This is a genomic window from Nocardia otitidiscaviarum (genome assembly GCF_007362295.1).
Taxonomy (GTDB): Bacteria; Actinomycetota; Actinomycetes; order Mycobacteriales; family Mycobacteriaceae; genus Nocardia; species Nocardia otitidiscaviarum.
The window spans coordinates 7208370-7669742 of sequence record NZ_CP041695.1 but is presented as its reverse complement, the minus strand read 5'-3'; the positions used below and the strand labels follow the sequence as shown (position 1 = coordinate 7669742).

Sequence of the window (461373 nt, the reverse complement as noted above, 5' to 3'; positions counted from 1 at the left end):
GGAAATACTGCACCCCGCGACTGGCCAACTGCGGTCCCACGATCGGTGAGAAGCGCAGAATCGCCGCCGAGATATCGGGACGCCGCCGTGCGAGCCCGCGCACGAATCCCTCCACCTCGATCATGTCGCGCGCGAACCAGCCGCGCGGTGGGGTGCGCGCACTCATCTCCTCGGTGAACCGCACCGGATCCTTCGCGCTACAGCCGTACACGGCCGACGAGGACCGGACGACCACGCGACGCACGTGCTCGGACTTCTGGCAGACCGCGAACAGCTGCATCGCGCCCAGGGCGTTGATATCCTTCATGGCCGCGCGACCGCCACCCGAGGGTGGCCGGGACAGCGCCGCCGGGTGGATCACCGTATCCACCTGATTTCCATCGATCACCTTGCGTATCAACGGATTTCGAATATCGGCCCGAACGAACTCGGCGCGCCCCATCCGGCGGAGCAACTCCCGGCTCGGCTGTTTCGCGTCGACGGCGATGATTCGTTCGATGGTTTCGTCGGCGGCCAGCCGGGCCACCACATTGCCACCGAAGAACCGGCTCGCACCGGTAACCATCACAACCCGGGGCACATGCCCGTCTCGGATGCTCGGCCCACCGGAACCCACTTGCAAGCCCCCATTTCTGTTTTTCCCGCGCTCCCAGGGTAGCCGCAGGACAGGGGGTCGCCGAAGAGTATTAACCAGGATCTAACGATGAGTTCGGTCACCCGACGAAAAAGCTGAAGCCCGTCGCGGCGGGCGACGGGCTTCAGCTACAGCTCAGCTCTTACTTGCCGAGTTTGCGCCGCTGCACACGGGTGCGACGAAGCAGCTTGCGGTGCTTCTTCTTCGACATGCGCTTGCGGCGCTTCTTGATCACAGAACCCATAGGGTTGTTCCTCGCGTTCTACTCGGGTCGTCAGCCCCGCGTCCGCGGGGTTCAACATTCCTGACCCTGCACAGTCCAAACCCGTAACGGGCCGACGAAGACCCGACGGCACCACCGGCACGTACAGGATGCCGGTCAATGCTACCGGGCCATCGTTCGGCGAACGAAACCGGTCGTCGACCGTGCCTACCCGGCGTCGAAGTACGACGTCTCCAGGTAGTCGTGCACGGCTTTGGCGTGCACGCGGAAGGATCTGCCGACCCGCACCGCGGGCAGCTCTCCCGAATGCACCAACCGGTACACCGTCATCTTGGAAACCCGCATCAGACTCGCCACTTCGGCGACCGTGAGGAACTGGGTTCCACCGCCGATGACGTTCCCTGCGTTTATTGGGCTGTTTCCGGACCTCGCTTGACTGTTTCCCATCATGCGCCACTGACCTCCGGCACGTCCGCGCCGCCGGCTTCCCCACCGGCGGAACAGACACGCACGTGCTCCTTGCAGCTTATCGTGACCAGTGGGATTGCTGCGACGGGTGTGAGAAATCCACCTTTGCTGGGGCGAGTCGGAGCCCGGCAGCAAACCAGCAACTGTGTCTAATTGCCCTCCGCTGCGCTCCGGGCGGGTTCGCGGCGCTGGAAGTCCCGGTTCTTCCCTCCCTCCGCTCCCCCGCTTCGCTCCTCCGCTCCGGTCAGTCCAGAACCGGGACGCGCCGCGAACCATACGGGGGCCGCTCAGCTCGTGGGAGCGGGTGGTCGGGCAGGTGTACGGGGCTGCGAGTGCCGCTCCGATCAGAGCCGGGACGCGTCGCGAACCGGACGGGCTGCTGAGCATGTGGGAGCGGTCGGTTTGCAAGGTGTGCCGGGCTGCGAAGCCACTCCGGAACGGTTCGCTCAGTGCGTGGGTATGGCCGTGGCGGGAGTGCCGCTCCGGGGGCGGGGCGGGGTTCGGTGGAGCGGTCTAGTCGGAGGTCGCGCCCATCTCGGCGGAGCGGTCCTTGGCGGCGTGCAGGGCCTCGTGGAAGACCGCGCGCACCGCGCCGCGTTCGAGTTCGCGGACGGCGGCGGCGGTGGTGCCCGCGGGGGAGGTGACGGCCGCCCGCAACTCGGCGGCAGACTGGCCGGACTCGTCCAGCAGGGCGGCCGCGCCGAGCATCGTCTGCACCACCAGTTGGGAGGCCACGTCGCGGGTGAGGCCGAGGCCGACCCCGGCGTCGATCATGGCCTCGACAATCAGGAAGAAGTAGGCCGGGCCGGAGCCCGAGACGGCGGTGACGGCATCCATCTGCGCCTCGGCGACGGTGACGACCTTGCCCACCGACTCCAGCATCTCGGTGACCATCCGCAGCTGCTCGGGGCGGGCGTAGCGGCCGGGGGCGATGGCGCTCATGCCCTGGCCGACGAGCATCGGCGTATTCGGCATGACGCGCACCACCGGGAAACCGGCGGGCAGCTTGGCCTCGAAGCGGCCGGTGGGGATACCGGCGGCCAGCGACACCAGCACCTGGTCGCGATCGTCGCCCAGCTCCGCCTTGACGAGTTCGGTCAGCACGCCGTCCACATCGTGCGGCTTCACCGCGACCACGATCAGATCCGCACCCACGACGGCATCGCTGACCGAATCGGTGACCCGCGACCCGAACCGCTGGGCCAGCACATCCGCGCGCGCCGGAACCGGCTCGACCACCACCAGATCCTTGCTCGCCCGCCCGGATTCGAGCAGGCCGGCGACCAACGCCTCCCCGATCCGGCCTCCACCGATCACCGCAATCCTCGTCATGAGTTCCAAGGCTAGCCGTACCGCCTCCCCGGGACTTCAGCGCACGGCCGAGTGCCGTTGACGGTCTCGCATGCGTGCCTGCGTCGGGTGCCGACCCGGTGTTGGACGTACCCGACGAGTTACCCCGGACCTCGCGAGATCAGTTGTCGACTTGGCATATGGCGGCGAGCGGAGCACACGCGCTGAGGAGCAGGTATGGCGTCGGGAGATCCGGACCGGGTGCGTGGAGAACCGGCGAGGTAACGGTCAGTGCGGGGATTGCGCACCGTACGCGAACTCGCGGGGCGCTGTGTCAGGACGGGTGCGGGTGCGCGGTCAAGGGGGCGGCTGCGCTTGGGCAGTCTGTGCCAGGGGCGCAGTGGGCAAGCGCAGCACACTCCAGCGAGGAGCGATCCCCAACTCCTTCGCTCCATGCAGCCGCCACCGGTACGTCCCATCCGGCACAGCCGCGACGGCACGGGTGCGCACCCGCAGGCCCCGGCCCGACCAGCTCGGTCGCCATTCACCGCGCCCCCGAGATCCAGCGCGGCACAAGGGATCCGCACCAGCCAGCGGGCGGACCCGCTGCGGCTCAGGGGTTCTGGGGAATCAAGGCGAGTTGGCGGCTCTGGGCGACGATCGCGCCGGTGGCGTCCAGGACGAGTTGGTCCTCGTCGAACATGCGGCCGCCGATCTCCTTGGCGGAGGCGATGATTCGGAGCCAGCCGGGGGTGGGGCGGCGGCGCAGGTAGGTGGTGAGCTGGACGGTGGGGGCCCAACCGAAGTGGCCGCGGTTCATGGGGACCGGCGGGCTCATGTCGGCGGCCATCATGGCGAAGAAGGCGAAGACGTCGGCGTCGGCCTCGTCGGCGGCGAAGGGGCGGATCCACAGGCGCAGTTCGGGTTCGCCCTGCCCGCCGGTGAGGAAGGGGGCGGAGGTGCCGTCCAGGGCGACCTCGGAGCCCTGCGCCACATGGACGATCTTGCCCATGGGGTTGTCGTCGTCGTAGGCGAGCGCGTCGGCCGACGGTGCGGCGGGCATGCCCTCGGACTTGTCGGGCGCGTACACCGGCTCGATGTCGTCGAGGTGACTGAACGTGAAGGCGGTGTGCACCAGGGTGCGGCCGCCCTGGATGAGGCCCACGTCGACCAGGCAGATCTGGCGGCCGAGCTTGCGGGTGCGCACCTCGTACTCGACCTCGCCCGGATCAGGTGCGCCGAGGAAGTCGGAGCTGGCGGCGATCGGGAACATGGCGGCTCGCTCGGGTGCGGTCCGCCGCAGCCACGCCACCGCCGCCGCGGCACTACCCGCGACCATGGTGCCGCCGTGCACCTTCGGCCCGATGGTCCAGATCGGCTCGATAATGCCCGCGTAACGCCCGATCTCGGCCGATTCCGACGCCAGCTCGGTCACCGCGCACACCCGGCTGAACGGCGCATCATCCACACCGCTGCCGACCCGCCCCCGATCGACGGTCGACTCCACTGTCATCCGCTACTCCTCCTCACTAGGTTTGTACAGCGTACGACACTAGTGAACCGATCGGTCCTCCCGTGCTACGAATCACTCCCCTACCAACTGACCCACAACTCGGACCGGCCTGACCCCCACCGCCCCGGCGACCCAGCCCCTACCCGCGCCGAGCCCCGCTGGGCTCCGGCTCCTGCGCATCCGCCCCGGCCCCGTTGAAATGCCGCCGCGCGAACGTGAGCGCGCGATGCAGCATCGCGGCCCGGTCGAAGGTGGTGCGCGCGTTCTGCGTATTGATCTCGATCACCACCTGGCCCCGGAACCCGCTGCCGGTCACCGCCGCGCCGAGTTCCACCAGCGGCTGCGAGCCCTCTCCGGGGATCAGGTGCTCGTCATGCGCTGCGCCCCGCCCGTCGGCCAGGTGGATGTGGGTGAGTCCGGACCCCATTCGCTCGGCCAGCGCCAAAGGATCCATGCCCGCGGTGGCCGTATGCGAGGTGTCGAGCGTGTAGTTCCGGAATCCGGTGTCGGTGGGGTCGTAGGACGGTGAGAAGGCGGTCAGCGACGGCCCCGGCCCGCCGCGCCGCTCCAACCGCCGGATGGACGCCTCACCCCGCGCGAACAAGGTGTCCGCCACCCGCATCGGGAACATGTTCTCCACCGCGACCGCAATCGGGCTGCTGTCCTCGAGTTCGAGGATCTGCTTGGCGAACCCCTCCGCGTACCGCCGCTGCCAGCGGAACGGCGGATGCACCACCACGGTCGCCGCCCCCAGCGCTTCCGCGGTGTGCACGCTGCGGGTGAGTTTCGCGATCGGGTCCGACCCCCACACCCGTTGCGAGATCAGCAGACACGGCGCGTGCACGGCGAGCACCGGCACCTGATAGCGGTGCACCAGCGTCTGCACCGTGGAAATGCTCTGGCTGGCCGGTTCCGCCCACACCATGAGTTCCACGCCGTCGTAACCGAGCTCGGCCGCGTACCGAAATGCGGCCTCGGTGTTTTCGGGATACACCGAGGCGGTGGACAAGCCCACCCGGATATCCCTGTGCCCCCCGACGTTCTCGCGCACGACCCCCGGCGTCTGCCCGATATTCCCCACTGCCCGCTCCCTGCTCAGCTAGTACTGAGTAGAAAGGCTAGCGGTCCCAGCGTCACGAAGACGCCTACCACGACAGCAATCACAGTGCTGAATATGTCGTCGGTGCGACGCAGAACTCGGACGAGTGCGACGAGTCCGAGAATCACGATCATCGCCAGCGCCAGGGCAACCCACGGGAGCATTTCCCACATGCGCTCGAATCCCTTGAACAGCAACATTCCCGCGACTGCGGCGGCGGTGCTCTGCCCGCCCAGAATCAGCCATTGCCGACGATTCTCTTCCTCGTCGGATTTCCGGGGGGTGCGGGAGCGGCGGGCGCGATTGGCGACGGCGGTGACCCGTGCGACCACGGAACTTCTTGCGTCGTCCTCGATGTCATCGTCATCCCGCAGTGGGGAATAGACCTCGGTGGCGCCGTCGTACATATCGTCCGGTTCGGCGGCGCGAGACTTGCGCCCGAACGCCCCCTTGCCGAAGGAGCGTTCGCCGGACCGTCGCGAACGACGCGGGCCCGGTTCGTCATCGCGATCGCGCGCGTCGCGTAGCAGATCACCGGCAACCGTCTCGCCGGAGACCAGCTGCTGGTCCTGGCTGGCCAGCGACCAGGCGGCGGCCCGGTCGTCCGACTGCGGGGTGGGGTCGGTCACCTGGCGTCTTCGCGCCGACCAGGCGGGCAGCTTGCCCGCGCCGGAGCGGTCGCCGCGCGGCGCGGGTTCGTCGGGCTCGTCGTCGTCCCATGCCTCCGCCTCGGGTCGCGCGTCCGCCCGCCGCTCCTCGGCATGTCGCCGTGCGGAGCGGGACATGGGCGGGGCGCCTTCGCGCGGTAGCGCTTCGGGCTCCTGCGCGCCCCAACTCGGTAGTGCCGCGGCCGCCGGGGCGCCGCGGAAGGGCCGCACCTCGGTGGTCTCGTCGTCGGGATCGAAGCGGCGACGGCGACGGCCGCCCGTTTCGGTCGCCGGAGTTCCGGCCGCGCCCGACGGCACCGCGTCCTCTCCGAAGCCACGCGCACCGGGTTCGGCGGGCGGCTCGCCGAACCCGCGCGGGCCCGGCTCACCGAAGCGACGCCCGCCCGCGCCGGGGTCACCGAACCCGTGGGCATCGGGTCCGGGCTCACCGAACCCGCGTCCACCGGCACCCGGCTCACCGAAACCGCGCGCGCCCGATTCGCCGTAACCACCGGTGCCCGGGTCACCGAAACCGCGAGACCCGATACCGGGCTCACCGAACTCGCGTGCGCCCGGCTCGCCGAAGCCACGCGCTCCCGGCTCGCCGAAGCCACGCGCACCGGGCTCGCCGAAGCCGCGGATCTCCGATTCACCGAACCCGCGTGCGCCGGCGTCGCCGAAGCCGTATCCGTTCGCACCGGATTCCCCGAAACCACGCGCTCCGGCACCCGGCGCACCGAATTCGCGCTGCCCTGCGGTGTCGGATGCCTCGGATTCGAGATCGTCGAGCGGGTCGGGCTTGCGACGGCGGCCGCTCTTCGGCCGCTCGGCTCCGTCCAGGCCACCGATGTGCTGCGCGCCGTAGCCGTTGCCGTTCGCCCCGTGCCCGTTCGCGCCGTAGGAGCTCCCGTTGGCGTCGTAACCGTTCGACTCGCCCGCATCGCCGTAGCCATTGGCCTCGGCTGCTTCCCGGCGGGCGCGGCGGCCGCCGGGCGTGCGGCCGGATGCCCCGTAACCGTTGGTGCCCGGGGTTTCGGTGGGCGGCCAGTCCAGCTGTCCGGGCGAGTTCCAGTCGTATCCCGACGACTGCGCCGACTCGTCCGGAGTTTCGGTGGGGGCGAGCGGATCGTAATAGGAGATAGGACCGGAAAGCGGAGAATTCTCCTGTTCGGAGCCCGACGAGTAGCCGAAATTCGACTCCTGCGCGGGTGTATCCAAGGAATAGTTCGAGTAGTCCGGATAATTCGAGAAGTTCGAAAAGTCCGATTCCATCGACGCGGACGCGGCCGCCCCGTCGGCCCCGATTTCGTCATCGGGTGCCGCATGCGAGGAAGAGCCCTCCCGCACCTGCGGCATATCGCCGGTCAGATCCGCCACGGAGATGCCGCGGCCGCTGCGCCGACGCCGCCCGCCCCCGCCGGAAGCGGAGGAGCCCTGCTGGCCGTTGCGGGCCAGCAGTTCGGCGACGGACAGCTGGTTCGAATCGTCGGTCATCGAATTACCGTTTCGATCGGGGTGCCCTCCAGGGGCGGACGAGCATCAGATTGTGCCCCACCAGCTATCGGTTCGCTATCCAAGTCGGTATCCAGTTTTCGCAGGATCAATCCCTCCCGCAGTGCCCAGGGGCAGATTTCCAACGTATCCAGCGACAGTGCCCGCATACTCGCCTCCGCGACCAATGCGCCAGCCACCAGTTGCTGTGACCGATCCGAACTTACGCCTTCCAATTCTGCCCGGTCGGCGGCCGTCATTCGAGAGATGAAGGCGATCAGCTGACGCAGACCGGAACTGGTGAGCGTACGCCGCACCCGCGGACCCGCCGCCGAGGGGGCGGCGCCGGTCAGTCGGGCGAGGGAGCGGAACGTCTTCGAGGTGCCGACGGCCAGGTCCGGACGGCCGGGTTCGAGCAGCTGTTTGGTCGGAATCACCAGCTCGGCGTCGAGCCAGTCGCGCAGCACGGCCACCCGGCGCTTGCCCGGCGGGTCGTGGCGCAGCCAGTCCCGGGTGAGCCGCCCGGCGCCCAGTTGCAGCGACAGCGCCACATCCGGGTCCTCGTCGGCGCCGTTGCTCATCTCCAGCGATCCGCCGCCGATATCCAGGTTGAGGATCCGCCCCGCGCTCCAGCCGTACCAGCGGCGCACCGCCAGGAAGGTGTTGCGGGCCTCGTCGACACCGCTCAGCACCCGCAGGTTCACGCCGGTCTCGGCGCGCACCAGGGCCAGCACCTCTTCGGAGTTGGTGGCCTCGCGCACCGCCGAGGTGGCGAAGGGCATCAGCTCTACACAACCGGAAGTCTTTGCGATGCTTGCGAATTCGGCTACGGTGCGGGTGAGCCGCGCCGAACCCTCCGGGGTGATCCGCCCCCGGTCGTCCATATTCTCCGACAACCGCAGGGTCGCCTTCGTAGAACTCATCGGCAGCGGATGGCCACCGCGATGCGCGTCCACCACCAGCAGGTGGACGGTATTGCTTCCCACATCCAGTACACCGAGCCGCACAAGAACACGGTACTGGGTGTGGCGTCTCTTCAGGCGCGGCGACTGAACTGTTAGCGTTCCGCGGTGTGACGGCAGGCGCATCCGCGAGCGGGCCCACCGGGCTCCGATCAGCGGCGAAGATCGATCCAAGTCCCGAGGTCGAGCTGGACTTCCCCCGAGAATGGATCGAGTTCGTCGACCCAGCAAATGACGAGCACCTGATCGCGGCGGACCTCACCTGGCTGCTCTCGCGATGGACGTGCGTATTCGGCACCCCCGCATGTCAGGGCATCATCGAGGGCCGCATCGACGACGGTTGCTGTTCACACGGCGCTTTCCTCTCCGATGCCGACGACGGCAAGAAGCTGCACCGCGGTGTGAAAATGCTCACACGCGAGGACTGGCAGCTGATGGACGAAGCGGTGGACGACACCGGCAAGGTCCGCAAGAAGCTCTATCTCGAGGAGGACGAACTCGACGACGAGCCCGCCCTGCGCACCCGCCGGATCGACGGCGCCTGCATCTTCCTGAACCGCCCCGGCTTCGCGGGCGGCATCGGTTGCGCCCTGCACAGCATGGCCCTGCGCAAGGGTCTGGAGCCGCTCACGGTGAAGCCCGAGGTGTGCTGGCAGCTGCCCATCCGGCGGGTGCAGGAGTGGGTGGACCGGCCCGACGGGGTGGAGATTCTCAAGACCTGGATCACCGAGTACGACCGGCGCGGCTGGGGGCCGGGCGGGCTGGACCTGAACTGGTACTGCACAGGGTCGCCCGACGCGCATGTGGGGACGCGGCCGGTCTGGCAGGCGTACGCGCCCGAGCTGATCGAGCTGCTCGGGCAGCCCGCATACGAGGAGCTGGCGCGGCACTGCAAACGCCGGGAGGGGCTCGGCATCGTCGCGGTGCATCCGGCGACGGCCATCGCCGCGGAGCGGGCGGCGCACGAGGACTGAGCGGGACCGGTCACGCGGGCGGACGCTGTGCGTTTGCCCCGCGTGCCGCCCGCGTCCGAGCAACCAAGCGGACGCTTGCTTGAGAATTTTCCTGAAACGCTCACATTTCACAGAGGTGTTCGCTTACGGTGCGGAAGCCCACCTGCGTGGGCCGCACACAGGAGAGCACCATGCGCATCAACACCTCCCGGAGAGCCGCCCGCGCGGGCGTCGGCCTCACCGGATTCGCCGCCGCGGCCGCCGTGGCCGTTCTGACGGCACCCGCCGCCTGCGCCGCGGTCGAGACGGTCACGGTCGAAGGATCGACCTTCCGCGTCGGCGGTGAATACACCATCTCCGCGACCCTCGGCGGCGCGTCCGCGGGTCTGCTCGTCTACTTCAGCGACAACGGGGAATTCATCGGCGCGCCCAAGGTGCCGTGGCCGCCGGGGCAGTCCAGCATCACCTGGAAGCCGGAAACCGCTGGGCAGCACATCATCACGGTCGAACAGGGCGGCAGCCACCGGTCCGTGACGGTGGATGTGAAGCAGGCTCCGATCGGCTCCGGAAGTTCCAGCACCGGAAGCGGTTTCGGCCCCGGCGGACCGCTCGGCAGCGGCAGCAGCGGCACCACGGACTGAGGACGGATATCCCATGAGCCTTCTTTCGCGCCGGATCGGCACGGGCATAGCGGGTTTCGCGGCCGCGGCGACCATCTCGGTCTTCGCCGCACCGCAGGCGAGCGCCACCGTCGACTCGATCACGGTGTCCGGCAGCGACCACGTGATCGACACCGAGTACCAGCTGAGCGCGAAGCTCAGCGGGGCCGGGATCGGGCTGCTGGTCTACTGGTCCGACAACGGCGAGGACATCAGCGGCCCCAAGGTGCCGTGGCCGGTCGGCGAGGCACACCTGAGCTGGACGCCGACGACCCCGGGCCGCCATCTGATCACCTGCTCGCAAGGCGGCAGCACCAAGACCATCGAGGTCTGGGTGCGCGACCCCTCCCAGCCGGATCCGGGTGGGCCGGGCACCCCCGGCGGCACCGGCAGCGCCGACGGCCTGCCCGGCCTCTTCGGCAGCAGCTAGCGCGGTCACGGCCCAACTTCTCCGCCAGCAGCCAGCGCGGAGCCCGGCCCGCGTGCGGTCCCGGTTGCGGGCTGCTCGCGGGCCGGGACGCGGTGTGGTGAGCCATCCCTAGCTCGCGTGACACCTTCCGGCTATCGCGGGTTCACCGGGCACTGTTATGAATCCGCGCATGATCAAGAAGACGTTCGCCGCCGCCGCGCTGGCCGCCGGAGCCCTGCTGGCTCTGGCCCCGGGCGCGGGTGCGGAACTGCCTCCCGAATACTCCGACCGCACCGCCGATTTCGTGCCCTTCGACTCCCCCGCCGCCCTGGACGCCGCCAAGAACGGCAAGTTGCTGATCATCAGCCCCTACGGCACCTCCCGCATGATCGCCTGCAAGGGCGAGGGCATGGACGTCTACGACTGCGCCCAGGACGACGATTTCGGCGGCATCTGGCTCAAGCCGATCGACACCCCGCTCGGCAAGGCATGGACCTCGTTCTGAGTCCCGCTTCCCGCGCATCGCGCCCGCTTCGATGACTCGAAGCGGGCGCGATGTGTAGAGGGTCGTCCACCACGGCACCCGCACGGGATAGACGGCTACGGCCACGACACCGGGGCCGGACGCGCCAGCGGGATGCGCTGTGAGTGTCGGCTATCGTGCGGACCCGACACATCTCGACCTGGGGCGGACTCACTCCCACGGCGGTCGCGGACACTGCGGCGGACAGCACGGCGACGACAGCGCGCGGCAACGACAGTGGCGGCGCGCCGGCGGCGAAGTGGGCGCACCTGCGGCAGCGTCCGCACCACAGCCACAGCAGCCCGCGCAAACAAAGACAGCAGCGACGCACCACCGACAGCAGCCACACCAGCCGCGCACCAGCCACACCAGCCGCGCAGCAGCGACAATGGGCCGCGCGACCACCACCAACCGCGCGACGCCACACCAACCGCGCGACAGCGGCAGCGTGGCAGTGGCAGTGGCAGTGGCAGTGACAGTGACAGCCTCGCGCCTGTTCCGACTTGCGGAACAGGCGCGGTGGTTCCGGGACTACGCCTCCAGTTTGTAGCCGAGGCCGCGCACGGTGACCAGGTGTTCCGGTTTGGCGGGGTCGGCTTCGATCTTGGAGCGCAGCCGCTTGACGTGGACGTCGAGGGTTTTGGTGTCGCCGACGTAGTCGGCGCCCCAGACGCGGTCGATGAGCTGGCCGCGGGTGAGTACGCGGCCGGAGTTGCGCAGCAGGTATTCGAGCAGGTCGAACTCCTTGAGCGGCAGGGTGACCGGTTTGCCGTTGACCTGCACGGTGTGGCGGTCGACGTCCATGCGGACGGGTCCGGCCTCCAGCACGCTGGTCTCGGTGCCGTTGTCGGGTTCGTCGCCGACGCCGCGGCGCAGCACGGCGCGGATGCGGGCGATGAGTTCGCGCGAGGAGTACGGCTTGGTCACGTAGTCGTCGGCGCCGAGTTCCAGGCCGACCACCTTGTCGATCTCACTGTCGCGCGCCGTCACCATGATGACGGGCACGCTGCCGCGAATCCGCAGCTGCTTGCACACGTCGGTGCCGCTCATGCCGGGGAGCATGAGGTCGAGCAGCACGATGTCGGCGCCGGAGCGGTCGTATTCGGCCAGTGCGGCCGGCCCGTCGCCGACCACGGCGACTTCGAACCCCTCCTTGCGCAGCAGGAACGCGAGCGGATCGGCCAGCGACTCCTCGTCCTCGACGATCAGCACTCTCGTCATCGGGTTGCCTCCACACCGTTTGTTCTGGCCCGCCCGGCGGGGCGCGGGCCGGTTTCCTTCTTCCCCGCCGGAGCCCCGGCGGACGTCTTCTTCTCGCTCGGCGCGGGATCGGCCGGGTGGACCGGTATCCGCAGCGTGAACGTCGAGCCGGTGCCCTGTTTGCTCCACAGGGTGATCTCACCGTTGTGGTTGGCGGCCACGTGCTTGACGATAGCCAGCCCGAGCCCGGTTCCCCCGGTGGCGCGCGAGCGTGCCTTGTCGGCGCGGAAGAACCGCTCGAAGACCCGCTCCTGGTCTTCCTTGGCGATGCCGATGCCGCGGTCGGTGACGGCGATGTTCACGTAGCCGCCGCGCAGTGACCGGCTCACCGACACGTGCGAGCCGCGCGGCGAGTAGGCGATGGCGTTCTCCACCAGGTTGGACAGGGCCGTGATGAGCAGGGTCTGGTCGCCGAGCACCTCGAGTTCGCTGTCGCGGTCGGTGCTCACGGTGATGCCCGCGGCCTCGGCGGCGGTGCGGGAGCGCTCGATGGCCTGGCCGACGATGGTGTCCACGGAGACGGCCTCGAGTTCGGGCAGCTTCTCCGCGCCCTGGAGCCGCGACAGCGCGATGAGTTCGGTGACCATCTTGCCCATGCGCCGGGCCTCGCCGTGTAGTCGTTCGCCGAAGTGCCGCACAGAGTCGGGATCGTCGGCCGATTCCAGCAGCGCTTCGGCCAGCAGGCTCATGGCCCCGACGGGGGTCTTGAGCTCGTGCGAGACATTTGCCACGAAGTCGCGGCGGGTGGCCTCCATGCGCGCCTGCTCGGAGTCGTCGTCGGCGAAGAGGACCACGAAGTTGGGGTTCTCCTGCGACAGCGGCCGGGCGACGCCGCGCACCGCGAGCCGGCCGCGGCCGGGCATGGGGTGTTTGGCGGTGATGTCGAAGTCGACGTCGTGCCCGGTGCCGAGTACCTCCTGTACGGCCAGCCAGGCGCGTTCGTCGAGCAGCCGGTCGCGCACCACGCCGAGTTCCTCGGCGCGGGGGTTGACCAGCACGACATCGCGGTATTGGTCGACGACGGCGATACCGCTCTCGGAGGCGAGCACGATGAGATCGAGCACCTGCGACATGGTGAGGCCGGATTCGTCGGCGGCGCGGCGGGCCTGCCGCGCGTTCACATAGGGAATGAGCAGTCCGCCCACGGCCAGTCCGACGACGGCCGCGAGGACTGCCAACAGCACGGCCTGTGGAACGCTCACACTGTGAATCGTACGGTCGCCAATAGGTGTCCAGACCCCGGGTGCACTAAGTTTCGTGCAGGTCACGGGCACTTTGGCACACGTTAGCCCACCGTTCACACAGTGTTGGGGAACGGTGCGATGGTCCGAAATCGCGCCCCTACCAGCCGGTCCGTACGTTTCAGATCAGGGCAGGTCCGGCATATCGGGCACGGCTAAGCGACATGCTCAGTCGTCGAAATCACCTCCGTACATGGATGCGCGAACCGTGTCGCCGTGCCGGCCCACCCACGCGCCGAGAGCCAGGATGGGCGGCAGCAGATCCCGACCCGCTGGCGTCAGCGAATACTCCACGCGCGGGGGCGCCTCGGGGTAGCGGTGACGTTCCACCAGCGCCATGCGCTCCATGCGCCGCAGGGTCTGGGTGAGCATCTTCTGGCTGATGCCGCCGATCGCGCCGCGCAACTGCACCGGCCGCAGCGGACCGTCCCGCAGCGCATAGACGATCACCAGCAGCCAGGAATTGTCGAACAGGTCCAATATCAGCCGCGCCGGACAGTCCGATTCCCAGTCGCCGTAGGGCGCGAACTCGACCCGGTCCGCCGAATCCGGCGCCCGCGTCGGGGGCGCGGTCGCCCCGGTCCTGATGCTCACCGTTCCAGCGTGCCAGCGGCCATGGGCACCCGCGAGTGCCTTTCGGAATTCCTACCGTCGTCGGACGTCGACACGACTGGAGGAGTTGATATGCGAATCGGAATCATCGGAGCCGGACAGATGGCACGAGCATTGGGCGGCGGCTGGGCCGCGGCCGGACACGAGATCGTCATCGGTGCCCGGAGCGTCGAACGTGCCGCGGAAGCGGCCGATGCCATCGGCCACTCCGCGACAGCGGGCGGCATCGAGCAGGCGACCGAGTTCGGGCAGACGATACTGCTCGCGCTCCCCGTCGCCGCGCTGAGTGACGTGCTGCGCGACCCGGACGGATTCCGGGGCCGCACCATCATCGACTGCACGAATGCCTTCCGCCCGGACACCGGAGGTTTCACCCTCACCGAACCGGCGGTGGCGGAACGCATCGCGGCCGAAGCCCCGGGCGCGCATGTGGTGAAGGCGTTCAATGTGTGCGCGGCCGAGGTGTGGGCGGCGGACCTGCGCACCTTCGAGGGGCGGCCGCTGACCGTTCCCCTCTGCGGTGACGACACCGAATCGCTGGATCGGGTGGCCGCCCTCGCGGAGGATCTCAACCTGCGTCCGGCCCGCGCGGGCGGCCTGGCCCAGGCGCGCTATCTCGAGGCGGCCGCCGCTTTCCTTGTCGGGCAGTGGTTCTCGGGCAATGACGCCCGCGCGATGTTGCCCCCGCTGGAGCACGCTTTCGCCGTTCCCGACGGTGCGTAGCCGGCATCGGCCGTCCGCTACCAGCCCGAATTCCCTTGCACCGGAATGTTGACGAAGCTGGGCTCGGACGGGTCGAGCAGCAGGTGCTGCGGGCGTAGTTCGGTATCGGCGGTGATGGCGGTGGGCGGCAGGCCCTTCGGGAAGTTGCCCGCGTAGACGTCCACCCGCAGCCGATGCCCCGGCTGGAGTACGGCCTCGACGCCCGCCACCGAGATGTCGAGTGTCACCGGGACGCCCGGTTGCGTCGGCTGCCGGGTGTCGAGCGAGAGGTCGGGCACCGGGTCGGTGTAGTCACCGCCCGGCAGTCGGGTGCTGCGGGATTCGTCCAGCTGCCGCAGCGAGGCGACGAGCTGGCCGGTCGACAGCGTGGTCGAGCGGCCGTCCGGAGCGACATCGTTGACGGTGACGGTCCAGTAGCCGTCCGCGGCGTCGTGCGCGGTCCGCAGCCGCACCGCGATCGGACCGGAGATGGTGGTTGTCTCGGCCACCGGAGCGCTGGTGAAGGTGAGGCCGTTGGACTCCCAGATGCGGGAGTCCTTGCCGCAGGCGTCGATGATGGACGGGATGCCGACCAGCTGCTGCGCCGCGTCCCGTGAGCACAGGCCGGTGAGACCCGGTGCGACGGTGAGGGTGTCGACGCTCGGGTGCGGCGCGGTGAACAGCGAACCGTCGTGCACGCTGTGTGCGCCGGTGCCGCTGGGCGGGGCCGCGAGATACATGCGCCGGTATTCCACCCCGGGCCGCGGGAACGACGGCAGACTGACCCAGCCACCGCCCTGCTGCTTGACCGTCACCGGCCCGAACGAGTCGATGCCGTTGTCGATTCCCTTGAGCCACTTGTCGAACCACGCGTGCTGGAGCACGTCCATGCGCGGCGGCAGCCCCGGCAGCCCGGATTCGTTGCCGTTGGAGATGTGGTAGCCGTCGCCGGAGAGCAGCTGTTTCTGCCCGGGCGGCAACGGGATTCGCCGGTACACGTCGGCCTGCGAGGCGACGAAGACATCGTGCCAGCCGCCGGTGATGAAGGTGGGCACGGTAATGGCTTCCGGGTCGGTCTCCCACGCCTGCCGCATGGGGCTGCCGCTGTCCAGCAGTTGCCGGATCTTCGGGCTCAGTGCGTCGATATCGGGCTGGAGGAACACCTCTAGCAGTGCGTCCACGAAGGTGAAGGGGTCGGCCAGCCGGTCGGCGAGCCACTTCATGTCGAAGCGCCCCTGCGCCAGCGCCGTCAGGTCGGGTACCAGCTTGCCGCCGTTCACCGCGGCCAGCCACATCGGCATGAACGCGACGCCGACCGCGCCGCCGGGGGCCACGAGATCACGGAAAGGGTTGCGCGACGGCACCACCGGGAAGATGGCTTTCAGCGCGGGCGGGTTCTCGGCCGCGGCCTGCAACTGATTGAGCCCGGAGTAGCTGACGCCGGTCATGCCGATATCCCCGGTGGACCATGGCTGTTTCGAGGCCCAGTCGATGGTTTCGACGGTGTCCTGCTGTTCGCGCGGCCCGAGCAGATCCCAGATCCCCTGGGAGAAGCCGGTTCCGCGCACGTCCACGACGACCTGCGTGTACCCGGACCTGATCAGGTCGCGGTCCACGGTGAAGGTGCGGATCAGTCCGCCGCCGAGCGCCTTGGTGAGGTCGGTGAGTCCGGAGAAGGGTGTGCCCGTGAGGTCGATGCCGCGCGCCAGTTCCACGATCAGATCGGAGAGCCCCGGAATGGAGAATGCCGAATCCGCGATCATCGAGCCGAGTTTCGTGTACGGCGTGAAGTTCACGATGGTCGGCGTCGGCTCGGCGATGGGCTGCCCGGAGGCGTCGGCCGGGTGGTAGACGTTGGCCTTCAGTACGGTGCCGTCGCTCATCGTGATGGGCACATCCCACTCGATGTAGACGTTCGGGTACCGCTGCGGTCCGTCCTCGGCCTGCGCCCAGGCCGCACCCGCCGCGCCACCGTCCGGGCCAGTGGCGGTGGGTGCCGCCGCGGCGGTGGGCGATGTGAACGGAAGCAGTGCCAGGGCAGCCAGAATCGCTGTTGCGTACTTGAGCACGAACCGATGCTAAGCCAGACCGTCTGAGACGGAGAAGATTTCGGTTGGTTTCGTGAAACAGCACAAAGCAATCCGGGTGCGCACCCCATTGTGCACACCCGGATCTTTCACACCCGGTCGGTGCGAATCACCAACCGGAGTTTCCGCGGACCGGAATATTGACGAAGCTCGGACGATTCGGGTCCAGCTGCACATGCTGCGGCAGCAGACCGGTGTCGATGAGCATCGGCAGAATCGGCAGGCCCTTCGGGAAGTTGGCCGCGAAGACGGAGACGCGCAGCCGGTGTCCGGGCTGGAGTACCGCCTCGGTGGCCGAGAGCGCGATATCGAGGGTGGTCACCTCGCCGGGCACCGCCAGTTCCCGCTTGCTGAGCGAGGTGTAGGCACGCGGATCGGTGTAGTCGCCATTGGCCGAACGGCTGCTGCGGGATTCGTCGACCTGTCGCAGCGAGGCCATGAGCTGGCCCGAGGTCAGCACCGTGGAGGTGCCGTCGGGGGCGACGTCGTTGACGGTGACCGTCCAGTAGCCGTCGACCGAATCCTGCACCGTGTTCAGATGCAGGGCGATCGGTCCCGAGATGGTGGTGGCCTCGAGTACCGGCGCGCTGGTGAAGGTCAGCGCGTTGGTCTCCGCGATCCGGGAGTCCTTGGCGCAGCCGTCGATGATGGACAGGAAGCCCGCGGTGGCCTGTGCGGCGTCGTTGGAGCAGATGGTGGTCAACCCCGGAGATACGGTCAAACGTGCGGTGTCGCCATTGGGGCCGCCGGTGAGCGAACCGTCGTGGACACTGTTGGCGGTACCGCTGATCTGCGACGACAGGTACATGCGCCGATGTTCGGCCCGCTGCTCGGCGGGTGCGGATTCACCGAAGCCGCCCTGGGTGATCCAGCCGCCGCCCTGCTGCTTGAGGGTCACCGGACCGTAGGCGTCGATGCCGTTGTCGATGCCCTTGAGCCACTTGTCGAACCACGCGCGCTGCAGCACGTCCAGGCGCGGCGGCTGTCCGGGACGGGAGGTCTCCGCACCGGAGGTGATGTGGTAGGTGTTGCCCATCATCAGCTGCTTCTGGCCCGGCGGCAGCGGAATCTCGTTGTAGATCTTGGATTCCGAGTAGGTGAACAGGTCGTGCCAGCCGCCGTAGACGAAGGTCGGCACCTGGATGTTGCTCGGATTGCCCAGCCACGCACGACGTTCCGGAGTGGTGTCGTCGAGCATGTTCACCACGCGCGGGTCGAGATCCTCCATGCGCTGGCTGGTGTAGGCGGAGATCAGCACGTCCAGGTAGGTGAACGGGTCGTTGATCCGGTCCCGCAGCCACTGTTCGTCGAAGCGCCCGTTGGCGATCGAGGCCAGGTCCGGCACCCACTTGAGGCCGTTGATGGCCGACAGCCACAGCGGAATGAAGTTGAAGCCGAAGCCGCCGCCGGGGGCGAGCACATCGTCGACGAGGTCGCTGCCGGGCACGATGGGGAAGATCGCCTGGAGCGCGGGCGGCCGCTTCTCCGCGGCCTGCACCTGGTTGATGCCCGAGTAGGAGATGCCGTTCATGCCGATGCGGCCGTTGGACCACGGCTGCTTGGACGCCCAGTCGATGACCTCGACGGTGTCCTGCTGCTCGCGATCGCGCAGCATATCCCATTCGCCCTGGGAGAAGCCGGTTCCGCGCACGTCCACGACGACCTGCGAGTAGCCGGACTTGATGAGCTGGCGGTCCACGGTGAAGTTGCGGATCTGGCCGTTGCCCGCGGCATTGATCAGGTCGCCGAGTCCGGAGATCGGGGTGCCGGACAGGTTGATCTGCCGGAAGAAGCCGAGCAGGGCGTCGGACAGGCCCGGAATGGACGCGGCGTGATCACCGAGGTTCGACACCAGCTTGGTGTAGGGCGTCAGGTTGACGACGGTCGGTGTCGGCTCGTCGATGGGCCGCCCCGAGGCATCGGCCGGGCGGTAGACATTGCCCTTGAGGACGGTGCCGTCGCTCATCGTGATGGGCACGTCCCATTCGATGAAGACGTTCGGATACTGCTGTCCCGCATCGTGTTGCGCGGTCCAGGCGGCTCCGGCGGCGCCGCCGTCCGGACCGGTGGGCGTGGGAGCCGCGGCGGCGGGGATCCCGGTAAGAGGAACCAGGACCGCGGTGGCGACCGCTGCCACCGTGGCCCGTAGCGCGTGCTTCATTGAACGTGATCTACCTCTCGACGTGGGTCGAACGCGAGGCAGTTTATCTACCGACAAGTAAGTTGCAAACCCCGGTTACCGTTACTCGATAAAACGGGAATTTCTGCGGTTTATAGATTCCCGAGGTCGAGGTGCAAATACCCTACGCCGACGTAATGAGATTTACGCCACATGCCCTCACTTGGCCCTGACCTGCACCAATAGCGTTTCACAATACCTCGGGCAACGAAAAACGCGTTGTGGCCGAATAATTCGGTCACAACGCGTCGAAATCCGGCAGCGATCGCCAGCCGAACCGTCCTACTTCGCGCCCTGGTTCGCCACCGCGGCGGCACCGGCGGCCGCGGCCTCCGGATCCAGGTACACGGCCGGGCCGACCGGTCGCAGATTCTCGTCCAGTTCGTACTTGAGCGGAATGCCGGTGGGAATGTTCAGCCCCGCGATGTCCTCGTCGGAGATGCCGTCCAGATGCTTCACCAGGGCACGCAGCGAATTGCCGTGCGCGGCGACCAGAACCGTCTTACCGGCGACGAGATCCTTCGAAATGGTGTCCTCCCAGTAGGGCACCATGCGCGCCACGACATCCTTCAGGCATTCGGTCAGCGGCACCTCGATGCCGTCGTAGCGCGGATCGCCGTCCTGGCTGTACTCGCTGCCCGGCTCGATGGGCGGCGGCGGGGTGTCGTAGCTGCGACGCCAGAGCATGAACTGCTCGTTGCCGTACTGCTCCTTGATCTCCGCCTTGTTCTTGCCCTGCAACGCACCGTAGTGGCGCTCGTTGAGCCGCCAGTCGCGGATGACCGGAATCCAGTGCCGGTCGCAGGCGTCCAGAGCGTTGTTGGCGGTGGAGATGGCGCGCCGCAGCAGCGAGGTGTAGACGACATCCGGCAGGATGCCCTGCTCGGCCAGCAGTTCACCGGCGCGCTTGCCCTCGGCCACACCCTTGTCGGTCAGGCGCACGTCCACCCAGCCGGTGAACAGATTCAGGGCATTCCATTCGCTCTCGCCGTGGCGCAGCAGTACCAGGGTGTACGTCATGGGGCCATCCTCCCACGTGCGGATTCGTTCGCAATCGAGACCCTGGGAGCTCCCCTGTCAGAACGACAGGCAGTTGCCCGGGGCGTCCTCGGCGGCGTCGTAGGCGAGCAGGCCCGCGCCCGCGAGAGTGGCCTGATCGGTGAGTTCCGAGGGCAGTACGTGCAGACCGCGGGTGAAGGTGAGGCGGGCGTGGGCGGCGACGGTGTCCCGCAGCGGCCGCCAGAGGTGTTCACCGGATTGCGCGAAACCGCCGCCCACGACCACCAGGTCGGTGTCGAGCAGCGCGGCGGCGGACGAGATGGCGATCCCCAGTGCGGTGCCCGCGCGACGCAGTGCGGCGATGGCGATCTCGTCGCCCGCCCGCGCGGCGTTGGACAATTCGATGCCGGTGCTGCCGGTCCAGCCCTGGCGGCGCGCCCACCGCACCGAGGACGGCCCGCTGGCCACGGCCTCCACGCAGCCGAAACCGCCGCAGGCGCACGGCTCGTCACTGCCCGGCACGATGATGTGGCCGATGTGTCCGGCGTTTCCGGTGCGGCCGAACACGACTCGGCCATTGCTGATGACACCGCCGCCTATCCCGGAGGAGACGGTCAGCGCCAGCACGTTCGGGATGCCGCGCGCCGCGCCGAAACGCTGTTCGGCCAGCACCAGGCAGACGCCGTCGATGGCGAAACGGATAATGGCGTCCGGGAACAACTTCCGGACGGCCTGCTCGAGTTCGAACCCGTGCACCCATTCGGGGATATTGAGCGGGCCGGTGGTGCCGGTGCGCACATCCACGGGTCCGGCCGCGCCGATGCCGACGGCGGTCACCTCGGCATCCCCGGCCACGCTGGTCAGCAGGTCGCGGCAGGCGTCCCACACCTCGGCGCGCGGTACCGGAATCCGCCGCACATCCTGTACCGCCCCGTCCGGATCCACCGTTCCGGCAGCGAATTTCGTCGCGCCGATATCCAGCGCCAGCATCACCATGGTCGGCGACCCTACGGTTCAGGACTGATCGGTGTCGACGAGATGTTCGAAGGCGCGCAGGTTCTTCAGCGACTCCCCGCGCGAGACGCGCCATTTCCATTCCCGCCGAATGGATTCCGCGAAGCCCAGTTCGAGCAGCACATTGAAGTCGGCGTCGACGGCCTCGAGGATCTGCCCGAACCAGCGGTCGAGTTCGTCCGGGGTGACGGCATGTGTGGCCATCCGGCCGACCAGGTAGATATCGCCCAGATTGTCGAGGGTGTAGGCCACGCCGTAGAGGCGGCGGTTGCGCCGCAGCATGAATTTGTAGACGCCCTCGTGATTTTCGTCCGGCTTACGGCAGACGAAGGTCTCCATCCGCACGCCGTGATTGCCGACGGTGACGATGACATTGGTCTTGAGCTTGCGTTCACCCGGCAGCACCGCGACGAACATGTCCTCGCGTTCGCGCGAGTATTCGATCTCGCGATCGCGCAGGGTGTCGTCGATGAGCCGGGCCGTGGCGAGCGCGGTCTCGGTCATCTGCGCGGTCGGCAGGTTCGGGTCGCTCATCGACGAACTGCTCCCATCCGGCGCCGCCACAGCGCCCGCGATCTGGCCTGATTGCTCTCCGTCGCCACCGTACTCCTGCGCATACGGGTGTCGCGGAATCCGGCCAGGGCGGCGGAGTAACTGTTCAGCAGACCGTCGGCGGTGTGCGCCCAGGAGAAGTTGGCGGCGTGTTCGACCGCCGCCGTGCCCATCTCGCGCAGGCGGGCGGGGGTGTCGAACAGCGAGCGCAGCGCCGCCGCCCAGTCGTCGGTGCGGTGGCCGGGGACGAGCAGGCCGGAGACGCCGTCGCGTACGGCGGTGCCGAGGCCACCCACCTCGGCCGCGAGTACCGGGGTGCCGCTGGCCTGTGCCTCGATGGCGACCAGCCCGAACGATTCGTTGTAGCTGGGGACGGCCACCAGGTCGGCGGCCCGGTACACCTGCACCAGCCGGTGCGGGGGCTGCGGCGGCAGGAAGGTGACGCGGTCGGCGATGCCCAGGTCGGCGGCCAGGTCCATGAGGGCGTCCGGGCGTTCCAGACCGGTGCCGGAGGGTCCGCCCACGATCAGGACGCGCAGCGGAGTCTCCGGATCGTCTGCGAGGACGCGGGCGGCGGCGCGCACCAGCACATCGGGGGCCTTGAGGGGCTGGATACGGCCGACGAAGGCGACGATGCGCTCGTCGAGCGGCAGGCCGAGTTCGATGCGGGCGGCGGTGCGGTCGCCGGGGCGGTAGCGGGTGAGGTCCGCGCCCGGCAGCACCACGTCGATGCGCTCGGGTTCCGCACCGTAGAGCTGCACGAGTTCGCGGGCTTCCGCGCCGGTGTTGGCGACCAGGCGGTCGGCCTCGGCGACGATCTGCTTCTCGCCGATCTCCCGGGCGGCCGGTTCCGGGCAGTCGCCCTCCGCCAGGTGCAGGTTCTTCACGGCGGCCAGGGTGTGCGCGGTGTGCACCATGGGCACCCGCCAGCGGTCCCGCGTCAGCCAGCCGACCTGGCCGGACAGCCAATAGTGCGAATGGATGAGGTCGTAGTGCCCGGGCTGGTGCCGCGCCTCGGTCCGCAGCACCTCGGCCGCGAACGGGCACAGCTGTGTGGGCAGGTCGTGCTTGTCGAGCCCCTCGAACGGTCCGGCGACCACATGGCGCACCAGTACGCCCGGCGCGGCCTCGACCGCGGGCTCGTCGTTGGAGGAGGTGGCGCGGGTGAAGATCTCCACCTCGGTGCCGCGTTTGGCCAGCTCGATGGCGGTTTGCAGGACGTAGACGTTCATACCCCCGGCGTCACCGGTACCGGGTTGGGCGAGTGGCGAGGTATGCACCGACAGGACGGCAATCCGATTCGGCCGTAGGTCGCTACGTTGACTCACCACTCACCCAGTGTGCACGCGCGGGAGGCGGGGTCGTACATGAGTTACCCCACCAAGTGACCGGGGTCACAAGGTAATTCGAGAAGGGTGGTTGACCGAAATCGCCTACGCGAGACCTTCGACGAACTCGGTGACCTCGGCGGCGAACCGCTCCGGATCCTCCACGAACAACCCGTGCTGCGCGTCGTCCCAGTAGGAGGTGCGCACGTGCGGGGCGGTCTCCGCGATATAGCGGCCACTCTCGATCGGAACCACCGGATCGGCGGTGCCGTGCATGACGAAGACCGGGATGTCGAGGGTGCGCAAGGTGTCGGTGTTGTCGGTGGTGCGGTAGAACAGGGCCTTGCGCACCCGCGGCAGGGTCGCGAGGCTGCCGCCGAACAGGCGCTGCGCGTCCTCGCCCTTGTCCCGGCCGGGTCCGGTGTTGGCATTGCCGAAGGCGGCGAACCCGCGCATGGCGCGCCCGGCGCTGTCCTCGAACACGTCCGGGATGGCCTTCTGCATGGCCGGGCCGGGTTCGGCTCCCGGGACGCCGCGACCGATTCCGGCCAGGGAACCGCTGTAGATCAGGCCCGCGACGGCGGCGGTGCCGTAGGTGGCGACGTAGTCGGTCTGCACGATGCCGCCGTAGGACCAGCCGAGCAGCACCGCGTCCCGCTCGATGCCCTCGCCCGCCAGTACCGCGGCCACGTCGGCGGCCCAGTTCTTCGGATTGTCGTAGCCGCTCTCCGGCGCGCCGGAGTACCCGTGCCCGCGCAGGTCCACGGCGATCACCCGGTACCGCTGCGCCAGCAGGTCACCGGCGCGCCCCCAGCAGCGCAGGTTTCCGGCCCAGCCGTGCAGCAGCACCAGCGGCCGCGCGTCGGCCGGCCCCTCCGCCCGGTACACGATGGTCGTCCCGTCCGCGCTCACCACTTCACGAATCGCCATACCCGTCAGGCTAAACCTTTCCGAGTGGAGCTACCGACCGGAATGTTCCCGATGGGGGCGGCTTAAGCTCGCACTATGAGCAGCACTCGCACCGCCGTCGTCACCGGAGCCAGCTCGGGCATCGGGGAGGCCACCGCCCGCGAACTCGCCAAACAGGGCTACCACGTGTACGTGGGCGCCCGCCGCGTCGATCGGCTGGAGAAACTGGCCGCGGAGATCGGCGGCACCGCCCTGCCCCTGGACGTCACCGACGAGGAATCGGTACGCGCCTTCACCGAGGCGGTCGAAACCGTGGATGTGCTGGTCAACAATGCCGGTGGCGCGAAGGGTTTGGCGACCGTCGCGGACGCGGATCTCGACGACTGGCGCTGGATGTGGGAAACGAATGTGCTGGGCACGCTGCGGGTGACGAAGGCGCTGCTGCCGAAACTCATCGCCTCCGGCGACGGGCTGATCGTCACCATCACCTCGATGGCGGCGTTCCACGCCTACGACAATGGTTCCGGCTACACCTCGGCCAAGCACGCGCAGGCGGTATTGCACCGCACCTTGCGCGGCGAACTCCTCGGCCAGCCGGTCCGGCTCACCGAAATCGCGCCGGGCGCGGTGGAAACCGAATTCTCCCTGGTCCGCTTCAAAGGCGACGAGGAACGGGCCGCCGGTGTCTATCGAGGCATCGATCCGCTTGTCGCCCAGGACATCGCCGAAATCGTCGGCTTCGTGGCCTCGCGCCCGCCGCACGTGAATCTGGACCAGATCATCGTCAAGCCGAGGGATCAGGCCGAGGCGGGCCGTTTCGCGCGCCGTTCCTGACACTCGACCACCCGGAACACGAAAGGGCCGGAACACAAAAGGGCCCGAGCGCGAAAGAGCCCGGAATCGTTCGCCGATTCCGGGCTCCGTTTCGATCCGCCCCTACCTCGTCAGGCGGGAGCGGACGCCAAGCTCGTTTCCGGCCGCACCTCGTCAGGCACGTCGGAATTCATTCGATCAGGGCAGCACCTGCGGCACCGACTGCGGCGACACCGCACCGACCAGCAGGCCGATAATGGTGCCGGTCATCGCGCCGTGCACGGCACCGGCGAGTGCGCAGGCGGGCGCGGCGACGCTACCCGCGCCGGGCACCAGCAGGCAGGCGGCGGCATTCGTGGCGGCCGAACCCACGGCACCGGCGGCCGCACCGGCGGCCGCGCCATTGGCCAGCGGATCGGAGTTCTGCGCATTCGGATCGGTGGCGATCTCGAGCGGAATTCCACCCGAAATCTGCTGCACGGCAACCGGCTCCGGCGCTGCCGTCTCAGCCGACGCCACCCCGGCTCCGGCGAAAATCGCGCTCACCGCGACCGCCCCGATAACAGCCTTGCGACCGGCATTCTTGAAAGCCCGACGGACCATGTCCTAACCCCGTTTCTCCCCGACTCCGAGTGCGAAATGCCTCGGTTTGAATTGAACGTCCAACTTCTATCCGAAGGGTCCGACAAGTTCAAACCTGTTCCAGTTCAATGCCGGGAAGACCGATCGGTCGAGTACATCCGCCGAAACGCTCTGCCCTGCACCGCAAATGGACATTCACGCCAACTCGCACCGCGCCGGTATGACGAAGATCTCATTTGCTCGATCTGGCGAATAACGGTCCGGCGGAAGTGCAATGGTGCGTAGCGAATGTTCCACCCGCCGGAGAGAAGGACGTATGTGCTCACCGCGGATTGTCCGCGCCGCCCATACCGCGGCCGACAGCCCTCGGCTCAGCAGGCGCGCCTGGCTCGGTGCCGCGAGTGCGGGAGCGCTGGCCGCGGTTTCCGCGATCGGCTCCGCTCGAGCGGAGCCGAATTCCTCGGGGCGGGTGGTCGATCTGACGCATGTGCTGACGCCGGAACTCCCCGTCTGGCCCGGAAATCCGCCATTCATCTCGGTGCCGGTGGCATGGCACGACCACGGCGGTTTCGGTCAGAACGCGCTGGCCTACTGGGAACATACGGGCACCCATATCGACGCTCCCCTGCACCGGGTGCGGGACGCGGCGGCCGTGGACCGAATCCCCGCCGACGACCTGGTCGCTCCCCTGGTGGTCGTCGATATCGAGTCGAAGGCATCGACCGACCCCGATGCGGTGCTCACGATTTCCGATATCGAGGAATGGGAGTCGCGTCACGGCCGCATTCCCGACCGCGCCTTCGTCGCGATGCACTCCGGCTGGGAGCAGCGGCTCACCGCACCCGGCTCGTTCCTGAACCTGGATGCCGAAGGTCGCCCGCACGCGCCCGGATTCGACACCGCCGCAGCGGAATTCCTGGTGACCGAGCGCTCCATAGTCGGCGCGGGCGTCGACACCCTGAGCTTGGATCCCGGCGCGAGCCGCGAATTCGGCGCGCACACGGCCTTTCTCGGCGCGGGACGCTACGGCGTCGAAATGCTCGCGAACCTGGCCCGGGTGCCGGTGTCCGGCGCGACCGTCGTCATCGGCGCACCCAAACACGCGGGCGGCACCGGCGGCCCGTGCCGGGTGCTGGCGCTGACCTGATTCGCGTCGTTCCGCTTCGTCAGGCGGGCCGGTCCAGTGAAAGACCGTGCCGGAATACCGTATTCGGATCCCACTCGGCCTTGATCCGCCGCAACCGCTGGTAATTGTCGCCGTAGTAGAGCGTGTACCAGGGCACCCCCGACGTATTCCAGTGCGGATCCGCCAGATCCGCATCCGGATAGTTGATGTACGCACCGCCGTTGGCCGCATCCCGCACCGGCACTCCACCGGTTTCCGCGTACAGCTCCCGATACATCTCCCGCGCCCACGCGACGAATCGCTCGTCATCCCCCGGCGAGCGCCACGCGGCGTGAATCAGCATTTTCATGAACGAGTCCCGCGCCGGGGTAGCCGTCGCATCCGCCGCCACCGCATTGACGGCCCCGCCGACCGGCAGGAATTCCACCTGCGATTCCCCGAGATACCGCACATCGCTGAGATACCGGTACAGCACCCGCAACTGCTCCTCCGAGTACGCCCGCCGCAGATACCCCGACCGCGCCTTCACTCGAAATCCGGGCATCCCCTTGGCGTAATAGGTATTCGCCAGCGTCTCCGCGTACGAGGCCCGCGTCACCGGCAGCACCACCGGCCCCGGCATCACCCCCGCCGACAACGCCGCCACGAACTCGTCGAACATCGCCCCGGCATCCGCCCGATCCCCATCGAGCAATACCAGCACATCCGACCCCACCAGCCCCGGCTTCACATGCAGCGGCGCATACAACCCCGCGAACCGATCCCCCGGTTCCCGATGCTCCTCGAAGAACGCGAGATAGTTCCCCACGAACCGAACGAACGACTCCTCGGTCGCAACAGGCAACACGATCCGCGTAGTCACCATGCTCCCCGGAGCCATCGGCAACGCCCGCCTGGCGTCTCCCCCATCAGCATCCGCCGACCGCATCAAATACCGCGTCACCACCCCGAAATTCCCACCGCCCCCACCGGTATGAGCCCACCACAGATCCCGGTGTGCCCCGTCCCGAGTCGCCACGGTGACGGAAGCCCGCCCACCCGAATCCACGGTGACAACCTCCACCCCGTACAGGTGATCCGACACCAGCCCGAACCGCCGAGACAACGGCCCATACCCACCCCCGGCAATATGCCCACCGGCCCCGACCCCCTGACAGATCCCCGCGGGCACCGTCACACCCCAGCCCCCGAGCAACCGCTCGTAGACATCCCCCAAATCAGCACCGGCACCCACCGAAAACGCCCGATGCTCCTCATCCCAATAAACATCCCGCACCCGCCCCAAGTCGATAATCCCCTGCGTCCCCGGGTTATCCACAAAGTCCTCGAACCCATGCCCACCCGACCGCACGGCCACCCGCAACCCCTCACCGACCGCCCGCTCAACCGCAACCCGCACCTCATCACCACTACTCGGCACGAATATCCTCTCCGGCCGAGCAGTGAACCGCCGGTTATACCCTCGCCCCACCAACCGCCCATACTCGGCATCCCCCACCCCGACCACCCCGGGCTCCCCAGCCCGAGCCACCGAAACCCCCAGCGCCCCAACAGCGGTACCAACAGCAGACGCAGCAAGAAACCGCCGACGAGAAACCGACACGAACCTCTCCCTCCAGGCGACTTCCACACGGTCACCCGGGACAGTAGCGTCAAGCCCACTACTCCACCGCACCGACACGGCACGCCCAGAAAGTGCCCCCGTGCAGCAATCCACAACCGGCCACAGAGTCCTCACACTGTTATGCACACTCGCCGGCACGGTCCTCATAGCACTCGCCGCCGCTTCCACCGGAAACCGCGCACTGTTCCTCGCCGAATCGTCCACCGCACAGGGAACCGTGGTCGGCTTCGCAGGCAGCGCGAGCCGAAGCGGCAAGTCCCTACTGGTCGAATTCACCACGACAAGCGGCAAGCGCATCCGCATCGAAGGCGGAGTCTCCGTGACGTCCCGGGACCACGCACACGGCGACACCGTCACTGTCCGCTACGACCCCCAGCACCCCAACCACGCCCTACTCGACGCAGGCTTCCTCAGCCTCTTCTACCTACAACTCTTCTTCGGCGCCCTCGGCATCGCACTACTGCTCATCGGCTTGCGCTTCATTCTTCTCAGCTGCCGGTAGCGCGGCTTCCCTACGGTTCAACTCGGCGAACAACTTCCGGGATCGTCACGGTCCATTTGTAGGATCTCCAGCGGAGGCAGCTATCGCCCGACTCGTCCGAATACGAACACGCAGCGGTGGCGCGGCAAGCATCGCAAGGAGATGTGTTTGGCGCAATGAGCTTCGAGTGGTGCCCTGGTTGCGCAAGAAAATCAATGTCGATATCAGAGAGTTCGGTGCCACTCCCCATATCGCGGGAACAATCTTCCATGGCCCGTCCGTCGATTGCGGAGGTGGCCGCCATCCTGCTGGGGCGGGAAACAGCGAACGACGCGACACCATCGCGGTGGACGGACAGTGGATGGTGACAGCAGGCGCGTTCTTGCCATCGTCCCCGACTCCGATCGCCGTAACCGCCTCCCAGCGAAACTCCCAATCGCAGTGAGGGGTCATGACCCGGAAACCGTTGGGAGACAGCACCAGTCTCGAATGCCTCTGGTACCAGCACAGCAACGCCAGAGCCGGGAGCAGGAGCACAATCCCCATGCTGCCGGAGACAGCGATCTCGGCCTCCTCAGTGGAAACACCCCACCAGACCATGGCGACAGCCGCCATTAGAAAGCTTCCCACCAACACCACCTGCCCTCGCGGCGGCCGGAGGGTGACAGCGCCCTTCTCACCGGAGGATTCAGCATGTACGGACGGGTGCCGCGGGTTGGCCAAGCGCCAGCTGGCCCCGCCGACCAGACTGAAGGACACGAAAACCAGCACCGCCAACCAGATCCGCCCGCCAGCACTCGATTCGACGGACCTCAACACCACAGCCGGAAGCACGACCGCCAACACCAGCGCCACGACGCTGAAGATCAGCATCCCGATTCCGCAAGGCTCCCGCCAGGCGCAATACCAACGGAAACCAGGTGGCGTTCCCGGGAGACGAGCGTCAGACATCCGTTACCGAATCCCAGAGACCGGCCGCAGAGCCGCATCGGCGGCCACGCCGACAGCGACCGGCAACATAACCCCAAAACCGTTCATGGTCCCTCCCCAATCTGTTGACCGCGCTATGCATCACCCGAGGTATGGGTCGGCTCTCTTTTCAGAGTGATGTTGCAGCCGCAGTCTGACAGTTTCATGTACCGGCAGTCTCTCCAGTTCGTCCGGCCGAACGAATCGAACCTCTGTGGATTCATTGCTGACCGCTATCCGACCTCCGGACACGCGACCGTAGTACGTGATATTGAACTCTTGGCGAATCTCACCGTCGGCATACTCGATGACATGCTCGGGATCCGTATAGATCCCCAGCAGGCCGGTGATCTCGATATCGAGCCCGGTTTCTTCTTTCGTCTCCCGAATCACGCACTGCTCGAGCGTTTCTCCGATATCCATCACCCCACCCGGAAGCGACCAGTTTCCGGAGTCGCTGCGGCGCTGCATCAGAATCGCACCTCGATCATCGACGACCAATGCGGAACCACCCGGAACCAAGCTGTTAGGCTTCGGCGCGTTCGGATCCCGGTAGTAGTCACGCCGTTTGCCCATGAACGGCCCCTTCACTGTAGGGGGCCACGCTGCCCCAGATCTGCTCGACCTGATCGGCGAAAGACGAGAACATGCCGTGCGGCGACAGTTTCCTCAAGTGCAGCGCTGTATGCTGGTAGCCGCGAGCACGGACGAGATACGGCGTGACGATCATCTGGTCATCGAACCGGAACACTGAGTTGTACAAATGCACGGTGTGCAAGCCGATCTCACACCCCGAGGTGTCAGCCAACGCTCCCAGCATGCTCAAAGCGTTACGGATACGCCCGGCCAGAGTTCCGTTCATCTGCTCCAACGCATCCCGCTCGGCTACATGGGCACAATCAGGGTCTGCGAACGCGAGCCGGACGCGAGTGCCGTTCCGACACTTCGCGGCCACGATATCAGCCGCATCTGGCAACAACTCGAATACAAACGGGTAGGCGTAGCCGACGATATCTATCCGATCCTTCGCGCCGAGCAGCAGTGATGTCCACAGATCATTGGGAATGTCGGCCCGATGCGCATACGCGCCGAGCACCTCAGCCGTAGCTGGCGCCCCAACCCCGAGGTCTGTCCGACTCTGAGGCCACAACGTGTACTCGGATTCGTTCAGCACCCGCGCCACTTCGAGGCGAGTCCGTCGATGCGGCACCCGTCCACCCAACCACCGGTTGACCGTCTTCACATCGACACCCACAGCGGCTGCGAGCCCCGCGGAGCCCAATTGTGCTCGCAGCATCGCCGATTCGAGACGCTGGCTCATACCGAAACCATAGTGGACACACGCGGGACGTTTCAGTGGTTCCGGAATGTCCGCGCAAGCGTCCTCGGCGCAGTTCAGGTGTCCGCCGGGCGGTCATACCGTGGGTCCACAGGACACCAAGCCGGCGCAGGCCCCCGTCCCTCGGTCGGCGGTCACCAATGGACGAGGGGAGCAATATGACGAGGCGGATCCGGCTCGGAGAGTTCCCGGATGGAGTGCTCGAGATCAACGCCTACGACGATGACCCGACCGACTGTCATCCCGGCGTCTACTTGGAGAGCCGCCATGCGGACCACAGCGCACAGCGAGGAGCCGAGATGCAGTACAGGCGAACGGCAATCGGGTACCTGCGAACCGATGTATCCGGAATTGCCCGGTTCCACGACGAGAGCCAGATCCGTACGCTGGCCACTCGGCTCGGCTACGACTTCGCCGACATGATCGTCTACGACCCGAAGTTCGGGCGGCCGCCACTGGCCCGGCTGAAAGCACAGGCCACCCGCCTCGCCGCGGAGGCGGTCATCGTCCCCGGGCCAGAGCACTTCGAGTCCGGCCGAGTACCACCGTCGCTGGTCGAAAAGCTGGACGTGATCACAGTGACGCCGGAGACGACCTACACGCGGCGCACTACACCACCGTCGCCGGAACTGCCGCAGGGCAGGGCAAATGGAGCCTGACTGCAAGAAGGGATCTTGAAGCGCCCTTCTTCAACGATGCCGCCGACGCATCTTCGACGACCACCTTGTTCGCTGTAGCTTGCACCACTGCTGCCACCACAATCGGCGATGCAGCCAGCGTTGCCAGCGCATCGGCGGAGGAATCCTCGAAATAGACTCGCTATCCTTCCACCAGACGTCGTGACCGAAGATTATATCTCTTGCCCAATAGGATTCTGGCTCATGATAGATGATATTCTCGCCAGTGAACACTAGGCCGATAAACCTCTCATTGATCCGGGCAATAGCTTCAGACTCAGAGATTTCATAGCTTTCGACCATTTCGCGTATGATTTCGCGAAAATATTCCGCAGCACGTGTGTCTACCCAGAATGCAAAGTCATCACTCACTTCCAGCCTCATCCGCTACGCAACCCGCCCGATAAGACATCGAGCGCGCCAACTGTGTACCATCTAGTCGGATATGCCGCTGTCCTCTCTTACCAAAACACCATACCCCGGCCTGGGATCAACTTCACGGCGCGTCCTCGGCAAATTGACTTCCGTTAGCTTGCCGTCGTAGATCATCCATAAACCGAAGCAGTCGTCCTCTTCGTCCCGAATTAGGACCTGCACCGTCTCCGGCCGAGGCCATGGCAGGCTTTCAAGATGTGCCAGCAATCCTTGCCAGTTGTTCCTATAAAACTGGATAATCCACATATAACATTCATCGGATCCGAATTCATATCCCGCGCCAGAGAATATCGCATCATCGATCGGAATGAATGACTGCTGCCATGGCCGCGATTTATCGGGTTTCGTAAGGCCGTCCATCACAAGCTTTGCGTCACGCGCTAAAACGACGATCTCAGCATACCTGCTCAATATACCCATCTCCTAGCTGCAATCCCAATTGCCGTCAGCGCCGCCCCATCTATAATGCCACACAAGACAGCCCGCCGTCACCTTTAGCCACCAACTCTGTCGAATCCTGTTAGCGGATTAACGATGCGAACTTTTGGATTATCAACAAATGCCTCAGCTACCTTGTTTGCATAGTCATCGGAGGGTGCCACATACACGACCTCCTGCGCTTGATGCTTTCTAGCGAAGGAGAGTTTGTTGTTGATTGTATCGATAGCACTGATATATGCACGCGGCCGACGAGATCGCGTACCCGTAGCGTCAACAGATCGTACGCTGACGATTTTTCCGTCCCTCCATGTAACTCTGATCATGTCAGCCGTTGTGCCCGTAACCGTATCCGCGATCACCGCTTTGGGGATTCCCAAAGAACTCGTAGTGTCAGGATCAGCTTGAAAGTAGTATCGACTTCCTGAACCACTACCGCTATAATATTCTCCCGATTGCTTCAGCTGTTGATTAAGAAAAGGAAGGGCAGCCTGCGCATCGTCATTATCCCCTTTGGTTCCAACCTTATGCGGAACTCCCCGCTCATCTACGAAATATTTAGCACCTTCTATATTTCGCTCCTTCAGCGGTTGCAGCAAACGGGGGTCTGATAATTCAACCCTGACAACAGGCTTACCGTCAGGCTTGAAGTAGTCAGGATGGCCATCGGCGGCCCGTTGTTCAGGCCCTCTACCACCACCCTGAACTCTGCTGTTATTTCCACGCGGGGCCTCCATGTTGAATCGGGTGGCACCGAACCGGCCGGGAGCAGGGAGACGATTCGGACCTCCGGCTAGCAATGGGTTCCGCACAAAGACCGCTGCTATTTCTTGCAGAACCAATGCTGTTGTCGCAGCAAGATCGTCTGCCTTACTGAGAAGCCGCCGAGGCAGTTGCCTGACCGATTCGAACCCGTTGCGAGCGAAGTTCGGTACCCATCGGCCTGGAGCGTGCTGTAACTGTGGAAGTACCGCTCTAGGATTGGGTGGGCGCAGATCCCCGGGTATTCCGGCGTTGCCCGGCGTCGGATCGGGAACCCGAGGCTGGCGTGGGCCAGCAGAGCCCGCTGGTGGCTTTGACGGCACGGGCAGGACGGGATTTGGTAGGTCTCCGCGGGACGGCGGTGCCACACTTGGGCCACCAAAACCGGATTGTTGACGTCCAACGAACTCGTCGACTTCATCGACGAGGCGTTGGGCTTGGAGTTGGTTGCTCACTCGCGCCGCGTCCGCGGCGCTGTCAGCGCCCTCGATCAGTGCTCGCGCTTCCGGACCCAGCCGTCGAATCCCTCGCAGGAACCAGGCCCCGCCGGCGGCAATCGCAGTGTCGGGGCCGGGGATCGTGGTGACGATGTTGAAGCCGAGTTCCGCTGCCGCCCTTGCGGCCTCGGCGGCGCTGTGGCCACCTTCCCCACGTTTGTACTCCCATAGCACCACGGCGGGGTTGACGAACATGTCGTCGACCGCGCCGTAGACGCTGTTGGAGATATCAGCCTGCCATTGGTTGATGTTGAACGGCCTGGACGGAGCTGGTGCGGAATCGACAGGCTCGGTCGCGGGCGGTGCGTACTTGGGTGGTTGGGTGGGGTCGAGTAGGACCGGGAGGTCCTTCACGGCGTTGACATGCTCTCGGACAGCCGGATCCAGCCATGAGATTCCTGCCGCTTGCAGGCGCAGCATCGCTTGCTGCTGCCTGAGCATCTCCTCGACGGTGTAGGTGCCGCGCATGGCCCACTGCAGGTCATAGAGCTGCTCGATAGGCGTGTAGCGCGCCTTGTCGATCCGCATCCATGCCCGGTCGTAGGCGCTCAGTCCGTTGCCGATGTACGGCCCCAACATCGGTCCCTGGCGCACCAGGTCGGCGTCGGCGGCTAGGTCCTGTTCGGTATAGGCGGTACCTGTCAGGAAGATCGTCCTCGGATTCGCTACCAGGTCCGGCAGTGCAGCCGTCGAAGCCGTGCCGGGATCCTCGGGGTTCGCCGCATGCTGGACTAGCAGATCGTCGGTCCGACTCGCGGGTGTTTGCGAGATCTGTGGCTGTCGGGGCGGTGTCGCATCCGGCGTAGGTATGAACGGCGCCATCTGCGTTCCCGGCGTTCCCGCAGTGCTGTCCGGGTCATAGAGCTGTTCGAAGACAGTCGGCCCGGTGCTGGCGGGAGCCGAATTCGCCGGTGTGTCTGTCTCCGACGGCTGCCGCCTCGGCGGAGCGGGTGTCGGTGCGACCGCATTCGGTGGGGTCTCCCCGTCGGGTTGCGGCGTCCGAACAGGGATCGGGCCTTGCTCGCCGCCCGGTGCATACGGGTCGTATGGCTTCGCGATCTGCTGTGCCGAGGGAATTGATCGTGCAGCGGAAGCTACGGGTGTGGTGGCTTGAAGGTCCTCGGCGGCCAGTATTCGAGCGAGCTTTTGTGCCGCACGCTCCGGGTTCATTCCCGTATAGGCGTGTACGCGCCCACGGGGCTGCGCCGAGTCACGGCTTTCAACGGCCGCCAGCGGAGTCAGTGAGTCCAGCCAATCCGCGCGTCGCTTCCAATCGATCCCTGGCGCGCTCATGGGTGGACGCCGCCCACGTCGCGACCGACTTCGATGGCTTTGTTCTCGGACATCCGAAGGAGACCTTCCAGGGAAATGGCATGAAAAAGTCCCGGCCACTCGGGCTCGGGACTGATGAAATAAAAAGCGCGGGAGGGCAACTCACGCCCACCCGCGCTGTGCGCCGCATCGGGTCGTTACGACCGGATGCGAGGCCGGAGTGTTCAGGATGTGGGGGCGAGGCTGGAGTTCGGTGGGTAGTCGCCCGAGACGAAACCCTCTGTGCTGATCCAGAAGAAGACGTCGTTGTTGATGAACGGAACCGCGCCCGGGATACCGGAGAGGCTGGGGATCGGGTTGCCTTCGATATCCGTGCTGGGGTAGGAACCCGTGCGGATCAGGGCGGTTCGCTCGCCGTAGTACCAGTCGGGTACACGCCAGTAGGTGTGGAAGTAGTTCGGGTCCGGGGAACCACCCGGGATGCCGAGGGTGGCACGTTTGGCCCAGGTGAGCTCGGCGCCATTGGGGATCTGGATGGTCGACCACTCGGTGCTGCGCCATACGCCGACATGAATGATTTCGGTCATTTCGGGACTCCTGATGAAGAAGGGCGGTGCTCCGGTCCGGAGCACCGCCCTAGTGGGTCATCGCGACACGAGACGTCTACGACTTGTGCGCGCTTCCAGCGGATTTCACGATCTTTCGACCGCGATTGACTCGTTTGACGAGACGCGCTGTCTGCGCCTCGCTCATGTTGTTGAAGTTGAACACCCGGTTCGGGCCGGTGTCGGCGGAACTACCGGCACTGACGTTTCCGGGGGTCCAGCTGGGTATGTGCTGTCGACTAGGGTTCGGCATGGCTGCTACTCCTGCCGTTCCAGTCGGTCCAGCCGGGCTCGAATGTCGGCCAGCGCGTCCACCACGGTGTGGTTGTCCAGCTGCGGCCAGCCGCCGTACTGTCCGGCGTCGCGCTGGGCGAGGCCGCACAGTTGTTCGCGAATGTCTTTGACATCGTTGCCGATCGGGCCGCAGAACGCGGCGATGAAGTCCTTGATCTGGCTGACTTCCGCTGCGGTCATCGGTGCGTCCTTTCCGTCGATGAGGGCCTGGACATCGCGGCGGAACACCGTCATATCGATGCCAGCCGGGTCAATTTTTCCTTCGCGGCTGTATTCGCGATGGGCCACGCAATCGGCGGCGGTGCGTCCGATGCGGGCCAGGATGGCGGCACAGCCGCGCTTGTAGGCGTCGAGTTGCGCCGGGGTCCAATCGGTTCCGTCGCCGCGTGATACGGCCTCGATGCCGATGACGTGATAGTTGGCATTGTCGGTGGGCCAACCGGGCCAGGAGCCGCGGCCGGCGTGCCAGCACACGCCCGCCGCGATCACCCGGTAGGTGCCGTCACGTTCCAGAACCAGCTGGGCCAGTGGGCCTTCCAGGTCGGGACGGCCGTACTGCACGATTCGCCAGTCGTTCTCGCCACCGCCCGCCGTGTGATGGCAGAGCACGCCGCGCAGGTCGCGGAAGTCTCCGTGCCCGCGGTCGCGCCAGCCGTCGTGTTCGATCACCCGCAGTCCGGCGGCGCGGAGCACGTCCGCGAGCCAGATCGGATCTCCGCTCCATGACATGGCCGCGCCGACTTACGTGATGCGGACGTGCGAGCCCGCGGCCGAGATCGTGCTCTCCCACCCGGAAAGCTGCGCGGTGCCGAATGCCTGCACGGTGACCACATCGCCTTCGCTGAGAGCGACCGTGGCCGAGGCCGTCAGCGTCCCGGACGCGCCGATCAGCTGTTGTCCGGTGGCGACCACGGTGCCGTTCACCAGAATGCGCGCCTGCTGCGTGGGACCGGTCCCACTGGCACCTGAGAAGGCCAGGGTGGCGTTCACGCTGGCATTCGGATTGCTGCCCTGTGCGCGCAGACCGTTGCCCGAGAGGGTGGATCCGGGGTAGTTGCCGGTATCGGCGGTCCAGCCGGTGATCTCGGCCCAGCTGCCCGTCAGCTTCTGGGTGCCGTTCTTGTTCATGCCCGACGGCTGGAAGGACTCTCCCCCGGTGACGACGATCATCGGCATCAGGACGTCACCCCCTTCAGGCTCACCTGCAGCCCCTTGCCCGCGGGGCTGTCGGCGGTGGTGATGTACACCGTCAGTCGGTCACCGACGGCGAGGGCCCAGGGCGCGCCGGTGGTGACCACGGTGTCGCCGGCGTGGCCGGCGGCGGCGATGGTGGCGGCGCTACCGGGAATGGTCGTACCGTTCTTCCGCAGTTCGACGACCAGGTTGCCGGTGCCCGCGGTCTCACCGCGATAGGTGATCGAGGTGATGTTGATCGGCCGCTCGATGCGCAGGCCCTCCGGCATCACATTGCCCGCACCCGAGACCCGGGTCCCGGTGTGGGACTTGAAGGCGATGTCGTACGCCTGCCCCGCGGCGGTGGGCACGCGGGCGTCGGTGAGGCGGGAGTCGTCGGCGGCGATGGTGCCGAGCGTCGTGCGGGCGGCGGCGGCGTCGCTCGCGGTGAGCAATGCTCGGCCGGTCGCCGTGGAGTCGGAGATCTGGTTCGCCGGATGCGTATGCGGCAGCGGCGTTCTGGGATCGTTCAGCCGAGGATCGTCACCGGCGACCGCGGTGGTCGCGGTGGCACCGATGGTCGGCGGGAAGGTCGCCGGCTTGCCGGTGATGCCGGACCATTCGGTGGTACCGGCCGGGCCGCGAATGACGATGCCCTGGCCGTCCGGGGTCCAGCCGCCCGCAGCCGCGTGGTAGACGTACAGCAGCCCGTCGGCGGTGACTACGAACTGCGCACCCTCCTCCGGGGACGCGGGCAGCTCACCGTAGGTGGCGACCTGCCCGTCGATCTGGATGCCCTCGCCCCGCTCACCGCGCACGACGGCATTGCCGGGGCTGGCGGGCACCGGTGCGACCAGGGTCAGGTCGACCAGACCCGACGAGCCCGCGTCCGGGTTCTCCGGGTCGGGCCCCGCCACATACTCGGTGACGGCGAAGCTGAACGACTCCATGGGAATCTGGCGGCCGTCATAGTTCAGGTTGAACGACACCCGCCAGGTCCAGTCCGTCGGATTGGTCGCCGCTCCGGGTGCGACCAGCCGCACGCCGCGCTTACCGCGCCAGGTGAGGTAGCCGAACTCGTCCAGCTGGCATTCGTAGTGCTCGGGCAGCTGCACGTAGGTGGCGGGTGCGGGTTCGGCGCCACCGACGAGGATCTTGGGAGCGTCGGCGGTGAAGGTGAGGGTGCCGCGTAGCGGCAGGAATTCGGGCAGGTCGCCGATGTCCGGTCCGTCGGCGACGTTCGCGAGGAAGCGTCCGACAACCTTTCCGTACTTCAGCGGAGGCAGTTCGGCCATGGGTCAGTCCTTTCGGGCGGGAGGCAGCCGGAATCGACGCACCGGCTCTGAGATGAGCGGCTCGTGAGCCGAGCCGCGGGAATCCGTGTGTGCTACACGGGCTGGGCGTAGACGATCACCTGCGCGTCGCTGGTGCGGACGGAGTAGCGGCCGGTACCGAGCGTCCGGCGCACGCTGACGTAGAGCGTGACGGTCTGATTGGCCGGAACGACGCCGATGGCCGAATCGGGTGTCAGCGGGTAGTCGGCTTCCGGCGCGATGAGGGCGAGGGCGAAGATCGGCGACGACGAGCCGTGCCCACGCGCCACCAGTTCGCCTTCCGGAGAGCCGATTCGGACCTCGATATCACAGCGGGTGGTGGGCTGCCCCTTGTCGGTACCGATACTGATCCAGCCTTCGACGACTGGTCGCCACGACATCGGCTGGCTCGGAATAGTGATGGCGGCAATGGTTTTCGTCGCATCGGTGAGACTGGTGCCGCCGTTGATCTGGCCCTGTCCGATCGCCCACGGTCCGTTCAGGCGCGGACTCGGTACCGGCTGGAACTTGCCGAGATCGGCGTTCCACGACAGGACGTAGTCCTGCCCGAGCGGATGCTCCACGTCGATCGAGACATCCGCCGCGTCCTGAATGCGGCCCGCCGCACCCGGCTCACCGACCGGACCGGTTTCGCCGCGCGGGAAGGTGATCTCCAAGTGCTGTTCGGGTGCGATCCCGGTGAGCCGCGCGGTCGCGGCGGAACCCACCGGCCCCGCCACCGCCGAGCCGGTCAACCGGTTCGTACGCCCCCGCGCGCCAGGCTTGCCGAAGGCCTGGTCGAACGCGATGAACTCGAGCCCGGTCCAGTAGTAGACGGCATTCTCCGCCACGACTCGCCATGCCTTGCGCGCATCGGCCGTCGTGAGCCGCAATGTCTGTAGAGCGGTGAAATCGTCGACGTCACCCTGCCATTCCCATGGCCACGCGGGTGCGCCATCCGGCCCGACCGGCCCGGTCGGGCCCTGGCGCAGTTCGACGAGCATCTCGCGGTCGACGTGCTCGATCGGGTTGACGGTGTGCGGCAGTCCGACCGAATCGGCGATACCGCGCATGGTGATCATGACATCGTCGTCGTAGACGGTGTTCGGGTTTTCGGTCACTGTGTCACTCCGTAGTCGTGGTGACCGGGCGGGCCCAGCAGGTGATCTGAGCGCCGGCCATGAAGTAGTGGTAATTGGAGCTGCCCGCCGCCCGTCGCAGTACGACATGAAGGACCGCGGGCTGCCCGGCGGGAACGACTCCCACCGCACTGTCGGGCGTGATCCGGGCCCCGAAATAGGGCTGGAAGCGGCAGTGCACGTCGATGCCCGCACCGACACCGGTTCCCAGGGCGAGGATCTGTCCACTTGCGGAATCCAGCCGCACCTCGGCGTCGATGCGTTCGTCGAATGTGGTGCTGTCGTCGGTACTTTGGACGGTGACGCCGCCGTGCACGATCGGCCGCCAATCGGTGTCCTGCGCCGGAACATTCAGGCGTGCCACCGTATTCGGGGACGTGGAGGTGTTGCTCTGCGAGGGAGCGAAACCGGCCCCACCGTCCCATGCGGTGCCCTCGACGATGGACCAGGGTCCGCGGATACCGGGATAGGCGCGCGGAACCCACTTGCCGAGTGCCGTATTCCACACCGGTACGGCTCCGTCGACATGCGCGACATCGGCGTAGTCGGGCGCGTTGCGAATCGGCCCCGGGCCACCCGCCGGCCCCTGACTTCCCTGCACGCCGCGCGGAATCGTCAGGTCCAGACGGAGATTGGGCGGGGTACCGGTAATGGTGGCCTGTAGATCGGATCCGGCCGGGCCGGTATCGACGGTGCCGAGGGTCACCGTGCAGGTATCACCATCGGGCCCTGCAGCTCCGAACGCCTCGGTGAAGGTATCGAAGCCGGTACCGTTCCAGAAGACCAGCGAGTCCCCTGCCAGGACACGCCACGCCTTACCTGCCTGTGCCGGACCTAGTTTCGATGCCAGCGCGGTCAGAGCGGCCTGGTCTGCGATATCGCCTTCCCAGCGGAAGGCAGGGCACGGCTCGCCCTCCGGCCCCGCCGGACCGACGGTGCCGGTCATGAGTTCGAGCGAGCCGTCGCTCGGTGTGCTCTGCAGGGATTGCACCACACCCGGCCCACCGATTCCCTCATCGATACCGCGAATGAGTGTTGATCGGAAATATTCACCAACGGTTGACATATGACCTCGTTCAGATGGGCTGGGCGTAGACGACCAGCGATGCGTTCGCGCGCTTGTACCCGATGCTCCCGCTGCCGTTCCCGCCACGTTCGGCCGTAACGACCAGATTGGCTGGCTGACCGGCCGGGACCACCGCGAAGGTGGAGGACGGCGACAGGGTCTTGGTCGTCTGTTCGTCGCGGTAGGTGGGAATGATCGGCTGGTACCAGTAGGCGCCGGAAGTACCGACGGTGGCGGCCGCGACCTGGCCCTGCGAGTGATGAATCCGCACCATGCCCCGCACATACTGGGAGCCGGTGACCTGCGAGGACAGCAGCATGTGTCCGTAGACGACCGGTCGCCACGCGAAGGATTGCGCCGGCACGGTGAAGGTTCCGGCGATCAACTGGGGCACCGACGCGGCCTGGTCCGCCGCGAAGTCCTCGTTGAACCACGCCCAGGGGCCGACGGCCATCGGTAGAGGCTGCGGCCGGAACATTCGGGTCGCCGGGTGGTAGGCGAAGGCGCCTCCCGGCACAGGGACGAGCGACTGGTCGAAGTCCGGCGATGCGTTGATCGCGCCGGACGCTCCCGCCGGTCCCTTGGCTCCCGGCTCACCGGCCGGTGCGGTCACCCGCAACAGCTGGTCGCCGGAACCTTCGAACTCCGCGGCCGGCTGAGTGAGCGCCTGCTTGTGCATAGTCACCGCCGTGACCGTATTCGCCGCGGCTACAGGACCTTTCGGTCCGACAGCATCCGGTGAATGCCGCCACGCCGTGCCGGTCCACACATCCATGCCATTGGTGTCGAGCCGATGCCACCACTTGCCGCGATCGGCCACGTCGAGACCACTCGGCCGCTCCGCAGCGGTGGCGATCTCCCCCATCTTGCGGAAGGTGGAGCGGGGGCGGCCCTGCCGCCCCCGCTCCCCGGCTGGGCCCTGGGGTAGTTCGAGCCCAGCTACCTCGTCGGCCACGGCGATGTTCGCCTCGAGAATCGGCAGCCCATCCACGTCCAGCTGCCGCTGCACGGTGAGATGGGCGGGAAAACTGATGTCCGCCATAGTGTTTCCTCCAGCGGGATTAGAAGATGAGCAGATCCAGGTCCGCGCCGACATCGGTGGACAGATCCTTGATGGCGGCGGCGAAGCGGCCGAGCCGCTGCCATGCCTTGACGATCGAGTCCTCCTCGTCGGAGCCGTCACCGACGGTGATCTGCCAGACGGCCGGGGTTTCGCGGTTGTCGGAGAAGGTCAGTTCGGTCACGTAGTCGGTGAAGACGTACTCACCGAGCTGGAAGCCGATCTGGTCGCCGAGCCCGAAGTCGCGCCCGAGCAGATAGGGGGCGTTGTCCTCGATGGTCACCTTGTGGCTGGTGTAGCCGCGGGTCAGGTGCAGACCCTGACGACCGGCGACCAGGCCGTCCAGGTTGAACGCCTTGTCGCTGCCGGTGATGTACAGCTCGCGGAAGGCGTACGGCCCGGCGCGCTCGACCCGCTCCATGTCCCGGTACACCATCCAGGCGAGGAAGACGTCGTTGAGCTGGCCGCGATAGAGGAAGTCCAGACCGATCAGGGACAGCAGGCCCTTGATCACCACCTCGATTCCGGCGTTGACCCATCCGGGCGAGCGGCCACCGATGATCACGTCGGTCGCGGTCGGCTTGTGCAGCGCGACCTCGGATGCGCCGATGCCGGAATACTCGCCCTCGAAGTACCACACCCACGGGAAGTTCTTGAAGGTGCCGAACTTGCCCGGCTGCCCGTACACGGCCTCGTATTCCGTGGTGGAATCGAAGCGCGGATACCGGACCGGCGTGGTGCCGTCGTCGGCGAATTCCTCGATCCACGACTGGATTCCGTCCAGCAGCGTGCCGGTGCTACCGGTGACGCCCGACTTGTCGATGGTCTCGAGTACCACGGTCGGCTTCTCGAGGTGGAACCATTCCGGGGCGGGCTGCTCGTCTTCGCCCGGCAGGAAGAACCGTGCGGTGAGCATGACGCCCGAGTCCTCCAGCATAGGCTGGAACAGCTTGTCCGCCATATCGAATCGAGCGGACGCCGCGCTCCAGCGGCTGGTGTCCTGCAACGGGTCGACCGGCACCACCGCGATCGGGAACAGCGTGTTGCCGACACCGTTCCACTCCGGCGATTCGATGCGATCCGGCGGCTGCCAACCCGGTGCCTGCAACCGCATCAGGTTCATGGTCAGGTAGGTGGTGACCAATGAGCGAACCGGCCCGAACAGGATATGGTGCCGCGGGAACTGCGCGAGCACCGGCGCGAAAGGCGATGCCCAGCAGCAGATGGTGGCGACGTGGTTCCAGGCGTGGATGGCCTCGATGTCGACGGTTTCGACGCCGTTCTCGTCGCGCACGATCGACGCTTTGGTGACGTAGCCATCCCAGCGGAACCCCTTGGTGTTCACGGTGATCGGGATGGTGGCGTCCGCGCCGTCCTCCTTGTTGCCGAACAGGTGATCGAAGTGGGTCATATCCCGCGGGCAGATCATCTTCAGGCCGCCCGCCGCGTTGCGCGGATAGGTGAATTCGAGCGACAGGTAGCTGTGCTCCTCACCCACCTCCCGCATGTACTTGTCCCAGAAGCGAACCAGCACATCTGGGTTGCGCGCCTGCTCCTGATCCGCGCGGAATGTCTCGTCCATCCGCCGCACTTCGGTGTGCGGATCCCAGGTTCCGGCGCTCATCAGAACGGCCTCGAGGATCGCGGCGTCACGGTGGCGACGATGCTGGATTCGATCGTGCCGCCGTCCACCTGCACCGTGATATCGGTGGCCGACCAGGGCGACATCGATTGCAGCCAGCGGCGGCCCGCGAGCTGCGCCCAGACATTGCGGCCCTGCGTATCCGAGTCGGTGTACAGGCGCGCCGTCCGGTGGCGTGGATGCGTGTCGATCCGCAGGGTCTCGTTCGCACCCAATCGAGGTGTCTGCACCATCCGCACCTCATCACCCGCGACGGGGTCCAGAATCGACCACCTGCCCGGGCCGTTCATCGTGTAGCGCGGCCACGCCGGTTGGTCGGCGGCGTTGCGGATGCGCACGATGCCTTCATTGAGGCCGGAGGTGTTGGTCCAGACCGAGTTCTCGTCGAAGTGGTGTTCCAGCGGGTCCATGGCGGTGGCCGACATCTTGTACACGGCCATCGCATTGCGCGCCGGATCGACATCACCGACGGGCTCCGGAGCCGCGTCCAACTGGGCCTGCTGGAATCGCCAGCCCTGGTGGCGGGTGTAGTAGCCGACGGTCACCGGCTTGTCGGTCGACCATCCCCGGAACCAGGCGTCGTGCACGGCGTGGAAGTCCCGGATCGGATCCACGCCACCGGCTTTCGCCGCGCCGGACACGACGACCAGGAAATCCCATTCCTTCTTCGACCGGACCGATCGAATGAAGGTCGCGCCGTCCTGACGCGCACCTTCCGAGACGAGCAGCTGCACCGGCGCGAACATGTACCCGGCCTGCTGTGACAGCCGCACACCCTCACGGCCGGAATTGGTGCCGGACAGATGCCACACCCGGCCGTTGACATCCCACAGCACGACCTTCGTGCCGTGGGTTTCCAAAAGTTGGTGGGTCATCGCCCGAAACCTCCTCCGCGTTGCTGCGCCAGAGCCCGGCGCCGGCGTACCCGCTCCACCGCGATGGACGCGCTCTTGGGGTCTGTGCCGTTGAAGTTGTAGATATCGACGCGGGCGGTGTGTCCGCCCGGGCCTTCCGCCAGATCGGTGAGACCGAAACCGGTGCCGACCAGTTCCTTCACCGCGTAGCCCGCCCACTCGATGGGGCGGGTGAATTGATCGCCGATCATGCCGCCGACCATCGAACCCAGCATCTGGCCGATGACGGGGCCGAGTGGGGCGGCCGGGCCCAGGAAGGGCGCGATGAGGGTGCCTGCCGTGCTGCCGATCAGGCCGCCCACGGACGAGGCCGCGCTGGAGATCGCTCCGGTGAGGCCGCGGAGCAGGCCGCCCTGTTGCAGGCCCTGGATGCCGGAGGACAGGGCGTTGAGGCCGATCTGCTGCGGGATGTCCGGCTGTGGCACTCCCCCGGAACCTTGCTGTCCGGTTGGGCTCCACGGAATACCGGTGGCTTGGCTCAGCAAATAGCCGATCGTGTTGGTCCAGTCGCCATTCGGATCGGCGTCGGCGTACGCCTGCCCGATCGGCGCGGTGAGAAGCGCCGCGAGATCGCCCAGTGCCTTGGGAGCATTCGCTCCCAGAATCGGCGAGAGCAGGGTTCCGAGATCGCTGCCGACCTTCCTCGATGCCAGTTGCAGCAGGCCCTTGAAGTCGCCTTCGTACTGGTTGTACGGATACGACTCGCGGGCAAGCGTTTTCGGCCCGTTTCCGGTAAGCGCGCCGAACCAGTCGACGCCTTCGAACGAATCCAACAGGGGCGGAGCGATGCCGTCCTTGTCCGGCATCATGTCCACGATCTGGGTGCCCGCCGGAGGCGCGACGGTGCGCACGCCCGAGTCGGTCGGCGTCACATACGCCCACCCGCCGGTCAGTCCCTTCTCCGGATCGCTGGGCAGATACACCCAGCGAGAGCCCTCCCCGGCCGCGTCATAGACACCGCTGGCAGCCGCGGGTCCGGCCCCACCCACGATGCTGCCGCCACCGTTCGTGGGCAGTCCCGCGCCGGACCCCACGGTGGGCGTTCCGTCCGCGTTGGTCGTCGCACCCGTACCGCCGCCTCCGGTGCCGGGCTGTCCCGGAATCTCGGTCTGCAGGCTCATCGACGCGGTGAGCTCACCGCCGAACTGCGACCCGATCAGCCGCCCCAGCTGCTCGCCGATCTCCGGCACCAGCTGCCCGGAAGGCCCCAGCGCCGGTGCGATGATCGCTCCCAGGGCAGCACCGACCCGGCTCCCGGCTTCCGCTGCGGCTCCGGCGATTCCGGAACTCAGCGCATGGGAAAGCGCGCTCAGCTCTGCGTTCCCGCCGCCCATGCTGCCGCCGCCGAGACCGGGCAGTCCGAGGCCCGCCAGCGCGCCGAGCATTCCGGACGGCTTGGCCTGCATCGAAGCGGTCAGCGGCAGCGGTGACCCCGGCGCGGTCGAGCTCGGCGGTGTCTGCACCGGAGGGTTGGCGGTGCGCTGCGCCTGGTCGCTCAGCGGACCGCCGGACTGGAAGAGCGGGGCCAGCGCCGACCCCAGCGCGGACCCGGCCCAGCCGGCAGCGTTCACCGCGGCCGCACCGGCGTTGCCGAGCATGTCAGCGATCACGCCCTGGCCGAGCAGTCCGCGCCACTGTTCGAGAGTCGGTGTGGTGGCGACGGTTTCGGGCAGCGGCGAGGTGAACCCCTCCAGCATTCCGGTGAGGAACTGCGCCGACGGCACCCAGCCCGCGTTGATCGCGTCCAGCAGCGACAGCGTGTTCGCCGCCGCCTCGGCATTGACCACGTACTCGCCACGGGATGCGAGCAGCGGCACATCGTCGGCGGAGGAGGGACCCAATCCGGGGATCAGGCCGCTGATGAAATCGCCGGGCCGGTGCACCAGGCCGCCGCGTGCACGGCGGACCGGCGTCTCGTCCGAGTCCGGATCATGCTGCTCGACCGCATCGTCCCCGCCGGAGCCGCCGCGTTTCTTGGCGGGATTGAGCAGCGTGGCCTTGGAGCTGAACTTGATGATCCGGGTTTCGGTCTCCCCGTCCTCGGGCGCGGGCAGCCCGCGCAGGAGATTTCGCGTCTCGGCGGCCACCCGGTCGGTGACGAAGTTCGGTACGTGCCCGAGCACTTCCTCGAAAGCGCGGGCCAGAGCTCCGAACGGGCCGGACCGGCCGACCAGTGCGTTCGGTGCCCCGGAATCGTTGTCCGAGACCAGAATCGGGTCCTCGTCGGGCAGGGTGATGAGCGAGGTCCCCGCGACGGGTCCTCCCTCCCAGACCGCGCCGCTGGGCAGCGTGATCCGCTTCCCGGGTGCGGGCTGCCCATTGGTTGTCATCGCAAGAATGTCCGGCAGTGTCATTGCCGGTGGGCGTTGCTTGTCCACAATTGCATTCACTTTCTGGGCCGATTGCGCCCGCACCCGGCCACCGGCGAGGACTACTCGCTCCAGCCGAGGAACTCGTTGATCCGGTCGATACTCATGGCCGTACCGACCCGTTCCCGATCGGATTCGATGCCGGGCCGTGGGATGCGGGCGGGCCGGTTGCGCCCGTGGCGGGCGTCGTCGCTCTTGGACCACATCAGCCACCGCAGGCAGTCGGTCATCTCCGCCAGCAGTTGCTGGTCCAACTGCCATCGATAGGTTTCCGGGTGCATGCTGCGCATCAGCGCCGAGTCGGTGGGCAGGAATGTCACGACGGCCTTGAGGTCGCGCCAGCTCAGTTCGTCAGTACCGAGCCGACGCAACCGCAGACCGAGGCTGATCAAGTCGTATTCGATTGCCTCGCAATACTCTTCGAGAAGAGCATCGAGGCTCAGAATTCCCCCAGGCTGATCCCCGAGTGCGCGCGCCAGGCTTCCAGCATCTCGTGGTAAGCGTCCGGATCCATATCGTCCAGGGCCGCGAGCGCCTCGGGCGAGAGCGTCATCTCCAGCAGGGTGTACATCGCGTCGACATCGCTGAGTCGCCGAATCCGGCGGACTACGCCCGGCTTGAGGTAGGACAGCGACGGCAGCTGGATCTCGACGCCGTTCACGCGGTAGAAGAAGTCGTCCTTCACCTTGATCGGCTGGGCGATGGTGATCGGGGCTTTCGGAGAAGTCATTGTTACGCAGACCCTTTCGAGTAGTAGTTGTGCATGCGCAGGGGTTGATATGAGAAGGCCCAACGGCGACGGGCGGGCCTGCGCATAGGATGGAAATCCCGCCGCCGTTGGGGGCTTGTCGGACGGCATGGGCCGTCCTCAGACATGGTTCGACCCGGTGGGGTTCGAACTCACGGAAGGTGACGGTCGGGACCGTCGTGATATCAGGCGGCGAGCTTGTTGCCGTCGTTCAGGTAGCGGTACGCCTTGACGCCGCTGTCGTCCTTGAACGCCTCGACGGTGATCATGAAGCCGGCCAGTTCGGTCGAAACGAACTTCTTCTCGGTGACCGAGGTGATCTTGGCGTTCGGCAGGACGATACGCAGCTTCTTCTCTTCGTTCGCCATGTCGAAGACCCACGCCCGGTGCTTCAGCGGAGCACCGTTCTCCGTCACGGTGTAGAGCGCACCGGAGGTGGAGGTGGCAGCGGTCGGCGTGACGTTGTCCTCGCCGAAGACCTCACGCAGCACGTCCTGATCCCAGGCCGCGTACAGGGTCAGACCGAAACGCACCGAGTGCTCGGTCTGCAGCTGCGCGATGATGTCGGCGTTCCAGTCCTTCACGGACTCGATCCGCCGCTCACCCATCGATTCGATACCGTCCTCGGACACATAGCCGAGCGCCTTGAACGCGGCATCGATAGTGCCGTCCGCGGAGGTCGGCAGGGTGGAAGCCAGCGGGGCGACCAGGACACCACCGGTAACAGCGATATTCGGGGTGCCGGCGCCGATGAACTTGCTGGAGGGCATAGCCATTGTGTTGTCTCCCTTGGGATTTTGCGCAGGCCCTAGGGATGTGTATTCAGTTGTTACTCCCGCGTTGTCGGGGGAGTCACGCGAGGACTCTTCCTCGCACGATCAGGTCGGTGACGAGCGTGTACCGCGGAGCGGCGGTCACCGGGTCGGTGTCGTTCTCCAGGCCGGCATCCTCGATGTGGTCACACCACGCGGTGCCGATGTACCCGGGTGCGGCGGCATTCACGATCCCGCGCACCAGCGCGGCCAGCTCGGCCGCACCACCGGCGTCATCGGTGCACTCGAAGACCACCCGAGGACGATCGAGGATCAGGTGAGCGCCACGACGGCCCTCCCTGTCCTCGACGTCCAGCCGAGGCTTGCGGTCGTTCCGAGCGACCCGCACCATACGGGCGGGCTTCGGGTCGGGCACCACTCGAACCACCTCCGCAGGATCGGATGCATCTGAGAGCTGACTGCCCAAGAAGTCAAGGAGGCAATCCTCGATATCGTCAAACAGTATTTTTTCAATCATACCTATTCCCATCAAACTGAAGCAGGAAGTAACTCCCGACCGATCTCAGCACGCTTAACTTCCCAAGTTCTGCTAGCATGCAAGCATGCAAGCAGTAGATCTATTCGAATTATATGTGTCGTGGCTTCGCAACAATGCCCCGATGGCCTACGATAACTTGTCTCCTCCGGCTACCGCGACCGAGCTGGACATCCTCGAGGAAGCCCTCGGACAAGCACTTCCCAATGAAGTCAAGGATGTACTCAAACGGCACAATGGCCAGTTATCCGTAATCACACCAGCGGGCGACCACGGCGTACCCTGCATTCCGACTCTAAATTTTTTGTCGACAAAACATATCCAAGAAGCTTGGTCCCACTGGTCAACCTACTGGGACTATCCAGAGGATCTCGAGCGGGTCAACAAGTTTGGAGGCGTCTTCCCAGGAGCGGAGGGCATCATAAAGCCGCTATTCACTTCACCTGGCTGGATTCCACTGTGGGCCGATCCTATAGACAGGCAGTACGTGGGCCTCGACCTCGATCCAGGGCCGCACGGAAAACGAGGCCAGATAATAAATTTCGGAATCGACGACGAAATACACTTTATTTGCGCATCTAGTTTCACGGAGTTGCTGGAAATCCTTCTAGAAGAGGTTCATTCCGGAATTTGGCAGCCTTCCGAGTCCTGGAGCGGACCCTGGTTCGGCAGCCCTGACGAACAGTTCACAAATGCGCTATTTAAACGATTCCAAACCAAGATGCAGCTCAACGATAGCTAAAATCTGCAACCATCTGCCATCGGCCCGAGATCGTAAGTTGAAATCTGTAGTTTGCGTCAGTCAAGTTCGTGCCATTCCGATCATGCAATTCAGCTAAAGCGCTAGCCGCAGCACATAAATCGTCAGACGGAACAATCAGGGTACGGCGATCGGTTTCAACATGAGTTGTCACTCGACCCTCATCTATACCGATCGCAACGTTGACGATCGATTCCCCATCGCCGACGCAGGCGAGAGTCGCATTCGCGATAGCTATATCGATTTCCTTCTGCTCGTCCAGAGATAAGTCGTTCATGTAAGCCCTCTCATGAAATCCCTCAGCCGCCCGAATGTTCCAGCCAGTCGACTTTATGGCGGCGGTGACGGGTACACCGGATTTCTCGGAATCGTCCTCACTTGTCCCGGTCTAGTCATCCTCCTTGGATTGTACAGCTTTAGCCGGAAATCTGTAATCTCATTCCATTCCGCATCATAGAGTCTATATTCCGTTATCATTGGCCTTCCGGACCTATAACGCTTGAGGACAGTCGCTTGCATCTTAGTTCCGGGAACAGCCCTGGCCCAAGCAACTGCTGCGTCTTCCCACTCCCGCTTGATTGGCTGATTCGCCTTTTCCTGCTGGGAGAACAGATTCTCGTTTACATTTGCCCACTTCTCATCCTTCACACCTATCTCGGGTACCATATGCCCGCGGTTGTCAATTCCGTGAAGCCACCCAACGGGATAGGGCTTACTACTTACTCCAACTTTCTTTCGTGTGCCTGGAGGGGGCGGTTCCAGCTCAGCAACAGCGATATGAGGACGGCCCATCTCATCCGAGTAGTATTTCACGGCACCATCGCCCTTAACTACCTCTCGGTAGGTTCCAGCCTTCAACACCCTTCCATCGGGAAGTTTGACGTCAACATTCCCAACGCTTGCCCTCGAAAAGGCGGGGTTCGGTGTGCCAGCACGGCTCGAAGCGCTACCAGCACTCGATGGAGTAGTACGACCCGAAGCCGAGGAACCTGACCCGGTATGCGTAGTCCCACTGGGACCTGCGCCTCCGCCTGCGGTTGAAGTCGTCGATGGTCCTCTGCTGGCGTGTGCGCCACCGCCAGAAGCCCTCGACGGATGTGACCGAGCCGAAACGACGGTGTCGATCTCGGCAGAGACTTCAGGTGTGTTCGCAGCTGCTTCGAATGTCGCAGCAGCCTCGTGCCTGGCGGGATTCTGTGTGGGATCGGAATCGATTCTTCGGTCAGGCGTAGCAGCGCCTCGGTTGACTCTATCCGGCATTCCGGGGGGTATCGATGCACTGACAAGCGGGTCTGGGTTGTAGGCGAACCGTGTTATCCCATTGAGATGGGTCAAGCTGCCGGATAATTCAGTCACCGCATTGGAGTGAACATCTCGATCGGCGAATTCCATTGTTCCATTGGGCAAAGTCTGTCGCTGCGGGACTTCACGAATTGCGCTCGAGGGCACCGGCAAGTCGGGACTTCCTGCGACCGGTCCCGATATATCCGGTGGACCGTTCACATGGTCGCTATTCTGTGGATCAGACTGGGCCGTGCCCGATCTCCGGTCGATGGCTCCGGGTTCTTGTGTCGACTCGTCGTGGAAGGTTTCGGCGTCGGGCTGTGTTTGCTGCTCGTTCGGCTGAGCGGTTTCGTCAGGTTCCGGTGAACCGTGGGGATGGTCGGCGGGAGCGCGGTCAGAGTTCTTGGCAGCTACATCCGGTGTATCGTGTTCGGTCTTCGGGCCATCGACGTCCAGGATGCTGTTTGCGGCCTTGTTGATTTTCGGAACCGACGCCACACCACCGGTGCCGATCGTTGTGCCGATGTTCGAGACGACGATTCCGAGGGCGTAGTACCAATCGCCTCGGGACCATTCGTCCCATCCCAGAAAGTCTTTTCCGGCCGCTTTCCAAGAATCGATGACTCCAGGACCGCCTGCGGGGCCGATCCCAATAAGAGCACCGATACCGTTGACAGCTTCTTGCCGAGCTTCCGCAGCTCCAGGACCTCCGATTCCGAACAGGGCTGCGGTGTCTTTTATATTGTCGATAATTGGACGTACAAGTCCGGAACCAAATGAGATAGATGCTTCTACTACGGTCTTATCATTCGACGGAGCGACAACTGCGGGCACGTAGCCTCGACTGCGCATATATATGTCGAAAGTGGTGGGTTTGGGTCGCTCGGGGGGTGGTGGCGCATTCTTAGCCGGCTGTGATGGATCGGTGAGCCTGCCGAAACCCTGAATCCTCTCGACATGATCCTTTATCGCTGGATTCTCGTAAGGGAAAATCCCGATCTGCGCTAGTCGTTGAATTGCCTGGGACTTTTTGACTCGATCATCGTGCGTGCCGGCCTCGCGGAAGGCCCAGAGTAGGTCGTTGAACTGTTCCTCGGGCGTGTACCGGGCCTTAACAAGGCGTTCCCTGGCCAGGTCGTACGGATTACCTGGCCCAACCCAGGGTTGGGGTCCTCTCGTGTAGGTTTCGAGGTCCTTTCGCAACTGCTCCTGAGAGTAGTTGAAGCCATATCCGTCCACGCCAGATCTAAACCACGTCCTTGGGGCCGTGATGGCAGAAGGCATTACGTACTTCTGTGGTTCCGGAATACCTACAGAGCCCTCGGCTGTAACGATTTCTGGGAACAGCGATTTCGGGCCAGCATTGGAGGCCGGAGACGTCGGACCATCTGCACCCAGGTCCCCATAGAATTGCGACAGCATCGTTTGTTGACTAGGGGCCTCGTAGCCGGGGAGAGCCAGTTCTTCCAGGGATTCCGGGACCTTCACAGTCGGAGTTTGGGTACTGGGTTCGGGTTCCGGTTCGGAATACATTTGCTCGAAGACGGTCGGCCCGGCGGGATTTGGAGGCGGGACCGTATCCTCGGGCGAGATCGAGGGTGCAGTTCGATTCTCGACCTTTTCTGGAAGGTCATCGTCAGGCCTCCGCAGGATCGGCGGCGGGCCGGCGATGCTTTGGACGGTGCCCAGTTCAACTACTTGTTGGCCCCACGGTCCCGAGGACATGAAGTCCGTGAGCGCGAACTCATGGGCTCTTGACGCTGCGGTCGACATCAGATCCTCAGCGTTGAGTACTCTCGCGAAAGTCGCGGCAGCCTCTCTTGGCGTCCGCACCGAGTAGTTGAAGACCCGCGAGGCATCAGGATCATCGATGGGCTTGGCTGACATGATCACTCCTCGCGGCGGCTGAGGCGCGCTTGTTCGATGCGCTGCCGCAGCTGCTCGACCAAGCCCGCGTAAGCGTCGGTCTTGGTGGGGGCTTCGGCGGACAGGCCGCGGGGGTGGGTGGCGCACCAGAGGCCGTCGTCGGTTTGTTTGACTTGGATTTGTTCCAGGTCGTAGTAGGACTCGGGGTCGGGGGTGGGCCAGTTGCCTTGGGTGTCCTTGGTGATGTGCATGCCGGTGTCGAAGGCTCCGGGTGGACCGCCGGGGGTGGGGGTCCAGCGGATTTCTTCGAGTTCGGGGTGGACTCGGACGCCGCGTTTGACGAGGTACTCGGCTACTCGGGTGGCTTGTTTGATGCTGGTTACGGTGGGGTCGGCCAGTTTTCGGCCTACCTCGCTGTGCCATTCCGGGAGGTGGATGACCGAGAGTTCTTCGGCCAGGGCGCGGACCTGGGGGTCGAGGGCGGTGTCGGGCTGGTGGTCGGCGAGCTTGCCGGTGAGGGTGTGTTGGAGGAAGGACAGGAATTCTGGGGTGACCAGTTGGCCGGTGTCGGTTTTCACGTAGTTCGACTGCGGCGGGGGTTGGGTCCCGAAGTGGACTGAGTCGATGATTTCCTTGTCGGACATGGGAATTCGGGGCCTTCCGGATGTGGGCATGACGGATCGTGAGCCGGCTCGGGCTCGGAATCGAAGGTGTGGGGTCCCGCCCCCGGAGGTGAGGGGACGTTCCGGGGGCGGGACCATTGCGCCCCCTGCGCTGCGGCGGACGTCTGCTACCGCGGACCACCTGCGGGAGACGCGGCGCGCTGGGGGCGGGCATGCGGCGGGCTCTGAACCCGCTCGGTAACCTGTGGAAGGGTTTCGGGGGCCTGCCGCATGGGCATTGGACGCGAAGGCGTCACAGTTGGGGCGTCAGATCTCTTCTTCGAGAGTGGCGGGGATCTGATATTTCGCCCGGGGTGGTTCCTGGCCGGGGACGTGCAGGCGGAGGAACGTGAGTAGTTCGTCGATGTGACGTTGGAGGGCTCGGATCAGGCGGATCGCGTCGCGGAAGCGGAGGTGGTCGCTGGCGGCCTGGTCTTCCAGGGCGGCGACGCGTTCACGGAGTTTGGCGACTTCTCTTGCCTGCCACGCGGTTACCGCGCCGATGACGGTCGCGACCGCTACTCCGATGGCCTGTACCAGTTCTGGGTTCAGCCATGACTGCATTCAGCTCTCACCGTCCGTCCGGATTACTGGGGTGACGGCCGGTCTGATCACCGCCCCGGCGATGACCGGAGTGAGCAGGCCGTAGAGGGTGAGGGCGGCTTCGATCCAGTCGGTGTTCAGTTGGCGGCCCAGGAGGTAGGCGGCTACGCCGGAGAGGGCTACGAGGATGGAGCGCACCAGAGCCGGTTCGGGAACCCTGTTGAGTCGCATGGTATTTCCTTTCAACAAGTACTACGGGGCCCGGTGCCGCTCTGGAAAGCAGGGGCCCGGGTGGTTACGGGATCAGTGGGGCCACGGCGGCGATCAGCTGCGCGATCAGCATGCCGATGGTGATCCATTCATTGATGGACAGGCCGAGAATCATGAGGGTCCTCGCAGGTTCGAAGGGGTGTTCCAATGACCGCGCCCCCGATCCCGGAGGCGGGATCGAGGGCGCGGATCTGGATGTTCGGCTTTGTTGTTGTCGATGTGATTTAGTCGCAGTGGAAGTCAATCCGAGGACCGCACGCTGCGGGCGTCACACGTTAGCGAAGGCTTTGGTTCGGGATGGCGTTTTGAAGTACAGATATTCCTACCACAGTAGCGTTCGAAGATGCCGGGATTGGGCGCAGATCTAGCGCTGCACCGATCTTCACCTAAGAAGGGATGGAAATCAATGCTCGATCTGATCCTCTTCTAGAGTGCCTGACGGAATGAGATTCACAGAACCGTGACGATGCAACTTTGACAGATAGCGACCAATCGCTACACACACCGAGGGGTCGTCAACCATTTCAGCCGTCATTCAAGGGACTTTCGGTACTTCTCCCACGTTGGCTGAGGGAAGCGAGGCTCGCCAGGTCGGATATAGCTTGTTTCGAATTCCGCTGGGATCCAGTGCTTATCGATAGCACGAGCCGCTTCGGTTACGGCACGCTCGTAATCTTCAACCGTATCGTAGTCGCGACCGTCAATAACAAACGCCGCCACCCAGTCATCGCCGTCCAGGACACGTACTAGGCAAACTTTTCGGCGAGTCTCATCGATTTCCATCGGCACTCCTCCTAGAAGCCTGCAGTTGATCTAAAGCCGCAGCTTCTGCAAATATCCTACTCACACTACTTCTTTCCGAGGACGACAATTCAATATAGGGCTTGTAGATCGTATTATGGTTGAGATCTGCCGCTATGGAGGCCCTCCGCGTAGTCAACTGAAGCTCGTATGTATACGAGATACCGTCAACATCGATCCGAATCACTACCGGAATTACACGATACTCCGGGTTCCCTTTCTTGGGAGTCGCGTACATATTCTCGATCTCAAGAATCCTACCATTGTCTCCCGTTCCGAAATGCTGTCGCACCCGACTAAGCAACACGGTGAGTTGTTGGACATTTTCAACCGTGATCCGCGCTCCAACGGCGTCGATGACGTCACCGACCCGATAATACGGACGTGGATCCCGCCCTCCATGCCCTCGGACCATCCTTTGGACCTTGTCCAGAATACCTGACGGGCGCTTGGTGCGGATGTTGGTAGTCGCTCCGTTCAGTCCCCTGATCAACCGAGCTAGTTCAGCTTCCACAGCAGGTTCGACCTTCGTCCGCAACACCTCACCATAGTCGACGAGCGCGGCCCTTTGCACATTGTTCAGCTCTGTTCCTATCGCGCGTGCAGGATCAGTTCGCTTGCTCTGGTCGACAAAGACATTCAGCCGCTTGCGCCCATCGGGCATAAGATTGACCTCCGCCAGGATCGGTTCGAACAGCGGGCCTTTCCCAGGGTTCTTTTGAAGGAACTCTGCGAGCGGCTGGTCACGCAATGCTCGCCCTTCCGACAGTTCACTCAGTATCCGTAACGTCGCCGCTCTTAGCGCCGGATCCGCGAGATCGCGGGTCAGATCAAGCGGATGGGCCGCGTCTGCCACAAGACGCTTGACAATGTCGGCGACCTCGGGATGGTTCGCAAGTTCCCTTTCAATATATGCGTTCGTCCCCCGCGCCGTGCGTGGCTGGCTAAACCGTCCTCCCTTCGGTCCTATGAATCCGAAGGCTATCATCGTGAGCACAGCACCTGTACCACCCCAGGGATCGTCTGACCATTCACGAGGTGTGATACCAGTGAGATCAGTAACCAGTCTGGCTTCGCGATCGGGTCGTCGATAAGTAGTAGCCAACCCAGTCGCCGTGACCTGTACTGACGAGAGGGTGTACATGTTGTCGGCAAGAACTCCGCCAAGGTAGCGCGGCAGGGCAATGATCGGCGAGATAGCCGCGGATCCGATCTCGGCGAGCCGAACCTCCCTGTTGGGGGGCTGATATGTCGTCATCAGACCGGTATCGGTAACCCGTATTGAGGACATAGTCCTCATGGGGTCGTATGCGCCTCGTCTGAACGGGTAAGCGATTACATCTCCGGCAGCGGACAAGAAGCCGACAGCAAAATGCGCACTACCAAGGAGCAACTTCGCCCACCAGGGCTGCTCATCTGGTCGAGTGGTCCGCCCGATCTGCCGTCCTGCTCGGTTGTAACTGATAGTGGACAGATTCGACATCATGCGTGTGTAGGACCCGTCAGGCTTAATCCAATCTCGATACCACTCGCCATTCGTACCTGTAAACTCAGCTATGATCACACCGGTGTGATGGAACCGGAGATTGTAAACGCCTGCACGCGTTTCAAAGTTTCTATGCATTCCGAGCTGACCGCTACTGTCGGTGAATACGGTCCACTCTTTCCCAGCGCCATCTATAAACCAACCATCGCCTCTATGGTCGATCTGCATGGCGAGCCTAGAATCGAGAGCACCTAGGCCAACTCGGGTTGTGAGAGTGAGCCATCGATTACCCAGCAGATCGGAATGGATATTATCGTATAGCCCGTCACTATTTCGGACACCGACGTCGTAACCAATATGGTTCCCGTTTTCGTCATAAGATGGTGTACGCACCCATTCCCAGTTAGGCCCAACCTCGAACTCCGCAGTCGGTGGGCCCGCCGTTGAGACACCTACATCAAAATGTTGGCCGTATCCGCCCAGCTTAGGATCGCTGGTTTCGAAGTACGATCCGACGCCATTCGCGTCGGTTTGCCACCGGCGATACCCGGGCCCAGTCACCGCTCGCACGATCCGGGCACGAGTCACCACAGTACCGGTGGCATCGACAATCACCACATCGACAGTGTTGAGGCCGTTACCTTCTGGGATAGAATAGTGCGCAGTACTTCCTTCCAGAAGGGGCTCCGTCCATTTAGCTCCGACTTCGCGACCGGAAACATCCGGAAACTGCCCAGGGTCGTAATTCACTGTCGGAAGATCGGGCAGTAAACCCCGATCCTCTAGAGTAGGCTGCTCGAATCCCAACAGAACCCGCATCTCCAGCGGCACGTCCCCAACCTCAGTCGTCATGGGCGCTGGGCTCAAAGACGTGTCAGCAGCCGGCTCAGTCATCGATGGACTGGGTGGTGTTACCGCACGATTGGAAGAGCTTGCCGGAGGTGTGGAACCCGTCTCGCCAGGCTGCGGCGGGACTGGTAGTTCGAGGTAGTCGCCTGGAGTACCAATGCGCGGGCCCTCGTTCGGCCGGCTATCGGGAACCAGGCCCGGATACAGCTGGGCGACTTGCGGCGGAAACGTCTGCACCGAATCGCCGCCGCCGTTGACATTTCTCAGCACCGGACCGACCGTGCGCGACGACGTCCGCCCCATTCGCATAGCGTCCATTTCCAGATCGTTAGCAGCGTGGATCCTCGCCAGCTTGCGCACCGCGCTAACCGGGGTCATCCCAGAGAACGTATACACACGTCCTCGGTTCCCTGCTACATCACCATCGCGGATTGACCCGATGATCTCCTTATCGGGCATTGGTAGACCTTTCCTGGAGTATCGTTAGAGCTTTCCGCCCTGTACGAGCCGCGAGACCACGTGAGTACTCCTCCTGCGGTGTTGCGTCCGAGGGGATAAGCCGACAGCGAAGCAGATCCTTCGATAGCGGTTCACGGCGATTGGGCGAAACATGATGCCTCGCCCTGTGCAGAGAGGTGCTCCAATGACCGAGCCCCCAATCCCGAGAGAGGGATCGAGGGCTCGGATCAATGTGTGCGGCACAACCGCGAACGACGGAAATCGTTGCGGTGGGTATCAATCCGGGAACGGGAACCCTAGGAGCGTCGCACGGGGCGAAGGCTTTGGTTCGGGAGTTCCGTTCGGAGGATTGAGGTTCCTGCCGCGGGAGTGTCCGGAGATTCCGGGATTTGGGCGCAGCTCTAGCGCTGCACCAATCTTCACCTAAGCGTGATCGGAAGTCAACACTGAATCTGAAACTTCTTGAAAGTGCCTGGTAGAAGCGTGTTTACAGGACCGCGGCGGACGCTAGGAGCTGGGTCACGTGTAGTTGGCTGGATCGGCTGGGGTCGTGGCGGTGGCGGCCCGGAGGGCGGTGACGGTCGGCGCGGCGGCCCGCGACATAGCCTGCGCTGAAGAGCAGTACGGATGTGAGGGTGAGGAGCAGGTACGCGGTCATCAGTACCTCCGGGAGGAGTCGGGGACGATGCGGCCCGCCTCGATCAAGGCTTCGAAGGCCGCGGTTTTGCGGGGGCAGTGGTAGACGGCGCATTCGCGGTGGATGCGCATGGCCTCGTGGGCCTGGTCGACGGTGAAGGGGGTGTCGGGTTCGGAGTGGGCGGCCATTGCCAGCAGTTCCGAGAGGGTGTAGTCCATGGGGACCTCCGGGGGCAGGGAGCACCCGGCGCCGGGTGCACGGACCGTGGCTCGTCGGTCAGTGCTGTTGTGTGGGCGCGGTATTCGTCCCGGCGGCGGGTGCTCGAGTTCAGAATGCGGGTTCGCGGGAAGCGAGTCCACGGCTTATATGAGGTGGCTATGATGTGTTTGTGCGACGCCATATGCTGATCGACGCACGTAAGGCGACCGGCCGAACACAAGAGGAGGTCGCCGGTCTGGTCGGTGTCGACCGGACCACGCTGGGGAAGTGGGAGCGCGACGAGAGCACGCCGCACCCCACACAGCGCGTGCGCTACGCCGAGGCGCTGGGCGTCAGCATGAGCGAACTGGACGCGATGCTGAGCAGCCTTCCGCTCCGAGTCAACGAGATGCCCGCCTGGTTGGACACCTACCTTGCGATGGAACAGTCTGCGACGGTGCTGCGCGCACATGAGCCGCGCGCTGTCTACGGGCTCTTCCAGACGGCGGCCTATGTGCGCGAGATCGTTCGCCACGCTTTCTTCACTGCCCCATCCGCGACATTCCTCGAGGACACGGTCGCGCAGCGTGCTTACCGACAGCGCCGGATCCGCAGCGGCGATCTGAAGGTCGACGTGATTCAGCCCGAAGCCGCTCTGCGACTCCGGGTCGGAGGCCGCGCGGTCATGGCCGAACAGCTCGCTACTATGGCTGAGCTGGCATCTTTGCCCAATGTCACCATTCGGGTGACGACATATGATGCGGGCCAGTACGCGGCCCGACGGCTCGACGATTTCGTCATCATGGACCACCAGTGGGGCAAACCTCGAGTGCACCTCGAGGGGTATGGGGGTGGGTACTTCATATCCGAGCCCGACGAGGTCGCGTACTTCGTCGCGTCGTTCGACCATGCGTGTCGGATAGCCTTGGCACCGAGAGAGTCCGCTGCGTTCATCAGCAGGCTGGCCGACGCTTGGAGTACCAATGGAAGACCTCGCATGGCGTAAGTCGAGCTTCACCGACCGCGAGACCTGCGTAGAGGTCGCGACAACGAAAAACCTTGTGCTGGTTCGTAATAGCAACGCACCCGAAGCGGGAACCATCGCATTCGACAAAGCCGAGTTCGCCGCGTGGCTACGCGGCTGCAAGGCGGGGGAATTCGACGACTTGGCCGGTCTCTGATCCGCTATGCCGCCGCGTGGCGGCGTGTCGGGTGAATGAGGTGCGCGTCCAGCACCTCCCCCACCACGAACAGCTCCGGCACGTCCGGTGACCACGGGCCGGGGACCGGGCCGATGCGGCCTGCGTCGCGGAGTGTCTGCACTCTGCGTACGGTCAGACTCTCGTAGTCGTCGCCCAATTCCCTTGCAAGCGTGGCTATTCCGGAGGCGCTGAGGCGAGTACGGCGGGCTTGGGCGAGTTGGGCGGCATCGAGTGGGCGATCGCGGGCCGGTGGGCAGACGATTCTCGTTGCGGTATCCACGGCTGCCGCGATGTCGGCGGGGGCGGATTCGACGCCTTCGGTCATGGCGAAGGCGATGAGGTTGCGGTGGAGCCAGCGGGCTAGTGCCGGTGTGGTGGTTCCGGCGGTGTAGGTGAGGGCGCGTTGTTCGCAGATCAGGCGGGTCCAGGAGACCAGGGTGGCGTGTAGGTGGTCGGCGGCCTGGGAGGCGGCGGGGTTGTAGGGCAGGGGTTGGGTGGCGGAGCGGGGTTGGAGGCGGTATTCGGTGGGGCCGTTGAGGCGGGTGCGGCAGGCGATAGCGTCGGCGAGATCGTCTGAGAGATCGGGGATTTCGCGGAGGAGGCGGTCCAGGTCGCGGATGGCTTGGTGGGAGAGGTAGAGGTGGTCGGGGGTCATGTCAGGCCACCTCTCGGTTGATGGTGGCGGCCAGGCGGGCGGCGTGGCCGTGGCGGATGTAGTCGTCGGTGTGGCGGCCGTCGAGGAGGTAGCCGCGGGTGTAGGCGAGGACGCCGGTCCAGGTTGTCCAGTTCTTGGGGGACCACCAGCGTTGGAGGCGTTTGTGGGCGGCGATCTCGAACAGGCTCTGGCCCCAGCGGAGCATGGCTTCACGGTCGGCGAGGCAGAAGTACTCGGAGAGGTCGGCGATCAAACGCAGCGCATTGCCGGGCGGTAGAGCGGTGATCGGATCACCCTGTGCCGCAGCCCAATACGCGGGGATGAAGGGGATCCAGCGTTGGCCTGCGATGCCGTAGCCGCCGGGTTCGGGGCCGACGCACTGACCGGCCGGGCGCAGCGGGTCGGCGATGAGGGCGCAGGCGGCCACCTCCAGGTGCGGCCAGAGTCCTTTGCCGATTTCGGCGGCCACGTCACCGGCGATGGCCGCGCCCTGGGAGTATCCGGCGAGCACGACACGGTTCGGGGTGGCCTCGATGGCCTCGAGCAGCGCGCGGCGGCCCGCCGCGAGACTGTCGGCGAACGCGACCTGGCGGCCGTAGTCGGCCGGGTAGGGAACCATGCGTGGGGTGAAGCGGGCGGCGTCGAGCGCGTTCGCGAAGGCGGCGGTGACGCCTTCGCCGTGGGGGTTCCAGGTGCCGCCCATGATGAGCACGTCGATCTTCTCGGAGAATTCGGTCATGGCGGGTGGGGACTTTCTGCAGAGCGGGCAGGGGTGAGCACGGAACACGCGGATGCGCGCTCCGTGGGCAGCGGCGGAGAGGGGGTCAGCGGGCTGCCGCGGCGCCGTCGGGGGAAGCGACGAGTGTGGCGCTACAGACGCGGCCGTCGCGCGGGTCGTGGATCACGATGACCGCGACGGCATGCGGCTCGGCGCCGGAGAGGTAGGGCAGGCCGGGCACGGCCGGTCGCCACTCGCGGAATCCGGTCAGGCGCGGCATACCTTCGGCGGCATATTCGAGCAGGCCCTGAGCGTTAGCCGCGAGATTGCCTGACGACTGAGAAACTGCGGGCGAAGCGGAGTGATTTGCATCACAAAGGGTTTGCGAATGATGCGTTTCACACGCCGCGAGCCGATGCGTGCGGACCTCCCGCGCGCCGTCCGACGGCGCGTCGACGTCCGGAATCAGCGCCTCCACAGGGCAGTCGACAAGATCGGCCACACATACCAGCTGCGCCAGCGTGAAGGAACGCTCCGCCGCCAAGAGCAGCGGCAACTCCCCCTCCGGCAGATCCAGGCACCGAGCAAGGTCGTCGCTATCGCGGCCGGATTGCGACAGCACGCGCCGCACACGCTCCGCGACAAGCACATCCAACTGTTCCATACGGAGCACAATATGGTCCATTCGGACCTGTAACAACCCCGAACGGAATTTCCCTGGGATTTGCAGGAATCGCGACGCGGGCGGGCGTCACACGATCGAAGTCATTGCGACAGAGCCGTTCGGACCTCAGAATGGTCCGTATGGGCTTGAATGAGACGGCTGCGGAGATCAACCGCGCAGTGGGCAACGAGCTGCGGGCATCACGCGCACGCAGGCAGCTCTCCCGCCAGGAACTCGCCGACCGCACCGGACTGTCGGTCAGCACCATCCAACGGTTCGAGAACGGGGAACGGTCACCGGATATGAATCAGCTCTTCGCGCTCTGCGAAGCGCTCGAGATATCCATGCGCGACTTCGTGGCACTCGCCACGACGGGCATCGAGCCGCCGCACTGAGGCGGCTCGTCGACCGGTTCGTCTCAGCGGGTGGAGCGGGAACCGCTCCACCCGTACATGTACATGGCCGTCGCGCGTGCGGCGGCCGTATCGGAATGCGTCAGGCGCACTGCGAGCCGTCGGGTTTTCCGGTTTCGTCCACCGGAACCCCGACGTACAGGCGCGCGTAGTCGACAAGAGCCTGGGCCGGATTGGCGGCCCGCCCCACCCATGCGGCGATCAGCACATCGCTGACGGTCGCACTGCCATCGATGACCCGGCCGGCGGCATCGCCACCGATGGCGGATCGCAGCGCCATCGCGGAGCACACACCTTGCGCCATCAACGCGGGCATCGAGCCAATTTCCACGATCAGTTTCCCCTTACCTTCAAGTGCTCAACCTCGAGCGGATTCCGGGAGGAACAGGCTCCCCGCCGGAATCCACGTATTTATAACCCATAGCCGAGCTAAAGGAACTTCAAAGACGCTCTGTTACACGGTGATTCGCTACATCCATGGCCGACATCCCGCACCGGTCACGATTGCCGATGGTTCGCGGTACCCCTTGTGCAACAACACACTTCGCCGGGTGCGATCAACGGACAACCGGGGAAGGGTAAGAGTTCGAAAGCGTTGCACCCCAACGGAGCCGACATTCGAATCAACTCCGCGAGCGTGAACGACGCCGGTTGTGCCATTCGGTCGATCAACTCCGAGTCCGCGACTCCGATACACCCCGCGAGTTCGCCGACCTCGACCCCCGCCGCGGTCATCGCCCACCCGATTCGGTTTCCGATACACACATCCAACCAGCCCACCTGACCGCCTTCCACCCCGACCACGGTGGTGACGCGACCTCCGACACGCAGGTCACGGCACCTAAATCGTTATGCTTCGAACATATGTTCTATTATCCGGGAGTGGGCGATGGGAGATCAACGGTCGCCATCCACACAATCCGTGAGCGAACCCGCGACAGGAACCGAGAGATGCCAACCGAGAGGTGATATCCGTTGGTCAACAACATGTTCGGCGAATACCTACGCCAACGCAGACTGGATGCCGGACTCAGTCGGGCCCAGCTCGCCGCGCGCGCCAACGTATCGGTCTCGCTCATCGAGAAGATCGAGGCGGGCACTCGGACCACCACGCTGAACACCCTGCAGGTGCTGTTCGACGAGCTCACCGTGCCGCCGATCTATCGCAGACATATCCTCGGCCTGGTGCTGCCGAGCGTGTTCGGGCGGGTGCCGCACACCGAATCCGCGGGACCCGCGCCGAGCGACCTCGCCGATCTGGCCAGCCTCGACCATCCGGCCAGCTTCTATCTCATGCCGACCTTCACCATCGTCGCGGCGAATACCGCCTACCAGCGGACTTTTCCGGGAATGCGGGCCGGAAGAAACTTCGTCGAATGGATGTTCCTGGATCCGAACGCGCGCACCGTCATGGTCGAATGGCACCGGGAGGCGCACCGCCTCCAGCACGGGCTGCGCATGTTCACCTCGGTCATCACCCCGGACCGCAGTGTCGAGGAGATCATCGAACGGTGCCGGGTCGCACCGGAGTGGGAAGAACTCTGGAACAGCGGATTACCCGAGCCGGATTCGCCGGAGGAAAGTCTCCATATCCGGGACGTGCGCAGTCGGCGGGTGAGCCGAATGGCGGTGCGCCTCTACACCCCGGAGCTGCCCGCTCGGCCGTGGTGGCTGTTCCGGTTGATTCCCGAGGAATTCAGTCGTTGCCGATAGCCCGGTCCACCGCGACGGTGACCAGTTCGCGCGCCCGTTGCTCGCTGAAAATGCCGGGGAGGGTGAGGCGTTCGAGAATGAGCCAGTTGAGGGCGAGGTAGAGCAGGAGCACCGTGTCCTCGTCGCCGGGCATACCGGAATCGAGATGGTTGCGAATATTGAAGTCGATATCGGCGCGTACCCGCTCGGTGAGCAGGGCCTGGAGTTCGGGGCGGCGGGTGGATTCCAGGCGCAGTTCCAACTGGGCGATATAGCCGGTGCGGAAGTTGGTGATGCGGTCGACCACTTCGGTCATGAGCTCGGTGATGGTTTCCCGCGTGCGCGGGGCCTGGGTGAGCTTGGCCATGGTCTCGTCGCTGGGTATCAGACGCTCGTAGTAGCGGTGGCCCACCTGAACGAGCAGGTCGTCGCGGTTGGTGAAGTAGTTGGAGGCGGTGCCCGCCGGGACCGCCGCCTCCTTGTCGACGGCGCGGAAGGTCAGGCCGCGGGCGCCGTCACGGGCGAGGACCTCGATCGCGCCGTCCAGCAGTGCCCGTCGGCGTTCGGGATTGGTGCGCACCACCTGGCATCACTCCGTTCGAAATGCACTCCGGATTAAAACACTACAGTCAGAGTACAACATGCGGAGCGGTAGTTGGCGTTCAGGTCAGCCGGATCCGCAGGGTTTCGTACGTGGGGATGAATACCTTTCGGCGATAACGCCTTTCGACGATCTCGAAGGGACGTCCGGCGGCGGTGAGAGCGCGCAGCAGGGCCGACAGCTCGGAGTGCACCAGCTGTGCGCCGAGGCACAGGTGCCGACCGCCGCCGAACCAGAGCTGACGGGTTGCGGGGACATAGTCGCGGTGCACCCGGAAATCGCCGACGGCATTGTTGATCGACCAGGTCAGGATCTTGACATGCTCGCCCGCGACGAGGCGACGCCCGGCGACCTCCACATCGGCGGTGACCGAACGGCCCACCAGGTAGGCGGGACTGGTGACGCGCAGGGTTTCGCGCACCGCATCGGGCATTCGGTCCGGCGCGGCCAGCAGGGCGTGCTGCTCGCCGCTGTCGTGCAGCAGCGCGACCATTCGGCCCATGGCGCTGGCCAGGGTGTCCGTACCCGCCACCGCCATGAGAATGGCCAGCCCCGAGGCGTGTTCGACCGGCAGACCCAGTTCTCGGCAACGGCCCAGGGTGGTATTGCCGTCGGCGCGCTCGTAGGCGGCGGGGACCGAGGCCGACAGCTTGGCGGCCAGGGTGCGGGCGCGGTCCAGCGCTACCGGATCAAGGGTGGTTGACGCCATGGTGCCGATGCCGAGATTCACCAGTTCCTCGACATGTTCGAACAGCACCCGGAACGGCTCGTCGGCATCGCCGTCGAGGGTGCCGTCGGTGAACAGGGCGGTGATGTCGGCCGGTCCCATGCCGACCAGATCGGAGACGCTGCGGCCCACCAATACCCGGGCGCGTTCGGCGATATCGACCGTGCGACCGGCGGCCAGGTCCGTCGCGAGCTCCCGCAGGGCCGGGCCGATCACCCGTTCGACCAGGTCTTCGGTGTGCCTAGCGGTGAAGAGGTCGCGGACCTTGTCGCGCAACTCGGTGTGGCCGGGACCCTCGAAGAGATCCTCCACCCAGTCGCCGATCACCTGCGCCCACCAGTGCCCGGCGGCCCCCTCGGAGACGATGCTGAAGTGCGCGTGATCGTTGTAGATCTGCCGGGCCACCGCCGGGTCCGCCACGAACCAGCCGAGCTTGGGCACCTTGCGGATGGGGCGGGCCAGCCGGCCGGCGAGCAACAGCGCGGGCAGCCAGGGCTGACCGGCGGCGAGCAGAGCCAATTCGTGGCGCTTGGCGGTATCCAACATCGATCCTCCCGCGGTGCAATGTCGTTCACATCACACATCTGACCTGAGAATTTTTCAAAACCGAAATACACACACTGCTACGGTCGCCCGCAACCGATCACTGTCTGGAGCCGAACATGGTGAGATCGCGCATCGAAGCGGTGGGATCGACACTGCCCGACAACGAAGTGACTACCGCAGAGCTTATGCGGCAGCTGACCATCGACAACCCCATCGACCTGGAACGGGTGAGCGGCGTGCGCGCCCGCCGCACGGCCGGTGCGAATGAGGACTCGTTCACCCTCGCGGCCGACGCCGCACGCGACGCGCTCGCGAATTCCCGCTACGACGCCGCGGATCTGGATGTGATCATCTCCTGTTCGATCACCCGCATCCGCGACGGCGACTTCACCCTCGAACCCTCCTTCGCGCTCATGCTGCGCAACGAACTGGGCGCGCACCGGGCCGTGCACTTCGACGTCTCCAATGCCTGCGCGGGCATGCTGACCGGAGTGCTGGTGTTGGACAGGATGATTCGGGCCGGGATCGCGCGGCGCGGACTGGTGGTGTCCGGCGAGAACATCACCCCCATCGCCGATACCGCCGTGCGGGAGATGTCGGAGAAATACGATCCGCAGTTCGCCTCGCTCACCGTCGGCGACGCGGGCGCGGCGGTGGTGCTCGACGCCGACGGCGGGGCCGACGAGGGCATCGAATACATCGAACTCAATACCAGCGCCGCCTTCGCGGGCCTGTGCCTCGGCATGCCCAGCGATCGGAGCCCCGGAATCGCGCTGTACACCGACAACCGGGCCATGCACAACGAAGCCAGATATTTGCTGTGGACCACTCGGCAGCAGGATTTCCTGCGCGAGCGCGACAGCGGCTTCGGCGCCGAGGGCTATGACTATCTGATCCACCACCAATTCAGCGGCCCCGCCGTGGAATTGATCAACAAGATCGCCGAACGGGAATTCGACGCCGCCATGCCACCCGGATTGATGGTCCTCGACAAATATGGAAATACCGCGTCCACATCACATTTCGTGGTGCTGCACGACGCGCTGAAACAGGGACGGCTCACCGGCGGCGCGAAGGTGCTGATGGTGCCCGCCGCCTCCGGTGTGGTGGCGGGGTTCCTCTCGGTGACCCTCGGCGAACTGCGGGTGGGATGACCATGGGCATCGTGATCTCCTCGGTGGCCGCGGTCTCGGGCCGCGGCAGCTCCATCGAGCAGGCGGCGCTGGCCGCGAAACAGGCCATCGACCGGGCCGGGACCACGCCCGACCACATCGACGCGCTCATCAATGTGGGCGTCTACCGGGACGCCAATATGGTGGAACCGGCCATGTCGGCGCTGATCCAGCAGCAGGTGGGCATCGGACTGGAGTACGCCAGCGGGGATGTGCCGTGCCTGAGCTTCGACCTCATGAACGGGGCCTGCGGGGTGCTCAACGCCGTGCAGGTGAGTCAGGCGCTGGTGGAATCGGCGGCGGTGCGGCGGGTGCTGATCGTCTCCGGCGACGCGCATCCGTCCGGATCCGCCGAACCCGTCGACGGATTCCCGATCACGCCCGTCGGGGCGGCGCTGCTGCTCGAGAAATCGGACGGCCGGGCGGGATTCGGCAGTCTGCACGTCGGGGCGACGGAGGAGCGGCCGCAACCGGTGGGATTCGTGAACCTGCCGCGCATGGGCACCACCGGACGCTCCACCATCGTCGTCGACCGCACGGCGACCACCGTGGACGCACTGCTCCAGCACGCCGTGGAAGCGGCGCTGGCCGCGGTGGAGGTCGACGATATCGACATCACCCGCACCGTGCTGGTGTGCGGGCGGCCCACCCCCGACTTCCCGGAACTGCTCGCCGAACGACTCGGCCTGCCCACCGGAGCCCTCTGCGCGGACAGCACCGAGGGCGACGCGCACACCTCCGCGCTGCCGGTCGGCTACCTGGCCGCGCGCGAGGACGGCATGCTCGACGGCCAGCAGGCCGTGCTGTTCGTGGCGGCGGGTGCGGGGCCGACCGCCGCCGCCATCACCTATCGGCTGGGGTGAGATGCGCGACCATGCGGGTGAGCACGGATAACACCGACCGGACGGCACGCGATTTCGCCCCAGAGTGCGTTTCACATCGGGGCGCAGTCGCCGGACCACGGGAGGGGTCATGAGCAAACTCTGGGTGATCGTGCCCGCCTACAACGAGGAATACGGCATCGGGGCCACCCTGGACGCGCTCGCCGCCCAGCGCGACCGCGACTTCACGCTGGTCGTGGTGGACAACAACTCCACCGACGGCACCGCGTCGGTGGTGAAGGACTTCGCCGCCGCGCACCCGGACATGCGCATCGAGATCATCGACGAATCCCAGAAGGGCACCGGAGCCGCGGCCGACACCGGCATGCGGCACGCCATCGCCTCGGGAGCCGCGCGGCTGGCGCGCACGGACGCCGACTGCATACCGGCCTCCGACTGGACCGCACGCATCCACGCGGGGTTCGACTCCGGGCTGCGGCTGATCAGCGGGCAGCTCATACCCCGCACCGACGAGGGGGTGAGCTGGGCCGACCGCAATGTCATCCGCTTCGCGCTGGAGGTGGCGTCCGCCTTCGGCAAGTTCCGGCCCGGGAATCAGGATCCGCGCTACCTCGGGCCCTACGTGATGACGCCCGGCTGCAATATGGCCATCACCGCCGAGCTGTACGAGGCGGCGGGCGGGTTTCCGCGCACGGCCATCGAGGAACTGCACGAGGATCGGGCGCTGGTCAACTCCGTACGGACGATTACCACCGAGTACGGATTGCGCAGGGACGTGCGGGTTTTCGGCTCCAACCGGCGGGTGCGGGCGTGGGGTATCCGCAAGACGCTCGCCTGGTACGCCGATCACCGGTACAAGCCGGAGCTGGTGGACATTCGGTGAGCGACGGTCCCGGCGACTTCCTGGAGCTGCTGCGGGAGCGGGCGCGACGGCACCCCGACGCCCCGGCGCTGGGCACGGTCGGCGCCCGGCCGCTCGGTTACGGCGAACTCGACGCGCTCATCGGAGGCGTGGCGGAGCGGTTGCACGCCAATGGGTTTCGCCCCGGCGATCGGATGCTGTTCTCCATCCGCCCCAGCGTGGACGCGGTGGCGCTCATCTTCGGCACCATCGTGGCCGGGGGAACCATCGTCTTCGTCGATCCGGGCGTGGGGCCGGAGTTGTTCGCGCGACGACTGGATATCGTCCAACCCACCTGGGCGGCAACCGAATCCCTGCTCTACCTGCTGAGCGGACCGCTGCGCCGGATCGGGCGGGCGCGAGGGCTGGAGCTGCCCGCCTTCGGACGGCTGCGGGTGCGGCATATTCACGGCGGCCCGCGGTTGCCGGGGACGCCGGGGGCGTCACTGCCGCTGCGACGGCTGCTGCGCCCCGGTGCGAGCGATTCGGCACGGCGGCTGGACCCCGACACCGATGCGCTGATCGTCTTCACCTCGGGCACCACCGCTGACCCCAAAGCCGTTGTGCACACCCGTGGTTCGCTCGGGGCCGGGCTGGCGGCCATGGCGGGGCGGTCCAGCCTCGGGCCGGGGGCGCATCTGCACACCGAACAGCTGATGATGGGTTTGCCCGCGCTCATGGCGGGGGCGCACTGGTCGCTGCCGCGCTATCCGCGCTTCGGCACGCATATCGACCCGATCGAATTCACCCGCGGGCTGGATGCGGCGACGCACGCGTTCTTCACGCCCGCCGATCTGGCGGTGGCGCTGACCGCCATCGAATCCGGAACGCTGGCGGCACCCACGCTGCGGGAGGTGTCGCTCGGTGGGGCACCGGTGACCACCGCGCTGCTGCGCCGGGCGCGCGCCGCGCTGCCCGGCTGCGAATTCCTCGCCATCTACGGCATGACCGAGATCCTGCCGGTGGCGGTCACCACCGGAGCGGCCAAGCTCGCCTACGACGGTGCGGGCGATCCGCTGGGCGCACCGGTCAGCGGGGTGGACGCGCGGGTGGCCGACGACGGTGAGCTGATCCTGTCCGGACCCAACCTGTGCCGCGGCTACCTCGGCGAACCACCGCTCGAGGAGGTCCGCACCGGCGATCTCGCGCGCCTGGACGGCGACACCATCGTGCTGGTCGGCCGCAAGAAGGACATGATGATCCGCGGCAAGACCAATATCTATCCCGGACTGTACGAACCCGTGATCGCGCGGGTGCGCGGCGTGCGGCAGGCGATCATGGTCGGACTGCCCGACGAGATCGGGGACGAGCGGATCATGCTCGCCGTGGTGGCGGACGGGGACGCGACGGCGGTGCGGGAGCGGCTCGCGCGCGAATTGCCCCGGCTGATCGACACGTCCGCCCTGCCCGACGAAATCGTGATGGTCGACGAGATCCCCGTGGGCGGGCGCACCCGCAAGCCCGACCGCGCGGCACTGCGCGCGCTGCTGCGCGGGTGACACCGCGAGCATGACGCCGCTGGGCGTAGCGGGCAGATACACACGGCGCGCCGATGCGGGGGCGCGCCGACCACACCGGACGCACGAGGACGGTGGCGGCACAGCGCCGCCCCGGCCGGTCTCCCGGCGCGTCCGCGCAAACGGACCGGCGCCCGCCGCACAGGGGCCGCCGCGATCCGAGCCACCGCACCGGGGCTACGACCCTGTGCGAAAGTCGCGGTGCGGCTTGGCTACCCCACCCGGTCGGCGAGGGTCGCAAGCACCAGATCGGCGAAGCGTTCGGCCGACTCCGGGGACAGCACGCCGTCCACGTAGCAGAACTCGAGACTCATTTCGTCGTGCGCGGTGGCCACCGCGACGGTGAGGGCGCTGACGCAGGAGTTGCCCGCGGCGACGGAGAGGCCGCAGGTGCGCCACTCCCCCGGCGCGGGCGGGAAGTCGACGCGGCCGAGGTTGGTCACCGAGACATTCCACGGGGCCCGGCGGTCGATGAGTTTCACCACGCGCCAGCCGGATTCGAGAGACTTCGGGGTGCCGTAGCGCATCCCGGCGACCGTGGCGAGGTGCCGACGCTGGCGAACCTTGCGGTCGAGTTGGCGGTTCACCGAACGCGCCGCCGACCAGAGCGAGCGACGCGGGCCGAAGGGCACGAACGTGGTGAGAACCGGTGCGTAGATGCCGAGTTCGTCGGCGGACGGGACGGGGGTCAGCTGCTGCCGGAAGTCCACCGGGGAGGCGATGCCCGTGCAGCCGCTGCGCTGGGGGCGCATCGTGTGCCCGATGGCGTGCGCCACCGCGCCGACCAGTGCCCCGTGCACCGTCACTCCGGCGGCGCGGCACTCCGCCGTCAGCGCGGCGAGCCGCCGCGCCTCCAGCACCCGGCGTACCGTCCGGGTCCGTCGATCCGGCAGCGGCACGGGTCCGGCGCCGGCCAGCAACCGCGGGCGGCGCACGAGCGCCACCGCCTGATCCGCGAGGGTTGTGAACAGGTACCGCCACATCCCGCGCGCCGCACGGGGAATGAGATCGTCGGCCGGAGGAAACGGTGGGCGTGCAGCGGCTGGATACCGTGTCACGGCCGATCCGGTGGCGGGCGTCACCGATGGGTGACCAGGCCCTGCCGAATCGGGTTCCGGTGCGGCAACGGGGCCGTCGGCGGCGGACTCGAATGCCGATACGGGAGTTGCCGCAGCGCCCGCTCCGCCATCCGCTGCCGCGTAGTCGATCAGCTTGCGCAGCAGGGTGATCAAAGAGCGGCCGTCGAGGAGTACGTGGGAGACGGTCAGCAGGATGTCGTGGTGTTCCGCCGGGGTGCCGACCGCGTGCACGATGTTCACCGCCCGCGCCAGGCCGGTCGCGGTGTCGAAGGGCGCCGCCAGTTCGGCGTCCACCGCGGCTCGCCAGAGCTCGGGGTCGTCGGTCTCCACGCGGCGAACGGGGAGCCGGGGGTCGGCCAGTGGGACGAAGCGCGGGGCGAAGGCCGCGCCGTGCTCGACTCCGACTCGCAGCAGCGGATATTCGGTCACCAGTGCCGTGGCCGCGCGCTCCAGTCGAGCCGGTGCGATCCGCCCGTGCACCCGGATCCGCCCGATGCAGTTGGACGGCGAGATGCGGTCGATGATCCAGAACCACCGCTCCGACGGGCTCAAGGGGCGTACTACCGCCGATCCCGCAACGATCACGGGCCCTCCTCACTACCGCGTCAACGGTAGTCGGCGGGCCCGCGATCAGCAGGTCGAACGACCAGGTTCAGTTGGCGCGCGGCGGGCCGGGCGGCACCGGAGTGGCCGACACGGCGGGCGCGGGATCGCCCTGCAACGCCGACATGCTCTTCCAGGTGTTCCAGTCGATGGTCCAGTCGTAGATGTCACCGTCGGCCGCCGACAACTGAATGCGGGTGCCGGTCACCTCGACCGGGTCGCCGTAGAGCGCGGTCGGGAAATACGCCTGCGCGTCCGCCGGGCTCAGATTGATGCAGCCGTTGGTGACATTCGTATTGCCCTGCGCCGACAGCGATTCCGGATTGGCGTGGATGAACTCGCCATTGTTGGAGATGCGCACCGCCCAGCGCTCCCGCACGTTCTCGTAGTACGGCGGATTCGACATCATGAAGTCCTCGTACTTCTCCGTCACCACGTGGATGCCGGAGCGGGTGACATTGCGGTCCTCATTGCCCTCGCCGTAGCTCACCGGGAAATCGAAGACGACCTGGCCGTCGCGCACCACCCGCATGCGGTGGCTGGGGGCGTCGGCCTTGACGATCTGGGCGCGGCCGATGCTGAAGTTCGAGCTCATATCGGCCGCGCCGTACGCGCCGTCGCCCATATCGATGCCGTACAGCTTGGCCTGTAGGTCCACCGTGGTGCCGGGCGTCCAGTACTCGCGCGGACGCCAGTGCGCGCGGGAGCCGCCGTTGTCGTCCGGCAGCCACGCCCACGAGCCCTCCACGCCGGGATCGGTGCCGACCGTCATGGCCCGCTCCACCGCCGCCTTGTTCTCGACATGCCTGCTGAACTGCACGATGATCGGCGCGGCGATGCCGACCTGCTGGCCGTCGCCGATATTGATGGTCGCCGACACCGTCGACTGGGGTTGCAGCGTGGTGAACTTCGCATCGATCGGCACCGGCTTGCCGTCGGTGCCGGTGGCGGTGCCCGACCAGCTGTAGGTGACGCCGTAGCCGAGCGGCTCGGTCACCGTGAACGCCGTGTGGTCGGCATTGAACTCGCCGGCGACCTGCTTGCCGTTGGGGTTGGTCAGGGCCACCTGGTCGATGCGGCCGCCGGCCACCGAGACCGAGACGGGTGCGGTGGGGTTGACGTCGCCGGCGCCGTCGCCGGGGTCGACTGTCACCTTTGCGACGGGGCCGGCGGGGGCCTGCGGGCCGTCACCCTTATCCGATGAACATCCGGCCAGCAGCGCGACCGCGGCGAGAAACGCGGTCAGCACCGTGGCCACTCGTCTGGCGGATCCTCCTCGATTGCTCACTTACGCCAAGTTACCCCTCGATACCGCGTCCCCCGGGCTACGCGGACCGTGGGGAACGCCACCCCGTCAGAGGGTCAGACCGACGGTCACCGGCTCCGGTTCCAGGCGGATGCCGAAGCGCTCGGCCACGCCGTCGCGGACCGTGCGGGCCAGCGCGACCACATCCGACGCCTTCGCCGCACCGCGATTCGTCAAGGCCAGGGTGTGCTTCGTGGACAGCCGTGCCGGGGCCGACTCGTCCGGGAACCCCTTCGCGAAACCCGCGCGCTCGATGAGCCAGCCCGCCGAGAACTTCACGCCGTCCGGGGCGGGATAGGTGGGCACCGCCACATCCGGACCCACCCGGGCGGCGATCGCCGCACGCACCTCGTCCACACGGGCGGCGGGCACCACCGGGTTGGTGAAGAACGAGCCCGCGCTCCAGGTGTCGTGATCGGCCGGATCCAGCACCATGCCCTTGCCCGCGCGCAACCGCAACACCGCCGCGCGGACCTCGGCGGCGGGACGGGACTCCCCCTCCTCGGCGCCGAGGGCGGCGGCCAGCTCGCGGTAGCGCAGGGGTGCGCTGGAACCGTCGGCACGCAGGGCGAATTCGACGGCCAGCACGACCGCGTGATCACTGTGCTTGAGCACCGAGGTGCGATAGCCGAAACCGAGTTCGGACGGCTGCACCCAGGTGATCTCCCCGGATGCGCGGTCCAGCAGCTGGACGCGGGTGAGCAGGCTCGCGACCTCAACGCCGTACGCACCGACATTCTGCACCGGCGTCGCACCGGCGGAACCCGGGATGCCGGACAGGCATTCGAGACCGCCGTACCCGGCGACCACCGTCTCGGCCACCACGGCATCCCAGTTCGCACCCGCCTCGGCGATTACGCGCACCACATCGCCCCCACCTGGCATATCGGTCACGCCGATCCCACCGGCCGCAGGTGTCGCGACGACCGCACCGGTCTCGGCATCCGTGCGGGTGGCCGCAGCGCGCGCATCGTTCCCGGCGACGGCGGCAACGGCGTCGTCCGCGCCCGTCAGGATGCGCACTCCCGCATTGGCGATGCGCACCACCACGCCTGGGAACCCCTCATCCGCGACGAGGAGGTTCGAGCCGCCCGCGACCAGCAGCACCGGGATGTCGGCGGCGTCCAGGGCGCGGACCGTCGCCACCAGCGCCTCCGTGCCGGCGCAATCCGCGACGGGGGCCGGGCCGCCCACCCGCAGGGTCGTCAGCTCCGCCAGCGGTACCGCGTCGCGCAGTCGCGCGCCGGTCGTCGCCAGCATGTCCCGCAGGTGCTCGAACGGCACCACCCGAGAAGTACGCACAGGCACAGACGGTAGCGTGTCCCCCCATGGCGACACCTCTGGCCTTCACCGGGCGCTCCGCCCACTCCGCCGCGTCCGTACGCGCGGCCTTCGCCAATGAGCAGTACTGGAAGGACCGCGTCGAGCAGGTCGGCGGCGTCAACGCGCGCATCGAATCCATCGCCATCGACGGCGAGCGGGTGCACGTGGAGCTCGTCCAGACCATTCCCCCCGCGGACCTGCCCGCCCAGATCACCGCGATCAAACCGGACGGGCTGGTCATTCCGCGGACCGAGGTCTGGAACGGCTCGTCGGGCACCTTCACCGCGCGGGTCGACGGCGCGCCCGCCGAGGTGAGCGGCACCCTCACCCTCAGCGCGGACGGTACCGGCTCCACCTACGTGGTCGACGGCAACATCGAGGTCAAGATCCCGCTCTTCGGCCGCAAGATCGAAGCCGCCATCCAGGAGAACCTGAGCGACCTGCTGGTCCGCGAGGCCGAGTTCACCGACAATTGGCTGTCTTCGCACTGACCGCGGCTATCCGCCGGTAACCTCACCGCTCATGGCCCGCCGACTCGACTACTCCGCCCGCTACCCGCTGCACACCACCGAAGAGGTCTACACGGCTCTGTCCAGCCGCCCCTACTGGGATGCGCGGATCGAGGAGATGCGGAAATACTCACCCAACGACGTGGTGAACCTGACGGCGGGCGACGACGGCATCGAGGTGGTGCTGCGTCATGTGCTGCCGCGCGACATGCTGCCGCCCATGGCGCAGACCGTCATGCGCGGCGATATGACCATCACCCGCACCGAGCACTACGGCCCGTTCGGGCCCGAGGTGCACGGCACCTATACAGCGGAAATCCCGAACGGGCCGGGCACGCTCGGTGGGAAACTGCACCTGTTCCCCACCGAGATCGGCTGCACCCTGCGCATCTCCTCCCGGGCGCAGGTGCACATCCCGTTCTTCGGAACCAAGCTCGAACAACTGCTGCTCGTGAACCTGATCGACCTGTTCCGGGCGGAAGCCGAAATGACACAGCGGTGGCTGGACGAGCTGAAACCCGTCCACTAGCCAAGCCCATCGGCACCATCACGCGCGGCACCACCGGCATCAACCGGTTGCGGCGCGGTGACCGGTGGCTGGTCCACGACGAACTGGTAACCGGGCGGCTGCTGGCCGCGCCGCGGCCGCTGGTCGTGGACCTCGGCTACGGGGCCATGCCGGTCACCACGCTGGAATTGGCCGCGCGGCTGCGCACGGTGCGCGCCGATATTCGCGTGGTGGGGTTGGAGATCGACCCCGAGCGGGTGGTGCCCGGCCGCGACGGCGTCGAATTCGCGCGCGGGGGTTTCGAATTGGCGGGCCTGCGGCCGGATCTGGTGCGGGCCTTCAATGTGCTGCGGCAGTATCCGGAATCGGCGGTGCCGGGGGCCTGGGACACCATCCTCGGGAATCTCGCGCCCGGCGGGCTGCTGCTGGACGGCACCTGCGACGAACTCGGGCGGCGGTGCGCGTGGGTGCTGGTCGACCGCGCCGGACCGCTCTCACTGACCCTCGCCTGGGATCCGTTCGATATCGAGAAACCCTCCGACCTCGCCGAACGACTGCCGAAAGTCCTGATCCACCGCAATGTTCCGGGCGAACGCATCCACACGCTGCTGACCGCCGCCGATCGGGCGTGGGCACACGCGGCACCGCTGGCGGTGTTCGGGCCGCGGGTGCGGTGGCGGCACGCGGCGGAACTGCTGCGGCAGGAGGGTTTTCCGCTGCGGCCCCACCGGCGGCGGCTGCGTGACTGTGTGCTGTCGGTGCCGTGGGACGCTGTCGCGCCGCTGTGAGCGGAGCGGCCGGGTGCAGATCGGCGGGCTCAGCGCGGGCGGAGGTGACGTTCGCCGAAGTCGCGCACCGCGTCCAGGCAGCCGAGGAAGGTGGAGGGGGCCAGCAGGGAACTGGGCTGGAAGGGCTGCCGCCACAGGCCGCCGTGCGCGGCACCGGTGGTGAAAAGGGATTCGGGGTTGGTTTCGGGGTCCGGGGCCGGGTCGAACAGGTCGGCCACCAGTTTGGCGGCCAGCAGGGTGCGGGCCGTGGACGGTTCAAAGACCTCGATGCCGAAGTGGTCGACACCGCGCAGTGTGATCGGGCGCAGCGTGGCCTCCCGGATATCGGTGGGCCAGGCGGGCGGGGCGACAGTATAGGAGACCGCGCCACCGGCGGCACGGGTCAGGACGGCGCGCCAGCGCGGAAGACGTTGGGCCAGGGCGTAATCCGGGCCGAGAATGGCTGGCAGATTGTCGAACAGGCCCCATTCCTCACCCTCGGCGGTGCGGACCGGCTCCGGATAGTTCGGGTGATACACCGGCCAGGGGGTCATGCGGCGCAACGCATCCTGCACCGTCCCGCACAGCCCCCGGCCGGTCGAGCGTTCCCGCGCCGCCGACAGCACCGCCGGGGGCACCGCGTAGCAGTCGGTGGACGCGCCCAGATACGCGAGGGCGGTATCCGGGCGGGCGTGCCGCACCGCCTCGGCGAGCACATCGGCCGCCGCGGACAGGCGCACCCCGGCCGCGCCCGGATTGCTCGCGTACAGGCCCAGCACCGGGCGGGCGTCGGCATGGGCGAGTATCCAACGAACCAGCGTCGGAAAGTGTTTGGTGAGATCCGCGCCCGGACCGGACTCGGTGAGCGGGAAACGCAGCGAGCCCGCGCGGGCTCGCGCCAGGGCGTGCAGGCGATCCCAGCGGAAGCGGCCCGGCCGGTCCACCGCCAAAACCTCCGCACCCCAGGACAACAGCGGCCGCAAGGGAGCGAGATGCGCGGACGCGCCCACCACCGTCAGCCGGAAACCGGGCAGCGACAGCCACTCCGGATGGTCGACGACCCGCTCCACCGCCGCCGCGAAACCCGGCTCCACGATGCCGTCGCGCCGCCAGTCGGCCAGCTGCCGCCGCAACCGTTCCTCCGCCAGCACCTCACCGCGATACGGCACCTCCAGCCGCCGCACCGGTTCGGCCTCGCCGTCGATGCGCCCGGTGGCCAGATCCGTATCGTCGGCCTCCGCCGCCACATTCACCGATCGCAGCGTTGTCACCCGACGGCCCGCCGCGAACCGCAGCATGGTGCGCAGCGACGCCAAACCCTCCTCGGCGATACCCAGCGACACCGCGGGCGCGGACACCGCCAACGCCGTCACACCGCGAAACACCCCGCGATATCCACGCCGCCAATCCCGGCACGTCTCCACCGACTGCGCCAGATCCGCGTCGAACCGCCGCACCGCATCGGCCACCACCGCGGCGGTGAACATATCCGCGACCCGATCCGGCGGCCCCGGGGGAAAGCTCAGATCCCACGCACCACAGCCGACCTTCCCCATGATCAGTCACCATGCCACGAACCGGATTCCGGCGCGACCCCGCCGACGCCGCGACCCCCACATGCCATGACCTACCCGCTTCGGACTCGCCATGCCGTAGCGGTTCACGCACGGGCGAGGGCGCGGTGTAGGCGGGCGGCGGTGAGTGGGGGGAGGGCGGTGCAGGCGGTGCGGATGTCGGTGCTGGCGCAGCGGTCGATGGCTACCGCGTCGGCCACCACTTCGTCCAGGGCGGATTGGCCGATGCCGGTTTCGGCCAGGTCGAGGACCGTGCGCAGCGGGGTGGTGACCAGGAACGCGCCCGCCGACTGGATGTCGGAGCGGGTGAGGGCGCGGCGCAGGACCACCAGGCGCGGGGAGAGCGGGAAGCGGCCCACCCCGGCGGAGATGTGGACGTAGCGGGGGCGCAGGCGACCCAGGCCGTGCAGTTCGGCGGCGCTGTGGTGGGAGACCGCGGCGGCGCCGTCGAACCAGGCTGACCACATGGCGTACTCGTCGAGCGGGCCGTCGGGCCAGTCGGTCAGGCGCAGCAGGCCCACTCCGGCCCTGGACACCGTGCCGTCCCGCAAACCGTCGCGGACCTGGACCTCGCAGCCGGTGCGCAGCACCTGCCGGGTCGTGAAATACCCCGCGTGCCGGCCGGCCAGCTGCCGCAACGCCTGCCATCCGCGCCCGAAATCCCGCTCCGCTGCGGCTTCCCCAGCCATGTGAAACAGGTTACGCCGCTCTTTGTGCGTTATGTCACATTCCGCCCGGGTTCGGTCAACACCTCATCGGAAGCACAGAGCCCACACAGAAACCTCGGGAAGAATCGCCCCCATGAGCTCGAAACCCACCTCGGACGACGCGGCCGAGCGCGATACCGGCGCGCCTCACGCCTCGGACCCGGACGCCACCCTGGTCGGCGGCACCGGAAACGAAGTGAGCCACGAGCCGGGCACCGCCCTACCGGACCCCACCGCCGAACACAGACCCGAAGCATCCGCCGACGACCACGCCACCGAGATTCTCGGCAGCGGCGAGACCACCTCCGACACCCGAGCAGGGCATGCGCCAGACGCACCCGGAATCGACGACACCACACGGGCATTCGGAGACCGCGAGTCGGTCTCGGACTCGGCACCGACCGAAGTACTCGGCGCGAACCCGACGGCCGGAAACAACGACACCACCAAGGCATTCCCCGGCCGTGTGTCCGTGTCCGACTCGGCGCCCACCGAAGTACTGGGCAACTCCCCCGATGCCGCATACCCGCAGCACGCCGAAATGCGCGGGGCAGAGGAGAATCCGGCCGATCACCGCACCGAGGTGCTCGGCCCGACCGGCGGTCCGAATCCGTCTGGCCACCAGGACACCGCGGTGCTCGGCGCGACCGGCGCTCCGTACCCGTCCGACCGCCAGGACACCACGGCGCTGGGACCATACGGCACCGAGACCTTCGACGCGGCCGCTCTGGCGGCGGGCGCGGCACCCGGCGGTGAACAGCAGCCGCCGACCACTCCCCCGCCACCGGTGGGGCCGAATGCCGCTGGCTCCGGAGGAGGTTCGTCCTGGATGCGTGGTCGCACCCTGCTCGTTGTCGCTCTCGTGGTCTCGCTGCTCGCCATCGCCGCCCTGGCCGGTGGTGAGGCGTACGCGCGGCGGACCGTGGAGAACTGCATCACCTCCCAGTTCGAACAGGAGATGGGGTCCAGGATCGACGTGTCCTTCGGGGCCAAACCCATGCTCATCACCATGTTCGACGGCAAGGTGTCGTCGGTGACGGTGAACAGCGACGACACCAAATTCGGTCCCGCCGTGGGCATGGTGGTGCACGCGAAGTTCAACGACATCGAAGTGGTGGACAACGGGCGCGGCGGCGGCACCATCGGCAGTTCCTCCGCCGACGTCACCTGGAGCAACGACGGCATCGCGAAAACCCTGGGCGGCTTGGTTTCCGGCGTCCAGTCCAATCCGACCAAGGACACGCTGACCTTCGCGGTGCTGGGTGGACTCGCGGGCCTCGAGGTCAAGCCCCAGGTGGTCGGCGGCAGGGTGGAGGTCACCACCGAAGCGGCCTCGCTGCTCGGCTTCGGCCTGCCCACCGATCTGGTCGAGGGCATCGTCGACCTGATGGCGGAGAGCCTGCAGAGCTACCCGATGGGCCTGCAGCCCACCGAGGTCCAGGTCACCGACAGCGGCCTGCGCGTCCTGCTCGCGGGCGGCAAGACCGAACTGCCCGCCGCGCAAGGGGATTCCTCCGACTTCCGCTGCTGAGGTACGCACCGACAGCGCGCCGACCGGGCCGGACCCGGTCGGCGTCGCCGTGCGAGCGGCCGTCCAGCGCGCCGTCACCAGGCTCGGGCCGCGACGATGCGCCGCGGCATCAGTCCGGGAACCCGGCCAGCACCTCGCGCGAGCGCGACAACCCGAGCCGGGTCGCCCCCGCCGCGATCATCTCCGCCGCCGCCTCCGCCGTGCGGATGCCGCCGCTGGCCTTGACGCCCAGGCGACCCCCGACCGTCTCGGCCATCAACCGCACCGCGTGCGCGCTCGCCCCGCCGGACGGATGAAAACCGGTGGAGGTCTTCACGAATTCGGCTCCGGCGCGTTCGGCAGCCCGGCAGCATTCCACGATCGCGGCATCGGTGAGGGCCGCCGATTCGATGATCACCTTGAGCAGCGCGCGGTCCCCGATGGCCTCGCGCACCGTGATGATGTCGCCCAGCACCGCGTTGAAATCCCCCGCCACCGCCGCGCCGACGTCGATGACCATATCCACCTCGTCCGCGCCCTGGTCCACCGACAGCCGCGCCTCGGTGCCCTTGACCAGCGAATGATGCTTACCGGACGGGAAACCCGCGACGGTGGCCACCGCCAGACCGGGGGCGCGCAGCGGCAGCATGGACGGCGACACGCAGACCGCGAAGACGCCGAGGTCGCGGGCTTCGTCCACGAGCGCGGCCACCTGCGCGGCGGTCGCCTCCGGTGCGAGCAGGGTGTGATCGATCAGTGCCGCCACGTCCCGGCGGGAAAGCTGTGCCATGGGCTGTGAGTTTGGCATATCGGTGGCAATTTCATTGCGAGTGCGGACCGCTGTCCCGCACACTCGTAGGTGTGCTGATTCGTCGCGAGCGTCCGGGCGACGTCGCCGCCATCGCCGCGGTGCACCGGAACGCCTTCGCCGCCCAGTACGCCAACGCCCACGGCGAGCCCTGGCCGGACGATGGCGCACCGGCGGCCCTCGCCGATCCCCCCGAGGTCGATCTCGTCCGGCGGCTGCGCGACAACTCCGGATGGATGCCGACACTCACCATGGTGGCCGAGATTCAGGACCGCGTGGTCGGCCATATCTGCCTCACCCGGGCCGCGGTCGGGCCGTTCCCGGTGCTGGCGCTGGGCCCGATCGGCGTACTGCCGGAATTCCAGAGCGGCGGCGTCGGCGCGGCCCTGATGCACGCGGCGCTGGGCGCGGCCGACGCACTCGACGAGCCCCTGGTGGGACTGCTGGGCAGTCTCGACTACTACCCGCGATTCGGCTTCGTGCCCGGTGCGCGGCTGAGCATCGTGCCGGACAATCCCGAATGGGCGTCGCATTTCCAGGTGCGGCCGCTGAGCGCGTACGAGGACGAGATCAGCGGCGAGTTCCGCTACGCCGACCCGTTCTACGATCTCGGTTGACCTCGGGTTCCGCACGCGAGCCGCGCCGGGGAATGACGGGCCGTACCGCCACGGCCAGGGGGTGACGGCCGGAGACGCCGCGCGCGGCTCGCCCCTGACGCGGACGTCGCGGCTCGCCCCTGACGGAGGTCACAGTGCCGCCCCTGGGAGGATGGCCGGTATGAGTTCTGCCGCTGCCACCGATGATCGGCGCTACGTGCTGACCCTGGGCTGCCCGGACCGTCCGGGCATCATCGCCCGGATCACCTCCTTCATCGCCGACTTCGGCGGGTCGATCGTGGAGGCCGGCTACCACTCCGATTTCGAGACCGGCTGGTTCTTCACGCGGCAGGCCATCGAGGCGGCCACGGTGCCGTTCGGCCTCGACGAACTGCGCGACCGGTTCACCGCCGTGGCGGCGGAGCTGGGTCCGGAGACCGAATGGCAGGTCCACGACTCCGGAGCCAAGCGCCGCGCCGTCCTGCTGGTCAGCAAGGACGGGCACTGCCTGCACGACCTACTCGGCCGCGCCACCATGGGCGAGCTGCCCGCCACCATCGAAGCCGTGATCGGCAACCACCCCGACCTGGCCGCGATCACCGAGGCGCACGGCGTGAAATTCCACTACGTGCCCTTCCCGAAGGACCCCGCCGAACGCGGCCCGGCCTTCGAGCAGGTGCGCGAGCTGGTGGACGTGCACGATCCGCACGCCGTGGTGCTGGCCCGGTTCATGCAGGTGCTGCCGCCGGAACTGTGCGAGCACTGGGCGGGGCGCGCCATCAATATCCACCACAGCTTCCTGCCGTCGTTCGTGGGCGCACGCCCGTATCACCAGGCATTCGCCCGCGGCGTCAAGCTGATCGGCGCGACCTGCCACTACGTGACGGCCGAACTCGACGCGGGACCGATCATCGAACAGGACGTCATTCGCATCGACCACGCCGACACCGTGCGCGATATGGTCCGGCAGGGGCGCGATATCGAGCGCGTGGTGCTGGCGCGCGGGCTGCGCTGGCACCTCGAGGGCCGGGTGCTCGTCCACGGCCGCCGCACCGTCGTCTTCTCCTGAACGCGGCGGTTGTCCGCCACGGTCGTGGCGGAACGCCGCACGGCGGAAAGGCAGTCGCCGCCGCGCCCACAGTGTCGCTCGGGCGCAGCGGCGAAGGCGTTCGACCGGGCCGGCCGGATTACCCGGCGGCGGCGATATTTCCGCGACGGCCGATGCGAATAATGCGGTCGACCTCGGTATTGAACTCGTCCACGGCCTCGATATTCGGCAGGTGGCCGGTCGGCAGGATCACGTAGCGCTCCAGATTGCCCGCCGCCGAGAGGGTGTCGGCGATCTCGCGGGAGTGGATCTCGGGCAGCAGCCGGTCGTGTGAGCCCGCCATGACGGTGGTGGGTACGCACAGGTCCGCGGCGGCGCCGTTGATGTCCAGGTCGATCAGCCCGCGGGCCACGGCCGCGCGCACCGACGGACGGCACGAGCGCACGATGGACAGGCCGAATACCGCCTGGTCGGTGGTGGCCGACGGGGTCAGCAGCCGCGACTTGGCGATCAGATTCACCGCGGGGCCGCCCGGCAGCGGAACCGGGGTGCCGAACAGCGCCAGCGCCATCAGGCGTGGCGCCGGAATCAGATCGTTGAACAGCGGAATCACGGTGGCGCGGGCGGAGATTCGACCCGCCGCGGTGGTGGCCAGCAGGACCGACCTGGCCCGCTGCGCCACCTGCTCCGGATAGTGCTTGGCCCACGCCTGAATGGTCATACCGCCCATGCTGTGTCCCACCAGCACCGCGCGCTGCCCGGGACGCAGCACCGCGTCCAGGATGTCGGAGAAGTCGTCGGCGAGCTGCGCATCGCTGAAACCGCGCGTGCCGAGGTCGCTTTCGCCGTGGCCGCGCTGATCGAAGGAGACCACTCGGTAGTCACCGGCGAAGGCGTTGATCTGCGGGTACCAGTACTCCAGGCTGCACGACCAGCCGTGCGCGAAGATCAGCACATCGCGATCGGCCGGGCCGTAGGCGTGCACACGCAGCTTCGCGCCGTCGCGCGTGGTGACGGGAATGACGTCGGGGGCGATTCGCGGTGCGTTGAACGACTCGGTCGCGTACGTCCGAGCCCGCAGTCTGGCCCGGTACGGGGCGGTCAGCGCGTCGGCCCGGAGGTCGGTCACCGCTTCAGGCAGCTTCACCAGCATGAGCACTCCTTTGTGTCCTACGGCACACTACCCAGCAAGCACTGGCGCTAGCAATAGCAAGCACCCGAATCGTGACACTCGGTCGTATGCGGCCGCTTTCATTGATTACCCGTTCCGCCGCAATGACATTCGTCCGGGAAATCGGCGCGGCTGTTACCTACAACACAGTTTGAGCGTGGAATATGCCCGCTAGAGCATGCCGAATGCCCGCACGACACCGTTGTCGCACGGGCATCCGCGCTCCCGCGCGAGCGATCTACGCGCCGACGGCGGCCGGAATCGCGAAGGCGGCCTTGGCAACCCGAGCCAGTTCGGCGTTGAACCGCTCGTATGCCTCGACATTGCCGAGATGGCCGGTGGGGAGAATGTGGTAGCCGTCGAAAGAGCCCACCTCACGCAGCATTTCGACAATGCGCTCGGAATGCACGGGCGGGGTCATGAAATCGAACTCGCCCGCGATGACCGTGGTCGGCACGGTGAAGTTCAACGCGCCCCGACCCACATCCAGGTAGGACAGCAGGGTGCCGAAGCGACCGCGCACGGCCGCCGGGCAGGAGCGCACGATGTTGTGCGAGAACACGGCGATATCGCCGACCGCGGCCAGCGTCATGATCTGACGGCGCAGCACCCAGGGGATCGGCGCGACCGGCGGCAGCGGGAGCGGCGCGCTCAGGGCCAGCAGGCCGATCAAGAAGGGGAGGCGGCGGGCCAATTCGGGGCCGAAGCTCGGCACCACCGTGGTCTCGGCGATCAGATCCGCGGACGCGGTATTGGTGAGCAGCACGGCCGCCGCGCGGGCGGGCACCTGCTCGGGGTGGCGACCGGCCCACGCCTGCATGGTCATGCCGCCCAGGCTGTGGCCGACCAGGACCGCGCGCTCGCCGGGGCGCAGGGTGGCCTCCAGCACCGCCTGCAGGTCGTCGGCCAACAGGTCGGTGGTGAGCGGGCTGCGGCCGCGCTCACTCTCGCCGTGGCCGCGCACGTCGTAGGCGACCACGCGATAGTCGCCGGCGAAGGCGTTGATCTGGGGGTTCCAGTATTCGAGGCTGCAGGTCCAGCCGTGCACCAGGACGATGGTGTCGGCGTCGGCGGGACCGTAGACGTGCGCCCGCAACCGGGTGCCGTCACCGGCGGTGACGGTGACGACCTCGTGGGGCGCGGACGGGGTGTTGAGCGCCGCGGTCTCGTAGGCCCGGGTCCGCAGGCCCGCCCGGTGGGCGAGCATCAGATCGCGGACCCGCCCCGCAAGGTCCGCTGGTATAGGCAGCTTTGCCCGCATAGGACACTCCTTTGTGTTACTGCTAGATACAGTAACTCCATCGGAGGCCCGCTTGCTAGTGCAAGCACCAAAAAAATTCGGGTGCCCGCAGTCCACACAGGACCGCCGACACCCGGCAATTTCTTCGCGGAGGCCCGCCTCCGCCGCGTCTACCAGCGCGGACCGCGCTGCACCTCATCGACCTTGGGCCGCACATCGGCCAGATACACACCGCTGGCGACGACCGCGATGATCATCAGCAATCCCACGCCGCCCTGCGCCAGCAGCACGAACAGCAGCGCGCCGCACAGAATGCCGACCCATGCGGGCTTGCTCAGCTTGTCGACGGCCGTGAACGCGTCCGGGCGCTGCCGAACCGCGTGGATCAGCGCGAAGAGGGTCATACCGAGCGCACCCAGCCACAGCAGCAGAAAAATCATCCCGGTAATCGAAGTCACCCCACCCATGATACGAGCAACACCGCCACGGCACCGGCCCGAAATCACCGGTCGGACATACCGGATTCGCGCCGTCCCCGAGTGCCGCCCAGAATCGGCCGCTATGAGGATGACCACCTGGCGAATCGTCGCCTACCCGCTGCTGACCGCGTGTGCGCTGTGGATCTGGAGCGGCTATCCGCACCGAGACGCCGCATTCGCCGCCGCCCTGGCCATTCCACTGCTGGTCACCATCGGCCTGGACATCACCGCGACGCTCTGGGCACGCAGGATCCTCGGCGAGAGTCGGCCGGAGGCGAGCCCCGCTCCCGAGGTCGAGCCGTGAGCCACACCCGCCGGAGTTCCGGGCGACGGCACTGAGAACGCCGACGGCGGCCTCCGCGCATCGTCATGTGCGGAGGCCGCCGGAACGGGGTGTGCCGCTTACTTCTTGGCGGCGGGGGTGGCCTTCTTGGCCGGGGCTTTCTTGGCGGGAGCCTTCTTGGCCGGGGCCTTCTTGGCGGCCGGGGTCTCGGCGGGCTCGTCGGTCACCTTGACGACCTCGGCCTCGACGGTCTCCTCGATCTCCTCGGCCTGCTCGGCCGCGCGGCCCAGCAGCGGGCCGACCTGGTCCTGCACCTTGCCGAGCACATCCTCGGTGCGGGTCACCAGATCGCTGTAGAAGCTCTCGACCTGCTCGAAGCGCTCCTCGAAGGTCGGGTTGGCGCGCAGCCGCTCGACCGTCTCCTCGCCGCGGGCGGCCAGGTCGGCGTACAGGTCGAGGACCTGGTGGTAGTACTGGTCGGCGAGGCGGCGCAGCTCCTCGGCGGTGAGCTTCTCGCGCAGCTCGGCGAGGTCGTCCGGCAGCTCGGAGGGCAGCGAGGACACCCGGGTGCGGATGGTCTCGATCTGCTCCTGCACATCGGCCGGCAGGTTGGCGAAGCGCTCGCGGGCCTCTTCCACGCGGCCGGACACGTCGGTGGCGGCGACCTGCTCGCGCACCTTCTCGACGATGTCCTTGACCTGCGCGTACACGGTGTCGCCCGCGCCGACGCCGGCGTACAGCGGCTTGGCTACGGCAGTGGGAAGCTTGGTTTCGGTCATGGTTGTTCGTTCTCCTGGCGTGGCGGAACTTCAGTGATGCGGTGCGGAACCTCGTTGTCCCTGTCTCCCCCGGGAACGCCCCCCTTGTGGTCCGTCGCGTCCCCTCGGTCCTCGTTCGCCGCGTTTTCCCGGCGGAACGATTCGTAGATGTCCAGGAGCACCTGTTTCTGGCGTTCGGTGATCGCCGTCTCGGCCAGCAGGGCATCCCGGACCGGGCTGTGCGGCCTCTGCTCGAGGTACCCGGCCCGCATGTACAAGACCTCCGAGGACACCCGCAGACCCTTCGCGATCTGCGCGAGCACCTCGGCGGACGGGTTGCGCAATCCACGCTCGATCTGGCTGAGGTACGGATTGCTCACCCCCGCCAGCGCGGCGAGCTGACGCAGGGAGACCTGCGCGGCCTCGCGTTGCGCCCGGATGAAGCCCCCGATGTCGTGCGCCGCGTTGGCTACGCGGCCCTTGGCATCTCCGCCATCGTCGGACGTCTCCGACGACGGGTCGATGTTCGGGTTGGGAACCTCGGGTTCCTGTGCCATCACTCACCTTCCGGCGGTTGTGGGGTCAATTCTAAGTCAGGGTGCTAGCTCTTGCAAGCACCCTTGCTAGCACCTATTCGGCAAACGCCTGGCCGCCATATCTAGGCATTTGTCCAGTTTTGCCGTCAGCCTTGGAACAGCAGATGCGATATGGAATAAATCGCCAGGCCCGCGAGCGATCCCACCACCGTTCCGTTGATCCGGATGAATTGCAGATCGCGGCCCGCCTGCAATTCGATCTTCCGGCTGGCCTCCTCCGCATCCCAGCGGGCAACCGTGTCACTGACCAGCGTCGCGACCTCCTGGCCGTAGTTGGACACCAGATAGCGGGTGCCCCGCTCGACCCAGCCGTCGACCCGCTCGCTCATACCCGGCTCGTCCACCAGCCGCTGACCCAACTGCTGCACATTGTCGGCCACCTTGCGCCGCAGGGTGGAGTTCGGATCCTCGGCCGACTCCAGGATCATCCGCTTGGCCGCCCGCCAGGTGGCATGCGCCATACCGGTGATCTCCTCCCGGCCCATCAGTTCCGACTTCACCCGTTCGGCCTTCTTGATCATCGCGTCGTCGAATTGCAGATCGTGCGCGAATTCGGAGAGGAACCGATTCGCCGCCTGCCGCACCTCATGATCCGGCTGCGAGCGCACCTTCCAGGTGAATTCCACCAATTCCCGATAGATCCGCTCGGCCAGCAGCGTGTTGACGAACTTCGGCGCCCAGCCCGGAGCGTCGCGCTCGACGATGCGGTCGATGGTCTCCTGGCTGCCCAGCGCCCACTGGTGCGCCCGCTCCGCCAACAGGTCCAGCAGCGGCTGCTGCCGGTTGTCGGCCAGCAGCTCGTCGAGCACCTTGCCGATCGGCGGCCCCCACAGCGGTTCGGCGATGCGCTTGACGATGGTGTGGTCGATGACCTGCTCGACATCCTCGTCGCGCAGCACGCCGATGACCGCCCGCAGAATGGTGGCCGACTCCTCCGCCACCCGTTCGGCATGCTCCGGATTCGCCATCCAGCGGCCCAGGCGCAGCGAGATCTGGGCCGAATTCACCTTCTCCGCCACCACGTCCGGGGACAGGAAGTTGGTGCGCACGAAATCGCCCAGGCTCTCGCCAAGCTGATCCTTCTTCTTGCGGATGATGGCGGTGTGCGGAATCGGCAGGCCCAGCGGATGCCGGAACAGCGCCGTCACCGCGAACCAGTCGGCCAGCGCGCCGACCATGCCCGCCTCGGACGCGGCCCGCACGTAGCCGACCCAGTCGCCGCCCGCGCCGCGCGATTCGGTCCAGCGGCAGAAGAGATAGATGATCGTCGCCACGGCCAGGAAGGCGGTGGCGACCAATTTCATCCGCCGTAGGTCGCGCGCCTTGCCCTCTTCGTCCATGAGGTCGGCGAAGGCCCCGGTCGGCGCGCTCTTCTTGGTCGGTTCGAGTACCCCGGTGCTGCCGGTGGGTTGCTCCATATGTTCCATTCTGCGGTGTCGCGCCGACTGCGCCCGGCTACCGGGCCGCGCCCGAACCGCGATATCGGGCGCATGCGAGGCTTAAGCTGAAGGGGACCAGCACCGGAACGCGAGCGAGGGAGTCGACGCTGACCACGAAGGAGACCGTGAGCGCCGCCATGGACACCACAGCGCGCCCCGGCCGCGTGGACGGCCGCAAGCGACGCTGGCAGCAGCACAAGATAGATCGACGCGAGGAACTCGTCGACGGGACCCTCGCCGCCATCCGCAAGCGCGGCGGCGATGTGGGCATGGACGAGATCGCCGCCGAGATCGGCGTGTCCAAAACCGTCCTGTACCGATACTTCTCGGACAAGCAGGATCTGACGCGGGCCACCATGGAGCGGTTCATCGAGACCACGCTCATGCCGCGCATCTACGAGGCCATCAGCGACGACCTCGACGAATATCAGCTGGTACGCAATACGCTCGCCGCCTACGTGCACACGGTGGACGCCGACACCGACGTCTACCGCTTCATCATGGGCAACGGGGCCTCCACCGACACCTCCACGCTCGCCGACTTCGAGAAGTTGTTCGCGCAGGTGGTGGCGGCGGTCATCACCGACAAGGCGATCGACCGGGAGGTCGATACGCGCGGGGCGATGCTGTGGGCGTACGTCCTCGTCGGCGGTGTGCAGCTGGCGACGGACTGGTGGGTCACCAACCGCACCATGTCGAGTGAGGAGATGCTCGACTACCTCACCATGATGGCGTGGAGCGCGATCGAGGGCATGATCCGCGCGGGCGGTTCGCGGGAGTGGTTCAACGCCCAGGAGCATGTGCTCCCGGATCCGGAAAACCGGGCCTGACGGGCCGATCCGGTTCCTGCCGACCGAACTTTCCACGAAGCGGAAATCCGCACGGCAACAATCCGCACCGGGGTAGTCCGTTCGGCAGACACACGGTGCTAGGCCGGATCGACGCCCTTTGGTTAGTCTGATCAACGGCGGGCACGAGAGTGCGGGAACAGCCGCCGAGTCGGCACCAACGGGGGCGCCGACACCTTCTGGAGGGTCACCTATGGCGAAAGAGCTGCCCACATCCAGGCTGGCGCGGGGGACGAAGCTCGGTATGGCGGTCGCCGGTAATGCCTTGCGCGCACAGAAGACCCGGCGTTCCATGCGGGGGCGTTCGGAGGCCGTCCGCGCCCGGATGGCCGAGGAGTCCATGATCCGGGCCACCGAACAGATGGTGATGGTGCTGGGCACCATGAAGGGCGTCGCCATGAAACTCGGGCAGATGCTCTCGGTACTCGACCTGGATCTGGTGCCGCCCGAACACCGCGACCGCTTCCAGCGCCGCCTCGCCGTCCTGCGCGACAGCGCGCCCACCGTGAACTTCGACGTCATGCGCGCGGTCATCGAGGAGGACTACGGCAAACCGCTCGACCAGGTTTTCGCCACCTTCGAGCCGGAACCGATCGCCGCCGCCTCCATCGGCCAGGTGTACCGCGCGACCCTGCACGACGGCCGCACCGTGGCGGTGAAGGTCCAGTACCCGGGTATCGACGCCGCGGTGCGCGCGGATCTGAAGAACCTGGCCATGTTTCGCCGCGTCCTACAGTCGGCCATGCCGTGGGTGACGCCCGCGGTCCTGGACGAGCTGCGGCTGAATCTGGAGAGCGAACTCGACTACGTCGCCGAGGCCGATACCCAGCGCGAGATCGCGCGACTGTTCGCGGGGCATCCGTTCATCTTCGTACCCGACACCATGCCGGAGCTGTCCACCACCCGGGTGCTGGTGAGCGAGTACTTCGCGGGCCGCGGCTTCGACGAGATCCGGCAGCTGCCCGATGCCGAGCGCAATCGCATCGGCGAGATCATCTACCGCTTCTACGTGGGTTCGCTGTTCACCTTCAACGAATTCTGCGGCGATCCGCATCCGGGCAATCTGCTGCTCGGCGATGACGGGCGGGTCGCCTTCCTCGATTTCGGGCTGTTCAACCGGATGGATCCCGAGCACGTCCAGTTCGAGATCACCTGTATCCGCGCCGCCGCCGAGGAGCGCGCCGAGGATCTGCGTGACCTCATGGTGCAGCGTGGCGTGATCGAGTCACCCGAGGAGATCACGCCCGAGGAGTGCCTGGAATACGTGCTGGCGGCCTGCGAGTGGGCGCTCATCGACCAGGAGTTGACCATCACGCCCGAGCTGGCCTCGGGGGCGTTCGTGCTCGCGGTGGATCCGCGGGCCAGTGAGTTCGCGGGGATGAAACAGCAGAACCTGCCGCCGGAGCACCTGTTCTCGCGGCGCGCGGATTTCCTGACCTTCGGCATGCTCGGACAGTTGGAGGCCACCAACAACTGGCACCGCATCGCCCGCGAATGGCTCTACGGCGACGAACCGGTCACCGATCTGGGCAAGGCGCATCACGCCTGGCTGGCGACCCGCCCCGCGCCGGAGCCGAAACCGAAGGCCGCGCCCGCCAAGAAGAAGACCACCCGCAAACGCACCACCACCAAGGCGTGAACCGCCGCATGAGGAGAAGGCAATGGCCGATCGGGAATTCGACCTCGTACTGTTCGGGGCGACCGGCTTCGTGGGGAAACTGACCGCGGAATATCTCACCCAGGCCGCGCCCGCGGGCGCGCGCATCGCGCTGGCGGGCCGTTCGGAAGCGAAGCTGGCGGAGGTGCGCGCCGAACTCGGTGCGGCCGCGGCGGACTGGCCGCTGGTGATCGCGGATTCGTCGGATCAGGCGTCGCTGGACGCGCTGGCCGCGCGCACCACGGTGGTGGTGACCACGGTCGGCCCGTACCTGCGCTACGGTCTGCCGCTGGTCCAGGCGTGCGCCGAGAACGGCACGCACTACGCCGATCTCACCGGTGAGCCGCTGTTCATCCGCGAATGCATCGACCGCTTCGGCGACAAGGCCGCCGAGACCGGCGCGAAGATCGTGAATTCCTGTGGCTACGACTCGATTCCGTCGGATCTGAGCGTGTACCAGCTGTACCGGCGCAGTGTCGCGGACAATACCGGCGAGCTGACCGACACCACGCTGGTGGCCGCGTTCAAGGGCGGCGTGAGCGGCGGCACCGTGGATTCCGGGCGAGCCATGATGGAGGCCATCGCGGCCGATCCGGCCAAGGCGTCGATCATGTCGCATCCGTATTCGCTCAGCCCGGACAAATCCCTGGACCCCGACGTGGGCCGCCAGACCGATCAGGCGCTGGCCCGGGCGTCGAGCATCGATCCCAGCCTGGACGGCTGGGTGGCGACCTTCGTGATGGCCGCGCACAACACCAAGGTGGTGCGCCGCAGCAACGGCCTGCTCGGCTGGCCGTACGGCAAGAACTTCCGCTACCGGGAGGTCATGAGCGTCGGATCGTCCACCACCGCACCGCTGGTGGCCGCCGGGGTCGCGGGCGGCATCGTGGCCACCATGGCCGCGGGCGCGGTGCTGTCGCGCGTCGCGGTGGGCCGCAGGCTGCTCGACCGCATGGTGCCCAAGCCCGGCACCGGTCCGAGCGAAAGCGCCCGCCGCAGTGGGTGGTTCACCATGCGCACCTTCGCACACACCACCTCCGGGGCGAAATACGTGTGCACCTTCGCCGGTCAGGGCGATCCGGGCTATCAGGCCACCTCGGTCATGCTCGGGCAGTCGGGGCTGGCGCTGGCCTTCGACACACTGCCGGAGATCGCCGGAATCCTCACTCCCGCTTCGGCCATGGGTGACGCGCTCACCGAGCGGCTGCGCGCCGCCGGAATGACCGTCGAGGTCGAGACCGCCTGATCCGGCGGCGCCTCCGCATGCGGGGGCGCTGCCCGCGGGACGACCGCGCTCCCGCCTGCCGCGCGGTATCCAAAATGGATATCCAAAATCGGAATCCATAGTGGGCCAGGTCACATTCGAGCAACTTCCGGATCCACACACCGATTCGGGAGCTCCGGTAGGGTCCCCAGCGGGACACAGGGGTGCTCGCAGAAAGGGGAACGCCCTACATGTCCGCATCGGACGTCGGGAATCGCTCGGCACATCCCGGCTACCAGGGGGAACTCCTGCCGTGAACACCAAATGGCTGCTGACTCCCGAGGAGTTCAGCCTGATCTGGACCCGGGAGACCCGGCAGGACCGCCGCCCCTATCCGCTGCACACCATCCCCACGCCCGAAACCCCGGATACCGCACAGCGTTTGCGGCACCGGTTCCTGCGACGCACCGATCCGGAACTCACGGCCGCCCTCATGCTCTGTGCCCGCTCCGACGCCACCACCGTCACCCTGTTCGGCGAACGGACCGCGGGCCCGGCCGTCCGCGCCTTCGCCGCGGTGGCGCAGCAGCGCGCCGGAGTGCTGATCGGACTGCCGGACGCCGTGAGCGTCATGGTGTGCCCGGCCGAGCGCCTGGGCCGGGAGCTGGTGGAGGCCGTCGGCTCCGCACCGGCCGGTCGCCTCGCCCCGTTGCGGGAACCCCAGGACGCGGTGCTGAGCGATGCGGGCGGCCATCGCTGCGCCGAACTCGAAACCCGGGGTGACGCAGCCCTCTTCCGCCGCAAACTGAACGAGCCGGTGGACGGGCGCGGTTTCATCACCGTGTCGGTGGACCCGGCCAATCCGCTGTCTCCGCCCACCCGGCACCGCACCTGGCTGGACTTCTCCGACGACGGCCGCTATCTGCTCACCACCGATGCCGACCTGACGCTGACCCCGGTGAACGATGAGGACTTCGCCGCCGCGCTCATGCACATGGCTCGGCTGTGAGTCCTCCGGTTCCGGCGACAAGTGGGTGAACGCTTGGCAACGGGTGGATTTCGGCGAGTCCGCCACGCGGGCCCATCCCGCCGTGCTACATCTCAGAGATGGCGAAGTCGACTACCTGGTCTGTTCCGGTGACCAAGGCCCTGCGGGCGAACGGTACGAAGGTCAAGAAATTCGACACCTCGGCCACCCCCGGCTTCAAGGGCGACAAGAAGGCCGGGGAGAAGTTGCTCGCCCAGCGGGCCGTGGTGCTCTCCGATCTCCAGGAACGCCTGTACGCCAACGGCCGATCCGGCGATCAGCGCAGCGTCCTGCTGGTCCTGCAGGGCATGGACACCGCGGGCAAGGGCGGCATCGTCCGGCACGTCATCGGCTCGGTGGATCCGCAGGGCGTCGACCACGCCGCCTTCGGCGTGCCGACCGAGATCGAGCGCAAACACCACTACCTGTGGCGCATTCGCAAGGCGCTGCCCCGCCCCGGCCAGATCGGCGTCTTCGACCGCTCGCACTACGAGGACGTCCTGGTGGTGCGCGTCCACGAACTGGTCCCGCCGGAGGTGTGGGACAAGCGCTATGACGAAATCAACAAATTCGAGCGCAAGGTGGTCGACAGCGGCACCACGATCGTGAAGGTCGCCATGTTCGTCTCGCTCGACGAGCAGAAGAAACGCCTCATGCAGCGCCTCGAACGCACCGACAAGTATTGGAAGTTCAACCCGGCCGATATCGACGAACGTGCGCACTGGCCCGCCTATCAGGAGGCGTACCAGGCCGTTCTGGACCGGACGAACACCGAGTACGCGCCGTGGTATCTGCTGCCCGCCGATCACAAGTGGTATTCGCGCCTGGCCGTCACCGAATTGCTCATCGACGCCCTCCAGGGCCTGAAGCTGGAATGGCCGCCCGCGAATTTCGATATCGAGGAGCAGAAGCGCCGCCTGCTGAAGTCCTGATCCACCGACGGACAGGAATCTCTCAGGTTCACCCGCCATGATGGCGCTCGATGTGTGTCTGGTCGCGGCCGTCAGCGGTCACGCAAATCTCGCGGTCCCAGCCGTACGATGCAGGCGCAGGGGTCCGAGGCGACAGAAAGGCGTGGTGAACGCACAGGTGAGCAAGCAGGATCTTCGGAAGAACCCGCTCGCGGCGGCGCAGCGGTCCGACCGCAATCGCAAGATCGCCATCCAGGTGGTGGTGGCCGCCGTGCTGGTGGGCCTGGTCGCGGCGATCATCATCGGCATCGCCATGGGCCGGGAGGACAAGGACGAGTCCACCGCCTTCAACCCGACGCTCGGCTTCGATTCCAGCCAGGGCGCGGTACCGCCGAATCTCACCCCGGGTGGCGCCATCCGGGTCGGCGACGCCGCCGCCAAGGTGAAGATCCAGGTGGTCGCGGACCCGCAGTGCCCGGCCTGCGCCATGTTCGAGAAGGCCAACGGCGAGGTGCTGGAGCAGGCGGTCACCGACGGCACCGCGACGGTGGAGTACAACATCATCTCGTTCCTGGACCGGGCCTCCAGCAACCAGTACTCCTCGCGCGCCGCCAATGCGGCGTACGTGGTCGGCACCACCGATCCGTCCAAGTTCCAGCAGTTCCTGGCGAAGCTGTTCGCCGCGCAGACGCCCGAAGGCGGCGGCCCCGGCCTCACCGATGATCAGCTGATCGAGATCGCGACCGCGGCCGGGTACACCGATCCCGCTGTGGCGCAGGCCATTCGGGACAACAAGTACGCAGCCTTCGTGAAGGCCGAGACGCAGGCCGTCTTCGACGCGGGCGTCAAGTCCACGCCGTCGGTGTACGTCGACGGCGAGCAGGTGCAGACCCAGCAGGAGCTGATGAGCCAGGGCGGGCTGCGACCGGTGATCGAGGCCGCGGCGAAGTGATCATCACGGCTACGCCCAAGGCCGCCTGGGCGCTGTTGATCGGCGGCCTGGCGGGCTGGATCGCGTCGATCGTGCTGACGGTCGACAAGTTCAAGCTGCTCACCGATCCCGGGTTCAAGCCGCTGTGCAGTATCGACCAGGTGGTGGCCTGTACCACCGTCATCGAATCGGATCAGGCCTCCGCCTTCGGTTTTCCCAACCCGCTCATCGGCATCGTCGGCTTCTCCGTGGTGGTGACGCTGGCGGTGCTCGGCATCGCCGGAATCGGCTTCCCGCGCTGGTTCTGGGGCGGCCTGTGGGTCGGGCTGGTGCTGGGCATGGTGTTCATCGGCTGGCTGATCTTCCAGGCGGCGTACCGGATTCACGCCATGTGCCCGTGGTGCATGGTGGTGTGGGCGGCCACGCCGGTGCTGCTGGCCGTCACCACCGGGCAGCTGTTCGAGCGGTCCCGGGGAATCCTGCAGATCGTGGTGGAGTGGCGGTGGACCGTGGTCGCCGTTTACTACGCCGTGGTGGTGCTGATCCTGTTCCTCCAGTTCCAGGACTACTGGCTGGATCTGGTCTAGTTCGGTCTGATCTAGTTCGGCGGCCCGGCGCTCAGCGTCACGTATACCGTGCGCTGTCCGCCGGGACCGGTCAGGTCCAGGCGCACAACATCATTCGGCTTCCGCACATTGAGGGCGGCGCGCAGCGCCGTGGCCGTGGCGATGCGCTGACCGTCCACGGCGATGATGACCTCCCCCTCGGTGAGGCCCGCCGCGTGGGCGGGGAGGCCGTAGATGGCGAGGTCGATGCGCGCGCCGCCGTCGCGGTCGTCGGTGGTGAGAATGCCGAGGGTGGCGGTCGGTCCGACGTGCACGGTGTCCGTCGGTGTGCCGGAACGGATCTGCCGCACCACGGCCATGGCGGCGTCGATGGGCACGGCGTACCCGCTCGGGTCCTGACCGAGCAGCTTCCGCACCTCCCCCGACGCGGCGGTGACCACGCCGACCACCGCCCCGTACCGGTCGACCAGCGCGCCGCCCGACTGCCCCGCGCTCACCGCGCCCGCGATCTCGATCATGCCGGTCAGGTTCTTGCGCGACAGGTCGGCCGCATCCCGGGCCACGATGGTGCTGTCCAGGCCGGTAATGGTGCCGCCCACCGCGGTCGGGGAACCGGTGCCGCCCGCATTGCCGATGGCGAGCACCTCGTCGCCGATCCGCAGCGGGATCGAACTGCCCAGGCGCGCGACCGGCAGCGCGTCCGCGCCGGAGAGTTCCAGCAGGGCGATATCGGCGCTCGAGTCGTAGCCGAGCACGGTGGCCGGGTATTCCGCGCCGGTGCCGATATCGGTGACCCGCACCCGCTCCGCGCCCTTGATGACGTGATGGCTGGTGAGCACCTGACCGTCCGCGGTGAGCACGATGCCCGATCCGGCGGCCCCGAGCCCGAAGGGCCGCACACTCGCGTTCACATTGACCAGTGCGGGCTCGACCACCTGCGAGACCACCGTGGCGTCCAATGGCGGCAGCGGCGGACCGAGCAGGCTGTGCTCGACGGCATCGGCGCGGAAGGGCCAGCGGGGCAGCTCCCCCTGGTAGCCGAGCAGCGCGCCGACGGCCAGCACGGCGGCGACCACCAGCGCGAGGAACCGTCCGGCCCCGGTTCGCTCCCGTTCCCGTTCGTGCATGGCCACCCGCCTCCTGTGTGCCCGTGGGCCCGGCGTTTGTACTTCCAGTAGTACCAGCACAGCGCACCGGGGTGACATAACAGACGAAAGGTTGGCTCATCGTGGCATGCGGGAGTAGGCATGTACCTATGACCACAGCTGCCGCCTATGCCGTTTCCGCACCGGATGGCCACTTCGAGAAGGTCGCCATCGAACGCCGTGAACTCGGCCCGCACGACGTGCTGATCGATATCGAATACGCGGGTATCTGCCACTCCGATATCCACACCGCCCGGGACGAATGGGGCGGCGCGCAGTATCCGTGCGTGCCCGGCCACGAGATCGCGGGCCATGTCGCCGCGGTCGGCTCGGCCGTGACCAAGTTCCAGGTCGGCGACCGGGTGGGCGTGGGCTGCATGGTGGATTCCTGCGGGAAGTGCGAACCCTGCCTGGCCGGGGAGGAGCAGTACTGCGTCCCCGGCGCGACCATGACCTACAACACGCCCGTGCCGGAGGAGTTCCAGCCGGGCGGGTACACCCTCGGCGGGTACTCCACCCAGATCGTGGTGACCGAGAGCTTCGTGGTGTCGATCCCGGAGGGCATCGGGCTCGATGTGGCCGCGCCGCTGCTGTGCGCGGGCATCACGCTGTTCTCACCGCTGCGGCACTGGAACGCCGGTCCCGGCAAGCGCGTCGCCATCATCGGCATGGGCGGGCTCGGGCATGTCGGGGTGAAGATCGCGGCCGCCATGGGCGCGGAGGTCACCGTGCTCAGCCATTCGCTCAGCAAGGAGGCCGACGGGCGCAAATTCGGCGCGCACCACTACTACGCCACCAGCGAGAAGCAGACCTTCCGCGACCTGCGCGGCCATTTCGACCTGATCATCAATACGGTGTCGGCCGATCTGCCCATCGACAGCTACCTCAAGCTGCTGCGCCTGGACGGCACGCTGGTGATCCTGGGCCTGCCCGAGAACCCGCTCCAGGTCAAACCGTTCACCATCGCGGGCTACCGGCGCTCGCTGGCGGGCTCCATGATCGGCGGCATCGCGCAGACCCAGGAGATGCTGAACTTCTGCGCCGAGCACGGCATCGGCGCGGAGATCGAGACCATTTCCGCCGACCGGATCGACGAGGCGTACGAGCGGGTCGTCGCCAGCGATGTGCGCTATCGCTTCGTGATCGACACGGCCACCATGTGAGCTCCGCCGACCGACGGATGACACGCGGCGGTCCGCGCCGCCACTGACACCGGTTCACGGCTACGTTGGCCGTTGTGTCCGACCATGAAGGTGTGTCCGAGCAGGCAGGCCGTCCGCCCGAGAATGGCGACGAGACCGCGCGCGTCCCCGTCTCCTCCGTGCTGCCGGGGTGGCTGCCGCGAGCGTATCTGCTCGCGGCGGTCACGGTGGCGGCGCTGGTCGTCACCTTCTGGATGTTGCAGCAGCTCAAGGGGCTGCTGACGATTCTGGTCGTCTCGCTGTTCCTGGCCTTCGCCATCGAACCGGCGGTGAACTGGCTGGCGGCGCGCGGCTGGCGGCGCGGACCCGCCACCGGGGTGGTGTTCCTGGGCGTGCTGGTGGTGCTGGTCAGTTTCGTCTGGACGCTGGGCGAACTGGTGGTCGACCAGGTGTCCTCGCTGGTCGACAATGCGCCGCGGTATGCCGACGATGCGGTCAACTGGATCAATTCGACCTTCCACACCGACTATTCGGGTACCGATATCCAGCGCAAGGCCGCCGAGATGAGCACCTCGCTGGAGAAGTACGTGGTCGGACTGGCCGGGGATGTGTGGGGTATCGGCACCACCGCCGTCGGTGTGCTGTTCCAGGCCCTGGGCGTGCTGCTGTTCACCTACTATTTCGCCGCCGACGGGCCGCGGTTCCGCAACGCGGTGTGCTCGCTGCTGCCGCCGCAGAAGCAGAAGCATGTGCTGCGAGCGTGGGATATCGCAGTGGAGAAGACCGGCGGATATCTGTACTCCCGGGCGCTGCTCGCCCTCGCCTCGACGCTCGCGCACTACGCGGCCATGCGGGTGCTCGATCTGCCCTCGGCCTTCGCGCTGGCGCTGTGGGTGGGCGTGGTGTCCCAGTTCATTCCGACGGTGGGCACCTACCTGGCGGGTGCGCTGCCGGTGATCGTCGCCCTGGCGCAGAGTCCGCGCACGGCGCTGTGGATATTGCTGTTCATCGTGCTGTACCAGCAGTTCGAGAACTATGTGCTGCAACCGCGGATCACGGCGACCACGCTGGACATGCATCCGGCGGTGGCCTTCGGGGCGGTGCTGGCGGGCGCGGCCCTGTTCGGCGCGACCGGGGCGCTGCTGGCGATTCCGGTGACGGCGACGGCGCAGGCGTTCATCGGCGCGTATATCCGCCGGTACGAGGTGAACGAGCCGACGGATTCACTGAAAACCGGTGGTGCGCAGCGCAAACCGTGGCGGGAACGGCTACGGCGGCCGCATCCGGCTCCCGCGCGGAAGGACTGATCGCGAATGTCGGCACGGATACACAAACAGCGTTCAGACGCCGACAGACCCGAGCGCCGTTTCCCCGGAACATGGTGTGCACCGACGGAAGCCACCTCCGGCACCGTCATCGACGAAACGGAGCACCCGATGTCCCTGACCGCCAAGCGCATCGCCATCGCCCTCGCCACCACCGCCGCCGCGCTCACGTCGACCGCGGGCATCGCCGCCGCCGACCACGGCGACCGCAACGACCGCGGTTACCACTACTACTGCGACCGGGACAGCCGCGGTTACGACCGCGACTACTGCTGGAAGCACTACGGCGAGTGGGGCCACGACCACAAGCACAACGGCGGCTACTGAGCCCGGGCATGCGCCCGCACCCGGCCGGACCGACGGTCCCGGCGACGGCCGCTCCGGCGGCGCGAACGGCGGTGCGGCGGTAGCGAATCCGGCGGCAACGCGGCCGCCGGTCGCTCAGCGTCGAGCACCTCGCTACTGCTTGCCCGCCTGTTCGCGCAGCGCCTTCTTGGCCGCCTCCTGCGCCGTGTCGACCTGCGACGCGTACTTGCCGCCGGTCTTCTGGTCGATCACATCCCCCGCCTTGTCCACCACCGGCTCCAGCTTGTCGGCATGCTGCGCCGCCAGATCGGCGGCCTTCCCCGCGGCATCCTTCAAATTGTCGAACAGTCCCATGTCACCCTCCTACCTCGAAAACGTGCCAGAGCAGGCTAACCCGCGCACGCCGTCACGGCGCGCACCTCGCCGCACCTCGCAGCGGTGACCTTGACCTCGAATGCACTCGAGCTTCTAGGTTCGCACCCGCGGGCGGAGGCTGTATCGGCGCGACCCCGCACCGGCCCAAGCAAGCGGCGCACGGACGAAAGTCCGTGCGCCGCTCGACTGTCCGTGCCTACGCGGATTTCTCCGCGGCGGCCGCCTCCGCGCGGCGGCGGACGCGGCGGGCCGCGGCGACCAGGTTGCGCAGGGAGGGGTCGAGTTGCCAGTGGTGGCGGGTTTTCAGGCCGCCGTCCGGATTGGCCCAGAGGCGCTGGGGTGTCACGGCTTCCGCGGCGGCGGAGAGCAGTTCGTCCAGCTCGTCGATATCGGGGATGCGAGCGGAACGGCTTTCGTAGACACCGGGGCCGACGCCGTGGGACAGGCCCACGCCCTCGGCGCAGTCCTCCTTGAGCGCGTTGAGCACCCATTCGATGGAGCGGGTGGCCACGATGGCGGTGACGTCGGCGTCGAGTTCGTCGATGGCCGCCACCACGTCCTCACGGCTGGAATAGCCGATGTGGGTGTGGATCTGGGTTTCCGGCTGGACGCCGGAGGTGGCCAGCTTGAACGCGCCGACCGCCCAGCGCAGGTACTCGGGGCGACCCTTCGGGCGCAGCGGCAGCAGTTCGCGGATGGACGGCTCGTCCACCTGGATGATGGCGATCCCGGCCTTCTCCAGATCCACGACCTCGTCCCGGATGGCGAGCGCCACCTGGTCCGCCGTCTCGTACAGCGGCTGGTCCTGGCGCACGAACGAACGGGCCAGCATGGTGACCGGGCCGGTGACCATGCCCTTGACCGGCTTGTCGGTGAGCGACTGCGCGTAGCTGATCCACTCCACCGACATGGGCTTCGGCCGCGCCACATCGCCGTACAGGATCGGCGGCCGCACACACCGCGATCCGTACACCTGCACCCAACCGAAGTGGGTGGTGGCGAAGCCGTCGAGCAGCTCCGCGAAGTACTGGATCATGTCGTTGCGCTCGTGCTCACCGTGCACCAGCACGTCGAGACCGATGTCCTCCTGCAACCGGATGGTGGACTCGATCTCGGCCTCGATGCGCTTGCGGTACTCCTCGTAGGACAGTCGCCCCTGGCCGAGGTCGTAGCGCGCCTGGCGAATCGCGTTGGTCTGCGGGAAGGACCCGAGCGTGGTGGCGGGCACCAGCGGCAGGTTCAGCCGCTCCTGCTGGGCCACGCGACGGATCTCGTACGGCTCGCGCTCGCGCATGTCCGGGGTGATGTTGTAGACCCGGTGCCGCACCGCGTGCTTCTGCTTGAAGTGCACCTCGCGCGGACGCTTGCGCCATCTTTCCGACGGGCCTTCCGTCAGCGCCTTCGCCAGCGAAACCACTTCCAGCACCTTCTGTTTCGCGAAGGCCAGGCGCTCGGCCACATGCTCTTCCAGCTCGTATTCCACGAGCAGGTCGTAGGGCACGTGCAGCAGTGTGGTGCCGGTGGAGACCACCAGATCCGGGCACACCTTGGAGATGGCGTTGAGGTATTCCAGCGTCACGTAGCGGTCGGCGCGCCACACATTGGTGCCGCTGATGACGCCCGCGTACAGCCGCTTGCGTTGAATGCCGGGGATTTTCGCGAGTTCGTCGGGCGTGATCCGGTAGCTGGCCAGGTCGAGGCCGATGGCCTCCACCTTGGTGCGCGCCAGGATCTCCAGCGCTTCCCCGAAATCGCCGTACTGTCCGGTCACCAGCAGCCGCGGCCGCAGCGGCGCCTTGGACAGCCGCTCGTAGGTCTTCTCGAACAGTTCCAGCGTGGACGGCGAGCGCTCGCTGGTGAAGCACGGCTCGTCGAGCTGCACACAGGTCGCGCCGCGCTTGGCGAGCACCTCGAACAGCTCCTCGTACACCGGCAGCAGCCGGTCCAGCAGCTCCAGCTTGTCGAATTCGGTCTCGCCGGGCACATGTCCGGTCTTGGACAGCAGCAGCAGCGACAGCGGGCCGAGCACGACCGGCCGCAGTTCGATGCCGTGCTCCTTGGCGCGATCGAATTCGTCGAGCAGCGCCTCGGGGTGCAGCGAGAACCGGGTGTCGGCGTCGAGTTCGGGCTGCCGGTAGTGGTACTGGGTGTTGAGCAGGCGCACCAGTTCCAGCGGCGGCAGGTCGGGGCGGCCGCGCGCCATCAGGAAGTAGAAGTCGAGCGGGTGCAGTTCCTCGCGATACGCCTCGAACCGCTTAGGCACCGCGCCGAACAGCAGCGCGTTGTCGAGGATGTGGTCGTAGTAGGAGAAGGTGTTGCCGGGGACCTGGGTGAGTCCGGTGGCGGCCAGCTCGAGGAACTGGCTCTCCTGGATCTCCCGCCCGACCGCGAGCAGCTCGTCGCGGGACGATGTGCCGTGCCAGTACGACTCCAAGGCCCGCTTGAGCTCCCGGTGCGGCCCGATACGCGGGTAACCCAGAATGCTGGATCCGAAGCCGTCGGTGACATTCACCATGAGCGGGACACTCCTTCCAAGCTGCGGTCCGAAACGACCTCTTTGCAGCTTATGCCCGGTGACAGGTGACGCCGCCACAAACTGTGACGGCGTACTCGTGGAGAGGGTGACGCCGGGCTCACGCACCGGGTGGATGCGTGAGCGCGAGCGCCGATCACGTTCTAGCTCAGCGGTTGTTGTACTGGTAGAAGCCTGCTCCGGCTTTCTTGCCGAGGAGTCCGGCCTCGACCATGCGCATGAGCAGCGGGGGCGCGCTGTAGAGCGGCTCCTTGAACTCGGCGTACATGGAGTCGGCGATGGACTTCACGGTGTCCAGGCCCACCAGGTCGGTCAGCGCCAGCGGCCCCATCGGGTGGGCGCAGCCGAGCACCATGGCCTTGTCGACGTCTTCCTTGGTGGCGAAACCGGATTCGACCATGCGGATGGCCGAGAGCAGGTACGGCACCAGCAGCGCGTTCACCACGAAGCCGGAGCGGTCGGCGGAGCGCACGACCTGCTTGCCGAGCACGTCGGAGGCGAACGCCTCGGCGCGCTGGGAGACCGATTCGCTGGTCTTGAGGGTGGTGACGAGTTCGACGAGCGGCAGCACCGGCACCGGGTTGAAGAAGTGCATGCCCACGACCCGCTCGGGGTTGTTGGTGGCCACGGCGATCTTCATGATCGGGATGGAGGAGGTGTTGGAGGCCAGCACCGCATTGGGGTCGGTGACGACCTTGTCCAGTTCGGCGAAGATGGCGGTCTTCACGTCCTCGTTCTCCAGCACGGCCTCGACCACCAGCTGGCGGTCGGCGAAGTCGCCGAGGTCGGAGGTGAAGCGCAGGCGCCAGGCGGCCTGCTCGCGCTCCCGCTCGGTGATCTTGCCGCTGGAGACGCCGCGATCCAGGGACCGCAGGATGCGGGCGCGACCCGCGGCGGCCAGCTCTCGGGTCTGTTCGAACACGAGCACATCGACGTGTGCCCGGGCACAGACCTCCGCGATGCCCGCGCCCATCTGTCCGGCGCCGATGACTCCGACGCGCTGAATCTTCTCGCTGCTCACGTCCCGCTCCGTTCCGCCTCCCCGCAACTGCTGCGGGCGGCTGATTGCGATTGCCTGCCGGATACCGCGCCTGCACGGTGCCCGAGAGTCAAGCTGTGTGAAGGCGTCGGACTGATGATGACCCTGCGCCTTCTTAAGGTCTTTCGCTATCCAGTTATAGGTAAATGCCCTCCCCGCCGGGGCTGTCGACGGGAAGGGCGGGGAACTCCGTCGGGGGATCGTGCGATCCCCCGACGGGTTCGGTGCCCTCGGGGCGGCGACGGTGTGATGCGACGGCCGCCCCGAGGCGTGTCCTCAGGCGGGACTGCTCAGTGGAACTGGCCTTCTTCGGTGGAGCCCTTCAGCGCCGCGGTGGAGGTGTTGGGGTCCACGGTGGTGGCGATGGTGTCGAAGTAGCCGGCACCGACCTCACGCTGGTGCTTGATGGCGGTGAAGCCACGCTCGGCGGCGGCCTTGAACTCGCGCTCCTGCAGGTCGACGAAGGCGGTCATGCCCTCGCGGGCGTAGCCGTGGGCCAGGTCGAACATGCCGTAGTTGAGCGAGTGGAAGCCGGCCAGGGTGATGAACTGGAACTTGAAGCCCATGGCGCCCAGCTCGCGCTGGAACTTCGCGATGGTCGCGTCGTCCAGGTGCGCCTTCCAGTTGAAGGACGGCGAGCAGTTGTAGGCCAGCAGCTGGTCCGGGAACTCGCTGCGGACGGCCTCTGCGAACTTGCGGGCGACCTCGAGGTCCGGGATGCCGGTCTCCATCCAGATCAGGTCCGCGTAGGGGGCGTAGGCCTTGGCACGCGCGATGCAGGGCTCGATGCCGTTCTTCACGCCGAAGAAGCCCTCGGCGGTGCGGGTGCCGTCCAGGAACTCGCGGTCGCGCTCGTCCACATCGGAGGTGATGAGGGTGGCGGCCTCGGCGTCGGTGCGGGCGATGATCACCGACGGCACGTCGGCGACGTCGGCGGCCAGACGCGCGGAGGTCAGGGTGCGGATGTGCTGCTGGGTGGGGATGAGCACCTTGCCGCCCAGGTGGCCGCACTTCTTCTCGGAGGCCAGCTGGTCCTCCCAGTGCACACCGGCGGCGCCGGCGGCGATCATGGCCTTCTGCAGCTCGTAGGCGTTCAGCGCGCCACCGAAGCCGGCCTCGGCGTCGGCGACGATCGGGGCCAGCCAGTTGGCGACGGAGGTGTCACCCTCGACCTTGGCGATCTCGTCGGCGCGCAGCAGCGCGTTGTTGATGCGGCGGACGACGGACGGCACCGAGTTGGCCGGGTACAGCGACTGGTCCGGGTAGGTGTGGCCGGAGAGGTTCGCGTCACCGGCGACCTGCCAACCGGACAGGTAGATGGCCTTCAGGCCGGCACGGACCTGCTGCACCGCCTGGTTACCGGTGAGGGCGCCCAGGGAGTTGATGTAGTCCTCGTTGTTGACGAGATCCCAGAGGATCTCGGCGCCGCGACGGGCGAGGGTGTGCTCCTCGACAACGGTGCCCTGCAGCTTCACAACCTGCTCGGCGGTGTAGTTGCGGGTGATGCCCTTCCAGCGGGGGTTGGTGTCCCAGTCCTTCTGGATCTCTTCGGCGGTCTTCGGAGTGCCGACAGTCGACATCTGTGACTCCACTTCCTGATTCGGTCTCGGGTGCCCCCTGAAGAGTTCGAACTCTCGCGGTGTCCGAACTCTGCTGGAGCGGCAATTTGCAGGCTTGCAAGTCCTGCGGTGGTTACTTCCACACGATGGCACAGGAAAAAATTGCCGTCTACCTGTTGCTAATGCGAATCTCAGCTAGCTTCCGATCATAGTTTGCTAACTCTGCGAAATTTGCGTGCGAATTGCCGCACCCCATCCTACTTGCCGGTAGCCCTGACATGCGGTTTTGCATAACGCCCGTACTGTTTCGGTGATTCGGGCCACCGACACCCAACACGCCCGACCGCGGGTTCATGTGAGCACGTTCACACCGAAAACCGCGGCGGACGGGTGTGGGGGCAGCCACTTTCCCGGCCTGTCCCGCTGACACGCGCCGAGCCTCAACCCGGCGGGACCGCGCCGGTCGTCGCCGGACAGAACGGATAGCAGTCGGCCGTCACCGGCGGGCTGCCCGAGGTGTCGGGGAGCGGTCCGGTACCGGCGGCACCGCAGTTGCCGACGACCACCAGCAGTACCAGGACCGCGAAGCCCACCACCGCGACGAACAATCCGGTGAACCAGGCCGCGTTGGTGCGCGGCAGCGGGAACAGCATCGGCCCGAATCCCAGCAGCATCACCGGCTGACCTCCTCGCGCGCGCGGCCGTGGCGGCAGATCCGATCGGGTGCCGTCGCGGCGCGCCCACCGGGGCAGGCCGCACCGGGCCGCAGGGGTTTCGGTTCGCCGTCGCCGACGCGCAAGGCCAGCAGGCACATCACATCGGTGACGGTGAGGCCCAGCATTCCGGCGTGCAGCGCCGCTATCTCGGCGTCGAATTCGCCGCCGGGGCGCAGCAGACCCATGAGGATCATCTCGGCCAGCACCACACCGGCGATGGCCTGTTCCCGGGTCAGCCGCCGCGAGGTCGGCAGGTAGGACAGCACCCACCGGCCGCGCTGCGGTTCCGGCACGTCGACCCGGAAGGCGACCTCGTGTGCCACATCGCTGGTGATCAGCCAATCCGAAGCGGTAATCGCCATCGACCCATCCCTTCTCGCTCGACCCGTCCCGCTCGGGGTCCGGATCCGGTGATGGCTCAATGGTCGCGAGCGGGAACCGCATGGTGAATCTCAGCGATCGGCCGGATTTCTTGGCGGTGGACAGGCCCTTGACCAGGTGAAATTTCAGCGGTACCAAGGAAATATTCACAATGGTCGACCGCACTTCTCGTACGGCGGCCGCTCGGGGAGGCACACCGTGTCACGAAACGGTGATTCCGACGACTACGGGGCGGAAACACGAAAGCGCCTGCGCGGCATTCTACTCGGTACCGGCCTGGCCGAACACCAGGTGGTGGAACCGCTCGCGGCGGAATTGCAGCGCAACGGCTGCCGCCCGCGCAAGGCGTGGCGGCTGGCCAACGGGTACACCCTGGAAGCCGCCGCGCGCGAATACAACCGGAGCACCGGGGACGACCGGGCGGCGATGACCGCCGCCCGCATCTCGGAATTCGAGTCCTGGCCCAGGAGCCGCGGGAACGGGCGCGAACGGCCGCGACCCACGGTGGCCACCCTGAAGGTGCTGGCCACCGTCTACCGGACCAGCTGGGAGCAGCTGGTGGATGTGGCGGATCTGGCGAAGATGCCGGGGCGTGACATCACCGGCTACCGGGATGCGGTGGCCCGGCGCTGCACCGCGCCGCCGGTCCTGGACGACCACGGATTGCCCACGGACATAGTGCCTTTCATCGGCCGTCACGATCAGCGCGCGGAACTGCACCGACGGGTGCGCGAGCACGCGGGCGGGCGCGGACCGGGGGTGCACGTGGTGAGCGGCCTGGCCGGGGTGGGCAAGACGGCCCTGGCCCGCTACCTGATCGAGGAGTATCGGGATCGCTACCCGGACGGCTGGATCTGGGAGGATCTGCGCGGACACTCCGACGGCCGCACCCCCCGCACACCGGCGGGCGTACTCGAACAGCTGCTGCTGCGGCTCGGGGTCCCGCCCGAAACCATCGAGAACGAAGCGGCCCGCCGCGCCGAACGCTGGCGGGCCGAGATGCGCGGCCGCCGCATGCTCATCGTCTTCGACAATGCGTTGGACAGCAAGCAGGTTCGCGATCTGCTGCCGCACGCCCCCGGCAGCTTCGTACTGATCACCAGTCGCCACAAGCTGACCGGACTGTCGGGTGCGGCCCCGCTGCAACTGGATGCCATGGGCACCGCCGAGGCCGAGGAACTGCTGGTGCGGCTCAGCCATCTGCCGCCCGGCTACGACGTGGGGGCGGTGCGCCGCATTCTGGAGACGGCCGGGCGGCTGCCCCTGGCGATCCGCCTGGTCGCCGGGCAGATCGCCCATCACGGACCGGAGATGCTCGCCGCCGCCGACCGGGACTTCCAGCGGTTGACCGACCGGGTGCAGCACGCGCCGATCGGGACGCCGTCGGAGGAATCACCGGCCGCGCCCATCCTGGACTTCTTCGCCGCCGAGGGCGAATCCCTCGCCGCCGCATTCGAATTGTCCTACCAGCGACTGTGGGAGCCGGAACTGCGCCGCGCGGTCCGGCTGCTCGGGCTGTTCCCCGGTTCGGAGATCACCGCGGAGACGCTGGCGCCCATGGCGGATATGCCGCCGCTGGCCGCGAACGCGTTGATACGCCGCATCTTCGAGGTCGGGCTGTTGGATCCGGCGGTGAACGGCCCCTCCGGGCAGCGGTACCGGATCCACGACGTGACCCGGCTGTTCGCGCGCAAGCAGGCCGATCAGGAGGATCTGCCGAGTGAGCGCGCCGCCGCCATCGGGCGACTGGTGCGGTACTGCCTGACCATTGCACGGCGGGTGGGCGCGCCCCGCCCCTTCGACCTGGCGGGCAGCTTCCCGAATGTGCCGGGCCCCGGCCCCTCCGATGCGGTCGACCGGGCCCGGGAGTGGCTGACCGGGGAGAAGGAGGTGCTGCTCGGCTGCATCCGGGTGGCCGGTCCGACGGCGGAGGCCGGGGAGCTGGCGCGCCTGCTGGCCTCGCATCTGTCCGGGCTCGGGCACTGGTCGGACGCGCGGTGGCTGTTCGTGCGGGCGCTGGATGTGGCCCGCGGCGACAGGGACGCCACGGCGGAATGCGATGTGCTCTACGGGCTGGGCACGGTGCACCGGCTGGCCTGTGACTACGAGACGGCCTCCAAGTGTTTCCAGGAGGCGCACGCCATCGCCGCCCGCATCGACGACCCGCTGCGCATGGCATCGGGGCTGTGGGGCTATGCCGAGGTGACCAGGCATATCGGGGATTACGACCGGGCGCGGCACGCCTACGCGGACGCGCTCGGCATCGCGCGGCAGTTGCAGAACCTCGAGTTCGAGGGCGATTCGCTGCGTGGGCTCGGGCATATCGAACGCATGGGCGGCGATCCGGCGGCGGCGCGGCACTACTACGAGGCGGCCCTGGACATCGCCGCGCAGATCGACGACGACTACAGCCGGGGCTGGACGCTGTGGGGACTGGGCAATGTGATTCGCATGGCGGGCGATTTCACCACCGCCCGTGCGCATTTCGAGCAGTCGCACGAGATCGGCGGCGAACTGGACGATGCCCTGCTGGTGGCGGACGCCCTGCGCGGGCTGGGGCATACCGAGCGCGATCTCGGGGATCTCGATGCGGCACAGGGCTTCTACTCGGATTCCCTGGATGTGGCGCGGCGCAGCGGCGATCCGCACGGTGAGGCCGACGCCTGGCGGGCCCTGGGCGGGATCGCGGCCGGCGCCGGTCGGCGGCATCGTCCCCGCGCCTGCGAATTCCTGCGCAGATCCCTGGCGCTGTACGAGAGCATGGGGGTGAAGGCGCTGGCCGAGCAGGTGCGGGCGGATATGCGCCGACTCGACTGCGACAGCCACGCCTAGCCGCGTCGCCGATGCGCCACCGCGCGGTCGCCCGCCGCCTCAGCTGCCCCGGTAGGTCGAATAGGCGAAGGGCGAGAGCAGGATCGGCACGTGGTAGTGGCGTTCCTCGGCAATGGTGAAGGTGATGGTCACCTCCGGGTAGAAGCTGTCCACCGCCTGGGCGGCGAAGTATTCGCCGGTCTCGAACCGCAGCCGGTAGGTGCCCGCGCCGAGCGTGCCGCCGAGTCCTGTGATCCGGCCGTCGGCGTCGGTGGTGTCGGCGGCCGATTCGGCTCCGGCGGCGTCGAACAGGGTCACCCGCACCCCGGTGGCGGGGCGGCCGCGCACCGCGTCCAGCACATGGGTGCTCAGCGTCGCCGCGGCGGCGTTCCGCCGGCCGGTGTCCACCAGGTGGCGCAGACGGAGGCGATTGATCTCGGCGAGTTGTTCGCGCACGATGCGGCGTTCGGTCGGCGGGTCGTTGGCCAGGCGCTCGGTGAGGATGTTCAGCAGTTCCTCGGGGGTGCGGCCACTGGCGCGCACCAGGTAGACGTGCCCGAACCTGTCCTCGTAGGCGCGGTTGCCCGCGACGATGGCGGCGCGGACGCGGTCGTCGGCCCCGGCCATGCCCGCCTGTTCGCGGGCCGAGGCGGCGTTGTCGGGGCGGTCACCGATGCGGGGGTGCCCGGCGAGGGCCCGGTCGATCTCGTCCTCCGGCAGTTCCGCCAGCGCGGCGTCGGCGGCGCGCAGCAGCTCGTCGAGGGTGGCGAACGGCCTGCCCTCCGCCACCCGCGCGGCCCATCGGGGCGACGCGCACACCGTCAGCAACAGTTCCGTGGCCGCTGTCTCGTCGAGTGCGGCGAATTCCTCGAGGCCGATCGCGTTCTCCGTCATCGCCCTCCAGCATCGGCCACGCGCCGCCCGGTCGCCAGTCGGGCGGCGGCCGCGCCCGTCGCACGTTACCGTCGGCGGCATGAATCGCGGACGCTGCGACGGGATCCTGCTGGCAGCCGGTGCCGGTACCCGCTACGGCATGCCGAAAGTGCTGGCCGAGGACGGTGCGTGGCTGCGCGGCGCGGTCCATGCCCTGCACGCGGGCGGCTGTGAGCGGGTCTACGTCGTCCTCGGCGCGACCGGACCGCCGCACCGCGCCCTAGACGACCCCGATGACTCGTCCCTGCCGCGATGGCAGATCTCGCAAACGCACGGCATCCTCATCCCCGCCGCCGCCCAGCCGGTGTGGGCGAGCGATTGGGCGGCGGGTATGAGCGCCTCACTCCGGGCGGGCCTGGCCGCGGTCGTCGCACATCCGGCCGGCGCGCGGGCGCAGGCCCGGCGAATCGGCGGCCTGCCCGAGTTCGTGGCGATCATGCCGGTGGATACGCCGGATGTCGGGCCGGAGGTGGTGGCTCGGGTGATCGCGGCCGCGCGGGGGGCCGGGAGCGGGTTGGCGCGGGCGGTGTTCGACGGCCGGCCGGGGCATCCCGTGGTGATCGGTCGGGGTCATTGGGCGGGCGTGACTGTGGCGTTGACCGGAAAATCGGGCGCGGCCTCTTATTTACGCGAACGAGCCGATATGGTGTGCGTCACGTGTGGCGATGTGGCGACGGGGTGGGACCACGACTATCCCCGGCACGCACACACGCCGAGTGGGAGCAAATGATGCGGGATATCGTCGACGATCTGTTGCGCGTGTGGCACAGCGGCCACACCGCCGGACTGGCCACCCTGGTGCGCGCGGTGGGATCGACGCCGCTGCCGGTCGGCTCGGCCATGATGGTCGACGCCCAGGGCCGGGCGTTCGGATCGGTGTCGGCGGGCTGCGCCGAGGCCGAGGTGTACCAGGCCGCCGTGGAGGCTGCGCAGACCGGACGCCGGGCCATGCACCGTTTCGGCCCCGCCACCGGCATGGACTGCGGCGGCACCATGGATGTGTTCGCGGAACCGTTCTCGCGCACCCACTTCCCCGAGTTTCCGACGGTGGCCGCCGATATCGCGGCGCAGCGCCAGGTCACCGTGTTCACGGTGGTGTGGCATTCGGACCCGGATGTGATCGGCCAGCATCTGGTGACCGACCGCAAGCACGGCACCGAACTGGTCTCCCTGCCCGATTCCGATGTGTTCGTCTCCTCCTTCACCCGGCCGCCGCGCCTGATCCTGGTGGGGGCCAACGCTTTCGCAGCCGCCCTGGCGACGCAGGCGCGCCTCGTGGGCTATCGCGTGACGCTCTGCGACGCCCGCCCCACCTTCGCCAGCCCCGAGGCGTATCCGCAGTGCGAGGTGGTCGTCGACTGGCCGCACCGCTATCTCAACGCCCAATCCGCGGCGGGCGAGATCGACGGCAGCACAGCGATAGTCGTGCTCTCCCACGATGCCAAGTTCGAGATCCCACTGCTCACCGTGGCACTGCGACTACCCGAACTCGGCTACCTGGCCGCCGTGGGTTCCCGCCAGGTCCACGCGCGCCGACTGGAGGCGCTCCAGGCCGGCGGCTTCGACGCCGCCACGCTGTCCCGCCTGCACGCCCCCGCGGGCCTGGACCTGGGCGGCCGCACCGCGCCCGAAGCCGCCCTCGCCATCACCGCCGAACTCCTCGCCGCGCGCAACGGAACGTCCGCGGCTCCCCTGTCCGTCCGCACCGGCCCGATCCATTCCGCCACCGCCGCCGAGGCGCGCGCCGGGGCACGCGGACCCGAGAGCCATTCCCTCACTTGAGGTCCGGCTGCTCCGCATAGACCTCCGCCAGCACCGACATGTCGAACAGGCGATCCGCCTCGATATCGATACCGGATTTGCCCAGCGCGGCGATATTCCGCTCGATCAGGTCGTCGGTCATGGTGAACAGCCCGTTGGCCGCGGTGTCGGCGGACACCACCAGATCGTTCTGGGCGATGGCCTCCTCGGTCTGCTCCGCCAGGTCGAGTTGCAGGTCCTTGCCGTAGACCTCGACGGCGAGCCGGGCTCCTTCCGCCGGGTCGGCGACGGCGTCGCGCCAACCCTTGATCTCGGCGGCGAGGAACGCCTTCAGCTTCTCGCGCTCGTTGTCGATGGTTTCCTGAGTCACGGTGAGCGTTTCGGCGACCAGCGGCAATCCGAAGTCGGCGAACAGGAAGTTGGTGTTGGCGAAACCCTTGGCCGCCAGAATGATCGGCTCATTGGTCACATAGCTGACCCAGCCGTCCACCTCGCCGTTGGCCAGCGGCGTCGGATCGAACTGCGCGGGCACGATGGTCACGTCGTCGGGGCGCATTCCGTTGGCCGTCAGCAGCGCGGCGAAGATGAGCTGGTTGGTGTCCTGCACGCCGATCCGGCGGCCCCTCATGTCCTGCGGTGATGCGATGGGGCTGCCCGCCGCGCTCACGATGCAGAACGGGTTCTTCTGATACGTCGCGCCGACGATTTTGGCGGGTAGACCCTCCAGCACGGCGGGCGCGGTGGTCTGCGGCGCGGACATGCCGAGCCAGATCTTGCCGGTGCCCAATCCCGCCTCCACGGAGGTGCTGGCCGCGCCACCGGCCACCAGATTCACCGAGCCGAATCCCGCCTCCCGGAAATACCCTTTCGAGTCGGCGAAGTATTCACCGGCGAATTCGATGTTCTTGATCCAGGACAGCTGAATGGCGACGGTGCCGTATTTCGATCCATCGGGTGTGGTCCCGTTGGCGGGTCCGGCGGCGTCGTCACCGCAGGCGGCGAGCAGCCCCGCACCGCCCAGCGCGGCACCGGTGAGGGCGCTGTACCGCAGAAACGAGCGGCGATTCAGCATGGGCAGTGCGGTGGCCGGAACCGGCCGGGTCACGCGAGTCATACGCGAAATGTAGGGGCCTTCGATTTCCGATTTTTTGCTGTCGCGGCACGGAATGTGTGCGCCGCGTTAACTCGTGTATCGATCGCCTCCGGCGTCCGGAGCGAAACGGGCCAGCACGAGGTTCTCCAGCACGCCGACCACCGCGTAGACGAAGACGGATACCAGCGTCACCACCACGATGGAGGCCCACAGCCGGTTGTACTGGAAGGTGGGTATGGCGCGAATCAGGCTGGCGCCCAGCCCGGTCCCGCTCCCCAGCCATTCGCCGAGCAGCGCACCGATGAGCGCACCCGGCACCGCCACCCGGGCGGCCGCGAAGACCGAGGGCAGCGCCGCCGGTATCGCCACCGTGCGCAGGGCCGTCCAGCGGGAACCGCCGTACGCCTCGACCAGCTCCATGGCCTGGCGCGGCGCGGAACGCAACCCGGTCATCATCATGACCAGCGCCGGGAAGAAGACGACGATGGCGGCCAGTACGGTCACCCCCAGCAGTCCGCGCCCGAAGACCAGCACGATGATCGGTGTGAGAGCCACCAGCGGGACCGACCGCAGCAGCATGGCCACCGGCAGGAACGCCTGCGCCGCCGCGGGCACGGTGACGAACAGCGCCGCCACCACCAGTGCCGAGCCGAGCCCGGCGAGGAACCCGATTCCCGCGTCCCGCAGCGTGATACGCAGATCCGCGAGAATGGCGTCGCGGGCGCTCGGCGCGGTCGGCCCGCTCACCAGATAGGTCCACACCTCGGTCGGCGACTTGCCCACCAGCCCGACCTGCGGGAACAGCGCCAGGAAGGCGTACCACAGCGCTACCAGCAGGATCAGCGAGACCACCAGGGGCGCAAGGAATCCCACCACCTGCCGCAGGGCGGCGCGGGTGCGGGGCGCGTCCGCGCGCGCCCGCGCCGGCACGGTGCTCATCGCGCCTCCGCCCGTGTCCACGGCACGGCGAAGCGTGCGACCAGCGCCACCACCGCGTATCCCACGCCCGCCAGTGCGGCGGCGGCGATGGCCATACCCCAGGTGCGCGGCACGTTGTAGGCGTTCTGCGCGGCGGTCAGCGCGACGCCGATGCCGCTGTCCACCCCGCCCAGGTACTCCCCGATGATGGCCCCCAGCACGGCCGACGGCGCGGCGATCCGCAGGGCCGCGAAGGTGTTCGGCAGGGCGGCGACCAGGCGTACCCGGCGCAGCTGCTGCCAGCGGCCACCGCCGTAGGCGCGCACCAGGTCCAGGCTGGCGCCGTCGGCGGAGCGCAGCCCGGCGACGGTGCCGACCATGGTGGTGAAGAAGCAGTACATGGCGGCCAGGAAGACGGTCGGGGTGCGCCCGCCGAAGACCACCAGGATGATCGGGCCGAGCGCCAGCAGCGGGGTGCAGTAGCTCAGGATGGCCAGCTGGGTGGCGAGCATTTCGATGGGCGGGACGAGAATGACGAGCACGGCCAGGATGATCGCCAGCACATTGCCCCACAGGAAGCCCTGTAGCGCTCCCCAGGCGGTGATGCGGAAATTGGGTCCGTAGAGCGCCCAGCCGTCGGTGTACATGGTGTGCGCCACCTGCCACGGGCTGGGAATGGTGCCGCCCGCCACACCCGCTGCGGCGGCCAACCACCAGATGCCCACCAGCGCGGCGATTCCCGTGACGCCGCCGAGTTTCTTCGCTGTGCCCCAGTTCATTCCGCCACCCCGCCGTGCCCGCTGCCGCCGAACAGCAATTCCGACAGGTAATCACACAGTTTGTGGAATTCGGGGCTGCGCATCATCTCGGGTGTGCGCGGACGCGGCAGGTCGATGTCGACGACCTCCACCACGCGTCCCGGGCGCGGGCTCATGACCGCCACCTGGTCGGAGAGGAAGACGGCCTCGCCGATGCCGTGGGTGACCATCAGCGTGGTGGCGGGCTGCTCGGTCCAGATACGCAGCAGTTCGAGGTTGAGGCGCTGGCGGGTCATATCGTCGAGCGCGCCGAAGGGCTCGTCGAGCAGCAGCACGGTGGGTTTCACGACGAGGGCGCGGGCGATCGAAACCCGTTGCCGCATACCGCCGGACAGCTGCGCCGGTTTGGCCTTCTCGAATCCTCGGAGGCCGACCAGTTCGATGAGGTCGGTGATGAGGTGCGGGTCCGGGGGGATACCCGCGACCTGGAGCGGCAGTTCGATATTGGCCGCCACGCTGCGCCAGGGCAGCAGTGCCGCGTCCTGGAACGCGATCCCCAGTTCGTGGCGGCTGCGCAGTTCGACCGGGGTGAGCCCGTTGATCCGGGCGGTGCCCGCGCTGGGCTCGTCGAGTCCCGCGAGTATGCGCAGGATGGTCGACTTGCCGCAGCCGGAGGGGCCGAGCAGGGACAGGAACGCGCCCCGGCCGGTATGCAGGTCGACCGTGTCGAGGGCGTGCACGGTGCGTCGCCCGGCCCGGAAGCTCTTGCTCAGTCCACCGATATGGATTCCGGTCCCCACGGTCGTGCTGTCTGCCGAACTCATGCGCCAACGGTAGGAGGCCGGGGTTGCGCCGATATTGCGTAGCGCGCGGCTACATTGCGCGAGCGTTACGGGTGCGGATTCACCACGTCGGCTCGAACCAGTCGCGGGCCTCGCGACGGAAGAGCAGCATGATCACGGCGAGTGAGGCGACGATGCCGAGCGGGCCGGGCGGGCGGCCGTCGGTGATGGACGGAACCGTCCACAGCATATTGAGCACCGCCAGCAGGATCGCGGCGATGCGCACCGACTGGCCCTCGGAGTTGAAGGTGAGGCCCACCAGCCCCAGCAGGAATCCGGGTACGAACGGCAGCGCGGTCGTCACCGCCGCCTTGGTGCCGAGCAGCCATCCGGAGGCGGCCGTGCACACCATGCCGACCGCCGCGAATCCCAGCACGATCACCTGCGCGGCCCGCACCGAGCGCGGCATCCGGTACTCGTATTCGGTCGCCGCCGTGGGCTCCGGCGGAAACCAGTGCTCGGACATCGACTCCTCCCCTGCCGCAGGTGACCTGCCATGCCGGGAAACCGCGAGCCGAACCGCCCGCCCGGCACGGCGACTCCGAGCGCCAGACTAACCCGCCGACCGGCCGGTTCCCCGGCACCGCGCCGGAGCCGAACAGGTCACCCTCCAGGCAAGGGTGGCGAGGGGAACCGAGGCGCGTCCGACCACCGCGAGCGCCGAATCCGGCACACCCGACAAGGCAACGCAAGCTACGACGGAACACCAGCGCAGACAGCGGCCCACCCGACAAGGCAACGCGGGCCGGGGATGGGACGCCGGGGTGGGCGGGTGGTCAGGGGGCGCGGACCGCTGCCAGTTCGGTGACCCGGACCGTGGGCGTGAGCCGGTCGCGCAGCGCGCGGTCGATCTCCCCGGCGACCGGGATGACGACGGCGGCGGCCGAGGTGGCCACCGCATCGGTGAGCAGGGCGGGCCAGTCGGGTTCGCGGGAGCGGGCCAGCCCCGCGATGACGGCGGCCGCGGCGGCGTCGCCCGCACCGGTGGGGTTGCCCGCGAGCGGTTCGGGCAATGCCGCCGACCAGGCCCGGCCCGGGGTGACCGCGACCATGCCCGCACCGCCGCACGTGACGATCACCGCGCCGACACCCCGCGCGACCAGCGGATCGACGGCGGCCATGATCTCGGCGGGCGTGGTCGCCGGCATCCCCGTGAGCCGTTCCAGCTCTTCGGTGTTCGGCATGAGGACGACGCCGGGCACCCCGGCCGCGAGTTCCAGTGCGGGCCCGTCCACATCACAGACCACGGGTACGCCCGCGTCGGTGGCCAGCCGGGCCAGCTCCGCGGGAACGCTCACATCCACCCCGCCGGGCAGCGATCCCGCGATCACCACGCCGCTGCTGTCGGAGAGCAGCCCGCTCACCCGCACCCGCAGCTGTTCCACGGCGTGCGCGTCGGAGATGCGGGCCCCGGGCTCCCACAGCGCGGTGGCGGTGCCGTCATCGGATTCGCTGATCACCACCGTGCGCCGCACCCAGGGCAGCGCGTGCACGAAATCCACCGGCATCTCCAGTTCGGCCGCCGCCGCGAAGGAGTGGTCGGAGAATCCGGTGGCCCGTGCGTAACGGCCGAGCTGGTTGAGCACCCGGGTGACATTGATACCGCGGCCCCCGATGCGCTGATCGACCGATCGCACCCGATGGGCCCGGCCACGATCGAAACGCTCGACCCGATAGGTCATGTCGTAGGCCGGGTTCATGGTCACGGTGAGGATCACCCTGATTACTCTGCCTGTCTCGCGGGCCGATGCAAGCCCTTGCTTCGAATAGGGGCCGCGGCAGCGCGTGCGCCCCGGTCGGCGCGGATCACGACAGCCAGCGGCCCCGTCGCAGCACCCGCCGCAGTCCCAGTTCGTCGTCCACCACGAGAACGTCCGCGTACCGGCCGGGACACAGATCGCCGACCTCGGTCAGCCCCAGCGCGATCGCCGGAGTGAGGCTCGCCGCCCGCACCGCCTCGGCCAGCGATACCCCGCATTCCCGCACCGCCCAGGAGACGCCCTGGAGCAGATGCGAGGTGCCGCCCGCGATGGCGCCGTCCTCGGTCCGCGCCACGCCGCCGCCGACCTCCATCTCGCGCGCACCGAGCCGGTAGCGCCCGTCGGGCATTCCGGCGGCCCGCATGGCATCGGTGACCAGCGCGATCTGATCCTCCGCGACGGCGAAGACCATGGTGCCGAATCCGGCGTCCACATGGACTCCGTCGCCGATCAACTCCACGACGATCTGCCCGCGAGAGGCGGCGGTGAGCGCGGCGGCGCCCGCACCGGACGCGCGATGGTGGATCGGCGGCATGCCATTGCCCACATGGGTAACCGAGGTGGCGAACCCATTGGGGCGCAGGGCCTTCGAGAAGGCGTCGAAGTCGGCTTCGCTGTGCCCGAGGGCCACCACCGCGCCGCGGTCGGCGAGCATCCGGGCCACCGTGTCGAACCCGGGCAGTTCGGGGGCGAGTGTCATGACGCGCAGATGTCCGCCCGCGGCGTCGAGCAGCCGGGAGGTGAGTCGCGGATCGGGTGCGAGCAGGTGGCGCCGGTCGTGTGCGCCGCAGCGGGTGTCCGCCAGGAACGGCCCTTCGACGTGGATGCCGCCGATCATGCCGACGGCGGCGAGTTCGCGCAGCATGGCGACCTGCTCCACCATCTCGTCGGCGGGCGCGGAGACGATGCTCGCGAGAATCGTGGTGGTGCCCAGCGCGTGGTGGTACTCGGCGGCCGCCGTCGCCTCCTCGGCGTCGAGGGTGTCGAATCCGTGCCCTCCCCCGCCGTGGTTGTGCATATCCACCAGGCCGGGCAGCAGCGTGCCGACCGGCAGCGGCGTGGGCGAGTAGGGCCGCTGCGCCTTCCAATCGGTGAAGGAGCGCACGGCGGTGATGCGTTCTCCGGAGACCGTCACCACGCCGTCCTCGAACGGATATCCGGCGGAGACGACCCGGCCCCGCAGGTGCAACTCGAGATGTAGTTCGGCACTCACTGCGACGCCCCGTACTTCTTCGTATTCATGACATTCCCCCGTATTCGGCGAACGATGCGGTCCCCGACAGACCCGCATATGCGCCGAGAGACCCGATGCGCGCGTGGGGCGAATTCGCCGCCCCGCACGATCGGCTCCGGGCACACCGGATGAACCATACCGAGCAGTCCATCGGCGGGTGTGCCCACCACATCCGATACCGCCGCACCGGCACGCGGACCTCGGTCGAACCGGGCGCGCGCACCCGATGCCGACCCCTCCCGTGCATCCACCGTCTCCTCATCCCCTCCCACCGTATGCGCACAGCCACATCCGCACGCGCCCTTGGGAATACAACACCTCGGCGGTGACAAAGACCACCGGCGCCCCTGGACGAATGATCATGAACGGCGCTGCCGACAATGATCTCAGCCGGGGCGAATTTCGTTGCCAATCGGAGATATTCACGTAGCAGGATGGCCGCCGTGCACCCGCTCCCAACCAAGAACCTGCTGCTGCGGGCCTGCCGCGGCCTGCCTCCCGACGACCACCCGGTGCTGCGGTACGCCGGCCTACTCGCGGATCTGCACGAGCGCCGCCTAGCCGCCCGCCCCGGCGCGACCTCCGCCATCGACCACCACCGCGCCCGCCTCGTGCACGATATCGACCGCTGGGTCGCCACCGCGTCGCCGAAGGCCGAGAGAGACGCTCGCCTGCACACCGAGACCGTCGGGACGGTCGTCGACCGCCTGGCCCAGTTCTCGGCGCTGGCCTATCTCACCCTGACCACCTGCCCCGACGAGGCCGTCCACGACGCCTCCACCCGCCTCACCGAACTCGCCACCGCCTACGAGGACCTCGCCCAGGACATCGCCGCGGGCCGCCGCCGCCTGCCCAACCTCCTGGTCGACAGCGGCTACGAGTAGCCCGGCCGAGCCGGCGGGCACCCAGCCGCGCACGCCATCGGCGGCGCCCGCGAGGGGGTGGGCGCCGCCGACCGTGCGGCGGATGGGTCGAGGCATGGGCGACCCATCCGGTCGGCGGGCCGTGCGCGCGGCCCGGGTGAGCGCGCTGGGTAGGCAGCGCATGGGAGGCGCCCACCCGTCATCCCGCAACGCCCTGATGACCGGCCCGCCGACAAACCCCACCTTGCCCCGCCAACCTGGCCCTAGCCCCAAGATCCCCTGTGAGTCCGCTGTGCACCGCGCGGCACCCCCTCAGGTGGGGCGGGTGCCCGGTAGTAGGGCGCGCACGGTGTCGATGGTGTCGGCTTGGGCGGGTTCCTTGTCGGGGCGGTAGCGGACCACGCGGGCGAAGCGCAGGGCCACGCCGCCGGTGTAGCGGGTGCTGGCCTGGACGCCGTCGATGGCGATCTCCACGACCAGTTCGGGGCGGAGGTAGACCGTGGTGCTGTCGCGGTCGCGTTCGTGACGCGGGAATTCGGCGGTCTGCCAGTGCAGCAGAGCATCGGTGAGGCCCTTGAAGGTCTTGCCGACCATGACGGGCTCGCCGCCGTCCGGGTCGCGGGCGCCGAGGTGCAGGTTGGACAGGTATCCGGTGCGGCGGCCGTAACCCCATTCCGCGCCGAGGACGACGAGGTCCAGCGTGTGCGTGGGTTTGATCTTCTGCCAGGCGCGTCCGCGCCGCCCGGCGGCGTACACCGAATCCAGGGATTTGATCATGATCCCCTCGTGTCCGGCGGCCAGCGCACCGTCGAAGTACTCGGCGGCCGCCTCCGCATCCGGGGTGATGAGCGCCGGAATGCTGTGTCCGGGGGCCACTTTCGTCAATGCGGCGCGCCGGTCCCGCAGCGGTGCGTCGAGCAGGTCGACCCCGTCCAGGTGCAGGCAGTCGAAGAAGTACGGGTGCAGCAGCAGATCGCGGGTCGAGTTCGCCTGCGCCAAGCCGGGATCGCTCGCCACCAGCGCCGGATCGGAGGCGAAGCGGCTCATGGTCTCCTGGAACGGACGGGGCCGCCCGGCATCGTTCAGCGCCAGCGTCTCGCCGTCGAGCACCACGCTGGTGCAGTCCAATTCCCGCACCAGCCCGACCAATTCGGGCACCCCGGCGGTGATGTCACGCAGCGTGCGGGTGAACACCCACACCCGCTCACCGTCGCGGTGCACCTGGATCCGCGCCCCGTCCATCTTGTGCTCGACGCTCACCTCACCCGCGAACTCCGCCATGGCCGCGTCCAGCGCGGAGCCGGGCGAGGCCAGCATGGGTTGCAGCGGCCGCCCCACCTCCAGCCGGAAGGCCGCGAGCGCCGCCGCCCCGCCGGTCGCGGCCGCCACCGCCGTCACCGGTAGCCGTCCGGACAGCATGTGCGCCCGCCGCACCGCCGCCACCGGGACCTCGAAGGCCGCCGCCACCGCCTCGGCGACCACCGCCGTCAGCGCCCCCTGCCGCAATTCCCCCGTGAGCAGCCGCAGCAGGAAATCCCTTTCCTCGACGGTCGCCGCCGACAGCAGCTCCACCAGCAGTTCCCGCCGCCGCACCACCGATCCGGCCCCGGAGGTGGCGGCGAGTTCGCTCAGCACGCGATCCACCCCGCCGACCGTGAGGGTCGGCTCCGGCGCCGGGTCCACCGCGACGGCGGTCAGCGTGCGCCAGCCGGCCCCCACCCGCCCCTGCCGTAGATCACCCGAAACCCACGCCACCACCTGCGCCAATTCATCCACCGTCACCCGCTGGAGCAGCGCCGCGAGCGTGGCGATCTTGGACTTGCGCGAGGTGGTCGCGCGCACCGACGCCGACGCCCGCACCACTTCCGACAACAGCACGGATTCGACGGTAACCCGGGGGTGTGACAGATTGCTCAACAGTTCTGTGAAATTCCCATTGGCAGCCCTGCTAACCCGGCCTAACCTGGACATATGGCCAAGACTTACGTCGGGGCGCGCCTACGGCAGCTGCGCACCGAACGGGGGCTGAGCCAGGTCTCTCTCGCCAAGAAGCTGGAGATCTCGGCGAGCTACCTGAACCAGATCGAACACGATGTGCGTCCGCTCACCGTACCGGTGCTGCTGCGCATCAGCGAGGTGTTCGGCGTCGACGCCAGCTTCTTCTCCTCCCAGGACGACACCCGGCTCATCGCCGAACTCCAGGAAGTCGTGATGGACCAGGAACTCGGCATCGAGGCGGACGCCGCCGAGATCGCCGACATGGTGTCCGCGCACCCGACGCTGGCGCGGGCCATGGTGAATATGCACCGCCGCTACCGCAATACGACCGCGCAGCTGGCCGCCGCCACCGAGGACCGCTTCGCCGACGGCAGCGGCTCCGGAGCCATCTCCCGCCCGCACGAGGAGGTGCGCGACTTCTTCTATCAGCGGCAGAACTACATTCACGAATTGGACACCGCCGCAGAGGAACTCGCCACCCGCATGCGCTTCCACGGCGGCGATCTCAAGCGCGAGATCGCCCGCCGCCTCACCACCGCGCACGGTGTGCAGATCGTGGAGCGCATCGACCTCGGCGAAGGCGTGCTGCACCGCTACGACGAGGAGAACCGGCGCCTGGAGATCGCGCCGCACCTGTCCGGCGGCCAGCGGGTCTTCAAGCTCGCCGCCGAACTCGCCTACCTGGAATGCGGCGAACTCATCGAAAAACTGGTCGAGGAAGGCAATTTCACCAACGACGAGACCCGCGTGCTGGCGAAGCTCGGACTGGCCAACTACTTCGCCGCCGCCACCGTGCTGCCCTACACGCATTTCCACGAGGTGGCCGAGGACTTCCGCTACGACATCGAGCGCCTGTCGGCCTTCTTCACGCAGAGCTACGAAACCATCTGCCATCGCCTGTCCACCCTGCAACGCCCCAAACTGCGCGGCGTCCCGTTCTCCTTCGTGCGTGTGGATCGCGCGGGCAATATGTCGAAACGACAGTCCGCCACCGGTTTTCACTTCTCGTCGAGCGGCGGCACCTGCCCGCTGTGGAATGTGTACGAGACCTTCGCCTACCCGGGCCGCATCATGACGCAGATCGCCCAGATGCCCGACGGTCGCAAATATCTCTGGATCGCCCGCACGGTGGAGCGCCGCGCCACCCGCTACGGCGAGCCGAGCAAGACCTTCGCCATCGGACTGGGTTGCGAACTGCGCCATGCCACGCGGGTGGTGTACGCGGACGGCCTCGATCTGCACGACCCCAAGGCCACCCCGATCGGCGCGGGCTGCCGGGTCTGCGAACGCACCAACTGCCCGCAGCGCGCCTTCCCGCCGCTGGGCAAATCGCTCGACATCAGCGAGCACCGCAGTTCCATTTCTCCGTACGTGATTCTCTGACCAGGTAGGACCCGTTTTCTCACCGCGTGATCCGGCTGCGGTGAGGAAGAATTCACCCGTACGCAACCTGGGAAATCGGACAGACATCGAGAGACATTCGGGCGCAACACTTCCCGTTTACCGTTCACGCCACGAATACAGCCGCTGTATACGCGGGGTGTATTCGTCGCGGCATGTCAGTTTGCCGCGGTACACCGTGAAGTGAGAAGGGTCCGCCCCATGCAAGATTCTCGAGACCTCGGCCGAGATACGTCCCGGCGCCTGCGCAAGGCGATCGCCGTTCCGACCGCGGTGGCGCTGTCCGCGCTGCTGCTGGCCGGATGCGGCTCCCGGGACACCGATACGGCCTCGGGCTCCAATGCCACGTCCTGCGTAGACACCAGCGCCCCCACCATCAAGGTCGGGTCACTGCACTCGCTGACCGGCACCATGGCCATCAGCGAGGTCACCGTCGCCAACTCCACCAAGATGGCGGTCGACGAGATCAATGCCGCGGGCGGTGTGCTCGGCAAGCAGATCGAGCTGGTGCTCGAGGACGGCGCCTCGGACCCCAAGACCTTCGCGGAGAAGGCCGAGAAGCTGATCAGCTCCGACTGTGTGGCCGCGGTCTTCGGCGGCTGGACCTCGGCCAGCCGCAAGGCCATGAAGCCCAAGTTCGAATCGCTGAATTCGCTGCTCTACTACCCGGTTCAGTACGAGGGCCTGGAGGACAGCAAGAACATCTTCTACACCGGCGCGACCACCAACCAGCAGATCCTCCCGGCGCTGGACTACCTGAAGCAGCAGGGCATCACCTCCCTCTACCTGGTGGGCTCCGACTACGTCTTCCCGCAGACCGCCAACCGCGAGATCAAGGCGTGGGCCGAGGCCAACGGCATGGAGATCAAGGGTGAGGATTACGCGCCGCTGGGCTCCACCGACTTCTCCACCATCGTCAACAAGGTCCGCAGCGCGGGCGCGGGCGCGGTGTTCAACACCCTCAACGGTGATTCCAATGTCGCGTTCTTCCGCGAGTACGCCAATGCGGGCCTGAACGCTCAGACCATGCCGGTGGTCTCGGTCTCCATCGCGGAGGAGGAGGTGGCGGGCATCGGCGTGCAGAACATCGTCGGCCAGCTGACCTCGTGGAACTACTACCAGACGCTGGACACCCCGGCGAACAAGAAGTTCGTCGACGCCTACAAGGCCGCGTTCGGCGCGGACAAGCCCACCTCCGACCCCATGGAGGCCGCCTACACCTCGGTCTACCTGTGGAAGAACACCGTCGAGAAGGCGAATTCCTTCGCGGTGGCCGATATCCAGGCCGCGGCCGACGGCGTGAGCTTCGACGCCCCCGAGGGCACGGTCGTGATCGACGGCGACAACCACCACATCACCAAGACCGCGCGCATCGGTGAGATCCGGGCCGACGGCCTCATCTACACGGTGTGGGACTCGGGCCAGCCGATCGTGCCGGACCCCTACCTGAAGTCCTACGACTGGGCCAAGGGCCTGAAGTAACCGACAGCCTTCGATGAGGGGCGGCCGGGCGTGGAATTCCGCGCCCGGCCGTAGAGGCGAAATCGAGGTATCGCAATGGATGTAGCTGTCGCACAGCTGTTCACGGGATTGAGCCTGGGCTCGATTCTGCTACTCGCCGCGCTCGGGCTGTCCCTGACCTTCGGTCAGATGGGCGTCATCAATATGGCGCACGGTGAATTCATCATGGCCGGTTGCTATACGACATTCGTCGTGCAACAGGCCATCTCCGCGACCGGCGTAGCGTTGATCGTCTCGCTGATCGTCGGATTCATCGTCGGCGGCCTGCTCGGCGCGGCCCTGGAGGCGGGCCTGATCCGCTTCATGTACGACCGCCCGCTGGACACCCTGCTGGTCACCTTCGGTGTCGGCTTGGTGCTACAGCAGTTGGCGCGCAATATCTTCGGCGCACCCGCCAAGAACGTGGTCGCACCCGAATGGCTGACCGGCGGGATCGCCATCGCCGGGACGGTGGTACCCAAGACCCGCATCTTCATCATGGTGCTGGCGGTGACCGCGGTGATCGCGCTCGCCGTCGCGCTCAAGGCCACCCCGCTCGGCCGACGCATCCGAGCCGTGGTCCAGAACCGCAGTCTCGCCGAGACTTCGGGCATCTCCAGTCGATTCACCGACCTGTCCACCTTCTTCATCGGCTCCGGCCTCGCCGCCGTCGCCGGAGTGGCGCTCACCCTGATCGGCTCCACCAGCCCGACCATCGGGCAGAGCTATCTGGTGGACGCCTTCCTGGTGGTGGTGATCGGCGGCCTCGGGCAGATCAAGGGCACGGTCATCGCGGCCTTCGGCATGGGTCTGCTCAATTCGTTCATCGAATACTCCACCACCGCCTCGGTGGCGAAGGTGATCGTCTTCATCGTCATCGTGGTGTTCCTGCAGGTGCGCCCGCAGGGCCTGTTCACCGTCCGCACCAGGAGTCTCGCATGAGCATCATCGGACGTTTCGGCGCGAATTCTTCCGTCAAACCACTGGCGGGCTTCGCCATCGCCGCCATTCTGCTGTTCGGCGTGGCACCGGTGGCGCTCAGCGATTTCCGGTTGAGCCTGCTGGCGAAGTTCCTGTGCTTCGCCATCGTCGCGGTCGGCATCGGCCTGGCCTGGGGGCGGGGCGGCATGCTCACCCTCGGGCAGGGCGTGTTCTTCGGCATCGGCGCGTACATCATGGCCATGCACATGCAGATGGCCGATGCCGCCCGCTCGGGTGAGGATGTGCCGGAATTCATGGTGATCGCGGGTATCCCCGAATTGCCTTCGTACTGGCAGCCTTTCGCCTCGGCTCCGGTCGCGATCCTGAGCATTCTGGTGCTGCCCGCACTGCTGGCGGCGGCTCTCGGTTTCGGTGTGTTCAAGCGCCGGGTGAAGGGCGCCTACTTCGCCATCCTGAGCCAGGCGCTGGCCGCCGCGCTGGCCATTCTGCTCACCGGGCAGCAGACCATCGGCGGCTTCACCGGACTCAGCGACTTCCGCTCCTTCTTCGGTTTCCGGCTCGACGATCCGGTGAACCGGCGGATGCTGTTCTTCATCGCGGCCGGTGCGCTGCTCGCGGTGGTGGCCATCGCGCGCCAACTCATGCACAGCCGGTACGGCGAACTGCTGGTGGCGGTGCGCGATCAAGAGGAGCGGGTGCGCTTCCTCGGCTACGACCCGGCCAATATCAAGATTGTCGCGTATGTGGTGGCGGCCTTCTTCGCGGGTATCGCGGGGGCGCTGTTCACGCCCATCGTCGGCATCATCTCCCCCGCCGATATCGGGGTGGTGCCCTCCATCGCCTTCCTCATCGGCGTCGCCATCGGCGGGCGCACCACGCTGCTCGGTCCGGTGCTGGGCGCCATCGGCGTGGCGTGGGCGCAGACCACGTTCTCCGAGCAGTTCCCCTCCGGCTGGACGTATCTGCAGGGTGTGCTGTTCATCGTGGTGGTCGGCTTCCTGCCCGCCGGTCTGGCCGGATTCGGGCCGCTGGCGAAGCAACTCGCGCAACGGGTGCGGCCCACGTCCCGGGCGACCGGCGACGCGGCGGCTCCGGACGCCGTCGTCGACCCCGTCACCCCCACCGACGCTTCGGTCACGGGCGACCCCGAATCTCCGGCGGAGGAAGAGAAGGTGCAGGCACGATGACCACCGTCGCGCACGAACCCAAAATCGGCGGTAACGCCGGAATGGACAGCGAATACCTCGAAATCCGGGGACTGTCGGTGAGTTTCGACGGCTTCAAGGCCGTCTCCGATGTGGACCTGACCGTGTTGCAGGGCGATCTGCGCTTTCTCATCGGTCCCAACGGCGCGGGCAAGACCACACTCATCGACGCCATCACCGGACTGGTCCCGGCCACCGGCTCGGCGCAGAAGTCCGGCCGGGAACTCATCGGCCGCAAGGTGCACCAGATCGCCCGGATGGGTGTGGGCCGCACCTTCCAGACCGCGAGCGTCTTCGAACAGCTCACGGTGCTGCAGAACCTGGATATCGCGGCGGGGGCCGGGCGGTCGGCGCTCACCCTGCTGCGACGACGCAAGTCGGTGCTGCCCGCCATCGACGAAGCCTTGGAGACAACGGGTTTGACCGCGTTGCGGGACAAGCCCGCCGGCGTGCTCGCGCACGGACAGAAGCAGTGGCTGGAGATCGGCATGCTGCTGGTGCAGAACGCCTCGGTGCTGCTGCTCGACGAACCCGTCGCCGGCATGAGCGCCGAGGAGCGCGAGGAGACCGGAAACCTGCTGCGCCGCATCGGCGGTGACCGCGTGGTGGTCGTGGTGGAGCACGATATGGACTTCATGCGCTCCTTCGCCACCTCGGTGACGGTGCTGGCCGGGGGCCGGGTGCTCGCCGAGGGCACCGTGGCCGAGGTACAGGACGACCCCAAGGTGCAGGAGGTGTACCTCGGCACCGCCACGGCGGCCGAGCACTCCGCCGCCACCGAGTCCGAGGAGGCACGCTGATGCTCGAACTTGCCGACATCCACACCGGATACGGGCGCACCGAGGTGATCCACGGGGTGTCTCTGACGGTTCCGGACGACGGGGTGGCCGCCATCATGGGCCACAACGGCGCCGGGAAGACCTCGCTGCTGCGCGCCGCCGTGGGCCTACTGCCGACCAAGTCGGGACGGATCACCTTCGACGGCAAGGACATCACCAAGCTGCCGCCCTCCAAGCGGGTGCGCCACGGCATCGCCTACGTGCCGCAGGGGCAGCAGTCGTTCGGGCAGCTCTCCACCATGGAGAACCTCCAGGTGGTGGCGGACGGGCGCAAGCGCGGCAAGGAACTCGTCGCCGAGGCGCTGGACCTGTTCCCGGCACTGCGCGAGCTGCTGACCCGCAAGGCCGGGCTGCTCTCCGGCGGCCAGCGCCAGCAGCTGGCCATCGCCCGCGCGCTCATCACCGAGCCGAAACTGCTCATCCTCGATGAGCCCACCGAGGGCATCCAGCCGTCGGTGGTGGCCGAGATCGAGCGCACCATCCTCGATCTCACCCGACGCGGTGGATTGAGCGTGCTGCTGGTCGAGCAGCACATCGGCTTCGCGCTGCAGGCCGCCCAGCAGTACTACGTACTGCGGTCCGGACGGATCACCTCATCCGGCGCGGGCGGCGCGGGAGCCGAAACCGACGTCCGCACGGCCATGGCCATCTGATCGGACATACGGCATGGCGCGCAGGGGGCGTATTCCGTTGTCCGAGCGGGTGTACCGGTCGCTGCAGGGCGACCTGGCGGCGGGGGTGCTGGTACCCACCGAACGACTCCGCGAGGAACGCCTCGCGGAGATCTACGGGGTATCCCGCACCCCCGTCCGCGAGGCCCTCGCCCGGCTGCTCGCCGACGGCCTGATCGAACGGCTGCCGGACGGGCTCTACCCGTACCGACCCCGCCTCGACGAACTGGCGGACCTGTACGAGCTGCGAATCCTGCTGGAATCGCACGGGATTCACCGGCTCCGCACGAGCGAACCGGTCGACGTCGCGGCGGAGCCGAACCCGGTCGCGACCACCGTCGCCGCCGAGACGGCGGCGCGGCCGACCGCCCCACCGCCGGCCACCGAGACAGTGCGGCCCGCCACCGCAGGCGGGTCAGCGTGGCCCGCGACGGGTGATTCCGTCGCACGGCCCGCGGTCTCGGAATCGGACACCACGCCGCCGTCGCCCGCACCCGACTCCTCGGAACAGGCAGCGGATGCCGTGCCCCGCACGGGCACGGCCCCGGCCGATCCCACGGGCGAGTGGAATGCTGCGGCCGGTGACGCCGGTACGGCGGAGACGCGGCGCACTCGAGCGGTTCACCCGGTGTCCCGCCGGCCGAGCGAAACAGCGGCGCGCGAGCCGACGACGCGCCAGCCGACACCGGACCTCCCGTGCCAGCCGACACCGCGTCTCCCGAGCCAGCTCACGCCGCGTCTCCCGGACCAGCCGACACCGCATCTGCCGAGCCAGGCGCGGGCACGGTCGGCGCGACCGCGCTACGACGCGGCGATGATCGAACGGGAGCTGGAGATCTGGCGGGATCTACGCGAGTATCCGCCGCCACCGGGGGCCGAGCTCATCGCTGCCGACGAGCGCTTCCACTCCCGACTGCTGGCGGCATCCGGCAACACCGCCCTGGCGGACGCGCTGGCGACGGTACACGCGCGGGTGCGGCCGATCCGGGCGCTGGACATCCCCACTCCGGAGCGGATCGCCATCATGACGGCCGAGCACATCGCCATCGCCGAGCAGTTGCTCGCGGGCGATCTCGACCAAGGGCTGTCGGTGCTGGTCACGCACATCACCACCTCGCGCGACCATGTGCTGGCCCGGGCCGAACACGCGCTGCGGCTGACGAAACTGGCCCGTGCACTGCGGGATTGAGCCAAAGGTTACCGAGCGGTAGTCGCTGGCTGGGACAGTTTGTTAGCGTGAGGCATGGTGTCGAATCAGCCGCGTATCGCTCCCGGCCGCATCCGAGAGCTGGGCCCCGTCAACTGGCTCGTCTGGCAGATCATCTCCCGCGCCGCGGGCACCGACGACGCGCACCTGTTCAGCACCCTCGGCCAGGCCAAGGGTCTGTTCCGCGGCTGGCTGCACTACTCCGGGCGGCTCATGCCGGGCGGCTCTCTGCCCCGCTACGACACCGAACTGGTGATCCTGCGCGTCGCCCATCTGCGCGACTGCGAATACGAGACCGACCATCACATCCGGTTGGGCAAGCGCGCGGGCATCACCCAGGAGATCCTCGAGCGCCTGCGCCGCGGCCCCGCCGACGAGGGCTGGAACGCCAAGGAGCGCGCACTGCTCACCGCCGTCGACCAACTCGTCACCACCCGCGATCTCGACGATGCCGCGTGGAAGTCGCTGGCGGAGCACTACTCCGAACCCAAACTCATCGAATTCGTGCTGCTCGTCAACCAGTACGAGGGCCTGGCCAGCACCATCACCGCACTGCGCATCCAGCCCGATCACTGACACGAGCCCTCGGGGAGGGCGAGGTGTTCGCTCACTGCCCGCAGCGCGCTGTCGGCGGCCATGGTCGAGGCAGTTCGAGCGGCCGCCGACGGCGTGCGGCTTTCACCGGATCGACGGCGGGAGTCACCGCCCGGTGAAGAAGGCGTCGGCCGCCTCGAAGGTGGCCTCCGGGGCCTCCAGTTGCGGCCAGTGACCGATCCGGTCCAGGGAGACCACATCCGGGTCCGGCACCACCTCGCGGTAGCGCGCGGCCATGTGCGCACCCGAATTGGGATCGACAGCACCATTGATGAACCGCAGCGGCACAACGGCTTTGGCCAGCGGCTCCACCCAGCGCTCGCGGTACCGCACCCGTTCCAGGGTGAAGCGGCCGACCTTGTGGTTCACCCAGCGACCGTGGTTGTACTCGACGATGTCGAGGAAGTCGCGCATATCGGCGGCGCTGGGCTTGGTATCGGGACCGAACACCTCACGCACCGCCAGTCGCAGTAGCGGCGGTGGTAGCAGCGGGCCGAGGACATCGCCCGCGGGCGACGACAGCACCCGCTGCACCAGGCGGGGACGGTAGACCTCCGGAAAGAGGCCGCCGTTGAGGAAGGCCACCGCGCGAATACGCGGCAGCGCCGGATCGGTGATGCGGCGGGCCAGCATCTCCTGCACCACGCTGACCCCCAGGTCGTGGGCCAGGATCAGCACCTCCTCCACCCCCTGCGCCCGCAGCAGCGCCTCGTGCATGTCGGCGTGCTCGAGCACGCTGTAGTGATGCCGAAGCGGCTTGTCGGAGAAGCCCATTCCCAGCATGTCCGGCGCGAGCACGTCGTAACGCTCGGTGAGCCGGAACCAGATGCGGTGCCAGTCGAAGGAATTGAACGGATAGCCGTGGATCAGCAGCAGGGCCGGGCCTCGGCCGGACCGCCGATAGAACACGCGGTATCCGGAGAACGGGAAGAACTTTCCCGCGGTGAGCCAGTGTTCGAGTTCCGCTCGCACGACCCCTCCAGTCCTGTCGCGCCCCGAACAGACATTGCACCGCACACCGCACCGAGCGGCAAGCGGATGTGAGAAGTCAGTCGCTTCGCGCGTTTCCGCGACGGGCGGCACGCCCGTCGGCATCATGCCGAACGGCTCGGCGCTCGGGGTTCTCGATGAGCGCGGCCAGTCCATCCAGCACCCGCGCCAGACCGAATTCGTACGCGTGGTCGGCGCTGTAGGCGGCGTCGTGGGCCTGCCCGGCCGCGGCTCCCACCCGCGCGCCGAGCGGATAGCGTTCGGTGTCGAACACACGCTCGAGCACGGGTGCGGCGCGCTCCCACCACTCGTGGTCGCTCATTCCGCTGTCGGCGGCGGCGGTGCGGGTGTCGATCGCGATGCGCGCCACCGAGTTCACGAAACCGAGCACATGGGTCAGTGCGGAGTCCATCTCCAGATCGGTGAGGCCGAGACCGTCGAAGGCGCTCAGTTCGTGCTCGTACTTGGCCGCCACCCCCGGGCCGAGCGGCGGGCGGGTGGTCGGCACGTAGGCCACCCAGGGGTGGGCGGCGAGCATGTCCCGGTTCTCCGCCGCGATGGCGGAAACCCTTTCCCGCCAGGGCTTTCCGGTGAGGTCGCCACGCGGCATGTGCTGGTAGACCGAGTCGAGCATGAGGTCGAGCAGTTCCGCCTTGCCGGGCACATAGGTGTAGGTGGCCATCGGCGTGAGCCCCAGCGCGGCCGCCACCGAACGCATGGTGAGCGCGCCCAAGCCCTCGGTGTCGGCGATCCGAATGGCCGCCGACACCACCGCGTCCACGGTGGTGCGCTGTTTCGGTCCCCGCGCGGAGCCGCCCCGGCCGGGTTCGCGCCACAGCAGTTCGAGGGTGCGCGCCGGATCGCCCGCACTGCTCCGCTCTCCCATTCCGCGCACCACCTCCACCGGAATCGTATCCCTGTGACACACGTCACGATGCACGCGTCCGGGAATTTCCGTACAAAGTATAGCGTACTAAGTAAAGAGTTATCCGGCACGCCGAGGAGGACCCCATGAAAATCACCGCTTCCGCCATCTCCCTGAATGTGCCGGACCCGCAGGCGTCGGCCCGCTTCCTCATCGACCACTTCGGCTTCACCGAGGAGATGTCGGCCGAGGGGTTCGTCTCACTCAGCCGCCCCGACGCCGGGTTCAACATCATCTACCTGCGCACCGGCCTGTCCACCTTCAAGCCGGAGCGCATCGCGGGCAGCGCGGGCCAAGGGCTGCTGGTGGCCTTCGTCGTCGACGACATCGACGCCGAATACGAACGCGTGCGCGGCGAGGGAGTGGAGATCGTGACACCCATCGAAACCGAGGAGTGGGGTGAGCGCTACTTCCAGACGCTCGACCCCAATGGCATCGTCATCCAACTCGTGCAGTGGGTCTGAACAGAGGAGAGTCCATGACCACCATGCCGGCGCGCAGCGAATTCACCCCCTCCCCCGCGGATGTGGCGGAGATACTGGCCTGGTTCGACCGCTACGACGCCTACGCCCGGGCGCGTGACATCGAAGCCATGGCCGATACCGCCATGTACCCGCTCAACGAGGTCACCGATGGGCGCGCGGAGTCCTGCACTCGCGAGCAGTACGTCGCACAGATGACCGAACAGCTCGGCGACAGCGGCGACATCACCATGGAATCCACGCGCACACCGCATTTCGTGAACGAGAACCTGGTCTTCGTGATCACGGACGCGACCATCACGGTCGGCGACTTCAGCCAGCAGGTGCGCTACGGCGACCTGCTGGTGAAGTGCCGTGACGAGTGGAAGTTCCAGACCATGGTGCAGGGCGGCTGGGCCTAGCCCAGCGCCGCGCGGAACACCTCGACGGCGGGCGTCGAGGTGCGGCCGAGCAGCTTGTGCAGGTCACCGCTGTCGACGTCGAGAATGCCGGTGGCGATACCGGCATCGGCGTCGGCCAGCGCCTGGGCGTAGCCCGCGGGCAGACCGGCCTTTTCGAGCGCGGCCGCGTAGTCCGCCTGCGCCAGGTTCTCGTAGCGCACCGGCTTGCCCGCGGCCGCCGAGATGGCCTGTGCCAGTTCGGCATAGGTGAGCCGCTCGTCGCCGCCCAGTTCGTACACCCGCCCGGCGTGACCGTCGGTGGTGAGCACCTGGGCGGCGGCCTCGGCGTAGTCGGCGCGGGCGGCTCCGGCCACCCGGCCCTCGCCCGCCGCGCCGTGCAGCACACCGGATTCCACCGCGTGCGCCAGGCCGCCGGTGTAGTTCTCCCAATACCAGCCGTTGCGCAGCAGGACGGTCGGCACGGTCGCCGTGGCCAGTACCGCCTCGGTGCCGCGATGCTCCTGCGCGAGGATCAGCTCATTGCGTTCGGCATGCGGAATGCTGGTGTAGGCGAGCAGCTCCACCCCGGCGCGCTCGGCGGCGCGAATCACGTTGGTGTGCTGCTGCACTCGCTTGCCGAACTCGTTGCCCGACACCAGCAGCACCCGGTCCACCCCGGCCAGTGCGGCGTCCAGCGCGGCCGGATCGTCGTACGAGGCGGCACGCACCTGCGCGCCGCGCTCGGCCAGATCGGCCACCTTGGCCGGATCGCGCACCACGGCGACGACCGGTTCTCCCCTGCGCAGCAGCGCCTCGACGACGAGACGACCCAGCTGACCACTGGCTCCGGTGACTGCGACGGTCATGACTACCTCCAAGTTGACGGGAATGAACTACCGTTTCGAGCTGTACTAACTAATAGTAAGTACAGGCTATTCCCGCAATACCGGAAGAGGCGAAAGGATGAGTAATCTCGACCCCATGACCACCCGGCGACCGGACCCCGACCCCACCCTGGAAGCCGACGTCTTCGCGCGAAACTGCGCCTCCCGCCCGGTACTCCAGAACGTGGCCAGCCGCTGGGGCGTCCTCGCACTCGTCGCGCTGCGCGCTGGCCCCTACCGCTTCAGCGCGCTACGCCGCCGCGTCGACGGCATCAGCGAACGGATGCTCTCCCAGACACTGCAGACCCTGGAACGCGACGGCATGATCCACCGCGAGGTCCAGCAGTCCATCCCCCCGCACGTGGAATACACCCTCACCGAACTCGGTGCGACGGTGGCCGAACAGCTCGAGGGCCTCATCCACATCCTGGAATCGAATATCGACCGGATCACGGCCGCCCAGGCCGAGTACCACCGGGAGTGACGCCCGGCCACCGCCACCGCTCACTGCCGCGCGGCCGCCTCCGCCGCGATCTGCTCGAACTGCTCCCCCATGCGCGCGGCGAGGACCTGCGCCCCCGACAGCGGCCGCACCATCACCATGAAGTCGTCGATCCTGCCGTCGGCGTCGAAATGCAGGAAATCGCATCCGGTGATCCGCTTGCCGTCCACGGTCGCCTCGAACACGAACGCGTGATCGCGCCCGTTCCCATCCGCGATCTCCCGCACGTAGCGGAAGTCCTCGAACACCCGCAGCACCGCGCGCAGAATGGCCGCGGTGATCGCCTTGCCCGGATACGGCTTGAACGCCACCGGACTGGTGAACACCACATTGTCGGCCAACAGCGCCTCGATCGCGTCCACATCGCGCGCCTCCACGGCCGCTCGGAAGGGATGCATATCGCCCACCTCTCATACTCAACCAGTTGCATATGAGACGGTAGCGAGGTGCGGGGCGCTGCGCCACGGATTGCCGAGACCCCTCGAATCGGCTGACCGCGGTCAGGACGACGGCCGGCGGATCTCGCGCAGTCCGGCGCTCTCGGCGAACATCACCCGGTCCCACCAGGAGGCCAACGGGCTCGGCTCCGGCCAGACCACCCGATCCTGACGACGGTCGTTGCGGTCCTGTGCGGCGGTATCACTCATCTCGATCCTCCCGATCCCGATCCGGCGCCGCTGCGCCGCCCGTGTGCGTCCACGATCACCCGCCGGGGCGGTGCGCCGCAGGGGCCGAAGGTCCACATCCCGGTACCCGGATGTCACCCGACACCGACCCGCGCCGGTGTCAGTGGCGCTGTCAGCCAGGTGTCGGGCCCGTATCAGTCGCCCCGGCGACAGTAGGTACATCGAACACAGCGACCGGGACACACACCCGGCGAACCGAAGGAGTGCACCACCATGACCGCCACCGTCACCCTCACCGACAACGACCAGGCCACCGTCCGCACCGCCGCCTACGGCGCAGTGGCCCTGATGGCCGCCGCCGGCGCACCGCACAAGGGCATCAGCCACGGCTCCGCCGCCCTGACCTCGGCCACCGGTCTGGTCGGCCACGTACTCGCCGCCAAGTCCCGCGACATCCAACTCCCCGGCAAGACCACGGCCGACCTCGCCGACCAGGTGCTGCCCGCCCTGACCGCGGCCGTCCACCTGCTCGGCGCCCACTCCCCCACCGAGGCCGCCAACTTCCGCGACACCGTCCTGGTCGCCGTGGACGCCGCCGCCAAGGCCGGCAAGCGGGAGCCGGGTCCCGCGGTCGCCGCCATGGGCCGCAAGATCGCGGCGGCCCTCGACGCCGCGTGAACTGCCCGGGTGAGCCGTGCTCGGTTCCGAGCTGAGGCATCCACCCTGGTTTCCGCCAGAAATGAAGGAAGCGCGTCGCGGGTTCACCCACGAACCCGCGACGCGCTCGTTCGAATCCCTCCGGTGGAATGGCCCAACGCCTCGAGCAACCAGTCGTGAGCCTGTCCGACCGTGATCCGAGTTCCGAGGAACTGCGCCGTCAGCGCCCAGTATCGGTGCAGCCGAGGATCGGAAACCGTTGCGCCGAGCAGTTCCTCACGAAATCGCGGCGAATCCTGTTGCCCGCGCGCGTCGGCGTGGACGTGGACGAATCGATCGAGTTCGCGGCCAGGGCGGGGCCGTACACCATCCGCTACGAGCGGCACGACGTCCACCATGACGTCACCCACCGCGGCATAAAGTGCCCGACCGTCGCGGATCCGCTCCGGCCTGTTCCGCCAATACTGCTGGCGCACACCGCTGTTCATACCCGGCGCGGTCACCAGAGCGGCCAGTTCGGCATAGGCGACAACATCGTCGACCGACGGATCGGCTGGCGGCTCCGGAACATTCCAACCCACCCATCCATCGCTGTCACACCGCGGTAGCGGAGCGAGAACGCGCCGCCAGAACCCGACGAGGCGATCGTGTACCGCCCCACCGTCCTGCGCGGCGGCCAACAACGCGAGTCGTTCGGCCCGAGAGGCCGGAGCACCAGCCTCGACGGCCCGCAGTGCCGCCCGCCGCCAGGCCAGCGTCTTCAATTCGACGTCGAGCCGCGCACTTTCGGCAGCGATCACCTCCGCCATCGACCGTTCTTCACGCAGCACACCGGTGATCGCTGCCAACCCGAGCCCGAGCGCTCGCAACCGCCGCACCAGCAGCAGTCGTTCGACAGCACTGTCGGCGTCGAACATCCGATGCCCACCCGGGCTGCGCTGCGCCTCCAGAATTCCTTCGTCGCAATAGAACCGGATCGTTCGCACCGGGAGTCCGACGCGCCGCGCCAGCTCCCCGATACTCACCCGCACGCCGGATTGTGTGTCATCCGCCACAAACAGTTGAACCTCCACCCCACTGGAACTTTTAGCGTACTGGCACCGCCGGATGCATACCGATCACACGCAGGAGAGAACTCATGGCCATCACGCAGAAAGAAATCGTCGCCGGAATCGCGGAGATCGTCGAAGAGGTGACCGGGATCGACGCCGCCGAGGTATCGCTCGGGAAATCCTTCGTCGAGGACTTGGAGATCGACTCGCTGTCGCTGGTGGAGATCGCCGTACAACTGGAGGACAAGTACAGCGTGAAGGTTCCCGACGAAGACCTGGCACGCCTGCGGACCGTGGGCGACGCGGTCGCTTACGTACAGCGCATGGAGGCCGAGCAGTCCGACGACCGGTGCCCCGGTGGGGGGTGATTGGTTAGGGGCTGGTTGCGGCCTTGTCCATGTGTTGCGGTGTCGGGGGTTGTGTCGGTCCGGGGGTGTTGCCGCAGAGATTTCAAGAGATGAATGTGGTGGCGTTGGGTGCCTTACCTGGCTTGCGCTGACGCCGGGTTGGGTGCCGTGCGCGTCTATCCCAGCCCACGGACTGGCTGGGGTTGCGTTTTCGAGACGGGCCTTGTGCCGGTGGAGGTTATTGGCGTAAGTGATCGCCCCGGGACGGGTTCGGCCGGTGGGTGCGGTGGTCTGTCGACGGCCGGTCGTGATGGCCGGTGGGTCGTCGATCGGCTGTTCGGTGGTCGCGGTGACGGGGACCGGGTCGGTCGGGATGGTCGATACCGTGATCGGTCGGGGGCTCGGTGAGCCACTGTTCCGGGTGGTGGTGCAGATTCACCCGAGGAGCACGGGCGGGGTCGATGCGGGTCGGGGGTGCCCACACGACACGACCCGGATACCGGCCACTACCGACACCGCCATTGCCGATGCCGCTGCTGCTCTTGCCGCGTCCGAGGGTGGCCCACCCCGTCGGATCGTCGACATCCTCGGGAATCTGGGCATGGCAGCGATCGCACACCAACGTCAGGTTCTCGATATCGGTACGACCACCCCGCAACCACGGCACCATATGATGCACCGCGCACATCGTCGCGGGAGCCTCACAGCCCGGGCGGGTGCAGCCGCGGTCGGCGGCGATACACGCCAACCGCTGCCACGGCGATGCCAACCGATACTTCCCCCGACCCAAATGCAGCGGGAGTCCTTTGCCGTCGAACAGCATCAACAACGGATAGCTGCCCTCGGCCATCCGCAACGCGTCGGGGATCGACATCACCGAGCCTGATGCGGTGTGGGCGTATCCGGTTCCGGCGTGCAGGTCGGTGAGACTCATCGTCAACACCACCGACACCGGCACACCCCGATGCGATCCCAGGTTCTCCGGACCGCCTCCGGCGGCGAGGAACGCTTTGAGCGCGTCGTGGTTACGCTGCCCGGCACTACGCCGATCCCGCCGCGCCGCCGCCTCCACCGCATCCTTGTCGACGGCTGCGGGTCCCATGCGGGGGCTGTCGGGATCCTCGGGATTGCACATGCCCGGACGCGCCCACTTGGCCAAGACGACATCCAACAGGGCACGCAGCTGCGGATCGAGCACGCCTTTGATCTCGCTCATGCCGTCGACGCGTTGCTTGCCGAGCCAGAGCTCGCGGCGGCGGGCGCGGTCGTCGTCGTTGGTGAGGCCCCCGTCCGGGTCCAGACAGGTGAGCAGCACGTGCCCGACCTTGGTCACGTACTCCGGCGGCATCTGGCTCGCCGCGTGGGCGAGGTGCTGCTCGGCCTCGGCCTGCGTCTCGACGGGCACCGCGTTGGGGATACGATCCATCACCCGCATGATCACCCGGGCGTGCTCGGGCGAGATCGCGCCCTCGGCCTGCAACGCCGCGGTGGTCGGCAACAACGCCGGAGCGGGTTCCCCGCAGAACGACCGCGGCCGCAACGACGCCGATGCTCGTACCCGCGCTCCGGCCTCGGCGGCCGACAACCGCAGCACATCGATCAGATACCCGCGCATGCCCTTGGCTCCGGCACGTTCCCACAGATGCCGGGATTCGACTTCGGCGATCATGCGGTGCGACAGTGCCGCCATCCGACAGCGAACGGATTCCACTTCCCGCATGACGTCCACGAGAGCGGTGTCGGACAGTCCGGTGAGATCGGTCGCGAGCAGGGTGTCCATCGCCGCCGCCAGACCGGCTGCGGTATCACCGCCTCGCGTTTCCCCCTCCGGAATCATGCATTCATTCTATCGCGAATTCCATTGCGGCAGAAGTGAAAACAGCATCTGACCTGCACGTCTTCACATTTGGGCTCGTACTCGCACGGTTCAGATCTCCGGCGCGACACCCCGCCGTGGCCTCCGCAACGGCAAGCATTCTCGATACTTCCGGTGGAGTCGAAAGGCCGAAATCGTCAAAGACAGAAATAGTCGAGGACAATGGGACCCCATGGCTGGCTGCGTACAGTCGAACGGGGGACGGTTCCGCGCTCACGGTAGGTCGGAGAAACGGACGTCGTGGGCTACAGCGGTGACCTGGAGGCCGTCGGTGCTGGGCTGGATGTCGGTCAGGCGGGCACCTAGCGGTAGCCGTTGCAGGGGAACGGTGAAGGCGAGGGAGTTGCGGAGGAGGGCGAGGGGGATGGTGAGGCCGCCGGTGGCGGGTTGGACCGATACCGGGGTGACCTCGATGCCGTCGGCGGTCGGCTCGACGGTGACGATGAGGGTCGCGGGGACCGGGATGCCTTCCACCGAGAAGGTTCCGGTGACGCGCAGGCCCTCCGGGCTGTGGGAGATCGTCTCCACTCCGGACGGGGCGTAATCGCGCACGATGTCGTAGGGGACCAGGGCGGTGGCGGTCGCCGTCGCCGCGACCAGATTCGAGGTGCGGTTGCCGAGCAGGTCGCGCAGGGGAGCCGAGACATCGTTCAGCCTCACCTCGAGGTCGCGCACGTGGATGTCCTGGTCGTGCCAGTCGCCGACCTGGATGTCGATCTCGCGGTAGCGCCCGTCGACCGCCTGGGTCAGGAACGGAAACCCGCCAATCTCCACCCGGGGCCGCTGCGGGAGTTCGTATTCGCTGGCGATCGCGCGCCCGATCTCGTTCTGCGCCAGCGTCACCGCGACCCGGTCGCCGATGATCAGCGCGATCGCCAGCACGACGATCAGTGTCAGCAATGCGCGCATACGCTCACCCGTCCGGCCATCCCACCATCATGCCCGTTCCCGGCACGGAAAACGGCCCGGTGCCCGGCGGGTTCGCCGGGCACCGGGCCGTTGCTCGTCGCGCGATCAGAAGTTGATCATGTGTCCCGCGAGGCCGTGGATGGCCTCCTGGAGCGCCTCGCTCAACGTCGGGTGGGTGTGCACGTTGCGGGCGAGTTCGTTGACCGTGAGGTCCCACTTCTGGGCCAGGGTCAGTTCCGGCAGCAGCTCCGAGACGTCGGGGCCGATGAGGTGGCCGCCGATGAGTTCGCCGTACTTGGCGTCGGAGATGAGCTTGACGAAGCCCTGGGCGTCGCCGAGGCCGTGGGCCTTGCCGTTGGCGGTGAAGGGGAAGGTGGCGACCTTGACGTCGTAGCCCTCGTCCTTGGCCTGCTGCTCGGTCAGACCGAAGGAGGCGACCTGAGGCTGGCAGAAGGTGGCGCGCGGCATCATGCGGTAGTCGCCCAGCGGCATGGTCTCGGCGCCGCCGATGGTCTCGGCGGCGACCACGCCCTGCGCCTCGGCGACATGCGCGAGCTGGAGCTTGGCGGTGACGTCACCGATGGCGTAGATGTGCGGCACATTGGTGCGCATGTACTCGTCGATGGCGATGGCGCCGCGGTCGGTCAGCTGCACGCCGGTGGTCTCCAGGCCGTAGCCCTCCACGCGCGGCGCGAAACCGACGGCCTGCAGCACCTTGTCGACGGTGACGGTCTCGACACTGCCGGACTTGTTGTCCTTGATGGAGACGGTGACCTTGGAGCCGTCGTCGTCGATGGACTGCACCGACGCGCCGGTGGTGATGGTGATGCCGAGCTTCTTGTACGCCTTCGTGATCTCCTTGGAGACGTCGGCGTCCTCGTTCGGCAGCGCGCGGTCGAGGAACTCCACGATGCGCACGTCCACGCCGTAGTTCTTGAGGACGTAGCCGAACTCCATGCCGATCGCGCCCGCGCCGACGATGAGGATCGAACCGGGCAGGTCGCGGGTGAGGATCTGCTCCTCGTAGGTGACCACGTTCTGTGACACCGAGGTGCCCGGCAGCAGCTTGGTGACCGTGCCGGTGGCGATGATGACGTTGTCGAAGGTGATGTTCTCCGAGCCGCCCTTGGTGAGCGCGACCTGGAGAGAGTTCGGGCCGGTGAAGGTGCCCAGACCGTCGAACTCGTCGATCTTGTTCTTCTTCATCAGGAAGTGGACGCCCTTGACCCGGCCGTCCGCCACCTTGCGGCTGCGATCGAAGGCGGCGCCGAAATCGAACTTCGCCTCCCCGCTGATGCCGAAGGTCTTGGCCTCCTTGGTGAAGATATGGGCCAGCTCCGCGTTACGCAGCAGCGCCTTGGACGGGATGCAGCCCACGTTCAGGCACACGCCACCCCAGTATTTCTGCTCGACGATCGCTGTTCGCAGGCCGAGTTGAGCGGCGCGGATCGCGGCGACGTATCCGCCGGGACCAGCGCCGAGAACGACGACATCGTAGTGGGAAGTCACGGCTTCGAGCCTAACTCCGTTGGCCCGAGCGCACGCACCCGATCCCCCTCTACGGTGAGATCTCGCACACACTGTTCCCGCGGCGGTGTGGCGCGAGCCGTCGGGCCGCGACCGGACAAATCCCCCATGCGGCAGACTGGACGGGTGGTCAAGGACGGACGAGCGCTCGATCCGATCGACGGGACGACGTCCAGCCACCTGCTCCGCCTGGTGCGCGACAGCGCACTGCGCCTGGGCGCCGATCCGGCCCGGGTCGCCGCGATACCCGGGACCGCGGACAGCGTGCTCGCCGGGGAACTGAACCGGATACCGCTGGACTCACTGCTTCGGCTGTGGTCGCTCATCGCCGAGACGGGGCCGGGAGCCGGACTCGCCGTCGCCGCGGCCGCACCGCTGGGGACCCTCACCACCTGGGACTATCTCGTCACCTCGGGTCCGACACTGGCCGATTCGCTGCACGCCGCGCAGCCGTACCACCGCCTGGTCACCGCCGCGGCGGAGGGTTTCGACCTGACACACGACCGGGATCTCACCGTCGGCTATCGCACCACCGCCACCGACCCGGAGGTGTCCGCCGTGGTCAACGAGTACGTGCTCGCCTACTACCTGCGCCGCGCGCGGGAGACCACCGGACGCCACATCATTCCGACCCGCGTCACATTCGGGCATCCCGCGCCGCCCGCACACTCCGCACTGATCGACGCTTTCGGCACCGCCGCCATCGAATTCGACGCTCCCGCCGACAGCATCACCTTCCGCGCCGAGGACGCCGAAACCCCGCTGCCCCGCGCCGATCCGATGCTCAGCGAATTGCTGCGCAGCCACGCCGATCTCGTCCTGGCCTCCGCGCGTGCGATTCCCGGACCGCTCGAGGCGTTCCGTACGGCGCTCACGGCGGCCGTCGCCGCGGGCGAACCGACCCTGGCGGCGGTGGCCCGCCGCCTCGCCATGAGCACCCGCACCCTGCAACGACACCTGGCCGACCACGACACCACCTGGCGCGCGGAGTACGACCGAGCCCGCTACGAGCAGGCCCGCGCCCTGCTCGCGGAGGACCGCCTGTCGATGGCCGCCATCGCCCGCCGCCTGGGGTTCACCGACGACCGCGCACTGCGAAAAGCCATGCGCCGGTGGACGGGAGGCACCGGCTCACAGCTCCGCTCCGAGATGGCGGGGTGACCCGCCGAATACGGCCGACGGGGTGACCTGCGCGCGGCAGCACGGCGCGAACGGACACGGTGCGTACTCCGCGAGCAGGCGGCACGGACCTGGCGCGCTCGGACCGGCCGCTGGCGCGGCGGGACCTGGGAGCGGGGGCGCGGCGTTCGTAATGTCATCGGCACCGGCTCGGGAGATACCCGCCGACGATACGAAAAGGTCAGTGCGCCATGACTGTTCAGTCCACCACCGCGGCCCGGTCGGCCACCGGAACCACGCCCGCCACCACCCGCGAGATCCATCTGGCGGCCCGACCCGACGGCGTGCCGACCGCCGCGAACTTCACCCTCGTGGAGCGCGAACTCCCACCCCTCGCCGACGGCCAGCTCCTGGTACGCAATACCTGGATGTCGGTCGACCCGTACATGCGCGGGCGGATGGACGACAAGCCGTCCTACATCGCACCGTTCGAAGTCGGTGCGGCCCTGGAGGGTTCGGCGGTCGGCGAAGTGATCGCCTCGCGCGCCGCGGATTTCCCGGTCGGGACGGCCGTCACCCATTTCGCGGGCTGGCGGGAGCACGCGGTGCTGGATGCCGCCGCGGCCACCCCGATCGACCTGTCGATCGCGCGACCGCACCACTACCTCGGTGCGCTCGGCACCACCGGACTCACCGCCTACGCGGCCCTCACCGAGGTGGCTCCGGTGCGCCCCGGCGATACCGTGTTCATCTCGGCCGCCGCGGGCGCGGTTGGCAGCGTAGCGGCCCAGCTGGCCCGCGAACTCGGTGCGAGCCGGGTGATCGGCTCGGCGGGCGGTTCCGCGAAAACCCGGCTGCTGCTGGAGGAATTCGGAGTCGACGCGGCCATCGACTACCGGGCCGGAGATCTCGCCGGACCGCTTGCCGAGGCGGCTCCGGACGGTATCGACGTGTATCTCGACAGCGTGGGCGGCGAGCACCTCCGGGTGGCGGTGGCGGCCATGCGTCCCGGTGGCCGGGTCGCGCTGGTCGGTGCCATCAGCGGCTACAACGGCGGGGTCACGGCATCCGGTCCGGACCTGTTCCTGGCCGCCACCCGGGAGATCACATTGCGCGGCATGCTGGTGAACAGCTACTTCCCGATCTTCGGGGAATACATCGCCAAGGCCGCCGCCTGGCTCGCAAACGGCACCCTGCGCACCCGCGAAACGGTGTACGAGGGATTGGACCAGGCGCCCGCCGCTTTCCTCGGCGTGCTGTCCGGTGCCAATACCGGGAAGATGCTGGTTCGGCTCTGAACGAACCGGCCGCCGGGCCGAGGTCGCGGCCACGGCCGGCACCGAAGGACTAACCGAAATCGAGGTCCGCGGGGCCGAGCACCTTGCGCAGCGCGGAGGTGAGCGCGTCGAGTTCGTCCGGCTCCAGGCGCTCACCCAGGCGGCGTTCGATGCCGCCGAGGTAGTGCGGTGCGGCGGCGCGCACCCGCTCGCGGCCCCGGTCGGTGATGGAGACGAAGGCGGAGCGGCCGTCGTCCGGGTTGGTGTCGCGGCGGACCAGGCCGTGCGTCTCCAGTTCGGTGACCAGTCGGCTCACCCGGGTGCGGCTGAGCACGACGCGCTCGCCCAGATCGCTCATGCGCAGCCGTTCGACGCCGTCGAGTTCGAGCAGCACGTCGTACCAGTTCAGTGGCAGCCCAACGGTTGTGCGTAGTTCCGCGTCCAGCTCGGGGACGAGGGTGGCGTGCACCCGCAGCAGCGCCGACCAAGCGGCCGCGGCCGGGCGGGGGGTGGGCTGTGAGTGTGGCACCGCCCCAGCGTACCGGGTTGCGTGCGTGCGCACACAAATAGTAGCGTGCACACGCACATAAAAATGTGTGTGAGAAGAATCGAGGTTGCCCCATGACCGCACTCATCACCCGCGAGGAACTCGAGCAGGAGATCGCCGCGGGCACCGTCACCGTGATCGACGCGCTCGGCGGCGAGTACTACGCCAAGGCGCACCTGCCGGGCGCGATCGCGCTCGTCGAGGCCGAGGTGGATGCCGAAGCCGCACGCCTGCTTCCGGATCGCGACGCCGCCATCGTGACCTACTGTTCCAATCCGGCCTGCCAGAACAGCCAGGCCGTCGCCAGCAAGCTGGAGGCGCTGGGCTACACCAATGTCCGCAAATACCGCGAGGGCATTCAGGACTGGACGGACGCGGGCCTGACCGTGGAGTCCGCGCGCTGATCCGGACGCGGCCGGTGCGTCACCGCGAGGCGACGCACCGGCCGTCGAATACCGCTCGGCCGCAGGGGCTTCAGCGGCTGAGCCGCTGGAAGCGCCGCACCGCGAGCGGCAGGAAGATCGCGGTGAGCACCAGCGGCCAGACCAGCGCCATCAGCGCGGCGTGCTGCTCCACCCAGGAATCCCCGCTGCCCACGGGGGTGCCGAACAGCTCGCGGGTCGCCGCCGCCGTCGAGGAGATGGGATTCCACGCCGCGATCGTGCCGAGCCAGGACGGCATCAGCTGCGGGGCGACGAAGATGCTCGAAATCATGGTGAGTGGGAAGACGACCGCGAACAGACCGCCCGCCGCCTCCGGATTCGGCACCATCAATCCCAGCCACACGCCCACCCAGATGAGCGCGAAGCGCAGCCACAGCAGCAGCGCGAACGCCGCCACCACACCGAGCAATCCACCGGTGGGCCGCCAGCCGATGGCGAAGGCGGTCAGCATGAGAATGCCCAATTCGGCGCAGGCGACGAGCAGATCGGTGACACCGCGCCCGGAGACCACCGCCGAGACGGACATGGGCATGGACCGGAACCGGTCGATCACCCCCTTGGTGGCGTCGTAGACCACCACGGTCGCGGTGTTCACGAAGCTGAAGGCCATGGTCATGGTGAACATGCCCGGCATCAGGAAGCTGCGGTAGTCGCCTCCGCCCGGCACCACCATGGCACTGCCGAACACATAGCCGTACAGCAGCACCGAGACGATCGGAAAGCCCAGCTGCCAAGCGATGTTCACCGGCTGGCGCTGATAGTGGGTCAACCCGCGGCGCACGATGTTCCAGCAGTCGGCCACCGCCCAGTAGGTGCGCGAACGGTGCTCGGGGGTCAGATCGACGGCGCTCATCAGGCGGCCTCCTCGGTAGCGGTGCGGTGACCGGTGAGATGTAGGAAGACATCGTCGAGACTGGGGCGGCGCAGTCCGATGTCCTCGACGGCGATGCCCTCGTCCTGCAGGGCGCGCGCCACCTCGGTGAGCGCGGCGACCCGGTCGGCCACGGGCGCGTGCACGCGGCGCTCGACCTCCACGGTCTCCGGTTCGGTATCGCTCACGCGGGCAACGACCTTCGCCACCAGGGGCAGATCGGCGACTTCCAGCGCCACCACCTCGATGAGGTCGCCGCCCACGATGTTCTTCAATCCGTCGGGGGTGTCGTCGGCGATGGCCCGCCCCTGATCGATGACGGTGATGTGGGAGGCGAGCCGATCCGCCTCCTCCAGATACTGCGTGGTGAGCAGGACGGTGGTGCCGTCGGCGACCAACGCGCGCACCGATTCCCACACCTCGTTGCGACTGCGCGGATCGAGCCCGGTGGTCGGCTCGTCGAGGAAGAGCACGTCCGGCGCGAGGATCATGGACGCCGCCAGGTCGAGACGGCGACGCATGCCGCCGCTGTACTTGCCGACGCCGCGGTCGGCGGCGTCGGTGAGGTCGAAACGCTCCAGCAGTTCCCGCGCCCGCAACCGCGCTCGCCGCCCGCCCAGATGGAACAGCCGACCGAACATCTCGAGGTTCTGCTGCCCGGTGAGCACCTCGTCCACGGCGGCGTACTGGCCGGTGAGCCCGATGCGCGCCCGCACCTCCCGGGGCTGGCGGGCCACATCGAACCCGGCCACCCGCGCCTGCCCGCCGTCCAGCCGCAGCAGGGTGGACAGGATGCGCACGGCCGTGGTCTTGCCCGCGCCGTTCGGCCCCAGCAGGCCGTGCACCGTGCCCGCGCGGACCGTCAGATCGAATCCGTCGAGTGCGTTCTTCGCTCCATATCTCTTGGTCAACCCCTCGGCCAGTACCGCATAGTCGGCCACCGTCGTCCTCCGCTATCACTCGGAATTAAACCGGGTACATCGTACCCCATTTCGAGTACAACGTACCCAGTTTTTCCCGGACCGCTACGCTCGAGACCATGAGCAGCACCGAGACCAGTGGCAGCGGTGATCTCGCACGGACTCTCGAGCTCCTGTGGAACACCGGCCCACGCCCCAGCCGCGGCCCCAAACCCGGACTCACCCTGGACCGCATCGTCGAGGCCGCCATCCACGTCGCCGACGCCGAGGGCCTGGACGCGGTCACCATGCGCCGGGTGGCCACGGAACTGGGCACCGGCACCATGACGCTCTACCGCTACCTGCCCGGCAAGGCCGAACTGCTCGATCTCATGCTCGACCGCGTGCAGGACCCCCAGTTCGACGGACTACCGGAACCGGAGGCGGGCTGGCGTGCGGCCCTGGAAGCCGTGGCGTACTCGACACTCGCCCTGTATCAACGGCATCCGTGGCTGATCCAGGTCAACCAGAGCCGACCGGTCATGGGACCGAGCGCCGTGGAGGGCATGGAGCGCATCCTCGCCCGGATCAAACCCATGGGACTGCCCGACCGCGAACTCATCTCCGTGGTGCTGCTGATCGACAACTATGTGGTCGGCGCCGCGCGCACCCAGCTGTACGCGCAGGAGGCCGAACTCCGCACCGGCATGACCGATCTCGAATTCTGGGAGGCCCAGGCACCGGCACTGAACCAGGCCATGGCGACCGGACGCTATCCGATCCTGGCGGGAATGGGCGACAACACCTTCGATCCGAGTTACGACCACTTCGGCTGGGGATTGCAGCGGGTGCTCGACGGGCTCGAACGGACGGTCGTCGGCGATCGACCCGAGTGAGACCGGCTCGGCCGCCGCGCCTCAGCGCCGCCACACCTGCCGCGCCACCCGGGCGAAGTTGTCGCGGTACACCGCCGCGATCTCGGCTTCGGTGAACCCGCGGCCGGCCAGCACCGTATCCAACCCGGGAACCTCGTTCTCTCCCAACAGATCTTCCGGCGGGGTCCACTGCAACGGACCCCAGCGCGTGTAATCCTCGGAGAAATTCCCCGGATTCGCGGCGATCTCGGCATTGAACTGGGCACCATCGAAGGAGAAGTCGGAGCCGATGCCGATGTGCTCGATACCGACCAGCTCCGCACCGTAGACGATGTGATCGGCCATGGCTTCGACGCGCGCGGCCCTACCCTCGGGCTTGTTGCGCCCCAGGAAGATTCCCACCCCGTTGATGCCGATCACACCGCCGGTCTCCGCGCACGCACGCGCCTGATCGTCGGTGATATTGCGCGGATGCGCCCACAGTGCCGCGAAATTCGAGTGACTGTAGATCATCGGAACGCTGGTGGTCGCGGCGATGTCCAATCCGGTGCGGACCGAACAATGTGAGCCGTCGGCGAATACGCCCACCTCATTGAGCGTGCGCACCAGATCGCGGCCGTACGCGGTGAGCCCGGTGTCCTCGGTATCGAGGCAACCGCAGCCCGCCGCATTGGCATGGTTGTAGGTGGGCAGCAGGGAGCGGACCCCCAGGTCGTGGAAGACCGCGACATTGTCCAGGTCACCGCCGAGCGGGCCGGAGTCCTCCAGATCGAAGGCCAGCGCGATCACCCCGTCGGCCAGGGTGTCGGCGAACGACTCCACCAGGCGGAACCACGGCTCCGCCGCGGCGTCGCGGCGGAACTGCCGCACCAACGCCAGCGCGTCCGCCGTGGAGTGCGGCGCGTACCCGACATTGACCGACAGATAGCTGCCGACCGGATACCGCGTCAGCTCGAGGATGTCGGCGCTGGGCAGCAGCGGCAGGCAGCAGTGCTGCTCCCACGGTGCGGGTCGCATCCACGCCTCCTCGACAGCAATCGGCATCCGTCCGGCAATCCTACTGAGCAGGGTTCCCCGTCACACCGATGCGCCCTCGGCAACAATGGGGCCATGAGCGGTGTTGACGAGAGCGTGACGGATCCTTACCTGTGGCTCGAAGAGGTCACCAGCGATCGCGCATTGGACTGGGCGCGGGAACGCAATGACGTGGTGGTCGAGACCTTCGCCTCGTCGGACCGCTTCACCGAACTGGAGTCGCGCATTCTCGCCATGCTCGACACCGACACCCGCATCGCCTACCCCGGACGGCGCGGGCGCTGGCTGTACAACTTCTGGCGCGATGCCGAACACCCCAAGGGCCTGTGGCGGCGCACCACCTTCGCCGAATACGCCAAGGAGGAGCCCGCCTGGGAGGTGCTGATCGATCTCGACGCCCTGGCCGCCGCCGAGGACGAGAACTGGGTGTGGGGCGGCGCGGCCGTGCTGCGTCCGGAGCAGCAGCGGGCGCTGATCAGCCTGTCGCGCGGCGGTGCTGACGCCAAGGTGGTCCGCGAATTCGCGATCGAGACAAAGGAATTCATCGCACCCGAGGACGGCGGCTTCTATCTGCCCGAGGCCAAGTCCGAGATCCGGTGGATCGATATCGACACCGTGTACGTGGGCACCGACTTCGGGCCCGGCTCGCTCACCGACTCCGGCTATCCGCGCATCGCCAAGCGCTGGCGGCGCGGCACGCCCCTGGCGGAGGCGGTCACCGTCTTCGAGGGCGAGCCATCGGATGTGGCGGTATCCGCCGGCTACGACCGGACCCCCGGCTACGAACGGCATTTCGTCGGCCGCGCCACCGACTTCTTCAACGAAGAGGTGTACCTGCTCGAGGACGGCGATACGCTGCGGCGGCTCGAGCTGCCCACCGACTCCTCGGAATCCTGGTACCGGGACTGGCTGCTGGTCCGGCTCAAGTCACCGTGGGAGGTCGGCGGCCGGGAGTATCCGGCGGGGGCGCTGCTGGCCACCGATTTCGAGGACTTCCTCGGCGGCGCACGCGATTTCGAAGTGATCTTCGAACCCGACGCGCACACCGCGCTGCACGGCTACGGCTGGACCGAGAACCATCTGCTGCTCATCACGCTCGAGGATGTGCAGACCAAGCTCTACGTGGTCACGCCCGGCGCGGACGGCTGGGTGCGCGAACCGCTCGCCGACGCCCCGCGCATGGCCACCACCAGCGTCATGAATCTGGACCCGCTCGAGGGCGGCGACGAATTCATGCTCACCACCAGCGGTTTCACCACACCCACCACCCTGCTCTCCGGCTCCGTCGGCGGGCCGACCGCACTGCTCAAGAAGGAGCCCGAGTTCTTCGACGCCGCGGGTGTGGAGACCGAGCAGTACTTCGCGCGCTCCGACGACGGCACCATGATCCCGTATTTCGTCATCCGCCACCGTGATCGGATCGGTCGGCCCGGCCCGACCATCATGTCCGGGTACGGCGGATTCGAGGTCTCGCGCACGCCCGCCTACAGCGGCGCGTCCGGTATGGGCTGGCTGGAGCGCGGCGGCACCTGGGTGATGACCAATATCCGCGGCGGCGGCGAATACGGGCCGCAATGGCATACGGCGGTGCAGAAGGCCAACCGGCACAAGGTGTACGAGGATTTCTCGTCGGTGGCCAAGGACCTGGTCGCCCGCGGCATCACCACCCACGACCGGTTGGGCGCGGTGGGTGGCAGCAATGGCGGCCTGCTCATGGGCGTCATGCTCACCCGGTACCCGGAACTGTTCGGGGCCATCGTCTGTCAGGTGCCCCTGCTGGATATGCGGCGCTATCACCTGCTGCTGGCCGGTGCTTCCTGGATCGCGGAATACGGTGACCCAGACAAGCCGGAGGAGTGGCAGTACATCAGCGAGTACTCGCCCTACCAGAACACCCGGGCGGACGCGCCCTACCCGCCGATCCTGCTCACCACCTCCACGCGCGACGACCGGGTGCATCCGGGGCACGCACGAAAGATGGCGGCCCTCTTGGAATCCCAGGGCCATCCCGTCTGGTACCACGAGAATATCGAGGGCGGGCACGGCGGCGCCGCCGACAACAAACAGTCGGCGTTCCAGGCCGCGCTCATCTTCGAATTCTTCACCCAGCGACTCATGGGGAACTGATCAGCGGTCGCGCAACCATTTCTCGATGTAGTCGACCGTGCCGCGCGAATCCGGAATCCAGCCGTTGTGCCCCAGCGATTCCGGATTGTGCCACCGGGTGATGTCCGCGCCCGACAGCTTCTCCAGCAGATGCGCGGCCGAGCCGCGGGGGGTGAGATCGTCACCGGTCATGGTGATGGACAGCACCGGCAGTTTCAGCCGCGCGATGCGCTCCTCGTAGTCGATGTCCGCACCGGCTGGTTCGAATCTGCCGGTGCGGGCCAAGCGCGCCCAGTCGGAGATGAGCACCTTCGATTGGCGGCCGAAACCGCCCGCGGTGATCCGGTCCCCGGGCCAGAAACCGGCGAGATTCGCGGTCAGTGAGACCGCGGCGCTGCCGAGCAGCAATCCGGTGGAGGCCAGGCCGCCGTAACCGCGGTGGTAGGGGGTGCCGGAGGCGATCAGAATCAATCCGCCCAGCCGACCCCGGATCCGGGACGCGTACAGCACGCCCAATTGCCCACCGAGGCTGTGCCCCAGCAGATATGGGGTCGAACGTGGGAACCGCTCTCGCACCACCTCGAACATGGCCGGGAAATCCACGGAGACGAGTTCCTGATATCCGTAGGTACTCGACGGACTCGGTTTCGGGCGGCTGTCGCCGTTCCCACGCAATTCCAGAATGGCGGCGTCGAATCCCCGGCTCGCGACATCCTTCGCGAAGAACTCGTAGTAGGCGGCCGGTACCCCGAGCCCCGGCGCGATCACCACCACCGGACGCGGGGTGTCCGGCGTGATCGCATGCCGGTGTGCACCGTGCGCGGGCACCAATCGGACCGGCACGGTGGTTCCGTCCGGCATCTGGATCGGCACAGTCTCCATACGCGCACGCTACCGCTCCACCGCGGATTCGTGTCCACGACGCCGCGCCCTGTGCCCGCCGACGCCGGACGCTCCATGCCCGGCGGGGCCGCACGGCCCCATGCCCGCCGATGCCGCACGCCCCCATGCCCGGAGGGGCGGCGCGCATCCGGATGCCGGTGTTGGTCTTCTCGGTGGCGTGCCCCACGCCCGCCGGGGCGCGGCCCCACGGCGGGGCGAGCGTGGAGTGGGATCAGGCGCTGACCGCGCCCATGATGATGCGGCGCAGCACGCGGATGACGTCGTCCAGCGGCTGGCGGGGGTCGGAGCCGCTCCACGCGTCCACCACGTAGTTGACGGCGCCGATAATGGCCAGAACGCGCATTTCGTAGTCGCCGGGCGGGATTTCGCCGTGCATGGCGGCATCCTCCGCGGCGCTGGCGAGTAGCGCTCCCCAGGCGCGGCGCAGCTCCAGCCGGAACTTCTCGACCTTGGGGCCCGCGCCGACCACCTCGACCAGCGAGACCCGCGCCTTGCGGGGGTCTCGGCCGATGGACTCGATATAGGCGCGTACGGCGGCGTCGATGATCTCGATCGCGCTGGCGTCCGCGTGGTCGGCGATGGTGGCCGCCACGGCTTCCCGCGATTCCCGGTCGATCTGTTCGTAGAGTTCGAGCAGCAGCGATTCGCGCCCCGTGAACTCCTCGTAGAACTGCCGAGAGGAGAGACCGGCGTCCTTGCAGATGGCACCGACGGAGCTGTTGGCGTACCCGTCCCGCGCGAATACCGTCAGCCCGGACTCCAGAAAACGCGCACGTCGCTGCCGCTGCCGGTCTTCTACGGGCTGCCCGGCGTACATTCTTCCCGCGTTCGTTTCCTGAGACATTGCGCCAGACAATACCGAAGGGGCCGATCCCCTCGTCATGGATCGGCCCCTTCGTTTGCACCTTCGACATACCGCGCGATTGCCGAAAGTTGGCTCAGTGCATCGGAGCAGTGCGACCAGCCCAACGGCAGTCGGGAATTGGCAGGGGAACTGCCGGGGTTCGTCGCCCGAGCCCGGGGGGAGGCCCGGCCGCCGTGTCGCGTTGGCCCGATGATCACTGATCATTTGCCGTTCCACACGATACCGAGCGGCCGCTCCGAGTGGAATACTTTTGTCGGATTTTTCTAGAATTTATTTGGTCGGCACCGCCGTACACCACGGTGGAGCAGGGACGACCGAGCGCGCCGTGCAGCGCGTCGCCCGGAACGCAGCCGGGGCCCGGTCCACCTCATCATGGACCGAGCCCCGCGCCGCATCGTTCACTTCCGCGCGAGCGCCGGAAGGTGGCGACCATCCGGCTACTCTGCCGAACCACTTGCCGATCCGGAGGACAGCAGCTTCAAGATGGTCTGCGCGAGGATGTCCGAGATGATGTCGGTCATGGGGGTACTCCGATCCAACTACGGTGCCAGTATCTGTCACTGGCTGTTTGCCATCGGGACGATACCGAGCGTCCAACAGGTGCGGCAGCGTTTTGAAGGATCTTTCTAGGACCAATTCCCGGGTGCGGTGAAGGGCTTCGAACAGCCGTTTCGCCATGTTTGCCGCAGCAGTCCCGGGCGACTCTCGCACGAATGTGAAACACTCGCGTCCGCCGTGGTCGCGACCGGGACCTCCGCTCGGAATTTGCCGGTGCGCACCCGTACTCCCGTCATGCCAACCGCCCCGGCGGCGCACACACGGCAGCGGTCCCGCACCCGGTTCGGGTGCGGGACCGCGCCTTTCGGCTGTCTACCGGTCACGCGAGCGCATAACCCACCGGCCGGGTGGTGAATTCACCCCGCCCCTGGGTGCGGCTGCGCAAACGGGTCGCGTAACCGAACAATTCGGCCAGCGGCACGATCGCCGTCACCACCACGGCTCCGGTCCGGGTCGTGGAACCGGCGACCCGGCCGCGGCGGGCCGCGAGATCGCCGAGCACCGCACCGACGAATTCCTCCGGCACCGTCACGGTCACCTCGACGATCGGCTCCAGCAGGCGCATGACGCTGGCGCGCAGCGCATCTCGGACACCCAGGCGTGCGGCCGTGCGGAAGGCCAGCTCCGAGGAGTCCTTGACGTGGGTCATGCCGTCGGTCAACGTGATGCGCACACCCGTCACCGGATGACCACCGAGCGGACCGGCCGCCAGCGCATCCCGGCAGCCCGCCGCCACCGCGCGCACGAACTCGGCCGGAACGCGGCCGCCCACCACCGTGGAACGGAATTCCATGCCCTCGGCACCGGGATCCGCGGTGTCCAGCGGCTCCACATCGAAGACGATGTGCGCCCACTGTCCGCTGCCGCCGTCCTGCTTGACGTGCCGGTAGGTCACTCCCGACACCCCGCGCAGCACCGTTTCCCGATAGGCCACCTGCGGGCGGCCCACGGTCACCCCGATGCCGCGGTCGCGGCGGATCTTCTCCACCGCCACCTCCAGGTGCAGTTCGCCCAGCCCGGACAGCAGCGTCTGCCCGGTCTCCGCGTCCGTGCGCACGACCAGCGAGGAATCCTCGTCGGCCAACCGCGTCAAGGCCAGCCGCAGCCGCTCGGCATCCGCGTTCGCCTTCGGCTCGACCGCCACCGAGACCACCGGATCGGCCACCGTCGGCGGTTCCAGCAGCACCGGCGCGTGCGGAGCCGCGAGGGTCGCGCCGACCGCGGCCTTCGGTCCGACAAGAGCCACGATGTCACCGGCCACCGCGCCGTCCACCTCCACGTGGCGGTCGGCCTGCACGCGCAGCACCCGTGCCACCCGCTCCCGGCGACCGGCTCCGACATCCGACACCGTGTCACCCTTGCGCAGGACGCCCGTGTACAGGCGGACGAAGGTGAGGCGTCCGGTCGCGGTCGCCTGCACCTTGAACACCAGGGCGGCAAGCGGTTCCGTCGGATCGGCCACCGGGCCGGTGGCACCGGACGGCGCGCGATCCCGCGGCGCGGGCAGATACGCGACGACCGCATCGAGCAGCGGTTCGATCCCACGATCACGGTAGGCGGCACCGCACAGCACCACCACGATCTCACCGCCGAGGGTCAGCTCGCGCAAGGCCGCGGTCAGTGTCCGCGCCGACAGTTCCGAGCGGTCGACGAACTCGTCCAGGGCTGCCGCATGCCGTTCCGCGACAGCCTCTTCCAGAGCCCGTCGACGATGCGACGCCAGCTCGGCGAGCGCGGCGGGAATCGGCCGCTCCGACAAGCCGTCCGCCTGCCAGACGAGCGCACGCATGCGCACCAGGTCCACCACACCGGTGAACTCCGACTCGTCGCCGATCGGCAGCTGCACGGCCAGCGGTACCGGGTGCAGCCGCTCCCGGATGGACGCCACCGCGGCGTCGAAATCGGCTCCGGCACGGTCCATCTTGTTGACGAACGCGATACGTGGCACGCCGTACCGGTCGGCACGACGCCACACCGATTCGCTCTGCGGCTCCACCCCGGCCACCGCGTCGAAGACCGCGACCGCGCCGTCCAGCACGCGCAGCGACCGCTCCACCTCGTCGGAGAAGTCCACATGGCCGGGGGTGTCGATGACGGTCAGGCGGTGACCGCTCCACTCGCAGCTCACCGCCGCGGCGAAGATGGTGATGCCGCGATCGCGTTCCTGCGAATCGAAATCGGTGACCGTGGTGCCCTCGTGCACCTCACCGCGCTTGTGCGTGGCGCCGGTGAGGTAGAGCATCCGTTCGGTGACGGTGGTCTTGCCCGCATCCACATGGGCGAGAATGCCGAGATTGCGGACGTGGGCGGAGCGGTGTCGGGAAACAGTGGTACGCACGGAAATTCGGTCCTTCGTGCTGAGCAGGGTCACTACAGCGCGATTCCCGGACGGGAGCCGGTACCGACACGGGGATGCGTCGGTACGGCGCGACTCGACCCCGGAGAGGTCGATGCGTGACAAGGTCCGGGTGACTCAGTACCGGCCGCGCAGCCGATACCGGACCGGCGAAGACACCAGGATCACCTCGAAGCGCGAACGAGCCGCGACGGTGCGTTGACCGCGCATCGTCCGGCTCCCTCCTGGTTCGACGTGCCGTGCGGCACGAGACGCATTGCGAGACTACGCAATCGCGCGGGTGGAGGAAACCGATTTTCCGGGGCGGTCGACGAGTGGTGAAACGTCGAAGGGGGGAGAAACGCGGAAGGCCCCGACCGTGTGGTCGGGGCCTTCGCGAAGGATGTTCCGGCGGTGTCCTACTCTCCCACACCCTGTCGAGTGCAGTACCATCGGCGCAGGTGGCCTTAGCTTCCGGGTTCGGAATGGGACCGGGCGTTTCCCCACCGCTATAGCCGCCGTAACTCTATGAAACTGTCCACACAGCGAACACCCCAACCCGGGGGTTCGAGCATGCGTGTGTTGTTTCAGATACCGCACAGTGGACGCGTAGCAGCTTTGTTGGTAAGTCCTCGGCCTATTAGTACCAGTCACCTCCACACGTTACCGCGCTTCCAGTTCTGGCCTATCAACCCAATGGTCTGTTGGGGGCCTTACCCCCTCGAGGGGGTGAGAAACCTCATCTTGGAACAGGCTTCCCGCTTAGATGCTTTCAGCGGTTATCCCTTCCGAACGTGGCCAACCAGCAGTGCTCCTGGCGGAACAACTGGCACACCAGAGGTTCGTCCGTCCCGGTCCTCTCGTACTAGGGACAGCCTTCCTCAAGTTTCTAACGCGCGCGGCGGATAGAGACCGAACTGTCTCACGACGTTCTAAACCCAGCTCGCGTGCCGCTTTAATGGGCGAACAGCCCAACCCTTGGGACCTACTCCAGCCCCAGGATGCGACGAGCCGACATCGAGGTGCCAAACCATCCCGTCGATATGGACTCTTGGGGAAGATCAGCCTGTTATCCCCGGGGTACCTTTTATCCGTTGAGCGACACCGCTTCCACATGCCGGTGCCGGATCACTAGTCCCGACTTTCGTCCCTGCTCGACATGTCTGTCTCACAGTCAAGCTCCCTTGTGCACTTGCACTCGACACCTGATTGCCAACCAGGCTGAGGGAACCTTTGGGCGCCTCCGTTACATTTTGGGAGGCAACCGCCCCAGTTAAACTACCCACCAGGCACTGTCCCTGAACCCGATCAGGGTCCGAGGTTAGAGGTCCAATACGATCAGAGTGGTATTTCAACGACGACTCCCACGACACTAGCGTGCCGCTTTCACAGTCTCCCACCTATCCTACACAAACCGTACCGAACACCAATACCAAGCTATAGTGAAGGTCCCGGGGTCTTTTCGTCCTGCCGCGCGTAACGAGCATCTTTACTCGTAATGCAATTTCGCCGAGTCTGTGGTTGAGACAGCAGAGAAGTCGTTACGCCATTCGTGCAGGTCGGAACTTACCCGACAAGGAATTTCGCTACCTTAGGATGGTTATAGTTACCACCGCCGTTTACCGGGGCTTAAATTCTCAGCTTCGCACCGAAGCGCTAACCGGTCCTCTTAACCTTCCGGCACCGGGCAGGCGTCAGTCCGTATACATCGTCTTACGACTTCGCACGGACCTGTGTTTTTAGTAAACAGTCGCTTCTCTCTGGTCTCTGCGACCCCGACCAGCTCCCACCGCAAAGGTGTTCACCAGCCCGGGTCCCCCTTCTCCCGAAGTTACGGGGGCATTTTGCCGAGTTCCTTAACCACAGTTCTCTCGATCGCCTCGGTATTCTCTACCTGACCACCTGTGTCGGTTTGGGGTACGGGCCGTGTACCAACTCACTAGAGGCTTTTCTCGGCAGCATAGGATCACTGAATTCGCCTCAATCGGCTACGCATCACCTCTCAGGCTATATGTCGTGCGGATTTGCCTACACGACGCCCTACCGGCTTACACCAGGTATTCCATCACCTGGCCCAGCTACCTTCCTGCGTCACCCCATCGCTTGACTACTACAATCAGGGTCCCGTGCAGCCACTTCCGGCTCCCCGAAGGGAGTCCATCCGCTTTTGGACGGTTAGCACAACTGATTCGCCATTGGGCGCGGATACACGGGTACGGGAATATCAACCCGTTGTCCATCGGCTACGCCTGTCGGCCTCGTCTTAGGTCCCGACTCACCCTGGGCGGATTAACCTGGCCCAGGAACCCTTGGTCATTCGGCGGACGAGTTTCTCACTCGTCTTTCGCTACTCATGCCTGCATTCTCACTCGCGCAGCCTCCACAACTAGGTCACCCTGCTGCTTCCCTGGCTACACGACGCTCCCCTACCCACCCAGACTCCTGGCTCGAAAGCAAGATTAATGTCTGAGTGCCGCGGCTTCGGCGGTGTACTTGAGCCCCGCTACATTGTCGGCGCAGGATCACTTGACCAGTGAGCTATTACGCACTCTTTCAAGGGTGGCTGCTTCTAAGCCAACCTCCTGGTTGTCTCTGCGACCCCACATCCTTTTCCACTTAGTACACGCTTAGGGGCCTTAGCCGGCGATCTGGGCTGTTTCCCTCTCGACTACGAAGCTTATCCCCCGCAGTCTCACTGCCACGCTCTCACACACCGGCATTCGGAGTTTGGCTGACTTCGGTAAGCTTGTGGGCCCCCTAGGCCATCCAGTAGCTCTACCTCCGGCGTGAAACACGTGACGCTGCACCTAAATGCATTTCGGGGAGAACCAGCTATCACGGAGTTTGATTGGCCTTTCACCCCTACCCACAGCTCATCCCCTCAGTTTTCAACCTAAGTGGGTTCGGGCCTCCACGACGTCTTACCGTCGCTTCACCCTGGCCATGGGTAGATCACTCCGCTTCGGGTCCATAGCATGCGACTCTGGGCGCCCTATTCGGACTCGCTTTCGCTACGGCTACCCCACACGGGTTAACCTCGCCACATACCGATGACTCGCAGGCTCATTCTTCAAAAGGCACGCCATCACCCCACCACAAAGGAGGGCTCTGACGGATTGTAAGCGCACGGTTTCAGGTACTATTTCACTCCCCTCCCGGGGTACTTTTCACCTTTCCCTCACGGTACTAGTCCGCTATCGGTCACCAGGTAGTATTCAGGCTTATCGGGTGGTCCCGACAGATTCACAGCAGATTTCACGGGCCCGCTGCTACTCGGGAGTCATCCACGACAGAGAACACGTTTTCGCCTACCGGACTCTCACCGTCTACGGTTGGCCATCCCAGACCAATTCAGCTAACGCGATCTTTTCTGACTGTCGCTCAGTCCGGCAGAACTGAGAAGAATGATCCCACGACCCCGCATGGACAACGCCTGCCGGCTATCACATCCACACGGTTTAGCCTCATCCGCTTTCGCTCGCCACTACTCACGGAATCACTGTTGTTTTCTCTTCCTGTGGGTACTGAGATGTTTCACTTCCCCACGTTCCCTCCACACACCCTATATATTCAGGCGCGGGTAACACGACATCACTCGTGCTGGGTTTCCCCATTCGGAAATCCTCGGATCTCAGCTCGGTTGACAGCTCCCCGAGGCTTATCGCAGCCTCCTACGTCCTTCATCGGCTCCTGGTGCCAAGGCATCCACCGTACGCTCTTACACACTTACTAACAAAGATGCTCGCGTCCACTGTGCAGTTCTCAAACAACACACAAGCCTGACCCTTTACCCAGCACCAGCCACAACCAACGTTGCGCGGTATGACTGAAAGCCAGCCTCGTCGTTTTTGCCTGGAAAGAACGTCTGTTCTTTCAGGACCCAACAGTGTGTCGACTACATCCGAGCCAGGCTCGGCACATGTCAGTGTTCCACCCATGAGCGTCCGCCGGACCACGTTCGGGTCCGAAACGGTCTCTGACACACCCACAATCACCTGTGTGACGCAGTGTGTAGAAGTGCTCCTTAGAAAGGAGGTGATCCAGCCGCACCTTCCGGTACGGCTACCTTGTTACGACTTCGTCCCAATCGCCAATCCCACCTTCGACGGCTCCCTCCCACGAGGGGTTAGGCCACCGGCTTCGGGTGTTACCGACTTTCATGACGTGACGGGCGGTGTGTACAAGGCCCGGGAACGTATTCACCGCAGCGTTGCTGATCTGCGATTACTAGCGACTCCAACTTCACGGGGTCGAGTTGCAGACCCCGATCCGAACTGAGACCGGCTTTAAGGGATTCGCTCCACCTCGCGGTATCGCAGCCCTCTGTACCGGCCATTGTAGCATGTGTGAAGCCCTGGACATAAGGGGCATGATGACTTGACGTCGTCCCCACCTTCCTCCGAGTTGACCCCGGCAGTCTCTCACGAGTCCCCGCCATTACGCGCTGGCAACATAAGATAAGGGTTGCGCTCGTTGCGGGACTTAACCCAACATCTCACGACACGAGCTGACGACAGCCATGCACCACCTGTACACCGACCACAAGGGGGGCCGTATCTCTACGGCTTTCCGGTGTATGTCAAACCCAGGTAAGGTTCTTCGCGTTGCATCGAATTAATCCACATGCTCCGCCGCTTGTGCGGGCCCCCGTCAATTCCTTTGAGTTTTAGCCTTGCGGCCGTACTCCCCAGGCGGGGTACTTAATGCGTTAGCTACGGCACGGATCCCGTGGAAGGAAACCCACACCTAGTACCCACCGTTTACGGCGTGGACTACCAGGGTATCTAATCCTGTTCGCTACCCACGCTTTCGCTTCTCAGCGTCAGTTACTTCCCAGAGACCCGCCTTCGCCACCGGTGTTCCTCCTGATATCTGCGCATTTCACCGCTACACCAGGAATTCCAGTCTCCCCTGAAGTACTCTAGTCTGCCCGTATCGACCGCAGGCGCGCAGTTGAGCTGCACGTTTTCACGATCGACGCGACAGACCGCCTACAAGCTCTTTACGCCCAGTAATTCCGGACAACGCTCGCACCCTACGTATTACCGCGGCTGCTGGCACGTAGTTGGCCGGTGCTTCTTCTACAGGTACCGTCACTTGCGCTTCGTCCCTGTCGAAAGAGGTTTACAACCCGAAGGCCGTCATCCCTCACGCGGCGTCGCTGCATCAGGCTTTCGCCCATTGTGCAATATTCCCCACTGCTGCCTCCCGTAGGAGTCTGGGCCGTGTCTCAGTCCCAGTGTGGCCGGTCGCCCTCTCAGGCCGGCTACCCGTCGTCGCCTTGGTAGGCCGTTACCCCACCAACAAGCTGATAGGCCGCGGGCCCATCTCGCACCAGTAAACCTTTCCACCACAAACCATGCGATTCGCGGTCATATCCGGTATTAGACCCAGTTTCCCAGGCTTATCCCAGAGTGCGAGGCAGATCACCCACGTGTTACTCACCCGTTCGCCGCTCGTGTACCCCGAAGGGCCTTACCGCTCGACTTGCATGTGTTAAGCACGCCGCCAGCGTTCGTCCTGAGCCAGGATCAAACTCTCCGTTGAAGACTCTCGAAACACCCGAAGGTGAATCAGAAGAATAATCGAACCAGAGTCCGAAAACCTAGCAAAACAATCGCCAGCCGGAAATTAGCTGACTAAATGTCCGACACCCACACGGGGGTGTAAGCGCCGGAACCAAAAAATATTTGGCACTGACATTCATCGACACACTATTGAGTTCTCAAAGAACACACGCACACACCATCGCCCCGGGCATTCCCGGCTCGATCGGTGAGGCAACTTTTACAGCTTAGCTCAGCCATCTCAACGGAACCAAATCCGCTGGTCAGGTCGAACTAGTGTGATCATCAGGCGCTCCTCGTACAACCTCGTTTCCGAGGGGCTTCGCTGAACCTTTCGGCTCGGCGTCTCGGCCCCTGGTCGGTGTCCGTGTCGCTCTGACCTGGAATAAGTTACGTGTCTGCGAATGCAGTGTCAAATCGCCTGGTCAGAGGGCCCAATTCTGCGTTCACGCGTTCGCCTTGTTGCATCCTGCCCCGTCGAACCGGTCGAACAAGTCGCGAATTAATGCGACCGGTCGCTTTAATTGCGACATCCGGCCGACAGCGATCCACTCAGTAGCGCAGGATCGCCGCGAACTCCGGCGCCTTCTCCCCCACCGGTCCGGTTATCTCGGTGCCCTCCAGCAATCCCGCCAAGCGCTCCGACTCGACCAGATAGACGCTGCCGTCATCGGTGAGCGTGCGCACCGCGGCGGCCTCCGTCAGATCCGCGTCCGGATGGGCGGGGTCGGACATCATCAGCACCGCGTCGGAGGAGACGTCGTACCACCCCGGCACGGTCGCATCGGCCGCCAGCAGCAGGGTGTCGACCCGACCGCGATAGGCGCTGCGCACCACATCGCCGATGGCGGTCACCGCCCGCGGACTGCCCTGGCCGATCAGTTCGGCCGCCCGATGCAGCGCCTCGTCCCGGCCGCCCTCGAAGGTGGGTCGGACGACCTCGTACGCCCGCGCGTGCAGGTCGCCGTCGTCCATGGCCTCCGGATTCGTCTCGATCGTGCCCGCGATCCGCCCGGACAGCTTCGGGTTCTTGCGGATATGGCCCGCCAGCTCGGCATCGCCGATGAGCACCAGCGGCAACCGGTCGTCGGCGATGTGCTGCGCGACGGTGGCGGCGACCGCTCCCGCGTACTGCTCCAGCCCCGCTTTGCGCCATTCGGGCGGGGCCTCGCCGTAGACCTGGGTCCGGGCCGCGATCGGGCGACCGGTCTGCGGTCGTGACGCCGGGCTGCCCTGGATCGGACCCTGGTAGTCGTTCTTCCCCGCCGTCTCCGCGACATCGGCGGGGAACTCCACATCGTGGTTCTCGTCCACGGTGTGCCGGGTGGCGTCGAACAGCCGGGCCGTATGCGCGGTCACGGCCAGGATGTGGAATCCGCCGTCCGCGGCGAACAGCGGTAGCAGCGGTTTGACCGAGAACTCCGGACCCACATGGGTCCGCGGTTCGAAGGTCAGGGGGACCTTGAACATGCGCAATCCGTCGGCATCGAGGAACAGCGCCAGTCCGTCACTCTGGTGCTGCCAGAAGTCGTAGTCGTCGCGCAGCTCGGCGGCCGGGCGCAGCAACGCCTCCGCATCCGCCGCGGACATACCGGCGGCGACGAGTTTCTCCCGCGCCTCGTCGATCAGGTCACGCAGCCGGATCGGGTCCTGCCTGGTCTCGCGGCCGCCCCGATGCGTCGGCAGGTAGATCGAGACGCCACGATCGGGCGTGGCCTCGATGAGCTGCGACAAATCCGAACGCGTCAACATCGGCAACCCCTCTGTACGTCGGTGGCGGAAGGAGGTGGCGACGGCATCGCACCACCTATCCATCGAGCTACCCGACCTCGCGACGCGGAAACCGGCGCGTTGCCGGGGCGGGGACGTATCCGGCACGCCGGGTTCCAGTGCGCGGTGCCGGCGTCCGGCATGACAGCGGCGGTGGCGTCACCATGGCAGCGGCGCTATCCGGCCACGTGGTCATGCCGTGCCGTCCCGGGTGTCGAGCGTGGCCCGCAGCGCTTCCCCGGTCGGCGTCGGTTCGATGCCGAACTCCTTGGTCGCGGCCGTGGAGTCCAGTACGAAGGGCCGATCGAACTGATAGCGCAGCTCGCGCACCTCGCGAGCGTCGGCATTGACGAGACCGGCGGCCCACAGCAGCACCGACGGCATGCGGCGGACACGCGCGGGCGCGGTACCCGCGAGGGACGCGGCCAGCTCGGCGAGCGCACGCACCGACATCGGTTCCGCCGTGGGCACATGCCAGGCCCGTCCCCAGGCCGATTCGTCATCGGCCACCGCGACGGCCGTGCGGGCCACGTCCTCGACGGCCGTCCAGCTGTGCGGGGCGTCGGGGTCGCCGGGGAACAGTGCCGTCCGGCCCGCCACGACGGCGGGCAGGACGGTCTCGGTGAACGTCGACTTCGCCCCCGCGCCGAGGTAGTCGGAGCCGCGCACCTCGGCGGCGCGGATGCGGCCCGCCCCATGCGCCGCCAGCGCGGCTTCCCACAGTTCGGCCCGCAGCCGTCCCTTCACCGAGTTCGGCCGCAGCGGGTGCGATTCGGTGACCGCGCCGTCGAATTCGCCGTAGCCGTACAGGTTTCCGACGGAGACGAGAACCGCGCCGGAGGATTCCGCGGCACCGATCGCGGCGTCGTTGAGTGGCGGGAAACCGGTAGTCCAACGGGCGTACGGAAGCCCGGCGCACTGGAAGATCGCGGCCGCTCCCACACACTGCTCCGCGAGCGCGGCGGCATCGGTGGCATCGACGCGCATACGGTGGACGCGCGCATGCTCGGGCCCCGCCCCGCCGCGGGTCAACAGGCGGACGTCGTCACCCCGCTCGGCCAGCAGCAGCGCGGTGGCCGATCCCACGGGTCCGGCTCCGATGACGACGTGCAGGGCCATGGCTACTCGCTCCTGTTCCACTGGCGAAACGCTCACTTCACGACACCACGACACTAGATCGAGTCGGCGTCCCGCGCACCCCGCACACCGTGTCGGTCACTCCGGCCAGGGTCGTGAATCGTGGGTTACGACACCAGCTTTCACGCTGTGGATAGACAGCCCGAAGGCCGACCACCCGGTGGGTGATCGGCCTTCGGTTGTTCGAAACCCGTTGCCGGAAGGCAGGACTCAGAAGTCCATGCCGCCCATGCCACCGGTCGGGTCGCCGGCGGGAGCGGCGGCCTTCTCCGGCTTGTCGGCGACGACGGCCTCGGTGGTGAGGAACAGGGCCGCGATGGAGGCCGCGTTCTGCAGCGCCGAGCGGGTGACCTTGACCGGGTCGGCGACGCCGGCGGCCAGCAGGTCGACGTACTCGCCCGAGTCGGCGTTCAGGCCGTGGCCCGCCGGGAGGTTCGAGACCTTCTCGGCGACGACGCCGGGCTCCAGGCCCGCGTTGAAGGCGATCTGCTTCAGCGGGGCGGACAGCGCGACGCGGACGATGTTCGCGCCGGTGGCCTCGTCACCCGACAGGGACAGACCGTCCAGGGCCGGAGCCGACTGCAGCAGGGCCACGCCACCACCGGCGACGATGCCCTCCTCGACGGCGGCCTTGGCGTTGCGGACGGCGTCCTCGATGCGGTGCTTGCGCTCCTTGAGCTCGACCTCGGTGGCCGCGCCCGCCTTGATCACCGCGACACCGCCGGCCAGCTTGGCCAGGCGCTCCTGCAGCTTCTCACGGTCGTAGTCGGAGTCCGAGTTCTCGATCTCGGTGCGGATCTGCGCGACGCGGCCCTTGATGGCCTCCTCGTCGCCCGCGCCCTCGACGATGGTGGTCTCGTCCTTGGTGATGACGACCTTGCGGGCCTGGCCCAGCAGCTCCAGACCGGCGGTCTCCAGGGAGAGGCCGACCTCTTCGCTGATGACCTCGCCACCGGTCAGGATGGCGATATCGGCCAGCATGGCCTTGCGGCGGTCACCGAAGCCCGGGGCCTTCACGGCGACGGACTTGAAGGTGCCGCGGATCTTGTTCACGACCAGGGTCGACAGGGCCTCGCCCTCGACGTCCTCGGCGATGATCAGCAGCGGCTTGCCGGCCTGGATGACCTTCTCCAGCAGCGGCAGCAGGTCCTTGACGGTCGAGATCTTCGAGCCGACCAGCAGGATGTACGGATCCTCGAGGACCGCTTCCTGACGCTCCGGGTCGGTGACGAAGTAGCCCGAGATGTAGCCCTTGTCGAAGCGCATACCCTCGGTCAGCTCCAGCTGGAGGCCGAAGGTGTTGCTCTCCTCGACGGTGATGACGCCTTCCTTGCCGACCTTGTCCATGGCCTCGGCGATCAGCTCACCGATGGACGAGTCGCCCGCCGAGATACCGGCGGTGGCGGCGATCTGCTCCTTGGTCTCGACCTCCTTGGCGACGTCGAGCAGCTTGGCGGTGACGGCCTCGACGGCCTTCTCGATGCCGCGCTTCAGGCCCAGCGGGTTCGCGCCGGCCGCGACATTGCGCAGGCCCTCGCGCACCAGCGCCTGGGCGAGGACGGTCGCGGTGGTGGTGCCGTCACCCGCGACGTCGTCGGTCTTCTTGGCGACTTCCTTGACGAGCTCGGCGCCGATCTTCTCGTACGGATCCTCGAGCTCGATCTCCTTCGCGATCGAGACACCGTCGTTGGTGATGGTGGGTGCGCCCCACTTCTTCTCGAGCACGACGTTGCGGCCCTTGGGGCCCAGCGTCACCTTGACAGCGTCCGCGAGGGCGTTCAGACCCCGCTCGAGACCCCGGCGAGCCTCTTCGTCGTACGCAATTGTCTTGGCCATTGCGTTGAGATCCTCCAGATCAGGGGATTGACACGATCTGGCCAGGCTCGGTGCCCGCGACGGACGACCAGGGGATGTGTGAGTCCCGGCCTCACCGTTCTGACCTGGCACTCACAGGTCGCGAGTGCCAAAGCCCTTTTTAGCACTCACCGGTGGCGAGTGCAAGGTCAGCCGAGATCGATGCTCGGGTAGAGCGGGAAGCCCGCGAGCAGGTCCGCGGCGCGGCGCGAGATCTCCTCGGCGACCTTCGGTTCCAGCACGTGCTGCGCCTTGGACGGCGCGCCCTTGGCGGTGGTGCCGGGTTCGGCGGCGGTGAGGACGCGGTCGATCAGGGCGGCGATCTCGTCCATCTCGGCCGCGCCCAGGCCGCGGGTGGTCAGGGCGGGGGTGCCGATGCGGATGCCCGAGGTGTACCAGGCGCCGTTGGGGTCGGACGGGATGGCGTTGCGGTTGGTGACGATGCCCGAATCGAGCAGGGCCGCCTCGGCCTGACGGCCGGTGAGACCGTAGGAGGAAGCGACGTCGATGAGATTGAGGTGATTGTCGGTGCCGCCGGTGACCAGGGTCGCGCCGCGGCGCATGAGCCCCTCGGCCAGCGCGCGGGCATTGTCGACGATGCGCTGGGCGTAGTCGCGGAACTCGGGGCGACGGGCCTCGGCGAGCGCGACGGCCTTGGCCGCCATGACGTGCGGCAGCGGACCGCCCAGCACCATCGGGCAGCCGCGGTCGACCTGATCGCGCAGCGAGTCGTCGCACAGCACCATGCCGCCGCGCGGACCGCGCAGCGACTTGTGGGTGGTGGTCGTGACGATCTGCGCATGCGGCACCGGATCGAAATCGCCGGTCAGCACCTTGCCCGCGACCAGACCGGCGAAATGCGCCATATCGACCATGAGCGTGGCATCGACCTCGTCGGCGATCTCGCGCATGACGCGGAAGTTCACCAGCCGCGGATACGCGGAGTAACCCGCCACGATGATCAGCGGCCGGAACTCGCGGGCGGTGGCGCGCAACGCCTCGTAGTCGAGCAGGCCGGTGGCCGGATCGGTGCCGTAGGAGCGCTGCTCGAACATCTTGCCCGAGATGTTCGGGCGGAAACCGTGGGTGAGATGCCCGCCCGCGTCCAGGGACATGCCGAGCATGCGCCGATTGCCGAAGGCGGCGCGCAGTTCGGCCCAGTCGGACTCGGACAGGTCGTTGATCTGCCGCACCCCCACCCGCTCCAGAGTGGGGGCCTCCACCCGCTGCGCCAGAATCGCCCAGAAGGCGACCAGATTGGCGTCGATACCGGAATGCGGCTGCACATAGGCGTGCCGCGCGCCGAAGAGTTCCTTCGCGTGCTCGGCGGCCAGCGACTCGACGGTGTCCACATTGCGGCAGCCCGCGTAGAAGCGGCGGCCGACGGTGCCCTCGGCGTATTTGTCGCTGAACCAGTTGCCCATGGCCAGCAGGGTGGCCGGGGAGGCGTAGTTCTCCGACGCGATGAGCTTGAGCATCTCGCGCTGGTCGTGCAGTTCCTGACCGATGGCCTCGGCGACGCGCGGCTCGACGGCGCGCACGACATCGAGGGCGGCGCGGTAGGCGGTGGACTCCCGCGACAGGGATTCCGAGGACAGGGGCTGCTGGGTCATACGGGCCTCCGGGGGTCGGGTGGGAACGGTCACCGTGGCCCAGGCGCACGGCACTTCGTTCGCAGGCCGCTCCCCGATGGTCGTTCCCATCCCAGCGCGCCAGTCACGGCCCGTCGGCAAGCCTACCCGGCCCGCCGACGAACCTGGTCGGCACCTATTTCTTCGCCGCCATGACCGATTCGAGCAGGGCGGTGATATCCGCTTCGATCGATTCCTTGTCCAGGCCCAGGCCGGACAGCGGACCCGACCCGTCCTCCAGCTCCAGCATCGCCAGCAGGATGTGTTCGGTGCCGATGTAGTTGTGGCCCATGCGCAGCGCCTGCCGGAAGGTGAGCTCGAGCGACTTCTTGGCCTGCGCGTCGAAGGGCACCAGCGCGGGCATGTCCGCGTCCGACGGCTCCGGCACGGCCCCCTCGGCCACCCGGCGCACGGCGTCCGCCGAGACGCCCTTGGCGACGATCGCCTGCACCGCGAGCCCGTCCGGTTCGCTGAGCAGACCGAGCAGCAGGTGCGCGGTGGTGATCTCGGCGTTGCCGCGGGTGCGGGCCTCCTCCTGCGCGGCCACCACCACGGCGCGAGCGCGCGGGGTGAACTTGGCGAAGCCCGCATTGGGGTCCATGGTCGCGGCGTCGGCCGGGTCGCCGGGAGCCTTGGGGACGAAGCGTTTCTGGGCGGCCTGCTTGGTGACGCCCATACTGGCGCCGATATCGGTCCAGGACGCGCCGGAGCGGCGCGCCTGATCCACGAAATGGCCGATCAGGTGGTCGGCGAGTTCGTCGAGATGCCCGCCGACGACGACCGCGTCGGAGAGCTGTTCCAGCACATTGTCGGGGCGGGCCTTCTTGATGCCGTCGATCAGGTCGTCGAGGCGGAGCGAGTGCGTCATGCGTCAACGGTAGGTTGACTCAGCCCGTGAAGTCAACCACTAGTTGACGATTTAATCGCGGGCGAACACACCGGCCGCGACCGCACGAACCGTGCGCCGCCCGGTACGAAGGGTTCGCCGGCCGCCACCGGACCGGCTCCCGGTTTCGAATCGAGCGGGAATGGGGCGCAACCGTTTACGGACGTGCGGCGGACGCCGCGAAGCGGACGATGAACTCCTTGACGCGGGCGGCGGGGCGGCCGGTGAGGACGCGGCGGGCGGGGGTGTCGTCGGATTCGAGGAATTGGATGAGACCGTCGCGGCGGCCGAGGCTCAGGCATTGGAGCTGGTAGCGGAAGGTCAAGGGGGCGGGGGTGTTTCCGGCGATGGTGGCCGCGATCGAGGTGGCGGCGTGCTTGCCGGTGGGGAGGGCGGTGGCGCAGGCCATGCGGAGGTCGCGGTCGGCGGGGCCCGCGATGACGGCGGCGTCGCCCGCGGCGTAGACGGCCGGGTGGGAGCGGGAGCGCAGGGTGGCGTCGGTCAGGACGCGGCCGCGGGGGTCGACGGCCAGACCGGAGGTGGCGGCCAGGTCGGGGACCGCGAAACCGGTTGTCCACAGCACGGTTTCGGCATCGAGGTGCTCGCCGTCGGCCAATTCCAGGCCGGTGCCGGTGACCTCGACGACCTTGACGCCGGAACGGACCCGGACGCCGAGCCGGTTCAGGGTCGCCGCCACATGGGTCCGGGCACGGTCGGAGAGCCACGCGGCGGGCTCCTCGGCCGACACCAGCGTGAGATCGAGATCCGGATTCGCCTCGGCCAGTTCGGCGGCCACCTCGATACCGGTGGAACCGCCGCCCACCACGGCGACCCGGCCGGTGAGCGCGGGAATGCGGGCGGTGTCCTCGGGTGTCGCCACGGTGTGGGCGTACTCGGCGACACCGGGCACGGTGCGGGTGTCGGCGATGCTGCCGAGGGCGTAGATCAGGGAGTCGTAGGCGATCTCCGCGCCGGTATCCGTGCGCACCGTCCGAGCCTCGGTGTCGATGGCCGTGGCGCGGGCCCGCAGGAATTCGATGCCCTTGCGCTCCAACCGTTCCCGCAGCTCCCAGCGCGGCACCGCCTGGCCCGCCAGCAGTTGATGCAGGCGAACGCGTTCGACGAATTCGGTGCGGGGGTCGATCACGGTGACCCGGGCGCCGCGGATCCGTGCCGCCCGCTTCGCCGCTGCCAGGCCCGCGTAACCCGCGCCGAGGATGACGATTCGATGTGCTCCGGTCATGAGCGTGACTCCTTTTCGAAGTGCCGACACCCTCCAGACCGGACAGCGCCGCGATCCCTGACAGATCGCGACTGTGTGCCGTGTCACGGGCAGCGGATCAGGGTGCCACCGCGCTCGCGACGTGCGCCAGCTTGTCGGGGTTCAGCACCAGGCGCAGGGCGTGGATCCGGTCGTCGGCCACGTCGATGCCGATCACCACCAGCACCGCGCCCGCGACCCGGACCACCACGGCCGGAGCACCGTTGACCTCGTCGACACCGATCTCCATACCCTCGATGCCCTGGGCCATCAGGCCGAGGAGGTAGCGGGCCACCCGCTGTGCACCCACGATCGGCCGGCGGGCGGCGCTGACCTTGCCGCCGCCGTCGGCCACCGACACGATATCGGCGGCGAACAGGCTCTCCAGGGCGGCCACATCACCGGAACGGGCCGCCGCGAGGAAACGGGACAGCAACTCTCGCGCCTGCTCGGGGGCGGCGGCGAACCGCGGCCGCTGCTCCCGCACCCGCTGTGCGGCGCGCCGGTAGAGCTGCTGCGAGTTGGCTTCGGTGAGCTCCAGCATCGCGGCGATCTCGCGGTGCGGGTAGCCGAACGCCTCGCGCAGCACGAAGACCGCGCGTTCGGCGGGCGTCAGCCGCTCCAGCATGGTGAGGAAGGCCAGCGACACCAGCTCGCGCTGCTCCGCCGACTCCAGCGGACCGAGCTCCCCTGCCCCGGTGCGCACCGGCTCGGGGATCCACGGGCCCACATAGGTCTCGCGACGGGCCCGCGCCGAATCCAGCCAGGTGCGGCACAGATTCACCACCACGGTGGTGAGCCAGGCTTCGGCGGCGCGAATGGTCGCGCGATCGGCGGCGTCCCAGCGTAGATACGTCTCCTGCACCGCGTCCTCGGCCTCGCTCGCCGACCCCAGCATGCGGTACGCCAGCGCGAACAGCCGTCCGCGCTGCCGCTCGAACTCCGCCAGCCCATCGGCGTCCATTCGACCACCCACCCTCACGTCACCGGTCGCATGCGGACATTACGCGCGCCAGCGCACCACACGGCCGCGACCTGCCCCACGCGCTCCGTCACGAGGCGAGACCGGCGCGCGATCGTCATCGGATACGAGCGGCCACGGCGGTGCAGGCCCCGAGGCAACACCCGTGCCTCGCCACGGCGAAAGGCACTGCGCGTGGGCGGTTATCGGGCGGCGACGCGGATGGCTACGGCGACGGGGGTGTCGGTGTAGGAGCTGGCGAGGCAGGCGAGTTTGGCGGTGCCGAGGGCCACGTTGGGGCTGCCCTCCAGCTGGGAGCCGGGATGGGCGGCGAGGACCTGGTCGATGACCTGTTTCTGGGTGTCGTCGGTGAGGTCGCGGAACTGGCCGCAGGTGGTGTCGGCGCCGTCGGCGGTGGTCTGCTTGGCGCTGGCCGGGGCGGTGGGTGCCGTCGCGGGCGGTTCCACGTAGGTGAAGGAGGTGGTGGTGGGTGCGGTCGTCTCGACCGCGGTCGTGGTGGACGTCGCCGCCTGGCCGAGTCCGCTCACATCACTCGATTCATCCGACCCGCAGCCGGATAGTCCCAGCGCCAGCGCGCCGAACACGCAGGCGACAACCGACATTCGCTTCATACCGTGCTTTCCGAGCTCTCCGAGTGCAGTTCACCGACGCCGGACCTGCCCGGCGCTCGCAGCAGCGTACCGGGTGGACGCTCCGCCCGGGAGGCGACCGGCGAACAGGTCGGTCACTACAGGTCACCGGCCATCGGGCGGCGAACAGGAGCGTGCCGCCGACCGCCGCCACTCCCTGGGCGTCATACCGTAGGCCGCGCGGAACCGGCGCGCGAAATGCGAGGCGTCCCGGAAGCCCCACGCACTCGCGACAAGGCCGATCGACCGCTGCTCGCACTCGGGTCGCGCGAGGTCCGCGCGCACCCGCTCCAACCGCTCCGCGATGATCCACTGCTCCAGGCTGAGATCCGCTCCGGCACAGAGTTTGTACAGGTAACGCACCGAGATGCTGTGCGCCCGGGCAATGGATTCCGCAGCCAACAGCGGATCGGCGAGATGGGCTCGCACGTATTCGCGAATGCGGCCGAGCAGGAGCGCCGCCGGTACCGCACCCCCGTCACCGGCGGTGACACCGGCGGCCGAGGTCAGCAGTGCGCGGGCCAACTCCACTGTCGCGCTGGCCGTTTCCCGGGCAGCAACATCGGCGGCGAGTGCCTCGGCGGAGGCCGCCAGCATCATGGTGTGCCCGCAGACCAGCGGGTAGAGCGGACTGGCGGGAGCCCGGTGCATGGCGGTGCGGATCACCTCGAACGGCAGCGCCAGCGCATCCAGCGGCAGCAGCAGGGCCGTCAGTCCGCGTTCCCGCCAGGCGAGTTCGTAGGGGGCGTTCAGGTCGACCAGGCACAGTCCACCCTCGGGGATCACGGCTGTCGTCGCCCCACAGCGACGTTCGACGGCGGCCTGCCCCACCACGAATCCCAGCGCCGGGCTCGGCTCACGGCGGACGTGCCGCTCGGTGCGCACCAGCCGCAGCGCCGAGCTGCGCGCCCGGTACAGCCCGATCCCACCCAGCTCCCATGCCTCCAGATACACCGACATCGGTCCGTCGACCTGCTCGGGCAGGACGTGCTGTGGACCCGCGATGGCCCGTACCGTCTCCCTCGCTCTCTCCACCCGCTGATCCGGCTCCACGCCGTCGGTGTCGAGCAGCACTACCACGGTGAACCTCCGCGAACGAGCGTGGCGGTCGTACCGCCACCGACCGATCGTGCACTGTGGGCCCAATAGTGGGCACGCACGGTCGATTATCGTTCGCGCCGTCGATCTACGTTTGTGAAACCGGCTCTTTGCTGCTGGTGAGGAAAGGACTCCCGCTCGCCGCTCGGATACGAATTCCGCGGGCACCCCCCGGGGACCGCCTGTCACACCCGCCGGACGCCGTCGTCGGGCACTCGTGACTCGCGGTCCCGCCCGCCGAGACCGCGAGCGGGAGACTCCTCAGCGCACGTGACCGCTCAGTTCAACCGGCTCCGCCAGTCCGCGGGCACCCGATCGCGGGGGCCGGGCACCGGCTGATCCGCCGGATGATGGGTCGGCGCGGCCAGTTCCGGTCCCTCGCCGTACATCTCACCGGTGGCGTAGTTCCAGTACCAGTCCTCGCCCGGTTCAAAGCTCTGCACGAACGGGTGGCCGGTGGACCGGTAGTGCGCGGTGGCGTGCCGCGACGGCGAACTGTCGCAGCAGCCGACGTGGCCGCACTGGGCACAGCGGCGCAGATGCACCCACCACCCCTGTGCCGCATCGCATTCCACGCAGCCGGGGCCGCTGGGGGCCACCGCGGGATCGATCCCCTGGATTTGTTCCGACATCACTCACCTCCGGTTTCGGTTTGTGCCGCGGCGACCTCCGCGCCCGCGGGCGGCGTCAGCGGCAGTCGGACGATGAAACGGGTGTCGCCGGGTTCGGATACGACGCGGATATCGCCGCCGTGCTTGTTCACCACGATGCGGAAGGAGATGTCCAACCCCAGGCCGGTGCCCTCGCCCACCGGTTTGGTGGTGAAGAACGGCTCGAAGATCCGGTGCCTGATCTCATCCGGCACGCCCGGTCCGGTATCACCGATTTCCACTACGGCGCAATCGTTCTCGCGATAGGTGCGCACCGTGAGCGTGCCCCGCCCCCGCATGGCGGCGATGGCGTTGTCGATCAGGTTGGTCCACACCTGATTCAGTTCGGCGGCGTAGCAGGGCACCGACGGCAGGGTGTGGTCGTACTCCTTGACCACCTCGATATCGTCGCCGATCTTGCGCCCCAGCATGACCAGCGTGCTGTCGAGCAGTTCGTGGATGTCCACCACCTGGAACGGGGCGCGGTCCATCTGCGAATACTGTTTGGCGGCGTTCACCAGCGACGAGATGCGCGTGGTGGAATCGGCGATCTCGTTCATGAGCAGTTCGGTTTCGACCGTGTAGTTGAGCCAGCGGATCGCGCCCTCGAACACGCCGTCGGAGCATTCGGTCAGGGTGCCGTGCACCTTCTCCAGCCAGTCGATGTCGAATCCGGCCTGGACGAAGGTGGGGGCGATCTCCCAGCCGTTGCCGATGCCGTGGTTTTCCAGCCAGTCCCCGAGTTCGTCCTCGCGGTCGGCGGCCTCCAGCGGCGTCAGCGTGGGGGCCTTGCCGACCTGCGCGGCCGCCTCCTCCTGCAACTGCACCAGGGATTCGAGCGTCTTGGAGTCGAATGTGCCGTGCGCCATCATCTTCAACTTGTGCCGCATCCCCGCCACCCGCTCCCGCAGCGAGGAGGTGGCGCGGACGGCCGCCGCGGCGGGATTGTTCAGCTCGTGGGTCAGCCCCGCCGACAGCGAGCCGAGGGCGAGCAGCCGCTCCCGCTGCCCCACCCGCTCATTGGCGTTGCGGTTGCCGAAGAACACACCCTCGAGCAGATGCAGCGCCATCGGGAACCAGGTCTGGACCATGCGGGCGAAGGTGCCCGCGTCCAGGACGAAGAAGGTGGACGGGCGGGTGACGTAGAAGGAGCCGGTGTAGTTCTGGTCGACCTTGTCGCCCATGTACGCCGTCCATGCGCCCGCGTAGGCGCCGTGGTGGTCGGTGCGCACCAGCTCGATCTCCTCGCCGCCCGACATCTTCGTCAGCACGACCTCGCCCTCCATGAGGACGTAGAAGCAGGTGGCCGGGTCGCCCTCGCGGAACACCAGTCCCGGTTCGAAGCGCTCCACCCGGCCGTCGCGGCACAGCCACGCCAGCTGTTCGTCGTCGAGCTTCTCGAAGAGGAACAGTTCCTTCAATTCCGCGGGGTCGCAGATCAATCGGTCACCCATCGCGGCCTCCTACTGCTTCGCCAGGTAGCGGTGGACCAGCATGACGGCCATCGCGCCCTCGCCCACCGCCGAGGCCACCCGCTTCGCCGATTCCGACCGCACGTCACCGGCCACGAACACCCCGGGCACACTGGTCTCCAAATGCCCTGGGGGACGGGGTAGCTCCCATCCCGCGGGCCGTTCACCATCCACCATCAGGTCGGGTCCGGCCACCACGTACCCGGCGGCGTCGCGGGTGACGGTGCCGTCGAGCCAATCGGTTTCCGGTGCGGCGCCGATGAACAGGAACAGCCGTTCGGCGTCGACCTTCTCCTCCGCCCCGGTCGTGTTGTCGCGCAGCACGATCCGTTCCAGATGATCGTCGCCGTCGGCGGACACCACCTCGGTGCGGGTGTGCACCTTGATATTCGGGATCTGCTCGATCTGCTGGATCAGGTAGTGCGACATGGATGCCTCCAGCGACGCCGCCCGCACCAGGATGTGCACCGTGCGGGCGTTGCGCGACAGGAACACCGCCGCCTGGCCCGCCGAGTTCGCGCCGCCCACGATGTAGACGTCCCGTTCGGCGCAGTCGGCCGCCTCGGTCATGGCCGAACCGTAGTAGACGCCCCGGCCGGTGAAGTCGTCCACACCGGGGGCCGGATGGTGCCGGTAGTTCACGCCCGTGGCGATGAGCACCGCGTGCCCGGCGATATGCCCGCCGTCGGCGAATTTCACCACGCGCGCCGAACCGCAGGCCTCCAGGGAGTGGACCTCGCGGGCGGTCACCAGTTCGGCGCCGAATTTGACGGCCTGCCGTCGCGCCCGATCGGCCAGCTGCGCGCCCGAGAGTCCGTCCGGGAAGCCCAGATAGTTCTCGATGCGGGAGCTCTGCCCGGCCTGGCCGCCGGTGGCGGTGCGCTCCACCAGCACCGTGCGCAGGCCCTCGGACGCGCCGTACACGGCCGCGCCGAGACCGGCCGGGCCGCCGCCCACCACGATGAGGTCGTAGAACTCGCCGGACGGGTCGGTGTTCAAGCCCACGCTGGCCGCCAACTGCGCATCGCTCGGTTCCAGCAGCGCCTCACCGGCCGGATTGATGACGACCGGGCACTGGTCCTCGGTGGCCCCGGCCGCCGCCAGCAGGCGCGACCCCTCCGGTTCGTCGGCCAGATACCAGCGATAGGGCAGCTGATTGCGCGCCAGGAACTCGCGCACCTGGGAACAGCGTGCCGACCAACGGTGGCCGACCACCTTGGTCTCGGTGACCGGGCGGTGGATATCGCCGCGCCACGCTTCCAGCAGCGCGTCGATCACCGGGTAGAGCTTCTCCTCCGGGGGATCCCAGGGCTTGAGCAGGTAGTGATCGAGATCGACCACATTGATGGCCTCGATGGCGGCATTGGTGTCGGCGTAGGCGGTGAGCAGCACGCGCCGGGCGTGCGGGTGCAGGTCCATGGCCTGCTCGAGGAATTCGATGCCGTCCATACCGGGCATGCGGTAGTCGGCGATGAGCACGGCGACCGGCTGGCCGCGCAACTTCATCTCCCGCAGCGCGTCGAGCGCGGCCGCACCCGACTCCGCCCGCAGGATTCGATACTCCGCACCGTAGCGGCGACGCAGATCGCGAACCACCGCGCGAGAGACGCCGGGATCGTCGTCCACGCTGAGAATGGCCGGTTTCACGGCAGCAGGTGAGGTCACCTAACGAGTATGGATGGCGAGGTCAAATGCGGCCGAGTTGTTCGCCACCGGCTCAAATCCGGTGCTGGTGAACCAGATCGAGCTCGGACTGGGTGAGCAGTCGTTCCAAGCGCTCCTCGTTCGGCGGCTTGGACCTGGGCGTAGACGTGGATCGCGCTTGTTCGTCGTCGGGGTTGGGAAGCAGGGGGACCCCCTTGTGTGCCTGCTTGCGATGTATGAGCGAGCGCAGATTCACGGCCGATCACCTCACGTTTCGTTCGGGAAGCTGGAGGCAGTGTCTTGCTTCGTCTATAGGACATTGTGCGCCGCTTATTACGGCACTCGCCGCCACCGCACCGGAATGTGATCTAGTTGATTTTCAGTGTTCGGCCACCTGTTCGATTGCGTTCGCCACAGCACCGGGTTCTAGGATTGCTGATACCCCTCGTCACATCTCCCGGAGGCAGCGTTGCCGAAGAATCTCGAAGCCACCATCGACATCGCCGCGGCGCCGGACCAGGTCTGGGCCGTCGTCTCGGATCTGAAGCGGATGCCGGAGTTCAGCCCGCAGTGCGTGCGCATGCAGCCGATCGGCGCGGTCAAGACCGGCACCTGGACCATCAATATCAATCGGGACGGCAACAAGTTCTGGCCCACCACCTCGCGGGTGGTCCGCTACGAGCCCAATCGCGCCATCGCCTTCAAGGTCAACGAGAACCGCACCATCTGGAGCTTCACCCTGGAGCCGACCGACACCGGCACCCGGCTCGTCCAGCGGCGCGACTGCCCCAACGGCACCACCTGGTTCTCCCGCACCTCCATCAATGCCGCCATGGGCGGTGAGCAGCCCTTCGAGGAGGCGCTGGTGCGCGGGATGAACGAGACCCTGGGCAAGATCAAGAACAGCATCGAGCGCTGAGTTTCGCGGTGCCGCCGAGCGCCGGGACTCGCGTTTCTCCCGGCGCGGCGGCGACGTGGTGCGTAGGTTCGCTGCTATGCGACGAATGACTGTCATCTGCGCCGCGGCCACCGGCGTCGCGCTGCTGCTCACCGGCTGCGGCAGCTCGGGATCAGACAACGACCGCGACGTCTCCGTCGTGGGCACCGGGCAGGTCCGAGGCGCGCCCGACGTTTTGAACGCCGATCTCGGCGCGCAGGTGAAGGCGGGCGACGTCTCCGCCGCCGTGGACGGCGTGAACGCCAAGGCGAAGGACATGACCGACGCCATGGTGGAGGCCGGGGTGGCCCGCGAGGACATCCAGACCAGCGAGCTGTCGGTGCAGCCGGAGTACGGCTCCGAGGGTCGCGTCATCACCGGCTACCGCGCCACCAATTCCGTCCACGTCGTGGTGCGTGACCTGGACAAGGCGTCGGCGGTGCTCGACGCGGCGGTCAAGGCCGGGGGCAACGACACCCGCATCAGCAATGTGTCGTTCGATCTCTCCGACAACACCCAATTGCTCGAGGACGCCCGGGCCCGCGCGTTCGCCGACGCCAAATCCCGCGCTCAGCAGTACGCGGACCTGGCCGGGCTGAAACTCGGTGACGTCGAGACGATCACCGAGAACAGCAGCGGCAACTACCCGCCGGGACCGATGCGGGCGGATGCGGCGACGCCGGAATTCAGCCTGGAGCCGGGGCAGCAGACGGTGACGTTCACCGTGAACGTCACCTGGAACCTGAGGTAGGCAGGCTCCGCGCCGAACGCGGCTACTTCCAGTTGGGCAGCGTCACGACCTGGGCGGCATAGGACAGGCCCGCGCCGAAGGCGATGAGCAGGGCGGTGCCGCCGGGCTTGGCGTCGCCGTTGCGCAACAGCTGCTCCATGGCCAGCGGGATCGAGGCGGCCGAGGTATTGCCGGTCTCCTCGATGTCATTGGCCAGCGCGCAGCTCTCCGGCAGCTTCAGCACCCGTGCCATGATCTCGATGATCCGGCCGTTGGCCTGGTGCGGGATCATGGCGTCCAGATCGCTCATCTCGATACCGGCGACCTCCACGGCATCGCGGCACACCTTCTCCAGCGAGTGCGCGGCCCAGCGGAATACCGCCGTGCCCTCCATGGCGAGGTACGGGCGCACCGCGTCGGTGCCCTGTTCGTCGATCTCGCGAAAGAATTCGATCCAGTCCTTGTCCTGCCGGATGGCATGGTGCTGGGTGCCGTCCGAACCCCAGATCGTGGGCGCGATACCGGGTTCCTCGGACGGACCGACCACCACCGCGCCCGCGCCGTCGGCGAACAGGAAGGCGGTGCCCCGGTCCTTGGGGTTGATGGTGTCGGTGAGTTTCTCGACGCCGACCACCAGGACGTGCCGCGCGGTGCCACCCTTGACCAGATCCGATGCCATGGCGAGCGCGTGGCAGAAGCCGGCGCATCCGGCGGAGACATCGAAGGCAGCGGCCCCGGTGATGCCGAGTTCGGTGGCGACCTGCGGGGCGGCGGCCGGGGTGAGCAGCAGCCAGGTGGAGGTGGCGACGATGACGCAGTCGATCTCGGCGGGCTCGATCTCGGCGGCCTCGATGGCATCGCGTCCGGCCGCCACACTCATGCTCTTGACGGTCTCGTCGTCCCCGGCGAAGCGGCGGGTCTTGATGCCCGAGCGGGTTCGAATCCATTCGTCACTGGAATCGATCGGTCCCGCGACCTCGTCGTTGGTGACGACCCGGGTCGGGCGGTAGACGCCGAGCCCAAGGATCGCGGTGTGCTCTGCCCCTCGAATCGAAGCCAGTCGAGCCGCCATATTTTTCCCCTTTGCACTGCGCGTCGAGCTGTCCTTCATCCGGTCCCCCACGGTCATGGCCTACACGACGCCGTAGACATGAGGCTTCCTCATATTAATCGGAACATAGTCCTCCGCGAGTGCGTATTCTCACAAACGAGGGGTATTGCCAAGTGCGTCTCGTCGGATATGGCGGGGCTCACACCGTTCCTCGGACAAGGGAGGACAGCATGCTCGGCCTTGGCATCATCGGTTGGATCATTATCGGCGGCCTCGCCGGATGGATCGCCAGCAAGATCATGAAAACCGATGCTCAACAGGGCATTCTGCTCAATATCGTCGTAGGCGTGATCGGCGGCCTGCTCGGCGGCTTCATACTCAAGCTCTTCGGAGTGGACGTCGAGGGCGGTGGGCTGATCTTCAGCTTCCTCACCTGCCTCGGCGGCGCGGTCCTCCTACTCTGGCTGGTGAACATGGTGACCGGCCGCCGCGCCGGAGTCTGAGGTCCGGATCACAGGGCACCGGGCGGCCTCGGGCCGCACCGGTGCCCTGCTGCGTGCCCGATCCCCGCACGTGCGCCCGAAACCGGTGCGCACGTCGCGCTCCGGCATGCGTTTTCCGGCCGGTACTCGCCCGAGGACGCGAGTGGTGTGCCAGGTTCCCGTAAGGTGTGAGCGCGGTCCCTGACCGCCCCCATCCGCGCATGAAAGAGGAGCTTGTGGCCCGCCGTCCCACCCCGCCCGGCACCCCCGAGAGCACCGGCCTCGCCCACGTGGCCGACCTGGTGCGCAATGCGATCCCGCCGCTGCACCCCGCCGGACTGCCGTTCGTGGCGGCCCCGCTGGCGGTGGCCGCGCTCGGATACCGCAAGAAGTGGGTACGTCGCACGGGACTCACGGCCGCCGCGGCCTGCGCCACCTTCTTCCGCCATCCGCACCGGGTGCCGCCGAACCGGGCCGGGGTGGTCGTCGCCCCCGCCGACGGTGAGGTCGCACTGGTCGACACCGCGGTTCCGCCCGCCGAACTGGGGCTCGGCGATGCGCCGCTGCCTCGGGTGAGCATCTTCCTGTCGGTGCTCGACGTGCATGTGCAGCGGGTGCCGTTGAGCGGCGTGGTCACCGAGATCGCCTACAAGAAGGGCGAATTCCGCTCCGCCGACCTGCCCGAGGCCAGCGACGCCAACGAGCGCAACTCCATGGTGCTCGAGACCGAGAACGGTCAGCGGATCGTGGTCGTGCAGATCGCCGGACTGCTGGCGCGGCGCATCGTGTGCGAGGCCCGGGTCGGCGACAAGCTGAATATCGGCGACACCTACGGACTGATCCGCTTCGGCTCCCGCGTGGACACCTACTTCCCCGCCGGGACGCGCCCGCTGGTCACCCCGGGCCAACGCACCATCGGTGCGGAAACGGTGCTGGCCGAACTGGATTCGTGATGGAGCAGCTCGCGCCCGCGCCCGAGAAGGATCGCCGCCGCCGCACCATCCGGCTGCTGCCGTCGATGGTCACCATTCTTGGCCTGTGTTCGGGTCTGTCGGCGGTGAAGTTCGGCATCGAGGGCAAGCTCGGCATCGCGCTGGCCCTGGTCGGCGCGGCCGCCATCTTCGACATGCTGGACGGCCGCATCGCCCGCATGCTGGACGCCACCACCAAGATGGGCGCGGAACTGGATTCGCTGTCCGACGCCATCGCCTTCGGCGTCGCGCCCGCGCTGGTGCTGTACGTGACCTTCCTGCACGCCGACAGCGTGGGCTGGATTCTGGCGCTCATGTTCGCGGTGTGCATGGTGCTGCGGCTGGCCCGGTTCAACACGCTGATGGACGACGACAATCGCCCGGACTGGCAGCGGGAGTACTTCACGGGCGTGCCCGCACCCGCCGGCGCGCTGATCGTGCTGCTGCCCATCGCGCTGGCGGAGCAGTTCGGCGACGGCTGGTGGGTGAGCTTCCCGGCGGTGGCGGTGTGGACGGTCATCACCGGTCTGCTGTGCGTGAGCACGCTGCCGACGCTGGCGATCAAATCGGTGTCGGTCGCTCCGCGCACCGCTCCGATCCTGCTGGTGCTGGTGGCCTTGGCCGCCGCCCTGCTGGTCACCTACCCGCTCATCCTGATGATGGGCCTGGTCTCCATCTACCTCGCGCACATCCCGTTCGCGGTGCGTTCGGCCCGCTGGGTGGCCGCCCGCCCGGAGACCTGGCACCACAAGCCCGCCGAACGCCGCGCCCAGCGCAAGGCCCAGCGCCGCACCCGCCCCATCGGCCGCGTCTCCTCGGCCCGCCTGCGCCTGCGCCGCCCGGGCACCCGCCAGCGCTACCCGGAGGACGTCAAGCACTGACCAGCCCCGGACCGGTGCCACGCGGTGAGCGACACCGCGTGGCCCCCTGCCCCGCACCCGCCAACAGCGCCGCGCCCAGCAGTGCGACTGCTGCTGGAGTCCGAAGGGTTCGACCACCCGTGCGGGTGGTTCGCATCGACCGGCCGAATCGTCGCTCACCCACCACTTCAAGGCGCTGCGGGAGGACGGGGTCACGCGACAGCGGCAGTAGGGTTTGGAGTGTCGTAGGCAGCTGCGCGTCGACGACCTGGAGCGCCGATTCCCGGGACTGCTGGATCTGGTCGCCGACTGGTACCCGCCGACCGACCACGGCTCGCGGGCACACTCGATTCCGAGAAACCGTGCGGGAATTACGGAAGGGGTGCGGGAATTTCCGAGGGGGTCGCGGGGTGCGGCCCGGCGGGCACAATGGGGGGCGTGCCTGAACTCGCTTTGACCGCTCGCCTCAATACGTCTGCCGCGGATGCGCGGCGAGGGTTGGTGCGATTGCATGCCGAGGCGCTGGCGGCGCTGGGTTTGCGGGAGTGGGACGGGATCGCGTTGATGGGGGCGCGGCGGACGGCGGCGGTCGTCGCCGTAGCACCGGCGGGTACGCCCGCGGGGGTGGCGCTGCTGGATGATGTGACGCTGTCGAACGCGGGGGTGCGGGAGAGCGCGACCGTGGTGATCGCGCCGGTGACCGTGTACGGGGCCAAGCAGATCTCGGTGATGGGGTCGGCGTTGGCGGCGGGCACCATTCCCGAGGCGACGCTGCGGCAGGCGCTGCTGGGGAAGGTCGTCACCGTCGGGGACACCGTATCGCTGCTGCCCCGCGACCTCGGGCCGGGAACCAGCACTTCGGCTGCGACACAGGCGCTCTCGCGGACGTTCGGGGTGGCTTGGACCTCCGAGCTGTTGACGGTGACCGCGACCGACCCGTCGCCGGGTCCGGTGAGCGTGCAGCCCAACAGCGCGGTGGTGTGGGGGCCGGGGGTGGCGGCCACCGACCGGCCGCTGTCCATCAGCGATGGTGGTGCGGACTACGGACGGGTGCCGCAGACCGGTCCGGCCCCGGTGATTCGGGTAGCCGATCTGGCCGGGGTGCAGACGCAGGCGGCCAAGCTCACCGAATGGCTCAACCTCGCCCTGGACGAGCCGGAGCTGCTCAAAACCCTTGGCGCCCCGGCACATCTCGGTGTGCTCGTCTCGGGCCCGGCCGGGGTGGGCAAGGCGGCGCTGGCGCGGGCGGTGTGCGCGCAGCGGCGAGTGGTGGAGTTGGACGGCCCGTCGGTCGGGGCGACCGAGAGCGGCACTCGGCTGCGCGAGGTGGGGATGGCTGTCGCCGAACTCTGTTCGGGCGCGGGCGGTGTGCTGCTCATCACCGATATCGACGCCCTGCTGCCCGCCGACGCGGACCCGGTCGCCACCCTGATTCTCGACCAGTTGCGGGCGGCGGTGGCGACGCCCGCGGTGGCGCTGCTGGCGACCACGGCCCATCCGGGCGATGTGGACGCGCGGCTGCGCGCACCCGATCTGTGCGATCGCGAGCTGGCGTTGCCGCTGCCGACCGCCGCGGTGCGCACCGCCCTGCTCGAACAGCTGCTGCGCAAGGTGCCGACCGACGGCCTGAAACTCGACGAGATCGCCGCGCGCACACCCGGTTTCGTGGTGGCGGATCTGGCCGCGCTGGTCCGGGAGGCGGCGCTGCGGGCGGCGTCGCGGGCCAGCCGCGAACAGTCCGATCCGGTGCTGGTGCAGGACGATCTGGCCGGTGCGCTGGAGGTGATCCGGCCGCTGTCGCGCTCCGGGTCGGAGGAGCTGGCCATCGGCAGCCTGAGCCTCGACGATGTGGGCGATATGAAGGAGACCAAACAGGCGCTCACCGAGGCGGTGCTGTGGCCGCTGCGGCATCCGGATTCCTTCGCCCGCCTCGGCATCGACCCGCCGCGCGGGGTGCTGCTGTACGGGCCGCCCGGCTGCGGCAAAACCTTCCTCGTTCGCGCCCTGGCCGGGACCGGCCAGTTGAGCGTGCAGGCGGTGAAGGGCGCCGAACTCATGGACAAGTGGGTCGGCTCCTCCGAACGCGCCGTACGGGAGCTGTTCCAGCGCGCCCGCGATTCCGCCCCGGCGCTCATCTTCCTGGACGAGATCGATTCCCTCGCGCCCCGCCGCGGCCAGAGCAGCGATTCGGGCGTGACCGACCGGGTGGTGGCGGCGCTGCTCACCGAGATGGACGGCGTGGAACCGCTGCGCGACGTGGTGGTGGTCGGCGCGACCAACCGCCCCGACCTCATCGACCCGGCGCTGACCCGGCCCGGCCGCCTGGAGAAGCTGGTCTTCGTACCGCCGCCGGACGCCGCCGCCCGCGCCGAAATCCTGCGCACGGCGGCCAAATCCGTACCGCTGGCACCCGATGTCGAACTGCGCGCCCTGGCCGCCGAGCTGGACGGCTACTCCGCCGCCGACTGCGCGGCCCTGCTCCGGGAGGCGGCGCTGGCCGCCATGCGCCGCGATGTGCTGGCCGCCGATGTGACCTCGGCCGACATCATGGCCGCCCGCGCGGCCGTGCGGCCGTCCCTGGATCCCCTCCAGGTGGAATCGCTCCGCCGCTTCGCCGCCCAGCGCGCCTCCGCGGGCTGAGCAGGCGCAGTCTCGGGCCGAGCGAGTCTCAGGCCGCGCAGATCTTGGCTGGCGTCTGGGCACTCGGGCCCTGCCCACGCGGGTGCTGCACCCGCGTGTCCTGGTCAGCGCAGCCCCGGCCAGCGCGCCGTGCTCCAGCAGCGCGCCATGCTCCAGCAGCGCGCCATGCTCCAGCAGCGCGCCGCGCTACGGCGGACCTGATCGGGCGGGAGCTCGTGCCCCGCCCGAGCGGGGTTGCTCGGGCATCGGCCCGGGTGAGCGGGCACGACGGCATCCGCCGAGCTGCGGCGCACCAAGCCGCGACCGCCCCGGCGACTCGCGCCCCGGGGCGGGGACAGCGGATCGGCGGCGTAGATCGGCATTGAACAGTCGTGCGGGCATGCCCGGAAATGATGGGCGAACCCCGCGTGGATATCGAGGTTGAACGCTATACAGGCCCCGCACCACATCGATGGAATTCACCCAGCTAACAATTTCGTCAGGGCGAGTCGGAGTGGTGCGTAGCCCGCACAAAGGTAATTTCAGCCTGGTGAAGGCGTATCAGATAGCGGCCGAAACTATCACTGCGCTGGTGGCGGCAATGGTTGCCGGACTGTCGCTGGCTATGCCTATCGACTTCGCCTGGACCTCACAGACCTCGGCGCTGGAACTGGATCTGCTCGTCTACAGCTTGCCCCGGGCTATCGCGGCGGGCGCGCTCGCGGCCCTGATCACCGCGGTGCTCATCACCACCCTGAGCAGCATCGTCACCGCGTGGGCCACCGCGCTGGCGGGGCTGGTGGTGCTGCTGGCCAATCACACCGTCGGGCAGAGCAACTCCGGGACGGCCTCGCTGTCCACCATGAATTTCATCGATTCCCTGGCGGGCGGGGTGGCGTTGGGCGCACTCGGTGCGGCGGTGCTGCATCATCGGCTGCCGGCTTACGGGTGGACGCTCGGCGCACTCGCCAGCATTCTGCTCGGCTCGGTGAATCCGCTCCCGAATGTGGCCGGTTCGTTGAACGAATCCGTACCGTCGGCGAATTGGCAGTCGATGGATATGCCGCCCACCTGGATGATCGTGGTGGCGGTGGCACTGGTGACCATGAGCACCCTGGCCAATCGCAAACGCCGACCGGCGGAACGGCCGTCGATCGAATTGCCGATGACCCCGATCCTGGCGGGTGTGGTGCTGGTGCTGGTGTTCCTGTTCAGCGCCGAATGGCTGGCCCGGCACGGCGGCAGCGTCGCCGATATCGGCGTCGCGGTGGTGGCGGTGGTGGGCGGCGCGATCATCGCCACCATGCTGCTGCCGGGCCGCGACGGCGCCCTGGTGCTGGTGGCGGTGGCGATCAGCGCGGTGGGCAGCGCCACCATCGCGGCCTCGGTGCCCGCCTGGTCGATTCCGCTGCTGGTGATCGTGACGGCGCTGGGCCTGTACGCGGGTTCGCGCCGCGCCGCGCCCATGGCCTGCCTGGTGATCCTGCTGGCGCTGGCGGTGTTCACGGCGATCACCGCCGATACCGAGAGCTCGCTGCTGATCATGACCGGCACCGTCGTGCTGGCGTGGACCAGCGGCTTCGGCCTGGCCTCGGCCGCGCCGCGCTATGTGCCGAACCGGGTGCTGGGCACGGTCATGCTCTATGTGCCCTCGGCGGTGCTCGGTCTGCGTGACTACGTCTCACGCGGGCATTACGCGCTGCGGGAGAGTCCGGACGATCCGGTGCTGTGCACGGTGGTCACCCAGGACACCTCCGCCCCGGCGTGGACGGCCTTCATCATCACGGTGGGCTGCCTGCTCGGTTGGCTGCTGCTGCGCGGCAGCCGTCCGGTCTACGAGCGCGCGGTCGCGGATTCCGATGCGGGCAAGGATGATTCGGACGGCCCGGAGGACCCGAACCAGGTGCGGTAGAAGGCGGTGACATAGGCCGCGAACAGGCCGAGCAGCACCGCGCCCGCCGCCACCGGGTACTCGGCCATGACGACGGCCAGGTACCGGTAGCTCAGCAGCAGTCCGATCAGCAGTACCGCGCCGCCGCCGACGAGCCGGATGCGGAATCGGCCCCAGCCCCGCTCGGGTGCCCGCAGCGCGGATTCGACGGTCAGGCACAGCACCGCACCGGCGACGAGGTCGACCCCGTAGTGGTAGCCGAAGCCGAGCGTCGCGGTGAGCGTGGCGACCAGCCAGAAGGTGCCGCCCCAGCGCAACCAGCGCGGCGCGGGCGCGCCGTCGACGTCCCGGCGCGAATGCAGGAAGACCGCCAATGCCCAGGCGGTGTGCATGGAGGGCATGCAGTTGCGCGGCGTCACCTCGTCGAACGGCAGCGCCGCGGGCGTCGGGTCGATGGGCGGCACCAGCTGCGGCCAGTAGTTGCCCAGCTGTAGTCCGTGGCCGTCGGGTCCGTAGGCGAACATCGGCCCGACCACCGGGAAGAACACGTAGACGACCGGACCCACCAGGCCCAGCACCAGAAAGGTGCGCACCAGGTAGTGCCGGGGCCACACCCGCTCGGTCACCACGCCGCGCAGCTGCCAGGCCGCGACCGCCATGGCGGCCACCGGCAGTTCGATGTACACCCAGTGCAGGACCGCGTAGCCGACCGGTCCGAGCGCCTCCACCACCCGGCCCAGCACCCAGGACGGGTCGCCGAGGGCGTGATCGGCCAGCACCAGGTAGGGGTCGAGCACATCCGGCCCGGCCAGCACGGTGATGTGCAGCCAGACGTCGCCGACCTTGGTGGCCAGGATCAGCAGTGCGCCCAGCGCGGTGGCGCGCAGGGCGGTGGTGTACGGCGTGCTGTCGGCGCCGTCCGCCCGCGCCCGTCGCCGGCCCAGGGCCGCGGCGACGCCCATGCCGGTGAGCACGATGGTGGGGCCGTTGCCGAGGGCGAACGGCCCGTGGCCCAGCAGCCGCGCGGCGGCGAAGACGGTGTCGATCGCGATGGCCGATCCGAGCGCGATGCCGCGCCATTTCCAGTTCAGCCCCACCAGCGCCAGAGCCAGTCCCGCCCACGGCACGGAGATGGATTTGGGTGTCCCGGCGTAGTCGCGCCACAGACTCGCGAGCGGGCCTTCGAACCCGCGATGGCCGGCGACGATCTGCAAGACGATCAGCAGGGCGGGGACGGCGGCGATGGCCGCGCCGAGCGCGATCCGGCGACCGGACATCCGGTCCCGACCTCCGTGCCCCGGCAGCGTGGAATCGGAGCGCGGGTCGTCGAGTAGCACGACGACCATAGTAAACATCGTGTGAACACGATCCGCGACGCAGTTGAACGCCCGACAAGCGGCCGGGTGCCGGGCCGCGGCAGGGCGGAGGACGGTGCGGTGGTCGCCCGCCCGGCCCCGAATACAGCCGGGCCCGTTCGAGGCGGTCCCGTCTACTGATCGAGTTCCTTGACCAGCGAGTCCACCACCGCGACCAGGTCGCCCTGCGCGGCCGCGGCCACCCGGCGCTGCCGCTGATAGGAGGCGCCCCGCTTCGGGATCTCCGCGACCATGGCGAGCTCGTTCTCGCAGCCGAGGCTCTTGGCGGTCGGCTCGAGCCGGTTCAGCAGCTCGGTCAGGTCGTCGGTGACGAGGCGCTCATTGCTGTCGGCATCGGTGATGATGATGGCGTCGAGCCCGTAGCGGGCGGCGCGCCATTTGTTCTCCTGCACATGCCACGGCGGAATGGTGGGCAGGGTTTCCCCGGATTCGACGCGGCGGTCCAGATCGACGATGAGGCAGTGGATGAGCGACACCAGCGCCGCCAGTTCAGTGCGGGTCGGGGTGCCGTCGCAGACCCGCACCTCGATGGTCCCCCATTTCGGAGCGGGCCGGATATCCCAGTGCATCCCGCCGAGCTGTTCGAACACGCCGGTCTTCATCTGGTCGTGGACGAACCCCTCGAACTGCCGCCAGTTCTCGAATTGGAAGGGCAGTCCGGCGGTGGGCAGCTGCTGGAACATGAGCGCCCGGTTGCTGGCGTAGCCGGTGCCGACCCCGGCCCACATGGGCGAGGACGCGGAGAGCGCCAGCAGGTGCGGATACGACAGCAGCAGCGTGTTGAGGATCGGGAAGACCTTGTCCGGGTGCGAGACGCCCACGTGCACGTGCACGCCCCAGATGAGCATCTGGCGGCCCCACCACTGGGTGCGCTCGATGAGCTCGTCGTAGTGGGGGGTGCGGGTGAGCTGCTGGCTGGACCACTGCGCGAACGGGTGGGTGCCCGCGCAGAACAGGTCGACCCCGAGCGGGTCGGCGGCCCGGCGCACGGCGGTCATGGTGTCGGACAGTTCGTCCAGCACCTCGCCGACGGTGTCGTGCTTGCCGCTGACGATCTCGACCGTATTGCGCAGCAGTTCCTTGGTGATCTGCGGGGTGCCGTCCCAGGCGCGCATATCCCCGCAGGCGTCGAAGACCGCCGCGGCTTTGCTGGAGAGGTCGCGCGTGTGCTTGTCGACGAGCGCGACCTCCCACTCCACGCCGAGCGTGGGCCGGGGCGATGAGTTGAAGGGAACCTTCGCGATATCTGCCCCGCCCATGGCTCTCCTGTAGTTATCCGATGACGCCGCAGGCGACCCGGCCGCCCGCGTCGCCGGTCGCCAGCGTCTCGGCGTCCGGTCCGCTGCCGCCCGGGTGGTTGTAGCGGCTGGGGATGTTGCCGAAGTTGTCGGCTCCGGCGTGGATCATCAGGGCCTTGCCCTTGATGTCGTCCAGCGTGACCTTGTCGGTGGTGGTGACGAGCTTCGCGCTGCCGTCCTCGAGCACCTCGAGCGAGGTCAGGTCACCGCTCATGGGACGGGCGTTCTGGTCGCCGACCTGGAGGTGGCCACCGGCGGAGAGGAAGGCGCCGGCGGGGCCGCCGGTGGGCGCGGTGGAGTTGGGTTCGCACTTGCCGAACTGGTGGATGTGCATGCCGTGGAAGCCGGGCTCGAGGCCGTGCGCTTCGACGGTGAGTTCGAGGTGGTTGCCCGTCTTACCGAAGGTGGCGGTGCCGACGGTGTTGCCGTTGACATCCTTCAGCTGCGCGCTGACCGATTCGGTGGGCGGGGTGGCGGTTCCGTGCCCGGTGTCGGCGCCGCCCGCCGGGGCGGGTGAGCTGGTGAACACCGGCGGCGTGGTCCCCTGGACGTCGCTCGACTCCTGGCTGTTGGTGCAGGCCACCAGGCCGAAGGCCGCGACGGCCAGCACCGGGGTCACAGTCCGCCAAGACGGGCGACGAGTTGTGGACGGGGCCATCGGGGAACTCCTTATCGTGTACCGAGTTTACGGGTACAGCACTGCGGACAGGTTTCGTACCGGACAAGATGATGCCAGAGACATGGTGTTGTCCCGTGCAGGGGCCGGGCGGTCGTTCAGTTGCGGGTCACGATGACGATGACTCCCGCCGGGGAGTCCGCGATACCGGGGAAACGCGGTTCGGCGGTGGCGCCGAGTTCGGCCGCGATGGCCATGGCCGCCGCCCGCTCACCTGCCGAACTGCCGTAGTACACCGTGGTTTTCGGGATCACGCCGCTGGCGTAGTTGCCGGTTTCGGCAATGCTCCAGCCGCTCTCCTGGAGCTGGCTCGCGGTGCTCGCGGCCAGACCCTGGATATCGCTGTTGTTGTACACCCGCACCGGGACCGATTTGTCGACGGCGGCCGTGGTCGTCGTCGTGGTGGTGGTCGTGGTCGTGGTCGTGGTCGTGGTCGGCGCGAGGGTGGTGGTCGGCGCGTCCGTGGTCGTGGTGGTGGCGGGCGGCGGCGTATTCGCCTGTGTCGCCACAACACTCGCGGTCGTGGTGGCTTCCGGACCGGACGCGCTGTCCGTGCCCTCCGAATCCGAACTCGACAGCGACATCGCGCCGAGACCCGCGAATACGATGGCCAGCGCGATCAGCACCATGGCCAGCGCCCGCAGCGGCGGGCCGCCGGACGGCGAATTCGGGTTACTCACGGCCCCGAGCCTAATCCCACGTGCCGCTGGGACGCCGTATCACACCGCGATTGAGTGCCGAAACACCCGAAAATCCCTGGGTTGCCGGTATCGCGCGCATACCCGTCTCGTCAGATCTGGAAGCCGAGGCGGCGCGCCGCCCGCTGCTTCTGCCGACTGGCCCGCAGTCGCCGCAGGCGCTTGACCAGCATGGGGTCGGCCGCCAGGGCTTCGGGCTTGTCCACCACGGCGTTCAACACCTGGTAGTACCGGGTGGGCGAGAGGCCGAACAGCTCGCGAATGGCCTCTTCCTTGACACCGGCGTATTTCCACCACTGCCGCTCGAACCCGAGAATCTCGAGTTCCCGGCGGGAAAGGCCGTGGGCCCCATCCTCGTCGGGCTGCGCGGCGTTCACCGCGATCTCATCGCTCGCGGAAGGGCTGTCCTCGCTTGCGGAGATGTTCCGTGCCGCTGCGCCGTCCATGATGCTCCCTCGCCGAGTTGTCACCAGACGAAAATGGTGCTTGTCTCCTCGCCGATCATTCAACCACGCGACGCAGACTTGTCAGTGCGTACCGCTCGGCGTGTTCGCGACACGGAGGCCCGGCGTGTTGAGGTTGAACAGTCAACGCTTCACAAGCGCCGCGCGCAGGTCAGCGCACTGGTGCCGGAACGCACCCAGTAGGCTCTCGACCATGGCTATCCTCCCGATCGTGATCGTCGGTGACCCGGTTCTGCACAACCCGACGAACCCGGTGACCGAGTCCCCGGAGGAATTGGCGACGCTGATCGCGGACATGTACGAGACCATGGACGCCGCCAATGGCGTGGGTTTGGCCGCCAATCAGGTAGGGGTGGCCAAACGGCTGTTCGTCTACGACTGCCCGGACGAGTTCCCGGACGGCACCGTCAAGCGCCGCCGCGGCTGCGTGATCAACCCGGTGCTGGAGACCTCCGCACTGCCGGAGACCATGCCGGACCCGGACGACGACGAGGAGGGCTGCCTGTCCGTGCCGGGCGAGCAGTTCCCCACCGGCCGCGCCGAGTGGGCGCGCGTCACCGGCACCGACGAGCACGGCGAACCGGTGGACATCGAGGGCAAGGGCTTCTTCGCCCGCATGCTCCAGCACGAGACCGGACATCTGGACGGCTTCCTGTACGTGGACGTGCTGATCGGCCGCAATGCCCGCGCGGCCAAGAAGGCCATCAAGCGCAACGGTTGGGGCACACCGGGTTTGACCTGGGTTCCGGGCACGGTGCCGGACCCGTTCGGGCATGACGACTGATCCCGGCTCACCCGAGGTCGGTCGCCGGGTGGTGGTGCGCTACCGCCTGCCCGAGGGCTATCCGCAGCCGCTGACCGATGTGATCGGCGAACTCCTCGCGGTCGACCCGGTGACCGTGCGCACCGCCGACGGCCAGGTGACGCGGATCGCACCCGACCGCGTGGTGGCATGGAAGGCGTTGGGCGCGCGGCCGATTCGCACCAAGGAGATCCGCGCGCTGGAGGGAGCCGCCGCCGACGGCTGGCCCGGTCTGCAGCGCACCTGGATCGACGGCTGGCTGGTACGCGCCGGTGCGGGCTACACCAATCGCGCGAATTCGGCCGTGCCACTGGGAAGTTCGGGACAGCCCGCGGTGTCGTCGGCGGAGACCCTGCACCGCATCGGCGAGTGGTACACCGCACACGGGCTGCCGCTGCGACTGCTGCTGCCGGATCGCCTCGCCACGGTGCCGCCGGACTGGCGCACCTGGAACGAGACCGCGGTCCTGGCCGTCGATATCGCGAATATGACGCTGCCGCAGGGCCCGTCGATGGTGCGGATCGACCCCATGCCCGGAGACGCCTGGCTGGCGGCCCACCGCGGTGACTCCGAGACAGCACCCGACGTGGAGGTGCTGACCGCCATCCGGGAAGGTGAACTGGGTTTCGCCACACTGGGTTTGCCGACGCCGCTGGCCATCGGCCGCGGCGCGATCACCACCGCCCCCGACGGTCGCCGCTGGATCGGCCTGACCTGCGTGGGGGTGGCCGCGGAGCATCGGCGGCACGGACTGGGCACACTGGTGTGTGCGGAGCTGATCCGCTGGGGACAGGCCCGCGGCGCGACGCACGCCTACGTGCAGGTGGCGGTCGAGAACACGGCGGCCCTGTCCATGTACGGGCAGATGGGCTTCATCGACCATCACCGGTACCGCTACGCGGCGCCCTGAACCGTCACCGGTCGGCGGACACCCGACCGTGCCGATATTCGATCGAAAGGTTTTTCGTGCGGCTCGCGACCTGGAACGTGAATTCGATTCGCTCCCGTGTGGATCGGGTGCTGTCCTGGCTGGATCGCGCCGATGTGGACGTGCTGGCCATGCAGGAGACCAAATGCAAGGACGAGCAGTTCCCGTTCGAGCGGTTCGAGGCGGCCGGATACGAGGTCGCGCATGTGGGGCACAGCCAGTGGAACGGGGTGGCCATCGCCTCCCGGGTGGGGCTCGACGATGTCGAGATCGGTTTCCCGCACCAGCCCGGTTTCGACAAGAACGCCGACGAGGCGCTGCTGAGCACGCCGGTGGTGGAGGCGCGGGCGCTCGGCGCGACCTGCGGCGGGGTGCGGGTGTGGAGCCTGTACGTGCCCAACGGCCGCACGCTGACCGATCCGCACTACGCGTACAAGCTGGAGTGGCTGGCGGCGCTGCGTGCCGCGGGCACCGACTGGCTCAGCGCCGATCCGGGAGCGCAGATCGCGCTGGTGGGCGACTGGAATATCGCGCCCACCGACGCCGATGTGTGGTCGCCGGAGTTCTTCGAGGGCAAAACCCATGTGTCGCAGCCGGAACGGGACGCGTTCCATGCCTTCGACAGCGCCGGGTTCACCGATGTGATGCGGCCGCTGCACCCGGGGCCGGGCGTCTACACCTACTGGGACTACACCCAGCTGCGCTTCCCGCGCAAGGAGGGCATGCGCATCGACTTCATCCTCGGCTCCCCCGCGCTGTCGGCCCGGGTGACGGATGCGAACGTGGACCGCGAGGAGCGCAAGGGCAAGGGCGCGAGCGATCACGCCCCGGTGTTCGCCGATCTGACGGACTGAGCCGTGGCCGCGCCGGAAGTCATTCGGCGGGGCGGGTTTTGATGGCGTCGCGGGAGATGTACACGTTGTAGGTGCCCGGGGTGGCGATGACGGCGTTGCCGTATGCCGAGCGGACGAACGGGTCGGTGTACCAGCTCTGGGACTTCATATCGTCGAAGAAGTCGCCGTCGCCGCCATTGAGGAAGATGTGGTTCTGCTTGGTGGCGACGCCGTCGAGTCGCTGGCCGTAGAGCCGGGTGACCTTGTAGCCGGAGTTGAAGCCGAGTGCGTTGACCCACGGCTCGAGCTCGACGATATTGGCCTGCAACACCCAGAGGTCGCCCTCCACCTGGTAGTTCAGCCGCTGGTCCGCGTGCCCCTCATCGCCGTAGAGGGTGAGCTCCACATTCATCATGTGCTCCTCCCCCGCCACCGGCGTGGCGACGATATGCGCCGCCTTCACCTCTCCGGTGAGTCCGAGGAAGGTCTGCAAAAGCGTTGTCACCCAGAGGATGACCACCGCGATCAGAACGAGCGAGATGGCGGCCGAGCCGCGCCCCGCGAGCACCCGCCACCCGACCTTGCGGGCCTTGAGAACAGCGGTCACCAACAGCGCCAATGCCGCGACGCCGAGCACGATGAGCAGGATCTGAATCCAGCCGAAGGTCACCGGGAAAACCATGCGGTAGTTGTACCCGGTGCGCCGGCGCCGACACCGCAGGTCGCACGGAAACCGGGCGTGTCCGCCCGGCGCGCCGCCGAATGCGCCGACCGCGTCGCTCCATCCGCATTCCGCCCGCGCGGCGCCCGGACGACAAAGGCCCGGCGACGCATCGCGCGTCGCCGGGCCACTGTCACCTCTGGCGGGCTGTGGGGCCGCGGTCCCGGACCACCGGGCTACCGCGTCCCGTCAGAATGCCGCTTCGTCCAGGTGCATGATGTCGTTGTCGATGTTCTCGATGACGGTGCGGACGCCGCTCAGCAGGGGGAGCTTGTTCTTGGCGAACCAGGAGGCGACGCCGATCTTGCCGGTGTAGAACGCCTGGTCCTTGTCGGCGGCTCCGGCGTCCAGGGCGGCCTGGGCGATCTTCGCCTGTTCCAGCAGTCGCCAGGCGATGACGAGATCGCCGGTGGCGTAGAGGAATCGGACCGAACCGAGGCCGACCTTGTAGATCTCGTCGGGGTTCTGCTGGGCCGCCATCAGGTAGCCGGTGAGGGCGGCGGCCATGGCCTGCACGTCTGCCAGGGCCGCGCCGAGCAGCTTGCGCTCGGCGTCCAGGCCGGTGCCCTGATCGACGAACTTCTGGATGAGCCCGGCGACGTGCGCCAGCGCCACGCCCTTGTCGCGAACGATCTTGCGGAAGAAGAAGTCCTGCGCCTGGATGGCGGTGGTGCCCTCGTACAGCGAGTCGATCTTCGAATCGCGGATGTACTGCTCGATCGGGTAGTCCTGCAGGAAGCCGGAGCCGCCGAGGGTCTGCAGCGATTCGGTGAGCATCTCGTAGGCGCGGTCGGAACCGCAACCCTTCACGATGGGCAGCAGCAGGTCGTTGACGCGCTCGGCGAGTTCGGCGTCGGCACCGAAGTTCGCCTGTGCCACATCGGCGTTCTGGTAGGCGGCGCAGTACATGTAGAGCGCCCGGAGACCCTCCGCGTACCCCTTCTGCGCGGCCAGCGAGCGGCGCACGTCCGGGTGGTGGGTGATGGTGACGCGCGGTGCGGTCTTGTCGGCCATCTGGGTGAGGTCCGCGCCCTGGACGCGCTGCTTGGCGTATTCGAGGGCGTTGAGGTAGCCGGTGGACAGCGTGCCGGTGGCCTTGGTGCCCACCATCATGCGCGCGTTCTCGATGACCCGGAACATCTGCGCGATGCCGTTGTGGATGCCGCCGACCAGGTAGCCGACGGCGGGCTTCTCGCCGCCGAAGGTGATCTCGCAGGTGGGCGAGGACTTGATGCCCATCTTGTGCTCGACGCCGGTCACGTACGCGCCGTTGCGCTCGCCGAGCGCCATGGTCTCGGTGTCGAACAGGAACTTCGGCACGATGAACAGGGATAGGCCCTTGGTGCCCGGTCCCGCGCCCTCGGGGCGGGCCAGCACCAGGTGGAAGATGTTGTCGGCGGTGTCGCCCACATCGCCGCCGGAGATGAAGCGCTTGACGCCGGAGATGTGCCAGCTGCCGTCGGGCTGTTCGGTGGCCTTGGTGCGGCCCATGCCGACATCGGATCCGGCGTCGGGCTCGGTGAGCACCATGGTGCCGCCCCAGCGGTTCTCCCAGGCGTGCGCGGCCCAGCGCTTCTGCTCGTCGGTGCCCTCGGTGAAGATCACCTGGTGCATGAGCGGGCCCATATTGAAGAAGCTCGCGGAGTTGTTGGCGGCGACCAGCATTTCCTGGATGCCCCAGATCAGCGCGTTCGGCGCGGAGACACCGCCCATCTCCTCGGGCATGCCCAGCCCCGAGTAACCCGCCTCGTTGACCGCGGCCACGGTCTTCTTAAGCGACTCGGGCACGGTGATGTCGTAGGTCTCCGGCCGGAATTCCACCGGGTTGCGATCGGCGTCGACGAAGGAGGCCGCGATCGGCCCCGCCGCCAGTCGCTCCGCCTCCGACAGCATGGCCCGCGCCGTCTCACTGTCCAGATCGCCGTAGGCGCCGCCGTCCAGCAGCGCCCCGATGCCTAGCACTTCGAACAAGTTGAACTCGATATCACGCAGGTTCGCCTTGTAGTGCGTCACGGGCCCGGCCTCCTAAGCCATCGATGATCGAATAACTGGAGGTTGCCGTACGTTTGTCCTGTTACGCAACCGTAGGTTCTTGTGCAACGAGGCGCATAGGGGGTGGAGCGGGGCGCGCCCGAAGATAGCCGACTCTATGGAACCTGTTCTACAGGCCCATCGCATCAGCCCCAGCCAGCGTACGAACCCGACCAAGCACCTGCTCAACCGCTCCGTGTGAGTCACCGGGCGATACACGAGATCGAGATCGCGCACCCACTACGCCCTGATTGCGACGTATTTGCCATCCAGATGGACAGACACGGATTGAGAGATCACACACAAGGAAGCCGACAAACCGGAGCGTAGACATCGACGATTCGAGGCCGCTGCGGACACCAGCGACCAAGGTGCCTTGGCAGGCGAATAGCCGGATACTGGTCATGCGAATAGTAGACTAGAAGCACTGCGATCAGTAGATTACTGGGGTGGCGGATTACTGTCGACGCATCATCGATACAACCCTCGATGAGCTGCAACCGCACCTTCGGGCGCTGGCGATCTTCGGTCCCAAGGGCGTCGGAAAGACCGCGACCGCTATGCAGCGAGCTCGGTCGGTCTTCGATCTGAGCGTCCCAGCACAACGTGAACTCGTCGGGGCCGATGCTGCGATCCTGACCGCGGCTCCCGGGCCCGTGCTCATAGATGAGTGGCAGCGGCTTCCCGATATATGGGATCAAGTACGCCACGCCGTCGATGCCGGATCACCACCAGGCCACTTCATCATCGCCGGTAGTTCCGCACCCCGTGGCGCGATCGTCCACTCCGGTGCCGGCCGAATCGTCCCCATGCGCATGCGGCCGCTGAGCGTCGCTGAACGTGGCATCGAAACACCATCGGTCCAACTGTCCGCCCTGCTCGACGGACAGCGAGAGGTCGCCGGGAGCACCTCGATTCGACTGCGCGACTACGTCGAGGAGATCACGGCGTCCGGTTTTCCCGGGATCCGAGTGCTGCCACCGCGGGTACGTCGTGCGGAACTCGACGCCTATATCACCAACGTCGTGCAACGAGAATTCCCGGAGCAGGGATACCCTGTCCGCAAACCCGAAGTTCTACGCGCATGGCTCGCGGCGTACGCCGCCGCTACCTCGACCACTGCGGCGTACTCGAAGGTTCTCGATGCGGCGACCGCTGGGCTGTCGAGCAAACCGGCGAAGGAAACAACCATCGCGTACCGAGATGCCCTGGCGTCGCTGTGGCTGCTCGATCCGATCCCCGCGTGGATTCCGAGCCGAAACCATCTGGACCGGCTGGGGCAGTCGCCCAAACATCAACTCGCCGACCCCGCTCTGGCCGCCCGCCTGCTCGGCTTGGATGCGGCGGCACTGCTGCGTGCCGAACAGGGCAGCACGAAACTCATCGAAGGCACCGTTCTCGGCAGCCTGTTCGAGCACTTGGCCACCCTCAGCATCAATACCTACGCTGAGACCGCCGAGGCGCGCCTCGGGCACCTGCGCACCCGCAACGGCGACCACGAGATCGATGTGGTGGTACAGCGTCCGGATGGCAGGATCGTCGCCTTCGAGATCAAGCTTGCCGATCGCGTCGTCGATGCCGACGTCAAACACTTGCATTGGCTCGGCGACCGCATCGGAAGCGATCTCATCGACTCGGCCGTCATCTACGCCGGTAAATACGCTTACCGGCGCGGCGACGGCATCGCCGTCATACCCCTGGCTCTGCTCGGGCCGTGACACCGCTACGCGGTCATGACGTAAGACCCGGCCAGCCCGCGAACCCGACCGAGCACCTGTTCGAACCGTTCCGCGTCGGCCACTGGACGACGCACGAGGTCCAGGGCCCGCACCTGCTGGGCCTTGGTCGCCGAAGGCTTTCCGTTCAACGTGACGGCGTGCTTCGAGAAGTCGCGCACGAACAGGTCGAAGAGTTGGTCGAGGACTGCCGGGTCGGTGCCTTCGATGGCGGCTTGTTCCAGGATGAGTTGGGCGTACGGGAGCATCGTGAACAGCTCGCCCAGGGCGAAGAGGAAGTCGACGTCTTGTTGTTGGGCGGAGGTGGGGGTTGCGGCGGCTAGGAGGGTTTGGAAGGCGAGGGCCTGGTCGAGGAAGACGGCTACGTTCGGGATGTGGGCGTGCTGTTCGAAGATCGGGCGCCAGTCGGCGAAGCGGATGCGGCCCAGGCCCTTGCTGGGGCCCTGGTGGAAGAGGAATTCGTCGTCGGCGGGGTCGCGGCGGGTGGGGACGGGAGGGTGTGCGGCGCGGGCGAATTCGGTCCGCAGCTTGGGCACCGCCTTGCTCGCCGGAGTGGCGGCGCGGCGGCTGGCCCAGCTCAACGCTTCGGAGAGGGCGCGTACGGCTCCCTTCGGTGCGAAAGCCGTGCCGGGCAGGTAGCGCAGGGCGGCCAGGCCCGCGTCGGCGGGGTGGAACATGTAGGCGGGCATGAACTTCAGTGACAGGGCGAGGTTCACGTGCACCGTGCCCTCCAGGCGCGGGAGACCGAACATGCCGATCATGGCCATCGGGAAGTACGCGTCGTTCTCGAAGCCGCGGGCGGCGATCACGTCGGCGATATCCTCGTAGAGCCGCTGACCCTGCCGGGTCACCGACATCTTCTCGATGGCGTTGAACAGCAGATAGCGGCGGTCGTCCGCATGCGCCGAGCGCATGTAGTCGATGGCGCGTTCGCTGTAGAGCTTCATGCCGATCAGGCGGGCGTAGTTGTCCGCCAGCAGTGCGCGCACCTGCGGGAACTCGGTCACTCTATGGCCGAACAGGATTCGGTTCTCGGCGTGGGTGACGGCCTCGTACATGGCGTGCTCGCACGCGCCCACCGCACCGAAACCGAGATTGAACTTGCCGACGTTCACGGTGTTCATGGCGGCGTCGAAGGCGTCGCGGCCGGTGTGCAGGATGTCCTCCTCGCGCACCGGGTACTTGTCCAGATCGAAAGCGGCGACGTACATCTGGGAATCGACGACGTTCTTGCGCAGCCTGTAGTTCCGGTGCCGGGAGTCGGCGGCGAAGAACAGATAGCCGGAATACTCCTCGTCGGTCATCTTCCGCTGGAAGTCGGCCGAGTCGATGACGGGTTTGTCGGCGCGGCGGCCGAACACCGAAACCATCGCGGCCGCATTGCCATTGCCGATGTAGTACTTGCCGCCGGTGGCGGTGAAGCCGCCGCGCGCCTTCGGCTCCAGGATCATGTCGGTGGAGTAGATGTCCGCGCCGTGCGCCTGCTCGGAGAGGCCGAAGGCGAAGATCTCACCGGAGTCGAGCGCGGCGGCGGCGCGGGCCTTGGCGGCCGCGTTGCGGCTCTGCCAGATGGGCCCGAGGCCGAGAATGGTGACCTGCCAGACGTACCAGTACTGCATGCCATAGAAGCCGAGGATCTTGGACATCATGGCGATGCGGGCGGTGTCCCAGCGCTTGTTCGGATCGCCGTCGGCCTGCGCCGCGGGGGTGAGAAAGGTGGCGAACACCTTCTCGCTCTTCACGAAGTCCAGGAAGTCGGAGTACCAGACCCGATCGCGGCTGTCCGCGAGCAGCCGCGCCTTGCCCTTGCGCTCGAACCAGTCCACGGTGGCGCGCAGCAGGCGGCGGGTCTCCGCGTCGAACTCGGCGAATGCGCAGGTCTTGGGGTTGAACAGGGCGTCGTTCATGGTCGGCTCCTCCGGCCCCGGGCGGCGGCGCGCGGGACGATCCGGTCGATTTCATTCACGACTGTAGCATTATCCTACGTAGACGTAGGAAACGATCATGTGAAACCCCGTGACCAGCCGATCGTCGGGGCGCGGGCACTGCTATCGTCGGTGCCCATGGGTACCGAACCGGCTGTCCGGCCGCGCCAGCGCGCACAGCATCTCGGGCCCGAGCGCCGCCGCCCGCAGGTGCTGGACACCGCCCTGGAGATCGCGGTGGAGAGCGGCATCGCGGCCGTGACCATCGCCGCCGTGGCCGACCGCATGAAGGTCACCCGCCCGGTCGTCTACGCCTGCTTCGCCGATCGAGTGGAACTCATCGAGGCGCTCATGCGGCGCGAGGAGGACTATCTGCTGCGCGGCATTCTCGACGTGCTGCCGCGCCGTCGGGTGGAGGCCGACGAGGCGGTGTTCGTGGAGGGGTTCCGTGCCCTGCTGCACGTGGTCGCCAACCGCCCCGAGAGTTGGCGGCTCCTCTACGGCAACCCCGATCCGGCGGTGGCCGACTCCTTCGGCCGCGGCCGGCAACTCGCGGTGGAACGCTGCACCCGCCGCCTCCGGCCCACCCTGCGCGCCTGGGACACCGCGGACGCCGACCGCAAACTTCCCGCGCTGGTGGAACTTTGGGTTTCCGCGGGCGAGGGCGCGGTCCGCACCCTGCTGTCGGGCGAGGGTGAGTGGACCCCCGACACCCTGGGCGAATTCGTCGGCGCGGCGGTGTACCGAGCACTCCGCCACGCCTGACCAGGCCGCGAGCGCGTGCACCCGCCGCTGAGGCGGACACTCGACGCCTGGGATACTCGACCTGCCCCCGCTGTATTCCGGACCGCAACCGCCGACGCAGCACGGACCACCCGTGCCCGGCGCAGCCAACCGTCCTGAGCGGAATTCCGAAGAGTTCGCCCGTCCTACACGCCCGAGTTATCCGGACACTCCGCATTTGTAGTGCGACAGCGCTACTTTCGACGTGCGTCAACGGCACGTGACAAGGAGCTCCCCTATGGGCATCATCGTCATGATCATCATCGGTCTCATCGCGGGTGCCATCGCCCGCCTGCTCGTTCCGGGCAAGGAAGATATGGGCTGGATCGCCACCATCCTGCTGGGTATCGCGGGCGGGTATGTCGGCGGCACGCTCGGCAGCCTGGTGTTCGCACCGCACGAGTTCGACTTCCGGCCGCCCGTCGAGCATTCCTTCATCGGCGCGATCATCGGCGCGGTCATCATCCTGGTGGTCTACAAGTTCATCCGCGCGCGGGTCTGAGCACACCGCGAGCCGAGCAGGGCCGCCAGCGACCGACCGCGCTGGCGGCCCTTCCGTGTTCATACGGCAGGTGCGCGACGTCGCGAGGGAGCGCCGCCTACACACCTCACGACCAGCGGCAACACCACACCCCGGCAGCGCGCTGGCCGATCCGGTCACCTGCACTTTCTGTCATGGTTGCTCGATTAACCTCGTCGCAGACACAATGAAAATCCGCAGCAGATGCACAAATAGTGCGAATTGCTCACGACAATCTGCCACGCGGGCCGCGCGCCCGTGGCTACGATGGACGCCGAGGGGAGTCGGACAGGCGGTCTGGCGGAAGGTCCGGTCATGGCGTTTTATCGGCAGGTGGGAACGGTGCCGCCCAAACGGCACACCCAGCACCGCGATGCCCACGGCAAGCTCTACTACGAGGAGCTGATGGGCGAGGAGGGCTTCTCCGGCGACTCGTCGCTGCTCTACCACCGCGGCCTGCCACCGGCCATCGTGGACTCGGAGGTCTGGCTGGTTCCCGATCAGCGCACGTTTCCGAATCATCCACTGCAACACCGGCATCTGCGGCTGCACGAACTGTTCCCGGGCGATAAGCCGGACGGCACCGATGTGGTGACCGGGCGGCGACTGCTGCTGGGCAATGCCGATGTGCGCATCTCGTACGTGGTGGCGGCGCGGCCGTCGCCGCTGTACCGCAATGCCGTCGGCGACGAGCTGGTGTACATCGAATCCGGTGCGGGCCGGGTGGAGACGGTCTTCGGCGCGCTGCCGGTGCGGCAGGGCCACCAGGTGCTGCTGCCGCGCGCCACCACGCACCGCTGGCTGCCGGAGGGTCCGGAACCCTTGCGGGCCTACGTGATCGAGGCGTCCGGCCATATCGCCCCGCCCAAGCGCTATCTGTCCAAGTACGGCCAGTTCCTGGAGCATTCGCCGTACTGCGAGCGGGATCTGCACGGTCCCGCCGAACCGCTGCTGGCGGAGGGTACGGATGTCGAGGTGCTGGTGAAGCATCGCCCGGCCGGTGAGATCGTCGGCACCCGCATGCTGTACGCGACGCACCCGTTCGACGTGGTGGGCTGGGACGGCTGCCTGTACCCGTTCACCTTCGATATCGCCGACTTCGAGCCGATCACCGGTCGCGTGCATCAGCCGCCGCCCGCGCATCAGGCGTTCGAGGGCTCCAACTTCGTGGTGTGCAATTTCGTGCCGCGCAAGGTGGACTACCACCCGCTCTCGATTCCGGTGCCCTACTACCACTCCAATGTGGACTCCGACGAGATCATGTTCTACTGCGGCGGCAACTACGAGGCGCGCCGCGGCTCGGGCATCGCGCAGGGTTCGGTGTCGGTGCATCCGGGCGGCTACGCGCACGGCCCGCAGCCGGGGGCCTACGAGCGCAGCATCGGCGCGGAGTTCTTCGACGAGTTGGCGGTCATGGTCGACACCTTCCGGCCGCTCGGACTCGGCGAGGGCGCGCTGGCCTGCGAGGATCCCGAATACGCGTGGACCTGGTCCGGCCGCGGGCCGGGAGTTCGGTAAATGCGGGACGCCCCCGCCCGCACCACGGTGCGGGCCCGTCCCGCCTGCCCGGAGGAGATACGGTGAACAGTCGAGTGAGCATCGAGGTGCCAGCGGATTCCGGATTCGGGCCGAGGCATCTGCCCTACGGGGTCTTCCAACCCAGCGGTGGCGAACCGCGCGTGGGGGTGCGATTGGGTGACTGCGTGGTGGATCTGGCGGTGGCCCTGGATGATCCGATGTTCGCCCGGCCCAGCCTCAATGCCTTCATGGCGCAGGGGCCGACCATCTGGCGGGAGGTGCGCGAGCGGCTGCAAGCGGCGGCCGACGGTGAATTCCCCGCCGCTGCCGTGCATTCCGTCTCGGCGGTGCGGCTGCTGCTGCCGGTGGAGGTCGGCGATTACGTCGACTTCTACGCCAGCATCGACCACGCGACCAACGCCGGTCGCATCTTCCGTCCGGATTCCGAACCGCTGCTGCCGAATTGGCGACATCTGCCGGTGGGCTACCACGGCCGCGCGGGCACCGTGGTGGTCTCCGGCACCGAGGTGATCCGGCCCTGCGGTCAACGCCGAGGCGCTTCGGGCGCACCGGATTTCGGTCCGACGCAGCGACTCGACATCGAGGCGGAACTGGGTTTCGTGGTCGGCGCGGACTCCGAGCGTGGCACGGCCGTCGAGACCGGCGCCTTCGCCGATCACGTCTTCGGGGTGGCGCTGGTCAACGACTGGTCGGCCCGCGACATCCAGGCGTGGGAGGCGCAGCCGCTGGGCCCCTTCCTCGGCAAATCCTTCGCGACGTCGCTCGCGGCCTGGGTGACACCCCTGGACGCCCTGCGGGAGGCGCGGATTCCACTGCCCGAACAGGACCCGCGACCGCTGCCCTACCTGCGGGACAGCGCGCCGTGGGGGCTCGACATCGAACTGCGGGTGGAGTGGAACGGCCAACTGGTCGCCACTCCCCCGTACTCACGCATGTACTGGTCCCCGGCGCAGATGCTCGCCCATATGACGGTCAACGGGGCCTCCGTGCGCACCGGCGACCTGTTCGCCTCGGGCACCATCTCCGGGCCGCAGCGCCACGAGCGCGGCTCGCTGCTGGAATTGAGCTGGGGCGGCACCGAACCCGTGGATGTGGGCGGCGCGAAGCGGACGTATCTGGAGGACGGCGACGAGGTGGTGATCACGGCGTCGGCCCCGGCGGCGGACGGCGGCCGGCTCACGCTTGGCGAGGTCCGGGGCTCGATCCGGCCCGCACGCCCCTGACCTCCCGCGTCGCCGCGATCGCCGTCCGATAGCCGATCGGCATGCCCATGACCATGGTCACAGCCGATCGCTATGGCGGGATGTGGACGGCTACCGTTCCGAAGTTGGGAAACTCCGGAGGGCAGTGCGTCGATGCTTACCAATCTCGCCCGCTTCGCCATGGCGCGGCCGCGTACCGTGCTGGTGGCCGCGTTGTTGCTGATGATCATCTGCGGTGGCTTCGGCGCGACCGTGAAGTCGCATATGGTCGGCGGCGGTTACCTCACCTCCGAACTGGAGTCGGTGCGCGCCAACGACTTCATCGAGGACAACTTCCCCGGCGGCAATCCGAACCTCATTGTCATGATCACCGCCGAGGGCGGGGTGAACAGTCCGGAGGCGCGGAGCGAGGCGCAGCGCATCACCGACGAACTGCGCGCCGACTCGACCATCACCGGGGTGCGGTCCTACTGGACCACCGTGACCGAGCGCTCGGATCTGGCGACCGCGCTGCGCAGCAAGGACAGCAAGCGCGGTCTCATCATGGCCACCCTGCTCGGCACCGACACCCAGATCCAGAACCGCGCGGCCGAACTCACCGGCGATCTCAGCGGTGACCGCGACGGCGTGCAGGTGCGGGTGGGCGGTATGGCGGGCACCTTCGCCGATATCAACCACCAGGTGGAGAAGGATCTGATCCTGGCCGAGGCCATCGCCATCCCCATCTCGGGGCTGCTGCTGGTGCTGGTGTTCGGTTCGCTGGTAGCCGCGGCGCTGCCGATCGGCGTGGGCCTGTTCGCGATCGCCGCCACCCTCGGCATCCTGCGGGCGCTCACCACGGTCATGGACGTGTCGATCTTCGCGTTGAACATGACCAGCGCGCTGGGCCTGGCGCTGGCCATCGACTACAGCCTGTTCCTCGTCAGTCGTTACCGCGAGGAACTCGCGGCGGGTCGCGACACCCGCGCCGCGGTGCTGCGCGCGGTGCAGACGGCGGGCCGCACGGTGGTGTTCTCGGGTCTGACCGTGGCGCTGGCGCTGGCCGCGCTGGCGGTGTTCCCGCAGCCGTTCTTCAAATCCTTCGCCTTCGCCGGGGTGGCGGTGGTGGCCGCGGCGGTCGGCGCGTCGGTGCTGCTGCTCCCGGCCGCGCTGGTGTTGCTCGGCGATCGGATCAACGCCCTGGATCTGCGGAAACCGCTGCGGCGCGCGCTCGGTCGGCCCGAGCCCACGCCGCAGCGGCCCGAGGACAGTGGCTGGTACCGGCTGGTCATGTGGGTGATGCGGCGGTCCGTCCCGGTCGCCGTGGTGACCGGTGCGGTACTGCTGGCGCTCGGCTCACCGTTCCTGGGCGCGCATTTCGGCAGCCCGGACGATCGGGTGATCGGCGACTTCGCCTCCAGCCGCCAGGTCGGCGACGCGCTGCGCGAGGACTTCAACGCCGATATGGCATCGAGCGCCGTGCTGGTGCTGCCGGACTTCCAGGGCACCGGAGAGCAGATCGGCACCTATGCCGCCGCGCTGTCGAAGGTGCCGGACGTGCCCGCGGTGATGTCGAGCGCGGGCGTCTACGTCGACGGTACGAAGATGGCGGCCGGACTGCCCGAGATGGCCGGACCGGCGGGCACCTACCTGTCGGTGGGCACCCGGCTCGCACCCTCCTCGGTGGCGGGCAAGGAACAGCTGGCCACCCTGCGCGAGGTGCCCGCGCCCGGCGAGGTGCTGTTCGGCGGCGCGGCGGCGCTGGACGAGGACACGATGGATTCGGTGATCCAGCGGTTGCCGCTGGCCGTCGGGCTGATCGCGGTGATCACCCTGATCCTGCTGTTCCTGTTCACCGGCAGCGTGGTGCTGCCGGTGAAGGCGCTGCTGCTGAACCTGCTCTCGGTCACCGCCACCTTCGGGGCGATGATCTGGATCTTCCAGGACGGGCATCTGTCCGGCCTGCTCGGCTTCACCCCGACCGGCACCATCGACCTGTTCATGCCGATCCTGATGTTCTGCCTGGCCTTCGGCATGTCCATGGATTACGAGGTCTTCCTGCTCTCCCGGATTCGCGAGGAGTGGCTGGCCTCCGATCGCAGCGCCGCCGCGAACGCCCGATCGGTGGCGTTGGGCGTGGCCCGCACCGGCCGCATCTTCACCGCCGCGGCGGGTCTGATGGCGGTGGTGCTGCTGGCCGTGGCGACCTCCCAGGTGGCGGCCATGAAACTCTTCGGCATCGGCCTGGCCCTGGCGATCGTGGCCGATGCCACGGTGATCCGCGGCCTGCTGGCCCCGGCGCTCATGCGGATGATGAGCACCGCCAACTGGTGGGCTCCGAAACCCCTTGCGGCGCTCTACAAGCGGATCGGACTGGAGGAGGAGGGCGCGGAGCCGGAGCGGCCCGCGCCGACGCTGGAGAAGTTGGGTTCCTGACCTGTCGCCCGCGTCGTGCCCGTCCTCGCCCTCGGTCAAGGGCGGGCACGACGAGCTAAGACTCCGACTCCGCGCTGGCCCGGCGACCCAGCTCCATGACCGTCAGGAAGTGGGTGAGGTCCTCGATCAGGCTCTCCACCGAGTCCGGCGCACCGCCGTCGTCGTGATGGTGCAGCCAGTCGGCGACCAGTTCGAACATGCCGCCGATGGCCGCCAGACTCACGGCGAGACTGCGTCTTTCGTCCATCTCGGCCTCGGGCCACTGGGTGTCGAGGAAGGCCGCGGCCCAGCGGCGGTTACCGCGCCGCTGTTTCTCCACGGCGGGTGAGATGCCGCCCGCCTCGCCGAAGGTCACTTTGGCCAGCCGCACGTCGTCGGCGATGGCGTGCACGAAGGCCGCGACGATGGCGCGCAGCCGCTCCCGCCACGGCAGGTCGGCGGTCTCCGCGGCCACCTGCGCCACCCGGGTCTGGAACTGCACGGTGATGTGCTCCAGCAGGGCGCGGTAGCAGGCTTCCTTGCTGTCGAAGTGGTCGTAGAAGCCTTTGGTGCCGACGTAGGCGTGCTGACAGATCTGCTCGATCGAGGTGCCCGAATAGCTCTGCTGGGCAAAGAGTTCGGTCGCCGCCGCGAGGAGCTGACGACGCCGCTGCGCACTGCGCTCCTCGGCGTCGAGGCCACGGATTCGACGCCGCGCCGGTGCGGGGTCGGGTCGCGCGGCGGATTTGCTGCGGGTCATAGGCAAACCTTAGCCGCGTCCTTTCGAAAAAGAATTCTTGTTGATAACAGGATAGCGTGTTGTAATCGTCGTCACGTCGATGAGGAAGGGAACAGACGTGGCAGGGATCAATGGGGATCGCCGAAGGCGGGGGTGGCGGCGCTTCACCGCGGCCGCGCTCGCGACGGCGGCGGTCATGAGCACGGCGGTGGCCATGAGCACCGCGGCACTGCTGGGCACGGCGGGCACGGCCGCCGCAGCACCGCAGCCGGTGGACGTGGACCCGTTCTATCAAGCACCCGAGGGCTTCGAATCCGCCGCGCCGGGCGACATTCTGCGGTCACGCGAAGTGCAGTTGGCGGTGCTGACGGTGCTCCCGGTGCGAGTTCGCGCCTGGCAGTTGCTGTATCGCACCACCGACCTGTTCGAACAACCCACGGTGGCGGCGACCACGGTGGCGGTGCCCATGGGGGCCGACACCGCTCGCAGCCGACCGCTGGTCTCACACCAGTTCTTCTACGACAGCGCCGCACCGCACTGCGCACCCTCGTTCCTGTTGCAGCAGGGCGGCGGCCTGGCGGGGGTCGAGGGCATCCACTCCACCGTGGAATACCTGGAACTCGCGGCCTCCATCAGCCAGGGCTACGCCATCAACGTGCCCGACTACGAGGGCCTGAACGGTCATCTGGCCGTCGCGAAGGAGCCCGGCTACATGGTGCTCGACAGCATCCGCGCGGCCGAACGCTTCGAACCCCTCGGCCTGGACGGCGCGAACACCCCGGTGGCGCTGTGGGGGTACTCCGGCGGTGGCATGGCCAGCGGCTGGGCCGCGGAGATGCATCCCACCTACGCGCCGGAGCTGAACATCAAGGGCGCGGCCATCGGCGCGCCGGTCTCGGACGTGGAATCGCTGCTGCACGTGAACGGCTCCATGTTCTCCAGCCTCATCGGCATCGGGATCGCGTCGCTGATGAACGCCTACCCGAAGTTCGCCGCGGCGACCGAACGCGTGCTCACCCCCGAGGGCCGGGCGATGATGAACCGCACCAACGCCCAGTGCCTGCCGCGCAACGCGCTGACCATGATGTTCGTCGACTATCAGAAGATGCTGACCATTCCCATCGCGGAGTACCTGGCGCTGCCGGAGGTCCGCGAGGTGTTCGACGCCACCGTGCTCGGCAAGCACGCCCCGACCATGCCGATCATGCTCTACCAGGGCGTCTTCGACGAGGCCGTGCCGGTCTTCGACAATGACGCGCTGGTGCCCAGGTGGTGCGCGGGCGGCACCTCGGTGCTCTACAAGCGCGACCACCTCAGCGAGCACCTGACCCTGCCCACCCTGGGCATGGGCGACGCCTTCAACTGGGTGCGCGGCCGCCTGGCCCCCGGCGCGCCCGATCCGGTGGGTTGCCAGACCGAGAACCACCTGTCGCTGTTCTTCGATCTCCAGGACATCCTGATGCAGACCGAGATCAATCTGAACGCCACCTTCGGCGCGCTGGGCTGGCCCATCGGACCTCAGGAGCGCTGAGAAGCCTTCTCGCTCAGCCCCTGTGACTCGTGCCCCGACCGCAACCGGAGCGGTCGGGGCACGAGTGCGGGTACGCGGGTATCCGCCGCCCGCGGCGGTCTCGTGACGCGACTCACGCGGGACCGGTATGGTCGGCAGCGTTATCTATTCGCATGCCAACGGGGGCTCGCACCAGCGGGCTGAGAGGACGGCTAGTGGGCCGTCGACCGTATGAACCTGACCGGGTAATGCCGGCGTAGGGAGGATTCACAATGTCACCTGATCGAGTCGCGTCCACGAACGGCCAGTCCGCGCCGGTGGACACGGTGACCACCGGTCCTATCGAAGGCAGCGTCAAGCACTACCAGCAGCTCGAGGCCGACGGCACGACGCTGCGCATTCCGGTGCGACGCATCAACCTCACCAATGGTGAGCATTTCGACGTGTACGACACGTCCGGCCCGTACACCGACTCCAGCGCGAGCATCGACGTGGAGGCGGGCCTGCCCAAGCTGCGCGACGCCTGGGCCAAGCCGGACGTGCCCGGCCCGCGCACCCAGCTGGCCTGGGCCCGAGCGGGCATCATCACCAAGGAGATGCACTACATCGCGGCCCGCGAGGGCGTCTCCCCCGAACTCGTGCGCGACGAGGTCGCCGCCGGGCGGGCGGTGATTCCGGCCAATCACAACCACCCCGAATCCGAGCCGATGATCATCGGCAAGAAGTTCGCGGTGAAGATCAATGCCAATATCGGCAACTCGGCCGTCTCCTCCTCCATCGCCGAGGAGGTGGAGAAGATGGTGTGGGCCACCCGCTGGGGCGCGGACACCATCATGGACCTGTCCACCGGCAAGAACATCCACGAGACCCGCGAGTGGATTCTGCGCAACTCCCCGGTCCCGGTCGGCACCGTGCCGATCTACCAGGCGCTGGAGAAGGTGAACGGCGATCCCACCAAGCTCACCTGGGAGATCTACCGCGACACCGTCATCGAGCAGGCCGAGCAGGGCGTGGACTACATGACCGTGCACGCGGGCGTGCTGCTGCGCTACATCCCGCTCACCGCCAAGCGCGTCACCGGCATCGTCTCGCGCGGCGGTTCCATCATGGCGGCGTGGTGTCTGGCGCATCACCAGGAGTCGTTCCTGTACACGAATTTCGCTGAGCTGTGCGAGATTCTGGCGAAGTACGACATCACCTTCTCCCTCGGTGACGGCCTGCGCCCCGGTTCCATCGCCGACGCCAACGACGAGGCGCAGTTCGCCGAACTCCGGACCCTCGGCGAGCTGACGAAGATCGCGAAATCCCATGGCGTTCAGGTGATGATCGAGGGCCCGGGCCACGTGCCCATGCACAAGATCGTGGAAAACGTTCGCCTGGAAGAGGAATGGTGCGAGGAGGCCCCGTTCTACACGCTGGGCCCGCTCGCCACCGATATCGCCCCGGCCTACGACCACATCACCTCGGCCATCGGCGCGGCCATCATCGCCCAGGCCGGAACCGCCATGCTCTGCTATGTCACGCCGAAGGAGCATCTGGGCCTGCCCAACCGCGACGACGTGAAGGTCGGCGTGATCACCTACAAGATCGCCGCCCACTCCGCCGACCTCGCCAAGGGCCATCCGGGCGCACAGGCCCGCGACGACGCGCTGTCCAAGGCCCGCTTCGAGTTCCGCTGGCGCGACCAGTTCGCGCTGTCGCTGGACCCCGACACCGCGCGGGAGTACCACGACGAGACGCTGCCCGCCGAACCCGCCAAGACCGCGCACTTCTGCTCCATGTGCGGTCCGAAGTTCTGCTCCATGCGCATCTCCGCCGATGTGCGCGAGTACGCGGAGAAGCAGGGCCTCACCGATGTGGCGGCCATCGAGGCGGGCATGGCCGAGAAGTCCGCCGAGTTCGCGGCCAGCGGCAAGCAGGTGTACCTGCCGGTCGTCTCGTAGCCGCGCACGCCCGGCCCGCAGCCGCTGCGGGCCGGGCGCTCAGGCCCGCGCGGAGATCTGCTGGACGCCCCAGCTGTTGCCGTCCGGGTCGTCGAAGTAGAGGAAGCCGACATTGTCGAGCGGGTCGGCGGTGGGGGACGGATTCACGCCGACCACCTCGATATCGCTGACGGGGACGCCGCGCTCCACCAGTTCGGCGTGGGCGCGCTTCAGATCGGGCACCACCAGTTGCAGGCCCTTGAGGCAGCCCGGCTCCATATGGGGCACCACGCCCTCCCCGATGACGATGGAGCAGCCGGAGCCGGGCGGGGTCAGTTGCACCACCCGCATGCCCTCGGCGATATGCGTGTCGTGGTCGACGGTGAAGCCGAGTTGGCGGGCGTAGAAGTCCAGGGCGCGATCCACATCCGATACCGGGACGATCACGACCTCGAGGGTCCAGTTCATGGCTCGAGCCTTCCTGCGGGGCGGACAGCTGTCACCACTATGGACGCGACGGGCGGGCGAAAGTGGTCGTTCCCGCTCGATTCGGTGTGTCCGATGCGCGAATGTCAGTGCTTCGGCTGCCAGCGCTGTGCGAATTCGCCCGGCCGCGGCGCCGGGCCGGGGAGTTTTCCCGAGGCGGCGAGCCCGTCCACGAGCATGGCGAGAACGCGGCGGCGCAGCTGGGCGGTCCGGTCCGGATCCGGCAGCGAGATGGCCGCGCACGCCTCGAGTACGAGCCCGAGATCGGCCACGGTCACCTCCGCGCGCAGGGTGCCGGACGCGTGCGCTCGGCGGATCAGTTCCTCGTTCAACTCCGCGGACCGCTGGACATCCGGGAGGATCGACTCGTCCGGGGTGAAGGTGCCCGCCAGGTGCACGGTCAGCGAGTGCACGTCGGCGTCCACCACGCGTTCCAGGAAGCCGACGAGGCCCTGCCAGCCGTCGGCAGCGGCCAGTGCCGCCTCAGCTTCGGCGTTGTAGCGGCGCAGCCCGTCGTGACAGAGGGTGCGCAGGAGCGCCTCCTTGTTGGCGTAGCGGCGGTACAGGGCGCTGATTCCGACGCCCGCGCGCTCGGCGACGGCGGCGATCGGAGCGGCGGCATCGGCGAGGAAGACCTCGCGGGCGGCCTGCAGAATGCGTTCGTCGTTGCGGGCGGCCTGCGCCTTGCGGCCCGGTAGTGCGCGCTGAGCTGGGGTTTCGGCGGTCTCGGTCATGATTTCAGCATAACACTTGAACGGAATGATCCGTTCCGCTATGGTTTGAAACAGAACGAAACATTCCGTTCCGAATCGGGAGAGAATCATGAACGCCACCACCACCGACGCCATCCGCACCTTCCGCATCGAGGTCCCGCAGGCCGACCTCGACGATCTGCGCGACCGCCTGGCCCGCACCCGCTGGGCCGACCAGATCCCGGGCTCCGGCGACACCTACGGCGTGAGCGTCGACCGGGTGCGGCACCTGGTCGAGTACTGGCAGGGCGGATTCGACTGGCGCGCGGTCGAGGCGAAGCTGAACGCCTACCCGCAGTTCATCACCGAGATCGACGGCCAGGACATCCACTTCCTGCACGTGCGCTCGGAGCGGGAGAACGCCTTCCCGCTCATCCTCACCCACGGCTGGCCGGGCACCTTCGTGGAGTTCCTCGGCGTGATCGAACCGCTCACCGCGGCGGGCTTCGATCTGGTCATCCCGTCCATCCCGGGGTTCGGGTTCGCCGGTCCGACCACCGAGGCGGGCTGGAACAACACCCGCATCGCCACCGCCTGGGCCGAACTCATGCGGCGGCTCGGATACCGGCGCTACGGCGCGGTCGGCAATGACGGCGGCTCCCAGATCTCCGCCGAACTGGGCCGGGTCGATGCCGAGCACATGGTGGGATCGCATGTGGCGCAGGTGTATTCGTTCCCGTCGGGTGATCCCGCGGAGATGGCGGACCTGACCGAGGGCGAGGCGCAGGCGCTGGAGACGCTGGACTGGTTCGCCAAGAACAAGATGAGCTTCAACATCCTGCACTCGCAGCAGCCGCAGACGCTGGCGCACGCCATCATGGATTCACCCGCCGGACTGGTGGGCTGGCTCGGCCAGCTGCTCGGCCCGGAGCTGGACGACGATTTCGTGCTCACCCACATCGCCATCCACTGGCTCACCGGCACCGCCGGATCGGCCACCCGCATCTACTTCGAGAACGCGCGGGCCGAGCAGCCGACCGAGCCGACCACCGTCCCCATGGCTCTGAGCGGGTCGAACAGCGACTTCCACGGCATCCGCCGCTTCGCCGACCGCGACCACAACATCGTGTCCTGGAAGACTCACGACGTCTTCAGCCACTACTTGCACCACTCCGCCCCGGAGCTGATGGCGGGCGAGATCACGGAGTTCTACGCACAGTTCCGCTGAGCGCAGACATGCACGGCCCGCACCCTCCGGGGTGCGGGCCGAATCCGTCGCAGCGCACGGCGCAGCGCCTCCACCGGTTCGAACGGTTCGGGCAGCGGGATATCGGTGGCGTCGGTGAGATCCACACGGCTCGCGGCCCGCCGACGGTCAGGCGTGCGAGTGGAGTTCGCCCCAGGCCGGGAACGGATCGGCGTAGTTCACCCACGCTCGCTGTCCCGCGGCGAGTTCCGCATCGGTGAGCAGGGCCTCGTCCAGCAGGGTGCGCACCCGCTCGCGGTCCAGTTTCACGCCGATGAAGACGATCTCCGAGCCTGGTTGCTCATTGAGCGAGGACCAGAAGGCGGCCGGTTCGAAGGTGAGGTTCGGTCCGGCCTGCGACCAGATGGCGACCAGCTCGGGGCGGCTGGCGATCCAGCAGAATCCCTTGCTGCGCAACAGTCCGCGCAGCTGGGTCAGCGCCGCGTCCAAGCGCTCGGGATGGAAGGGGCGGTCGGCGGTGTAGGTGAGACTGCGGATGCCGTACTCCTCTGTCTCGGGGGTGTGCCCGCCCGCCAATTCCTCGTCCCAGCCGGCGGTTTCGGCGGCCAGGTCGGGGTTGTACAGGCCGGTGTCGAGCACCTCGGAGAGGTCGACGGAACCCTTGACCGCGCGCAGGATCTTGGCCTTGGGGTTGAGGCGGCGGATGGTGGCCTCCACGCTGCCGACGGCATTGGCGCTCACCAGATCGGTTTTGGAGATGATCAGCACGTCGGCGAACTCCACCTGATCCACCAGCAGATCGGAAATGGTGCGCGCGTCCCCCTCCCCCGCCTGCATATCCCGCTGCTCGAGGGATTCACCGCGCACCACCTCGGGCAGGAAGGTGGAGGCGTCGACGACGGTCACCATGGTGTCCAGGCGCGCGATATCGCCGAGCTTGAAACCATCCTCGAATTCCCATTCGAAGGTGGCGGCCACCGGCATGGGTTCGGAGATGCCGGTGGATTCGATGACCAGTTGGTCGAAGCGGCCCTCGCGGGCGAGCTTGCCGACCGATTCGATGAGGTCTTCGCGCAGCGTGCAGCAGATGCAGCCGTTGGTGAGTTCGACCAGCTTCTCCTGGGTCCGGTCCAGGTGGCCCTGGCCCGCCACCAGGGCGGCATCGATATTCACCTCGCTCATGTCGTTGACGATGACGGCCACGCGGCGGCCCTCGCGGTTGGCGAGGATGTGGTTGAGCAGGGTGGTCTTCCCGGCTCCGAGGAAGCCGGAGAGCACGGTCACGGGCAGGGGGCGGGTCTGGGCTGAGGTCACCTGTTAATGATAACCGTTTTCATTTATGGTGAGCGGGTCGCCCCACCCATCCGCGCGGCGGCTCCGCGTAGGGTCAGCGGCGTGGAACTGCTACCGCTCACGCCCAATGGCAAGACTCCAGTTCGTGTGCTGACCATTGCCGGAACCGACTCCGGCGGTGGGGCCGGAATTCAGGCCGACAGCCGCACCATGGCCCTGTGCGGGGTGCACGCCTGCGTGGCGGTGGCCGCCGTGACCGTGCAGAACACCGTGGGCGTCAGCGGTTTTCACGAGATTCCGCCACAGATCGTGGCCGATCAGGTGCGCACCGTGGTGACCGATATCGGTATCGGCGCGGCCAAGACCGGCATGCTCGCCTCCACCGCCATCATCGAGGCGGTGGCCGGGGTGTGCCGTGAGGTCGGCATCGGCGGCGGCGGGGATATCCCCTTGGTCGTGGACCCGGTGGCGGCCTCCATGCACGGTGATCCGCTGCTGCACGCCGAGGCCCTGGACGCGGTGCGCAACACGCTGTTCCCGCTGGCCACCGTGGTCACCCCCAATCTCGACGAGGTGCGGCTCCTCACCGGCGTCGAGGTCGTCGACGACCGCAGCGCGCGCCGCGCCGCGGAGGCGCTGCACGCCCTCGGCCCGCGCTGGGCCATCGTCAAGGGCGGCCATCTGCGCAGCTCCGCCTACAGCACCGACCTGCTGTTCGACGGCGAGAACTGCTACGAGCTGACCGCCGAGCGCATCGCCACCGGCAACGACCACGGCGGCGGCGACACCCTGGCGGCCGCCCTGGCCTGCGCCCTCGCCCACGGCTACCCGGTGCCGGACGCCTTCGCCTTCGCCAAGGAATGGACGCGGCGGTGCCTGGAGGCGGCCTACGACCTGGGAGCCGGGCACGGGCCGGTATCACCGCTGTGGCGGCTGCACGAGCTCTGACACCGGCGTTCGGCGAGGAGTTGCGAACCGGGCCGGGTAGTCCGGCTCCCAGCAACCTCCCAGGCCGGGCGCAGGGGCGGCCCAGCGTCGGGCGCGAGCGTGGTCGGCATGACCGACACCATGACCGCCGTTCGGGCGGCGGAACCAGCCGGGGCCGTGACCACGCCCGTCGTCGACGTGGTCGTGCCCGTATACAACGAGGAACGGGATCTGGGACCGTGCGTGGCACGGCTGCACGGCTTCCTGCGCGAGCACTTCCCGTTCGCCGCGCGAATCACCATCGCCGACAATGCCTCCACCGACGGCACCCTGGCGGTCGCCCGGCAGCTGGCCGCGCGTCTGGACGGGGTGCGGGTGGTGCATCTCGACCGCAAGGGGCGCGGGCGCGCGCTGCGCACCGTCTGGCAGCAGTCGGATGCGCGGGTCGTGGCCTATATGGACGTGGATCTGTCCACGGACTTGAACGCACTGCTGCCCTTGGTCGCGCCGCTGGTGTCGGGGCACTCCGATATCGCCATCGGCACCCGGCTGGCGGCCTCGTCGCGGGTGGTGCGCGGACCCAAACGGGAGTTCATCTCGCGCTGCTACAACCTGATCCTGCGCACCTCGCTGCACGCCCGATTCTCCGATGCGCAGTGCGGATTCAAGGCCATGCGCACCGAGGTGGCGCGGGCGGTGCTGCCGCTCGTCCAGGACGGTGAATGGTTCTTCGACACCGAACTGCTGGTCATTGCCGAGCGGGCCGGTCTGCGGATTCACGAGGTGCCGGTGGACTGGATCGACGATCCGGACAGCCGGGTGGACATCGTGGACACCGCACGCAAGGACCTGCTGGGGATCTGGCGGGTCGGTCGCGCGCTCACCACCGGACGGCTGCCGATCAACGAACTGCGGGCCGCCGTGGGACGCGAACCGCTGGTGGAGGGGGTGCCGCTGGGTATGGTCGGCCAGCTGGTGCGGTTCGGCATCGTCGGCGTGGTCTCCACCCTGGCCTATCTGCTGCTGTATGTGGCGCTGCAACCGATCACCGGACCGCAGCCCGCCAATTTCCTGGCGCTGCTCGTCACCGCCGTCGGCAATACCGCCGCCAATCGCGCCTTCACCTTCGGGGTGCGCGGCGCGACCCGGGCCGTCTCCCATCACGCCCAGGGCCTGGCCATCTTCGGATTCGGGCTGCTGGTGACCTCGGGATCGCTGTTCGCCCTGCACCAGTGGGCTCCGGGCGCATCGGTGCACGTGGAGCTGCTGGTACTGGTGGTCGCCAATCTCATTGCCACCCTGGCTCGTTTCGTGGGACTGCGCTGGGTGTTCCGGAATGCGCCCGAGCCCGCGCGGCGGGAAGGGGCGCGCGCATGACCGCGATACTGAGCCGGCCCCGGCACGCTGCCGAGGCCCCCGCACCGCGCACCCCGCACGTCCCGCGCTGGGACTACCCGGCGCTGGCGGTGCTGCTGGTCGGCACCGCGCTCGCCTACCTCTGGAATCTCACCGCCAACGGCTGGGCCAACAGTTTCTACGCGGCCGCGGTGCAGGCGGGTTCGCGGTCGTGGAAGGCGTTCTTCTTCGGCTCCTCCGATGCCGCGAACTCCATCACCGTGGACAAGACGCCGCTGTCGTTGTGGCCCATGGAGATCTCGGTGCGGATCTTCGGGCTGCACAGTTGGAGCATGCTGCTGCCGCAGGTGCTGCTGGGCGTGGGATCGGTGGCGCTGCTGTGGGCGGCGGTGCGCCGGCACTTCGGCCCCGGCGCGGGGCTGCTGGCCGGATTAGCGCTGGCCGTGACACCCGTCGCGGCGCTCATGTTCCGGTTCGACAATCCGGACGCCATGCTGGTGTTCCTGATGGTCGCCGCGGCCTGGGCCATGCTGCGGGCGGTGGAGTCCGGACGCTGGAAGTGGCTGCTGCTGTGCGGGCTGTTCATCGGATTGGGCTTCCTGGCAAAGCAATTGCAGGTGCTGCTGGTGCTGCCCGCGCTGGCGCTGACCTACCTGATCGCGGGACCGCCACAGCTCGGGAAACGCATCGCGCAGCTGTTCGCGGCCGGAGTCGCCATGGTCGCCGGTGCGGGCTGGTGGGTGCTCATCGCCCAGCTGTGGCCCGCCGACGACCGACCGTACTTCGGTGGCTCACAAAATAATTCGATTATCGAACTGACGCTCGGCTACAACGGGCTGGGCCGCTTGAACGGCGAGGAGACCGGCAGCGTCGGCCCCGGCGGTGAACTGCCGGCGGGCGGTAACGGCATCTGGGGCAGCACCGGCATCACCCGACTGTTCGAACCGGCGCAGGGCGGCCAGATCGCCTGGCTCATCCCGGCGGCACTGATGCTGTCGATCGCCGGAATCGCACTGCGCGGCAGAGCCTCTCGCACCGACCCGCAGCGGGCCGCGCTGCTGCTGTGGGGCGGCTGGCTGCTGGTGACCGGGCTGGTGTTCAGCTTCATGCGGGGGATCTTCCACCAGTACTACACGGTAGCGCTGGCGCCGGCCGTGGCGGCACTGGTGGGTGCGGGCGCGGTGCAGCTCTGGCGCAGGCGCGAGCTCGCCTGGGTACGCGTGGTGCTGGCACTGACCGTCGGCCTCACCACCGCCACCGCCTGGATGCTGTTGTCCCGCAGTGCCGATTTCGTGCCGTGGCTGCGCTGGGCGATCCTGATCGGCGGCATCGCGGCCACCGTGCTGATGCTGGTTCCCGCCCGCCGACTGTCCCTAGCCGCGGCGTCACTCGCCCTGACGGTCGGGCTCGCGGGCCCGGTCGCCTACACGGTGGACACCCTGGCCAGCGCGCATCAGGGTGCGATCCCGACCGCCGGTCCGGACGTCGGCGGCGGCTTCGGCCCGGGGCACGACGGGCCGGGCGGTCGCCAGGCCATGGACGATGGCCGCACTGATGGTGCGGCCGGTGGCGGCACACCCGCAGCGCGGAACGGCGGGCAACTCCCGCCGCCGGGTGGGGGAGCAGCACCTCCCGGTACGGACGGCACACTGTCCAGCGGCGCGACCGACGGTGCTGGCGCGCAGGGGAATCCGGGCGCTACCGGCGGGGGCCTGGCTGATGGTGCGCCGGGCGCCGGTCCGGCTCACGGGGCGATGGGTGGCGGTCCGGCGAGTGGGATCATGGGTGCGAGTGAGCCGAGCGAGCGGCTGACCGCTCTGCTGCTGGCCGACGGCGACGCCTACACCTGGGTCGCCGCGACCGTGAGTTCCAACAGTGCGGCGGGTTACCAGTTGGCCACGGAGCTTCCCGTCATGCCCGTCGGCGGCTTCAACGGCAGCGACCCGTCACCCACGCTGGAGCAGTTCCAGCGGTATGTGGCGGAGGGCCGCATCCACTACTTCCTCACCGGCAGCGGAAACGGCGGCGGCCCAGGCCGTTCCGCGGATTCGGAGAGTTCGAGGATCACCGCCTGGATCGCGGCGAACTTCACCGCGGAGGAGGTCGACGGGGTCACGGTCTACGACCTGACCAAGCCGACGACGGCGTAGTCGGCGGCACCGCGACAGCCCCCGTCCACGCGGACGGGGGGTGTCGTCGTGTTCACCGGGGTTGATTCCGCCATATCCACCGCGCATCACCCCCTACGCTGAATTGAGCACCGCACCAGCGATTTCCGGGAATGTCGCCATGACCTATCCCCTGCCCCTGAGCCCCTTGCCGCTCAGTGACGAACACCGCGAATCCTTCTGGCGTCGATCGGGCTGGAGCCCCGGCCTCCCGGATCGAGAACGGGAATCCATCGAACACCGCTGGGACGACGAATCCATCGAGATCGCCGAGGTTTTCGGCTGGTGAGCCATCGGCCCGGCAGCCGTCAGGAGCCCGGGTGCAGGGTGTTGTGCAGAGTGGCGGCCCACTGCTGCACGATCTCCTTGCGGCGCAGCGAGTCGTCGGTGAGCACGTCGGCGAGGCCGAGGCCGCGAGCCAGGTCCAGGGTGGCCTGGACCAGGTGGTGGGTGACCGGGTCGGAGTCGTCGACGCCGAGCGCTTCCACGGCCATCCGGTGCGAGATGCGGCCGAAGCGGGCCTCCATGGGCACGATGCGTTCCCGCAGAGCCGGATCGGCGGCGGCGTGCGTCCACACCTGGAGGGCCGCCTTGAACAGCGGGCTGGTGTAGGACTCCACCAGCGAGGCGACCACGGCCTGGGTGCGCCCCGCGCCCTCGGCGACGTCGTCGAGAGCGAGGGCTTCGGCCTTCGACTGCGCCATCCGCGTCTCGAACATGTACTCCAGGGCGGCGGTGATCAGATCCTCCCGGGTGGGGAAGTGATGCTGCGCCGCCCCGCGCGACACCCCCGCACGTTCGGCCACCACGGCCACGGTGGCGGTCGCCCAGCCCAGTTCGGCCAGGCAGTCGATGGTCGCCTCCAGCAGCCGCTGCCGGGTGGCCCGGCTGCGGTCCTGCTTGGGTTCGTGGGGTGTCGCCATGGCCGCTATTCTGCCCAGCTCGGCGGACGGCGCTGAAAGAAGGCCGTCATGCCCTCGATGACGTCGGGGGTTCCGAAGCAACTGCCCGAACGCTTGGCCAGCTCGTCGGCGCTGCGATCGAACTCGGCCAGGATGTGGGCGGTGGTGAGCCGCTTGCTCTCGGCCAGCCCCTGCGGGGACCCCTTGCGCAGTTCACCGCACAGCCGCGCCACCTCCGCCGCCGCGTCGTCGGCGGCGCTGGTGATGAGGCCGATGCGCTCGGCGACATCGGCGTCGAAGGTCTCGCCGGTCTGGAAGTACCGCGCCGCCGCGCGCGAGGTCATGCGCGGCAGCAGGGTGAGCGAGATGATGAACGGGGCCAGGCCCAGCCGCGCCTCGGTGAGGGCGAAGCTGCTGCCCCGACCGGCGACGACGATATCGCAGGCGGCGACGATGCCCATACCGCCCGCGCGCACATTGCCGTCGATCCGCGCAACCACGGGTTTGGGCAGTTCCAGGATGCGGCGCAGCACCTGGACCGCCCACCGGGTGCGGATGTCGGCGGCGGCCGCGGGGTCGGCGTCGAGGGCCTCCTTCAGGTCCGCACCGGCGCAGAAGGTGGTGCCGGTGTGGGTGAGGACGACACCGCGCACGGCCTCGTCCGCACCCGCCCGCTCCAGACCGTCCAGCAGTTCGGCCACCAGCCGCGAGGACAGGGCGTTGCGGTTGTGCGGGGAGTCCAGCGTGAGCACCGCGAAGCCGTCGCGCACCTCGTAGCGGACGACCGGCGCGGTCTCGGGGGTGGGTTCGGTATCGACCATGTCAGTACGACCTCGGCAGGCCCAGCGAGTGCTGGGCGACGAAATTCAGGATCATCTCCCGGCTGACCGGGGCGACGCGGCCGATGCGCGCGGCGGCCAGCATGCCCGCCAGGCCGACATCGGAGGTGAGGCCGGAGCCGCCGTGGGTCTGGATGGCCTGATCGAGCGCCTTGATGCTGGCTTCGGCCGCAGCGTATTTCGCCATATTGGCGGCCTCGGCGGCCCCGAAGTCGTCGCCCGAGTCGTAGAGCACGGCTGCCTTCTGCATCATGACCTTGGCCAGCTCCAGTTCGATCTTCACCTGCGCCAGCGGATGCGAAATGCCCTGGTGCGCACCGATGGGCGTCTTCCACACCTGGCGTTCCCTGGCGTATTCCACCGCCCGGTCGATGGCGTAGCGGCCCATGCCGACCGCCATGGCGGCACCCATGATGCGCTCCGGGTTCAGGCCCGCGAACAGCTGCGCGATGGCCGCGTCCTCCTGGCCGACCAGGGCGTCGGCGGGCAGCCGCACGTCGTCGAGGAACAGCGTGTACTGGCTGTCCGGCTCGATGATGTCCATCTCCTGCCGGTTCTTCACGAACCCGGGGGTGTCGACGGGCACGATGAACAGCGCGGGCTTGAGGTTGCCGGTCTTGGCGTCCTCGGTGCGCGCCACGATGAGCACGGCCTCGGCCTGGTTCACACCGGAGATGAAGATCTTGCGGCCGTTGAGGATCCAGTCGCCGCCGTCGCGCCGGGCGGTGGTGGTGATCTTGTGCGAGTTGGAGCCCGCGTCCGGCTCGGTGATGCCGAAGACCATCTTGGCCGTGCCGTCGGCCAAGCGCGGCAACCAGTTCCGCTTCTGTTCCGCGGTGCCGTACTTGGTGATGATGGTGCCGCAGATGGCGGGCGAGACCACCATGAGCAGCAGGCCCGCACCCGCCGCGGACAACTCCTCCTGCACCAGCGCGAGTTCGTAGATGCCCGCGCCGCCACCGCCGTACTCCTCCGGCAGGTTCACGCCGAGGAAGCCGAGTTCGCCCGCCTCGTCCCAGAGTTCGGTGAGCGGCTCGTTCCGCAACGCCTTGGCGCGCACGTAATCGCGGTAGTTGTATTTGGCGGCCAGCTGGGCCACCGCCGCGCGCAGCGCCTTCTGTTCGTCGGATTCGATGAAGCTCATTGCCTACTCCTGGTTTTCGTTGTGCACAACGGCGAGCACAGCGCCGACGTCGACCTGCTGACCGACCGCGACGTTCAGTTCGGTGAGAGTACCGGCGGTGGGGGCGGCGATGGCGTGTTCCATCTTCATGGCCTCCAGCCACAGGATGGGCTGGCCCTTCTCCACCTGTGCGCCGACCTCCGCGCCGAGGCGGATGACCGCGCCGGGCATGGGCGCGAGCAGCGAGCCCTCCGCCACCTGGTCGGCCGGATCCTCGAAGCGCGGCAGCCGCCGCACGGTCACCGGGCCGAGCGGGGAATCGACGGCGACCAGATCGCCGTAGCGGGCCACCTCGAAGCGGCGCAGCACCGCGCCGCGCTCGCCGGGAACCCGCAGCACCACGGTGTCCGGGGTGAGATCCACCAGTTCCAGGCCGGGCAGGCCGTCCACCTCGAGACCCGAACGGGTCAGGCGGTAGCGCACCTCATGCTTGCCGGTCACCCGGCTCTCATAGGACTTGGACTGCGGCTGCGACGGCAGATTGCGCCAGCCACTGGGCAGTCCGCCGCCCACCCGCGCGGCGGCGCGATTGGCGGCGGCATCGGCCAGAGCGGCCGCGGTGATCGACAGTGCCTCGGTACTTTCCGCGGCCAGCGGGGCGGCGAGCGCGTCCAGGCCGTGGGTGGCGAAGAAGGCGGTATCGGTGTCCCCGGCCAGGAACGCCCGATGCCGTAGCACCCGCACCAGTAGGTCGCGATTGGTCACCAGGCCGTGGATCTTGGCCCGCTGCAGCGCCGAGGCCAGCAGATGCGCGGCCTCGTCCCGGGTTTCGGCGTAGGAGATGACCTTGGCGAGCATGGGGTCGTAGTGCACGCCCACCAGCGAGCCGTCGACCACGCCGGAGTCCAGGCGCACACCCGGCTCGGTGAGCACGGTGAATTCGCCTACGGTGCCGGGGATGTCGAGCCTGTGGACGGCACCGCTCTGCGGCTGCCAATCCTGTGCGGGGTCCTCGGCGTACAGGCGCACCTCGATGGAGTGGCCGCGCATGGCGGGCTGCCGCGCGGGTAGCGGGCGTCCGGCCGCCACCTGCAACTGCAGGCGCACCAGATCCAGGCCGGTGGTCTGCTCGGTGACCGGGTGTTCCACCTGGAGTCGGGTGTTCATCTCCAGGAAGAAGAACTCGCCCTTCTCGTCGGCCAGGAACTCGACGGTGCCCGCACCCTCGTAGCCGATGGCCTCCGACGCCAGTCGCGCCGCCTCGAACAGCCGCGCCCGCATACCGTGCCCATCTCGCCCGCTCGCGGACCCTCCGTGGTTACGCTCCGCTGCCGCCTCCGGGTCTGACGCGAGCAGGCGGTCGATCTTCTCCACCAGCGGTGACGGGGCCTCCTCCACCACCTTCTGATGCCGCCGCTGAATCGAGCACTCGCGCTCGCCCACCGCCCACACGGTGCCGTGGGAGTCGGCCATGACCTGCACCTCGATATGGCGGCCGGTCTCCAGGTAGCGCTCGCAGAACACGGTCGGATCGCCGAAGGCCGACGCGGCCTCGCGCTGGGCCGCCTCGATCTGATCGTTCAGGTCGGCGAGGTCGCGCACCACACGCATACCGCGCCCGCCGCCACCGGCCGACGCCTTGATGAGCACCGGCAGCATGTCGGCGGTGACCTCGGCCGGGTCCAGCTGCTTCAGCACCGGCACCCCGGCGGCGTCCATCATCTTCTTGGACTCGACCTTGGAGCCCATCTGCTCGATGGCGGTGACCGGCGGGCCGATCCACACCAGCCCCGCCGCCTGCACGGCCTTGGCGAATTCCGCGTTCTCGGAGAGGAATCCGTAACCGGGGTGGATGGCGTCGGCACCGGCCGAGAGCGCGGCCTCGATGATCAGCTCACCGCGCAGGTAGGTCTCGCCGGGGGTGTTACCCGGAAGGCGCACGGCCGCATCGGCTTCGGCCACATGCGGAGAGGCGGCATCGGCGTCGGAGTACACGGCGGTGGTGGCGATACCCATGCGGCGGCAGGTGGCGAACACCCGGCGCGCGATCTCACCGCGGTTGGCGACCAGAACATTCGAGATTTCCATGCCTCGCCTCACATCCGGAAGACGCCGAAGCCGTCGGCGCCCTCGATCGGGGCATTGTGAATGGCGGACAGGGCCATTCCCAAGACCGTGCGGGTATCGCGGGGATCGATGACGCCGTCGTCGTAGAGGCGACCCGACATGAACATGGGCAGCGATTCGGCCTCGATCTGCGCCTCGATCATGGCGCGCATCCCGGCGTCGGCGGCCTCGTCGAACGGCATGCCCTTGGCCTCCGCGGCGGCCCGGCCCACGATGGAGATGACGCCCGCCAGCTGCGCACCGCCCATGACGGCGGATTTCGCGCTGGGCCAAGCGAAGACGAAACGCGGATCGTACGCGCGGCCGCACATGCCGTAGTGGCCCGCGCCGTAGGACGCGCCCATCAGCACCGAGATGTGCGGGACCTTGGAGTTGGAGACGGCGTTGATCATCATCGCGCCGTGCTTGATGATGCCCTTCTGCTCGTACTCCTTGCCCACCATGTAGCCGGTGGTGTTGTGCAGGAACAGCAGCGGGGTGTTCGACTGGTTGGCGAGCTGGATGAACTGCGCCGCCTTCTGCGCCTCCTCGGAGAACAGCACGCCGCGCGCATTGGCGAGGATGCCGACCGGGTAGCCGTGCAGTTCCGCCCAGCCGGTGACCAGGCTGGAGCCGTAGAGCGGTTTGAACTCGTCGAAATCGGAGCCGTCCACCACGCGGGCGATGACCTCGCGCGGGTCGAACGGGATCTTGAGGTCGGTGGGCACGATGCCCAGCAGTTCCTCGGCGTCGTAGCGCGGTTCGATGATCTCGGTGCGCGGGCGCGGGGCCGGGCCCCGCTTCCGCCAATTGAGCCGCTTGACGATCGAGCGTCCCAGCCGGATGGCGTCCTGCTCGTCGGCGGCCAGGTAGTCGGCCAGACCGGAGACGCGGGCGTGCATATCCGCGCCGCCGAGCGATTCGTCGTCGGACTCCTCACCGGTGGCCATCTTGACCAGCGGCGGCCCGCCCAGGAACACCTTGGAGCGCTCCTTGATCATGACGGTGTAGTCGGACATGCCGGGGATGTACGCGCCACCGGCGGTCGAGTTGCCGAAAACCAGTGCGATGGTGGGGATGCCCTCGGCGGAGAGTCGAGTCAGGTCGCGGAACATCCGCCCGCCCGGCACGAAGACCTCCTTCTGGGTGGGCAGATCCGCGCCACCGGACTCCACCAGTCCGATGACCGGGAGGCGATTCTCCCGGGCGATGTCGTTCATGCGCAGGTTCTTGCGCAGCGTCCACGGGTTCGACGTGCCGCCGCGCACCGTGGGATCCGGTGCCACGATCATGCATTCGACGCCCTCGACGATGCCGATGCCCGCGATGACGCTGGCGCCGACATGGAATTCACTGCCCCAGGCGGCCAGTGGGGCCAGCTCCAGGAACGGCGAATCCTCGTCGATGAGCAGTTCGATGCGTTCGCGCGCGGTCAGCTTGCCGCGCTTGCGGTGCCGCGCCATCTTGTCGGGGCCACCGCCCGCGATGTTCTTGGCGTACTCGGCCTCCACCTCGGCCAGCTTTTCGCTCATGGCCTCGGCGGCGGCCCGGTAGTCCGCCGAATTCAGGTCTACGGCGGTGCGCAGTGTACTCAAGACTGGAACCCCAATCGCTTGGCCGCAAGGCTGGTCAGGATCTCGTTGGTGCCACCGCCGATACCCAGGATGCGGACATCGCGATAGTGGCGCTCCACCTCGGACTCGCGCATGTAGCCGAGTCCGCCGAAGAGCTGAACCGCCTGGTGGGCAACCCATTCGGCGGTCTCCACGGCGGTGTTCTTGGCGAAGCACACCTCGGCGATGAGGTCGGTCTCGCCCTGGGCCGCGCGCTCCACCACATGGCGGGTGTACACGCGGGCGACGTCGATGCGGCGCGCCATCTCCGACAGGGTGTTCTGCACGGCCTGGCGGCTGATCAGCGGGCGGCCGAAGGTCTCGCGGTCGCGGCACCACTGCAGGGTCAGGTCCAGGCAGCGCTGCGCGTGCCCGTACGCCTGCGCGGCCAGCCCGACCCGCTCGCTCACGAAAGCCTGTGCGATCTGGGCGAATCCGGAGTTCTCCGCGCCGACCAGGTTGGACACCGGCACCCGCACGTCCACATAGGACAGCTCGGCCGTATCGGAGGCCAGCCAGCCCATCTTCTCCAGCTTGCGGCTCACCGTGAAGCCGGGCGTGTCCTTCTCCACCACGAGCAGCGAGACACCGCCCGCGCCGGGACCGCCGGTGCGCACGGCCGTCACGACGTAGTCGGCGCGCACGCCGGAGGTGATGAACGTCTTGGCTCCATTGACAACGAATTCGTCGCCGTCGCGCACCGCGGAGGTGGTGAGATGGCCCACGTCCGACCCGCCGCCGGGTTCGGTGATGGCCAGGGAGCCGATCTTCTCGCCCGCCAGCGTGGGCCGCACCCAACGCTCGATATGCTCGGCATTACCGGCGGCGATCATGTGCGGCACCGCGATACCGCAGGTGAACAGGGATGCGAACAGACCACCGGAGCAGCCCGCGTAGTGCATCTCCTCGCACACGACGGCGGCGTCGATGCCGTCGCCGCCGGAGCCGCCCACATCCTCGGGGAACTGGATGCCGAGCAGGCCCAGCGCGCCCGCCTTCTTGTGCAGTTCGCGCGGGATCTCGCCCCGGCGTTCCCAGTCGTCCAGGTAGGGCAGCACCTCGCGATCGGCGAAACCGCGCACGGTGGCGCGCAATTCGCGTCGCTCCGGAGTGGTCCAGGGGTTCACGTAGGTCATGGGAGCAACTCCACGGGGATCTCGATGTGCCGGGCGCGGAGCCATTCCCCGAGCCCCTTGGCCTGCGGATCGAAGCGGGCCTGATAGGCCACGCCCTGCCCGAGCAGGCCCTCGACGATGAAGTTCACGGCCCGCAGGTTCGGCAGTACGTGCCGGGTGACGGGCAGTTTGGCGGTCTCGGGCAGCAGCAGGCGCAGTTCGTCGACGGTGAGGGTGTGCACCAGCCAGCGCCACTGCTCCTCGGTGCGCACCCAGACGCCGATATTGGCATTGCCGCCTTTATCGCCGGAGCGTGCCAGTGCGATGGTGCCGAGCGGCACGCGACGGGTCGCGCCCGCCGGAAGCGGCTGCGGCAGTGCGGGTTCGGGCACCTCGGCCAGCTCGAGGGTCTGCGCGGCGGGCGCGATCGCCACCTGCGAGCCGTCGGGCAGCACCGCGGTGTGCGCGACCTCGTTCGCGTCCACGTAACCGGGGGTGAAAACACCGTAGGGCGAACCGTTTCCGGGCGGCGCGGTGAGCGAGAAGCCCGGGTAGCTGGCCAGCGCCAGTTCCACGGCGACACTGGAGAAACCGCGACCCACCCGGTTGGGATCCGGGTCGCGCACCACGCATTTCAGCAGGGCGCTGGCCTGTTCCTCGGTGTCGGCGTCGGGGCGGTCCAGGCGCGACAGCGTCCATTCCAGTTCGGCCGGGCGCACGGTCAACCAGGACTCCAGTTGCCGTTGCGCCAGTTGGGCCTTGGCCTCGATATCCAGGCCGGTGAGGATGAAGGTCATCTCGTTGCGGAAGCCGCCGATGGTATTGAGCGATACCTTGAGCCGGGGCGGCGGAGCCTCGCCGCGCACCCCGGAGACGCGGACCCGGTCCGGACCCTCCTGGGTGAGCGCGATGGTGTCCAGGCGGGTGGTCACATCCGGTCCGGCGTAGCGCGCGCCCTGGATCTCGTACATGAGCTGGGCCGCCACCGTGTCCACCGTGACCGCGCCGCCGGTGCCCGGATGTTTGGTGATCACGCTGCTGCCGTCGCGGCGCACCTCGGCCAGCGGGAAGCCGGGGCGGTCCATATCCGCGATCTCGGTGAAGAGGGCGAAGTTGCCGCCGGTTGCCTGGGTCGAGCACTCGATGACGTGTCCGGCCACCACGGCTCCGGCGAGCGCGTCGAAATCCGCTCGCCCCCAGCCGAAATGCGCCGCCGCCGGACCCACCACCAGCGCCGCGTCGGTGACCCGGCCGGTCACCACCACATCGGCCCCGGCGGTCAGGCATTCGGCGATACCCCACGCGCCCAGGTAGGCGTTGGCGGTCAGCGGTGAGCCCAGTCCCAGTTCCGCGGCGCGCGGCAGCAGGTCGTCGCCGGTCACGTAGGCGACCTTGGCGTCCAGGCCCTGCTCTTGCGCCAGTGCGTCGATCGCCTGCGCCAGTCCGGCCGGGTTGAGCCCACCGGCATTCGTGACGATCTTGACGCCCTTCTCCAGCGCGAGCCCCAGGCAGTCCTTCAACTGTTTGACGAAGGTCTTGGCGTAGCCGAGGTTCGCGTCCTTCATCCGGTCGCGCCCGAGAATGAGCATGGTCAGCTCGGCCAGGTAGTCGCCGGTGAGAACGTCGAGCTCACCGCCCTCGAGCATTTCCCGCATGGCGCTGAGCCGATCGCCGTAGAAACCGGAACAGTTGCCGATGCGGATGAGCTCCGGATCGGCCGCGAGCTGACTCATCGCGGGCCCTCCTGTGCGCGTGTCGGCCGCGGCCTCGCCGCCGCGGTCCGTTACAGGGTCACATTCGATCCATAAAAAATCAAGCACGCCCGCTTGTTAATCGGCAGCGTTCATCTTTGCGTTTGCTGTTCGGATGCTGAGGGGGTCCACGACGGACCGGGCGGTCGGCAGGGCAGACTGGGCGCGTGGCCTCGATTCTTCTGCTCGCCCTCGCCGGATTCCTGCTCGGCGGCGTCTACAGCACCTGGAAGACCGCCCGGCCGCTGGCCATCGCACTCGGTGTATGTGCGGCACTGGCCCTGGCCGGGGCGATTCTCTGGATGGATTGACCGAACCGGCCGATCCCGCCCCGACCGTGCGCCGCGGCGACAGTGGTTCGCCGGGTACACCCCCACATGGGCTCGGCGCGCGACAGCAGGCGCACCCCGACCGGCCCGACAACGGCTCGCGCCGCACCGAATGTCCCCGGGGCGGGGAGCTTATTCGGGATCGAGCCGGTAGATGCGCAGATCCTCCGGCACGCCGCTCAGCGGCGCGGCGAAGAAGCTGCGCCGGTAGGGCTTCGGCACACAGCCCAGCTCCGCCAGCGTCTCGGGCTCCAGGGCCGCCAGGGTGGCATGCGAGAGCATGGTGTTGCCGTTGCCGCCCGCCTCCATGACCCGCGCCGCGATGGTGACGTCCACCCCCAGCCAGTCGCCGCCCAGCTCCCGCGGGGTGCCGGTGTGCAGGCCCACGCGCATCTGCGGTGTGTAGCCGTTCACGTCGACGCGCGCCAGGTTCCGCTTGGCCGCCACCGCCGCGCGAACCGCCCGGTCCGGGGACGGGAAGACCGCCATGACGCCGTCGCCCATCCGCTTGACCACGTGGCCGCCACGCTCGCCGATCGGCGGCTCGATGGCCTTGGCGACGCGGCGCAGCAGCTCCAGGGTCTGCTCGTCACCGGCCGAGAGCGACCAGCTGGAGAAGGCCACCAGATCGGTGAACATGATGGTGATCTCCGCGGTGCCGCGCCCCTTGCCCATGCGCTCCAGCACCGCCTGCCAGACCTGGAGGGCGCCGAGGCCGAGTTCGCGTGCGGCGCTGGGGGAATCGCCGACCAGCTTGTCCGCGGCCCGCGCCACCGCGCGTACCCCGCCCGGTCCGGAAACCGACAGCGGATCGCCGAAAGCCGGGTCGCCGGGCAGATTCTCGCGTGCCCGGCGAATCACACCGATGAGATCTCCCCGCTGATTGGCCGCGGAGACGAGTGCCGAGAGTTGGCCGGAAAGGCGAGCCATGGGCCGTCGGTCCGGTTCCGCACCGTCGGTGGGAGTCAAGGGAATCACGACGTCGGGGTCGATGCGCGGTCCCCGGGCACGCGACGGCTCCCCGAGGCCCTCCGAGGACCGGGGGCGACCCTTCCCCTTACCGTCCGCACGGTCCGCGCCGGACGCGGATTCACTGCCGCCGGAGGGTCGTTCGCTCACGCCCCGAGCGTAGCCCAGCATCGGCTCCGCGGTGGATGAGTCGACATCTGTCACCCATGGATGAATGGCTGCCACCTGTCACCTCCCTATCGGTGCGAGCGGCCACTTCGTCGGGCCCGCCCGATGGTGCGAGTGCCGTGGTTGCTGTTGCGATGCTACCCAGCGGTCAGGACAAGAGCCAGACCTTTCCGCATGGAAGCGAGACTGTTCACAGGCCGTTTTCATCCCCGACACCCCACCCCCAGCCCCAACACAACACCGGCCCGACGCGGAGTTCGCGTCGGGCCGATGCATCCGTCGACCGGGCAGTGGCCGACGGTCCCGGGCAGGGTCTCGGTGGGGCTAGGCGTCGCGCTTGTTCAGCGTGACCAAAGCAGCCCCGAACACAATTGTGACAAATGCTGCGAAATACACCAGGCTCCCCCAGGGGCCCCAATGCCAGTTCGCGTTCGACTCGGTCAGCGAGAAGAACCGCTGTCCGTTGGCGAAGGGCAGCAGCGGGCCCACATTGCGGCCGAAGCTGCCGAACGCGCCCAGCAGCGGTTCCAGGATCAGCGGCCACAGCACGATGATCGAGATGGCCGCCGCGGACTGCCGCACCAGCACCCCTACACCGACCGCCAACACGATGCTGAGCAGGGCGTACAGCGGGACACCCAGCAGTGCCCGCCACTGCGCGCCGGTGGACAGGTCCAGGGTCGGCGACGTCCCGTAGATGGCGCGGGAGATCAGCAGGGCGCCCACGCAGAGCACCGCTGTCAACAATGCGCCGTACACGGCGAGCAGCGCGGTCTTCACGACGATCACGGTGCTGCGCTGTGGCGTGGCCAGGAACGTGGTGCGAATGATGCCGAATCGATACTCACTGGTCACCGAGAGGGTGGCCATGATCATGAGCACCATGACACCGAAGCCGCTGACTCCGCCCACCGCGACGGCCACATCCATCGGCACCGCGTCGTCCGAATCCTTCGCCGTGCGGGCGATGAACGCGATGAGCGCCGCCAGACCGAGCCCCAGCGCGACCACGACCGCCGAACACCACCAGGGCGACCGGGTCGAGGTGAGTTTGATCCGTTCCGCAGCAAGCACTCCCATCAGAGCGCACCTCCCATGACCTCGTCGATTCCGGCGCCTTCGCCGTGGTACTCCACCGCGTTGCCGGTCATCTGCATGAACGCCTCCTCCAGCGACGCCCGCTGCGGGGCCAGCTCGTAGAGCGTGATGTCGTTGGCCCCGGCCAGCTTTCCGACCGCGTCACTGGTCGCGTTGGCGACCACCAGCGCCGGGCTGGCCGGATCGGCGCCGTCCTCGCGGACGGTCATGCCATTGGAGGTGAGCAGGCTGCGCAGCTGATCCAGTTGCGGGCTGCGCACCCGCACCGACGACTCCGAGGCGCGCTCGATGAACTCCTTGGTGGTGGTGTCGGCGATGAGCCGGCCGCGGCCGATGACCACCAGATGGTCGGCGGTCTGCGCCATCTCCGACAGCAGGTGGCTCGACACCAGCACGGTGCGGCCCTCCTGCTTGGCGAGCCGCTGCATGAACCGGCGAATCCAGAGGATGCCCTCCGGGTCCAGGCCGTTCACCGGCTCGTCGAACAGCAGCACCTTGGGATCGCCGAGCAGCGCGCCCGCCAATCCGAGCCGCTGCGACATGCCGAGCGAGAAGCCGCCCGCGTTCTTGTCCGCCACCTCGGACAGGCCGACCAGCCGCAGCACCTCCTCCACCCGGGAGGCGGGAAGGCCATTGGACGCGGCCATCCAGCGCAGGTGCGAGCGAGCCGAGCGGTTCGGATGCACCCATTTGGCATCCAACAGCGCACCGACCTCGGTCAGCGGCCGCTTCAGCTCGCGATACTGCTTGCCGTCGATCAGGGCGGTGCCGGACGTCGGCGTATCCAACCCCAGGATCATCCGCATGGTCGTCGACTTCCCGGCCCCGTTCGGGCCGAGGAAGCCGGTCACCTGCCCGGGCCGGACCGAGAACGACAGGTCCGACACCGCGACGGTCTGGCCGTAGTGTTTCGTCAGGCCCCTCAGTTCGATCATGCGGCCCAGTCTTCCCGAATATTCGAGCCAGCACTATCGACCGGAGGTCGCGCGTCCCGTCATCCTGCCGGATGAGTGGGACCCTGAGCCCACCCGACCACGGCTGAACAGGATGGGATGCCACCGTACGCTGTGTGGGCTCCGCGGACGCCGCCGATGAAAGCGCAGGTGGTGTGCCCGGAGATCGGGGGTTGTCTCAGCGGGACGGGGAGGAGGCTCGAGCCCAGAAGCGTTTGGGGATGCGGCCTGCTTCGCGGGCGAGCCAGCCGGCTTCGACGGCGTGTTTCATGGCGGTGGCCATGCGGGTGGGGTGGTGGGCTCGGGTGACGGCGGTGGCGAGGAGGACCGCGGAGCAGCCGAGTTCCATGGCCAGGGCGGCGTCGCTGGCGGTGCCTATGCCGGCGTCGAGGATGACGGGGACGCCTGCGGCGGCCACGATCATTTCGATGTTGTGCGGGTTGGAGATGCCCAGGCCGGTGCCGATGGGGGAACCGAGGGGCATGACGGCGGCGCAGCCGGCGTCCTCGAGACGGCGGGCCAGGACCGGGTCGTCGGTGGTGTAGGGCAGGACGGTGAAACCGGCGTCGACCAATTGTTCGGCGGCGGTGACCAATTCGATGGCGTCGGGGAGCAGGGTGCGTTCGTCGGCGATGACTTCCAGCTTCACCCAGTCGGTTTCGAGGGCCTCGCGGGCGAGTTGCGCGGTGAGCACCGCCTCGGCGGCGGTGCGACAGCCCGCCGTATTGGGTAGGGGCGCGATCTCGAGGCGCTTCAGCAGGTCGAGTACGCCGGTGCCGCCCGCGGCGTCGACGCGGCGCATCGCCACCGTGGTGAGTTGGGTGCCCGAGGCGAGCAGGGCCTCCTCCAGCACGGTGAGACTCTCGGCGCCGCCGGTGCCCATGATCAGGCGCGAGCCGAAGGTGCGGCCCGCGATTTCCAGGGGCGCGACCGGGCTAGCCACCCTGCACCGCCGTCAGCACCTCGATCTCCCAGCCGCGACCGACCGGCTCGTCCCAGCGGGATTTGGGGAACAGCGCGCCGTCCACCGCGACGGCGACGCCCTGGCAGGGCAGATTCAGCGTGTCCAGCAGGGCGCGTACCGAAATCGGTTCCGGGAAGGTGTGATCCTCACCGTTCACGGTGATGCCGATGGGAATAGCGGTCATTGCTTACCTCCAGCGCAGTGGGGTTCGGGCACCCGGAAACGGGTGGGTGAGGCGGCGCGCGCCGCGGGCAGCTCGGTGTCGGCGAGCAGGGCCAGCACGGCGTCGGCGGTGACCGGGACACCCAGAATTCCATTGCGGCCGTGGCCGAGTGCGGCGATCACCCGCTCGTCCAGGTGGCCGATCAGTGGCAGGTTGTCGGGGGTGCCGGGGCGGGAACCCGCTGTGGCCTCGGCGAATTCGTACTCGCCCACCCCCGGGAAGATCGCCTCGGCGTCGGTGATCAGGTCGCGGACGCCCCCGACCGTCACCACGGTGTCGAACCCGGCCTCGTATTGCGTCGCACCCAGCACGAGGCCGTCCGGGCGGGGCACCAGATAGATAGGGCGGCCGTGCACGCGGGCACGGACCACGCGGTTCGGTGGCGGCGGGGCGCTCGGCCGGCGGCGCAGGCGCAGGATCTCCCCCTTCACCGGACGCACCGGCAGGTCCGGCCACAGCCGCGCGGACGCACCGGTCGCGAGCACCACGCGGTCGTGGGGCAACTCCCGCAGCGCCGCGACCTCCTCGGCCCGCACCTCGACCCCCGCGACGGCACACGCCTCCCGCAAGGCTGTCACGAGCGTCCGGTTGTCCACCGCGGGTTCGGCGGGCGACAGCAGCCCCGCCCGCACCCGCCGATCCAGACCGGGTTCCGCCGACCGAACTTCTGTCCGGTCGAGCAGTTGCAGCGCGCGGCCCGCACTCGCACCGCGTGCGGCCGCCTCGGCACCCCGATGCTCACCTCCCAAGATCGGCTGCGCACCATCCGCACCGCCAGGGTGCGATGACGATGCGATGCTCGCCGTGGCTGCCGGTTGGTCGACAGGCGACGCCACCGCACGGTCGGCAGGTGACGGCGACCCCGCTCCGCTCTCGGCGAGGTCCGGAAGTGTGGCGTTCACCCAGTCGGCGATCGTCCGCAGGTCGGCGGCGTCGGCGGCGTCGAGGGCGACGGTCAGGGTTTCGGCGGCGGTGAAGACCTCCGCGCCGGTGACGGATTTCAGGCGGGCCGCGAAGTCGGGCCAGCGGGTCAGGGAGGCGGCTCCGAATTCGAGGGCGGCGTCCTCGCCGGGCCAGCCCTCGGAGAGCGGGGCCAGCATGCCGCCCGCGACCCAGGAGGCACCCGATCCGACGGCGGGGTCGTACAGGGTGACCCGCCAGCCGGATTCGGCCGCCCGCCACGCCACCGACAGCCCGATCACGCCGCCACCGACGACGGCCAGGGTCCGCACCAGATCCACCTCACTCGGCCCCGCACGGGGGCCACCTACTCGGCGCGGTCCGGGCCCGGAATTCCGTCACGGTCACCCGCGACTCGCGCCGCCTCGTTTCTCGACTACCCACGGTAGCGCGACACCCACCCACCCCCGCACGAACCCCGCGCCCACCAGCCGGTCGGCACCGGCGGCAGCGAGGAACCGATACGCACGCACCGTCGAATTGGCAGCCTCCGGGCGTGCGACTACCGTCGAATGGGTGCAACCCTCCCATCCGAACCGCCCCCTGCCTCCCCGGGAGCGCCTGGCGAGTGCGCGCCTGTACCTGTGCACCGATGCGCGCCGGGATACCGGGGATCTCGCGGCGTTCGCCGAGGCGGCGCTGGCCGGCGGCGTCGACATCATTCAGCTGCGGGACAAGGGGTCGGCCGGGGAGAAGCAGTTCGGCACGCTGGAGGCCAAGGCCGAGTTGGGGGCGTTGGCGGAGCTGAAGGCGGCCGCGCGGCGGCACGGGGCGCTGGTGGCGGTGAACGACCGCGCCGATGTGGCCTTCGCGGCGGGGGCGGATGTGCTGCATCTGGGGCAGAACGATCTGCCGCCCTGGTACGCCCGCCATATTCTCGGCCCGGACGTCGTGATCGGCCGTTCCACGCACAATCGCGCCCAGGCCGGGCTCGCCGCCATCGACGAGCACATCGACTACTTCTGCACCGGCCCGGTCTGGAACACCCCGACCAAGCCGGGCCGCACCGCCTCCGGTCTGGAGCTGATCCGCTCCACCGCCGAGGCCCATCCGACCCGGCCGTGGTTCGCCATCGGCGGCATCGACGACCAGCGGCTGCCGGAGGTGCTCGCGGCCGGGGCGACTCGCGTGGTGGTCGTGCGCGCCATCACGCACGCCGACGACCCGGAGGCGGCCGCGCGGGCTCTGAAGCAGCGGCTGCTCGACAACGCCGCCCGCTGAGACCGGCGGGCGACGCCCGTGATTCAGCCGTAGAGCTCGACGAAGCGATCCAGCGAGCGTTCGATATCGCCGCGCAGCGCCTTGGCGACCACCGAGCCGATGGGCCCGAATAGCGGCGCGCCGCCGAGTTCGAAGTTGGCCGTCACCTTCGACCCGGACCCGGCCGGGGCCACGTCGAGTCGGATGCCGAATTTGGTGCCGCCGATGCCCGCGCCGGTGAGCACCAGGCGGCGCGGCGGTTCGGCGGTCTCGACGATCCAGGTGACGCGGTTGCGGAAGCCCTTGACGGTGGCCACGCCGACCAGCCGGGTGCCGGGGGTGAGGTCGTCGGGCACGGTACCGCGCCAGCCCTCGTGCAGGGTCAGCCACTTGTCGAGTTCGGGCAGGTCGGAGGCGCGGGCCCAGGCCAGGTCGGGCGCGATGGGGACGTCTACGGAGACCTTCAGCTTTGCCACGTACTGGATGGTATCTGTTACATGACGTAGCTCTAATGAACGGGTGTCGTGAAATCGCCTACCCGACCGCCTCCAGCCGGATGGGGACGCCATTGAGGTGCGACATGCCCGCCAGCCGCTCCACATCCGAGACATCGGTGGACATGAGGTCGTTGACATTGGCTCCGCCCGCGGCATTGGCCCGCCGCCAGCCGCCCCGGTGCCCCCATCCGTGCGGAATCGCCACCGCGCCCTCGGTCATATCCTCGCTGAGCCGGGCGACCACCTCGATGGAACCGTGCGCGGAACTGACCCGGCACCGCTCCCCATCGGAGATCCCCGCCGCGGCAGCGTCTTTGGGATGGATCCGGGCGGCATGCTCACGATCCCCGCGCATGAGCGCGTCCACATTGTGCATCCACGAGTTGTGGGATTTCAGCTCGCGCATGCCGATGACCCGTAGCGGGTACTCGGGATCGACGGCGGGCGGCACCAGATCGCGCAGCTCGGCGATGATCGGCTCGGGAGCCAGCCGCACCCGACCGCCCCTGTGCCGCACCACGTCTCCCAGCACCCCGGTGTCGATGTGGTCGGCCAGCACCACCCCGTGCGGATGTCGGCGCAGCATGCGCAGACTCACACCGCCCCGGCGCAGCCCGAACCAATCGCCGTACGGCCCGGTGCGCAGGGCCAGGTCGACCAGCAGGGTCGGACTCGGCCGGGCCGCGCGGCCGCCCGGAATCCGATTGCGCAGCGCGCTCAGCAGCCGCCCCGCCGGGGACGCGGGGCCCACGGCGAAGGGCTGCACGCCGATGCGCAGCGCGATGTCGTCGATGATCCGCCACTCCTCGCGCGCCTCACCGTAGGGCTCCACCACCCGCTCGGTGTACTGCGTGTACGGGATGGGCGAGAGCGCGGTGAAGGGCAACGGAACATCGTCGCGCTCCAGGAAGGTGGTGGCCGGGAGAATGTAGTCCGCCAGGCGATTGGTGTCGTTGACATAGAGGTCGATGGCGACGAACAGATCGAGTTCGCCCAGGGCGGAGGCCAATTCACGACCGTTGGGCACCGACAGCACCGGATTGCCCGCCGAGGTGAACAGCGCCCGCAGCTGACCGGGTCCGGGCGTGGTGATCTCCTTGGCCATCACCGCCGCCGGGAAGGTGCCGAGCACATCGGGGAAGTCGCCGATGCGGGAACGGTGCTTGCCGTACCGGATGAACCCGAGCCGGGCGTTCAGCCGCGACACCGCGACCAATTCCTTGCCGAACACCGAGCCGCCCGGCGCGTCGAGATTCCCGGTCACCAGGGCGAGCGCGTCGATGAGGAAGGCCACCAGCGTGGCATGCCGCCCGAGGCAGGAGCCGGTGCGTCCGTAGACGGCCGCCGCGTCCGCGTGCGCCAGTTCCCGGGCCAGCGCGCGCACCCGATCCGGCTCCAATCCGGTTGTCGCGGCGGTGCTCTCGGGCGTGAACTGGCGCACCGCCGCCCGTAGCTCCCGCACGCCCGCCGCCTGTCGGCGCAGCGCCTGCCGGTCCTCCAGCCCCTCGTCGAAGATGACCTGGAGCAGCGCTGCCAGCAGCCAGGCGTCCGTATCCGGACGCACCCCCACATGCTCGAACAGGCGCGCCGTCTCGGTGCGCCGGGGATCGACCACCACCACGCGCCCACCGCGCTTGGTGATGGCGAGCAGTTTCTCGCGGATTCGCGGCGCGCTCATCGCACTGCCGTGCGACACCACGGGATTGGCACCGATCATGAGCAGGAAGTCGGTGCGGTCCAGATCCGGCACCGGCGCGGTGGTCATGGAGCCGTACAGCAGCTCACTGGCCACGAACCGATTGTTGATGTCCTGCGATCCGGCCGAATAGACGTGCCGCAGCCCGGCCGCGAGCTGGAAACCCACCATCCACAGGGTGTGCGAGTACGAGAAGGCCGACGGATTGCCGAAATACCAGCCGAGCGCCTCGCGGCCGTGCGCGCGGATCACCCCGCGCAGCCGCTCGCCGATCTCGTCGAGCGCCGTATCCCACGACACCCGCTCGAATTCACCGGACTCCGTGCGCCGCAACGGATACAGCACCCGATCCGGGTCGTTCTGGATCTCGCTGAACGCGATGCCCTTGGGACAGGCGAATCCGCGCGAGAGCGGATGCTCCCTGTCGGCTCGCAGCTGGACCAGCCGACCGTCGGCGACGGTGGCGATCAGCCCGCAGAGCGGTTCGCAGATCCGGCAGAAAGTGGCGATCTCACGGGTGCTGCTCACCCCTCAAGACAACACCTGCGCCAGCGTGAGCAACAACACATTTTCGGCCAGATTCGGGGCCTTCGGCATCGACTCGCTGATCCGCGCCGCGGGCTCGTCGTCGCCCTCGGTATGCAGCCAGACGAACCCGTGACCGGCCAGCTCCAGGGTGCGGGGCAGCGCCGCGGCAACCGCCGAGATATCGGACAGCCCGGTGAGGGTCACCCGCTTCGGCGTGGCGCGCAGGGTCGGCCAGGCGGCGGCGAAACCGGGGTGCAGCGGTCGCGCCGGCACCTCGTCCTCGGGCACCCAGGCCAGCGCCGTGCTCTCGGCATTGCCGCGGGTGCGCAGGGTTTCGGCGGCATCGGCGACGACCGTGGTGTAGGTCCATCCGCTGGGCGCGGTGGCGGTCACCCGGCAACCCCGCACCCGAATGGACGCGGCCGGGATGCCCGCCTCCTCCTCGGCCTCGCGGACCGCCGCGTGCACGGTGGTCTCGTGGCTGTCGCGCGCGCCGCCCGGCAGCGCCCAGGTGCCGCCCTGGTGACTCCAGGCCGCGCGGTGCTGGAGCAGCACCGCCGAGCCTCCGCCCGCCAGTGGGGCGCGCAGCAACAGTCCGGCAGCGCCGAATCGACCCCATTGGCGGGTGCCGTCGGGGCTGTCCGCCCAGCCGTCGCCGTCACCGCGCATCCGTCATGTCCTCCACCTGGTCCACGCCACGGGCGGCGACCCACGGAAAGGTGTTCGCCGCGCGCGGCACAAGACCACAATATGCTCAATCGACCGATAGCAGTGGAGCGATCGTTTCCGGCCCGTGGGAGGTGAGCATGGCTCGCATCGAGCAGCAGCGGCTCGACGAGCTGTCGCCGCGCGCGGCGGCCGCCCTGGTGCGGGAACGGCTCGACACCACCGAGCTGCGCGCCTTCGCGCGCTCCTCCCCCGCCAAGCTGATCGCCATCGGGTTACTGCTCCTGGGATTGTGCGCGGCGGCCGGGGCGGTCACCGCGACCGGCGTGAACGATCGGCAGCATGCCCTCGACGCCCTGCTCGAGCAGGCCGAGCCGGATGCGAATTCGGCGCAGCGGCTCTACACCGCGCTGTCGATGGCCGACGCCTCGGCCGGAACCGCCTTCATTTCCGGCGGTCTGGAACCGAAACCGGTGCGCGAACAGTACAGCCGGGCCATCGGGGAGGCGGCCGCGGAACTGGTGACCCATTCCAACTACTCCAGCGCCGACGACACGCAACTGCGCACCGGCATCGCGAGCGGACTGCCGGTGTACACCGGACTCATCGAGACCGCGCGGGCCAACAATCGCGCCGGGCAGCCGGTGGGACCGGCCTATCTCAGCGAGGCGTCGCATCTCATGCAGGCGACGCTGCTGCCCATGGCCCAACGGTTGCAGGAGAACCGGGCGGCCGCCATCGGCGAGATCCAGCGCACCCATGTGCGCCCGCCGTGGCCCGCCATCGCACTGCCGCTGCTGGCGGTGGCGGCGCTCATCGCGGCGCAGCTGTTCCTGGCCCGGCATTGGAACCGGGTCCTCAATCCCGGTCTGCTGCTGGCCACCTGCACCATGGTGATCCTGCTGGCCTGGACGGTGGTGGCGGGCGGCATCTCCGCGGTCGCGACCACTGATGCCCGGGACAACGGCTCCGGCCCGACCGCGACGCTCACCGAGAGCCGCATCCTGGCCCAGCAGGCCCGCACCGCCGAAACCCTCAAACTGGTGCGCCGCGACGCCGGGGGCGACTACGACCGCACCTACGACGCGGCCATGAGCCGACTGCGCGAGCTACTCACCGGCTACCCGTCGCAGGCACCCGCCGCCACCGAGATCACCACCGCGGTCGGCGCGCTGGACCGCTGGCGCGCGGCACATCAGCGGATGAACGAGGCGCTGGGGCGCGGCGACTTCATCGGCGCGGGGGCGGTGGCGACCGGGCCGGGAGCCGATGAGGCGGGCGCGCAGGTGGCGGCGCTGGACCGGGCGCTGGCCAATGGCATCGCCGCCACCCGCGACGCGTTGCGCCAGGACACCGCGCACGCCGCCCGGGTCCTCGATCTGCTGGCCCCGGGCGCGCTCGTACTGGCCACCGCGGCGGCCGTATTGGTGGCGGCGGGCCTGTGGCCTCGACTACGGGAGTACCGATGAGACGCCGACTACTCCTGCTCACCCTCGCCGCGCTGGTGGCCGCCGGATGCCACGGCGAGGACAGCGCCGCACCGCCGCCCACCCGGGTTCCCAGCTTCACCGATCCGCCGCTGCCGTCGGGAGCCGTTGCCGCGCAGCCGCATACGTCCCCGCCGCCGGAACAGGTCACCTGCTCCGATCCGACCGCCAGCCTGCGCCCGGACGGGGGCGGCGGCCCCACCGTGGACGCCATCCGCGCCCGCGGCCGCCTGCTGGTCGGGCTCGACCCGGGCAGCAATCTGTTCAGCTTCCGCGATCCCGCCACCGGCACCCTGTCCGGCTTCGACGTCGGCATCGCGCGCGAGATCGCCCGGGACCTGCTCGGCGATCCGGAGAAGATCGAATACCGCATCCTGGGTTCGGCCGACCGGGAACAGGCGCTGGCCGACCACACCGTGGACGTGGTGGTGAAGACCATGACCATCACCTGCGAACGGCGACAGCGGGTGTCGTTCTCGACCTCGTATCTGCAGGCGCACCAACGGGTGCTGACCGTGCGCGACACCGGCATCGGCGGACTGGCCGACCTGGCGGGGCGGCGGGTCTGCGTGGTGGGCGGCACCACCTCGTTGGACCGGATCCGCCGCCAGCAGCCCGCAGCGTCCCTGCTCACCGTACCGAGTTGGGCCGACTGCCTGGTGGTGCTGCAGCAGCGGCAGGTGGACGCCATCAGCACCGACGACACCATCCTGGCCGGACTGGCGGTCCAGGATCCGCTCACCGTCGTGACCGGGGAGGACCTCAGCACCGAGCAGTACGGCATCGGCATTCCGAAGGATCGCGACGATCTGGTGCGCTTCGTCAACGGCACCCTGGAACGCATTCGCGGCGACGGCACCTGGGACCGCCTCTACCAGCGTTGGCTGGCACCGCAACTCGGCACCGCCGCCATCCCCCCGCCACCGAGGTACCGGGACTGAGCCATGAGCGAACCGTCCGAACACCAGCGGGGCAGCGACGACGCGCCGACACCCGGCGACGCCGAGGAGGGCGCGACGGAGGCCACCGTCCGCCCGGCGCGGACGGAACTCACCTTCCGACCGGCACCCTCCGACGAACCGGACGGCAATACCGAATACGCAACCCGCCGAACACCATCCGGCAAACCCGGCGGCGACACCGAATACGCAACCCGCCGAACACCATCCGGCGAACCCGGCGGCGACGCCGAATACGCGCGGCGTGGGAAACGGGCGGACGCGGGCGGTGGCGGCACCGAACTCACGCCCCGGCCGACCACCGGCGAGCCCACGGGGTCGCCGGGCACCGTGGCGGTCGGCGGGACGCCGGACGGCTGGGACGGTACCGAGACCGCCGACGCCACCCCCGGCCGCACCGAGCCACGGGTGCCGACGCGACCCTCACAGCGCAGCGGCCGGATGACCCGGCCGCGGCCCACGGTGCGGCGGCTCGGGGCCGGGCTGGTGACCATTCCGACCGTGGAACCGGTGGACCCGGCCGAGGTGGTCATGCAGGATCCGGTGGTCGCCGAGGGCCGCCGCTTCTGCTGGCGCTGCGGCAAACCCGTGGGTCGGGCGACCCCGACCCGGCCGTCCACCACCGCGGGCACCTGCGAGACCTGCGGTGCGCCCTACGATTTCCGGCCCAGCCTGCATCCCGGCGACCGGGTGGCGGGCCAGTACGAGATCCAGGGCTGCCTGGCCCACGGCGGGCTGGGCTGGATCTACCTCGCCATCGACCGCAATGTCAGCGACCGCTGGGTGGTGCTCAAGGGCCTGCTGCACGCCGGGGACACCGAGGCGCAGGCGGTGGCGATGGCGGAGCGGCAGTTCCTGGCGGAGGTGGTGCATCCGAGTATCGTCAAGATCCACAATTTCGTGGAACATCCTGGGCCGGACGGGAATCCGGTCGGCTACATCGTCATGGAGTACGTCGGCGGGCGCTCGCTGCGCAATCTGCTCGACGCGCATCCCACCCCGGAGCGCATGCCGGTCACCGAGGCCATCGCCTATGTGCTGGAGGTGCTTCCGGCGCTGGACTACCTGCATTCGCTCGGCTTGGCGTACAACGACCTCAAGCCCGACAACATCATGGTCACCGAGGACCGGGTGGAGCTCATCGACCTGGGTGCGGTCGCCGCCTTCGAGTCGTATGGAAACCTGTACGGCACCAGGGGTTTCCAGGCTCCCGAGATCGCCCGCACCGGTCCCACGGTGGCCTCGGACATCTATACGGTGGGCCGCACGCTCGCGGTGCTCACCCTGAACATGCCCATGCAGCAGGGCGCGTACTGCGACGGCATCCCGAACCCGGACGAGCAGCCGGTGCTGGCGCGCCACGAGTTCTTCCATCGGCTGCTGCTGCGCGCCACCGATCCCGATCCCGCACGCCGCTTTCCCACCGCGCGCGTCTTCGCCAATCAGCTCACCGGTGTGCTGCGCGAGATCCTGGCCGTCGAGACCGGCACCGAGCATCCGCAGCTGTCCACCCTCTTCAGCCCGCCCCGAACCTGTTTCGGCACGGCGGAATACGTGGCGCAGACCGATGGTCTGGTGGACGGCTTGGAACGGGACACCCTGCTGCGCGCCCGCGACGTGGCGGCGGCGTTGCAGGTGCCGCTGATCGATCCGGCCGACCCCTCCGCACCGCTGCTGGCCGGTGCGGCGCACCCGGAACCCCGGCACGCCCTCGACGAACTGCGCCACGCCCGCCAGCGCGCCGGAGCCGAACCCGGCGGGGCCCCGGCCAGTTTCGAACTGGAGGTGACCCTGGCCGAGGCGCGGGCGCATCTGGATCTCGGCGAACCGGCCGCCGCCCGCCTGCTGCTGGACCGGCTCGGCGACACCACCGCACCGCCCGCCTCGGACTGGCGCATCGACTGGTATCTCGGGGTCGCCGAACTGCTGGACCGCGACTACGAGCGCGCCTTCGGGCGCTTCGACGCGGTGCTCCAGGCGCTGCCCGGTGAGATCGCACCCAAGCTGGCCCTGGCCGCCACCGCGGAACTGATTCTGCAGCACTGGGATTCCGACGATCCCGAACAGTGGCGCGCGTACGCGGAGCAGTACTACGCCACCGTCTGGCGCACCGACCGGGGCGTGGTGGCCGCCGCCTTCGGCCTGGCCCGCCAGCTCGCCGCCGCCGACGCCATCGCCGCCGCCGTCCGCGCCCTGGACCAGGTGCCCCCCGCCTCCCGCTACTACGCCGACGCCCGCATGACCGCCATCCTGATGCTGCTCACCTCCGCCCCCGTCGACGAGTTGGATGAGGCCACCCTGCACCTCGCGGCCGCCCGCGTCCAAGCGCTGCCGCCGGGCGAGAGCCGCACCGGCCAGCTGCGGGTGCTGGTGCTCGGCACCGCCCTGGGCTGGCTGCAGGCGGGCCGCACGCCGAAGTCGCCGGACGCCGAGATCTTCCGCGCCCCCTTCACCGAACGCGAGCTGCGCCGCGGCATCGAAGCGGATCTGCGCGCCCTGGCCCGCACCGCGCCCGGGCGCAACCACCGTTACGCGCTGGTGGACCTCGCGAACGCGATCCGCGCGAAGTCCTGGATCTGAACCGCGGCGGGCGATCGGCACGGCGCGCCACCCGAGCGCGGTCCGGGCACAGCGGCGGCGGAAGTCAACAGAGCCCGTGTCGCGGCGGCTCCGATCGGGGGCAGCCGATCGAATGTGGGCGGAACCGGCGAGGGAGGGTTCCGACCCGACCGCGGTTGTGCGTGACACGACACGGGCTCTGGTGAGACCGGGACCGGAGGTTCCGGGCTCGGTAACCACTATGCCGGTCGAATTATGAGGGTTTCGTTAAGAAGCGGTTCAGAACAGGCACAGCGGGATTCAGCCGACGAGTGCGGCGCTGGCGCGGGCAATGGCCAACTCCTCGTTGGTCGGCACCACCAACACCGCCACGGGTGCGCCGTCGGGAGAAATGCGGCGGGCGGAGCGGTCGCGCACCGCATTGCGCTCCGGGTCGACCTCGATGCCGAAACCGGCCAGTCCCGCGAGCGCGTCGGCCCGGACCCGGGCGTCGTTCTCGCCCACCCCGGCGGTGAAGGTGATGGCGTCCACCCGGCCCAGTGCCACCAGGTACGCGCCGATGTAGCGGCGCAGCCGGTGGATGTACACGTCGTAGGCCAGTGTCGCGGCCGCATCGCCCGCGTCGATGAGGCGGCCGAGTTCGCGGAAGTCGTTCACCCCGGACAGGCCCTTGAGCCCCGAATCGCGATTGAGCAGGTCGTCGACCTGTCCCACATCCATACCGGCGGCGCGAATCAGATGGAAGATGATGCCCGGATCCAGGTCGCCGGAGCGGGTGCCCATGACCAGGCCCTCCAGCGGCGTCAGCCCCATGGTGGTGTCCACCGCGCGCCCGCCGCGCACCGCCGACGCCGACGCGCCGTTGCCCAGGTGCAGCACGATCTGGTTGACGTCGGCGTAGTCGCGCCCGAGGAACTCCGCCACCCGGTGCGATACGTAGTCGTGCGAGGTGCCGTGGAAGCCGTACTTGCGGATACCGTGCGCGGCAGCGGTTTTGGCGTCGATGGCGTAGGTCTTGGCGGCGGCGGGCAGCTGGTGGAAGAAGGCGGTGTCGAAAACCGCCACCTGCGGCACGTCCGGCAGCAGCGCCCGCGCGCTCTCGATGCCGGTGACATTGGCCGGATTGTGCAGCGGCGCCAGGGTGGACAGGTCGGCGATGGCCCGCACCACCTCGTCGGTGACGAGGGTGGGTTCGTAGAACACCTCGCCGCCGTGCACCACCCGGTGCCCGACCGCGCCCAGGTCCTCGGCGGCGAGGTCGTGGCCGCTCTCGGTGAACAGCTCGAACACCAGCCGCAGCCCCGCCGCGTGATCGGCGATGGGGCCGTCGTGCTCGAATGTCCGTCCGTCGCAGCTGTGTTCGATGGTGGGTGCGCCATCGCCCACCGACTCCCCGATGCGCTGCACCACGCCGGAGGCCACCACGGTGGCCGTATCCGGTTCCAGCAGCTGGTATTTGATCGAGGAGGACCCGGAGTTGATCACCAGCACCTTCACGACTACGCCTCCCGCTGGGCCTGGATGGCGGTGATGGCCACCGTATTCACGATGTCGGCGACCAGCGCACCGCGCGACAGGTCGTTGACCGGCTTGCGCAAACCCTGCAGCACCGGACCGATGGCCACCGCGCCCGCGCTGCGCTGCACCGCCTTGTAGGTGTTGTTGCCGGTATTGAGGTCCGGGAAGATGAAGACCGTGGCCCGCCCGGCCACCACGGAGTTCGGCAATTTGGTGCTGGCCACCGTCGGCTCGATGGCGGCGTCGTACTGGATCGGCCCCTCCACCAACAGTTTCGGCGCACGCTCCTGCACCAGTTTGGTAGCGGCACGGACCTTGTCCACATCCGCGCCCGAACCGGATTCGCCGGTCGAGTACGACAGCATGGCGATGCGCGGGTCGATGCCGAACTGGGTGGCGGTGCGGGCCGAGGAGACCGCGATATCGGCCAGCTGGTCGGAGGTCGGATCCGGTACCACGGCGCAGTCGCCGTACACCAGCACCCGATCCGCCAGGCACATGAGGAACACGCTCGACACCGTGGAGACGCCCGGCTCGGTCTTGATGATCTCGAAGGACGGGCGGATGGTGTGCGCGGTGGTGTGCGCCGCGCCCGACACCATGCCGTCGGCCACCCCCATCTGCACCATCATGGTGCCGAAATACGAGATGTCGGTCATGAATTCACGCGCCCGCTCCACCGTCATGCCCTTGTGGGCACGCAGCCGGGCGTACTCCTCGGCGAATTCGTCCCGCAGCGGGCAGGTGCGCGGATCGAGCACCTCGGCGGCGTCGATATCCACGCCGAGTTCGGCGGCGCGTCCGCGCACGGCGGTCTCGTCGCCCAGAATGGTGAGATCGGCGATCTTGCGCTGAAGTACGCGACCGGCGGCGCGCAGGATGCGGTCGTCGTCGCCCTCGGGCAGCACGATGCGCTTGCGGTCGGCGCGCGCCCGCTCGATGAGCTGGTACTCGAACATCTGCGGCGTGATCACGCCCGGCGTGCGAACCTCGATCTGCCGCAACAGTTCCGCCGCGTCGACCCGCTCCTCCATGAGCGCCAGCGCGGTATCCACCTTGCGGATGCTCGACAGCGACACCCGGCCGCGGGTCAGCGAGACCGCCTTGGCCGTCTCGAAGGTGCCCAACTGCGTGCTGATGATGGGCAACTTCGGTTTCATACCGGCGATCAGACGCGCGATGGTGGGCTCGGGCAGCATGCCGCCGTTCATGATGACGCCCGCCAGCGACGGAAAACCCGCCGCCTCATGGGCGTTCACCAAGGCGAGCAGCACGTCGGCGCGGTCACCGGGCGTGATGACGGCGATACCGTCCTCGAGCCGCTCCAGAATGTGCTCGGTGGTCATGGAGCCGACGATCACCCGCAGCGCCTCCCGCTGCATGAGTTCCGGGTCGCCGCTGTAGATCTCACCGTCGATGGCGGCGCACAGCTCCTCCACCGTCGGCGCGGTGAGCAGCGGCACCTCCGGCAGCGCCCAGGACGGCACATCGCACACCTTCAGCGCGGCGGCGTCGGCCTCGAGCTGCTCGGGATCGCAGCGGTTGGCGATGACCGCCACCAGCCGCGCGTGCTCGGCCTTCAACTCCCCGTCGCACAGCTCCACCACCTGGCCGAGTTCGGCGGAGGTGCGACCCGCGCCGCGCACCACCAGCAGCACCGGCGCGCCGAGGTTCACCGCGATGCGGGCGTTGAAGCGCAGCTCACTGGGGCTGGCCACATCGGTGTAATCGCTGCCCAGAATGAGCACGGCGTCGCAGTGCCTGGCCATCTCGTGGAAACGCATGACGATCTCGCTGATGGCGGCGTCCGGGTCGGCGTGCACCTGCTCGTAGGTGACGCCGATGGAGGACTCGTAGTCGTCATCGGCGGTGGAGTGCTCGAGCAGCAGTTCGAGGATGTAGTCACGCTCGGTGGCCGACCGGGTGATGGGCCGGAACACGCCGACCCGCGGGGTGGTGGCGGCCAGCATCTGCAGTACGCCGAGCGCGATGGTCGACTTTCCGGTATCGCCCTCGGGGGCTGCGATGTACACGGTGGACGGGGCGGAAGCGGCCATGATCACGAGCTTAGCGGCCAGCGTTTCACGCCGCCGTTTGCCGGACCGTAGCCTTAGGCTCGCGGACATGATCGGCGCATCCGGTCTCGATTGGGGACACGAGACTTTCCACAGCCTCTTCTGGATCGCCAAGGCATTCGCCATCACCGCGCTCATATTCCTGATCGGCGCGGCCGTCATCGTGCGATGCACCGACTGGGGGCGCATGTTCTGGCGCATCACCGGCGGCTACTTCACCGGACGGGAAAGCTGGCCCGCCTGGGCGCTGTTCGCCGTGGTCCTCCTGCTCGCCGTGTACAGCGTGCGCATGACGGTGCTGTTCACCTACTTCTACAACGACTCGTTCACCGCGTTGCAGCTCGGCGTGCAGGCACTGGTGGACGGTGCCGGCAGCCCGGAGCGCGAGCGGGCGGCGGCGCTGTTCTGGCAGAGCCTGGGCGTGTTCGGGGTGCTGTCGGTGATTCTCGTCGTGATGGGCGTGGTGTCGTACTGGTTGCAGCAGGCCTTCCACATCCACTGGTGGACCTGGCTGAACACCCGTTTTCTGGATGACTGGCTGGACGGTAGGGCGTACTACCGCGGCCGGTTCATCGACGAGACCGTCGACAATGCCGACCAGCGCATCCAACAGGACGTGTACGACTTCGTGGAGGGGTCGTACGCGCTGTGCTTCGGCGGCAATGTCGGGCCGTACAGCATCAGCGGCAACGGTGTGATCGGGGCCGGGCTGTCGCTGGTGTCGTTCACGCCCATCCTGTGGCGCATCTCGGGCCCGCTGGACGTCTTCGGCGTCACCGTGCCCAGGGCGCTGGTCTTCGCGGCGTTCGCGTGGGTGGCCTTCGCCACGGCGGTGGCGTTCTGGATCGCCCATCCGCTGATAAAACTGAACTTCTGGTTCCAACGCCGCACGGCCGACTACCGTTTCGCGCTGGTGCGGCTGCGGGAGAACGCCGAGAACGTCGCCTTCTACCACGGCGAACGCGAGGAGCGGGGCGGTCTGGACCGCCGGTTCGCGGCGGTGATCGCCAATATGTGGGCACGGGTGTACCGGCTGCTGCGCTTCTTCGGCTGGAATCTCACCACCAAGCAGGTCGGCGGGGTGTTCACAGTGCTGCTGGTGGGGCCGCGGGTATTGGCCGGCACCGCCACCCTGGGCGATCTGCAACAGGCCACCAGCGCCTTCGGTCAGGTGCAGGACGCGCTGTCGATGCCGCAGTCCTCGTATGCGGCGTTCACCTACTATCGGGCCACCCTGATCCGCCTGGACGGACTGCGCGAGGCGGACCGGAAGGCGCGGGGGCTGCCGGTGATCGCGACCCGGGAGGCGGCGGCGGGGCTGGAACTCACCGACGTGCAGGTGCGCAAACCCGATGGGACGCCGCTGATCACCGATCTGAACCTGCGGCTCGAGCCCGGTGACGCGCTCGTGGTGAAGGGCGGCTCCGGGGTGGGCAAGACGACACTGCTGCGCAGCATCGGCCAACTCTGGCCGTTCACCGAAGGCCGGGTGAGCCGTCCGCTGGGCGATGCCGCGCTGTTCCTGTCGCAGCGGCCCTATCTGCCGCTGGGCGATCTGCGCACCGCAATCACCTATCCGGCGGCACCCGAGGTCGTGGACGACGAGACGTTGCGGGCGACGCTGATCACCGTGAATCTCGGGCACCTCACCGACCGCCTGGACGAGGAGACCGATTGGGCGTCCACCCTTTCGCCCGGTGAACAGCAGCGGGTGGCGTTCGCGCGCATCCTGTTGCTGCGGCCCGAGGTGGTGTTCCTGGACGAGGCCACCTCGGCGGTGGACGAGGGGCTGGAGTACACGCTCTACCACCTGGTGCGCACCGAGACGCCGGACACCGTGCTGGTCAGCGTGGCGCATCGCAGCGCGGTGGACCGGCACCACACCCACCGGCTGGAGTTGGCCGGTGGCGGGGCGTGGAAGCTGTCGCCGATCGGGGCCGTGCGGGTGTGAGAGCCCCGCTCAGCTCAGGGCACGCAGGCGCGGGGCCAGGTCGCGTTCGAACAGCTCCAGGAACCGCTTCTGGTCGTGTCCCGGGGCGTGGAAAACCAGGTGGTTCAGGCCCGCGTCCGTGTACTGCTTGATCTGTTCGACCGCCTGGTCCGGATCGCTGGCCACGATCCAGCGCTTGGCGATCTGCTCGATGGGCAGCGCGTCGGCGGCGGCCTCCATCTCGATCGGGTCGGTGATGGAGTGCTTCTGTTCGGGGGTCAGCGAGAGCGGGGCCCAGAAGCGCGTATTCTCCAGCGCCAGTTCGGGATCGGTGTCGTAGGAGATCTTGATCTCGATCATGCGGTCGAGGTCTTCGGCCGTGCGGCCCACCTTGGCCGCGCCCTCGGACACCGCGGGCATGAGCTTCTCGGTGTAGAGCTCCATCCCTTTGCCGGAGGTGCAGATGAAACCGTCACCCGCGCGGCCCGCGTACCGGGCCACCAGCGGGCCGCCCGCGGCGATGTAGATCGGGATGCCGCCCTTGGGCACGTCGTAGATGGACGCGCCGACGGTGGTGTAGTACTGGCCCTCGAAGTCCACGCGGTCGCCGGTCCACAGCGCGCGCATGAGATCGACGGCCTCGCGCAGCCGAGCGAAACGCTCCTTGAATTCCGGCCATTCGCCGGAGTAGCCGGTGGCGATCTCATTGAGCGCCTCGCCGGTGCCGACGCCCAGCATGACGCGCTCCGGGTACAGACAGCCCATGGTGGCGAACGCCTGCGCGATGACGGCGGGGTTGTAGCGGAAGGTCGGGGTCAGCACCGAGGTGCCGAGCTGGATGCGCCGGGTGCGCTCGCCGACCGCGGCCATCCACGCCAGCGAGAACGGGGCGTGGCCGCCGTTGTGCCGCCACGGCTGGAAGTGGTCGCTCACGGTGGCGCTGTCCATGCCGTGTTCCTCGGCCAGCACCGCGATCTCCACCAGTTCCCGCGGGCCGAACTGCTCCGCCGACGCCTTGTATCCGAGCTTTAGGTTCTTCACCTGCGCCACTCCTGTCGCCTGTATTGCGCTGTGTGTGCGGGTTCCCTCGGCCCGCGGACCGCTCGGGCGCGCTGGATGTGGCGGCGCGCGAACGGCTTACCTCGCACCCTAGTCAGTACGGGCCGCGGTGTGGCGAGGGCCGCATCCGTCGAGACGAACCCGCGAATCCGAGCGGGTATTCCGAGCGCGACACCCGTGATTCGTCGAGCGGGCGCGCTGGTTTCCGCCCGGGGACCCGGCTACCGGGGCAGCGGTGGCCCCGGGTCGAGGCCCATGGCCTCGCGGGCCTTGCGGATGAAGTACAGCCCGCCGCGCACGGTCTCCTTGGCGATGCGCACCTGTCCCAGCGTGGTGGCCTTCACCACCTGCGCCCTGGCGATATTCAGCCGGTCCACGGCCTCGGACATGGCGCGCAGGGCCTCGTCGTTGTCGGGATCGAGTCGGGCCAGTTCTCCGGACATGCGGTCCAGGTGCCGGTTCACCTCCGCTTTCGCAGCGGCCACCCGCTCCACGTTCCCGGACCACTCCCGCGAGATCCACCAGATGGCCAGGCCCACGATGGCCAACACCAGAACCAGGAACAGCAACCGACCCATACCTCCAGCTTACGGCGGCCCCGACCGCCCGGTAACCGCCGCGCTGATCGCCGATTCGCTCTCGATAGCGGACAATTGGCTCGTGACCACCAATGCTGAGCCGATCCTGTCCTACCTGACCGATATGGACGGTGTGCTCGTGCACGAGAACCATCTCGTGCCGGGGGCCGATAAATTCCTGGCGGAACTGAGCACCAATGACATCCCCTACCTGGTGCTCACCAATAATTCCATCTACACCGCGCGCGATCTGCAGGCGCGGCTGCGGCACTCCGGGCTCGACATCCCGGTGGAGTCGATCTGGACCTCGGCGCTGGCGACCGCGACCTTCCTCAACGAGCAGCGGCCCAATGGCACCGCGTACGTGGTGGGCGAATCCGGGCTCACCACGGCCCTGCACGAGATCGGGTACGTGCTCACCGACAGCGATCCGGACTATGTGGTGCTCGGTGAGACCCGCACCTATTCGTTCGAGGCCATCACCACCGCCATTCGGCTGATCCTGGCGGGTGCGCGGTTCATCGCCACCAATCCGGACGCCACCGGTCCCTCGCGCGAGGGCGTGCTGCCCGCCACCGGTTCGGTCGCGGCCCTGATCACCCGCGCCACCGGCAAGGAGCCCTACTACGTGGGCAAGCCCAACCCGCTCATGATGCGCTCGGCGCTGCGGCGCATCGGCGCGCATTCGCAGTCCACCGTCATGATCGGCGACCGCATGGACACCGACGTGATCTCCGGACTCGAGGCCGGGTTGCGCACGATCCTGGTGACCACCGGCATCTCCGGCCGGGCCACCGCGGAGGACTTCCCGTTCCGCCCGACCCTGATCCTCGACTCCGTCGCGGAGCTGGTGGGCCGCACCCGCGACCCGTTCTCGGCGGCCTGACACGCGGCTCCGGCGACGCGCACCCCGCACCGACGCGGTCCCGGTCCGGCGGGGGCTCGGTCCGGCGGGTGCTCGGTTCCACGCCCGATCGCGCCGAACCTGCCGCGCGCCACAATGCGGCGACTCCGTCCGCTGTCCGGCACCTACCGGCTGTCGGGGCCTGCCAGTTGTCGAGCGAACCCCGCCATAACCAGTCACCCGGGCCACGACACGGTCGAGAACGCACCTGGTACTCGTCCAGGTGCAACGCACCGGAGCCATGGCACGCATCCGCTCGCACTACGCCGTTGGAATCCGCGGGCATGGTCGCCGCACGCCGACGCAGGGGTGGCCGACACCGTCGCAGGGCATCGCCACCGTCGCACGGCGTCGCCGTGGCACGGTCGCCGACCGCGCCGGTGCGATTCACTCGCGCTCGAGTGCGTCGAGTGCGGTCGAGAGGGTGGTGAGCGCGTCGACCACGCGGGTGAACTCCTCGATGCCGAGGTGTTCGGTGAGACGGGCGGAGATGTCCGCGTGCTGGGGGTCGATGCGCTGGACGGCCGTGTAGCCCGCGTCGGTGGGGGCGACGAGTTTGGCGCGGCGGTGGGCCGGGTTCGGGCGGTATTCGGCCAGGCCCTTGTCGACCAGCAGGTCCGCGATCCGCTGCACGCTCTGCCGGGTGATGCCCATCGCGCGTGCGATCCCGGCCACGGGCAGCGGCTCCCGCAGTACCGCGCCCAGCACCTGCCACCAGGCCGCGGTGAGACCCGCCGGGCGGGCCAATTCCTCGGCGATGGCGAGGAATTGGCCGTTGAGCTTGAACGAGGAGATCGCCGCCGTACTGAACAGTTCCTGTTCGCGCCGGATCTCGCCGTCCGCCCGCCCGGTGGAGCGGCGTCGCGTCACGACGCCGTCGCCTCGGCGGATCGCTGCTGCTCGTACTCGGCGAGGGCGAAGAATCCGGCCGGATCGTTGTCGCCGTAGAGCCGGTACCACGCGTCGAGGATGTGCGGCTCGTAGATGTCGAGCCGGGCGAGGATCGCCCGCGCGAACTCGACCGGCCGGGTGCCGGTGGCCGTGATCAGATCCCCGTCGGTGACGGCGGGCTCGTACACGAAACGGTCGGCACCCGAATAGCCGCTGTAGGCAAGGTATTCCGCCGCATTGCTGGTGTGCGCCCGCTCGTCGAGCAGCCCGGCCGCCGCCAAACCGAAAGTGGCCCCGCAGATTCCCGCCACCGGCACACCCGCCGCCACGAACTCACGAGCCTTGTCCGCGAAGGGTGTCAGCGCACCCGTTTCCCAGGTGTCCGCGCCCGGCAGGATGAGCATGGCGCTGTCGGCCGGGGACAGCTCGGCCAGCGTCACATCCGGCACCACCCGCATACCACCCGCCGAGGTGACCGCGTCGCGGCCGATCCCCACCGTGCGCACCTGCCAGGTGCCGGGCTCCCGGTGCCACATGGCGCGGTTGATATGCGCGGTGGCGTGGCCGACCTCCCAATCCGCGAAGGTGTCGTAAACGGCCATGTGCACTGTTTTCATCATGACAGCATCCTGTCATCTTTGACAGGATGCTGTCAATAGGTTCGAATACGAAAACCCCGGCCCATCGAGAGCCGGGGCGTCGCGCGTGCCGAGCGGTCAGCTCAGTGCGTGATCCAGATCGCCGAGCAGATCCTCCACATCCTCGAGGCCCACCGAGATGCGGACCACGCCGTCGGTGATGCCCACGGCCGCACGGCCTTCCGGCCCCATGGCCCGGTGCGTGGTGGTGGCCGGATGGGTGATCAGGGTCTTGGCATCGCCGAGGTTGTTCGAGATGTCGATGATGCGCAGCCGGTTGAGTACCTCGAACGCGCGCTTCTTGGCCTCGTCGGCGCCCGCCTTCAGCTCGAAGGTGACCACGGTGCCGCCGCCCGACATCTGGCTCTTGGCCAGCTCGTACTGCGGATGCGAGGCCAGGAAGGGGTACTTCACCCAGGCCACCGAATCCTTGCCCTCGAGGAACTCCGCGATGCGCTGCGCCGAGGAATTGGCCTGGCGCACCCGCAGCGGCATGGTCTCCAGACCTTTGAGCAGCGTCCAGGCATTGAACGGGCTCAGCGCCGGGCCGGTATGGCGCATCAGATTCTTCACCGGACCGTCGATGTAGTCCTTGGACCCGAGAATCGCGCCGCCGAGGACACGACCCTGGCCGTCGATGTGCTTGGTGCCGGAATAGACCAGCACGTCCGCGCCGAGCTCGAATCCGCGTTGCAGCAGCGGAGTGGCGAAGACATTGTCCAGCACCACCTTCGCGCCCGCGGCATGCGACAGCTCGACCACCCGGCGCACATCCACCAGCGACTGCATCGGGTTGGACGGCGTTTCGAAGAACACGGCCTGGGTGGGCACCGACAGCGCCCGCTCCCACTGGTCGAGGTCCTCACCGTCGACGAAGACGGTCTCCACGCCCCAGCGCGGCAGAATCTCGTTGGCCACCACGAAACAGGAGCCGAACAGGCTGCGCGCGGCCACCAGCCGGTCACCCGCGCCGAGCAGCGCGCCCAGCGCCGTGAACACCGCCGACATCCCGGACGCGGTGGCGAAACACGCTTCGCCGCCGTCGATCAGGCGCAGCCGCTCCTCGAACATGGCGACGGTCGGATTGCCGTAGCGCGAGTACACGTAGTGCTCGATATCGCCGGTGAACGACGCCTCGGCCGCCTCGGCGCTCTCGTAGACGAATCCGGAGCTGAGGTACAGCGCCTCGGAGGTCTCCTCGAAACCGCTGCGGCGCAAGCCGCCTCGGACGCCGATGGTCGCGGGGCCGATGCCCTCGGGCAGGGGCTTGTCGAAAGCGCCTCCGGTGATCACAGCTGCCTCCCATCGACAGGGTTCGACCGACGCGCCACATACGCGACGGCGGTGGCGGTCACGACCGACGGAACCCGCGGCGCGCCCGCGGTGGCCGGAACCGGTCGCGTCATGATTGCCGCCACGGAAGTCCCTCGGCGCGCCAGCCGGAGCCGCCGCGGTGTCCCTGCGCGTCCAGCGCGCCCTCGAAACCCTCGACCACGTTGAACGCGGGCGTGAAGCCGACGGCGGTGGCCGCGGTGGCCGCGCCGATGGAGCGCTGCCCGGACCGGCAGATGAAGATCACGGGCGCGTCGCCCTCGGGGTCCCGCTCGGCCAGCGCCTGCTTGAGCTGATCGGTGAACCGGGTATTGGGCGAGCCGGTGACGTCCACCCATTCGATGAGGACGGTGGGCCGGCCGATGCCGCCGGTATCGGGTACGCCGACGAACCGCCATTCGGCCTCGGTGCGCACATCCACCAGCACCGCGTCCGGATTGTCGCGCAACAGCTCCCACGCCTGCCGTGGCGTGATGTCACCCGCATAGCTCACTGCTTGAACCTCCTGTGAATCCGCACTTGCCGCACCGAGGTGCGTGGCCAGGTCGTCACCCGGAGCACCCCACCGCGGAGGAGGGTTGCCGACCAGCCAGCCGGGGCTTGGCGCTGGTACTCATGACCTGGATCTGAGATTGCCCGGACCACCGCCCGACTGTCAAACGCATGTGTCCGAGTAGTGGGACGATCAGCGGTCGCAGACCACCCAGCCGTTGCCGCCGCGGGTGAAGTTCCAGGTCGAGGTGTTCTCGGTGCCGTCGAGTCGCACGGTGACGGTGGCGGTGGCGCGGTCGCCGTCCACCCGGGCGTCGGTGAGGCGCACGAATTCCAGAGCCGGTGCGGCGTCCTCGGATTCGATCCGCACCGGCGAGCGGTCGTTGTCGAAGCCCGCGCAGACGATGCGATCGCCCAGCGGGTCGTCCGCGGCCAGCGCGCCGACGAGGTTGCGGGCGGCCACGGCCAGTCGATCGGAATCTGTGACATTCTTCTCAGCCGGGGATACCAGCCCCGCGATCACGATTCCCAGCACGACCAGCGCGATGATGCCCGCGGCGGCCAGGAACGGCAGCATCGACCTGGTCCCGGTCTGGTCGATCGGGATCGACTGTTCATCCTCACCGGCTGTGTGTTCCGATCGCTCAGCCGAGTTTTCCGGCCGCTCGCTTCGCTCACTCATGAGCTAGATCATGCCTGGTCGCCGGGGGTGTACGCGGCTCGACACCGGGTACCCGATGCAGTGGGCATCCGCCCAGTTCACCGAACCCCGGCGGGCCGTGGTCTACCCCACCGATAGAATCGTCTGAATTCTCCGCCCGCGCGGGGGAATAGCAGGACGGCGCAGCAACGCTGCAGCGTCGGAGGCCTCGGGATGACCCGAGCTCGGGCGTCAACTTAGCCTAAGCTAAGAACGACGGCTAAGACTGACCGCAAGATTGTATTTCGACTCGTAAGGGTGCGCGTAAGAGATGACCGAACAGAGTGCAGCGACCCGCCCGCTCCGCATCGCGATCGTTGGTGCCGGCCCGGCTGGTATCTATGCGGCCGACGCGCTGATGAAATCCGATGCCCCCGCCGGGTTCGACGGGGTGAGCATCGATCTCTACGAGCGCATGCCCGCCCCCTTCGGCCTGATCCGCTACGGCGTCGCGCCCGACCACCCGCGGATCAAGGGCATCATCACCGCCCTGCACAAGGTCCTCGACAAACCCCAGGTCCGACTGCTGGGCAATATCGACTACGGCGTCGACATCACCCTCGCCGACCTGCGCGGCTTCTACGACGCGGTCATCTTCTCCACCGGCGCCAACGCCGACCGCGCCCTCGACATCCCCGGCATCGACCTCGACGGCTCCTACGGCGCCGCGGACTTCGTGTCCTGGTACGACGGCCACCCCGACGTCCCCCGCACCTGGCCCCTGCACGCCCAGAAGGTCGCCGTGCTCGGCGTCGGCAACGTCGCCCTGGACGTGGCCCGGGTACTGGCCAAGACCGGCGACGAACTGCTGCCCACCGAGATCCCGCCGAACGTCTACGAAGGGCTCAAGGCCAACCAGGCCCTCGAGGTGCACGTGTTCGGTCGCCGCGGACCCGCCCAGGCCAAGTTCACCCCCCTCGAGCTGCGCGAGCTCGACCATTCCCCGACCATCGAGGTCATCGTCGACCCCTCCGACATCGACTACGACGAGGGCTCCGAGGCCGCGCGCCGGCATTCCAAGCAGGTCGACATGATCTGCAACACCCTCGAGCAGTGGGCCATCCGCGATGTCGGTGACCGCCCGCACAAACTGTTCCTGCACTTCTTCGAGTCCCCCGCCGAGATCCTCGGCTCCGACGGCACGGTCGTCGGGCTGCGCACCGAACGCACCCAGCTCGACGGCACCGGCAACTGCAAGGGCACCGGCGAATACAAGGACTGGGACATCCAGGCCGTGTACCGGGCGGTGGGGTATCTGTCGCAGAACATTCCCGCGCTGCCCTTCGACGACCAGGCCGGGACCGTGCCCAACGAGGCCGGACGCGTGCTCGTCGACGAGGACGCCGACGGCCCGGCCCGCTACCTGCCCCAAACCTATGTGACCGGGTGGATCAAACGCGGCCCGGTCGGGCTCATCGGCCACACCAAGGGCGACGCCAACGAAACCATCGCCTGCCTGCTCGACGACGCCAAAGACTTCACCCCCGCCGCCAACCCCGACCCCGAGGCCGTGACCGCGTTCCTCGAAGCCAAGGGCATCCCCTTCACCACCTGGGCCGGCTGGTACCGCCTCGACGCCCACGAACGCGCACTCGGCGAACCCGAAGGCCGCGAACGCGTCAAGGTCGTCGAACGCGAAGACATGCTGCGCGCCAGCGAGCCGGACAAAGTCGCCAACTGACCTGGGCTGATCCACCAGGCGGACAAGGTTTTCCGCACTTGTCACCAATGTGAGGCATGCTGATCACGTGTTCGATGCCCATGTCCACATCATCGATCCGCGGTTCCCGCTGATCGAGAACGAGGGCTACCTGCCCGACCCGTACACCATCGCCGATTACAAGCGGCGGATGTCCCGCTTCGACATCGACGGTGGTGCCGTGGTCAGCGGGTCCTTCCAGGGCACCGATGAGACGTTCCTACGGGCGGCGCTGGCCGAGCTGGGCGAGGGCTGGGTCGGCGTCATCAACCTGCACGTGGACGCCACCGACGAGGAGATCATCTCGCTCGACCGGGCCGGGGTGCGGGCGCTGCGGTTCAATCTCAAGCGTGCGGGCGGGGATATCGTCGGGCTGACCATGCTGGCGCTGCGCGCGTACGAACTGGTCGGTTGGCATGTGGAGCTGTACATCGACGGGTCCATGCTGGGATCGCTGGAACCGGTGATCAGCAAGCTGCCGCAGCTGTCCATCGACCATATGGGCATGTCCGACGACTGCCTGCCCTACCTGCTGAATCTGGTGGACCGCGGGGCCAAGGTGAAGGCGTCCGGCTTCGGCCGGGTGGCCATGGACGTCGGCCGGGCGCTGCGCCGGATCCACGCGGTGAATCCGGAGGCCCTCATGTTCGGCTCCGATCTACCCGGCACCCGCGCGGGGCGGCCCTTCCTCGACACCGATATCACCCTCATCACCGATGCGGTCGGCACGGACCTGCACCGGGTGCTGGAGGACAATGCCCGCGCCTTCTACCGACTGCCCGCCAAGGAACGCGATCTCGCGGACCCCGCGCCGACGCTGCCGCTGTTCGGCCCGGAATCGCCGACCCTGCGCCTGAAGCGCTCCGAACTCCCGAAACCCGCTCCGGGAGATACGATGCCGCTTCCGATCATCGAGTAGCGGCCAGACGATCGGGTAGCGGCTAGACGACGACGGCGGCGACCACCCACACCCCGGCCGCTAGCAGCGCGCCGAACAGCTCGACGAGAATCGACAGCCCGACCCCCTTCAGGGCGTGCTGCGTCGACACCCACGCCGTGCGCTGCGCCCGCAGCCGCTGTAGCTCCGAAAGATAAACCCCCAGTACGAATCCCAGGAACAGCCCGATCACCGGCACCACGAAGAAACCGACGATGCCCAGCGCCGCGCCGATGAACAGCGACCGGTTCGGCACACCCGCGTATTTGAGCTTGCGGCCCGGCCAGGTGTACTTGATCACCCCGCTGATCACGAGAAATGCCGTGCAGACCGCGAAGACGATCCAGGCCGCGGTTCCGCCGGTCATGAAGGCCCACACCGCGATCGCGCCGAAGATCAGCAGCACGCCCGGCAGGATCGGCACCACCACACCGATCAGCCCCACCAGAATCGCGAGGCCGACCAGGACCTCACCCGCTACACCCACGCCAGTTCCTCCCGCCTCGTCGCTGCCAGCATTCTGCCCCGGCGGGAGCGACCCCGCGCGGTGGCTCTGCTCACCGCGAGGCGCGTGGCGGATTGCGGCGAGGGCGGGTGAGGGTGAGTTCGGTGGGTGAGAAGGCCAGGGTGTCGCCGGAACCCGCGGGCCGGACGTGCAGGAAGTCCGGTTCGCCGGGGTCGGCGACGGCGACCACCTTGCCGGATCGGCCCTCCTCGATGCCGACGGCGTCGGCGGTGAACCACACGGTGGGTGAGCGACCCGCGTCCACGGCGGCGGCTAGTTGCCGAATATCGCTGTCGGACAATGAGTTCTTGGCGGATCGGCGAGACGGCATGGTGCGCTCCGGCGGGACGTGCTGAACGGTCGGGCACCGGAGAGCATGCCTGAGAACACCGACATCGCGCACATCGTTACCCGGGAGCACACCCGAAACCCCGTTATTGTCATACTGTCAACACCGGCACGGTGAGCCGGTGCACAGGATTCGACGATGAACCGAGGTAGGGCGTGAGCACTCCATCCACCGCCGCACAGGGCCCGCTCGCGGGCATTCGGGTTGTTGAACTGGCCGGCATCGGCCCCGGTCCGCACGCCGCACTGCTGCTCGCGGACCTCGGCGCGGATGTGGTTCGCGTCCAGCGACCGGGCCAGTTGCCGGGCTTCATGGAGCGACCGCAGTGGCGCGGGCGCACCATTGTCGAGGCCAACCTGAAGGATCCCGCCGATATCGACAAGGTGCTCGGCCTCATCGAGAAGGCCGACGTGCTGATCGAGGGCTTCCGGCCGGGCGTCACCGAGCGCATGGGCCTGGGGCCCGAGGTGGCACTGGAGCGCAATCCGCGCCTGGTGTACGGCCGTATGACCGGCTGGGGACAGGACGGCCCGCTCGCGGACCGCGCCGGACACGACATCAATTACATCTCGCTGACCGGCGTGCTCAATGCCATCGGTCGCAAGGGTGAGCGCCCGGTGCCGCCGCTCAATATGGTCGGCGACTTCGGCGGCGGTTCCATGTTCCTGGTCTTCGGCGTGCTCGCCGCGCTGGTGGAGCGCCAGAGCTCCGGCCGGGGGCAGGTCATCGACACCGCGATGATCGATGGCGCACTTGCCCTTTCGCACATGATCTGGGGTATGCGCGGGGTGGGCCTGTGGTCCGATGAGCGCGGCACCAACCTGCTCGACACCGGTATGGCGTTCTACGACACCTACGAGACCGCCGACGGCAAGTACATGGCGGTCGGCTGCATCGAACCGCAGTTCTACGCGGAATTCCTGAAGGGCCTGGAAATCGACCCGACCGGGCTGCCGCACCAGATCGACCCCACCGCGCAGGACGAACTGCGCAAACTCTTCGCCGAGAAGTTCAAGACCAAGACCCGCGACGAGTGGTGGGCGATCTTCGAGCACACCGACGCCTGCACCACCCCGGTGCTCACCCTCACCGAGGCCACCCAGAACCCACACATCCAGGCCCGCAGCGGTCTCGTCGAGATCGACGGCGTGGTGCAGCACGCACCCGCCCCGCGCTTCTCCCGCACCCCGGGGGCCATCCCGACACCCCCGCCCACCGAGGGCACCCCGATCGAACAGGTCTGGGCGGACTGAGAGATCGGGCCCACGATCGTTACCACATTCGATCGACTCACGACGTACACTGTGGTCATCACGGAGGTGATGGTTGAAGATGGGGCACCGCGCCAACGATGCCCCACCCGAACGGGTTATCGGGTCCTCTTCAGTCGAACCACGATGTAGATGAGCCCGGCGGCCGCGGCAGCTCCGGCAGCAAACCATGCTGCACGGTTCGCCGGCTCAACTTTCCGATGTTTTCCAACCATCTCCCATTCACCTCCTCTCCCTGACGGTGGCGGTCGAACCGGCCGCCACCGTTCGGGAGCGGAAGCGCCCCAACGATATCGGCCGCGGCGATAGCACACGCGCATATTCGCTGGATTGTTCGAATGCCCCGTACAGTTCGTTCGCCCTGCTCACGATGGGGCGGCGCACTACAGTTGTCACATGGCTCGGAATTGGCCGATGGTCGAGCGCGGCGGCGAACTCGAATCCATTCGGGCGGCGTTGACGGGCGACGAGTTCGTCGGGGCCGTCCTGACGGGGGACGCGGGGGTGGGCAAGACCACGCTGGCGCGGCAGGCCGCCGCCGCGGTCGGCGGCAATATCCGATGGGTGGCGGGCACCGAATCGGCGCGCAGCATTCCGCTGGGCGTCTTCGCCCACATGGTCGGCGTGTACACCGCGCACGATCCGGTGACGTTCATGGCGGCGGCGCGGGAGGCCCTGCTCGCGGACGGGCACACCATCATCGGCGTCGACGACGCGCATCTGCTGGACCAGCTCTCCGCCACCCTGCTGCTGCAACTGGCCATCGACAAGGCCGCTCACATCGTGGCGACCGTGCGCAGCGGCGTGCCGGTGCCGGACGCGGTGACCTCGCTGTGGAAGGACGGGCATCTGCTGCGCGTGGATCTGCGGCCGTTCACCCAGCGGCAGAGCGTGGCACTGGTGGAATCCATGCTGGGCGGGCAGCTGGAGGGGTTCACCGCCAACCTCATGTGGGAATCCTCCGGGGGCAACGCGCTTTTCCTACGCCATCTGGTGGAGGGCGCGCTGGAGGCGGGCACGCTGCGGCAGGTGAACGGGGTGTGGCAGCTGCGCGGACGAGCGGCGGTCACCTCGGAACTGGCTGCGCTGCTGGAGGATCGGGTGGAGCAGCTGCCCGATGACGTGCTGAAGGTGCTGGAGCTGCTCACCTTCTGCGAGCCCATCGACCTGGACGTACTGGCCGAGCTCGCGGGCGAGGAGGCGGTGGAGGCCGCCGAATCACGCGGTGTCATCCGGATTGTCGAGAACACCCACCAGCTGCTGGTGCGCTACAACCATCCGCTGTTCGGCGAAGTGATCCGGCGGCGGCTGGGCATCGCGTCGGCACGGCGGCTGCGGGGACGGCTGTACTCGTCGCTGAGGGAGCGGCCGGTCAATTCGGCGTCGGATCGCATTCGGCTGGCCGAATTGGCTTTGGACAGCGACAAATCCGCGGATCTGGAGCTGTTCGAGGCGGCGGCCGCCGACGCCATCGGATTGGCGAACATCCCACTGGGGGAACGGTTCGCGCGCGCCGCCGTGGAGCGGCGCGGCGGTGTGGAGGCCGCGGATCTGCTGGCCCGGGCGCTGCTGTGGCAGGGCCATCGCATCGAGGCCGAACGCACCCTCGCCAGCTTCGATCCGGACCAGCTGAACGAGGTGCAACTGGCCCGCTGGGGCAGCACCCGGGTGTCGAATCTGCTGTGGGCCATGGGCGATGCCGACCGCGCCGACGAGGTGCTGGGTCTGGTGCGCGGTCGGGTGCGGCATCCCAAGATCGTCGCCACCCTGGACGGACTGGCGTCGGCCTGCGCGGTCAACGAGAACAAGCTCGACGAGGCGTTCGCGCTCGCCGAACCCGTGATGACCAACGCCGACGCGCCGCCCTGGGCGGTGTGGTGGGCGGCCTTCGGCGGCGGGCTCGCCCTGGCGCTCATGGGGCGCGGCGAGGCGGCGCGCGAATACGCCACGCGCGGACACGAAGTCGAACGGCACATCGACGGGCTGAACCGCTTCATGTCCACCCACGCGGAGGTGCTGGCCCTCACCTTCACCGGCGACCTCGACGCCGCCCGCCGTTGCGCCGGAGGCTATTTCGGCTACTCGTCGCCGGGCCAGTACCTGGCCTGGGGCATGTCGAAGATCCTGCAGGGCACCGTCGACGTGGCGCAGGGGCATTTCCCGGATGCCGTCGACAATCTCGAACAGGCCCTCGCCGCCCTGGCCATGGAGGGCGCGGCGGCGTGGATGTTCCCCGCGAGACTGCGCCTGGCCGAAGCCTATTCGGCGCTGGGCCGGGCGGCCGAGGCCGCCGAGAGCATCGAGGCCGCGGTGGCCCGGGGCGGGCGGCACAGCGCCGTCTACGAACCACAGCTGGCGCTGGCCCGTTCCTGGCAGGCCGCCGCCGAGGGCACGGTCAGCCCCGCCGTCCGGCACGCGCTCGCGGCCGCCGACGCCGCCGCGCGCTCGCACCAGCACGCCATCGAGGCCATGGCGCTGCACACCGCCGCCCGGTTCGGCGACCAGTCGGTGGCGGGGCGGCTCGCGGACCTGGCCGCCCGGGTGGACGGGCGACTGGTACAGGTGCAGGCCCGGCACGCCGTCGCGGTCGCCGCCCATGACGGCGACGGATTGGATGCCGCCGCAGCGGAATTCGAATCCATGGGGGTGCTGCTGTCCGCCGCCGACGCCGCCGCGCAGGCGGCCTCGGCACATGAGCGGGCCGGGGATCGCAGACGACTGCTGGAATCCGCCGCCACCGCCAACCGGCTCGCGGCGGCCTGCGGCGGGGCCGGCACGCCCGCGCTCCGGCAGTCGGCGCAGCCGCTGCCGCTGACCGCGCGGGAGCGGGAGATCGCCAATCTGGTCGCGGCGGGGCTGTCGAATCGGCAGATCGCGGACCGCTTGACGGTTTCGGTGCGAACGGTGGAGGGGCATCTGTACCGCGCCTGCATCAAGCTCGATGTCACCGATCGCGAGGCCCTGGCGGAGTTGATGCTCGGGTCATCTCCCGGCAAATTCGAGAGCTGACCGGCGCGGCAAAGTAATTCACGCTTCAACCAGCTGTTTTTCGTTTCCACAGCGACGAAGTAGCACCCCTGTGCGGCATCTCACATCGAGTTGCCATTCATAGCTTTCATTCAGCTAACATCCCAGCTCAGGTGACCAGCCAGGTTCCCGCCCGATATCCGCTCCCGAAAGGGGTGCGGGAACCACATTGCCCGTGCCCCCGGAGTTCTCCGCTCCGAATGCACGATCAACAGGAAACGAGAACGCTCGCCACGCACGCGGCCGCCACCGGTTCCTGATCGCAACAGAATCAAGACCCTGATGAAGGTGGTGTGTTCGACGTGGCTCGTCGGCATGGACAACTGAAGACCGGCGCGCGCCGCCGCGCACTCGTGGTGGGCGCGATCCCGCTGGCCCTGGCCGTCGGCTGTGCCACCACCGACCAGAACGCCGCGTCCCCGAACACACCGGCCGCCGCCGGTGCGCAGGACGCTACGCCAGCGAACCCCCAGGACGGAACCCCCGGGGGACCGCAGACGGCGCGGACGCCCACCGCGAACCCGCCGAGCGCCGACTCCGGCCGCTCCTCCGGCTACGCCGCACCCCAGCCCGGCCTCGCTGGTGGCGCCGCTCCGCGCGCCGCCACCAGCCCGGTCCAGCCCGGCGTCACCGCTCCCGCGACCGACCGCCCGGTCGGCCACACCCCGGGGCCGATCCAGCCGGGTGTCACCACCCCGCCGACGCCCGCACCCGCGCCGAACTACCTCGTGCCCCCGAACTACCGCCCCATCCCGGCACCCGAGGCGGCCCCCGCCATCGACCTGGGCACCCTGCACGCCCCGGTGCCCGTGGAACCGGTGGCCCCCATCGCCCCGCCCCCGCGCACCCTGCGCGTCGGCGCATTCACCACGCCGGTCCCCGACGACGTCCCCGACGCGGTCCTGAACCCGGTCAACGGCGGCGCGGCCGCCGTCGAGGCGGGCATCGCCACGGGCCTGAACTCGGTGGGCATCCACGCCAGCCGCTCGGACAAGATCGCCGCCGGAACCATCGCGGGCACCGCCATCGGAGCCGGGGCGGGCGCACTCGCGGCGGGCATCCCGGCCGCCGCCATCGGCGCGGTACCGGGCGCGGTCATCGGCACCGGCGTGGGCGCGGCCACCGGAGCGGTCATCGGCGGAATCGCGGCTGGCCTTCCCACCGGCGGCGCGGCCTCGCTGCCGGGTGCCGGAGCGGGCGCGCTGATCGGTGCCGGTGTCGGCGCTGCGGCCGGTGCCGCCGTCGGCGCTGCGGCCCTCGGCATTCCGGCCGCGGTCGTCGGCGGCGTCGCCGGTGGCGCGCTCGGTTTCGGCATCGGCAGCGCCTACGGCGCGGTCGTCTGATTCGGCCCCGCCCGTCGTCCCCTCGCACCAACGACAAGGACCACCAAGGAACACGAATGAGAGCAACACTTCGCGCGGTCGCGGTTGCGGCAACGATTGCCGCGGCTGGCCTCCTGAACACGCAGACGGCCGCCGCCACCCCTCCCGTCCCCACACCGGAACCGGGTGGCGTCATCCGAATGGACACCGCCCCGGGCGAGTGGTGGCAGTGCACCGGCTGGAGCCTGCAACCGCCGTTCTTCTACCAGGCCCCGGGCATCATGCAGTACTCGCTCGGCCCTGAGCCGATCTACCTGCGATTCGCGCCGGGTGCCGATGTCTGGGTCGAATGCGCCGGAACCGGCCTACCGGTCGTCTACTACGGCCCGATCGTCAAGGCTGGCTGGTGATCCCGATGGCGGTCAACTGATCGACCTGCTCCCGCGAAAGGCGTCCGCACCATTGACCTTGGTGCGGACGCCTTTTCCGTACACTCACCTCACGCGAACTGCGGCTCCCGGGTGGCACCCGCCGTCCGGCGGGTGGGCAGGAGGCTGGCGGCGAGCAGGGAGATCCAGCCCCAGGCCAGGAAGGAGACGGCCGCGAAGACCATGCTGACCTGGCTGGGCAGGGCGGCGGGGAGCACCATGAAGGCCAGGGTGATGGCAATCGTGATGGCCGCCATGGCCTTTCGGTCGGCGCGGAGGTAGCGCCGGGTGAGGATGATGTTCGCGGCCACCAGGGCGAACCCGGAGATGGTGGCTGCGGCTCCGTGTGCCATGCCGTGCCAGGTGAGGGTGTCGGGCTCGCCCACGGGGTAGCCCTTGACCGGGTCGCAGACGAAGACGCCGGCGGCGATCAGGCCAGCGCCGAAGACGGCGACGAGGCGCGGAATCCAGGTGTGGCCGATGCCGTCGGTGAGGGCCCGGCGCAGGCCGAGTGCGCCGAGCACGAAGAGCACGCCGGTGCCGACGAAGTTGGCGATCTGCAACCAGCCGAGGTCACCGAGGGCGAGCTGGCTGATCATGTGCCGACTCAGGTCGAAGCCGTCGCGGGTGAACGCCTGCGCCAGGGCGATCGCGAAGAACACGGGGGTGGCGAGAGCGCCTGCGGTGAGCAGCTTTTCGGTCTTCATCAGGTCTTTCCTCGGTAGTTCGGTCGGCGGTGGTGCCGTCGGGGGTCCAGACGGTCCGGGGAGCGACAACTCATCGGATGACATTCTGGACGCTGTCCAGATGGACCGTACACAGCTTTCTGGACGCTGTCCAGATGCATGCGGGAGAATTCTGGACGACGTCCAGATATGGTGGGGCGGACCGAAGGAGAGCACATGGGTGAGACGGGCGCGAAGCGCACGACCTACCGGCACGGCGCACTGGAGGAGGCGCTACTGGCGGCGGGCGTGGCCATGGCGCGCGAGGGCGGCGGTCCACAGGCGATCGTGCTGCGGGAGGCGGCCCGCCGAGCGGGCGTCGCGCCGAACGCCGCGTACACGCACTTCGCCAACAAGGACGCCCTGGTACAGGCGGTGGCCCGGGTCGCGCTCGCCGAACTGGCGGCCGCCATGACCGCCGCCCAGGACGCCGTTGCGCCCATGGACGACCCCGCGGCGGCGGCGCGGGCCCGGTTCCACGCGGTCGGTGCGGGATACCTGCGGTTCGCCCGGGAACAGCCGGGACTGTTCCTGACCGCCTTCACCACTCAGCGCGACGTGAGCGCGGTGGCCGAACCGGCGGCGGCCGGACCCACCGGCCGCTCGGCCATCGAAATTCTCGGCGATGCCCTGGACGGCCTGGTCGAGACCGGGCTATTGCCGCCGGAACGCCGCCCGGGTGCCGAGTTCCTGGCTTGGCCGACCGTGCACGGCCTCGCCTATCTCGCCGTGGACGGTCCGTTCCGCTTCCTGGAACCGGAGCAGCTCGACCACCTCTCCGAGCAACTGCTCGACATGATCGACCGGGGGATCTGACACCGCGGTCAGAACAGGGTCGGTTCTCCGAAGCCCGGGGTGCGCTCGATCTCCAGCAGCCGCTGTTTGGTGGTGAGTCCGCCGTGGGCGGAGAAACCGTGCAGCGCGTGGTCGGCGGCGAGCACCCGGTGACAGGGGATGATGAGCGGAATCGGGTTGCGGCCCATGGCCTGTCCGACCGCCTGGGAGGCATTGGGCATGCCGACACGGGCCGCCACCTCGCCGTAGCTGAGGGTGTGGCCGGGGGCGATGGCGCGGGTGACGGTGTAGACGGCGCGGTGGAACTCCGGAATCGTGGTGGTGTCCAACGGAATCCAACGCAGGTCGTCGAGGTCACCGGCGAGGTGGGCCTGAATGCGGGCGATGGCCTTGCCGATGTCGAAGGTGGGTTCGGCGGGCGCGACCGGCTCGCCGCGGTAGGGCCGGGTGATGCGGGCCAGCGTGGCCTCCGCACCGTCCTCGGGCAGTTGGAAGCGCAGCACGCCGACGGCGCTCCATGCGATGGCGCAGGGGCCTATCGCGGTATCGAAGAGCGCCGCGGCGAGCGGACGTTCCGGGTAGGGCATAGTGCCAGTGTGCACAGGGTGACCGACATATCCGGTTCGAGCATGCCAGTTTTTTAAGACTGGACTGCCGACTCATGGCGTGTCCGCGCGGCGTCCAGATCGACGAACTGCCGCTGATCGTCATAGTCACCGGCCGACCAGTCCGCCATCGGAGCATGCGGCCGATACCGGGTGAGCAGGCGATCCCAGTGCTCACCGGGGGCGGGGGCGAAGTGGTAGACGAGCCAGCCGAAGCAGCCGACCACCGCGATCGAGAACAGCAACGAGGTCATGGCCCAAGAATGAAGCCAGTTGCACTTGAATCAAATATCCACTGCCCGGATACTGGCCTGTATGGCGACACGAGTGATCGGCGCGGCCAGCCTGGCGCGAGACCTGGGACGGTGGCGGCAGGACGAACCCGGAGCCCGGGGCACGGAGGGCGACGGCCCGACCGAGTCCCGGCCCGGCGGCGGTGAATCCGACACCGCCCGCCGCTCCCCCCGGCCCGCGTATCTGGCGCTGGCCGAAGGGATTCGGCTGCTCATCCACGACGGCCGCGCCCCACTCGGCATCGCACTGCCCAGTGAGCGCGATCTGGCGACCACCCTCGGCGTCAGCCGCACCACCGTCACCTCCGCCTACGCCCTGCTGCGCGAGCACGGCTACCTCATCAGCCGCCAGGGATCGCGCAGCACCGTGGCGCTACCGCCGACCGTGGTGCACGACGGCACCAAACCGGCACGCAGCCTGCTGGCCATGATGGCGCAGCCGGAACTGCCGACCATCGATATGACCTATGCGGCCATGTCCGCGCCGCAGGAGATGAAGGACGCGTATTCCTTTGCCCTGCAAGGGTTGCCCACCTACCTGGGCACACACGGGATGGACCCGGTCGGCATGCTCATGCTGCGCGAGGCCCTCGCACGCCGCTACACCGAACGCGGGCTGCCCACCGACCCCGAACAGATCCTGGTCACCCTCGGCGCGCAGCACGGACTGCGGCTGCTGCTGAACGTGCTGACCACCCCGGCGGAACGGGTGCTCATCGAACACCCCACCTATCCGAACGCCATCGAGGCCATCCGCGATGTGGGGGCGCGTCCGGTGCCGGTGCCGCTGCTGCCCGACGGCTGGGACCTGGACGGAATCCGCAGTGCGGCACGCCAGACCGCCGCCAGCGTGGCGTACCTGGTGCCCGACTTCAACAATCCGACCGGACTGCGGCTGGACGAGGCGGGGCGCGCCGAACTGGCCGCCATCGCCCGCGACACCCGGATGACCGTGATCGTCGACGAATCCATGGTGGATCTGGACCTCACCGGCGGTGCGCAGACGCCGCCCGCGGCCGCCTTCGCTCGCGGCGCGGAGATCGTCACCATCGGTTCGGCGTCGAAATCCTTCTGGGGTGGCCTGCGGGTCGGCTGGGTGCGCGCCAGCCAGTCGCTCATCACCAAGTTGCTGGGCACCCGATCCACCGTCGACCTCGGCACCCCGGTGATGGATCAGCTGGCCACCGTGCACCTACTCCAGAACGCGGATGCCATTCTCGCGCAACGCCGTGCGCAACTGCGCGCCCGCCGCGCGACCCTGCTGGAGGCGCTCACCGAGGAACTCCCCGACTGGCGGCCCACCACCGAGGGCGCGGGCGGCATGTCGCTGTGGGTGCAACTGCCCACCCCGGTCTCCACCGCCCTCGCGGCGACCGCCCCCAACCACGGCGTACTGCTCGCCGCCGGACCGCGTTTCGGCGTCCAGGGCGCGTTCGAACGCTTCCTCCGGCTGCCCTTCACCCAGGAGGAAGCGGACCTGCGGCTGGCCGTGAAATCCATTGCCGCGGCCTACTCGGCGTTGACGCCGCACGCCGCCGACCCGCTCGCACCACTGACCCCGCTCTACTGAACGACGGCGTAACCCGGATCGCAACAGCGCCCGCCCACCGCGGGATGCGGCGGGCGGGCGCTGTGCGGAAGTGCGACGCGGCTCGGTCAGCCCAGCACGTCGTGGCGGACGATGGTCTGGTCGCGGCCCGGGCCGACGCCGATGCAGGACACGCGGGCTCCGGAGAGCTCTTCCAAGCGCAGCACGTAAGCCTGGGCGTTGGCGGGTAGCTCCTCGAAGGTGCGGGCCCCCGAGATGTCCTCCCACCAGCCGGGCATCTCCTCGTAGATGGGCTTGGCGTGGTGGAATTCGGTCTGGGTGGTGGGCATCTGCTCGACCCGCTCGCCGTCGATCTCGTAGGCCACGCAGATCGGGATGGTGTCCAGGCTGGAGAGCACGTCGAGCTTGGTGAGGAAGTAGTCGGTGATGCCGTTGACGCGGGTGGCGTAGCGGCCGATCACCGCGTCGAACCAGCCGGTGCGGCGGGCGCGGCCGGTGGTCACGCCGACCTCGCCGCCGGTCTTGGCCAGATACGCGCCGGACTCGTCGAACAGCTCGGTCGGGAACGGGCCGGAGCCGACGCGGGTGGTGTACGCCTTGAGGATGCCCAGCACCGCGCCGATCTTGTTCGGGCCGATGCCGGAACCCACCGCCGCGCCGCCGGAGGTCGGATTGGAGGAGGTGACGTACGGGTAGGTGCCGTGGTCGACATCCAGCAGCGTGCCCTGCGAACCCTCCAGCAGCACGGTCTCGTCGCTCTCCAGCGCCTGGTTGAGCAGCAGGCGGGTGTCGGCGATGCGGTGTTTGAAGCCGTCGGCCTGCTCCAGCACCTCGTCCACCACCTGCTGCGGGTCCAGCGCGCGGCGGTTGTAGATCTTCACCAGCACCTGGTTCTTGAATTCCAGTGCGGCCTCGACCTTCTGGGTGAGGATCTTCTCGTCCAGCACGTCGGCGACGCGCACGCCCACCCGCGCCACCTTGTCCTGGTAGCAGGGACCGATGCCGCGGCCGGTGGTGCCGATCTTCTTGTTGCCGAGGAAGCGTTCGGTGACCTTATCGATGGCCACGTGGTAGGGCATGATCAGATGCGCGTCGGCCGAGAGCAGCAGGCGGGAGGTGTCCACGCCGCGCTCTTCCAGACCGGCCAGCTCCGCCAGCAGTACACCCGGGTCGACGACCACACCGTTGCCGATGACGTTGGTCACACCGGGGGTGAGAATGCCGGACGGAATCAGATGCAGCGCGAAATTGTCACCATTGGGAAGCACCACGGTGTGACCGGCATTGTTGCCGCCCTGGTAGCGGACAACCCACTGCACCCTGCCGCCGAGCAGATCGGTTGCTTTGCCTTTGCCCTCGTCGCCCCACTGGGCGCCGATCAGCACGATTGCCGGCATCAGGAGTCTCCTACGGGATCGACACGCAGCGTCGGTGACACTGCAGCTACCCGCCGTCACAAGGCGGTGGCCGGACGCACAGTCTAGTGGATACGGGCATACCCCCAGGTTCCCGCCCCGCCCGCCGTGACGAGGAGCGAAGCGGAGGCAACTGAACAGGACTATGGTGGCATCGGTGCGGACCGGCAGGCGCTCGGTCCGAGACGCGGCGAGGCGAGGCGAATTGTCAGGTCCGAGGAGGGTGTACGGCAGTTGAGTACCCATGTTCTCCGCTGCAACGGTGCACCGGTACCGATCGCATTGGCATCGCTGCCGATGGTGCAGACCGCCGCCATTCCCGATCCCGCCGCCCTGGACGAGATGCTGCCGGTGCTGGCCGCCGACAGCCTGCCCCGGCTGATCGTGCTCGGCGAGGACGCCGGACTGGCCGCCGTGCTCACCCACCTCATGCGCACCGAACGGCTCCATGTGGAGATCGGCTACGTGCCCGTGGACCGCACCTACGGCTCACGCGCCTACCAGACCGGCACCGGCAACGCCGCCGCCAAGAAGGCCCTGGAGGGCTCCGCGCGCGAAACCCCGCTCATCCGCGACGACACCGGCAAGGTGCTCATCGGCCGCGCCAGCATCGTGGGGCCGAGCGGTGAGAAGCTGGAGGGCGAGGCGTACGTGGACGACACCCGCCTGTTCACCGGCAAGGTTGCGGCGCTGCACGTTTCGCCCATGCTGGAGATGCCGGGACTGCACGCCACCGTGCAGCGGGGGCTGCGCAAGCGCAAATGGGTGGCCGGTCGCGCCATGCAGTTGGGCACCCGTGGCGCACTGGTCGTGCGGGACGGCGTGAGCAGCGACAAGACCGTGCGGCGGTCCACCTTCTACCGGCACCACGTGCCGTGGCTGCTGGTGCGCTAGGAGTGCGATGAACTATCCGCAGTCGGTGGGGCGCAGGTCCGGGTCGGTGCGGCCGAGCCCGGTATTCCTGCTGTTCGTGGGCGTGACCGTGCTGGGCGGGGTGCTGGCCTGGAACGGTGACGCGTCGTCGATGCCGGCTCGGCTCGGCGTGTTCATCCTGGTGGTGGCGGGCTGGATCGTATCGGTGTGCCTGCACGAGTTCGGCCACGCGTACACCGCGTGGCGGGCGGGCGACCGCGAGGTCGAACTGCGCGGCTACCTCACCCTGAACCCGTTGAAGTACAGCCACCCGCTGCTGTCCATCGTGTTGCCGCTGATCTTCATCGCCATCGGCGGATTCGCGCTGCCCGGCGGTGCGGTGTACGTGCACTCGCACAACTTCAGCCCGCGCACGCAGCGGATTCTCAGTGGTGCCGGTCCGGCGGTGAACCTGGTGTGCGCGGTGGTGCTGCTGCTGGTGATCCGCCTGTTCGGCAGCTCCGACTCGCACGAGGTGTTCTGGTACGGGCTGAGTTTCCTGGCCTTCCTGCAGATCTTCGCGACGGTGCTCAATCTGCTGCCGGTGCCGGGCACCGACGGCTACGGGATTCTGGAACCCTCGCTCAGTTACAAGACGCGCCGCTCGCTCGACCAGATCAAGCCGTACGGCATCCTGCTGCTGGTGGCCATGCTGTTCGTGCCGGAGATCGGCGCGGTGTTCTTCGGCACGGTACGGACGCTGTTCGAACTCTCCGGCCTTCCGGCGGGCTGGGCGGGCAACGGCTTCTCGCTCACCCGCTTCTGGATGTAGGGCGGGCCGCACCACCCCTCGAGGTACGGCCCACGACGAAACCCTAGGAACGGGCGACGACATCCACGCGAGTAGCCGACTACTCGAAGATCAACAGCGACGGCCCGCGGGCGAGTGCGTAGGCAACGCCCCGGCGGGTGATGTCAATCGACCGGCGTCACATAGGGATTCGCCACGGTGGGCGGCAGCAGGGCGATGGCCGACAGCCGCTTCATGCCGCAGACCTCCATGAGATCGACCACGATCGAACGGAGCTGCGCGAACACCACGTGCGCGGAGATGCCCGCGTCGGCCACCAGATCCTTGGTCGCGCCCTTGGCCACGGTGCGCAGCACCCGGGTGGCCTCCGCCGGATCGGGCTGTTCGCCCGGATCGGCGAGCACCATGCGGCGCACCACCTCCACCGCCTCGCCGAGCTTCTCCACCTCGGTGACCAGGCGCGGGTCCAGGATCTCGTCGTCACGCACCGAACTCAGGGCACGGCGCAGCAGTACGCGAGTGTTGCGAACGGCGTTGTCGAGCGGGTCGGCGGCGGTGCGCAACTGCTCCAGGCGCGGTTTGGCGTTCCAGTACAGCGGGGACAGCCGGATCACCTCCTCGCTGCCCTTCAGGGTGTCGCGCAGGCTGTCGATCTGCGGCTGGGTGCCGCGTACCGCCTGCAACGCCTCCTTCACCTTGGCGGCGTCGTGTTCCAGCAGGCCCGCGCCGCAGTCCATCAGACTGGAGTGCATCACCTCGAGGATGTCGGCGGCCTGCTGCCGGGCGCGGCGCACCGGATGCAGCGGAATCGCCGCCACCACAACGATTCCCACCAGACCGCCGACCAGGGCGTCGATCATGCGCAGTGAACTGCCGCCGGTGTGCGGGGGCAGCAGGGTGGCCACCAGCACCGCGGAACTGGCCGCCTGCGCGGTGATGATGCTGCCGCTGTCGAGGAACACCGCCGCCGTCATGGCGACCGCGACCACCAGGGCGATCTGCCAGACGCCGGTGCCCACCCAGGAGATGAACAGGTCACCGATGCCGATGCCGACCGCGACGCCCACCATGAGTTCCACCGCGCGGCGCATCCGCGCGCCGAAGGAGACGCCGGTGGAGATGATCGCGGCCATCGGCGCGAAGAAGGGCTGCGTATGGCCGATCACATTGTGCGAGATGAACCAGGCCAGCCCGGCGGCCACCGCGCACTGCACGATCGGCAGCCACGAACTGCGCACCCGCTTGGTGGCGTTGCGCAGTTGCGTGGCGCTCGACTCGCGCGCGGTGGTGAGCTTGCCGCCCAGTGCACTGCTCAAATCGGCGTCAGTCCAGGCCGAGTTCGGCCGCGGCCCGCGGGTCGCAGTCTTCGAGGAGGTCCAGGCAGCGGGCGTACTCGTCGGTCTCGCCGATGGCGCGGGCGGCGCGGGCGAGAGCGCCGACGGCACGCAGGAAGCCCTGGTTCGGTTCGTGGTTCCACGGCACCGGACCGAAACCCTTCCAGCCGTTGCGGCGCAGCAGGTCCAGGCCGCGGTGGTAGCCGGTGCGGGCGAAGGCGTAGGCGGCGATGACGTCGGCGTTGACCGTGTCACCGTCGGGATCGGTCACCGATTCGCCGCGTTGCAGGGCGTCCTCGGCGAGCTGCGCCCACGCGAGGGAAGCCGTCGGATGCGCCGCCGCGACCCGCACCGGGTCCTGGCCGTCGAGCAGCGCCTCCTCCACATCGGAGTTATCCGGGAGTAACACCGGCTGGGGCCCGAGCAGATCACCGAAGGAGGTCATGCCGATCATTGTGCACCGCCGGTCGGATTGCTCAGTAGGCTGACCTCGAATCACCGTTCCGCCAAAGCGAGGGGTAGCGCGTGTCCGACTCGAACGCCGACAAGCAACCACAGGGCCAGGGAACCGACTCCCGCCCGGAGAACACCGGTAGCGGCGCGGGCACATCTGCCGAGCGGAGCGGGGGCGCGCGCGGCGAGGCGATGGGGAACCTGGGCGGCGCGGATCGGCCCGACCAGGGCGACATCAGCCGGGGCGACGCGGGCGATGGAAGCCAGGCGGACCGGGGGGACGCACGCCAGCCCACCCAGGGCAACGCGGACGGTCCAGCACCGGGCCGCCCCCTCGGCGCGGCGCCGACCGCACGCCCCGGCACGCCACCCGGCCAATCCGGCGGCCGCCCGTCCTTCGCCACCATCCACTACGACGAGCCCTCCCGACCCGCCGGTCCCCCACCCCGGTCCGGCGGCCCCGGCATGCGACCGCCCCAGCCGAGCGGCCCCGGCAACGGCCCAGGCGGCCCCGCGCTACCGGGTGGCCCGCGCAACGCACCGGCAGGCACCGCAGGTGCGGGCTCCCCGGCCGACGCCACCATGCAGTACCCCGCCATGCCGCCGAACCCACCCCACCGCGGCCAGACCCGCCCCGATGCCCCGGGAGCCCCGAACCAGCCCCCCGGCGGACAACCCGGCCCACGCGACGGCAACCCGAACGTGCGCGGTGGGCAGCCGGACCGGCGGGTCGGACAATCGGACCCGCGCGAAGGCAACCCGAATTCACGTGGCGGGCAGCAGCATCCGGGCACCGGACGGCCGGTCCCACGTAGTGGACAAGCGGACCCGCGCGGCGCACAACCTGGCCCACGTAGCGGACAGCCGGAGCCACGCGGAGGACAACCCGATCCACGTGGCGGCAAACCGAATCCGCACGGCGGGCAACCACAGGCCCCCGGCGGACAATCGGCCCCTCGCGGCGGACAACAGGATCCGCGCGGCAGTCACCCCGGCCGCCCACCGCAGTCCGGCAGCCGCCCCGGCATGCGCGACACCGTCCCGGGCGGCCCCGCCGTGTCACCGCTCGCCGGAATCGCCCAACCCCTGGTCTCCACGCCGGACCCGCAGCCACACCCCGACTCGGGACACGGCGACCGGCCCGACCCCGGCGACCGGCCCGATCCACGACACCCCGACCCGACCCTGCCGGGCCCGGCAGGAAGCGTTCCGTCCCAGGACGACGCGGCTCCGGCCGGGCCGCCGCCCGCATCGGCGCGGGGCTCCGCACCGGGCGACTCCCCGGAGCGTGCACAGGAGAATTCGTCAGGTGACGCAGGTGCACGGCCCGGTTCAGCGCAGCCGGGCTCCCCGCTGGACGTCTCCGGACATAGCGATTCCGCACAACGCGGTTCGATGCCGGGCGCTCCCGTACCCGGCGGCCCCGGACAAGGTGGCCCCGGCGGTCCCGCACCGCAGGGCCCCCGGGAAACGGTGCGGGGCGACAGCGCACCGAACGAGGCGCGCGAACGTGGCACCGCTCCGGGCGGCCCCGGGCAGGACGGCGACTCGCCCGCTGTGGCGGCGCAGGGCACGTCTCGGCCGGGCGTCGATGCGGAAGACGCTCCCACACAGCGTGAATCGATCCGCGGCGGCGCGGGGCAGGCCGGTACGGCATCGCGAGGCCCCGGTGCGTCGGAAGTGGACGACAGCGCACCGAACGACGCGCTTCAGCGTGGAGCCGCTCCGGACGCCCCCGGGCAAGATGCCGACGTCCGTGGTGATTCCGAATCCGACACCCCGACGGAGCGCGTGATGCTGTCGGGCGGGTCCGGGAGCGCCGAGGGTGGGCGGGATGCATCCGGGCACGGCGGGTCCGGGAGCGAGAGCCCGACGGTGCGGTTCGCACAGGGTGATTCACGATCCGGCGCCGAGGCGGGCGGCAACGCGAAGGGCGTTGGTGCACAGTCCGGTTCGGCGGGTGCGACTGCCGGGATGGCGGGCGCACCGGGTGGGGTGGCGGGCGCACCGACCGAGCCGGGCGTCGAAGAGGCGGTTGCGCAGACTTCCGGCGCTCGCGATGCGGACTCCGACGAACCCGCCGCGGACGCGACCGGGGAGGCGGGACCAGATGCGGAAACCGTTGCCATCCAGCAGGTTCCGGAGGGGGCCGAGGACAAGACCACGGCTATGCCGGTGGTGCCTCGGGAACAGGCGGTGACCGAGAAGATTCAGACGGGGCGGCCGGGGCCGCTGAGCAAGCCGAGTACGCCGCGTGGGAATGCGGGGCCGCGGAATGTGGGGCCGCGCGGGCAGGCGGGGCCGGGGGCGGAGAACCTGGACGAGACGCGGCCGTCGCCGCCGCATCGGCAGCCGCCGGTGCCGCCGCGGAAGGCGAGCGCGCCGTCGCCCGCCGACTTCCAGCCGACCATGCCGGGGCGGCCGTTGAACGCGCCCCGGGCGACCGCTCCGGGTGGGCCGCGGCCGCCGCGGCCGGTGGCTCCGCCGCAGCGTATCCCCGCCGCCGGTGAGCGGGTGGACACCACGAAGCAGGTGGCGCCACCGCAGCGCGTGCCCGCCCCGGGCAAGTCCGACACCGGCACGCCGCCGCGCACGGCCGTCGGCGGGCAGCTCGAAACCGGTGCGTCCGCGCAGGGCGGAGCCACCGATACCGGCGCGAATCCGGTGGCGGCTCCGCAGCGGGTGCCCGCCGCGAGCGAGTCGGGGACAGCGGAGAGGTCCGCGCGGGGCAAGCGCTGGTGGCTGCTGGTCGGTGCGGCGGCGGTGCTGGTGGTGGCGCTGCTCGGCGTGGTGATCGCGCTGGTGGGCGGCGGTACCGACAATTCGCCCGAGGGGCAGGTGAAGCGGGCCATCGGGACCTACACCGATGCGCTGGCCGAGGGAGATCTCGAACAGTTGCGCGCCATCACCTGCGGCACCCAGCACGACTTCTACCAGAACATCTCGCCGGAGCAGTTCGCCGGCGTGTACCAGACCTCCAAGGAGCAGAAGGCGATTCCGGTGATCGACTCGATCGACGCCGTCCGCATCACCGACGACACCGCCATGGCGCAGGCCACCGTCCACACCGCCGCCGATCCGAGCGAGCGCACCCAGCGCACCTTCGATCTGCAGAACACCGACGGCGGCTGGAAGGTCTGCGATCCGCCGAGCTCGCCGAACTGACGCACCCGACGCCTCGCGCAATCCCGACACCGCGGGCAATCCCAACACCTCGACAAGCGCAGCGCCGCCGGAGTTGATCCGGCGGCGCTGCGCTGTCCGCTCCGCAGCCGTTCGCTCCCCGCAGCCGTTCGCCCCCGGCAGCCGTCCGCTCCCCCGCAGCCGTTCGCTCCATAGCCTGCGTGCAGCGGCCCGCACCGGACAAATCGATCCGGGTTCACGGCCGCGATGAACGTCACAAACACCTGGTCACCGGACCGACTCGCCGGTAGCATGGCCCGGATTGTCTGGGCCAGCTTCGACGGCGACATCGTCCGGCCCGCCAGGATTTCAGAAGTACAGGGAGTTGGTTCAACATGCCGGAGACGGCAGAGGCGGCCACCGCCACCGCACTGGTCGGCCGGCACTTCCGGGTACGCGACCACTACGAGGTCGGCCGGGAAAAGGTTCGCGAATTCGCGCGCGCCGTGCGCAACGACCATCCGGCACACCACCATGAGGTCGACGCCCGCGAACTGGGCTACGAGGGCCTGCTGGCACCCGCCACCTTCTCCTCGGTCATCGGCGCGGCCACCACCCGCTCCCTGATCGGCACGGTGCTCACCGAGTACGACCTGTCGCAGGTCCTGCAGACCGATCAGGTCTTCGAGTACCACCGCCCGATCCTGGCCGGTGACCGGCTGTCGGTGGACGTGGTCATCGACTCCATCCGCCAGTTCGGCGACAACGACTTCATCGTCGTCAAGGTGACGCTCAGCGACGCGCTCGGCCTGCCGGTGCTGATCTCCAACACCACCATCGTGGCCCGTCGCGGCGCGGATATCGACCCCGATATCGCCGACACCGTGGCGGGGCTGGTCATGCACGGCCATGTCGAGGACCCGGACTCCGGCGCGACCGACCCCAGTGGCCTCGTACTGCTGGACCTCGACGAGTTCGAGGCGTTCCCGGCCCCGGCCGAGCCGCTACCGGTGCACACCACGCCGACCGCCGCCACGCTCGCCCCCGGCACCGAGCTGCCCGCCGCCAAGGTGCCGGTGACCCGTGGCGACCTGGTCAACTACGCGGGCGTCTCCGGCGACCCGAACCCCATCCACTTCAGCGATGCCGCCGCCACGATGGCCGGGCTGCCGACGGTCATCGCGCACGGCATGCTCACCATGGGTCTGCTTGCCGGACAATTGGAGTCGTGGCTGGGCGATCCGGCCGCGCTCACCAAGTTCAGCGTGCGGCTGTCGGGTTTCGTCCCGGTCGAGCCGACCACCCCGGCCATCATCGAATTCACCGGCAAGGTGAAGTCGGTCGACGCCGACAACCGCACCGCCACCCTGATGCTCGGCGCGACCTGCGACGGCAAGAAGCTGTTCGGCCGCGCTATCGCCGAGGTGCGCCTGCGCTGAGCACGTCTCACCGCCGAGCACGTCTCACCGCTGCGCATGTCGCACGGCCGGCTCATGCACGCGGCTACCGCATGCGCGCGTGCATGAGGTAGACGTTGTAGTCGTTCCAGGTGGTGAGGGTGAAGTACAGGTCTTCGCCGGTGGACCACGGGTGAATGAATCCGCCGTACAGCTCCGGATATTGGAGCACCGTCGCCATCGGTGTGCTCGGCGACCAGACGCCCTGCGGTGAATTCGCCTCCCGCACCACGATGGCCGCCTTGGCGGTGTCGAGGTAGCTCATCTGCCACACCTCGCGCGCCGCGTCGTAGCGTACCGACAGCTCCCCGGCGGGAGCGTCGACAATCGGTGTGGCGGAAGCGAATCCGCCCACCGGGGTCCAGGCGCCGTCCCGCCAGTACTGGTAGGCGGTGGTGTTGAGCACCTGATCCTTGGGCACCCGCGCCAACCCGACCGCGCCGAGGCGGGTATTGGGCGTGCCGAACATGTACACGTGGTCGCCCTGCGGAACCATCGCCGTCACTTGGAAATTCGATATCCCGAAGATGTTGTCCCAGCGGGCGTGCGGATCCTTGGTCCAGGTTTCGCCGTGGTCGTCGGAGTAGGCGATACCGCCGTGGTTGGTATGAAAGGTGCCGGGGACGGCGTTCCAGGTGCGGATGGACATGTAACTCATGTACTGCCGCTCCCCCAGGGCGAACCCCGAGGTGGGAATGGTCGTCATCTCGATATTGTCGAGTTTCTTGCTGCTCAGCAGTTCCGCCGCGTGGCAGCGCGAATCCATGACCATGCGGTCGAAGGTGAGTCCGTCGGCCAGGTCGGTGTCGGTGCTGAAGGCGAGCACATTACTGCGCCAGTCCTCACCGAAGCCGCCCGGCGGATGGAAGTCGCGGCCGACGGTGTCGCCGAAGGCGATGGCGATCTCCCCCGGCGCGCTCTCCCACATGATGCCCAGGTCGGTGCCCTGCACCTGCCAACGCTTGTCGGTGCGGTTGATGGAGGAGGCCCCGGTCAGCTTGGCGACCTCGCGGACCTCCGCCACGGCGGGCGCGGGTCGCGGCGGGGCCTGCGGAGCGGCCTCGATCACCGGGGTCACCGGTTCGGGGCCGGGTGGCGGCGGCGGGACGTCCGGGTTCGGGAAGGCGAAGTGGAAGGGCTGCGGCCGCAGCCGCAGTTCCGGAATGCCCAACTGCTCCAGCAGGTTCGGTGGGTCGAGCGGCCCGTCGGTGAGATCGGGGCACGGGTTGACGCACGGATCGGCAGGCAGGTCCATCCGCACCCGGTTCCGGTTCTCCACCGGCGGTCCGGGATCCACGGTGACCACCGGATACGGAATCGGCACCTCGACGGTCTTCCCCAGCAGCCCTTCGTGTGTCGCCTTGGGATCGGTCACACACGGCCCGGCCCCCGCCACCGGCCCGTTGGGCACCGCCTCCGCCGCGGACCGATCGGCCCACACCAGCACCCCGGCCCCGCACACCACCGCCCCCACGGCCGCCAGCATCCGCTTGGCCATGCACCACCCTCTCGACATTCGGGTCATTTCGGGCACGAACAACTGCGCAGCAGCGTAATACAGTCGGCTGCCGTGTACATGGAGACCATCACCGCCACTCGCGAATTGACCGCGGAACTCGCGCGGCGGCTGGCCGACACCGCCGTAAACTCCACCTCACGGGTGACGATCAGCTGCCACGAGCGGAGCGTGAATCTGCCGGTATTGCCGTGGGCTTGGGCGGAATTGCGGGTCCGACCGGGCGATACCGTCACCGTGACCGCCGAGAACGGACATCGCCCACCCGATCTCGAGGACCGTCGGGTGCTCAGCGCAGTCGTCGCGGTCCTGACGGCGGGCTAACCCGCCGCCTGGAACACCAAAACCGTCGACCCGATGCGGATGGCGTCCCCGTCGGTCAGCACCGTGGCGCTGTCGATGGGCTCGTTGTTGATGTAGACGCCGTTGGCCGAGTGCAGGTCCTTGATGAGGAGGCCGGCGCGGCTGGGGGTGATGTGGGCGTGGTAGCGGCTGGCCTTGGGGTCGTCGAGGATCAGGTCGTTGTCGGTCATGCGGCCGATCTTGAGGCCGGCGGCGGCGACGGGGATGGTGCGGCCGTCGGCGAGGCGGAGGTGTCCGCTGCGGACGGCGCGCGGGGTTTCGGTGACCGTTTCGGTCATGGCCTTGGCCATGCGTTCGACGTCGACGATCTCCATGGTGTCCAGAGGTTCCTGGCGCAGTACCCGCTGTTCCAGCGCGACCAGGGCGGGGCCGGGGTCGATGCCGAGTTCGTCGGCCAGCACGGTGCGCACGCGACGGCAGGCGTCCAAGGCGTCGGCCTGGCGGCCGGACAGGTACAGGGCGGTGATGAGCTGCGCCCACAGCGGTTCCCGCAGCGGATGCGCCTGGGTCATGGCGACCAACTCACCCACCACCGAAGACGCTCGCTTGCAGGCGATTTCGGCGTCGATGCGGGCGGAGGCGGCCAGCAGCCGCTCCTCGTCCATGGCGGTGGCGAAGCTGTCGGCGAAGGACAGTCCGCTCAGATCGTCGAGGGCGCGGCCGCTCCACTGCTCCAGCGCGGCCGCGTACAGCCGGGCCGCGGATTCGGGATCACCCGCCGCCGCGGCCTCGGCGGCGCTGCGGCGAATGGTTTCGAACCGGCCCAGGTCGCACTGGTCGTCGGGGATCTCCAGGCGGTAGCCGGAGGATTCGGTGCGCAGCACGGCGGCCGCGTCCACCCCCGCCTGACGCAGCGTCTTGCGGATATTCGACACGAACACCTGCAGGCTGGCCTGGTAGGAGTCCGGCGGCTCGTCGTTCCACACGATGTCGGCCAACGCCTGCGAGGACACCGCGCGCCGCCGGTTCACGATCAGCGCGGCGAGCAGTGCGCGCGGTTTCGGTCCGCCGACCGGCAGCACCCGGCCGTCGACCAGTAGTTGCACAGGTCCGAGGACCCGCACCTCGAGAGTCATGCCGTGCACCTCGGATTACGTCAGGGCAACTTATATCGAAGCAACGAAAACGGCCGCGGCGGTGCAGACACCGCCGCGGCACACGCGTCGCTCACCTCGTTCGGATTTCCGCTCGCGGAATACCTTACTTGGCGCTGATGGAACGACCGGCCGACTTCAGGTCGTTGCACGCCTCCACCACGCGGGCGGCCATATTGGCCTCGGCCTTCTTCAGGTACGAGCGCGGGTCGTAGACCTTCTTGTTGCCGACCTCGCCATCCACCTTCAGCACCCCGTCGTAGTTGCTGAACATGTGCGCCGCCACCGGCCGGGTGAAGGCGTACTGGGTGTCGGTGTCGACATTCATCTTGACCACGCCGTAGCGCAGCGAATCCTCGATCTCCGACTTCAGCGAGCCCGAACCGCCGTGGAAGACGAAGTCGAACGGCTGCGCGTCCGCGCCCAGGCCCAGCTTGGCGGCGGCCACCCGCTGGCCCTCGGCCAGCACCTCGGGCTTGAGCTTCACATTGCCCGGCTTGTAGACGCCGTGCACATTGCCGAAGGTGGCGGCCAGCAGGTACTTGCCGTTCTCGCCCGCGCCGAGCGCGTCGATGGTCTTCTCGAAGTCCTCGGGCGAGGTGTAGAGCTTGTCGTTGATGGCGTTCTCGACGCCGTCCTCTTCACCGCCGACGACGCCGATCTCCACCTCGAGGATGATGTTGGCGGCGTGGGCCTGCTTGAGCAGTTCCTTGGCGATCTCGAGGTTCTCGTCGATCGGAATCGCGGAACCGTCCCACATGTGCGACTGGAACAGCGGGTTCTGCCCGCTCTTGACGCGGTCGGCCGAGATGGCCAGCAGCGGGCGCACGAAGGTGTCGAGCTTGTCCTTCGGGCAGTGGTCGGTGTGCAGCGCGATGGTGACGTCGTACTTGGCGGCGATCACGGTGGCGAACTCGGCGAGCGCGACCGCGCCGGTGACCATGTCCTTCACACCCAGGCCGGAGCCGAATTCGGCACCGCCGGTGGAGAACTGGATGATGCCGTCGCTACCCGCGTCGGCGAAGCCCTTGATGGCCGCGTTGACGGTCTCCGACGACGTGCAGTTGATAGCAGGGAACGCGAAGGAGTTCTCTTTGGCCCGAGCAATCATCTCGGCGTAGATCTCCGGAGTCGCGATGGGCACAGTGACCTCCGTTGTGTGTGCTGCGTACAACAAATTCTGTCAGCCCACACCATAGGACAGGCGGCTTTCCCACCACCGGCTGGCCTCACAACCCTGATAAGTCTGTGATGTCGCTTCGACATTCGGTGTGATGTGCGAATCACCGGTACTGTGGTGGCCGTGACCTTGCTGGCCGCTGCTGACACCGTGACGACCCTGGCGCTGCCCCAGTTCTTGGATCCCATGTACCTCCTCACGGAGTCGTGGTTGAAGAACGCGGTGCTGCCGGCCATTCTGGCGATCGTCTTCATCGAGACCGGTCTGCTGTTCCCGCTACTGCCGGGCGACTCGCTGCTGTTCACCGGTGGCTTGCTCGCGGCGCAGCCGAACCCGCCGGTGTCGATCTGGATCCTCGCGCCCGCCATCGCGGTGACCGCGTTCCTGGGCGACCAGTGCGCCTACTGGATCGGCCGCAAGGGCTTCGGTCCGGCGCTGTATCACCGCCCCGACGGGCGGTTCCTGAAGAAGAAGTACATCACCGAGGCGCACGACTTCTTCGAGAAGTGGGGTCCGGCGGCCATCATCATGGCCCGCTTCGTGCCGATCGCCCGCACCTTCGTGCCGGTGCTGGCGGGCGTCTCGGCCATGAGCTACCGCAAGTACGTGCCGTTCGACATCGTCGGCGCGATCCTGTGGGGCGGTGGCGTCACGGTGCTCGGCTACTTCCTGGGCAACGTGGCCTTCATCCGGGACAATATCGAGGCCATCTTCCTGATCATCGTGTTCATCTCGGTGCTGCCGATGGTGGGGTCCGTGGCGCGGGCGTTGCTGGGCCGTCGCTCGGCCGACGCCGAGGTCGTCGCCGAGGCGGAACCCGCCCGTACCAACGAACCCACCCACTGATCCCTTGTCCACCACCCCGCTGAACCTTGCGATGGGCGGTTTCGATCCCCTCGAGACAGCCGGGCCGCTGCTCGTCTGGACGGTGGTGCTGACCTTCGTCTTCCTGGAGTGCGCGCTCATCATCGGGCTGTTCCTGCCCGGCGATTCCATGCTCATCACCGCCGGCGTGGTGCTGGCCGCGCACGCCACCGGGGAGGCGCAGGTCTGGGCGCTGTCGGTGGGAGCCATGATCGCGGCCATCGCCGGTAACCAGGTCGGATACGTATTCGGCCAACGCACCGGACACCATCTGGTGGCGCGCAAGAACGGCAAGTACATCAACACCCACAACCTCGCGCGGGTGTCGGCCCTGCTGCACCGGCACGGCTTCTTCGCGGTGCTGGTGGCGCGGTGGATTCCGTGGGTGCGCACGCTCTGCCCGCTGGTGGCGGGTGCGGCCGGAATGGATCACCGCAAGTACACCGTCGCCTCCACCATCGGCGCGATCATCTGGGCACCGGTGCTGCTGCTCATCGGCTACTACGCGGGCAGCTTCCTGGAGGACATGTCCTGGCTCATGCCTGCGGTGATCTGCACGCTGGTGGTGGGGCTGATCCTGGGCACACTGCTCGGCATCCGGCAGTACCGGCTGGAGATGGCGCGTCCGGCCGAGGATTTCGACGTGGACGACGCGACCGACACTGCGGCCGTCGCCGACCGGCACGGCATCTGAGCGGACCGCGTCAGAGTCCCGCCGCGGTCACGGTGTACGCGGCCTCCATCAGCATCCAGCCCGAAAGCTGTACCGACAGATCGCGTTCCGGGGTGCGGGAGGCGGTCACCGAGCCATTGGCGGTGAGGTAACCCGCACCCGCGATACCGGGTAGTCGGGCCGGTTCGCGCCAATCGGGACCGAAGAGCGGTTCGCCCTCCACCTCCAGCCGGTTCTCCCAGGCCGCGACGGCGGAAGCCCGCACGATCGCGGCGGCGGTGCGGCGGGCCTTGCTGTGCGCGGCGTCGTCGCCGGGCAGCATGACGGCGACCAGGGCCAGGTAGCGGGCGAGGATGCCGTTGAACAGGCCACCGTCCCCACCGCCGCCACCATCGACCACACCGCCGCTGGTCATCTGCTCCTCGACGGCCGCCAGCAGGGTCAGCACCCGGTCCGCGTGCCGGGGTTCGCCGGTGTGCACGGCCAGTTCGGTTTCCAACCCGAGCACCACGCCCTGGCAGTAGGTGTAGACCGGATGCTCGATCTCGCCGGAGGGCAGATGGATGCCGTCCAGAATCAGCCCGGACTCCTTGTCGCGCAGGGTGTCGTCGAGCCAGTCGGCGATTTCCTGGGCGCGCCCGTAGCGTCCGAGCCGCGCCATGACGATCCCGGCCGGACCGTTGGCGGGTGCGTTGTAGAAGTCGGAGCCCCTACGCCACGGAATGCCGCCGCCCACCTCGGGCGTCCAACCGTCGACCAGTTCCTTCTCCAACGTCCGCAGCGCGTACCGCATATCGTCGATGCCCAGGGTGCGGTCGGCGCGCTCCAGGGATATGGCCAGCCAGGCCATATCGTCGTAGTAGTTGTTGGTCCAGCCGGTGATATTGCGCAGCCGCATACCCCGCGCCACGGTTCGGATACGCCGCAGCCGCGCGGGCGTGGGCTCGCGGTTGGCGGCATCGGTGGCGCAGTCGATGAGATGGGCCTGCCACCAGTAGTGCCAGGACACGAAGAGGCGGTCGCGCCGGGTCGCGGGCCAGCCGACCACGCCGAGAGTGGCTCCGGGAATTCCCCACAGCGCGCGCAGATGTCGTGACAGGATGGCGGATTCGGCCATATCGGCGCGCTCGGACCAGAGCGCAGCACTGGGCTCGGCAGGTCGCCCGGTCCGCGAAGTCATAGGACATATGGTGCCAGTCGGGCACCTGATCATGTGGCTGATTTCGTTATGCAACCGTGTCTGAATCGATCTTGGCAGGATGGCCGCGACCGGCCGTCGACCGGGGCGTCACCAGGCGGCCGACAGGTCCGCGTGTTCCCGCACCCACGCGTGCATGGCGATCCCCGCCGCGACCCCCGCGTTGATACTGCGCGTCGAACCGAACTGCGCGATGGATACGGTCAGCCGCGCCCCCGCCTTGGCGTCGGCGGTGACTCCCGGCCCCTCCTGCCCGAACAGCAGCAGGCATGCGCGCGGCAGCCGCACCGTCTCCAGGGGTACCGCGCCGGGCACATTGTCGACGGCCACCACCGTCAGCCCGGACGCCGCCGCGAATACCAGCAGCGCCGCCGTATCGGCATGATGCTCGATGTGCTGATAGCGGTCGGTGACCATGGCCCCGCGCCGATTCCACCGCTTGCGCCCCACGATGTGCACGGCCGCCGCCGCGAACGCATTGGCCGTGCGCACCACCGTGCCGATATTGGCGTCGTGCCCGAAGTTCTCGATGGCCACGTGGAACGGGTGCCGCCGCCGGTCGATATCGGCCACGATGGCCTCGCGGGTCCAGTACCGGTAGGCGTCCACCACATTGCGGCGGTCGCCGTGCGTGAGCAGCTCCGGATCCAGGCGCGGATCCGCGGGCGGCTCGGTGCCGAACTCCGCGCGCCACGGTCCGACGCCGTGCGGATGCTCGCCCCATTCGGTGGGGCCGGGCAGCGATTCGTCGGTCGGGGCGTGATTCACTCCGAACATCGTAATGAGGCCGGGTGCGGGCGAAATCAGGAGCTGCTCAGGCCGGCCCCGATGGCGATGGCGAAGATGACGAAGTAGAGCAGCATCAGACAGGTGGCGACGATGCCGCAGACATAGCCCGCGGTCACGTTGCCGCGCCCGCCCAGGGTGCCGCCGGAGGCGTCGATCTCGCGGCGCGCCTTGCTGCCCATGATCCAGGCCACCGGGCCGAGCAGCTGGCACAACACCAGGCCCAGAATGCCGAGCACCAGAATGGTGGTGGCCTGCGGATGGTCGGGCGGCGGACCGTAGCCGTAGGCCGGGTAGCCGTAGGAGGGGTAGCTCACCCGACCATCGTATTTCGCCGGCGCGCTCCCACGCGCGTCAGGCGCTGGTGGCGGTGAACGTGCCCAGCGCGAGCAGCACGACGAAGGCGATGACGGCGAGAATGATCAGGATCGACGCGATGATGCCGCAGACGTAACCGGCCAGCACGATGCCGCGCCCGCCGATCGCGCCACCGGAGGAGTCGATCTCACGCAGCGCGCTGCGACCCATCACCCAGGCGACCGGGCCGAGCAGCTGGCAGAGGATGAGGCTCAGAATGCCGAGCACCAGAATCACCACGGCCTGCGGATGATCACGCTGCGGGTACTGGCCGGGCGGCGGAGGCTGCTGATAGCTCATAGGCATGATGGTAGGGGTAGTGCTGACACCACCATGGAATTTCGGGTCAGCGCCATCGTGTCCCGAGCCCGCGCCGACGACGATGAAACCATGACGGAGATGCCCGCCGAACCCACCCTCGTGCTGCCGAAACCCGGCCCCGAGCCGTCCGAACCCGCGCCCGAGCGCACCGGACCGCCCCCGTGGCTGATCTTCCTGCGCGCCCCGTTCACCGCGCGCACCTGGAAGGAATTCGCCTACCTGCTGGTCGCGATGGTGCTCGGCGGCATCGCGACGCTGTATCTGGTCTTCGCCATCGGCGGCGGGCTGTACCTGTCGATCTTCGTGCTCGGTATCCCGATCCTGGCGGCCGTCCTGCTCGGCGGACGGCTGTGGGGACGGGTGTACCGCGCGGTCGTCGGCACACTGCTCGACACCCGGCTGCCCGAACCGCCACCGTTCGCACCCCGCCCCGGCTTCTTCGGCTGGCTGCGCGGAGCCTTCACCGACCGCACCTCCTGGCGAGCGCTGCTGTTCCTGCTCGCGCAGGCCGTGCTCGGCGTGGCCGTGGGCTATGTGGTGCTGGTCGTCGGCGTCATGTCGGTGTTCGTGGTGCTCTCGCCGATCTTCTGGGTGATCGACCATCCGATCAATGTGGACGAGAACGGGGTGGAGCATCACTCGCTGGCGCAGTTCGGGGACTTCTACGTGGAAACCTGGCCGCGCGTCATCGGTTTCGCACTGCTGGGGGTCATCGCCTGTTTGCTCATGCCATGGGTGATGCGCGGGGTGTGCTGGCTGCACCGGCTGCTGGCCGTCCTGCTGTTGACACCCACCGCGCGGGATCGGCAACTGGCCGAGTTACAGGCCAGCCGCCGGGCGGCGGTGGAGGATTCCGCAGCGACGCTGCGGCGGCTGGAACGCGACCTGCACGACGGCACCCAGGCGCGGCTGGTGAGCATCGCCATGGCGCTGGCCCGCGCCGAGGAGCGCATGGCCGCCGGGGGCGATCCCACCGAACTGATCGCCCAGGCCCGCTCCGGATCCAAGGAGGCACTGACCGAACTGCGCGAGCTGGTGCGCGGAATCCATCCGCCCGCACTGGAACTCGGCCTGGAACCGGCGTTGGAGACCCTGGTGGCGCGCTGTGCGCTGCCGGTGGAACTGCGGGTGCTGCTGCCGGTGCGGCCCGACCCCGCCCTCGAGGCCATCGCCTACTTCTCGGTGGCCGAACTGCTCACCAATGTGGTCAAGCACGCCGGGGCCACGCAGATCTGGGTGTCGGTCCTGCCGCAGGGCGCCGAGCGGTTCGCGATCTCGGTGCGTGACAACGGCGTCGGAGGTGTGCTCCAGCCCGCCGTGGGCACCGGCGACATCGGTGTGGGCGGCGGCCTCTCGGGGCTGGCGGCGCGGGCGCGCACCGTGGACGGCGAGCTCGCCGTGGACAGCCCGTCGGGCGGCCCTACCGTCGTCACCGTGCTGCTGCCGCTCACGGTGCCGCGATGAGTACGCCGCTGCGCATCGTCATCGCCGAGGACAATGCCATCCTCCGCGACGGGCTGACCGGTCTGCTCACCGAGCGCGGCCACCAGGTGGTGGCCGCCGTCGGCGACGCCGACACGCTGAGCGACGTGGTGGCGCGGCATCGCCCCGACGTCGCGGTGGTGGACGTGCGCATGCCGCCGACCTTCACCGACGAGGGGCTGATCGCGGCGCTCGCGCTGCGCCGCGGCCACCCCGAGGTCGGGGTGCTGGTGTTCTCGCAGTGGATCGAAACCCGTTATGCGACCGAACTTCTCGCTGCCGGCGCGGGTGGCGTCGGCTACCTGCTCAAGGACCGCGTCGCCGACGTGCGCGAGTTCGTCGACGCCCTGACGCGGGTCGCCTCCGGCGGCACCGCCCTCGATCCGGAAGTGGTGAGTCAGTTGATGGGTGCCACGCGCCAACAGGACGCGCTGTCCCGCCTCACCCCGCGCGAGCGCGAGGTGCTGGAACTCATGGCGCAGGGCTTGACCAATGCCGCCATCGCCGCCGCGCTCACCGTCACCGAACGAGCGGTGGAGAAGCACATCGGCAATATCTTCCTGAAACTGGATCTGCCGCCCTCGGACACCCATCACCGCCGGGTGCTGGCGGTGCTGCGCCTGCGCGGGTGACCGGCGACGGTGCGCGGACGGCGCGGCCTGCCACGGGAAAGGAAACGATGCCGGGTGGTTGCCGGGCGTGGAAGACTGGAACCATGCGGCGGTCGAGATCCGCGGAAGCGGTGAAAATGGTTGGGGCGTGGCCGGATCACCTATTGACGATCGACGAATGGTCTTCGCTGCGCACGGGTGACCTGTTCTGCGAACTGGTCGAGGGGGTGCCGGTGGTCGCGCCGCAGCCGCCGCGGCACCAGTTGGCGGTGTGGCGCTTGGCCGCGCAGTTGGAACCGGCGCTGCCCGCGCCGCTGGCGGCCCTGGCGCGGATCGAGTTGGTGGTGGAGGAGCGGTTTCCGGCCACGGTGCGGATTCCGGATGTGCTGGTGGTGGGTGGTGCGGCCGGTGCCGCGCACGCCACGCGGGTGCGGCCGTCGGATGTGCTGGCGGCCGTGGAGATCGCCGCGCCCGGATCGCGGCGGGTGGATCGGGTGCTGAAATACGCCGAATACGAATCGGTCGGTATCGAGCACTACTGGCTGCTCGACACGGAGGGGCCGGTGCGGCTGCGCGCTTTCGCCCTGCGGGATGGACGGTACGAACCGGTGGGTGAGCATTCCGGCCAGGTCACCCTGGATCTCGCGGGCCATCGCCTGCCGCTCGACCTCGACGCGCTCACCGCCCTGCGCTCGCTGTCCTGACCCGCGCTCACCGACCTGCTCTGTGCTCCTGCTCTGCTCTGCGCTCCCTATCCTGATCCGGCCGTTCCGCGTCGACTCGGTCAGTCGACTCGGCCACACGACGGCCCCGCCGCGCCTATCCTGGAAGTCCGAAGCGCTGGTGGAGGTCACCATGAACCACGCGCGAATGCGGCATACGATTCTCGGCGTCGTCGCCCTGTACCTGCTGACCCTGATCATCTGGTTGGGCTGGGTCGTTCATCTCACGCCCCCGGGAACAGCGCCGATGCAGATATGCATGCTGGTCGGCCTGTTCGGAAGCTTCCTCGGGGTCGGCATGCTCCTCGCCCAGCGCCCCTCCCGGGCGGACCGGCGACTGCGTCGCCACGGCCTCGAGGGCTGGGCCAATATCGAAGGCGTCCATCCGCTCCGCCGCACCGACCACCACACCGAACTCACCGAACTCGACCTCGAACTCGTCGTGCCCGGCTCACCGACCTACCACGGCAGCATCGTCTACGACGTCCAACCGGTCGACCAACCGAAACTCGCGGTGGGCGAGACCGTTTCGATCCGGGTCGACCCGGCGGACCGGGACCGCATCATCCTCTGCCTGTAGCGCCCGCCCGTCCGCTCGTCGACACCAGGCGCGTCCCTCGGATACCGACGAGTCGCGTTCTAGGCTTTGCGGGTGACGATTGCCGGAATTTCGCCCGATGCGCGGGAAGCGCCGCTGTTGCTGGACACCGAGCCGCCCCGCACGCTCGGCTTCACCGACCAGGCGGCGTTCTGGGGCAATATCGGCGTCAGCCTCATCGGATTCAGCGGGGCCGCGTATGTGTTGTACCCGACCGGACATCCGCCGCTGCCGCTGCTCGGCGCGCTGCTCGCCACCCTGCTGGGCACCCTGGTCGGCACCGCCATGGTGGCCGGGACGGGAGCGGTGGGCACCCGCACCGGCGCACCCGCCATGGTGGTGCTGCGCGGACTGTTCGGCACCCGGCTGTCCTTCGTGCCCACCGTCGCCAATGTGGTGCAGTGCGTCGGCTGGGGCGTCTACGAACTGACCGTCATCGCACTGGGCGTGGCCGCCATGACCCAGGACCGGGTGCCGCACGCGCTGGTGATCGTGGCCGCCGGGGTGCTGTCCACGGTCATGGCCATCTGGCCGCTGCGCGTGGTGCATCTGCTGCGCAAGTACGTGACCGTCGCCGTGGGAATCGCCATGGTGTACTTCACCGTCGCACTGCTGCGCAGCGAGGTCCCGGCCCCCACCGAGACCAGTTGGAGCGGATTCTTCCCGGCCGTGGACACCACCCTCGCGGTCTCGGTGTCGTTCGTGCCCCTCGCCGCCGACTACGCCCGGCACTCGCGCACCGTGCGCGACTCGGCCGGGGCCACGATTCTCGGCTACTCCGCCGCCCAGATCTGGTGCTACGTCCTCGGCACCATCGCCATCCTGCAGGCCGGAGGCGACGCCACCAAGGTGTTCGACACCTTCCTCGGCGTCACCGCCGGATGGGCCTTCTTCGCGGTATTGGTGCTGCGCGAGGCGGATCAATCCTTCGCGAACGTCTACTCCACAGCCATGTCCCTGCAGAATCTGCTGCCCCGGGTGGACCGGCGCGTGCTCGCCGCCGCCGTCGGTGCGGTGGTGACACTACTGGCCCTGCCGGTGCGCGATTTCAGCAGCTACGCCAACTTCCTGTACCTCATCGGCTCGGTCTTCGTCCCGTTGAGCGCGGTGCTGATGGTGGACTTCTTCCTCGGCCGCGGCCGCCGCTCCTGGAATCTGGCCCAGAACGCACCGGCCCGCCCACTCATGCTGCTGCCGTGGGCGATCGGCTTCGTGACCTACCAGCTGTTCAACCCGGGTTCCATCGGCTGGTGGGCCGACTTCTGGCGAACGGTGCAGGACACCACCGGAATCCACCCCGGCTGGTGGTCGTCGGCCTCGCTGTTCTCATTCCTGGCGGCCGCGGTCGTGACCGCGGCCGTGGTACTCGTCCAGCGTCGGAGGGCATGAGCGGATGACCGATGAGCGCGTCTACGGCATGGGAGTCGATCGCCTGGTCGAACCCGATTGGCCGCCACCGACTTCCGCGGAGATCGCGGAAGTGCTCGGCACCGAGGCGGTCGTCGACTGGCACAGCCCGCGACCGCTCTCGGCCACCGCGCGGGCGCGCACCGGGGACGGGCGAGCGGTCATCGTGAAGCGACTGCCGCTCGCGCTGCGCTCACCCGCCGCGCTCGAAGAAGAACACCGGTTCATGGACCACCTACGGGCACACGGGATTCCGATCCCGGCCGTGCTCGACACCCGCCGGATCGGCGAATTCACCTACGAGGTACAGGAATTCGGTACGGGCACGGACCGGTACCAGGGCGTCTTCTCCTGGTCGCCGTACCTGTCCTCCGCCGATGCCGCCGCGGCCGGACGCGCCCTGGCCCGCCTGCACACCGCCGCCGCGGAGTACGACGCACCGCACCGGCCGCCGCATCCGCTCCAGGCCAGCTTCACCATCTTCGCCTCCGCCGATCCCATCGGCGCGCTGGAACGCCAAGCCGCCGTCCGGCCCGCGCTGGGCATCTTCCTGTCCGATCAGCCCTGGCGCACCGATGTGGAACGCGTGCACATGCCCGTCCACGCGCGCCTGTTCCGCACCCTCGCCGACCTGGAACCGCTGTGGACACACAATGATTGGCACGGCACCAATCTGCTGTGGCACGACGGCGAGGTGTCCTCGGTCATCGACTTCGGGCTGGCCGACCGCACCACCAGCGTCCACGATCTGGCGATCGCCATCGAACGCAGCGCGGTGGACTGGCTGGCGCTGCGCGACGGCGACCCGGTGGACGTGCGCCTCGGGCAGGTGCGCGCCCTGCTCGACGGCTACGAATCGCTGCGTCCGCTCGACGCCGTGGAGCGCCGGGCGCTACCCGAACTGCTCCCCCTGGTGCACTGCGAATACGAACTCTCCGAGATCGACTACTTCCTGGGCGTCGTCCCGGGCGGCAATCAGGCCAATGCCGAGATCGCCTACCACGACTACTTTCTCGGCCACACCCGCTGGTGGGAGGAGTCCACCGACGGGCAGGCGCTGCTGGACATGCTGCGCTCGCGGTGACTACCGGTGCGCGGTGACTACCGGTGCGCCCGCGGGTCGGCCAGCAGGTACTGCGCGCCGGCGTAGGTCGCCAGGATGACGCCCTCGCTCACCCGGCGCGACCGGCTGCCGCGAGCGAAGATGCGGCGCAACACGATCAGACCGTCGGACAGGGTGAACAGCAGTGCGCCCACTCCCAGGCGGCTGCGTGGGTCAGAGTTCGGGATGTTCAGTCCCGCGATGTTCCGCGCGCCCGGTGCGAGTTCCGGATCCGACGCCAGCACGGCGGCGGTGCCCAGCGTCGCCCCGTAGGCGGTGAGCGGTAGCGCCACCGTCGGAGCCTTGGCCCGCATGAGCGCGGCGGCTCCCAACCAGGCACCCACCCGAGGCGCGGCCACCGCCGCGCGCGGCCGGGCCCCGCGCCGCCGCCACAGCGTCGCGTACCCGGTCTGCATGAGCGCGAAAGACGAAGCGCCCGCGATCAATCGGCGATCGTCATCGGGGTCGATGAGCAACACGTCGCCGACCGTGGCCGCCGCCAGCGAACCCAGCAGCACCTTCCGGTCGGTGGCGGCCAGCTTCGGATCGCGCGCCACCTCCGCCGCCAGCAGCGGCATCATCAGCGGCTTGGCCGCCCACTGCCACCGGTCCCGCCCGGTGACGGCACCGAACACCGTCACCGCCGCGGCGGCCAGGAACCCGGTGCGGAATACGCTCGCCATCACTCCGATTCGCCGACGGCGAAGCTGGGCTCGGCCGGAGCCGGAGGCAGCGTCACCACCTGGCCCGCGTAGGACAGCCCCGCGCCGAACCCCAGCAGCAGCGCCAGCTGACCGCCCTTGGCCTTGCCGGTCACCAGCATCTCCTCCATGGCCAGCGGAATCGACGCCGCCGAGGTGTTGCCGGTGTTCTCGATGTCATTGGCCATCGGAATGTCGTCGGCCAGACCGAGATTCTTCTTCATGAGCTCGTTGATGCGGGCATTGGCCTGGTGCGGCACGAAGACCTCGATGTCCTCCTTGGCCACCCCCGACACCTCGATGGCGTCGGCCAGCGCACGCGGCAGCGTCACCGCCGCCCAGCGGAAGACCTTGGGGCCCTCCATGCGCAGCGACATGCGGCCGATCGGCTCGACCGCCGGATCGGTGCCCTGCATGGCCTGCGCCCGGTGCATGTACTCGAGGAAGTCGACATCCTGCATGATGGCCGAGGCGTTCTCGCCGTCGCTGCCCCACACCGTGGGCGAGATGCCGTTCTCCTCGCTCGGGCCGACCACCACCGCGCCCGCACCGTCACCGAAGATCATGGCGGTGCCGCGATCGGTCGGATCCAGGCCGACCGTCATCGTCTCCGCGCCGATCACCAGCACGTACTCCGCGGACCCCGCGCGAATCAGATCGGCGGCGACGCCGAGGGCATAGCCGAAGCCGCCGCAGCCGGAGGTCAGGTCGAAGGCCGCGATGCCGTTCAGCCCCAGGTCGTAGGCGACCTGGGGAGCGCCGTGCGGGGTCAGTGTGAGCCAGCTGGAGGTGGCCAGCACCAGCGTGCCGATCTTGGACCGGTCGATGCCGCTGTTGACGATGGCGCGCTCACCCGCGGCGGCGGCCAGGGTGCGCAGCGTCTCGTCACCGCTGATCCACCGGCGGTTCTTGACACCGGTGCGCTCGAAGATCCACTCCGGAGTGGAGTCCAGGACCTCGCACACCTCGGCGTTGCTCACCAGTCGCTGTGGCCGGTAGGCACCGATGCCGAGCATGGCAACGTTCCGGTGGCCCTTATTCAGTGCGATGCTTGCCACAGGTGACTCACACGACCCTTCACCATCGAAAGACATGAACAGCGTTCAGGCTATCCCAGAGCAATGGTCTAGCCCAGTGCCAGATCCTTGAGACCGAGGATCGATCGGTACTCCAGCCCCTCGGCGGCGATCACCTCGTCCGCGCCGGTCTCCCGGTCCACCACGGTCGCCACGCCCACCACGATCGCACCCGCCTCGCGCAGTGCGCGCACGGCGGTCAGCGGCGAATTACCGGTGGTGGTGGTGTCCTCCACCACCAGCACGCGTTTGCCCACCACGTCCGGGCCCTCGATCTGCCGCTGCATGCCGTGGGTCTTGGCGGCCTTGCGCACCACGAAGGCGTCGATCGGGCGGCCCGGGGCGTGCATGACGGCCGCGGCCACCGGGTCCGCGCCCATGGTCAGGCCGCCGACGGAATCGAAATCCCAGTCCGCGACCAGTTCGCGCAGCAGTTTGCCGATCAGTGGCGCGGCCTCGTGGTGCAGGGTGGCGCGGCGCAGATCCACGTAGTAGTCCGCTTCCTTGCCCGAGGACAGCGTGACCCGGCCGTGCACCACCGCGAGTTGGCGCACCAGGTCCGCGAGTCTGTCCCGATCGGTCGTCGTTACCTGCATGTCTGTGTTCATGTCCTTCCGCGTGCGTTGAACAGGCCCCGATTCAGCCGGGCCGCGAGGGACCGCGGCATGAGTCCGGCTACCGCGGTGACGGCTTTGTACTGCATACCGGGCACGCTGATCACCCGGTTCTTCTCCAGATCACTCAGCGAACCGGCCACCACCTCGTCCACGCTGAGCCACAGTGGCCGCGGCAGTCGACCCAGATCGATACCGGCTCGCTCGTGGAATTCGGTGCGGACGAGGCCGGGGCACAGTGCCTGCACCCGAACGCCGGTCCCGGCCAGCCCACCGGCCAGCCCTTCGGAAAAGGATACGACGTACGCCTTGGAGGCCGAGTAGGTCGAACCCCTACCCGGCACGAGTCCCGCCACACTGGCCACATTCACCACACAGCCCTTGGCCGCGGCCAGCATCGGCGGCAGCGCGGCCCGGGTCAATCGCATCACCGCGGTGACGTTCACATCCAACTGCCGTTGCAGCAGCTCCGGATCGACCTGCCAGAACTCCCGCGACAGCCCGAACCCGGCATTGTTGACCAGGAAGTCGACCCCCTCGGCGAGCCGCGCCGCCACCCGGTCGCGGCCCTCGGCGGTCGCCAGATCGGCGGGCAGCACCTGCGCCGCCGACCCGAATCGCAACTCCAGCTCACCGGCCAGTGCGGCGAGCCGCGCCTCGTCCCGCGCCACCAGCACCAGGTCGTACCCGAGCGAGGCCAGCCGCACGGCATACCCCCGCCCGATCCCCGAGGTCGGCCCCGTGACCACGGCCACGGGACGCAGGGCACCGGGCAGGCGCGCGGCGGGCGAACTCTCGGTCATCGACTACCTAACACTCGGCCGGATGAAGGCGACGGGCACCAGGGTAGGAACCAGCGCCGCGGGCGAAAAGAGCACAACGTCCCCACCCGCGAACGCCTCCTGACGACAACGGCGTCGCCCCCGGCCACGACCGATCGAAGCACGCCCGAAGGCGGGGTGAGCAACCGTGCTCGACCCGCGCGGGTGCGGCGCAGACAGCGTACGCCGCGCCGGACGGCACGCTGTGGGGAAACGTCATTCGGCGCGTGGAAACAATGCCGCCCGCGGAAACGGAACCGCCCGCGGGGCGGGCCGCGTCACCGGGGTGCTGGGCCCTGGTACGGGCGGAAGCCGGGGTGGAACGGGCCGCCCGGCGGCTCGTTCCGGTCGTCGCGGTAGTCGTCGCGCGGCTCCTCGTCGGCGTACTGCCCGCGCGCGTCGTCGGCACGCCAGTCGGGGTCGCGGTCGTCCTCGCGCCACTCGCGGTCCCGGGCGGGGTCGTCGCCGCGCCACTCGCCGTCCTGATCCGTATCGTCCGCGCGCCGCTCTCGCGCGTCGCGATCGTCCGCGCGCCAGTCCTCGTCCCACTCGGCGTCGGCGTCCGGATCGCGGCGGGGGGCGGGATCCTCGTCGTCCCACTCCGGCTCTTCCTCGGGAGCGGGGGGCCAGTTGCGGCGGACCCGGCCGCGCGGATCCGGAACGACCTTGAGGGCAGGCCGCCAGCCCTCCGCCTCGGGTTCCGGTTCGCTTTCTCCGGCAATGTCTTTCACCAGCGGCGCGTAATCGTCGGCGGCCTCGTCCTCGGGGAAGGGCAGCGGATCGCCCGAGCGCGGGGGCAGGTGGCGGGTGGCCGGCGCGTGCGGGTCGGGATCGCCGTAATCGCCGTACTCGTCATGACCGTCGTAGTCGTCGTCCTCGTCGTCCACGACCACCGTGCCGCCGCGCTGCGGTCGGCCGCCCTCGCGGGCCTCGGGCGCGGGCGCGCGACCGCCGCGATGCTCGGGGGCGTTCACCACCGGCGGCAGCACGTGCAGCAGACCGGACAGGCGCAGCACCGCGTCGATGGCCATCTCCCAGTCCCGGGAGCCCGCCCCGACCGGCAGCATGCCGAGGGTCCAGTTGCCCTCGCTCCACAGCATCTGCACGGTATCGGGCAGCGATTCGATGAAGGCCACCATGCGCTGGTCCACGGCGTGGCGCGCGATATCGGGATTGGTCGCGAAGACGACCCGGTCGCCGATGGCCCCGAGCAGTTCGAGATCGTGATCCTTCGGCGGCGCGGCCGTTTTCAGCCGCAGGTCGATATCGATGTCGGAGCCGATCTGGCGGCGCACCGCGACCAGGGTGGCGGCGTCCTCCAGATCGAAGAGCACGAACTTCTCACCCTTGCGGTTGCCCGACACCACGTCGACCGCCGACAGGTACCCGAGTTTGGCCATGGCACCGCGCCGCCAGGTGTTGGCGAGCGCCGGTTCCACCGAAACATAGGTGTAGCCCTGGGATTTCGCCCAGACCTGCCGGATGTGACCGGTGCGCTGTCGCTGCTGCCGATCGAAGAACAGCAGCACGATCGCGCCCACCAGCGCGATCGCCGCCAACCCGAACCATATCGCCGTCATCGCCGCCTACCATATCCAGCTGGGTTCGAACCCGCCCAGCATGCCTGACACGTTGCCGTTCATCGGGTTCCGCCGGGCAGTGCCGTACTGATGATGATCTTCGCGGTGACCGAGCCGTCGGCCGCCTTGTCACCCTGCACCATCACCATCTCGCCGATCGGAAGGTCCCGCACCGCGACGCTGCCGAGCGAGATCACCTGGGTCCGATCGTCGGTGTGCACGGTGACGGTCGGGCCGGACAGGGTCGCGATGGTGAGGGTGGAGCCGTCGTTGCTGGCGATGGTGCCCATGGTCGCGCCGAGCTCGTCGATCTCACCCAGTCCCGGGATCTGCGGTACGCCACTGGGCAGCGGCTGTGCCGTCTCGCTCGGGAAGGTCGGAATCAACACCTGCTGGGTGCGCGACGCGGTGGACGCGGTATTCGACGTATCCCGATCCGCCAACAGCGTGCCCACCACGACCCCGGCCAACGCGACCAGCGCCAGCGCGGCCAAGCCGAGCCCGATCCACAGCCCGGTCTTGCGCTGCGGCGGCTGCGGGCCGCCACCCGGATAACCCGGCTGGTAGCCGCCCGGCGGCACCGGCCCGCCGGGACCGCCCGGCGCGGGTGGATACGGCGCGGGGCCGGAGCCGGGATACCCCCCGGCCTGATACCCCCCGCTCTGATATCCCCCGCTCTGATATCCCCCACCCTGATATCCCGGAGCCTGGTGCCCGGACGCGGTGTAGGTCGCCGTCGGCGGATACGCGCTGGGCGCACCGCTCTCGTAACCACCCCACTGATCGTCGTGCGGTGGCAGCACCCGCGTGGCCTCCGGCCCCGGCTGCTGCGCGAAATAGTCGTACGCGGTGGTGGGGTCGGAATCCGAGGTGTGCCCGGTCGACCCGGCGGCGGGCGACACCTGCTCGGTCGGCCCGTCCACCGATCCCGACTCGGGTCGCCGCGACCACGGATCGCTCGGATTCGTCATGTACTCCAGCCTAGGCTGGATGGACGACCGGAGCCGAGAACTGCGCTGTGTGGTGTCTGATTTGCCTCCGGTGCGAGCACAGCGAGGCCCCGGAGGGTGCGCCTCCGGGGCCTCGCGGGAATGGGTCAGCGGCCGACGATGAGGGTGTCGCCGTCGGGGCTGACGTTGACCTTCACCGTGTCGCCGTCCTGCACTTCACCGGCCAGCAGTTCCTTGGCGAGGGTGTCGCCGATGGCCTGCTGGATGAGGCGGCGCAGGGGGCGGGCGCCGTAGGCGGGGTCGTAGCCGCGCACGGCCAGCCAGAAGCGGGCCGAATCGCTGACGTCCAGCTTCAGGCGGCGCTGCGCGAGGCGGCGCTGCAACTGGTCGAGCTGGATGTCGACGATGTGCTCGAGCTGTTCCTCGTCGAGCGGGTGGAACATGACCACGTCGTCGAGACGGTTGAGGAACTCCGGCTTGAAGGCCGAGCGCACCGCCGCCATGACGAAGTCGCGCTCACCGCCCGCACCCAGATTCGAGGTGAGAATCAGGATGGTGTTGCGGAAGTCGACCGTGCGGCCCTGGCTGTCGGTGAGACGGCCCTCGTCGAGCACCTGCAGCAGGATGTCGAACACGTCCGGGTGCGCCTTCTCGATCTCGTCGAAGAGCACCACCGTGTATGGCCGCCGCCGCACCGCCTCGGTGAGCTGACCGCCCTGGTCGTAGCCGACATAGCCGGGCGGCGCGCCGACCAGCCGGGCCACCGAGTGCTTCTCGCTGTACTCGCTCATATCGATGCGCACCATGGCCCGCTCGTCGTCGAACAGGAAGTCCGCGAGGGCCTTCGCCAGCTCGGTCTTGCCGACACCGGTCGGTCCGACGAACATGAACGAACCCGTCGGCCGGTTGGGGTCGGCCACGCCGGCCCGGGCCCGGCGCACCGCGTCGGACACCGCCTGCACGGCCTCGGTCTGCCCGACCACGCGCCGGCCCAGCTCCTCCTCCATGCGGAGCAGCTTCTGGGTCTCGCCCTCGAGCATCTTGCCCACCGGAATCCCGGTCCACGACGACACCACCTCGGCGATATCGTCCGGCCCGACCTCCTCCTTGAGCATGACCTCGCCGTCGGCCGCGCCCTTGGCCTTCTGCTCGGCCTCGGCGAGCTGCTTCTCCAGCTGCGGGATGCGGCCGTAGCGCAGTTCGGCGGCGCGGGCGTAGTCGCTGTCGCGTTCGGCGCGTTCGGATTCGCCGCGCAGCGACTCCAGCTCCTCCTTGATGACGCGCACCGAGTCGATGGCCTGCTTCTCGTTCTGCCAGCGGGTCATCAGCTGGTTGAGCTTCTCGCGCAGATCCGCCAGCTCCGAGCGCAGCTTCTCCAGCCGCTGCTTGGACGCCTCGTCGGTCTCCTTGGCGAGCGCGACCTCCTCGATCTCGAGGCGGCGCACCTGCCGTTCCACCTCGTCGATTTCCACGGGGCGGGAATCGATCTCCATGCGCAGCCGCGACGCCGACTCGTCCACCAGGTCGATGGCCTTGTCCGGCAGGAAGCGCGAGGTGATGTAGCGGTCCGACAGGGTGGCGGCGGCCACCAGCGCGGAGTCGGTGATGCGCACGCCGTGGTGCACCTCGTAGCGCTCCTTGAGCCCGCGCAGGATGCCGACGGTGTCCTCCACCGAGGGCTCGCCGACCAGCACCTGCTGGAAGCGGCGCTCCAGGGCCGGATCCTTCTCGATGTGCTGGCGGTATTCGTCGAGCGTGGTCGCGCCGACGAGCCGCAGCTCACCGCGGGCCAGCATGGGCTTGATCATGTTCCCGGCGTCCATGGCGGATTCCCCGGTCGCGCCCGCACCGACGATGGTGTGCAGCTCGTCGATGAAGGTGATGATCTGTCCCGCACTGGATTTGATCTCCTCCAGCACGGCCTTGAGCCGCTCCTCGAATTCACCGCGGTATTTCGCGCCCGCGACCATCGCGCCCAGATCGAGCGAGATGAGCCGCTTGCCGCGCAGCGATTCCGGCACGTCCCCGGCGACGATGCGCTGGGCCAGGCCCTCCACGATGGCGGTCTTGCCGACGCCGGGCTCGCCGATGAGCACCGGATTGTTCTTGGTGCGGCGGCTGAGCACCTGCACCACGCGCCGGATCTCGGTGTCGCGACCGATCACCGGGTCGAGTTTGCCCTCGCGGGCGGCGGCGGTGAGGTCGGTGGAGTACTTCTCCAGCGCCTGGTAGCTGCCCTCCGGATCGGGATTGGTGACGCGAGTGTTGCCGCGCACCTGGGTGAACGCCTCGCGCAGCGCGTCGGCGGTGGCGCCGTACTTCAGCAGCAGCTGCGAGACGTCGGAATCACCGGCGGCCAGGCCGACCATGAGATGTTCGGTGGAGACGTACTCGTCTCCCATCTCGGTGGCCAGGCGCTGGGCGTCGGTGATGGCGGCGAGGGCTTCGCGGCCGAGCTGCGGTTGGGTGGTCGCGCCGGTGGCGCGCGGCAGCCGGTCGACGATGTCCTGGGCCTCGCGTCGAATCGTCGCGGAATCGACGGCGACGGCTTTGAGCAGCGGGGCGGCGATGCCGTCGGTCTGATCCAGCAACGCCACCAGCAAGTGCGCCGGACGGATCTCCGGGTTGCCCGCGGCGGATGCCGCCTGCAGTGCGGCGGTCAGGGCCGCCTGGGTCTTGGTGGTGGGATTGAACGAGTCCACGAGTCCCCTTTCCTACTAGTCGCTGCCTAATCCAACGCGACCGGAGTTGAGTCTGTTCCGCTCAAGTCTGACGAATTTTCGGGCGCCGACACCAGAGGCATAGGTCACACATCACGCTACGCGCCGACCCTGGAAACCGACTGCCCTGAATCTCCCCAAGGTGATCCGTGTCCGTGCCTACGATGGCCGAGATCGTTCGTCGACGCTCACCAGCTCGTCCATCGGACCGAATGGAGACCCCATGCGCGCGATCGTGGTACGAGAATTCGGCGGCACTCCGGAGCCCGCGGATATGCCCGTTCCGGAGCCCGGCCCGGGACAGCTCCGGATTCGGCTGGATGCCGCCGGGGTGAACCCGTTCGACCGCAAGATCATCGACGGCGTGCTGGACGGCCGACTGCCGCACGACTTTCCGCTGATTCCGGGACTGGACGGCGCGGGCACCGTCTCGGCACTCGGCGCAGGGGTGCCGGAATTCGCCGTCGGCGACCGCGTGGCGGGCAAATGGCTGGTGCCACCGGTCGGACACGGCACCTTCGCCGAATACATCGTCGTACCCCACGACAGCGTCATCGCGCGGCTCCCCGACGAGGTCACCGCGCTCGCGGCGGCCGCACTGCCCACCGCCGGACTCACCGCCCTCGACCTCCTCGAGGGCGCGGCGGTCGGCGCGGGCCAGACCGTCCTCATCCCCGGCGCCGCCGGTGGCGTCGGCTCCTTCCTGGTGCAGTTGGCCGCCGCGGCGGGCGCACACGTCATCGCCACCGCCCGGCCCGACGACGCCGACCGCATGATCCGGTTGGGCGCGACCGAGGTGATCGACTACAGCCGCACGGTGCCCGTCTCCGACTCCCCCGAACCCGCGCTCGACCAGCCCACCATCGCCGAATCGGTCCGCATGACCCATCCGGACGGCATCGACGCGCTGCTCGACCTGGTCAGCCCGCCCGCGACGCTGCGCGAACTGGCGGCGCTGGTGCGTCCGGGCGGCGCGGTGTTCAGCACCATCGGATCGGTGGATACGGCGGATCTGCAAACCCGCGGCATCAAGGGCGGCAATATCAATTCCCAGGGCAGCGCCGCGGGTCTGGCCCGGCTGCTGGCGGCGGCCGCCGCGGGCGACCTCGTCGTTCCGGTCGACCACGCGGTGCCGCTGGCGGAGGCGGCGACGGTCATCGGAGGCTCCGGCGCACGGGGCAAAAAGGTGCTGGTCATCTGATGTGAGGCGGGATTCACCGCCGATGTGTCCGGGCAGCCTTGGCCATATCCGTGCGACCTTGTGTTTTTCAGGGATACTTGACGCGGAGGACCGCTGGAAAACCCGGTGTGTCCGGGGTAACAGCTCAGGAAAGGAAAGTTCGCCGTCGTGGATGCGCGTACTGCAGCGCTGGTCCGCGCAAACTTTCGGACAGTCGTCGAGGCCCCGAGCGGGCCGGAACGGCTGATCAGCGCGTTCTACGGCCACCTCTTCGCGGAGATTCCGGCTCTGCGTGAGCTGTTTCCCCCCGCCATGGATATGCAACCCAAGCGGCTGGTCACCGCCATTCAGTTCGTCCTGGACCATCTGGAGAACTGGGATCGCGCGCAGCGCTTCCTGGAACAGCTGGCCCGCGACCATCGCAAGTACGGCGTGGAGGCGGCGCACTACGACATCGCCGGGCGGGCGCTGCTCGCGGCCTTCCGCACCTACAACGGCGTGCACTGGAATCGCGGGCTCGAGGAGGGCTGGCGCGATATCACCATCCTGATCTCGGCGTCCATGGCCATCGGCGCGAACTCCGACAAGTCGCAGCCCTACTGGGAGGCGACGGTGGTCGGACACCGCCGGGTGGTGGACGATCTGGCGATCGTGCGGCTGCAATCGGATACGCCGATCCCGTACCTGGCCGGACAGTACGTGCCGGTCGCCATCCCGCAGCGGCCCAAGATGTGGCGCTACCTATCCCCGGCCATCCCGACCAACCCGTACGGCGAGATCGAATTCCACGTGCGCAAGGTGCGCACCGGCTGGGTGAGCCCGGCCATCGTGAACGAGACCCAGATCGGCGACCGCTGGATGATCGCGGCACCGCTCGGCGGCCTGCACGTCGACCTGCAGAGCGGCAAGGACGTGCTCATGATCGGTTCCGGCACCGGTATCGCGCCGCTGCGTGCGCAGCTGATCGAAATGGGCAGGCGCGGTATCAATCCCCGCGTGCACCTGTTCATGGGCGGGCGCTACCCGTGCGATCTCTACGATGTGGAGAACATGTGGCAGCTCTCGCAATCCAATCCGTGGCTCACGGTGGTGCCGGTGTGCGAGAACGAATCCAATCCGTGGTGGCATCCGTATCCGCCCGCCGAGACGCCGTACGGCATGCACCGGCGGCTCATCGGCAATCTGGGCGCGGTGGTGGCGAGCTTCGGCGCGTGGTCCGACCGCCAGATCCAGATCGCGGGTTCGGCGCGCATGATCGCCGACACCAGGCGCGCCCTGCTGGCGGTCGGCACACCCGAGTGGGCCATCGCGTCGGATCCGGTGTGAGCCGGCGATTCTCGGCTGTGATCTCGTTGATTTCCGTAGTTAGGAGTGTGCGGTGACCCTGGGCCCCGACGACACCGGCGCGCTGGCGCTCGATACCGAGGAGCGGGCGGCGACCGTGGTGGGCGCGCACCGGCTGCGCGCGGACTGGACCGTGATCCGGCTCATCGGCGAGTTCGTGCCGTTCGCACCCGGGCAGTCGGTCGCCGTGCGGGTTCCGCAGCACCCCAATATGATCCGCCGCCTCTATCCCGCGCTGCCGCCGTCGCTGGACGGCAAGCTGGAGTTCCACGTGCGCACGGTGCCGGGCGGCTGGTGCAGCGGATCGATCGTGTCGGACACCCGCACCGGTGACGAGTGGCGGATCAGCGCTCCCGAGGGCTGGCTGACGGTGGATCCGGAGGCCACCGACGTGGTGATGGTCGCCGAGGGCCCCGGGTTGGCCCCCATGCGGTCGCTCATCCTGGATCTCGCCCGGCGGCCCGAGCCACCGCGCACCCACCTGTTCGTCGGCGCGCGCTGTCCGCGCGATCTCTACGCCTCGGACATGCTGTATCTGCTCGCCGGCGAATTGCCGTGGCTGACGGTACTTCCCGTGGTCCAGACCGACGAGGACCCGGACTGGGTCGACGCATGGCACGAGGCGTGCCGGGTGGATATCGGCTTCCAGCCCGAGGAGATGCTCTCGGGCAGTCTGGCGGAGGTGGTGGGCCGCTTCGGGCCACTGGATCGGCAACAGATCCTGGTGTGCGGCAACGCCGCTCCGGTCCAGCAGGTGGTGGAGACGCTGCTCGCCACCGGCACACCGGCCGAACACATTCGCTACGAAGGATTCTGACGGCGCGGCGGGCTAGAACAGCGGATCGTGCCGGATGTTGGCGGTGGGGGTGCCCGCCGCCATGAGGCGGAACTTGGTGGTCTGCACCATGGCGGGCGAACCCACGATCTGGACGTCGCGATCCGCCCATGATCCGTATCCGGCGACGATCTTGCCGATCTGACCGACGCGCCGCGGCTGGAGGCCGGGGTGCTCCGGTTCCGCCTCCTCGGCGTCACCGAACACCCACCACGGGTTCTCCTCGCTCTCGGTGACCGGAATGACATTGAGCCACTTGTTCTCCCGGGCCAGCTGGCCGAGCGTCTCCAGATCGTAGAGGTCGCAGGGGTAGTGCCCGCCCACGAACAGATCGACCTTGGGGTTGGATCTTCGCTGCGTCATGGCCATGAGTTGCGCGCGCAGCGGGGCGATGCCGGTGCCGCAGCCGACCATGAGCATCTTGCGCCGGGTATTGCGCGGCACCCCGAGACCGCCGAGCGGTGAGCCGATGAGCCACTGCTCCCCGACCTTGGTGTGCCCGACCATGGCCGGGCTCACCCACCCGCCGGTGACGCCGCGGATGTGGAATTCGATCTCGCCCTGCGGGTTCGCGGGAATGGCGGGAGACAGATACCGCCACATGCGCGGCCGCGACGGGATCTGCACGCTCATGTACTGACCGGCCGCGTACTGCATGGGCTGGTCCAGCCGCAGCCGCACGATGGCGAGATTGCGCAGTACCTCACGGTGTTCGATGACGGTGCCGGTCCACACCGGCGGGGTGCTCTCCTGTTCGGCCGCGCCGATCATGGTGTCGGCGATGACGCCGAGCCCGGTGTCCCAGGCCCGTTCCACCTCGTCGGTCCACATCTCGGTGCCCGCGTACGCCTGCATGGCGGCCTTCAGCGAACTGGCCACGGCCGCATAGTGTTCGGCGACCACGCCGTACTTGCGGTGGTCGCGCCCGAGCTGGGCGAGGAAAGGCAGCAGCTTGTCGGGTTCCTCGAGGCGGTCGACGGCGTAGGCGATCGCCTTGACCAGGCGGTCGCGCTGGGCGTCGAGGGCGGCCGGGAAGAAGTCACGAACTTGCGGATGCTCGGTGAAGAGAATGGCGTAGAACGAGCGGGCGAGTTTCTCGGGGCCACCTTCTTCCGCAGCAACCGCCTTGAACGTCGTTCTAATCAATGCGACGGTCCGCGAATCCATATGTGTCACAACCCCATTTCGCACTCGAAACGCAGGCCGCACGGCCGAGTGCTGGTGCTGCGGAACACTCGACAGCAGCCGATGCCTAGCAAGTGTAGGCGAGGGTTGCCAGCAACGGAACGGCTCGTTTCAACAACACGCCCAAATTTCCGCTAAAACAAGTAATAACCACCCAAATGCCCTAGAAAACAGACCGCTCACCTGCGACACGCCGGGCGTGTCAGACTGAGCCTCACCGATTTTGCGGGAATCGTTTTGCAAGGCTCGGCAATGGAGCGATCAGCCCGCAACCACGTTGGCAACGCAATTACCCTGCGGCATACCGACATAACTCACGAATCACCACAATAAACAACCGGCCGGTTTGAATTGTTTTCGACCGTGATCCGGAACCGTTCACACCGCCGCCCACCGGAATCCGTCAGCACACCACCCGCAACGAAAAGCAGCGCCCCGGAAATCCGGAGCGCTGCTCGATTCGTGGATCGCGGGTTACCGCTGCCGTCGATTGCGCGGCTGCCACACCACCAGGGCCGTACTGCGCTGCGGCGGCGTGAGCTGATCGGGCCGGTACCCGGACCGCAGCCGCTCCACCTCCGCCGTCAGCTCGGACACCCGCTGCTGCAACTCCTCGACCTGATTGGTGAGTTCGATGATCCGTTTGATACCGGCGAGATTGACGCCCTCGTCCTGGGACAGCCGCTGCACCTCGCGCAGCAGCTGCACGTCCCGATCGGAGTAGCGTCGCCCGCCGCCCGAAGTGCGTTGCGGCGAAACCAGACCAAGCCGGTCATAGGTCCGCAGCGTCTGGGCGTGCATGCCCGCCAGCTGTGCCGCCACCGAGATCAGGAAGTACTGGGTCTCGGAGCTCTTCTTCGGATCGGAATTCATCACGCACCTGCCCATCCAGCACGCGGGTCGAAACCGCTGGTCTTCTCCGCCTCCGCATAGCGCCGCAGCGCCTCGGTGGCATTGTCGTCCAGCTTCTGCGGGATCGCGACCTTCACCGTGACCAGCAGATCACCCGCACCGCCGCCGCGCTTGGGAACGCCGCGCCCGCGCACCCGCAGGGTACGCCCGTCGGCGGTGCCCGGCGGCACCTTCACGCCCACCCGGCCGTCCAGCGTCGGCACCGAAACGGTTGTCCCGAGCACCAATTCGCTGTAGCTGACCGGGAGCACCAAGGTCAGGTCGTCGCCATTGCGGCCGAAGACCTTGTCCCCGCTGACGTGCACGGTGACATACAGGTCACCCGGGGGCGCGCCCCGCAGACCCGCTTCACCCTGGCCCGCCAAGCGGATTCGCTGACCGTCGCGCACACCCGGGGGAATGCGCACGGTGATGGTGCGGGTGCGGTTCTGAATACCGGTGCCCCGGCAGTCGACGCACGGGTCGTCGATGATCGACCCGGTGCCCCGGCAGTCGTCACACGGTTCGCTGAATCCGAACGCACCCTGGTTGCGGCTGATGACGCCGGTTCCATTGCAGTGCGGGCAGACTCGCGGACTGGTGCCCGGTTTGGCACCGCTGCCGTGACATGTCGTACACGGCGAGGGGCTGGTCATACGTAGGGGAACCGTGACGCCCTGCGCCGCCTCGCGGAAACCGAGCGTCGTCTCGGTCTCCACATCGCTGCCGCGCCGCGGCCGCGAGGAGGCGCGGGCGCCGCCGCCCCGGTTGAACAGCCCACCCAGGATGTCGCCCAGGCCGCCGTCGGGTCCGGTCCCGGCGGTCGCCCCGCCGAAGATGTCGCCCAGATTGAACTCGGCGCCGCTGAATCCGCCGGTGCCGCCGTAACCGCCGCTCGGTGCGAAACCGCCGCGACCGAAACCGCCGCTGGCGAACAGCCGCCGCGCCTCGTCGTACTCCTTGCGCTTCTCCGGATCCGACAGCACCGAATGCGCTTCGCTGACGGCCTTGAACCGCTCCTCGGCCTTGACGTCCCCCGGATTCTTGTCCGGGTGCAGATCACGGGCCAGCTTGCGATAGGCCTTCTTGACCTCGTCCTGGGTGGCGCTGGAGGAAATACCCAGCTCTTTGTAGAAGTCCTTCTCGAGCCACTCCCGGTTCACCGGGCATCTCCTCCTTCCCGCTTCTTACCCGTTGTTACTGGCATCCGCGCCAGCGTTCGTCGGATCCGACTGCGCCCCAGCGCCGTTCGTCGGACCATCGGTCACGCCGACCAGCGCGTGCCGCAGCACCCGCTCGCCGAACCGGTATCCCTTGCGCATGACCATGCCGATCACCGGCTCACTGCCGGAACCCTCGTGCTGCACGGCCTCGTGCAGGGTCGGGTCGAAAGGCTCACCCTCCGCACCGAATTCCTCGAGGCCCTGCTTCTGCAGGGCGGTGGCCAGTTTGTCGGCGACGCTCTTGAGCGGTCCGGCCTCCAGGTCACCGTGGGCGCGGGCCCGATCGAGATCGTCGAGCACGCCAAGCAGTTCGCCGACCACCGCCGCCTTGGCGGAGTCGATGGCGGCCTTGCGGTCGCGTTCGACCCGACGCCGGTAATTGGCGTACTCGGCGGTCAGCCGCTGTAGATCGGCGGTGCGCTCGGCCAATTCGGCGGTGATGGTGTCGGCGAGCGCGTCGGCGCTCCCCGCGGTCGCGCCGTCGGGCCGCTCGGACGAGGCCGACGTGGGATTCTGCGCCGCGGCGGATTCCTCCGCCGCGGCTTCCGAAACCTCACCCGCGGCCGGATCGTCGACGATCGGCTCTTGCTTCGGGTTCTGGTTCGTCACTTCTTCTCAGGCTCCTCGACGACCTCGGCGTCAACGACGGTGTCATCGGAATCGGGCGTGCCCTGGCCGTTTCCGGACTGAGCGGCATCCGCGGCCGAAGCCTCGTAGATGGCCTGGCCCAACGCCTGCGACTCGGTCGCCAGCTTCTCCACCGCGGTCTTTACGGCCGCGATGTCGGTGCCCTTCAGCGCCTCGTTGGCCTCGGCGATGGCCGCCTCGACCTTGGACTTGACGTCCGCCGGGACCTTGTCCTCGTTCTCCTTGATGAACTTCTCGGTCTGGTGGACGAGCGACTCGGCCTGGTTGCGGGTCTCCGCCTCCTCGCGCCGCGCCTTGTCCTCGGCGGCGTGCGCCTCGGCGTCCTTGACCATCCGGTCGATCTCCTCCTTGGACAGGCCGGAGCCGTCCTGGATCTTGATCGTGTTCTCCTTGCCGGTGCCCTTGTCCTTGGCGGTCACGTGGACGATGCCGTTGGCGTCGATGTCGAAGGTGACCTCGATCTGCGGCACGCCGCGCGGGGCCGGCGGGATACCGGTCAGCTCGAACGAACCGAGCAGCTTGTTGTGCGAGGCGATCTCGCGCTCACCCTGGAACACCTGGATCTGCACCGACGGCTGGTTGTCGTCCGCCGTGGTGAAGGTCTCCGACCGCTTGGTCGGAATGGTGGTGTTGCGCTCGATGAGCTTGGTCATCACGCCGCCCTTGGTCTCGATGCCCAGCGACAGCGGGGTCACATCGAGCAGCAGGACGTCCTTGACCTCACCCTTGAGCACACCGGCCTGCAGGGCGGCGCCGATGGCGACGACCTCGTCCGGGTTCACGCCCTTGTTCGGCTCCTTGCCGCCGGTCAGCTCCTTGACCAGCTCGGAGACGGCGGGCATGCGGGTGGAACCGCCGACCAGCACCACGTGGTCGATATCGCCCACGGAGATGCCGGCGTCCTTGATCACGGACTGGAACGGCTTGCGGGTGCGGTCCAGCAGATCCGAGGTGATCTTCTGGAACTCCGACCGGGTCAGCTGCTCGTCGAGGAACAGCGGGTTCTTGTCCGCGTCCACGGTGATGTAGGGCAGGTTGATCGAGGTCGACTGGCTCGACGACAGTTCGATCTTGGCCTTCTCGGCGGCCTCGCGCAGCCGCTGCATGGCCATCTTGTCCTTGGTCAGGTCGATGCCCGAGGTGCCCTTGAACTTGTCGACCAGCCACTGCACGATGCGCTCGTCCCAGTCGTCACCACCGAGGTGGTTGTCACCGGAGGTCGCGCGGACCTCGACGACGCCCTCGCCGATTTCCAGCAGCGAGACGTCGAAGGTGCCGCCACCGAGGTCGAAGACCAGGATGGTCTGTTCCTTGTCGCCCTTGTCCAGGCCGTACGCCAGCGCGGCGGCGGTCGGCTCGTTGACGATGCGGAGCACGTTCAGGCCCGCGATCTGGCCGGCCTCCTTGGTGGCCTGGCGCTGCGCGTCCTCGAAGTAGGCGGGGACGGTGATGACCGCGTCGGTGATCTCCTCACCGAGGTAGGACTCGGCGTCGCGCTTCAGCTTCATCAGCGTGCGCGCCGAGATCTCCTGCGGGGTGTACTTCTTGGCGTCGATCTCGACGGTCCAGTCCTCGCCCATGTGGCGTTTGACCGACCGGATGGTGCGATCGACGTTGGTGACCGCCTGGTTCTTGGCGGGCTGACCCACGAGCACCTCGCCGTTCTTCGCGAACGCGACGATCGACGGAGTGGTGCGCGAGCCTTCCGAGTTGGCGACGACGACCGGCTCACCGCCTTCGAGAACAGCGATGACCGAGTTCGTGGTCCCGAGGTCGATACCGACCGCACGAGCCATGGTGAATCCTCCTAGTTGACGTACCTGCCTGGCGCGGGAGCATGGGCTCCCAGCAACACTGAGCGTGGTCGGCTCAATCCTGCCCCCGTATCGCTCGGGGCGCAACTTGAACTTGAGTCGCTCTCGCTCAACCTTGTCGAACAGGACCAACCTGGCCCCCAGGTCATCTATTCCCGGGGCGCGGAGAAATTTTTTCGATCAGTCCTCGGCCGGGTGGACCGCGAGCACCTCACCCGCGAGGGTCAGCTCCAGGTATCCGCCGCGGCTGCCGTCCTTCGCGTAGACGAAGACGACGGGCGGGTTGACCTTCGCCCCCGGATCGGCGGGGTTCGCGCCCGGCGGGCGGTGAATGACGATGTGGCTGATGGCGCCGCCGGGGACCCGCAGCGTCTCCGGGGCGCCGGCCATGACGGCCGCGAAGCCGCGCACATCCAGGTCGGCCAGATCGAAGGCCGCGGCATCGTCGTCGCGGGCGGTGTCGGTGGAGCTGAAACCCTGCTCGTCGTAGCGGAGGCGTACGGTTCGGCCCGCATCGACGGCGCGCTCCACCAGGGCGTACTGCGGATACAGGCTCATCTCGTCGGCCGTCAGATCGCCGTATCGGTCCCGGTAGGTCGCGAGAAAACTCGCCAGGCCCACCCCGGTGGTCGGCTCGAGCAGCGGCGGGTCGGGTGCGGTGGTGCGGGCCGCGCAACCGCCCATGGCGCCGAGCAGCCCCGCGACCACGACCGTGGCCGCCGCCGCCTGCCACCGGCGTGCCGGTTTCCGGCGTTGCACGCGCACCACCGGGGCGTCGGCGAGGTTGCGCGGGATCTGCAGGTCGCCGATGAGGGTGTCGAGATCGCCGAAGGTGCGCGCCCGCATGGCCGCCGCCGAACGCTGGGCGTATTCGGCATCGGTGAGCTCGCCCTCGGCGTGCGCGGCGTCGAGCAGGGCGCAGGCGTCCACACGATCGGAGTCGCGGACGCGCAGGCCGCTGTGGCGTCGGGTGTCGGACATGACTGTCGGCCTATCCGGAGAAGGGGAAGGCGCGCAGCACCACTCCCGTGGGGTCCAGTAGCAGATATCCGCTCTCGCCGAACGCATTGCGCACATACACCCGGACGAGCGCGACGGGCGCGGTCCGCGACCCTCCCGGCGCGGTGTCCACCTTCAGGTCGATATGGCTGATGGTGCCGCCGTCGACGTTCAGGAGGGCGGGTGCTTCGGCGAGCGTCCGGTCGAGGGCGGTGAGATCCACGGCGGCCAGATCGAATTGCGGCGTATCGGGCTTGCGGGTGGCCACCGGACGGCTCTGCTCGAAACCGCCGCGATAGCCGTAGTGCACCACACGATTCGGTTCCCCGGGCACGGCGCGCGCGATGCTCGCGTGCTCGTCGAACAGGCTCACCTCGTCGAGCAGGGTATCGCCGAACTTGGCGCGGTAGGTGTCGCGAAAATGGGCGATACCCGCCACCGTCAGGAGATTCGGGGTGGGGATCACCTTCGGCTCGATGACGCCGAGATCCACCGACGGCGGCCCCGCCGGTACGGCGGCGGGCCGGTCGACCACGGTGTACATGCCCACGGCGGCGGCCAGCGCGAGCGCGGCCACGCCCGCCGGGAACCAGTAGCGGCGGTGCGGCAGCGGCGGACGGGGCGGACCGGGAGCGTCGGCGGGGCGTTGCAGGTCGGCCGTGAGCTCCGCGAGTTCCCCGAGAGTTGTTGCCGCACCGGCCAGTTCGGTCAGGGCATGGTGGTCGTCGACGGACAGCTGGCCGTCGGCGAGCGCCGCGTCCAGGACCGCGCAGGTGGCGGCGCGGTCGGCGTGACGCGCCCGCACGCGCGGCGGATAGCCGCCCTTGCGCGCCCTGGTCCACGCCGGATTCGGCTGCGGGAGTGACAGGTCCGTGGCCCCCGGCGACGGTTGCAGATCCCCGACCAGCCGGTGCAGCTCGCCCAGCGTCTCGGCCCTACCCGCCCGCTCCGAACGCTCGTGGTACTCGTCGGCCCCGAGCTGGCCCTCCGCATAGGCGGCATCCAGCCGGGCACGCGTGGTGACCCGGTCGATATCCCGGGCCCGAACCCGCCCGGTTCCGGCCGCCGAACCGGGCGATCTCGAACTCACCCCCGGATGGTAAGCGCAGAACGCCCGTTTTGTACCACCTACCACCGTCGATAGGTGCCGAATAGGGAAACCGGCGGACCGAGGCCGACTCCACCACGACCACGTGGATCCCGCCCAGCCGCGCCCGCGCTGCGGACCCGGGTGTGCGGTACGCGCGCGGGTGCGCGATGCCACCGGCCGCGCGGGTACGACCGACCGGCGAGACAACAGCGGCAGCCACCTCACGGACGCGGCACGCCTCCGACGGCACACACGGCAGGGCACCTCGCAGGCGCGGGATCACCCCAGCGACACACACGCGACAGGACACCTCGCAGGCGCGGAATCACCCCAGCGACACACGCAGCGGCGGCAAGCTCGCGGACGCGGCACCACCACGCGGGATACGCGGCAGCACAGACGGCTGGCCCTCACCTCGCGAGCGCGGCAGCACTCCGGCGCCACTCCAGCGACGCAAGAGGGTGCACCACCTCGCGAGCGCGCATCATTCCCGCAGCACGCGGCCAGCACCCACCTTGGGGGGCTCGGCATCATTCGGTTAGCACGCGGCGGGCAGCCACCTCGAGTGCTCGGCATCATTCGGGTAGCAGCAAGCTCACTGACGCGGCACCACCACGCGGGTGACGCGGCAGCACGCACCTCACGGGCGCGGCATCATCGGGTGCACGCGGTTGGGCGGCCACCTTGCGGGCGCGGTTCATTCGGGCGGGAGCGCGGCTGCACGGACCTGCGGTGGTGCCGTCGAGGACTAGCGGGTGGTGCTCAGGATCTCGTGGGCGAGGTCGCGGTCGAGGGTGACGCGGACCAGGGCCGCCGCCAGGTCGGCGTCGTGGCCGGGTGGGCTGAGGCGGTCCAGGGCGGCGGGGTCGGTCGGGAGGCCGAGGCGGCTCGCGCCTCGGCGGGCGCGCTCGTCGAAGTGGGGGCGGACCCAGGTCCAGGTGTCCTGCACCTCGCGGAGGAAGATCTCCGCGCCGACCGGGCCGATGCCCTGGAACCGCTGTAGGAGGCTCGCCAGCCGCGCCGGATCGCGCCCGGATTCCTCGGCGAGTCGGCGCAGGTCGCCGTGGTAGCGGTCGAGGAGCAGCGCCGCGTTCGCGCCGAGCCGGGTGGCCGTGGATTCGTCGTAGCGGCGGTAGTGGCCGCGGCCGAGCGCGTCGACCAGTTCCTGCCAGTCGGCGTCGGCCACCCGCCGCGGGGTGGTGTATCCGCTGCCGACCAGTTCGCGGGCGGCGGAGATGGCGATATCGGCGGAGATGCGGGCACTGAGCAGCTGAGACAGCATCAACAGCTGGAACAGCGACGCGGGTTTGTCGGCCAGCCGGATCCCGGCCTCGGCCGCATAACTCGTCCCCGCGCGATCCAACAGCGCCCGCACGATGTCCTGTCGCCCCATGACCCACCTGCCTTTCGACACCGGGCGGATACCCGCCGCACCGTCACCCACACCCGGTCGCCGACAGGTCGCATCGGTCGCGACGTGGACGCGCGGGCGAGGCTCGAGCCCACCCGGCAACGCAGGCTCGCGCTGCTCGCGGCGCGCGGGCCGACGACTCTGTCCGACGTGGGTCGGCCGCAGTCCGATCAGGCTCGTGGCAGTGATCTCCCCAGCGTGGTTCACCTCGAGTCCGCTCGGGCTCGTACCCGCGGTCACCCCCGCCGTGGTTCACCTCGAATCCAGTCGGACTCGTACCCGCGGTCACCCCCGCCGTGGTTCACCTCGAATCCAGTCGGACTCGCATCCACGGTCTCCCGGCCGTGGTTCGCGTCGAGTCCGTGAGGTCGGCGGTCGCCGCCGTCCGCACCGCGCGGGCGGCCACGACCGCTAGATTGGGTGACGAGCGTCACGTGCGAGTCGACAGGAGTGCCGGTATGCGAGCGGCCGTGGTCACCAAGGGCGAGTTTCGGGTGGAGGAGCTGCCGACACCGGTTCCCGGTCGCGGGCAGGTGCTGATCGACGTGGTGCGGTGCGGCATCTGCGGATCGGATCTGCATGCCCGCGTGCACTGCGACGAACTGGCGGAGCTGGCGGCCGCCACCGGATACGGGCACTTCATGCGCTCGGCGCAGAGTGTGGTGCTCGGACACGAATTCTCCGGCACGGTCGTGGATTACGGCCCCGGCTGCCGAAAGCGTTGGCGGCCAGGCACTCCCGTGGTGGCGCTGCCGATTCAACGGCAGGGACGGCAACCGCACCTGACCGGCCTGTCGGTCGCCGCGCCCGGTGGCTACGCCGAGCAGGTGGTGGTGCAGGAGTCCATGACCTTCCCGGTGCCGAACGGCCTGTCCGCCGAACTCGCGGCGCTCACCGAACCCATGGCGGTGGCCTGGCATGCGGTGCGCAAGAGCCGGATCGGCAGGAGGCGAACGGCTTTCGTCATCGGCTGCGGACCGATCGGGCTGGCGGTCGTCAGCATGTTGAAGGCCGCCGGGGTGCGCACGGTGGTGGCCAGCGATCTCTCACCGCGCCGCCGGGAACTGGCGCGGCGCTGCGGGGCCGATGTGGTGGTGGACCCCGCCGTCGCATCGCCCTGGGACGCCGCGCCCCGCACCTCGCGCATCAGTGGTGCGACCGACATCCTCAATCTCGGCTTCGACGCCATGGAACGGCTGCGGCGCATTCCGAAGCTGCCCTGGTGGTATCTGTTCCGCGCCGCCCACACCTTCGATCAGGGGCCCGCCACGCCGGTCATCTTCGAATGCGTCGGCGTTCCGGGGATTCTCGATCAGATCCTCACCGCCGCACCGCCCATGTCCCGCGTCGTGGTGGTCGGCGTCTGCATGCAGCCCGATGTGATCCACCCGGCGACCGCCATCAACAAGGAGATCGAACTGCGCTTCGTGCTCGGCTACGACCCCGGCGAATTCCGCGACACCCTGCACATGATCGCCGACGGCACGGTGGACCCGAGCCCGCTCGTCACCGGCACCGTCGGCCTGGACGGCATCGACGCCGCCTTCGGCGCCCTCGCCTCCCCCGACCACCACGCCAAGATCCTCATCGACCCCCGCAGCACCGCCACCGCACCCTGATCCGCGGCCTACGCGCGGTGCCGCGGGATGCGGGTCAGCGGGGTGGTCGGGGGATCGTTGAGCGTGTCGAGCAGGCCCTCGGCGCTGCGGGCGGCGGTGAGGCACGCCGTCGCCGTGACCTGATCGGCCAGCGGATGACCGGCGCGGGAACGCCATTTGCGCACGGCTGCGAGAGCGTATTCGCGCTGGGTGGTGAGATCGGTGTCGGCGGGCAGCCCCAGGCGCAGATGGGGGGCCACGCCGGAACCGCCGATGAGGCGCTGCAATTCGGCGATATCGTCCTCCGGCAGCGGCAGCTCATCGGAGCGGAGACGGCCGAGCAGGCGCAGTTCCGCGAAACCGTGCACATCGGCGAGCAGCGTGCGCACGCGCGGGAGCAGCGCGTCGGCGGAGGTGCCCGGGTAGGCGGCCAGAATGCGGGCCAGCGCGGTGAGCGCGGAGTGGGCCTTCAATTCCTCGGCGCGCTGGGCGAATTGCACATCCAGCACGGAGCGCAGCTCATCCAGTCCGCTGCGATTGGTGAGTTCGGCCGCCAGACTGGCGGAGTCGCGCACCCCGAGGCGGATCAGCGTGACGGACAACCGGATTCCGAACAGGCCGAAGCGGGCCACCAGATGCGCGCGCAACTCCGGCGACACCGGCAGCGGCAGATCGGGGCGGGCGAAACGGTCCGCCGACAGCAGGGCCGCGGTGAGTTCCTCGGTCGGCACCGTCGCCAGGGCCTCGAAGGCCGCGTACTCGCGCTGGCGCAGCGTGGCGGCGGCGAAGGCCAGCAGACCCGCCACCGGAACCACGGACTGGCACAGCCCGGTGCGCTCGAGCTCCTCGGCGAAACGGGACGCCACCTCGCGGGCGGAGTGCAGGGCGTCGATACGGCCGGCACCGATCTCGTCCGCGCGCGAGACCACACCGACCGCCCCGAGCGGGGCCGCGGCGGCCGTGTAGCCCGCGGGCGACGCTCCCGGCCCGTGCGCACCGGCAGCGCCGACCGATGCCCCGGTACCGGTCGTTCCATGCCCGAATCTCCCCGTGCCGGACGCACCCGCACCGAACGCCCCGTATCCGAGCCCGGGAGCGCCCGCATCGGCGGCCTGACCGGATCCGCTACCAGCGCCGATACTTTCGAGGAAATTCACATCCGCGGCATCGAGGCGGCGCAGCAGGTAGACGACGGCGTCCGCGCCCGGCAGCACCACACCGGCCGGATCGGCGGCCGGGGTGAGCAGGCGCGCCGTGCGCGCCGAGACCTCCCGCGACATGGACGAGATACCGGGTGAGTCGATGATCGTGGTGCGCGCCAATTCCTCCGACGGCCACTGCACGTCGAGATGGTCCACCTCGCGCGCACCGGGCGCGTTCCACCGCAGCGCCGACAGGTCGAAGTGCAGGCCATGCGGTGTGGCCAGCCCGTCGGCCCCGCGATCCCGGCGCACCCCCACATCGGCGTGCGCCCCGTCGCGCGCGAACGCGGTCACCCGCGGCGTCGGACCGTGCCGGTACCAGGTCACCAGCCGGGTGCACTCGGTCGCGTCGGTGGGCGCGATGTCCTGCCCGACCAGGGCGTTCAACAGCGTCGACTTACCGGCCTTGAGCTGACCCGCCAACGCCACCCGCAGCGGTTCGTCCAGGCGGCGCGCGCAGTCGGCGAGCAGCGCGCTCACCCGCGCCTGCCCCGCATACGCCTGCCGAGCCACACCGATCAACCGCCGCGCCTCGGGCACGATCCCGGCCACTGCACCCGGGGCATCGAAAACCATTCACACACGGTAGCGGGACTCCCCGGTCTCCTCGCGACTACCCATGGCCCAACCCTGTCACCGGGCGAACGAGCACGTCACGGGGGTGGGAGCGCCCGGGCGGCCGGGCGGGCTTCGAGGGTGAGCAACGCGTCGGCGTGGCGGCGGAGTTCGGCCACGACGCGGAGTTGGCGCTCGAGTTCGGTGGCGCGTCCGGTACGGCGGGAGGTTTCCAGGGTGGCGGCTTCCTGGGCGGCGCGCAGGGATTCGTCCAGGGAGCGCAGCGAGCGGTCGGCCACGCCGGTGAAGTGATCGCGCAGCAGGCGGTGGATGCGGTGCAGCCGGTCCTTGGTCTCCTTGCCGGAGTGGAAGGCCACATCGTCGACGTACCGGCGCACGGCGGCCTTGGCCTCGATCCGGCGCTTGGCCAGCCGCGCCTGCTTGTCGTCACGGAACGCCTTGCCGCCCAGAATCACTCCCGCGCCGATGGACAGCGGATTGATGATCGCCATCCCGGCCAGAGTGCCCGCCAGCCCGGCCATCACCACGCCGCCGTAGGAGCCCCGCACCCCCACCAGCAGTTTGTGCGTGAAGCCGAGATCGGGCTCCAGATCGGCGAGGGTGCAGGAGCCGACGCGGGAGCCGTCGGGGTCCAGGCTGCCGGCCAGCTCGGGCAGGTCCACCGCGCCGAGTTCGGTGAAGTGTCCGGCGATCCGTTCGGCCAGCCGGATGGCGCGGGTGCGGGTCCACAGCAGATTGTCGCCGACCGCCGTGCCCACGGTTCCGGTCAGCCATTCCTCGATGGTGTCCCAATGCCGCCCGGGATCATTGGCGTCGATCCACTCCTCGCCCTCGCGCGCGATATCGCGCAGCCGGTTGCGCAGATCGTGGTCGATATCCCCGGCCAGATCGGTGATGCCGTCGGCGAGAGTCTGCTGCCAGGCGGCGGTATTGCGGCGCAGCCGCTCGGCGGCCGCCTTGGCGGAACGCAGTTCCACGATGGCGGCGGCCCCGCGCTCGGGATCGCGCAGCGCCACCAGTTCGCTGCTCAACGCCAACGCCAGATGTTCGGCCGCCGAACCGATGTCGACGCCCACCGCCTGCCGGGTGGCGGCCTGGTCGCGGGCCACGACCTGGTCGCGCAGAAACTGGAACACCTGCCCGAAACCCGATTCGCGGCCGAGCTGTTCATCGCGCAGCCGCATGGCGTGGGTGCGCAGGACGGCGGAGACGGGAATCAGCGGAACCTCGAGCCCCGCAGTCTCGAGGTGCCGCTGATTCGCGTCGTGGACCTGCCTCCAGTGTGGATACAGGTCGATCTTGGTGAGCAGTACTGCCACGGCGGGGCTCAACTCCCGCACCTGCCGCAGGAATTCCACCTCCGGCACGGTGAGTTCGGTGGAGGCGTCGCTGAGCAGCAGTACCGCGTCGGCTCCCGGGATGGTGGCGTAAACGCCTGCCGCACCGGGATTTCCGTGTGCACCGAGGCCGGGGGTGTCCACGACCGCGATGCCGTCGGCGAGCAGCGGGTTGGCGGTTTCCACCTCCACCCGCAGCACCGGCCGCGCCCGCACGGTGGGTTCGATCGCGCCCAGATTCTCGAAAGGTACCGGGACCCGGGTGGATTCGGCCTCGCCGCCGCCCGGCCCGGCCAGCACGGCCGCGGCCCGTGACTCGCTGCCGTGGACCACGGTGACCGTGGCGGTGGTGGTCGTATCATCGCCCACCGCACAGACATTCAGGTTGAGCAGCGCGTTCACGAACTGACTCTTGCCCTGATTGCCCAAGCCGGCCACCACGATGCGCCGTCGCGGATCGCGGATCCGCTGGGCGACCGTCTCCAGTCGCCCTACCAGGTCACCTCGGTCGGCCGCGCGTGCGACCGCGATGGTGTCACCCAGTATCGACAGCAGCGGCCGAGCCACCGCGGTTCCCGTCACAGCCCTACCTCCGAATCACCAGTGCGGTCACGAGTGCAGCGTCACGACTGCGGCATCACGACTGCAGGATGTCGTCGACGATGCCGCCACCGGCGACGCCGCCCACCTCGGCCCCGCCGCCGAAGCCCGCGTCCCCGAACAGCGACGTCTCGGTGCCACCGGTGAGGTCGCCCTCGACGCCGCCCTGCACCCCGGCGCCGAATGCCTGCGAAACATCCAGTCCCGCCCAGGGATTCGAGCTCGCACCGGCATCCAGCCCCGACTCCGCCCCCAGCGCGGCGTCGACACTGCCACCGACCTGCGCGCCGGTGTCCACGGCCCCACCGACCGCCCCACCGAGTTCCGCACCCGCCTGCGCGCCGGTATCCACCGCACCCGACAGCCCGGACTCCAGCCCACCGCCGAATTCCGCACCGGCATCGACCGCCCCGCCGACCCCCGTCGACAGCCCGGTCTCCAACCCACTCCCGAGCTCCGCACCGGCACCCAACGCGCCGTCGACGCCGGCACCCAGACCGGCCCCGGCATCGAGCGCACCGTCCACCGCACCACCGACACCCGCACCCGCCTGCACACCGGTGTCCACCGCACCCGACAGCCCGGACTCCAGCCCACTGCCGAATTCCGCGCCCGCGTCCACCGCACCACCGATACCGGTCTCCAGCCCACTACCGAGTTCCGCACCGGCACCCAGCGCACCATCGACCGTTCCGCCGAGACCCGCACCCAGCTGCGTACCCGCGTCCACAGCCCCGCCGACGCCGGTCGACAGCTCGGTTTCCAGACCACTGCCGACTTCCGCACCGGCCCCCAGCGCACCGTCCACGGCGCCGCCGAGTCCCGCGCCCAGCTGCGCGCCCGCATCGACAGCCCCGCCGATACCGGTGGACAAACCGGTCTCCAGCCCGCCATCGACGGCACCGCCCACACCGGCCGTGAGGCCCGTTCCGGCGGTCACCGCACCGTCCACCGCACCACCGAGATCCGCGCCCAGCTGGGCACCGGAATCCACCGCGCCGGAGAGTCCGGCTTCCAAGCCGCCGCCGAGTTCCGCACCGGCACCCAGCGCACCGTCGACCACGCCACCGACACCGGCCGCGAGGCCCGTTCCGACGCTGACCGCGCCATCCACCGCACCACCCAGGCCCGCGCCCAGCTGAGCACCGGTGTCCGCCACGCCGGACAGTCCGGCTTCCAAGCCACCGCCGAGTTCCACACCGGCATCGACGACACCGCCGACACCCGTGGTCAGCCCGGTTTCCAGACCGCCGCCGAGCTGAGCGCCGGTGTCCACGGCTCCGTCGAGCGCCGCGTCGAGGCCCGCCCCCAGATCGGCTCCGACCTGGGCACCGGCCGCCACGGCGCCGCCGAGACCGGCGGAGAGTCCGGCGCCGAGATCGGTGCCCACCTGGGCGCCCAGTCCGGCGGCGGTGTCGATCGCGCCGTTCAGACCGGTTTCCAGGCCCGCACCGAGCTGACCACCGAGATCGGCGGCCGCGCCGAGGGCTCCGCCGAGGCCCGCGCCCAGCTGGCCGCCCGCGTTCACGAGTCCGCCCAGTCCGGCGTCGACCCCCGCACCCACCTGGGTGGCGGCGTCGACCGCGCCCTGGAGTCCCGCGCCGAGCCCCGCGCCGAGTCCCGCACTCACGTCCGCACCGGTCTCCAGTGCGCCGCCCAGCGCCGTGGAGAGCCCGGCGGCGACATCGGCCACCGCACCCAGGCCCGCGCCCAGGTCGACGCCGGTTTCGGCCTGGCCGCCGAGATTCACCTCGGCCGCGGTGGCGGCGGTGGCGGTGGCCGCGACCCCGGTCGTCCCCGCCGCGACCGTGCCGACCGACGCCCCGCCGTTCACCGCGCCATTGACCGCACCGGCGACCGCGGTCTCCAGACCACCCGCGGCGACGATGGCCGACAAGGCCGAACCGCCCGCTACCAGCGCCGACTCGGCGACCATGGGGGCCACGGCGGCGATATCCTCCGGCGTCACCGCCGCCAGCCCGGCGTCCACCAGCGCCTGTCCGGGGTTGGCGCAGTAGGCGGCGGCAGCCTCGCTGTCCCGCAGCAGGCTGAGGATGAACTCGAGAATCGCATTGGGACTCATGGCAAATCGCCTCCTTCGGCGGACCCCTGCGGTCCGCGGTTGTCGAATTGCCTTTCACGCTAGGAAGCTCACGCGTTACTCCGGAACGGGGTGAACTCCCCTGTTGCCGGACCCCGAACCATTGGGGGCGGGGTGGGGATTAGGGGAATTTCCCCGTACCTGCCCCGCACGCGGTAACGACGACCCCCCAGCAACCGACAGCTCACATGTGGCTCGCAAGCCACAACCCAAGCCTTAGTACATATCGGACTGATCGACTTTCGAAACGGCACACCGGGCAGGGTGTGTTTGTAGAACAGGGGTTCTCGAATGAGTCAGGGTCAGGCGCTCGGCATTACGGTCGGGTCGCTGCACACAGTCGCCGTGACGACTTCGGGGGGACGACGCGAACTACACGCCTGTCCGAGTCTGCTCGGCTCGGCGGCGGAGGTCACGGAGAGCATTCTGGCCCGGGTCGGGGATCCCGTGGACATGCGCATCGGAGACGGAACCGCTGTTCGCGCGGCGGATCTCGTGGCGGCGGCGGTGGCGCGCGCGGTGCGCGACACCGGCTCCGCCGCGGCCACGGTCGCCTGCTATCCGGCCTGGTGGACGCAACACACCGTGGAGGTGCAGCGGTCCGCGCTGGATGCCGCCGGACTGGACGGCGTCGCACTGGTGCCGGAACCGACCGCGGCCATGCGGTGGCTGCGCGAGGTACACGGAACCGAGCACGACGGCGCGATGGCCGTATATGATCTCGGCGCAACCGGTTTGACCATTTCGGTGGTTCGTACCGGGCCGCTGTCGGGTCTGCTCGGAGAACCGGTGCACTCGACCATGGTGGCGGGTACGGAATTCGATCTCCTGGCCATGCGTTACGTTCTGGCTAATGCGGTGGGGCAAAACGATTTCGATCCGTTCGACCCGATCGTCGAACAAGAATTGGCCGCACTGCGCGGTCGCTGCAGAATTGCGAAGGAAGAGCTTTCCAAAAAGACGGCGGCAGTGGTACCGGTCCGGCTGCCCGCCTTCGGCATGGACGTGCGGCTGGTGCGCGACGAGCTGGAGGAGCTGCTGCGCGGCCCCCTGCTCGGATCCATGGACCTGCTGCGCGAGGCGGTGCGGCGCGCCGGACTGCGGGTCACCGAACTGGACGGCGTCCTGCTCACCGGCGGTGGCGCGGCCATTCCGCTGGTGACCGAACTGCTCTCCACCGAATTCGGCATCCCCGTGGCCGCGGCCGCCGACCCGGCGCACATCAGCGCCCACGGCGCTGCCCTGCTGGCCGCCGATCTGCTCACCGACACCACCGCGACCGAACCCCACCCGGCCCTCGTCGCGCCCACCGCACCGGTGCGCCGCGCCACCCGACCGGGCGGCGACGGCGATACCACCGCCATCCCCCGCGACCCGAACTCGGGGCGCGCGGATGAGGCGCGTAGTGGCGCACTGCCACCCGGCGCGGGCGCTACGGCTGCCGCGACCGGCGAGAGTCGTGGGCGCGACGTGTACGGCGGTCACGCCGCGTACGACGAACACGACATGCACGGCGCTCACGACACCTACGACGAACACGACACGTACGACGCTCACGACACGTACAGCGCTCACGACACGTACGACGAACACGACGAGCACCACTCGCACGGCGCTGCGTCCTCGGCCGACGCGGCGCCCGCCGCGACCCCCCGCGACGACGAACACGGACCCGCCCGCGGCCGCGAACGCACGGCCGCCCGGGTCACGGCGGTGCCACCGGAACTGCCCGAGACCGCGCCCGACCCGGGCCCGCGCAATCGGAAACGGCTGGCGGTGGTGAGCGTCACCGCCCTGGCGGTCGCCGCACTCGCCACCGGCACCCTCGCGATCAGCACCGGTGTGCAGTCCGGCCCGTCCTCCACCCCCACGCCTGGACAGCCGTCGACGAGTATCGCGGCCGACCCCGCCGTATCCGAGGCGGGCCGGCTCGAGGGTGCGCCGGGCAGCCCGGAGGCGCCCGCGCTCACGAACACACCCGGAGTGCCCGGCCAACCGCATACGCCCGGTGCGCCCGCCACCGTGCAGCAGGTCGCGACGGCGGGGACCCCGTCGCCCGCGCCCGGTGCCCCGGCACCCGCGCCCGGCAACGCACCCGCGCCCGCGCAGTCCCCCGCACCGCAACCGACGCAGCAGCCCACACCCGCACCGCAGCCCGCACCGCAACCGGCGCCGCAACCAGCGCCGCAGCCGACGCAGCAGCCCGCACCGCAGCCGCCGCAGCAGCCCTCCGTGCCCATCCTGCCGGGTGTCATCGATCGGGTGGACGACACCGTCGGCTCGGTGCTGGACGCGCCCAAGCAGATCCTCCCCAACACGGGCGGCTAGGGGTTGATCGTCGTGGCCGGAAACATACCCATAGCGCTCGACTCGCTGCCCTACACGCGAGATCTGTTCCGGGAACTGGATTCCGAGGATTCGGTTCCCCTGCTGTACCTGGTCCGGGGCCGCTCGGGCACCGGCAAGTCCACACTGCTGTCGGCCATTCGCAATCGGCTGCGGACGCGGGGGACCATACCGACGGACAACCCGCACGACGGCCAGGGCGGCGGATCGCCCGTCACCACAACCCATCCCGGTTCGGGCCGGGTCGCCCGCACGGCTCTCGTGGTGGACGATGCCCACACACTGTCCGATGCGGCGCTCGAAGCCCTCTGCGCCGCAGCGGAATCCGGACACCGCACGGTGGTCATCGCCACCCGCCCGCGCCCGCACGACGCTCGCCTGCGCGCCCTCACCGATCTGGTGTCTCGGCGCGGGCGCGTGGTCGACCTGCGCGCCCTCGCGGTGGCCGAAATCGCGCCGTTCGCAAGGGAACTCGGCATGATGGTGCCGCGCGGCATCGCCCAGCACATCCACCGCCAGACCGGCGGCATCCACGGCGGTGTGGTGGCGGCCCTGGCCGCCGCCTGCGCTACCCGCCTGGACGCCGGTATGGGCGCGGTCGACAGCGCCGTCACGTCCTGGGCGCGCGCCCGTCTCGACGACGCCGATCCGGAGTTGCTCGACACCCTGGTGGTGGCGGCCATCGGCGCGGGCCTGGACGCCAGTGAGCTGGCCGAGGTGCTGGAGGTGAACCTCGGGGCCGCACAGGATCTGGTGGACCGCGCCCGAGCCAGCGCCCTCATCACCGACGCCGATCTGCTGCTGGCGCCCGCGGTGACCCCGCTGCGCACGCTGGTCGGCGACCGCCGTTTCCTGGGCGTGCAGCGCCGCCTGCTGCGGGCCCGCCTGGACGCCGGGCTGCTGCGCGACCACACCGCGCTGCTGCTGGCCGAATCCGGGGTGCGCGATCCGCGCCTCGCCGAGTTCCTCTGCGCCGCAGCGGAAAAGGCTGGCGATGAGGCGACGCGCTACTACGCGGCCGTCGCGGCGGCCGGAGCCGACCCGAACACCATCGCCGTGCGCTGGGCCGATGCCGCCGCGCGGGCCGGCGACTGCGACACCGCCCTGCGACTGGCCGAACCCGCCCTGGCCCGCGAGGATATCGCGCCCGCGGAACTGGCCGCCGCCGTGCGCATCTGCGCGGGGGTCTGGACCCGCCGGGGCCTCATCTCCCGGGCCGCCCAGCTCTACACCTGGCTCGGCCCGCAGCGCATCGGCGCGGACTGGGCCGTCGGCGCGACGGTGCTCTACCTCGCGGGCGACCCCGCCGTGGCCCGCGCCCTCTCCGCCTCCGCCGACCGCTGGCCCCCCACCGAGGCCACCGCCCGCGCCGCGACCATCGCCACCGCCCTGGCCAAGTCGGTCGAACCCGGCCCGCGCACCCCGCGCGCCGCGACGCGACCACCGCGCGAATCCCACGGCACTCCGGCACCCGGAGCATCCCCGGCGGCGGACCACCCCGAGAGTTCGGTGTCACCCGTGGCCGCACCGCATTCCGAAACCCCGACACCACCCGGGGATGCGACGCCGCCGGCAGCGCATCGCCACGATGATTCGACACGACGGCACTCCGATGGCGGCTCGCCGTCCGCTGCCACCGTGTCGGGCGCCGCGCCCGTGCGCACGCACTCCACGACCGGCGGCGACGCGATGGCCGTACGCCCGGCATCGAGCCCGGGCTCCGTGTCCGCGATCGGCGACAGCCGCCCCACGACGCCGGAGCGCGCCGGGCCCGCCGAGGCACCGCCGGGCAGCGCCGCGACACGATCGTTCCTCGACGCCGGTACCACCACGACGCCCGAACGGGGTACCGCAGCCTCCGACACCGCACGGACCGCCGGACCGTTCACGACCGCACCGCCCAGCACACCGCCCGCGGTCGCCGGGTGGCCGGGCTCCACTGGCGACGGTTCCCAGCCGGGCTCAACCGGCGACGGTTCACGACCCGGCGCCACGGGCGACGGATCACAGCCGGGCGCCACGGGCGACGGTTCACAGCCGGGCGCCACCGACAGTTCACGACCCGGCGCCACCGGCGGTTCACGACCGGGCACCACCGATGGGGCACGGCAGGACTTCTCGGCAGGCGGCACGGTCGCGGCACCGGTTCGGCCGACCGGGGCACCCGGGTATGCCCGCACCGAACCCGCGGACACCACCGCATCCGAGACGGCAGGCCTGGGCTTCCCGCAGGTGCACGCCGATGCACGGCGTGGTGCCACCATGGCCGCGGCGTCCGCGCTCATTCACGCCGCGCATTCCGGGCTCGCGCCTTCCGAGGCGGGTGGGGATCGGTTCCTGCCGTGCTCGGCGGTCTCCATCGCCACCCTGCTGTGCCTGAGCATCGGCGAGCCCCGGCGGGCGGCCGATGCCCTGCGCGGCGCATCGACCGATCCGCAGCGGCGGGTGCTGGCGGCATGGGTGGCCATGCTGGGCGGCGACGAGCGGGCGGCGGCCGAGGCGGTCGACCAGCTCGATATCGCGGCACTGGATCCGCGGGACCGGCTGCTCGCGCACGCGGTGATCGTCGGCCTGGCGCGGCGCGGCGGCGATCACAGCGCGCTCACCCTGGCCTGGCAGGCCGCCGCACCCCTGTTCGACGAGGTGGGCGCCGACCTGCTGACCCTGCTGCCGATCGGCGAACTGTGGCTGGCCGGAATCCGGTTGCGGGACGAGAGCCGGGTGTCCGCGCTGGTCGACGACGCCCGGCGGCTGCTGCGCCGCCTCGGCGATCCGCCCGCCTGGGCGAACTCCTTCCACTGGTACGCCATCCAGGCCGCCATCGCGCACGAGCGCCCCGACCGGCTGCTGCCGCACGCGCACCGGTTGAAGGCGGCCGCGGAGGCGGGTGACACCCAGGCCGCCGCCCTGGCCGACGCGGGTCGCACCTGGGTGCTGGTGTTGCGCGGCCAGGTGGAGCGCGTCCCCGTGGAGGCGGCGGTGCGGCGGCTCGCGGGACTGGGTCTCAGTTGGGACGCCGCCCGGCTCGCCAGCGAGGCGGCGCTGACGGCCGACGACTCCGGCACCGCGACGGCCCTGTTGAAGTTGGCCAGGACCGTGCGGGTGCAGTCCCGCCCGCCCGAGCAGCCCATCCGCCCGCTGCCCACCCCGGCCCCGCGCCCCGACCCGGTGCCGGACGCCGTGCTCAGCGAGCGTGAACGGGAGGTGGCCGAACTGGTCCTGCTCGGTCTCACCTACCGTGAGATCGGCGCTCGCCTCTATATTTCGGCCAAGACGGTGGAGCACCATGTGGCGCGGATACGACGTCGAATCGGTGCCGGGTCGCGATCGGAGTTATTGTCAATGCTCCGCGCCATGGGCCACGGGTCCCTACTCGTGTGAGCCTCGGGGCGCGGACGCCAGACCCGCACGCACCGAGTGAGGTAACGAGGATGGCCACTGGGGTGGGCCTGCGGATCGCGGACGACGAATGCGTCGCCGCGATCGTGACCGGGGACGATGCCACCCTCCCGGTGCACTACATCGTCCGCGAGTCGCGCTTGCACATGTCCGACGACGGTGACGCCGAACTGGGCGGCGAGCAGCCGGCCGGCCATACGCACTCCATCGGCGGATTCGCCGCCGCCGTCGGCGACCCGGCGGGCATCCCGGTCGACGACGGTGAGGCGTATCGCGCCGAGGATCTGTGGGCCACCGCCGCGTTCTGCCTGATCAATCTGGCCGCCGAATATCTCGAAGGTCCCGCCGAGTTCTACGCGACGCATCCGACCGCGTGGCCGGAGGAGAACATCCGCGCCGTCCGCGAGGCGCTGGATTATCTGGGCCTGAAATCGGTGGTGCTGGTCAGCGAGCGCGACCTACCCACGCCCGACTCCGACACCGGCAAGGCCCTCGCCTATCAGGCCGCGCGAGCCGCCCTCGCCGCCGTGCTCTCCACTCCGGCGGGTGTCACCCCACCCGATCCCACGGTCACCGAGAACTACTCCGACGTCACCGAGGTGCTGCCCACCATTCCGGTGCCGGACCCGCCCGCGCAGGCGTACTCGGTCGCCATTCCCGCCGCCACCACCACCGAACCGGCCGTCGAGGCGGAGGCCGAGGAGCCGGCCCCGGAGCCGCCCACCCGCCATCGCGGACCACTGCTGATCGCCGTCGCGGCGGCCCTGATCGGTTTGCTGCTGGGTGGCCTGGGCGTCGCCGCGGTGTTGCGTCCGGACGAGGAGAAGCCGGGTCCGCCGCGCGGCGAGGTGCGGTCCGAACCCTTCGCCACCGCGGGCGCGGTGCCGCCGGAGCCGACGCCGTCCGAGGAGCCCCCGCTTCCCGCCCCGCCGCCCGTCGTCGAAGTGCCAACGCCGACAACCGAACCCGAACCGCCCCCGGCGCCGGAACCGCCGCCCACCACCACCGAGACGCCGCCGAGTTCCACCACGACACGCCCGTCGACCACGACCCGGGTGCCGCCGTACATCTACCGGCCGCCGGAGCTGCCCACACTCCAGATCCCGCCGCCGCCCATTTTCAGCGATCCGTGGTCGCTCGGCGAGAACTGATACAAGTGGCGACCTTCTGTGCGCTATGGCATAAAGTGATGCGCTGACCGGTGTAACCCTCACCACGGGGCGTCGCGGTCTGCTGGTGCACTACGAAGGGACTCCATGCGCAAGTTCTTGGCGCGTCGCGCCGCGGTTCGAGCAGCCACCATCGCTTTCACCTCGACCGTTCTAGTCGGCCCCCTGTTCGCCGCGGCACCCGCGCTCGCCGATGAGGCGGTATCGCCGCAGCTCTCGGCCGATCAGCTGCCTCCGGAACTGACGCAGGCCATTCAGCGTGATCTGGGTATGACGCCCGCCGAGTATCTGGATCGCTCCACGCGCGCCCAGGAATTGCGGGACTACGCACGGGATTTCCGGACCGAGCGACCCGAGGAATTCGCGGGCGCGTGGCTCGGCCAGGACGGCAAACCCGTCGTGGCGGTCACCTCGGTGGACGCCGCCAAGATCGCCGCCGACGCCGGATATCAGACCCGGTTGGCTCCGGTCAGCGCGGACAATCTGGAATTCGCCATGGGCCAGCTGAATTCGTGGATCGCCGAACTGCCCATGGATCTGTCCTCGGCCATCAATTCGGTGGCCATCGACTTCCTCAACAGCCAGCTGGTGCTGTCGGTCGCCAATACCCCGGTCGGCCATCTGCTGAATCTGCCCACCCTCATCGCGAATATCAAGGTGATGCTCGCCCCGGGCAGCGGCGGTCCGGTGGAACGGCGTCCCATGGGCGGCGACACCTATATCAGCGCTCCGACCTCGCTGGGCGACTCCTCGCTGCAGAGCGTGGATGTGTGCTCCTTCGGCTTCAACGCCACCGACGCGGGCGGCAATGCCCTCAACATCAGTGCCGGACACTGCAATCCGAACTTCGGCAAGGCCGATCAGCAGGCCGATGTGTACCTGCCGAACGTGCGGGACCTGGCGGCCAGCCCGCAGGTCGGCACCTTCGTGAGTTCGCAGCTGGGCGGGCGCAGCTCGCTGGACTACTCGGTCATCAAGCTGAACGACGCGGCCGTGCGCAACGGCATGGACCAGCCGTCGGTGCGCGGCTCGAACGGCACCACGCTCACCATCACCGGGGTGGCGGATCCGATCGTCGGCGCGCCGGTGTGCAAGTCGGGTCAATCCTCCACGTTCACTTGCGGTTTCGTGGTGGCCGACCGAGTGGAGACGCAGCTGTACACCGCCGAGGGCGACTCCAAGATCATTCGCGGTTTCGCCAGCAGCGCGTGCACGCTGGGCGGCGACTCCGGTGGCGCCATCGTCTCCGGCACGCTGGCCCTGGGTATCACCAGTGGTTCGAATGCCGCCGACGCGCCGAACTGCAACGAGGCCAATACGGCGCTGGCGCAGTACGGTGGAACGGCCACCCTGGGCATTCCGATCCGCGCCATTCTGGCTGATATCGACGCCAATTCCGGCGGCGGACTGGGCAGCGGTATCCAGGTGCGCACCCGCCCGAACGTCGGGTGAGGGCGACACGCTGTGATCTTGAAGCCGACACGCCGTTCGTTAGCCTGCGGAATACCGAAACGTCACCCCGAGATAAGTAGGCATAACGGGCTCGACACCATATAGTCGGCTCATGCTCCTGCCACGTATGCGTTTTTCGCCTGCCGCGGGTCGACCGCGCGCCCTCGTCCGTACTGCAGCGATCGCGGCCACTGCGCTGCTGACAGCCGGACCCCTGGCAGCGAGCGCCCATGCGGAACCGGCGCCGAACCTGCCGCAGGAGCTGATCAACGCCGTCCAGCGCGATCTGAAGATCTCCCCGCAGGAGTACCTGCAGCGCGCCGATCTGGCCCAGCAGGTGGCGGCCTTCGCCACCACCGCGCAGCGGCAGTTCCCACAGGTGTTCGGCGGCGCCTGGCTCAACGAGGCCGGACAGGGCGTCGTGGCGCTGGCGCAGGGCGAGAACTTCGACGCCGCCCGCCAGGCCGCCGCCGACGCGGGCTTCCAGGTGCGCGACGTGGCCAAGAGCGAGGCCGTGCTGCGCGGTGAGAAGAACGCCTTCCAGCGCTGGCTGGAGCAGCAGCCGGAGGCCGTGTCGAAGCTGGTGCGCGGCGTGGCCATCGACACCGTCAACAACAGCATCGCGGTGCGGGCGGACACCTCCGACCTGCCGCTGCCGAGCTTCGTCGATCCGGCACGCGTCATCGTGATGCCCGCCCCGCCGGTGGCGGGCGAGGAGGCCGACGTGCGCAAGGCCGGCGAGATCGCGGACGCCACGGGCGGACCGCTGGCTGCCGGTGACGGCTACGCGTCGGTGGCGGGCCGCATGTCGCTGCGCTGCTCGCTGGGCTTCAACGGCACCGACAGCGCGGGCCGGACCGTGAACATCACCGCGGGCCACTGCAACCCGAACATCCCGGCCACCGGCGGCGCGAACTCGCCCAGTGCGTACGAGCTGCTGCCCGGCGACGAACCGGGCGTGAAGCTGGGCACCTTCCAGAAGTCGGTGCTGGGCAACCAGGACTACTCCATCCTGTCCATCGATGACCAGGTGCGGGGTCGCTTCGACAACAACCTGGTGCGGGTGCCGGGCAACAACCCGATCGCGGTCACCGGCGTGGCGGTTCCGGTCGTCGGCGCTCCGGTCTGCAAGTCCGGCTCGCGCACCGGCTTCAGCTGCGGCGTGGTGAACGCGATCGATCAGGTGGTGCAGGTCGGCGACCGGCAGCTCACGCAGAGCTTCTCCGCCAATATCTGCGCTCTGCCGGGCGACTCCGGCGGTCCGATCGTCACCGGCACCCTGGCGCTGGGCATCTCCTCGGCCTCCTCGGTCGCCGACTACCCGATCTGCGAGATCCCCAACCTGATCGGCCTGCTGACCGGCAACACCCCGCAGCTGTTCGCCCAGCCGGTGAGTGTCGTGCTCTCCGACAACCCGGGGCTGCGCGTCCGCAACTGATCTCGGTAAGCCCGAAAAGGCCGGTAGCTCTTGCGCTACCGGCCTTTCGTGTATGCGGGGGAGGGTGTGCCCAGTGGCGGCGCAGGGGCGGCGCTCCGGGGTGAATCGGCGTCGTCGGGCGGTAGGCCGGACCCGCCGTCGTGCGGCATGCTGGGGATATGTGTCTGGTGTTGGTCGGGTGGCGAGCGCATCCGGAGTATCGGCTGATCGTGGCCGCGAATCGGGATGAGTTCTACACGCGGGCAACGGAAACGCTGCGCTGGTGGCCGGAGGCTCCGGACCTGCTGGCCGGGCGGGATCTCGGAGCCGGAGATGAGATCCCCGGAACCTGGCTCGGAGTGTCTCCGGCGGGACGGCGGTTCGCGACGGTGACGAATGTGCGGCGCCCCGGCGAGAACCGCACAGACGTCCGCTCCCGCGGCGCGCTGCTGATGGACTACCTGCGCGGCGAGGCCGATCCGGAGAAGACCGTGCGCGCGGTGGCGGCGGAGCCGGACGACTACAACGGCTACAACCTGGTGGTGTCGGACCTGGAGACGCTGTGGTGGCACAGCAATCGCAGCGGGTCCGCGCCCCGAGAGCTCGCCCCGGGCTTCCACGGCATCTCCAACGACGCGGTGGTGGGTTCGGCCGAACCCGATTCCCGCGACATCCGCACCGGCACCGAACGACCCGCGTGGCCCAAGGTCCGCGAGGGCGTCCGGGCGCTGCGGTCGGTGGTCGAGTCCACGCCCGGAGATATCGAGGGGTATCTCCGGGTCCTGGCCGACCGCACCCGCGCCCTCGACACCGAACTCCCCGATACCGGCCTCAGCCGCCGCATGGAGCGCACCGCCTCCGCCCGCTTCATCGCCCACACCCTGCACGGCACCCGGTGCAGCACGGTGCTGCTGGTGCGCGAGGACGGCGGCTTCGAGATGGTCGAACGCAGCTTCGGCAGGTTCGGCCGCGAACGGGACACCCGGAGTTACAGCGGTCGCATCGGTCTCGACCCGAACTAGGCGAAAACCCGAAATCTAGGTAAGGTACCGAATCGCTGGCGCTGTACGCGCCAGAGTCATTTGCACACACGAACTTTCGAGGTACCTCATGCTCTTCATCGCAGGCGATACCGGTGTCGCGGGAATGCTGCTCAAGCTCCTGCAGTCCATGTGCACCATTTCCGCGGGCGGCGCCGCGGGTTCCTGCAACTGGGGCGCCTAGCCTCGACCCGACCACGGGGAGTACCCCTTATGGTGTGCGAATTCCGCAGACCATAAGGGGTTTCGTCTGTTGTGGGCGGCCCACCGCACGGCGGGTGCCCGATACGCGTACGGCCCCCGTCTCCCTGCGGAGACGGGGGCCGTACGCGTATTACGGATGCGGTGTCAGTTGGCCCACTTGGTGGTGCCCGGGGCCGCCTGGAGGGTCTGGATGAGCTCCAGGCCCGCGGCGATCAGGGTCGGCCCACCCACCGCGATGGTGCCGAGAATGCCGCCGATGCCCGCACCCGCGACCAGGCCGGGAACGCACATGGCCGGGATGGTCACGATGCAGCCGATGATGGCTCCGATGGCGGTGCCGACGAAGCCACCGATGGCGGTGGCCATACCGAACTGGCTGGAGAAGCTGTTCATCGCGCGCTGATCCTCCATCGGCGACGCGATGGGCTGCACGGTGAGCGGCTGGGTGCCGGGCTGGAAGTCGGCCGGGGCCTCCGGAACGACCTCGAGCACCGAGTCCTCGTTCTTGAGCTCCGACTTCACCTCGACCTCGGAACCGGCGATGTCGAACGCCAGCGGGAACGAGATGAGGGTGGCGCCCTGAGTGTCCTTGACGTTCACCATCGTCTGCTTGTCCTCGGGTTCCCCACCCTCGACCGCGACCTCGGTGAGCTCGAACGTGCCGTTCTTCAGCGTGGCGACAATGGTCTTGTCGACGAGCTTGACGGAGTAGCTCACATCCTGGGGCGCGGGCGCCTCTTCGGCATGTGCGACGGTGGAACCGACGGTCAGTGCGCCGATCGCCAGAGCAGCCGCCGCAATGGTGCCGCGAAACTTCATTCGGTTATCCAATCGATCATCAGGTCTCCGCTGCCGCATCCTCACCGCGAGAGCTCACGCTTCCCTCGTGACACGTTCGCGCGTGGGGCGCGAATGTCAGCGAGAACCTCCCCGAGCAGTGTGAAGATGCGCACAGCACAACGGACAGCGTGAGCTTAGTCCAACAAGTGGTGATATGCGACATTCCTTTCTCGGCGACGGTTGTGAGCTGTGTAAGTTAGCCGACCCTTGGTTGGGCTCCGGATTTGTCGCGATTTACAGTGCGGGAAAGCTCTGGACGAATAAGTTACCGGCGGGTAACTTACCGTTCGTTAAGATACGTGCACACCGGAGTTGGAGCAGGCCAACCCCGCGCAGGCTCGTAGCCCGAAGAAAGGTCGCGACATGAATGCCCTGACAGTGACGCTGGGCGCGATCGGAGCGACGCTCAGTCTTTTGTGTTGGGCGTCGTTCGTCGGCGGTGTGGCAAACATCGCACGCACCGTCATGGTCGGCCAGCCCGCGCCCGATCGCTGGCGGCCGTTCTTCCCGCGTTTCAAGCAGATGCTCGTCGAGTTCCTGGCCCACACGCGGATGAACAAATTCCGCACCGTCGGCTGGGCGCACTGGCTGGTGATGATCGGCTTCCTCGGCGGTTTCATCCTCTTCTTCGAGGCGTACGGACAAACGTTCAACCCCGAATTCCACTGGCCGATCTTCGGTGACTGGGCGGTCTACCACCTGTGGGACGAGATCCTCGGTATCGGCACCGTCGTCGGCATCGTCACGCTGATCGTCATTCGCCAGCTGAACCACCCGCGCATGCCGGAGCGGCTGTCGCGATTCAGCGGTTCGAAGTTCGGTCCGGCGTACACCATCGAGGCCATCGTCCTGGTCGAGGGCCTGGGCATGATCCTGGTGAAGGCGGGCAAGATCGCGACCTACGGGCACGCGAACCCGGCCACCGACTTCTTCACCATGCGGGTCGCCGAACTGCTCCCCGCGAGCGGGGTCATGATCTCCGTCTTCGCGTTCGTGAAGCTGATGTCCGGCAGCCTCTTCCTGCTGTTGGTCGGCCGCAACCTGACGTGGGGTGTGGCGTGGCACCGGTTCGCCGCGTTCCCGAACATCTACTTCAAGCGTGAGGACGACGGCGACGTCGCCCTCGGCGCGGCCAAGCCCATGATGTCCGGCGGCAAGGCCATCGATATGGAAACCGCCGACCCCGACAACGACACCTTCGGCGTCGGCAAGTTCGAGGACTTCTCCTGGAAGGACATCCTCGACGTCACCACCTGCACCGAATGCGGTCGCTGCCAGTCGCAGTGCCCGGCCTGGAACACCGGCAAGCCGCTCTCGCCCAAGCTGCTGATCATGTCGCTGCGCGACCACGGCTACGCCAAGGCCCCGTACCTGCTCGCGGGTGGCCGCAAAGATATGGGCGGCGACGAGGTCGGCCTGGTCGATGCCGACGGCAAGCCGGACGAGGCCAAGCTCGCCAAGATCTCCGAGGCCGCGCGCACCGAGGCCGAGCGTCCGCTGGTCGGCGGCGAGGACGTGCACGGCGTCATCGATCCGGAGGTGTTGTGGTCGTGCACGACCTGTGGTGCGTGTGTGGAGCAGTGCCCGGTCGATATCGAGCATGTGGACCACATTATCGATATGCGCCGCTACCAGGTGTTGATCGAGTCGGAGTTCCCGTCGGAGCTGGCCGGGTTGTTCAAGAATCTGGAGAACAAGGGCAACCCGTGGGGTCAGAACGCCAAGGACCGTCTCAACTGGATCAATGAGATGGACTTCGACATCCCGGTCTTCGGGCAGGACGCGGACTCCTTCGACGGCTATGAGTACCTGTTCTGGGTCGGGTGTGCGGGCGCGTACGAGGACCGCGCGAAGAAGACGACCAAGGCCGTCGCCGAGCTGCTGGCCACGGCCGGGGTGAAGTTCATGGTGTTGGGGCAGGAGGAGACCTGCACCGGTGACTCGGCGCGGCGTGCGGGTAACGAGTTCCTGTTCCAGCAGCTGGCGATGCAGAACATCGAACTGTTGAACTCGGTGTTCGAGGGCGTGGAGCAGTCGAAGAAGAAGATCGTGGTCACCTGTGCGCACTGTTTCAACGCGCTCAACAACGAGTATCCGCAGGTGGGTGGCACCTATGAGGTGGTGCACCACACGCAGCTGTTGAACCGGCTGGTGCGGGGCAAGCAGTTGATTCCGGTGTCGCCGGTGGCGCAGAACGTGACCTATCACGATCCGTGCTACCTGGGCCGCCACAACAAGATCTACAACGCGCCGCGGGAGTTGATGGAGGCGTCGGGGTCGTCGTTGGTGGAGATGCCGCGCCACGGTGAGCGGTCGATGTGTTGTGGTGCCGGTGGTGCGCGGATGTGGATGGAGGAGCAGCTCGGCAAGCGGATCAATATCGACCGCGTCGACGAGGCCCTGGACACGCTGTCCGGCGGTAATGAGCCGTCGATGATCGCGACCGGGTGTCCGTTCTGTCGGGTGATGCTGACCGATGGGGTGACCGCGCGTAAGGATGGTGGCGAGGTCGGTCAGGGTGTCGAGGTGGTGGATGTGGCGCAGTTGATGCTGCAGGCCATCGACCGGGTCGAGCCCGCGACGTTGTCGGAGAATCTGCGGGTGGTGCAGGAGCCCAAGTCCGCGCCCGCGCCCGAGCCGGTCGCCGAGCCCGAGCCCGAGCCGGTCGCGGCCGAGGCGGCGGCCCCGGCTGCGCCTGCGGCGGCGAAGCCTGCCGGTGGTGGGTTGGGGATGAAGGGTGGTGCGAAGGCTCCCGGTGGTAAGGGCCTGGCCATGAAGGGCGGGCTGAAGGCCCCGGGCGCGAAGGCCGCTCCGGCCGAGAGTGCCGCTCCCGCCGAGGCTTCCGAAGCCCCCGCCGCGCCCGCCAAGGGTTTGGCCATGAAGGGTCCGGCCAAGGCACCGGGCAAGGGCCTGCAGATGAAGGGCGGCCTGAAAGCACCCGGCGCGAAGGCCCCTGCCGAACCGGCCGCGCAGCCCGCCGAGAGCGCCGACGCCGCTCCCGCCTCCGAAGCACCCGCGACTCCGGCCGCCAAGCCGGGCGGGCTCGCCATGAAGGGCGGACTCAAGGCTCCGGGTGGCAAGGGTCTGGCCATGAAGGGGGCCGCGAAGGCCCCCGGCAAGGCCGCTCCCGCGCAAGACGCCGCACCGGCTGAAGCCGCTCCGGCGGAGTCGGCCACGGTGGAGTCGGCGACCGAGTCCGCTGCCGCACCGGCCGAGTCCTCCTCGGCCGCACCCGCGGAGGCCAAGCCGTCCATCGCACCCAAGGGTCTGGCCATGAAGTCCGGGCTCAAGCGGCCCGGGCCGAAGGCTCCGGGTGCCAAGGCGGCCCCGGCCGCCGAAGCGCCCGCGGCTCCGGCCGATCCGGCTCCGGCGGAGGCCGATGCCCCGGCCGCCGCATCCGAGCCGAAGGCCGCCGAGGGCGGTTCCGAAGGCAGCGGCACCGCCGAGAGCACGGGCGCGTCCGAAGGCAACGGGGCCGCGAAGCCACCGGCCGCCAAGCCGGGCGGCCTGGGCTTCAAGTCCAATGCGAAGGCCCCCGGCCGCAAGAGCTGATCACCGCTCGTGAATGAGCCCGGATCCCAAGGGATCCGGGCTCTTTTCATTCGAAATGTTTGCTGGCCAGCAAACTTTCATGGCTGAACTGGGACATGCCCTTGACTGAAGGGTTGCCGGAACCTACCTTTTAGAGCACGCTTTTGCTTCAAAGTGGTCTGGATCACGTCACAGATCCGTTTCAGGACAGCATGCCGGCCTCCGCTGCCCTCTTGTCTCACAAGGAGATTCAGGTGGTACGTAGCAGAGTGCTGTCCACGGTCGCGGCCCTCGCCGGGATCACGCCGATAGTCGTCGCGATCATGCCCGCCGGTGTCGCCCACGCCCACGGATATGTGTCGTCCCCGGCCAGCAGACAGGCACAGTGCGCCCAGGGTGTCGTCAGCTGCGGGGATATCAGGTACGAACCGCAGAGCGCGGAGGGACCGAAGGGCCTACGCAGCTGCAGTGGCGGCGTCGGCCGCTTCGCGGAGCTGGACGACGACGACAAGGGCTGGCGCGTGCACCCGGTCGGGCGGACCGTGTCCTTCACCTGGAAGGTCACCGCACCACACCGAACCGCCAACTGGGAGTACTACATCGGCGACACCCGGGTGGGCTTCGTGGACGGCGGCAACGAGCCGCCGCCGCAGACCTTCACGCACAGTGTCGATCTGGGGGATTTCACCGGGCGGCACCGGCTGCTCGCCATCTGGAACATCGGGGACACCGCGAATGCGTTCTACTCCTGTATCGACCTGGATATCAACGGCGGCGGCTCCCCCACCGGCCCAACGCATCCCACGCCCACCACAGCGCCGAACACCACCGCACCCCCGACCACCACGCCCCCGACCACCACGACGCCGCGCCCACCCACCACGACCGCTCCACCGCCGACCACGCCGCCGCATCAGCACCCCACCACCGACCGACCCACCGCCGAGCCCTGGCGCCAGGGAGCCACATACCGCATAGGTGACGTGGTGTCCTACAACGGCATTCCCTACAGCTGCCGCCAGGCCCATACCGTCCACGACCCGAACTGGACCCCGCCGAACACCCCTGCCCTCTGGCAGCGCCTGTAGCCGCTCGCGGGTGATGCGCCGGGCGAGGTGGTGCCGCCGCCACCTCGCCCCGCACGGCGCGACGACCGAGCCCATCCCACATCCAGCCGCTCACACCGTGCGGTGCAGGCACAGGCCGCCGGCGCTCGGCACCCGCACCTCCCGGCGTGGCCGATTCGGGCGGCACAGCTGCCACGTCCGATGAGCCCACCACGGACTCCGGCGGCGCCCGCCCAGGAACACGCGCCGGGCTAACCGGCAGCAAGCGAAGGCGCGCGAGCTGGTCAATACTAATAGGTATGGCGGAGGCGGGAACGGTTCGGGTCGAGATCGCGGTGGAGACGCTGGGCGGCGTGGAGGCGGCGGAGAGCGCCGGTGCGGATCGCATCGAGCTGTGCACGGGACTCTGCGCGGGCGGGCTGACCCCGAGTCCGGCACTGGTCGCCAAGGCCCTCGAACTCACCTCGAACACCCGGGTGCACGTGCTCATCCGCCCACGTCCCGGCGACTTCCACTACTCCGCCGCGGAGGTGGCGCTGATGCGCGCCGATATCGGCCAGGTCCGCCAACTCGGCGCGGCGGGGGTGGTGTTCGGTGTGCTGGACGCCGACGGCCAGGTCGATATGGCCGCCAATGCCGCGCTCATCGAGGCCGCGGAGGATATGGAGGTCACCTTCCATCGCGCCTTCGATGTCTGCGCCGATCCCTACACCGCATTCGAGCAGGTGATGGAACTCGGATTCACTCGGCTGCTCACCTCGGGACGGCAGCCTTCGGTCGTCGAGGGCGCGTCGCTCATCGCGAAACTCGTCACCCGGGCGCAGGGCCGCATCGACGTCATGGCGTGCGGTGGCCTGCGCGCCGACAATGCCGCCGAGGTGCTGGAACGCACCGGGGTCCGTGATCTGCACGCCGCCGTCCGCATCCCGGTGCCGGGCCTGCTGGTAGAGGGTGCGGAGGTGTCCTTCGCCGAACCCGGTGCGCCACAGGGTTTCGACCATTTCGCGACGGATGTGGCCGGCGTGGCCGCACTCTGCGAGGTCGCGCGTCCGCGCGGGTGACCCCCACCGGGTCCGCCCCGTCGACTGCCAGGAATGGGGCGGACCCGGTGGGTTGCGAGGTGGCGTCAATCCTCGCTACCCGAACCCACCGCCAGAGCCGTCGTGATCAGCATCGACAGCGGTGGGAGTTTGCTGTCTCGGCTCGGCGGCACCACCCAGTGGCAGCCCTCGCGCGTCCACTGCCCGAGTCCGGTGGGCAGCATGACGGCGGAACCGACGGGCGGTATGCCGATGTCGAGACGGTTGAGCACCTGGAGTATCTGTTCGCCCGGCCGGGAATCGGGCGCCACGAGAAAACTCCAGCGGATCTGGCGAGCCAGCATGGGCGCCGACTCCCCTTGCTGTTCCAGTGCGGCGCGGACTTTTTCGGCCCGCACCACCGGCAGGTGGATAACTCCTATGCGCCCGGTGATCGGAAGCATTACGAATCCGCCGCGCTCGATCACCGGGAGACCGAACTCGTGGCGGTAGAACGCCACCCAGTCCCCGACGGTCCTCAGCTTGTCCGCATTCACCCCGAACTCCTTGCCTGCTGAATCCAGGGTCGCCCCCGAACCGGCCGTGTGAGAACGCCCGCACGCCCTCCTTACGCTGCCCTTCCGCCGCCACTGTTACCGGCGCGTAGACCCGGTGATACCAGCTCGGTTTCGCTTGTGGCCCATGTCACGACACGCTCGTACCCTGGACATCGGAGTTCGTTCGGAAGGGATGGACATCGTGGTCCGGCACTGGTCAGGTAAAGAGGCCCGCGCCCTTCGCGATGCCAAGCGGATGAGTATCCGAGAGTTCGCGGCGCATCTCGGTGTCCACGAACGCTTGGTGTCGAAATGGGAGGCCGGGGGAATTCGGGTGCATCCTCGACCCATCAATCAGGCCGCCCTCGATACCTCCCTGGCCAGGTCCGACGACGTTGTGCGGGCGCGGTTCGCGGCATTGATCGATCAGCCTCTGATCGACCGTCCCGGGCCCGGTTTCAGTGCGCGCCAGAGCAGTTCGGCGCAGGCCATTTATTCCAGCGACGCGGAACTACTGTCACTCGTGGATACGGGTGCGATGAGGGGCGATGCGTTAGCGGCGATTTCGGAGAGGGATCTGATCATGGCGGCTGCCCATGAAGCAAGTGAGCACGCCGGGCGGGCCGAGAGCACCAACGTGGGAGCCACCACGTTGGAACAGCTCGACGCCGATGTCACGCGCATCGCGAACGATTACGTGCACGTGCCTCCCGTCCCGATGATGGTGGAGATGCTGCGCGTGCGACGCCGGGTGTACCGGCTGCTCGAGGGGCATCAGAGACCGGCAGACACCTCGCACCTGTATCTGTTGGCGGGCACCCTGTCCGGACTGCTCGCCAATGCCAGCACCGACCTCGGCTACTACGATGCCGCGGGCGAACAGGCCAGGGCCGCTTGGGCTTACGCGGAGCTGTGCGGGCACAACGGATTACGGGCCTGGACGCGCGGCATGCAGGCGCTGATCGAGTACTGGTCCGAGCGGCCGCGCCGCGCGGTGCTGCTGGCGCAGAACGGGCAGGAGTACGCGGAATCCACCACGGCGCAGGTGCGGCTGCACAATATCGAGGCGCGCATCTGGTCGCGTTTGGGCAGCAGCGCCGACACCGAGAACTGCATCCGCGCCGCCGAGGCCGCCCGCGGTTCCAGCGGCGCCAACGACTCGCTGCACGACGAGGTGGGCGGCGTCTTCGGATTCAACGAACCCAAGAGCCAGTACTACGCGGGCGCGACCTACATCCATCTGGGTCAGGCCGAACCCGCGCTCCAGGCCACCAGGCGCGCCATCGAGCTCTACGCCAACGGTCCGACCGAGCAGCGCTCCTACGGGGCGGAGGCCCTCGCGCGGGTGGACAGCGCCGCCGCGCACCTCATCAACGGCAGTCTCGACGGGGCCACCGAGGCCCTGCAGCCGGTCCTGCAACTCGACGAGGACAAGCGCATCGCCCAGCTGGAGGAACGCCTGACCGGCCTACGCCAGCGGCTGGCCGGACCAGCCTTCCGCGAGGCCATCGAGGCCCGCCGCCTGGACGAACGCATCGAGGAGTTCTGCGGCACCACCGCCGCGAAGGGCATCCCACCGGGCGATCAACCCAGGTGAGAAAACTCCATTGCGGGCAAATGGCACCATGGGACGGGTGAGCAACCATCCGTACCGCGCGCCGCGCACCCTGGAGCAGTCCACCAAGCTGCAGAACGTCCTCTACGAGATCCGAGGACCGGTACACGAGCACGCGGCACGGCTGGAGGCCGAGGGGCATCGCATCCTCAAGCTCAATATCGGCAACCCCGCGCCGTTCGGCTTCGACGCGCCCGACGTCATCATGCGCGACATGATCGCGGCGCTGCCGTACGCGCAGGGTTACTCGGAGTCGAAGGGCATCATGCCCGCCCGCCGCGCCATCGTCACCCGCTACGAGCTGGTGCCGGGCTTCCCGGAATTCGACGTCGACGACGTCTACCTGGGCAACGGCGTGTCCGAGCTGATCACCATGACCATGCAGGCGCTGCTGAACAATGGCGACGAGGTGCTCATCCCGGCCCCGGACTATCCGCTGTGGACGGCCATGACCTCGCTCTCGGGCGGCACCCCGGTGCACTACCTGTGCGACGAGTCCAACGGCTGGCAGCCCGATATCGCCGATATCGAATCCAAGATCACCGACAAGACCAAGGCGCTGCTGGTCATCAACCCGAACAACCCCACGGGTGCGGTGTACTCGACGGAGGTGTTGCAGCAGATCGTCGATCTGGCGCGCAAGCACCAGCTGCTGCTGCTCGCCGACGAGATCTACGACAAGATCCTCTACGACGACGCCAAGCACATCTCGCTGGCCACGCTCGCGCCGGATCTGCTCTGCCTGACCTTCAACGGCCTGTCCAAGACCTACCGGGTGGCCGGGTACCGGGCCGGTTGGCTGGTGATCACCGGACCGAAGGAGCATGCCGCGGGCTTCCTGGAGGGCATCGACCTGCTGGCCTCCACCCGCCTGTGCCCGAATGTGCCCGCGCAGCACGCCATCCAGGTGGCGCTGGGCGGACATCAGAGCATCGAGGATCTGATCCTGCCGGGCGGACGACTACTCGAGCAGCGCGATGTGGCGTGGGAGCGGCTCAACTCGATTCCGGGTGTGTCGTGCGTGAAGCCCAAGGGCGCGCTGTACGCGTTCCCCCGCCTGGATCCGGAAGTCCATGAGATCCACGATGATTCGAAGCTGGTGCTGGATCTGCTGCTGCAGGAGAAGATCCTGATGGTGCAGGGCACCGGGTTCAACTGGCCGCATCACGATCACCTGCGGATCGTCACGCTGCCGTGGGCTCGGGATCTGGCCGTCGCGATCGAAAGATTTGGCAACTTCCTCGCGAGCTACCGACAGTAGTTCCAAACGAAACAGACCATGAGTTCGAAAAAGTCAGGTTTTTAGAGACTTAGCTAGCGCAAAGATCCCCCTTTTGTGTACAGTAGTCCTCGGCACCTAGAGTGCCCCGGCTGGACCGCCTACCCCCCCTGGGCCGTCCAGCCCTGGGTTGGCCGGCCTACCCCCCTGGGCCGCCGATCCCCGGGCGGCGGAGACATCCCCCTGCTCTCCGCCGCCCCTCCCGCCTCCTGTTCCGCCTCCCCGCGACTTCAGCGCACGGCTGAGAGCCGTTGTCACTTGTGTACGCGTGCCGGCGGTCAGGGTGCGAAACGATTCTGGGGGTTCCCGGTGAGTTACCCCGAACGGTGCGAAATCAGTTGTCACCTTGGCAGACGTGGGCTTTGTTGTGGCCTTGCGGTGACTTGTCGGCCGCTAAGTCCCCTCGCGGCTACGGGCGGGAATCGTTTTCGTTAGGCTCGCGCGGGTGAGCGATCACCATCACGGCCACAGCCACAGCCATAGCCACTCCGGGCCGATCAAGATCGGAGACACGGCCGCGCGGGTGGTGGTGGGGTTGCTCGTGGTCATCGGGGTGGCCGTGCTGGTGGGGTTGGTGTGGTTGTGGCCGAGCAAGCAGCATGTCGAGATTCCGTTGCCCATGCAGAACGCGGGGGGCGGGGCGGTGACGACCGAGGCCGGGACCGTCGTCATGCAGGAGTGGGGGCCGTGCGGGAGTCCGTCGCTGGGGCGGGTGTTTCCGGACGATCCCGCACCGCCGCGCGCCAATACCTATGACTGCCAGCGCAGCATCATCACCATCGATTCTGGGCCGCACGCCGGGAACAAGACGCTGTTCGAGATCGCGCCCGGACCGGGGCAGCCGGAGCTGCACGCCGGGGACAAGATCCGGCTGGTCCGCCAGTCCGATCCGAGTGGTGCGCCCATGTACTCCTTCGAGGACTACGCGCGCGGGCTGCCGCTCACACTGATCGTGCTGGCATTCGTCATCGTCATCGTGGCGGTGGCGCGGTGGCGCGGGTTGCGGGCGCTGCTCGGGCTCGGGTTCGCGTTCGGGGTGCTGGTGATGTTCCTGCTGCCCGCGCTGCTGGACGGCAAACCCGCCATTCCCGTTGCGCTGGTGGCGGGTTCGCTGATCCTCTACGCCGTGCTGTACCTGGCGCACGGGGTGAATCTGCGCACCAGTTCGGCGCTGCTGGGCACGCTGACCTCCATGCTGCTGGCCGCCGCGCTGTCCTGGGTGGCCATCGAGATAACCCACCTCACCGGGTTGTCCGAGGAGCAGAACACCAATGTGGCGACCTATATCGAGCACGTCAGCATTACCGGGCTGCTGCTCGCCGGATTCATCATCGGTTCGCTCGGTGTGCTCAACGACGTGACCATCACGCAGGCGGCGGCCGCCTTCGAACTGGCCGCGCTGGACGAGCAGGCGTCCCGGCGCGACATCTTCGCCGCCACCATGCGGGTGGGGCGCGACCACATCGCCAGCACCGTCTACACGCTGGTGCTCGCCTACGCCGGTGGCGCGCTGCCGCTGCTGCTGCTGTTCAGCGTGGCGGGCCGCTCCATCCGCGACGTCCTCACCGGTGACGCGGTCGCCATCGAGATCACCCGCTCCGCCGTCGGCGGCATCTGCCTCGCCCTGTCGGTGCCGCTGACCACCGGCATCGCCGTCATGCTCGCCCGGCCCTTCCACATGCACCGCACCGCCCCCACCGGACCGGCATCGCGAGGCAAACGTCCCGCCGCCCGCGCGCGCCGCACCGGTGCGCGGCCCGCCGCACGCCGGACCCGCACCGGCGAACAACCGACGGTGTCCGGACGGAACTCGGCCCTGGCCACCGGGGAACAACCGGCGGCCACCGCACGGAAATCAGCGCGCGCGACCGGCGATCCGTCGGCGACTCCCGGCCGGGGCGCGGCACCCGCGACCGGTGAACAACCGATAGCCGGGCCGCACGGCGACGAGCCACCCACACACGGCCACCGGCAGTCGAGTCCCGGCACCGGCGAGCAGACCACGGTGCCACGCACGTCCACGGCGTCGAGTGGCGAGCAGCCGTCCTGGACCCTCGCCGCCCAGAGCGGAGCCCACCCGGCGGTGCCCGCCGCACCCGAGCCTCCGTACACCGACGAATACCCCACCGATCCCCAACTCCGGCTGCCGCTGACCGGCGAACTGCCCGCGTGGCCACCCACTCCGGAACAGCCCGATCCACCGCGCCGCCCGCGCCACTCCAAGGACTGGTTCGAGGAGTAACCACCCCCTCTCCAACCCGCGCCCCGTGAGCCGCCCCCGCGAGCAAGCAACCCATGATCGTCCGGGAAAGCACGCCGCGGCACCGCGACTCCGGGTGGGCGCACCGAGAAGAACGGACGCGAACTACGGCTGTGATTGGAGCTGGCCAGTCGCGAGCGGTCCGACAAGCCCGCCCCGCCCATGGCAGGGGTTCCCCGGGGGTCCGCGCCCGCGAGCAAAGTCGCACGGCGAGCGACACCGACACGGCCCGCAGGCCGCGCGGTCGCGGCGTGGCCACGGTCCGACCGGGAGCCGGCCTGCGGACCGAAGTTCGGCTGGTCGACGGCGGCATGGCGCTGATCGACAGGGCGGGGGCGCGTTACCGCTTCGTGCGAACTCGGCACCAGCTGCCCGAGGGGCTGACCCGATCGCTTGCCCCGGTCGCTGGAACGGCGCGGCGGCTACCGTCCCGGCCCAGGAGGTGAGGCGAGCACCGAGTGGCTACCGTCCGGCGCAGGCAGGTGGGGCAAGCACCGGGTGACTACCGTCCGGCCCAGGCAGGTGGGGCAAGCACCGGGTGGTTACTGGCCGGCCGGGGCGGGTGGGAAGAGCGGGGGGATGGTGGGGACCACGATCGGGGGGAGGCCCGGGATGACCGTGATGGTGTTCGCGCTCGGCGGGGGCGGTTCCTCGCTCGTGGTGGTGGGGTTGTAGCGCGGGGGCGGGGCGGCGACGGATTCGTTGGTCGCCTCGGTGGTCGGTGCGGGCGCGGAGGTGGTGCGCGGCGCGGTCGAGGTGGTTTCGGCGGTGGTGCTCGAATCGCGGCTCTGCGAATCGGGTTCGAAGGCCGTCGGCCGCCAGCCCAGGGTCACGCCGATGGCGGATACCACCACCAGCGCGCCGACGGCCACCCCGGCCACGCTGATCTCCCGGCGACGCCCGGACCGCTCCCCCGGCTCCGCGCCGGAGAGCCAGGTGTGGGTGGGCTGGGACCGCGGCCGGGGGGCCGGTTCGTCGAAGTCCGGCTGCGGCTGGGCGAGCGGCTGCCGCTGCCGCACCGGGCGCGCCAGCATCGCCGCGCCGCGCACCGCGGCGGTCTCGGGACCGTCGGCGACCACCACGGGAATGCCGAGCCAACGCCGCAACACCCGCGCCACCAAGGGAATCCGGGCGCACCCGCCGATCACGGCGACCGCCTCCACCGGCTGCTCGGAGCGCAGGATCACATCGCGGGCCATGCGCGCCGAGGACTCCACGGCCAGCATGATGAGGGCTTCGAAATTCTCCTGTGAGAGCAGCACCAGCCCCTCGGGCGACGGCAGCGCCACCGCCGTGCTGGTAGACAGTTGTTCCTTGGCCTTGCGACACAGTTCGTCCATGGCGGCCAGTCCGGCCGCGTCCGGCGGATGCGCGATGCGTCCGGAGGCGATCTGCTGTTCCCGGATCAGCGAGTCCAGATAGTCGCCGCTGATATCGCTGGTGCGCTCGGTGTGATGGATCTGCCGGGAGGCGGTGTCGACCACCGTGATGGACAAACCGGATGCACCGAGGTCGTAGACGGCGACGGTGCCGAAACCCTGGATATCACCGGAGAACTCCAGGAATTCCAGCGCCGCCACCACATCCGGGATGAGCTCGTAATTGATGAGCTGGCGGCGGGCCAGCTCCGCGCGGATACCGCGGGCGTGCTGTTCGTCCCGATACGCGATGGCGGTGGCGGTGATCGACGGATCGGCGGCGAGCACGGCGCCGACCGCGTCCGCCACCAATTCCTCCACCCGCTGCTCACCGACCGGGATGTCCTGGGTGTCGAAGGTCTGCGGGGCACCGCGGTACCCGTCGTGGAACGGCTCGGCCTGCTGAAATCCGGCGCGCGAGTAGGCATCGGCCTCGGCGAGCGGCCGCGCGACGCGCACCGCGCTCACCCCCACCGACACTCCCAGTACCGAACTCATCTGCAGCCCATCTCGATTCACGCTCCCACGACGTGCGAGCGGGCCGCCGCCTGCGGATGGCCAGCGTCGCGTCACACTTGCGGTGGGGTCACTGTACCTGTCGGTGACACACTACGGCCTGCCGCGTCTTCCGTACACCCGCCCACGACCACCTGGTTCGGCGCATTCGGGACAGCCGCGCGGGGCCGCGGATGGCGATGCGAACACCGGCGACGGGGCGTTACCTCACTGGGCGAGAGCGACATCCACGCTCCCTCGCGCACCGGGCTCGCCCGCGCACCGACAGGAAAGGTCCGAGACCGCCCGCCGTTTTCGGGTAAGGGCGGTCGGCTTCGCACGGCCGGACGACGCGTGCGCCACGCGGTGCGGGATCGCGGTGCGCGGGCTCTAGCATCGGCGGCGTGCGCCTGTCCCGTCGTACCGTCACCGCGGTCGCGCTGCTGTGTGCCGTGTCGGTGTACATCGGCGCGCTCTGGCCGGTGTTCGTGCGTCCGCGCGTCGACACCCCGCGCCCGGCCGACGCCATTCTGGTGCTCGGCGGCGCCCACGACGGCCGGGAGGAGCTGGGACTCGGCCTCGCCCACGACGGGGTCGCGCCCCGGGTGCTGATCTCCGATCCGTATGAGCACAGCCCGCTGGTGAACCGGATCTGCCACGGCGGCTACAGCTTCGCGGTGGAGTGCTTCGATCCGGAACCGCGCACCACGCGCGGTGAGGGCCGCTACCTGGCGGAGCGAGCCCGCGCGGAGGGCTGGCGGCGGGTGATCGTGGTGACCTTCACCCCGCACATCTCCCGCACCCGCTACATCCTCGGAAAATGCTGGGACGGTGAGCTGCTCGTCATCGACGCCCGCCCCCGCATCGGCCCGCTGCGCTGGGTGTACCAGTACGCCTATCAGACCGCGGCCTATCTGAAAGCCTTCACCGAGGACTGCTGATGCTTGCTGACATGCGGACGATTCGGCGTACGCCGCGCTTCCGGCTCGACCAGGCGTTCAGTGTCCGACGGGCAGCGGCACGCCGGAGTGCCCGGTGGACGCTCAGTGCCCGTTGGACAGCGGGAAATTGAGGTAGGCCCGCGACGGCGTCGGCCCGCGCTGTCCCTGGTACTTCGACCCGGCCGCCTGGCTGCCGTAGGGATGTTCCGCCGGGCTCGACAGCCGGAACAGGCACAGCTGGCCGATCTTCATCCCCGGCCACAGCGTGATCGGCAGATTCGCCACATTCGACAGTTCCAGGGTGATGTGCCCGCTGAACCCCGGATCGATGAACCCGGCGGTGGAGTGGGTGAGCAGCCCCAGGCGGCCCAGGCTCGACTTGCCCTCCAACCGACCGGCCAGGTCGTCGGGCAGGCTGCACACCTCCAGGGTGGAGCCGAGCACGAACTCGCCGGGGTGCAGCACGAACGGTTCCCCCGCGGTCGGCTCGACCATGGTGGTCAGCTCGTCCTGGCGCTGCGCCGGATCGATATGGGTGTACCGGGTGTTGTTGAACACCCGGAACAGGCTGTCCAACCGCACGTCGATACTCGACGGCTGGACCAGGTTCGGGTCGAACGGGTCGAGCCCGAGGCGGCCAGCGGCGATCTCGGAGCGGATGTCGCGATCGGAAAGCAGCACGCGCAAGAGCGTAGTGCCAGGTGGTCAGCCCGCGGTCGGAGGGCTCTCACCCACGGTCTCCGAGACCTTTCGTGCCGACCAGCCGACCTCCGCCTCGCTGCGCATGCGCTCCACCATGTGCGGATAGTGCAGTTCGAAGGCGGGCCGCTCGGAGCGGACGCGGGGCAGCTCGTAGAAGTTGTGCCGGGGCGGCGGGCAGGTGGTGGCCCATTCGAGGGAGTTGCCGTAGCCCCACGGGTCGTCCACCGTCACCACCTCGCCGTAGCGGTAGCTCTTGAAGACGTTCCACACGAAGGTCACCATCGACAGGCCCAGGACGAACGACCCGATGGTCGACACGGTATTGAGCGCGGTGAACCCGTCGCCGGGCAGGTAGTCGGCGTAGCGGCGCGGCATGCCCTCGTCGCCGAGCCAGTGCTGCACCAGGAAGGTGAGGTGGAAGCCGAAGAAGGTGCTCCAGAAGTGCAGCTTGCCGAGCCGCTCGTCCATCATCCGGCCGGTCATCTTGGGGAACCAGAAGTAGATGCCCGCGAAGGTGGCGAACACGATGGTGCCGAACAGCACGTAGTGGAAGTGCGCGACCACGAAGTACGAGTCGGTGACGTGGAAGTCCAGCGGCGGGCTGGCGAGGATGATGCCGGACAGGCCGCCGAACAGGAAGGTCACCAGGAAGCCGACCGCCCACAGCATGGGCGTCTCGAAGGTGAGCTGCCCGCGCCACATGGTGCCCACCCAGTTGAAGAACTTCACGCCCGTCGGCACGGCGATGAGGAAGGTCATCATGGCGAAGAACGGCAGCAGGATCGCGCCGGTGGCGAACATGTGGTGCGCCCACACCGCCATGGACAGCGCGCCGATGGCCAGGGTGGCGTACACCAGGGTGGTGTAGCCGAAGATCGGTTTCCGGGAGAACACCGGCAGCACTTCGGAGATGATGCCGAAGAACGGCAGCGCGATGATGTACACCTCGGGATGCCCGAAGAACCAGAACAGGTGCTGCCAGAGAATCGCGCCGCCGCTGGACGGGTCGTAGATGTTCCCGCCGAGGTGCCGGTCGACGGCCAGCGCCATCAGCGCCGCGGTGAGGATCGGGAACGCCAGCAGCACCAGAATGCTGGTGACCAGGATGTTCCAGGTGAAGATGGGCATCCGGAACAGTGTCATGCCCGGGCAGCGCAGGCACACGATGGTGGTGATGAAGTTGACGCCGCTGAGGATGGTGCCCAGACCGGAGACGGCCAGCCCCATGATCCACAGATCGCCGCCGACCCCCGGGGAGTGATCGACCAGACTGAGCGGCGTGTAGGCGGTCCATCCGAAGTCCGCCGCCCCGCCCGGGGTGATGAATCCGGCCGTGGCCATGGTCGCGCCGAACAGGTACAGCCAGTAGCTCAACGCGTTCAACCGTGGAAACGCCACATCGGGGGCACCGATCTGGAGCGGCAGTATCGCATTGGCGAATCCGAAGACGATCGGTGTCGCATAGAACAGCAACATGATCGTCCCGTGCATGGTGAACAGCTGGTTGTACTGTTCCGGCGACAGGAACTGCAACCCCGGCCGCGCCAGCTCGGCCCGCATGAGCAGCGCCATCAACCCGCCGATCAGGAAGAACGAGATGGCGGTGACCATGTACATCATCCCGAGCAGCTTGGGATCGGTGGTGGTGACGATGCGCCACAGATACGACCCCTTCGGGGCCATCCGCGCCGGATACGGCCGCGCGGGCTCGAGCTGGGGGACGTCTTTCGAGGGCACCGCGGTCATCGCGTCCTCCTCCAGGACACACCGAACCGCGATCAGCAAACGCCCAGCGCATCCAAAGTCACTGTGGTGGACGGGCTTTCGACCCGGTGATCAGTCTACGACCGTCCCCCGTCACCGCTGCGGGACTTCGCTCGAATCACCGTGTTCCGATGCGTCCGGGGCAGAGGGCCGCGTCCCGCTCCGCCGGCGGCCGGACTGCCACGGCCAGCGGCCTTCCAATTCGACCTCCAGCGAGAAACTGAGAAATGTACGCACCGCGACGATGACGGCGAGCACCCCGACATTGCCGTAGGTGGGCGACACCGCCACGGTGCGAATGATGTCGCCCGCCACCAGGAATTCCAGCCCCAGCAGGATGGCCCGGCCCAGCCGGCGCCGAAAACCGCGGTAGCTGTCGTCGACATCCCCGTGCCGCCGCAGATCCCGCACGAACAGGCCGGATCCGAGCACTGCTCCGGCAACGATGATCGCGACTCCCGCCGCGTCGATGGCGGTGCCGGTCGCCTCCATGATTCCCGTGAATTCCACATCCGCTCCCCAGGTCGGTCCCGCATGCCGAATGCCCGCCGCACCGACAGGCACACCCGGTTGATCGGATTGACGACCGCGCTACCGGGTAGCACCGAGATTGCTGAAAGGAGGGACAGTGACGGCGATACGGGCGCGGGTGGCGACCTGGCTGCTGCTGACGGTTGCGGTCGTATCATCCACCGGCTGCGCGAGCTGGGCGCTGTCGACCGGCGGTCCGCTGGACCGGGCGGCCGACCACACCACATCGCAGATACAGACCATGAGACTGGTGACCACGGCGGGCTGCCGGAGCCCCGCTCCGCGGCCGATGCTGGAAACGGTGCTGACCGACAGCCGGTCCGTCCTACGCGAGACCGCGGGCGACGTCGAGCGCGAACCCCTCTCGAATCCGCGGCGGGACCCGCTGCTGACCCTGATCGACCGCGCCCGCCGGCTGCTGGACGAAGAGTTCGCGGCCGTCCGCGCCGGGGACTGCGCTCAGCTGCGCCGAATCGAATCCGACCTGACCGCACTGGTCGACCGAATCGAGCACTGGGAGGGTGAATGAAGCGGGCACTGCAGCTCACCCTCGGCGTGCTCACCGCGGTGGGCGGGTTCGTCGACATCGGCGACATCGTCGCCAGCGGCACGATCGGGGCCCGCTACGGGTTGCGGCTGACCTGGGTGCTCGTCGTCGGCGTGATCTTCATCTGCGCCTTCGCGGAAATGTCCGGCCGGGTGGTGGCGGTGACGGGGCGGCCGGTCTTCGATCTCATCCGGGAGCGCCTCGGCCCGCATGCCGCCCTGCTCAACCTGTGCGGTTCCTTCCTGGTCACCCTGCTCACCCTGGCGGCGCAGATCGGCGGCATCGCGCTGGTGATCGAACTGGCCACCGGACTCGACCATCTGCTGTGGGTACTGCCGGTGGTGATCGGGCTGTGGGTGGTGGTGTGGCACATCGGCTTCCAGCGCATGGAACAGGGCTTCGGCCTGGCCGGGCTGAGCATCGTGGTGTTCGCGGTGGCGGTGTGGTGGCTCGACCCCGACTGGTCGGCGCTGACCCACCAGGTGACGCATCCGACGCCGCCGACCACGGAGCCGGTGCCCACCTACCTGTTCTCGGCCGTCACTCTCTTCGCCGCCGCCATGACGCCCTACGAGGTGTTCTTCTTCTCCTCCGGCGGCGTGGAGGAGAAGTGGACGCCCGCGAGCCTGGGGATCCAACGCACCAATGTGCTGCTCGGCTTCCCGCTGGGCGGGCTGCTCTCCCTCGGCATCGCGGCGGCGGCCGCGACGACCCTGCTCCCGATGGGCGTGGACGTGCAGACCCTGGGACAGGTGGCATTGCCGATCGCGATCGCCTTCGGACTCGCGGGGACGCTGGTGGCTTTGTTCGCGTTCTTCGCCACCACCGTGGGCGCGGCACTGGAGACCGGGCTGTCGTGCGGCTACATGGTGGCCCAGTACTTCGGCTGGTCGTGGGGTAAGAGCCGCCCGCCCGTGCGGGCCGCGCGTTTCCATCTCACCGTGGCCGTGTCGCTGTTGATCGCCTACGCGATAGTCCAGCTGGGGCTCGACCCCATCCGCATCACCGAGTACTCGCTCGTCTTCGCGGCGGTGGCGCTGCCCCTGACCTATCTACCGGTGCTGATAGTGGCCAACGATCGGGAGTACCTCGGCGCGCATGTCAACGGCAGGCTGGGCAATGCCGTCGGCCTCACCGGGCTGGTGGTGGTCCTGATCGTCGCGGTCGCGGCGATTCCGCTGATGATCATGACAGGAATGGGCGCATGAAGACCTGGTCCGGCCGTGCCGCCGTGGATCTGGAATCCGAACTCCTCGACCGTCAGATCGTCGACCCGGACGGAAACGCGGTCGGCAAGGTCGACGACATCGCATTCGACCGGGACGAGAGCGGCGCGTTACGCGTCAGCGGCCTGATCGTCGGCCCCGCGGCCCTGCGCGCCCACCTGCCGCCCTGGTTCCGGATACCGCTGGGCATGGCTTTGGGCGCGGGCGATCGCCGGAGCAGGACCCGGCAGGTGCCCCTGGCAGCGGTCCGGAAGGTCGATTCGGCGGTCCACATCACCGCCGACGCTGCCCGGCAGGCCGCCAGCCCCGCCGAGAAGTGGTTGCGCGACACCGTGATTCGCCGCATTCCGGGGTCGGATCATGCGAGCTAGAGACCTGCTCGGCAGCCAGATCCGCGACCCCGACGGCCGAAACGGCGTGGTGCTCGACATCCGCGCCCGCCCCGCCGCGGACGGCGCCGGCCTCACCATCGCGGGCCTCGTCATCGGCCGCCACCGCATTCGCCTGTTCGGCTACGACCGCCGCGCCGAAACCGGCCCCGCCCTCTTCCGCTGGCTCACCCGCCGCATCCACCGCTCCACCCGGTACGCGGACCTGGACGACGTCGACCTCCAGCCCGACAACCTCACCCTGCGCGTGCCCTGGCACACGCTCGCAGCTCCCCACGAGGTAGACGGCTGACGGGAAGAATTGCGCCCCACCGCCTCCGGTCTGCTAAAGTCGCGGACGCGTCCCGAGACGCAGGCCGGTGTAGTTTAGTGGTAGAACATCAGCTTCCCAAGCTGAGAGTGCGGGTTCGATTCCCGTCACCGGCTCTCTTCCCCTTCGAATTCCGTACTTCCGGCTCGCGGTGATCGCGGCCGTGTCATCGCGTGGTCGCGTCCGGGTGGAACCACCATGCTTGACGGATGCCGAGCACGACCCAGATCAGGGCCAGGGCGATCACGGTGGGGTTTTTGACCAGCAGCAGTAGGCCCAGGCTCCATGCTTCGGCGTCGCCGGTCGTCGCGGCGACGACCACCCGCTCGAGCACCACGTCGCACAGCGCGAATGCCGTGGCGAACAGCGCCACCTGGATCAGCAGGCTGGGCCAACGATGCCGCAGGAACAGTGACGGGGAATGGCCCGGTCTCGGTGCGCCCTCCTGGAATGCCCACCTGACGATGAGAACGAGCAGAAGAATCCGGGCGGCCAGCGCGCCGAACTCCAGCGGTATCGCGACCGGGGCCGACGGGTCGGTGACCACGACGAAGCAACGTTGCACGCCGGGTATCAGCGAGATGCCGGCGATCGGCAGAAAGTGGCGCTGGTAGAAGCGGAGTGCCTGTTGCGGCACCTGCACCGCGGTTCGCAGCTGGACAGATACCACCTTCCCAGCCTACGGATTCGGCCCGGCGGCCGCTGCCAGCCGTCACTCGGGCTTGTGCCACAGCAGGGTGTATCGCCAGAGCAGGCGCTTGCGGATGGTCGCGCTGGGGAGGATCGCGGCGGCGGATCGGCGGATGTCGTCCAGGGTTTCCTCGGGGTCGTGGGTCGGGGCGGGTGGGTCGCTCTTGCGGTGCAGCAGGTCGACGGCTCTGATGAGGGGGTAGCGGAGCAGGTAGTCATAGTCGGCGCGCAGGCTCATGGACCAGAGGCCGACCACGGCGAGGGTGCCGCCGGGGGCAACCAGGCGGCGCAGGGCGGTCAGGCCCTCGTCGACGGGGACGTGGTGGAGGGTGGCGACGGCGGTGACGTAGTCGAAAGTGCCGGTGAGATAACGGAAGTCGGCCTGCCGGTAGGTGACGTTCGGGGCGGGGGCGGCACCGGCGAGGACCGGCGCGTCGATGTCCACGCCGAGCACGCTGGGGCAGTGCCGGGCCAGTTTGCGGGCCAGCAGGCCGTCGCCGCAGCCGATGTCGAGGGCGGTGCCGGCGGTGGCCGGCAGTTGGGCGAGCAGCCAGGGGTGGTAATGGGTGTTGTGATTCCAGTAGGGGTCACGCACTCCGGCGAGCTTACGGGCGGTAACGCCCGGACGCGGGTGGCCGATCCATCCTGTACCAATCCCTGCCGATTGGTATCAATTCGATTCGACTAACCGGTCTTGTTTTTCGAGTCCCCGCCGGACTCTTCTTTCGCCATACCCTTTTTCGAGTTGCACCCAGGCATGTAGGAACAATGAGCTCTCCCCCGAACCCGCACACCTCGCGCAACGGCGCGCTGATCGCCGGGGCGGCATTCGTCGTCCTGGCGCTCGCGTTCCACGCCTGCGACCCCACGCCGCCGCAGGACTTCTCCTCGCGGACAACGTCATCGACACCCGGCGCGCACCGACTACCTGTCGGTCCCCCCGGATAATCTCGCCGCCATGGCCCACGACCACTACACGTTCACCGCCGAACTCTGGGAGTACGACGGGCCCGCCGCGTGGTACTTCCTCAACGTCCCGGAGGCGATAGCCGACGAGATCGAGGAGATGTACGGGCATCGGGTCGGCGGATTCGGGTCGGTCCGGGTGGAGGTCGTCATCGGCGCGAGCCGGTGGGCGACATCGCTGTTCCCGGACAAGAAGCGGGGCACGTATCTGCTGCCCGTGAAGAAGCCCGTGCGGATATCAGAGGGGTTGTCCGCAGGGGATTCGGCACGGGTGGAGATCACGGTCCTGGTGTGAGTCCGGGTGGGTCATGGCGGCCCATCCGGACTCGCCGCCGCCTACTGCAGGCACTCCGACACGATGCGGTTGGTGGCGGCCTTGGCCTTGTCGGAGTCCTCCTTGCTCATACCGAGCTCCTCGGGCTCCACCGAACCGGTCACATTGGCTTCCTTGTCGATCATGACGCGCAGCCCGTCCTGCGAAATCCCCTCCTCGACATAGAGCTTCGCCGCGCAGTCGGCCAGGGCGGTGTCCTTAAGGCCGCTGTCCTGCAGCGCCTTGGACAGGTCCGCCTGCGTGACGGCGGGAGCCTCAGCACTGTCGCTACCGCACGCGGCGAGCAGCGGCAGGGCGACGAACGCGGCGGCGAGCAGGGAAATCCTCACGGGTACCTCGATTCTCACGAGCGGAATGCCGGAGGAACCTTCTCACAGATCCATGGCCGCGCGCAGGGCTGTGTCGATGCGCTCCTCGGTCTCGGTGTCCACCACGCCGATCCGTTCCGCCAACCAGGGGCGATAGATGCGACCCAGATTCCCGGCGTGCACCCAGCCGTGCCCGGGGATGGGCACGGCGAGAATATCCAGCGGGTCCTCGGCCAGCACCTCCGCGGCGATCAACCACGGCCGCGGCGATTCGTTGATGCCGTCGCTGCTGATGAGGACGATATTGCGGCGTCGGGGCGTGCCGTGCGGGTGGTAGACCCAGAGTTCACCCCTGCGCACGCAACTCCTTCTCGGCGGCCGCCAACTCCGCCTCGTCCATCGCGGCGAGATCCGCCGGGTCGGGCGACGGGCCCCAGCCGGTCCGGACCGCTTCGCGCCGCGCGGCGCGGGAAATCCACGCCGACGGCGACATACCGGCCCGAGCGGCGGCCTGCTCGGCGTACGACCAGGCGGCCTCGTCCAGCGACAAAGTCACCTTACGGGTTGCCATACCTTTTATCGTACCGATGAGAAGGCCAATGGGGTGGGTTCCGGAGACGGCCGAAAATATCGATTGGCGGGATGTGCGGCGTTGTTAGGGTGAGGCGTCGGTGCAGTTCGCGGGAGGTTGGCATGACGTTGAACCATCACCGGGTGGGGGCGGGTGATCCGTTGGTTCTCGTGCACGGGGTGGGCAGTCGCTGGCAGGTGTGGGGGCCGACCATCGACATACTCGCGGAGTCGTTCGATGTGATCGCGGTGGATCTGCCGGGTTTCGGTGCCAGCCAGCCGCTTCCGCGCACCGATGTGCCCGCGCTCGCCGACGCGCTGGCCGACTTCCTGACCGAGCAGGGCATCGAGCGGCCGCATCTGGCGGGCAATTCGATGGGCGGTCATATCGTGCTCGATCTGGCCGCGCGCGGGCTGGCGCGCAGCGTCACCACCTACTCCCCCATCGGATTCTGGGACACCCCCGGTCGCATCTGGTGTCAGCGGGCACTGGGCCGGGCCAAGAACCTCTGTCAGCTGCTGCGCCCGGCCGTGCCCACCCTGCTCGGCAGTACCGCGGGGCGCAGCGCCCTCATGGGCCTGGTCTTCGGCAAGCCCTGGCAGCTGCCCGCCGACGCCGCGGTGCTCACCGTGGAGGGGCTGCTCGGCGCGGGCGGCTTCGACGCGGCGCTGGCCTCGTTCACCCGGGTGCGGCCGGTCACCGGCGAGGCGCTGCCCGATATCCCGGTGACCATCGCCTGGGGAAACCGTGACATTCTGCTGACCTATGCCACGCAGAGCCGCCGTGCCCGCCGGTTGCATCCGGCCGCCAGGCACGTCACCCTGCGCGGTAGCGGCCACACACCCTTCTACGACGATCCGGAGGGCTGTGCGCGGCTGCTCCTGGACCAGAAGTGAGGACGCGCATGGCACGCGACAATATCGAGCTGACCTTCTCCGGCGATCGCGCCTACGTCACCCTGGACCGGCCCGACAAGCACAACGGCCTCACCGTCGAGATGTTGCGGGAGCTGGTCCGGGTCGCCGGAATCATCAAGAACCGCAGTGATATTCGCACCGTCATCCTGTCCGGCAACGGACCCAGCTTCTCCAGCGGCCTGGATGTCGCCAAGGCCATGGGCGATCCGATGTCCATCGTGCCCAACTTCATTCCGCTGCCGTGGCGCGGGACGAATACCTTCCAGGAAGCCTGCTGGGCGTGGCGGCGACTGCCGCAGCCGGTGATCGCGGTGGTGCACGGCCGCTGCTACGGCGGCGCGCTGCAACTCGCGCTGGCCGCCGACTTCCGTTTCGTGACACCGGATTCCGAGTTCGCGGTGATGGAGGCCAAGCACGGCCTCATTCCGGATATGACCGGGGCGGCGACGCTGTCACGGCTCGTCGGCATCGACCAGGCACTGCTGCTCACCATGACCGCCGATCCGGTGGACGCCGCCTACGCCCAGCGCATCGGCCTGGTCACCGAGGTGGCCGCGGACCCGCGGGCCGAGGCGGAGAAGCTCGCGGACCGCATCGCGGTGCGCTCCCCGCACGCGGTGGCGAGCGCCAAACGGCTGTTCGACCGCTCCTGGGAGTCTTCGCTGCGCCGCACCTTCGCGATCGAGCGGGCCACTCAGCTGCCGCTGATCCTGCGTCGCGCCCTCGGCCGGAAAGACAACAAGTAAGGCAATTCACAGCAAACAAGTCGGTTTGCGATCCCACCCACTCCGGTCACGCTGTTAGCATCTTCACACTTTGCCAGCGAGCCGAATGACCGCGCGGTCCGTAGGTTAGGCACGGCCCGCACGCCTGTTCGGCGAGAACCGGAGGTTTGTCCGCGTTGACGAAGACCGCATCCCTGCTCATGTCCGCCATCGCAGGAACCACGGCCTTGCTCCTCACCGCGACCTCACCGGCTGCGGCCAACCCGAACGCCATCAACCCCATTCCGGTGCTCAATGGCACCCACGGCCTGCCCAATCTGCCCGGCCGCACCAAGGCGGTGTTCCAGGTGACCGGTATGGCCAGCCCGAACAACACCCAGTCCTACAACGTGCTCGGCACCGATCTGGGCATCATGTGGGACAACGGGCACGGCGAGATGCTCACCGCCTTCGGCGACACCGCCGGACTCGGCTTCCCCAACCTGCTGGTCGGCAGCACCTGGGCGTGGCGCTCCAATATCCTGGTCCGCTCGCACACCAAGGATCCGTCGAACGGCATCTACTTCGACTCGGTGGTGCGGGACTGGTTCGGGCAGGCCCGCGACCTCATCCCCAGCCCCAAGATCCCCTTCATCGAGATCAGCCGCATTCCCACCGCGGGCATCTCGGTGGGCGGGGCGCAGTACATGAGCCTCATGTCAGTGCACAGCTGGGATGAACCCGGCGAATGGACCACCAACTTCTCCGGCCTCGCGGTCTCCGGCGACAATGGCGAGAACTGGGTGGAACTGCCCGCCACCCGGCGGCCCGACGAGGGCGGCAACGCCAACTTCCAGATGAACGCCTTCCTGAAGGCGGACGGCTTCGTCTACGAGTACGGCACCGCCTCCGGCCGCGACAACCCCGCCTTCCTGGCGCGGGTCCCGGAGGCCGCCATCGGCGATCTGACGCAGTACGAGTACTTCTCGGACGGCAAGTGGGTGCGCGAGGACGTGAACGCCGCGACCCCGGTGATCGGCGGCGGGGTGGCCGAGATGTCGGTCATGTGGAACGACTACCTGGGTCAATACATCATGCTCACCACCGATCCCTGGAATTCGGTGGTCATGCACCGCGCGCCCAGCCCGGAGGGGCCGTGGAGCGGACCGGAGGTGCTGATCGACGCGCGGGAACTCCCCACCGCCTACGCACCGTCGATCTTCCCGTACCAGACCGGGCGTGACCTGTACTTCCTCACCACGGTGCACAGCCAGTACAACGTGCTCCTCATGCACACCAGGCTGTAGCGCGCGACCCCGATGTCCGCCCGCCGACGGGGCCGGGTGCGCTCATAGACTCGGGGTATGGACGCCGCCGCGTGGGACGAGAAGTACGCCAGCACCGAATTGGTCTGGGGCGCACCGCCGAGCGCGACCGTGGTCGAGCAGGTGTTCGGGCTGGAGCGGCGGTTCCCGCCGGGCGGCCCCGGCGAGCCGCGCCCCGAACTGCCGCGGGTGCTGGACCTCGGCTGCGGCGAGGGGGCCAATGCCATGTGGCTGGCCACCCACGGCTGGCAGGTGGACGCGGTCGATTTCGCACAGGTCGGCATCGACAAGGGCCGCACGGTGGCCTCGCGGCTGTCCCGGTCGGTGCGCAACCGCATCAACTGGCGCTACGGCGATATCACCGATCTCGACGCCCTCGGGATCACCGGCCCCTACGAACTGGTGCTGCTGGCCTACGTGCATCTCCCCGCGGAGCAGCGGCGGTCGCTGCTGCTGCGCGCCGTCGACATGCTCTCGCCCGAGGGCGTGCTGCTGGTCCTCGGCCACGACACCCGCAATCTCACCGAAGGCTATGGCGGCGAATCGGATCCGGCGCTGCTGTTCACCGTCGAGGACATCGTGGCCGATCTCGCCCCGGCCGGCGACCGTATCCGGGTGCGGGTGGCCGAGCGGCTGCAACGCCCGACCGAGCACCGCGATGCCATCGACGCCCTGGTGATCGCCACCAAGCCCGCCCCCGCGCCGGAGGTTTCGAAGGAACTGGAGTCCTAGTCCTGCTCCGTATGGGGGAGATGGGTTTTCGCCTGCTCGTAACCGCCGTCCACGGGAGCGTCCGCCGAGGTGTACACCAGGTACTGCACACCCGAGGAGAAGGTGCGCGCCGACAGCAGTTTCAGCGGAATCGGGTCGCCCTCGTCGAAGAGCCGCATTCCCTTGCGCACCGCGATCGGATGCACCATCAGATGCAGTTCGTCGAGCAGACCGGCGGCGAGCAGTCGACGCACCACCGACGGTGAACCGCTCATGGCGATATCGGTCGCGCCGGGCTCTTGTTTGAGCGCCCGCACGGCCGTGAGCAGGTCACCGCTCAGCACCTCGGAATTACGCCAGTCCGAATCCAATTCTCGGTGTGTGACAACGACTTTGCGGGCGTCACCGAGCGATTTGGCGAAGACGGCGTCGTCGCCGCCCGCGGCCTCGCGCTCCGGCCAGGCACCGGCGAAACTGTCGTAGGTATTGCGGCCGAGCAACAGCGTATCGGCACCACCCAGCTGTGCGCCGACCGCTTCGCCCATATCGTCGTCGAAGTACGGGAAATGCCAGTCCTGCGGGTCTTCGATGACGCCGTCGAGGGAAATGAAAAGTCCTGCGGTGATCTTTCGCATCGGATAGCTCCTGGGGATGAATCGGACTCGGTCGCGAGCCTACGGATTCGCGGGTGACCAATCCGCATATTCGCCGGTGCCCGAAATGAATTCACCGGCGGGCGGCAGCAGCAGCGAGATATCCGGATCGTGGCTGAGTTTGGGGATCTCCACGTGCCGGGCGTCGGGCAGCACCTCGGTGATCGCCCGCGCCCCGGCCTGCAACAGCGCGCCGCTGCGGCCGCCGGAGATCACCAGGGTGGGCACCGTGACCCCGGCCCAGTCGGCGGGTCGCAGCGCGGTGCCGCGCATGAAGGGGGCCATGACCGCCCAGTCGTGCGCGGTCGACGGCGCGGTGGCCGTCAGCTTCTTCCAGAATCCGGACAGGCGCATGGCGGCGACGAACATGCGCGGCACCCCCATGGCCTTGACCATGTAGTAGCGCACGATCTTGCCGCGCTGGTCGGCCGCGATCAGTTCGTGCAGCTTCTTGTCCAGATCGGCGGGCGGAACGTAGTGGTCGCGGGTGGCCACCACCGGCGGTTCGAAGGCCACCACACCCGTGATGCCCGGCACCCGCCCGGAATTCGCCGCCCGCAGTGCCAGCACCGCGCCGGACGACCAGCCGAACAGGGTCGCCCTGCCGCCGACCGCCTCCAGCAGCGCGATCAGGTCGTTGATCTCGTTCTCGACGTTGTAGATGCCCGGCACGTCACTGCTGTCGCCACGACCGCGCCGGTCGTAATTGATCACCGTGAGCCCGTACTCGTCGGCCAGCCGCCGCGCCAACTCCACCATCTTCGGGAATTCGCGATAGCTGAACGCGCCGCCGATCAGGATCACCGTGCCCGCGTCACCGCCCACGTACCGATCGAATGCGAGGGTTATTCCGGCGGGCGTGGTGATGGTCTCCACGGGTCATTCCTTTCGTCCGGCTCGCGCACCTCTGCGGCGAACACCGATGGGGACGGCGGTGCGTTCCGAAATTCATCGGCGCGCCCGGGACCGGGTCGAGTCGGCCGCGGTCCAGCGGCGCAGCCAGGTCGCGACCGTGTCGGCGATGTCGTCGAAACCGGCCCGATAGGAGTGTGCCTGGCCGGGGATCACCCGCACTTCGGCGGCGTCGCCGGGCTCGGGGATGCCGAAGGGATCCCGTGCCCCGTTCACCACGACGACCTCGATATCCCCGGGGGCGAGCAGTTCCTCGCGCCGGGACTTCTCCGGCTTTCCGGGTGGGTGCAGCGGGAACGACAGCGCCACCACGCCCCGCGCGCCGACCGCGCCAGCGGTGCGGCAGGCCACGCGCGCGCCATTGCTGCGGCCGCCCTGGACGAGCGGGAGTTTCGCGAACTTCGCGCGCACGGCGGCGACGATCTCCAGCCAGGCCGCGTCCTGGGTGACGGCCGAGCCGGGTGCGCGCCGCCCGGCCACCCGGTAGGGCTGTGTCACCAGGGCCACCGCCCCGCCCAGTGCGAGTGCCCGATCACGCACGGCGAGAAGATCTTTCGCATCCGTGCCGCCGCCGGATCCGTGCGTCAGCACCAGCAGGAACGCGGCCTTTCCCGCAGGTCGGGCGATCTCCACCTCGGCCGGTCCGGCACTCGTCTCGATGCGCATGAACGCACGGTATCCACCCGCCCGGCCGACCCGCGCGCCACACCCCGGGGCGCTGCGCGGCAATTGCCGATGCGTCCGATACGTCCGATTCCCCGCCCTGCCGACCTCACCGTGAGTGATCGCGCACGGTGCGCGGCAACCCACCCCCACCTGCCCGGATGGCCTCCAAGCTGCGACAACGGAAATCCCTCGGGCGCAAGGCGGCTGCGGGCGATCAGCAACCCGCGTGCTTCTCGTCACATTGGGCCGAGATGTTCTTGGCGGAGGCCCTACCCGTGGGTAACATGGCGCATAAGTTACCCGCTAGTAGCCTGCCTTTACGCTGTCTAGCCGGAGGACCGACGGGCGGGAACGGCAACCACCGAACCGCACCCATCTCAATGGAGAGTGAGTACACGGCCATGGGTCACTACAAGAGCAATGTTCGCGACCTCGAGTTCAACCTCTTCGAGGTGCTCGGCATCGGCAGCCTCCTCGACGGCGGCGCCTACGGTGATCTCGACACCGACACGGTGAAGGAAATGCTCGCGGAGGTCCGCCGCCTCGCCGAGGGCCCGCTCGCGGAGTCCTTCGCCGACGCCGACCGCAACCCGCCGACCTTCGATCCGGCCACCCACACCGTCACCCTGCCGGAATCCTTCAAGAAGTCCTACAAGGCCCTCGAGGACGGCGGCTGGTCCAAGGTTCCGGTGCGCGAGGAGCTCGGCGGCCTCGGCGCCCCGAGCGTCATCGGCTGGGCGCTGGGCGAGATGATCCTCGGCGCCAACCCCGCCGCCCAGATGTACGCCGCCGGCGCCGGTTTCGCGCAGGTCTTCTACAACAACGGCACCGACGAGCAGAAGAAGTGGGCGCAGGTCATCGCCGACCGCAACTGGGGCGCCACCATGGTGCTGACCGAGCCGGACGCCGGTTCGGACGTCGGCGCCGGCCGCACCAAGGCCGTCCAGCAGGAGGACGGCTCCTGGCACATCGAGGGCGTCAAGCGCTTCATCACCTCGGGTGACTCCGACGACCTGTTCGAGAACATCATGCACCTGGTGCTGGCCCGTCCCGAGGGCGCGGGACCGGGCACCAAGGGCCTGTCGCTGTTCTACGTGCCGAAGTACCACTTCGACTTCGACACCAACACCCTGGGTGAGCGCAACGGCGTGTTCGTCACCAATGTCGAGCACAAGATGGGCATCAAGGTCTCGGCCACCTGTGAGGTCACCTTCGGCGGCCACGGCGTGCCCGCCAAGGGCTGGCTGGTCGGCGAGGTGCACAACGGCATCGCCCAGATGTTCGACGTCATCGAGAACGCTCGCATGATGGTCGGCACCAAGGCCATCGCCACCCTGTCGACCGGCTACCTGAACGCCCTCGAGTACGCCAAGACTCGTGTGCAGGGTGCCGACCTGACCCAGATGACCGACAAGACCGCGCCGCGCGTCACCATCACCCACCACCCGGACGTGCGTCGTTCGCTGGCCATGCAGAAGGCGTACGCCGAGGGCCTGCGCGCCGTGTACCTGTACACCGCCGCGCACCAGAACGCCGATATCGCCGAGCTGGTCTCGGGTGCCGACAAGGATCTGGCCTTCCGCGTCAACGACCTGCTGCTGCCCATCGTCAAGGGTGTCGGCTCCGAGCGCGCCTACCAGTACCTGACCGAATCGCTGCAGACCTTCGGTGGCTCCGGCTTCCTGCAGGACTACCCGATCGAGCAGTACATCCGCGACGCCAAGATCGACTCGCTGTACGAGGGCACCACCGCCATCCAGGCGCAGGACTTCTTCTTCCGCAAGATCGCCCGCGACCGCGGTGTGGCGCTGGCCCACGTGGCCGGTCAGGTGCAGAAGTTCATCGAGCGCGAGGGTGGCAACGGCCGCCTGAAGGCCGAGCGCAAGCTGCTCGCCACCGCTCTCGAGGATGTGCAGGCCATGGCCGCCACCCTGACCGGGCACCTGATGGGCGCCCAGCAGGATCCGAAGGAGCTGTACAAGGTCGGCCTGGGTTCGGTGCGCTTCCTGCTCGCCGTGGGTGACCTGCTCATCGGCTGGCAGCTGCTGGCGCAGGCCGAGGTCGCCATCAAGGCCCTCGACGGCGGCTCGACCGAGCCCTTCTACCAGGGCAAGGTTGCCACCGCGCAGTTCTTCGCCCGCAATGTCCTGCCGGAGCTGACCTCCGTCCGCACCGTCCTGTCGAACCTCGACAACGACATCATGGAGCTCGACGAGGCCGCGTTCTGACGTAGCCCTTCCATACCGGAAGACAACACAACGGCCCGGCGATCCCGGGCCGTTGTGCTATGTGCGGGGCGTTGTCCCCAGCACGGGCCGTGCCTGTCGAAAAGGCCAACGGCATATGTCGATTCGGTTACCTCAGGTAACAACTCACATCGGTTCTCCACAGCTGTGCATCGGGTTATCCACAGCTGGTGGATAACCCGATGGTGTTGTGCCGTGGAGGTTTTCGGCAGGAGAGAAGGTCAGCGGCCCGAGTCCTCGTCCGCGTCGTCACCCGAATCCTCGCCCGGCGCTACGCACTTCACGACCGGGATGGGGTCGTACTTCACCGTGCGGGTGTGGCGGGAGATCTCCTTGCCGGTGCGGTAGTCGCGGATGACGCGGGTGTCGGAGGTGGTGAAGCCGGGTGCGCCCTCGGTGGCGATGCAGTCGTCGCCCTTGGGGAGGGTGATGGTGGTCGGTTCGGTCTCCTTGGTGCGGGGACCCGGGATGGATTCCACGTCAACGGTTTTGGTGCTCCACAGGCGCACGGTGACGGTGGAGCTGTCGGCGCTGGCCTCGATGTAGACGCCGTAGGGGGTGTTGTTGCGGAACTGGAGGTCGATCGCGCCGTCGAAGACCGTGGCCTCCCGCGCGGCCGGATAGCGCGAGATGTAGTAGCTGTGCTCGGTGTGCCCCGCGTCCTCCATACCGGCGAAGTAGGCGGCGTTGTAGAGCGTGGTGGCGAACTGGCTGATACCGCCGCCGACCGCGGTGCTGGGGCGGCCCTTGTCGATGATGCCGGATTCCACATAGCCCTCGGCGGCTCCGCGGGTACCGGTGAAACCGTTGAGCGAGAAGGTATCTCCGGGCAGCACGATCGCACCGTTCACCTTGGCGGCCACGGTGCGGATATTGACGCCGGACGGCCCGCTGAATCCACCGGTGGTGAACGAGCCCACCACCTCGACCAGGCCCAGCTTCTCGGCGGCCTCGGTGGTCAGCTTGGGCTGCACCGGCTCGTAGACCACCGCCGCGGTGCGCTCACCGGTGGCGCTCACCAGTTGCGGGAGCGCCTCGAGGGTCTTCGGCCAGGAGATCTTGTCGCCGACCACGGCGGGCACCAGCGTGGGTCGGTTGCCGCCGGGTTCGAAGGTGGCGTCCTTCGGCTCCACCTCGGTCGGCGCCAGCTGCGGTGCGAGCGCGGCGATCGCGGCATCGTTGTCGTATGCGAGGGCCAGACCACCGTGACCGTCGGGGGTGAAGCGCAGCACGGTCGCGAGCTGCGCGGGTTCGAGGGTCCCGTTGCCGCCCTTGCCGGTGAAGGTCACCGGCGACTGCACGGCGGGTTCGGCGAGCGTGCTCACCGCGGTGTCCACACCCTGCCGCGTCACCTCCGCGCGGGTCGAGATCACCGGCAGGTCCAAGACGCCGCCGTCGGCCCAGTGCTCGAGCAGGGTGGTGCGGGCGGCCGGTGCGTCCAGTACCCGACCCGGCACCGGATACACCGGCACGGGTCTGGCGTCCTCGAAACGCACGGTGCCCTCGACCGGTTGCAGATCGAAGGCGCGCAGCTCCTGCACCTGCCGATCCAGCGCCGCGTCGTCGACGTCGGCGACCGGGGACACCGCACGATCGGTGAACAGCGACGCCAGCCGGACGAACGGGTTGAGCGGCTGGCCGCCGATCCGGTCCCAGGTGGCGGTCCAGTCCACCCCCAGACCGGCATTGGCGGGCACGAAGGTCGCGCTCTCGTCGCCGACGCGGACGGTCAGCGGCTGGGTGGCGCGGCTGTTCAGCTCCAGCTCCAGGACCGACTGTGCGGCGGCGCGGTCCATGCCGCCGATATCGATGCCCGCCACCTGGACCCCACGCGGCACCTCGCCGGAGGACATCGCCCAGTCCGCGGCGTAGGCGATACCGGACAGCGCCATCAGCACACCGGCTGCGATTCCGGCGCGGCGGGCGGTGGCCGAGTCGAGGAACCGGGTACCGGGAGCGGGCTCCGGACCGGTGTTCCGAGTCGGCGTGTGGCGGCCGGTACTGGATCCGCTGGTCACGAACCACCCTCCCGATGGTCGGAGAAAAGGGCACCCGCGCACGCGAGTTCACCGCACACCATAGTGGGAGACACCGGCATCCGACGATTCCCTGGCCCACGGCAAACCCTGTGCAACAGGTCACTGAACAAGGAAAGAGCCCCGTGCGGTTGCCGGGTCGGGGGTCTGGCAACAGCACGGAGCCACCCTCTCTATCGAGCCCCGTCAGCATGCGTTACACCCCGCGCCCGGGAATCCCGGAAAAAACCCGAAACCGGCGAGCGGGACAATCGAGGAGGTTGCTACCGCAGCGCTCGGCCACGCCGAGGATCGAGACGACTCGAGGGAGATGAGTATGCAGCTGGGAATGATCGGCCTGGGCCGGATGGGCGCCAATATCGTGCGCCGCATCGCCGCCGCCGGGCACACCGCGGTGGGATACGACCGCAACGGCCCGCATGTCGACGAGCTCGGCGCGGAACTCGGCGACCGCTTCACCGGCACCACCGACCTGCCGAAGTTCGTGGCCATGCTGGAGACCCCCCGCGTGGTCTGGGTGATGATCCCCGCCGGAGCCACCGGCGCGGTCATCGACCAGCTCGCCGACCTGCTGGAGCCCGGCGACATCATCATCGACGGCGGCAACAGCCGCTACCACGAGGACATCGCACGGGCGCAAGCGCTGCGGCCCAAGGGGATTCACTACCTGGACATCGGCACCTCGGGCGGCGTGTTCGGCCGCGACCGCGGCTTCTGCCTGATGATCGGCGGCGAGGCCGAACAGGTGGAATACCTCGAACCCCTGCTGAAGTCCATCGCCCCCGGGGTCGAGGCCGCACCGCGCACCCCCGGCCGCACCGGCGAACCGTCGCCCGCCGAGCAGGGCTATCTGCACTGCGGCCCCGCGGGCGCGGGCCACTTCGTGAAGATGGTGCACAACGGCATCGAGTACGGGGCCATGGCCGCCTACGCCGAGGGCATGAACATCCTGCACAAGGCGAATGTGGGCAAGCAGCGGGATGTCGAGCACTCCGCCGAGGTGACGCCGCTCGAACATCCCGAGCACTACCGCTACGACATCGACATTCCCGAGGTCACCGAGGTGTGGCGGCGCGGTTCGGTGGTCGCCTCCTGGCTGCTCGATCTCACCGCGGCCGAACTGCACGCTGACCCGAACCTGGACTCCTTCGGCGGTCGCGTCTCCGACTCCGGTGAGGGCCGCTGGACCCTCGACGCCGCCATCGACGAGGGGGTGCCCGCACCCGTGCTCGCCGCCGCGCTCTTCCAGCGGTTCTCCTCGCGCGGTGAATCGCTGTACGCCGACAAGGTGCTCTCCGCCATGCGCCAGGCGTTCGGCGGACATCACGAGCTACCCGGGAAGTAGCCGCCGGGCCGGAGTCGGGGTGGGCGGCCGTGCCGGTGGCGGCTACCGTCGGGGCATGCGCATCTTCCCCGGGATCGTGCTCGCCATGGCCGCGGTCGTGCTGACCGCCTGCTCCGGTGGCGGTGGCGAGACCGCCGCCGACCGGACCTCCACCACCACCGGTGCCACCGACACCACCACCGGAACGACCAGCACTGCGGCGCAACAGGATTGCGCCGCGGGCTACCTGGCGCAGTTCACGCTGCGGCAGAAGCTGGCGCAGCTGATCACCGTGGGTGTCACCGGCGCCGCGGACGCGGAGAGCGTGGTGCGCACCGAACAGGTGGGCGGCATCTTCGTGGGTGGCTGGACCGACAAGGCCCTGCTGGGGCAGGGCCACATCGACGCGGTGCTGGCGGCGTCGCGCACCCCGCTCATGGTGACCGTGGACGAGGAGGGCGGGCGGGTGTCGCGGCTGCGCGACCTCATCGGCTCGGCTCCGTCGGCGCGGGTGGTCGCCCAGACCATGAGCGTGGAGGAGTACTACCAGCTCAGCCTGGAGCGCGGTCGGAAGATGAAGGCGCTCGGCATCACCGTGGACTTCGCGCCCGATGTGGACGTGAGCAGCCAGCCCGACGACTCGGTGATCGGCGACCGGTCCTACTCCGACGATCCCCAGGTGGTCACGGAGTACGCCGGGGCGTTCATCCGGGCCATGAACGAGGCCGGGGTGGGCACGGTCATGAAGCACTTCCCGGGCCACGGCGCGGGGTCGGGCGATTCGCACACCGGCGCGGTGCGCACGCCGCCGCTGGAACAGCTGCTGGACCGCGATCTGGTGCCGTTTCGTGGGCTGATCGAATCCGGTGCGGCGGTCATGATCGGACATCTCGATGTGCCCGGACTCACCTCCCCGAATGTGCCCGCGAGTATCAGCCCCGAGGTGATGGCACTGCTGCGCACCGGTACCGGCTACGGTGCGGCACCCTTCGACGGAGTGATCTTCACCGACGATCTGGGCGGCATGGCAGCCATCACCGATCGGATGTCGATCGCGGAGGCGGTGGAATCCGCCCTGGTCGCGGGGGCGGACAATGCCCTGTGGATAACCACCGACGCGGTGACGAGCGTGCTCGACCGACTCGAGCAGGCGGTCGCCAGTGGCCGTCTGCCGGGTAGCCAGGTGGATGCCTCGGTACTGCGCATGGCAAGGTTCAAGGGCACTGGGCCGCGCTGCTGACGTCTGGACGACCGGCGACCGAGAAGCCCTTATCGACGCTGCACGGTGCGTATCGCGAGCGAATCTTCCGCAATGTTGAGCTCGCGGAACTTACCATGGAGTAAGATAAGGGTTTCGACATGTCCTAGGAGTGTGGATGGCAGGCGGAACGAAGCGGCTACCCCGGGCGGTTCGTGAGCAGCAGATGCTGGACGCCGCCGTAACGGTGTTCTCGCACAAGGGCTATCACGACACCTCCATGGACGCGATCGCGGCCGAAGCCAAGATCTCCAAGCCCATGCTGTACCTGTACTACGGCTCCAAGGACGAATTGTTCCGCGCCTGCATCCACCGCGAGAGCATGCGCTTCATCGAGGCCGTCGCGGTGGCGGGCAACCCGAAACTGACCCCGCACGAGCAGTTGCGGGCGGGCCTCGAGGCCTTCCTGTCCTACGTGGACAACAATCGGCTGTCCTGGCAGGTGCTCTACCGGCAGGCGCTGAACCAGCAACCGTTCGCGCCGGACATCATCAACAGCCGCGACCGGATCATCGAACTCACCGCCAAACTGCTGGAATCCAGCGCCAAGTACGCCGAACCGGGCACCAATTTCGAGATCGTGTCCGTCGCCGTGATCGGCGCGGGCGAGGCCATCGCCGACCGCGTCGCCAGCGGCGAGGTCGAGGTCCGCCAGGCCGTGGACCTGCTGGACAACCTGGCCTGGCGCGGTCTGGCCGGACGCAAACCGGAACCCGCGGAGTAGGGCGGCTGCCGCGCGGTTCCAGCGCGCCCACCGCGAGCGGCCGCGGCGCGGCCCCGCACCGAACGGCTGCCCCTCGAAAGCACAGAGCCGCGCACCGGGTCACCGAACCGGATGTCGATACCCCTGCGAGCCGACATTCGGTTGGGACGGTGCGCGGCTCCGGTCCCCCTGGTCCGGGGTCGAGCTTCGCGCGGGGCGGTCGAGAGATCCGACCGCCCGGCAACTCAACGCAGCGTAGCGGTCAGGTGCGGGTACCCCTTCTTCGGGTGGCGCAGCGCCAGGTCCCAGCCGCCTTCCACCTGGTCGGCGTAGACGTTCACCGTGGACGGCAGGAGGATCGGCTTGCCGAACTTGACGTCGTAGGTGGCCTTGCCGGGGACACGGCCCTCGATATTGGCGAGCACGTTCGCCGCCGACCACATGCCGTGCGCGATGGGCTTCGGGAAGCCGAACGCCTTGGCCCCCAACGCCGAGGTGTGGATGGGGTTGTGGTCACCCGACGCCGCGGCGTACCGGTTGATCATCTGCTGATCCACGCGGGTCTGGCGCATCGGCGGCGGCGGCACCTCGTCCGGCTTGGGCTCGGGCTTGGGGCCGCCCGACAGCGAGGTGCGCTGCTGGTGCAGGAAGGTGGTGACCTGCCGCCACACCTGCTCACGGCCGACGCTCACCGCGGTGACGGCGTCCACCAGCAGGCCCTTGGGGTGCTCGCGCAGGTTCTCGATATGGGTCTCGAAATCCAGCGGCTCCGACACCGAGATGTCGCGGGTGCGCTCGATCAGGTTCTGCGCGTGCACCGCGCCCACCGCGACGAACGGGAAGTCGCGGGCCACCACCAGCTGCATGGCCAGCGGGAAGCTCAGGATGAACGGGTAGGTCAGCGGCAGCGCGTCGCCGAAGCGCAGACCGGTGGCCCGGCAGTAGGCCGACAGGTGATCGGGATCGACCCGCAGCCCCTGCAACTTCACCACCCGGTCGGGCAGTGTGGACGGCCGGTTCGACAGACCCGGCACCGGAATGGCCCCCAGCGCCGCCTTGACGAAAAGGCTGCTGTTCTTCGGGGTTTCGGTGAGCGTGATGGTCTCGGTCATCATGCTCCGATCAGGGCCTGGCCGCAGACGCGAACCACGTTGCCGCTCACGGCGTTCGAGGCCGGGGACGCGAAGTAGGCGATGGTCTCGGCCACGTCCACGGTCTGGCCGCCCTGCAGCAGCGAGGACAGCAGGCGGCCCGCCTCGCGGGTACCCAGCGGAATGGCGGCGGTCATGGCGGTCTCGATGAAGCCCGGGGCCACCGCGTTGATGGTGATGCCCTTCTCGGCCAGCTTCGGGGCCTCGGCGTTCACCATGCCGATGACACCGGCCTTGGAGGCGCCGTAGTTGGTCTGGCCGCGGTTGCCCGCGATACCGGCGATGGAGGACACGTCGATCACGCGGCCGCCCTCCTTGAGCGCGCCCTTGGCAACCAGGCCCTCGGTAATGCGGTGCGGGGCGGCCAGATTCACGTTGATGACCGAGTTCCAGCGGCCCTCGTCCATATTCGCGAGCAGCTTGTCGCGGGTGATACCGGCGTTGTGCACGATGATGTCGACGCCGCCGAAGCGCTCGGTGGCGAACTCGGCGATCTTCTCGGCGGCGTCCGGGGAGGTGACGTCGAGGGCCAGGGCGGTGCCGCCGACCTTGTTGGCGGTCTCGGCCAGCGCCTCACCGGCGGCGGGGATATCGGCCACGATCACGGTCGCGCCGTCGCGCGCGAACACCTCCGCGATGGTCGCGCCGATACCGCGGGCGGCGCCGGTGACCACGGCGACCTTGCCGTCCAGGGGCTTGTCCCAGGAGGCGGGGGCGGTGGAATCGTCCTTGCCGACCCGGAAGACCTGGCCGTCGACGAAGGCCGACTTGGCCGAGAGGATGAAGCGCAGGGTGGACTCCAGCCCGGTGGCGGCGGCCGCGGCCTCCGGGTGCAGGTACACCAGGTTGCAGGTGGCGCCGCGCAGCAGTTCCTTGCCGACCGAGCGGGTGAAGCCCTCGAGCGCGCGCTGGGCGATCTGCTCGTCCACGGACGCGGACAGCTCGGGGGTGGTGCCGACCACGAGCACGCGGCCGGAGGGAGCGATGCCGCGCATGGCGGGCTGGAAGAACTCGAACAGCCGCTCGAGCTCCTCGATGGTGCGGATGCCGGTGGCGTCGAAGACCAGCGCGCCGAACTTCACGCCCGGCGACACCGAATCCACGAAGGTGTAGTCCGACAGCAGGTTCCGCACGGCGTCGGCGACGCGGCCCTTGCCGCCGACGAGCACCGGACCCGGGAGCGCGGGCTCACCGGCGCGGTAGCGGCGCAGGGTCTCCGGCTGCGGCAGACCCAGCTTGCTCGCCAGGAACGCGCCGGGGGCGGAGTGGATGAACGATCCGTACAGGTTGGGAGCGCCCTTGCTCTTGCTGGCAGCCACTGGTTCCTACCTTCTCTTCTCGTCGGTGCCCGGAAGCGATGTCGCGCACATGGGCGGGGTACGGTGTCGACAATGAACTTACTCCAGAGTAAGTTTAATGTAAACCAGGCCCGGTCTCGCTGACCGGGCATGCCGGACCCCGACGAGACACTGGAGACTCGAGTGACCACCAAAGCCCGTTCGGCGAAGGCCGCGGCCAAGAACACCAAGCAGGCGCGCCCCGTCGCCATCCTCGGCGGCAACCGCATTCCGTTCGCCCGCTCCGACGGCAAGTACGCGCACGCCTCCAACCAGGACATGTTCACCGCGGCGCTGGACGGACTGGTCGCCCGGTACGGCCTGCAGGGCGAGCGCCTCGGCATGGTCGTCGGCGGCGCGGTGCTCAAGCGCGTCGGCGAGCACGGCATGATCCGCGAGAGCGTGCTCGGCTCCACCCTGTCCCCCTACACCCCCGCCCACGACCTGCAGCTCGCCTGCGGCACCGGCCTGCAGTCCATCGTGACCGTCGGCGACGGCATCGCGCTGGGCCGCATCGAATCCGGCATCGGCGGCGGCACCGACACCACCTCCGACGCGCCGATCGGCGTCAGCGAATCCATGCGCGAGTGGATGCTCGACGCCAACCGCGCCCGCAAGAACTCCGACTACGTGAAGCTGGTCGGCCGCCTGCGCCCGTCCATGGTCGGCATCGAGATTCCGCGCAACGCCGAACCGCGCACCGGCCTGTCCATGGGTGAGCACGCCGCCATCACCGCCAAGGAATTCGGCATCGCCCGCGAGGCGCAGGACGAGCTGGCCTACCTGTCGCACAAGAACATGGCGGCCGCCTACGACCGCGGCTTCTTCGACGACCTGGTCACCCCGTTCCTCGGGCTGACCCGCGACGACAACCTGCGACCCGGCTCGACCATCGAGAAGCTGTCCACCCTGAAGCCGGTCTTCGGCGTGAAGCTGGGCGACGCCACCATGACCGCGGGCAACTCCACCCCGCTCACCGACGGCGCGTCCGCGGTGCTGCTCGGCTCCGAGGAGTGGGCCGCCGCGCACAACCTGAAGCCGCTTGCCTACCTGGTGGATTCGGAGGTCGCGGCCGTCGACTACATCCACGGGCCGGACGGTCTGCTCATGGCGCCCACCTACGCGGTGCCGCGCATGCTGGCGCGCAACGGACTGAAGCTGCAGGACTTCGACTACTACGAGATCCACGAGGCGTTCGCCTCCGTGGTGCTCGCCACCCTGCAGGCGTGGGAGTCCGACCAGTACTGCAAGGAGCGGCTGGGCCTGGACGGTGCGCTGGGGCCGATCGACCGCACCAAGCTGAACGTGAACGGATCCTCGCTGGCGGCGGGCCACCCGTTCGCCGCGACCGGCGGACGCATCATCGCGCAGACCGCCAAGCTGCTGGAGGAGAAGGGCGGGGGCCGGGCGCTCGTCTCCATCTGCGCGGCGGGCGGCCAGGGTGTGGTCGCGATCGTCGAGCGGTAACCAGATCCGAATGCGCGAGCGGCCCCGGTCCGATCGGGGCCGCTCGTCGCATGTTCGAGACCTGCTGCCGCCGTGCGGGATTCGAGATTGCTCGAGTGGTTCAAGATATTCGGGTGGGTCAGGATATTCGGGTGGGTCAGCGGCCGGGCCGCTCGAGCGGATCGAGCGTCGAACCGGCAAGGGCACGTGGCTGCGCGCCGATGCGGGCGTGGCGAGCCAGGGCTGTCGGGATGCTTCGGACCGTACGGGTGACTCAGGGGCCGGGTTTCGAAGTTCCGGGTGTGCGCGGGCGGTTCGGGGAGAGATGAACCGGTCGGAGTGTGCTGCGCTTGCCCACCCTGCGCCCCTGGCGCAGACTGCCCAAGCGCAGCCGGTTCAGGCACCCCAGCACTGTCATCGGTGACCGCGGTCAGTGGGGGAGCAGGGTGAGGGTGCGGGTGGCCAGGTCGGTGATGTGGGGGTCGCAGTAGCCGGCTACCGAGCTGTGGACGCGGTCTTGGAGGGGGGCGGTCCAGTGGGTGGGGATGGCGTGGGCGCCGGTGAGGATGCCCGCCACCGAGCCCGCGGTGGCGGTGGTGGAGTCGGTGTCCCAGCCGCCCTGCACGGTGAGGGCGATGGTACGGGTGAAATCGCCTTCGCCCCAGAGCAGTCCGGCGCTGATCAGGCAGGCGTTGCCGATGGCGTGCACCCAGTTGTAATGGCCGTGGCGGGCGTGGATGGCGGCCACGGCCTGGTTCCAGGTCAGGTCGCGGGCCCGATCGTCGGCCACCTCGGCGAGTGCCACCGCGAGGCGGGAGCGCGCCGGGACGACGGCCTGCGCGGCCGCCAGGGCGGTCTCGGGATCGGGGGCGATGAAGGCGGCGGCGGTGAGCGCGGCGGCCCAGCTCGCGGCCCAGACGCCGTTGCCGGTGTGCGACAGCGAGGCATCGCGGGCGGCCAGGGCGGCGGCGCGGGCCGGTTCGCCGGGGCAGACGTAACCGTAGATGTCGGCGCGGATCAGCGCGCCTATCCACTCGCGGTAGGGATTTCGGTGGGTGGCGGTCGCGGGCGGCAGGTAACCGTCGATGAGGTTGCGGTAGGCGACGCGTTCGGCGGTGTAGGTCTGCAGGAACGGGAGATGTTCCAGCCACAGCGCCGCCACATCGTCGGGGGTGAACTCGGTGCCGTGCCGCTCGATCAGGTGCAGGCCGAGAATGGTGTAGTCGATATCGTCGTCACGCGGGCAGCCCGCGATATTGCCGAGCGTGGATTCCCGCCAGGTCCAATGCAATTCGTACCCGTCGGGCATCGGCTCCCGCACCGGGACATAGTCGCGCAGCGGATACCGGCCGATCGGCTCCAGATAGTCGCGGATATGTCGTGGCGTCCAGACGAATCCGTTCTCCAGCGGCTTGCCGAGCGTGCAGCCGACACAGCGGCCCAGCCACCCGCCGCGCACCCGGTCCGACAGCTCGGCGACCGATACCGCGGGCGCGGCGGGCGCGACCACCGCGGGCTCCGGCTCGCGCGGATCCTCCCACTCCGTGTACGGCCATTCCGGCACCCGCTCGGCGGCCTCGATGCGGTCCAGCAGCCGCCAGCACGCCGCCGGAACCGGCCGCTGGGTATCGGTGAGTTCGAGCATCTCCTGCTCGAACTCGTCCACCGCCCAACCGGATTCGTGTCGCTGATGCCATTCGTAGTGCAGCAGGGCGCGCGGATCGGCCTCATGGTGACCGAAGAACGCGGTCTGGATCGGATTCACAGCACCGCTTTCGCGGCGGCCAGCACCTCCGACAGCAGCGGCAGCGATTCATCGCGCTGGGGTGCGCGCGCCCACCAGCGACCCTCGTGGGTGTGGCGGCCGAAACCGGTCGGCAGGATGACATTGCTGCGGTGGGGCCCGATATCCACGCTGTTGCGCTCCAACTGTTCGATGCATTCCACCGTGGGGTACCCATCGAAGACCGCGAGGAACGTCCGGCGCGGCGGTTTCTCGCGCACCAGCACCGGTCCGGGGATGCCGCGCACCGTCAGCTCACCGAGTATCAACGCCCCCAACGGTTCCGGGGTGTTCAGCGCCGCGACGGTGTCGACGAGGGGTAGCACCACGAACCCCGGCGTGGTCACGTGGACATGCGGCAGGCCGAACAGGGAGCGGTACACATGCGCCCAGTCCTGCGGGGTGGTCAGTTCCTCCAACCGCACTATCCACACACCTCGATGCTCGAAATACTGCACAACGACGGCATTGTCGATCGTCGGCGCGAGGCCGACGAATCCAGTGAAGACCCCGTCCCGTTCGGTCGCCACGGGTTTGGGTGAATCGTTCGCAAACAGTGTTCGATCCGCAGCTGGTTCGTACCGACCGGTGCGCATGCGCGAACGTGCCGGTAACACCCCGAACACGGGAACGACGCGAGACGGTGTCACCCACCGCCGTCCTTGCGGGTGAACCGGCGCGTCGCGGGGTACCCTCGAGGCAGGGACCAACGCTCCTACCAGGAGGTTCGTCATGCCGTGCGACCTGATGCTGATTGCCTACGACGGCTCCGAGAACGCCCGGCGGGCCGTCGAATACGCGGGCCGCTTCCTCACCGCAAACCGCGCCGTCGTGCTCACCGCCTGGGAGCCCATGGTGCGCCAGGCCGCGCGGCTGTCCGGTATCTCCGGCGTCCTGCAGCCGGAGTGGGTGACCGACGAGGAGATCGAGGACGTCGCCTACACCGACGCCAAGAACATCAATGCCGAGGGCGCGAAACTGGCCGGACTGGCCGGGCTCAACGCCGAGGCGCGGACCGTGGAGTGCACCACCACCATCTGGAACGCCATCGTGGACGTGGCCGACGACCTGGACGTGGACATCATCGTGGCGGGCACGCGCGGCGCCACCGGCATCCGGGCGCTGCTGCACTCCAGCGTGGCCGACGCCGTGCTCAAACACTGCCACCGGCCGGTCCTGCTGGTACCGCCCGGCCGGGACCCGAAGGATCACTGATCCCGCGCCGTGGAATCGCCGCCCGCGCCCGTCCCGGCGGCGCCGGGAACCGCCCCGATCCGGGATTTCGGGGCATGCTGAGACCTTCGTCGCTCCGCCGCCGCGAGGCCGCGGGACCGGACTATGGTCGGAAAGATCATGGACGGATTCCTGCTCGCGACTCCCGGAGCGGTCCTGCGGACCGCCGGTGTGCGCGCCGCCCTCGATACGGCCGAGGACGCGGCGGCGGCACTGCGGGACGGGGCGGAACTGGTGGTCGGCGCGCTCGCCTTCGACCCGCGGCGACCGGCCGCCCTGGCGGTACCCGAGCGCTCCGCGTACACCGCCGGGCCGTGGCGGCCCGGCGCGCTGCCGGAACTGCCGCCGGTCCGGGTGGTCACCGAGATACCCAGTGCGGCAGAGCATGTGGCGCGGGTTACCAAACTGGTCGAACAGCTCGCGGATCCGGGGCAACCGCTGCGCAAGGTGGTGGCGGCCCGCTCGCTCATCGCGGCGGCGGAGTCGCCATTGGAACCGGAAGTCATTGCGGCGCATCTTATTACACGACACCCGAATGCGAACGTATTCGCCGTCGATCTGGGTCCGGCCGGGCGCGACGGCGAAACACTCATCGGCGCCACCCCCGAGGTGCTGGTCGCCCGGCACGGCCGCACGGTCACGCTGCGCCCCCTGGCCGGGACGCTGCCCCGGCGGCCCGACCCGGCCGACGATGCCGCCCAGGCCCGGGAACTGCTGGCCAGCACCAAGAACCGCGACGAGCACGCCTTCGTGATCGAGTGGATTCGCGAACGGCTCACGCCCGTCTGCGCCGAACTCACCGTTCCGGACGGGCCGGAGATCATCGGCACCGCCGAGGTCTGGCACCTGGCCACGCCGATCACCGGGCAGCTGCGCGACGCGGACGTCACGGCCCTCGACCTCGCCGTCCTGCTGCACCCCACCCCCGCCGTCTGCGGCACCCCGACCGACCTCGCGCTCGACGCCATCACCGAACTCGAGGAGGATCGCGGGTTCTACGGCGGCGCGGTCGGCTGGTGCGACGCGCACGGCGACGGCGAGTGGGTGGTCGCCATCCGCTGCGCCGAACTGTCCGCCGACGGCCGGGCGCTGCGGGCCTTCGGCGGCGGCGGGATCGTCGCCGCCTCCGACCCGCGCGCCGAACTCGACGAAACCAGCGCGAAGCTGCGCACCTTCCTGGGTGGGCTGCGCTGCGCGCTTCCCACCTAGCGCTGCGCGCTTCCCAGCTAACGCCGCCGGATCGGTGCTGTTCCCGCCATCAGCCCTGTGACCTGGGACTCATCCGGAGACGACCGCGCGCGGAGCCGCCCACAACCGGGCTACCGGTACGTACATGTCTGCTTCCCCGCCATCGACCTGCTAGGTTGGCTCTCCAGTTACGCATGCGTCGATGTATGGGAGTACCGCGATGAAGTTTGCCGTCCCTGGTGTAGCGAGCGCTGCCGGTGGAGCCCTGCTCGGACTGGTCGCCGTGCTGCTGGTGACGATGGCGGCGAGCCAGAACTCACGCCCGGACATCGACCGCAGCGGAGATGCCTCGAGCTCGCTGCTCAACAACGTCGAGTACGGCGCACGCTGAACTGACCTCCGCTGATTCCGCCGAGACCGGTCTATCCGACCGGTCCCCGGCCACCGCACCGCTGGGTCGGCGCTGGCTGATCGGCACGGTGCTCGCCGCCTTCCTGCTGACCTTCCTGCAGGCCCCCGGCCAGACCGTCGCCGACACCAAATACGACCTGGCGCAGAACCCGCTCGGCTTCCTCGCCCGCGCCGCCCACCTGTGGAGCTCCCAGGCGCCCATGGGACAGGTGCAGAACCAGGCGTACGGGTACTTCTTTCCGCACGGGGCGTTCTTCTCCCTCGGGCACTGGCTCGGCCTGCCCGCCTGGGTGACGCAGCGCATCTGGTGGGCGTTGCTGCTGCTCGCCGGTTTCTGGGGCATCGTCCGCCTCTGCGAAACCCTCGGCATCGGCAGCCGCGGCTCCCGCGTCATCGCCGCCACCGCCTTCGCCCTCTCCCCCCGCGTGCTGACCACCCTCGGCTCGATCTCGTCGGAAACCCTCCCGATGATGCTCGCCCCCTGGGTCCTGCTGGCCCCCGCCGCCCTGGGCGCGGCACTGACCCGCCGCCGCACAGCCGCACCCGGACAACCCACGCACGAAGGGCGAGGCACGACACCGCCCAGCCCCATCCCGTGGCGCGGCGCAACCTCCCCCGCCGCCAGCGCGTTCGCCCTGGCCCTCATGGGCTCGGTCAACGCCGTCGCCACGGCCGCCGCCTTCCTCCCCGCCGCGCTGTGGTGGGCCTCCTACAAACCCAATGCGCTGTGGTGGCGCTTCACCCGCGCCTGGATTCCGCTGCTGGCTCTCGCCACCTGCTGGTGGGTCGTTCCGTTGCTGCTGCTCGGCCGGGTGAGCCCGCCGTTCCTGGACTACATCGAGTCCGCCGGGGTGACCACCCAGTGGGCCTCCCTCGCGGAGGTGCTGCGCGGCACCGACAGCTGGACCCCCTTCGTCTCCCCCGAGCGCATCGCCGGTGCGGTGCTGGTGACCCAGCCCGCCGCCGTGCTCGCCACCGGCATGCTCGCCGCCGCGGGCATGGCCGGACTCGCCCTGCGTTCCATGCCCTGGCGCGGCCGTTTCGTCCTGATCCTGTGCGTGGGCCTGGTCGGCATCTGCGCCGGATACGTCGGGCAGTTGGGCGGCCCGTTCGCCGAACAGGTGCGGCTCTTCCTGGATTCCGGCGGCGCACCGCTGCGCAATGTGCACAAACTGGAACCGCTCATCCGCATACCGCTGGTGGTCGGCCTGGCACACCTGCTGAGCAGGGTGCCGCTGCCCGCGTCGGTTCCGATGCCGGTGTGGCGCAAAGCCTTCGCCCATCCCGAACGGCACCGCATGGTGGCGGTGACGGCGCTCGTCCTCACCGCCCTGGCGCTGTCCACCTCGCTGGCGTGGACCGGGAAGCTGGCCCCGCGCGGCGCCTACGACGAGGTGCCGGGCTACTGGAAGCAGACCGCGCAATGGTTGGCGCACAATGCCTCCGACACCCGCGCGCTGGTGGTGCCCGGTGCGCCGTTCGGCAGCCAGGTGTGGGGCCTGACCCGCGACGAACCGCTCCAGGCCCTGGCGAGCACCCCGTGGGCGGTCCGGGACGCGGTGCCGCTCAATCCCCCCGGTGCCATCCGCGCCATGGATTCGGTGCAGCGTCTCATCGCCGATGGGCGACCGTCGGCGGGACTCGCGGCCACGCTGGCCGAGCAGGGCATCGGAGTGCTGGTGCTGCGCAACGATCTCGATCCGGAGACCTCGCGCTCGACACGACCCATGCTGGCGCACCAGGCGATCGAGGGCTCGCCGGGACTGCGCAAGGTGGCGGAGTTCGGCGATCCCGTGGACACCAACGGGAAGACCGACGGCCTGGTCTCCGACGGGGATCTGCGGCCGGGCTATCCGGCCGTCGAGATCTACCGCGTGCAGCCGCGGCCGGTGGGCACGCCCGCCCACATCAACAGCGGGACCGGCGCGCCGGAGTCCTTCCCGGGCGCGTACGAGGTGCCGTTGGACGGTGTGCCCGTGGTGCAGGGCGGTCCGGAGGTCCTGGAGCGGCTGGCCCGCGATCCCGGTATCCCCGCCGGACCGACACTGCTGGCCGCCGATGCGGAGCGGGCCGGACTGCCCATCGAGGCGGTCACCGTCACCGATACCCCCATGGCCCGGGAGACCGATTTCGGGCGCGTCGACAACCACAGCTCGGCCGTGCGCGCGGAGGGCGATCCGCGACGGACCTTCAATCTGGTACCCGACTATCCGGTGCCCGGCGCGCAGCTGGTGCGCGGGGAATGGTCGGGGGCCACGATCACGGTCTCCAGTTCGGCCGGCGACGCCACCCAGCTCGGCGGCGCCGCACCCGGCAGCTCCACCGCCGCGGTGGTCGACGGCGATCCGGCCACCGGCTGGCTGAGCAACGGCACCCAGACCGCCATCGGCCAGTGGCTGCGACTCGATCTGGACGAGCCGATCGACGCGGGCGCACTGCGGGTGACCACCAGCCGGGCCGCCATCGGTTCGCCGGTGAAGTGGCTGGAGGTGGCGACGGCCCGCGGCACGGTGTCCGCACGTGTCGCCGAACCCGGTACGCCGGTGAACATCTCACTGCCGCCGGGACGGACACAATGGGTGAAGATCACCGCCCGGCAGACCGAGAACGGCTCGGGCGGTGGGCAGTTCGGCATCAGCGAACTCACCCTCGACGACTACGGGCGGCGCGACGATCCCGTGCGGGTGGACATCCAGCATCGCATCGTGCTGCCGCCCACCCCGGCGGGCGCCTGGATCGACGGCTGGCGGCTCGGCCAGGAGTTCCCCGGCCGCAGCGCCTGTTTCGACGCACCGGACCGGATTCGATGCAGTAAGGCACTCGCACTGGCCGCCGAGGAGCCCGGCGTGTTCGAGCGCATGCTCTCGGTGCCCGAACCGCTGGCCGTATCACCCGAACTGATGGTCCGCACCCGGCCCGGACCCGCGCTGGAGCGGCTGCTCTCCGATCCGGCCCGCCCCGTCGCCCGCGGGCGCGCCGATGTGGCCGATCCGCGGGGCGCGGCCGTGACGGCCACCGACGGCGATCCCCGCACCAGCTGGGTCGCGCCGGAGACCACGGTACGAAATATCCTGGGGCCCAAGCCGACCCTGGTCATCGAACTGCCCGAGCCGACCCTGGTGACGGGCATCGCCATCACACCGTCACCGGGCGAACTGCCCGCCCATCCGACCTCGGTATCGGTGAATCTCGGTGACGGGCCGCAGATTCGCGAGGTGGATCCCGACTCCGGCGTCACCTCCCGCGTCGACCTGCATCCACACGTCACCGACCGTATCGAACTCAGCATCCACACCTGGGATACGGTGCTCGACCGCACCGCACTGGGTTTCGCGCAGGAACAGCCGCCCGGCCTGGCGGAGGTCGCCGTCCTCGGCCCCGACTACCCGGCCGCCGCCGACCCGGGCACACCGATCACCGTGGACTGCGCCAACGGCCCGACCATCGCCGTCGCCGGCCGCACCCTGCACACCTCGGTGACCGGCACGATCGACGAATTGCGTTCCGGCGCACCGCTGCCCGCCCGCCTGTGCACCCCCGAGGAGGTGGCCGCCGCCGCGCCCGACCTGCCGGTCGACGACGACTGGGACCGCACCGGCGGCGACCTGATCGGCCTGCCCGCCGGACAGGTGGACGTGACGGTCGCACCGACCGAACTCTTCACCGTCGACGAATTACGCCTGAACCGCGCCGCGCTGGGCGGCTCGTACGCGCCGGCAACGGGAGAGAGTGCGACAGCCGCTCCCACCCCGCCTCCGGCCGCCTTCGCGCCCCCCGTCGGTGTCCGCGCCGCCCCCGGCACGCGTCTGCTGGTGCTGCCGCTCAGCACCAATGTGGGTTGGGAGGCGCATACCGCCGACGGCACCGCGCTCGAGCCGGTGGTGATCGACGGCTGGCAGCAGGCCTGGCTGGTCCCCGCGGACGTCGAGGGGCCCATCACCGTCTCCTTCCCCGCCGACCGCTGGTACCGCCTCGCGATCTTCGGCGGACTGGTCCTGCTGGTGCCGCTGGCGGTCCTCGCGCTGTTCGGGTCGCGGCTGCGCCGACTGCGCGCGCATCGGGCTGCGGACAACGCCCCGCCCATGACCGCCCCCCGCCCCTGGCAGAGCCGGACCGTGGGCGCACTGGGGATCACGGCCGTCGCCGGGCTGATCTCCGGACCGGTCGGAATCGCCCTCGGCGCAGCGGCTCTCATCGCCGACCGGCTCCGCCCACGCCACTGGGACCGCATCCTCGTCGCGCTGGCGGCAGGCGGCACCGCCGTCTCCGCCGCCGCACTCTCCACCGCCCCCTGGCGCTCCCCCGAGACCTACATGGGCGGCTCCCTCTGGACCCAACTCCCCGCCCTCGTCGCCGTCATCGCCGTCGCCGTCGCCGCCCTCCCCCCGCGCCACCCCCGCTGACAGATCGAGGGGGAACTGGTGGCGGCATCGCCCGAGAGGTCCCCGCCACCAGTTCCCCCTCGATGCTCAGCCGAAGCGGCGCGCCCAGCGGCGGACAGGTTCTTCGATGAGGGCGTAGCTGGCGGCGGCCAGGGGGAGGGTGAGGGCGATGGTGAGGGCGAGGACCTGGGGGAAGTCGCCGCTGAAGGGGACGATGGCGAAGACCGGGAAGACGATGGAGAGTACGGCCAGGTGCCAGAGGAAGACGCCGTAGGACCAGCGGCCGAGCATGGCGGCGGTGCGGCTCTCCAGCCAGCGGTGGCGGATATCGGGGCGCAGTACCAGGGGGGCGAGCAGGGTGAAGCCGATGATCGCGCCGAAGGCCATCTTCAGGACGTACTGCCAGGGCGCACCCCGGGTGAGTCCGGGCAGGCCGCCCAGATCGGTGGCCGAGAGCAGTAGCGCCACCAGCGCGACCGTCCACAGGAGCCACGGATTTCCGGCGAGGCGGCGCAGCCGCGGCACCGCCAGGTCGGAGAGTTCGGCCAGCAGCATGCCCGCGGCGAACCACGGCAGGTAACCGGGCAGCCAGTTGTCCGAGTTGATGGCGTCCGGGGTCGGCACCGGGATGAGATTCCAGGTCAGACACAGCGTTCCGAATGCCAGCAGGACCGGCACCCGCCAGCGCGCCCGGTCTCCGCGCAGCCACGCCACCGCGACGGCCAGCAGCGGCAGCAGCAGATAGAACGCCATCTCCACCGACAGACTCCACATCTGGGTGAGTCCGTCGGTCAGGGTGAGCGGCACGAATACCTGCACCAGACCGAGATTCGCCAGCCACACCCGGAATCCGGCGGTGCTCGCGGCGGTCGGCAGCAGGATCAGCACCGCGCAGACCACCGCCCAGTAGGCGGGCAGGATGCGGGCGGCGCGGTGCAGCAGGTACCGCCCGGCGGCGGGTGCGGTGCCGAGTCCGCGCGCGGCGGCGGCGTGGGGACGCCAGAGCAGGAATCCCGACAGTGCGAAGAACACCGCGACGGCCATGTCGAACCGCTCCAGCACGCGTCCCACCATTGGCAAACTGGTCGCCCCGGTCTGGAATGCCACGTGCGTGACGACCACACCGAGCGCCGCCATCCCGCGCATGCCCTCCAGGGCGGGCAGGAATCCGGCTGGCCGCCTCGGGAATTCGGTCGAGGCCGCACCGGGTTCGCTGGCCACGTTCGCGGCGCGCTCGACCGCGTCCCTCTCGATTCCACTCGCCGCGGCGGCCTGCGCCGCGCACCCCGCGGCTCCGCTGCCCACGCCACTCGCCGAAGCGGCCTGCGGTGCGACCGCGGCGGCTCCCCTCTCCGCGAATTCCGTCGGTGCGGCAGTGGCGCGGCGGTGCGGGGTTGTCCGCGTCCGGCGTCCCTCGCTCTCCTCCACTCCGGCTCCGCGCTGGTCGAACTCGCGGTTCGCCGGTCGGGTCACCGCCGCTGTCGGGGCGGAGTCGCCGTGTCGCGGTGCCATAGCGAAAGCGGATGATGGCGCGGCCATCGAACCGGTGTCGGTCGCGGTGGTCGCTTCGGCGGAATCGCCGCGCGGCGGTGCGGCAATGTCCGCGCCCGCTCCGGTGGGTGCGGAATTCGACTCGATTGCGCCCGCTACCTCGGCGGATTCGGTTTCTTCACCGACCGGTCGGGGGGGTTCGGAGGACGGGTGCAGGGTCGTGGTCATCGCGATCCAGTGTGCCTTGTCTGGCCTGATGTGAGCACTCCGTGTTTGACTTGGGGCCGTTTCGCGGGGATTTCCGGCCTCGGCGCAGCGTAAGGGCAGACCGGACTGTTAGTGTCGGGGCTCACGCGTGCTGCGCGGCGACCGCAGTACCGCGCCGGAACGACCTGTTCGACGACGAGGAGAACCTGCATGGCACTGAGTGCCGGTACCAGAAGGACAGTAGCCTGCCTACTCGTGGGGTTGGGCGCGATGCTGCTCGTCGCCGCGGTGATGATCCCCACCTATACGGTCAACCAGCTCGCCAAGACGCCGCTCGACCTGGAGATCACCACTGTCGCGACCAATGGACCCGAGAACGCCGGTGAGGTCCTCGACGCCAAGTCGCTGACCTCCCCCGAGGGCGCGGCGAAGGTCGACACCAATGTGCCGCTGTTCTCGCAGCGCTTCCTGACCATCGAGGAGCCGGTCAGCGCGGAGATCCTGACCATCCAGGCCGGTCAGACCCTGCGCCGCACCGACAAGCAGGGCGACACCGGCCTGCTGACGGCGTCCATCGACCGGGTCACCGTGGACCGCAAGACCGGTATGCCGGTCGACGAGGTCGACGGCGGCCCGAACGGCGCGATCGGCGCGACCGTGGACAAGAACGGTCAGACCGTGATGGACCCGGTCCAGCACACCGGTCTGCAGTACCGCTTCCCGATCGGCACCGAGAAGAAGACGTACCCGTACTTCGACGTCAACGCCCGGCAGACCTACGACATCAACTTCGTCGAAGAGACGGAGATCAACAACACGAAGGTCTACCACTTCTCGCAGACGATCCCGCCCGTCGACCTCTCCACCGTGGTGAACTCGCCGACCAACAAGCTGAGCCTGCCCGCCGCCAAGTGGGGGCTGGAGGGCGAGGAGCCGGTCACCATGACCCGCTGGTACACCAATACCCGTGACGTGTGGGTGGAGCCGCAGACCGGCACCGTCATCAAGGGCGGCGAGAAGATCTACCAGTACTACGCGCGCAGCGCCGACAAGCCCGAAGTGACCGTGCTCAAGGGCGAACTGGTCTTCGACGAGAACACCATCGAATCGCAGATCGCGGTCGCCAAGGAGAACACCGACAAGCTGGCCCTCTACGGCCGCGTCATGCCGATCATCTTCGGCGTCCTGGGCGCCATCGCCCTGATCGCGGGTCTGGTGCTGGGTCTGCTCGGCGGCGGCAAGGATCCGGTGCGCCGCGGCGCGGCCCGCTCGGGTGCCGGTCCGCGGCCGGGTTCCGGTGACGCGTTCTCGGACGCACCGACGCAGCAGATCGACATCGGCAAGATCGACACCGAGAAGAAACCCTGATCTCGGACTGATCCCGAACCGGCGGCTCCCCACCTGTGACAGGTGGGGAGCCGCCGTCGTTTCGCGGGCCGTTGCCAGGGCGAAGAGGACAGCGGGCCCGCGCCCGCGATAGCGGGGCCACCGCACGAATCAAGGCGACTCGCGAACCAGGGCCGCCGCACCGATCGGGGCCCGCAAACTCGAAGGGGAAGCCGTCCTGATCGAGGCCGCGTCACGAATGCGAGGCCGCCCCTACGGAAGCCAGAAACGTCAGATGGAAGTCGTGACCGGCTGCGGGCGGCGGGTCGCGCCTAGGGCGAGCGCGGCAATGACGGCGGTGGTGATCGCGGCGGTGGTGGTGGCGATGGTGATGAGGCCGAGGACCGAGTGGGCGAGGGTGAGCATGGCGGCCACCCCGGCGGCCAGACCCAGCCAGGTGAGGGCGGCTGGCGCGGTGCGGTCGGCCGCGATGGCGGAGAGCAGGGCGGCCTGCAATACCGCCAGCAGCGCCCCGTCGAGGGCGAACAGCCACAGCAGGCCCTGTACAGGGGCGTAGTCCTGACCCGCGAACAGCGGGGCCAGCGGGGCGGCGACCGCCGCGCCCGCCACCGCGAGCACACCGATGGCCGACAGCACCGCGAGTGCCGACCGCACCGCCTGCGCCGAATGCTGCGGCTGCGCCATCCGTGGATACAGCACCACACCCACCGCCTGCGGCAGCCAGAACGCGATCTTGGTAGCCACCGCGCCCAACGCGTACCGACCGGCATCATCGGTCTCCAGCACGATCCGGGACACGATCAGATCCGCCGACGACAACGCCATGAGCGCGGCCTGCAACTGCGCCGCCCGCAGTACCGCCACCACCCCCGCCGATTCGGATTCGGCGGCAGTCGGCCACTGTTCTGCCCTTGCCGACGCCGGACGCGAGTCCGCGGACCGTACCCGCGCGGTCGGTTCGGTCACGGTATGCGCGCCCCCGGCGGCGAGGCGGGCCGAGACGGCGGCGACCGCGATACCGACGGCGGCGGCCCACAGAGCCGCGGAGGTGCCGCCTCCGATCGCGAGCACGATGATCGCGGGGGTCACGCGGGCGACTCCCGCACCGCCGAGCACGGTGGCCAGCTCGCGGAAGCGGCGCTGCCCTTGCAGAATCCCCTGTTCACCGGAGAGCAGGACCAGCACCGGCGCGGCACCGAGCGCGGCGGCCGACGCCCAGACACCGACATCCAGCACCGTGCTCACCACCGGCACCAACACCACGGCCACGGCGGCGACCAGGGCCGCACAGCGCCACCCGAGCCCGCGCGCGGCACCGATCCCCGCACCGCGCACCACCTCCCGCGCCACCACGTTCTGCAGGGCCAGCGCCGGAACCGCACACAGCAACTGCACGGCCAGCAGGCTCGCGAACGGGCTGTATCCCGACACCCCCAACCACCGGCTGGCCAGCAATTGCAGCAGATAGCCCGCGACATTCGCCGTCATGGCCCCGACCGTCACCAACGTCAGATCCGCGACAACAGGCAGACGGCGTACAGCGGACACATCGGCAATGCTCCCACCCGCACGCCCACCACCCGCCCCCACCCCGTCCGAAACCTGTGCAGGGCCCCACCGCGCGGGAGTCGCGAACGAGATCACCGGGTGCGACGGTTCGCCGCTGCTGCGGGCCTCATGAGCGAGGTCGTCGGCCTCAGGGCGGGCGCGTACCAGCTCACTGCACGGCGGGACGGACGGGCGACCCGCTGCGGGGGCGACCGGCCGAGGTGACCGCCGAATCCACTGTTACCGCGAGACCCCCGGGCGCAGTCGACACGACACGGGTGTTCGCGTTGGCGGCGCGGCACACGCCCGGGATGGTTGCCCGCGTCGGACCCCGGGCGGTGAACGTAGGGTGCTGGGCGTGAGCGCGGTGGTCCGGGAGCGGTGGTGGCGGTGGGTGCCCGCGGGGTACAGCCTGGTGCTGGCGCTGGTGGTGGTGGGGCCGCTGCTGGGGTCGGGGTATCTGTTGCTGCGGGATGCGGTGAGTACGCCGCGGTCGTACCTGACGGATGCCGCATTGGGAGTGGGGGATGCCGCGCCGCGGGCGGTGCCGCAGGATGCGTTGGTCGCGGTGCTGTCGGGGGTGGTCGACGGCGGAGTGGTGGTCAAGGCGATTCTGGTGGGGGCGCTGTGGCTGGCCGGGTGGGGTGCGGCGGTGCTGGCGCGGGAGCTGCTGGGGGCTTCGCCGGGGGCGCGGCTGGTGGCGGCCACCGTCGCCGTGTGGAATCCGTATGTCGCGGAACGACTTCTGCAGGGGCACTGGAGCCTGCTGACCGGGTATGCGGCACTGCCGTGGATCGCGGTGCTGGCGCAGCGGATTCGTGGTGAAGCGGGCTTCGGCCGGTGGGAGCGGGCTCGAAACTGGGCGCTGCTCGGCGGCTGCCTGGCGGCGGCCGGGCTGACTCCGACCGGGTCGCTGCTCGCCGGGGCGACGGCGCTGCTGGTGGTGGGACGACGCAATCTCGCAGGGGCAGTTGGCCTGTGGGTGATCACCGCGGCACCCTGGCTCACCGCCACCGCGCTGTCCGGGGCGGGCGCGGAGCCGTCGGACCCGGCCGGAGTCGCCGCCTTCGCGGCGCGGGCGGAACCCGGGCTGGGGACGCTCGGCAGCCTGGCCGGGCTGGGCGGCATCTGGAACAGCACGGCGGTCCCCGGTTCCCGCACCACGTTCTTCGCCGTGATCGGCACCCTGCTGCTGTTGAGCATTGTCGCCCTCGGTGTGCGCACGGTGGCCACCGGGGCCCGCGATACCCGGCGGATCCGCCGAATCCTGCTGGCCCTGACGGGATTCGCCATCGTGCTGCCCGCACTGGCGGCGACCGGCTGGGGCCTGTCGCTCGGCGAAGCCCTGATCGAACACGTCCCGGGCGCCGGACTGCTGCGCGACACCCAGAAATACGTCGCACTCGCGATGCCCGCCTTCGCCCTGTGCGCCGCCGCCGGCTGCCACACCGCCGCCGGCCTGCTGTTCCGCGACCGGCGCATCACACCGGTCGTCGCGAGCGTCCCCACCACGCCGCCACCCGACGCAGCCGAGGAAGGTGATGACAAGCCCCGCAACGCATTCGAAGACGCGCCCCGACTCGCTTACTCACCTGGCTCCGCTGGCGGCCCTGCCCCGGACGCGCCTACCGCAGACACCGCCCCGGACGCGCACGCCGGAGATACCGCCCAGGACACTCCGATGAGCAGTGCCACCTCGGATACTCCGACCAGCGACACAGCCGCGGACTCGCCCACTGGCAACACCACCCGGGGCATTCCGATAAGCAACGTCACCCCGGACACCCCGGCCAGCGACACGGTCCTGGACACCACGACCAGCGCCCCAGCCTTCGGGTCCGACACCCCGACCGGCAGCGCCGTCACGGATGCGGCTGGCATCGAGGCCACGACAGTACCCGGCGACCGCCGGACTCGAACAGGTGCTGTCGCAGTGCTTTTCATCGCCCTGCTGATCGCTGCTCTGCCCGACCTCGCCTGGGGTGTGGGCGGTGAGCTGCGGCCGGTGCACTATCCGCCCGCGTGGGTGGAGGTAGCCGAACTGGTGGACGCTCCGGGGGATGTGGCGGTGCTGCCGGGCGGCATGTTCCGCAAGTTCCGCTATTCCGGACCCGCGCCGGTGCTGGACCCCGCGCCGCGCATGCTCCGTCGCGATGTCCTGCAGACCGGTGAGCTGCCGGTTCGGGGCGCGACGGTGGCGGGTGAGGGGGCTCGTGCCGGGGAGGTCGAGCGATTGCTCCTGCGCGGTGGCTCCGCGACCGAACTGGCCCGGCTCGGCGTCGGCTGGGTGCTCGTCGAGGGCGGCACCCCCGGACCGGTCGGTGAATCGAAAACCACACTGGCACAGCTGGAACCGGTCTACTACACCCCGGCGCTCCAGCTCTACCGCGTCCCCGGCCCGATCACCGCCCACGACGCCACCCCGGCCACCCGCCGCACCTCCGGAGCCGCCCACCTCGCCTGGGCAGCCCTACTCGTCGCGGGAACCCTGGCAGCGCTCACACCACGCCGCCGCACTCGACCCACACACCGGACCGGGCCGTCCGCCACCCCCTGAGCACATCCGCACCCACCGGAACCGCCCACCTCGCCTGTCGGCCCTACTCGTGACGGGAACCCTGGCAGCGCTCACACCACGCCGCCGCGCACAACCCACATGCCCAACCGAGCCATCCGCCACCCCTGAGCACATCGCGCCCACCGGAATCACCCTCAGCGCCCGGTCGGCCCTACTCGACGCGGCACCGCTCAGCGCTCACACCCACACCCTGCTGGACGTGTGGGTTGAGCGCAGCCGCAGCAACCCTCACGGCACTCACGCCACGCCACCGCGCATAACCGGCACACCCGGCCGAGCCATCCGCCGTCGAGCACATCCGCACGCACCGGACCGCGCGCATCGGCTGGTCAGCCCTGTCGGCAGCAGAGGCCCTGACGGCGCGCCCCTCGCTGCCGCCTCAACCCCGGGTCTTCCATCCCCAGGCACATTCGCGAGCCCACCCCCGCACGAGTCGCGGGACGGGAGGAATCCGGATGGGGTCGTCGCCGTCGGCTCCACGACGCGCACCCGAGTAGCGGCTCACACCGGCCGCCGCGGCGAGAACGCATGTCGTAGTACGACAGCCACCCGGCCACACCGGATCCCGCGCGGCGCACGGCGCGGCCGTCCATTGCCGGTTACACCTCGACGTTCGCCGCCGTCACCAGCCCTGAGACGCGTTCTCCGCGAGCGACGGCCGCGAGCACCTCGTATACCCCGTTTCCCGTTTGCTCCCAGGAGAATTCGCGGGCGCGGGCGCGGGCCTTCTCGCCGAGGACGGTGCGGGTTTCGGGTGCGGTGAGCAGTTCGCCCACGGCGGCGGTGAGCTGGGCGGGGTCGTCGACGAGCAGGCCGGTGACGCCGTCGACGATGGAGTCGGTGAGTCCGCGCGAGCTGCGGTAGCCGATGGTGGGGACGCCGTGTTGGGCGGCTTCGATAACCGCCAGGCCCCAGCCTTCCTTGCGGGAGGGGAGCACGTGCACCCAGGCGCGGGCGAGCAGTTCGTGTTTGCGCTCCTCGTCCACATGGCCGTGGAAGGTCACCGCGTCGGCGATGCCGAGTTCGTCGGCGTGCGCCCGCAGGTTGTCGGCCCACCAACCGTCGCCGATGACGTCGAGGTGCAGGCCGGGAATGCGGGGGCGCAGCGCCGCGACGGCGGCGAGGGCGTCCTCGATCTGCTTGTGCGGTACCAGGCGGGAGAGCACCACGATGCTCGGATGCGCGGTGCGGGTGGTGTCCGAGCCGGGCGTGACGCCCTCGGGCACGGGTTCGGCACCGTTGCGCACGACCGCCACCCGGGCCGGTTCGACGCCGAGCAGCGACAGTTCCTCCGCCGAGGGCAGGGAGACGGTCAGGTACTGGTTGCGGCGGTGCACGCGCGGCGACAGCCGGGATTCGATCCACCAGCCGATCCGTCCGACCAGCCGGCCGGCCACCGGCCACTGCTCACGGTGTCCGTGATGCACCAGCACCACGGTCGGCGCGGCGCTCGCGGCCCGCGCGAAGAAGGGGATGCCGTTCTGGGTGTCGATCACCGCGTCCGGGCGCGCGTGCTTGAGCGGTCCGATCCCGAGCCGTCCCAGGGCGATGGCCGCCAGCGCCCGCGGGTAGACGGTGTACCGCCCCCCGGCCCGGCTGATCTCGATGCCGTCGATCCGTTCCCGCCGGGCGGCCCCGGGGTATCCGGCGGTGCGCAGCGTGACCTTCACACCCCGCGCGGCCAGGTGCGCCCCGACCTGTTCCAGGTACCGCTCGCTGCCCCCGCCCTGCGGATGCCCGGTGTCCCGCCAACACAGCAGCAACACTTCACGCACGGGCTTCTCCAGGTCGTTCTCACGGATGCGGGCAGACAACGGGCTCCACCATAACCGCCCACCCCGGTTTCCGGGCCCTCAGTGGTCAGCTGACCAGCCCAGGGCCGGGAAAACGCCGCCGCCCGCGCCCGGGTGGGCGTCTTCGCCCGATGGTCGCTGTGCGAGACTGGCCGCCATGCTTCGAGCCGCGCAATCCGGATGGCGACGTCCGCGTTTCGCCCGTCGCGCTACCTTGCGGCGGTCCCTGCGTCTGCTGGGCAGTTTCAAATTCGAGCAGACGGATCCGGCCGTGTTCTACGGGGGCGTGGCCGCCGATACGGCCGATCTGGTCGGCGACTTCTTCCGGGATCTGACCGGGCGTTCCCTGCGCGGGACCGTCGTGCTGGACGTCGGCGGCGGTCCCGGCTACTTCGCGGACGAGTTCGCCAAGGCCGGGGCGCGGTACATCCCGGTCGAACCGGATCCTTCGGAAATGCATGCGGCCGGGCTGTCGGTGCCGGGTGCGGTGCGCGGTTCGGGGATGGCGCTGCCATTCCGGGACGACGCGGTGGACATCTGTGTGTCGTCGAATGTGGCCGAACATGTGCCGCAGCCGTGGGTGATGGCCGACGAGATGCTGCGGGTGACCAAACCGGGCGGCCTGATGGTGCTGTCCTACACCGTCTGGCTGGGCCCCTTCGGTGGGCACGAGACCGGTCCGTGGCACTACCTGGGCGGGGAGTACGCGGCCCGGCGTTACCGGCGCAAGCACGGCCGCGAGCCGAAGAACCGATTCGGGCGGTCACTGTTCGCGGTACGTGCCGCGGATGGCCTGCGGTGGGCCCGCTCGACCCCGCCGGATATCGAGATTCTGGCGGTCTTCCCGCGCTACCACCCGCGCTGGGCGTGGTGGCTGGTGCGCATTCCCGGACTGCGCGAATTACTGGTCAGCAATGTGGTGGTGGTCGCCGGTAAACGGAATTCAGCGCTCGAGGCAGCCGCGACGCCAGAGTCGGCGCAATCCGCCCGTGCATTCGGGTTCGCTCCACGGTGACTCCTGGTTTGCGAGACCCACGGTTTCCATGGCGGTGAGCCCGACTTGTCCGGCGAGTTCGTTGACCGTGGCGACGGCTTCGGCGGCTCGCAATGCGGCGGTCGCTTGCTCGGTTGTCAGTGTCCGGCCGGGGAGGAATGACACCACCCAGCCGCCGGCGCCAACGCTTTTCGCCTGATGCGGCGTGAGATCGCTGGTCATCAGCGATCTCCCGATCACTTGCACCGACATGACTCGGACTCCCTGTGCCGTAACGGTTCATGAATCGAACGAGCAATCCGCGGTAGCTATAAGCATGCTCGCAGCAGCTGCAGAATGCAATAGTGCGTTTCACGAAAAGCGAACCGACAGGTTGGAATTCGAGATTACGAATGCCCGGTATTTGCCACACATGTGCTCAATTACCCTGCGCTCGCATCGATCTCGATGATCACCGATCCGACATGACCAATCGCAATACCGGCTGACCCACCCGATCCGCACGCTGCGGACCCGCCACGACTTCGACCCGCCAACCCGGTGGCAGCACCCGCTGCAATTTTCCCGCCTCCCGATGCAGGGGCGTGCCGGCGGCCACCGCCGGGAGGTCGGTGATCTCCGGGAGCACGAAAGCGCCGAAATCCAGATCGGTCATGCCATCGCCCGCCTTTCACGAGTCGGCTCAGCTCCCCCCAGCCGAACCGCATGCCGAAGACGAGCAGCGAACAACCTCAGTTGAAAAGAATAGCTAATGTTTAGCAACCGGACCGATGGTCCGTGAGACGAAAACCACACCGAGCATAGGGCACGCATGAGCGCATCGACGGCGAACGCCACACGAACGGCGCGCCCACCTTCCGGACAGCAGTCCGGACCATCATCCGGACAACCCTCGGCGCAAAACTGTAACGTGTTCCCATGAATTACCAGAGCTTGTTCATCGGCGGTCACTGGACGGCCCCGGCCAGCGCCGAACGCGTCCCGGTCGTCTCGCCCGCCACCCTGGAAACCGTCGGCACCGTGCCGGTGGTGAGCCGCGCCGACGTCGACGCGGCGGTGGCCGCGGCCCGCCGCGCCTTCGACAGCGGCCCGTGGCCCGCCACCCCGCCGGAGCAACGCGCCGACGTTCTCGCCCGCGTCTCCCACCTGCTCGATCAGCGGGTCGGAGACCTGGTGGCCGCGCTCAGCGCGGAGCTGGGCGCACCCGCCATGGCCGCCAATACACTCAACTACCTCCCGGCCAAGGCCGCCCTGGACTTCTATGCCGGACTCGGTAAGTCCTTCCCCTGGCACGAGACTCGCGTCGGCGCGTTCGGCACCAGCCGGGTCTCGCGCGAACCGGTCGGTGTGGTCGCGGCCGTCACGGCCTGGAACGTGCCGCTCTTCCTGGCCGTCAACAAGCTCGCCCCCGCCCTGCTCGCGGGCTGCACGGTCGTGCTCAAACCCGCGCCGCTCACCCCGCTGACCACCAACCTGCTGGCCGATCTGTTCGTCGAGGCGGGATTGCCGGAGGGGGTGCTGTCGGTGCTACCCGCCGACGCGGAGGTCTCCGAATACCTTGTCTCCCATCCCGATGTGGACAAGGTGACCTTCACAGGCAGTACCGCGGTGGGTCGCAAGATCGCGTCCATTGCGGGCGGCCAACTCAAACGCTGCTCCTTGGAGCTGGGTGGCAAATCTGCGGCAATCCTGTTGCCGGACCTGGATATCGCCGCGAGCATGCCCACCCTCGCCTTCTCGGGCCTGATGAATTCCGGTCAGGCGTGCGTGGCGCAGACCCGCATTCTCGCGCCGCGCAGCCGGTACGACGAGATCGTGGAGGGGCTCGCGGACGCGGTGCGCGCCATGAAGACCGGTATTCCGAGCGATCCCGACGCGACCCTCGGCCCGCTCATCTCGCAGCGGCAACGCGAACGCGTCGAGGGCTATATCGCCCGGGGCAAGGACGAGGGCGCGCGCCTCGTCCTCGGTGGTGGACGCCCCGACGATCTGCCGGGCTGGTTCGTCGAGCCGACCGTCTTCGCAGATGTCGCAAACTCCATGGCCATCGCGCGCGAGGAGATCTTCGGCCCGGTGCTGTCGGTGCTGCCCTACGACACCGAGGACGAGGCCGTCGCCATCGCCAACGACAGCGATTACGGACTAGCCGGTTCGGTGTGGACCACCGATATCGAGCACGGCGCGGCGGTCGCCGCCAAGGTGCGTACCGGCACCTATGCCATCAACTGGTACGCCTTCGACCCCTGCGCTCCCTTCGGCGGCTACAAGAACTCGGGCATCGGCCGCGAGAACGGCCCCGAGGGCCTGGACGCCTACTGCGAACAGAAATCCCTGCTCATGCCCATGGGATACCAGGGTTCATAGTCGGGCACCGAATCGGTTCCGCCCGCACCGAACTCGGCGCGGGCGGCCACTCGATATCAGAACCCGATTGCCCACAGAACTACTGATCTCGCATCGGCCGGGGTAACTCCAGCCGCGCGCTGAGGACGCGGAGAGGCGGACTAGCCGAGACGCTGCTTGAGGCCCTCGAACTCGTCGCGGACGCCCGAGGGCAGCTTCTCGCCGATGAATTCGAACCACTCCTCGATGAGCGGGATCTCGCGACGCCACTCCTCGGGGTTGACGGCCAGGGCCTCGTCCACATCCGCCTCGTTCACGTCGAGGCCGTCGAGGTAGAGGTCGGCGGCGGTGGGGACATTGCCGATCGGGGTCGGGCGGGCCTCCTTGCGGCCCTCGATGCGGCCGATGATCCACTCCAGCACGCGGGAGTTCTCACCGAAGCCGGGCCACAGGAAGCGGCCGTCCTCGCCGCGGCGGAACCAGTTGACGTAGAAGATCTTCGGCAGCTTCTCGGCGTCGGCGTTCTTGCCGATATTGCCCCAGTGGCCCAGGTAGTCGCCCACGTGGTAGCCCATGAAGGGCAGCATGGCCATCGGGTCGCGGCGCACGGTGCCGACCTTGCCCTCGGCGGCGGCGGTCTGCTCGGAGGCCATGGTCGCGCCCATGAACACGCCGTGCTGCCAGCTGAGCGATTCGGTCACCAGCGGCACGGTGGTCTTGCGGCGCGCGCCGAACAGGATGGCCGAGATCGGCACGCCCTGCGGGTCGTCCCACTCCGGCGCCAGGATCGGGCACTGCGACATCGGCGTGCAGTAGCGCGAGTTCGGGTGCGCGGCGAGGGTTTCCGACTCGCGCTCGTACCAGTCGTTGCCCTTCCAGTCGATCAGATGGTCGGGGGTGCCCTCCAGGCCCTCCCACCACACGTCGTTGTCGTCGGTGAGGGCGACATTGGTGTAGACGGTGTTGCCCGCCTCCATGGTGGCCATGGCGTTCGGGTTGGACGAGTGGTTGGTGCCCGGCGCGACGCCGAAGAAGCCGAATTCCGGATTGACGGCGTAGAGGCGGCCGTCCTTGCCGAAGCGCATCCACGCGATGTCGTCGCCGAGGGTTTCGGCGCGCCAGCCCGGAATGGTCGGCTGGATCATGGCGAGGTTGGTCTTACCGCAGGCCGACGGGAAGGCGGCGGCGATGTAGTACGCCTTGTTCTCCGGCGAGATGAGCTTGAGGATGAGCATGTGCTCGGCCAGCCAGCCCTCGTCGTGCGCCATGGCGGAGGCGATGCGCAGCGAGTAGCACTTCTTGCCCAGCAGCGCGTTGCCGCCGTAACCCGAACCGTAGGACCAGATCTCGCGGTCCTCGGGGAAGTGGGTGATGTACTTGGTGTCGTTGCACGGCCACGGCACGTCGGCCTGGCCCTCGGCCAGCGGCGCGCCGACGGAGTGCAGGGCCTTCACGAACGGCTTGTCGGTGCCCAGCTTCTCCAGGGCGGCGGCGCCCATGCGGGTCATGACGCGCATGGAGACGACCACGTATTCGGAGTCGGTGATCTCGACGCCCAGCTTGGGGTCGTCGGCGCCGAGCGGGCCCATGCAGAAGGGCACCACGTACATGGTGCGGCCCTTCATGCAGTCGCGGTACAGCTCGGTCATGGTGGCGCGCATCTCGGTCGGATCGACCCAGTTGTTGGTCGGGCCCGCGTCGGCCTCGGTGCGCGAACAGATGTAGGTGCGGGATTCGACGCGCGCGACGTCGGAGGGATCGGAGAGCGCGAGGAACGAGTTGGGCTTCTTGGCCTCGTTCAGCTTCTTGAAGGTGCCCGCGGCGACGAGCTGCTCGGTGAGGCGGTCCCACTCCGCGTCGGACCCGTCCGCCCAGACCACGCGGTCGGGCTGGGTCAGTTCTGCGACCTCCTGAACCCAGGCAAGCAGTTCCTTGTGCTCGGTGGGCGCGGTGCCATCGTGAAGACCAGGAATGGTCGCTGAGGTCATGAAAACTCTCCTGAGATGGGTGGCCTCGGATGGCTCGAGCCGGCGTGAGTCCAGCTCGCGACACCTGTTGCCACCGATTGCGGTCGGGCCCCCGCCCGCCGTCTGCGCGATAGCACGTCCCGGCTGGACGGCATACAGGGACGAAGCGGACGCCCGGGTTCCTGCTATAGAGGTTAACGCCATATATCCCGGGCGCAGGAATCGGGTTGTCCAGTCGGTATCGGGTCGAGACCGCCGACCAGCGGTTATGTGAATTCCAGTGTGCGAAGGTCACGTTCACAGGCCGCTAATTGCCCTGGTCGGCGCGCTGCGGCGGCGCGGAGCAGGTCCTCGATTTCACCTACCCGACGGTCTGTTTCCACCACATTCTCGGTCGCCAACCGAACCAGCTGGTCTGTGATTTGATCCTCGGCCTCCACCAGGACCGCGGCCACCCGCTGCTCCAGGTGCGCCTTCACATTCACCAGCGCATCCGCGATCCACTGGCGCAAATGCGCCCGGTCGGCCAGCTGACCGCGCGCCCGCGCCAGCCAGGCGGCCACCCCCGCACCCAGCAGCAGGGTCAGCGGGACGGTGGCGTAATCCAGCGCGGGCATGAGCGCGAACGGGGAGACGATCAGGCGTCCCAGCCCGAAACCGGCGGATGCGCCGATCACGATCATCAACCGGTCCTCCGCACCGACGTGGCGCGGCTCCGGATCCGGACCGACCCGGGGCGGCGCGGCGACACGCTGCGCCACCCGCATGGTCGGCTCGGGTTCGGCCTCGTCGTCCACGGTCGACGCGAACGCCCGGACCGTCAGCTCGACCAGCCGGGTCAGATCGGTGAGCCGGTGGCGGATCTCGGCGTCGATCTCCGCGGTCAGCTCGTCCACCGTCCGCTGCAGATGCCGCGGGTAGTCGCGCTGTTCGGCGCGGCCCAGGCGCTCGACGTCGGCTCTGGCCGCGATATTGAGGGCGCGAATCCGCGCGCCCACCTCGTGCACGAGATCGACCTTCGCCAGCTGCATCCGATTGTGCAGAGCCGCCATGGCGATCGAACGCCCGCCGTCGCCGACCGCCAGCAGTTCCACCCGCTCCTCCCGCAGCGCGGCCACGTCGGCGGCCGATCGCAGGGCCTCGATCTGCTCGTCGATGCGCCGACGGGTGTCCGCGAGCACCCGCCGCAGCACGCCCTCGGCCTGATCGGCGGCCGTCACCGCACCCGCCGCGGCGGCCAGGCGGGCGTGCAACAGGGCGATACCGGCGCGATCGGCCAGGGCCGCGTCCGCCGTGGTGCGCGCCGCCGCCGCCAATTGCGGTGACACCGGGACGATATCGAACCCGGAGCGGTTGTCGAATGCCGCGGCCAGCAGCTCCCGGTTCCGGTCCCGGATCACGCGCCAGTCGTCGTGCGCGTGAATACCGCCCAGCGCGAAGACGATCCGCGCCCCGCCCGCACGCAGCCGCCGCACCACGTCCAGGGTGTGCGCCCCGATCGGCGCGGCGGCATCGCACAGCACCAGCGCCACCCCCACCGGCCGCGCCGGCTCCTCGACCGGCTCCGACACCTCGAGGCGGGGGACGAAACGCGCCAATTCGGCCCGCAGCAAGGCCGTGTTCGCGTCGTCGACACCGATCAGCGTGATCGAACCCGCCACCTCACCGCCGACGCGCGCCGCCTCCAGCAACGCCATGCCCTGTGGATTCCAGCGCGCCACAACGGCTTCCGCCGTCGGTGGCAACACCAGGGAGGAGATCCGAGCTGAGTGCGCCGCATCGACCCGCACGGCCGACGCGGACAGCGAGATGAGGCCGCGCGGCATCTCGGAGATTCCGAACGGAGTGTCATCAGATCCGCTTGGAGTGACTGAGACTCCGAAAGGACCAGACGTAGCTCTATACGGATCTGATGAGATTCCGGACGGAGTGGCTGACGCTCCGGACGGAGTGGCTGAAACTCCGAACGGACCGGATGAGGTGGCCGACCCAGCGGTCGCGGCCGTGGTATCGCCACCGATCGCGGCGGAACCGCCGGGCGACTCCCACCCGTGCGTGGGCCCCCGGGACTCCTCGGCGGTTCCGTCCATTGGCTGTTCCCGACGCTCGGGACCCCGGCTCAACGGCTCGTCGTCCGGAGCGGGCGGACCGACCATGGGGGTGGCGGTCTCCCGGCGGGTGTCGTGGGCGGTGCCGGGGCGTTCAGAGTCGGGCATCGGTCAACCGTTCCCACAGGCGGATGTAGCCGTCGTGAATGCGCAGCGCGGCGCGACGGGCATCCGGTGTGATGTCGGCGGCGACGACCGCGCGCCAGTGGGCGGCGTGCGCCAGGGCCTGGTCCGGGTCGGTGGGGGCGGGGTCGGTGGCGGGCAGCCGGGCGAGCGCGGGACTGGACAGGCCCGCCCGCAGGCCCAGCGCCAGCGCTTCGTCGCCCCGCAGGTAGGTCTCGATGCGGTCGCGCACCGGAATGCGGCAGGCCGCCAGCCGGGTGAGCTCGTCGAGGAGTTCGCCACCGCGCCGGGCCGCGTGTGCTTCGCAGCGGCGGCGCAGGTCGGCGTGCAGCGGGTCGATTCCACTGGCGGCGTGCAGGATCTGCAGGATTCGCCCCGACGACAGCTCGGGCCGGTACCGCAGCGCGGAGAGGGCACAGACCAGGCCGGGCAGCGGCCAGCGGGCGAGCAGCGCCTTCCGGTCGGCGGTGTCGGAGCCGAACGCGGGGTCGGTGAACCGTTCCGGAACGAGGGCGAACGTCGGGTCCGGATGGTCGCGGTGGCGGCACAGGGTGGCCCGTTCGGCATCGGTGACAATGCCGGATCGGGTATGCGCCGCCAGGGTCGCCACCACCGGATGTACGGCCATGCCGAACTCCTCGGCGCAGCGCTCGGCGGCGGTGACCGCATCGCTCCAGCGGCTGCCGATGGCGTCGGCCTTGTTCAGCACCAGCAGCATTCGCTCCGGCGGCACGGTGGCGAGCACCGCTCGATCCGCGGGGTGCGGCGCGCCCGCCAAGATATAGAGGACGAGATCGCCGTCCAGGACCGGTTCGGGTTGCCCCGGCACATCCACCGACGCGGTCTCCTCGGCGGCGAGCAGGGCCAAAGCCCGCTGCACCGTGGTCTTTCCGGCACGGCTGCGCCCGGTGACCTGAATGCGCAACGGCCGCCGCCAACGCCGGACGGCGGCTTCGAGTCGTGGGGGGACCGGCGTATCGCTCGCGCGGACCGCCGTCAGCAGCAGCTCCAGTTCGCTTCGACCTTCATCCATCGCGTATCTCGCTGTAGCTCAACGCAATAACTCACGTGTGTTTTCGGCAGAAATGCCCTGAAATCCGGTGTGCCCGCACCGGTACCCGCGCGCCCATCGCGAATACAGCGGAATCCTAGTCACGAAAACGACGCCATGAAGCGGGAATTGCGCCATCGGGACAACCCTGCTGGCCGGGGCGTCGGCCGCCCGCCGGTCGGCGCGGACGGTGCGCCCGATCACCGGCGCCACGCCCCTGTGTGACGCGTCACGGCCCGCCCATTCGGCGACGCGGTCGCATTACCGCTCGTTTCCCGGTACCCGGTCGCGGAAACGCAGGTGGGCGCGATCACGAAAATGCCCGCCGGAAAACGGATCGGGCACCCAACGCGTGGTCGATTGCTGCGCTAATCATCGAATACTGGACAATGGACGCCGTGAACGACGCCGCGAACCACACTGCCGAGTCAGTTCCCGGGCCGCGGTCGGCCACCGGCAACCGTCTCTACCCTCGGGTCACCAGCTTCCGGTCCCGCCGGGGCGCGCTGACGCCGTCCCAGCAGGAGTCCTGGGAGCGGATGTGGCCGCGCATCGGGAAGGACGTGTCCGACGACCCGCTCGACGCCGACGCCTGGTTCGGCCGCAGCGCGCCGCTCATCATCGAGATCGGCTGCGGTACCGGTACCGCCACCGCGGCCATGGCTCGCGACGAGCCGCAGTTCAACCTGATCGGCATCGAGGTCTACAAACCGGGTCTGGCCATGCTGGTGAAGACCATCGAGCGCGAGGGCATCGACAATGTCCGGCTGCTGCGCGGCGATGCCGTGGATGTGCTGGAACACATGATTGCCGAGGAGTCGCTGACCGGTGTCCGGATCTTCTTCCCGGACCCGTGGCCCAAGGCTCGCCATCACAAGCGGCGGCTGATCCAGCCCGCCACGCTGAAGCTCATCGCGTCGCGGCTGAAACCCGGCGGCGTGTTGCATGTCGCCACCGACCACGCCGACTACGCGGAGTGGATTGCCGAGGTCGGAGCGGGAGAACCCCAGCTCATCGGCCTGAATGAGACGACCGGGGGCAATTCGGACGACTGGCGCGAAACCGCACCAATCGGTTTCGAACGTCCGATTACCAAGTTCGAAAGCAAAGGACTCCGCGCGGGTAGCGCGATCAACGAGTTCATCTGGGGGAAGATCGAATCATGAGTGTCAGCGAAATGACCCCGGAGGTATCGGATGTTGCCGAAATAATGCACGGCACCCCCTCCGCGGAAGTGCCCGGCACCCCAGCACTAGGCGTCAGCACCCCGGACGTGCGCCGCGTCCTGCTGGTCTGGGACGCACCGAATCTCGATATGGGACTCGGCGCGATCCTCGGCGGCCGCCCCACCGCCGCCTACCGCCCCCGCTTCGACGCCCTCGGGCGCTGGCTGCTGGCCCGCACAGCCGAACTGTCGGTAGGTAGCCCGCGCCGGGTCGAACCCGAGGCGACCGTCTTCACCAATATCGCGCCCGGCACCGCCGACGTGGTGCGGCCGTGGGTGGAGGCGCTGCGCAATGTCGGCTACGCAGTCTTCGCAAAACCCAAGATCGACGAGGATTCCGACGTCGACAGCGATATGCTCGCCCATATCGAGCTACGCCGTCGCGGCGCGGGCTTGGCGGGCATCATGGTCGCCTCCGCGGACGGACAGGCGTTCCGCGCACCGCTCGAGGAGATCGCCGCGACGGGCGTTCCCGTTCAGGTGCTCGGATTCCGTGAGCACGCGAGTTGGGCCGTCACGTCCGATATCCTCGAGTTCATCGATCTGGAGGACATCCCGGGCGTGTTCCGCGAACCGCTGCCCAGGGTGAGCCTCGATTCGCTGCCCGACGAGGGAGCATGGCTGCAGCCCTTCCGGCCGCTGTCCGCACTGCTCACCTCCCGCCCCGCTCAAGGAGTCGCTTAGTGTTCACCCGCTGGGGCGACCTGGTCTACCGGCTGCGCTTCGCCGTGGTCGGCGTGGTCACCGCCGCCATGCTCGCACTCGGAGGTTTCGGGTTCGGGCTGGAAAACCATCTCAGCTCCAGCGGGTGGTTCGACCCCACCTCGGAATCCACCAAGGCCGCCGAACTCAAGGACCAGGTCTACGGCCGCGACCACAGCGCCGACATCCTGCTGCTGTTCACCGCGCCCGAGGGCAAGACCATCGACGATCCGGAGTTCAGCCGGACGGTCGTCGACAAGCTCAACAGCCTGCCCAAGGAATACCCGCTGATCACCAAGGTCAACGGGGCCTACTGGCAGACCGAGACCGGCGAGTGGATTCCGTCGGTCGCGGGCAGCAAGGACAAGAAGCACGCCTTCGCCGCGCTGTCCCTCGAGGGCAACAACGACACCGAGATGCTGCGGAACTACGCCCAGGTGCAGGACGCCTTCCAGATTCCTGGCGTCCAGGTCGAGGTCGCGGGTCTGCAACCCATCGGGTTCACGCTGAACGACACCATCGCCAGCGACGTGAAGCGCATGGAGCTGCTGGCGCTGCCCGCCGTCGCGGTGCTGCTGTTCTTCATCTTCGGCGGTATCGTCGCCGCCTCGCTGCCGCTGATCATCGGCGGGCTCACCATTCTGGCCTCCAACGGCATCATCATGGGGCTGACCAAGTTCACCGAGGTGAACTCGTTCGTCTCCGCCGTGGTGTCGATGATCGGCCTGGGTCTGGCCATCGACTACGGCCTGTTCATCGTGAGCCGGTTCCGCGAGGAACTCGCGGAGGGCTACGACACCAAGGCCGCGGTGCGCCGCTCGGTCATGACGGCGGGGCGCACCGTCACCTCCTCGGCGACCATGATCATCGCCGCCAGCGCGGGCATGCTGCTGTTCCCGCAGGGCTTCCTCAAGTCGGTCGCCTACGGCACCATCGCCGCGGTGCTGCTGGCCATGGTGTCGGCGCTCACCGTGCTGCCCGCCATGCTGAGCATCCTCGGCCCACGCGTGGACATGCTGGGCCTCAAGTGGATTCGCAAGACCAAGACCGCCGACGAGGTCGAGAACAGCTTCTGGGGCCGGATGACCGCGTGGGTGATGAAGCACCCGCTCAAGGTCGCCATCCCGCTCACCATCGTGCTGCTGCTGCTCATCATCCCGGTGAAGAACCTGCAGTTCGGCGGTATCAGCGAAACCTATCTGCCGCCGGACAATCCGACCCGACTGGCGCAGGAGCACTTCGACGAGATCTTCCCGCTGCGCAAATCCGATCCGGTGCAGCTGATCATCGTCACCGACAACTCGCGCAATATCGGTCAGATCCTGGCGGAGGCGAATCAGGCTCCCGGACTGGTGAAGAACTCCCAGTTCGGCATTCCGGCGAAACCGCCGAACGGGTCGAACGTATGGGTCTCCGAGGCCACCGTCACCGACAGCGCGCATCCCGAGGACACCGTCGACTATCTGCGCTCGATGGCGGTGCCCGAAGGTGCGGAGGTCATGGTCACCGGGCAACCGGTCATGATGATGGACAGCATCAAGTCGCTGCTGGACCTCATGCCGCTGATGATCGCGCTGGTGCTGCTGGTCACCACCATCCTGATGTTCCTGACCTTCGGGTCGCTGGTGCTGCCGCTCAAGGCGGCGCTCATGAGCGCGCTCGGCCTCGGGTCCACGCTCGGCATCCTCACCTGGATCTTCATCGACGGCCACGGCGCGGGCCTGCTGAACTTCACACCGCAGCCGATCATGTCGCCGGTGCTGGTGCTGATCATCGCGATCATCTACGGCCTATCCGTGGACTACGAGGTGTTCCTGCTCTCCCGCATGGTGGAGGCGCGCACGCAGGGGGCCAGCACCACCGAATCCGTGCGCGTCGGCACCGCCCAGACCGGGCGCATCATCACCGCGGCGGCGCTCATCCTGTTGGTCGTGACGGGCGCGTTCGCATTCTCCGAACTCGTGATGATGCAGTACATCGCCTACGGCATGGTGGCGGCGCTGTTCATCGACGCCACCGTGCTGCGCATGCTGCTGGTGCCCGCCACCATGAAACTGCTCGGCGACGACTGCTGGTGGGCTCCGGCCTGGATGAAGAAGATCCAGGAGAAGGTCGGCCTCGGCGAACCCATTCTCGACGATGAGCGGCCCGGCGGCGGCGACATGGTGGACCTGGTGAAGACCACCCCGGTCACCGACCCGGTCACCCTGCAGATGCCCGCGCTGGCCGACGGCACCCCCGCCACCAAGCCGCGCTCGTTCCGCAAGATCCGCCCCCGGATGGTGGACAGCGAGGCCCCGACCGAGCGGCTGGACGACTCCACCACCGTGCTGCCCGTGGTGACGGCCTCCGGCGGTATCGCCCAGACCAATGCGGCCGAGGCCGTGGCCCGTGCCACCGGCGCCATCCCGAAGGTCGATGCCCGGCCCGGCGCGGAGGCGACCGGCTCTCGGTCTGCCCGTCCGACAGAGTCCGACAGCACCGCCGCCGGCGACCCGGGCCGGCCCGCCCCGGGTGTCGGCGTACAGCCGCGCGCCGCGTCGAATCTGACCAACCTGAGCGATCTCGGCTCCGGCGCGGGCGAGCGCCAGCGTTCCGGCGAGGCGTTCCAGCGCCCGTCGGGCGAGGCCGCCCAGCCGGGCGAGGCCGATCGGAACCGCGACGATGCCCCTCAGAGTTCGGGCGGCAGTGCGCCGTACGCGAGCGACTACACCGCGCGCGGCGTCGGTGCGGACGTCGCGGCGGATTCGGACGAGGCCCGACCCCACTCGCACGGAACCGTGCCGCAGATCTCCCAGCCGAGCGCTCGGCAGTCGACCGCACCGGCGGCGGAGAGCGATGCTCCGGCATCGCCCGCGACGCCCCTGGTGGCGGGTGCGGAACGGGTACTGCCGCCGCCCGGTGTGGAGAAGCTGCCCCCGCATCCCGCCACCCGCGCGCAGCTGTACCAGCCGCATCCCCCGGCCGCCCCGCAGCAGCCGGAACAGCCTCGGACGCCGTACCCCTCGGCACAGCCGCCGCAGCCGCAGCCGCCCGCCCACCAGGGCGATCAGCCCGGCCACGAGTCGAGCCGGACGGTGGAGCCCGGCCGTCCACCGCAGGCCCAGGGTGACCGGGCATCCGGCCGCGCGGCCGGGTTCGACCCGTCCGGCCGGGCCGCAGGCAGCGACCGCCAGCCGCTCGACCAGGCACATCGGGTGCCCGGCCAGCAAACTGCGCAGCCACATCCGACACCGGACCAGCCGTCCACGCAGACATATCCGGCACCGGGTCAACCGCCGACGCAGGCACACCCGGCACCGAGTCAACCACCCGCGCAGACACACCCGGCACCGAGTCAACCACCCGCGCAGACACACCCGGCACCGGGTCAACCGCCCGCTCCGACGCACCAGAACCCGGCTCCGGCCCAGTCCGCCGGTCAGGGTCGTCCGGGCTCCGGCGAGCGGTCCAACCAGGGCCGACCGGGCCACGGCCAGCCGTCCGAGCCGGAGCACCGGGCGGGCGAGCAGCCGCCCGCCCATCGTCACCCGGCTCCGGGCGCTCCCGCGCCCGGTCATTCGGGTGCGCCGCAGCGCCGGGTCGGTTCCCCGGCGGACGCCCCGACCGAGGCGATCCCGGATGCCGCCGCACCCGATCAGCAGCCGACCCAGCAGGCCGCCGAGGAGCGTCCGCAGGGCAGCGGCCCGCGCGGCAGCATCGAACAGTGGATGTCCGACCTCCGCTCCGCCCGCCGCCGTCCGGCCGCCAAGGACGACGACGATGAGGGCCGCCATCGCGGCGGCGAGGGCCGCACCGTCAGCGTCAACGAACTCCTCCGCCGCCAGAACCGCGACTAGGAAGGCACCGATGTCCCGCTCCGCGCCGCACATCGACGACACCTTGCTGGCCGAGGCCGCCGCCATCCTCGGCACCTCGGAGTTGACCGCCACCGTCAACGCCGCACTCGCCGACGTGGTGGGCCGCCGCAAACGCGAACAGTTCGCGGACTGGGTGCAGGCTGGGGGCCTGCACCGCGCGCACCCCGAATTCGATGAGCGCTGAATTCCTCGTGAGCTGATTCGGTCGCTCGGCGGCCCCGGCCGCGATCGCGTGCCACGGACCGATCGGCGTGGCTACCCGGCGTAGCGATTCGCGAGCGCGTCCAACTCCTCGGTGATGGCGTGGCGGATCGGGTGCGGTCCGGGGCCCAGCCTCCCCACGCCTCGCACATGGCGCCACGGTGCCGATCACCACGCGACAGCGCGGATGTTCAGGCGCGGGCGATGGATTTGCGGATCTCGGTGGCGATGAGGGTGGGGGCCTCGAGCATGGGGACGTGGCCGACGCCGGGGAGGGGGCGGTCGGTCAGGGTGGGGTGGCCGGTGAAGGCGTCGGGGGCGTAGAAGTGGGGCGGGATGATGCGGTCGTGTTCGGGGCGCAGGATGGTGATCGGGAGGTCCAGGTCGGGGAGTTTGGTGAAACCGGCTGGGATGGCGGGGTCTTCGGCCAGGTCCTTGATGATGGTGCAGTGTGCGGGGGTGGCGGCCATGGCGTTGGCGAGGCGGTTGGGGACGACGGCGGGCTGATGGGCCAGCAGCGGAATCAGCAAGCTGCGCAGCATATTCGGCATGACCGGCAGGCCGTCGGCGGTGTTGAGGCCGACCAGCGGGCCGAAGGAGCGGAATTTGCGGATGAGGGTTTCGGCGGTGGGGCGGTCGGGCCAGAACCCGGCGGGCGCGATGGCGGTGAGGGTGGTGGCGCGACCGCGCGCGGCGAGTTCGCAGGCGATCCAGCCGCCCAGCGAATTACCCACCAGATGTGCTGTGCGCCAACCGACTTCGTCGAGCATGGCCTCGACGTGATCGACCAGTCCGGGAATGGTGGCGGGTTGCCGCGCGGGCGGTCCGCCGAAGTGGCCGGGCAGGGTGGGGGCGAGGACGTCGTGGTCACCGGCCAGATCGTCGATGACCGCGCCCCAGGACTGCCAGGTGAGCAGGAATCCGTGCAGCAACAGCACCGGGGCGCCACGTCCGGCCCGCAGTCTCGGTTCGGGTACCGGAATCGCGTCGACCGAGCCGTGAACCACCATGAGCGCGACGATACCGCGCGTGCGCCGCACCCGGGGTCCGGTGCGGCGTTGCCGGAATCACATCCCCATGAGCTTCTTCCAGTGCGCCGAGAGCGGATGCTTGGCGGTGACCGAGCCGAAGCGGATGCGGCCGTGCACGACCAGGTGCAGCGGGCCCATGGGTGGTCCGGTGTGCACCTTGTTGGTGACGCCGGAGCCGATCAGTTCCAGGCCGTTCAGGTCGGCGGTGGCCTCCGCGGGCAGCACGAGATTCAGTGAGCCGCCGCTGATATCGGCGCGGATCTCCACGATCTGCGTGGACATGACGGCCTGGGTGAAGTCGAGCGTCACACCGGAGAGGAAACTGTCCACCAGCAGTGTCGGATGCACCTGCCAGCGACCCTTGCGGGTGACGCCGGACATGCGGGCGCGGATGATGTTCCCCCCGGACGGATTCGGGACGGGCCGAACGGTGGGCGGCGGGCCGTGTGGCGCGGCGGGCGGCGCGCCCGGGAACGGCCGCGGCGCGGGCTGTCCCGCCAACCGGATCCCCGGCAGATCCACCAGTACCGCGTTCAGCTCGCCGCGGGTCTTGGCGGCCAGCGCCGTATCCATGCGTTCGGTGAATTCGCCGAGCGACAGCATGCCGAGCCCCACCGCGCGTTGCAGCAGCCGCCCCACGTGTTCGCGTTCGGCATCGGACACCCGCAGATCCCGGTCACCGACCACGTGCTCGGCACCCACCCTGGAAACCGCTTCAGGACCACCCATGCCATCGAGGCTAGCGACGAACTACTCTTCACACATCAGGGCAATCCCTGAATATCTTGCACGACCAGCACCCGCCACGATCGTGTGTCCAGCACGATCACGTACCCGGCCACCACCGCGCATACCGCGATATCGCCGGACCGGATCGGGCCACCGCGGAGACTCGGCCAGCGCGGGTATCGGTGCCCAGCACCGCGCCGACCCGTCGTCGCGGGAAACCGGCGCGCTACTCCAGCCCCTGTTCGATGGCGTAGCGGGTCAACTCGACCCGGTTGCCCAACTGGAGTTTGCGCAGGGTGGACTGCACGTGGTTCTCCACGGTGCGGTGGCTGAGGTGCAGGCGGGTGGCGATCTGCTTGGCGGACAGCCCCTTGGCGACCATGCGCAGCACCTCGGTCTCCCGGTCGGTGAGGGCGGGCCGGTGCGGTTCGTCGTGGTCGGGCGGGGTGTTGGCGATCCGCCGGTATTCACCGAGTACCAGTCCGGCCAGTCCGGGGGTGAAGACGGCCTGTCCCGCCGCGGTGGCGCGCACGGCGTCGGTGAGTTCGGCGGCGGAGGCGCTTTTCACCAGGTAGCCGAGCGCCCCGGCCTTGATGGCGTCGAGCACGTCGTCGCGTTCGGCCGACGCCGAGAGCACCAGCACTCGGCTGTGCGGCGAGACGCGCAGGATGTCGGCGGTGGCGGTGGCGCCGTTGCCGTCGGGCAGGTTCATATCCATGAGGACGACGTCGGGGCGGACGGCGGCGGCACGCCGGGCGGCCGTGCCCACCCCGTCGGCGGTGGCGCTCACCTCGAATCCGGCCTCGGTGAGATCGCGGGCGACCCCGTCGCGCCACATGGGGTGGTCGTCCACCACCATGACCGAGATCCGGGGCTCTCCGGTGTCTTCCGCCATATCGCCTCCCGTGTCAGCTCTCATTGTCGGGCCGCGCGCTCGCGCGGTACCCGGAACTCCCACTCCGTTCCGGTCTCGGTGTCGGTGAACAGTTCCGCCCTACCTCCGAGTGCCGCGATCCGGCCGACGATCGAGCGCGAAACCCCCAGCCGCCCTTCGGCTTCGGCGGCGACCAAGCGCCCCTCGGGGATGCCGGGACCGTCGTCGCGCACGCTCACGATCACCTCGCCGCCGGTATCCTCCAGCAGCACATAGGCTTTCGCGCCCGGCCCGGCGTGTGCGGCGACATTGGACAGGGCCGCCGCGACGGCGGCCGCCACCTCCCGCGCCATCCGCCGCCCGAGCGGGACGGGATGGCCCGGCGTGGAGACGAAGACCACCGGTGTCGCCTGCGCGGTGAGCAGCGGCCGCAGATCCTCCTGTCCGCCACCGGTGTCGGCGCGCACCACCTGCTCGGAGATGAGCACCCGCAGCGCCACCTCCTGCTCCCCCGCGCGCTGCGCCAGTTCCGCGGTGGGTCCGCCGATCTCGCCGCCGCGTCGCTTGATGTAGCTGAGCACCTGCAACACCCCGTCGTGCACCTCGCGCGCCAGCCGCTCCCGCTCCTGGGTGGCGGCGTTGAGCCGGACCGCCTCCTGCAATTGCTGCTGCGCCCGGCGCGCGGTATTGGCGGCCAGGCCGATCGCCAGCCCCACCGAGATCAGCACGGGCGTGGTGGCGTCCTTCCACACGTCCACATCCCATTGGGCGCGCACGGTGGTGCTGACCAGGGAGATCAGCGCGCCCGAGCCGATGCCGCCGAGTGGACCCCAGCGGATGGCGGCCGACATGACCGCGTTGGCGGCCCACAGCGTGGTGGGCAGGGTCTGGTGGCCGTGGTACCAGTCGTAGTCGGCGACCAGCCGGGTGGCGGCCATGAGCGCGATGACCACCACCTGATCGCCCGCCACCACCGCGGTGCGCGTGCCGGAGGTGCCCCGCACCAGCCATTGCGACAGCAGCACCGAGGACAGCACCGACCACACCACCATCACACCGATGAGCGCCCAGCTCAGGCCGGGTCGCTCGTAGTAGCGCACCGAGGCGATCTGCTGTCCGATCGCGTAGATCAGGGTGACCAGGCGGAACACCTGCGCCGCCCGCCACAGCGGCGCGGCGGCGGCATAGCCGGGGTCGAGGTCAGTCCGCGGGGTCACCGGTATCGCTCCGCGCGGAGTTGGACCCGGATGGTTTCGGTGCGGGTGGGGACAGCTCGAGCGGGCTGGGGTCGGTGTCGGGTTCGGCGCTGAACATCGGTTTGCGCGGATTCCCGGTGTGCAGCTCCTGGTAGAGCTCATCGGGGGAATCCGCCAGCAGCGATCGGATGGCGGTGTTCAGCACCGCCACGAACGGCACCGCGAGCAGACCGCCCGCGATACCGGCCAGCACCACACCGGCGGCGATGGCCAGCACCACCGCCAGCGGGTGGATGCGTACGGCCCGACCGAGCAGCAGCGGTTGCAGCACATGGCCTTCCAGCTGCATGACCGCGATGGTGATGCCCAGCACGATGAGCGCGGTGACGAAGCCCTTGGTCATGAGCGCGATGAACACCGCCACCGACCCGGCGATGAAGGATCCGATGATGGGGATGAACGCGCCGATGAACACCAGGGAGGCCAGTGGCAGCGCGAGCGGCACGCTCAGAATGGCCAGTCCCGCCCCGATGCCCACGGCGTCGACGGCCGCCACCAGCACGGTGGCCCGCACGAATCCGGTCAGGGTGCCGAAACCGAGCCGTCCGGCGGTGCGGACCCGTTCGCGCTGCGCGGTCGGGATGACCCGGGTGACGAACTCCCAGATCTGTTCGCCGCCGTAGAGGAAGAAGATGAGGATGAACAGGGTCAGGAAGATCCCGGTGAAGAACTCCCCGATGGCCGTGGCGGTGGTGAGCGCCCCGCTGGTCAGCGTGTCCTGGTTGTTCTCGATGGTCTTGACGAGGGTGTCACCGGCATTGCGGATCTGTTCGGTGCTCAGGTGGAAGGGCCCGTTGATGAGCCAGTCCTGAATCTCGGTGACGCTGTTCTTGAATTCGTCCGACAGCTGCGGCACGCCGATGACGAACTGTTCGATCACGAAGGTCATCACCCCGGCCAGCAGTCCGAGCGATCCGGCGAGGGCCACGAAGACCCCGATGGAACGCGGCACCCCGAACCGCTGCATCCAGTCCACCAGCGGCGACAGCAGCGCCGCCCCGAGCAGCGCGATGGCCAGCGGAATGGTGATCGCCGAGAGCCGATGCGCCACCCACGCCACCGCCAACACCGCCGCGAAGATGATCAGTAGTCGCCACGACCACTCCGACGCCTGCCGCACGAGCGGGTGCACAGCCTCGGCATCCCGCCGCCGCACCCCATCCCGGGTCCCGGCGTCCGCCACCTGCTGCTGCCCCTCACTCACGGCTGCGAGCCTACTGTCCATTTCGCTCAGAGCGCCGTACCCGGCTCTCAGCCGTGCGCAGAAGTCGCGGGGAGGCGGGGGAGCTAGATTGGTGAGCGTGTCAGCGCCCCTGGAAGCGGTCAAACAGACCATGCGAACCCGCTGGCCGCTGTATCTCGCATCCATGCTGGCGGCCAATGCGTTCGGTGCTGTCCTGGTGTGGGCTTTCATCCAGTACGGGCTGCCGGTGCCGGAGGGCGGGACGGCGGCGACCCGGGAGACGGGGCTGCTGATTCCCGGCACGGTCTTCGTGATCGGGGGCATTCTGAGTCTGGCGGCGTCGGCGCTCATGCTGCGGCCGGTCATGCGCTGGCAGATGCGCGGCGGGCCGCCGAGCCGGCAGGAGCAGATGGCGGCGCTGCACGCGCCGCTGCGGCAGTCGATCGTGCATCTGGCGCTGTGGCTGCTGGGCGGCGGTGTGCTGGCCTCGCTGATCATCGTGCGCACGCCGGAGCTGGCGGCCGCGGTGATCGTCACCGAATGTATGGCCGCCACCATCGTCTTCGGTTTCACCTACATGCTGGGGGAACGGATTCTGCGTCCGGTGGCGGCCGAGGCGCTGTCCACCGGCACCTTCGATCACACGCTCACCGCGGGTGTCGGCACCCGGATGGCCATGACCTGGGGTATGGGCACCTTCGCACCGGTCATCGCGATCGTGCTGCTGTGCGTCACGCAGATTTCCTCGCGGGTGCAGTTCTCCGCGCAATCGCTGGCGGTGTCGATTCTGCTGCTGTGCGGTGTGGTGATCATGCAGGCGCTGGCGCTGTCCATGTTGACGGCGTCGAGTATTTCCGATCCGATTCGCCAGCTCAGTCAGGCCATCGACCGCGTGCAGGAGGGGGCGCGGGATGTGCAGGTGGAGGTTTTCGACGGTTCGGAAATCGGGCTGTTGCAGGTCGGCTTCAACCGCATGATGGACGAAGCCGCCAAACGTCGCGAACTTCAGGAATTGTTCGGTCAGCACGTCGGTGAGGACGTAGCCCGGCGCGCCTTGGAGTACGGCACCGAACTCGGTGGTGAAACGCGTTTCGTGGCGGTGTTGTTCGTGGATATGGTCGGTTCCACCGCGACCGCCGCGGAACGTCCGCCCACCGAGGTCGTCAGCCTGCTCAATGAGTTCTTCCGCATCGTGGTGGATGTCATCGACCGCCACCACGGCCTCATCAACAAATTCGTCGGTGATGCGGCGCTGGCCATCTTCGGCGCGCCCCTGGACCGCCCCGACGCGCCCACCGCCGCCTTGGCCGCCGCCCGTGAGCTGCGCGAAGCCCTGCGGGAGGTGCCGGGGTTGGATATCGGTATCGGAGTTTCGGCCGGTTTGGCGGTGGCCGGCAATATCGGCGCGGCGAATCGTTTCGAGTACACGGTCATCGGCGATCCGGTGAACGAGGCGGCCCGGCTGACGGAACTGGCGAAGGAGCGTCCCGAACGGGTGCTCACCTCGTCGAGCGCGCTGTATTTCGCCGACGATCCCGAACAGCGGCACTGGGAAACGGGCGAGGAGGTGCAACTGCGCGGCCGTCGCAGAAAAACACGTCTGGCCTGGCCCAAGCACAGCGGCGACGAAATGACTGCAGACGCCGCGGCCATCGGTTCGTTAGGCTGACGGCGTGACGGCCCCGAGTAGCACACGCCGCCGGTTCTGGTGGGTGAAATGGGTACTGGGCGCCGCACTCGTCGCTTTGTTGATCGCCGAGGGCATATATCTGTATCCGCGCCTGTCGGAATCGTGGCAGAAGCTCACCGAAATCCATTGGGGCTGGGTCGCCGTCTGCGTCTGGTTGCAGGCGGTTTCCATGAGCGGCTACGGGCGTGTGCAGAAACAACTGCTGCACGCGGGCGGCGTGCGGGTGAGTCAGCGCAGATCGGTATCGGTGGTGTACGGATCCACCGGGATGGCTTTGACGCTGCCCGCCGGACAGGTGTTCTCGACGGCGTTCACCTATCGGCAGACCCGGCGCTGGGGCGCGAGCCCCATCGTCGCCTCCTGGCAGCTGGTGATGTCCGGGGTGGTGGCGGCGGCCGGACTGGCCCTGCTGGGCGTGCTGGGCGCGCTGCTGGTGGGCGCCCGGGTCGGGCCGCTCAAGCTGATCGTGTCGCTGGGCGCGGTGGTGGTGCTGGTGTGGGCCGGGAACTACGTGGCCAAGCATCCCGGCACCATCGAGGCGGTGGTGCGGCGGGTGCTGCACGTGATCAATCGGATCCGGCATCGCGCCGGTGATCGCGGCGAGGACAAACTGGCCGAGATCGTGAGCCAGCTGGAGTCGGTGGACCTGGGCCGCCGGGACGGCGCGTGGGTGGCGTTCTGGGCGGTGCTGCACCGCAGTGCGGACGTGGCCTGCCTGGGCGCGGCCTGCTACGCGGTGGGGGCCGATCCGCGCCTGGCGGGGCTGGTGCTGGCCTTCGCCGCCGGGAAGGCGGTGGGTTCGATTCCGTTCGCGCCGGGCGGCATCGTCTACGTGGACGCCACCCTCATCTACGGTCTCACCGCGTTCGCCGGTCTGCCCGCCGCGCAGGCGGTGGCGGCCGCCTTCGCCTACCGCATGGTCAGCTTCGTCCTGGTGGCGATCGTCGGCTGGATCGTCTTCGGCTTCCTGTTCCGCACCCCGCACGCCGACGACGCCGACTACGAGAAGGAGTTCGAACAGCGCCGCACCCCGCTGGTGAGCGAGCGCCGCCAGCCGGACCCCGAGGTCGGCACCGGCTGAGCCGGGTGTCCCTGCGCGGGGACCGGTAGCGGGCGCACTACCCTGTGGCGCGTGAAGAAACCGCTGCCGTTCGTCGTCGATGCCGTTCTGGTGGTCCTGTTCTGTGCGATCGGGCGCAGCAGTCACGACGAGTCGATTCTGACGGGATTGGCGCGCACCGCCTGGCCGTTCGAGGCCGGACTCATTCTGGGCTGGGCCATCGCCTTCGCGGTGTGCGTGTGGCAGTCCGAGCGCGACTTCGATACGGCGGTACGGCGTTTCGACGGGTGGTCGCTGTGGCCGACGGGCGTGATCATCTGGGCGACCACGCTGATCGGCGGCATGCTGCTGCGCGTGGTCAGCGGCCAGGGCACGGCGTTCAGTTTCATCCTGGTGGCGGCCACCGCCCTCGCGCTGTTCCTGCTCGGCCCGCGTGCCGCGCGGAAGGCATTGCGCGCCAACTGATCCGTACGACCGCCCGGTGATCCGTACGACTGCCCCGAAACCTGCCGCGGCCCGGAACCATTCGGTTCCGGGCCGCTCGAGCGTAGGACCGATCCGCTAGGCGGTGTCCGGGCTGGCCAGCGACTGGAGCATGCGGGCCGCCATTCGGGCGGTGGCGTCGCCGCTGTCGATATTGTCGATGTGCACGGCGAAGGCCAGATCACCCATGGTGGCGATGAGCCAGCCGCTGGTGCCCGCGGTGGCGGCGAACGCGTTGACGTTCTGATAGCGGTGCAGACTGGCGAGCTGCGGTGCGCCGGTGGCGTCGCGGAGCATGCCGCGCAGCCGGTCGGCGACCTCACCCGAGAACGGGGGCAGGTCGGCCTCGACGGTGGCGGGGGTGCCGATCTCGATCATGGGCCTGGGGGTCTGTCCCTGGGCGATAGCGGCCGCCGCGATGGCCATCCCCCACGGGCTGGCCAGCAGCGTGTCCCCCACGCCACCCTGTTTCACCTGTTCACCGCGCCCAGCATTGGGCAGGCGACCGCTCACCTCGTCCAGTCCGGGCACCTGGAAGTCGATGCCGACGCCGAGCAGGCTCGCCGCCTCCGACACGTCGCCGAGCGAAACATCCTGCGGCGCTTTCTTCTTCACGACGGCGGCCAGGTTCTTGAACAGCTCCACCATGCCGCCGACCGGGTACAGGCCGGTGAACGCCACCGCGCCCTGGGCACTGGCCTGACTGTTCTGCGCGACCGCGACCACCGCGCCGCTGGACGGCTGGATGGCCACGATGGACGCGGCTCCCCAGTAGCTCACCACGGCGTCCTCGGCCGCCCGCTGCAGGCGCTGATCCATGGTGGCGGCGATATCGGGCCCGGGCGGGCCCTGTTCCCCGGCGAGCTGGGTGATGAACTTGCCGTCGGGGCCGAAGAGCTGCACTCCCCATCCGGCTCGCTCGTCGTTGTTGTCCTGCCACACCTTGCGCAGCGAGTCCAGCATGGGCGACCAGACCCGACGGTCGGCCGAGATGAGCCGGGGCTGCTTCTCCATGACGACACCGGGAATGACGGCCATGCGCGGTTCCAGGATATTGAAGTCGCCTTCGCGGAGGTTGACGGCCACGATCGGCTTGCCCTGCGAGGACGAGAGGTCGGCCAGCAGCGATTCGCCCGTGATGAGCGGCGCGACGGGTTCGATGGCGGCGGCGAGCGCGTGCGCCGAGCCCGCCGGGTCGCCGGTCTTGGTGGGGTCGAGTTTGATCACATTGATGACCTGCTCGGTCATCAGCGGCGCGCCGGTGATGTCGACGACCTTGGGTGACGGGGTGGCGTAGGTGCGCACCAGCCGGACGGTGCGCTTGCTGTCGAGCTGCGGCATGACGACGGTGGGCTCCCAGGAGATACGCCAGCCCAGACTGAGCTTGCGGATGGTGCCCTGCAGGTCGTACTTCCAGACCTTGTTCGCACCGAAGGTCCAGGTCGCCGTGAGGCTGAACAGGCCGGTGGTGCCGTCGAGGGTGATGAACTGGGTCTTCTCGTAGTCGGGTGTGCCGGGTTCCAGGCCGCTGAATACTTGCTTCAGGGTTGCCGAAGCTCCGTTCGGGTACGAGGTCAGCCGACCGGCGGCCTCGTAGTCCTTGGCGTCGAGCAGTTCGGTGAACTTCTCGACCACGGCCTCGGGGCCGTTGGACCGCTCGCGCACCGCGCACGACCCCATCCCGATCGCAACGGCGGCCACCGCCGCGAGCGCGATCGCGGCCCGTACCCGGAAGCGGCGGGATCCCCACACATCCATATCGCCCACTCTTCACTCTTGCCACTTCAGCAACAAGACCACGGTACCGCGAACCGATTGCCCGCGGTGCCACCTTCACGCCTGGCGTGCCACGCCGAGCACCACCACCATAGTGCCGATTTCGGTCATGCGGGATCGATTGTCGGATCGGCGGCCCGTCAACGGGTTCCGTCTCCGAACGCGAATGACCGACCGATTGGTTCTTGTGCCGAAGTACCCATTCGGCAAGATCACCAACCCTCCGCCCCAGTTCTATCACGTTCTCCGAGAGCAGAATCCACGACACCACAAGCGTTGTAACGTTGTAATCAGCATTACAGCTCTAGGCAGTAAGTGAGTGTGACCGCCATGAAATACGGACAGCGCGGACGTGGGTTCGGACGGCCCGGAGGGTGGCAGCAGGCCGATCTCCCGGACGCCGCGGACGCCTCCGATTGGTTCGCTGGAAGATTGCCCTCCGACTGGTTCGCCGGACCGGCAACCCTCGAGATCGACCGCGACGAAATCGTCGTGATCGGAGAACTGCCCATCCCCCCGAGCGACGCCGCCAGCGCCCGGCCGACGACCCGCACCAGCAAGACGACCGCCGCCGCGGACGGCACCGAGGCCGCCGCCGAAACCGGCAGCGCCACCGGCAGTGAGGTCGGCGACGGTGACCCGACCGCCGTCGGGGCGGACGCCGCCACATCCGGCACCGCCCGCCCGGCCGACGTCCCCCGAGCGACTCGCGACGGACTGGTCGCCCGCTTCCGCGAGACCACCCGCCCGGCACGCATGCAGATCGCCGCCGAGGCACAGCACCGCTACGGTCGTACGGTCTCCTGGGGCGTCCGGGTCGGAGACGAGCGCATCATGTTCACCCATGTGGCGGCCCCCGTCATGACGCGGTTGCGCCAGCCCGAACGCAAGGTGCTCGATACCCTCGTCGACGCCGGCGTGGCGCGCTCCCGGTCGGACGCGTTGGCGTGGACGGTCAAGCTCGCGGGCCAGCACGCGGAGGCGTGGCTGGCCGAATTGCGCGCTGCCATGCGCAAGGTGGACGAACTGCGCGCGGAAGGCCCGCGCGACCTGTAGGCAGGCGGCGGACGAGACCGCGACCCGGCAGCGACCGCTGACGCGTGACCGCGAACGAGAACGCGTGGCCGCCGGCAGCCCCGATCGCGAGAGAAACGCGGTCGCCCGCAGGCCCGTCTTCCGCCAAGTCCCGGTACCGCGCGAATCGACAGCACGGTCGCGGGCAGCAGGGAGTCCGCCGTACGCAAATCCGGGTGCGTGGAGGCTTGCTCCCGCCGCGGTCGTCGGGATGTTCTGGTGCCGTGGCGGCCGTGTGCCGGTGCGCACGTGCTCAATCGCGCAGGGCGAGGCCGGTTTTCGAGTCGGGGTGGCGGCTCAGGGCTTCCGGCGTGCCTTCGAAGACGACATGTCCGCCGTGGCGGCCGGGGCCTGGCCCCAGGTCGATGACGTGGTCGGCGCGGCGGATGACGTCGAGATTGTGTTCGATGACAACCACCGTGTTCCCCTGCTCGACGAGGGTGCCGAGGACGGCGAGCAGGGTGTCGATATCGGACAGGTGCAGGCCGGTGGTGGGTTCGTCGAGCACGTAGAGGGTGTGCGCGTCACGGCCGGCCAACTCCTTGGCGATCTTCAATCGCTGGCATTCGCCGCCCGAGAGGGTGGTGAGCGATTGGCCGAGCCGCAGGTATCCGAGGCCCACCGCCGCCATGTGGCGCAGCGGGCAGGTGATGGCAGCCGTGGGCAGCCGGGCGGCGGCCTCGTCGATGGTGAGGTCGTCGATGTCGGCGATGCTCAGGCCATCGACCGTGTAGGCGAGCACCTCGGGGGTGAAGCGGCGGCCGCCGCAGGTTTCGCACACGGTCTCCTGTCCGTCCATGAACGCCAAATCGGTGTAGACGACGCCGAGCCCCTTGCAGGTCGGGCAGGCCCCTTCCGAATTGGCGCTGAACAGCGTGGGGCGCACGCCATTGCGCGCGGCGAACAGCTTGCGCACGGCCGGTGCGATACCGGTGTAGGTGATCGGGGTGGAGCGGCGGTTGGTGGTGACCGGGCGCTGATCGACCACGGTGGCGGGATGCTGGTGCACCAGTTCGGCGACCAGGCTGGACTTTCCCGATCCGGCCACGCCGGTGAGGACGGTCAGCACGCCGGTCGGAATATCCACGGACACATCGCGCAAATTGTTGCGGGTGGCGTTCTCGACGCGCAGCTTGCCGGTGGGTACGCGGTGTACGCGTGGTGCGCGGCGGGCGCGCAGTCCGCGCCCGGTCGGGGTGTCGGCGGTGCGCAGGTCCGCGAACGCCCCCTCGAACACCACCTCGCCCCCGGCGGTGCCCGCCCCCGGCCCGATCTCCACGATGCGATCGGCGATCCGCATGACATCGGGATCGTGTTCGACCACGAGCACGGTATTGCCCTTGTCCCGCAGCTGTTTCAGCAGCCCGGTCAGCGATTCCACGTCGTAGGGATGCAGTCCGGTGGTGGGTTCGTCGAAGATGTACAGCATTTCGGTGAGACTGCTGCCGAGGTGCCGGACGGTCTTGATGCGCTGTGATTCGCCGCCGGACAGCGTGGTGGTCGGACGGGCCAGGCTGAGATAGCCCAAGCCGATGGCGGTGAGGGCGCGCAGGCGTTCGGTCAGGGCGGAAACCACCGGCGCGACACTCGCTTCGGTGACGCCCGGAATCAGTTCCGCCAGTTCGGCGATCTCCATCCGGCTCATCTCGACAATGGTGCGATCGAGTACGCGTGCGGTGCGGGCGGCCGCGCGCAGCCGTTCGCCGTGGCAGTCCGGGCAGGGCCGAGTATCGGTGAAGCGGTGCAGCACAGCTTGTTTGCGTTCGGAGAGATTGTCCGCGGTGTGCAGGTAGACGCGTTCGAAGCGCTCGATCACGCCTTCGTAGTCCTGCGGCGGGCGGGTGCCGAGGCGGGCGGCGGCCTCCCCGCCGTACAGCAGCGCGCGGCGCTGGTCTTCGGTCCATTCCCGCAGCGGGGTGGTCGGGTCGAACGAGCCGATATCCGAGTACTGCCGATACCAGTACTGCCCGTTTCCGAAGCCCGGCAACAGGATCGCGCCCTGCTCCAGCGACTTGTCCGGATCGAGCACCCGCTCCACGGCGGTCTGCACGGTGTCGCCGAGCCCGGAGCAGGTGGGGCACATTCCGGCCGGGTCGTTGAACGAGAAGTGGTTGGACTCACCGACATACGGCTCACTCACCCGTGAGAACAGCAGTCGCAGATAGCTGTAGGCGTCGGTGATGGTGCCGACGGTGGAGCGGGCATTGCCGCCGAGCCGCCGCTGATCGATGACCACCACGGGGGACAGCCCCTCGATGTGGTCGACCTCCGGCCGGGTCCAGCGTGGCAGGCGGTTGCGCACGAACGGCGGATAGGTCTCGTTGACCTGGTATCCGGCCTCGGCGGCGATGGTGTCGAAGACCAGCGAGGACTTGCCCGAACCCGACACCCCGGCGAATACCACCAGGCTGTTGCGCGGCACCTCGAGGTCGACGCTGCGCAGGTTGTTGGTGCGGGCGGCGCGGATGCTGATCACGCGGTGCTGCTCGAATGCGGTCATAACCCCACGCTAGGAGCCATTGCGGTCGGATTCTGACCGCGATCGGGTCCAGAATGGGGGCATAGCCGATGTCACCCGCCGCATGCTCGAACTGCTCGCCCAGCTCCAGACCGGGCGACGCTTCAGCGGCCACGACCTGGCCGCCCGCCTGGAGGTGAGCCCGCGCACCCTGCGCCGCGATGTGGAGCGGCTGCGGGCGTACGGGTATCCGGTGTCCACCCAGCCCGGCCCCACCGGGTTCTACCAGCTCGCGGCGGGCCGCACCCTGCCGCCGCTGGTCCTCGACGACGACGAGGCGGTGGCGACCCTGGTCGGCCTGGCGCTGCTGGGCGCGACGGCACCGCTCGAGCCGCCACGGGAAAGCGAGCCCGGGGAAGGCACCGAACTTGCCGCCGCGACCCGACATGGCGCAACCACCGAACGCATCGGCGCGTCCGGTCGTGGTGAGACCCTAGACCGCGCTGCCGATATCGGGTCGGCGGCGGACCGGGCGTTCGGCAAGCTCGATCAGTTCCTGCCGAAGCGGTTGCGCCCCAGGGTTTCCGCTCTGCGCGCCACGGTGGAGACCGCACCGCAGTCCGCGCCCGCCGTCGCTCCGGAAGTGCTGGCGACCGTGGGGGCCGCGGCGGCCGGGCACGAGTATCTGACCTTCGGCTACACCGGCCGCGACGGTACGGCGTCACAGCGGCGCGTCGAGCCGTACCGCGCGGTGCACCTGCGGCTGCGCTGGTATCTGGTGGCCTGGGATGTGGACCGCGCGGACTGGCGCGCCTTCCGTATCGACCGCATGTCCGAAGTCACCGGCACCGCACGGCATTTCCCGCCGCGTCCGCTGCCCGCGCGCTCGGCCACCGAGTACGTACGCGCGGGCATGAGCACGCCCCGGCACCGCGCGGTGGTCACCGTGTCCGCGCCCGCCGCCCAGCTCGCCGACGCGCTGAAGTACCTGGACTGGGATATCGAGGCGCTGGGTCCGGACAGCTGCCGCGTCACCACCCGGGTGGACTCCTTCGAATGGCTAATCCTGCGGGTGGGCCTGCTCGGCGCGGCGTTCACCATCGAGGAACCGGCCGAATTCCGCGCCCGCGCCCTCGAACTCGCCGACCGGCTGCGCCACGCCGCCGAAACCGCACCCTGACCTCTCCGACCGACCCACTGCCCGCGCCAACGAGACTGCCCCTCGGAATCGATTCAGCTCGCCGACCAGGCCACTCCCGGCGATCGACCCACGTCATCGCCCGTGTCGCCGCAGCGATCGCCGCCGCCTCCCGTCCGCGCGCCCGTCGATTCGAATGCCCCGTCTCCAATACAGTGTCGATCATGGCTGAATCCCGCGGCCCGATCCTCGTGCTCAACGGCCCGAACCTCAATATGCTCGGCACCCGCCAGCCCGAGGTGTACGGCGCCGACACTCTCGACGACGTGGTGGCGCTCTGTCGCGCGACCGCGGCCCGGTTCGACCGCGAGGTGGTGGCCTTCCAGTCCAATCACGAGGGCGCGCTCATCGACCGCGTCCACGCCGCGCGCGGTGTCGAATCGGGCATCGTCATCAATCCCGGCGGTCTCACCCATACCTCGGTGGCGCTGCGCGACGCCCTGGTCATCCCGGAGGTCCCGATCGTCGAGGTGCACATCAGCAATGTGCATGCCCGCGAGGAGTTCCGCCACCACTCCTACATCTCCCCCATCGCCACCGCCGTCATCGCGGGCATGGGCATCCGCGGTTACGCCGCCGCGGTCGAATACCTCTGCACCCGCTGAACCGCCGAACGTCGAACGCGGCCCCGTGACCGGACGGTCACGGGGCCGCTGCCGTTCAGCCCGGGTATATATCGAAAATGTGTAGCTTTCGCGCGGCGGAATGTAGTAGGTATGCTACATACTATCCGGCTCTTACTACTGAGAAGGTTTTATGGCTGTTCGCGACGGCGTCGTTGTCGACGTCGAGAACTTGCGCATGCGCTACGGCACTCGGGATGTGCTCCAGGACGTCACGTTCCAGGCGCACCGAGGGGAGGTGCTGGCACTGCTCGGACCGAACGGGGCGGGCAAGACCACCACCATCGAGATATTGGAAGGCTTTCGAATGCGGTCGGCGGGCCGCGCCGAGGTACTCGGCAGCGATCCCGCGCACGGCGACGAGGCGTGGCGGGCGCGACTCGGGGTGGTGCTGCAATCCTGGCGCGATCACGGCAAGTGGCGGGTGCGGGAGCTGCTCGACCACCTGGGCAGGTTCTATGCCCCCTACGCCACCCAGGATGTCCGAAGGCCCTGGGACACCGACGAACTCATCGCCGCCGTTGGCCTCACCGAACACGCCGGCGCCAAGATCATGGCCCTGTCCGGCGGTCAGCGGCGGCGTCTCGATGTGGCCATCGGCATCGTGGGCCGCCCGGAACTGCTGTTCCTGGACGAGCCGACGGCGGGCTTCGATCCGCAGGCCCGGCGCGAATTCCACGATCTGGTGCATCGGCTCGCCGATGACGATCGCACCACCATCCTGCTCACCACGCACGATCTGGACGAGGCGGAGAAGCTGGCCGACCGCATCCTGATCCTGGCGGGCGGCCGCATCATCGCCGACGGCTCGGCCGACCAGCTCTCCCGCCGCATCGCCGGTGAGGCCGAAATCCGTTGGACCCGTGATGATCAGCGCTTCGTTCACACCACCACGGAATCGACGAAGTTCGTCTACGAGCTGTTCCAGCAGCACGGCGAGGCCATCGGGGAGCTCGAGGTGCGCCGCGCCTCCCTCGAGGACACGTACATGACACTGGTGCGCCGCGTCGAATCCGGACAGGGTGACGCCGAGGTGCACAGCCTGGAGGAGGTCACCCGATGAACCGGACCGAACCCATCGACGCGGCCGTGCGCGCGGGCGTCCAGCGCGGCTGGATCGAGCTGCGCCAGTCGCTCACCAACGGCATGGACCTGTTCTCCATGTTCTTCTGGCCGGTGCTGACCCTGGTGGCGCTGTTCTTCATGCGCGACAGCAGCTACGCGGCCACCGACCTGGGCTTGGGTTCGCTGGCGCTGCCCGGCATCCTCGGCATGCTGCTGGCGTTCAACGGCATCTTCGGGATCGCGGGCTATCTGTCGCTGGAACGCGAGGACGGAACCCTGTTGCGCGCCAAGGCCACCCCCAACGGCATGGTCGGCTATCTGATCGGCAAGATCCTCACCACCTCCGGACAGGTCGTCGCCCAGGTGCTGTTGATACTGGTGTTCGGCACCATGCTGGTGGGCGGCGTGGAGCTGAATTCCGTGGGCCGCTGGCTCACCCTGCTCTGGGTGACGGCACTGGGACTGCTGGCCACGCTGCCGCTCGGCGCGATCCTCGGCTCGGTATTCGAGAACCCGCGTTCGATGGGCATCATGTCATTGCCCATCATGGGTCTGGTGGCGATCTCCGGCATCTTCTATCCGATCACGGCCATGCCCGACTGGGTACAGGGGGCGGCGCAGGTGTTCCCCATCTACTGGCTGGGTCTGGGCATGCGTTCGGCCATGCTGCCGGACGACGCGGTGGCCGTCGAACTCGCGGGTTCGTGGCGGCACTGGGAGACCGCCGCCGTACTGGGCGCGTGGACGGTGGCCGGGCTGCTCATCGCTCCGATCGTGCTGCGCCGCATGGCCCGCCGCGAATCGGGCGCGAATCTGGCCGCACGCCGGGAGAAGGCGCTGCAACGTGCCTACTGAGGTCATCTACAACCGGATCGCGATGCTGCGCGCCGAGCGCGGCATCTCACGCCGGGAACTGGCCGAGGCGCTGGGCGTGCACTACCAGACGGTCGGCTATCTGGAGCGCGGCGAATACAGCCCGAGCCTGCACCTGGCGCTGCGGCTCGCGCAGTACTTCGAGGTACCGGTGGAGGTCATCTTCTCCACCACTCCCTTCCCCCGCCTCGGCTCCGAAACCGCCTGAGCGGCGACCGTCCCGCCGTCCGAATCCGATGTCGGACGGCGGGCGTCCCCGCGCACGCGCCCCGCCGGGTCATGTCAGGCGCTCTCGCCCTTCATGATCCGGAACACCGGCACCGCGTGTCCGGCCTTGTCCGAGACCTCGATGGCCTTGCGCCACATACCCTGCGAGACGTGCGAGAGGGTGGCGTCGACGCCGACTTCTTCGCTGGCGTCGATGATGTGCTGGGCTCCGGCGTCCATCATGCGGTAGGCGGAGATATCGCCCCAGCCGCCCTGCTGCGCCGCACCGGCGTACTCCTCCATGAAGAACGGGTACGCACCGGCGGCGCGCACCGCGTAGGGCAGGAACTGGGCGATGTCGTGACCGGAGCGGTCGATCATGGCCAGTGCCTGGTCGTAGGCCAGCATCCAGGGATGGAACACGGTGAGCAGGGCCTGGTAGAAGATCTGCGACAGACCGTCGTCCGCGCCCAGGTACTCCGGCGGGCTCAGCGGCGTGAGCAGTTCGGCGTGCGCCTCGAACACCTCGCGGGGCCCGCTGTAGAAGATGTAGGACGACGGGTGCTCGATGTTGTCGCCCGCGGACATGACGCCGCCCGCGAGGAACTGCGCCCCGTGCGACCGCACCCACTTCGCGCCCTCGCGGGCCTTCTCCGGAGAGTCGGAGGACAGGTTGGCGATGACCTTGCCCGCCAGGTGGTCGGTGGCCTGGCCGAGCACGTCGTACATGGCGGCGTAGTGGGTCAGGCTGAGGACGGCGACCTCGTTGGCGTCGAGCGCCTCGGCGACCGTGGCCGCCCGCTTGGCCCCGAGTTCCACCATGGCGTCGACCTTGGCCGTGCTCCGGTTCCACACCGTCACCTCGAACCCGGCCTTCAGGAAGGCCCGGACCATGGCCTGGCCCATCGGGCCCAGCCCGAGGACGGAGAGGGAATGCTGCTGCTGAGACATGTTTTGTCCCTTCGGAATCGTGACGTGGTTGCTGTCGGCGCCGACTCCGATAATGGCCCCGACGGATAGGCTCGGGAAGACCGCACGTTCGAGTGGGGTTGCTTACCTCGAGGTTCGAAATCTGGTCAGGAGGACACGGTGTCGCAGGCGAGTGACGCGGATCACGATGTGTGCGGTATGTCCGTGGCCATCGATGTGGTCGGTGGCAAGTGGAAGCTGCACCTCATGTGGGTGCTCGGCGAGGGTCCGCAGCGTTTCGGCGAGATCCGCCGCCTGCTGGACGGGGTGAGCGAGAAGGTGCTCGCGGAGAACCTGCGGCATCTGGAGGCCAGCGGTGTGGTGCACCGCGAGATCTACCCCGAGATCCCGCCGCGGGTGGAGTACTCGCTGACCCCGCTGGGGCAGGAGCTCAACGAGGCGTTGGGGCCGCTGGAGCGCTGGGGCGAGCGCAATCGAGACCGGGTGCTCGGCCGTCCGCTCACCGCCGCGAGCTAGCCGGTCCGCGTCAACGGCCGCGCGCGCGATGCGCGGTGCGGGTGGTCCGCCCGTCACCGGCCGCGGGTGACTTCGCGCCGATGCGCTGGCCGATGCGCTCGAGAATGGCGGCGGCGTCGGCCATGCAGCGTTCCGGGCTCGGCTCCAGATCCGACAGGGCGAGGTGTGCGGCGAATCCGGCCTCGCGCAGCTGATTCGCGCTGAGCTGGATGCGTCCGGCGACCGCCATGACCGGAACGCCCGCCGCACGGGCGGCATCCCGGACGCCCATGGGCGCCTTGCCGTGCAGGCTCTGGGTGTCCAGCGATCCTTCACCGGTGACGACCAGGTCGGCACCGCGGAGGTGGGTGCGGAAGTCGATGAGTTCCAGGACCAGTTCGATCCCCGGGCGCATGGTGGCGCCGAGGACGGCCAGCGCACCGAAACCGGTTCCGCCCGCCGCGCCCGCACCGGGCGCACCGGCCAGTTCGGGTGCGACGATCCGGGCCCAATTCGCCAGGGCGTCCTCGAGCAGCGCCTGATCCTTCGGTTTCGCGCCCTTCTGCCGGGCGTACACCGCCACCGCCCCGTTCGGTCCGAGCAGCGGGTTGTCCACATCGCTGGCGAGGATGACATGGGCGTCGGCCAGCGCGGGATGCAGACCGCTGCGATCGATCCGGTCGGCGAACCGCAGAGCCGCGCCGCCGCACGGCAATTCGGTGCCGTCGGCGGCGAGTATCCGCAGCCCGAGTGCCTGCAGCAGGCCCGCACCGCCGTCGGTGGAGGCGCTGCCGCCGAGGCCGAGCACGATCTCCCGCGCGCCGTGCTCGAGCGCGTGCGCGACGACCACCCCCAGCCCGTAGGTGCTGGCCCCCAGCGGATCCTGCTGCCCGCCCGGCAGTTTCGACAGTCCCACCACGGCGGCGAGTTCGATGACCGCGGTCCGGCCGCGGCGCGCGTAGGAGCAGGGGGCCGGATCGCCGGTGGGTCCGGGCGCGTGCAGGTGCACCCGCGTCCAGCCCGCGGCGAGGAAGGCGTCCACGGTGCCGTCCCCGCCGTCGGCCACGGGCATCCGCACCACGTCCGCGCCGGGCGCGGTGCGCCCGATACCGCGCGCGAGCGCGTCCGCGACCTCGGCCGCCGTGAGCGAACCCTTGAACTTGTCGGGTGCCAGCACCACCCGACGCGGCCCCTTCTGCGTCATCACCACAGTCTGCACGCTGCGGCGAGCGACCGCTGCCCCCACCTGCGCCACGCCCGGTCGCCACGCGAACCGATCTCCCGACACGCCCGGAGCGCGAGTAATGGCAATCGGTGCAAATCGACCACGGGCCACCCGATAGCGTCGTGCCCATGTCGAGTGAGTCGAATGAGTCGATCGAAGTGCGCCGCAATCCCGCCTTGGATCGCTTCGAGCTACTGGTCGACGGCCTCGTGGCGGGGGTGACCTCCTATCAGGACACCGCGAACGAGCGGGCCTTCGTGCACACCGAGATCTACCCGCAGTACGAGGGCCGCGGCTACGGCCGCAAGCTGGTGCAGGGCGCACTGGACGCCACCCGCGACGAGGGCCTCGGCATCCTGCCGCTCTGCCCGATGGTGCACCACTTCGTGGAGTCGCGGCCGGAGTATCTGACGCTGGTCCCGCACTGGTCCAGGGAACGACTGGGGCTACCTCAGCACTGAACCGGCCCGGCACTCAGTACGCCGCGACGGCTCCGTCCAGCGCCGTCTGCAACTCGCTCTTCACCAGCCGTGCGATCTCGGCGGGGCGGGTGGGCAGGTCGACGACCGGCATGCCGAAGTAGAAGCTGGCCGACCTGACCTGCTCCTTGGTCGGCTCCACGGTCGGATCGGGTCGCGGACCGTAGCTCAGGCCGATGCTCACCAGGGCGGGCGCGGCGCCCAGCTTCATGGACTTGAAGGCGATGTGCCCGATTCCGCTGCCCACCGATTGGACCTGGGTGGGGTCCACGTCATTGCAGGTGCCCTCGGGGAACACCGCCATGCCGTCCCCGCGGAACAAGCGCTCGGCGCAGACCTCGATCATCCGCTGCCCGGCGGCGTTCACCGCGCGAATACCGTGGTCCTTCCCGCGGAAGACCGGAATCCCGCCCATCATGTCGATCCGGCGGCGCTGCTTGGCCTCGGCGAACAGCTCGTCCTTGGCCAGCACCCGGGTCCGACCGATCACGGGCCGCAGCCCGCTGCGCCAGGCCGCCGCGGCAACGGTGTAGGGATCGAGCTGGGACAGATGGTTGATCGAGATGAGCAGCGGGCGATCCTCGGAAATCAACTCCCGCAGGCGCTCTCGCGCCCCTGGCGCATATGCGACCCGCGGATGGTAGCGACGCCCGAGCAACGCGTAGGCACCCCACGCCTGCAGTCGATTCTGCTGATGCTCCCGGTAGAAGTCGTACACGGCATCGCTGTTCTCGAGGACGACCTCGGGACGTTCCATGGGGAAACCCTAACTCGGTTCGTTTGCCCCCGCCGCACTCCCCGATATGGGCCCTTGACCAAAACAAACCGAGCCAATCGGGGGGTAGCGGTGCGATGATGTCGAGGTGGCACGCGCAGAGGAACACGGCGATCGTTCTCGACGCGAATCCCGGCACGAGGATCAGGTGGTTCGGCCGGGCACACTGCTGGTGTCCGCGACCGACCTGGTGGAACCGTCGTTCCGGCGCACCGTCGTGTACATCATCGAGCACAACGACGCGGGCAGTCTGGGCGTCGTGTTGAACCGGCCCAGCGACACCGCGGTACACGACGTGCTGCCGAACTGGGCCGATGTGGCGGCGGCACCGCGCGCGCTGTACATCGGCGGCCCGGTGAAACGCGACGCCGCCCTGTGCCTGGCCCTGGTGAAGGTGGGCACCCCGGTCACCGAGGTGCCGGGTTTGCGCAGAGTGGACGGGCGCGTGGCGCTGGTGGATCTGGACTCCGATCCCGAGGTGATCGCGCCGCTGGTGGAGGGCCTGAGAGTGTTCGCGGGCTATGCGGGCTGGACCTTCGGACAGCTGGAGGGCGAATTGGACCGCGGGGACTGGATCGTGCTGTCGGCGCTGCCGAGCGATCCCATCGCGGGCCGCGGCGATCTGTGGGCGCAGGTGCTGCGCCGCCAGCCGCTGCCGCTGTCCCTGTTGGCGACCCATCCGATCGAGGTGGAGCGCAATTGATCTGAACCCGCGGCCGGTCCGCGTCGTGGACGGGGTCGCAACAGTTGCAGCGGGTATAGGTGAATCCAAGCGTTCGTCAGTGTTTGTGTAGTGTGGGGGGTCTCTGCCGGGTGGGGCCGGCTCCGTGCGGGTCGGCTGACTTGTCGGTGGTGCCCGCTAGGGTCACCGGGTGTGCGGGTGGTGCAGGCCTACAAGTACGCGCTGGACCCGAACACGACGGCCACCGCCGCCCTGTTCGGGCACTGCGGCGCGGCACGATTCGCCTACAACCACATGCTCGCGAGAGTGAAAGCAGTCCTCGACCAACGCACCGCCGAAACCAGCTACGGCCTGACCGGCGACGCATTGACGCCCGCGCTGAACTGGTCGGCCTACGGACTGCGCAAGGACTGGAACCGGCGCAAGAACACCGTCGCGGTCGATCGCGACACCGGGATGCCGTGGTGGAGCGAGTATTCGAAGGAAGCGTATGCGTCGGCGACCGCGGATCTGGCGGCGGCACTGAAGAACTGGTCGGCCTCCCGGAGCGGACGGCGGGCGGGGAAACCGATGGGCTTCCCCCGGTTCAAGCGCCGTAGGGGGGATGCGGTGGGGTCGGTGCGGTTCACCACCGGCACCATCCGGCTCGAGGGCCGCACGCGGGTGGTGCTGCCGGTGATCGGCCCGGTCAAAACCCACGAATCCACCCGCAAGCTGGCACGGCGGATCGAGGCGGGGACCGCGCGGATCATGGCCGCGACCATCAAGCGGGAACGCCGCCGCTGGTGGGTGGTGTTCACCTGCGAGGTCGACCGCTGTGACCCGCCACCCCGCCTGTCCGGCACGGCGGTCGGGGTCGATCTGGGTGTCAAGACCCTCGCCGTCACCAGTGACGGTATCGCGCACCCGAACCCGAAACACCTCACCAGGCACCTGGCGCGGCTTCGGCGCGAGTCGCGGCGGGTGTCGCGGCGGCGGGGTCCGGACCGGCGTAGCGGGTTCACCGGGTCGGCGCGCTGGCATCGCGCCAACCGCACCCGTAACCGGGTCCAGTATCGGGTGGCCGACGCCCGCCGCGACAGTCTCCACCAGCTCACCAGCCACCTCACCGGAGCTTATGGTGCGATCGGGGTGGAGGACCTGCACGTTGCCGGGATACTGCGCAACCGGCGACTCTCCCGCGCGATCGCCGATGCCGGGTTCGCGACCCTGCGCCATCAACTCGGCTACAAGACCGCCTGGCGGGGCAGCGTGTTCGCCGTCGCGGAGCGCTGGTATCCGTCGAGCAAGACCTGTTGCGGTTGCAAGGCAGTGAAAACCAAGCTGCCTCTGCATGTGCGGGTGTTCGAATGCGAGTTCTGTGGGCTGGTCCTGGATCGGGATGTCAATGCCGCCCGCAATCTCGCTGATCAGGTGTATACCCTCTTCCCGGAGTGGCCGGGTGAGGTGAAACGTGGACGTGGAGGCGATGTCAGACCCACCCGGTGGGCAGTCGCCAGTGAAACGTCTACCCGACGACCGCCCCTGGCGGTACAGGGACCTCCGGGCGGAAATGCCCGGATCACTGAGCATCACCGATACTCGAGTGAACGGTAGCGGGAGGTGCATCCGATGCCCGAGGAACAGGCCGAACTGCTGCGGGTGCTCTATGACGAGCACGCCACGGCACTGTGGCGCTACACCTACGGACTCGTCGGCGATCCGGGCCGTGCCGAGGACATCGTGCAGGAGACCCTGCTGCGTGCCTGGCAGCGGCCCGCCGTGCTGGATCAGTCCACGCATTCGGCCCGTGCCTGGCTGTTCACGGTCGCCCGGCATCTGGCGGTGGACGAGTACCGCAGTGCCCGCAATCGACGGGAGTTCCGGATGGACCATCCGCCGGAGCAGCCGGTGGCGGATCAGGCCGACCGCGCGCTGGACGGCTGGCTGGTGGCCGACGCCCTGGCGCGGCTCAGTCCGGACCACAGGGCGGTGATCGTGCGCGCCTACTACCGCGGGCTGTCGACGCATCAGATCGCCGCGGAACTGGATATCCCGGAAGGAACGGTGAAGTCCCGCATGCACTACGGGATGCGGGCGCTCCGGCTGGCGCTACAGGAGATGGGGGTGACCAAGTGACGGAAACGGTTGCGGGACGGGAGCCCTGCGCTGCCTACGAAACCTGGGACGGACCGTATGTCCTGGGCGCGCTCACCCGTGCCGAACGCCGCGACTACGAGGAACACCTGGCCGGATGTGACCACTGCCGCGCGGCGGTGACCGAACTGGCGGGGCTGCCCGGACTGCTCGCGCTCGTGACCGCCGAGACCGCCGAGGCCGTCGCCACCGCGGACACGCCCGCGGATACCGTGCCGCCGCCACCGGATCGACTGCTGTCCGGCCTGGCCGCGCGGGCGCGCCGGGAGCAGCGCCGCGCCCGGCTGTGGTCCATCGGCGGCGCGCTCGCGGCCGCCGCCGCGGCGGTGCTGATCGCGGTGCCGGTGACGGCCGCGGTCACCGACCGCGCTACCGCGCCCGTCCAGCAGGTGGTGGCGCAGGGGCCGCTGGAATCACCGGACCCGATCCCGATCACCGCGACCTTCGAACTGCTCGCGGTGAACGGGGAATCGCGCGTGGACATGTGGTGCGCCTACGCGGCCAGCGACTACGCCTATCAGTGGCGGCTGTCGCTGTGGGTGGTGCGCACGGACGGCACCGAGTCCAAGCTGGCGGAGTGGACCGCCGCGCCCGGACAGGAATTCACCCCGGACGGAACGACTTCCGTGCCCCCGGACCGGTTGCGGACCATCGAGGTGCGCGACGACGCGGGGCGGGTGCTGCTGTCGGCGGTGCTCGAACCGTGAGCGAACAAAGCGAAACCCCCTGCCACGGCAGAAGGTTTCGCTCGGTCGGTCAGTTGGCGCGCTTGCGGAACATCGAATTGGACCAGAGGTAGCCGAGCACCGCGAGGGCCACGCACCAGGCGATGGCCAGGATGCCGTTCTTACCGATCTCGGTGCCCATGAGCAGACCGCGCAGGGTTTCGGTGATCGGCGAGAAGGGTTGATACTCGGCGAACTGCCGCACCCCGGCGGGCATGGTGTCGGTGGGCACCAGACCGCTGCCGAGGAAGGGCAGCATGGTGATGGGCAGGGGTAGATTGCCCGCGCTCTCGGGAGTCTGGGCGACCAAGCCGATGCCGACGGCCAGCCAGTTCAGGGCGATGGTCACGAGCAGGATCAGTCCCAGGGCCGCGAGCCATTCCAGCGGGTTCGCATTCGTCCGGAAGCCGACGGCGAAGGCCACCAGGGTCATGGCGATCACGCCGAGCAGCGCCTGCACGGCGGTGCCGATGACCTGGCCGTTGAGCATGGCCGACTGGGAGATGGACATGGACCGGAAGCGGCTGACGATGCCCTTGGTCATATCGCTGGCCACCATCACGGCCAAGCCCGCGCAGACGAAGGCCGGAACCATCAGCATCATGCCGGGGGCCAGGTAGCTGATGTACTTCGCGTCTCCGGTGGACGTTTTCAGGGCACCGCCGAAGATGTAGTTGAACATCAACAGCAGAATGATCGGCATGAGCACGACATTCGCGGTCAGCCCGGGATAGCGTTTGGCGTGCAGCAGATTTCGGCGCAGCATCGTGGTGGTGTCGGCGATGCCGTGCGATCTGGTGTCATAGGTCCGGGTCGTGGTCGTCACGGTGCTCATCGCACGATCTCCTGTTCGATGCGGTCGGTGTCGGCGCGGTCGGTGTCGGCCGGTTCGGAGCCGGTCAGGGCGAGGAAGACGTCGTCGAGATCGGGAGTGTGCACGGACAGTCCCTCGGGTTCGATGCGCTCGGCGTCGAGGCGGTCCAGCACCTCGCGCACCGAACGAACACCGCCGTCGCTGGGAATCGCGAGGGTCAGGTCGCCATTGACCTGTGCGGCCCCACCGAACACCCGGGCCGCGGCGGTCAGTCCGTCCCGGTCGGCGAAGTCGAGGCGGATGTAGCCGCCGGGGACGAGGCGCTTGAGTTCGTCCGCGGTGCCCTCCGCGACGATGCGGCCGCCGTGCAGCACCGCGATGCGATCGGCCAACTGATCGGCTTCCTCCAGGTACTGCGTGGTGAGCAGGACGGTGACGCCACCCGCGACCAGGTCGCGCACGATCTCCCAGACCACGCGGCGGCTGCGCGGATCCAGTCCGACGGTGGGCTCGTCGAGGAAGATGATGCGCGGACCGCCGACCAGGGTCATGGCCAGGTCCAGGCGGCGGGTCATACCGCCGGAGTAGCTGCTCGCGGGTTTGTCGGCGGCTTCCTCGAGATCGAAGCGGCGCAGCAGTTCGTCGGCGATGGCGGTGCTCTCGCTTCGCGGCAGATGGTGCAGATCGCCCATGAGCAGCAGGTTCTCGCGGCCGGTGAGTAGTTCGTCCACCGCGGCGAACTGGCCGGTCACGCCGATGGCCGAGCGCACTCCGGCGGGCTCGGTCGCGAGGTCGTACCCGTCGACGGTGACCGCGCCGCCGTCGGGACGCAGCAGGGTGGCGAGGATGCGCACGGTGGTGGTCTTGCCCGCGCCATTGGGGCCGAGCAGGGCGAAGATGGTGCCCTCGGGGACCTGGAGGTCTATCCGATCGAGCACGATGTGTTCACCGAAGGATTTGCACAGGCCGTCGGCCAGGATGGCCGGGGTGCGGTGTGCGGCGGTCATGGGCGCCTCTCTCATTGTTCAGATAAATGGATACGAATAAACGCATGGGTCAGGTAGGCCGTGACAGCCCGGTGGGCCGGTCAAGGTTTGTCGCGTTCGCTATTCGGTTGAGGGAGGGACGTCTCGACTCAGATGTCGAGGTCCTCCACCGGCGGCCGGTCGGCGATATCGGCGACGCGTCGGAACAGCTGGTCGGGGATCAGCCCCCGCAGCTCCTCGATGTCGTCCACGATCGTCAGGTTGTAGTCACCCCAGTCCGGGTCACCGACGCCGAACATGCGTCGCCAGCTCTTCATGTCCTTCAGCGATCCGGTGACCATGTCGTCCCATTTGGCGACATGCTCGTGGGCGACGAACTTTCCCTTACGGCTGCGGTACACCCGCACGTGCTGCTGTGCGACGGTGTCGTTCATGTCGCGCCATTCACCGAGCAGCGCACCGGAGAAGCGGACCTGGCGCACTCCGTTGTGCCCCACGGGGAGCACAATCTCCTCGAAACCTTCGAGTCGGCCCTCCTCCAGTTCGATGTAGCGACGCAGCGCCGTCACGATCGCACCGGACAGATTGCCGCCGACCAGCTCCTGAGCACGGCTGAACAGCGTCAGGTCGTCATCGGATACATAGATCGTCTTGTTCGGCATGACTTCACTATACGTAGACGTATACGTACACACAAGACCCTGCTTCCCCGCCCCGGTCGGACCGCCGATAGTGCAGGGTTGAACCACTCGCAGATCAGCTCCGTATCTCCCTACACGCGGCGGGCACCGGCTCTCGGCAGCCCGCCGGCATCGAGAGGAACGTGTATGGACAGCGGGGCCCGGGTCGCCGACTACCTGGTTCGAGCCGTTTCGCGACTGGGGATCCGGCATCTGTTCGGCGTGGACGGCGCGAATATCGAAGACCTCTACGACGCCGTATTCGACCACAACGCGTCCATCGGCCCGGATGCCGCCGACGATCGCGCACCGCTCACCGCCGTGGTGGCCAAACACGAATTCTCCGCCGCCACCATGGCCGACGGCTACGCCCGCTCCACCGCCGGACTCGGCGTGGTCGTCGCGACCTCCGGCGGCGGCGCGGTGAACCTGGTCGCCGGACTGGCCGAATCCTTCGCCTCCCGGGTTCCCGTCCTCGCGCTCGTCGGGCAGCCCCCGACGGTCCTGGAAGGCAGGGGCGCCTTCCAGGACTCCAGCGGTCGAGCGGGGGCATTCGACGCCGTGCGGTTGTTCTCACCCCTCACCCGCTACTGCGCGCGCGTCGAATCCCCCGCCGACCTCCCGGCCCAGCTGCACGACGCGGTGGCGGCGGCCCGGTCCGGTGGCCCCGCGGTGCTGTTGCTGCCCAAGGACATTCAGCAGGCCGAGCTGTCGACGCCGCCCGAATTCCAACCGCCCGCACGGGCGCACCGCCGCGATCACGACGGGCTGGAGCGGGTGCTGCGGGCGCTGCGCACCGCCCGCAGCACCGGCAAGGTGGTGATCATCGCCGGTGACCAGATCGCCCGCGACGACGCCCGCGACGAATTGGCCCGGCTCGCACGCCTGCTCGACGCCTCCGTCGGCGTCGCGCCCGACGCCAAGGACGTCTACGACCACCACGCGCCCGGATACTGCGGGGTGGCTGGCAGCATGGGGCACCCCGAACTGCTCGACGCCCTGCACCGGGCGGAGCTGTGCCTGCTCGTCGGCACCCGGATGCCGATCACGGCGCGGGCCGGGCTGGAGGACGCGCTGGGCACGGTCACGCTGGCCGGTATCGGAGCCGAACCGCCGTTCCTGCCCGGCCTGCACGCCCACACCACCGACCTGGCCGCCACTCTCGCCGACCTGTGCACCGATCTCACCCGCCCCAGCCGCATCCAGCCCAACGGCGACCTCACCCGCGCCAACGGCGGAACCGCACCCGCCGTCCGCGATTCCGCTTCCGCCATCGGCGATCCCGCACCCGCCGTCCGCGATCCCGGCCGGACGGCACGGCAATCCGATGTTGTGACGAGCGAGTCCGCGACCACGGACGTGCCGCGCGGTTCCGGATCGGAATTGCCGACGACCGCCGCGGAGTGGCGGGTGAACATGCTCACCCCGCTCGACGTCCCACCGTCCGACGGACCCGGCCTGCGGTATCGCGCCATCGTCGAGACCGTCAACGACGCGCTGCCCGACGGCACGGACGTCTTCGCCGACGCGGGCAACACCGGTGCGTCGGTGGTCCACCACCTGCGTATGCCACGCGGCGGTCGCTTCACCGTCGCGCTGGGTATGGGCGGTATGGGGTACGCGTTCGGAGCCGGGATCGGTTCCGCCTTCGCCCGGTGCCGCCGCGCCGACGGCGAGGTGCGGCACACCGTCGTCATCGCCGGAGACGGCGCGTTCTTCATGCACGGCATGGAGATTCACACCGCCGTCGAACACCGGCTGCCCATCACCTTCGTGGTGCTCAACAACAACGCGCACGCCATGTGCATCACTCGCGAACAGCTCTTCTACGGAGACCGCTACAGCTACAACCGCTTTCAACCCGCCGATATCGGCGCGGGCGTGGCCGCCATGTTCCCTGGCCTGCGCACCCACCGACCCACCACCCTCGCCGAACTGGCCGCGACGCTGCGCCGGTGCGTCGAGACCCCGGGACCCTCGTTCGTGGCCGTGGACTGCGATCCGGACGAGGTGCCCCCGTTCACCCCCTTCCTGACCGCATCGAGGAGGCTCCCTTGACCACCGCCCTGCCCGCTCTCAGCGATATTCCGGAGGAGGTGGTGCCCGGAGTGCTGCGGATCGAGAACTCCGACCGGGAGGCCACCACGCCGATCATCATGGACATGCTGCGGTCGGTGTACCCGCACGATCAGATCTTCGGGCAGTACTGTCCGGTCCAGGACTACATCGCCGCGCCGCCCCGGGAGGTCTACGAATACCTCGCGGACACCAGGAGTCTGGAGGAGTGGACCTACAGTCTGCGCGGCTTCACCGAGACCGATGAGCCGGGGCTGTGGCTGGCCGCCGACCGGCTGGGTCCGAATACGAAGATCTACACCCGCACCGTCGCCAATCCGGACGCCATGACGGTGGACTACCACTGTGCCTGGGATCAGGGCGAACACCTGTGGATGATCTACCTGATGCGGGTGGTCGACGCCCAGGTGGTGTTGAACAAGCCGGGATCGGTGGTGCTGTGGACGAATTGCCGCCACCCGTTCTACGACGAGAACCCCTATCCGGAGGCCGCGCCCCCGGGCCGCTCGGTCTGGGTGGGTGACTTCTGGGAGATGTTCTCCGCCGGGCACAAGCTCGAACTCGACAATCTCAAGGCGATCTGCGAATACCGTGCCGCGCACGGCCTGCCGATCAAGCCCGACTGGATGAAGTGAGGTAGCGCAGTGGATTTCACCGACCCGGCGCTCGCACTGCCACCGGTCAGCCTGGTGGACGTGGCGAGCTATCTGCCCGGCGACCCGGTCGGCACCGAGTACTTCACCCGGTTCTCCCGCTCGGAGCGGATGGCGAAGAACGTCATGTTCCGCGCCCCGCGCGCCCGCCATCACGTCGGCCGTGACGAGACGGCGGTGGACATGGTGGAGCGCGCCGTCGGGCCGCTCATCGAACGCCATGGGCGCGAATACATCTCGTCCGTCGACATCCTGCTCACCCATACCCAGCTGCCGGACAACCCCGTGCTGGGGGCCGGTCCCGAGGTCGCACGGCGGCTGGGCATGCGTCCCAAGCATGTGATCGACGTGCACAACGGCGGCTGCGCGGCGTTCGTGCACATGATGTCGCTGGCGCGGGATCTGATGCGCGCCACCGACGCCCGCACCGCGCTCATCGCCGCCACCCAGAATTGCGCGGGGCCGGTCTTCACCCAGTCCGAGATTCGCGGCAAGGCACAGGCGCCGGTGCCCGGCGACGGCTGCGGCGTGGGCCTGCTGGTGAAGGACAACAGCGCGCCGATCCTGGGTATCGAATGCCGTACGTATCCCGAGTTCGCCGGGGATATGGACTTTTCCACCGGTTCCGAGCGCAAGTACTGGGAGCCGGGCGAGGGGCAGGGCTGTGTGACCTTCAGCGAATCCAAGATCACCAAGGTGTTCGCGCGCGGCAATCGGCTGGTGCCCGAGGTGGCGCTGGCGGTCTGCGATCGCATCGGGGTGAAGGGCCGCGATATCGACACCTTCGTCACCAATCAGCCGAACCGGCTGTTCCTGCGCAACTGGCACGACGCCCTGGAACTGCCGGCCGAACGTCACCCCGACACCTTCGACGAGTGCGGAAACCTGTTCGCCGCCGCCATTCCCGTCACCCTCGACACGGAGCAGCGGGCGGGGCGGCTGCGGCCCGGATCGGTGGTGCTCATGTCGGCCTTCGCCCACGCCGGGGATTTCGCGGGCGCGGCGGCCGTGCGCTGGGGTGCGGTCGGATGACCGCGCTGCCGGTGCCCGGCACCCCGGAACCGGGTGGCGCACCGGTTCGCTACGACCTGAGTCTGAGCGAGAATCCCTTTCCCCCACTGCCTTCGGTGCTGCGGGCGCTGAGTGCGGAACTGCCCCGCACGAATCTGTACCCGGAGTTCGAGCCGCGGCGGCTGCCGCGGCTCATCGCCGAGCACGTGGGGGTGACGCCGGACCAGGTGGTGGTCGGGACCGGAGCCACCGGGGTGACCATGCAGATCATGCAGACCCTGGCCGCCCCCGGCCGTCGCATGGTGTTCGCGACGCCCACCTTCGACGGCTACCCGATCATGGCGGCCATGACCGGGCTGGAATCGGTGGGCATACCGCTGGATTCGTCCGGTCGGCAGCGGCTGTGGGAGATGGCCGCGGCGATCGACGACCGCACCGATCTGGTGGCGGTGTGCCGCCCGCACAATCCCACCGGAACCGTGGTCTCCGGCAGTGAGCTGAAGGCGTTCCTGCACGCGGTGCCCGCCCGGATACCGGTGATCCTGGACGAGGCGTACGTCGAATTCCTCGGGGCGGCCGATGTTCTCGACGTGGTCGAGCTGGTCCGGCGACATCCGAACCTGCTCGTGCTGCGCACCTTCTCCAAGGCGTACGGGCTGGCCGGACTGCGGGTCGGCTACGCCTTCGGGTCCGAGGAACTGATGCGGCGGGTGCGGCGGCTGCAACTGCCGTTCGGGATGCCGAGCGGCGCGGTGGCGGCGGTGGCGGCCTCCTACGCGGCGGCCGACGAACTCGCGATGCGGGTGCTGCGCATCACCACCGAGCGGGAGTTGCTGCGGACCCGGCTGCGCCGCAGCGGTATCCGGGTTCCACGCGGCAGCGGCAACTTCCTCTATCTGCCGGGCAGCGATATCGCGGCCGCGCTGGCGCGGGCCGGGATCGTGGCCAAACGCTATCCGGACGGCAGCGCGCGCATCGCGGTCGGCGAGCCCGCGGCCGGACGGGCGGTGCTGCGGGCGCTCACCCACGGGCCGGGGGCGGCGCGCCGCCCGCTCTCGCCCGAGGACAGTATCCGTGCCCGCACCGTGCGCGCGGCGGACGACCTCAGTCGGCGGTCCGCGCCCACCGCTGCGCCAGGGCCGCGCAGGTGATCAGCTGCACCTGGTGAAAGATCATGAGCGGCAGCACGATCAGGCCGACCGGCGCGCCCGCGAAGAGCACCGTGGCCATGGGCAGACCCGTTGCCAGGCTCTTCTTCGAACCGCAGAACACCACCACGATCCGGTCGGCCCGATCGAACTTCGCGAGATCGCCCACGAAGGCCGTCGCCGCCAGCACGATGGCCAGCAGCACACAGCACACGGCGGTGAGTCCGACGATCCGCCACGGCGACATGGACTGCCAGATGCCCTCCACCATGCCCGCGCTGAACGCGCTGTACACCACCAGCAGGATCGAGCCGCGGTCCACCAGTTTGGTGGATTCGGCGTGGCGCACCATCCAGCCGGAGATCTTGGGCCGCAGCAACTGTCCGGCGATGAACGGCACCAGTAGTTGCAGCACGATGTCCACGATCGCGCCGGGATCGACCTCGGCCTGGCCGGTGGTGTTCATGAGCAGGATCACCAGCGCCGGGGTCAGGAAGACGCCCAGCAGATTCGACAGGGTGGCGCTGACGATGGCCCCCGCCACATTGCCCCTGGCGATGGAGGTGAACGCGATGGAGGACTGCACGGTGGAGGGCACCAGGGTCAGGAAGAGCAGACCCGTGTACAGGTCCTCGGTGAGCACGGTCGGGACCAGCACGTGGGAGGCGAGGCCGAGCAGCGGGAACAGCACGAAGGTGCAGGCCAGCACGGTGAGGTGCAGACGCCAGTGGGTGAGACCGGCCAGCGCTTCCCGCGGGTGCAGGCGCGCGCCGTACAGCAGGAACAGCAATGCGATGGCAATTTTGGTCAGCCAGCCCACCACCTCCGCGCCGTCACCCCGGGCCGGAAAGACAGTGGCCAGGACGACTACCGCGAGTATCGACAGGATGAACCCGTCGATGTAGAACTTGCTGAGAAATCGCACCGGTCGAGATTAGTCCCGAATGTCGGACCGCTCGGTCGCGGAGGTTTGAAATGATGCGTGAGTGCTAATGTCAATATGAGTTAGCTGACAGGACCGGAATGCTTCGGAAAGGAACCTCGATGACAATGGCTCACGCAGTTCACGAAGCCCACGACCACAAGCACGGCCCCGAATGCGGGCACGTTGCCGTACCGCACGGCGATCACACCGACTACGCCCACGACGGCCATCTGCACCGCGCCCACGACGGGCACTACGACGAATGCGAGCCCGCCGGGCACGCCGCGCACGACGCCCACGAGCACGCCCACGGCGAGGGCTGCGGCCACGTGGCCGTGCCGCACGGGGACCATGTGGACTACATTCACGACGGCCACCGCCACGCCGCACACGATGGGCATTACGACGAGCACTGAGTACCGACCGAATCCCGCGCCCGCGACGGGGACGGCCAGCCGCGAGCTGGTTCGCTTCACCCTCGCCGGGCGCGAGTTCGTCGTGCGGCAGACCATTGTCGAACCCGGTGGCCAGAGCGGCTGGCACTATCACGACGGCACACTGTTCGTGCTGGTCACCGGGGGCGACCTCGACCACCCGTGGACCGATTGCGTACCGCTCACCCATCGGCGCGGGCGCATCTTCCGAGAGCCCAGCGGACCGGAACACGCGCATCTGGCGCGCAATCTCGGGGCGAAACCGCTGCGATTGACCGTCCTCTACGTCAATCCGGCCGGAAGTCCGCTGTCGCGCGGTATCCCTCCCCCGCCCTGCGCGCGCTGAACGACGACTCCGGCATGCTGGCACCATGATCGAGATCGTCACCGTCGCCAGCGAGCGGGACCGGGCCGACGCCTACGCCATTCGCATGGCGGTATTCGTCGAGGAGCAGGGCGTGCCCGCGGAGATCGAACTCGACGAACTCGACGCGACCGCCGACCACTTCCTGGCCCGCCTCGACGGGGAGCCCATCGGGGCCGGACGACTGACGCGCCGCGACGACGTCGGCGTACTCGGACGGCTGGCGGTGGCGAAACGGGCGCGTGGCACCGGTTTGGGCGCGGCGCTGGTGCGTGCCATCGAGGAGCGGGCGCGCGAGCGAGGCTTGGTCGCGGTGGAACTGCACGCGCAGACCCAGGCGCAGGGCTTCTACGAACGGCTCGGCTATGCGGCCTTCGGCGAGCCGGACTGGGAGGACGCGGGGATCGAGCACATCTGGATGCGTAAACCGCTGTGAGCCGCGCAGGCTCGAGAAAGGGTCACGGCCGGATGCGTCGCGACGAGGGGAAACTCGGTTCGGTGTGAACGGTGCGACAGGGGTGTCAGAGCCTCGCTCGTATCAGCACGCGGCGGATGGAATCAGTGCGCGGCGGGTTCGCAGGCGTCGCGCAGCGAGCAGGACCCGCAGGCGCTGCCGCAGCCGCCGACCTGCTCGGCCGGGGCCAGCCCCTCGATGGCCTGGGCGGCGGCATTGGCTCCCGCGCCCAGCGTGAGGAAGGCGATCACCACCGTGCCGACCGGCACCAGAATCGCGGCGAGACCACCGGCGACCAGCGCCACCACCCCGCCCGCGGCCAGCAGGATCCCGGCCCCGATGGACGTGGGCCCGGCCACCCGATTGGCCAGCCGAAAGGCTTCCTCCGAGGCCAGCGCCTCATCGGTGTGCACCCCGAAGTAACGGTTCCCGGGCAGTGTGCCGGTCAGACCGAGCACCCCGGTGACGACGGCGACCGCCGCCAACACGAACAGGATCATTGCCACCACGAACACTCCAGCAGCGTAGCCCAGGGCCATCGGGTCGCTGCCGGGCCGGTCGGCGCGTCGACACGGTATGTGACCTGGGGCTCAGTGCGCTACCGACCGGTCCTACCCTTTTTGGGCGGCGGGAGGGCCACGCTTTACCCTGGTGAGCGACCTTATCGGGGATCGGCTAGAGCAGAAGGCAGGACCGTGCAGGACACTCGTGCGACCGACAGCACCGGCACCATCGAAGCCGGGAACGGAGACGTGCCCGCACACCGCTACAACGCCGACCTCGCGGGACGGATCGAACGCAAGTGGCAGGACAACTGGCGGCAGCGCGGAACCTTCCACGCGCCCAATCCGGTCGGCCCGCTGGCGGGTGACACCCCGGCCGACAAGCTGTTCATCCAGGACATGTTCCCCTACCCCTCGGGCGCTGGCCTGCATGTCGGCCACCCGCTGGGCTACATCGCCACCGACGTCTTCGCCCGCTACCACCGCATGCACGGCCGGAATGTGCTGCACGCCCTGGGCTATGACGCCTTCGGCCTGCCCGCCGAGCAGTACGCGGTGCAGACCGGCGCGCATCCGCGGGTGACCACCGAGTCGAATATCGCCACCATGCAGCGGCAGCTGGATCGCCTGGGTCTGGGCCACGATCGCCGCCGCTCCTTCGCCACCACCGATCCCGAGTACTACAGGTGGACGCAGTGGATCTTCCTGCGCATCTACAACGCCTGGTATGACGAGAAGCTGGGTAAGGCCCGTCCGATCGACGAGCTGATCGCGGAGTTCGAGGGCGGCACGCGGTCCGCCGACGGCCGCGAGTGGGCCGAGCTGACCGCCGCCGAGCGCAATGCCGTGATCGACTCGTATCGCCTGGTCTACCAGACCGATTCGGTGGTCAACTGGTGCCCGGGGCTGGGCACGGTGCTGTCCAACGAGGAGGTCACCGCCGACGGCCGCTCCGAGCGCGGCAACTTCCCGGTGTTCCGTAAGCGCCTGTGGCAGTGGATGATGCGCATCACCGCGTACTCCGACCGCCTGGTCGACGATCTGGACGAGCTGGACTGGCCGGAGAACGTGAAGGCCATGCAGCGCAACTGGATCGGGCGTTCCCGGGGCGCGCAGGTCACGTTCGAGGCGAACACCGCCGCGGGCGAGGGCGACGCCATCGAGGTGTTCACCACCCGGCCCGACACCCTGTTCGGTGCGACCTATGTGGTGCTGGCGCCCGAACACGAACTGGTGGACCGGCTGACCGCCGCCGACTACCCGGCGGGCACCGATCCGCGCTGGACCTTCGATTCCGCGAATCCCGCCGAAGCCGTTGCGGCCTACCGCAAGTCGATCGCCGCCAAATCGGATCTGGAACGGCAGGAGAACAAGGAGAAGACCGGCGTCTTCCTGGGCTCGTACGCCACCAATCCGGTGAACGGCGCGCGCGTGCCCGTCTTCATCGCCGATTACGTGCTGAGCGGCTACGGCACCGGCGCGATCATGGCGGTGCCCGGCCACGATCAGCGCGACTGGGAATTCGCCACCGCCTTCGGCCTGCCCATCGTGGAGGTCATCTCCGGCGGCGACATCTCGCAGGGCGCGTACTCCGGTGACGGCCCGCTGGTGAACTCCGGTGAGCTGGACGGCATGACCGTGGAGGCCGCCAAGGCCGCCATCATCGAGCGGCTGGAGGCCGACGGCCACGGGCACGGCAAGATCCAGTACAAGCTGCGGGACTGGCTGTTCGCGCGGCAGCGCTACTGGGGTGAGCCCTTCCCCATCGTGTACGACGAGGACGGCCAGCCGCACGCGCTGCCGGAATCCATGCTGCCGGTGACGCTGCCGGAGATCGAGGACTTCGCACCGGTCACCTTCGACCCCGACGACGCCGACTCCGAGCCGTCGCCGCCGCTGGCCAAGGCCACGGACTGGGTGCACGTGGAACTGGATCTGGGCGACGGCCCGAAGCGGTACCGCCGCGACACCAATGTCATGCCCAACTGGGCGGGCAGCTCCTGGTACCAGCTGCGCTACGCCGACCCCACCAATGCCGAGGCGTTCTGCGCGCCGGAGAACGAGAAGTACTGGCTGGGACCGCGTACCGCCGACCACGGCCCGAAGGATCCGGGCGGCGTGGATCTGTACGTGGGTGGTGTGGAGCACGCGGTGCTGCACCTGCTGTACGCGCGGTTCTGGCAGAAGGTGCTGTTCGATCTGGGTGACGTGTCCGGCTCCGAGCCGTACCGCCGCCTGTTCAACCAGGGCTACATCCAGGCGTACGCCTACACCGACGAACGCGGTGCCTACATCCCGGCCGCCGAAGTGGTGGAGCGGGACGGCAAGTTCTTCTGGACGCCGCCTGCGGCCGACGGCGAGTCCGGCACCGAGATCGAGGTCTTCCAGGAGTACGGCAAGATCGGCAAGTCGCTGAAGAACGCCATCTCCCCCGACGAGATGTGCGATCTGTACGGCGCGGACACCTTCCGCTTCTACGAGATGTCCATGGGTCCGCTGGACACCTCGCGGCCCTGGGCCACCAAGGACGTCGTCGGCGCGCACCGCTTCCTGCAGCGGGTGTGGCGACTGGTGGTGGACGAGGAGACCGGCGCGGCCAAGGTCACCGACGCCGCACCGTCCGGCGAGACGCTGCGACTGCTGCACAAGACCATCGCCGGGGTGGACGACGACTACGCCAATCTGCGCGACAACACCGCGGGCGCGAAGCTGATCGAGCTGACCAACCATCTGACCAAGCACTACCCCGACGGCGCACCGCGCTCGGTGGCGGAACCGCTGGTGCTGATGCTGGCCCCGATGGCCCCGCACGTCGCCGAGGAACTGTGGGAGCGCCTGGGCCACACCACCGCCCTGGCGCACGGCCCCTTCCCGGTCGCGGATCCCGCACTGCTGGTGGCGGATTCGGTCGAGTACCCGATCCAGGTCAACGGCAAGGTCCGCTCGCGCGTCTCGGTCCCCGCCGACGCCGACAACGCGGCGGTGCAGGCGGCGGCGCTGGCGGACGAGAAGATCGCGGAACTGCTGGGCGGCAAGGAACCCCGCAAGGTGATCGTGGTGCCGGGCCGTCTGGTCAACGTGGTCGCCTGACAGCTGGGACGGCCGGGCTCGGCCACACCCGGTGGCGCTGCCGTCAGAGTCGCTGCGCCGCGCGGTATTCCGCCGGTGATCGCCCGTGCTGGCGCTTGAAGGCGCGGGAGAAGGCGAACTCCGAGGCGTAGCCGACGCCGTGCGCCACGGCCGCGACGGAGTCCGCGCTGTCGCGGAGCCGCCGGGCGGCCAGCTCCATGCGCCAGCGCGCCAGGTAGGCCAGCGGCGGTTCGCCGACCAGGGCGCTGAACCGGCGGGCGAGGGTGGCGCGGGAGACGCCGACCTCGGCCGCGAGTTCTTCCACGGTCCAAGGGCGAGCGGGGCTTTCGTGCAGCAGCGCCATGGCCTTGGCGATCTCCGGATCGCGCAGTGCCATGAGCCAGGAGGCCCCGTCTTCGGCGCGGTGCTCGGTCCAGACCCGCAGCGCCTGCACGAACAGCACATCGACGAGCCGGTCGGTGACGGTCTGGGTGCCGGGCCGGTCCTCACCGATTTCGGCGGTGAGCATGCGCAGCGTGTCGGCGAGTTCGCGGCCGGCCGCCGACTGGTCGGCGGGCAGGTGCACCAGCGGCGGCAGCAGGCGCATCAGCGGATGCGCCGGGTAGGCGTCGTAACGGTAAGAGCCGCAGACGACCCGGGTCTCGCAGCCGTCACCGGGCAGCCGGATGACGCGCTGGCCGGGCGACGGCGCGATCCGCTCGAACGGCAGCAGCGGTACCTCCGGTGAACTGCACAGGGCATGTCCCGAACCCATGGGCAGCAGCGTGAAATCCCCCGCCGCCAACTGCACCGGACGTTCGCCGGGCAGCCGTATCCAGCAGCTGCCGCGCACCACGGCGTGGAAGGCGGCCTTGGGCATATCGTCGAGCTGAATGCCCCAGGGCGCGGCCGCCCGCAGCTGCGCGGTCACCGCCCCACCGACCTTGGTTGCCGCGAGTACGTCGGTGAGCACATCCATGCGGCTCATCCTATGAGACGATCTGCTATGTATCAGCGCTTCTGGGTCATGGTCCGTGCTGACCACTCCGCATAGCGTCTACGCCATGGGAAATACATACGCGGAACAGGTAATTCGCATGTACGAGCAGATGCGCGGCACGGTACCGGAGGAGCTGGTCGCCCGACTGCATCGCAATGCCGAAAAGCTCAGCCCGCTGGGCGACAAGGCCCTACAGGTGGGGGACCGAGCTCCCGATTTCACCCTCCCGGGCGCGACCGGCGCGGAGTTCACCCTCTCCGCCGCCCTGCGCTCCGGACCGGTGGTACTGACCTTCTACCGTGGGAACTGGTGCCCCTACTGCAATCTCGAACTGCGCGTATTGCAGTCCAGGATCGACGACTTCCGAGCCCTCGGTGCCCGCCTGGTCGCCATTTCCCCACAGTCCCCAGATGATTCGCTCTCCATGACCGAGAAGCACGAGCTCGACTTCGACGTGCTCTCCGACGGCGGCAATCGGATCGCGGCCGACTACGGGCTGCTCTTCACCGTGGACGAGGCGATCCGCGCCGACTATCTGACGGTCGGCGCGGACCTCTCCGCGGGTGACTGGGAGCTGCCCGTCCCTGCCACCTATGTCATTGGCTCGGACGGCACTATCGTCTATGCCTTCACCGACGGTGACTACCGCCAGCGCGCCGAGCCCGAGGACATCCTCACGGCCCTGCGTCAGCACTTCTCCCAGTAGCCCGGGCGCTGGCGGCCGACGACCGCGGTCGCCCGTGTTCATCGAGCGACCGCGGCACCCGTCACACCGGGGGCAGCAGCACGTCGTTCAGGGTCACCATGGACAGGTTGCGTTCCCGGATGATGTCGGTGAGCTGGCCGTAGCAGCGGGTGACCGGGGGGAAGTTGGCGTGGCCGATGACGATCGACTGCGGTTGGAAGTACTTGTGGGCGCATTCGATCAGGTACTGCTCGGTGATCAGGCCGGAGTCGGAGAGGGAGCCGTACCACATGACGGGGACGGTGTAGCCGAGATCGGCGGCGATGCGGTCGACGGTGGCATTGTGGCGGCCGAAGGGTGGGCGGTAGTACGGGGTGCCGTCGACGCCGAAGTTGTCCCGCAGGAAGGTCTTCGCGCGCTGGAGTTGGGAGGCGGCGGCCGTGCCGGACACGGCGGTGAGGTCGGCGTGGTCCCAGGTGTGGTTGCCGAGCTGGATCTGGCCGGATTCCACCAGGGGGCGCAGGGTGTGGCGGTGCTCCATCCAGGAGTCGTAGTACGCGGTCACGAAGAAGGTGAAGCGCGCGCCGGTGTCCCGGGCGAACCTGATGTACGCGCCGACCACGTCGGGGCTGGCGCCGTCGTCGACGGTGAGCGCCATACTGCTGCCCGGGCCGGGCAGGGCGGTGATGGTGCCCGCCGGAATCGGCGTCTTGGGTCCGGTCGGCGGCGCGGGCAGCGGGCGCGGGGCGGCCGGGGGCGGCGCGGGCACCGCCGGGATGTCGCCGACCCTGAGCTCCGGCGTGCCGCTGTGCGCCCGCGTGCAGCCGGTCAGGGCGTACGCGGTCCCCGCGGCGAGCAGTCCGAGCAGATTACGTCGGTCCATACGCGTGATCACTCCGAAGTATCGAGCCATCCCCAGCAACCCCACAGTTATAGCCCTGATCGGCACCCGACCGCGACCAACGCGCGGCCCGGTCGGCAAGCCGCGCCGGTCGCGCGAACCGCGCGCCACCCGCACCGGACGCGAACGAGCGCGCGATCGGACCCGGCACACCACAGACGGGCGCGTAGCTACGCCCACGCACAACAGACCCGGCACTCCCAGTCCAGGCACACAGCCACGCCCCGCGCACGACAGACGCGGCACGGCGCAGGCCCCGCACGGTCGCTCCCCTGACATACGACGGGCACGGCACCGGTCGGACTCCAGCGCACAACTCGATCCGACGCCCCGGCACGGCTCGGCGCGCAGTCGCGCCCGCACACGACGCAGGCAGCACGGCGACCCGGCACGCGGCCTACCCGCTACGCACAACCGACTCCGGAAGCGGTCAGATGCCGGTGCACGGTTCGATCCGAGGCCCGGCGGGCTCGGGCACGACGGGGCTGGCGTGCGGCGGCCGCAGGCGGCCTCAGCGCGGGATCGGGCGGAGCACGATTTCGGTGGGATGGGCGTCGCGCGGGGTCTCGACGGCAGTGCGCACCGCGCGCGCCACCGTCGAGGGCTCCAGGAATTCGCGCGGCTGGTAGTCGCGGCCCTCCCCCGCCACGATCTCGCGCTGCATATCGGTGTCGATCCGGCCGGGGTGCACCGAGGTGACGCGCAATGCGGTCTCCTCCAGTCGCAGCGCGTCGGCGAAGGCGCGCAGCCCGAACTTGCTCGCGGCGTACACGCCCCATCCGGCATTGGCGCGCAGCCCGGCGCCCGAATTGATCAGCACCACATGCCCGTTGGCGGCGCGCAGCGCGGGCAGCAACACCCTGGTCAACTCGGCGACCGCGATCAGGTTGGCCTCCAAGGTGTTCCGCCACTGCGCCACCGAGGAATCGGCTATGGTGCCGAGGTCGGCGACCCCGGCATTGTGGACCAATACCTCCAGCCGCTCGATCGGTTCCGCCGCGCGGGCAACAGCCTCGTAGTCGGTGAGCTCCACGGGAAATCCGGTCGCACCGGGCAATTCGCTCAGAATCGGAGCGAGCGACCGCTCGGTGCGCGCGCCCAGCACCAACCGATGCGTGGGCGCGAGTTCGCGCGCGACGGCTGCCCCCAGCCCCCGGCTCGCACCCGTGATGAGCGCCGTCGGACGGTTGTCGCTGCTGCTCGCGTCGGAGGTGGCCATGCGACCACCGTAACGGGGATGGACAGCGGGCGATGATCCCGGGCGACGGCACCGACGGCCCGCGGCGAATGAGCGCGCGGGCCGCGGCGACCGCCGTGAACAACGAGCTCCGCCGCGTGTATGCATGTCCATTCGCACCAGACGAAGGCCGACAAGGGTGAACGCTGCCGAACCCGAACCATCCCCGGATCACACCCCCGAACCCCGCGTCCACCGCGCATACCTGCCGGTGCCGTCGCAGAATAGGGCGATGACACACCCCGGGTTCACGCCCACTCAGCTCGCGGCCCGCGCCGCCTATCTGCTGCGCGGCAACGATCTGGGCACCATGACCACCGCCGCGCCGAAGCTGTATCCACACATGTGGAGCTGGGACGCCGCCTTCGTGGCGGTCGGCCTGGCCCCGCTCAGCGTGGAGCGGGCCGTGGTCGAGCTGGACACCCTGCTGTCGGCGCAATGGCGCAACGGGATGATCCCGCACATCGTGTTCGCCAACGGCGTGGACGGGTACTTCCCCGGCCCCGCCCGCTGGGAGTGCCGGCGACTGGCCGCCGACGCCCCCGACGGACCGGATACCTCGGGCATCACCCAGCCGCCCGTGCACGCCATCGCGGTGCAGCGGATTCTCGACCATTCGCGCCGCCACGGCCGCAGCACCCGCGCGGTCGCCGAGGACTTCCTGCACCGGCGCTGGCCCGACCTCATGCGCTGGCACCGCTGGCTGGCCTACGCGCGCGATCCCAAACAGCACGGCCGCATCACCATCTACCACGGCTGGGAATCCGGGATGGACAACTCGCCCCGCTGGGACCGCGCCTACGAGAACGTGGTGCCGGGCGATCTGCCGCCCTACCAGCGCGAAGACCTGCACGTGGTGGACGATCCCAGCCAGCGGCCCTCCGACCGCGAATACGACCGCTACATGTGGCTGGTCGAGCAGATGCGCCGAGCGGGCTACGACGACTACCAGCTGGCGTCCACCATGAGCTTCGCGGTGGAGGACGTGTTCGTCACCGCCATCTTCTCGCTGGCCTGCGAGGTGCTGGCCACCATCGGCGACGACTACCGGCTGCCCAATGCCGATGTGCGGGAGCTCTACGAATGGGCCGACTACTTCCGCGCGGGCGTCATCGCCACCACCGACGCGCGCAGCGGCGTGGCCAAGGATTTCGATCTGCGGGCCGACCGCTGGATCGAGACCGAGACCCTGGCCGTCTTCGCACCGCTGCTGTGCGGCGGCCTCTCCCGTGATGCCGAGCGGCGGCTGCTGCGGCTGTTCGAGGGTCCGCGCTACTGCGGCCATCCGGATCTGCGCTACGCGCTGCCGCCCTCCACCTCACCGGTGTCCAAGGACTTCCGGCCGCGCGAGTACTGGCGCGGCCCGGTGTGGCCGGTGATGAGCTGGCTGTTCTCCTGGGTGTTCGCGCGCCGCGGCTGGGCCGAGCGGTCGTTCATGCTGCGCGCGGAGGGGCTGCGCCAGGCCGGCGACGGCACCTTCTCCGAGTACTACGAACCGTTCACGGGCGAGGCGCTGGGCAGTATGCAGCAGTCCTGGACGGCGGCCTCGGTGCTGGACTGGCTGGGCTGACGCTGCGGCGTTTGTAGCGAATTCGTAGCGAACACCACAGCGGTGATTCGCGTGAGACGCGTCACCGGCGCTCTACTGTCGAGCGGCATGGACCGGAACCACCCGCTCGTGGCCCGCACCCACCTCGCCGCCGCCCTCGCGCTGGCCGCCCTGCTACCGCTGTCCGGCACGGCGGCCGCCGCACCGCACGGCCCCGACGTCTCCTCCTGGCAGCATCCGGGCGGCAGTGGGATCAACTGGTTCGCGGTCCGCGCCGCCGGACACCCCTTCGCCATGGTGAAGGCCACCGAGGGTCTGAGCTATGTGAACCCGTTCTTCGTGCCGGACAGTCTGATCATGCGGGCGGCCGGAGTAGCCCGGGGCACATACCATTTCGCGCGCCCCGCGCTGCCTCCCGAACCGCAGGCGGTCTTCTACTCGACGGTGGTGCTCGGGCAGAACGGCCCGATGGATCTGCCCGCCGTGCTGGACCTGGAGGATTCCGGCGGACTCCCGCCCGCCGCCCTCATCGACTGGACCCGCCGCTACCTGAACACCGTCGAGGCGCTGACCGGTCGGCCGCCGATCATCTACACCGGCGTGCACTTCTGGAAAACGGCCATGGCGAATTCCACCGAGTTCACCCGCTATCCGCTGTGGATCGCGGACTATCGCGGCAATGCCGAACCGGAGGTGCCCGGCGGCTGGCCCACCTGGACCTTCTGGCAGTACACCGACTCGGGCAGTATCTCGGGCATTCCGGGACCCACCGATATCAACGTATACAGCGGAGCCCAAGGCGATCTCGGCGCATTCGCGCGCATGCCGGGCAGCGGCAGCGCGGGCGGATAGCACGCCCGCGCCGCCGATCGGACACGAGGACGTCAGACGCCGATACTGCCGCCGTCCTGCTTCCACACCGTCACGACGGCCGGGCGGGGCTGGGCGCTGCCGCCGTCGGGCCAGTGCGAGGCGGGCTTCTCGACGGAGGCGTCGTCCACCTCGCCCGGATGCTGCACGCTCACCAGCACGCGACGGTCGGTGACGATCGGACCGCAGGTCTCCGCGCCCACCGGCACCGTGAGGAACTGCTTGGTCTCGCCCCGACGCTCCCCCTCGAGCGTGACGGCGAAAAGTCCGTCGTTGGACTTCAGCGCATTGCCGTCGGTGGAGATCCACAGGTTGCCGTGCGGGTCGAAAGCCAGGTTGTCGGGGCAGGAAATGGGGCTGACCTTGGACTTGTCGAAGCCCGCGAAGTAGGTGTCGGCGGCCTGGGGATCGCCGCAGACCAGCAGCAGCGACCAGGTGAACGCGGTGCCGGTGTGGTCGTCGACGATCTCGAGGACCTGGCCGTTCTTGTTCTGGTTGCGCGGATTGGCCTCGTCGACACCGGGTTTGCCGTCGGTGCCGCGCTTGCTGTTGTTGGTCAGCGCCACGTACACCTTGCCGGTCGTGGGATTCGGCTCGAAGTCCTCGGGGCGGTCCATCTTGGTGGCGCCGACCTTGTCACCGGCGAGGCGGGTGAACACCGCCACCTCCTCGGCGCTCATGCCCTCGACCAGCGACCTGCCCTTGCCGTCCGCGCCGGTCTCCAGCAGCGGAATCCACTGGCCGGAACCGGTGAAGCCGTTGTCCGAGGGCACCTTTCCGCTGCCGTCGATCTGATCCGGGTGGTCCCCGCTCAACTTCGCGACGTACAGCGTGCCCTCGTCGAGAATGGTCATATTGTGCTTGCGGGCCGCCGCGGTATTGCCCTGCTGAATCTTCTTGGCGGAGACGAACTTGTACATGTAGTCGAAGCGCTCGTCGTCGCCGGAGTAGGCGACCACCGCGCCGTCCGGGGTGACGTAGACGTTCGCGGACTCGTGCTTGAACCGGCCCATCGCGGTGTGCTTGACCGGGGTGGAGGCGGGATCCCACGGATCGACCTCGACCACCCAGCCGAACCGGTTGGGCTCGTTGGGCTCCGCGGCCAGATCGAAGCGCTTGTCGAAGCGCTCCCAGCCGCGCGGCTCGTTGTTGTCACCGCCGATGCCGTAGCGCTTGCCGCGCTCCTTGGCGGCCGGGTCGGCGAACTCGCCGGCGAAGTACTGGTTGAAGTTCTCCTCGCCGGAAAGAATGGTGCCCCACGGGGTTACACCGCCGGAGCAGTTGTTGAGGGTGCCCGCGACCTTCAACCCGAAGGCGTCGGCGGAGGTCTTCACCAGATCGCTGCCCGCGGCCGGGCCGGTGAGCTGGAATTCGGAGGTGGCCGTGATGCGGCGGTTGTACTTGCCCAGCACCGGGGTGAGTTTGCCGGAACCGGCCTCGCCCTTGACCTCGACCACGGTGAGACCGTGTGCGGCCCATTCGATCTCGACCTGCTCGCGGGTCGGATTCTTGTCGTCGTAGCCCGCGAACATGAACGGGCCGGTGGTGTACTCGTGATTGGCCACCAGCAGGTAGCCGTTCTCCTGGCCCTCGATGGGCAGCAGCGCCGAGAAGTCGTTGTTGTAGCCGAACTGCTTGGCCTGGGCCGAGGCGGTCTGGTTGGCGAAGTCGAACTGCGGCGCGTCCGGCAGCACCGGATCGCCCCAGCGGATCACCACGCTCTGCTCGTAGCCCTCGGGCACGGTCACCGCATCGGCCTTGTTCGGCGCGACCGGGGTGAAGTCGGTGCCGGTGCCGGGGCTGGTCTCGGCGGCTGTCCGCACATCGTCGCCGTCACCGCAGGCGGCCAGCAAACCGGCCGTGCCGGTCGCCAGCACCACGGCCGCGCTGCCCTGCAGCATGCGGCGGCGCGACATGGCGGCCACGATATCGCCGAAGTACTCTCCGGCCGATTTGTTGGGAACCTCGTGGGCGCAGGCATTGCCGCACTTGTAGCGGCAAGTGACGGCGGCGCGCGCGGACGCGCCGTCATGCTTCACGAAGAGGGCGAGGGGTTTCAACACTGCATGCTCCCGGGGTCGTCTTGTCGGGCGCACCGTAACCAGGCCAGAAGAGCCGGAGGAGACGCGCAGATGAACAGCCGACCAATTAGGTAGCCCTAAGTTTGCCGGGAGGATGCGGCGCACCCTCCCGGACCACTAGAGCACCTGGGAGAGGAACTGCCGCAGCCGCGGCGTCTCCGCGCTGTCGAAAAGCTGATCCGGCGTACCGGTTTCCACCACCTGCCCGTGGTCCATGAAGACCACGCGATCGGAAACCGAACGGGCGAAGCCCATTTCGTGCGTGACCACGACCATGGACATACCGTCTCGCGCCAGGTCGGCCATGAGCGCGAGCACGCCCTTCACCAGCTCCGGGTCCAGCGCCGAGGTGGCCTCGTCGAAAAACATGAGCTGCGGTTTCATGGCCAGCGCGCGGGCGATGGCCACGCGCTGCTGCTGACCGCCGGACAGATTGGCCGGGCGCACATCCGCCTTGCCGGACAGGCCGACCTTCTCCAGCTGTTCCAGTGCCAGCGTGCGCGCCTGCTCCTTGGACAGCCCGTGCAGCTTGCGTGGACCCAGCTCGATATTCTCCGCGACCGTCTTGTGCGGGAACAGGTTGAAGTGCTGGAACACCATGCCGATCTGCTGGCGCAACTTGTCCGGATTCTCGGTGAGCACCGACTTGCCGTCCAGCAGGATGTCACCCTTGTCCGGCTCGTGCAGGCGGTTGAGCACGCGCAGCAGCGTGGACTTGCCCGACCCCGAGGGACCGATCACCGTGGTGGCCTTACCCGCGTCCACGTGGATGTCCACCCCGCGCAGAATATGCGTGCGCCCCAGCGTCAGATGCAGCCCCGTACCAATAAGAGAGGCACTCATGCCGCTGCGTCCTTTCGAGCATGAGCGGGGCGCTCCGTGGTTACGCTCCGCTGCCGCCTCCGCGCCTGACCGCTCATGCTGCTGTGTCCCTTTCGAGCATGAGCGGGGCGCTCCGTGGTTACGCTCCGCTGCCGCCTCCGCGCCTGACCGCTCATGCTCCTCGCCCTTCCGTGATCACGGCCTGCTCGACCGGGTCGATCGGCTCTTCCTTGCGCCCGGTGCGCAACCGGCTGTCGATGTAGTTCACCAGGTGCGTGAGCGGCACCGTCAGCAGCAGGTACACCAGGCCCGCGGCCACCAGCGGCGACAGATTTCCGGTCTGCGCGTTGAGATCCCGGCCCACCGCGAACAGCTCCCGCTGCGAGGCCAGCAGCCCCAGGAAGTAGATCAGCGAGGAGTCCTTGATGAGCGCGATGAACTGGTTCATGAGCGCGGGCAGCACCCGGCGCACGCCCTGCGGGATCACCACCAGGGTCATGGCCTGCCGGTAGCCGAAGCCGATGGCGCGGGCCGCTTCCAGCTGCCCCGGCTCCACCGACTGGATGCCGGAGCGGAAGATCTCGCCGATGTAGGCCGACGACAGCAGCGCCAGCGCGACCGCGCCCAGCCAGTACGGATTGTTGCCGGTGATCTCCTTGACCACCGGACCCGCACCGAGGCCGATGAGCAGGATGATCACCACCGCGGGCAGCCCGCGGAAGATGTCGGTGTAGACGCGAGCGGGCCAGCGCAGCCAGCGGGTGCGCGAGATGCCCGCCACCGCGAGCAGCATGCCGATGGCGGTGCCCAGCACGCCCGAAACCACCGCCAGGATCAGGGTATTCGGCAGACCTGTCTTGATCAGGTCGGGAAACGCCTGCTTGTACAGCTCCCAGTCGAAGAAGGTGTCCTTCAGCTGCCGCAGCGTCGACTTCGGCTCTACCCCACCGTTATCGGCCCGGTTGTCCGCGTTCCGCGCGGCGATGGCGGCGAAGTCGGGTAGGTCCGGCAGCGGCGCGGCCTTGGAGCCCGGCTTCCAGCCCGGTGGCAGTTCGCGCGGCACCCAGTCCTCGTAGAGCCGCGCGTAGGTGCCGTCCGCGATCACCGCGTCCAACCCGGCATTGAGGGCGTCGATCAGCGGCTGGTTGTCCTTGCGCACCGCCCAGGCCGCGAAGTTGTTGAGGCTGAAGGTGTTCTGCGCGATGGTGGTGGCGTCGCCCGGCTTGATCGCACCCACCGCCTGCGCGGACGGGGCCACCCAGGCGTCGATCTGGCCGGACTTCAGATTCGCGTACGCGGTGTTGTAGTCCGGGAACTTCACCGGGTCCAGGTGCAGTTCGTTGACGACGTACTCGTCCTGCACCGTGCCCTGCACCACGCCGACGCGGGTGCCGCTGTTCAGGTCGGTGAACGAGCCGATGGCGCTGTTGCTCGGCACCACCAGCGAGAAGTAGCCGAAGTCGTAGCCGTTGGTGAAGCCCACCAGCTGGCGGCGCGCGTCGGTGGTGGTGATGTTCGAGGAGCCGACGTCGAAGCGGCCGTTGGCCACCTGCGCGAGCAGTCCCGCGAATTCGGTTCCGGTGAACTCGATCTGCAGACCCAGCTTGGCGGCGACGGCCCGCAGCAGCTCGTTGTCGAAGCCGGTGAACGCGCCCTGGGAGTTGACGCAGATGCTCGGCGGCGCGTCCGACAGGGTGCCGACGCTCAGCTTGCCCGGGGTGATGAGCCCCAGCCGGGTGAGGTCGATGCCGTCGAGCGGTCGCACGTTCGGCGTGGTGTACCGGTCCGAGGACGCGCCCTGCTGGGCTGTCGACAGTTTGGGTGGCAGCGCGGTGGCGGCGGCGGGTCCCGGGGGCGAACACAGGTCGTTCTCGGGTGCGGCGGCGCTGGGCCCGGTGCCCAGCGCCAGCATTCCGGCGAGTGTGACCAGCAACACCCCTGCGACCGCCGTCATGCGAGGTCGCCGCCCTGTGGGCCGGGACCTGACCGTGCGCAAGCAAACCATGACGAAACACCCTAGTCGGGGCGATTCGGCACACCAGAGTTGCGGTCAGCCCGCGCCCAAAGGTGTCAGGCGATACCCGCCACCGACTCGGGATTGAACTGATCGCGCCAGCGAATGGCCTGCTCGACGGTGCTCAGGTCGTAGTCGGGGCCGCCGGTGCCCACGGTGAACAGGGTCGCGCCCGCCGCGACGAAGTCGGGGGCGGAGTCGACGCCCGGCCACTCCACCGATTTCTCGATCCTGCCCGCGTCGGTGCCGACCTCGGCGCAGTGGTCGGCCAGAATGCCGGTCTTGCGCTTCAGCACCTCGAGGTCGGCGAAGCTGTGCCAGATATCGGCGTACTCGGCGACCAGGCGCAGCGTCTTCTTCTCCCCGCCGCCGCCGATGAGGATGGGGATATCGCGCACCGGCTGCGGATTCAACTTGGCGAGCCGGTCGGCGATGCGGGCCATCGACTCCTTGAGCAGGGCCAAACGGCTTCCGGCGGTGCCGAATTCGTAGCCGTACTGTTCGTAGTCCTTCTCGAACCAGCCCGCGCCGATGCCGAGGATGAGGCGGCCGCCGCTGATGTGGTCCACGGTGCGGGCCATATCGGCGAGCAGATCGGGGTTGCGGTAGCCGCCGCCGGTGACCAGCGCGCCGAGTTCCACCCGCTCGGTCTGTTCGGCGATCGCGCCGAGCATGGTCCAGCACTCGAAGTGCGCGCCCTCCGGATCGCCGTAGAGGGGATAGAAGTGGTCCCAGTTGAAGACCACGTCGACGCCCAGATCCTCGGCGCGGCGGACGGCGTCGCGGATCAGCCCGTAATCGGGCGCGTGCTGTGGTTGCAGTTGGACTCCGATACGAACCGGTCGGCTCACGTGGCACTCCCTAGTCGCGGCATGGACTATCCGTCTCGCGGATCGAGGCTACCGATCCGGAGGTGCGCCCGCCGGTTGAACGGGGCCGCGTTCACTCCTGGAATAACACATGCAGACATACGCATGCATTCATGTTACGGTGGCGGCATGAACAATTCGGCGGGTCACAGCCACCTCTCGGGACCGCGCATCGAGATGGCCTTCGCGATCGGCTCCGGCATCACCTACGCGGGCGGCATGGTCGCGCGCTACCTCCTCGACGGCCCGCCCTGGATGGCGACCGGGCTGTTTCTGGCCACCTACCTGCTGGGCGGCTTCTTCACCGTGCGCACCGCCCTCGCCACCGTGCGGCGCGGCCGCTTCGAGGTGGACTTCCTCATGCTGGTCGCGGCGGTGGGCGCGGCGGCGGTCGGCAAATGGGCCGAGGGTGCCGTGCTGCTGTTCCTGTTCAGCCTGGGACACGCGCTCGAGGAATACGCGATGGGCCGGGCGCAGAAGTCCATCGCGGCGCTGGCCGAACTCGCACCGCGCACCGCACTGGTGCGGCGCGGGCCCGACACCGTCGTCGAGGTCGACGTGGACACCCTCGAGATCGGCGATGTCATTGTGGTGCGGCCGAATTCACGGCCGAGCGCGGACGGCATCGTGGTCGCGGGCGTGAGCGCCGTCGACGAATCGGCGGTCACCGGCGAGAGCATCCCGGTGGAGAAGCGAGCGGCCGACGATCTCGCCGCACTGACCGGCCGCACCCCGGTACCCGAGGCCCAGCGGGTGTTCGCGGGCACGCTGAACGGTTCCGGCGTGCTCGAGGTGATGGTCACCGACCGCGCCGCCGACAGCACCCTGGCCCGGGTGATCGCCATGGTGCGCGACGCCGAGACGCAGCAGTCGCCGACCCAGCGGTTCATCGACCGGTTCCAGCGCTACTACGTGCCCGCCGTACTCCTGGGCGTGCTGGCCGTCATGGCCTACGGCGCCTACGTTCTCACCGAGCCGTTCGCGGACAGCTTCTACCGCGCCATGGTGGTGTTGGTGGCCGCCAGCCCCTGCGCACTGGCCATCGCCACGCCGAGCGCGGTCCTGGCCGGAGTGGCGCGGGCCGCGCAAGCCGGGGTGCTGGCCAAGGGCGGCGGACCGCTGGAATCGCTGGGACGGGTGCGGTCGGTGGCCTTCGACAAGACCGGGACGCTCACCTGGGGACAGCCTCGCGTCACCGATATCGAGCCCGCCCGCCCCGCTCTGCGAGCGGAACTGATCGGCACGCTGTTCGCGGTGGAGTCCTACAGCGACCACCCGCTGGCCTCGGCCATCACCCGCGATCTCGCCGGATTGGTCCCAGCGGGAGCGGAATTCGCTGCCACCCGGGTGAATTCGGTGACCGGACGCGGGGTGACCGCACTGGTGGACGGCCGGGTGACCGAGATCGGCAACCTGACCATGTTCGCCGAACTCGACAGCGACGGCGTGCCCGCCGAGATCGCGGCGGCGGTGGAGCGGCTGCACGCGGCCGGGCGCACCACCATGATCGTGCGGCGCGCGGGCGTCTATCTGGGCGTGGTCGGCGTGATGGATACCCCGCGCGCGGAGGCCGCCGCGGTCATGGCCAGGCTGCGCGACCTCGGCGTCACGGAACTGGTGGTGATCTCCGGTGACAACCAGCGGGTGGCAGACGCGGTCGCCGACGGGCTCGGACTCGACGCCGCCCACGGCGGTCTGCTGCCCGAGGACAAGGTCGACATGATCGGCAGGCTGCGCGCCCGCGGTGGCACCGCCATGGTCGGCGACGGCGTGAACGACGCACCCGCCATGGCGAACTCCTCGGTCGGAATCGCCATGGGTGCGGGCGGATCCGCCGTGGCTCTGGAAACCGCCGACGTCGCGCTCATGTCCGACGATATCGGTCGCCTCCCCTTCGCGGTGGCGTTGAGCCGCCGGGCCGCCGCGATCATCCGCCAGAACCTGGCCATCGCCCTGATCATCGTGGCCGGACTGGTTCCCGCCACGCTGATCGGCCTGCCCATCGGTCCCGCGGTCTTCATCCACGAGGGCTCGACCCTGCTGGTCGTCGCCAACGCCCTGCGCCTGCTGCGTTTCCGCCGCGGAGCCGAGCACGAGGGCATCGAGCACGAAGCGCGCCCCGGCGCCTGACTCCGCCCGCGGCACACGGCCGGTGCGCCCGGATCAGGGACCACTTAGCATCGTGCGGGAGCCCGCGCGGCTCACCACCCTCTACAACGGATCGTCCGGCACGTTCCTGCCGGTGAAGGGATGCAATTCCATATGGCTACGGTCACCTTCGATCGCGCCTCCCGGGTGTACCCGGGTGCGGTCAAACCCGCTGTCGACGCCCTGGACCTGGAGATCGCCGACGGCGAATTCCTGGTGCTGGTCGGCCCGTCCGGCTGCGGGAAGTCCACCTCGCTGCGCATGCTCGCCGGGCTGGAGGAGGTGAGTACGGGGCGCATCCTGATCGGCGCGAAGGACGTCACGCACGCCGAGCCCAAGGAACGCGATATCGCCATGGTGTTCCAGAACTACGCGCTCTACCCGCACATGAGCGTGGCGGAGAACATGGGCTTCGCGCTCAAGATGGCGAAGGTGTCCAAGGAGGAGCGCGAGCAGCGGGTGCTGGAGGCGGCCAAGCTGCTCGACCTCGAGCCGTACCTGAACCGCAAACCCAAGGCGCTCTCCGGCGGTCAGCGGCAGCGCGTCGCCATGGGGCGCGCCATCGTGCGGCAGCCGCACGTGTTCCTGATGGACGAGCCGCTGTCCAATCTCGACGCCAAGCTGCGGGTGCAGACCCGCACCCAGATCGCCCAGTTGCAGCGCCGCCTCGGCACCACCACCGTCTACGTCACCCACGACCAGGTCGAGGCCATGACCATGGGCGACCGGGTGGCGGTGCTGAAGGACGGGCTGCTCCAGCAGTGTGCCTCCCCGCGCGATCTGTACCGCGATCCGGCCAATCTGTTCGTGGCCGGTTTCATGGGCTCCCCCGCCATGAACCTGTTCACGCTGGCTGTCGAGGGCGGTGCGGTGCAGCTCGGCGGACACCGGCTGCCGCTGCCGCGCACGGTCGCCGACGCCAGCGACGGCAGTGTCGTGGTCGGCATCCGGCCCGAGCATTTCGAGATCGCGGGATCGGCGAACGGGCTCGGCAAGCCGGCGGACGGGATCACCATGGAGGTCGACGTCGTCGAGGAGCTCGGCTCCGACGCCTACGTGTACGGTCGCGCCCTGGACAAGAGCGGCAGCGAAACCATTGTGGCGCGGGCGGATTGGCGCAACCCACCCGCCAAGGGCACCCGGTTGGTGCTCCAGGCCGATGCCGAGCACACCTACTTCTTCGCGCCCGAGGACGGGCGACGGCTGAACTGAGCACAAACCTGCCCGCCCGCCGGTGCACGGCGGGCGGGTCGATCGTTCGGACGCGGGCGCGTCGTCCATGTCGAACGCGACTCCGATATCGCACAGTGCCGACCACCGTTACCGGCGGAGCATGCGTGCTGCTCGTCGCGGCCTAGCGGTACCCGTCGGCTACCCACGCCGCCCCTCAGGAGGCGGGTGGGAGGCGGCCGTGGCGGCGCAGCCAGCTCTTGTTGACACGCACACGCACGCGCTCCGGGGGCACCTCGTCGCCGGAGGCGCTGACCAGCTCGACGCGCACGGGCTCGCCCGTCGTGTCCTCCAGGCGTTCCAGCGGCGGGGTGCCGTCCTGGAGGTACTTGTCGCCCCACTGCCAGAGCGCTACCACCGCCGGTATCAGGTCCCAGCCCATCGGGGTGAGGACGTATTCGTGCCGGGTGCGTTTGCCCTCTTCCTGATAGGGGCGCTTCTCCAGCAGCCCCGCGTCGGCGAGTTTGCGTAGCGCGTTCGCGGCCGCGGCGTCGGTGATGCCCACGCGCGCGGCGAATCCGTCGAAGCGGCGGGTGCCGTAGTACGCCTCGCGCAGGATCAGGATCGCCGAGCGGGTGCCGACGATGTCGAGGGCTTTGGCGATGGAGCAGCCCTCGGGTTTCCATGCGCTCAGATCCCTGAGCGGTCCTTCCAAGACGAACGACATGACGCTCATCATACTCCTGCTGACTTGCCTCAACTATGGCCAGCTCCTACTCTGACTTTAGAGCGGTTGAGTCAGCCGCCGGAAGGTCGGCCGCGACGCAGCGGCCTTTGCGAAGGAATCGCCATGAGAGACGCAGTCATCGTCGAAGCCGTCCGCACCCCCGTGGGCAAGGGCAAGCCCACCGGAGCCCTGCACGGCGTCCATCCCGTCGATCTGCTCGCGCACAGCCTGCGAGAAGTGGTGGCGCGCAGCGGCATCGACCCCGAACTCATCGACGACGTGATCGGCGGCGTAGTCACCGCGGTGGGCGAGCAGGGTTCCAACCTGACCCGCCGCGCCGCCCTCGCCGCCGGATACCCCGAATCCGTCCCCGCCACCACGGTCGACCGTCAGTGCGGCAGCAGCCAGCAGGCCATCCACTTCGCCGCCCAGGGCGTCATCGCGGGCGCGTACGACATCGTGGTGGCCGCGGGCGTGGAGTCCATGAGCCGGGTTCCCATGGGGGCCAATCTCATCGGCGCGGAGGACGTCACCGGTGTCGGCTTCGCCGAACGCTACCCCGAGGGCCTGGTCCCACAGGGCATCAGCGCCGAACTCATCGCCGCCCGCTGGAATCTCGGGCGCACCCAGCTCGACGAGTTCGCTCTGTCCAGCCACGAAAAAGCCGCCCGCGCAACGAAAGACGGCTCCTTCGACGCCCAACTGGCCCCGCTGGCCGGACTGACCGCCGACGAGGGCATCCGGCTGGGCAGCACCCTCGACACCCTCGCGGGCCTGCGCCCCGCCTACCACAGCGACGCCATGGCGGCCCGCTTCCCCGAGATCGCCTGGAATATCACCGCCGCCAACGCCAGCCCGATCAACGACGGCAGCTCCGCCGTCCTCATCATGACCAGCGAACGAGCCGCCCAGCTCGGCCTGCGCCCCCTCGCCCGCGTCCACAGCTTCGCCGTCGCGGGCGACGACCCCCTGCTCATGCTGACCGCCGTCATCCCCGCCACCCGAAAGGTCCTGCACCGAGCCGGACTCCAACTCTCCGACATCGACCTCTTCGAGGTGAACGAGGCCTTTTCCTCCGTGGTCCTGGCCTGGGCCCACGACACCGGCGCCGACCTCGCCAAGGTCAACGTCAACGGCGGCGCCATAGCCATCGGCCACCCCCTCGGCGCCTCCGGCGGCCGCCTCGCCACCACCCTCGTCCACGCCATGCACGACCGCGGCGCCCGCTGGGGCCTGCAAACCATGTGCGAGGCAGGAGGTCTGGCCAACGCCACCATCTACGAACGGATTCGGTAGTCGAGCACCGTCACCGCCCCCGGTGCGTCGGCGCTAGCGGCGACACCTCGCCACGCCCACCGGTAATTCGACCGATGCGGGTACCGATAGGCCCACTCATACCGTCTTCCTCGTGATGACAGCGACCGCATCCGCGGTGAGCACGCAGAGGAGATGACGATGGGCGAGCATGTCGATCAGGCAGTGGATCCCGCAGTGGCCGCATTGGATCGGCTGGTGGGGACGTGGCGGGTCACCGGGGGTGCGGTGGGAACCGTCACCTACCGCTGGATGACCGGGCGGCGGTTCCTGATCCAGGATGTGGAATTGGAGCAGTACGGGGAACGGATCGTCGGGATGGAGGTGATCGGGCGGGAGCGGCCCTTCGGGGCCGAGGAACCCAGCGCCGACATCAAGAGCAGGTATTACGGCGACAAGGGCGAGACGCTGGACTACGTGTACGAGATGGACGGCGACGTGCTCACCATCTGGGCCGGGCAGAAGGGGTCACCGGCGTATTTCCGGGGCTCGTTCGACCCCGCCGGTGACGTGATGGACGGGGCCTGGGTGTACCCCGGGGGCGGCGGCTACGACTCCACCATGACCCGCGTCGGCCAACGGTAGACCGAGGGCGCGCCGGACCTGGACCGCACCGGTCCGGCTTCGCCCCCCGCGAGCGCGGCCGGTTGTTACCGTGCAGTGGTGATACTCGGGCGGGCGGAGGAGTTGGCGCGCATCGAGCGCCTGCTCGCGAACGCGCGCGACGGGCACGGCGGCGCCCTGGTGATCCGCGGTGAGGCCGGGATCGGCAAGACCGCACTGCTCGACCACGCCGAACGCGCCGCGGCGGGGCTGCGCGTGCTGCGCGGCGTGGGCATCGAGTCGGAGGTCGAGGTCCCCTTCGCCGGATTGCACCTGCTGTTCCACACCTACCTGGACCGACTCGCCACCTTGCCGGAGCCCCAGGCGCAGGCATTGCGCGCCGCCTTCGGCCTGTCCGACCACGATATCGGCGAACGATTCCTGACCAATGTCGCCGCCCTGTCGCTGCTGTCCGAGCTGGCCGCCGACGGCCCCGTGGTATGCCTCGTCGATGACGCGCACTGGTTCGACCGAGGCTCCCTCGACGCGCTGTTGTTCGCCGCCAGGCGATTACGGCAGGAGCCGGTGGCCATGGTGTTCACCGCGCGTGCGGATGTCCCGGACTTCCCGGCCGCCGGGCTGGAGACCATGGGGCTCGCCGCGCTGGACCGCGTCGGCGCGACCGCACTGCTCGATCAGCGGGCGGGCGACCTGACCGGTCCGATGCGCGCCCGGATCCTTGCGGACGCACGCGGAAACCCGCTCGCCATCATCGAATTCACCGCGGCGATCACCTCGCGCGCGGCGACGGGCAGCACGTGGTCGCTACCCGTCGAGCCGCTGCCCGTGGACAGGCAGGTGCAGGCCGCTTTCCACGCCAGGATCGGAGTGCTTCCGGAGGCGACGCGGCGGCTGCTGGTGCTGGCCGCGGCCGATGTCACCGGCGATCCGCCGATCGTGGTGCGTGCCGGGGAGCGGCTCGGACTGAGCGCCGCCGACCTGGAACCGGCCGAGCAGGCCGCCCTCATCGAGCTGTCCGCCCAGCGAATCTCGTTCCGTCATCCCCTGATTCGGACCGCCGCCTACCAGAGCGCGCCCCGCCACTGGCAACTCGACGCGCACCGGGCCCTCGCCGACACGCTGACCGGGGCCGACTACGCCGACCATCGCGCCTGGCATCTGGCCGCGGCCACCATCACCGTCGATGAGACCGCCGCCGCCACCCTGGAGCAGGTGGCCCGGCGTGCCGCCCGACGCGGCGGGGCGGCCGCGGTCGCGCACGCACTCGAACGCAGTGCCCGGCTCAGTCCCGATCCGGAACAGCGCAGCCGACGACTCGCCGCCGCCGCCCGCGCGGCCTATGACGCCGGAGCCCTCGACCAGGCCGCCGACTGCGCGCGCACCGCAGCGGAGATCGCCACCAGCGGAACCGTTCTCGCCGACCTCAGCTGGGTCCGAGCCCAGATCGCCTACGAGCGTGATTCGCCGACCACCGCCGCCGCCCTGATGCTGGCGGGCGCGGCACCGATAGTCGACACCCTGCCGCGGCAAGCGGTCTCGATGCTCACCGACGCCATCGGATGCGCCAAGGACGGCGGCGCGCACGACCTGGTGAGCCGTGCCGCGCGACTGCTCGCCGACGTGCGGCTCGCACCGGACGATCCGTTGCGGCCGGTGGTCGACGGCATGATCGGCGTTGGCGAGTTGTTCGACGGCCGCGCCCGCGCGGGCACGGCCGGTATGCGTCGGCTGATATCCGCAGCGCGCGAGGGACGCATGCCCGGCATGGTGGAGCGGGTGCTGGCCGGATATCTGGCGCTCATCATCGACGATCGCGCCGCCACCGAGATACTGGAGGCGCTGGTCGCCGATACCCGCCGTTCGGGTGCGCTCGGCTGGCTCCCCTACGCCCAGGAGCCGCTGGCGATCGCGCTGCTGCTCCAG

412 protein-coding genes, 1 tRNA gene, 3 rRNA genes, 5 pseudogenes and 3 riboswitches (2 of these 424 running past the window's edge) are annotated in these 461373 nt (G+C 68.6%); of the genes and pseudogenes, 186 read left to right on the top strand and 235 right to left on the bottom strand.

Features of this window, described 5'->3' with window-relative positions; all coding sequences use genetic code 11:
• From FOH10_RS34555 to FOH10_RS34520, 8 genes are all read right to left on the bottom strand, one after another.
• Nucleotides 1–565, bottom strand: the 5' portion of a protein-coding gene (locus FOH10_RS34555; protein WP_085996493.1) for an NAD-dependent epimerase/dehydratase family protein. It extends 467 nt beyond the left edge of the window; the window shows 565 of its 1032 coding nt (coding positions 1–565); its start codon is at nucleotides 563–565; its stop codon lies beyond the left edge, outside the window.
• 211 nt (nucleotides 566–776) lie between these two features.
• Entirely contained in the window at nucleotides 777–878 is a 102-nt protein-coding gene (locus tag FOH10_RS34550) for a 30S ribosomal protein bS22 (RefSeq protein ID WP_003402602.1), read from the bottom strand.
• A 186-nt stretch (nucleotides 879–1064) separates the two neighbouring features.
• Nucleotides 1065–1304: a helix-turn-helix domain-containing protein gene (locus FOH10_RS34545; RefSeq protein WP_081592759.1), complete on the bottom strand. Its 240-nt coding sequence runs from the start codon at nucleotides 1302–1304 to the stop codon at nucleotides 1065–1067.
• 534 nt (nucleotides 1305–1838) lie between these two features.
• Nucleotides 1839–2657, bottom strand: coding sequence for a pyrroline-5-carboxylate reductase (proC, locus tag FOH10_RS34540; protein WP_143983765.1), 819 nt, complete (start codon nucleotides 2655–2657; stop codon nucleotides 1839–1841).
• A 571-nt stretch (nucleotides 2658–3228) separates the two neighbouring features.
• Complete coding sequence (locus FOH10_RS34535) at nucleotides 3229–4128, bottom strand: thioesterase family protein (RefSeq protein WP_143983764.1); 900 nt, start codon at nucleotides 4126–4128, stop codon at nucleotides 3229–3231.
• 139 nt (nucleotides 4129–4267) lie between these two features.
• Complete coding sequence (locus FOH10_RS34530) at nucleotides 4268–5200, bottom strand: sugar phosphate isomerase/epimerase family protein (protein ID WP_308212918.1); 933 nt, start codon at nucleotides 5198–5200, stop codon at nucleotides 4268–4270.
• Nucleotides 5201–5223: 23 nt separating this feature from the next.
• Nucleotides 5224–7368, bottom strand: coding sequence for a hypothetical protein (locus FOH10_RS36015; protein ID WP_244962167.1), 2145 nt, complete (start codon nucleotides 7366–7368; stop codon nucleotides 5224–5226).
• Nucleotides 7365–8372, bottom strand: a complete 1008-nt coding sequence (locus FOH10_RS34520) for a Ppx/GppA family phosphatase (protein WP_051037789.1) — start codon at nucleotides 8370–8372, stop codon at nucleotides 7365–7367. The genes FOH10_RS36015 and FOH10_RS34520 overlap by 4 nt, the downstream gene beginning before the upstream one ends.
• Nucleotides 8373–8437: 65 nt before the next feature.
• On the opposite strand from FOH10_RS34520, the gene FOH10_RS34515 reads away from it, so the two are divergent.
• From FOH10_RS34515 to FOH10_RS34500, 4 genes are all read left to right on the top strand, one after another.
• Nucleotides 8438–9301, top strand: coding sequence for a DUF3109 family protein (locus FOH10_RS34515; protein WP_051037790.1), 864 nt, complete (start codon nucleotides 8438–8440; stop codon nucleotides 9299–9301).
• A 170-nt stretch (nucleotides 9302–9471) separates the two neighbouring features.
• Complete coding sequence (locus FOH10_RS34510) at nucleotides 9472–9921, top strand: hypothetical protein (RefSeq protein ID WP_143983763.1); 450 nt, start codon at nucleotides 9472–9474, stop codon at nucleotides 9919–9921.
• 13 nt (nucleotides 9922–9934) lie between these two features.
• Nucleotides 9935–10369: a hypothetical protein gene (locus FOH10_RS34505; protein ID WP_143983762.1), complete on the top strand. Its 435-nt coding sequence runs from the start codon at nucleotides 9935–9937 to the stop codon at nucleotides 10367–10369.
• 169 nt (nucleotides 10370–10538) lie between these two features.
• A complete protein-coding gene (locus tag FOH10_RS34500; RefSeq protein ID WP_143983761.1) occupies nucleotides 10539–10853 on the top strand; it encodes a hypothetical protein in 315 nt (104 codons plus the stop codon).
• A 549-nt stretch (nucleotides 10854–11402) separates the two neighbouring features.
• On the opposite strand, the gene FOH10_RS34495 is transcribed toward FOH10_RS34500, so the two are convergent.
• The 3 genes from FOH10_RS34495 to FOH10_RS34485 form a co-directional block, all read right to left on the bottom strand.
• The gene (locus tag FOH10_RS34495) at nucleotides 11403–12092 is read right to left on the bottom strand and encodes a response regulator transcription factor (protein WP_029926109.1); all 690 of its coding nucleotides are present in this window, start codon (nucleotides 12090–12092) and stop codon (nucleotides 11403–11405) included.
• Nucleotides 12089–13333, bottom strand: a complete 1245-nt coding sequence (locus FOH10_RS34490) for a sensor histidine kinase (RefSeq protein ID WP_029926111.1) — start codon at nucleotides 13331–13333, stop codon at nucleotides 12089–12091. The genes FOH10_RS34495 and FOH10_RS34490 overlap by 4 nt, the downstream gene beginning before the upstream one ends.
• A gap of 207 nt (nucleotides 13334–13540) precedes the next feature.
• Entirely contained in the window at nucleotides 13541–13966 is a 426-nt protein-coding gene (locus FOH10_RS34485; protein WP_244961496.1) for a winged helix-turn-helix transcriptional regulator, read from the bottom strand.
• Between the two features lie 90 nt (nucleotides 13967–14056).
• Here FOH10_RS34485 and FOH10_RS34480 point away from each other — a divergent pair, with 90 nt between their 5' ends.
• Nucleotides 14057–14707 carry an NADPH-dependent F420 reductase gene (locus FOH10_RS34480; protein ID WP_143983760.1) on the top strand — a complete coding sequence of 217 codons (651 nt, stop codon included), beginning with the start codon at nucleotides 14057–14059 and terminating at the stop codon, nucleotides 14705–14707.
• A 17-nt stretch (nucleotides 14708–14724) separates the two neighbouring features.
• On the opposite strand, the gene FOH10_RS34475 is transcribed toward FOH10_RS34480, so the two are convergent.
• From FOH10_RS34475 to FOH10_RS34445, 7 genes are all read right to left on the bottom strand, one after another.
• On the bottom strand, nucleotides 14725–16755 hold the full coding sequence (locus tag FOH10_RS34475; protein ID WP_143983759.1) for a CocE/NonD family hydrolase: 2031 nt from the start codon (nucleotides 16753–16755) through the stop codon (nucleotides 14725–14727).
• A 127-nt stretch (nucleotides 16756–16882) separates the two neighbouring features.
• Nucleotides 16883–18934: a CocE/NonD family hydrolase gene (locus FOH10_RS34470; RefSeq protein WP_143983758.1), complete on the bottom strand. Its 2052-nt coding sequence runs from the start codon at nucleotides 18932–18934 to the stop codon at nucleotides 16883–16885.
• A gap of 300 nt (nucleotides 18935–19234) precedes the next feature.
• Complete coding sequence (locus FOH10_RS34465) at nucleotides 19235–19972, bottom strand: phosphoglyceromutase (RefSeq protein ID WP_029926117.1); 738 nt, start codon at nucleotides 19970–19972, stop codon at nucleotides 19235–19237.
• A 57-nt stretch (nucleotides 19973–20029) separates the two neighbouring features.
• Nucleotides 20030–20947, bottom strand: coding sequence for an ROK family protein (locus tag FOH10_RS34460; protein WP_143983757.1), 918 nt, complete (start codon nucleotides 20945–20947; stop codon nucleotides 20030–20032).
• An 18-nt stretch (nucleotides 20948–20965) separates the two neighbouring features.
• Nucleotides 20966–21499: a type III secretion system chaperone family protein gene (locus FOH10_RS34455; RefSeq protein ID WP_228811440.1), complete on the bottom strand. Its 534-nt coding sequence runs from the start codon at nucleotides 21497–21499 to the stop codon at nucleotides 20966–20968.
• Entirely contained in the window at nucleotides 21496–22845 is a 1350-nt protein-coding gene (mshA, locus tag FOH10_RS34450) for a D-inositol-3-phosphate glycosyltransferase (protein WP_425326171.1), read from the bottom strand. The genes FOH10_RS34455 and mshA overlap by 4 nt, the downstream gene beginning before the upstream one ends.
• Nucleotides 22846–22950: 105 nt before the next feature.
• Nucleotides 22951–23775, bottom strand: coding sequence for an alpha/beta fold hydrolase (locus FOH10_RS34445; RefSeq protein ID WP_143983755.1), 825 nt, complete (start codon nucleotides 23773–23775; stop codon nucleotides 22951–22953).
• 75 nt (nucleotides 23776–23850) lie between these two features.
• Here FOH10_RS34445 and FOH10_RS34440 point away from each other — a divergent pair, with 75 nt between their 5' ends.
• Nucleotides 23851–24588 (top strand): SDR family NAD(P)-dependent oxidoreductase, encoded by a 738-nt coding sequence (locus FOH10_RS34440; RefSeq protein ID WP_143983754.1) that lies wholly within the window; start codon nucleotides 23851–23853, stop codon nucleotides 24586–24588.
• Between the two features lie 177 nt (nucleotides 24589–24765).
• On the opposite strand, the gene FOH10_RS34435 is transcribed toward FOH10_RS34440, so the two are convergent.
• Complete coding sequence (locus tag FOH10_RS34435) at nucleotides 24766–25170, bottom strand: hypothetical protein (protein ID WP_143983753.1); 405 nt, start codon at nucleotides 25168–25170, stop codon at nucleotides 24766–24768.
• Nucleotides 25171–25465: 295 nt separating this feature from the next.
• Between FOH10_RS34435 and FOH10_RS34430 the strand changes: the two genes are divergently transcribed.
• Nucleotides 25466–26296 (top strand): cyclase family protein, encoded by an 831-nt coding sequence (locus FOH10_RS34430; protein WP_143983752.1) that lies wholly within the window; start codon nucleotides 25466–25468, stop codon nucleotides 26294–26296.
• Nucleotides 26297–26315: 19 nt separating this feature from the next.
• Here FOH10_RS34430 and FOH10_RS36010 read toward each other — a convergent pair whose 3' ends face one another.
• Entirely contained in the window at nucleotides 26316–27083 is a 768-nt protein-coding gene (locus FOH10_RS36010; protein ID WP_244962159.1) for a BBE domain-containing protein, read from the bottom strand.
• Nucleotides 27084–27377: 294 nt separating this feature from the next.
• Nucleotides 27378–28046, bottom strand: a pseudogene (locus FOH10_RS36005) (FAD-binding protein); the annotation flags it as partial.
• Here FOH10_RS36005 and FOH10_RS34420 point away from each other — a divergent pair.
• On the top strand, nucleotides 27979–28401 hold the full coding sequence (locus FOH10_RS34420) for a DUF3592 domain-containing protein (RefSeq protein ID WP_143983750.1): 423 nt from the start codon (nucleotides 27979–27981) through the stop codon (nucleotides 28399–28401). The pseudogene FOH10_RS36005 and the gene FOH10_RS34420 sit on opposite strands and share 68 nt — an antisense overlap.
• A gap of 45 nt (nucleotides 28402–28446) precedes the next feature.
• Here the strand turns inward: FOH10_RS34420 and FOH10_RS34415 are convergent, their stop codons facing one another.
• From FOH10_RS34415 to FOH10_RS34405, 3 genes are all read right to left on the bottom strand, one after another.
• A complete protein-coding gene (locus FOH10_RS34415) occupies nucleotides 28447–29253 on the bottom strand; it encodes a hypothetical protein (RefSeq protein WP_143983749.1) in 807 nt (268 codons plus the stop codon).
• A 198-nt stretch (nucleotides 29254–29451) separates the two neighbouring features.
• Nucleotides 29452–29925, bottom strand: a complete 474-nt coding sequence (locus FOH10_RS34410; RefSeq protein ID WP_143983748.1) for an NUDIX domain-containing protein — start codon at nucleotides 29923–29925, stop codon at nucleotides 29452–29454.
• Nucleotides 29909–30670 carry an XRE family transcriptional regulator gene (locus FOH10_RS34405; RefSeq protein ID WP_143983747.1) on the bottom strand — a complete coding sequence of 254 codons (762 nt, stop codon included), beginning with the start codon at nucleotides 30668–30670 and terminating at the stop codon, nucleotides 29909–29911. Before FOH10_RS34405 ends, FOH10_RS34410 begins: the two co-directional genes overlap by 17 nt.
• 158 nt (nucleotides 30671–30828) lie before the next feature.
• Between FOH10_RS34405 and FOH10_RS34400 the strand changes: the two genes are divergently transcribed.
• Nucleotides 30829–31347 (top strand): hypothetical protein, encoded by a 519-nt coding sequence (locus FOH10_RS34400; RefSeq protein ID WP_244961495.1) that lies wholly within the window; start codon nucleotides 30829–30831, stop codon nucleotides 31345–31347.
• A gap of 30 nt (nucleotides 31348–31377) precedes the next feature.
• On the opposite strand, the gene FOH10_RS34395 is transcribed toward FOH10_RS34400, so the two are convergent.
• The 17 genes from FOH10_RS34395 to FOH10_RS34315 all read right to left on the bottom strand — a co-directional run bounded on the left by FOH10_RS34395 (nucleotide 31378) and on the right by FOH10_RS34315 (nucleotide 48280).
• Complete coding sequence (locus FOH10_RS34395; protein ID WP_143983746.1) at nucleotides 31378–31737, bottom strand: hypothetical protein; 360 nt, start codon at nucleotides 31735–31737, stop codon at nucleotides 31378–31380.
• A gap of 63 nt (nucleotides 31738–31800) precedes the next feature.
• Nucleotides 31801–32220, bottom strand: coding sequence for a hypothetical protein (locus FOH10_RS34390; protein WP_143983745.1), 420 nt, complete (start codon nucleotides 32218–32220; stop codon nucleotides 31801–31803).
• 74 nt (nucleotides 32221–32294) lie between these two features.
• Nucleotides 32295–34319, bottom strand: coding sequence for a hypothetical protein (locus tag FOH10_RS34385; RefSeq protein WP_143983744.1), 2025 nt, complete (start codon nucleotides 34317–34319; stop codon nucleotides 32295–32297).
• 674 nt (nucleotides 34320–34993) lie between these two features.
• Nucleotides 34994–35356, bottom strand: coding sequence for a hypothetical protein (locus FOH10_RS34380; RefSeq protein ID WP_143983743.1), 363 nt, complete (start codon nucleotides 35354–35356; stop codon nucleotides 34994–34996).
• A 276-nt stretch (nucleotides 35357–35632) separates the two neighbouring features.
• Nucleotides 35633–36397, bottom strand: coding sequence for a peptidoglycan recognition protein family protein (locus FOH10_RS34375; RefSeq protein WP_143983742.1), 765 nt, complete (start codon nucleotides 36395–36397; stop codon nucleotides 35633–35635).
• A gap of 12 nt (nucleotides 36398–36409) precedes the next feature.
• Entirely contained in the window at nucleotides 36410–36844 is a 435-nt protein-coding gene (locus FOH10_RS34370) for a hypothetical protein (RefSeq protein ID WP_143983741.1), read from the bottom strand.
• A complete protein-coding gene (locus tag FOH10_RS34365; RefSeq protein WP_143983740.1) occupies nucleotides 36844–38136 on the bottom strand; it encodes a hypothetical protein in 1293 nt (430 codons plus the stop codon). The genes FOH10_RS34370 and FOH10_RS34365 overlap by 1 nt, the downstream gene beginning before the upstream one ends.
• A gap of 92 nt (nucleotides 38137–38228) precedes the next feature.
• Nucleotides 38229–39275, bottom strand: a complete 1047-nt coding sequence (locus tag FOH10_RS34360; protein WP_143983739.1) for a hypothetical protein — start codon at nucleotides 39273–39275, stop codon at nucleotides 38229–38231.
• 4 nt (nucleotides 39276–39279) lie between these two features.
• Complete coding sequence (locus FOH10_RS34355) at nucleotides 39280–40287, bottom strand: hypothetical protein (RefSeq protein WP_143983738.1); 1008 nt, start codon at nucleotides 40285–40287, stop codon at nucleotides 39280–39282.
• An 82-nt stretch (nucleotides 40288–40369) separates the two neighbouring features.
• Nucleotides 40370–41401 (bottom strand): hypothetical protein, encoded by a 1032-nt coding sequence (locus FOH10_RS34350; RefSeq protein WP_143983737.1) that lies wholly within the window; start codon nucleotides 41399–41401, stop codon nucleotides 40370–40372.
• 19 nt (nucleotides 41402–41420) lie between these two features.
• Nucleotides 41421–43043, bottom strand: a complete 1623-nt coding sequence (locus tag FOH10_RS34345) for a Gp37-like protein (protein WP_244961494.1) — start codon at nucleotides 43041–43043, stop codon at nucleotides 41421–41423.
• Nucleotides 43043–43936 (bottom strand): phage tail protein, encoded by an 894-nt coding sequence (locus FOH10_RS34340; protein ID WP_221937907.1) that lies wholly within the window; start codon nucleotides 43934–43936, stop codon nucleotides 43043–43045. Before FOH10_RS34340 ends, FOH10_RS34345 begins: the two co-directional genes overlap by 1 nt.
• Nucleotides 43933–46305, bottom strand: coding sequence for a hypothetical protein (locus tag FOH10_RS34335; protein WP_143983736.1), 2373 nt, complete (start codon nucleotides 46303–46305; stop codon nucleotides 43933–43935). Before FOH10_RS34335 ends, FOH10_RS34340 begins: the two co-directional genes overlap by 4 nt.
• A gap of 101 nt (nucleotides 46306–46406) precedes the next feature.
• Entirely contained in the window at nucleotides 46407–46736 is a 330-nt protein-coding gene (locus FOH10_RS34330; RefSeq protein ID WP_143983735.1) for a DUF5361 domain-containing protein, read from the bottom strand.
• Nucleotides 46737–46783: 47 nt separating this feature from the next.
• Entirely contained in the window at nucleotides 46784–47074 is a 291-nt protein-coding gene (locus FOH10_RS34325) for a hypothetical protein (RefSeq protein ID WP_143983734.1), read from the bottom strand.
• A gap of 203 nt (nucleotides 47075–47277) precedes the next feature.
• Nucleotides 47278–47868, bottom strand: a complete 591-nt coding sequence (locus tag FOH10_RS34320; protein ID WP_143983733.1) for a phage tail tube protein — start codon at nucleotides 47866–47868, stop codon at nucleotides 47278–47280.
• Between the two features lie 76 nt (nucleotides 47869–47944).
• A complete protein-coding gene (locus tag FOH10_RS34315; protein ID WP_143983732.1) occupies nucleotides 47945–48280 on the bottom strand; it encodes a hypothetical protein in 336 nt (111 codons plus the stop codon).
• A 244-nt stretch (nucleotides 48281–48524) separates the two neighbouring features.
• Here FOH10_RS34315 and FOH10_RS34310 point away from each other — a divergent pair, with 244 nt between their 5' ends.
• Entirely contained in the window at nucleotides 48525–49142 is a 618-nt protein-coding gene (locus FOH10_RS34310; RefSeq protein WP_186000661.1) for an SMI1/KNR4 family protein, read from the top strand.
• Here FOH10_RS34310 and FOH10_RS34305 read toward each other — a convergent pair.
• The 8 genes from FOH10_RS34305 to FOH10_RS34270 all read right to left on the bottom strand — a co-directional run bounded on the left by FOH10_RS34305 (nucleotide 49129) and on the right by FOH10_RS34270 (nucleotide 58235).
• On the bottom strand, nucleotides 49129–49437 hold the full coding sequence (locus FOH10_RS34305) for a hypothetical protein (protein WP_143983730.1): 309 nt from the start codon (nucleotides 49435–49437) through the stop codon (nucleotides 49129–49131). The genes FOH10_RS34310 and FOH10_RS34305 overlap by 14 nt on opposite strands.
• Before the next feature lie 53 nt (nucleotides 49438–49490).
• Nucleotides 49491–52331 carry a hypothetical protein gene (locus FOH10_RS34300; protein ID WP_143983729.1) on the bottom strand — a complete coding sequence of 947 codons (2841 nt, stop codon included), beginning with the start codon at nucleotides 52329–52331 and terminating at the stop codon, nucleotides 49491–49493.
• A gap of 2 nt (nucleotides 52332–52333) precedes the next feature.
• A complete protein-coding gene (locus FOH10_RS34295) occupies nucleotides 52334–52954 on the bottom strand; it encodes a hypothetical protein (RefSeq protein WP_143983728.1) in 621 nt (206 codons plus the stop codon).
• Nucleotides 52955–53239: 285 nt separating this feature from the next.
• A complete protein-coding gene (locus tag FOH10_RS34290) occupies nucleotides 53240–53536 on the bottom strand; it encodes a hypothetical protein (protein ID WP_143983727.1) in 297 nt (98 codons plus the stop codon).
• Nucleotides 53537–53746 (bottom strand): hypothetical protein, encoded by a 210-nt coding sequence (locus FOH10_RS34285; RefSeq protein ID WP_143983726.1) that lies wholly within the window; start codon nucleotides 53744–53746, stop codon nucleotides 53537–53539.
• 570 nt (nucleotides 53747–54316) lie between these two features.
• Entirely contained in the window at nucleotides 54317–54568 is a 252-nt protein-coding gene (locus FOH10_RS34280) for a hypothetical protein (RefSeq protein ID WP_143983725.1), read from the bottom strand.
• Nucleotides 54555–56822 (bottom strand): nucleotidyltransferase family protein, encoded by a 2268-nt coding sequence (locus FOH10_RS34275; RefSeq protein ID WP_221937906.1) that lies wholly within the window; start codon nucleotides 56820–56822, stop codon nucleotides 54555–54557. The genes FOH10_RS34280 and FOH10_RS34275 overlap by 14 nt, the downstream gene beginning before the upstream one ends.
• A gap of 1215 nt (nucleotides 56823–58037) precedes the next feature.
• The gene (locus FOH10_RS34270) at nucleotides 58038–58235 is read right to left on the bottom strand and encodes a hypothetical protein (protein WP_143983723.1); all 198 of its coding nucleotides are present in this window, start codon (nucleotides 58233–58235) and stop codon (nucleotides 58038–58040) included.
• Between the two features lie 170 nt (nucleotides 58236–58405).
• Between FOH10_RS34270 and FOH10_RS34265 the strand changes: the two genes are divergently transcribed.
• Entirely contained in the window at nucleotides 58406–59221 is an 816-nt protein-coding gene (locus FOH10_RS34265) for a helix-turn-helix domain-containing protein (protein ID WP_143983722.1), read from the top strand.
• The gene (locus tag FOH10_RS34260) at nucleotides 59199–59396 is read left to right on the top strand and encodes a DUF397 domain-containing protein (protein ID WP_143983721.1); all 198 of its coding nucleotides are present in this window, start codon (nucleotides 59199–59201) and stop codon (nucleotides 59394–59396) included. Before FOH10_RS34265 ends, FOH10_RS34260 begins: the two co-directional genes overlap by 23 nt.
• A gap of 4 nt (nucleotides 59397–59400) precedes the next feature.
• On the opposite strand, the gene FOH10_RS34255 is transcribed toward FOH10_RS34260, so the two are convergent.
• The 3 genes from FOH10_RS34255 to FOH10_RS34245 all read right to left on the bottom strand — a co-directional run bounded on the left by FOH10_RS34255 (nucleotide 59401) and on the right by FOH10_RS34245 (nucleotide 61454).
• Complete coding sequence (locus FOH10_RS34255) at nucleotides 59401–60072, bottom strand: hypothetical protein (protein ID WP_143983720.1); 672 nt, start codon at nucleotides 60070–60072, stop codon at nucleotides 59401–59403.
• Between the two features lies 1 nt (nucleotide 60073).
• Nucleotides 60074–60811 carry an alpha/beta fold hydrolase gene (locus FOH10_RS34250; protein WP_143983719.1) on the bottom strand — a complete coding sequence of 246 codons (738 nt, stop codon included), beginning with the start codon at nucleotides 60809–60811 and terminating at the stop codon, nucleotides 60074–60076.
• Nucleotides 60812–60896: 85 nt separating this feature from the next.
• Nucleotides 60897–61454 carry a hypothetical protein gene (locus FOH10_RS34245; RefSeq protein ID WP_143983718.1) on the bottom strand — a complete coding sequence of 186 codons (558 nt, stop codon included), beginning with the start codon at nucleotides 61452–61454 and terminating at the stop codon, nucleotides 60897–60899.
• A 140-nt stretch (nucleotides 61455–61594) separates the two neighbouring features.
• Here FOH10_RS34245 and FOH10_RS34240 point away from each other — a divergent pair, with 140 nt between their 5' ends.
• Nucleotides 61595–61849 (top strand): helix-turn-helix domain-containing protein, encoded by a 255-nt coding sequence (locus FOH10_RS34240; RefSeq protein WP_186000660.1) that lies wholly within the window; start codon nucleotides 61595–61597, stop codon nucleotides 61847–61849.
• 100 nt (nucleotides 61850–61949) lie between these two features.
• Here FOH10_RS34240 and FOH10_RS34235 read toward each other — a convergent pair whose 3' ends face one another.
• Nucleotides 61950–62147, bottom strand: coding sequence for a hypothetical protein (locus FOH10_RS34235; protein ID WP_143983716.1), 198 nt, complete (start codon nucleotides 62145–62147; stop codon nucleotides 61950–61952).
• 695 nt (nucleotides 62148–62842) lie between these two features.
• On the opposite strand from FOH10_RS34235, the gene FOH10_RS34230 reads away from it, so the two are divergent.
• A complete protein-coding gene (locus tag FOH10_RS34230; RefSeq protein ID WP_143983715.1) occupies nucleotides 62843–63580 on the top strand; it encodes a helix-turn-helix domain-containing protein in 738 nt (245 codons plus the stop codon).
• On the opposite strand, the gene FOH10_RS34225 is transcribed toward FOH10_RS34230, so the two are convergent.
• On the bottom strand, nucleotides 63564–64142 hold the full coding sequence (locus FOH10_RS34225) for a TetR/AcrR family transcriptional regulator (protein WP_043599538.1): 579 nt from the start codon (nucleotides 64140–64142) through the stop codon (nucleotides 63564–63566). The two genes, FOH10_RS34230 and FOH10_RS34225, sit on opposite strands and share 17 nt — an antisense overlap.
• Before the next feature lie 79 nt (nucleotides 64143–64221).
• Nucleotides 64222–65433: a cytochrome P450 gene (locus tag FOH10_RS34220; protein WP_244961493.1), complete on the bottom strand. Its 1212-nt coding sequence runs from the start codon at nucleotides 65431–65433 to the stop codon at nucleotides 64222–64224.
• Nucleotides 65434–65618: 185 nt separating this feature from the next.
• Between FOH10_RS34220 and FOH10_RS34215 the strand changes: the two genes are divergently transcribed.
• The 4 genes from FOH10_RS34215 to FOH10_RS34200 all read left to right on the top strand — a co-directional run bounded on the left by FOH10_RS34215 (nucleotide 65619) and on the right by FOH10_RS34200 (nucleotide 69847).
• On the top strand, nucleotides 65619–66587 hold the full coding sequence (locus FOH10_RS34215) for a 3-oxoacyl-ACP synthase III family protein (protein WP_308212903.1): 969 nt from the start codon (nucleotides 65619–65621) through the stop codon (nucleotides 66585–66587).
• Nucleotides 66584–67468 (top strand): beta-ketoacyl-[acyl-carrier-protein] synthase family protein, encoded by an 885-nt coding sequence (locus FOH10_RS34210; RefSeq protein ID WP_029926145.1) that lies wholly within the window; start codon nucleotides 66584–66586, stop codon nucleotides 67466–67468. The genes FOH10_RS34215 and FOH10_RS34210 overlap by 4 nt, the downstream gene beginning before the upstream one ends.
• 109 nt (nucleotides 67469–67577) lie before the next feature.
• Nucleotides 67578–68330: a glycosyltransferase family 2 protein gene (locus FOH10_RS34205; RefSeq protein ID WP_143983713.1), complete on the top strand. Its 753-nt coding sequence runs from the start codon at nucleotides 67578–67580 to the stop codon at nucleotides 68328–68330.
• Complete coding sequence (locus tag FOH10_RS34200; RefSeq protein ID WP_143983712.1) at nucleotides 68327–69847, top strand: class I adenylate-forming enzyme family protein; 1521 nt, start codon at nucleotides 68327–68329, stop codon at nucleotides 69845–69847. Before FOH10_RS34205 ends, FOH10_RS34200 begins: the two co-directional genes overlap by 4 nt.
• Nucleotides 69848–70077: 230 nt before the next feature.
• On the opposite strand, the gene FOH10_RS34195 is transcribed toward FOH10_RS34200, so the two are convergent.
• From FOH10_RS34195 to FOH10_RS34185, 3 genes are all read right to left on the bottom strand, one after another.
• On the bottom strand, nucleotides 70078–71529 hold the full coding sequence (locus tag FOH10_RS34195; protein ID WP_143983711.1) for a phthiocerol/phthiodiolone dimycocerosyl transferase family protein: 1452 nt from the start codon (nucleotides 71527–71529) through the stop codon (nucleotides 70078–70080).
• A gap of 67 nt (nucleotides 71530–71596) precedes the next feature.
• A complete protein-coding gene (locus FOH10_RS34190; protein WP_280525735.1) occupies nucleotides 71597–72805 on the bottom strand; it encodes a L,D-transpeptidase in 1209 nt (402 codons plus the stop codon).
• A 96-nt stretch (nucleotides 72806–72901) separates the two neighbouring features.
• A complete protein-coding gene (locus FOH10_RS34185; protein ID WP_143984496.1) occupies nucleotides 72902–74113 on the bottom strand; it encodes a UDP-N-acetylmuramate dehydrogenase in 1212 nt (403 codons plus the stop codon).
• Nucleotides 74114–74181: 68 nt separating this feature from the next.
• Between FOH10_RS34185 and FOH10_RS34180 the strand changes: the two genes are divergently transcribed.
• From FOH10_RS34180 to FOH10_RS34170, 3 genes are read left to right on the top strand one after another with little or no spacing between them, the layout of a single operon-like run.
• Nucleotides 74182–74667, top strand: a complete 486-nt coding sequence (locus FOH10_RS34180; RefSeq protein WP_039817644.1) for a DUF2505 domain-containing protein — start codon at nucleotides 74182–74184, stop codon at nucleotides 74665–74667.
• 31 nt (nucleotides 74668–74698) lie between these two features.
• On the top strand, nucleotides 74699–75214 hold the full coding sequence (locus FOH10_RS34175; RefSeq protein WP_029926158.1) for a DUF2505 domain-containing protein: 516 nt from the start codon (nucleotides 74699–74701) through the stop codon (nucleotides 75212–75214).
• On the top strand, nucleotides 75184–75981 hold the full coding sequence (locus tag FOH10_RS34170) for an O-methyltransferase (protein ID WP_143983709.1): 798 nt from the start codon (nucleotides 75184–75186) through the stop codon (nucleotides 75979–75981). The genes FOH10_RS34175 and FOH10_RS34170 overlap by 31 nt, the downstream gene beginning before the upstream one ends.
• Nucleotides 75982–76010: 29 nt before the next feature.
• Here FOH10_RS34170 and FOH10_RS34165 read toward each other — a convergent pair whose 3' ends face one another.
• A complete protein-coding gene (locus FOH10_RS34165) occupies nucleotides 76011–77516 on the bottom strand; it encodes a hypothetical protein (RefSeq protein WP_143983708.1) in 1506 nt (501 codons plus the stop codon).
• A 104-nt stretch (nucleotides 77517–77620) separates the two neighbouring features.
• Nucleotides 77621–78223, bottom strand: a complete 603-nt coding sequence (locus FOH10_RS34160) for a type IV toxin-antitoxin system AbiEi family antitoxin domain-containing protein (RefSeq protein WP_143983707.1) — start codon at nucleotides 78221–78223, stop codon at nucleotides 77621–77623.
• Nucleotides 78224–79070: 847 nt separating this feature from the next.
• Between FOH10_RS34160 and FOH10_RS36380 the strand changes: the two genes are divergently transcribed.
• Nucleotides 79071–79772, top strand: a complete 702-nt coding sequence (locus FOH10_RS36380; protein WP_143984495.1) for an LmeA family phospholipid-binding protein — start codon at nucleotides 79071–79073, stop codon at nucleotides 79770–79772.
• Between the two features lie 109 nt (nucleotides 79773–79881).
• Here FOH10_RS36380 and deoC read toward each other — a convergent pair whose 3' ends face one another.
• Nucleotides 79882–80541: a deoxyribose-phosphate aldolase gene (deoC, locus tag FOH10_RS34150; RefSeq protein WP_143983706.1), complete on the bottom strand. Its 660-nt coding sequence runs from the start codon at nucleotides 80539–80541 to the stop codon at nucleotides 79882–79884.
• A 71-nt stretch (nucleotides 80542–80612) separates the two neighbouring features.
• On the opposite strand from deoC, the gene FOH10_RS34145 reads away from it, so the two are divergent.
• Nucleotides 80613–81176: a GNAT family N-acetyltransferase gene (locus FOH10_RS34145; protein ID WP_143983705.1), complete on the top strand. Its 564-nt coding sequence runs from the start codon at nucleotides 80613–80615 to the stop codon at nucleotides 81174–81176.
• A gap of 160 nt (nucleotides 81177–81336) precedes the next feature.
• Nucleotides 81337–82224, top strand: coding sequence for a formyltetrahydrofolate deformylase (gene purU / locus FOH10_RS34140; RefSeq protein WP_039817713.1), 888 nt, complete (start codon nucleotides 81337–81339; stop codon nucleotides 82222–82224).
• A 118-nt stretch (nucleotides 82225–82342) separates the two neighbouring features.
• Here purU and FOH10_RS34135 read toward each other — a convergent pair whose 3' ends face one another.
• The 3 genes from FOH10_RS34135 to FOH10_RS34125 form a co-directional block, all read right to left on the bottom strand.
• The gene (locus tag FOH10_RS34135; RefSeq protein WP_143983704.1) at nucleotides 82343–83356 is read right to left on the bottom strand and encodes an alpha/beta fold hydrolase; all 1014 of its coding nucleotides are present in this window, start codon (nucleotides 83354–83356) and stop codon (nucleotides 82343–82345) included.
• Nucleotides 83357–83612: 256 nt separating this feature from the next.
• Nucleotides 83613–84581 (bottom strand): alpha/beta fold hydrolase, encoded by a 969-nt coding sequence (locus FOH10_RS34130; RefSeq protein WP_244961492.1) that lies wholly within the window; start codon nucleotides 84579–84581, stop codon nucleotides 83613–83615.
• Nucleotides 84582–84784: 203 nt separating this feature from the next.
• Nucleotides 84785–85081, bottom strand: coding sequence for a DUF2516 family protein (locus FOH10_RS34125; protein ID WP_029926177.1), 297 nt, complete (start codon nucleotides 85079–85081; stop codon nucleotides 84785–84787).
• A 94-nt stretch (nucleotides 85082–85175) separates the two neighbouring features.
• Between FOH10_RS34125 and FOH10_RS34120 the strand changes: the two genes are divergently transcribed.
• Nucleotides 85176–85397, top strand: coding sequence for a hypothetical protein (locus tag FOH10_RS34120; protein WP_143983702.1), 222 nt, complete (start codon nucleotides 85176–85178; stop codon nucleotides 85395–85397).
• A 98-nt stretch (nucleotides 85398–85495) separates the two neighbouring features.
• On the opposite strand, the gene FOH10_RS34115 is transcribed toward FOH10_RS34120, so the two are convergent.
• From FOH10_RS34115 to FOH10_RS34105, 3 genes are all read right to left on the bottom strand, one after another.
• Nucleotides 85496–86155, bottom strand: a complete 660-nt coding sequence (locus FOH10_RS34115) for a heparin-binding hemagglutinin (protein WP_143983701.1) — start codon at nucleotides 86153–86155, stop codon at nucleotides 85496–85498.
• Entirely contained in the window at nucleotides 86152–86691 is a 540-nt protein-coding gene (locus FOH10_RS34110) for a helix-turn-helix domain-containing protein (protein ID WP_029926181.1), read from the bottom strand. The genes FOH10_RS34115 and FOH10_RS34110 overlap by 4 nt, the downstream gene beginning before the upstream one ends.
• A gap of 125 nt (nucleotides 86692–86816) precedes the next feature.
• A complete protein-coding gene (locus FOH10_RS34105; RefSeq protein WP_029926183.1) occupies nucleotides 86817–88070 on the bottom strand; it encodes a DUF445 domain-containing protein in 1254 nt (417 codons plus the stop codon).
• 236 nt (nucleotides 88071–88306) lie between these two features.
• On the opposite strand from FOH10_RS34105, the gene FOH10_RS34100 reads away from it, so the two are divergent.
• The 7 genes from FOH10_RS34100 to FOH10_RS34070 all read left to right on the top strand — a co-directional run bounded on the left by FOH10_RS34100 (nucleotide 88307) and on the right by FOH10_RS34070 (nucleotide 95334).
• Nucleotides 88307–88999, top strand: a complete 693-nt coding sequence (locus tag FOH10_RS34100) for a TetR/AcrR family transcriptional regulator (protein ID WP_051037801.1) — start codon at nucleotides 88307–88309, stop codon at nucleotides 88997–88999.
• A 211-nt stretch (nucleotides 89000–89210) separates the two neighbouring features.
• Nucleotides 89211–90656, top strand: a complete 1446-nt coding sequence (locus FOH10_RS34095; RefSeq protein ID WP_039817662.1) for an ABC1 kinase family protein — start codon at nucleotides 89211–89213, stop codon at nucleotides 90654–90656.
• Between the two features lie 22 nt (nucleotides 90657–90678).
• A complete protein-coding gene (locus FOH10_RS34090) occupies nucleotides 90679–91920 on the top strand; it encodes a saccharopine dehydrogenase family protein (protein ID WP_143983699.1) in 1242 nt (413 codons plus the stop codon).
• 271 nt (nucleotides 91921–92191) lie between these two features.
• Nucleotides 92192–92887, top strand: a complete 696-nt coding sequence (locus tag FOH10_RS34085; RefSeq protein ID WP_143983698.1) for an ESX secretion-associated protein EspG — start codon at nucleotides 92192–92194, stop codon at nucleotides 92885–92887.
• A gap of 98 nt (nucleotides 92888–92985) precedes the next feature.
• Entirely contained in the window at nucleotides 92986–93837 is an 852-nt protein-coding gene (locus FOH10_RS34080) for a polyphosphate kinase 2 family protein (protein WP_143983697.1), read from the top strand.
• Between the two features lie 145 nt (nucleotides 93838–93982).
• Nucleotides 93983–94768 carry a DsbA family protein gene (locus tag FOH10_RS34075; protein WP_244961491.1) on the top strand — a complete coding sequence of 262 codons (786 nt, stop codon included), beginning with the start codon at nucleotides 93983–93985 and terminating at the stop codon, nucleotides 94766–94768.
• Entirely contained in the window at nucleotides 94765–95334 is a 570-nt protein-coding gene (locus tag FOH10_RS34070) for a vitamin K epoxide reductase family protein (protein WP_244961490.1), read from the top strand. Before FOH10_RS34075 ends, FOH10_RS34070 begins: the two co-directional genes overlap by 4 nt.
• A gap of 11 nt (nucleotides 95335–95345) precedes the next feature.
• Here the strand turns inward: FOH10_RS34070 and FOH10_RS34065 are convergent, their stop codons facing one another.
• Nucleotides 95346–96440: a S1C family serine protease gene (locus FOH10_RS34065; RefSeq protein WP_143983696.1), complete on the bottom strand. Its 1095-nt coding sequence runs from the start codon at nucleotides 96438–96440 to the stop codon at nucleotides 95346–95348.
• Nucleotides 96441–96568: 128 nt separating this feature from the next.
• Between FOH10_RS34065 and FOH10_RS34060 the strand changes: the two genes are divergently transcribed.
• The 3 genes from FOH10_RS34060 (at nucleotide 96569) to FOH10_RS34050 (ending at nucleotide 99252) form a co-directional block, all read left to right on the top strand.
• The gene (locus tag FOH10_RS34060; RefSeq protein WP_143983695.1) at nucleotides 96569–97621 is read left to right on the top strand and encodes an NAD(P)-dependent alcohol dehydrogenase; all 1053 of its coding nucleotides are present in this window, start codon (nucleotides 96569–96571) and stop codon (nucleotides 97619–97621) included.
• Nucleotides 97622–97713: 92 nt separating this feature from the next.
• Nucleotides 97714–98907 carry an AI-2E family transporter gene (locus tag FOH10_RS34055; RefSeq protein WP_244961489.1) on the top strand — a complete coding sequence of 398 codons (1194 nt, stop codon included), beginning with the start codon at nucleotides 97714–97716 and terminating at the stop codon, nucleotides 98905–98907.
• A 129-nt stretch (nucleotides 98908–99036) separates the two neighbouring features.
• Nucleotides 99037–99252, top strand: a complete 216-nt coding sequence (locus FOH10_RS34050; RefSeq protein WP_029926201.1) for a hypothetical protein — start codon at nucleotides 99037–99039, stop codon at nucleotides 99250–99252.
• 132 nt (nucleotides 99253–99384) lie between these two features.
• Here the strand turns inward: FOH10_RS34050 and FOH10_RS34045 are convergent, their stop codons facing one another.
• The 6 genes from FOH10_RS34045 to FOH10_RS34020 all read right to left on the bottom strand — a co-directional run bounded on the left by FOH10_RS34045 (nucleotide 99385) and on the right by FOH10_RS34020 (nucleotide 105815).
• On the bottom strand, nucleotides 99385–99585 hold the full coding sequence (locus FOH10_RS34045; protein WP_029926203.1) for an antitoxin: 201 nt from the start codon (nucleotides 99583–99585) through the stop codon (nucleotides 99385–99387).
• Nucleotides 99586–99802: 217 nt separating this feature from the next.
• Nucleotides 99803–102121 (bottom strand): 5-methyltetrahydropteroyltriglutamate--homocysteine S-methyltransferase, encoded by a 2319-nt coding sequence (gene metE, locus FOH10_RS34040; protein WP_143983694.1) that lies wholly within the window; start codon nucleotides 102119–102121, stop codon nucleotides 99803–99805.
• 166 nt (nucleotides 102122–102287) lie between these two features.
• Nucleotides 102288–103160, bottom strand: a complete 873-nt coding sequence (locus FOH10_RS34035; protein ID WP_039817670.1) for a 3-hydroxybutyryl-CoA dehydrogenase — start codon at nucleotides 103158–103160, stop codon at nucleotides 102288–102290.
• A 308-nt stretch (nucleotides 103161–103468) separates the two neighbouring features.
• Complete coding sequence (gene aceA / locus FOH10_RS34030) at nucleotides 103469–104758, bottom strand: isocitrate lyase (protein WP_143983693.1); 1290 nt, start codon at nucleotides 104756–104758, stop codon at nucleotides 103469–103471.
• Between the two features lie 419 nt (nucleotides 104759–105177).
• Entirely contained in the window at nucleotides 105178–105411 is a 234-nt protein-coding gene (locus tag FOH10_RS34025; RefSeq protein ID WP_143983692.1) for a hypothetical protein, read from the bottom strand.
• Nucleotides 105411–105815, bottom strand: coding sequence for a hypothetical protein (locus FOH10_RS34020; protein WP_143983691.1), 405 nt, complete (start codon nucleotides 105813–105815; stop codon nucleotides 105411–105413). Before FOH10_RS34020 ends, FOH10_RS34025 begins: the two co-directional genes overlap by 1 nt.
• 217 nt (nucleotides 105816–106032) lie before the next feature.
• On the opposite strand from FOH10_RS34020, the gene FOH10_RS34015 reads away from it, so the two are divergent.
• On the top strand, nucleotides 106033–108666 hold the full coding sequence (locus FOH10_RS34015; protein ID WP_143983690.1) for a tetratricopeptide repeat protein: 2634 nt from the start codon (nucleotides 106033–106035) through the stop codon (nucleotides 108664–108666).
• Between the two features lie 39 nt (nucleotides 108667–108705).
• Here the strand turns inward: FOH10_RS34015 and uraH are convergent, their stop codons facing one another.
• Nucleotides 108706–109053 (bottom strand): hydroxyisourate hydrolase, encoded by a 348-nt coding sequence (uraH, locus tag FOH10_RS35330; protein ID WP_221938078.1) that lies wholly within the window; start codon nucleotides 109051–109053, stop codon nucleotides 108706–108708.
• Nucleotides 109051–109539, bottom strand: a pseudogene (uraD, locus tag FOH10_RS35325) (2-oxo-4-hydroxy-4-carboxy-5-ureidoimidazoline decarboxylase); the annotation flags it as partial. The gene uraH and the pseudogene uraD, both read right to left, overlap by 3 nt.
• 79 nt (nucleotides 109540–109618) lie before the next feature.
• Between uraD and FOH10_RS34005 the strand changes: the two are divergent.
• Nucleotides 109619–110308, top strand: a complete 690-nt coding sequence (locus FOH10_RS34005) for a nucleotidyltransferase family protein (protein WP_143983688.1) — start codon at nucleotides 109619–109621, stop codon at nucleotides 110306–110308.
• Nucleotides 110305–111360 (top strand): XdhC family protein, encoded by a 1056-nt coding sequence (locus FOH10_RS34000; protein ID WP_425326122.1) that lies wholly within the window; start codon nucleotides 110305–110307, stop codon nucleotides 111358–111360. Before FOH10_RS34005 ends, FOH10_RS34000 begins: the two co-directional genes overlap by 4 nt.
• On the opposite strand, the gene FOH10_RS33995 is transcribed toward FOH10_RS34000, so the two are convergent.
• The 7 genes from FOH10_RS33995 to FOH10_RS33965 form a co-directional block, all read right to left on the bottom strand.
• Nucleotides 111353–112453 (bottom strand): ABC transporter substrate-binding protein, encoded by a 1101-nt coding sequence (locus FOH10_RS33995; protein WP_425326121.1) that lies wholly within the window; start codon nucleotides 112451–112453, stop codon nucleotides 111353–111355. The two genes, FOH10_RS34000 and FOH10_RS33995, sit on opposite strands and share 8 nt — an antisense overlap.
• Nucleotides 112454–112519: 66 nt before the next feature.
• On the bottom strand, nucleotides 112520–113371 hold the full coding sequence (locus tag FOH10_RS33990; RefSeq protein ID WP_143983687.1) for an ABC transporter permease: 852 nt from the start codon (nucleotides 113369–113371) through the stop codon (nucleotides 112520–112522).
• Entirely contained in the window at nucleotides 113368–114129 is a 762-nt protein-coding gene (locus tag FOH10_RS33985) for an ABC transporter permease (RefSeq protein ID WP_143983686.1), read from the bottom strand. Before FOH10_RS33985 ends, FOH10_RS33990 begins: the two co-directional genes overlap by 4 nt.
• Entirely contained in the window at nucleotides 114126–114932 is an 807-nt protein-coding gene (locus FOH10_RS33980; protein WP_143983685.1) for an ABC transporter ATP-binding protein, read from the bottom strand. Before FOH10_RS33980 ends, FOH10_RS33985 begins: the two co-directional genes overlap by 4 nt.
• Before the next feature lie 79 nt (nucleotides 114933–115011).
• On the bottom strand, nucleotides 115012–115416 hold the full coding sequence (locus tag FOH10_RS33975; RefSeq protein WP_143983684.1) for a hypothetical protein: 405 nt from the start codon (nucleotides 115414–115416) through the stop codon (nucleotides 115012–115014).
• A 310-nt stretch (nucleotides 115417–115726) separates the two neighbouring features.
• Nucleotides 115727–116668 carry a hexose kinase gene (locus FOH10_RS33970; protein ID WP_244961488.1) on the bottom strand — a complete coding sequence of 314 codons (942 nt, stop codon included), beginning with the start codon at nucleotides 116666–116668 and terminating at the stop codon, nucleotides 115727–115729.
• Nucleotides 116669–116756: 88 nt separating this feature from the next.
• The gene (locus tag FOH10_RS33965) at nucleotides 116757–117923 is read right to left on the bottom strand and encodes an N-acetylglucosamine-6-phosphate deacetylase (protein ID WP_244961487.1); all 1167 of its coding nucleotides are present in this window, start codon (nucleotides 117921–117923) and stop codon (nucleotides 116757–116759) included.
• 464 nt (nucleotides 117924–118387) lie between these two features.
• Here FOH10_RS33965 and FOH10_RS33960 point away from each other — a divergent pair, with 464 nt between their 5' ends.
• Nucleotides 118388–118828, top strand: coding sequence for a DUF4254 domain-containing protein (locus FOH10_RS33960; RefSeq protein ID WP_143983683.1), 441 nt, complete (start codon nucleotides 118388–118390; stop codon nucleotides 118826–118828).
• Between the two features lie 291 nt (nucleotides 118829–119119).
• On the opposite strand, the gene FOH10_RS33955 is transcribed toward FOH10_RS33960, so the two are convergent.
• Entirely contained in the window at nucleotides 119120–120685 is a 1566-nt protein-coding gene (locus FOH10_RS33955; RefSeq protein WP_143983682.1) for an ATP-dependent DNA ligase, read from the bottom strand.
• Nucleotides 120686–120778: 93 nt separating this feature from the next.
• Here FOH10_RS33955 and ramB point away from each other — a divergent pair, with 93 nt between their 5' ends.
• From ramB to FOH10_RS33910, 9 genes and pseudogenes are all read left to right on the top strand, one after another.
• Nucleotides 120779–122188: an acetate metabolism transcriptional regulator RamB gene (ramB, locus tag FOH10_RS33950; RefSeq protein ID WP_143983681.1), complete on the top strand. Its 1410-nt coding sequence runs from the start codon at nucleotides 120779–120781 to the stop codon at nucleotides 122186–122188.
• 219 nt (nucleotides 122189–122407) lie between these two features.
• Nucleotides 122408–123688: an urea ABC transporter substrate-binding protein gene (gene urtA, locus FOH10_RS33945; RefSeq protein ID WP_143983680.1), complete on the top strand. Its 1281-nt coding sequence runs from the start codon at nucleotides 122408–122410 to the stop codon at nucleotides 123686–123688.
• A gap of 75 nt (nucleotides 123689–123763) precedes the next feature.
• Nucleotides 123764–124648 (top strand): urea ABC transporter permease subunit UrtB, encoded by an 885-nt coding sequence (gene urtB, locus FOH10_RS33940; RefSeq protein WP_143983679.1) that lies wholly within the window; start codon nucleotides 123764–123766, stop codon nucleotides 124646–124648.
• Nucleotides 124645–125835: an urea ABC transporter permease subunit UrtC gene (gene urtC / locus FOH10_RS33935; protein WP_143983678.1), complete on the top strand. Its 1191-nt coding sequence runs from the start codon at nucleotides 124645–124647 to the stop codon at nucleotides 125833–125835. Before urtB ends, urtC begins: the two co-directional genes overlap by 4 nt.
• Nucleotides 125832–126653, top strand: a complete 822-nt coding sequence (gene urtD, locus FOH10_RS33930; RefSeq protein WP_143983677.1) for an urea ABC transporter ATP-binding protein UrtD — start codon at nucleotides 125832–125834, stop codon at nucleotides 126651–126653. The genes urtC and urtD overlap by 4 nt, the downstream gene beginning before the upstream one ends.
• Complete coding sequence (urtE, locus tag FOH10_RS33925) at nucleotides 126653–127345, top strand: urea ABC transporter ATP-binding subunit UrtE (RefSeq protein ID WP_143983676.1); 693 nt, start codon at nucleotides 126653–126655, stop codon at nucleotides 127343–127345. Before urtD ends, urtE begins: the two co-directional genes overlap by 1 nt.
• 13 nt (nucleotides 127346–127358) lie before the next feature.
• Nucleotides 127359–127646, top strand: a pseudogene (locus tag FOH10_RS33920) (GntR family transcriptional regulator); the annotation flags it as partial.
• 531 nt (nucleotides 127647–128177) lie between these two features.
• Nucleotides 128178–128552: an FCD domain-containing protein gene (locus FOH10_RS33915; RefSeq protein ID WP_143984487.1), complete on the top strand. Its 375-nt coding sequence runs from the start codon at nucleotides 128178–128180 to the stop codon at nucleotides 128550–128552.
• 54 nt (nucleotides 128553–128606) lie between these two features.
• Nucleotides 128607–129146, top strand: coding sequence for a carboxymuconolactone decarboxylase family protein (locus FOH10_RS33910; protein ID WP_143983675.1), 540 nt, complete (start codon nucleotides 128607–128609; stop codon nucleotides 129144–129146).
• Between the two features lie 123 nt (nucleotides 129147–129269).
• Here FOH10_RS33910 and FOH10_RS33905 read toward each other — a convergent pair whose 3' ends face one another.
• The gene (locus tag FOH10_RS33905) at nucleotides 129270–130136 is read right to left on the bottom strand and encodes an alpha/beta fold hydrolase (protein ID WP_143983674.1); all 867 of its coding nucleotides are present in this window, start codon (nucleotides 130134–130136) and stop codon (nucleotides 129270–129272) included.
• A gap of 76 nt (nucleotides 130137–130212) precedes the next feature.
• Nucleotides 130213–131040 (bottom strand): TetR/AcrR family transcriptional regulator, encoded by an 828-nt coding sequence (locus FOH10_RS33900; protein WP_143983673.1) that lies wholly within the window; start codon nucleotides 131038–131040, stop codon nucleotides 130213–130215.
• A gap of 125 nt (nucleotides 131041–131165) precedes the next feature.
• Here FOH10_RS33900 and FOH10_RS33895 point away from each other — a divergent pair, with 125 nt between their 5' ends.
• Nucleotides 131166–131543 (top strand): VOC family protein, encoded by a 378-nt coding sequence (locus FOH10_RS33895; protein WP_039817694.1) that lies wholly within the window; start codon nucleotides 131166–131168, stop codon nucleotides 131541–131543.
• A 14-nt stretch (nucleotides 131544–131557) separates the two neighbouring features.
• On the top strand, nucleotides 131558–131962 hold the full coding sequence (locus FOH10_RS33890; RefSeq protein ID WP_143983672.1) for a Cif family virulence factor: 405 nt from the start codon (nucleotides 131558–131560) through the stop codon (nucleotides 131960–131962).
• Here the strand turns inward: FOH10_RS33890 and FOH10_RS33885 are convergent.
• A complete protein-coding gene (locus tag FOH10_RS33885) occupies nucleotides 131959–132807 on the bottom strand; it encodes an SDR family oxidoreductase (RefSeq protein ID WP_143983671.1) in 849 nt (282 codons plus the stop codon). The genes FOH10_RS33890 and FOH10_RS33885 overlap by 4 nt on opposite strands.
• Before the next feature lie 97 nt (nucleotides 132808–132904).
• Between FOH10_RS33885 and FOH10_RS33880 the strand changes: the two genes are divergently transcribed.
• The gene (locus FOH10_RS33880) at nucleotides 132905–133309 is read left to right on the top strand and encodes a winged helix-turn-helix transcriptional regulator (RefSeq protein WP_244961486.1); all 405 of its coding nucleotides are present in this window, start codon (nucleotides 132905–132907) and stop codon (nucleotides 133307–133309) included.
• Nucleotides 133310–133329: 20 nt separating this feature from the next.
• Here FOH10_RS33880 and FOH10_RS33875 read toward each other — a convergent pair whose 3' ends face one another.
• Together FOH10_RS33875 and FOH10_RS35140 are read right to left on the bottom strand one after the other, a co-directional pair.
• Nucleotides 133330–133725, bottom strand: coding sequence for a nuclear transport factor 2 family protein (locus FOH10_RS33875; protein WP_029926265.1), 396 nt, complete (start codon nucleotides 133723–133725; stop codon nucleotides 133330–133332).
• A 102-nt stretch (nucleotides 133726–133827) separates the two neighbouring features.
• The gene (locus FOH10_RS35140) at nucleotides 133828–133974 is read right to left on the bottom strand and encodes a hypothetical protein (protein WP_158453126.1); all 147 of its coding nucleotides are present in this window, start codon (nucleotides 133972–133974) and stop codon (nucleotides 133828–133830) included.
• Between the two features lie 252 nt (nucleotides 133975–134226).
• Here FOH10_RS35140 and FOH10_RS33870 point away from each other — a divergent pair, with 252 nt between their 5' ends.
• Nucleotides 134227–134631 (top strand): hypothetical protein, encoded by a 405-nt coding sequence (locus FOH10_RS33870; RefSeq protein WP_143983670.1) that lies wholly within the window; start codon nucleotides 134227–134229, stop codon nucleotides 134629–134631.
• 83 nt (nucleotides 134632–134714) lie between these two features.
• Here FOH10_RS33870 and FOH10_RS33865 read toward each other — a convergent pair whose 3' ends face one another.
• Nucleotides 134715–135665, bottom strand: a complete 951-nt coding sequence (locus tag FOH10_RS33865; protein WP_221937905.1) for a MerR family transcriptional regulator — start codon at nucleotides 135663–135665, stop codon at nucleotides 134715–134717.
• Nucleotides 135666–135748: 83 nt separating this feature from the next.
• On the opposite strand from FOH10_RS33865, the gene acpM reads away from it, so the two are divergent.
• The gene (gene acpM / locus FOH10_RS33860) at nucleotides 135749–136030 is read left to right on the top strand and encodes a meromycolate extension acyl carrier protein AcpM (RefSeq protein WP_143983669.1); all 282 of its coding nucleotides are present in this window, start codon (nucleotides 135749–135751) and stop codon (nucleotides 136028–136030) included.
• A 217-nt stretch (nucleotides 136031–136247) separates the two neighbouring features.
• On the opposite strand, the gene FOH10_RS33855 is transcribed toward acpM, so the two are convergent.
• The 3 genes from FOH10_RS33855 to lpdA all read right to left on the bottom strand — a co-directional run bounded on the left by FOH10_RS33855 (nucleotide 136248) and on the right by lpdA (nucleotide 140303).
• Nucleotides 136248–137846 (bottom strand): HNH endonuclease signature motif containing protein, encoded by a 1599-nt coding sequence (locus FOH10_RS33855; protein WP_143983668.1) that lies wholly within the window; start codon nucleotides 137844–137846, stop codon nucleotides 136248–136250.
• A 252-nt stretch (nucleotides 137847–138098) separates the two neighbouring features.
• Nucleotides 138099–138794: an LmeA family phospholipid-binding protein gene (locus tag FOH10_RS33850; protein WP_143983667.1), complete on the bottom strand. Its 696-nt coding sequence runs from the start codon at nucleotides 138792–138794 to the stop codon at nucleotides 138099–138101.
• A 105-nt stretch (nucleotides 138795–138899) separates the two neighbouring features.
• Nucleotides 138900–140303, bottom strand: coding sequence for a dihydrolipoyl dehydrogenase (lpdA, locus tag FOH10_RS33845; protein WP_143983666.1), 1404 nt, complete (start codon nucleotides 140301–140303; stop codon nucleotides 138900–138902).
• 126 nt (nucleotides 140304–140429) lie between these two features.
• Between lpdA and FOH10_RS33840 the strand changes: the two genes are divergently transcribed.
• The gene (locus FOH10_RS33840; protein WP_143983665.1) at nucleotides 140430–141482 is read left to right on the top strand and encodes an AraC family transcriptional regulator; all 1053 of its coding nucleotides are present in this window, start codon (nucleotides 140430–140432) and stop codon (nucleotides 141480–141482) included.
• Nucleotides 141483–141691: 209 nt separating this feature from the next.
• Nucleotides 141692–142738, top strand: a complete 1047-nt coding sequence (locus FOH10_RS33835; protein ID WP_143983664.1) for an NADP-dependent oxidoreductase — start codon at nucleotides 141692–141694, stop codon at nucleotides 142736–142738.
• A 49-nt stretch (nucleotides 142739–142787) separates the two neighbouring features.
• On the opposite strand, the gene FOH10_RS33830 is transcribed toward FOH10_RS33835, so the two are convergent.
• The gene (locus tag FOH10_RS33830; protein ID WP_039817760.1) at nucleotides 142788–143246 is read right to left on the bottom strand and encodes a MarR family winged helix-turn-helix transcriptional regulator; all 459 of its coding nucleotides are present in this window, start codon (nucleotides 143244–143246) and stop codon (nucleotides 142788–142790) included.
• 92 nt (nucleotides 143247–143338) lie between these two features.
• Between FOH10_RS33830 and FOH10_RS33825 the strand changes: the two genes are divergently transcribed.
• A complete protein-coding gene (locus FOH10_RS33825) occupies nucleotides 143339–143668 on the top strand; it encodes a rhodanese-like domain-containing protein (RefSeq protein ID WP_143983663.1) in 330 nt (109 codons plus the stop codon).
• A 70-nt stretch (nucleotides 143669–143738) separates the two neighbouring features.
• Here FOH10_RS33825 and FOH10_RS33820 read toward each other — a convergent pair whose 3' ends face one another.
• Both FOH10_RS33820 and FOH10_RS33815 read right to left on the bottom strand, forming a co-directional pair.
• Complete coding sequence (locus FOH10_RS33820; protein WP_143983662.1) at nucleotides 143739–144560, bottom strand: ABC transporter permease; 822 nt, start codon at nucleotides 144558–144560, stop codon at nucleotides 143739–143741.
• Entirely contained in the window at nucleotides 144560–145519 is a 960-nt protein-coding gene (locus FOH10_RS33815; RefSeq protein WP_143983661.1) for an ATP-binding cassette domain-containing protein, read from the bottom strand. Before FOH10_RS33815 ends, FOH10_RS33820 begins: the two co-directional genes overlap by 1 nt.
• A gap of 98 nt (nucleotides 145520–145617) precedes the next feature.
• Here FOH10_RS33815 and FOH10_RS33810 point away from each other — a divergent pair, with 98 nt between their 5' ends.
• Nucleotides 145618–146373 (top strand): TetR/AcrR family transcriptional regulator, encoded by a 756-nt coding sequence (locus tag FOH10_RS33810; RefSeq protein ID WP_143983660.1) that lies wholly within the window; start codon nucleotides 145618–145620, stop codon nucleotides 146371–146373.
• Between the two features lie 21 nt (nucleotides 146374–146394).
• On the opposite strand, the gene FOH10_RS33805 is transcribed toward FOH10_RS33810, so the two are convergent.
• Complete coding sequence (locus FOH10_RS33805) at nucleotides 146395–147396, bottom strand: dipeptidase (RefSeq protein WP_425326120.1); 1002 nt, start codon at nucleotides 147394–147396, stop codon at nucleotides 146395–146397.
• Nucleotides 147397–147462: 66 nt separating this feature from the next.
• On the opposite strand from FOH10_RS33805, the gene FOH10_RS33800 reads away from it, so the two are divergent.
• Nucleotides 147463–149514: a prolyl oligopeptidase family serine peptidase gene (locus tag FOH10_RS33800; RefSeq protein ID WP_186000659.1), complete on the top strand. Its 2052-nt coding sequence runs from the start codon at nucleotides 147463–147465 to the stop codon at nucleotides 149512–149514.
• Here FOH10_RS33800 and FOH10_RS33795 read toward each other — a convergent pair whose 3' ends face one another.
• From FOH10_RS33795 to FOH10_RS33710, 18 genes are all read right to left on the bottom strand, one after another.
• Nucleotides 149515–150375, bottom strand: a complete 861-nt coding sequence (locus FOH10_RS33795; protein ID WP_143983659.1) for an alpha/beta hydrolase family protein — start codon at nucleotides 150373–150375, stop codon at nucleotides 149515–149517. It lies immediately after the preceding gene.
• 232 nt (nucleotides 150376–150607) lie between these two features.
• Nucleotides 150608–151240: a TetR/AcrR family transcriptional regulator gene (locus tag FOH10_RS33790; protein WP_228808946.1), complete on the bottom strand. Its 633-nt coding sequence runs from the start codon at nucleotides 151238–151240 to the stop codon at nucleotides 150608–150610.
• 898 nt (nucleotides 151241–152138) lie between these two features.
• Nucleotides 152139–154157 carry an elongation factor G gene (fusA, locus tag FOH10_RS33785; RefSeq protein WP_143983658.1) on the bottom strand — a complete coding sequence of 673 codons (2019 nt, stop codon included), beginning with the start codon at nucleotides 154155–154157 and terminating at the stop codon, nucleotides 152139–152141.
• Between the two features lie 403 nt (nucleotides 154158–154560).
• Nucleotides 154561–154677: ribosomal RNA gene (rrf, locus tag FOH10_RS33780) — 5S ribosomal RNA — on the bottom strand.
• Nucleotides 154678–154774: 97 nt separating this feature from the next.
• A 23S ribosomal RNA gene (locus FOH10_RS33775) occupies nucleotides 154775–157886 on the bottom strand.
• Nucleotides 157887–158182: 296 nt separating this feature from the next.
• Nucleotides 158183–159701 (bottom strand): 16S ribosomal RNA (locus FOH10_RS33770).
• Together the 16S, 23S and 5S rRNA genes form the textbook arrangement of a ribosomal RNA operon.
• Before the next feature lie 572 nt (nucleotides 159702–160273).
• Entirely contained in the window at nucleotides 160274–161473 is a 1200-nt protein-coding gene (locus FOH10_RS33765) for a baeRF3 domain-containing protein (RefSeq protein ID WP_143983657.1), read from the bottom strand.
• Between the two features lie 210 nt (nucleotides 161474–161683).
• A complete protein-coding gene (locus tag FOH10_RS33760; protein WP_244961485.1) occupies nucleotides 161684–162646 on the bottom strand; it encodes an NAD-dependent epimerase/dehydratase family protein in 963 nt (320 codons plus the stop codon).
• Nucleotides 162647–162838: 192 nt separating this feature from the next.
• Complete coding sequence (gene groL, locus FOH10_RS33755; RefSeq protein ID WP_029932939.1) at nucleotides 162839–164464, bottom strand: chaperonin GroEL; 1626 nt, start codon at nucleotides 164462–164464, stop codon at nucleotides 162839–162841.
• A gap of 167 nt (nucleotides 164465–164631) precedes the next feature.
• Nucleotides 164632–166095 (bottom strand): glycine hydroxymethyltransferase, encoded by a 1464-nt coding sequence (locus tag FOH10_RS33750; RefSeq protein WP_143983656.1) that lies wholly within the window; start codon nucleotides 166093–166095, stop codon nucleotides 164632–164634.
• 30 nt (nucleotides 166096–166125) lie between these two features.
• A riboswitch (ZMP/ZTP riboswitch) is annotated at nucleotides 166126–166212 on the bottom strand.
• A 37-nt stretch (nucleotides 166213–166249) separates the two neighbouring features.
• Nucleotides 166250–166981 carry a Clp protease N-terminal domain-containing protein gene (locus FOH10_RS33745; protein WP_143983655.1) on the bottom strand — a complete coding sequence of 244 codons (732 nt, stop codon included), beginning with the start codon at nucleotides 166979–166981 and terminating at the stop codon, nucleotides 166250–166252.
• A 175-nt stretch (nucleotides 166982–167156) separates the two neighbouring features.
• Complete coding sequence (locus FOH10_RS33740) at nucleotides 167157–168242, bottom strand: NAD(P)/FAD-dependent oxidoreductase (RefSeq protein WP_143983654.1); 1086 nt, start codon at nucleotides 168240–168242, stop codon at nucleotides 167157–167159.
• A gap of 97 nt (nucleotides 168243–168339) precedes the next feature.
• The gene (locus tag FOH10_RS33735; protein WP_143983653.1) at nucleotides 168340–169224 is read right to left on the bottom strand and encodes an RNA polymerase sigma-70 factor; all 885 of its coding nucleotides are present in this window, start codon (nucleotides 169222–169224) and stop codon (nucleotides 168340–168342) included.
• A gap of 200 nt (nucleotides 169225–169424) precedes the next feature.
• Nucleotides 169425–169853 (bottom strand): hypothetical protein, encoded by a 429-nt coding sequence (locus tag FOH10_RS36115; RefSeq protein WP_255056188.1) that lies wholly within the window; start codon nucleotides 169851–169853, stop codon nucleotides 169425–169427.
• A gap of 123 nt (nucleotides 169854–169976) precedes the next feature.
• Nucleotides 169977–170951: a helix-turn-helix domain-containing protein gene (locus FOH10_RS33725; RefSeq protein ID WP_143983652.1), complete on the bottom strand. Its 975-nt coding sequence runs from the start codon at nucleotides 170949–170951 to the stop codon at nucleotides 169977–169979.
• A 296-nt stretch (nucleotides 170952–171247) separates the two neighbouring features.
• Complete coding sequence (locus tag FOH10_RS33720) at nucleotides 171248–171601, bottom strand: UBP-type zinc finger domain-containing protein (RefSeq protein WP_143983651.1); 354 nt, start codon at nucleotides 171599–171601, stop codon at nucleotides 171248–171250.
• Nucleotides 171601–173073, bottom strand: coding sequence for an ATP-binding protein (locus tag FOH10_RS33715; RefSeq protein WP_143983650.1), 1473 nt, complete (start codon nucleotides 173071–173073; stop codon nucleotides 171601–171603). Before FOH10_RS33715 ends, FOH10_RS33720 begins: the two co-directional genes overlap by 1 nt.
• 9 nt (nucleotides 173074–173082) lie before the next feature.
• Entirely contained in the window at nucleotides 173083–174756 is a 1674-nt protein-coding gene (locus FOH10_RS33710; RefSeq protein WP_143983649.1) for an NAD(P)/FAD-dependent oxidoreductase, read from the bottom strand.
• A 448-nt stretch (nucleotides 174757–175204) separates the two neighbouring features.
• Between FOH10_RS33710 and FOH10_RS33705 the strand changes: the two genes are divergently transcribed.
• Nucleotides 175205–175654 carry an SRPBCC family protein gene (locus FOH10_RS33705; protein ID WP_029932950.1) on the top strand — a complete coding sequence of 150 codons (450 nt, stop codon included), beginning with the start codon at nucleotides 175205–175207 and terminating at the stop codon, nucleotides 175652–175654.
• 76 nt (nucleotides 175655–175730) lie between these two features.
• Nucleotides 175731–176423, top strand: a complete 693-nt coding sequence (locus FOH10_RS33700; RefSeq protein ID WP_143983648.1) for an SIMPL domain-containing protein — start codon at nucleotides 175731–175733, stop codon at nucleotides 176421–176423.
• Nucleotides 176424–176445: 22 nt separating this feature from the next.
• Here the strand turns inward: FOH10_RS33700 and FOH10_RS33695 are convergent, their stop codons facing one another.
• A complete protein-coding gene (locus FOH10_RS33695) occupies nucleotides 176446–177474 on the bottom strand; it encodes a beta-ketoacyl-ACP synthase III (RefSeq protein WP_143983647.1) in 1029 nt (342 codons plus the stop codon).
• Between the two features lie 209 nt (nucleotides 177475–177683).
• Between FOH10_RS33695 and FOH10_RS33690 the strand changes: the two genes are divergently transcribed.
• The 5 genes from FOH10_RS33690 (at nucleotide 177684) to FOH10_RS33665 (ending at nucleotide 184297) form a co-directional block, all read left to right on the top strand.
• Complete coding sequence (locus tag FOH10_RS33690) at nucleotides 177684–177956, top strand: GlsB/YeaQ/YmgE family stress response membrane protein (RefSeq protein ID WP_143983646.1); 273 nt, start codon at nucleotides 177684–177686, stop codon at nucleotides 177954–177956.
• 215 nt (nucleotides 177957–178171) lie between these two features.
• A complete protein-coding gene (locus FOH10_RS33685; RefSeq protein WP_143984480.1) occupies nucleotides 178172–178888 on the top strand; it encodes a phosphatidylserine decarboxylase in 717 nt (238 codons plus the stop codon).
• Nucleotides 178888–179787, top strand: coding sequence for a CDP-diacylglycerol--serine O-phosphatidyltransferase (gene pssA, locus FOH10_RS33680; RefSeq protein ID WP_143983645.1), 900 nt, complete (start codon nucleotides 178888–178890; stop codon nucleotides 179785–179787). The genes FOH10_RS33685 and pssA overlap by 1 nt, the downstream gene beginning before the upstream one ends.
• Nucleotides 179788–180195: 408 nt before the next feature.
• Entirely contained in the window at nucleotides 180196–182406 is a 2211-nt protein-coding gene (locus FOH10_RS33670; RefSeq protein WP_143983644.1) for an AAA family ATPase, read from the top strand.
• A gap of 604 nt (nucleotides 182407–183010) precedes the next feature.
• Entirely contained in the window at nucleotides 183011–184297 is a 1287-nt protein-coding gene (locus FOH10_RS33665; RefSeq protein ID WP_143983643.1) for a hypothetical protein, read from the top strand.
• Here the strand turns inward: FOH10_RS33665 and FOH10_RS33660 are convergent.
• The 5 genes from FOH10_RS33660 to FOH10_RS33640 all read right to left on the bottom strand — a co-directional run bounded on the left by FOH10_RS33660 (nucleotide 184219) and on the right by FOH10_RS33640 (nucleotide 188770).
• Nucleotides 184219–185553: a DUF5933 domain-containing protein gene (locus FOH10_RS33660; protein ID WP_143984479.1), complete on the bottom strand. Its 1335-nt coding sequence runs from the start codon at nucleotides 185551–185553 to the stop codon at nucleotides 184219–184221. The genes FOH10_RS33665 and FOH10_RS33660 overlap by 79 nt on opposite strands.
• Nucleotides 185554–185765: 212 nt before the next feature.
• A complete protein-coding gene (locus tag FOH10_RS33655) occupies nucleotides 185766–186911 on the bottom strand; it encodes a glutamate--cysteine ligase (protein WP_143983642.1) in 1146 nt (381 codons plus the stop codon).
• A 13-nt stretch (nucleotides 186912–186924) separates the two neighbouring features.
• Nucleotides 186925–187608 carry a superoxide dismutase[Cu-Zn] gene (sodC, locus tag FOH10_RS33650; RefSeq protein ID WP_029932960.1) on the bottom strand — a complete coding sequence of 228 codons (684 nt, stop codon included), beginning with the start codon at nucleotides 187606–187608 and terminating at the stop codon, nucleotides 186925–186927.
• Between the two features lie 116 nt (nucleotides 187609–187724).
• Nucleotides 187725–188306: a LytR C-terminal domain-containing protein gene (locus FOH10_RS33645; protein WP_425326119.1), complete on the bottom strand. Its 582-nt coding sequence runs from the start codon at nucleotides 188304–188306 to the stop codon at nucleotides 187725–187727.
• Between the two features lie 110 nt (nucleotides 188307–188416).
• A complete protein-coding gene (locus tag FOH10_RS33640) occupies nucleotides 188417–188770 on the bottom strand; it encodes a nucleoid-associated protein NapA (RefSeq protein ID WP_029932962.1) in 354 nt (117 codons plus the stop codon).
• A 211-nt stretch (nucleotides 188771–188981) separates the two neighbouring features.
• Here FOH10_RS33640 and FOH10_RS33635 point away from each other — a divergent pair, with 211 nt between their 5' ends.
• Genes FOH10_RS33635 through FOH10_RS33625 form a run of 3 tightly spaced genes read left to right on the top strand, consistent with a single transcriptional unit; the run spans nucleotide 188982 to nucleotide 191372 of the window.
• The gene (locus FOH10_RS33635; RefSeq protein WP_039817805.1) at nucleotides 188982–189572 is read left to right on the top strand and encodes a peptide deformylase; all 591 of its coding nucleotides are present in this window, start codon (nucleotides 188982–188984) and stop codon (nucleotides 189570–189572) included.
• Nucleotides 189562–190500, top strand: coding sequence for an N-acetylglutamate synthase, CG3035 family (locus FOH10_RS33630; protein ID WP_143983641.1), 939 nt, complete (start codon nucleotides 189562–189564; stop codon nucleotides 190498–190500). The genes FOH10_RS33635 and FOH10_RS33630 overlap by 11 nt, the downstream gene beginning before the upstream one ends.
• 56 nt (nucleotides 190501–190556) lie before the next feature.
• A complete protein-coding gene (locus FOH10_RS33625; protein WP_143983640.1) occupies nucleotides 190557–191372 on the top strand; it encodes an exodeoxyribonuclease III in 816 nt (271 codons plus the stop codon).
• Nucleotides 191373–191391: 19 nt separating this feature from the next.
• Here the strand turns inward: FOH10_RS33625 and FOH10_RS33620 are convergent, their stop codons facing one another.
• Nucleotides 191392–192033 carry a hypothetical protein gene (locus tag FOH10_RS33620; RefSeq protein WP_143983639.1) on the bottom strand — a complete coding sequence of 214 codons (642 nt, stop codon included), beginning with the start codon at nucleotides 192031–192033 and terminating at the stop codon, nucleotides 191392–191394.
• A gap of 228 nt (nucleotides 192034–192261) precedes the next feature.
• Complete coding sequence (locus FOH10_RS33615) at nucleotides 192262–194085, bottom strand: acyl-CoA dehydrogenase (RefSeq protein ID WP_143983638.1); 1824 nt, start codon at nucleotides 194083–194085, stop codon at nucleotides 192262–192264.
• Between the two features lie 578 nt (nucleotides 194086–194663).
• On the opposite strand from FOH10_RS33615, the pseudogene FOH10_RS35990 reads away from it, so the two are divergent.
• Nucleotides 194664–194882 (top strand): annotated as a pseudogene (locus FOH10_RS35990) (AAA family ATPase); the annotation flags it as partial.
• 30 nt (nucleotides 194883–194912) lie between these two features.
• Nucleotides 194913–195821: a DUF4143 domain-containing protein gene (locus FOH10_RS33610; RefSeq protein WP_244962157.1), complete on the top strand. Its 909-nt coding sequence runs from the start codon at nucleotides 194913–194915 to the stop codon at nucleotides 195819–195821.
• A gap of 5 nt (nucleotides 195822–195826) precedes the next feature.
• Here FOH10_RS33610 and FOH10_RS33605 read toward each other — a convergent pair whose 3' ends face one another.
• On the bottom strand, nucleotides 195827–197746 hold the full coding sequence (locus FOH10_RS33605; protein WP_143983636.1) for an acyl-CoA dehydrogenase family protein: 1920 nt from the start codon (nucleotides 197744–197746) through the stop codon (nucleotides 195827–195829).
• Nucleotides 197747–197902: 156 nt separating this feature from the next.
• On the opposite strand from FOH10_RS33605, the gene FOH10_RS33600 reads away from it, so the two are divergent.
• The 5 genes from FOH10_RS33600 to FOH10_RS33580 all read left to right on the top strand — a co-directional run bounded on the left by FOH10_RS33600 (nucleotide 197903) and on the right by FOH10_RS33580 (nucleotide 204223).
• Nucleotides 197903–198529 carry a TetR/AcrR family transcriptional regulator gene (locus FOH10_RS33600; protein WP_029932970.1) on the top strand — a complete coding sequence of 209 codons (627 nt, stop codon included), beginning with the start codon at nucleotides 197903–197905 and terminating at the stop codon, nucleotides 198527–198529.
• Nucleotides 198530–198785: 256 nt separating this feature from the next.
• The gene (locus FOH10_RS33595) at nucleotides 198786–199049 is read left to right on the top strand and encodes a GlsB/YeaQ/YmgE family stress response membrane protein (protein ID WP_029932971.1); all 264 of its coding nucleotides are present in this window, start codon (nucleotides 198786–198788) and stop codon (nucleotides 199047–199049) included.
• 333 nt (nucleotides 199050–199382) lie between these two features.
• Nucleotides 199383–200585, top strand: a complete 1203-nt coding sequence (locus FOH10_RS33590) for a homogentisate 1,2-dioxygenase (RefSeq protein ID WP_029932972.1) — start codon at nucleotides 199383–199385, stop codon at nucleotides 200583–200585.
• A 62-nt stretch (nucleotides 200586–200647) separates the two neighbouring features.
• Nucleotides 200648–201829: a fumarylacetoacetase gene (gene fahA / locus FOH10_RS33585; protein ID WP_244961483.1), complete on the top strand. Its 1182-nt coding sequence runs from the start codon at nucleotides 200648–200650 to the stop codon at nucleotides 201827–201829.
• Nucleotides 201830–201961: 132 nt separating this feature from the next.
• Nucleotides 201962–204223: an MMPL family transporter gene (locus FOH10_RS33580; RefSeq protein ID WP_143983635.1), complete on the top strand. Its 2262-nt coding sequence runs from the start codon at nucleotides 201962–201964 to the stop codon at nucleotides 204221–204223.
• Between the two features lie 55 nt (nucleotides 204224–204278).
• On the opposite strand, the gene FOH10_RS33575 is transcribed toward FOH10_RS33580, so the two are convergent.
• Nucleotides 204279–204962 (bottom strand): TetR/AcrR family transcriptional regulator, encoded by a 684-nt coding sequence (locus FOH10_RS33575; RefSeq protein ID WP_143983634.1) that lies wholly within the window; start codon nucleotides 204960–204962, stop codon nucleotides 204279–204281.
• A 97-nt stretch (nucleotides 204963–205059) separates the two neighbouring features.
• Here FOH10_RS33575 and FOH10_RS33570 point away from each other — a divergent pair, with 97 nt between their 5' ends.
• Together FOH10_RS33570 and thiC are read left to right on the top strand one after the other, a co-directional pair.
• Nucleotides 205060–206472, top strand: a complete 1413-nt coding sequence (locus FOH10_RS33570) for a lipase family protein (protein WP_143983633.1) — start codon at nucleotides 205060–205062, stop codon at nucleotides 206470–206472.
• 148 nt (nucleotides 206473–206620) lie between these two features.
• Nucleotides 206621–206731: riboswitch (TPP riboswitch) on the top strand.
• A complete protein-coding gene (gene thiC, locus FOH10_RS33565; RefSeq protein ID WP_051037826.1) occupies nucleotides 206724–208394 on the top strand; it encodes a phosphomethylpyrimidine synthase ThiC in 1671 nt (556 codons plus the stop codon). It overlaps the preceding riboswitch by 8 nt.
• A gap of 39 nt (nucleotides 208395–208433) precedes the next feature.
• On the opposite strand, the gene FOH10_RS33560 is transcribed toward thiC, so the two are convergent.
• Both FOH10_RS33560 and FOH10_RS33555 read right to left on the bottom strand, forming a co-directional pair.
• On the bottom strand, nucleotides 208434–208841 hold the full coding sequence (locus FOH10_RS33560; RefSeq protein ID WP_029932978.1) for a VOC family protein: 408 nt from the start codon (nucleotides 208839–208841) through the stop codon (nucleotides 208434–208436).
• 104 nt (nucleotides 208842–208945) lie between these two features.
• Nucleotides 208946–209593: a TetR/AcrR family transcriptional regulator gene (locus FOH10_RS33555; protein WP_143983632.1), complete on the bottom strand. Its 648-nt coding sequence runs from the start codon at nucleotides 209591–209593 to the stop codon at nucleotides 208946–208948.
• An 88-nt stretch (nucleotides 209594–209681) separates the two neighbouring features.
• Here FOH10_RS33555 and FOH10_RS33550 point away from each other — a divergent pair, with 88 nt between their 5' ends.
• Nucleotides 209682–210779 carry an epoxide hydrolase family protein gene (locus FOH10_RS33550; protein ID WP_143983631.1) on the top strand — a complete coding sequence of 366 codons (1098 nt, stop codon included), beginning with the start codon at nucleotides 209682–209684 and terminating at the stop codon, nucleotides 210777–210779.
• A 147-nt stretch (nucleotides 210780–210926) separates the two neighbouring features.
• Here the strand turns inward: FOH10_RS33550 and FOH10_RS33545 are convergent, their stop codons facing one another.
• Nucleotides 210927–212072, bottom strand: a complete 1146-nt coding sequence (locus FOH10_RS33545; RefSeq protein ID WP_143983630.1) for a GTP-binding protein — start codon at nucleotides 212070–212072, stop codon at nucleotides 210927–210929.
• Nucleotides 212073–212153: 81 nt separating this feature from the next.
• On the opposite strand from FOH10_RS33545, the gene thiD reads away from it, so the two are divergent.
• From thiD to FOH10_RS35135, 4 genes are all read left to right on the top strand, one after another.
• Nucleotides 212154–212999, top strand: coding sequence for a bifunctional hydroxymethylpyrimidine kinase/phosphomethylpyrimidine kinase (gene thiD, locus FOH10_RS33540; RefSeq protein WP_143983629.1), 846 nt, complete (start codon nucleotides 212154–212156; stop codon nucleotides 212997–212999).
• Nucleotides 213000–213119: 120 nt separating this feature from the next.
• On the top strand, nucleotides 213120–214355 hold the full coding sequence (locus FOH10_RS33535; protein WP_228815040.1) for a bifunctional glycosyltransferase family 2/GtrA family protein: 1236 nt from the start codon (nucleotides 213120–213122) through the stop codon (nucleotides 214353–214355).
• Nucleotides 214352–216484, top strand: coding sequence for an ArnT family glycosyltransferase (locus FOH10_RS33530; RefSeq protein WP_143983627.1), 2133 nt, complete (start codon nucleotides 214352–214354; stop codon nucleotides 216482–216484). Before FOH10_RS33535 ends, FOH10_RS33530 begins: the two co-directional genes overlap by 4 nt.
• 139 nt (nucleotides 216485–216623) lie before the next feature.
• Nucleotides 216624–216791, top strand: coding sequence for a hypothetical protein (locus FOH10_RS35135; RefSeq protein ID WP_186000954.1), 168 nt, complete (start codon nucleotides 216624–216626; stop codon nucleotides 216789–216791).
• A 19-nt stretch (nucleotides 216792–216810) separates the two neighbouring features.
• On the opposite strand, the gene FOH10_RS33525 is transcribed toward FOH10_RS35135, so the two are convergent.
• From FOH10_RS33525 to FOH10_RS33495, 7 genes are read right to left on the bottom strand one after another with little or no spacing between them, the layout of a single operon-like run.
• Nucleotides 216811–217425 (bottom strand): TetR/AcrR family transcriptional regulator, encoded by a 615-nt coding sequence (locus FOH10_RS33525; RefSeq protein ID WP_029932985.1) that lies wholly within the window; start codon nucleotides 217423–217425, stop codon nucleotides 216811–216813.
• Between the two features lie 5 nt (nucleotides 217426–217430).
• The gene (locus tag FOH10_RS33520; protein ID WP_143983626.1) at nucleotides 217431–218225 is read right to left on the bottom strand and encodes an enoyl-CoA hydratase family protein; all 795 of its coding nucleotides are present in this window, start codon (nucleotides 218223–218225) and stop codon (nucleotides 217431–217433) included.
• A gap of 1 nt (nucleotide 218226) precedes the next feature.
• Nucleotides 218227–219387, bottom strand: coding sequence for an acyl-CoA dehydrogenase family protein (locus FOH10_RS33515; protein WP_039817856.1), 1161 nt, complete (start codon nucleotides 219385–219387; stop codon nucleotides 218227–218229).
• 3 nt (nucleotides 219388–219390) lie between these two features.
• A complete protein-coding gene (locus FOH10_RS33510; RefSeq protein WP_143983625.1) occupies nucleotides 219391–221454 on the bottom strand; it encodes an ATP-binding protein in 2064 nt (687 codons plus the stop codon).
• 8 nt (nucleotides 221455–221462) lie between these two features.
• Nucleotides 221463–223067: an acyl-CoA carboxylase subunit beta gene (locus tag FOH10_RS33505; RefSeq protein ID WP_143983624.1), complete on the bottom strand. Its 1605-nt coding sequence runs from the start codon at nucleotides 223065–223067 to the stop codon at nucleotides 221463–221465.
• Nucleotides 223064–224212: an acyl-CoA dehydrogenase family protein gene (locus FOH10_RS33500; protein WP_039817894.1), complete on the bottom strand. Its 1149-nt coding sequence runs from the start codon at nucleotides 224210–224212 to the stop codon at nucleotides 223064–223066. The genes FOH10_RS33505 and FOH10_RS33500 overlap by 4 nt, the downstream gene beginning before the upstream one ends.
• A 5-nt stretch (nucleotides 224213–224217) precedes the next feature.
• Complete coding sequence (locus FOH10_RS33495; protein WP_143983623.1) at nucleotides 224218–225933, bottom strand: acyclic terpene utilization AtuA family protein; 1716 nt, start codon at nucleotides 225931–225933, stop codon at nucleotides 224218–224220.
• A 185-nt stretch (nucleotides 225934–226118) separates the two neighbouring features.
• Between FOH10_RS33495 and FOH10_RS35130 the strand changes: the two genes are divergently transcribed.
• Nucleotides 226119–226262, top strand: a complete 144-nt coding sequence (locus FOH10_RS35130) for a hypothetical protein (RefSeq protein WP_186000658.1) — start codon at nucleotides 226119–226121, stop codon at nucleotides 226260–226262.
• A 150-nt stretch (nucleotides 226263–226412) separates the two neighbouring features.
• On the opposite strand, the gene FOH10_RS33490 is transcribed toward FOH10_RS35130, so the two are convergent.
• From FOH10_RS33490 to FOH10_RS33465, 6 genes are all read right to left on the bottom strand, one after another.
• Entirely contained in the window at nucleotides 226413–227210 is a 798-nt protein-coding gene (locus tag FOH10_RS33490) for an adenylate/guanylate cyclase domain-containing protein (protein WP_051037833.1), read from the bottom strand.
• Nucleotides 227211–227741: 531 nt separating this feature from the next.
• Nucleotides 227742–228497: an ABC transporter permease gene (locus tag FOH10_RS33485; protein WP_143983622.1), complete on the bottom strand. Its 756-nt coding sequence runs from the start codon at nucleotides 228495–228497 to the stop codon at nucleotides 227742–227744.
• Nucleotides 228497–229450 (bottom strand): ABC transporter ATP-binding protein, encoded by a 954-nt coding sequence (locus FOH10_RS33480; RefSeq protein WP_029932994.1) that lies wholly within the window; start codon nucleotides 229448–229450, stop codon nucleotides 228497–228499. Before FOH10_RS33480 ends, FOH10_RS33485 begins: the two co-directional genes overlap by 1 nt.
• Nucleotides 229451–229646: 196 nt before the next feature.
• Entirely contained in the window at nucleotides 229647–230351 is a 705-nt protein-coding gene (gene thiG / locus FOH10_RS33475) for a thiazole synthase (protein WP_244962156.1), read from the bottom strand.
• Between the two features lie 52 nt (nucleotides 230352–230403).
• Entirely contained in the window at nucleotides 230404–230616 is a 213-nt protein-coding gene (gene thiS / locus FOH10_RS33470; RefSeq protein WP_029932996.1) for a sulfur carrier protein ThiS, read from the bottom strand.
• Entirely contained in the window at nucleotides 230613–231887 is a 1275-nt protein-coding gene (locus tag FOH10_RS33465; RefSeq protein WP_186000657.1) for an FAD-dependent oxidoreductase, read from the bottom strand. The genes thiS and FOH10_RS33465 overlap by 4 nt, the downstream gene beginning before the upstream one ends.
• Before the next feature lie 244 nt (nucleotides 231888–232131).
• On the opposite strand from FOH10_RS33465, the gene thiE reads away from it, so the two are divergent.
• Nucleotides 232132–232836: a thiamine phosphate synthase gene (thiE, locus tag FOH10_RS33460; protein ID WP_039817870.1), complete on the top strand. Its 705-nt coding sequence runs from the start codon at nucleotides 232132–232134 to the stop codon at nucleotides 232834–232836.
• Nucleotides 232837–232859: 23 nt separating this feature from the next.
• Here thiE and FOH10_RS33455 read toward each other — a convergent pair whose 3' ends face one another.
• From FOH10_RS33455 to FOH10_RS33445, 3 genes are read right to left on the bottom strand one after another with little or no spacing between them, the layout of a single operon-like run.
• Complete coding sequence (locus FOH10_RS33455; protein WP_039817872.1) at nucleotides 232860–233291, bottom strand: type II toxin-antitoxin system Rv0910 family toxin; 432 nt, start codon at nucleotides 233289–233291, stop codon at nucleotides 232860–232862.
• Between the two features lie 58 nt (nucleotides 233292–233349).
• Nucleotides 233350–235536 carry a molybdopterin-containing oxidoreductase family protein gene (locus FOH10_RS33450; RefSeq protein WP_143983619.1) on the bottom strand — a complete coding sequence of 729 codons (2187 nt, stop codon included), beginning with the start codon at nucleotides 235534–235536 and terminating at the stop codon, nucleotides 233350–233352.
• Nucleotides 235537–235539: 3 nt separating this feature from the next.
• Nucleotides 235540–236205, bottom strand: coding sequence for an NUDIX domain-containing protein (locus FOH10_RS33445; RefSeq protein ID WP_143983618.1), 666 nt, complete (start codon nucleotides 236203–236205; stop codon nucleotides 235540–235542).
• A 137-nt stretch (nucleotides 236206–236342) separates the two neighbouring features.
• Here FOH10_RS33445 and FOH10_RS33440 point away from each other — a divergent pair, with 137 nt between their 5' ends.
• From FOH10_RS33440 to FOH10_RS33430, 3 genes are read left to right on the top strand one after another with little or no spacing between them, the layout of a single operon-like run.
• Entirely contained in the window at nucleotides 236343–237671 is a 1329-nt protein-coding gene (locus tag FOH10_RS33440) for a hypothetical protein (RefSeq protein ID WP_143983617.1), read from the top strand.
• Complete coding sequence (locus tag FOH10_RS33435; protein WP_143983616.1) at nucleotides 237668–238630, top strand: glutamate ABC transporter substrate-binding protein; 963 nt, start codon at nucleotides 237668–237670, stop codon at nucleotides 238628–238630. The genes FOH10_RS33440 and FOH10_RS33435 overlap by 4 nt, the downstream gene beginning before the upstream one ends.
• A 3-nt stretch (nucleotides 238631–238633) precedes the next feature.
• Nucleotides 238634–241228 carry a serine/threonine-protein kinase gene (locus FOH10_RS33430; protein WP_143983615.1) on the top strand — a complete coding sequence of 865 codons (2595 nt, stop codon included), beginning with the start codon at nucleotides 238634–238636 and terminating at the stop codon, nucleotides 241226–241228.
• A gap of 279 nt (nucleotides 241229–241507) precedes the next feature.
• Here the strand turns inward: FOH10_RS33430 and FOH10_RS33425 are convergent, their stop codons facing one another.
• Complete coding sequence (locus tag FOH10_RS33425) at nucleotides 241508–242704, bottom strand: acetate kinase (protein WP_143983614.1); 1197 nt, start codon at nucleotides 242702–242704, stop codon at nucleotides 241508–241510.
• 2 nt (nucleotides 242705–242706) lie between these two features.
• Complete coding sequence (pta, locus tag FOH10_RS33420) at nucleotides 242707–244782, bottom strand: phosphate acetyltransferase (protein WP_143983613.1); 2076 nt, start codon at nucleotides 244780–244782, stop codon at nucleotides 242707–242709.
• A 67-nt stretch (nucleotides 244783–244849) separates the two neighbouring features.
• Between pta and FOH10_RS33415 the strand changes: the two genes are divergently transcribed.
• On the top strand, nucleotides 244850–246751 hold the full coding sequence (locus tag FOH10_RS33415) for an ABC transporter ATP-binding protein/permease (RefSeq protein ID WP_143983612.1): 1902 nt from the start codon (nucleotides 244850–244852) through the stop codon (nucleotides 246749–246751).
• 9 nt (nucleotides 246752–246760) lie between these two features.
• Here FOH10_RS33415 and fgd read toward each other — a convergent pair whose 3' ends face one another.
• The gene (fgd, locus tag FOH10_RS33410; RefSeq protein WP_039817907.1) at nucleotides 246761–247771 is read right to left on the bottom strand and encodes a glucose-6-phosphate dehydrogenase (coenzyme-F420); all 1011 of its coding nucleotides are present in this window, start codon (nucleotides 247769–247771) and stop codon (nucleotides 246761–246763) included.
• A 239-nt stretch (nucleotides 247772–248010) separates the two neighbouring features.
• Entirely contained in the window at nucleotides 248011–248367 is a 357-nt protein-coding gene (locus FOH10_RS33405; protein ID WP_143983611.1) for a hypothetical protein, read from the bottom strand.
• 124 nt (nucleotides 248368–248491) lie between these two features.
• Between FOH10_RS33405 and FOH10_RS33400 the strand changes: the two genes are divergently transcribed.
• Nucleotides 248492–249253 (top strand): HAD-IIA family hydrolase, encoded by a 762-nt coding sequence (locus tag FOH10_RS33400; RefSeq protein ID WP_051037835.1) that lies wholly within the window; start codon nucleotides 248492–248494, stop codon nucleotides 249251–249253.
• A 405-nt stretch (nucleotides 249254–249658) separates the two neighbouring features.
• On the opposite strand, the gene FOH10_RS33395 is transcribed toward FOH10_RS33400, so the two are convergent.
• The 5 genes from FOH10_RS33395 to FOH10_RS33375 form a co-directional block, all read right to left on the bottom strand.
• Nucleotides 249659–250141 carry a MarR family winged helix-turn-helix transcriptional regulator gene (locus FOH10_RS33395; RefSeq protein WP_244961482.1) on the bottom strand — a complete coding sequence of 161 codons (483 nt, stop codon included), beginning with the start codon at nucleotides 250139–250141 and terminating at the stop codon, nucleotides 249659–249661.
• Nucleotides 250138–250782, bottom strand: a complete 645-nt coding sequence (locus FOH10_RS33390) for a type 1 glutamine amidotransferase family protein (protein ID WP_143983610.1) — start codon at nucleotides 250780–250782, stop codon at nucleotides 250138–250140. The genes FOH10_RS33395 and FOH10_RS33390 overlap by 4 nt, the downstream gene beginning before the upstream one ends.
• Before the next feature lie 96 nt (nucleotides 250783–250878).
• A complete protein-coding gene (locus FOH10_RS33385) occupies nucleotides 250879–252093 on the bottom strand; it encodes an O-succinylhomoserine sulfhydrylase (protein ID WP_143983609.1) in 1215 nt (404 codons plus the stop codon).
• Between the two features lie 109 nt (nucleotides 252094–252202).
• Nucleotides 252203–252625, bottom strand: a complete 423-nt coding sequence (locus tag FOH10_RS33380; protein ID WP_039817881.1) for a rhodanese-like domain-containing protein — start codon at nucleotides 252623–252625, stop codon at nucleotides 252203–252205.
• Between the two features lie 17 nt (nucleotides 252626–252642).
• A riboswitch (SAM riboswitch) is annotated at nucleotides 252643–252753 on the bottom strand.
• A 64-nt stretch (nucleotides 252754–252817) separates the two neighbouring features.
• A complete protein-coding gene (locus FOH10_RS33375; protein WP_143983608.1) occupies nucleotides 252818–253306 on the bottom strand; it encodes an Rv0361 family membrane protein in 489 nt (162 codons plus the stop codon).
• 289 nt (nucleotides 253307–253595) lie between these two features.
• Here FOH10_RS33375 and FOH10_RS33370 point away from each other — a divergent pair, with 289 nt between their 5' ends.
• Together FOH10_RS33370 and FOH10_RS33365 are read left to right on the top strand one after the other, a co-directional pair.
• On the top strand, nucleotides 253596–255005 hold the full coding sequence (locus FOH10_RS33370; RefSeq protein ID WP_143983607.1) for an FAD-dependent oxidoreductase: 1410 nt from the start codon (nucleotides 253596–253598) through the stop codon (nucleotides 255003–255005).
• Between the two features lie 67 nt (nucleotides 255006–255072).
• The gene (locus tag FOH10_RS33365; protein ID WP_143983606.1) at nucleotides 255073–255942 is read left to right on the top strand and encodes an amidohydrolase family protein; all 870 of its coding nucleotides are present in this window, start codon (nucleotides 255073–255075) and stop codon (nucleotides 255940–255942) included.
• Nucleotides 255943–255964: 22 nt separating this feature from the next.
• Here the strand turns inward: FOH10_RS33365 and FOH10_RS33360 are convergent, their stop codons facing one another.
• The gene (locus tag FOH10_RS33360; protein ID WP_143983605.1) at nucleotides 255965–256447 is read right to left on the bottom strand and encodes a DUF456 domain-containing protein; all 483 of its coding nucleotides are present in this window, start codon (nucleotides 256445–256447) and stop codon (nucleotides 255965–255967) included.
• Nucleotides 256448–256517: 70 nt separating this feature from the next.
• Entirely contained in the window at nucleotides 256518–256796 is a 279-nt protein-coding gene (locus FOH10_RS33355; protein ID WP_143983604.1) for a hypothetical protein, read from the bottom strand.
• 173 nt (nucleotides 256797–256969) lie between these two features.
• Between FOH10_RS33355 and FOH10_RS33350 the strand changes: the two genes are divergently transcribed.
• From FOH10_RS33350 to FOH10_RS33335, 4 genes are all read left to right on the top strand, one after another.
• Nucleotides 256970–258067, top strand: coding sequence for a CaiB/BaiF CoA transferase family protein (locus FOH10_RS33350; protein ID WP_143983603.1), 1098 nt, complete (start codon nucleotides 256970–256972; stop codon nucleotides 258065–258067).
• Nucleotides 258068–258481: 414 nt separating this feature from the next.
• Nucleotides 258482–261094: a helix-turn-helix transcriptional regulator gene (locus FOH10_RS33345; RefSeq protein ID WP_143983602.1), complete on the top strand. Its 2613-nt coding sequence runs from the start codon at nucleotides 258482–258484 to the stop codon at nucleotides 261092–261094.
• A 320-nt stretch (nucleotides 261095–261414) separates the two neighbouring features.
• Complete coding sequence (locus tag FOH10_RS33340) at nucleotides 261415–262455, top strand: hypothetical protein (protein ID WP_143983601.1); 1041 nt, start codon at nucleotides 261415–261417, stop codon at nucleotides 262453–262455.
• Nucleotides 262456–262511: 56 nt separating this feature from the next.
• Nucleotides 262512–262844: a hypothetical protein gene (locus FOH10_RS33335; protein ID WP_143983600.1), complete on the top strand. Its 333-nt coding sequence runs from the start codon at nucleotides 262512–262514 to the stop codon at nucleotides 262842–262844.
• Nucleotides 262845–262933: 89 nt separating this feature from the next.
• Here FOH10_RS33335 and FOH10_RS33330 read toward each other — a convergent pair whose 3' ends face one another.
• Complete coding sequence (locus tag FOH10_RS33330) at nucleotides 262934–263569, bottom strand: DUF998 domain-containing protein (protein WP_143983599.1); 636 nt, start codon at nucleotides 263567–263569, stop codon at nucleotides 262934–262936.
• Nucleotides 263570–263764: 195 nt separating this feature from the next.
• On the opposite strand from FOH10_RS33330, the gene FOH10_RS33325 reads away from it, so the two are divergent.
• Nucleotides 263765–264403, top strand: a complete 639-nt coding sequence (locus FOH10_RS33325; RefSeq protein ID WP_143983598.1) for a TetR/AcrR family transcriptional regulator — start codon at nucleotides 263765–263767, stop codon at nucleotides 264401–264403.
• Nucleotides 264404–264411: 8 nt separating this feature from the next.
• On the opposite strand, the gene FOH10_RS33320 is transcribed toward FOH10_RS33325, so the two are convergent.
• Together FOH10_RS33320 and FOH10_RS33315 are read right to left on the bottom strand one after the other, a co-directional pair.
• Nucleotides 264412–264969, bottom strand: a complete 558-nt coding sequence (locus tag FOH10_RS33320; RefSeq protein WP_039817932.1) for a methylated-DNA--[protein]-cysteine S-methyltransferase — start codon at nucleotides 264967–264969, stop codon at nucleotides 264412–264414.
• A gap of 53 nt (nucleotides 264970–265022) precedes the next feature.
• The gene (locus tag FOH10_RS33315) at nucleotides 265023–265241 is read right to left on the bottom strand and encodes a hypothetical protein (protein ID WP_143983597.1); all 219 of its coding nucleotides are present in this window, start codon (nucleotides 265239–265241) and stop codon (nucleotides 265023–265025) included.
• Between the two features lie 61 nt (nucleotides 265242–265302).
• Here FOH10_RS33315 and yczR point away from each other — a divergent pair, with 61 nt between their 5' ends.
• Nucleotides 265303–266850 (top strand): MocR-like transcription factor YczR, encoded by a 1548-nt coding sequence (gene yczR, locus FOH10_RS33310; RefSeq protein ID WP_143983596.1) that lies wholly within the window; start codon nucleotides 265303–265305, stop codon nucleotides 266848–266850.
• An 86-nt stretch (nucleotides 266851–266936) separates the two neighbouring features.
• On the opposite strand, the gene FOH10_RS33305 is transcribed toward yczR, so the two are convergent.
• Nucleotides 266937–268226 carry an adenylosuccinate synthase gene (locus FOH10_RS33305; RefSeq protein WP_029929769.1) on the bottom strand — a complete coding sequence of 430 codons (1290 nt, stop codon included), beginning with the start codon at nucleotides 268224–268226 and terminating at the stop codon, nucleotides 266937–266939.
• Nucleotides 268227–268541: 315 nt separating this feature from the next.
• Here FOH10_RS33305 and FOH10_RS33300 point away from each other — a divergent pair, with 315 nt between their 5' ends.
• Nucleotides 268542–269138 carry a hypothetical protein gene (locus FOH10_RS33300; protein WP_228814939.1) on the top strand — a complete coding sequence of 199 codons (597 nt, stop codon included), beginning with the start codon at nucleotides 268542–268544 and terminating at the stop codon, nucleotides 269136–269138.
• 7 nt (nucleotides 269139–269145) lie between these two features.
• Nucleotides 269146–269928, top strand: a complete 783-nt coding sequence (locus tag FOH10_RS33295) for a site-2 protease family protein (RefSeq protein WP_143983594.1) — start codon at nucleotides 269146–269148, stop codon at nucleotides 269926–269928.
• Nucleotides 269929–270071: 143 nt separating this feature from the next.
• On the opposite strand, the gene FOH10_RS33290 is transcribed toward FOH10_RS33295, so the two are convergent.
• Complete coding sequence (locus FOH10_RS33290; protein ID WP_039817972.1) at nucleotides 270072–271166, bottom strand: FUSC family protein; 1095 nt, start codon at nucleotides 271164–271166, stop codon at nucleotides 270072–270074.
• Between the two features lie 64 nt (nucleotides 271167–271230).
• Nucleotides 271231–271686, bottom strand: coding sequence for a DUF3151 domain-containing protein (locus tag FOH10_RS33285; protein ID WP_029929773.1), 456 nt, complete (start codon nucleotides 271684–271686; stop codon nucleotides 271231–271233).
• Between the two features lie 1883 nt (nucleotides 271687–273569).
• On the opposite strand from FOH10_RS33285, the gene FOH10_RS33280 reads away from it, so the two are divergent.
• Both FOH10_RS33280 and FOH10_RS33275 read left to right on the top strand, forming a co-directional pair.
• Nucleotides 273570–274859, top strand: coding sequence for an Rv0361 family membrane protein (locus tag FOH10_RS33280; RefSeq protein WP_143983593.1), 1290 nt, complete (start codon nucleotides 273570–273572; stop codon nucleotides 274857–274859).
• Between the two features lie 353 nt (nucleotides 274860–275212).
• The gene (locus FOH10_RS33275; RefSeq protein WP_143983592.1) at nucleotides 275213–276256 is read left to right on the top strand and encodes a fused (3R)-hydroxyacyl-ACP dehydratase subunits HadA/HadB; all 1044 of its coding nucleotides are present in this window, start codon (nucleotides 275213–275215) and stop codon (nucleotides 276254–276256) included.
• Between the two features lie 64 nt (nucleotides 276257–276320).
• Here the strand turns inward: FOH10_RS33275 and FOH10_RS33270 are convergent, their stop codons facing one another.
• Entirely contained in the window at nucleotides 276321–277772 is a 1452-nt protein-coding gene (locus FOH10_RS33270; protein ID WP_143983591.1) for a glycoside hydrolase family 183 protein, read from the bottom strand.
• Between the two features lie 72 nt (nucleotides 277773–277844).
• On the opposite strand from FOH10_RS33270, the gene FOH10_RS33265 reads away from it, so the two are divergent.
• A complete protein-coding gene (locus FOH10_RS33265; protein ID WP_143983590.1) occupies nucleotides 277845–278114 on the top strand; it encodes an HPr family phosphocarrier protein in 270 nt (89 codons plus the stop codon).
• On the opposite strand, the gene FOH10_RS33260 is transcribed toward FOH10_RS33265, so the two are convergent.
• Nucleotides 278111–279229: a BTAD domain-containing putative transcriptional regulator gene (locus FOH10_RS33260; RefSeq protein ID WP_039817975.1), complete on the bottom strand. Its 1119-nt coding sequence runs from the start codon at nucleotides 279227–279229 to the stop codon at nucleotides 278111–278113. The two genes, FOH10_RS33265 and FOH10_RS33260, sit on opposite strands and share 4 nt — an antisense overlap.
• A 124-nt stretch (nucleotides 279230–279353) precedes the next feature.
• Nucleotides 279354–280391 carry a class II fructose-bisphosphate aldolase gene (fbaA, locus tag FOH10_RS33255; protein WP_029929789.1) on the bottom strand — a complete coding sequence of 346 codons (1038 nt, stop codon included), beginning with the start codon at nucleotides 280389–280391 and terminating at the stop codon, nucleotides 279354–279356.
• Between the two features lie 222 nt (nucleotides 280392–280613).
• Here fbaA and FOH10_RS33250 point away from each other — a divergent pair, with 222 nt between their 5' ends.
• Together FOH10_RS33250 and FOH10_RS33245 are read left to right on the top strand one after the other, a co-directional pair.
• Nucleotides 280614–281273 carry a DedA family protein gene (locus tag FOH10_RS33250; protein ID WP_051037852.1) on the top strand — a complete coding sequence of 220 codons (660 nt, stop codon included), beginning with the start codon at nucleotides 280614–280616 and terminating at the stop codon, nucleotides 281271–281273.
• Between the two features lie 31 nt (nucleotides 281274–281304).
• Entirely contained in the window at nucleotides 281305–281985 is a 681-nt protein-coding gene (locus FOH10_RS33245) for a DedA family protein (RefSeq protein ID WP_143984475.1), read from the top strand.
• A gap of 10 nt (nucleotides 281986–281995) precedes the next feature.
• Here FOH10_RS33245 and FOH10_RS33240 read toward each other — a convergent pair whose 3' ends face one another.
• The 4 genes from FOH10_RS33240 to FOH10_RS33225 form a co-directional block, all read right to left on the bottom strand.
• Complete coding sequence (locus FOH10_RS33240) at nucleotides 281996–283144, bottom strand: glycoside hydrolase family 76 protein (protein ID WP_244961481.1); 1149 nt, start codon at nucleotides 283142–283144, stop codon at nucleotides 281996–281998.
• Between the two features lie 108 nt (nucleotides 283145–283252).
• Nucleotides 283253–283939: a TrmH family RNA methyltransferase gene (locus FOH10_RS33235; protein ID WP_143983589.1), complete on the bottom strand. Its 687-nt coding sequence runs from the start codon at nucleotides 283937–283939 to the stop codon at nucleotides 283253–283255.
• Nucleotides 283940–283965: 26 nt separating this feature from the next.
• Nucleotides 283966–284265: a DUF4190 domain-containing protein gene (locus FOH10_RS33230; RefSeq protein WP_143983588.1), complete on the bottom strand. Its 300-nt coding sequence runs from the start codon at nucleotides 284263–284265 to the stop codon at nucleotides 283966–283968.
• 37 nt (nucleotides 284266–284302) lie between these two features.
• Complete coding sequence (locus tag FOH10_RS33225; RefSeq protein WP_143983587.1) at nucleotides 284303–284605, bottom strand: DUF4190 domain-containing protein; 303 nt, start codon at nucleotides 284603–284605, stop codon at nucleotides 284303–284305.
• Between the two features lie 90 nt (nucleotides 284606–284695).
• Here FOH10_RS33225 and FOH10_RS33220 point away from each other — a divergent pair, with 90 nt between their 5' ends.
• From FOH10_RS33220 to FOH10_RS33195, 6 genes are all read left to right on the top strand, one after another.
• The gene (locus FOH10_RS33220) at nucleotides 284696–286090 is read left to right on the top strand and encodes a sensor histidine kinase (RefSeq protein WP_143983586.1); all 1395 of its coding nucleotides are present in this window, start codon (nucleotides 284696–284698) and stop codon (nucleotides 286088–286090) included.
• The gene (locus FOH10_RS33215) at nucleotides 286087–286740 is read left to right on the top strand and encodes a LuxR C-terminal-related transcriptional regulator (protein ID WP_029929805.1); all 654 of its coding nucleotides are present in this window, start codon (nucleotides 286087–286089) and stop codon (nucleotides 286738–286740) included. The genes FOH10_RS33220 and FOH10_RS33215 overlap by 4 nt, the downstream gene beginning before the upstream one ends.
• A 143-nt stretch (nucleotides 286741–286883) precedes the next feature.
• Nucleotides 286884–287423 carry a Uma2 family endonuclease gene (locus FOH10_RS33210; RefSeq protein WP_186000656.1) on the top strand — a complete coding sequence of 180 codons (540 nt, stop codon included), beginning with the start codon at nucleotides 286884–286886 and terminating at the stop codon, nucleotides 287421–287423.
• A gap of 151 nt (nucleotides 287424–287574) precedes the next feature.
• The gene (locus FOH10_RS33205; RefSeq protein WP_143983584.1) at nucleotides 287575–288021 is read left to right on the top strand and encodes a hypothetical protein; all 447 of its coding nucleotides are present in this window, start codon (nucleotides 287575–287577) and stop codon (nucleotides 288019–288021) included.
• Between the two features lie 72 nt (nucleotides 288022–288093).
• A complete protein-coding gene (locus FOH10_RS33200) occupies nucleotides 288094–289428 on the top strand; it encodes a purine-cytosine permease family protein (protein ID WP_143983583.1) in 1335 nt (444 codons plus the stop codon).
• Between the two features lie 4 nt (nucleotides 289429–289432).
• Nucleotides 289433–290530 (top strand): phosphotransferase enzyme family protein, encoded by a 1098-nt coding sequence (locus FOH10_RS33195; protein ID WP_143983582.1) that lies wholly within the window; start codon nucleotides 289433–289435, stop codon nucleotides 290528–290530.
• Nucleotides 290531–290547: 17 nt separating this feature from the next.
• Here the strand turns inward: FOH10_RS33195 and FOH10_RS33190 are convergent, their stop codons facing one another.
• The 7 genes from FOH10_RS33190 to clpB all read right to left on the bottom strand — a co-directional run bounded on the left by FOH10_RS33190 (nucleotide 290548) and on the right by clpB (nucleotide 298992).
• Nucleotides 290548–291231 carry a lysoplasmalogenase gene (locus tag FOH10_RS33190; protein WP_143983581.1) on the bottom strand — a complete coding sequence of 228 codons (684 nt, stop codon included), beginning with the start codon at nucleotides 291229–291231 and terminating at the stop codon, nucleotides 290548–290550.
• Complete coding sequence (locus tag FOH10_RS33185; protein ID WP_039817988.1) at nucleotides 291231–292307, bottom strand: beta-ketoacyl-ACP synthase III; 1077 nt, start codon at nucleotides 292305–292307, stop codon at nucleotides 291231–291233. The genes FOH10_RS33190 and FOH10_RS33185 overlap by 1 nt, the downstream gene beginning before the upstream one ends.
• 68 nt (nucleotides 292308–292375) lie before the next feature.
• Nucleotides 292376–292921 (bottom strand): orotate phosphoribosyltransferase, encoded by a 546-nt coding sequence (gene pyrE / locus FOH10_RS33180; protein ID WP_029929818.1) that lies wholly within the window; start codon nucleotides 292919–292921, stop codon nucleotides 292376–292378.
• Between the two features lie 8 nt (nucleotides 292922–292929).
• Entirely contained in the window at nucleotides 292930–293742 is an 813-nt protein-coding gene (locus tag FOH10_RS33175) for an SDR family NAD(P)-dependent oxidoreductase (RefSeq protein ID WP_029929821.1), read from the bottom strand.
• Between the two features lie 296 nt (nucleotides 293743–294038).
• Nucleotides 294039–295340: a hypothetical protein gene (locus tag FOH10_RS35125; RefSeq protein WP_244961479.1), complete on the bottom strand. Its 1302-nt coding sequence runs from the start codon at nucleotides 295338–295340 to the stop codon at nucleotides 294039–294041.
• 59 nt (nucleotides 295341–295399) lie between these two features.
• Nucleotides 295400–296311 carry a DUF5666 domain-containing protein gene (locus tag FOH10_RS33165; protein ID WP_143983580.1) on the bottom strand — a complete coding sequence of 304 codons (912 nt, stop codon included), beginning with the start codon at nucleotides 296309–296311 and terminating at the stop codon, nucleotides 295400–295402.
• A gap of 125 nt (nucleotides 296312–296436) precedes the next feature.
• A complete protein-coding gene (clpB, locus tag FOH10_RS33160) occupies nucleotides 296437–298992 on the bottom strand; it encodes an ATP-dependent chaperone ClpB (RefSeq protein ID WP_143983579.1) in 2556 nt (851 codons plus the stop codon).
• 241 nt (nucleotides 298993–299233) lie between these two features.
• On the opposite strand from clpB, the gene FOH10_RS33155 reads away from it, so the two are divergent.
• The 3 genes from FOH10_RS33155 (at nucleotide 299234) to FOH10_RS33145 (ending at nucleotide 302351) form a co-directional block, all read left to right on the top strand.
• Nucleotides 299234–300211, top strand: a complete 978-nt coding sequence (locus FOH10_RS33155; protein WP_143983578.1) for an NADP-dependent oxidoreductase — start codon at nucleotides 299234–299236, stop codon at nucleotides 300209–300211.
• A gap of 147 nt (nucleotides 300212–300358) precedes the next feature.
• Nucleotides 300359–301516: an FAD-binding oxidoreductase gene (locus tag FOH10_RS33150; protein ID WP_029930854.1), complete on the top strand. Its 1158-nt coding sequence runs from the start codon at nucleotides 300359–300361 to the stop codon at nucleotides 301514–301516.
• A 52-nt stretch (nucleotides 301517–301568) separates the two neighbouring features.
• Nucleotides 301569–302351: an FAD-binding oxidoreductase gene (locus FOH10_RS33145; protein WP_143983577.1), complete on the top strand. Its 783-nt coding sequence runs from the start codon at nucleotides 301569–301571 to the stop codon at nucleotides 302349–302351.
• A 12-nt stretch (nucleotides 302352–302363) separates the two neighbouring features.
• On the opposite strand, the gene FOH10_RS33140 is transcribed toward FOH10_RS33145, so the two are convergent.
• The 8 genes from FOH10_RS33140 to FOH10_RS33105 all read right to left on the bottom strand — a co-directional run bounded on the left by FOH10_RS33140 (nucleotide 302364) and on the right by FOH10_RS33105 (nucleotide 311612).
• Entirely contained in the window at nucleotides 302364–303536 is a 1173-nt protein-coding gene (locus tag FOH10_RS33140) for a globin domain-containing protein (RefSeq protein ID WP_143983576.1), read from the bottom strand.
• Between the two features lie 492 nt (nucleotides 303537–304028).
• On the bottom strand, nucleotides 304029–304427 hold the full coding sequence (locus FOH10_RS33135; RefSeq protein WP_029930851.1) for a heat shock protein transcriptional repressor HspR: 399 nt from the start codon (nucleotides 304425–304427) through the stop codon (nucleotides 304029–304031).
• Nucleotides 304427–305608, bottom strand: a complete 1182-nt coding sequence (gene dnaJ, locus FOH10_RS33130; protein ID WP_039817994.1) for a molecular chaperone DnaJ — start codon at nucleotides 305606–305608, stop codon at nucleotides 304427–304429. Before dnaJ ends, FOH10_RS33135 begins: the two co-directional genes overlap by 1 nt.
• A 24-nt stretch (nucleotides 305609–305632) precedes the next feature.
• Nucleotides 305633–306277: a nucleotide exchange factor GrpE gene (gene grpE / locus FOH10_RS33125; protein ID WP_081592789.1), complete on the bottom strand. Its 645-nt coding sequence runs from the start codon at nucleotides 306275–306277 to the stop codon at nucleotides 305633–305635.
• Nucleotides 306274–308112, bottom strand: a complete 1839-nt coding sequence (gene dnaK, locus FOH10_RS33120) for a molecular chaperone DnaK (RefSeq protein ID WP_143983575.1) — start codon at nucleotides 308110–308112, stop codon at nucleotides 306274–306276. The genes grpE and dnaK overlap by 4 nt, the downstream gene beginning before the upstream one ends.
• A 198-nt stretch (nucleotides 308113–308310) precedes the next feature.
• A complete protein-coding gene (locus FOH10_RS33115; protein WP_186000655.1) occupies nucleotides 308311–309111 on the bottom strand; it encodes a DUF1707 SHOCT-like domain-containing protein in 801 nt (266 codons plus the stop codon).
• A gap of 10 nt (nucleotides 309112–309121) precedes the next feature.
• Nucleotides 309122–310219 (bottom strand): DUF1707 SHOCT-like domain-containing protein, encoded by a 1098-nt coding sequence (locus FOH10_RS35120; protein ID WP_186000654.1) that lies wholly within the window; start codon nucleotides 310217–310219, stop codon nucleotides 309122–309124.
• Nucleotides 310220–310967: 748 nt separating this feature from the next.
• On the bottom strand, nucleotides 310968–311612 hold the full coding sequence (locus tag FOH10_RS33105; protein ID WP_143983573.1) for an HhH-GDP family DNA glycosylase: 645 nt from the start codon (nucleotides 311610–311612) through the stop codon (nucleotides 310968–310970).
• Nucleotides 311613–312088: 476 nt separating this feature from the next.
• Here FOH10_RS33105 and FOH10_RS33100 point away from each other — a divergent pair, with 476 nt between their 5' ends.
• On the top strand, nucleotides 312089–313249 hold the full coding sequence (locus FOH10_RS33100) for a zinc-binding dehydrogenase (RefSeq protein ID WP_143983572.1): 1161 nt from the start codon (nucleotides 312089–312091) through the stop codon (nucleotides 313247–313249).
• 8 nt (nucleotides 313250–313257) lie between these two features.
• On the opposite strand, the gene FOH10_RS35985 is transcribed toward FOH10_RS33100, so the two are convergent.
• The 3 genes from FOH10_RS35985 to FOH10_RS33080 form a co-directional block, all read right to left on the bottom strand.
• Nucleotides 313258–315006, bottom strand: coding sequence for a dynamin family protein (locus FOH10_RS35985; protein WP_244961478.1), 1749 nt, complete (start codon nucleotides 315004–315006; stop codon nucleotides 313258–313260).
• A gap of 77 nt (nucleotides 315007–315083) precedes the next feature.
• Entirely contained in the window at nucleotides 315084–316925 is a 1842-nt protein-coding gene (locus tag FOH10_RS33085) for a dynamin family protein (RefSeq protein WP_143983571.1), read from the bottom strand.
• A 55-nt stretch (nucleotides 316926–316980) separates the two neighbouring features.
• Entirely contained in the window at nucleotides 316981–319026 is a 2046-nt protein-coding gene (locus FOH10_RS33080; RefSeq protein ID WP_143983570.1) for an IniB N-terminal domain-containing protein, read from the bottom strand.
• 363 nt (nucleotides 319027–319389) lie between these two features.
• Here FOH10_RS33080 and FOH10_RS33075 point away from each other — a divergent pair, with 363 nt between their 5' ends.
• The 6 genes from FOH10_RS33075 to FOH10_RS33050 all read left to right on the top strand — a co-directional run bounded on the left by FOH10_RS33075 (nucleotide 319390) and on the right by FOH10_RS33050 (nucleotide 329849).
• Nucleotides 319390–321372 carry an Hsp70 family protein gene (locus FOH10_RS33075; RefSeq protein WP_186000653.1) on the top strand — a complete coding sequence of 661 codons (1983 nt, stop codon included), beginning with the start codon at nucleotides 319390–319392 and terminating at the stop codon, nucleotides 321370–321372.
• Nucleotides 321373–321384: 12 nt separating this feature from the next.
• On the top strand, nucleotides 321385–324771 hold the full coding sequence (locus FOH10_RS35980) for a LuxR C-terminal-related transcriptional regulator (protein WP_244961477.1): 3387 nt from the start codon (nucleotides 321385–321387) through the stop codon (nucleotides 324769–324771).
• 50 nt (nucleotides 324772–324821) lie between these two features.
• Nucleotides 324822–325940 carry a hypothetical protein gene (locus FOH10_RS33065; RefSeq protein WP_143983568.1) on the top strand — a complete coding sequence of 373 codons (1119 nt, stop codon included), beginning with the start codon at nucleotides 324822–324824 and terminating at the stop codon, nucleotides 325938–325940.
• 105 nt (nucleotides 325941–326045) lie between these two features.
• Complete coding sequence (locus FOH10_RS33060; RefSeq protein ID WP_143983567.1) at nucleotides 326046–327410, top strand: S1 family peptidase; 1365 nt, start codon at nucleotides 326046–326048, stop codon at nucleotides 327408–327410.
• 112 nt (nucleotides 327411–327522) lie between these two features.
• Nucleotides 327523–328848 carry a S1 family peptidase gene (locus FOH10_RS33055; protein ID WP_228814947.1) on the top strand — a complete coding sequence of 442 codons (1326 nt, stop codon included), beginning with the start codon at nucleotides 327523–327525 and terminating at the stop codon, nucleotides 328846–328848.
• A gap of 158 nt (nucleotides 328849–329006) precedes the next feature.
• Nucleotides 329007–329849: an NRDE family protein gene (locus tag FOH10_RS33050; protein ID WP_143983566.1), complete on the top strand. Its 843-nt coding sequence runs from the start codon at nucleotides 329007–329009 to the stop codon at nucleotides 329847–329849.
• Nucleotides 329850–330215: 366 nt separating this feature from the next.
• Here the strand turns inward: FOH10_RS33050 and FOH10_RS33045 are convergent, their stop codons facing one another.
• Complete coding sequence (locus tag FOH10_RS33045; RefSeq protein WP_143983565.1) at nucleotides 330216–330890, bottom strand: DUF8020 domain-containing protein; 675 nt, start codon at nucleotides 330888–330890, stop codon at nucleotides 330216–330218.
• Between the two features lie 384 nt (nucleotides 330891–331274).
• Here FOH10_RS33045 and FOH10_RS33040 point away from each other — a divergent pair, with 384 nt between their 5' ends.
• The 3 genes from FOH10_RS33040 to FOH10_RS33030 all read left to right on the top strand — a co-directional run bounded on the left by FOH10_RS33040 (nucleotide 331275) and on the right by FOH10_RS33030 (nucleotide 336570).
• On the top strand, nucleotides 331275–334463 hold the full coding sequence (locus FOH10_RS33040) for a (Fe-S)-binding protein (RefSeq protein ID WP_143983564.1): 3189 nt from the start codon (nucleotides 331275–331277) through the stop codon (nucleotides 334461–334463).
• Between the two features lie 233 nt (nucleotides 334464–334696).
• Nucleotides 334697–335530, top strand: a complete 834-nt coding sequence (locus FOH10_RS33035; protein WP_244961476.1) for a lytic polysaccharide monooxygenase — start codon at nucleotides 334697–334699, stop codon at nucleotides 335528–335530.
• A 278-nt stretch (nucleotides 335531–335808) separates the two neighbouring features.
• On the top strand, nucleotides 335809–336570 hold the full coding sequence (locus FOH10_RS33030; protein WP_143983562.1) for a copper homeostasis protein CutC: 762 nt from the start codon (nucleotides 335809–335811) through the stop codon (nucleotides 336568–336570).
• Between the two features lie 65 nt (nucleotides 336571–336635).
• On the opposite strand, the gene FOH10_RS33025 is transcribed toward FOH10_RS33030, so the two are convergent.
• Nucleotides 336636–337085 carry a hypothetical protein gene (locus tag FOH10_RS33025; RefSeq protein WP_029930225.1) on the bottom strand — a complete coding sequence of 150 codons (450 nt, stop codon included), beginning with the start codon at nucleotides 337083–337085 and terminating at the stop codon, nucleotides 336636–336638.
• A 145-nt stretch (nucleotides 337086–337230) separates the two neighbouring features.
• Between FOH10_RS33025 and FOH10_RS33020 the strand changes: the two genes are divergently transcribed.
• The 3 genes and pseudogenes from FOH10_RS33020 to FOH10_RS33010 all read left to right on the top strand — a co-directional run.
• Nucleotides 337231–338682: a helix-turn-helix domain-containing protein gene (locus tag FOH10_RS33020; RefSeq protein WP_483406960.1), complete on the top strand. Its 1452-nt coding sequence runs from the start codon at nucleotides 337231–337233 to the stop codon at nucleotides 338680–338682.
• Nucleotides 338683–338710: 28 nt separating this feature from the next.
• Nucleotides 338711–339961 (top strand): pyridoxal phosphate-dependent aminotransferase, encoded by a 1251-nt coding sequence (locus FOH10_RS33015; RefSeq protein WP_029930227.1) that lies wholly within the window; start codon nucleotides 338711–338713, stop codon nucleotides 339959–339961.
• Nucleotides 339962–340424: 463 nt separating this feature from the next.
• Nucleotides 340425–341711, top strand: a pseudogene (locus tag FOH10_RS33010) (YibE/F family protein); the annotation flags it as partial.
• Between the two features lie 1070 nt (nucleotides 341712–342781).
• Here FOH10_RS33010 and FOH10_RS33005 read toward each other — a convergent pair.
• Nucleotides 342782–344155, bottom strand: a complete 1374-nt coding sequence (locus FOH10_RS33005; RefSeq protein ID WP_143983560.1) for an Hsp70 family protein — start codon at nucleotides 344153–344155, stop codon at nucleotides 342782–342784.
• 401 nt (nucleotides 344156–344556) lie between these two features.
• Between FOH10_RS33005 and FOH10_RS33000 the strand changes: the two genes are divergently transcribed.
• Complete coding sequence (locus FOH10_RS33000) at nucleotides 344557–345093, top strand: YdcF family protein (RefSeq protein WP_051037868.1); 537 nt, start codon at nucleotides 344557–344559, stop codon at nucleotides 345091–345093.
• A gap of 102 nt (nucleotides 345094–345195) precedes the next feature.
• Here FOH10_RS33000 and dcd read toward each other — a convergent pair whose 3' ends face one another.
• From dcd to FOH10_RS32985, 3 genes are all read right to left on the bottom strand, one after another.
• Entirely contained in the window at nucleotides 345196–345774 is a 579-nt protein-coding gene (gene dcd, locus FOH10_RS32995) for a dCTP deaminase (protein ID WP_039818068.1), read from the bottom strand.
• A 24-nt stretch (nucleotides 345775–345798) separates the two neighbouring features.
• On the bottom strand, nucleotides 345799–347541 hold the full coding sequence (gene ctaD, locus FOH10_RS32990) for an aa3-type cytochrome oxidase subunit I (RefSeq protein WP_143983559.1): 1743 nt from the start codon (nucleotides 347539–347541) through the stop codon (nucleotides 345799–345801).
• A 111-nt stretch (nucleotides 347542–347652) separates the two neighbouring features.
• Entirely contained in the window at nucleotides 347653–348069 is a 417-nt protein-coding gene (locus FOH10_RS32985; RefSeq protein WP_143983558.1) for a DUF1622 domain-containing protein, read from the bottom strand.
• 118 nt (nucleotides 348070–348187) lie between these two features.
• Here FOH10_RS32985 and FOH10_RS32980 point away from each other — a divergent pair, with 118 nt between their 5' ends.
• From FOH10_RS32980 to FOH10_RS32960, 5 genes are all read left to right on the top strand, one after another.
• On the top strand, nucleotides 348188–348619 hold the full coding sequence (locus tag FOH10_RS32980) for a hypothetical protein (protein WP_143983557.1): 432 nt from the start codon (nucleotides 348188–348190) through the stop codon (nucleotides 348617–348619).
• Entirely contained in the window at nucleotides 348616–349845 is a 1230-nt protein-coding gene (locus FOH10_RS32975; protein ID WP_143983556.1) for an NRAMP family divalent metal transporter, read from the top strand. Before FOH10_RS32980 ends, FOH10_RS32975 begins: the two co-directional genes overlap by 4 nt.
• Nucleotides 349842–350234 carry a PRC-barrel domain-containing protein gene (locus FOH10_RS32970; RefSeq protein ID WP_143983555.1) on the top strand — a complete coding sequence of 131 codons (393 nt, stop codon included), beginning with the start codon at nucleotides 349842–349844 and terminating at the stop codon, nucleotides 350232–350234. Before FOH10_RS32975 ends, FOH10_RS32970 begins: the two co-directional genes overlap by 4 nt.
• On the top strand, nucleotides 350224–350544 hold the full coding sequence (locus FOH10_RS32965) for a hypothetical protein (RefSeq protein WP_143983554.1): 321 nt from the start codon (nucleotides 350224–350226) through the stop codon (nucleotides 350542–350544). The genes FOH10_RS32970 and FOH10_RS32965 overlap by 11 nt, the downstream gene beginning before the upstream one ends.
• Nucleotides 350545–350607: 63 nt before the next feature.
• A tRNA-Gly gene (locus tag FOH10_RS32960) sits at nucleotides 350608–350678 on the top strand.
• Nucleotides 350679–350728: 50 nt separating this feature from the next.
• On the opposite strand, the gene FOH10_RS32955 is transcribed toward FOH10_RS32960, so the two are convergent.
• Together FOH10_RS32955 and FOH10_RS32950 are read right to left on the bottom strand one after the other, a co-directional pair.
• Nucleotides 350729–351205, bottom strand: a complete 477-nt coding sequence (locus FOH10_RS32955; RefSeq protein WP_143983553.1) for a hypothetical protein — start codon at nucleotides 351203–351205, stop codon at nucleotides 350729–350731.
• Nucleotides 351206–351274: 69 nt separating this feature from the next.
• The gene (locus FOH10_RS32950) at nucleotides 351275–351847 is read right to left on the bottom strand and encodes a class I SAM-dependent methyltransferase (RefSeq protein ID WP_244961475.1); all 573 of its coding nucleotides are present in this window, start codon (nucleotides 351845–351847) and stop codon (nucleotides 351275–351277) included.
• Between the two features lie 173 nt (nucleotides 351848–352020).
• Between FOH10_RS32950 and FOH10_RS32945 the strand changes: the two genes are divergently transcribed.
• Both FOH10_RS32945 and FOH10_RS32940 read left to right on the top strand, forming a co-directional pair.
• Nucleotides 352021–352200 (top strand): hypothetical protein, encoded by a 180-nt coding sequence (locus FOH10_RS32945; RefSeq protein WP_143983551.1) that lies wholly within the window; start codon nucleotides 352021–352023, stop codon nucleotides 352198–352200.
• Between the two features lie 10 nt (nucleotides 352201–352210).
• Nucleotides 352211–352513, top strand: coding sequence for a DUF1905 domain-containing protein (locus FOH10_RS32940; RefSeq protein WP_039818039.1), 303 nt, complete (start codon nucleotides 352211–352213; stop codon nucleotides 352511–352513).
• Nucleotides 352514–352554: 41 nt separating this feature from the next.
• Here FOH10_RS32940 and FOH10_RS32935 read toward each other — a convergent pair whose 3' ends face one another.
• From FOH10_RS32935 to FOH10_RS32925, 3 genes are read right to left on the bottom strand one after another with little or no spacing between them, the layout of a single operon-like run.
• Complete coding sequence (locus FOH10_RS32935; RefSeq protein ID WP_143983550.1) at nucleotides 352555–352881, bottom strand: hypothetical protein; 327 nt, start codon at nucleotides 352879–352881, stop codon at nucleotides 352555–352557.
• 42 nt (nucleotides 352882–352923) lie between these two features.
• The gene (locus tag FOH10_RS32930; RefSeq protein WP_143983549.1) at nucleotides 352924–353220 is read right to left on the bottom strand and encodes a hypothetical protein; all 297 of its coding nucleotides are present in this window, start codon (nucleotides 353218–353220) and stop codon (nucleotides 352924–352926) included.
• Entirely contained in the window at nucleotides 353207–353431 is a 225-nt protein-coding gene (locus FOH10_RS32925; RefSeq protein ID WP_143983548.1) for a hypothetical protein, read from the bottom strand. The genes FOH10_RS32930 and FOH10_RS32925 overlap by 14 nt, the downstream gene beginning before the upstream one ends.
• 122 nt (nucleotides 353432–353553) lie before the next feature.
• Between FOH10_RS32925 and FOH10_RS32920 the strand changes: the two genes are divergently transcribed.
• The 4 genes from FOH10_RS32920 to FOH10_RS32905 all read left to right on the top strand — a co-directional run bounded on the left by FOH10_RS32920 (nucleotide 353554) and on the right by FOH10_RS32905 (nucleotide 357109).
• Nucleotides 353554–354327, top strand: coding sequence for an alpha/beta fold hydrolase (locus FOH10_RS32920; protein ID WP_143983547.1), 774 nt, complete (start codon nucleotides 353554–353556; stop codon nucleotides 354325–354327).
• A 23-nt stretch (nucleotides 354328–354350) separates the two neighbouring features.
• Nucleotides 354351–355094 carry a crotonase/enoyl-CoA hydratase family protein gene (locus FOH10_RS32915; RefSeq protein ID WP_411157840.1) on the top strand — a complete coding sequence of 248 codons (744 nt, stop codon included), beginning with the start codon at nucleotides 354351–354353 and terminating at the stop codon, nucleotides 355092–355094.
• A gap of 155 nt (nucleotides 355095–355249) precedes the next feature.
• Nucleotides 355250–356359, top strand: coding sequence for a glycoside hydrolase family 183 protein (locus FOH10_RS32910; protein ID WP_411157839.1), 1110 nt, complete (start codon nucleotides 355250–355252; stop codon nucleotides 356357–356359).
• A gap of 57 nt (nucleotides 356360–356416) precedes the next feature.
• Complete coding sequence (locus FOH10_RS32905; protein WP_143983545.1) at nucleotides 356417–357109, top strand: class I SAM-dependent methyltransferase; 693 nt, start codon at nucleotides 356417–356419, stop codon at nucleotides 357107–357109.
• On the opposite strand, the gene FOH10_RS32900 is transcribed toward FOH10_RS32905, so the two are convergent.
• The 3 genes from FOH10_RS32900 to FOH10_RS32890 form a co-directional block, all read right to left on the bottom strand.
• Nucleotides 357106–357723, bottom strand: coding sequence for a dihydrofolate reductase family protein (locus FOH10_RS32900; RefSeq protein WP_143983544.1), 618 nt, complete (start codon nucleotides 357721–357723; stop codon nucleotides 357106–357108). The genes FOH10_RS32905 and FOH10_RS32900 overlap by 4 nt on opposite strands.
• A 39-nt stretch (nucleotides 357724–357762) precedes the next feature.
• A complete protein-coding gene (locus FOH10_RS32895; protein WP_039818046.1) occupies nucleotides 357763–358617 on the bottom strand; it encodes an alpha/beta fold hydrolase in 855 nt (284 codons plus the stop codon).
• A 72-nt stretch (nucleotides 358618–358689) separates the two neighbouring features.
• Nucleotides 358690–359319 carry an alpha/beta hydrolase family protein gene (locus tag FOH10_RS32890; RefSeq protein WP_143983543.1) on the bottom strand — a complete coding sequence of 210 codons (630 nt, stop codon included), beginning with the start codon at nucleotides 359317–359319 and terminating at the stop codon, nucleotides 358690–358692.
• A 401-nt stretch (nucleotides 359320–359720) separates the two neighbouring features.
• Between FOH10_RS32890 and FOH10_RS32885 the strand changes: the two genes are divergently transcribed.
• Nucleotides 359721–361547 (top strand): acyl-CoA dehydrogenase, encoded by a 1827-nt coding sequence (locus FOH10_RS32885; protein WP_143984471.1) that lies wholly within the window; start codon nucleotides 359721–359723, stop codon nucleotides 361545–361547.
• A gap of 239 nt (nucleotides 361548–361786) precedes the next feature.
• Here the strand turns inward: FOH10_RS32885 and FOH10_RS32880 are convergent, their stop codons facing one another.
• Entirely contained in the window at nucleotides 361787–363583 is a 1797-nt protein-coding gene (locus tag FOH10_RS32880) for a VanW family protein (RefSeq protein WP_244961474.1), read from the bottom strand.
• 334 nt (nucleotides 363584–363917) lie between these two features.
• Here FOH10_RS32880 and gnd point away from each other — a divergent pair, with 334 nt between their 5' ends.
• From gnd to FOH10_RS32865, 3 genes are all read left to right on the top strand, one after another.
• A complete protein-coding gene (gene gnd, locus FOH10_RS32875; RefSeq protein WP_143984469.1) occupies nucleotides 363918–364946 on the top strand; it encodes a phosphogluconate dehydrogenase (NAD(+)-dependent, decarboxylating) in 1029 nt (342 codons plus the stop codon).
• A gap of 55 nt (nucleotides 364947–365001) precedes the next feature.
• Nucleotides 365002–366165, top strand: a complete 1164-nt coding sequence (locus FOH10_RS32870) for a glycoside hydrolase family 3 N-terminal domain-containing protein (RefSeq protein WP_143983542.1) — start codon at nucleotides 365002–365004, stop codon at nucleotides 366163–366165.
• A gap of 136 nt (nucleotides 366166–366301) precedes the next feature.
• Complete coding sequence (locus FOH10_RS32865) at nucleotides 366302–366907, top strand: TetR/AcrR family transcriptional regulator (protein ID WP_039818048.1); 606 nt, start codon at nucleotides 366302–366304, stop codon at nucleotides 366905–366907.
• 224 nt (nucleotides 366908–367131) lie between these two features.
• On the opposite strand, the gene FOH10_RS32860 is transcribed toward FOH10_RS32865, so the two are convergent.
• Together FOH10_RS32860 and FOH10_RS32855 are read right to left on the bottom strand one after the other, a co-directional pair.
• Nucleotides 367132–367998, bottom strand: coding sequence for a MaoC family dehydratase (locus tag FOH10_RS32860; protein WP_081592796.1), 867 nt, complete (start codon nucleotides 367996–367998; stop codon nucleotides 367132–367134).
• On the bottom strand, nucleotides 367998–369356 hold the full coding sequence (locus tag FOH10_RS32855) for a 3-oxoacyl-ACP reductase (protein WP_143983541.1): 1359 nt from the start codon (nucleotides 369354–369356) through the stop codon (nucleotides 367998–368000). Before FOH10_RS32855 ends, FOH10_RS32860 begins: the two co-directional genes overlap by 1 nt.
• Nucleotides 369357–369518: 162 nt before the next feature.
• Here FOH10_RS32855 and FOH10_RS32850 point away from each other — a divergent pair, with 162 nt between their 5' ends.
• Nucleotides 369519–370841, top strand: a complete 1323-nt coding sequence (locus tag FOH10_RS32850) for an acetyl-CoA C-acetyltransferase (protein ID WP_039818075.1) — start codon at nucleotides 369519–369521, stop codon at nucleotides 370839–370841.
• A gap of 409 nt (nucleotides 370842–371250) precedes the next feature.
• Here the strand turns inward: FOH10_RS32850 and FOH10_RS32845 are convergent, their stop codons facing one another.
• Together FOH10_RS32845 and FOH10_RS32840 are read right to left on the bottom strand one after the other, a co-directional pair.
• Nucleotides 371251–372585, bottom strand: coding sequence for an ADP-ribosylglycohydrolase family protein (locus tag FOH10_RS32845; protein WP_221937904.1), 1335 nt, complete (start codon nucleotides 372583–372585; stop codon nucleotides 371251–371253).
• Nucleotides 372582–373133, bottom strand: coding sequence for a hypothetical protein (locus FOH10_RS32840; protein WP_039818051.1), 552 nt, complete (start codon nucleotides 373131–373133; stop codon nucleotides 372582–372584). Before FOH10_RS32840 ends, FOH10_RS32845 begins: the two co-directional genes overlap by 4 nt.
• Nucleotides 373134–373335: 202 nt before the next feature.
• On the opposite strand from FOH10_RS32840, the gene FOH10_RS32835 reads away from it, so the two are divergent.
• From FOH10_RS32835 to FOH10_RS32820, 4 genes are all read left to right on the top strand, one after another.
• Entirely contained in the window at nucleotides 373336–373818 is a 483-nt protein-coding gene (locus tag FOH10_RS32835) for a universal stress protein (RefSeq protein ID WP_039818053.1), read from the top strand.
• A gap of 138 nt (nucleotides 373819–373956) precedes the next feature.
• Nucleotides 373957–375045 (top strand): isochorismate synthase, encoded by a 1089-nt coding sequence (locus FOH10_RS32830; protein WP_143984467.1) that lies wholly within the window; start codon nucleotides 373957–373959, stop codon nucleotides 375043–375045.
• A 199-nt stretch (nucleotides 375046–375244) separates the two neighbouring features.
• Nucleotides 375245–375415, top strand: a complete 171-nt coding sequence (locus tag FOH10_RS32825; RefSeq protein ID WP_081592797.1) for a DUF2613 domain-containing protein — start codon at nucleotides 375245–375247, stop codon at nucleotides 375413–375415.
• The gene (locus tag FOH10_RS32820; protein ID WP_143983540.1) at nucleotides 375369–379838 is read left to right on the top strand and encodes an alpha-(1->3)-arabinofuranosyltransferase; all 4470 of its coding nucleotides are present in this window, start codon (nucleotides 375369–375371) and stop codon (nucleotides 379836–379838) included. The genes FOH10_RS32825 and FOH10_RS32820 overlap by 47 nt, the downstream gene beginning before the upstream one ends.
• 66 nt (nucleotides 379839–379904) lie before the next feature.
• On the opposite strand, the gene FOH10_RS32815 is transcribed toward FOH10_RS32820, so the two are convergent.
• Nucleotides 379905–381329 (bottom strand): acyltransferase family protein, encoded by a 1425-nt coding sequence (locus tag FOH10_RS32815; RefSeq protein ID WP_308212901.1) that lies wholly within the window; start codon nucleotides 381327–381329, stop codon nucleotides 379905–379907.
• A gap of 396 nt (nucleotides 381330–381725) precedes the next feature.
• Between FOH10_RS32815 and pgfA the strand changes: the two genes are divergently transcribed.
• The gene (gene pgfA / locus FOH10_RS32810; protein WP_143983539.1) at nucleotides 381726–382883 is read left to right on the top strand and encodes a cell envelope lipid trafficking protein PgfA; all 1158 of its coding nucleotides are present in this window, start codon (nucleotides 381726–381728) and stop codon (nucleotides 382881–382883) included.
• 249 nt (nucleotides 382884–383132) lie between these two features.
• On the opposite strand, the gene FOH10_RS32805 is transcribed toward pgfA, so the two are convergent.
• On the bottom strand, nucleotides 383133–384350 hold the full coding sequence (locus FOH10_RS32805) for a polysaccharide biosynthesis protein (RefSeq protein WP_244962154.1): 1218 nt from the start codon (nucleotides 384348–384350) through the stop codon (nucleotides 383133–383135).
• 427 nt (nucleotides 384351–384777) lie between these two features.
• Between FOH10_RS32805 and FOH10_RS35115 the strand changes: the two genes are divergently transcribed.
• On the top strand, nucleotides 384778–386967 hold the full coding sequence (locus FOH10_RS35115) for an MmpA family trehalose lipid delivery protein (protein ID WP_244962153.1): 2190 nt from the start codon (nucleotides 384778–384780) through the stop codon (nucleotides 386965–386967).
• 620 nt (nucleotides 386968–387587) lie between these two features.
• On the opposite strand, the gene FOH10_RS32795 is transcribed toward FOH10_RS35115, so the two are convergent.
• Nucleotides 387588–388763: a glycosyltransferase family 4 protein gene (locus FOH10_RS32795; RefSeq protein WP_143984465.1), complete on the bottom strand. Its 1176-nt coding sequence runs from the start codon at nucleotides 388761–388763 to the stop codon at nucleotides 387588–387590.
• Between the two features lie 175 nt (nucleotides 388764–388938).
• On the opposite strand from FOH10_RS32795, the gene FOH10_RS32790 reads away from it, so the two are divergent.
• Nucleotides 388939–389796, top strand: a complete 858-nt coding sequence (locus tag FOH10_RS32790; RefSeq protein WP_143983537.1) for a class I SAM-dependent methyltransferase — start codon at nucleotides 388939–388941, stop codon at nucleotides 389794–389796.
• A 430-nt stretch (nucleotides 389797–390226) separates the two neighbouring features.
• Here the strand turns inward: FOH10_RS32790 and FOH10_RS32780 are convergent, their stop codons facing one another.
• Entirely contained in the window at nucleotides 390227–390430 is a 204-nt protein-coding gene (locus FOH10_RS32780; RefSeq protein ID WP_039818057.1) for a hypothetical protein, read from the bottom strand.
• 263 nt (nucleotides 390431–390693) lie between these two features.
• On the opposite strand from FOH10_RS32780, the gene FOH10_RS32775 reads away from it, so the two are divergent.
• Nucleotides 390694–392139 (top strand): aldehyde dehydrogenase, encoded by a 1446-nt coding sequence (locus tag FOH10_RS32775; RefSeq protein WP_143983536.1) that lies wholly within the window; start codon nucleotides 390694–390696, stop codon nucleotides 392137–392139.
• A 140-nt stretch (nucleotides 392140–392279) separates the two neighbouring features.
• On the opposite strand, the gene FOH10_RS32770 is transcribed toward FOH10_RS32775, so the two are convergent.
• From FOH10_RS32770 to FOH10_RS32760, 3 genes are all read right to left on the bottom strand, one after another.
• Nucleotides 392280–394106 carry a phosphoenolpyruvate carboxykinase (GTP) gene (locus tag FOH10_RS32770; RefSeq protein ID WP_143983535.1) on the bottom strand — a complete coding sequence of 609 codons (1827 nt, stop codon included), beginning with the start codon at nucleotides 394104–394106 and terminating at the stop codon, nucleotides 392280–392282.
• Between the two features lie 245 nt (nucleotides 394107–394351).
• Nucleotides 394352–395911 carry a hypothetical protein gene (locus tag FOH10_RS32765; protein WP_244961473.1) on the bottom strand — a complete coding sequence of 520 codons (1560 nt, stop codon included), beginning with the start codon at nucleotides 395909–395911 and terminating at the stop codon, nucleotides 394352–394354.
• Between the two features lie 376 nt (nucleotides 395912–396287).
• Nucleotides 396288–397349 (bottom strand): hypothetical protein, encoded by a 1062-nt coding sequence (locus FOH10_RS32760; RefSeq protein WP_244961472.1) that lies wholly within the window; start codon nucleotides 397347–397349, stop codon nucleotides 396288–396290.
• A gap of 407 nt (nucleotides 397350–397756) precedes the next feature.
• On the opposite strand from FOH10_RS32760, the gene trmB reads away from it, so the two are divergent.
• Genes trmB through FOH10_RS32740 form a run of 4 tightly spaced genes read left to right on the top strand, consistent with a single transcriptional unit; the run spans nucleotide 397757 to nucleotide 403338 of the window.
• Entirely contained in the window at nucleotides 397757–398533 is a 777-nt protein-coding gene (gene trmB, locus FOH10_RS32755) for a tRNA (guanosine(46)-N7)-methyltransferase TrmB (protein ID WP_143984462.1), read from the top strand.
• A complete protein-coding gene (locus FOH10_RS32750) occupies nucleotides 398530–399276 on the top strand; it encodes an NYN domain-containing protein (RefSeq protein WP_029930272.1) in 747 nt (248 codons plus the stop codon). The genes trmB and FOH10_RS32750 overlap by 4 nt, the downstream gene beginning before the upstream one ends.
• Nucleotides 399276–403133, top strand: a complete 3858-nt coding sequence (locus FOH10_RS32745; protein WP_143983534.1) for an MMPL family transporter — start codon at nucleotides 399276–399278, stop codon at nucleotides 403131–403133. The genes FOH10_RS32750 and FOH10_RS32745 overlap by 1 nt, the downstream gene beginning before the upstream one ends.
• A gap of 10 nt (nucleotides 403134–403143) precedes the next feature.
• Nucleotides 403144–403338: a type II toxin-antitoxin system VapB family antitoxin gene (locus FOH10_RS32740; RefSeq protein ID WP_143983533.1), complete on the top strand. Its 195-nt coding sequence runs from the start codon at nucleotides 403144–403146 to the stop codon at nucleotides 403336–403338.
• Nucleotides 403339–403546: 208 nt separating this feature from the next.
• Here FOH10_RS32740 and FOH10_RS32735 read toward each other — a convergent pair whose 3' ends face one another.
• From FOH10_RS32735 to FOH10_RS32715, 5 genes are all read right to left on the bottom strand, one after another.
• Entirely contained in the window at nucleotides 403547–404365 is an 819-nt protein-coding gene (locus tag FOH10_RS32735; protein ID WP_143983532.1) for an alpha/beta fold hydrolase, read from the bottom strand.
• A 57-nt stretch (nucleotides 404366–404422) separates the two neighbouring features.
• The gene (locus FOH10_RS32730) at nucleotides 404423–405115 is read right to left on the bottom strand and encodes a DUF1707 SHOCT-like domain-containing protein (RefSeq protein WP_143983531.1); all 693 of its coding nucleotides are present in this window, start codon (nucleotides 405113–405115) and stop codon (nucleotides 404423–404425) included.
• A 226-nt stretch (nucleotides 405116–405341) separates the two neighbouring features.
• A complete protein-coding gene (locus tag FOH10_RS32725) occupies nucleotides 405342–406010 on the bottom strand; it encodes a response regulator (RefSeq protein ID WP_143983530.1) in 669 nt (222 codons plus the stop codon).
• A 20-nt stretch (nucleotides 406011–406030) separates the two neighbouring features.
• Nucleotides 406031–407212: a MacS family sensor histidine kinase gene (macS, locus tag FOH10_RS32720; protein WP_143984461.1), complete on the bottom strand. Its 1182-nt coding sequence runs from the start codon at nucleotides 407210–407212 to the stop codon at nucleotides 406031–406033.
• A complete protein-coding gene (locus FOH10_RS32715; protein WP_308212900.1) occupies nucleotides 407190–408449 on the bottom strand; it encodes an AI-2E family transporter in 1260 nt (419 codons plus the stop codon). Before FOH10_RS32715 ends, macS begins: the two co-directional genes overlap by 23 nt.
• A gap of 130 nt (nucleotides 408450–408579) precedes the next feature.
• Between FOH10_RS32715 and FOH10_RS32710 the strand changes: the two genes are divergently transcribed.
• From FOH10_RS32710 to FOH10_RS32700, 3 genes are read left to right on the top strand one after another with little or no spacing between them, the layout of a single operon-like run.
• Entirely contained in the window at nucleotides 408580–410097 is a 1518-nt protein-coding gene (locus tag FOH10_RS32710) for an adenylate/guanylate cyclase domain-containing protein (protein ID WP_143984460.1), read from the top strand.
• Nucleotides 410098–410101: 4 nt separating this feature from the next.
• Nucleotides 410102–411199 (top strand): lysylphosphatidylglycerol synthase transmembrane domain-containing protein, encoded by a 1098-nt coding sequence (locus FOH10_RS32705; protein WP_143983528.1) that lies wholly within the window; start codon nucleotides 410102–410104, stop codon nucleotides 411197–411199.
• A 51-nt stretch (nucleotides 411200–411250) separates the two neighbouring features.
• Nucleotides 411251–411643, top strand: a complete 393-nt coding sequence (locus FOH10_RS32700) for a DUF3054 domain-containing protein (protein WP_039818097.1) — start codon at nucleotides 411251–411253, stop codon at nucleotides 411641–411643.
• Between the two features lie 96 nt (nucleotides 411644–411739).
• Here the strand turns inward: FOH10_RS32700 and FOH10_RS32695 are convergent, their stop codons facing one another.
• Nucleotides 411740–413419: an NTF2-like N-terminal transpeptidase domain-containing protein gene (locus tag FOH10_RS32695; RefSeq protein WP_244961471.1), complete on the bottom strand. Its 1680-nt coding sequence runs from the start codon at nucleotides 413417–413419 to the stop codon at nucleotides 411740–411742.
• Between the two features lie 348 nt (nucleotides 413420–413767).
• Here FOH10_RS32695 and FOH10_RS32690 point away from each other — a divergent pair, with 348 nt between their 5' ends.
• The gene (locus FOH10_RS32690) at nucleotides 413768–414493 is read left to right on the top strand and encodes a hypothetical protein (RefSeq protein ID WP_143983527.1); all 726 of its coding nucleotides are present in this window, start codon (nucleotides 413768–413770) and stop codon (nucleotides 414491–414493) included.
• A gap of 271 nt (nucleotides 414494–414764) precedes the next feature.
• Here the strand turns inward: FOH10_RS32690 and FOH10_RS32685 are convergent, their stop codons facing one another.
• Nucleotides 414765–417011: an ATP-binding cassette domain-containing protein gene (locus tag FOH10_RS32685; RefSeq protein WP_143983526.1), complete on the bottom strand. Its 2247-nt coding sequence runs from the start codon at nucleotides 417009–417011 to the stop codon at nucleotides 414765–414767.
• Between the two features lie 19 nt (nucleotides 417012–417030).
• Here FOH10_RS32685 and FOH10_RS32680 point away from each other — a divergent pair, with 19 nt between their 5' ends.
• From FOH10_RS32680 to FOH10_RS32660, 5 genes are all read left to right on the top strand, one after another.
• On the top strand, nucleotides 417031–418149 hold the full coding sequence (locus tag FOH10_RS32680) for a helix-turn-helix transcriptional regulator (RefSeq protein ID WP_244961470.1): 1119 nt from the start codon (nucleotides 417031–417033) through the stop codon (nucleotides 418147–418149).
• A gap of 182 nt (nucleotides 418150–418331) precedes the next feature.
• Nucleotides 418332–418772, top strand: coding sequence for a type II 3-dehydroquinate dehydratase (aroQ, locus tag FOH10_RS32675; RefSeq protein WP_039818116.1), 441 nt, complete (start codon nucleotides 418332–418334; stop codon nucleotides 418770–418772).
• A 151-nt stretch (nucleotides 418773–418923) separates the two neighbouring features.
• Nucleotides 418924–419853, top strand: coding sequence for an ABC transporter ATP-binding protein (locus FOH10_RS32670; protein ID WP_143983525.1), 930 nt, complete (start codon nucleotides 418924–418926; stop codon nucleotides 419851–419853).
• Nucleotides 419850–420710, top strand: a complete 861-nt coding sequence (locus FOH10_RS32665) for an ABC transporter permease (protein ID WP_143983524.1) — start codon at nucleotides 419850–419852, stop codon at nucleotides 420708–420710. Before FOH10_RS32670 ends, FOH10_RS32665 begins: the two co-directional genes overlap by 4 nt.
• Complete coding sequence (locus FOH10_RS32660) at nucleotides 420700–420936, top strand: helix-turn-helix transcriptional regulator (RefSeq protein ID WP_143983523.1); 237 nt, start codon at nucleotides 420700–420702, stop codon at nucleotides 420934–420936. Before FOH10_RS32665 ends, FOH10_RS32660 begins: the two co-directional genes overlap by 11 nt.
• A gap of 74 nt (nucleotides 420937–421010) precedes the next feature.
• On the opposite strand, the gene FOH10_RS32655 is transcribed toward FOH10_RS32660, so the two are convergent.
• Nucleotides 421011–421886: an NAD(P)-dependent oxidoreductase gene (locus FOH10_RS32655; RefSeq protein WP_143983522.1), complete on the bottom strand. Its 876-nt coding sequence runs from the start codon at nucleotides 421884–421886 to the stop codon at nucleotides 421011–421013.
• Nucleotides 421887–422063: 177 nt separating this feature from the next.
• Here FOH10_RS32655 and FOH10_RS32650 point away from each other — a divergent pair, with 177 nt between their 5' ends.
• Nucleotides 422064–422381 carry a winged helix-turn-helix transcriptional regulator gene (locus tag FOH10_RS32650; protein WP_228814988.1) on the top strand — a complete coding sequence of 106 codons (318 nt, stop codon included), beginning with the start codon at nucleotides 422064–422066 and terminating at the stop codon, nucleotides 422379–422381.
• Between the two features lie 10 nt (nucleotides 422382–422391).
• On the opposite strand, the gene FOH10_RS32645 is transcribed toward FOH10_RS32650, so the two are convergent.
• Nucleotides 422392–423564: a glycerate kinase gene (locus FOH10_RS32645; RefSeq protein ID WP_143983520.1), complete on the bottom strand. Its 1173-nt coding sequence runs from the start codon at nucleotides 423562–423564 to the stop codon at nucleotides 422392–422394.
• A gap of 149 nt (nucleotides 423565–423713) precedes the next feature.
• On the opposite strand from FOH10_RS32645, the gene FOH10_RS32640 reads away from it, so the two are divergent.
• On the top strand, nucleotides 423714–424046 hold the full coding sequence (locus FOH10_RS32640) for a GNAT family N-acetyltransferase (protein WP_029930294.1): 333 nt from the start codon (nucleotides 423714–423716) through the stop codon (nucleotides 424044–424046).
• 13 nt (nucleotides 424047–424059) lie between these two features.
• Here the strand turns inward: FOH10_RS32640 and FOH10_RS32635 are convergent, their stop codons facing one another.
• Entirely contained in the window at nucleotides 424060–424821 is a 762-nt protein-coding gene (locus FOH10_RS32635; RefSeq protein ID WP_143983519.1) for a lysophospholipid acyltransferase family protein, read from the bottom strand.
• Between the two features lie 106 nt (nucleotides 424822–424927).
• On the opposite strand from FOH10_RS32635, the gene FOH10_RS32630 reads away from it, so the two are divergent.
• The 4 genes from FOH10_RS32630 (at nucleotide 424928) to FOH10_RS32615 (ending at nucleotide 428364) form a co-directional block, all read left to right on the top strand.
• The gene (locus FOH10_RS32630) at nucleotides 424928–425542 is read left to right on the top strand and encodes a YqgE/AlgH family protein (protein ID WP_039818104.1); all 615 of its coding nucleotides are present in this window, start codon (nucleotides 424928–424930) and stop codon (nucleotides 425540–425542) included.
• 171 nt (nucleotides 425543–425713) lie between these two features.
• Nucleotides 425714–427117 carry an IS607 family element RNA-guided endonuclease TnpB gene (gene tnpB, locus FOH10_RS32625; protein ID WP_221937903.1) on the top strand — a complete coding sequence of 468 codons (1404 nt, stop codon included), beginning with the start codon at nucleotides 425714–425716 and terminating at the stop codon, nucleotides 427115–427117.
• A 15-nt stretch (nucleotides 427118–427132) separates the two neighbouring features.
• The gene (locus FOH10_RS32620) at nucleotides 427133–427639 is read left to right on the top strand and encodes a sigma-70 family RNA polymerase sigma factor (RefSeq protein WP_039818106.1); all 507 of its coding nucleotides are present in this window, start codon (nucleotides 427133–427135) and stop codon (nucleotides 427637–427639) included.
• Entirely contained in the window at nucleotides 427636–428364 is a 729-nt protein-coding gene (locus FOH10_RS32615) for a zf-HC2 domain-containing protein (RefSeq protein WP_143983518.1), read from the top strand. Before FOH10_RS32620 ends, FOH10_RS32615 begins: the two co-directional genes overlap by 4 nt.
• A gap of 49 nt (nucleotides 428365–428413) precedes the next feature.
• Here the strand turns inward: FOH10_RS32615 and FOH10_RS32610 are convergent, their stop codons facing one another.
• The 3 genes from FOH10_RS32610 to FOH10_RS32600 all read right to left on the bottom strand — a co-directional run bounded on the left by FOH10_RS32610 (nucleotide 428414) and on the right by FOH10_RS32600 (nucleotide 430844).
• Nucleotides 428414–429217: an ABC transporter permease gene (locus FOH10_RS32610; protein ID WP_143983517.1), complete on the bottom strand. Its 804-nt coding sequence runs from the start codon at nucleotides 429215–429217 to the stop codon at nucleotides 428414–428416.
• The gene (locus FOH10_RS32605; RefSeq protein WP_143983516.1) at nucleotides 429214–430203 is read right to left on the bottom strand and encodes an ATP-binding cassette domain-containing protein; all 990 of its coding nucleotides are present in this window, start codon (nucleotides 430201–430203) and stop codon (nucleotides 429214–429216) included. The genes FOH10_RS32610 and FOH10_RS32605 overlap by 4 nt, the downstream gene beginning before the upstream one ends.
• Nucleotides 430204–430331: 128 nt before the next feature.
• Nucleotides 430332–430844, bottom strand: a complete 513-nt coding sequence (locus tag FOH10_RS32600; RefSeq protein ID WP_029930301.1) for an EXLDI protein — start codon at nucleotides 430842–430844, stop codon at nucleotides 430332–430334.
• A gap of 165 nt (nucleotides 430845–431009) precedes the next feature.
• Here FOH10_RS32600 and FOH10_RS32595 point away from each other — a divergent pair, with 165 nt between their 5' ends.
• The 4 genes from FOH10_RS32595 to FOH10_RS32580 are packed head-to-tail and all read left to right on the top strand — an operon-like array spanning nucleotide 431010 to nucleotide 435753.
• Nucleotides 431010–432920 (top strand): thiamine pyrophosphate-binding protein, encoded by a 1911-nt coding sequence (locus FOH10_RS32595; protein WP_143983515.1) that lies wholly within the window; start codon nucleotides 431010–431012, stop codon nucleotides 432918–432920.
• Complete coding sequence (locus tag FOH10_RS32590) at nucleotides 432917–433573, top strand: SRPBCC family protein (RefSeq protein WP_143983514.1); 657 nt, start codon at nucleotides 432917–432919, stop codon at nucleotides 433571–433573. The genes FOH10_RS32595 and FOH10_RS32590 overlap by 4 nt, the downstream gene beginning before the upstream one ends.
• 36 nt (nucleotides 433574–433609) lie before the next feature.
• Nucleotides 433610–434623 carry a 3-oxoacyl-ACP synthase III family protein gene (locus tag FOH10_RS32585; protein ID WP_186000945.1) on the top strand — a complete coding sequence of 338 codons (1014 nt, stop codon included), beginning with the start codon at nucleotides 433610–433612 and terminating at the stop codon, nucleotides 434621–434623.
• A complete protein-coding gene (locus FOH10_RS32580) occupies nucleotides 434620–435753 on the top strand; it encodes an aminotransferase class I/II-fold pyridoxal phosphate-dependent enzyme (RefSeq protein ID WP_143983512.1) in 1134 nt (377 codons plus the stop codon). The genes FOH10_RS32585 and FOH10_RS32580 overlap by 4 nt, the downstream gene beginning before the upstream one ends.
• Here the strand turns inward: FOH10_RS32580 and FOH10_RS32575 are convergent.
• A complete protein-coding gene (locus FOH10_RS32575; RefSeq protein WP_143983511.1) occupies nucleotides 435707–436675 on the bottom strand; it encodes a bile acid:sodium symporter family protein in 969 nt (322 codons plus the stop codon). The genes FOH10_RS32580 and FOH10_RS32575 overlap by 47 nt on opposite strands.
• A 125-nt stretch (nucleotides 436676–436800) precedes the next feature.
• Between FOH10_RS32575 and FOH10_RS32570 the strand changes: the two genes are divergently transcribed.
• From FOH10_RS32570 to FOH10_RS32560, 3 genes are read left to right on the top strand one after another with little or no spacing between them, the layout of a single operon-like run.
• The gene (locus FOH10_RS32570) at nucleotides 436801–437091 is read left to right on the top strand and encodes a hypothetical protein (RefSeq protein ID WP_200881382.1); all 291 of its coding nucleotides are present in this window, start codon (nucleotides 436801–436803) and stop codon (nucleotides 437089–437091) included.
• Nucleotides 437069–437455 (top strand): cupin domain-containing protein, encoded by a 387-nt coding sequence (locus tag FOH10_RS32565; RefSeq protein WP_143983510.1) that lies wholly within the window; start codon nucleotides 437069–437071, stop codon nucleotides 437453–437455. The genes FOH10_RS32570 and FOH10_RS32565 overlap by 23 nt, the downstream gene beginning before the upstream one ends.
• 25 nt (nucleotides 437456–437480) lie before the next feature.
• Nucleotides 437481–437909: a GNAT family N-acetyltransferase gene (locus tag FOH10_RS32560; RefSeq protein WP_143983509.1), complete on the top strand. Its 429-nt coding sequence runs from the start codon at nucleotides 437481–437483 to the stop codon at nucleotides 437907–437909.
• 122 nt (nucleotides 437910–438031) lie between these two features.
• On the opposite strand, the gene FOH10_RS32555 is transcribed toward FOH10_RS32560, so the two are convergent.
• Nucleotides 438032–438442 carry an SdpI family protein gene (locus FOH10_RS32555; RefSeq protein ID WP_143983508.1) on the bottom strand — a complete coding sequence of 137 codons (411 nt, stop codon included), beginning with the start codon at nucleotides 438440–438442 and terminating at the stop codon, nucleotides 438032–438034.
• A 180-nt stretch (nucleotides 438443–438622) separates the two neighbouring features.
• On the opposite strand from FOH10_RS32555, the gene leuS reads away from it, so the two are divergent.
• Nucleotides 438623–441520, top strand: coding sequence for a leucine--tRNA ligase (gene leuS / locus FOH10_RS32550; RefSeq protein WP_143983507.1), 2898 nt, complete (start codon nucleotides 438623–438625; stop codon nucleotides 441518–441520).
• Between the two features lie 43 nt (nucleotides 441521–441563).
• Here leuS and FOH10_RS32545 read toward each other — a convergent pair whose 3' ends face one another.
• On the bottom strand, nucleotides 441564–442478 hold the full coding sequence (locus tag FOH10_RS32545; RefSeq protein ID WP_143983506.1) for an AraC family transcriptional regulator: 915 nt from the start codon (nucleotides 442476–442478) through the stop codon (nucleotides 441564–441566).
• Between the two features lie 85 nt (nucleotides 442479–442563).
• Between FOH10_RS32545 and FOH10_RS32540 the strand changes: the two genes are divergently transcribed.
• The gene (locus FOH10_RS32540) at nucleotides 442564–443205 is read left to right on the top strand and encodes a peroxiredoxin-like family protein (RefSeq protein WP_143983505.1); all 642 of its coding nucleotides are present in this window, start codon (nucleotides 442564–442566) and stop codon (nucleotides 443203–443205) included.
• A 61-nt stretch (nucleotides 443206–443266) separates the two neighbouring features.
• Here the strand turns inward: FOH10_RS32540 and FOH10_RS32535 are convergent, their stop codons facing one another.
• Both FOH10_RS32535 and FOH10_RS32530 read right to left on the bottom strand, forming a co-directional pair.
• The gene (locus FOH10_RS32535; RefSeq protein WP_143983504.1) at nucleotides 443267–444067 is read right to left on the bottom strand and encodes a polysaccharide deacetylase family protein; all 801 of its coding nucleotides are present in this window, start codon (nucleotides 444065–444067) and stop codon (nucleotides 443267–443269) included.
• A 529-nt stretch (nucleotides 444068–444596) separates the two neighbouring features.
• On the bottom strand, nucleotides 444597–445304 hold the full coding sequence (locus FOH10_RS32530) for an SDR family oxidoreductase (RefSeq protein ID WP_143983503.1): 708 nt from the start codon (nucleotides 445302–445304) through the stop codon (nucleotides 444597–444599).
• Nucleotides 445305–445554: 250 nt separating this feature from the next.
• Here FOH10_RS32530 and ggh point away from each other — a divergent pair, with 250 nt between their 5' ends.
• Together ggh and FOH10_RS32520 are read left to right on the top strand one after the other, a co-directional pair.
• Nucleotides 445555–446892, top strand: coding sequence for a glucosylglycerate hydrolase (gene ggh / locus FOH10_RS32525; protein ID WP_029930314.1), 1338 nt, complete (start codon nucleotides 445555–445557; stop codon nucleotides 446890–446892).
• Between the two features lie 87 nt (nucleotides 446893–446979).
• The gene (locus FOH10_RS32520; protein WP_143983502.1) at nucleotides 446980–447723 is read left to right on the top strand and encodes a glycoside hydrolase family 25 protein; all 744 of its coding nucleotides are present in this window, start codon (nucleotides 446980–446982) and stop codon (nucleotides 447721–447723) included.
• 32 nt (nucleotides 447724–447755) lie between these two features.
• Here the strand turns inward: FOH10_RS32520 and FOH10_RS32515 are convergent, their stop codons facing one another.
• The 4 genes from FOH10_RS32515 to FOH10_RS32500 all read right to left on the bottom strand — a co-directional run bounded on the left by FOH10_RS32515 (nucleotide 447756) and on the right by FOH10_RS32500 (nucleotide 453509).
• Complete coding sequence (locus FOH10_RS32515; protein WP_143984457.1) at nucleotides 447756–449801, bottom strand: PhoX family protein; 2046 nt, start codon at nucleotides 449799–449801, stop codon at nucleotides 447756–447758.
• Between the two features lie 138 nt (nucleotides 449802–449939).
• The gene (locus tag FOH10_RS32510; RefSeq protein WP_143983501.1) at nucleotides 449940–450665 is read right to left on the bottom strand and encodes an amino acid ABC transporter ATP-binding protein; all 726 of its coding nucleotides are present in this window, start codon (nucleotides 450663–450665) and stop codon (nucleotides 449940–449942) included.
• Nucleotides 450666–450816: 151 nt separating this feature from the next.
• Entirely contained in the window at nucleotides 450817–452649 is a 1833-nt protein-coding gene (locus FOH10_RS32505; RefSeq protein ID WP_143983500.1) for an ABC transporter substrate-binding protein/permease, read from the bottom strand.
• 65 nt (nucleotides 452650–452714) lie between these two features.
• Entirely contained in the window at nucleotides 452715–453509 is a 795-nt protein-coding gene (locus FOH10_RS32500) for an LLM class F420-dependent oxidoreductase (RefSeq protein ID WP_029930319.1), read from the bottom strand.
• Between the two features lie 147 nt (nucleotides 453510–453656).
• Here FOH10_RS32500 and FOH10_RS32495 point away from each other — a divergent pair, with 147 nt between their 5' ends.
• Nucleotides 453657–455657, top strand: coding sequence for a heavy metal translocating P-type ATPase (locus FOH10_RS32495; protein ID WP_244961469.1), 2001 nt, complete (start codon nucleotides 453657–453659; stop codon nucleotides 455655–455657).
• 132 nt (nucleotides 455658–455789) lie between these two features.
• Nucleotides 455790–456887, top strand: coding sequence for an ABC transporter ATP-binding protein (locus tag FOH10_RS32490; protein ID WP_143983498.1), 1098 nt, complete (start codon nucleotides 455790–455792; stop codon nucleotides 456885–456887).
• 175 nt (nucleotides 456888–457062) lie between these two features.
• Here the strand turns inward: FOH10_RS32490 and FOH10_RS32485 are convergent, their stop codons facing one another.
• Nucleotides 457063–457572, bottom strand: coding sequence for a winged helix-turn-helix transcriptional regulator (locus FOH10_RS32485; RefSeq protein ID WP_425326118.1), 510 nt, complete (start codon nucleotides 457570–457572; stop codon nucleotides 457063–457065).
• Nucleotides 457573–457695: 123 nt separating this feature from the next.
• Between FOH10_RS32485 and FOH10_RS32480 the strand changes: the two genes are divergently transcribed.
• The 3 genes from FOH10_RS32480 to FOH10_RS32470 form a co-directional block, all read left to right on the top strand.
• Nucleotides 457696–458868 carry a thiolase family protein gene (locus FOH10_RS32480; RefSeq protein ID WP_143983497.1) on the top strand — a complete coding sequence of 391 codons (1173 nt, stop codon included), beginning with the start codon at nucleotides 457696–457698 and terminating at the stop codon, nucleotides 458866–458868.
• 159 nt (nucleotides 458869–459027) lie between these two features.
• Nucleotides 459028–459471: a hypothetical protein gene (locus tag FOH10_RS32475; RefSeq protein ID WP_186000648.1), complete on the top strand. Its 444-nt coding sequence runs from the start codon at nucleotides 459028–459030 to the stop codon at nucleotides 459469–459471.
• Between the two features lie 78 nt (nucleotides 459472–459549).
• A protein-coding gene (locus FOH10_RS32470) for an ATP-binding protein (protein WP_143983495.1) crosses the window boundary here: on the top strand, nucleotides 459550–461373 show its 5' portion. It continues 897 nt past the right edge of the window; 1824 of the gene's 2721 nt are visible here — the first part of the coding sequence; it begins with the start codon at nucleotides 459550–459552; its stop codon lies off the right edge, out of view.

Coding starts and splice junctions, on each gene's coding strand:
- FOH10_RS34025 (WP_143983692.1), bottom strand. CDS start 105,411: ATGCTGCTGGGATTCGGGCCGATGCTGTTCCCGCTGCCGCGCACCAAC.
- FOH10_RS32750 (WP_029930272.1), top strand. CDS start 398,530: ATGAGTGTCAGCGAAATGACCCCGGAGGTATCGGATGTTGCCGAAATA.
- FOH10_RS33635 (WP_039817805.1), top strand. CDS start 188,982: ATGGCTATCCTCCCGATCGTGATCGTCGGTGACCCGGTTCTGCACAAC.
- FOH10_RS33665 (WP_143983643.1), top strand. CDS start 183,011: ATGCCTATCGACTTCGCCTGGACCTCACAGACCTCGGCGCTGGAACTG.
- FOH10_RS34375 (WP_143983742.1), bottom strand. CDS start 36,397: ATGTCATGGAGCGGAGATCCGATCTGGCTCGCGGACGTGCTCCGCGCC.
- FOH10_RS32580 (WP_143983512.1), top strand. CDS start 434,620: ATGACCGCGCTGCCGGTGCCCGGCACCCCGGAACCGGGTGGCGCACCG.
- FOH10_RS32520 (WP_143983502.1), top strand. CDS start 446,980: ATGGACCGGAACCACCCGCTCGTGGCCCGCACCCACCTCGCCGCCGCC.
- FOH10_RS33245 (WP_143984475.1), top strand. CDS start 281,305: ATGGGCGGTTTCGATCCCCTCGAGACAGCCGGGCCGCTGCTCGTCTGG.
- FOH10_RS34080 (WP_143983697.1), top strand. CDS start 92,986: ATGGCGAAGTCGACTACCTGGTCTGTTCCGGTGACCAAGGCCCTGCGG.
- FOH10_RS32490 (WP_143983498.1), top strand. CDS start 455,790: ATGGCTACGGTCACCTTCGATCGCGCCTCCCGGGTGTACCCGGGTGCG.
- FOH10_RS33400 (WP_051037835.1), top strand. CDS start 248,492: ATGGACGGTGTGCTCGTGCACGAGAACCATCTCGTGCCGGGGGCCGAT.
- FOH10_RS32965 (WP_143983554.1), top strand. CDS start 350,224: ATGCGAGCTAGAGACCTGCTCGGCAGCCAGATCCGCGACCCCGACGGC.
- FOH10_RS32765 (WP_244961473.1), bottom strand. CDS start 395,911: ATGCCGCGCGGCCTCATCTCGCTGTCCGCGTCGGCCGTGCGGGTCGAT.
- FOH10_RS34115 (WP_143983701.1), bottom strand. CDS start 86,155: ATGACCGAAACCAAGCTTCCCACTGCCGTAGCCAAGCCGCTGTACGCC.
- FOH10_RS33195 (WP_143983582.1), top strand. CDS start 289,433: ATGACCGATGAGCGCGTCTACGGCATGGGAGTCGATCGCCTGGTCGAA.
- FOH10_RS32725 (WP_143983530.1), bottom strand. CDS start 406,010: ATGGCGGAAGACACCGGAGAGCCCCGGATCTCGGTCATGGTGGTGGAC.
- FOH10_RS32975 (WP_143983556.1), top strand. CDS start 348,616: ATGAAGCGGGCACTGCAGCTCACCCTCGGCGTGCTCACCGCGGTGGGC.
- FOH10_RS34545 (WP_081592759.1), bottom strand. CDS start 1,304: ATGGGAAACAGTCAAGCGAGGTCCGGAAACAGCCCAATAAACGCAGGG.
- FOH10_RS33060 (WP_143983567.1), top strand. CDS start 326,046: ATGCGCAAGTTCTTGGCGCGTCGCGCCGCGGTTCGAGCAGCCACCATC.
- FOH10_RS32595 (WP_143983515.1), top strand. CDS start 431,010: ATGGACAGCGGGGCCCGGGTCGCCGACTACCTGGTTCGAGCCGTTTCG.
- FOH10_RS32760 (WP_244961472.1), bottom strand. CDS start 397,349: ATGGATGAAGGTCGAAGCGAACTGGAGCTGCTGCTGACGGCGGTCCGC.
- FOH10_RS34295 (WP_143983728.1), bottom strand. CDS start 52,954: ATGTCCGACAAGGAAATCATCGACTCAGTCCACTTCGGGACCCAACCC.
- FOH10_RS33880 (WP_244961486.1), top strand. CDS start 132,905: ATGAGTAATCTCGACCCCATGACCACCCGGCGACCGGACCCCGACCCC.
- FOH10_RS34510 (WP_143983763.1), top strand. CDS start 9,472: ATGCGCATCAACACCTCCCGGAGAGCCGCCCGCGCGGGCGTCGGCCTC.
- FOH10_RS33530 (WP_143983627.1), top strand. CDS start 214,352: ATGACCGCGATACTGAGCCGGCCCCGGCACGCTGCCGAGGCCCCCGCA.
- FOH10_RS33825 (WP_143983663.1), top strand. CDS start 143,339: ATGACCGCACTCATCACCCGCGAGGAACTCGAGCAGGAGATCGCCGCG.
- FOH10_RS33355 (WP_143983604.1), bottom strand. CDS start 256,796: ATGCCGTCTCGCCGATCCGCCAAGAACTCATTGTCCGACAGCGATATT.
- purU (WP_039817713.1), top strand. CDS start 81,337: ATGAGTTCTGCCGCTGCCACCGATGATCGGCGCTACGTGCTGACCCTG.
- FOH10_RS33560 (WP_029932978.1), bottom strand. CDS start 208,841: ATGAACTGGACCCTCGAGGTCGTGATCGTCCCGGTATCGGATGTGGAT.
- FOH10_RS34240 (WP_186000660.1), top strand. CDS start 61,595: ATGGGCTTGAATGAGACGGCTGCGGAGATCAACCGCGCAGTGGGCAAC.
- aroQ (WP_039818116.1), top strand. CDS start 418,332: ATGGCTGAATCCCGCGGCCCGATCCTCGTGCTCAACGGCCCGAACCTC.
- FOH10_RS33495 (WP_143983623.1), bottom strand. CDS start 225,933: ATGAGTCAGCTCGCGGCCGATCCGGAGCTCATCCGCATCGGCAACTGT.
- FOH10_RS32600 (WP_029930301.1), bottom strand. CDS start 430,844: ATGCCGAACAAGACGATCTATGTATCCGATGACGACCTGACGCTGTTC.
- metE (WP_143983694.1), bottom strand. CDS start 102,121: ATGGTGAATGTCACCGACGGCTTCGGATCCAGCATTCTGGGTTACCCG.
- FOH10_RS32635 (WP_143983519.1), bottom strand. CDS start 424,821: ATGGAACGTCCCGAGGTCGTCCTCGAGAACAGCGATGCCGTGTACGAC.
- FOH10_RS34430 (WP_143983752.1), top strand. CDS start 25,466: ATGTGCTCACCGCGGATTGTCCGCGCCGCCCATACCGCGGCCGACAGC.
- FOH10_RS33235 (WP_143983589.1), bottom strand. CDS start 283,939: ATGTTCGGAGTGAATCACGCCCCGACCGACGAATCGCTGCCCGGCCCC.
- FOH10_RS33260 (WP_039817975.1), bottom strand. CDS start 279,229: ATGACTCTCGAGGTGCGGGTCCTCGGACCTGTGCAACTACTGGTCGAC.
- FOH10_RS34290 (WP_143983727.1), bottom strand. CDS start 53,536: ATGCAGTCATGGCTGAACCCAGAACTGGTACAGGCCATCGGAGTAGCG.
- FOH10_RS33875 (WP_029926265.1), bottom strand. CDS start 133,725: ATGCATCCCTTCCGAGCGGCCGTGGAGGCGCGCGATGTGGACGCGATC.
- FOH10_RS33915 (WP_143984487.1), top strand. CDS start 128,178: ATGATCGAACGGGAGCTGGAGATCTGGCGGGATCTACGCGAGTATCCG.
- proC (WP_143983765.1), bottom strand. CDS start 2,657: ATGACGAGGATTGCGGTGATCGGTGGAGGCCGGATCGGGGAGGCGTTG.
- FOH10_RS33715 (WP_143983650.1), bottom strand. CDS start 173,073: ATGGGTGACCGATTGATCTGCGACCCCGCGGAATTGAAGGAACTGTTC.
- FOH10_RS33580 (WP_143983635.1), top strand. CDS start 201,962: ATGCTTACCAATCTCGCCCGCTTCGCCATGGCGCGGCCGCGTACCGTG.
- FOH10_RS34245 (WP_143983718.1), bottom strand. CDS start 61,454: ATGGAACAGTTGGATGTGCTTGTCGCGGAGCGTGTGCGGCGCGTGCTG.
- FOH10_RS33870 (WP_143983670.1), top strand. CDS start 134,227: ATGACCGCCACCGTCACCCTCACCGACAACGACCAGGCCACCGTCCGC.
- urtA (WP_143983680.1), top strand. CDS start 122,408: ATGCAAGATTCTCGAGACCTCGGCCGAGATACGTCCCGGCGCCTGCGC.
- FOH10_RS34180 (WP_039817644.1), top strand. CDS start 74,182: ATGGCGACACCTCTGGCCTTCACCGGGCGCTCCGCCCACTCCGCCGCG.
- FOH10_RS33155 (WP_143983578.1), top strand. CDS start 299,234: ATGCGCGCGATCGTGGTACGAGAATTCGGCGGCACTCCGGAGCCCGCG.
- FOH10_RS34465 (WP_029926117.1), bottom strand. CDS start 19,972: ATGACGTACACCCTGGTACTGCTGCGCCACGGCGAGAGCGAATGGAAT.
- FOH10_RS33550 (WP_143983631.1), top strand. CDS start 209,682: ATGAACGCCACCACCACCGACGCCATCCGCACCTTCCGCATCGAGGTC.
- FOH10_RS32510 (WP_143983501.1), bottom strand. CDS start 450,665: ATGAGTGCCTCTCTTATTGGTACGGGGCTGCATCTGACGCTGGGGCGC.
- FOH10_RS33320 (WP_039817932.1), bottom strand. CDS start 264,969: ATGCCCTACCCGGAACGTCCGCTCGCCGCGGCGCTCTTCGATACCGCG.
- FOH10_RS33750 (WP_143983656.1), bottom strand. CDS start 166,095: ATGACCCAGCAGCCCCTGTCCTCGGAATCCCTGTCGCGGGAGTCCACC.
- FOH10_RS32475 (WP_186000648.1), top strand. CDS start 459,028: ATGGGCGAGCATGTCGATCAGGCAGTGGATCCCGCAGTGGCCGCATTG.
- FOH10_RS34435 (WP_143983753.1), bottom strand. CDS start 25,170: ATGGTCCGTCGGGCTTTCAAGAATGCCGGTCGCAAGGCTGTTATCGGG.
- FOH10_RS34100 (WP_051037801.1), top strand. CDS start 88,307: ATGGACACCACAGCGCGCCCCGGCCGCGTGGACGGCCGCAAGCGACGC.
- yczR (WP_143983596.1), top strand. CDS start 265,303: ATGGCGACACGAGTGATCGGCGCGGCCAGCCTGGCGCGAGACCTGGGA.
- FOH10_RS34300 (WP_143983729.1), bottom strand. CDS start 52,331: ATGTCAGCCAAGCCCATCGATGATCCTGATGCCTCGCGGGTCTTCAAC.
- ramB (WP_143983681.1), top strand. CDS start 120,779: ATGGCCAAGACTTACGTCGGGGCGCGCCTACGGCAGCTGCGCACCGAA.
- FOH10_RS34005 (WP_143983688.1), top strand. CDS start 109,619: ATGAATCGCGGACGCTGCGACGGGATCCTGCTGGCAGCCGGTGCCGGT.
- FOH10_RS34445 (WP_143983755.1), bottom strand. CDS start 23,775: ATGGCGATTCGTGAAGTGGTGAGCGCGGACGGGACGACCATCGTGTAC.
- pssA (WP_143983645.1), top strand. CDS start 178,888: ATGGAGCAGCTCGCGCCCGCGCCCGAGAAGGATCGCCGCCGCCGCACC.
- FOH10_RS33435 (WP_143983616.1), top strand. CDS start 237,668: ATGAGACGCCGACTACTCCTGCTCACCCTCGCCGCGCTGGTGGCCGCC.
- FOH10_RS34255 (WP_143983720.1), bottom strand. CDS start 60,072: ATGACCCCCGACCACCTCTACCTCTCCCACCAAGCCATCCGCGACCTG.
- FOH10_RS32570 (WP_200881382.1), top strand. CDS start 436,801: ATGGCTCACGCAGTTCACGAAGCCCACGACCACAAGCACGGCCCCGAA.
- FOH10_RS33765 (WP_143983657.1), bottom strand. CDS start 161,473: ATGTTGACGCGTTCGGATTTGTCGCAGCTCATCGAGGCCACGCCCGAT.
- FOH10_RS34385 (WP_143983744.1), bottom strand. CDS start 34,319: ATGGCGCCGTTCATACCTACGCCGGATGCGACACCGCCCCGACAGCCA.
- FOH10_RS33555 (WP_143983632.1), bottom strand. CDS start 209,593: ATGACCGAGACCGCCGAAACCCCAGCTCAGCGCGCACTACCGGGCCGC.
- FOH10_RS32485 (WP_425326118.1), bottom strand. CDS start 457,572: ATGTCGTTCGTCTTGGAAGGACCGCTCAGGGATCTGAGCGCATGGAAA.
- FOH10_RS33285 (WP_029929773.1), bottom strand. CDS start 271,686: ATGACCTCCTTCGGTGATCTGCTCGGGCCCCAGCCGGTGTTACTCCCG.
- FOH10_RS32870 (WP_143983542.1), top strand. CDS start 365,002: ATGCGCATCTTCCCCGGGATCGTGCTCGCCATGGCCGCGGTCGTGCTG.
- FOH10_RS33975 (WP_143983684.1), bottom strand. CDS start 115,416: ATGTCCGAGCACTGGTTTCCGCCGGAGCCCACGGCGGCGACCGAATAC.
- FOH10_RS34500 (WP_143983761.1), top strand. CDS start 10,539: ATGATCAAGAAGACGTTCGCCGCCGCCGCGCTGGCCGCCGGAGCCCTG.
- FOH10_RS34105 (WP_029926183.1), bottom strand. CDS start 88,070: ATGGACGAAGAGGGCAAGGCGCGCGACCTACGGCGGATGAAATTGGTC.
- FOH10_RS33100 (WP_143983572.1), top strand. CDS start 312,089: ATGCGAGCGGCCGTGGTCACCAAGGGCGAGTTTCGGGTGGAGGAGCTG.
- FOH10_RS33250 (WP_051037852.1), top strand. CDS start 280,614: ATGTACCTCCTCACGGAGTCGTGGTTGAAGAACGCGGTGCTGCCGGCC.
- FOH10_RS34410 (WP_143983748.1), bottom strand. CDS start 29,925: ATGGGCAAACGGCGTGACTACTACCGGGATCCGAACGCGCCGAAGCCT.
- FOH10_RS32835 (WP_039818053.1), top strand. CDS start 373,336: ATGCCGTGCGACCTGATGCTGATTGCCTACGACGGCTCCGAGAACGCC.
- FOH10_RS33325 (WP_143983598.1), top strand. CDS start 263,765: ATGGGTGAGACGGGCGCGAAGCGCACGACCTACCGGCACGGCGCACTG.
- FOH10_RS32770 (WP_143983535.1), bottom strand. CDS start 394,106: ATGACCTCAGCGACCATTCCTGGTCTTCACGATGGCACCGCGCCCACC.
- FOH10_RS34270 (WP_143983723.1), bottom strand. CDS start 58,235: ATGGACTACACCCTCTCGGAACTGCTGGCAATGGCCGCCCACTCCGAA.
- FOH10_RS34165 (WP_143983708.1), bottom strand. CDS start 77,516: ATGGGGAAGGTCGGCTGTGGTGCGTGGGATCTGAGCTTTCCCCCGGGG.
- FOH10_RS34250 (WP_143983719.1), bottom strand. CDS start 60,811: ATGACCGAATTCTCCGAGAAGATCGACGTGCTCATCATGGGCGGCACC.
- FOH10_RS33990 (WP_143983687.1), bottom strand. CDS start 113,371: ATGAGCACCGTGCCGGCGCGGGCGCGCGCGGACGCGCCCCGCACCCGC.
- FOH10_RS32565 (WP_143983510.1), top strand. CDS start 437,069: ATGGGCATTACGACGAGCACTGAGTACCGACCGAATCCCGCGCCCGCG.
- FOH10_RS34325 (WP_143983734.1), bottom strand. CDS start 47,074: ATGACTTCTCCGAAAGCCCCGATCACCATCGCCCAGCCGATCAAGGTG.
- FOH10_RS33440 (WP_143983617.1), top strand. CDS start 236,343: ATGGCTCGCATCGAGCAGCAGCGGCTCGACGAGCTGTCGCCGCGCGCG.
- FOH10_RS33375 (WP_143983608.1), bottom strand. CDS start 253,306: ATGAGTGAGCGAAGCGAGCGGCCGGAAAACTCGGCTGAGCGATCGGAA.
- FOH10_RS33515 (WP_039817856.1), bottom strand. CDS start 219,387: ATGAGCTTCATCGAATCCGACGAACAGAAGGCGCTGCGCGCGGCGGTG.
- FOH10_RS33910 (WP_143983675.1), top strand. CDS start 128,607: ATGGTGTCGAATCAGCCGCGTATCGCTCCCGGCCGCATCCGAGAGCTG.
- FOH10_RS32865 (WP_039818048.1), top strand. CDS start 366,302: ATGGCAGGCGGAACGAAGCGGCTACCCCGGGCGGTTCGTGAGCAGCAG.
- FOH10_RS32650 (WP_228814988.1), top strand. CDS start 422,064: ATGTCCGTGGCCATCGATGTGGTCGGTGGCAAGTGGAAGCTGCACCTC.
- urtB (WP_143983679.1), top strand. CDS start 123,764: ATGGATGTAGCTGTCGCACAGCTGTTCACGGGATTGAGCCTGGGCTCG.
- FOH10_RS32730 (WP_143983531.1), bottom strand. CDS start 405,115: ATGGGTGGTCCTGAAGCGGTTTCCAGGGTGGGTGCCGAGCACGTGGTC.
- FOH10_RS33800 (WP_186000659.1), top strand. CDS start 147,463: ATGAGCGGTGTTGACGAGAGCGTGACGGATCCTTACCTGTGGCTCGAA.
- FOH10_RS33225 (WP_143983587.1), bottom strand. CDS start 284,605: ATGAGCTATCAGCAGCCTCCGCCGCCCGGCCAGTACCCGCAGCGTGAT.
- FOH10_RS33480 (WP_029932994.1), bottom strand. CDS start 229,450: ATGATCGAACTGAGGGGCCTGACGAAACACTACGGCCAGACCGTCGCG.
- FOH10_RS34495 (WP_029926109.1), bottom strand. CDS start 12,092: ATGACGAGAGTGCTGATCGTCGAGGACGAGGAGTCGCTGGCCGATCCG.
- FOH10_RS34365 (WP_143983740.1), bottom strand. CDS start 38,136: ATGGCCGAACTGCCTCCGCTGAAGTACGGAAAGGTTGTCGGACGCTTC.
- FOH10_RS34090 (WP_143983699.1), top strand. CDS start 90,679: ATGGCCGATCGGGAATTCGACCTCGTACTGTTCGGGGCGACCGGCTTC.
- gnd (WP_143984469.1), top strand. CDS start 363,918: ATGCAGCTGGGAATGATCGGCCTGGGCCGGATGGGCGCCAATATCGTG.
- FOH10_RS33165 (WP_143983580.1), bottom strand. CDS start 296,311: ATGACGAATCCGAGCGATCCGTGGTCGCGGCGACCCGAGTCGGGATCG.
- FOH10_RS32805 (WP_244962154.1), bottom strand. CDS start 384,350: ATGACGGCGAATGTCGCGGGCTATCTGCTGCAATTGCTGGCCAGCCGG.
- FOH10_RS34470 (WP_143983758.1), bottom strand. CDS start 18,934: ATGAAGCACGCGCTACGGGCCACGGTGGCAGCGGTCGCCACCGCGGTC.
- FOH10_RS34120 (WP_143983702.1), top strand. CDS start 85,176: ATGAGGATGACCACCTGGCGAATCGTCGCCTACCCGCTGCTGACCGCG.
- FOH10_RS33595 (WP_029932971.1), top strand. CDS start 198,786: ATGGGCATCATCGTCATGATCATCATCGGTCTCATCGCGGGTGCCATC.
- FOH10_RS34000 (WP_425326122.1), top strand. CDS start 110,305: ATGATGCGGGATATCGTCGACGATCTGTTGCGCGTGTGGCACAGCGGC.
- FOH10_RS33610 (WP_244962157.1), top strand. CDS start 194,913: ATGCGCATGCGGCCGCTGAGCGTCGCTGAACGTGGCATCGAAACACCA.
- FOH10_RS34320 (WP_143983733.1), bottom strand. CDS start 47,868: ATGGCTATGCCCTCCAGCAAGTTCATCGGCGCCGGCACCCCGAATATC.
- FOH10_RS32670 (WP_143983525.1), top strand. CDS start 418,924: ATGGCTGTTCGCGACGGCGTCGTTGTCGACGTCGAGAACTTGCGCATG.
- FOH10_RS33985 (WP_143983686.1), bottom strand. CDS start 114,129: ATGAACTGGGGCACAGCGAAGAAACTCGGCGGCGTCACGGGAATCGCC.
- FOH10_RS35125 (WP_244961479.1), bottom strand. CDS start 295,340: ATGACGGCGATATGGTTCGGGTTGGCGGCGATCGCGCTGGTGGGCGCG.
- FOH10_RS34400 (WP_244961495.1), top strand. CDS start 30,829: ATGGACGAGGGGAGCAATATGACGAGGCGGATCCGGCTCGGAGAGTTC.
- dnaK (WP_143983575.1), bottom strand. CDS start 308,112: ATGGCTCGTGCGGTCGGTATCGACCTCGGGACCACGAACTCGGTCATC.
- FOH10_RS34305 (WP_143983730.1), bottom strand. CDS start 49,437: ATGAACGACTTATCTCTGGACGAGCAGAAGGAAATCGATATAGCTATC.
- FOH10_RS34350 (WP_143983737.1), bottom strand. CDS start 41,401: ATGGCGGACATCAGTTTTCCCGCCCATCTCACCGTGCAGCGGCAGCTG.
- FOH10_RS33520 (WP_143983626.1), bottom strand. CDS start 218,225: ATGGTCGATACCGAACCCACCCCCGAGACCGCGCCGGTCGTCCGCTAC.
- FOH10_RS32790 (WP_143983537.1), top strand. CDS start 388,939: ATGCTTCGAGCCGCGCAATCCGGATGGCGACGTCCGCGTTTCGCCCGT.
- FOH10_RS34220 (WP_244961493.1), bottom strand. CDS start 65,433: ATGTTGGATACCGCCAAGCGCCACGAATTGGCTCTGCTCGCCGCCGGT.
- FOH10_RS33115 (WP_186000655.1), bottom strand. CDS start 309,111: ATGTCCGACACCCGACGCCACAGCGGCCTGCGCGTCCGCGACTCCGAT.
- FOH10_RS34130 (WP_244961492.1), bottom strand. CDS start 84,581: ATGCTCGCCCACCGGGCGGGCCTGCGGACCCGGGCCTACGAGACCGCG.
- FOH10_RS33575 (WP_143983634.1), bottom strand. CDS start 204,962: ATGACCCGCAGCAAATCCGCCGCGCGACCCGACCCCGCACCGGCGCGG.
- FOH10_RS34340 (WP_221937907.1), bottom strand. CDS start 43,936: ATGACCCACCAACTTTTGGAAACCCACGGCACGAAGGTCGTGCTGTGG.
- FOH10_RS33430 (WP_143983615.1), top strand. CDS start 238,634: ATGAGCGAACCGTCCGAACACCAGCGGGGCAGCGACGACGCGCCGACA.
- acpM (WP_143983669.1), top strand. CDS start 135,749: ATGGCCATCACGCAGAAAGAAATCGTCGCCGGAATCGCGGAGATCGTC.
- FOH10_RS33215 (WP_029929805.1), top strand. CDS start 286,087: ATGAGTACGCCGCTGCGCATCGTCATCGCCGAGGACAATGCCATCCTC.
- FOH10_RS33745 (WP_143983655.1), bottom strand. CDS start 166,981: ATGACGCACTCGCTCCGCCTCGACGACCTGATCGACGGCATCAAGAAG.
- FOH10_RS34135 (WP_143983704.1), bottom strand. CDS start 83,356: ATGCTGGTGAAGCTGCCTGAAGCGGTGACCGACCTCCGGGCCGACGCG.
- FOH10_RS34415 (WP_143983749.1), bottom strand. CDS start 29,253: ATGCTGATCTTCAGCGTCGTGGCGCTGGTGTTGGCGGTCGTGCTTCCG.
- FOH10_RS33050 (WP_143983566.1), top strand. CDS start 329,007: ATGTGTCTGGTGTTGGTCGGGTGGCGAGCGCATCCGGAGTATCGGCTG.
- FOH10_RS33700 (WP_143983648.1), top strand. CDS start 175,731: ATGCGACGAATGACTGTCATCTGCGCCGCGGCCACCGGCGTCGCGCTG.
- FOH10_RS32610 (WP_143983517.1), bottom strand. CDS start 429,217: ATGAGCACCGTGACGACCACGACCCGGACCTATGACACCAGATCGCAC.
- FOH10_RS32735 (WP_143983532.1), bottom strand. CDS start 404,365: ATGGTGGTTCACGGCTCGGTCGACGCGATTCCGGTACCCGAACCGAGA.
- FOH10_RS33995 (WP_425326121.1), bottom strand. CDS start 112,453: ATGACTCGCGTGACCCGGCCGGTTCCGGCCACCGCACTGCCCATGCTG.
- FOH10_RS33370 (WP_143983607.1), top strand. CDS start 253,596: ATGACCGAACAGAGTGCAGCGACCCGCCCGCTCCGCATCGCGATCGTT.
- FOH10_RS34235 (WP_143983716.1), bottom strand. CDS start 62,147: ATGGCGCTGCGATCCGCCATCGGTGGCGATGCCGCCGGCCGGGTCATC.
- FOH10_RS34205 (WP_143983713.1), top strand. CDS start 67,578: ATGAGCAAACTCTGGGTGATCGTGCCCGCCTACAACGAGGAATACGGC.
- FOH10_RS32545 (WP_143983506.1), bottom strand. CDS start 442,478: ATGGATGTGCTCACCGACGTACTCGCGGCAACCAAGGTCGGTGGGGCG.
- FOH10_RS32530 (WP_143983503.1), bottom strand. CDS start 445,304: ATGGCCACCTCCGACGCGAGCAGCAGCGACAACCGTCCGACGGCGCTC.
- FOH10_RS32940 (WP_039818039.1), top strand. CDS start 352,211: ATGGCCCACGACCACTACACGTTCACCGCCGAACTCTGGGAGTACGAC.
- FOH10_RS33820 (WP_143983662.1), bottom strand. CDS start 144,560: ATGAGCGCCGTCGATCTGACCCCCGAGCACCGTTCGCGCACCTACTGG.
- urtD (WP_143983677.1), top strand. CDS start 125,832: ATGACCACCGTCGCGCACGAACCCAAAATCGGCGGTAACGCCGGAATG.
- FOH10_RS32945 (WP_143983551.1), top strand. CDS start 352,021: ATGAGCTCTCCCCCGAACCCGCACACCTCGCGCAACGGCGCGCTGATC.
- FOH10_RS34260 (WP_143983721.1), top strand. CDS start 59,199: ATGGAAGACCTCGCATGGCGTAAGTCGAGCTTCACCGACCGCGAGACC.
- FOH10_RS33490 (WP_051037833.1), bottom strand. CDS start 227,210: ATGGCTCGCCTTTCCGGCCAACTCTCGGCACTCGTCTCCGCGGCCAAT.
- FOH10_RS34380 (WP_143983743.1), bottom strand. CDS start 35,356: ATGACCGAAATCATTCATGTCGGCGTATGGCGCAGCACCGAGTGGTCG.
- FOH10_RS33790 (WP_228808946.1), bottom strand. CDS start 151,240: ATGTCTCAGGAAACGAACGCGGGAAGAATGTACGCCGGGCAGCCCGTA.
- FOH10_RS34310 (WP_186000661.1), top strand. CDS start 48,525: ATGGCCTACGATAACTTGTCTCCTCCGGCTACCGCGACCGAGCTGGAC.
- FOH10_RS34175 (WP_029926158.1), top strand. CDS start 74,699: ATGGCCCGCCGACTCGACTACTCCGCCCGCTACCCGCTGCACACCACC.
- FOH10_RS33600 (WP_029932970.1), top strand. CDS start 197,903: ATGGGTACCGAACCGGCTGTCCGGCCGCGCCAGCGCGCACAGCATCTC.
- FOH10_RS33335 (WP_143983600.1), top strand. CDS start 262,512: ATGAGAGCAACACTTCGCGCGGTCGCGGTTGCGGCAACGATTGCCGCG.
- FOH10_RS33315 (WP_143983597.1), bottom strand. CDS start 265,241: ATGACCTCGTTGCTGTTCTCGATCGCGGTGGTCGGCTGCTTCGGCTGG.
- FOH10_RS33405 (WP_143983611.1), bottom strand. CDS start 248,367: ATGGGTCGGTTGCTGTTCCTGGTTCTGGTGTTGGCCATCGTGGGCCTG.
- sodC (WP_029932960.1), bottom strand. CDS start 187,608: ATGGCCCCGTCCACAACTCGTCGCCCGTCTTGGCGGACTGTGACCCCG.
- FOH10_RS32820 (WP_143983540.1), top strand. CDS start 375,369: ATGCCTCGAGCTCGCTGCTCAACAACGTCGAGTACGGCGCACGCTGAA.
- FOH10_RS33045 (WP_143983565.1), bottom strand. CDS start 330,890: ATGAAGTTTCGCGGCACCATTGCGGCGGCTGCTCTGGCGATCGGCGCA.
- thiS (WP_029932996.1), bottom strand. CDS start 230,616: ATGACCGCTATTCCCATCGGCATCACCGTGAACGGTGAGGATCACACC.
- FOH10_RS32740 (WP_143983533.1), top strand. CDS start 403,144: ATGTCCCGCTCCGCGCCGCACATCGACGACACCTTGCTGGCCGAGGCC.
- aceA (WP_143983693.1), bottom strand. CDS start 104,758: ATGTCGACTGTCGGCACTCCGAAGACCGCCGAAGAGATCCAGAAGGAC.
- FOH10_RS33740 (WP_143983654.1), bottom strand. CDS start 168,242: ATGACCGGAGCACATCGAATCGTCATCCTCGGCGCGGGTTACGCGGGC.
- FOH10_RS33885 (WP_143983671.1), bottom strand. CDS start 132,807: ATGACCGTCGCAGTCACCGGAGCCAGTGGTCAGCTGGGTCGTCTCGTC.
- FOH10_RS34060 (WP_143983695.1), top strand. CDS start 96,569: ATGACCACAGCTGCCGCCTATGCCGTTTCCGCACCGGATGGCCACTTC.
- FOH10_RS32900 (WP_143983544.1), bottom strand. CDS start 357,723: ATGCGAAAGATCACCGCAGGACTTTTCATTTCCCTCGACGGCGTCATC.
- FOH10_RS33140 (WP_143983576.1), bottom strand. CDS start 303,536: ATGGATTCGCGGACCGTCGCATTGATTAGAACGACGTTCAAGGCGGTT.
- FOH10_RS33620 (WP_143983639.1), bottom strand. CDS start 192,033: ATGGTTTTCCCGGTGACCTTCGGCTGGATTCAGATCCTGCTCATCGTG.
- FOH10_RS33690 (WP_143983646.1), top strand. CDS start 177,684: ATGCTCGGCCTTGGCATCATCGGTTGGATCATTATCGGCGGCCTCGCC.
- urtC (WP_143983678.1), top strand. CDS start 124,645: ATGAGCATCATCGGACGTTTCGGCGCGAATTCTTCCGTCAAACCACTG.
- FOH10_RS33485 (WP_143983622.1), bottom strand. CDS start 228,497: ATGGGAGTGCTTGCTGCGGAACGGATCAAACTCACCTCGACCCGGTCG.
- FOH10_RS33535 (WP_228815040.1), top strand. CDS start 213,120: ATGACCGCCGTTCGGGCGGCGGAACCAGCCGGGGCCGTGACCACGCCC.
- pta (WP_143983613.1), bottom strand. CDS start 244,782: ATGGCCGCTTCCGCCCCGTCCACCGTGTACATCGCAGCCCCCGAGGGC.
- FOH10_RS32830 (WP_143984467.1), top strand. CDS start 373,957: ATGGACGGATTCCTGCTCGCGACTCCCGGAGCGGTCCTGCGGACCGCC.
- FOH10_RS34125 (WP_029926177.1), bottom strand. CDS start 85,081: ATGGGTGGGGTGACTTCGATTACCGGGATGATTTTTCTGCTGCTGTGG.
- FOH10_RS33525 (WP_029932985.1), bottom strand. CDS start 217,425: ATGGCGACACCCCACGAACCCAAGCAGGACCGCAGCCGGGCCACCCGG.
- FOH10_RS33735 (WP_143983653.1), bottom strand. CDS start 169,224: ATGGACGCCGATGGGCTGGCGGAGTTCGAGCGGCAGCGCGGACGGCTG.
- FOH10_RS33205 (WP_143983584.1), top strand. CDS start 287,575: ATGAACCACGCGCGAATGCGGCATACGATTCTCGGCGTCGTCGCCCTG.
- FOH10_RS33275 (WP_143983592.1), top strand. CDS start 275,213: ATGCCGGAGACGGCAGAGGCGGCCACCGCCACCGCACTGGTCGGCCGG.
- FOH10_RS34210 (WP_029926145.1), top strand. CDS start 66,584: ATGACCATGGGCATCGTGATCTCCTCGGTGGCCGCGGTCTCGGGCCGC.
- FOH10_RS34215 (WP_308212903.1), top strand. CDS start 65,619: ATGCGGCAGCTGACCATCGACAACCCCATCGACCTGGAACGGGTGAGC.
- FOH10_RS33415 (WP_143983612.1), top strand. CDS start 244,850: ATGATCGGCGCATCCGGTCTCGATTGGGGACACGAGACTTTCCACAGC.
- FOH10_RS32710 (WP_143984460.1), top strand. CDS start 408,580: ATGCGAACCCGCTGGCCGCTGTATCTCGCATCCATGCTGGCGGCCAAT.
- FOH10_RS32540 (WP_143983505.1), top strand. CDS start 442,564: ATGGGAAATACATACGCGGAACAGGTAATTCGCATGTACGAGCAGATG.
- deoC (WP_143983706.1), bottom strand. CDS start 80,541: ATGGCACAGCTTTCCCGCCGGGACGTGGCGGCACTGATCGATCACACC.
- FOH10_RS32890 (WP_143983543.1), bottom strand. CDS start 359,319: ATGCGCATCGAGACGAGTGCCGGACCGGCCGAGGTGGAGATCGCCCGA.
- FOH10_RS35135 (WP_186000954.1), top strand. CDS start 216,624: ATGACCTATCCCCTGCCCCTGAGCCCCTTGCCGCTCAGTGACGAACAC.
- FOH10_RS33020 (WP_483406960.1), top strand. CDS start 337,231: ATGTCACGACACGCTCGTACCCTGGACATCGGAGTTCGTTCGGAAGGG.
- FOH10_RS33005 (WP_143983560.1), bottom strand. CDS start 344,155: ATGAGTTCGGTACTGGGAGTGTCGGTGGGGGTGAGCGCGGTGCGCGTC.
- FOH10_RS33080 (WP_143983570.1), bottom strand. CDS start 319,026: ATGAGTCCCAATGCGATTCTCGAGTTCATCCTCAGCCTGCTGCGGGAC.
- FOH10_RS33175 (WP_029929821.1), bottom strand. CDS start 293,742: ATGACCGAGAGTTCGCCCGCCGCGCGCCTGCCCGGTGCCCTGCGTCCC.
- FOH10_RS32695 (WP_244961471.1), bottom strand. CDS start 413,419: ATGGATGTGTGGGGATCCCGCCGCTTCCGGGTACGGGCCGCGATCGCG.
- FOH10_RS33065 (WP_143983568.1), top strand. CDS start 324,822: ATGGCCACTGGGGTGGGCCTGCGGATCGCGGACGACGAATGCGTCGCC.
- FOH10_RS33640 (WP_029932962.1), bottom strand. CDS start 188,770: ATGGACGGCGCAGCGGCACGGAACATCTCCGCAAGCGAGGACAGCCCT.
- FOH10_RS33270 (WP_143983591.1), bottom strand. CDS start 277,772: ATGGCCAAGCGGATGCTGGCGGCCGTGGGGGCGGTGGTGTGCGGGGCC.
- FOH10_RS36380 (WP_143984495.1), top strand. CDS start 79,071: ATGCGTGGTCGCACCCTGCTCGTTGTCGCTCTCGTGGTCTCGCTGCTC.
- FOH10_RS34185 (WP_143984496.1), bottom strand. CDS start 74,113: ATGCTGGCGACGACCGGCGCGCGACTGCGCGACGCGGTACCGCTGGCG.
- FOH10_RS33805 (WP_425326120.1), bottom strand. CDS start 147,396: ATGCCGATTGCTGTCGAGGAGGCGTGGATGCGACCCGCACCGTGGGAG.
- FOH10_RS33605 (WP_143983636.1), bottom strand. CDS start 197,746: ATGAACGACGCCCTGTTCAACCCCAAGACCTGCGCATTCGCCGAGTTC.
- FOH10_RS33590 (WP_029932972.1), top strand. CDS start 199,383: ATGGCGTTTTATCGGCAGGTGGGAACGGTGCCGCCCAAACGGCACACC.
- FOH10_RS32780 (WP_039818057.1), bottom strand. CDS start 390,430: ATGACCGATCTGGATTTCGGCGCTTTCGTGCTCCCGGAGATCACCGAC.
- FOH10_RS32535 (WP_143983504.1), bottom strand. CDS start 444,067: ATGGACCGACGTAATCTGCTCGGACTGCTCGCCGCGGGGACCGCGTAC.
- FOH10_RS34065 (WP_143983696.1), bottom strand. CDS start 96,440: ATGCACGAACGGGAACGGGAGCGAACCGGGGCCGGACGGTTCCTCGCG.
- FOH10_RS34480 (WP_143983760.1), top strand. CDS start 14,057: ATGCGAATCGGAATCATCGGAGCCGGACAGATGGCACGAGCATTGGGC.
- FOH10_RS32925 (WP_143983548.1), bottom strand. CDS start 353,431: ATGGCAACCCGTAAGGTGACTTTGTCGCTGGACGAGGCCGCCTGGTCG.
- FOH10_RS34460 (WP_143983757.1), bottom strand. CDS start 20,947: ATGGTGATGCTGGCGCTGGATATCGGCGCGACGAAATTCGCTGCCGGA.
- FOH10_RS33300 (WP_228814939.1), top strand. CDS start 268,542: ATGGTGCAGACCGCCGCCATTCCCGATCCCGCCGCCCTGGACGAGATG.
- FOH10_RS33670 (WP_143983644.1), top strand. CDS start 180,196: ATGGGGGGCGTGCCTGAACTCGCTTTGACCGCTCGCCTCAATACGTCT.
- FOH10_RS34020 (WP_143983691.1), bottom strand. CDS start 105,815: ATGGCGATTACCGCTTCGGATTGGCTGATCACCAGCGATGTGGCACAC.
- FOH10_RS33810 (WP_143983660.1), top strand. CDS start 145,618: ATGAGCAGCACCGAGACCAGTGGCAGCGGTGATCTCGCACGGACTCTC.
- FOH10_RS34455 (WP_228811440.1), bottom strand. CDS start 21,499: ATGAGCGACCCGAACCTGCCGACCGCGCAGATGACCGAGACCGCGCTC.
- FOH10_RS32640 (WP_029930294.1), top strand. CDS start 423,714: ATGTCGAGTGAGTCGAATGAGTCGATCGAAGTGCGCCGCAATCCCGCC.
- FOH10_RS34050 (WP_029926201.1), top strand. CDS start 99,037: ATGTCCCTGACCGCCAAGCGCATCGCCATCGCCCTCGCCACCACCGCC.
- trmB (WP_143984462.1), top strand. CDS start 397,757: ATGGACGCCGTGAACGACGCCGCGAACCACACTGCCGAGTCAGTTCCC.
- FOH10_RS32560 (WP_143983509.1), top strand. CDS start 437,481: ATGATCGAGATCGTCACCGTCGCCAGCGAGCGGGACCGGGCCGACGCC.
- FOH10_RS34110 (WP_029926181.1), bottom strand. CDS start 86,691: ATGGCACAGGAACCCGAGGTTCCCAACCCGAACATCGACCCGTCGTCG.
- FOH10_RS32645 (WP_143983520.1), bottom strand. CDS start 423,564: ATGACGCAGAAGGGGCCGCGTCGGGTGGTGCTGGCACCCGACAAGTTC.
- FOH10_RS33295 (WP_143983594.1), top strand. CDS start 269,146: ATGAACTATCCGCAGTCGGTGGGGCGCAGGTCCGGGTCGGTGCGGCCG.
- FOH10_RS33660 (WP_143984479.1), bottom strand. CDS start 185,553: ATGTCCGGTCGCCGGATCGCGCTCGGCGCGGCCATCGCCGCCGTCCCC.
- FOH10_RS33030 (WP_143983562.1), top strand. CDS start 335,809: ATGGCGGAGGCGGGAACGGTTCGGGTCGAGATCGCGGTGGAGACGCTG.
- thiG (WP_244962156.1), bottom strand. CDS start 230,351: ATGGGCACCGGCGGCGCCGAGAGTCTCACCGTGCTGGAGGAGGCCCTG.
- FOH10_RS32690 (WP_143983527.1), top strand. CDS start 413,768: ATGAAATACGGACAGCGCGGACGTGGGTTCGGACGGCCCGGAGGGTGG.
- FOH10_RS33445 (WP_143983618.1), bottom strand. CDS start 236,205: ATGCGCGGTGACGGCGACGGCTGGGCGGACAGCCCCGACGGCACCCGC.
- FOH10_RS32775 (WP_143983536.1), top strand. CDS start 390,694: ATGAATTACCAGAGCTTGTTCATCGGCGGTCACTGGACGGCCCCGGCC.
- FOH10_RS33980 (WP_143983685.1), bottom strand. CDS start 114,932: ATGAGTTCGGCAGACAGCACGACCGTGGGGACCGGAATCCATATCGGT.
- FOH10_RS36115 (WP_255056188.1), bottom strand. CDS start 169,853: ATGAAGCGAATGTCGGTTGTCGCCTGCGTGTTCGGCGCGCTGGCGCTG.
- FOH10_RS33850 (WP_143983667.1), bottom strand. CDS start 138,794: ATGCGCGCATTGCTGACACTGATCGTCGTGCTGGCGATCGCGCTGATC.
- FOH10_RS34045 (WP_029926203.1), bottom strand. CDS start 99,585: ATGGGACTGTTCGACAATTTGAAGGATGCCGCGGGGAAGGCCGCCGAT.
- FOH10_RS34280 (WP_143983725.1), bottom strand. CDS start 54,568: ATGGAAATCGATGAGACTCGCCGAAAAGTTTGCCTAGTACGTGTCCTG.
- FOH10_RS33510 (WP_143983625.1), bottom strand. CDS start 221,454: ATGGAAATCTCGAATGTTCTGGTCGCCAACCGCGGTGAGATCGCGCGC.
- FOH10_RS34535 (WP_143983764.1), bottom strand. CDS start 4,128: ATGACAGTGGAGTCGACCGTCGATCGGGGGCGGGTCGGCAGCGGTGTG.
- groL (WP_029932939.1), bottom strand. CDS start 164,464: ATGGCCAAGACAATTGCGTACGACGAAGAGGCTCGCCGGGGTCTCGAG.
- FOH10_RS34505 (WP_143983762.1), top strand. CDS start 9,935: ATGAGCCTTCTTTCGCGCCGGATCGGCACGGGCATAGCGGGTTTCGCG.
- FOH10_RS33345 (WP_143983602.1), top strand. CDS start 258,482: ATGGCTCGGAATTGGCCGATGGTCGAGCGCGGCGGCGAACTCGAATCC.
- FOH10_RS33835 (WP_143983664.1), top strand. CDS start 141,692: ATGACTGTTCAGTCCACCACCGCGGCCCGGTCGGCCACCGGAACCACG.
- FOH10_RS34095 (WP_039817662.1), top strand. CDS start 89,211: ATGGCGAAAGAGCTGCCCACATCCAGGCTGGCGCGGGGGACGAAGCTC.
- FOH10_RS32665 (WP_143983524.1), top strand. CDS start 419,850: ATGAACCGGACCGAACCCATCGACGCGGCCGTGCGCGCGGGCGTCCAG.
- FOH10_RS32505 (WP_143983500.1), bottom strand. CDS start 452,649: ATGGTTTGCTTGCGCACGGTCAGGTCCCGGCCCACAGGGCGGCGACCT.
- FOH10_RS33040 (WP_143983564.1), top strand. CDS start 331,275: ATGAATGCCCTGACAGTGACGCTGGGCGCGATCGGAGCGACGCTCAGT.
- FOH10_RS33795 (WP_143983659.1), bottom strand. CDS start 150,375: ATGGAGACTGTGCCGATCCAGATGCCGGACGGAACCACCGTGCCGGTC.
- FOH10_RS32480 (WP_143983497.1), top strand. CDS start 457,696: ATGAGAGACGCAGTCATCGTCGAAGCCGTCCGCACCCCCGTGGGCAAG.
- FOH10_RS32815 (WP_308212901.1), bottom strand. CDS start 381,329: ATGGCACCGCGACACGGCGACTCCGCCCCGACAGCGGCGGTGACCCGA.
- FOH10_RS34285 (WP_143983726.1), bottom strand. CDS start 53,746: ATGCGACTCAACAGGGTTCCCGAACCGGCTCTGGTGCGCTCCATCCTC.
- FOH10_RS32495 (WP_244961469.1), top strand. CDS start 453,657: ATGAACAATTCGGCGGGTCACAGCCACCTCTCGGGACCGCGCATCGAG.
- FOH10_RS33895 (WP_039817694.1), top strand. CDS start 131,166: ATGAAAATCACCGCTTCCGCCATCTCCCTGAATGTGCCGGACCCGCAG.
- FOH10_RS32920 (WP_143983547.1), top strand. CDS start 353,554: ATGACGTTGAACCATCACCGGGTGGGGGCGGGTGATCCGTTGGTTCTC.
- FOH10_RS33900 (WP_143983673.1), bottom strand. CDS start 131,040: ATGGGAGAGCGGAGCAGTGCGGGCGATCCGGCGCGCACCCTCGAACTG.
- FOH10_RS32970 (WP_143983555.1), top strand. CDS start 349,842: ATGAAGACCTGGTCCGGCCGTGCCGCCGTGGATCTGGAATCCGAACTC.
- FOH10_RS34405 (WP_143983747.1), bottom strand. CDS start 30,670: ATGAGCCAGCGTCTCGAATCGGCGATGCTGCGAGCACAATTGGGCTCC.
- FOH10_RS33840 (WP_143983665.1), top strand. CDS start 140,430: ATGCGGCAGACTGGACGGGTGGTCAAGGACGGACGAGCGCTCGATCCG.
- FOH10_RS32605 (WP_143983516.1), bottom strand. CDS start 430,203: ATGACCGCCGCACACCGCACCCCGGCCATCCTGGCCGACGGCCTGTGC.
- FOH10_RS33240 (WP_244961481.1), bottom strand. CDS start 283,144: ATGACTTCGCGGACCGGGCGACCTGCCGAGCCCAGTGCTGCGCTCTGG.
- FOH10_RS33630 (WP_143983641.1), top strand. CDS start 189,562: ATGACGACTGATCCCGGCTCACCCGAGGTCGGTCGCCGGGTGGTGGTG.
- FOH10_RS32905 (WP_143983545.1), top strand. CDS start 356,417: ATGGACGCCGCCGCGTGGGACGAGAAGTACGCCAGCACCGAATTGGTC.
- thiC (WP_051037826.1), top strand. CDS start 206,724: ATGTCACCTGATCGAGTCGCGTCCACGAACGGCCAGTCCGCGCCGGTG.
- FOH10_RS33655 (WP_143983642.1), bottom strand. CDS start 186,911: ATGGGCGGGGCAGATATCGCGAAGGTTCCCTTCAACTCATCGCCCCGG.
- ctaD (WP_143983559.1), bottom strand. CDS start 347,541: ATGACCGCGGTGCCCTCGAAAGACGTCCCCCAGCTCGAGCCCGCGCGG.
- FOH10_RS32685 (WP_143983526.1), bottom strand. CDS start 417,011: ATGACCGCATTCGAGCAGCACCGCGTGATCAGCATCCGCGCCGCCCGC.
- FOH10_RS35140 (WP_158453126.1), bottom strand. CDS start 133,974: ATGAGTGATACCGCCGCACAGGACCGCAACGACCGTCGTCAGGATCGG.
- FOH10_RS32825 (WP_081592797.1), top strand. CDS start 375,245: ATGAAGTTTGCCGTCCCTGGTGTAGCGAGCGCTGCCGGTGGAGCCCTG.
- FOH10_RS32655 (WP_143983522.1), bottom strand. CDS start 421,886: ATGTCTCAGCAGCAGCATTCCCTCTCCGTCCTCGGGCTGGGCCCGATG.
- ggh (WP_029930314.1), top strand. CDS start 445,555: ATGACACACCCCGGGTTCACGCCCACTCAGCTCGCGGCCCGCGCCGCC.
- FOH10_RS34550 (WP_003402602.1), bottom strand. CDS start 878: ATGGGTTCTGTGATCAAGAAGCGCCGCAAGCGCATGTCGAAGAAGAAG.
- FOH10_RS33890 (WP_143983672.1), top strand. CDS start 131,558: ATGACCACCATGCCGGCGCGCAGCGAATTCACCCCCTCCCCCGCGGAT.
- FOH10_RS33220 (WP_143983586.1), top strand. CDS start 284,696: ATGACGGAGATGCCCGCCGAACCCACCCTCGTGCTGCCGAAACCCGGC.
- FOH10_RS33390 (WP_143983610.1), bottom strand. CDS start 250,782: ATGATGAAAACAGTGCACATGGCCGTTTACGACACCTTCGCGGATTGG.
- FOH10_RS32885 (WP_143984471.1), top strand. CDS start 359,721: ATGGGTCACTACAAGAGCAATGTTCGCGACCTCGAGTTCAACCTCTTC.
- FOH10_RS33330 (WP_143983599.1), bottom strand. CDS start 263,569: ATGAAGACCGAAAAGCTGCTCACCGCAGGCGCTCTCGCCACCCCCGTG.
- FOH10_RS33695 (WP_143983647.1), bottom strand. CDS start 177,474: ATGGCGGCTCGACTGGCTTCGATTCGAGGGGCAGAGCACACCGCGATC.
- FOH10_RS33015 (WP_029930227.1), top strand. CDS start 338,711: ATGGGACGGGTGAGCAACCATCCGTACCGCGCGCCGCGCACCCTGGAG.
- FOH10_RS33855 (WP_143983668.1), bottom strand. CDS start 137,846: ATGATTCCGGAGGGGGAAACGCGAGGCGGTGATACCGCAGCCGGTCTG.
- FOH10_RS32860 (WP_081592796.1), bottom strand. CDS start 367,998: ATGACCGAGACCATCACGCTCACCGAAACCCCGAAGAACAGCAGCCTT.
- FOH10_RS33105 (WP_143983573.1), bottom strand. CDS start 311,612: ATGGGGCGACAGGACATCGTGCGGGCGCTGTTGGATCGCGCGGGGACG.
- FOH10_RS34390 (WP_143983745.1), bottom strand. CDS start 32,220: ATGGGTATATTGAGCAGGTATGCTGAGATCGTCGTTTTAGCGCGTGAC.
- FOH10_RS32620 (WP_039818106.1), top strand. CDS start 427,133: ATGCCCGAGGAACAGGCCGAACTGCTGCGGGTGCTCTATGACGAGCAC.
- FOH10_RS34370 (WP_143983741.1), bottom strand. CDS start 36,844: ATGCCGATGATCGTCGTCACCGGGGGAGAGTCCTTCCAGCCGTCGGGC.
- urtE (WP_143983676.1), top strand. CDS start 126,653: ATGCTCGAACTTGCCGACATCCACACCGGATACGGGCGCACCGAGGTG.
- FOH10_RS34345 (WP_244961494.1), bottom strand. CDS start 43,043: ATGAGCGCCGGAACCTGGGATCCGCACACCGAAGTGCGGCGGATGGAC.
- pyrE (WP_029929818.1), bottom strand. CDS start 292,921: ATGCAGGTAACGACGACCGATCGGGACAGACTCGCGGACCTGGTGCGC.
- FOH10_RS33305 (WP_029929769.1), bottom strand. CDS start 268,226: ATGCCGGCAATCGTGCTGATCGGCGCCCAGTGGGGCGACGAGGGCAAA.
- FOH10_RS33190 (WP_143983581.1), bottom strand. CDS start 291,231: ATGGCGAGCGTATTCCGCACCGGGTTCCTGGCCGCCGCGGCGGTGACG.
- FOH10_RS33720 (WP_143983651.1), bottom strand. CDS start 171,601: ATGTCGGAACAAATCCAGGGGATCGATCCCGCGGTGGCCCCCAGCGGC.
- FOH10_RS34160 (WP_143983707.1), bottom strand. CDS start 78,223: ATGGCTGGGGAAGCCGCAGCGGAGCGGGATTTCGGGCGCGGATGGCAG.
- FOH10_RS33135 (WP_029930851.1), bottom strand. CDS start 304,427: ATGAATTCCGATCCGAAGAAGAGCTCCGAGACCCAGTACTTCCTGATC.
- FOH10_RS34335 (WP_143983736.1), bottom strand. CDS start 46,305: ATGACAACCAATGGGCAGCCCGCACCCGGGAAGCGGATCACGCTGCCC.
- FOH10_RS35985 (WP_244961478.1), bottom strand. CDS start 315,006: ATGGTTTTCGATGCCCCGGGTGCAGTGGCCGGGATCGTGCCCGAGGCG.
- pgfA (WP_143983539.1), top strand. CDS start 381,726: ATGGCACTGAGTGCCGGTACCAGAAGGACAGTAGCCTGCCTACTCGTG.
- FOH10_RS36015 (WP_244962167.1), bottom strand. CDS start 7,368: ATGACCGACGATTCGAACCAGCTGTCCGTCGCCGAACTGCTGGCCCGC.
- FOH10_RS33055 (WP_228814947.1), top strand. CDS start 327,523: ATGCTCCTGCCACGTATGCGTTTTTCGCCTGCCGCGGGTCGACCGCGC.
- FOH10_RS34440 (WP_143983754.1), top strand. CDS start 23,851: ATGAGCAGCACTCGCACCGCCGTCGTCACCGGAGCCAGCTCGGGCATC.